Annotated in this window: 332 protein-coding genes, 1 other RNA gene, 4 pseudogenes, 2 riboswitches and 5 other annotated features (1 of these 344 cut by a window edge); of the genes and pseudogenes, 287 read left to right on the forward strand and 50 right to left on the reverse strand. The window is 38.7% G+C overall.

What is annotated here, in order from left to right; genetic code table 11:
- A protein-coding gene (locus CD33_RS14300) for an L-lactate MFS transporter (RefSeq protein WP_036201695.1) crosses the window boundary here: on the forward strand, positions 1–122 show its 3' portion. The gene continues 1,156 nt to the left of window position 1, outside the view; only the last 122 of its 1,278 coding nucleotides appear in the window; the start codon falls outside the window, past its left edge; it ends in the stop codon at positions 120–122.
- Between the two features lie 305 nt (positions 123–427).
- Positions 428–1,069, forward strand: coding sequence for a PAQR family membrane homeostasis protein TrhA (gene trhA, locus CD33_RS14305; protein WP_036201696.1), 642 nt, complete (start codon positions 428–430; stop codon positions 1,067–1,069).
- Between the two features lie 41 nt (positions 1,070–1,110).
- Here the strand turns inward: trhA and CD33_RS14310 are convergent, their stop codons facing one another.
- From CD33_RS14310 to CD33_RS14320, 3 genes are all read right to left on the reverse strand, one after another.
- Entirely contained in the window at positions 1,111–1,599 is a 489-nt protein-coding gene (locus CD33_RS14310; protein WP_036201697.1) for a hypothetical protein, read from the reverse strand.
- 125 nt (positions 1,600–1,724) lie between these two features.
- The gene (locus CD33_RS14315) at positions 1,725–2,471 is read right to left on the reverse strand and encodes an SDR family NAD(P)-dependent oxidoreductase (protein ID WP_036201698.1); all 747 of its coding nucleotides are present in this window, start codon (positions 2,469–2,471) and stop codon (positions 1,725–1,727) included.
- A 110-nt stretch (positions 2,472–2,581) separates the two neighbouring features.
- Positions 2,582–3,094: a DUF3231 family protein gene (locus CD33_RS14320; protein ID WP_036201699.1), complete on the reverse strand. Its 513-nt coding sequence runs from the start codon at positions 3,092–3,094 to the stop codon at positions 2,582–2,584.
- A 414-nt stretch (positions 3,095–3,508) separates the two neighbouring features.
- Between CD33_RS14320 and CD33_RS14325 the strand changes: the two genes are divergently transcribed.
- The 35 genes from CD33_RS14325 (at position 3,509) to CD33_RS14495 (ending at position 41,045) form a co-directional block, all read left to right on the forward strand.
- The gene (locus CD33_RS14325; RefSeq protein ID WP_036201700.1) at positions 3,509–3,820 is read left to right on the forward strand and encodes a DUF4097 family beta strand repeat-containing protein; all 312 of its coding nucleotides are present in this window, start codon (positions 3,509–3,511) and stop codon (positions 3,818–3,820) included.
- A gap of 22 nt (positions 3,821–3,842) precedes the next feature.
- Complete coding sequence (locus CD33_RS14330) at positions 3,843–4,715, forward strand: NAD-dependent epimerase/dehydratase family protein (RefSeq protein WP_036201701.1); 873 nt, start codon at positions 3,843–3,845, stop codon at positions 4,713–4,715.
- 491 nt (positions 4,716–5,206) lie between these two features.
- Positions 5,207–6,214, forward strand: coding sequence for a tetratricopeptide repeat protein (locus tag CD33_RS14335; protein ID WP_036201702.1), 1,008 nt, complete (start codon positions 5,207–5,209; stop codon positions 6,212–6,214).
- A gap of 106 nt (positions 6,215–6,320) precedes the next feature.
- Positions 6,321–7,613: a trigger factor gene (gene tig, locus CD33_RS14340; protein ID WP_036201703.1), complete on the forward strand. Its 1,293-nt coding sequence runs from the start codon at positions 6,321–6,323 to the stop codon at positions 7,611–7,613.
- A gap of 306 nt (positions 7,614–7,919) precedes the next feature.
- Complete coding sequence (gene clpX, locus CD33_RS14345) at positions 7,920–9,188, forward strand: ATP-dependent protease ATP-binding subunit ClpX (protein WP_036201704.1); 1,269 nt, start codon at positions 7,920–7,922, stop codon at positions 9,186–9,188.
- Positions 9,189–9,472: 284 nt separating this feature from the next.
- Positions 9,473–11,794 (forward strand): endopeptidase La, encoded by a 2,322-nt coding sequence (gene lon, locus CD33_RS14350; RefSeq protein ID WP_036201705.1) that lies wholly within the window; start codon positions 9,473–9,475, stop codon positions 11,792–11,794.
- Positions 11,794–12,375, forward strand: coding sequence for a ribosome biogenesis GTP-binding protein YihA/YsxC (gene yihA, locus CD33_RS14355; RefSeq protein WP_036201706.1), 582 nt, complete (start codon positions 11,794–11,796; stop codon positions 12,373–12,375). Before lon ends, yihA begins: the two co-directional genes overlap by 1 nt.
- A gap of 585 nt (positions 12,376–12,960) precedes the next feature.
- On the forward strand, positions 12,961–14,322 hold the full coding sequence (gene hemA / locus CD33_RS14360; RefSeq protein WP_036201707.1) for a glutamyl-tRNA reductase: 1,362 nt from the start codon (positions 12,961–12,963) through the stop codon (positions 14,320–14,322).
- A gap of 325 nt (positions 14,323–14,647) precedes the next feature.
- Positions 14,648–15,475 carry a cytochrome C assembly family protein gene (locus CD33_RS14365; protein ID WP_036201708.1) on the forward strand — a complete coding sequence of 276 codons (828 nt, stop codon included), beginning with the start codon at positions 14,648–14,650 and terminating at the stop codon, positions 15,473–15,475.
- A 39-nt stretch (positions 15,476–15,514) separates the two neighbouring features.
- Complete coding sequence (gene hemC / locus CD33_RS14370) at positions 15,515–16,444, forward strand: hydroxymethylbilane synthase (protein ID WP_036201709.1); 930 nt, start codon at positions 15,515–15,517, stop codon at positions 16,442–16,444.
- The gene (locus CD33_RS14375) at positions 16,437–17,204 is read left to right on the forward strand and encodes a uroporphyrinogen-III synthase (RefSeq protein WP_036201710.1); all 768 of its coding nucleotides are present in this window, start codon (positions 16,437–16,439) and stop codon (positions 17,202–17,204) included. Before hemC ends, CD33_RS14375 begins: the two co-directional genes overlap by 8 nt.
- Positions 17,191–18,171 carry a porphobilinogen synthase gene (gene hemB / locus CD33_RS14380; RefSeq protein ID WP_036201711.1) on the forward strand — a complete coding sequence of 327 codons (981 nt, stop codon included), beginning with the start codon at positions 17,191–17,193 and terminating at the stop codon, positions 18,169–18,171. The genes CD33_RS14375 and hemB overlap by 14 nt, the downstream gene beginning before the upstream one ends.
- Positions 18,172–18,173: 2 nt before the next feature.
- The gene (hemL, locus tag CD33_RS14385; protein WP_036201712.1) at positions 18,174–19,460 is read left to right on the forward strand and encodes a glutamate-1-semialdehyde 2,1-aminomutase; all 1,287 of its coding nucleotides are present in this window, start codon (positions 18,174–18,176) and stop codon (positions 19,458–19,460) included.
- 181 nt (positions 19,461–19,641) lie between these two features.
- Positions 19,642–20,661, forward strand: coding sequence for a hypothetical protein (locus CD33_RS19575; RefSeq protein ID WP_052130269.1), 1,020 nt, complete (start codon positions 19,642–19,644; stop codon positions 20,659–20,661).
- 261 nt (positions 20,662–20,922) lie between these two features.
- Positions 20,923–21,181, forward strand: a binding site (T-box leader).
- Between the two features lie 69 nt (positions 21,182–21,250).
- Positions 21,251–23,902, forward strand: coding sequence for a valine--tRNA ligase (locus tag CD33_RS14395; protein ID WP_036201713.1), 2,652 nt, complete (start codon positions 21,251–21,253; stop codon positions 23,900–23,902).
- A gap of 1,106 nt (positions 23,903–25,008) precedes the next feature.
- A complete protein-coding gene (locus tag CD33_RS14400) occupies positions 25,009–26,307 on the forward strand; it encodes a bifunctional folylpolyglutamate synthase/dihydrofolate synthase (protein ID WP_036201714.1) in 1,299 nt (432 codons plus the stop codon).
- Entirely contained in the window at positions 26,288–27,547 is a 1,260-nt protein-coding gene (locus tag CD33_RS14405) for a bifunctional folylpolyglutamate synthase/dihydrofolate synthase (RefSeq protein WP_036201715.1), read from the forward strand. The genes CD33_RS14400 and CD33_RS14405 overlap by 20 nt, the downstream gene beginning before the upstream one ends.
- 165 nt (positions 27,548–27,712) lie before the next feature.
- Complete coding sequence (locus CD33_RS14410; RefSeq protein WP_036201716.1) at positions 27,713–28,369, forward strand: hypothetical protein; 657 nt, start codon at positions 27,713–27,715, stop codon at positions 28,367–28,369.
- A 93-nt stretch (positions 28,370–28,462) separates the two neighbouring features.
- Positions 28,463–29,050, forward strand: coding sequence for a Maf family protein (locus CD33_RS14415; protein WP_036201717.1), 588 nt, complete (start codon positions 28,463–28,465; stop codon positions 29,048–29,050).
- Between the two features lie 14 nt (positions 29,051–29,064).
- Complete coding sequence (gene radC / locus CD33_RS14420) at positions 29,065–29,763, forward strand: RadC family protein (RefSeq protein ID WP_036201718.1); 699 nt, start codon at positions 29,065–29,067, stop codon at positions 29,761–29,763.
- 427 nt (positions 29,764–30,190) lie between these two features.
- On the forward strand, positions 30,191–31,210 hold the full coding sequence (locus tag CD33_RS14425) for a rod shape-determining protein (RefSeq protein ID WP_036201719.1): 1,020 nt from the start codon (positions 30,191–30,193) through the stop codon (positions 31,208–31,210).
- 12 nt (positions 31,211–31,222) lie between these two features.
- Complete coding sequence (gene mreC, locus CD33_RS14430; protein ID WP_036201720.1) at positions 31,223–32,149, forward strand: rod shape-determining protein MreC; 927 nt, start codon at positions 31,223–31,225, stop codon at positions 32,147–32,149.
- On the forward strand, positions 32,150–32,674 hold the full coding sequence (mreD, locus tag CD33_RS14435) for a rod shape-determining protein MreD (RefSeq protein WP_036201721.1): 525 nt from the start codon (positions 32,150–32,152) through the stop codon (positions 32,672–32,674).
- Positions 32,675–32,703: 29 nt separating this feature from the next.
- Entirely contained in the window at positions 32,704–33,372 is a 669-nt protein-coding gene (locus tag CD33_RS14440; protein WP_036201722.1) for a septum site-determining protein MinC, read from the forward strand.
- 1 nt (position 33,373) lies between these two features.
- Positions 33,374–34,171 (forward strand): septum site-determining protein MinD, encoded by a 798-nt coding sequence (gene minD / locus CD33_RS14445; protein WP_036201723.1) that lies wholly within the window; start codon positions 33,374–33,376, stop codon positions 34,169–34,171.
- Positions 34,172–34,819: 648 nt separating this feature from the next.
- Positions 34,820–35,371, forward strand: a complete 552-nt coding sequence (locus tag CD33_RS14450) for a M23 family metallopeptidase (RefSeq protein ID WP_036201724.1) — start codon at positions 34,820–34,822, stop codon at positions 35,369–35,371.
- The gene (locus CD33_RS20775; protein ID WP_235863166.1) at positions 35,344–35,982 is read left to right on the forward strand and encodes a site-2 protease family protein; all 639 of its coding nucleotides are present in this window, start codon (positions 35,344–35,346) and stop codon (positions 35,980–35,982) included. The genes CD33_RS14450 and CD33_RS20775 overlap by 28 nt, the downstream gene beginning before the upstream one ends.
- 41 nt (positions 35,983–36,023) lie before the next feature.
- Positions 36,024–36,101: a sequence feature (ribosomal protein L21 leader region), on the forward strand.
- A 14-nt stretch (positions 36,102–36,115) separates the two neighbouring features.
- Entirely contained in the window at positions 36,116–36,424 is a 309-nt protein-coding gene (gene rplU, locus CD33_RS14460; protein ID WP_036201725.1) for a 50S ribosomal protein L21, read from the forward strand.
- 17 nt (positions 36,425–36,441) lie between these two features.
- On the forward strand, positions 36,442–36,786 hold the full coding sequence (locus tag CD33_RS14465) for a ribosomal-processing cysteine protease Prp (protein ID WP_036201726.1): 345 nt from the start codon (positions 36,442–36,444) through the stop codon (positions 36,784–36,786).
- A 15-nt stretch (positions 36,787–36,801) separates the two neighbouring features.
- Positions 36,802–37,101, forward strand: coding sequence for a 50S ribosomal protein L27 (gene rpmA, locus CD33_RS14470; protein WP_036201727.1), 300 nt, complete (start codon positions 36,802–36,804; stop codon positions 37,099–37,101).
- Between the two features lie 237 nt (positions 37,102–37,338).
- Positions 37,339–37,866, forward strand: a complete 528-nt coding sequence (locus CD33_RS14475; protein WP_036201728.1) for a Spo0B domain-containing protein — start codon at positions 37,339–37,341, stop codon at positions 37,864–37,866.
- A 5-nt stretch (positions 37,867–37,871) separates the two neighbouring features.
- Positions 37,872–39,161 carry a GTPase ObgE gene (gene obgE, locus CD33_RS14480; protein ID WP_036201729.1) on the forward strand — a complete coding sequence of 430 codons (1,290 nt, stop codon included), beginning with the start codon at positions 37,872–37,874 and terminating at the stop codon, positions 39,159–39,161.
- 42 nt (positions 39,162–39,203) lie between these two features.
- Entirely contained in the window at positions 39,204–39,659 is a 456-nt protein-coding gene (gene thrR, locus CD33_RS14485) for a transcriptional regulator ThrR (protein WP_036201730.1), read from the forward strand.
- 107 nt (positions 39,660–39,766) lie between these two features.
- Entirely contained in the window at positions 39,767–40,639 is an 873-nt protein-coding gene (gene pheA, locus CD33_RS14490; protein ID WP_373906705.1) for a prephenate dehydratase, read from the forward strand.
- 19 nt (positions 40,640–40,658) lie between these two features.
- Entirely contained in the window at positions 40,659–41,045 is a 387-nt protein-coding gene (locus CD33_RS14495) for a thiol-disulfide oxidoreductase DCC family protein (protein ID WP_036201732.1), read from the forward strand.
- Positions 41,046–41,091: 46 nt separating this feature from the next.
- Here CD33_RS14495 and CD33_RS14500 read toward each other — a convergent pair whose 3' ends face one another.
- Entirely contained in the window at positions 41,092–41,625 is a 534-nt protein-coding gene (locus tag CD33_RS14500) for a transcription repressor NadR (protein ID WP_036202273.1), read from the reverse strand.
- Between the two features lie 146 nt (positions 41,626–41,771).
- Between CD33_RS14500 and CD33_RS19585 the strand changes: the two genes are divergently transcribed.
- The 9 genes from CD33_RS19585 to CD33_RS14540 all read left to right on the forward strand — a co-directional run bounded on the left by CD33_RS19585 (position 41,772) and on the right by CD33_RS14540 (position 49,459).
- Positions 41,772–43,091: a LysM peptidoglycan-binding domain-containing protein gene (locus CD33_RS19585; protein WP_052130270.1), complete on the forward strand. Its 1,320-nt coding sequence runs from the start codon at positions 41,772–41,774 to the stop codon at positions 43,089–43,091.
- Position 43,092: 1 nt separating this feature from the next.
- Positions 43,093–43,950 carry a phosphotransferase gene (locus tag CD33_RS14510; protein WP_052130272.1) on the forward strand — a complete coding sequence of 286 codons (858 nt, stop codon included), beginning with the start codon at positions 43,093–43,095 and terminating at the stop codon, positions 43,948–43,950.
- Positions 43,951–44,201: 251 nt separating this feature from the next.
- Complete coding sequence (locus CD33_RS20275; RefSeq protein WP_156967323.1) at positions 44,202–44,342, forward strand: hypothetical protein; 141 nt, start codon at positions 44,202–44,204, stop codon at positions 44,340–44,342.
- Between the two features lies 1 nt (position 44,343).
- The gene (ruvA, locus tag CD33_RS14515) at positions 44,344–44,964 is read left to right on the forward strand and encodes a Holliday junction branch migration protein RuvA (RefSeq protein WP_036201733.1); all 621 of its coding nucleotides are present in this window, start codon (positions 44,344–44,346) and stop codon (positions 44,962–44,964) included.
- A gap of 12 nt (positions 44,965–44,976) precedes the next feature.
- Positions 44,977–45,978 (forward strand): Holliday junction branch migration DNA helicase RuvB, encoded by a 1,002-nt coding sequence (ruvB, locus tag CD33_RS14520; protein WP_036201734.1) that lies wholly within the window; start codon positions 44,977–44,979, stop codon positions 45,976–45,978.
- Between the two features lie 20 nt (positions 45,979–45,998).
- Positions 45,999–47,039 carry a tRNA preQ1(34) S-adenosylmethionine ribosyltransferase-isomerase QueA gene (queA, locus tag CD33_RS14525; protein WP_036201735.1) on the forward strand — a complete coding sequence of 347 codons (1,041 nt, stop codon included), beginning with the start codon at positions 45,999–46,001 and terminating at the stop codon, positions 47,037–47,039.
- A gap of 89 nt (positions 47,040–47,128) precedes the next feature.
- Positions 47,129–48,274, forward strand: coding sequence for a tRNA guanosine(34) transglycosylase Tgt (tgt, locus tag CD33_RS14530; protein ID WP_036201736.1), 1,146 nt, complete (start codon positions 47,129–47,131; stop codon positions 48,272–48,274).
- A gap of 142 nt (positions 48,275–48,416) precedes the next feature.
- A complete protein-coding gene (gene yajC, locus CD33_RS14535) occupies positions 48,417–48,680 on the forward strand; it encodes a preprotein translocase subunit YajC (protein ID WP_036201737.1) in 264 nt (87 codons plus the stop codon).
- A gap of 131 nt (positions 48,681–48,811) precedes the next feature.
- Positions 48,812–49,459: a DUF421 domain-containing protein gene (locus CD33_RS14540; RefSeq protein ID WP_036201738.1), complete on the forward strand. Its 648-nt coding sequence runs from the start codon at positions 48,812–48,814 to the stop codon at positions 49,457–49,459.
- Here CD33_RS14540 and CD33_RS14545 read toward each other — a convergent pair.
- Entirely contained in the window at positions 49,436–50,953 is a 1,518-nt protein-coding gene (locus CD33_RS14545) for a putative polysaccharide biosynthesis protein (protein ID WP_036201739.1), read from the reverse strand. The genes CD33_RS14540 and CD33_RS14545 overlap by 24 nt on opposite strands.
- Positions 50,954–51,045: 92 nt before the next feature.
- On the opposite strand from CD33_RS14545, the gene CD33_RS14550 reads away from it, so the two are divergent.
- The 7 genes from CD33_RS14550 to dtd all read left to right on the forward strand — a co-directional run bounded on the left by CD33_RS14550 (position 51,046) and on the right by dtd (position 61,646).
- Entirely contained in the window at positions 51,046–51,363 is a 318-nt protein-coding gene (locus CD33_RS14550) for a post-transcriptional regulator (RefSeq protein ID WP_036201740.1), read from the forward strand.
- Positions 51,364–51,620: 257 nt separating this feature from the next.
- Positions 51,621–53,888, forward strand: a complete 2,268-nt coding sequence (secDF, locus tag CD33_RS14555) for a protein translocase subunit SecDF (RefSeq protein ID WP_036201741.1) — start codon at positions 51,621–51,623, stop codon at positions 53,886–53,888.
- 499 nt (positions 53,889–54,387) lie between these two features.
- Positions 54,388–56,721 (forward strand): single-stranded-DNA-specific exonuclease RecJ, encoded by a 2,334-nt coding sequence (recJ, locus tag CD33_RS14560; RefSeq protein WP_036201742.1) that lies wholly within the window; start codon positions 54,388–54,390, stop codon positions 56,719–56,721.
- A gap of 16 nt (positions 56,722–56,737) precedes the next feature.
- A complete protein-coding gene (locus tag CD33_RS14565) occupies positions 56,738–57,250 on the forward strand; it encodes an adenine phosphoribosyltransferase (RefSeq protein WP_036201743.1) in 513 nt (170 codons plus the stop codon).
- A 193-nt stretch (positions 57,251–57,443) separates the two neighbouring features.
- A complete protein-coding gene (locus CD33_RS14570) occupies positions 57,444–58,727 on the forward strand; it encodes a glycosyltransferase family 2 protein (protein WP_052130274.1) in 1,284 nt (427 codons plus the stop codon).
- Between the two features lie 250 nt (positions 58,728–58,977).
- Positions 58,978–61,176 carry a RelA/SpoT family protein gene (locus CD33_RS14575; protein ID WP_036201744.1) on the forward strand — a complete coding sequence of 733 codons (2,199 nt, stop codon included), beginning with the start codon at positions 58,978–58,980 and terminating at the stop codon, positions 61,174–61,176.
- A 17-nt stretch (positions 61,177–61,193) separates the two neighbouring features.
- Entirely contained in the window at positions 61,194–61,646 is a 453-nt protein-coding gene (dtd, locus tag CD33_RS14580) for a D-aminoacyl-tRNA deacylase (RefSeq protein WP_036201745.1), read from the forward strand.
- A gap of 122 nt (positions 61,647–61,768) precedes the next feature.
- On the opposite strand, the gene CD33_RS14585 is transcribed toward dtd, so the two are convergent.
- Complete coding sequence (locus tag CD33_RS14585) at positions 61,769–63,412, reverse strand: N-acetylmuramoyl-L-alanine amidase family protein (RefSeq protein WP_036201746.1); 1,644 nt, start codon at positions 63,410–63,412, stop codon at positions 61,769–61,771.
- A gap of 152 nt (positions 63,413–63,564) precedes the next feature.
- Positions 63,565–63,890: a binding site (T-box leader), on the forward strand.
- Positions 63,891–63,978: 88 nt separating this feature from the next.
- On the opposite strand from CD33_RS14585, the gene hisS reads away from it, so the two are divergent.
- The 9 genes from hisS to CD33_RS14620 all read left to right on the forward strand — a co-directional run bounded on the left by hisS (position 63,979) and on the right by CD33_RS14620 (position 71,148).
- Positions 63,979–65,247: a histidine--tRNA ligase gene (hisS, locus tag CD33_RS14590; RefSeq protein WP_036201747.1), complete on the forward strand. Its 1,269-nt coding sequence runs from the start codon at positions 63,979–63,981 to the stop codon at positions 65,245–65,247.
- A gap of 29 nt (positions 65,248–65,276) precedes the next feature.
- The gene (aspS, locus tag CD33_RS14595; protein ID WP_036201748.1) at positions 65,277–67,049 is read left to right on the forward strand and encodes an aspartate--tRNA ligase; all 1,773 of its coding nucleotides are present in this window, start codon (positions 65,277–65,279) and stop codon (positions 67,047–67,049) included.
- A 322-nt stretch (positions 67,050–67,371) separates the two neighbouring features.
- Positions 67,372–67,565, forward strand: a non-coding RNA gene (ssrS, locus tag CD33_RS19980) — 6S RNA.
- Positions 67,566–67,720: 155 nt separating this feature from the next.
- On the forward strand, positions 67,721–68,482 hold the full coding sequence (locus CD33_RS14600; protein ID WP_036201749.1) for a tRNA threonylcarbamoyladenosine dehydratase: 762 nt from the start codon (positions 67,721–67,723) through the stop codon (positions 68,480–68,482).
- Positions 68,483–68,723: 241 nt separating this feature from the next.
- Positions 68,724–69,116: a hypothetical protein gene (locus CD33_RS14605; protein WP_052130276.1), complete on the forward strand. Its 393-nt coding sequence runs from the start codon at positions 68,724–68,726 to the stop codon at positions 69,114–69,116.
- Positions 69,117–69,330: 214 nt separating this feature from the next.
- A complete protein-coding gene (locus CD33_RS14610; protein ID WP_036201750.1) occupies positions 69,331–69,849 on the forward strand; it encodes a hypothetical protein in 519 nt (172 codons plus the stop codon).
- A gap of 378 nt (positions 69,850–70,227) precedes the next feature.
- On the forward strand, positions 70,228–70,788 hold the full coding sequence (locus tag CD33_RS14615) for a sigma factor-like helix-turn-helix DNA-binding protein (protein ID WP_036201751.1): 561 nt from the start codon (positions 70,228–70,230) through the stop codon (positions 70,786–70,788).
- On the forward strand, positions 70,781–70,939 hold the full coding sequence (locus CD33_RS19985) for a YvrJ family protein (protein WP_084591384.1): 159 nt from the start codon (positions 70,781–70,783) through the stop codon (positions 70,937–70,939). Before CD33_RS14615 ends, CD33_RS19985 begins: the two co-directional genes overlap by 8 nt.
- The gene (locus CD33_RS14620) at positions 70,936–71,148 is read left to right on the forward strand and encodes a hypothetical protein (protein ID WP_052130306.1); all 213 of its coding nucleotides are present in this window, start codon (positions 70,936–70,938) and stop codon (positions 71,146–71,148) included. The genes CD33_RS19985 and CD33_RS14620 overlap by 4 nt, the downstream gene beginning before the upstream one ends.
- A 148-nt stretch (positions 71,149–71,296) precedes the next feature.
- Here CD33_RS14620 and CD33_RS14625 read toward each other — a convergent pair whose 3' ends face one another.
- Positions 71,297–72,583 (reverse strand): replication-associated recombination protein A, encoded by a 1,287-nt coding sequence (locus CD33_RS14625; RefSeq protein ID WP_036202289.1) that lies wholly within the window; start codon positions 72,581–72,583, stop codon positions 71,297–71,299.
- A gap of 117 nt (positions 72,584–72,700) precedes the next feature.
- On the opposite strand from CD33_RS14625, the gene cymR reads away from it, so the two are divergent.
- The 5 genes from cymR to CD33_RS14650 all read left to right on the forward strand — a co-directional run bounded on the left by cymR (position 72,701) and on the right by CD33_RS14650 (position 77,714).
- Positions 72,701–73,120 (forward strand): cysteine metabolism transcriptional regulator CymR, encoded by a 420-nt coding sequence (cymR, locus tag CD33_RS14630; protein ID WP_036201752.1) that lies wholly within the window; start codon positions 72,701–72,703, stop codon positions 73,118–73,120.
- Between the two features lie 78 nt (positions 73,121–73,198).
- Positions 73,199–74,341, forward strand: a complete 1,143-nt coding sequence (locus CD33_RS14635; RefSeq protein ID WP_036201753.1) for a cysteine desulfurase family protein — start codon at positions 73,199–73,201, stop codon at positions 74,339–74,341.
- 20 nt (positions 74,342–74,361) lie between these two features.
- Positions 74,362–75,483 carry a tRNA 2-thiouridine(34) synthase MnmA gene (gene mnmA / locus CD33_RS14640; RefSeq protein ID WP_036201754.1) on the forward strand — a complete coding sequence of 374 codons (1,122 nt, stop codon included), beginning with the start codon at positions 74,362–74,364 and terminating at the stop codon, positions 75,481–75,483.
- A 115-nt stretch (positions 75,484–75,598) separates the two neighbouring features.
- Positions 75,599–76,258: a tetratricopeptide repeat protein gene (locus tag CD33_RS14645; RefSeq protein WP_036201755.1), complete on the forward strand. Its 660-nt coding sequence runs from the start codon at positions 75,599–75,601 to the stop codon at positions 76,256–76,258.
- Positions 76,259–76,499: 241 nt separating this feature from the next.
- Entirely contained in the window at positions 76,500–77,714 is a 1,215-nt protein-coding gene (locus tag CD33_RS14650; protein WP_036201756.1) for a NupC/NupG family nucleoside CNT transporter, read from the forward strand.
- Between the two features lie 73 nt (positions 77,715–77,787).
- Here the strand turns inward: CD33_RS14650 and hisA are convergent, their stop codons facing one another.
- Entirely contained in the window at positions 77,788–78,561 is a 774-nt protein-coding gene (gene hisA, locus CD33_RS14655) for a phosphoribosylformimino-5-aminoimidazole carboxamide ribotide isomerase (protein ID WP_036202290.1), read from the reverse strand.
- Between the two features lie 186 nt (positions 78,562–78,747).
- On the opposite strand from hisA, the gene recD2 reads away from it, so the two are divergent.
- The 5 genes from recD2 to CD33_RS14680 all read left to right on the forward strand — a co-directional run bounded on the left by recD2 (position 78,748) and on the right by CD33_RS14680 (position 84,690).
- Positions 78,748–81,222: an SF1B family DNA helicase RecD2 gene (gene recD2, locus CD33_RS14660; protein WP_036201757.1), complete on the forward strand. Its 2,475-nt coding sequence runs from the start codon at positions 78,748–78,750 to the stop codon at positions 81,220–81,222.
- Between the two features lie 133 nt (positions 81,223–81,355).
- Positions 81,356–82,009, forward strand: a complete 654-nt coding sequence (locus CD33_RS14665) for an SIMPL domain-containing protein (protein WP_052130278.1) — start codon at positions 81,356–81,358, stop codon at positions 82,007–82,009.
- A 188-nt stretch (positions 82,010–82,197) separates the two neighbouring features.
- Positions 82,198–82,590: a DUF1801 domain-containing protein gene (locus CD33_RS14670; protein WP_036202293.1), complete on the forward strand. Its 393-nt coding sequence runs from the start codon at positions 82,198–82,200 to the stop codon at positions 82,588–82,590.
- A gap of 59 nt (positions 82,591–82,649) precedes the next feature.
- Positions 82,650–83,420 carry a sporulation protein gene (locus CD33_RS14675; RefSeq protein ID WP_036201758.1) on the forward strand — a complete coding sequence of 257 codons (771 nt, stop codon included), beginning with the start codon at positions 82,650–82,652 and terminating at the stop codon, positions 83,418–83,420.
- A gap of 115 nt (positions 83,421–83,535) precedes the next feature.
- Entirely contained in the window at positions 83,536–84,690 is a 1,155-nt protein-coding gene (locus CD33_RS14680) for an MFS transporter (RefSeq protein WP_036201759.1), read from the forward strand.
- A 12-nt stretch (positions 84,691–84,702) separates the two neighbouring features.
- On the opposite strand, the gene CD33_RS14685 is transcribed toward CD33_RS14680, so the two are convergent.
- A complete protein-coding gene (locus tag CD33_RS14685) occupies positions 84,703–85,386 on the reverse strand; it encodes a TerC family protein (RefSeq protein ID WP_036202294.1) in 684 nt (227 codons plus the stop codon).
- 166 nt (positions 85,387–85,552) lie between these two features.
- Here CD33_RS14685 and CD33_RS14690 point away from each other — a divergent pair, with 166 nt between their 5' ends.
- The 14 genes from CD33_RS14690 (at position 85,553) to mtnN (ending at position 99,500) form a co-directional block, all read left to right on the forward strand.
- Positions 85,553–86,347 carry a GNAT family N-acetyltransferase gene (locus CD33_RS14690; RefSeq protein ID WP_036201760.1) on the forward strand — a complete coding sequence of 265 codons (795 nt, stop codon included), beginning with the start codon at positions 85,553–85,555 and terminating at the stop codon, positions 86,345–86,347.
- Positions 86,348–86,884: 537 nt separating this feature from the next.
- Positions 86,885–89,545 (forward strand): alanine--tRNA ligase, encoded by a 2,661-nt coding sequence (gene alaS, locus CD33_RS14695; RefSeq protein ID WP_036201761.1) that lies wholly within the window; start codon positions 86,885–86,887, stop codon positions 89,543–89,545.
- Between the two features lie 168 nt (positions 89,546–89,713).
- Complete coding sequence (locus CD33_RS14700) at positions 89,714–89,980, forward strand: IreB family regulatory phosphoprotein (protein WP_036201762.1); 267 nt, start codon at positions 89,714–89,716, stop codon at positions 89,978–89,980.
- An 8-nt stretch (positions 89,981–89,988) separates the two neighbouring features.
- The gene (ruvX, locus tag CD33_RS14705) at positions 89,989–90,405 is read left to right on the forward strand and encodes a Holliday junction resolvase RuvX (RefSeq protein ID WP_036201763.1); all 417 of its coding nucleotides are present in this window, start codon (positions 89,989–89,991) and stop codon (positions 90,403–90,405) included.
- Positions 90,406–90,699: 294 nt separating this feature from the next.
- Complete coding sequence (locus CD33_RS14710) at positions 90,700–91,011, forward strand: DUF1292 domain-containing protein (RefSeq protein ID WP_036201764.1); 312 nt, start codon at positions 90,700–90,702, stop codon at positions 91,009–91,011.
- Positions 91,012–91,143: 132 nt separating this feature from the next.
- Positions 91,144–91,665: a DUF1292 domain-containing protein gene (locus CD33_RS14715; protein WP_036201765.1), complete on the forward strand. Its 522-nt coding sequence runs from the start codon at positions 91,144–91,146 to the stop codon at positions 91,663–91,665.
- Positions 91,666–92,300: 635 nt separating this feature from the next.
- On the forward strand, positions 92,301–93,395 hold the full coding sequence (gene mltG, locus CD33_RS14720) for an endolytic transglycosylase MltG (protein ID WP_036202297.1): 1,095 nt from the start codon (positions 92,301–92,303) through the stop codon (positions 93,393–93,395).
- Between the two features lie 167 nt (positions 93,396–93,562).
- Positions 93,563–94,195: an O-methyltransferase gene (locus CD33_RS14725; protein WP_036201766.1), complete on the forward strand. Its 633-nt coding sequence runs from the start codon at positions 93,563–93,565 to the stop codon at positions 94,193–94,195.
- 6 nt (positions 94,196–94,201) lie between these two features.
- Positions 94,202–95,134, forward strand: coding sequence for a peptidase U32 family protein (locus CD33_RS14730; protein WP_036201767.1), 933 nt, complete (start codon positions 94,202–94,204; stop codon positions 95,132–95,134).
- A gap of 18 nt (positions 95,135–95,152) precedes the next feature.
- A complete protein-coding gene (locus CD33_RS14735) occupies positions 95,153–96,430 on the forward strand; it encodes a peptidase U32 family protein (RefSeq protein WP_036201768.1) in 1,278 nt (425 codons plus the stop codon).
- On the forward strand, positions 96,430–97,068 hold the full coding sequence (udk, locus tag CD33_RS14740; RefSeq protein ID WP_036201769.1) for a uridine kinase: 639 nt from the start codon (positions 96,430–96,432) through the stop codon (positions 97,066–97,068). The genes CD33_RS14735 and udk overlap by 1 nt, the downstream gene beginning before the upstream one ends.
- 238 nt (positions 97,069–97,306) lie before the next feature.
- Positions 97,307–97,789, forward strand: a complete 483-nt coding sequence (greA, locus tag CD33_RS14745; RefSeq protein ID WP_036201770.1) for a transcription elongation factor GreA — start codon at positions 97,307–97,309, stop codon at positions 97,787–97,789.
- Positions 97,790–98,060: 271 nt separating this feature from the next.
- Positions 98,061–98,741 carry a YrrS family protein gene (locus CD33_RS14750; RefSeq protein WP_052130280.1) on the forward strand — a complete coding sequence of 227 codons (681 nt, stop codon included), beginning with the start codon at positions 98,061–98,063 and terminating at the stop codon, positions 98,739–98,741.
- 66 nt (positions 98,742–98,807) lie between these two features.
- Positions 98,808–99,500, forward strand: a complete 693-nt coding sequence (mtnN, locus tag CD33_RS14755) for a 5'-methylthioadenosine/S-adenosylhomocysteine nucleosidase (protein WP_036201771.1) — start codon at positions 98,808–98,810, stop codon at positions 99,498–99,500.
- Between the two features lie 220 nt (positions 99,501–99,720).
- Here the strand turns inward: mtnN and sigK are convergent, their stop codons facing one another.
- Both sigK and pssA read right to left on the reverse strand, forming a co-directional pair.
- Complete coding sequence (gene sigK / locus CD33_RS14760; RefSeq protein WP_036201772.1) at positions 99,721–100,467, reverse strand: RNA polymerase sporulation sigma factor SigK; 747 nt, start codon at positions 100,465–100,467, stop codon at positions 99,721–99,723.
- 124 nt (positions 100,468–100,591) lie between these two features.
- A complete protein-coding gene (pssA, locus tag CD33_RS14765; protein ID WP_036201773.1) occupies positions 100,592–101,131 on the reverse strand; it encodes a CDP-diacylglycerol--serine O-phosphatidyltransferase in 540 nt (179 codons plus the stop codon).
- Between the two features lie 122 nt (positions 101,132–101,253).
- On the opposite strand from pssA, the gene CD33_RS14770 reads away from it, so the two are divergent.
- The 12 genes from CD33_RS14770 (at position 101,254) to CD33_RS14825 (ending at position 110,864) form a co-directional block, all read left to right on the forward strand.
- Complete coding sequence (locus CD33_RS14770; protein ID WP_036201774.1) at positions 101,254–102,036, forward strand: phosphatidylserine decarboxylase; 783 nt, start codon at positions 101,254–101,256, stop codon at positions 102,034–102,036.
- A gap of 86 nt (positions 102,037–102,122) precedes the next feature.
- Positions 102,123–102,641 carry a YqeG family HAD IIIA-type phosphatase gene (locus CD33_RS14775; protein WP_036201775.1) on the forward strand — a complete coding sequence of 173 codons (519 nt, stop codon included), beginning with the start codon at positions 102,123–102,125 and terminating at the stop codon, positions 102,639–102,641.
- Positions 102,641–103,744, forward strand: coding sequence for a ribosome biogenesis GTPase YqeH (gene yqeH, locus CD33_RS14780; protein ID WP_036201776.1), 1,104 nt, complete (start codon positions 102,641–102,643; stop codon positions 103,742–103,744). The genes CD33_RS14775 and yqeH overlap by 1 nt, the downstream gene beginning before the upstream one ends.
- Positions 103,745–103,790: 46 nt before the next feature.
- Entirely contained in the window at positions 103,791–104,621 is an 831-nt protein-coding gene (gene aroE, locus CD33_RS14785; protein WP_036202302.1) for a shikimate dehydrogenase, read from the forward strand.
- Between the two features lie 21 nt (positions 104,622–104,642).
- Positions 104,643–104,948, forward strand: coding sequence for a ribosome assembly RNA-binding protein YhbY (gene yhbY / locus CD33_RS14790; RefSeq protein WP_036201777.1), 306 nt, complete (start codon positions 104,643–104,645; stop codon positions 104,946–104,948).
- Positions 104,949–104,958: 10 nt separating this feature from the next.
- On the forward strand, positions 104,959–105,531 hold the full coding sequence (locus tag CD33_RS14795; protein ID WP_036201778.1) for a nicotinate-nucleotide adenylyltransferase: 573 nt from the start codon (positions 104,959–104,961) through the stop codon (positions 105,529–105,531).
- The gene (gene yqeK / locus CD33_RS14800) at positions 105,518–106,081 is read left to right on the forward strand and encodes a bis(5'-nucleosyl)-tetraphosphatase (symmetrical) YqeK (protein ID WP_036201779.1); all 564 of its coding nucleotides are present in this window, start codon (positions 105,518–105,520) and stop codon (positions 106,079–106,081) included. The genes CD33_RS14795 and yqeK overlap by 14 nt, the downstream gene beginning before the upstream one ends.
- A 25-nt stretch (positions 106,082–106,106) precedes the next feature.
- Positions 106,107–106,454 carry a ribosome silencing factor gene (rsfS, locus tag CD33_RS14805; RefSeq protein ID WP_036201780.1) on the forward strand — a complete coding sequence of 116 codons (348 nt, stop codon included), beginning with the start codon at positions 106,107–106,109 and terminating at the stop codon, positions 106,452–106,454.
- Positions 106,454–107,197 (forward strand): class I SAM-dependent DNA methyltransferase, encoded by a 744-nt coding sequence (locus tag CD33_RS14810; protein WP_036202305.1) that lies wholly within the window; start codon positions 106,454–106,456, stop codon positions 107,195–107,197. The genes rsfS and CD33_RS14810 overlap by 1 nt, the downstream gene beginning before the upstream one ends.
- A 41-nt stretch (positions 107,198–107,238) precedes the next feature.
- Complete coding sequence (locus tag CD33_RS14815) at positions 107,239–107,940, forward strand: helix-hairpin-helix domain-containing protein (protein ID WP_235863174.1); 702 nt, start codon at positions 107,239–107,241, stop codon at positions 107,938–107,940.
- Between the two features lie 79 nt (positions 107,941–108,019).
- Positions 108,020–108,592, forward strand: coding sequence for a ComE operon protein 2 (locus CD33_RS14820; RefSeq protein WP_036201781.1), 573 nt, complete (start codon positions 108,020–108,022; stop codon positions 108,590–108,592).
- The gene (locus CD33_RS14825; RefSeq protein ID WP_235863176.1) at positions 108,573–110,864 is read left to right on the forward strand and encodes a DNA internalization-related competence protein ComEC/Rec2; all 2,292 of its coding nucleotides are present in this window, start codon (positions 108,573–108,575) and stop codon (positions 110,862–110,864) included. Before CD33_RS14820 ends, CD33_RS14825 begins: the two co-directional genes overlap by 20 nt.
- A gap of 56 nt (positions 110,865–110,920) precedes the next feature.
- Here the strand turns inward: CD33_RS14825 and CD33_RS19990 are convergent, their stop codons facing one another.
- Positions 110,921–111,085, reverse strand: coding sequence for a YqzM family protein (locus CD33_RS19990; RefSeq protein ID WP_036201782.1), 165 nt, complete (start codon positions 111,083–111,085; stop codon positions 110,921–110,923).
- Positions 111,086–111,259: 174 nt separating this feature from the next.
- Here CD33_RS19990 and holA point away from each other — a divergent pair, with 174 nt between their 5' ends.
- The 4 genes from holA (at position 111,260) to CD33_RS14850 (ending at position 114,695) form a co-directional block, all read left to right on the forward strand.
- A complete protein-coding gene (gene holA, locus CD33_RS14835) occupies positions 111,260–112,270 on the forward strand; it encodes a DNA polymerase III subunit delta (RefSeq protein WP_036201783.1) in 1,011 nt (336 codons plus the stop codon).
- Positions 112,271–112,530: 260 nt separating this feature from the next.
- A complete protein-coding gene (locus CD33_RS14840; protein WP_140422937.1) occupies positions 112,531–113,055 on the forward strand; it encodes a hypothetical protein in 525 nt (174 codons plus the stop codon).
- Positions 113,052–114,377, forward strand: a complete 1,326-nt coding sequence (locus CD33_RS14845) for an efflux RND transporter periplasmic adaptor subunit (protein ID WP_036201785.1) — start codon at positions 113,052–113,054, stop codon at positions 114,375–114,377. The genes CD33_RS14840 and CD33_RS14845 overlap by 4 nt, the downstream gene beginning before the upstream one ends.
- 114 nt (positions 114,378–114,491) lie before the next feature.
- The gene (locus CD33_RS14850) at positions 114,492–114,695 is read left to right on the forward strand and encodes a hypothetical protein (RefSeq protein ID WP_036201786.1); all 204 of its coding nucleotides are present in this window, start codon (positions 114,492–114,494) and stop codon (positions 114,693–114,695) included.
- On the opposite strand, the gene rpsT is transcribed toward CD33_RS14850, so the two are convergent.
- A complete protein-coding gene (gene rpsT / locus CD33_RS14855) occupies positions 114,692–114,943 on the reverse strand; it encodes a 30S ribosomal protein S20 (protein ID WP_036201787.1) in 252 nt (83 codons plus the stop codon). The two genes, CD33_RS14850 and rpsT, sit on opposite strands and share 4 nt — an antisense overlap.
- A 165-nt stretch (positions 114,944–115,108) precedes the next feature.
- On the opposite strand from rpsT, the gene gpr reads away from it, so the two are divergent.
- The 26 genes and pseudogenes from gpr to recO all read left to right on the forward strand — a co-directional run bounded on the left by gpr (position 115,109) and on the right by recO (position 141,995).
- Positions 115,109–116,137 carry a GPR endopeptidase gene (gene gpr, locus CD33_RS14860; RefSeq protein ID WP_036201788.1) on the forward strand — a complete coding sequence of 343 codons (1,029 nt, stop codon included), beginning with the start codon at positions 115,109–115,111 and terminating at the stop codon, positions 116,135–116,137.
- A 48-nt stretch (positions 116,138–116,185) separates the two neighbouring features.
- Positions 116,186–117,091 carry a stage II sporulation protein P gene (gene spoIIP / locus CD33_RS14865; protein WP_036201789.1) on the forward strand — a complete coding sequence of 302 codons (906 nt, stop codon included), beginning with the start codon at positions 116,186–116,188 and terminating at the stop codon, positions 117,089–117,091.
- A gap of 299 nt (positions 117,092–117,390) precedes the next feature.
- Entirely contained in the window at positions 117,391–119,223 is a 1,833-nt protein-coding gene (lepA, locus tag CD33_RS14870) for a translation elongation factor 4 (RefSeq protein ID WP_036201790.1), read from the forward strand.
- Positions 119,224–119,481: 258 nt separating this feature from the next.
- Entirely contained in the window at positions 119,482–119,808 is a 327-nt protein-coding gene (locus tag CD33_RS14875) for a hypothetical protein (protein WP_036201791.1), read from the forward strand.
- A 354-nt stretch (positions 119,809–120,162) separates the two neighbouring features.
- A complete protein-coding gene (gene hemW / locus CD33_RS14880; RefSeq protein ID WP_036201792.1) occupies positions 120,163–121,308 on the forward strand; it encodes a radical SAM family heme chaperone HemW in 1,146 nt (381 codons plus the stop codon).
- A 90-nt stretch (positions 121,309–121,398) separates the two neighbouring features.
- Complete coding sequence (gene hrcA, locus CD33_RS14885) at positions 121,399–122,433, forward strand: heat-inducible transcriptional repressor HrcA (RefSeq protein ID WP_036201793.1); 1,035 nt, start codon at positions 121,399–121,401, stop codon at positions 122,431–122,433.
- A gap of 13 nt (positions 122,434–122,446) precedes the next feature.
- Positions 122,447–123,019 (forward strand): nucleotide exchange factor GrpE, encoded by a 573-nt coding sequence (grpE, locus tag CD33_RS14890; protein WP_036201794.1) that lies wholly within the window; start codon positions 122,447–122,449, stop codon positions 123,017–123,019.
- Positions 123,020–123,082: 63 nt separating this feature from the next.
- A complete protein-coding gene (gene dnaK / locus CD33_RS14895; protein ID WP_036201795.1) occupies positions 123,083–124,915 on the forward strand; it encodes a molecular chaperone DnaK in 1,833 nt (610 codons plus the stop codon).
- Positions 124,916–125,183: 268 nt separating this feature from the next.
- A complete protein-coding gene (dnaJ, locus tag CD33_RS14900; RefSeq protein ID WP_036201796.1) occupies positions 125,184–126,293 on the forward strand; it encodes a molecular chaperone DnaJ in 1,110 nt (369 codons plus the stop codon).
- Between the two features lie 76 nt (positions 126,294–126,369).
- A pseudogene (gene prmA, locus CD33_RS14905) lies at positions 126,370–127,308 on the forward strand (50S ribosomal protein L11 methyltransferase).
- A gap of 241 nt (positions 127,309–127,549) precedes the next feature.
- The gene (locus CD33_RS14910; protein ID WP_036201797.1) at positions 127,550–128,293 is read left to right on the forward strand and encodes a 16S rRNA (uracil(1498)-N(3))-methyltransferase; all 744 of its coding nucleotides are present in this window, start codon (positions 127,550–127,552) and stop codon (positions 128,291–128,293) included.
- A 15-nt stretch (positions 128,294–128,308) separates the two neighbouring features.
- A complete protein-coding gene (gene mtaB, locus CD33_RS14915) occupies positions 128,309–129,643 on the forward strand; it encodes a tRNA (N(6)-L-threonylcarbamoyladenosine(37)-C(2))-methylthiotransferase MtaB (protein WP_036201798.1) in 1,335 nt (444 codons plus the stop codon).
- A 197-nt stretch (positions 129,644–129,840) separates the two neighbouring features.
- Positions 129,841–130,509, forward strand: coding sequence for a deoxyribose-phosphate aldolase (gene deoC, locus CD33_RS14920; protein WP_036201799.1), 669 nt, complete (start codon positions 129,841–129,843; stop codon positions 130,507–130,509).
- Positions 130,510–130,619: 110 nt separating this feature from the next.
- Positions 130,620–130,793 carry a 30S ribosomal protein S21 gene (rpsU, locus tag CD33_RS14925; RefSeq protein ID WP_004227078.1) on the forward strand — a complete coding sequence of 58 codons (174 nt, stop codon included), beginning with the start codon at positions 130,620–130,622 and terminating at the stop codon, positions 130,791–130,793.
- A gap of 309 nt (positions 130,794–131,102) precedes the next feature.
- Complete coding sequence (locus CD33_RS14930) at positions 131,103–132,428, forward strand: NfeD family protein (protein ID WP_036201800.1); 1,326 nt, start codon at positions 131,103–131,105, stop codon at positions 132,426–132,428.
- Position 132,429: 1 nt separating this feature from the next.
- On the forward strand, positions 132,430–133,428 hold the full coding sequence (floA, locus tag CD33_RS14935) for a flotillin-like protein FloA (RefSeq protein WP_036201801.1): 999 nt from the start codon (positions 132,430–132,432) through the stop codon (positions 133,426–133,428).
- Between the two features lie 38 nt (positions 133,429–133,466).
- Entirely contained in the window at positions 133,467–133,961 is a 495-nt protein-coding gene (locus tag CD33_RS14940) for a YqfB family membrane protein (protein ID WP_036201802.1), read from the forward strand.
- Positions 133,962–134,134: 173 nt separating this feature from the next.
- Complete coding sequence (locus CD33_RS14945; protein WP_036201803.1) at positions 134,135–134,386, forward strand: hypothetical protein; 252 nt, start codon at positions 134,135–134,137, stop codon at positions 134,384–134,386.
- Entirely contained in the window at positions 134,373–135,497 is a 1,125-nt protein-coding gene (locus CD33_RS14950; protein WP_036201804.1) for a sporulation protein YqfD, read from the forward strand. Before CD33_RS14945 ends, CD33_RS14950 begins: the two co-directional genes overlap by 14 nt.
- Before the next feature lie 3 nt (positions 135,498–135,500).
- Entirely contained in the window at positions 135,501–136,457 is a 957-nt protein-coding gene (locus tag CD33_RS14955; protein WP_036201805.1) for a PhoH family protein, read from the forward strand.
- A 146-nt stretch (positions 136,458–136,603) separates the two neighbouring features.
- On the forward strand, positions 136,604–138,721 hold the full coding sequence (locus CD33_RS14960) for an HD family phosphohydrolase (protein WP_373906706.1): 2,118 nt from the start codon (positions 136,604–136,606) through the stop codon (positions 138,719–138,721).
- Positions 138,722–138,736: 15 nt separating this feature from the next.
- Positions 138,737–139,222 carry an rRNA maturation RNase YbeY gene (ybeY, locus tag CD33_RS14965; RefSeq protein ID WP_036201806.1) on the forward strand — a complete coding sequence of 162 codons (486 nt, stop codon included), beginning with the start codon at positions 138,737–138,739 and terminating at the stop codon, positions 139,220–139,222.
- Complete coding sequence (locus CD33_RS14970; RefSeq protein WP_036201807.1) at positions 139,209–139,559, forward strand: diacylglycerol kinase family protein; 351 nt, start codon at positions 139,209–139,211, stop codon at positions 139,557–139,559. Before ybeY ends, CD33_RS14970 begins: the two co-directional genes overlap by 14 nt.
- 88 nt (positions 139,560–139,647) lie before the next feature.
- Positions 139,648–140,067 (forward strand): cytidine deaminase, encoded by a 420-nt coding sequence (locus tag CD33_RS14975; RefSeq protein ID WP_176400060.1) that lies wholly within the window; start codon positions 139,648–139,650, stop codon positions 140,065–140,067.
- The gene (gene era / locus CD33_RS14980) at positions 140,048–140,965 is read left to right on the forward strand and encodes a GTPase Era (RefSeq protein ID WP_036201808.1); all 918 of its coding nucleotides are present in this window, start codon (positions 140,048–140,050) and stop codon (positions 140,963–140,965) included. The genes CD33_RS14975 and era overlap by 20 nt, the downstream gene beginning before the upstream one ends.
- 247 nt (positions 140,966–141,212) lie before the next feature.
- Positions 141,213–141,995 carry a DNA repair protein RecO gene (gene recO / locus CD33_RS14985; RefSeq protein ID WP_036202320.1) on the forward strand — a complete coding sequence of 261 codons (783 nt, stop codon included), beginning with the start codon at positions 141,213–141,215 and terminating at the stop codon, positions 141,993–141,995.
- Here the strand turns inward: recO and CD33_RS14990 are convergent, their stop codons facing one another.
- Positions 141,996–142,469, reverse strand: a complete 474-nt coding sequence (locus CD33_RS14990) for a hypothetical protein (protein ID WP_036201809.1) — start codon at positions 142,467–142,469, stop codon at positions 141,996–141,998. It abuts the gene before it with no gap.
- 210 nt (positions 142,470–142,679) lie between these two features.
- Entirely contained in the window at positions 142,680–144,068 is a 1,389-nt protein-coding gene (locus CD33_RS14995) for a glycine--tRNA ligase (protein ID WP_036201810.1), read from the reverse strand.
- A gap of 537 nt (positions 144,069–144,605) precedes the next feature.
- Between CD33_RS14995 and ccpN the strand changes: the two genes are divergently transcribed.
- The 9 genes from ccpN to CD33_RS15040 all read left to right on the forward strand — a co-directional run bounded on the left by ccpN (position 144,606) and on the right by CD33_RS15040 (position 153,414).
- Positions 144,606–145,244 carry a transcriptional regulator CcpN gene (gene ccpN / locus CD33_RS15000; protein WP_036202321.1) on the forward strand — a complete coding sequence of 213 codons (639 nt, stop codon included), beginning with the start codon at positions 144,606–144,608 and terminating at the stop codon, positions 145,242–145,244.
- Between the two features lie 11 nt (positions 145,245–145,255).
- Positions 145,256–146,068, forward strand: a complete 813-nt coding sequence (locus CD33_RS15005) for a pyruvate, water dikinase regulatory protein (RefSeq protein WP_036201811.1) — start codon at positions 145,256–145,258, stop codon at positions 146,066–146,068.
- Positions 146,069–146,548: 480 nt separating this feature from the next.
- Positions 146,549–148,369: a DNA primase gene (gene dnaG, locus CD33_RS15010; RefSeq protein WP_036201812.1), complete on the forward strand. Its 1,821-nt coding sequence runs from the start codon at positions 146,549–146,551 to the stop codon at positions 148,367–148,369.
- Positions 148,370–148,401: 32 nt separating this feature from the next.
- Complete coding sequence (rpoD, locus tag CD33_RS15015) at positions 148,402–149,529, forward strand: RNA polymerase sigma factor RpoD (RefSeq protein ID WP_036201813.1); 1,128 nt, start codon at positions 148,402–148,404, stop codon at positions 149,527–149,529.
- 308 nt (positions 149,530–149,837) lie between these two features.
- Entirely contained in the window at positions 149,838–150,401 is a 564-nt protein-coding gene (locus tag CD33_RS15020; RefSeq protein WP_036201814.1) for a hypothetical protein, read from the forward strand.
- A 403-nt stretch (positions 150,402–150,804) separates the two neighbouring features.
- Positions 150,805–151,188, forward strand: a complete 384-nt coding sequence (locus tag CD33_RS15025) for a c-type cytochrome (RefSeq protein ID WP_036201815.1) — start codon at positions 150,805–150,807, stop codon at positions 151,186–151,188.
- A 160-nt stretch (positions 151,189–151,348) separates the two neighbouring features.
- Positions 151,349–152,056 carry a tRNA (adenine(22)-N(1))-methyltransferase gene (locus CD33_RS15030; protein ID WP_036201816.1) on the forward strand — a complete coding sequence of 236 codons (708 nt, stop codon included), beginning with the start codon at positions 151,349–151,351 and terminating at the stop codon, positions 152,054–152,056.
- Positions 152,043–153,164 (forward strand): Nif3-like dinuclear metal center hexameric protein, encoded by a 1,122-nt coding sequence (locus tag CD33_RS15035; protein WP_036201817.1) that lies wholly within the window; start codon positions 152,043–152,045, stop codon positions 153,162–153,164. The genes CD33_RS15030 and CD33_RS15035 overlap by 14 nt, the downstream gene beginning before the upstream one ends.
- Before the next feature lie 46 nt (positions 153,165–153,210).
- Positions 153,211–153,414, forward strand: coding sequence for a hypothetical protein (locus CD33_RS15040; RefSeq protein WP_036201818.1), 204 nt, complete (start codon positions 153,211–153,213; stop codon positions 153,412–153,414).
- 101 nt (positions 153,415–153,515) lie between these two features.
- Here the strand turns inward: CD33_RS15040 and dctA are convergent, their stop codons facing one another.
- Positions 153,516–154,766, reverse strand: a complete 1,251-nt coding sequence (dctA, locus tag CD33_RS15045; RefSeq protein ID WP_036201821.1) for a C4-dicarboxylate transporter DctA — start codon at positions 154,764–154,766, stop codon at positions 153,516–153,518.
- A gap of 278 nt (positions 154,767–155,044) precedes the next feature.
- Positions 155,045–156,097, reverse strand: coding sequence for a DctP family TRAP transporter solute-binding subunit (locus tag CD33_RS15050; RefSeq protein ID WP_036201822.1), 1,053 nt, complete (start codon positions 156,095–156,097; stop codon positions 155,045–155,047).
- 143 nt (positions 156,098–156,240) lie between these two features.
- On the opposite strand from CD33_RS15050, the gene CD33_RS15055 reads away from it, so the two are divergent.
- The 7 genes from CD33_RS15055 to dacB all read left to right on the forward strand — a co-directional run bounded on the left by CD33_RS15055 (position 156,241) and on the right by dacB (position 164,535).
- Positions 156,241–157,833, forward strand: a complete 1,593-nt coding sequence (locus CD33_RS15055; protein ID WP_036202324.1) for an ATP-binding protein — start codon at positions 156,241–156,243, stop codon at positions 157,831–157,833.
- Between the two features lie 13 nt (positions 157,834–157,846).
- Positions 157,847–158,545: a response regulator gene (locus CD33_RS15060; RefSeq protein ID WP_036201824.1), complete on the forward strand. Its 699-nt coding sequence runs from the start codon at positions 157,847–157,849 to the stop codon at positions 158,543–158,545.
- A 402-nt stretch (positions 158,546–158,947) separates the two neighbouring features.
- Positions 158,948–159,400 carry a VrrA/YqfQ family protein gene (gene vrrA, locus CD33_RS19590; RefSeq protein WP_215490545.1) on the forward strand — a complete coding sequence of 151 codons (453 nt, stop codon included), beginning with the start codon at positions 158,948–158,950 and terminating at the stop codon, positions 159,398–159,400.
- Positions 159,401–159,484: 84 nt separating this feature from the next.
- Positions 159,485–160,453, forward strand: a complete 969-nt coding sequence (locus tag CD33_RS15070) for a 4-hydroxy-3-methylbut-2-enyl diphosphate reductase (RefSeq protein ID WP_036201826.1) — start codon at positions 159,485–159,487, stop codon at positions 160,451–160,453.
- 165 nt (positions 160,454–160,618) lie between these two features.
- Complete coding sequence (locus CD33_RS15075) at positions 160,619–161,917, forward strand: DEAD/DEAH box helicase (RefSeq protein ID WP_036201828.1); 1,299 nt, start codon at positions 160,619–160,621, stop codon at positions 161,915–161,917.
- A 40-nt stretch (positions 161,918–161,957) separates the two neighbouring features.
- Complete coding sequence (locus tag CD33_RS15080; protein WP_036201831.1) at positions 161,958–162,845, forward strand: deoxyribonuclease IV; 888 nt, start codon at positions 161,958–161,960, stop codon at positions 162,843–162,845.
- A gap of 262 nt (positions 162,846–163,107) precedes the next feature.
- Entirely contained in the window at positions 163,108–164,535 is a 1,428-nt protein-coding gene (dacB, locus tag CD33_RS15085) for a D-alanyl-D-alanine carboxypeptidase/D-alanyl-D-alanine endopeptidase (RefSeq protein ID WP_036201835.1), read from the forward strand.
- Between the two features lie 133 nt (positions 164,536–164,668).
- Here the strand turns inward: dacB and CD33_RS15090 are convergent, their stop codons facing one another.
- Positions 164,669–164,911, reverse strand: coding sequence for a hypothetical protein (locus CD33_RS15090; RefSeq protein ID WP_052130284.1), 243 nt, complete (start codon positions 164,909–164,911; stop codon positions 164,669–164,671).
- 143 nt (positions 164,912–165,054) lie between these two features.
- On the opposite strand from CD33_RS15090, the gene CD33_RS15095 reads away from it, so the two are divergent.
- The 11 genes from CD33_RS15095 (at position 165,055) to CD33_RS15145 (ending at position 172,576) form a co-directional block, all read left to right on the forward strand.
- A complete protein-coding gene (locus CD33_RS15095; protein WP_036201837.1) occupies positions 165,055–165,801 on the forward strand; it encodes a metal ABC transporter ATP-binding protein in 747 nt (248 codons plus the stop codon).
- 15 nt (positions 165,802–165,816) lie between these two features.
- Positions 165,817–166,680, forward strand: coding sequence for a metal ABC transporter permease (locus CD33_RS15100; protein WP_036201840.1), 864 nt, complete (start codon positions 165,817–165,819; stop codon positions 166,678–166,680).
- Positions 166,677–167,087 (forward strand): Fur family transcriptional regulator, encoded by a 411-nt coding sequence (locus CD33_RS15105; protein ID WP_036201843.1) that lies wholly within the window; start codon positions 166,677–166,679, stop codon positions 167,085–167,087. Before CD33_RS15100 ends, CD33_RS15105 begins: the two co-directional genes overlap by 4 nt.
- An 82-nt stretch (positions 167,088–167,169) precedes the next feature.
- A riboswitch (cobalamin riboswitch) is annotated at positions 167,170–167,348 on the forward strand.
- A 159-nt stretch (positions 167,349–167,507) separates the two neighbouring features.
- Positions 167,508–168,059 carry a cobalamin adenosyltransferase family protein gene (locus CD33_RS15110; RefSeq protein WP_036201845.1) on the forward strand — a complete coding sequence of 184 codons (552 nt, stop codon included), beginning with the start codon at positions 167,508–167,510 and terminating at the stop codon, positions 168,057–168,059.
- On the forward strand, positions 168,056–169,018 hold the full coding sequence (locus CD33_RS15115; protein ID WP_036201848.1) for an ABC transporter substrate-binding protein: 963 nt from the start codon (positions 168,056–168,058) through the stop codon (positions 169,016–169,018). The genes CD33_RS15110 and CD33_RS15115 overlap by 4 nt, the downstream gene beginning before the upstream one ends.
- 94 nt (positions 169,019–169,112) lie before the next feature.
- Positions 169,113–169,679, forward strand: coding sequence for a bifunctional adenosylcobinamide kinase/adenosylcobinamide-phosphate guanylyltransferase (locus CD33_RS15120; protein ID WP_036201849.1), 567 nt, complete (start codon positions 169,113–169,115; stop codon positions 169,677–169,679).
- Positions 169,680–169,692: 13 nt separating this feature from the next.
- Positions 169,693–170,466, forward strand: a complete 774-nt coding sequence (cobS, locus tag CD33_RS15125; protein ID WP_036201852.1) for an adenosylcobinamide-GDP ribazoletransferase — start codon at positions 169,693–169,695, stop codon at positions 170,464–170,466.
- Positions 170,439–171,038: a histidine phosphatase family protein gene (locus CD33_RS15130; protein WP_036201854.1), complete on the forward strand. Its 600-nt coding sequence runs from the start codon at positions 170,439–170,441 to the stop codon at positions 171,036–171,038. Before cobS ends, CD33_RS15130 begins: the two co-directional genes overlap by 28 nt.
- Positions 170,990–171,409, forward strand: coding sequence for a bifunctional adenosylcobinamide kinase/adenosylcobinamide-phosphate guanylyltransferase (locus CD33_RS15135; protein ID WP_036201857.1), 420 nt, complete (start codon positions 170,990–170,992; stop codon positions 171,407–171,409). Before CD33_RS15130 ends, CD33_RS15135 begins: the two co-directional genes overlap by 49 nt.
- A gap of 1 nt (position 171,410) precedes the next feature.
- Entirely contained in the window at positions 171,411–171,905 is a 495-nt protein-coding gene (locus CD33_RS15140; protein WP_036201860.1) for an ECF transporter S component, read from the forward strand.
- Positions 171,902–172,576 (forward strand): hypothetical protein, encoded by a 675-nt coding sequence (locus CD33_RS15145; protein WP_036201862.1) that lies wholly within the window; start codon positions 171,902–171,904, stop codon positions 172,574–172,576. The genes CD33_RS15140 and CD33_RS15145 overlap by 4 nt, the downstream gene beginning before the upstream one ends.
- A gap of 63 nt (positions 172,577–172,639) precedes the next feature.
- Here CD33_RS15145 and CD33_RS15150 read toward each other — a convergent pair whose 3' ends face one another.
- Both CD33_RS15150 and CD33_RS15155 read right to left on the reverse strand, forming a co-directional pair.
- Positions 172,640–173,236 (reverse strand): hypothetical protein, encoded by a 597-nt coding sequence (locus CD33_RS15150; RefSeq protein WP_036201865.1) that lies wholly within the window; start codon positions 173,234–173,236, stop codon positions 172,640–172,642.
- Positions 173,237–173,443: 207 nt separating this feature from the next.
- Positions 173,444–174,826, reverse strand: a complete 1,383-nt coding sequence (locus CD33_RS15155) for an L-cystine transporter (protein ID WP_036201868.1) — start codon at positions 174,824–174,826, stop codon at positions 173,444–173,446.
- A 262-nt stretch (positions 174,827–175,088) separates the two neighbouring features.
- Here CD33_RS15155 and CD33_RS15160 point away from each other — a divergent pair, with 262 nt between their 5' ends.
- The gene (locus CD33_RS15160; RefSeq protein WP_036201874.1) at positions 175,089–175,745 is read left to right on the forward strand and encodes an alpha/beta hydrolase; all 657 of its coding nucleotides are present in this window, start codon (positions 175,089–175,091) and stop codon (positions 175,743–175,745) included.
- A 218-nt stretch (positions 175,746–175,963) separates the two neighbouring features.
- Here the strand turns inward: CD33_RS15160 and CD33_RS15165 are convergent, their stop codons facing one another.
- The 5 genes from CD33_RS15165 to CD33_RS15185 form a co-directional block, all read right to left on the reverse strand.
- Entirely contained in the window at positions 175,964–178,129 is a 2,166-nt protein-coding gene (locus tag CD33_RS15165; RefSeq protein ID WP_036201876.1) for a GGDEF domain-containing phosphodiesterase, read from the reverse strand.
- Between the two features lie 559 nt (positions 178,130–178,688).
- A complete protein-coding gene (locus tag CD33_RS15170; RefSeq protein ID WP_036201879.1) occupies positions 178,689–179,267 on the reverse strand; it encodes a nucleotidase in 579 nt (192 codons plus the stop codon).
- 14 nt (positions 179,268–179,281) lie between these two features.
- Entirely contained in the window at positions 179,282–180,394 is a 1,113-nt protein-coding gene (gene ispG, locus CD33_RS15175; RefSeq protein WP_036201881.1) for a flavodoxin-dependent (E)-4-hydroxy-3-methylbut-2-enyl-diphosphate synthase, read from the reverse strand.
- A 111-nt stretch (positions 180,395–180,505) separates the two neighbouring features.
- A complete protein-coding gene (yqfZ, locus tag CD33_RS15180) occupies positions 180,506–180,841 on the reverse strand; it encodes a protein YqfZ (protein WP_036201884.1) in 336 nt (111 codons plus the stop codon).
- A 53-nt stretch (positions 180,842–180,894) separates the two neighbouring features.
- On the reverse strand, positions 180,895–181,404 hold the full coding sequence (locus CD33_RS15185; RefSeq protein WP_036201886.1) for a DUF1189 family protein: 510 nt from the start codon (positions 181,402–181,404) through the stop codon (positions 180,895–180,897).
- Positions 181,405–181,557: 153 nt separating this feature from the next.
- On the opposite strand from CD33_RS15185, the gene CD33_RS15190 reads away from it, so the two are divergent.
- The 22 genes from CD33_RS15190 to CD33_RS15295 all read left to right on the forward strand — a co-directional run bounded on the left by CD33_RS15190 (position 181,558) and on the right by CD33_RS15295 (position 204,778).
- Entirely contained in the window at positions 181,558–182,037 is a 480-nt protein-coding gene (locus CD33_RS15190) for a DUF456 domain-containing protein (protein ID WP_036201888.1), read from the forward strand.
- A gap of 152 nt (positions 182,038–182,189) precedes the next feature.
- Positions 182,190–182,795 carry a superoxide dismutase gene (locus tag CD33_RS15195; protein WP_036201889.1) on the forward strand — a complete coding sequence of 202 codons (606 nt, stop codon included), beginning with the start codon at positions 182,190–182,192 and terminating at the stop codon, positions 182,793–182,795.
- Between the two features lie 199 nt (positions 182,796–182,994).
- A complete protein-coding gene (locus tag CD33_RS15200) occupies positions 182,995–183,546 on the forward strand; it encodes a hypothetical protein (RefSeq protein WP_036201890.1) in 552 nt (183 codons plus the stop codon).
- A gap of 91 nt (positions 183,547–183,637) precedes the next feature.
- Positions 183,638–183,811, forward strand: a complete 174-nt coding sequence (locus tag CD33_RS15205; protein WP_373906707.1) for a hypothetical protein — start codon at positions 183,638–183,640, stop codon at positions 183,809–183,811.
- Between the two features lie 159 nt (positions 183,812–183,970).
- Positions 183,971–184,852, forward strand: coding sequence for a patatin-like phospholipase family protein (locus tag CD33_RS15210; RefSeq protein ID WP_036201892.1), 882 nt, complete (start codon positions 183,971–183,973; stop codon positions 184,850–184,852).
- A gap of 64 nt (positions 184,853–184,916) precedes the next feature.
- Positions 184,917–185,339, forward strand: a complete 423-nt coding sequence (locus CD33_RS15215) for a pyridoxamine 5'-phosphate oxidase family protein (protein ID WP_036201893.1) — start codon at positions 184,917–184,919, stop codon at positions 185,337–185,339.
- Between the two features lie 244 nt (positions 185,340–185,583).
- Complete coding sequence (locus CD33_RS15220) at positions 185,584–186,873, forward strand: M48 family metallopeptidase (RefSeq protein WP_036201896.1); 1,290 nt, start codon at positions 185,584–185,586, stop codon at positions 186,871–186,873.
- 273 nt (positions 186,874–187,146) lie between these two features.
- The gene (locus tag CD33_RS15225) at positions 187,147–188,244 is read left to right on the forward strand and encodes a 5-methyltetrahydropteroyltriglutamate--homocysteine S-methyltransferase (RefSeq protein WP_036201898.1); all 1,098 of its coding nucleotides are present in this window, start codon (positions 187,147–187,149) and stop codon (positions 188,242–188,244) included.
- 142 nt (positions 188,245–188,386) lie between these two features.
- Positions 188,387–189,430, forward strand: a complete 1,044-nt coding sequence (locus tag CD33_RS15230; RefSeq protein ID WP_036201900.1) for a hypothetical protein — start codon at positions 188,387–188,389, stop codon at positions 189,428–189,430.
- 181 nt (positions 189,431–189,611) lie between these two features.
- The gene (locus tag CD33_RS15235) at positions 189,612–190,763 is read left to right on the forward strand and encodes a sensor histidine kinase (RefSeq protein WP_052130286.1); all 1,152 of its coding nucleotides are present in this window, start codon (positions 189,612–189,614) and stop codon (positions 190,761–190,763) included.
- Entirely contained in the window at positions 190,738–191,382 is a 645-nt protein-coding gene (locus CD33_RS15240) for a response regulator transcription factor (protein WP_036201902.1), read from the forward strand. Before CD33_RS15235 ends, CD33_RS15240 begins: the two co-directional genes overlap by 26 nt.
- 128 nt (positions 191,383–191,510) lie before the next feature.
- On the forward strand, positions 191,511–192,443 hold the full coding sequence (locus CD33_RS15245; protein ID WP_036201904.1) for an ABC transporter ATP-binding protein: 933 nt from the start codon (positions 191,511–191,513) through the stop codon (positions 192,441–192,443).
- 15 nt (positions 192,444–192,458) lie between these two features.
- A complete protein-coding gene (locus tag CD33_RS15250; protein ID WP_036201916.1) occupies positions 192,459–193,715 on the forward strand; it encodes an ABC transporter permease in 1,257 nt (418 codons plus the stop codon).
- Positions 193,712–194,815 (forward strand): ABC transporter permease, encoded by a 1,104-nt coding sequence (locus tag CD33_RS15255; RefSeq protein ID WP_052130287.1) that lies wholly within the window; start codon positions 193,712–193,714, stop codon positions 194,813–194,815. The genes CD33_RS15250 and CD33_RS15255 overlap by 4 nt, the downstream gene beginning before the upstream one ends.
- A gap of 410 nt (positions 194,816–195,225) precedes the next feature.
- On the forward strand, positions 195,226–197,439 hold the full coding sequence (locus CD33_RS15260) for a peptidoglycan D,D-transpeptidase FtsI family protein (protein WP_036201919.1): 2,214 nt from the start codon (positions 195,226–195,228) through the stop codon (positions 197,437–197,439).
- A gap of 274 nt (positions 197,440–197,713) precedes the next feature.
- Positions 197,714–198,706 (forward strand): PstS family phosphate ABC transporter substrate-binding protein, encoded by a 993-nt coding sequence (locus CD33_RS15265; protein ID WP_036201922.1) that lies wholly within the window; start codon positions 197,714–197,716, stop codon positions 198,704–198,706.
- Positions 198,707–198,798: 92 nt separating this feature from the next.
- Complete coding sequence (gene pstC / locus CD33_RS15270) at positions 198,799–199,746, forward strand: phosphate ABC transporter permease subunit PstC (protein WP_036201925.1); 948 nt, start codon at positions 198,799–198,801, stop codon at positions 199,744–199,746.
- Between the two features lies 1 nt (position 199,747).
- The gene (gene pstA / locus CD33_RS15275) at positions 199,748–200,626 is read left to right on the forward strand and encodes a phosphate ABC transporter permease PstA (protein WP_036201930.1); all 879 of its coding nucleotides are present in this window, start codon (positions 199,748–199,750) and stop codon (positions 200,624–200,626) included.
- Between the two features lie 24 nt (positions 200,627–200,650).
- Positions 200,651–201,487: a phosphate ABC transporter ATP-binding protein PstB gene (pstB, locus tag CD33_RS15280; RefSeq protein ID WP_052130309.1), complete on the forward strand. Its 837-nt coding sequence runs from the start codon at positions 200,651–200,653 to the stop codon at positions 201,485–201,487.
- Between the two features lie 21 nt (positions 201,488–201,508).
- The gene (gene phoU / locus CD33_RS15285) at positions 201,509–202,168 is read left to right on the forward strand and encodes a phosphate signaling complex protein PhoU (RefSeq protein WP_036201932.1); all 660 of its coding nucleotides are present in this window, start codon (positions 201,509–201,511) and stop codon (positions 202,166–202,168) included.
- Between the two features lie 304 nt (positions 202,169–202,472).
- Positions 202,473–202,699: a binding site (T-box leader), on the forward strand.
- 100 nt (positions 202,700–202,799) lie between these two features.
- Complete coding sequence (gene trpE, locus CD33_RS15290) at positions 202,800–204,188, forward strand: anthranilate synthase component I (RefSeq protein WP_036201935.1); 1,389 nt, start codon at positions 202,800–202,802, stop codon at positions 204,186–204,188.
- Entirely contained in the window at positions 204,185–204,778 is a 594-nt protein-coding gene (locus tag CD33_RS15295; RefSeq protein ID WP_036201938.1) for an anthranilate synthase component II, read from the forward strand. The genes trpE and CD33_RS15295 overlap by 4 nt, the downstream gene beginning before the upstream one ends.
- A gap of 276 nt (positions 204,779–205,054) precedes the next feature.
- Here CD33_RS15295 and CD33_RS15300 read toward each other — a convergent pair whose 3' ends face one another.
- The 4 genes from CD33_RS15300 to CD33_RS15315 form a co-directional block, all read right to left on the reverse strand.
- Positions 205,055–205,525 carry a glutathione peroxidase gene (locus CD33_RS15300; protein WP_036201941.1) on the reverse strand — a complete coding sequence of 157 codons (471 nt, stop codon included), beginning with the start codon at positions 205,523–205,525 and terminating at the stop codon, positions 205,055–205,057.
- 36 nt (positions 205,526–205,561) lie between these two features.
- The gene (locus CD33_RS15305) at positions 205,562–206,758 is read right to left on the reverse strand and encodes an MFS transporter (protein WP_036201944.1); all 1,197 of its coding nucleotides are present in this window, start codon (positions 206,756–206,758) and stop codon (positions 205,562–205,564) included.
- A 308-nt stretch (positions 206,759–207,066) separates the two neighbouring features.
- Complete coding sequence (locus CD33_RS15310) at positions 207,067–207,585, reverse strand: hypothetical protein (RefSeq protein ID WP_036201947.1); 519 nt, start codon at positions 207,583–207,585, stop codon at positions 207,067–207,069.
- A complete protein-coding gene (locus CD33_RS15315) occupies positions 207,582–208,007 on the reverse strand; it encodes a hypothetical protein (protein ID WP_052130288.1) in 426 nt (141 codons plus the stop codon). The genes CD33_RS15310 and CD33_RS15315 overlap by 4 nt, the downstream gene beginning before the upstream one ends.
- A 160-nt stretch (positions 208,008–208,167) precedes the next feature.
- On the opposite strand from CD33_RS15315, the gene rpmG reads away from it, so the two are divergent.
- The 4 genes from rpmG (at position 208,168) to CD33_RS15330 (ending at position 211,480) form a co-directional block, all read left to right on the forward strand.
- Positions 208,168–208,317, forward strand: a complete 150-nt coding sequence (gene rpmG, locus CD33_RS19995) for a 50S ribosomal protein L33 (RefSeq protein WP_008408521.1) — start codon at positions 208,168–208,170, stop codon at positions 208,315–208,317.
- Between the two features lie 123 nt (positions 208,318–208,440).
- Positions 208,441–208,980 carry a 5-formyltetrahydrofolate cyclo-ligase gene (locus tag CD33_RS15320; protein ID WP_258517057.1) on the forward strand — a complete coding sequence of 180 codons (540 nt, stop codon included), beginning with the start codon at positions 208,441–208,443 and terminating at the stop codon, positions 208,978–208,980.
- On the forward strand, positions 208,977–209,189 hold the full coding sequence (locus tag CD33_RS15325) for a YqgQ family protein (RefSeq protein ID WP_036201956.1): 213 nt from the start codon (positions 208,977–208,979) through the stop codon (positions 209,187–209,189). The genes CD33_RS15320 and CD33_RS15325 overlap by 4 nt, the downstream gene beginning before the upstream one ends.
- Before the next feature lie 386 nt (positions 209,190–209,575).
- Positions 209,576–211,480, forward strand: a complete 1,905-nt coding sequence (locus CD33_RS15330; protein ID WP_036201959.1) for an LTA synthase family protein — start codon at positions 209,576–209,578, stop codon at positions 211,478–211,480.
- A gap of 157 nt (positions 211,481–211,637) precedes the next feature.
- Here CD33_RS15330 and CD33_RS15335 read toward each other — a convergent pair whose 3' ends face one another.
- Positions 211,638–211,820, reverse strand: a complete 183-nt coding sequence (locus CD33_RS15335; RefSeq protein WP_036201961.1) for a DUF2759 domain-containing protein — start codon at positions 211,818–211,820, stop codon at positions 211,638–211,640.
- 165 nt (positions 211,821–211,985) lie between these two features.
- Here CD33_RS15335 and CD33_RS15340 point away from each other — a divergent pair, with 165 nt between their 5' ends.
- A complete protein-coding gene (locus CD33_RS15340; RefSeq protein ID WP_036201964.1) occupies positions 211,986–212,630 on the forward strand; it encodes an MBL fold metallo-hydrolase in 645 nt (214 codons plus the stop codon).
- Between the two features lie 155 nt (positions 212,631–212,785).
- Here the strand turns inward: CD33_RS15340 and CD33_RS15345 are convergent, their stop codons facing one another.
- Complete coding sequence (locus CD33_RS15345) at positions 212,786–213,028, reverse strand: DUF2626 family protein (RefSeq protein ID WP_036201966.1); 243 nt, start codon at positions 213,026–213,028, stop codon at positions 212,786–212,788.
- 549 nt (positions 213,029–213,577) lie between these two features.
- Here CD33_RS15345 and comGA point away from each other — a divergent pair.
- The 10 genes from comGA (at position 213,578) to gcvPB (ending at position 222,335) form a co-directional block, all read left to right on the forward strand.
- A complete protein-coding gene (gene comGA / locus CD33_RS15350; RefSeq protein ID WP_052130289.1) occupies positions 213,578–214,588 on the forward strand; it encodes a competence type IV pilus ATPase ComGA in 1,011 nt (336 codons plus the stop codon).
- Positions 214,569–215,639, forward strand: coding sequence for a competence type IV pilus assembly protein ComGB (gene comGB, locus CD33_RS15355; protein WP_052130290.1), 1,071 nt, complete (start codon positions 214,569–214,571; stop codon positions 215,637–215,639). Before comGA ends, comGB begins: the two co-directional genes overlap by 20 nt.
- An 18-nt stretch (positions 215,640–215,657) precedes the next feature.
- Positions 215,658–215,996, forward strand: a complete 339-nt coding sequence (gene comGC / locus CD33_RS15360; protein ID WP_036201969.1) for a competence type IV pilus major pilin ComGC — start codon at positions 215,658–215,660, stop codon at positions 215,994–215,996.
- A gap of 1 nt (position 215,997) precedes the next feature.
- Positions 215,998–216,450, forward strand: coding sequence for a competence type IV pilus minor pilin ComGD (gene comGD, locus CD33_RS15365; protein WP_036201972.1), 453 nt, complete (start codon positions 215,998–216,000; stop codon positions 216,448–216,450).
- A gap of 13 nt (positions 216,451–216,463) precedes the next feature.
- Entirely contained in the window at positions 216,464–216,748 is a 285-nt protein-coding gene (locus CD33_RS15370) for a hypothetical protein (RefSeq protein ID WP_052130292.1), read from the forward strand.
- Positions 216,724–217,185 carry a competence type IV pilus minor pilin ComGF gene (gene comGF / locus CD33_RS15375; protein WP_036201977.1) on the forward strand — a complete coding sequence of 154 codons (462 nt, stop codon included), beginning with the start codon at positions 216,724–216,726 and terminating at the stop codon, positions 217,183–217,185. The genes CD33_RS15370 and comGF overlap by 25 nt, the downstream gene beginning before the upstream one ends.
- A 201-nt stretch (positions 217,186–217,386) precedes the next feature.
- Positions 217,387–217,902 carry a shikimate kinase gene (locus CD33_RS15385; RefSeq protein ID WP_036201981.1) on the forward strand — a complete coding sequence of 172 codons (516 nt, stop codon included), beginning with the start codon at positions 217,387–217,389 and terminating at the stop codon, positions 217,900–217,902.
- A gap of 129 nt (positions 217,903–218,031) precedes the next feature.
- A riboswitch (glycine riboswitch) is annotated at positions 218,032–218,125 on the forward strand.
- Positions 218,126–218,399: 274 nt separating this feature from the next.
- The gene (gene gcvT, locus CD33_RS15390) at positions 218,400–219,503 is read left to right on the forward strand and encodes a glycine cleavage system aminomethyltransferase GcvT (protein WP_036201983.1); all 1,104 of its coding nucleotides are present in this window, start codon (positions 218,400–218,402) and stop codon (positions 219,501–219,503) included.
- Positions 219,504–219,526: 23 nt separating this feature from the next.
- On the forward strand, positions 219,527–220,873 hold the full coding sequence (gene gcvPA, locus CD33_RS15395; protein ID WP_036201985.1) for an aminomethyl-transferring glycine dehydrogenase subunit GcvPA: 1,347 nt from the start codon (positions 219,527–219,529) through the stop codon (positions 220,871–220,873).
- Positions 220,866–222,335: an aminomethyl-transferring glycine dehydrogenase subunit GcvPB gene (gene gcvPB, locus CD33_RS15400; RefSeq protein ID WP_036201987.1), complete on the forward strand. Its 1,470-nt coding sequence runs from the start codon at positions 220,866–220,868 to the stop codon at positions 222,333–222,335. Before gcvPA ends, gcvPB begins: the two co-directional genes overlap by 8 nt.
- A gap of 358 nt (positions 222,336–222,693) precedes the next feature.
- Here gcvPB and CD33_RS15405 read toward each other — a convergent pair whose 3' ends face one another.
- Complete coding sequence (locus CD33_RS15405; protein ID WP_036201989.1) at positions 222,694–223,077, reverse strand: rhodanese-like domain-containing protein; 384 nt, start codon at positions 223,075–223,077, stop codon at positions 222,694–222,696.
- A 107-nt stretch (positions 223,078–223,184) separates the two neighbouring features.
- Between CD33_RS15405 and lipM the strand changes: the two genes are divergently transcribed.
- Both lipM and CD33_RS15415 read left to right on the forward strand, forming a co-directional pair.
- Positions 223,185–224,018, forward strand: coding sequence for an octanoyltransferase LipM (lipM, locus tag CD33_RS15410; protein WP_036201991.1), 834 nt, complete (start codon positions 223,185–223,187; stop codon positions 224,016–224,018).
- Positions 224,019–224,256: 238 nt separating this feature from the next.
- Positions 224,257–226,830: a vitamin B12-dependent ribonucleotide reductase gene (locus tag CD33_RS15415; RefSeq protein WP_036201994.1), complete on the forward strand. Its 2,574-nt coding sequence runs from the start codon at positions 224,257–224,259 to the stop codon at positions 226,828–226,830.
- 45 nt (positions 226,831–226,875) lie between these two features.
- Here the strand turns inward: CD33_RS15415 and CD33_RS15420 are convergent, their stop codons facing one another.
- Positions 226,876–227,640: a TSUP family transporter gene (locus CD33_RS15420; protein ID WP_036201997.1), complete on the reverse strand. Its 765-nt coding sequence runs from the start codon at positions 227,638–227,640 to the stop codon at positions 226,876–226,878.
- A gap of 125 nt (positions 227,641–227,765) precedes the next feature.
- A complete protein-coding gene (locus tag CD33_RS15425) occupies positions 227,766–228,650 on the reverse strand; it encodes a DUF1385 domain-containing protein (RefSeq protein ID WP_235863187.1) in 885 nt (294 codons plus the stop codon).
- A 183-nt stretch (positions 228,651–228,833) separates the two neighbouring features.
- Here CD33_RS15425 and CD33_RS15430 point away from each other — a divergent pair, with 183 nt between their 5' ends.
- The 11 genes from CD33_RS15430 (at position 228,834) to accC (ending at position 236,485) form a co-directional block, all read left to right on the forward strand.
- Positions 228,834–229,286 carry a hypothetical protein gene (locus CD33_RS15430; protein WP_036202003.1) on the forward strand — a complete coding sequence of 151 codons (453 nt, stop codon included), beginning with the start codon at positions 228,834–228,836 and terminating at the stop codon, positions 229,284–229,286.
- Positions 229,287–229,320: 34 nt separating this feature from the next.
- Entirely contained in the window at positions 229,321–229,749 is a 429-nt protein-coding gene (gene aroQ, locus CD33_RS15435) for a type II 3-dehydroquinate dehydratase (RefSeq protein ID WP_036202006.1), read from the forward strand.
- A 15-nt stretch (positions 229,750–229,764) separates the two neighbouring features.
- On the forward strand, positions 229,765–230,826 hold the full coding sequence (locus CD33_RS15440) for a M24 family metallopeptidase (RefSeq protein ID WP_036202008.1): 1,062 nt from the start codon (positions 229,765–229,767) through the stop codon (positions 230,824–230,826).
- A 15-nt stretch (positions 230,827–230,841) separates the two neighbouring features.
- The gene (efp, locus tag CD33_RS15445; RefSeq protein WP_036202010.1) at positions 230,842–231,399 is read left to right on the forward strand and encodes an elongation factor P; all 558 of its coding nucleotides are present in this window, start codon (positions 230,842–230,844) and stop codon (positions 231,397–231,399) included.
- Between the two features lie 207 nt (positions 231,400–231,606).
- Positions 231,607–231,813, forward strand: coding sequence for a hypothetical protein (locus tag CD33_RS15450; RefSeq protein WP_036202013.1), 207 nt, complete (start codon positions 231,607–231,609; stop codon positions 231,811–231,813).
- 9 nt (positions 231,814–231,822) lie between these two features.
- Positions 231,823–232,200 (forward strand): hypothetical protein, encoded by a 378-nt coding sequence (locus CD33_RS15455; protein WP_036202016.1) that lies wholly within the window; start codon positions 231,823–231,825, stop codon positions 232,198–232,200.
- A 14-nt stretch (positions 232,201–232,214) separates the two neighbouring features.
- A complete protein-coding gene (locus CD33_RS15460; RefSeq protein ID WP_036202019.1) occupies positions 232,215–233,126 on the forward strand; it encodes a stage III sporulation protein AE in 912 nt (303 codons plus the stop codon).
- A gap of 215 nt (positions 233,127–233,341) precedes the next feature.
- Positions 233,342–233,863: a SpoIIIAG-related protein gene (locus CD33_RS15465; RefSeq protein WP_156967324.1), complete on the forward strand. Its 522-nt coding sequence runs from the start codon at positions 233,342–233,344 to the stop codon at positions 233,861–233,863.
- Positions 233,860–234,396, forward strand: a complete 537-nt coding sequence (locus tag CD33_RS15470; protein ID WP_036202021.1) for a SpoIIIAH-like family protein — start codon at positions 233,860–233,862, stop codon at positions 234,394–234,396. The genes CD33_RS15465 and CD33_RS15470 overlap by 4 nt, the downstream gene beginning before the upstream one ends.
- 185 nt (positions 234,397–234,581) lie before the next feature.
- On the forward strand, positions 234,582–235,088 hold the full coding sequence (gene accB / locus CD33_RS15475) for an acetyl-CoA carboxylase biotin carboxyl carrier protein (protein WP_036202023.1): 507 nt from the start codon (positions 234,582–234,584) through the stop codon (positions 235,086–235,088).
- 14 nt (positions 235,089–235,102) lie between these two features.
- A complete protein-coding gene (gene accC / locus CD33_RS15480) occupies positions 235,103–236,485 on the forward strand; it encodes an acetyl-CoA carboxylase biotin carboxylase subunit (RefSeq protein ID WP_036202026.1) in 1,383 nt (460 codons plus the stop codon).
- A gap of 196 nt (positions 236,486–236,681) precedes the next feature.
- On the opposite strand, the gene CD33_RS15485 is transcribed toward accC, so the two are convergent.
- Positions 236,682–237,290, reverse strand: coding sequence for a copper amine oxidase N-terminal domain-containing protein (locus CD33_RS15485; protein WP_036202029.1), 609 nt, complete (start codon positions 237,288–237,290; stop codon positions 236,682–236,684).
- A 286-nt stretch (positions 237,291–237,576) separates the two neighbouring features.
- Here CD33_RS15485 and CD33_RS15490 point away from each other — a divergent pair, with 286 nt between their 5' ends.
- The 4 genes from CD33_RS15490 (at position 237,577) to glpK (ending at position 241,342) form a co-directional block, all read left to right on the forward strand.
- The gene (locus tag CD33_RS15490) at positions 237,577–238,557 is read left to right on the forward strand and encodes an LLM class flavin-dependent oxidoreductase (RefSeq protein WP_084591387.1); all 981 of its coding nucleotides are present in this window, start codon (positions 237,577–237,579) and stop codon (positions 238,555–238,557) included.
- Between the two features lie 138 nt (positions 238,558–238,695).
- On the forward strand, positions 238,696–239,100 hold the full coding sequence (locus CD33_RS15495; protein ID WP_036202036.1) for an Asp23/Gls24 family envelope stress response protein: 405 nt from the start codon (positions 238,696–238,698) through the stop codon (positions 239,098–239,100).
- 140 nt (positions 239,101–239,240) lie between these two features.
- Positions 239,241–239,468, forward strand: a complete 228-nt coding sequence (tlp, locus tag CD33_RS15500; protein ID WP_036202038.1) for a small acid-soluble spore protein Tlp — start codon at positions 239,241–239,243, stop codon at positions 239,466–239,468.
- Positions 239,469–239,848: 380 nt separating this feature from the next.
- Positions 239,849–241,342, forward strand: a complete 1,494-nt coding sequence (gene glpK, locus CD33_RS15505; RefSeq protein ID WP_036202040.1) for a glycerol kinase GlpK — start codon at positions 239,849–239,851, stop codon at positions 241,340–241,342.
- Between the two features lie 128 nt (positions 241,343–241,470).
- On the opposite strand, the gene CD33_RS15510 is transcribed toward glpK, so the two are convergent.
- Complete coding sequence (locus CD33_RS15510) at positions 241,471–242,073, reverse strand: hypothetical protein (RefSeq protein WP_036202043.1); 603 nt, start codon at positions 242,071–242,073, stop codon at positions 241,471–241,473.
- 168 nt (positions 242,074–242,241) lie between these two features.
- On the opposite strand from CD33_RS15510, the gene nusB reads away from it, so the two are divergent.
- The 11 genes from nusB to spo0A all read left to right on the forward strand — a co-directional run bounded on the left by nusB (position 242,242) and on the right by spo0A (position 253,662).
- Positions 242,242–242,625, forward strand: coding sequence for a transcription antitermination factor NusB (gene nusB, locus CD33_RS15515; RefSeq protein ID WP_036202047.1), 384 nt, complete (start codon positions 242,242–242,244; stop codon positions 242,623–242,625).
- Positions 242,626–242,646: 21 nt separating this feature from the next.
- Positions 242,647–243,510, forward strand: coding sequence for a bifunctional methylenetetrahydrofolate dehydrogenase/methenyltetrahydrofolate cyclohydrolase FolD (folD, locus tag CD33_RS15520; RefSeq protein ID WP_036202049.1), 864 nt, complete (start codon positions 242,647–242,649; stop codon positions 243,508–243,510).
- A gap of 140 nt (positions 243,511–243,650) precedes the next feature.
- The gene (xseA, locus tag CD33_RS15525) at positions 243,651–245,003 is read left to right on the forward strand and encodes an exodeoxyribonuclease VII large subunit (protein ID WP_036202050.1); all 1,353 of its coding nucleotides are present in this window, start codon (positions 243,651–243,653) and stop codon (positions 245,001–245,003) included.
- A gap of 3 nt (positions 245,004–245,006) precedes the next feature.
- Positions 245,007–245,237, forward strand: coding sequence for an exodeoxyribonuclease VII small subunit (gene xseB / locus CD33_RS15530; protein ID WP_036202053.1), 231 nt, complete (start codon positions 245,007–245,009; stop codon positions 245,235–245,237).
- 3 nt (positions 245,238–245,240) lie between these two features.
- Entirely contained in the window at positions 245,241–246,125 is an 885-nt protein-coding gene (locus CD33_RS15535) for a polyprenyl synthetase family protein (protein ID WP_036202056.1), read from the forward strand.
- Between the two features lie 215 nt (positions 246,126–246,340).
- Complete coding sequence (gene dxs / locus CD33_RS15540; protein WP_036202058.1) at positions 246,341–248,245, forward strand: 1-deoxy-D-xylulose-5-phosphate synthase; 1,905 nt, start codon at positions 246,341–246,343, stop codon at positions 248,243–248,245.
- Positions 248,242–249,060: a TlyA family RNA methyltransferase gene (locus CD33_RS15545; protein ID WP_036202062.1), complete on the forward strand. Its 819-nt coding sequence runs from the start codon at positions 248,242–248,244 to the stop codon at positions 249,058–249,060. Before dxs ends, CD33_RS15545 begins: the two co-directional genes overlap by 4 nt.
- Before the next feature lie 114 nt (positions 249,061–249,174).
- Positions 249,175–249,624: a transcriptional regulator AhrC/ArgR gene (ahrC, locus tag CD33_RS15550; protein WP_036202066.1), complete on the forward strand. Its 450-nt coding sequence runs from the start codon at positions 249,175–249,177 to the stop codon at positions 249,622–249,624.
- A gap of 101 nt (positions 249,625–249,725) precedes the next feature.
- Complete coding sequence (recN, locus tag CD33_RS15555) at positions 249,726–251,420, forward strand: DNA repair protein RecN (protein WP_036202068.1); 1,695 nt, start codon at positions 249,726–249,728, stop codon at positions 251,418–251,420.
- A 182-nt stretch (positions 251,421–251,602) separates the two neighbouring features.
- Complete coding sequence (locus CD33_RS15560; protein WP_036202069.1) at positions 251,603–252,553, forward strand: SpoIVB peptidase S55 domain-containing protein; 951 nt, start codon at positions 251,603–251,605, stop codon at positions 252,551–252,553.
- Positions 252,554–252,870: 317 nt separating this feature from the next.
- The gene (spo0A, locus tag CD33_RS15565; protein WP_036202070.1) at positions 252,871–253,662 is read left to right on the forward strand and encodes a sporulation transcription factor Spo0A; all 792 of its coding nucleotides are present in this window, start codon (positions 252,871–252,873) and stop codon (positions 253,660–253,662) included.
- A gap of 324 nt (positions 253,663–253,986) precedes the next feature.
- Here spo0A and CD33_RS15570 read toward each other — a convergent pair whose 3' ends face one another.
- A complete protein-coding gene (locus tag CD33_RS15570) occupies positions 253,987–254,832 on the reverse strand; it encodes a DUF2599 domain-containing protein (RefSeq protein ID WP_036202071.1) in 846 nt (281 codons plus the stop codon).
- Positions 254,833–255,424: 592 nt separating this feature from the next.
- Here CD33_RS15570 and CD33_RS15575 point away from each other — a divergent pair.
- From CD33_RS15575 to CD33_RS15600, 6 genes and pseudogenes are all read left to right on the forward strand, one after another.
- Entirely contained in the window at positions 255,425–256,273 is an 849-nt protein-coding gene (locus CD33_RS15575; RefSeq protein ID WP_036202072.1) for a copper amine oxidase N-terminal domain-containing protein, read from the forward strand.
- Between the two features lie 444 nt (positions 256,274–256,717).
- A pseudogene (locus tag CD33_RS15580) lies at positions 256,718–256,876 on the forward strand (IS5/IS1182 family transposase); the annotation flags it as partial.
- Between the two features lie 499 nt (positions 256,877–257,375).
- Entirely contained in the window at positions 257,376–258,083 is a 708-nt protein-coding gene (locus CD33_RS15585; protein WP_036202077.1) for a S1 family peptidase, read from the forward strand.
- A gap of 215 nt (positions 258,084–258,298) precedes the next feature.
- Complete coding sequence (locus tag CD33_RS15590; protein WP_084591388.1) at positions 258,299–258,694, forward strand: phage holin; 396 nt, start codon at positions 258,299–258,301, stop codon at positions 258,692–258,694.
- Positions 258,695–258,808: 114 nt separating this feature from the next.
- Positions 258,809–260,380: a flagellar assembly protein A gene (locus CD33_RS15595; protein ID WP_036202079.1), complete on the forward strand. Its 1,572-nt coding sequence runs from the start codon at positions 258,809–258,811 to the stop codon at positions 260,378–260,380.
- Positions 260,381–261,109: a glycerophosphodiester phosphodiesterase gene (locus tag CD33_RS15600; RefSeq protein WP_036202082.1), complete on the forward strand. Its 729-nt coding sequence runs from the start codon at positions 260,381–260,383 to the stop codon at positions 261,107–261,109.
- A gap of 86 nt (positions 261,110–261,195) precedes the next feature.
- Here the strand turns inward: CD33_RS15600 and CD33_RS15605 are convergent, their stop codons facing one another.
- Positions 261,196–261,429 carry a DUF2627 domain-containing protein gene (locus CD33_RS15605; protein WP_036202084.1) on the reverse strand — a complete coding sequence of 78 codons (234 nt, stop codon included), beginning with the start codon at positions 261,427–261,429 and terminating at the stop codon, positions 261,196–261,198.
- Between the two features lie 282 nt (positions 261,430–261,711).
- Here CD33_RS15605 and CD33_RS15610 point away from each other — a divergent pair, with 282 nt between their 5' ends.
- The 10 genes from CD33_RS15610 to CD33_RS15655 all read left to right on the forward strand — a co-directional run bounded on the left by CD33_RS15610 (position 261,712) and on the right by CD33_RS15655 (position 274,573).
- Positions 261,712–262,806: a Leu/Phe/Val dehydrogenase gene (locus tag CD33_RS15610; RefSeq protein WP_036202086.1), complete on the forward strand. Its 1,095-nt coding sequence runs from the start codon at positions 261,712–261,714 to the stop codon at positions 262,804–262,806.
- Between the two features lie 75 nt (positions 262,807–262,881).
- Complete coding sequence (lpdA, locus tag CD33_RS15615; RefSeq protein WP_036202089.1) at positions 262,882–264,300, forward strand: dihydrolipoyl dehydrogenase; 1,419 nt, start codon at positions 262,882–262,884, stop codon at positions 264,298–264,300.
- A gap of 105 nt (positions 264,301–264,405) precedes the next feature.
- Positions 264,406–265,416 carry a thiamine pyrophosphate-dependent dehydrogenase E1 component subunit alpha gene (locus tag CD33_RS15620; RefSeq protein WP_036202094.1) on the forward strand — a complete coding sequence of 337 codons (1,011 nt, stop codon included), beginning with the start codon at positions 264,406–264,408 and terminating at the stop codon, positions 265,414–265,416.
- Complete coding sequence (locus CD33_RS15625) at positions 265,416–266,399, forward strand: alpha-ketoacid dehydrogenase subunit beta (RefSeq protein WP_036202096.1); 984 nt, start codon at positions 265,416–265,418, stop codon at positions 266,397–266,399. The genes CD33_RS15620 and CD33_RS15625 overlap by 1 nt, the downstream gene beginning before the upstream one ends.
- Before the next feature lie 14 nt (positions 266,400–266,413).
- Positions 266,414–267,724 (forward strand): dihydrolipoamide acetyltransferase family protein, encoded by a 1,311-nt coding sequence (locus tag CD33_RS15630; RefSeq protein WP_036202099.1) that lies wholly within the window; start codon positions 266,414–266,416, stop codon positions 267,722–267,724.
- Between the two features lie 227 nt (positions 267,725–267,951).
- Positions 267,952–269,634, forward strand: a complete 1,683-nt coding sequence (locus tag CD33_RS15635; protein ID WP_235863178.1) for a methylmalonyl-CoA mutase family protein — start codon at positions 267,952–267,954, stop codon at positions 269,632–269,634.
- A complete protein-coding gene (gene scpA, locus CD33_RS15640) occupies positions 269,631–271,781 on the forward strand; it encodes a methylmalonyl-CoA mutase (protein WP_036202103.1) in 2,151 nt (716 codons plus the stop codon). The genes CD33_RS15635 and scpA overlap by 4 nt, the downstream gene beginning before the upstream one ends.
- Complete coding sequence (meaB, locus tag CD33_RS15645; RefSeq protein WP_036202106.1) at positions 271,781–272,875, forward strand: methylmalonyl Co-A mutase-associated GTPase MeaB; 1,095 nt, start codon at positions 271,781–271,783, stop codon at positions 272,873–272,875. Before scpA ends, meaB begins: the two co-directional genes overlap by 1 nt.
- A 54-nt stretch (positions 272,876–272,929) precedes the next feature.
- Complete coding sequence (locus CD33_RS15650; protein ID WP_036202108.1) at positions 272,930–273,370, forward strand: BrxA/BrxB family bacilliredoxin; 441 nt, start codon at positions 272,930–272,932, stop codon at positions 273,368–273,370.
- A 216-nt stretch (positions 273,371–273,586) separates the two neighbouring features.
- Complete coding sequence (locus tag CD33_RS15655) at positions 273,587–274,573, forward strand: aromatic acid exporter family protein (RefSeq protein ID WP_235863180.1); 987 nt, start codon at positions 273,587–273,589, stop codon at positions 274,571–274,573.
- A 47-nt stretch (positions 274,574–274,620) separates the two neighbouring features.
- Here CD33_RS15655 and prli42 read toward each other — a convergent pair whose 3' ends face one another.
- On the reverse strand, positions 274,621–274,713 hold the full coding sequence (gene prli42 / locus CD33_RS20280) for a stressosome-associated protein Prli42 (RefSeq protein WP_156967325.1): 93 nt from the start codon (positions 274,711–274,713) through the stop codon (positions 274,621–274,623).
- Between the two features lie 124 nt (positions 274,714–274,837).
- Between prli42 and mce the strand changes: the two genes are divergently transcribed.
- Positions 274,838–275,251, forward strand: a complete 414-nt coding sequence (gene mce, locus CD33_RS15660) for a methylmalonyl-CoA epimerase (protein ID WP_036202110.1) — start codon at positions 274,838–274,840, stop codon at positions 275,249–275,251.
- A gap of 3 nt (positions 275,252–275,254) precedes the next feature.
- Positions 275,255–276,802, forward strand: coding sequence for an acyl-CoA carboxylase subunit beta (locus tag CD33_RS15665; RefSeq protein WP_036202114.1), 1,548 nt, complete (start codon positions 275,255–275,257; stop codon positions 276,800–276,802).
- Positions 276,803–276,847: 45 nt separating this feature from the next.
- Here CD33_RS15665 and tatA (CD33_RS15670) read toward each other — a convergent pair whose 3' ends face one another.
- The 3 genes from tatA (CD33_RS15670) to tatC all read right to left on the reverse strand — a co-directional run bounded on the left by tatA (CD33_RS15670) (position 276,848) and on the right by tatC (position 278,139).
- Complete coding sequence (tatA, locus tag CD33_RS15670; RefSeq protein WP_036202117.1) at positions 276,848–277,030, reverse strand: twin-arginine translocase TatA/TatE family subunit; 183 nt, start codon at positions 277,028–277,030, stop codon at positions 276,848–276,850.
- A 121-nt stretch (positions 277,031–277,151) separates the two neighbouring features.
- Positions 277,152–277,379 (reverse strand): twin-arginine translocase TatA/TatE family subunit, encoded by a 228-nt coding sequence (gene tatA / locus CD33_RS15675; RefSeq protein WP_036202120.1) that lies wholly within the window; start codon positions 277,377–277,379, stop codon positions 277,152–277,154.
- Positions 277,380–277,413: 34 nt separating this feature from the next.
- Positions 277,414–278,139, reverse strand: coding sequence for a twin-arginine translocase subunit TatC (tatC, locus tag CD33_RS15680; protein WP_036202123.1), 726 nt, complete (start codon positions 278,137–278,139; stop codon positions 277,414–277,416).
- 174 nt (positions 278,140–278,313) lie between these two features.
- Between tatC and CD33_RS15685 the strand changes: the two genes are divergently transcribed.
- From CD33_RS15685 to CD33_RS15695, 3 genes are read left to right on the forward strand one after another with little or no spacing between them, the layout of a single operon-like run.
- Entirely contained in the window at positions 278,314–278,565 is a 252-nt protein-coding gene (locus CD33_RS15685; RefSeq protein WP_036202126.1) for a hypothetical protein, read from the forward strand.
- A gap of 21 nt (positions 278,566–278,586) precedes the next feature.
- Complete coding sequence (locus tag CD33_RS15690) at positions 278,587–279,360, forward strand: gluconate 2-dehydrogenase subunit 3 family protein (protein WP_036202128.1); 774 nt, start codon at positions 278,587–278,589, stop codon at positions 279,358–279,360.
- A gap of 14 nt (positions 279,361–279,374) precedes the next feature.
- Positions 279,375–281,093 carry a GMC family oxidoreductase gene (locus tag CD33_RS15695; protein WP_036202131.1) on the forward strand — a complete coding sequence of 573 codons (1,719 nt, stop codon included), beginning with the start codon at positions 279,375–279,377 and terminating at the stop codon, positions 281,091–281,093.
- Between the two features lie 255 nt (positions 281,094–281,348).
- Here the strand turns inward: CD33_RS15695 and tatA (CD33_RS15700) are convergent, their stop codons facing one another.
- Together tatA (CD33_RS15700) and CD33_RS15705 are read right to left on the reverse strand one after the other, a co-directional pair.
- On the reverse strand, positions 281,349–281,528 hold the full coding sequence (gene tatA, locus CD33_RS15700) for a twin-arginine translocase TatA/TatE family subunit (RefSeq protein ID WP_036202134.1): 180 nt from the start codon (positions 281,526–281,528) through the stop codon (positions 281,349–281,351).
- Positions 281,529–281,642: 114 nt separating this feature from the next.
- The gene (locus CD33_RS15705) at positions 281,643–281,870 is read right to left on the reverse strand and encodes a twin-arginine translocase TatA/TatE family subunit (RefSeq protein ID WP_036202137.1); all 228 of its coding nucleotides are present in this window, start codon (positions 281,868–281,870) and stop codon (positions 281,643–281,645) included.
- 263 nt (positions 281,871–282,133) lie between these two features.
- On the opposite strand from CD33_RS15705, the gene CD33_RS15710 reads away from it, so the two are divergent.
- The 3 genes from CD33_RS15710 to CD33_RS15720 all read left to right on the forward strand — a co-directional run bounded on the left by CD33_RS15710 (position 282,134) and on the right by CD33_RS15720 (position 284,222).
- Positions 282,134–282,391 (forward strand): PGF-CTERM sorting domain-containing protein, encoded by a 258-nt coding sequence (locus CD33_RS15710; RefSeq protein ID WP_036202139.1) that lies wholly within the window; start codon positions 282,134–282,136, stop codon positions 282,389–282,391.
- A 210-nt stretch (positions 282,392–282,601) separates the two neighbouring features.
- Positions 282,602–283,711 (forward strand): M20/M25/M40 family metallo-hydrolase, encoded by a 1,110-nt coding sequence (locus tag CD33_RS15715; RefSeq protein WP_036202142.1) that lies wholly within the window; start codon positions 282,602–282,604, stop codon positions 283,709–283,711.
- Between the two features lie 22 nt (positions 283,712–283,733).
- Positions 283,734–284,222 carry a chemotaxis protein CheW gene (locus CD33_RS15720; protein WP_036202145.1) on the forward strand — a complete coding sequence of 163 codons (489 nt, stop codon included), beginning with the start codon at positions 283,734–283,736 and terminating at the stop codon, positions 284,220–284,222.
- Positions 284,223–284,266: 44 nt separating this feature from the next.
- On the opposite strand, the gene CD33_RS15725 is transcribed toward CD33_RS15720, so the two are convergent.
- Complete coding sequence (locus tag CD33_RS15725; protein ID WP_235863182.1) at positions 284,267–284,959, reverse strand: VTT domain-containing protein; 693 nt, start codon at positions 284,957–284,959, stop codon at positions 284,267–284,269.
- 206 nt (positions 284,960–285,165) lie between these two features.
- Here CD33_RS15725 and CD33_RS15730 point away from each other — a divergent pair, with 206 nt between their 5' ends.
- The 5 genes from CD33_RS15730 (at position 285,166) to CD33_RS15750 (ending at position 287,539) form a co-directional block, all read left to right on the forward strand.
- Positions 285,166–285,675 (forward strand): DUF1648 domain-containing protein, encoded by a 510-nt coding sequence (locus tag CD33_RS15730; protein ID WP_036202147.1) that lies wholly within the window; start codon positions 285,166–285,168, stop codon positions 285,673–285,675.
- Positions 285,676–285,838: 163 nt separating this feature from the next.
- A complete protein-coding gene (locus tag CD33_RS15735) occupies positions 285,839–286,198 on the forward strand; it encodes a fluoride efflux transporter FluC (protein ID WP_036202149.1) in 360 nt (119 codons plus the stop codon).
- Complete coding sequence (locus CD33_RS15740) at positions 286,186–286,527, forward strand: fluoride efflux transporter FluC (protein WP_036202151.1); 342 nt, start codon at positions 286,186–286,188, stop codon at positions 286,525–286,527. The genes CD33_RS15735 and CD33_RS15740 overlap by 13 nt, the downstream gene beginning before the upstream one ends.
- Before the next feature lie 44 nt (positions 286,528–286,571).
- Complete coding sequence (locus CD33_RS15745; protein ID WP_036202153.1) at positions 286,572–287,063, forward strand: nucleoside 2-deoxyribosyltransferase; 492 nt, start codon at positions 286,572–286,574, stop codon at positions 287,061–287,063.
- Complete coding sequence (locus CD33_RS15750) at positions 287,060–287,539, forward strand: DUF4064 domain-containing protein (protein ID WP_052130295.1); 480 nt, start codon at positions 287,060–287,062, stop codon at positions 287,537–287,539. Before CD33_RS15745 ends, CD33_RS15750 begins: the two co-directional genes overlap by 4 nt.
- A 138-nt stretch (positions 287,540–287,677) precedes the next feature.
- Here the strand turns inward: CD33_RS15750 and CD33_RS15755 are convergent, their stop codons facing one another.
- A complete protein-coding gene (locus CD33_RS15755) occupies positions 287,678–288,196 on the reverse strand; it encodes a methylated-DNA--[protein]-cysteine S-methyltransferase (RefSeq protein WP_036202156.1) in 519 nt (172 codons plus the stop codon).
- 247 nt (positions 288,197–288,443) lie between these two features.
- Here CD33_RS15755 and CD33_RS15760 point away from each other — a divergent pair, with 247 nt between their 5' ends.
- The 6 genes from CD33_RS15760 to CD33_RS15780 all read left to right on the forward strand — a co-directional run bounded on the left by CD33_RS15760 (position 288,444) and on the right by CD33_RS15780 (position 293,494).
- Positions 288,444–290,351 carry an FUSC family protein gene (locus CD33_RS15760; RefSeq protein WP_036202159.1) on the forward strand — a complete coding sequence of 636 codons (1,908 nt, stop codon included), beginning with the start codon at positions 288,444–288,446 and terminating at the stop codon, positions 290,349–290,351.
- Between the two features lie 206 nt (positions 290,352–290,557).
- Positions 290,558–291,097 carry an NADPH-dependent FMN reductase gene (locus CD33_RS15765; protein ID WP_052130296.1) on the forward strand — a complete coding sequence of 180 codons (540 nt, stop codon included), beginning with the start codon at positions 290,558–290,560 and terminating at the stop codon, positions 291,095–291,097.
- 285 nt (positions 291,098–291,382) lie between these two features.
- On the forward strand, positions 291,383–291,667 hold the full coding sequence (locus CD33_RS20835) for an ATP-binding cassette domain-containing protein (protein ID WP_309299210.1): 285 nt from the start codon (positions 291,383–291,385) through the stop codon (positions 291,665–291,667).
- A gap of 29 nt (positions 291,668–291,696) precedes the next feature.
- Entirely contained in the window at positions 291,697–292,209 is a 513-nt protein-coding gene (locus tag CD33_RS15770) for an ATP-binding cassette domain-containing protein (RefSeq protein ID WP_328587742.1), read from the forward strand.
- 98 nt (positions 292,210–292,307) lie between these two features.
- A complete protein-coding gene (lepB, locus tag CD33_RS15775) occupies positions 292,308–292,838 on the forward strand; it encodes a signal peptidase I (RefSeq protein ID WP_036202365.1) in 531 nt (176 codons plus the stop codon).
- Positions 292,839–293,002: 164 nt separating this feature from the next.
- Positions 293,003–293,494 (forward strand): SRPBCC domain-containing protein, encoded by a 492-nt coding sequence (locus CD33_RS15780; RefSeq protein WP_036202162.1) that lies wholly within the window; start codon positions 293,003–293,005, stop codon positions 293,492–293,494.
- A 66-nt stretch (positions 293,495–293,560) separates the two neighbouring features.
- On the opposite strand, the gene guaC is transcribed toward CD33_RS15780, so the two are convergent.
- Positions 293,561–294,544: a GMP reductase gene (gene guaC / locus CD33_RS15785; protein ID WP_036202165.1), complete on the reverse strand. Its 984-nt coding sequence runs from the start codon at positions 294,542–294,544 to the stop codon at positions 293,561–293,563.
- 272 nt (positions 294,545–294,816) lie between these two features.
- On the opposite strand from guaC, the gene CD33_RS15790 reads away from it, so the two are divergent.
- The 10 genes from CD33_RS15790 to CD33_RS15835 all read left to right on the forward strand — a co-directional run bounded on the left by CD33_RS15790 (position 294,817) and on the right by CD33_RS15835 (position 304,282).
- Positions 294,817–295,044 (forward strand): hypothetical protein, encoded by a 228-nt coding sequence (locus CD33_RS15790; RefSeq protein WP_036202169.1) that lies wholly within the window; start codon positions 294,817–294,819, stop codon positions 295,042–295,044.
- A gap of 175 nt (positions 295,045–295,219) precedes the next feature.
- Positions 295,220–295,435 (forward strand): hypothetical protein, encoded by a 216-nt coding sequence (locus tag CD33_RS15795; RefSeq protein ID WP_036202172.1) that lies wholly within the window; start codon positions 295,220–295,222, stop codon positions 295,433–295,435.
- Between the two features lie 710 nt (positions 295,436–296,145).
- A complete protein-coding gene (locus CD33_RS15800; RefSeq protein ID WP_052130298.1) occupies positions 296,146–296,928 on the forward strand; it encodes a 3D domain-containing protein in 783 nt (260 codons plus the stop codon).
- A gap of 413 nt (positions 296,929–297,341) precedes the next feature.
- Positions 297,342–298,646, forward strand: coding sequence for an ammonium transporter (locus CD33_RS15805; protein WP_052130299.1), 1,305 nt, complete (start codon positions 297,342–297,344; stop codon positions 298,644–298,646).
- Between the two features lie 70 nt (positions 298,647–298,716).
- Positions 298,717–299,691 carry a DUF294 nucleotidyltransferase-like domain-containing protein gene (locus CD33_RS15810; RefSeq protein ID WP_036202175.1) on the forward strand — a complete coding sequence of 325 codons (975 nt, stop codon included), beginning with the start codon at positions 298,717–298,719 and terminating at the stop codon, positions 299,689–299,691.
- Positions 299,692–299,717: 26 nt separating this feature from the next.
- Positions 299,718–300,440 carry an exonuclease domain-containing protein gene (locus tag CD33_RS15815; RefSeq protein ID WP_036202178.1) on the forward strand — a complete coding sequence of 241 codons (723 nt, stop codon included), beginning with the start codon at positions 299,718–299,720 and terminating at the stop codon, positions 300,438–300,440.
- Between the two features lie 326 nt (positions 300,441–300,766).
- Positions 300,767–301,510: a GTP cyclohydrolase II gene (locus CD33_RS15820; protein ID WP_036202180.1), complete on the forward strand. Its 744-nt coding sequence runs from the start codon at positions 300,767–300,769 to the stop codon at positions 301,508–301,510.
- Between the two features lie 17 nt (positions 301,511–301,527).
- Positions 301,528–302,634 carry a bifunctional diaminohydroxyphosphoribosylaminopyrimidine deaminase/5-amino-6-(5-phosphoribosylamino)uracil reductase RibD gene (ribD, locus tag CD33_RS15825; protein ID WP_036202371.1) on the forward strand — a complete coding sequence of 369 codons (1,107 nt, stop codon included), beginning with the start codon at positions 301,528–301,530 and terminating at the stop codon, positions 302,632–302,634.
- Positions 302,631–303,713: an FAD-dependent monooxygenase gene (locus CD33_RS15830; RefSeq protein ID WP_036202183.1), complete on the forward strand. Its 1,083-nt coding sequence runs from the start codon at positions 302,631–302,633 to the stop codon at positions 303,711–303,713. The genes ribD and CD33_RS15830 overlap by 4 nt, the downstream gene beginning before the upstream one ends.
- A 17-nt stretch (positions 303,714–303,730) precedes the next feature.
- Positions 303,731–304,282, forward strand: a complete 552-nt coding sequence (locus CD33_RS15835) for a 5' nucleotidase, NT5C type (protein ID WP_036202187.1) — start codon at positions 303,731–303,733, stop codon at positions 304,280–304,282.
- 70 nt (positions 304,283–304,352) lie between these two features.
- On the opposite strand, the gene CD33_RS15840 is transcribed toward CD33_RS15835, so the two are convergent.
- Complete coding sequence (locus tag CD33_RS15840) at positions 304,353–304,901, reverse strand: biotin transporter BioY (protein ID WP_036202191.1); 549 nt, start codon at positions 304,899–304,901, stop codon at positions 304,353–304,355.
- 318 nt (positions 304,902–305,219) lie between these two features.
- Between CD33_RS15840 and trhO the strand changes: the two genes are divergently transcribed.
- The 4 genes from trhO (at position 305,220) to CD33_RS15860 (ending at position 309,239) form a co-directional block, all read left to right on the forward strand.
- The gene (gene trhO / locus CD33_RS15845) at positions 305,220–306,179 is read left to right on the forward strand and encodes an oxygen-dependent tRNA uridine(34) hydroxylase TrhO (RefSeq protein WP_036202193.1); all 960 of its coding nucleotides are present in this window, start codon (positions 305,220–305,222) and stop codon (positions 306,177–306,179) included.
- A gap of 390 nt (positions 306,180–306,569) precedes the next feature.
- Positions 306,570–307,808 carry a DNA polymerase IV gene (locus tag CD33_RS15850; RefSeq protein WP_036202196.1) on the forward strand — a complete coding sequence of 413 codons (1,239 nt, stop codon included), beginning with the start codon at positions 306,570–306,572 and terminating at the stop codon, positions 307,806–307,808.
- A 61-nt stretch (positions 307,809–307,869) separates the two neighbouring features.
- Positions 307,870–308,811, forward strand: coding sequence for a ribonuclease Z (gene rnz / locus CD33_RS15855; RefSeq protein ID WP_036202199.1), 942 nt, complete (start codon positions 307,870–307,872; stop codon positions 308,809–308,811).
- A gap of 197 nt (positions 308,812–309,008) precedes the next feature.
- Positions 309,009–309,239 (forward strand): hypothetical protein, encoded by a 231-nt coding sequence (locus tag CD33_RS15860; RefSeq protein WP_036202202.1) that lies wholly within the window; start codon positions 309,009–309,011, stop codon positions 309,237–309,239.
- A 251-nt stretch (positions 309,240–309,490) separates the two neighbouring features.
- Here CD33_RS15860 and proC read toward each other — a convergent pair whose 3' ends face one another.
- Positions 309,491–310,297, reverse strand: coding sequence for a pyrroline-5-carboxylate reductase (gene proC / locus CD33_RS15865; protein ID WP_036202205.1), 807 nt, complete (start codon positions 310,295–310,297; stop codon positions 309,491–309,493).
- 236 nt (positions 310,298–310,533) lie between these two features.
- Positions 310,534–310,754, reverse strand: a binding site (T-box leader).
- A 153-nt stretch (positions 310,755–310,907) separates the two neighbouring features.
- Between proC and CD33_RS15870 the strand changes: the two genes are divergently transcribed.
- Positions 310,908–311,849: an MBL fold metallo-hydrolase gene (locus CD33_RS15870; protein WP_036202208.1), complete on the forward strand. Its 942-nt coding sequence runs from the start codon at positions 310,908–310,910 to the stop codon at positions 311,847–311,849.
- 50 nt (positions 311,850–311,899) lie between these two features.
- Here the strand turns inward: CD33_RS15870 and hmpA are convergent, their stop codons facing one another.
- Positions 311,900–313,072 (reverse strand): NO-inducible flavohemoprotein, encoded by a 1,173-nt coding sequence (gene hmpA / locus CD33_RS15875; protein ID WP_036202211.1) that lies wholly within the window; start codon positions 313,070–313,072, stop codon positions 311,900–311,902.
- Positions 313,073–313,300: 228 nt separating this feature from the next.
- On the opposite strand from hmpA, the gene CD33_RS15880 reads away from it, so the two are divergent.
- The 16 genes and pseudogenes from CD33_RS15880 to CD33_RS15960 all read left to right on the forward strand — a co-directional run.
- Positions 313,301–313,744 carry an RrF2 family transcriptional regulator gene (locus CD33_RS15880; protein ID WP_036202373.1) on the forward strand — a complete coding sequence of 148 codons (444 nt, stop codon included), beginning with the start codon at positions 313,301–313,303 and terminating at the stop codon, positions 313,742–313,744.
- A gap of 80 nt (positions 313,745–313,824) precedes the next feature.
- On the forward strand, positions 313,825–314,574 hold the full coding sequence (locus CD33_RS15885) for an SDR family NAD(P)-dependent oxidoreductase (protein WP_036202214.1): 750 nt from the start codon (positions 313,825–313,827) through the stop codon (positions 314,572–314,574).
- Positions 314,575–314,747: 173 nt separating this feature from the next.
- A complete protein-coding gene (locus CD33_RS15890; protein ID WP_036202217.1) occupies positions 314,748–315,962 on the forward strand; it encodes an argininosuccinate synthase in 1,215 nt (404 codons plus the stop codon).
- A gap of 63 nt (positions 315,963–316,025) precedes the next feature.
- The gene (gene argH / locus CD33_RS15895; RefSeq protein WP_036202220.1) at positions 316,026–317,396 is read left to right on the forward strand and encodes an argininosuccinate lyase; all 1,371 of its coding nucleotides are present in this window, start codon (positions 316,026–316,028) and stop codon (positions 317,394–317,396) included.
- Positions 317,397–317,910: 514 nt separating this feature from the next.
- Positions 317,911–318,555, forward strand: a complete 645-nt coding sequence (locus CD33_RS15900) for a hypothetical protein (RefSeq protein WP_036202222.1) — start codon at positions 317,911–317,913, stop codon at positions 318,553–318,555.
- A gap of 201 nt (positions 318,556–318,756) precedes the next feature.
- Entirely contained in the window at positions 318,757–320,103 is a 1,347-nt protein-coding gene (locus CD33_RS15905) for an MmcB family DNA repair protein (protein WP_036202223.1), read from the forward strand.
- Between the two features lie 713 nt (positions 320,104–320,816).
- The gene (locus CD33_RS15910) at positions 320,817–321,254 is read left to right on the forward strand and encodes a hypothetical protein (protein ID WP_036202225.1); all 438 of its coding nucleotides are present in this window, start codon (positions 320,817–320,819) and stop codon (positions 321,252–321,254) included.
- 877 nt (positions 321,255–322,131) lie between these two features.
- A pseudogene (gene ltrA, locus CD33_RS15915) lies at positions 322,132–322,803 on the forward strand (group II intron reverse transcriptase/maturase); the annotation flags it as partial.
- Between the two features lie 550 nt (positions 322,804–323,353).
- Positions 323,354–324,598, forward strand: a complete 1,245-nt coding sequence (ltrA, locus tag CD33_RS15920; RefSeq protein WP_036202228.1) for a group II intron reverse transcriptase/maturase — start codon at positions 323,354–323,356, stop codon at positions 324,596–324,598.
- 79 nt (positions 324,599–324,677) lie between these two features.
- Positions 324,678–325,270: pseudogene (locus tag CD33_RS15925) on the forward strand (group II intron maturase-specific domain-containing protein); the annotation flags it as partial.
- A 495-nt stretch (positions 325,271–325,765) separates the two neighbouring features.
- A complete protein-coding gene (locus CD33_RS15930; RefSeq protein WP_036202230.1) occupies positions 325,766–326,122 on the forward strand; it encodes a type II toxin-antitoxin system Phd/YefM family antitoxin in 357 nt (118 codons plus the stop codon).
- Between the two features lie 14 nt (positions 326,123–326,136).
- Positions 326,137–326,490: a type II toxin-antitoxin system RelE family toxin gene (locus CD33_RS15935; RefSeq protein ID WP_036202234.1), complete on the forward strand. Its 354-nt coding sequence runs from the start codon at positions 326,137–326,139 to the stop codon at positions 326,488–326,490.
- Positions 326,491–327,199: 709 nt separating this feature from the next.
- A complete protein-coding gene (locus CD33_RS19595; protein ID WP_052130302.1) occupies positions 327,200–327,913 on the forward strand; it encodes a hypothetical protein in 714 nt (237 codons plus the stop codon).
- A gap of 21 nt (positions 327,914–327,934) precedes the next feature.
- Positions 327,935–328,150, forward strand: a complete 216-nt coding sequence (locus tag CD33_RS15945) for a hypothetical protein (protein ID WP_036202237.1) — start codon at positions 327,935–327,937, stop codon at positions 328,148–328,150.
- A 1,303-nt stretch (positions 328,151–329,453) separates the two neighbouring features.
- A complete protein-coding gene (locus CD33_RS15955) occupies positions 329,454–331,136 on the forward strand; it encodes a competence protein CoiA family protein (RefSeq protein ID WP_036202241.1) in 1,683 nt (560 codons plus the stop codon).
- A gap of 261 nt (positions 331,137–331,397) precedes the next feature.
- Positions 331,398–331,854, forward strand: a 457-nt coding sequence (locus CD33_RS15960) for a restriction endonuclease (RefSeq protein WP_140422946.1), incomplete at its 3' end; no start/stop codon positions are given.

A 331,854-nucleotide genomic window follows, 5' to 3' on the forward strand; every position in this document is an offset into this window, starting at 1 on the left:
CAGGATTAATCGCGATTTCACTATTAATCGCATTATTGCTTCGTGCTGATGTAAACAAAAAGAAAAAATCACTTGAACGCAAAAAAGAATCAGTTGGAGATCTTTCAACTACAACTTCTTAAAAGTAAATATATAAACTATTAATTGCCGAATGAGGATATTTCGTATATGTCCTTATTCGGTTTTTTTGTTGTATTACAGAAATTAATTCTATTAAGACTGTAATATAGTGCCCATTAATCGTCAATTTGATGGACAAAACTCTCTACAAATATGATTAAAAAGAGCAGAATGTGTAATATATATACTGTGTTTTCTTCAATGCTTTGTTTTTCCAGATGTATGACAAATATCATTTGATAAATATTACATCTTGCCCTGCCCAAAATGATTCCTTGTGTAATAATAATAGCGAGAGGTGAAGATTATGGCGCAAATGACAGCCGGCCAAAGTAGTTATAGTAAAAAAGAAGAATTTTTAAATTCGATCAGTCATGGTCTTGGAGCGCTGCTTACAATCCCGGCCACTCTATTGTTAGTTCATAAAGCACTTGCAAGAGGGACTACGACCGAATTGGTAAGCTACATCATCTTTGGTATATCGATGTTCTGTTTATATGCAGCATCCACTATCTATCACGCATGGCCAACACATAAAATTATTTTGAAAAAATTAGATCATAGCTCAATATTTCTGATGATTGCCGGGACTTATACTCCAGTGGCGTTAATTGCTATCGGAGGTAAGTCGGGGTGGATTGTCTTCTTCGTAGAATGGGGATTGGCGTTATGTGGCATTCTCTTTAAAATGTATTTCGTACATCGTTTTGCAAGGCTATCACTCCTGATCTATTTAGGGATGGGTTGGCTTGCAATCGTCTTTTATCAACCGATGTTGGATTATATTACAATGAATGGATTTCTTCTGCTCTTAGCTGGAGGGCTATGTTATACAATTGGTACGTATTTTTACAGAAATAAAAAAATCCCCTACAATCATGCAATTTGGCATGTATTTGTAATGGGGGGCAGTTTATTTATGTACCTTACCATTTACCTATACATGTAGCACAAACCTGTACAACTCTTATGTAAGAAGTGTACAGGTTTTTATTTTTGCATTTCGAATCCATTAATTTGGGTAATATCCACCACCAACGTATGATGGTCGGGGGTTGAGAAAGTTACTGTATTTTTTCGTTCATGAAAATCGAGTAATTCACTGACTTCAATAGGGGAGCCGTTAACGTAGATTTTTTTTATGTTTTTTGAAGGTACGGTTTTTCTCATCAGTTTAAGGAATTCCTCATTTTGAATTGGCTTACTCATCAATTCGATTACTGTGCTTTGAAGCATTTTCAAATGGTTGCTTAAAAGGTTGGTGGAGTATTTAGAATTGAGCATAAGATTATTGATCACTTGATGAAATTTAATGAGGGATTGTTCCAACATGACTTGTTTATCCATAATTTGTTTTATATCCGAACTGATTTTTTCATCCAAATATGAAATGTTAAAAGAGTTTTGATTTACTTTATTATCGAGGTGAGGGTTAAAAAAGATTTTTGGATTAGGATAATTGGTTTTGGGAGGATTCATGGGTGTTAACTCCTTTCCCGTTATAAGCTATTTGTAATATATGCGTCGAAGTAAATTGTTGCCATTCTTAAAAAGAAATTATAAAAAAAATCGACTAACTGGCAATAGTCAGCCGATTCGCAAGCTTACTCTTCATAGATCATTTTTTTTGTCATCCCGCCATCAACCGTCAAATTGATTCCTGTGACAAAATCGTTCCTTTCATCAGTCAAATAGAAACAAGCACGTGCAATATCTTCAGGTTTTCCAACGCGGCCGGAGAAGTGCTGGAGATGGTCTTGCTCACTCAAGTTTTCGTAGTCGCCTGTTTCGATCCAACCAGGTGAAATACAATTTACCCGAATGGAGTCCGGCCCAAGTGAACTAGCGAGTGCATGGGTAAGTGCCACAATTCCCCCTTTTGTCGCAGCATAGGATTCTGAATGTGGTTCAGACATAAAAGCTCGTGTTGAAGCCATTGATACAATTGATCCACCTTTTTGATTCAATCTCATAAACTTTGCAGCTTCTCTTGAACATAAAAAGACGCTTCGCAAGTTTGTATTCACAATATCATCGAACATCTCCACAGAAAGGTCGTAGGGGGAAACTGGGTGAAAAACGCCTGCATTATTAATGAGAATATCAATCTTTTTAAAGTGTAGAACAGCATTTGTCATTAGATGGATGATATCTTGCTCTTTTCGTACATCTGCAGGAATGAAAATGACTTTATGGCCATCTTGCTCAAGTTCTGAACAAACCGACCTGCCCAATGCTTCATCAAGATCTGCCATGACCACGCAAGCACCCTCCCTTGCGTATTGTGTTGCCACCTCTTTGCCGATTCCTTGGGCAGCGCCTGTGACGATGACGGTCTTATTTTCAAACATAAAATTCCTCCTCCTTTTGTATCTATTTATTATAAAATACATAATTTTAGCTGAATGGAAAAGTGGTTGACTCGAAAAACAACCGAGCCAACCACTTTATATGCTTTGATTTATCTTTCGTCGTGAGGTGCTACATGCAATGGTGGAGGTACCAACCATCCTTTGTTCTTGTTTAACCGCAATAACCTTGCACCAAGTTGCGCCTTTGACATATGCATCTGACCATACATCATGGCTATATCTTCACGAGTACACATACCCATTGCCGTGCTGCATGCAACTAATCCGGCAGCGAGGTTTCCAGAAATGATTGCACTGATCTCTGGGTCATTGTATCTTGCACCAACAGGGATATCTTCCAGCCTAGCGTTTGGACGTTCCGGAGGTGCAGGTGGAAGGCCGATGCCGTTTACTTTTAAAATTTCCTTTAATTGCTTGTTTTCTTCTTCCATTCCTGTAATTGATTCCTCAACCAACTTAGCAAGGTCGCGGTCGCCGGTATGATTGTATAATGTTTGGTACATCGCAATCATGCCGTTATTCGTTAAAATGTTAGACCAAATGGTGAAAATTTCACCATAGTGTAGCGGCTCATCTTTAGGATTTCTACTCATTATTCCCATTTTTAACACTCCTTATTGGTTATTAAAATTTTCCTACAAAACTAGAGTAGTCAAGATGTGAAATAATATTCAAAAATGATAAATTGTCACAAATTTATTAAAATACATTACTCACATTTGTTTAGTACCTTGCATTGAACTATAACGATAATTGAACGCCCAATTTAAAAAGGAAGAATGCTTTACAACATACTTAAAAGAATCAACAGAGGAGCCACCGCGTAAATTTTACCGAATCACTTCTTTAGGCAAAGGAAAATTAAAGGAACTTCGAAAGGAATAGCCGAATTTTAGTAGGTGTAAAAGAATTAATTTGTGGGGAGGAAAGTTAAGTGTCAGAGGAAATATTTTTAGAATAACTCGAAAAGGAATTAATTTTACAGATGTAAATGCAAAAACAGACAATGGACGGATTTGTGTAAGCCTATTGAGATAAATGAAGCTGATGGCGAAATTTGGGCTACTACAGATAACGGTCGTATTGAAGGGTATATACCACATGTCACAAAACCACTTCAATGGAAGACAGATAATGGCAGCATCACATTAAAAACGGATGAAATATTGGATAATGTGACTTTATCTGCAAAGTCAGATTTTGGCCGAGTTAGTGTTTATGGGGAAAAAGGGAAGAAATTCAAATTTGGGGATGGGTCAACTTCTGTTCGATTTAAAACTGATAATGGCCGTATCACGGTAGCAACAGCGGTTTTGCAAGAAGTATAGGATAAAGTGTGGGGGGAACATGATGAAAAAAATTTTGGTATTTGGTGGTACAAGATTTTTTGGAAAAAAACTTGTGGAGTTGCTGATTTCAGAAGGTCACGAGGTAACAATTGCTACCCGCGGGCAAACACGACATTCCTTTGGAGAAAAGGTGAATCATGTAATAGTAGACCGTACAAACAGGGATGGATTGGCATCTACCTTTGCAAAAGGGGATTGGGATATTATTTACGATAATATTTGTTATTCACCTAATGATGCTTTGGCTGCTTGTGAGATTTTTGAAGGCAAAACAAAAAAATATGTGTTTACTTCAACTATGTCCACTTATGTAAATTTAGGTGCGGATCTTACCGAAAATGAATTTGATCCATATAATTATGAAATAAGGTATGGGAATGTTGATGATTTTTCATACGGTGAAGGAAAACGGCAGGCAGAAGCCGTGTTTTTCCAAAAGGCGAAATTCCCTGTTGTGGCAGTTCGTTTCCCTATCGTACTGGGGGAGGATGACTATACAAGAAGATTGCATGTTCATATTGAAAATGTTGCAGAGGAGAAAGTCATCAGTTTCTTGAATGTGGATGCCCGCATGTCCTATATTTTGTCGGATGATGCGAGCGGCTTTTTAAGGTTTGCAGGTTTCTCCAGTATCGCTGGTCCATATAATGCAACGTCTTCCGGAACGTATTCATTGAAGGAATTGATGGAAATGGTTGAGAAAAATGTGGGGAAGAAAGCAAAAATCGCGCTTATTGGAAACGATGAAACGAGATCGCCGTTTGCAGTGCCAAAAGACTGGTATATGTCACAGGGAAAATCGATTGATGCAGGTTTTGAATGTCAGCCATTAGAGAGGTGGCTCCCAAAACTTATCGAAAAATTATCGCAGTAAATAGCTAGTGAATAGTTTCGCTTGAGAGGTACGCTCTAATTAACACTGCGGGGCCCGTACTGTTGCTAATTCTTTTAAGGGGCAAATTCTTCATCAGAATAGCTTGTTTGGTATCTCGAAGCTTTCCCGTATTTACCTATCCGCATAGTCGTTTCAGGAAGTTTTTGTTCAACCGTCGATCATCATCCGTCGGTTCGTAGCAATAAGCTTTTGTATTTTTTCATGGGGGCCCCCATATTATGTTTCAAATTTAAAAATATGCAACTATAGTCCTCAAATTCATTCGATTAAAATCAAGAAAATACGGTTAATACTTGTATAAATTAAAAATAATTGTTTCTATCGAAAATAAAATGTTAAAATAGCATGGATTGACTGGTAATATTTTCATCGGAAAATAAGAAAGATAAACTTTCCTAGTCTCGCATAAGTGCAACGATGGCCTATCGTTTCCAAATCGATAAGCTTAGTTTTCAAATTGACATCAGGGAGTGAGACGTTTGAAAAAAAGGCAATTAAAACACACAACATTTGACAATGTCGTTATATTTCCTGGTACAGTTGAAAAATTAATTGCTCGTGCCCATGAATATGTTGAGAACTACCAATATGATTTAGCCAATGACAGCTTCGAGGAAGCACTTCAATATACGGAGGGTGATGAAGTAACCCTTAGCGTTTATGCGTATTCACTTTACGAAACAAAATCATTCGAAAAAGCTAAAGAAGTTTGTGAACAACTATTGAGCATTGGCCCTACAATGTATTTAGAAGTAATGGAATTATATTTAACGATATGTATGCAGTTAAAGCAATATAAACAAGTAGAAACCATTATTGCTTCGCTATTGGAGGAAGGGGCCATTCCCCAGGAGCAAATTGATAAATTTGAGCGACTGAAAGATATAAATGCGAATATAGCTGACAATGCAAAAAAACAGGAAGACATCGCCATGAGTGTCAATGAAATAGATGAAGAACTATTTCAATTAGAAAGATTTATGTCGCTTTCACCGAACAAGCAACTAACCTTGGTACATGAACTGACTACATTGAATATTCGACCGATCATGCAGCACTTAAAGGCAATTATTGAAAATGCCAAAACCCATCCTTTTATTAAAAGTATTGTCTTGATTTTGCTTGTCGAGCAGCAAGTGGACGTCAATATAAAAGTGAGTAAGTTCGATCAAGAAAAGTATGTGAATCCATCAGTAATGGAATTACCGACGAAAATGCCCCAGTTTATTGCGGTTTCGAAAATGATTATCGATAAACTGGAAAAAGAGCCCTCTACTTTGGAAATGGTAGAATATTTGCTTTCAAAACACGCAATTGTCACTTATCCATTTGAATGGCTTCATTACGAGACGGAAGATGTGGCCCTTGGTTATATTGATCTAGTCAGGACGATGTTTGGCGGTGTCCAAGAAATGGATTATGAGCTGGTAGAATTTTTGCAGATCCTCGAAAAGTTAACAGAACTACAAGAAGTATGAAAAAAGTTGAAACTGCGAGTATCTATGTTATACTAAAATGGTTGTCAAAATCGTAGATACGAGTGGTTTGTCTAACAATTGTAAACTAATTTTGGAGGTATTATATATGTCAGCGAAATGGGAAAAACAAGAAGGAAATATTGGTACACTAACGATTGAAGTATCAGCTGAAGAAGTTAACAAAGCGATCGATAAAGCTTTTGCTAAAGTAGTTAAAGAAATCAACGTGCCTGGATTCCGTAAAGGGAAAATGCCACGCCCGATGTTCGAAAAACGTTTTGGTGTAGAAGCTCTATACCAAGATGCGCTAGAAATTTTAGTTCCAGATGCATACTCGAATGCAATCGACGAAACAGGTATCACTCCTGTTGATTACCCGGAAATCGACGGAACTGAAAACTTCGCTAAAGGCGAAAACTTCACTTTCATCGCAAAAGTTACAGTTAAGCCTGAGCCAAAACTTGGTGACTACAAAGGTTTAGAAGTGAAAAAAAGTGAAACAGTAGTAACTGATGAAGAAGTAGAAGCACAAATCGAAGAGCGACTAGCTCGTAAAGCTGAGCTTGAAATTAAAGAAGACGAAGCAATCGTAACTGGCGACACTGCTACAATCGATTTCGAAGGTTTCTTGGGTGAAGAAGCATTCGAAGGCGGTAAAGGTGAAGACTACGCGCTGGAAATCGGTTCTGGTTCATTCATTCCAGGTTTTGAAGAACAATTAGTAGGATTAAAAGCTGGTGAATCGAAAGATGTAGTCGTAACATTCCCAGAAGAATACCATGCTGAAGAGTTAGCTGGAAAAGAAGCTACTTTCAAAGTAACGGTGAAAGAAGTAAAAACAAAAGTACTTCCAGAATTAAACGATGAATTCGCTAAGGAAATCGACCCTGAAGTTGAATCTTTAGAAGCATTGCGTGCTAAAATCAAAGAACAAACAGTTGAACAAAAGAAAGCGGATGCTGAAAGCGCACTACGTGACGAATTAGTAGAAAAAGCTGCTGAAAATGCTGACGTTGAAATTCCTGAAAGCATGACGCACAACGAAATTCACCGCATGATCGAAGAATTCGGTCAACGTTTACAAATGCAAGGTATGACTCTAGATCTTTACTACCAATTCTCTGGTCAAGATGAGCATGCTTTACATGAACAAATGCGCCCAGAAGCTGAAAGCCGTGTACGCGTATCATTAGTTCTTGAAGCAATCGCAAAAGCTGAAAACATCCAAGTATCTGAAGAGGACGTAAAAGCTGAATTAGAAAAAATGTCCGGCCAATTCGGAATGACTGCTGATCAGATTTTATCTGCATTAGGTGGAACTACAGAAATCCTTGAGAACGATATCCGTACTCAAAAAACTGTGGAATTCTTAGTTGAAAATGCAAAAATTACTGAGTAATCCTTATTTTTCCGATACAATGTAATTGATTGTAGAAAAGTAAAATGTTAGTTTAATAATAGATGATGAACAAGGTACGGCATATTACCGTACCTTGTTTTCAAAATAAAAAAATTCAGATACTTAGTAATTTTTACATTAACGCAATAGTTCTGAGTGGAGTTAATGAATCAATTCTGACATACTGGATAATACATAGACAAAAAATGTTTATAATATATCTAATTATAAGCTGATACAAAACAACTTATTTGATAATGACTACAGAATCTTGTAAGATTGTTGCTTGAATAGGGGTGAAGCACATTGTTCAAATTTAATGATGAAAAAGGCAATTTAAAGTGCTCGTTCTGTGGTAAACCACAAGAACAAGTACGAAAACTAGTAGCTGGACCGGGCGTGTACATTTGTGATGAATGTATCGAGCTGTGTTCTGAAATCGTTGTGGAGGAATTAGGGGTCGAAGAAGAAATTGATTTCTCAGAAATCCCTAAACCGAAAGAAATCCTATCGATTTTGGATGAATATGTTATTGGACAAGAGCGCGCCAAAAAAGCATTAGCTGTTGCCGTGTACAATCACTATAAACGTATTAATTCGAACAGTAAAATTGATGATGTAGAATTATCAAAATCGAACATCGTTTTAATTGGACCGACAGGAAGTGGGAAAACACTGCTTGCTCAAACACTAGCTCGAATTTTAAATGTGCCGTTTGCAATTGCAGATGCGACTTCACTAACAGAGGCGGGTTATGTTGGGGAGGATGTTGAAAATATCCTTCTTAAATTGATACAAGCAGCCGATTATGACATTGAACGTGCAGAAAAAGGAATAATTTATATAGATGAAATCGACAAAGTAGCTCGTAAATCTGAAAATCCTTCTATTACGCGTGATGTTTCAGGCGAAGGTGTTCAACAAGCATTGCTGAAAATTCTTGAAGGAACTGTGGCAAGTGTTCCTCCACAAGGCGGAAGAAAGCATCCGCATCAAGAATTTTTACAAATAGATACTACGAATATTTTATTTATCGTAGGTGGGGCGTTCGACGGAATTGAACAAATCATTAAACGTCGCCAAGGACGAAAAGTAATCGGGTTCGGCTTAGATCCAAGTAAAATGGAAGAAGAAAAAGTATCCCTTCTTTCACAATTGATCCCAGAGGATTTACTGAAGTTTGGATTAATTCCGGAATTTATCGGCCGTTTACCGGTCTTAGCATCATTGGAACAACTGGATGAGGACGCATTGGTTCAAATCTTGACTGAACCAAAAAATGCTCTTGTCAAGCAGTACCAAAAAATGCTTGAGCTTGATAAAGTCGAATTGGAATTTAATGACGAAGCTTTATTGGCAATTGCAAAAGAAGCAATCGAGCGTAAAACAGGTGCACGTGGGTTACGATCCATTATTGAATCGACTATGTTGGAGATGATGTTCGAGCTTCCTTCACGCGAAGATATAGTGAAATGTATTGTAACGAAAGAAACGATCACTGATAAAGCAACACCAAAATTAATTCTTGCTGATGGCACTGAGTTAAAAAAGAACGATAAAAAAACTTCAGCTTAATTTAGCTTAAGTTCAGCATACTAAGATCGAGAGCTGACTTCGAACTTGCGTGATCAAACGCTTGTCGCAAGTCAGCTCTTTCTTCCAAAATAAACTTTATACATATTGAGTCTAATTTGAGCAATTATTTACATAATAAGTAGTAGGTAGGATAAAATGAATAAATGAGATTTGGAATTCTCATTACAAAAATTACTATGATTATGTAAGTGAAAAGTTAATCTTTTAAGACATACTAACAAAGCGGGTTGTTTCGGAAAACGTGGATGGAGGTGAATACCCGCATGAGTAAAAAAATAGAAAATATACCACTTTTACCATTACGTGGATTGCTAGTCTACCCTTCAATGGTTTTACATATCGATGTTGGGAGAGCTCGTTCAGTAGCAGCTTTAGAGCATGCAATGTTAAATGATAATCAAATCTTCTTGGCAACACAAAGGGATTTGCGTGTGGAACAGCCTAGTGAAGAAGAACTTTATTCGATTGGAACTTTGGTCAATGTAAAACAAATGCTGAAACTTCCAAACGGAACGCTACGCATACTAGTGGAAGGCATCAGTCGTGCGAAGATGGGCAACTATCAAGAACAGAAGGACTTTACGACCGTTGACGTAGAAGTTCACGAAGATGAAAAAGAAAAAGACGCTGAAATCGAGGCATTAATGCGTACACTGGTTAGTTATTTCGAAAAGTACGCAAAATCCTCAAACAAGATTACGACAGAGACAATCGACTCCATCTTGGACATCGAGGAACCTGGTCGCCTGGCAGATATTGTGGCTTCTCATCTACCATTTAAAGTTTCGGAAAAACAGGAAGTCCTTGGGATTTTCAATGTGAAGAAACGATTGGACCATTTAATTATTAGGCTTCACGATGAACAAGAAGTTTTAAACCTTGAAAAGAAAATTAATTCCAAAGTGAAACAAGCAATGGAACGTACGCAAAAAGAATACTATTTGCGTGAACAAATGAAGGCAATTCAGGCTGAGCTTGGCGACAGAGAGGGTAAAACTGGAGAAGTGGCAGATTTACGAAAGCGTCTGGAAAATGCCGGTATGCCGGAATCGACGCTTAAAGTCGCATTAAAAGAACTGGATCGCTACGAAAAGTTGCCTGCAGCAAGTGCAGAAAGCGGCGTAATTCGAAACTATATTGAATGGCTAGTGACCATTCCTTGGAAAGAAAGTACTGAAGATCGTCTTGATATTAAGCATGCCGAAGAAATTCTGGATCGTGACCATGATGGATTGGAAAAAGTGAAAGAACGTATTTTGGAATACTTATCAGTTCGTCAGTTGATGAATTCTGTACGCGGCCCGATTTTGTGTTTGGCAGGACCTCCTGGTGTGGGAAAAACTTCCTTGGCTCGATCAGTTGCTGAAAGTTTAAATCGTAATTTTGTACGCGCCTCACTCGGTGGTGTTCGGGATGAGTCGGAAATCCGTGGACACCGCAGAACCTATGTTGGAGCGATGCCAGGCCGAATTATTCAAGGGATGAAAAAAGCGGGTACAGTCAATCCGGTCTTTTTACTGGATGAAATCGACAAAATGTCGAACGACTTCCGTGGGGATCCTTCTGCTGCAATGTTAGAAGTATTAGACCCTGAACAAAACAGCAATTTTAGTGACCATTATATCGAGGAGTCATATGACTTATCGCAAGTTATGTTCATTGCAACGGCAAATGATTTGAGCACAATACCAGGTCCTTTACTTGACCGTATGGAAGTCATCTCGATTGCCGGCTATACAGAAATTGAAAAAACAATGATTACGAAAAATCATTTGATACCTAAACAAATTAGCGAAAATGGGTTAAAGAAATCACAGCTTACTATTAAAGACGAAGCAATTATTGATTTAATTCGTTATTATACACGTGAAGCCGGGGTCCGAAATCTTCAAAGGCAAATTGCTGCACTTTGTCGTAAAGCGGCTAAAATTATTGTTTCCGGCGAGAAAAAGCGTGTAACAGTCAATTCAAAAGTATTAGAAGAGATGCTAGGCAAACATCGATACCATTATGGTCAAGCCGAAGAGGAAAACCAAGTCGGGGTTGCAACGGGATTGGCCTATACGACTGTTGGTGGCGATACTCTGCAAATCGAGGTGTCGTTAACTCCAGGTAAGGGCAAGTTGATACTGACAGGTAAACTTGGGGACGTAATGAAAGAATCAGCTCAGACAGCACTATCTTATGTTCGATCACTTTCGGATACATTAAAAATTGATACGGATTATTTTGACCATAATGATATTCATATCCATGTTCCTGAAGGTGCAGTGCCGAAAGATGGTCCTTCTGCAGGGATTACAATGGCAACGGCGTTGGTATCGGCCATTTCCAATAAGCCAATTAAGCGCGAAGTTGGGATGACCGGTGAAATCACCTTGCGAGGCCGGGTCCTTCCGATTGGAGGCTTGAAAGAAAAATCGTTGGGTGCCCACCGTGCAGGATTGACTACAATTATTATTCCAAAGGATAATGAAAAAGATATTGATGATATTCCAGGGAGTATTCGTGAACAACTTACGTTTAAACCTGTATCATCTGCAGAAGAAGTGCTTAATATAGCACTTGTTGGAGGTTTTAAATAATGAAAGTCCATAATGTAGAAATGGTCATCAGCGCTGTGAAGCCGGAGCAGTATCCAGAAGATGGACTTCCTGAATTTGCACTAGCTGGTCGATCGAATGTTGGTAAATCATCATTTATCAATAAAATGATTGGAAGAAAAGCATTAGCACGCATCTCTTCGAAACCCGGAAAAACTCAAACGTTGAACTTTTACAAAATAGAAGAGCAATTGTTTTTTGTAGACGTCCCTGGATATGGCTACGCAAAAGTTTCGAAATCCGAACGTGAAGCCTGGGGTAAAATGATTGAACGATATATAACAGCGCGTAGTGTATTGCGTGCTGTTGTATTAATCATTGATTTACGTCATCCTCCTACAAATGATGACATAATGATGTATGATTTTTTGAAATATTACAACATCCCTGCGATCATTATCGCGACAAAAGCGGATAAAATCAAAAAAGGTAAATGGGACCAGCATAAAAAAGTAGTTAGGGACACATTGGAAATGGACAAAAATGATCCATTGATTGTTTTCTCGTCTGAAACCGGACTTGGTTTTGAACAGGCTTGGCAAGAAATAGAAAAACGAATGTAATGCTTACATACTTTAACGAGGCGGGGACAGAATTGGGGATTTCTTAGAATAATGGAGAAATCTATATTAAGAAATTGATATTATAAAAGTTGATTGGAGTGGAGGGGCGACTCCAGGGGGAACAGCACGAGGGAGAGACGCTCGTGTCGAGCCGTGCCATTGGATGCGCGTCCTCGCAACGGAAATCAATTTAGGCTACATCAAGAAAACACCATTTTCCTTCTTTCGGGAAAATGGTGTTTTCGGCTTATGTCCCTGCCTCATTTTGTCTAGTCCAAGGAGAAAACTTTATCGATGAGCAAAAACAGGATTAATATGACGATTCCAGAGGAAAACTGTATCGAGAAGCGAAAAAACTTATTGTTCATACGATCACCAAGGAATATAATGGTGGAATATTTGCAATATTACTTTAAAAGTCATCTTTATTGAAACATAATGTAATGTTTGTTACACTTACTTTAGAATAATTCTAATTTAAAAATGATAAATAATTTCATAACCTGTTCACAAAAAGATTATGGATAACACTTTCTTTATGTTAGAATAGAGTTTGTGAAATAGATCGTGTGAGGTGTAAAGTTCATGCATACACTTGTAGTAGGCTTGAATTATAAAACTGCGCCAGTCGAAATTCGAGAGAAATTGTCGTTTATTGAGAATGAACTTCCGAAGGCGATGGCAGCATTGAAAAAAGAAAAGAGCATATTGGAAGACGTCATTGTTTCAACTTGTAACCGAACTGAAATTTATGCGGTTGTAGACCAACTGCATACAGGACGTTATTATATTAAACAATTTTTAGCAAAGTGGTTCGAAATTCCGGTCGAGCAATTTGACGAACATCTTTACATCCGTGAAGATGACGACTCATTGCATCATCTTTTCCGTGTCACATCTGGAATCGATTCAATGGTGTTGGGTGAGACGCAAATCCTTGGACAAGTGAAGAAGAGCTTCTTGGATGCACAGGAAGTGGGGACAACAGGCACTATTTATAACCAGTTGTTCAAACAAGCTGTAACATTTGCCAAACGCGCACATAATGAAACAACAATCAATGAAAATGCAGTATCTGTTTCTTATGCGGCGGTGGAACTTGCTAAAAAGATTTTTGGTACGTTGAAAAATAAACACGTTGCTATTTTGGGAGCCGGCAAAATGGGTGAACTAGCAATCCAAAATCTCTATGGCAATGGTGTTGGTAAAGTAACGGTTGTCAATCGTACATTTGAAAAGGCAGAAAAACTTGCTTCTAAATTTAATGGGGATGCAAAATCGATGCAAGAATTACAATGTATGCTTTTAGAAGCTGATATTCTAATCAGTTCTACAGGTGCGACTGAATATGTAATTGATTTTGAATTAATGCAATTTGTTGAACGTCTGCGTAAAGGCAAGCCTTTATTTATGGTTGATATTGCCGTACCACGTGACATCGATCCACGTATAAGCGAGTTGCCTAATGTATTCTTATATGATATTGATGATTTGCAAGGAATTGTTGAGGCAAACTTAGCAGAGCGTGAGCAAGCTGCAAAGGAAATCACGGATATGATTGGACAAGAGGTAATTCAATTTAAGGATTGGTTCGCAACTCTTGGGGTCGTTCCGGTAATTTCCGCACTGCGTAAAAAAGCAAACCGCATTCAACAAGAAACGATGACAAGCATTGAGAATAAAATGCCGAATCTAACAGAGCGTGAAATCAAGATTCTAAATAAACATACGAAATCCATCATTAACCAACTATTGAAGGATCCTATATTGCAAGCGAAAGAATTGGCTAATTCTCCAAGAGCTGATCAGCAACTTCAACTTTTCCAACAAATTTTTGGCATTGAAGAAGAAGTTGTAGAAGAAGTGAATGCACAACAAAAAGAAAAAACGGTTTTCGAAAGTTCACAGAACAAAGGCGTTTTATTAGATGGGAAATTGTCATTCTAACTTTATTCAACCTTGACGTTAAGTTTTGTTACTAAGTTAAAATTTGTACAAGTCTTTTATAGATTAATACTAAAATTAATAAGACAATGTCAATTTGGTCAAGGCGTAATAATGATTGTGAAATTGAGGCGTTTTCGTATCTGTATGTTAAAATAGATACGAGGACGCCTGTTTTTACAACTTTACGTAATTTCAAACTTGCATTATTTGCTTGATAAGCATTACTGACTAAAACGTTAATGTATTTTTACATAATATTACGTAATTATTGTAAAATATGGTATTAGCTTCATAAAAGTTGTAAAAGATGAAGAAGGGTAGCGAAATGACAGAATTAGCAATGGCTTGGCTTTATGAAATAATGGTTGTCCTATATGCAACCGGTATTGTTTTTTATTTCATTGATTTTTTTTATAAGCGTGTAAAAATTCGTCGACTTGGATTTTGGTTAATCTCCATCGTATGGGTGTTGCAAACAATTTTCTTCATATTATATATTGTCGAAACAAAACGATTTCCAATTCTTTCATTAACAGAAGGAATTTATTTTTATGCCTGGTTACTTGTGACGCTATCGATTCTGCTTCATTGTATAGCACGTGTCGATTTGCCGGTGTTTTTCATCAATGTGCTGGGATTTATTTTCGTCACGATTCACCTATTTGCTCCAAATCAGGTTGAAAACCCGCTAGTGAAATCGCTTGAATCGGAAATGCTGTTCATACACATTTCCTTTGCTATACTTGCCTATGCGGCGTTTTCCCTGTCATTTGTTTTTTCAGTCTTATATTTAATATTATATCGATTACTAAAAGAGAAAAAATATACGAAATTATGGTCCAGACTGCCAGATTTACATCAAACGAGCAGGTGGATGCTTTATTCCATTTTGGTCGGTGTACCGATTATTTTTATTAGTTTGATTCTGGGTCTTGAATGGGCATTTTTGAAACTTGATGCACTGTCCATTTTTGATGTAAAAATATTGGGTTCCTTCGTTATTACAATTATTTATTTGTTGATTTTAGTACTGCATCGCAGCGGAAAACTAACGGGTCTAAATTTTGCATGGGCCCAAGTTTATACTTTTTTACTAGTTGTGATCAATTTCTTTTTGGGAAGTAAATTATCCAACTTCCACATTTGGTATTAACTTTTGTTCGTGGTTTTACAAAGGAAAGGTAGGCTTATCATGAGAAAAATTATCGTAGGTTCAAGAAGAAGCAAGTTAGCATTGACACAAACAAACTGGTTCATCAACGAGTTGAAAAATGCAGGGGTTCCTTTTGAGTTCGAGGTGAAAGAAATCGTGACAAAAGGGGATCGCATTCTAGACGTTCAACTATCTAAAGTTGGAGGTAAAGGCTTGTTTGTTAAAGAAATTGAGCAAGCTCTTTTTGATAAAGAAATCGATTTTGCAGTACATTCGATGAAGGATATGCCGGCGGTTCTTCCGGAAGGTTTAGTGATCGGTTGTATCCCACCGCGTGAGGACGCAAGAGATGCATTCATATCCAATGGACATGTCAAATTCGCTGACCTTCCAAAAGGAGCGGTAGTAGGGACAAGCTCATTACGTCGAGGTGCACAGTTGCTTCAAGCCAGACCGGACCTAGAAATTAAATGGATTCGTGGAAACGTAGAAACACGATTGGCTAAGTTGGAGAGTGAAGGTTTCGATGCGATTATCTTGGCTGCTGCAGGATTGAAAAGACTTGGTTGGAGCGACGAAGTAGTAACGGAATACTTGGATGCCGATATTTGTTTGCCAGCCGTGGCGCAAGGTACATTAGGCATTGAATGCCGTGGGGATGACCAAGAACTTTTATCGGAACTAGCAAAATTAACAGACCAAATCACTTGGAATGAAGCGCATACAGAACGGGCATTTCTTGCTGCAATGGATGGGGGTTGCCAAGTGCCGATTGCTGGATACGCAACGACTGCAGGCGATACAATCACTTTCACCGGTCTAGTAGCAGCTCCTGATTCATCAGTAATTTATAAGGAAACAGTAACGGGAACCAACCCAGAAGAACTGGGTAAGGAAGTAGCCAAAATTTTGACGGAGCAAGGGGCCTTTGATTTGATTCAAAAAGTGAAGGCTGAGCTGGATGCTTAAACCACTTCATGAAAAAACAGTCGTTGTAACAGGCTCTTCCAAAACATCGGCTGTCCTTTCCAGAATTGAGCAATTGGGTGGAGTTGCAGAATTTTATCCACTTATCAAAACTACCGAGAAGATTCTGCCGGATGATCCTGTGAAATTAGACCAGGCACAAACATTTGATTGGTTAATTTTCACGAGTCAAAATGCAGTAGAAGCTTTTTGTAAGAAAATCAAGCGTTGCGAGTTGAAACGTTTCGAATTTGGTGGGAAAATTGCATCAGTAGGTTCCAAAACAGCGGAATTATTGATAGAAAACAATTTTGATGTAAATTTTACGCCCTCAGTTTATAGTGCGGATGTATTTGTAAATGAGTTTCCGCTGATCGCAGGGCACAATCCGAGATGTTTGTTTTTAAGGGGAAATAAGGCAAAGGACACCCTGAAAAATGGGTTGCCATTTGAAATTGCGGAATGGACGGTCTATGATACAAGCGAAAACCTGTCTATCGTGGAACCATTCGTCCAACTTATCCGCTCTAGGAAACAACCTATCATTATCTTTGCTAGTCCATCTGCGGTGGATGTTTTTGCCAAGAATATTGCTCCTATCGTAGGGTGGCAAAAAGCAACATATGCATGCATAGGCCATATAACGGCAGCTAGAATTGAACATTATGGAGCTCAGGTTACATATCAGCCATCTAACTATACGATGCTGGAGGTCATAGAAGAAATACGTATGAGAGAGGGAATTAGACATGAAAGAACTTAATTTCAGAAGACATCGTCGTCTTCGTTCATCACAAGCAATGCGATCAATGGTTAAAGAAACTTACTTGCATAAAGAAGATTTAATTTATCCGATTTTTGTAATGGAAGGCGAAAACATTAAGAATCCGGTCAGTTCAATGCCCGGGGTTTTCCAATTTTCTTTAGATACATTAAATGCTGAAGTGGATGAAGTAGTAGAACTGGGTATTCCCGCGGTGATACTTTTTGGCTTGCCTGCTGAAAAAGATGCGGTGGGGACAGGCGCTTTTCATGATCATGGTATCGTTCAGGAAGCGACTCGACAAGTTAAAGAACGTCATCCCGAGCTAATCGTTATTGCAGATACTTGTCTATGTGAATTCACTGATCATGGTCATTGTGGAGTAGTTGAAGGGGAGAAAATCCTAAACGATGCTTCTCTTGATGTATTGGGTCGTACTGCCGTATCCCAAGCAAAAGCCGGGGCGGATATTATTGCGCCATCCAATATGATGGACGGTTTCGTGGCAGCCATCCGTGCTGCTTTGGATGAAGCTGGATTTGAAGATGTTCCGATTATGTCCTATGCTGTCAAATATGCTTCCGCATATTATGGGCCGTTCCGTGAAGCGGCTGATGGTGCTCCTCAATTCGGTGACCGCAAAACATATCAAATGGACCCGGCCAACCGCTTGGAAGCGTTCCGTGAAGCGGACTCAGATATTGAGGAAGGGGCAGATTTCCTAATCATCAAACCTGCTCTATCATACTTGGACATCATCCGGGATGTTCGAAATAATTACACTTTGCCTATCGTTGCCTATAATGTATCTGGTGAATATGCAATGATTAAAGCAGCTGCGCAAAATGGCTGGATTGAAGAAAAACCGGTTGTCATGGAGACTTTGCTAGGAATGAAGCGTGCAGGGGCAGACATGATCTTGACTTATCATGCAAAAGATGTCGCTCGCTGGTTGGAGGGGAAATAAGTATGACATATGAAAAATCAATTCAAGCTTTCTCTGAAGCTGTTCATTTAATGCCTGGCGGCGTAAACAGCCCTGTCCGAGCATTCAAATCTGTTAATACCGACCCTATTTTCATGGATTCAGGTAAAGGTGCCATCATTAAGGATATCGATGGCAATGAGTATATTGATTACGTTTTAAGCTGGGGCCCGCTTATTTTGGGTCATTCACACCCGCAAGTGGTAGCGGCAATTCAAGAACAGGCTGTAAAAGGTGCGTCATTTGGTGCACCAACATTGTTAGAGACTAAACTGGCTCAAATCGTCATTGATCGTGTACCTTCCGTTGAGATGGTTCGTTTTGTTTCATCGGGAACAGAAGCTACAATGGCTGCATTGCGTCTTGCACGTGGCTATACAGGAAGAGACATCATACTAAAATTTGAGGGCTCCTACCATGGGCATGGAGATTCATTATTAATCAAAGCGGGTTCAGGTGTAGCCACTCTCGGTTTGCCGGATAGCCCAGGAGTACCTGCGGATATCGCCAAAAATACAATGACGGTTGCCTACAACGATATAGAAGCAGTTCAAGTTGTATTCGAAACATATGGTGATCAAATTGCCGGAGTGATAGTTGAACCGGTAGCAGGGAACATGGGTGTAGTGCCGCCTAAACCAGGTTTCCTTGAAGGATTGCGTAAAGTGACCGAAGAAAACGGCGCCCTTCTTATCTTTGATGAAGTCATGACTGGATTCCGTGTTGATTACAACTGTGCACAAGGCTACTTTGGAGTGAACCCTGATTTAACATGCTTGGGTAAAGTAGTGGGCGGTGGCCTTCCAGTTGGCGCATTTGCAGGTAAACGCGAAATCATGGAACATATTGCACCTGCTGGTTCAGTATATCAAGCTGGAACACTATCAGGAAATCCTTTGGCCATGACAGCAGGTATTGAGACATTATCACGTTTGACACCTGAATCTTATGAGCATTTCAAAAAGCTTGGAGATCAATTAGAGGCAGGTATTCGTGAAGCTGCAACGAAGTATAATATCCCGCATACAGTCAACCGTGCCGGATCAATGATCGGGTTATTCTTGACGAATGAAGAAGTGGTCGACTTTGAATCTGCAAAAACTTCCGATTTAGCAATGTTCGCAGAATACTTCAAGTTAATGGCTGAAGAGGGCATTTATTTGCCGCCTTCCCAATTTGAAGGATTATTCATCTCTACGGCACATACGGAAGAGCATATTGCCAAAACAGTACAAGCTTTCCATAATGTTTTCGCTAAGCTTGCAAAATAAATGGTGATCTATAGTAAAGCATCTTTTTCTTTAATGAAAAAGATGCTTTATTGTTTTGGGAACTTGGACTTTTCATAAGTTAGATACACAAATAGAATAACTAGATAAAAGTGTTCAAACATAATGTAGATTTAGCATACTTGCCATCCTTCAGCATATGGTAGTTACGGGAGGGATGCAGGTGCAAAAAATTAATTGGGATATGATGACGCAATTTGTTTTTCCGGAGCAGTTAGGTCTTGTTGAAGAAGTAGTTTCGGTCGATATTAAACCAATTTGGCAGCAAATAGAAACGGAAGATTCGGTGCGTTTGGTAGGAATCTATCATATCGCAGCAGTTGCGCGCTTTAACCCAGATGAGCTACCCGAATACAGCGATGGTACATTAATTGAAGAACTCGAATTTGAGGGGAATAATGGGTATTTTGAATATGCATTGCCATTGGAGATCGATTTGCCGCGAGATAAGGTAGCCTATGATTGCACACCGGATATAAGTGTGAATGACGTTGCGCATTTTGTGTATGATGGTTCCAATTGTACTTTTAAATGGGATGTGGATTGCCAATTTAGTGAAGTGGTTGAAGGTGGTTTATTTCAATTCGAACAGCAATCTCCTATTGAATTCGACCAAGTTCCGTTACCAGAAAAACCTGTAATTGAAGAGGTTGTATCAGTCCATGAAGAAGGCGCGGAAGAATCACATCTTCAAGGGGTTGCCTCAGAATTCGAAGCAATCTCCGAAGAGCCAGCTAATGAACAAGTTGATGCGCCTCCAATAGAAGTGGCTCCTTCCTACGAAGATTTCCAATCACAAGAAGAAACAACGGAGACAGAAGAGATCCATTTTGGTGGAACAGATGGGATTTTTCCGGAAGAAACGTCATTTACTGAAGGACAACCACCTATAGAAGAGGTAAATGAAGAAGAGGACGCCATTACACTGGAAGATGCTTTAGGTAAAGCTGATGAAAGCCCGAGCTTGAAAGCTGAACCGAGCAGTTATGATGTAAGCGATGCTACGTTGGTAGAAAGCATTGCCGAACAAAAAGTGGAAGAACCTAAGTTAGAAAAAATCGACAAGGAAAAAGTTGTGGAAGCTAGAAATCAATATTTCCCTACAGATACAGATGATTTCTATAATGAGCTGACTGAATCTTATACAATACTCAACGTATCCAATAAATCCTATCGTGAATAACTGCAAAGAAACTAAAGTTTCGGTCGTGGCTGAAATTAAATAACTACCGTTTGAGATGAAGCAATATTTCCATAAGTAGACGATAGGTCAGTGGTTCTGGCGTGTTATCTTTAAAATTTTTCTTCCTTTCATTAAAATTGTTGTCACTTTAAAACTGTTGATGGTATATTATACTTTAAGAACAGTAATACTTTGTGTATACAGAGTCTCTTTCCAAATTTGAGAATTGAGACAAAAGAAGCAAAGTAAAAGTGAATAATGTTGGATGCGTTGAAAAGGAAGAGTAAAATGTTCTTGCTTGCTATAGAGAGGAAACGGTAGCTGAAAAGTTTCTGTGAGCAATCATTTGAAGGTAGCCTTGGAGCAGCTTTTGTGAAATAGCAGTAGCAAAATGCCGGGAAAACCCCGTTATCTTAATCGAGAGCCGAGAACTTGGTGGAAGTCCTTTAAAATTTAATTGGATGACACTAAACTCGGAACTAAAGGTGGTACCGCGAATCAAAACTCCTTCGTCCTTTTATTAGGGCGATAGGAGTTTTTTTATTTTTGTTTCGCCGCTTGCCAAAAAACTATATAAGGAGGAGTCAATATGACAGAACAACAAAACTTATCAATGCCAACAAAGTATGATCCACAAAGTATTGAAACAGGACGCTATGAATGGTGGCTGCAAGGGAAATTTTTCGAAGCACAGCCGGAAAGTGGGAAACAACCTTATTCCATCGTAATTCCGCCTCCCAACGTAACAGGTAAATTGCACCTAGGGCACGCTTGGGATACAACATTGCAGGATATCCTCATTCGTATGAAACGCATGCAAGGCTATGACGCTCTTTGGTTACCAGGGATGGACCATGCCGGCATCGCGACGCAAGCAAAAGTAGAAGAAAAACTTCGTGCAGACGGCATTACACGCTATGACTTGGGGCGCGAAAAGTTCCTTGAAAAAACATGGGAATGGAAAGATGAATACGCCAGCCATATACGCGCACAATGGGCAAAACTTGGTCTAGCATTAGACTATTCACGTGAACGCTTCACCTTGGATGAAGGTTTATCAGATGCGGTAAAAGAAGTATTTGTCAAATTGTATGAAAAAGGGTTAATTTACCGTGGCGAACGAATTATAAACTGGGATCCGGCAGCCAAAACGGCATTATCCGACATCGAAGTAATCCATAAAGAAGTAGAAGGTGCTTTCTACCATATGGAATATCCACTAGCCGATGGATCTGGCAAACTGCGTGTTGCTACAACGCGCCCGGAAACGATGCTTGGGGATTCTGGCGTTGCTGTACACCCGGAAGATGAACGTTATAAACATCTAATTGGGAAAACAGTGATTCTTCCAATCGTTGGCCGGGAAATTCCGATTGTTGCAGATACGTATGTTGACATGGAATTCGGAACAGGGGTCGTTAAAATGACGCCTGCGCATGATCCAAATGACTTTGAGGTTGGTAACCGTCATAACCTGGAACGTATCCTTGTTATGAATGAAGATGGTTCAATGAATGATCTAGCCGGAAAATATGCCGGAATGGATCGTTTCGAATGCCGAAAACAAATTGTCAAAGATTTGCAAGAAGCTGGCGTATTAGTTGAAATTGAGCCGCATGTTCACCAAGTAGGCCACTCCGAACGTTCGGGTGCTGTTGTTGAACCTTATCTATCAGCGCAATGGTTTGTTAAAATGGGGCCGTTAGCTGAAGAAGCTTTACAAATGCAAAAACAAGAGAACGAAAAGGTAAACTTCATACCGAATCGCTTCGAAAATACTTATAACCGTTGGATGGAAAATATCCATGACTGGTGTATTTCCCGTCAATTATGGTGGGGGCATCAAATTCCGGCTTGGTATCATAATGAAACAGGCGAAATTTATGTAGGAAAAGATGCACCTAGTGATGCCGAAAATTGGACGCAAGACGAAGACGTGTTGGACACTTGGTTCTCCTCGGCTCTATGGCCGTTTTCGACTATGGGCTGGCCGGATACAGAAAATGAAGAATTCAAACGTTACTATCCGACAAGTGCATTAGTTACAGGCTATGATATTATTTTCTTCTGGGTATCACGCATGATTTTCCAGGGCAAAGAATTTACTGGTGAACGTCCATTCAAGGATGTATTAATCCATGGTTTAATTCGTGACGGTGAAGGACGCAAAATGAGTAAGTCACTTGGAAATGGTGTTGACCCGATGGAAGTTATCGACCAATACGGTGCAGACGCGCTTCGTTATTTCTTGGCGACAGGTTCATCCCCAGGTCAAGATTTGCGTTATACAACCGAAAAAGTAGAATCTGTTTGGAACTTTGCCAACAAGATTTGGAATGCTTCCCGTTTTGCCCTCATGAATATGGAAGGGATGACATACGAAGAAATCGATTTGACGGGAAATCTAAATGTTGCCGATAAATGGATTTTAACTCGATTGAATGAAACAATTGAACGTGTGACAGCTTTATCCGATAAATACGAGTTCGGTGAAGTCGGTCGTGAGCTTTATAACTTCATTTGGGATGACTTCTGTTCTTGGTATATCGAAATGGCGAAGTTGCCACTTTATAGTGAAGATGAAGCGGCAAAGAAAACAACTCGCTCAGTATTAGCTTTTGTTCTGGATAACACAATGCGACTGCTTCATCCAATGATGCCGTTTATTACCGAAGAAATTTGGCAGCATCTTCCTCACGAAGGGGACTCGATTACAGTGGCGGCATGGCCGACTGTAAAAAAAGAGTTCAATTTTGCTCAAGATGCAGAGAGCATGAAGCTTCTGACTGAGATTATCCGTTCTGTGCGCAATATCCGTGCGGAAGTTAATACGCCGATGAGTAAAAAAGTGCCTTTGACAATTTCAGCAAATGAAGAACTAATTGCCGGTATTCTGGAAGCGAATAAAGGATACATCGAAAAATTCTGCAACCCTGAAACGTTGACGATTGGTACTTCTTTGGAAGCGCCAGCCCAATCGATGACGGCTGTAGTAACAGGCGCTGAAATCTACTTGCCGCTAGCAGGATTGATTAATCTGGATGAAGAGATTTCACGTCTTGAGAAAGAGCTGGAAAAATGGGCAAAAGAAGTGAAGTTGGTAAATGGCAAGCTTTCTAACGAAAAATTCGTTTCAAAAGCACCAGAGAGCTTAGTTGCAAAAGAACGTGAAAAACTAGCGGAATATGAAGAAAAACACGAAGCAGTTGAAAAACGTTTGGCAGAGTTAAGAAGTATGTAACAATGTAATAATAACCTTTGGAATTCTCTCGAGGATAGGGGACTGAAGCAAACTTGAAATTCGGAGTTTGCTGCAGTCTCTTTTTGTTTTAAAGGAGAAGTGGTTGATTTGCCTCGCTTTTAATAGCAAGGGCGCAAGGCTTCTTTGATTGGAGTTATAAAGAAGGCTGGCGCTGTGTTTAGCCGCACCCGTACTGCCGATAAGACAAAAGGAAGAGTGAAGGCGGCAGAATTGTCTAATAGAAACGGGCTAATAGACAGAAGGAAGGGCTGAGCCAGGGAGAGTGTCCAATAGAAGTGGTCTAAAGGACAAAGCTAAGTACCAAGGCAGGCAAATTGCCTAATAGGAGCAGTCTAATAGACAAAGCGAACAGCCAAGCCGGGAAAGTGTCCAATAGAAGTGTCCTAAAAGACAAAGCGGAGAATCAAGGCAGGCGAATTGTCCAATAGAAGCAGTCTAATAGACAAAACGAACGGCCGAACGGGGAATAGGAGTGGTCTAAAGGACAGAATGAACGGTGAAGGCGGCAAAAATGTCCAATAGGAACGGTCTAAAGGACAAAGCTAAGTACCAAGGCAGGCAAATTGTCTAATAGGAGCAGTCTAATAGACAAAACGCATAGTGAAGGCGACAGAACTGTCCAATAGAAGTGGTCTAAAAGACAGAAGGGACGTCTGAGCCAGGGGGAGTGTCCAATAGGAGCAATCTAAAAGACAAAACGAAGCACCAAGCCAAGGAGACTGTCCAATAGAAGTAGCTTAATAGATATAACAAAGAATCACCAGGCGAATTGTCCAATAAAAACAGTGTAAAAGCCACACAAAATGCCAAGCTAGGAAAACTATCCAATAGATAAAGCTAATGAGACAGAACCAACTCACGAGCCAGGTGAATTTGTCTAAGTGAAACGATCCACTCGCCAATATGAGCCGATCATTAAAATCAAAATTTCCTGTTGACCTACGAAGCCCAAAAAACTTACCATTTGCCACAATAACCCGCAAATTAATATTTTTCCTCGCTTATGTTTTTGTTATTTTACAATTGCAACAGAGTGTGCGAAAGTTTAACTATATAACTATTTTTGATACTTAGGAGATAATACTATGTTTCATTCCATAGAAGAATGTACCGATTTTATTTTTAAGTTAAGGGCAAGTACATATAAAGGCAAGCCTCTCGAGGCGGTACGAAGAATATTATTTGAATTGGATAATCCGCATGAAAAAGTGAAATTCATCCATTTTGCTGGTTCGAACGGAAAGGGATCGACGCTTAATGCGACACGGGAAATATTAATGGAGCATGGAATGCGTATAGGGGCATTTATATCGCCTCATCTAGAACGGGTGAATGAGCGTATCACGATTGATAACGAGCAAATAACGGACGAAGATTTTCTTAAATATGCAAACTCGATCGATCATATTATTCGAACGAAGCTGGATGGGCAGTATCCTAGTTTTTTTGAAATAATGACCGTTATTGCATGCTTGCACTTTGCGAATGAAGCGATGGATGTTGCTTTAATGGAAACCGGCATTGGTGGCCGAATCGATTCGACCAATATCATCACCCCGGAAGTTTCGGTAATTACGACAATATCTCTGGAACATACAGAGATATTGGGGGATACCATTGAAAAAATAGCTTATGAGAAAGCCGGAATTGTGAAACCCGGAAAACCGGTAGTAGTAGGCGTCAAGCAATCGGAAGCAAGGGAAGTCATAAAACAAAAAGCAATCCAATGTCATTCTGAATGCTTCTCTATAAACGAAGAAATAATGATTAATAACATAAAGAAAGGGTCCCCACAATATTTCGATTTTTCTTTTGGGGACGTTGAGATCAATCACATTCCCATAGCAATGCAAGGACACCATCAAATACACAATGCCGCACTTGCGATTGCCGCTTCATATTTGTTTGATCCAGCAATTGCTGAAACTACAATTCGCAACGCATTAAGAAAGGCGCGATGGGAAGGGCGTTTCGAAAGGTTGAACAACCAAGTCATTATTGATGGGGCCCATAATTCTGAAGGAACTGAAGCTTTAATAAACACCTTGATTGAACTATACCCTGACAAAAAGTATAGGTTCATTTATGCTGCCCTCCAAGATAAGGACCATGCAGTCAGTATCTCCATGATGGATCAGGTAGCCGCTTCAATGAGCTTTACACAAATAGACTTGCCAAGAGCAGCAAAGGCAGCCGTACTCGCATCTCAGTCAAATCATTCAAATATCCGTTTTAGTGAAAATTGGGAACAGGTAATAAAGGATGAGATTACTACTTTGCAAGAGAATGAACTGTTGATTATAACAGGATCTTTATATTTTATAGCTGAAGCACGGAAATTTTTAGTAGAGAAGGTTGAAATACGTGATACCGAGATTGGATGACTATAAGAAAAAATGGGATGTTGCAAGTGATCAATCGATTAAGCCTGGGCTGGATGCGATGAGGGAAGCCCTGGACTTGTTAAATAACCCTGAACAAAAGATAGCGTTTGTTCATATAGCGGGTACGAATGGAAAGGGTTCTACGCTCACCTTTTTGGAACACATATCCAGAAGTCATGGATTGAATGTTGGAAAGTTCATGTCTCCTTGCATATACGATGTGCACGATCAAATACAAATTAATGGCGACCCGATCTCGGAAAATGAAATGGACGATATTTTCGTTCAGCTAAAAAACGCCGGACTCAGCGGGAAATTAACGGATTTTGAACTGTTGACTTGTGTGGCATTTCTTCATTTTTCTCAGCAAGAGGTAGATTTCGTATTATTGGAAACCGGTATGGGGGGGCGGGAAGATAGTACGAATGTCATCACGCCAATCGTATCCATTATCACAAGTATTGCACTGGAGCATACAAAGTTCCTTGGCCCGACAATTGAAAGTATTGCTTCGCATAAGGCGGGGATCATTAAACAAAGTATCCCCGTCGTTGTCGGTAGATTGCCGAAAGAGGCCATTTCTGTAATTGAATCCGAGGCATTTAAAAAACATGCGCCCCTAATTGAACTTGGAGATCATTTTGAAGTGTCGATTGAAGGTTCATTCGATGTTTATAAAAACGATGAAAAAGGGTTGGAGATCCAAAGATTACTCCGCGCTTTGCCAGGAAACCATCAAGCCGACAACATGGCGCTTGCCATCACCGCATTTTTTGAAGTTGCCGAGTATTTCAAATTAGCGGTTGATCTAGATAAAATAAGAAAAGGCATCTTAGAGTCCGTTTTGCCCGGTCGATTTGAGGAAGTCTTGCCGAATGTTTACTTCGATGGGGCTCATAATCCACAAAGTGCGGAGAAACTTGTCCAGACCATCAAGGCGAAATTTCCGAACGAGAAAGTTCGGTTTGTCGTAGGGATGCTGGCCGATAAAGATGTTGGGGCAGTATTGAGACTGCTGGAAAAGGTAAGTTATGAATTTTATTTTGTTGACTTTATAAATGATCGGGCGATGACATCCACAGAAATACTCTCTCTTTCTCGCGCATCGCAAGCCGCATCGTTAGAGGATCCGATTACTTTCCTAAAAAATGCTTCAACAAACGGTGGCAAAACCTTTGTAACGGGATCTCTTTATTTATTGACTGAGATTAGAAAGGAAATAATAAAAAATAAAATTTGATCGGAATGTGTTTTAAACACGCATCATTTGTAGATATTACTAGTAAGTAGTGTCGAAGTGAATCTTTTTATAGCATTTATTGCGAAATGTTTTTTAAGTGAGACGACATCTGTCTCGCTTTTTTTTAACTTATATTTGTTACCGTTAGCATATGAGGTGATGCGTATGAAATTTCCTAATGCAATAGGAAGGCGAGAACTTAAAAATGCAGCAGTGATCGGTTCCATTGCGGGCCTCGCTGGCGTCCTATTTTTTATACTTTTGCTCAGTTCCATGGGTTCTTCAACAGAGCAGCCGCAACAACAGGCAAGCTCGGACGAAGGGCAGGAAGAAATCATCCCTGTACAATCATCCAATGATTCGAGTGAAGTAATTGAGGGCAATTCTTCAGCAGAATTTTTTGCAAATCAATATGGTGTGTTTACGAGTAAAGAGTCTGCATCGGATTTCATCTCGGAATACCCTGTTTTAAATACAAGTGCAACAGTGGAAGTGGATGGGAAATTCTATGTTTGGTCGTCGATCACACCAATTAGGGAAGAACTGATTTTATCAAGCAATCCAACTTCTTTTGCAAAGTCCTTCAAGTTTTCAACCGAGGCTTGCACAGAGGAGACGTTAAAAGGATTGCCTACTGTTTTAGAAAGCAATGATCCGTCAAAATTTTATTTTCAAGATGGCAATGTCCCAGACAATATTCCGCAAGATTGGCAATCGATAACATCAGCGCTATCAAGCTTTTCACAGGATTTGGGCATTACGCGTCTACACTTGGTCGCCCATTATTTTGAACAAAATGATTGCATGAAAATCGAGTTTTAAACAAGATATGAGTGTGAAAGCTTATTTTTCAAAAATGCAACGGATTTTTCAAAATTCCATTCCTCGGCTATTATTAGAGCAGGAGGAATGGATATGAATTTTAAAACGAATCATCAGCTTGTTTTGGCGTCTGCATCACCTAGAAGAAAAGAACTCTTTTCAAAATTGGGTATTCCTTTCGAAGTAATATCGAGCAATGTTGAAGAAACATCCGTAAGAGCTGAGGCGATGGATGCCTATGTACGTGAAGTGGCATTGTTAAAAGCGCGTGATGTAGCAAAAAAAGAGAAGGATAAAACAATTATTGGTGCGGATACGGTAGTGACCTTCGAGGGAACACTGCTACACAAGCCGAAAAATGCACAAGAAGCAATTACTCATTTAACCAGATTGTCGGAAAAATCCCATCTGGTAATGACGGCGGTGGTCATTATTCTGCCGGATGGAGCGGAAGAAGTTTTTGTTGAAGAAACAAAGGTGCATTTTAAGAAATTAAACAGGGAACTGATTGAAAGTTATGTAGAAACCGGCGACCCTTTCGACAAGGCTGGTGGCTATGGCATTCAAACGGATGGTGTATTTTTTGTGGATCATATCGTTGGTGACTATAACAATGTAGTGGGATTGCCGTTAGCAAGCCTATTCGAAAAACTGGTCGCATTAAACATTCTAAAACTATAGGAAGTGATAATTGAATGACGATTGCCCTATTTCCCGAGCCTAAAATACGCGACGTACATGTAGAAGACCGGCCGAGGGAGAGGTTGATTCGACAGGGAGCCCAGAGTTTATCGAATCAAGAATTGATCGCCATATTATTGCGGACCGGCACGAAACAAGAGTCCGTGTTAACTCTTTCTAATCGCGTTTTAACTTATTTCGAAAAGCTGCATGGATTAAAGCACGCGACAATCGAAGAAATCATGTCGATCAAAGGAATTGGAGAAGCGAAGGCCGTTCAACTCCTGGCGGCCATAGAGCTTGGGAGAAGACTATCCCAAAAGCAGGTAGACGAGCGATTTACAATTCGTTCCCCACAAGATGCAGCTACTTTTTTAATGCCCGAAATGTCTTCGCTTCAGCAGGAACATTTTGTGGTTTTATTTTTGAATGTAAAAAATCAAGTGATGCATAAACAAACTATTTTTATAGGAAGTTTAAACTCCAGCATCGTACATCCACGGGAAATCTTCCGCGAAGCTGTGAAACGTTCCGCGGCATCCATTATATGCTCGCACAATCACCCTTCCGGCAATGCAACGCCGAGTCCCGAGGATATTGAAGTGACCAAACGGCTGCAAGAAGCGGGATACATTATCGGAATCGAACTGATTGATCATGTCATCATCGGAGATCATCAATATATTAGCCTGAAAGAAAAAGGATACATGTAATTTATATAAAAGATTTTAGTCGGATGTCCAACTTTTTTGGATGTGCGACTTTTTTTGGGGCAAATTAATATAAAATAGCATTATAAACAAATGACATCATTATTACAATTGATTGAAGGAAGGCGTCGACAACAGTAATTGCAAGGCAATTATATTTCATTTTCATTTCAAAGAACCTATTCCATTCTTTTTCGTCATTACAATGGAGTACTTGTTACGTGAATGTAAAAACTTACATAATTATTTTATTTGTTTCATGGACAAATTCGAAATAAAATGAAGAATGTCGAATAAAAATGAATCATTAGAGAAATATGGTAGAACAGTACATGTGACACTATAAATTCTCGATCTTTTCAGCTATAATAATTCTTATGATTTTAAGCGCTATTAATAGATGGCTTAAAGAAGAAAGGGAGTACTAAATTTGTTTGGATTAGGGAATAAGGATGTCGGGATTGATCTTGGCACAGCGAATACACTAGTTTTCATTAAAGGAAAAGGGATTGTATTAAGAGAACCTTCTGTAGTAGCAAAAAATACAAAAACTGGGGACATTGTTGCAGTTGGTAATGATGCGAAAAATATGATCGGTCGTACACCGGGGTCAATCGTGGCCATCAGACCGATGAAAGACGGGGTTATTGCGGATTTCGATATTACAACATCGATGATTCAATATTACCTTAAGCAAGCTTTAAAAAATTCAGGATCTAATTGGAAAAAACCAAATGTAATGATTTGTGTGCCTTATGGAATTACGTCTGTCGAGCAGCGTGCGGTAATCGATGCATCTCGACAAGCCGGGGCAAAAGAAGCCTTTACAATTGAAGAACCTTTTGCAGCGGCAATTGGTGCAGACCTTCCTGTATGGGATCCAACTGGTTCCATGGTTGTTGATATCGGTGGAGGTACAACAGAAGTTGCCGTCATTTCATTGGGTGGCATTGTAACAAGTGAATCGGTTCGTATCGGTGGAGATGCAATGGACCATTCAATCATCAGTTATATTCGTAAAACGTATAATCTTACTATCGGTGAGCGTACTGCAGAAAAAATCAAAATAGAAATTGGTACAGCCCGTGTAGATGATAGCAATGAAAAAATGGAAATCCGTGGACGTGATTTATTAACTGGATTGCCAAAAACAATTGAAATTACTGCAGAAGAAATTTCTGATTCCTTGAAAGAAGCGATTTCAGCTATAATTGATGGAGTGAAGAAAACGTTGGAACAAACCCCTCCAGAGCTTTCCGCGGACGTAATGGAAAGAGGAATCGTGTTAACTGGCGGTGGGGCGCTACTACGCAACCTCGATAAAGTTATCAGCGACGAAACAAATATGCCTGTGTTTATCGCGGAAAATCCACTAGATTGTGTGGCAATTGGTACAGGTAAAGCTTTAGACCATATTGATTTAGTTCGTTCTCAACAGATGAAAGGGTAGGGAGGATTCGCAATGCCACATTTTACGAACAAGAAATTAATACTGCTGCTAGTTGGCACAATTTTCCTTGTGGCATTGATTAGCTTCTCTTTACGAGATCGACAAAACGCAAGCGTTCCGGAACAATTTATTAAAGACACAGTTGGTTTTGCACAATCCATTGTTGCAAAACCAGCAAATTACATAACAGGTATTTTTAATGATATTAATTCTTTATTAAATACGTACGAAGAAAATAAACGTCTAAAAATGCGTTTGGAAGATTTTGCAGTGCTTCAAGCAGAAGTTAATACTTTGCAATCTGAAAATAAATCTTTAAAAGAACTGGTAGAAAAAGAGGATAGTTTGAAAGACTTTGATCCGCTGAAAGCAACTGTCATTGCCAGAAATCCTGATCAATGGGAAGAAAAAATCATTTTGAATAAAGGGTCATCTCATGGTGTCCAATTAAATATGGCGGTAATGACAGCGAACGGCTTAATCGGTAAAATCAGCTTAGTGACGCCTTTCACATCAGAAGTGGAGCTATTATACTCGAACAATCCAAACTATCGTGTATCCGCGATTGTTCAAGGAGAAAAATCGGATGTTTTTGGTTTAATAGAAGGATATGACACGGAGCGTAATGAATTAATATTAAAGAGAATCGATTCAAGCTTCAAAGTAAATAAGGGTGAACAGGTTGTAACATCGGGTTTAGGCGGGATTTATCCAAAAGGCATATTGATCGGAGAAGTAACAGAAGTAACAACCGATGATTATGGTCTAACTAAAATGGCCTATGTCAAGCCGGCGGCAAGTTTTTCAATGTTGGAGGATGTTATAATCGCTTTAAGAACTTCAATATCTGTCGATGGTTCCGATGGCTCGGGTACGAATGCCGATTTGACAAATGGTACTGAAAATGAAACTACTGATACTAATGAAGGTGAAGAATAGATGATACGATTCTTGATTCCCTTTGTAGCGGTTGTTTTATTTTTGTTAGAGCCAGAGTTTGCATTATTTTCACCAATTAGTTGGGGAGAACAAACACTAGTTTTAGTACCTAGGTTTGTCATTCTTTATTTGATATTTATTTCAATATACTACAGTAGAAAGAGAGCATGTCTATATGGTTTGATTTTTGGGCTCTTGTATGATGTGTTCTACATTGATATTATTGGATTATATTCCTTTTTATATCCACTTCTTTGTTTTGTTGCTGGCTCGACTGTAAAATTTATCCATCAACATTTGAGTGTCACAACAATATTATCCGTAGTGCTAGTAGCTATAATGGAAGTTTTTTTGTATTATTTCTTTCATTTTATTCAGTTTACAACAATTCCGGTAAGCGATTTTTTAAGCAACCGTTTACTTCCTACTATTATCGCAAACCTATTATTTTTAATAATGCTTGGTTGGGCATTTAAATATTTAATCAATGCGCGTTTGTTACAGCGTGCCCGAGATAATTCTTAAATTGACTTGGCGTGAGGTGTCGCTTTTTTATGAATAAACAGCTTGTCCATATAAAGGGGACAAAAGCGGGGTTGGTACTACGGCTTGATGATCAGTGCGCCTACGCAGATTTAGTGGAAGAACTTGAACGTAAGGTTTCAGAGGGTGGAATCGATGGCAAAGTTGATGTACAGCTTCACCTAGGTCATCGTTACCTGCTCGAAGCACAGCAAAAAGAGCTCATTGAAATTGTACAGGGCCCTGGAAATATGCACGTTTCGAAGGTGCACAGTGATGTTATAACAATTGAAGAGAGTAATGAGAAAGTGCTCTCGGATCAGAGTGAGACTTATATTGGAATTATCCGCTCTGGTCAAATAATTAAAACTGATGGAGATATTGTTGTTATTGGAGATGTAAATCCAAATGGGAAGATTGAAGCTGGGGGAAGTATTTTCGTACTTGGCAATCTAAGAGGAATCGCCCATGCTGGGGTAAAAGGAAATAAAGAGGCCATTATCGTTGCGTCTCATTTTGAACCTACCCACGTTTTAATTGACGACCAAATCGAAACTATGTCCAACGAAAAACCTTTTGTAAAAGATAATGCAGAACAAATTTTTGCATATATTAATAGAGATGGCATAATTTCATATGAACGAGTACAAGAAGTAAGAAAAATACGTCCATTATTAAGTACGATTAAAGGGGGAAGCTAATGTGGGTGTAGCAATCGTGATAACTTCAGGTAAAGGCGGAGTAGGTAAAACAACAACAACTGCCAATCTGGGAACTGCATTGGCTCTTCAAGGGAAAAAAGTATGTTTGGTAGATACAGATATCGGCTTACGCAACTTAGACTTGGTATTAGGGTTGGACAATCGAATTATTTATGACCTGGTCGACGTCGTAGAAGGTCGCTGTAAAATTCATCAAGCGTTAGTCAAGGACAAACGTGTCGATGAAAAACTATTTTTATTGCCTGCAGCTCAAACAACGGACAAAAATGCCGTAACGCCGGAGCAAATGAAGAGTTTAATAGATGAGTTAAAGCGTGAATATGATTTTGTTTTAATTGACTGCCCTGCAGGGATTGAACAAGGTTATAAAAATGCAGTAGCCGGTGCAGATCGCGCTATTGTTGTAACAACTCCTGAAATCTCAGCTGTCAGAGATGCAGACCGCATCATCGGGCTGTTGGAGCAGGAATCGATTGAACCGCCGAAATTGATTATCAACCGAATTCGTAAAGATTTAATGAAAAATGGCGATTCATTGGATATCAATGAAATTACGACACATTTATCAATTGATCTATTAGGTATAGTGATTGATAGTGAAGACGTAATCAGTTCATCCAACAAAGGTGAACCAATTGTTATGGATCCAAATAGTAAGGCTTCTTTGGGGTATCGTAATATAGCAAGAAGAATATTAGGGGAATCCGTTCCATTAATGTCAATTGAAGATAATTCCAAAGGGATGTTTAAAAAGTTGATCTCGATGTTCTCGAAATAGAGTAGAAGGTTATTGGTGAAAATCAATAGCCTTTTTATTTTTCATACGAAAAGCCACCTGAGTCACCTTACTTGTGGACTTTAAAGGACAAGGAGTTGAGTTTAATTCGCAGTTGCCTCTACGCTTATCCATAAGAGCAACAGACGTTGCTCATGTTGACAAGGCAGCGCGATACCCGTTTGTCAATCCTAAGGCCCGAGTAACCGCAAGATTTCCAAATCAAATAATTTGATATATGCTTTTAGCATTAAAGATTTTTTTCTTGATACTAAAAAGATCAAGTCACTTTACTCATATACCACTTTTAAAACAATGAGAAAATTATTTTCATTTCAGACTGTTGACAAACACTTTCATCCTGCGTTGGTTGTGACTTCATCGCCTCATGAACGTAATGTTCTACTCATCTCTTCACTCGACTGCCCGCCTTGTCTGCCAAGCGTTCAAGACAGTCTGGGTAATTTTTCATTGAAGGAAATAGCCTAAAAAAACGTGTAGACAAAGTCGAAGATCGACTTTGTCTACACTCTGAAATGAAAAAATTTATTTCATTTCCATTCGACGCAATTGGACAGTATCTTTTCATTTACACCAGAATCCTAATTTCATATTTTTCATATACTATGAAAAAGAGAATGGGATGAGGTAGTGAACAAGAAATGGAAATGGTTTGCGGCAATTGTTCTCTGCGCGGTCGTCATATTAGGTACTCAGCTTCAAGAAAGAGGCCAGTTAGCATTAGATGTAAAGAAAATTGTCTATAGCTCCGAGGATCTAACTGTTATGCGTAATCTGCTGCAAGAAGTATTCGGACAGGAGCCAGATGAGAAAATAACGGTTTCAACGGAAAACGTGAATCAAGAGCTTTTATCATTTGTCTCAGTAAAACCGTATGATGAAGGCTATCTGTTAACATTTGAAGAAGCCATTCCTATACTTGCAATCGAAAATGGACTTGTCGTATATACTGGTCATGCGAAAAACACGGGAAAAACAATATCGGTGTTTTATGAGGGTGATACTACTGTCACTTATGGAAATGTGGATTCGTTTTCATTATTGCCCTATACATCTGTTGAACGGGGAGGTACCATGGCAAATAAAGAACCTGGGGATCTATATATTAAAATAGAAGATGACGGGAAAGTGTTGAACCTGGAGGAGACTTTAGAATGGATGAAAGAGCATACGCAATCATGATGCGTATGACCATTCATCCATTATTTTTGCCGATTCTTTTCAGTATTGTGTTATATGGCAACATTTCTTATTACGCACTTATTTTATCTTCTTTAATTATTCATGAAATCGGGCATATCTTGGCAGCTTTTCTATGTAAAGTGAAAGTGGAGAAATGTGTCATCATGCCTTACGGCGGGGAAATTCAATTGAAGGGCGGGAACTCCATCGCCCCCAAAAAGCAGTTGATCATTGCTCTTGGAGGCCCGGTTGCCACTCTTTGTTGCATTGCAGCAACTCAGTTTCTTGATCCGTTACTGGCAGATCCAATGTTGAAGATTCAATTTATCTTGCTTGCAATCAATATGATTCCTATTTGGCCTCTGGATGGTGGGCGTATAATCATGTCACTCATCCATATTTTTTATCCACGGGTCCGGATAGTTGAATTTTACTTATCCATTTCGCTCATACTGATTACGGCTACTGTCTTTATAACATTTATTTTATTGCCAAAATCTCTGTTCTTGCTAGTATTGAGCATTTTTTTACTTATACAAATCATCAATGAGTGGAGATATAGAAAATACCGTTTTGCATTTGAGAAACACGTAATTAAACGGTTGACTTAGAATGCTGTATTATGATAGTATTGTAATGTTAGTTTGTAGCACCCGTGCTACAACCGCTCTGGGAAGGTCTTAAGCATCTTAATGATCACCTTTCATTACAGGCGAGTCTGAGTCTAAGAGGAGGTGCATTTTAATGTACGCAATTATCGAAACTGGTGGTAAACAAATCAAAGTAGAAGCTGGACAAGAGATCTATGTTGAAAAACTAGGTGTTGAAGCTGACGAAGTAGTTACTTTTGATAAAGTTTTATTCGTAGGTGGAGAAACAGTTAAAGTTGGAGCTCCAACTGTTGCAGGTGCTACTGTTACAGCGAAAGTTGTAAAAGAAGGACGCGCGAAAAAAATTACTGTATTCAAATACAAAGCGAAGAAAAACTACCGTCGTAAACAAGGTCATCGTCAACCTTATACAAAATTAGTTGTTGAAACAATCAACGCTTAAGAGTCGAGGTGTATGGAATGATAACTGTTACAATCCATCACGATGAAAATAGACATGTTTCCGCATTCGAATTTTCAGGTCATGCCGAGTACGATCAGACAGGTAAGGATTTAGTATGTGCAGGTGCATCTACAATTGCCATTGGCACGGTAAATGCCATTTATGCATTATTACAAATCGAACCGAAAATCGACCAGGCAACAGAGGGTGGAGGCTATCTACGTGTAGATCTTCCTAACGATATTGACGTGGAAGTCGATGCAAAATTACAGCTTATTGTCCAAGTTATGACTGCTCAAGTTTACTCGATGGTTCAAACTTATGGACAATATATTAAAATCAACTATAACCAAGTAGCCTAGTAGGAGGTGGAACGAATGAAATTATTACTTTCTTTAGACCTTCAGTTTTTCGCTTCGAAAAAAGGGGTAGGTTCTACAAAGAACGGACGTGACTCTGAGTCAAAACGCCTTGGTGCTAAACGTGCTGATGGTCAATTCGTATCTGGTGGTTCAATTCTTTACCGTCAACGCGGTACAAAAATTTACCCTGGTACAAACGTAGGCCGTGGTGGAGATGACACACTTTACGCTAAAGTTGACGGTGTTGTTAAATTCGAACGTTTAGGTCGCGACAAGAAAAAAGTAAGTGTATACCCTGTAGCTCAAGAAGCTTAATAGGATATATTATACAAAAAGGACTGCTAGCCAGCAGTCCTTTTTCATGTATAAGGGTAGTTATGTTCATATAATAACTAAATATAAGTTTGCAATAATGATTATAGGCAATGGATAATTGAAATTTTCTTATAGTATTCCATTAACTTTAGGGCAAAGAAAGGCGAAATATAGAAAAACTTGTTATACTAATAAGGATATTGGTAGGATTTTTTCTATTACGTTTGGAGGACATGTATGAAAACTTCAACACTTTCGATTAATGAGGTTTTAAGATTTGCTAATCATGATTTCATGAATCAAATTCAGTTAATTAAGATGAATTTAGATTTAGGTAAGGTTGAAGAAGCAAAAGCGATAATTGAAAGAATTTCAGAGCAAAGCAAAAGCCTTTCAAATATCAATAAATTAAAACTGCCGAAGACGGTGGAATGGTTGCAAACTGTACAGTGGAGATATCCTGCATTCGATATTACCCTAAGCAGTAATGTAATGGTTCCGGTTGATATGAAAAAAGATGGACAAATTGTAGAATACTTAGAAAAGACAGTTATTCATGTTTATGATACTCTAGATCCCTTTACTGAACAGCAACTGGATATTTCAATTGAATCAAATGAAAAACAGTTCACTGTGCTCTTTGACTTAAAAGGTAAGTGGGATACGGTAGTTTTCAATTATGAAGCAAATAACAATATAAAGGTTCAAACATATGAGCAAACTACGAAAGAGTGGAAGTATGCTTTGAGCATAGAACAGGAGTGAATGTAATGTTTGTCGATCACGTCAAGATTTATGTGAAAGGTGGAGACGGCGGGGATGGTATGGTCGCCTTTCGCCGTGAAAAATATGTACCAAATGGTGGCCCTGCAGGTGGAGATGGAGGTAATGGGGGAGATGTCGTTTTCCTGGTTGAAGAAGGATTGCGAACACTAATGGATTTCCGTTACCAACGTCATTTTAAGGCTGACCGTGGGGAACATGGGATGAGTAAAGGAATGCACGGAAGAAACTCCGGTGATTTGGTGGTAAAAGTTCCGCCTGGTACAGTGGTCATGAATGAAGAAACTGGTGCAGTTATTGCGGATTTAGTTGAGCATGGCCAAACAGCAGTTATTGCACGTGGTGGACGCGGTGGTCGAGGGAATAGCCGTTTTGCTACACCATCAAATCCAGCACCGGAACTAGCTGAAAAAGGCGAACCAGGGCAAGAGTTAAATGTTATATTAGAGTTAAAAGTATTGGCGGACGTTGGATTGGTTGGCTTCCCAAGCGTAGGAAAATCGACCTTGCTATCAGTTGTATCATCGGCGAAACCAAAAATCGGTGCTTACCACTTCACTACGATTGTTCCTAACCTTGGAATGGTTGAAACAGAAGATGGCCGCAGCTTTGCTATGGCAGATTTACCAGGGCTGATTGAAGGGGCGCACCAAGGTGTTGGGTTAGGTATGCAATTCCTTCGACATATTGAAAGAACAAGAGTAATTGTACATGTCATTGATATGTCGGGTATGGAAGGTCGTGACCCGTACGAAGATTATTTAACGATCAATGAAGAACTTAAACAGTACAATTTACGCCTAACAGAAAGACCGCAAATTGTGGTTGCCAATAAAATGGACATGCCGGATGCAGAAGAAAACCTCAAAGAATTTAAACAAAAAGTCGGGGATTCTGTGAAAGTTTATCCTGTATCCGCAGTTTCACGACAAGGTTTAAAGCCGGTATTGTTTGAAGTAGCAGACTTACTAGAAGTGACACCTCATTTTGAATTGCATGAAGTGGTTGCAGAAGATAGCGACGCAACAGTACTATATAAGCATGAGAAAAAAGGTGATGACTTTGAAATCACTCGTGATGATGACGGGGCATATGTGTTATCAGGCTACTCTATTGAACGCCTATTCAAGATGACTGATTTCAGCCGTGAAGATGGCATACGAAGATTTGCAAGACAATTGCGTGGTATGGGTGTCGATGATGCCTTGCGCGAACGGGGAGCAAAAGACGGCGATATTGTCCGCTTAATGGAATTCGAATTTGAATTTATAGAATAAACTTTTTAGTTTTTTGATCGTAGGAGATTTTGGGGGGAGAGTATGAAAAACGTTGCCAATCAACGGTATTATTTAGTTCGAGAAGATGTGCTTACCGATGCAATGCAAAAAACATTGGAAGCAAAGCATTTATTGCAAAGTGGTGCGGTTTCTTCAATTTGGGATGCGGTAAAAGAAGTGGATTTATCGCGAAGCGCATTTTATAAATATCGGGATGCCGTTTTTCCTTTCCACTCCATTGTACGCGAACGAATTCTAACGATTTTTATACAATTGCAAGATGAAAAAGGAACACTCGCAAGTTTATTGGAAATCATTTCTGTTGCGCAATGCAATATACTGACGATCCATCAAACAATACCGATCCAAGGAAGAGCCAATGTCACGCTTTCTTTGGATGTAACGAGTATGGTGTTCGAATTGGATGAACTTATCCAGCAACTAAAGAAATTGGAATTTGTTGAGTCAGCGGAAGTCATTAGTTCCGGTGCGCTTTAACCAATAAGGTATAAAGAGGAGAGCAAAGTTAAATTTTGCTCTCTCTTTTTCAAAGAAGAATAGATTGAATAGTGATTCTTGTCAGATAACTATAGGGGGCAATTATAGTGAAATATGAAGAAAAAAATCAACAGATTGCATATTTGGGACCGGAAGCTTCCTTTACATATTTAGCGACAAAAAGTTTATTTCCAGATGACAGCCTTTTGCCATGTGCAACCATCCCGGAGTGTATTGAAGCTGTTTCCGATGGCAAGGTGAACTTTGCTGTGGTGCCTCTAGAAAACACAATAGAAGGCACAGTGCCAATGACGATCGATTATTTATATCATGAGGCCGAATTGTTCATCGCCGCGGATTGCTTATCTAAAATTAAGCAGCATTTAATGGTCCATAAAAGTCAAAAAGACAATTGGCAAAATATCGAAGAAATTTACTCCCATCCACATGCTTTGGCCCAATGCCATAAGTTCTTGCACCAACGCTTTGGTTCTGTACCACTGGTTCGATATTCTTCCACTTCCGCGGCGGCAAAATTAGTCTCTGAAACTCCGGAACGTTGTATTGCAGCTATTGGAAATAGTTCATCGGCAGAAAAATATGGTTTGGAAATCGTGCAAAAGAATATTCATGATTTTCAGTTCAATCATACACGTTTCCTTGTATTATCAAAAAACAATATGAGATTACCAATCGAAAATTCAGAAGGAAATGCGAAAACAACTCTCATGATCACCTTGCCAGTCAATGTATCGGGGGCACTGCACCAAGTACTCTCCGTTCTTGCATGGAGAAAACTGGATTTAAGCAAAATTGAATCCCGTCCCCTAAAAACAGGGCTTGGCGAGTATTTCTTTATTATGGATGTACACGCAGATGAAAATGATGCTATGATGAAAGGAGCCATGGAAGAATTGGCGGCCCTAGGTTGTAATGTGAAATCCCTGGGTACCTATTATACATACTTAACACAAGAGTAATAGAAGGGCTGGTATAAATATGAACATTATTCTATTCGATGGGGAATGCCATTTTTGTGATGCCAGTGTTCAATTTATCATGAAGAGGGATAGAAGGAAGTATTTTAAATTTGCCTCTATTCAAAGTGATATAGGTCAAAGATTGTTGGAGGAATTTAACATTCCGGAAACAATTGATAGTGTCGTATTTATTGAAGGAAAGAAAAGTTATGTAAAATCGACAGCTGCATTAAAAATTTGTAGCAGGCTAGATGGAATGTGGAGGTTGTTTTCGCCGTTCCTAATCATCCCCAAAAAATTTCGGGATGCGATATACGACATTGTCGCAAAGAATCGCCACAAATTATCGAAAAAAAATGAATGCAAAATCCCGACCAAAGATGAGTTGGAAAGATTTTTGCATTAAGAGATAGTGGGCTGTTCCGGTTTGGAAAGCCCACTTTTATTATAGGTTATTCTTCCTCGACCAAGTATCCTTTTTTTCTCAGCATTTCTACGGCCCGATCTAAAAGAGCGTTGGAAGAAGCAGAGATCTCATGTAAATGTGTACCGTCCGTCAAAACTGATAAATAGTTTGCATTCGTCTCTTTGACCCGTTGCAGGAAACTTTTAACATCGTGTCGATTGGATAACATCATGGATGCGGTAATTTCACCATAAACAGGATGATCAATGATGACGCTTTTCAATGTAACCCCACAATCGATAATAGTTAACATTTCATCTTCAGCTTGTGCTGCTGTATGTAAACAGACAATTTTCCGCTCAAAAATTTCCGTATTTTCTTCACGTGTCAGGTACATGTAGCCTTGACTTGTGGCAATGATCGGTTCGTTCCTGGCTTTCAGTAAATTCATATCGTTGACAATAACTTGCCTGGACACATTCGCATGTTTTGCCAGATCTGTCCCTCTAATCGGCACATTTGTACTTTTTAAAATATGGAGCAGCTCAAGTCGACGATCCTCGCCTAACATTTTTTTCATTTTCATACCTCTTTCATATGGAATTTCATGTATATACATCACTCTCTCCTTCATAGTTTATCACGAGGAATAACACAAAGCGTTTTATTTTTTTGTGTCCTTTTCATATGAATCACATATTATAAAACGAGAAAAGGAGGATGTTTGTGCGAATTCATATTGTTCAAAAAGGTGAGACACTTTGGCGTATTGCTAAACAGTATGGGATTGGGCTTGATGAATTGAAACGTTTAAATACACATTTGGCTAACCCTGATTATATTGTTCCGGGAATGGAGATTATTTTGCCTGAAGAAGGGGCTTCAACTTCAAAAACAAACATGACAAAAGAGCAACAGACGGCACCAGCGCCATCAAAAAATATGATGACTGCCCCAAAAGAAAAATTAACAGAACCTATAAAAGAACAACCGGTAAAGGAGGTTCCTAAGAAAGTGGAAACTGCACCTATTCCAGCACCTATCCCGCAACCGATGCCAGCACCAGTACCTATGCCGGTACCGCAAGTAGATCTAATGCCACAATTCCAGTTCGATTTTGCACCACAAATGCATTTCGAGCAGCCACAACATTTACCAGCACCAGCACCAGTACCGCAGCCAATGCCGCAACCACAACCGATCTATATACAAGTGCCACAACCGAAAGTGGAAACGAAGCATGAAACCACGATAGAAAAAGATGTGGAGTACATTCATGTACCGGTGCCACAACCACAGCCACAAATTATTTACGTTTGCTGTCCGCAACCGCAACCGCAACCACAACCACAACCGCAACCATGTGGATGTCATGAACAAGTATATTATCATAATCCATGTGGATGTCACGAACAAGCATACTATCATAACCCATGTGGTTGCCAAGATCAGCATTATCACCAACCACACCCATGTGGCTGCGACGATCATGCTAGTTATCAATATGCACCATATGGTTACCAAGAAGATGATTATCAACAAATGCCGCAACAACCTTATAACGATTGTGGCTGTGGCGGAGGAGGCTATCCATCCCAGGAAATGATGCAATATGGAATGGAGAATTTTGAGCCGAACTATGATATGGCGCCAATGACGGATGTAGCGCCGGCAATGCAAGATCCCTATGATGACCACGATGGATTACCCGATTGGTTATTGGATTCTTCAGAAGTAAAAGATCAGTTGATAGATCAAGATTTTGATCAAAATGTAGGAGCCCCTGATTTTGAGGGATATAACCCTTACGACACGAATGTAGAATCTGAACAAGTTAATAACCCTTACCAAGAAGATTACAACTATGGAAATGGCGCTGCTCCGTATTCTCAAAACTATTATGGACCTTATGACATGCAACAAGCGATGCCGGGCCAAATGAGCCACATAATGCCGCAACAAATGATTCCGCAAATGATGCAACCAAATTGCCAAGGTTATCCTTATAATCCTTATTCAGTACAAAATAGACCATGGAATTACTAAAATGCAAATTAAAAGCAATATTTGGAAGAAAGAGACAGCCCAAGGAACACTGTTCATAAAAAAATATGATAATTCAAAGGTTGCAGAAAAAGTTAAAACAATCCATAACCAACTTGGAGATATCAAATTTCCATATGTCATTCCGTTAGTGAAAAGCAAAGATCCGGATTTGGTTGTTCAATATTGGCAACATGGGAGTTTCAGCGCCGATTTTTCAAAAGAATCCCACCGTAAACAAAGCTTCAAAATATTGAAAGCATTGCATGATACAAGCGATAAAATTGATTGGAAAAACCAGGCTAGTTTTCCAAGACAGCAGCTTTATCAGAAATGGAATGCCCGCCTTGAACGTTTTATAATTAATGAACAAGAGTTGCTTCCATTATTGCAGCATGCTTATTATGATATTACACTGTTTGCAAGCAGGGTTTTGAAGCAAATGCGCAAGCAGAAGCATCGTGTCGATGGAAAACTGACATTGCTTCATGGCGACGTAGTACATCATAATTTTTTGATTTGCAAAGATAGTAAAATGAAATTAATCGATTTTGATCTAGCAGTTGTAGGTGATTCGGCAGAAGAAATGATTCTTTGGATGCACCGCGTCTTGCCTACAATAGATTATGATTTGGAAAAACTACTAAATGAAAATCCATATCTTTATAAGCTTTGCTTGCAAAAAATCAATTACCTGCAGTATCCAAACGAACTACTGAGGGAATGGCTTTATGTGCTGCAATTAGGTAAATATGAGCGAGAAGCATTCTTAGACTATTTAATGCCATTTACCGAAAAAGCGTTAAGGCATTGGCCTGAATTACTCATAGAAACCGAAAAATTATATTCGAACCGTCATTAAGTCCCGTAGAATATGATAAAATGAAAAAAACATCTACAATCTAAAATAGTTAAAGGCCATCTATTTTCAGAGTGTAGACAAAGCGATAATCCACCTTGTCTACACGTTTTTTAAAGTTATTTCCATAAATGAAAGATTACCCGCACTGTTTTGATAACGCTGGCAGACAAGGCGGGCAGTCAAGTGAAGTGTGAATAGAACGAAGCGTTCATGAGAGCACGAACGTGTGAACTAACGCAGGATGAAAGCTTTTGTCAATAATCTGGGGCCGTCTAATTGACGGTCTTTCTTTATGTCTTTCCAAAAATGGCTGTATCGTTTTGCTAGTTTATAATGTTCGGGCTTACCCCAAACATTATGATATAATCTATAAAGTGAATGTGGGGGATTAGGATGTATGACTATATAATAGGACAAATAAAACGAGTTACACCGGAATATATCGTTTTGGAGCAGCAAGGATTGGGATGGCAAATTTTTACGCCAAACCCTTTTGCCTTTCGAAAAACAGAAGAGCTTAAACAAATTTTTATACATATGCACGTACGGGAAGATGCCCAGATGCTGTTCGGTTTTAAATCACTTGATGAAAGAGAACTTTTCCGGAAACTGATCCAAGTGTCCGGAATCGGACCTAAAGGTGCATTGGCTATTTTGGCTAGCGGGAATCCTTCGCAAGTGATTTCTGCCATCGAGATGGAAGATGATGCTTTTTTAGTCAAGTTTCCCGGCGTAGGAAAAAAGACGGCAAGGCAAATGATACTCGATTTAAAAGGAAAGCTTGGTTCATTATTGGATCAAGTTGAGTTGCCCAGCACAGAGGATGAGTTGCCATTGTTCGGCGTTAATCCAAACAAGCAAGAAATGGAGGAAGCAATCCTGGCATTACTGGCACTTGGTTATTCCGATAAAGAACTAACGAAGATCAGACCAATCCTAGAGGATAACAATGAGCTCACGACTACGGAAAGTTACATGAAACACGCATTGCAGATGCTGCTAAAAATGAAGTAAGGAGGAGGAGAAATGTCCGAGCGAATTATCTCAAGTGAATCAAATGGCTTTGATGAGCAATATGAGCTTTCCCTCAGGCCACAAAAACTTTCTCAATATATCGGTCAACACAAGGTGAAAGAAAATTTAAGTATTTTCATTGAAGCGGCAAAGCTCCGACAAGAGAGTCTTGATCATGTATTATTATATGGGCCACCTGGCCTAGGGAAAACAACGTTAGCGACAGTGATTTCCAATGAAATGAATGTCAATATCCGGTTGACGAGCGGTCCGGCTATTGAAAGGCCTGGTGACTTAGCGGCGATTGTAAGTTCATTGGAACCAGGTGACGTTTTATTTATAGATGAAATACACCGCCTTCCCCGTGCAATAGAGGAAGTTCTCTATCCGGCAATGGAGGACTTTTGCCTGGACATTGTAGTTGGAAAGGGACCGGAAGCACGGTCAATTCGATTGGATTTGCCGCCATTTACATTGGTTGGTGCCACAACAAGAGCAGGCGCGTTATCCGCACCATTGAGAGATCGGTTCGGTGTGCTGCTAAGACTTGATTTTTATGATGAAGAAGCACTTGTGGAAATTGTACTGCGCAGCAGTCAGTTATTCAATGTCGAGATAGACCGCCTGGCTGCTCGCGAAATTGCACGCCGCTCAAGAGGGACTCCCCGTATTGCCAACCGCTTATTGAAACGTGTCCGGGATTATGCACAAGTATTAGGAGATGGAGCCATCTCGCATTCATTGGCAAATCAAGCGCTGGAATTACTCCAGGTAGACCCGCTAGGACTTGATCATATTGACCATAAATTGATGATTGGCATGATTGAACGGTTCCGAGGCGGACCTGTTGGCCTTGACACCATTGCCGCATCAATCGGTGAAGAAAGTCAAACAATCGAGGATGTATATGAACCTTACTTAATGCAAATCGGATTTATCCAAAGGACGCCAAGAGGTCGTGAAGCAACGAAGTTAGCCTATGATCATTTTGGTTATACTTATCCAGAACAATGATAACGAAGGAAGTTGTAAAAATGAAAGTAGAAGATTTTGATTTCCATTTACCTGAAGAGCTGATTGCTCAAACACCATTAGAAGATAGAACAGCTAGTCGGTTGATGATTGTGGACCGTAAAACTGGTAAAGTTGAAAATAGTCATTTCCCACAAATTGTGGATGAATTACAAAAAGGGGATTGCCTAGTTTTAAATGATACACGGGTAATGCCTGCTAGACTTTTTGGCGTAAAAGAAGAAACGGGTGCTCATATCGAGGTATTGCTGTTGAAGCAGGGTAGCGGCGACGAATGGGAAACCTTGGTTAAACCGGCCAAGCGCGTAAAAGTTGGGACGGAAATTACATTTGGCGACGGACTGCTTAAAGCGACCTGCATCGGTGAATTGGATCATGGCGGGCGTGTATTCAAGTTTGACTATGACGGAATCTTTTATGAGATTTTGGATCAGTTGGGTGAAATGCCGCTTCCTCCTTATATTCATGAAAAGTTGGAAAATCGTGAACGCTATCAAACGGTCTATTCAAAAGAAATTGGATCTGCCGCAGCCCCGACAGCGGGATTACATTTTACGAATGAAATTCTGGAACAAATCAAGAAAAAAGGTGTAGAGATTGTTTTCATTACTTTACATGTTGGTCTTGGAACTTTCCGGCCGGTAAGTGTGGATTCCATCGAAAGCCACGATATGCATTCCGAGTTTTATAGTGTGAATGAAGAAGCAGCGACGACAATTAACCGCGTAAAAGCAAATGGCGGGAAAGTGGTCGCTGTAGGAACAACTTCCACTCGGACACTCGAGACTATTGCACAAAAATACGACGGCGAAATACGAGCGGAACAGGGTTGGACCAACATCTTCATCTATCCCGGCTTTGAATATAAAGCCATTGATGGACTGATAACAAACTTCCATTTGCCGAAATCTACTTTAGTGATGCTGGTAAGCGCGCTAACCTCTAGAGAAATTATTTTAAATGCGTATAATAGAGCAGTGGAAGAACAATACCGTTTCTTTAGTTTTGGAGATGCGATGTTCATTCGACCAATCCGCCCATGAAGTGGGTACGCTGATGTATAAATAAACCGGGGAAACCTAAAAACTAATCGAAGTACTGTTTTTACTTCACAAGAGAGGAAAAATATATAATGACAAAACCGGCAGTAACTTATGAATTGATTAAAACATGCAAACAAACTGGAGCAAGGCTTGGAATTGTTCATACACCACACGGTTCCTTCGAGACTCCGGCATTTATGCCGGTCGGGACACAGGCGACAGTTAAAACGATGTCACCGGAAGAGCTCAAAGAGATGGATGCAGGTATCATTCTATCTAATACATATCATTTATGGCTGCGCCCTGGTAATGATATTGTAAAGGAAGCGGGCGGCCTTCATAAATTTATGAACTGGGATCGTCCAATTTTAACAGACTCCGGCGGCTTCCAAGTCTTTTCTTTAAGCGAGTTTCGTAAAATTGAAGAAGAAGGCGTTCATTTCCGTAATCATTTAAACGGGGACAAGCTTTTCTTGAGTCCGGAAAAGGCGATGGAAATCCAAAATGACCTAGGTTCCGATATTATGATGGCATTTGATGAATGTCCACCATACCCTGCAACTTATGAATATATGTTAAATTCGGTTGACCGTACTACACGTTGGGCCAAACGCTGTAAAGAAGCACATGCCCGCCCGGAAGATCAAGGGTTGTTTGGAATCGTACAAGGGGGCGAATTTGAAGATCTGCGCAAACGCTCGGCAGAGGCTTTGGTGGAACTTGACTTCCCAGGTTACGCGATTGGCGGACTTTCTGTTGGTGAACCAAAGGATATCATGAATCGAGTGCTAGAATTTACAACGCCATTGTTGCCTGACAACAAGCCACGTTATTTGATGGGGGTGGGATCACCTGATTCATTAATTGATGGAGCGATTCGTGGTGTGGATATGTTCGACTGCGTATTGCCGACGCGTATTGCCCGAAACGGAACATTAATGACTTCAGAAGGTCGTTTGGTCGTGAAAAATGCAAAATACGCCCGCGATTTCGGCCCAATCGATCCAAACTGTGATTGCTATACATGCAAAAATTATACACGTGCGTATGTACGTCACTTAATCAGAACTGAAGAAACATTTGGCATCCGTCTGACAACATATCATAACTTGCATTTCCTGCTAAAACTAATGGAACAAGTTCGACAAGCAATTCGTGAAGATCGACTTGGTGATTTCCGGGAGGAATTCTTCGAAAAGTACGGATTTAATAAGCCTGATGCAAAAAATTTCTAAAAATGGCTCTGTTGTATGGCAAAATGTCGAAGAATATGTAAAAGTGTGATTATTTTCATAAAAATAATAGTTTCAGATCGCTTTTTCCATTCATTTTATACTATACTAATGAAGTGAGATTTAGAAAGGGGGACATAAAACTATGGATACATTAGTTGGTTTACTTCCAATACTTATTATGTTCGTCGCGATGTGGTTCATTTTAATCCGTCCGGCACAAAAAAAACAAAAACAAACAGTACAAATGCAAAATAGCATAAAACGAGGAGACCAAGTAGTAACAATCGGTGGCTTGCATGGAGAAGTCGATGCTCTAGAAGACACTGCAATTTACATTATCGTTGACGGTAAAACTCGTTTGAAATTCGAGCGTCAAGCAATCGGTCGAGTACTAACTGAGAAATAATATGAAAATCAAAAGCTTACTAAAACGGACAAGCACCGAATTAGTAAGCTTTTTTCGTTTTAAAAGGAATTCTTTTCAATGAATACATATTTTATTGTATGCCCAGAATGTCTAGTGAAGGATGTGGACATATGGAAACATATTTGGAGATTTTTTTTAGGACGGTCTTTCTGTACATTTTTATATTGATTGTTTTCCGTCTGATGGGTAAGAGGGAAGTGGGCGAATTAAGCATAATGGACTTGGTGGTCTTTGTCTTAATCGCCGAATGTGTAGCATTTGCCTTGGAAGATGTAGATAAACCTGTAATACAGAATGTCTTCCCGATTATCATTTTATTAGTCATTCAATATATCAATTCTTTATTTACATTAAAAAGCAAGAAGATACGTGACATTATAGATGGAGATCCCTCCCTCATCGTCCGCGACGGTGTTATCAATCAGGAGGAAATGCGAAAACAACGTTACAACCTGGATGACTTATTTCAACAGATGCGTGAAGAAAGGATTCCATCTGTTCAACAAATCGATTATGCCTTTTTGGAACCATCAGGTAAACTATCAATCTTTTTAAAAAGTGACGATCCACTTGTCCTTGCACTTATTGTGGATGGGTACATTGTCGATAAGCATTTAACAATAATGAACAAAGATAAAGACTGGCTAATGAATGAACTGGAGAATCAAGGCTATAGTGAAAGAATAAATGATATCTTTTACTGCTGTTATGAAAACAATGAGCTGCACGTTCAATTAAAGTCGACGGGAGATAACTGAACGCAAAACTTTAAAGTCGCTCCATTTAATTTGATTTGTAAGTACCAATAAAAGTGTTAGTATGACCAACGTGAACGCACTATTTGTCCAAAAGCTAAAGGAAACCATCGGAATAAGGTAAGATTGGATAAAACACGTCAAAATGAAAATACCATAAGGGATGGCGAAGAATCTAAAACCGGCAGCAATCATTTTATGATTTCGAAGTGTTGCCATGTGTAAAAATGAAGTGACCAAAACGCCGAAGCCAATCGCGATGATTGCCCCGTATTCCTGTATAAAGGGTTGGGAGGCTAGTACAAACATCACAAATAGCTTTCCAAGGCCGCCATAAATCGAATTCATCATAGCAGGGCGCGCTTCATCGATTGCCTGCAAGATGGAGTGCAGTGGACTTTGGATATAATAGAAATAAAAAATTGGCGCCAAAATTTTCATGAACCCTCGATCTTCTTCCAAATTGAATAGTTTCATCGCCAGCTCATCGCCGTGAAGGAAGAAATAAGTTGCAGCATAACAACCAACAAGTGAAGATAATCGTAAAGAAATGCCGATTCGTTCGTTAAGTGATTGAATATTGCTTCTTGCCACAGCATCGCTGACGGCCGGTATAAGAACGATCGCCAGTGCGTTGGGAATGAAGGATGGGAATAAAAGCAAAGGTACATGCACCCCGGAGATAATCCCGTACAAAGTGGTTGCTCCGACAGCAGTTAAGCCTGAAACCGTAAGCGCCTTTAAGAAAACGATTGGTTCCAAAAACCAAGTAAACGTACCAAATAACCGGCTACCGGCGGATGGGACCGCAATTCTTAAAAGCGGCATTGCTGGATAGGACTTAACTGGATCGTTTTTCTTTGCTTTCTTTTTCTTATATTGATAATGAATGTATAAATAGATGAATGAAAAAACTTCCCCAAATGCCGTAATCGCCATTGCGTAGGCGGCCGTTAAAGCAGGGTTGTCAGCTGTAACCAAGAACGGCAATAGTAGTGAGATTAAAGCGATCCGGATCACTTGCTCCAACATTTGTGACCAAGCCGTGGCAGAGATCACGGCAATGCCCTGTAAGTAACCTCGTATCAATCCTGAAAAGACAACAATCGGAACAGCTCCCAAACCAATATATAGCGTTAACCTAGTTGCATCATTATGTAAAAGTGTCCCAGCCAAGTATGGTATGAACAAGAACAATAACGGCGTGAAAATAATAATCGAAATAATTGACCATCTTCCGGCCGTTTTCATGACAGCTTGCAGTTGAGCTTCTCTCCGTTTGGCGTGCAGCTCAGCTATGACTTTTGCCACAGCAATCGGTATACCCAGTTGCAGTAGCGAAACAAAGAAGATAAACGCTGGATAGGCAGTCATATAAATACCTACAGCTTCTTCGCCCGCAACCCGCATAAACTGCATTCTATATATGAAGCCAAACAGTTTAGATAAAAAAATCACAAACGTTAAAAAAATAGTTCCTTTTACAAATGAACTCATTCATTCAATCCCTTCTCATTTCAAGAAATATCAGATACAATATTTGTATGCTTAAATGTAGTGAGTTAAAACTATTGGTTGGGGGGATTGTAATGATTCAGTTCGAACAGCTATACAAAAAGGTTTTACCAGTATTACAAAGCAAAATGGATGAAATAACTTATTATGAATACGATGGAATCAAGCTAGAAGATATTTGGAACTTTTGCATCAAAAAAAAGTGGAGAAAGAAAGAAATAGAAGAATTACATTTATATGAAATAGTGGAGACAATCTATTCCGTTAAACCATCTGAAATTGTTAGTTACTTTCAAATACAGCAATTTCGGACTGAAAATTGGTTCGGGGATATAAATCAAGGTGAATTGCAAGAGTTGTTAAAGCCCAAAAAGGTAGCGGATGCAAAATAAATACATGTCCATTGGTTTGACAGCCAGCGAATCGTGTCTCATAATGGGTTTTGTACATAAACTATGCCCGTTGGTTTTTATCCATTAAACTACGGGGAAATTGATATTTCGATAGAAAAAGCTAGATGTATGTTGCAAATATCCGAAAGAATTATATTAAGACATGCACAATCGATTTAGCACGCACGTGTGGTAAATCGTGTTTTTCTATTGTGTATACAGCAAAAGGTATACACAAATTTGAGGAGGATTTACAGATGAAGCTTAAAAGCCGTATTTTTACTTTTGTACTTGTGGCAGTAGTGCTATTTGCCGCAATGGGTGCAACAGTACAAGGAGTTTTGAAGGACGTAAAACTCGGGCTTGATTTACAAGGTGGGTTTGAAGTTTTATATGAGGTCGAATCACTAGTTGAGGGCCAGAAAATTACGCAAGATGTTTTGTCTGACACGACGACTGCGCTCGGAAACCGAATTAACCAATTCGGGGTAAGTGAACCGAGTATTCAAGTTGAAGGTGAAGATCGAATTCGTGTGCAACTTGCAGGAATCGACGATCAGTCTTCCGCTCGTGAATTGTTATCAAGTACGGCGAACTTAACATTCCGAGATGTAAATGACAATATTTTATTAGACGGGACAGATTTAAAAGAAGGTGGGGCAGCTGCTTCATTTGATCAGCAAAATCGTCCGATTGTAACACTTACTTTAAAAGATGCTGCTAAGTTTGCAGAAGTGACGAAGCAAGTATCTCAAATGGGACCTGGTCAAAATCTTTTAGTTGTTTGGATGGATTTTGAAGAGGGCGTAGATTCGTATGCCGCAGAAGCACAAAAAGAAGATCCGAAATTCATATCAGCAGCCGGAGTAGATCAAGTATTAAATACGACGGATGTTATGATTAGTGGGAACTTTACTGTTCAAGAGACAAAAGACTTTGCCAGTATTTTAGATGCAGGGGCATTACCGGTTAAGTTAACGGAAATCTATTCAACCTCCGTCGGTGCACAATTTGGTGAAGAAGCATTGAACAGCACTGTGTTTGCCAGCGTGGTCGGGGTAATTTTAATTTTCATCTTCATGCTCTTTTACTACCGTTTGCCTGGATTTGTATCGATCATTACTTTAACGGTATTTACTTATTTGGTCTTAACAGTATTCAATGCAATAAATGCGGTGTTAACATTGCCAGGTATTGCGGCACTTGTGCTTGGTATCGGGATGGCCGTGGATGCCAATATCCTGACTGCCGAACGTATACGTGAGGAGCTGCGTGTCGGCAAGTCCATTAAAGAGGCTTACCAACATGGATCAAAACAGTCCTTGACTGCTATTATTGATGCCCAGCTAACAACTTTATTGGCTGCTGCTGTACTATTCTTCTTTGGTACAAGCTCGGTTAAAGGGTTTGCTACAACATTGATGATTACAATTGTATTAAGTTTCGTAACGGCCTTGTGGTTATCGCGGATACTACTAGGTTTACTGGTGAACAGCGGGTATTTCAACAGCCCTTCACTATACGGAGTACGCAAATCGAAGGTTCATGATATATCGGAAGGAATTGAAACACTGGATTTATCAACGAATTTCGATCGATTGGACTTTGTTAAAAATCGCAAAAAATTCTATTCAATATCCATTGTGATTCTTATTGTCGGGGCTGTAATCATTGGTATCTTCAGGTTGAATCTAGGCATTGATTTCTCAAGTGGTACCCGTGTAGAAATTCTTGCTGATGAGCAAATTACACAAGAAGAAGTAACAGCCTATATTGACGAAATCGGCTTCCCTTCTGAAAAAGTGATTATTTCTGGCGAAGACCAAAAATCGGCAGTCGTTACTTATAAAGAAGACTTAACACAACAAGAAATACTTGATTATAAAGCGGCGGTAAAAGCGGATTATGGTCACGAACCAAGTGTAAGTACAGTATCGCCTACAGTAGGGCAAGAGTTAGTCATAAACGCTATAAAAGCCTTAGCTATCGCTGCACTTGGAATAATCATTTATGTGGCGCTAAGATTTGAATGGCGCATGGGTGTCGGGGCAATTGTTTCCTTATTGCATGATGTATTCTTTATGGTAGCAATTTTCAGCTTCTTCCGATTGGAAGTGGATATTACATTCATTGCAGCTATCCTCACAATCGTTGGTTACTCGATTAACGATACGATTGTTACGTTTGACCGTATCCGTGAAAACGTCAATCGAAAAGGTACAATTGCAACAAAAGAAGAGTTGGCTGGCATTGTGAATAAATCACTTCGCCAAACTATGGGACGTTCAGTGAATACCGTATTGACTGTAATCATAGTGGTAGTTGCCTTATTGTTATTTGGTGCTCCAGCAATCCAAAACTTCTCGATTGCTTTACTGATTGGTTTAATTACAGGGATGTATTCATCAATTTGTATAGCAGCCCAAATTTGGTACACTTTAAAATGTCGTGAAATGGACAAAAAAGGTACTGTTGTCGAGAGTAAAGAGAAAAAACAATGGGGTTCTGACGAGCCGGTTGTATAATACAGTAAAAAAGACAAAGTGCGAAATTATGCACTTTGTCTTTTTTACTGTATACATACCAGCTTAGGAGGTTGCATAAAAAATTCAAATAGCCGATTGGGCATGTCTCTCAAAGTGGCAAACTAGCTTGTTTTTATGGAGATGTGAAACGAGGTAATGGGACAAAACGAGATAGTGGAGCGAATGAAGTGTCTCGAAATAGGGAATATAGTGACAAAACTGATAGGGTAAAGAGATGAAAGTGTCACGAAACCAGACGTTTTAAGACAAAACGAGTTAGTCGAACTAATGAAGTGTCACGAAACGGGGTTTAATTAGACAAAATTGGTAAGCTGGATCAGCGAAGTGTCTCGGTTTTATATAATTATAGGAATCTTATTGGTTTCATACAGATACCCAAAAATCAATAGATGTTCCTAATTTTATCAATTCAGCTATTTTTATAGATTAGTAGTTCACCTATTTTTTCGGTATAATGAAAACTTGAGGAAGTGAGTAAATGATACAATCAACCAAACAATGGGTTGTTGGACAACCTGATGAAAACTTAATAAAACAACTGCAAAATGAATTGAATATATCCTCGTTAGCAGCAAAAATATTGGCTGCCAGAGGCTGCACAACGATTGAAAAGGCAAGAAAAATCCTCAATATGGATGAAACAAACCTGCACTCCCCCTATCTATTAAATGGTATGGAAGAAGCAGTGGAACGAATCGAAGCGGCTTTAAACAACGGAGAGAAAATCCTGATTTACGGGGATTATGACGCCGATGGAATTACTAGTACTACGGTTATGATGAATGTATTGCTTGATTTAGGGGCGGATGTCGATTTTTGCATCCCAAATCGATTTACACACGGTTATGGACCGCATGAAGAATTATTCCGGAAAGCATTCGACGAGGGCGTACAATTAATCATAACTGTCGATAATGGCATTAGTGGGATTGAACCTGTTCGACTGGCTAAGGAGCTAGGAATGGATGTCATTATAACAGATCACCATGAAGCTGGTGATATATTGCCGCCAGCAGATGTGATCATTCACCCTAGATTGCCGGAGGGACACTATCCATTTGGCGAACTGGCAGGGGTAGGAGTTGCCTTTAAATTAGCGCATGCATTATATGGAGAAGTCCCTAAGCATTTGTTTGAGCTAGCGGCCATTGGGACGGTGGCTGATTTGGTGCCCTTAGAAGGGGAAAATCGCTACATTGTACAGCAGGGCATTAAACAGTTGAAAATCTCCCCAAATCCATGGATACGCGCCATATGTGAAGTAACAAGTGTGAAACAGCATGAAATCGATGAGGACGCGATTGGATTCTACTTTGCGCCTCGGTTAAATGCAATAGGTAGATTAGGGGATGCCGATCCGGGTGTCGCTTTCCTAATGAGTGAAAATGATTTGGAAGCGGCAACAGGCGCGAAACTATTAAACCAAAAGAACGTTGAACGAAAAGAAATCGTTCATACGATTACCGAACAGGCGATTGAAATGATTGAAAATGACCCGTCAATCTCGAATTCACTTGTTTTGGTCATAGCTAAAGAAGGATGGAACCCTGGCGTTATCGGAATAGTTGCCTCGCGCTTAGTTGAGAAATATTATCGCCCTGCCATTGTATTATCTCTTGATTCGGTCAAGGGCACCGCAAAAGGATCCGGACGTAGTATTGAAGGCTTCCATCTATACCACGAGCTAGCAAAAAACCGTGATATACTGCCGCATTTTGGTGGGCATCCCATGGCGGCAGGAATGACTTTTGGAGCAGAACATGTAGATGAGCTTCGCAACCGTCTTCACCAGCAGGCTACGAACTGCCTGAACGATGAATTATTGACTCCGAAGCTTGCGATCGATGTACCTTTGGAAATTAGTGAAGTAACTGTTGAAGCAATTGAGGAAATTAAAAAACTAGGTCCATTTGGAACTGGCTTTTCTAAACCAATCTACGCACTACAGAACGTTCAAGTACGTTCCATGAGAAAAATTGGTGCAGGAGAAAGCCATTTGAAGCTGGAATTGGAGGATGCTCATGGTTTCATCGATGCAATTGGATTTGGCAAAGGGTATTTGCATGATGAAATTACCTACGGAGTTAAGCTTTCGTTTGTAGGGGATCTCCAAATCAATGAATGGCAAGGGAAGAAAAAGCCTCAATTAATGATTACAGATGTTCAAACAAATGAATGGCAGCTTTATGATTATAGAGGGAAAAACCAAGCGCAAAAGTGGCTACACACATTACCGAAAGAAACAACCGATTTCATCGCGTTCCGACAATCAACTATACAAGCTTTCGAGGGACAAATTGCAAACCCTATCCGACTTATAGCAAACGAGGATGAACTGCAAAACCTTTCTCCCAATATGGTGCTGTTGGATTTACCAAGAAGTGCGCAAATTTTGGAGAAATTAATTGCACAAGGAAGGCCGAACCGAATTTATGCAGTATTCTACACACCCGAGTCCAAATATTTCAACGGTATGCCTACAAGGGAGCATTTCGGTTGGTATTATAGCTTTTTGAAAAAACGTCCTAATTTCAATCTCCAAATGCATATTGAACAATTGGCGCAACATATCGGCTTAAATATTGAAGTAATTAAATTCATGACAAACGTGTTTTTTGAGCTAGGTTTTGTTACAATAGAAAATGGTCTGACAACAGTAAATAGTAATGTACCAAAACGATCACTTTCCGAAGCGGATGTTTATAAGCAAAGGATTGAACAAATCGATTTGGAACAACAACTTTTGTATGCACCATATTTGGAACTAAAACAATGGTTTAACGAACGAATGAGGGAATATAACTATTCCTAAGGAGGACAAATTAGTAATGGATTTAACGCAATATGTAACAACGGTAGAAAACTGGCCAAAAGAAGGCATTAGCTTCAAAGATATTACGACGATTATGGATAATGGTCCAGCTTTTAAATATGCGGTAGATAAAATCGTAGAATTCGCAAAAGAAGTAGGGGCCGATATTATTGTTGGTCCTGAAGCCCGCGGTTTCATTATCGGATGCCCGGTAGCGTACGCACTAGAAATCGGTTTTGCACCTGTACGTAAAGAAGGGAAGCTGCCGCGAGAGGTTGTACGCGTGGAATACGGTTTGGAATATGGACAAGACGTATTGACAATGCATAAGGATGCAATGAAACCAGGCCAAAAAGTATTAATTGTGGACGACTTGTTAGCAACTGGTGGAACTGTGGATGCGACAATCCAGCTAATCGAGAAATTAGGCGGCGTCGTAGCAGGTTGCGCATTTATCATTGAATTAAAAGAACTGAATGGTCGCGATAAAATTGGCAACTATCCAGTTAAGACTCTAATCGAATACTAATATAAAGCAGCAGCCGTCCGAAAGTGCAAAACTTTCGGGCGGCGTTTTTTTTATAAAGATACTAAAATGATTACAAAATCTTAACCAAAGTTTAAATATGGATTTATCTAAAATTAGAATTGGTGGTATATAATTACAGTTCGAAGGGGGAAAATAATAATAATCTGAATTTTGATACCATGGAGGTTTCACCTTGGAGTCTTTTATATCTTCGTTTCTTTATCATTTCAACATTGTCACATTTTTAGTTTTTTTATTGTTTTATTCTTACCAATTTATCTATATGATTGTTGCCCTGAAGAGTAAAGTGAGTAAAAAAATCGTGGGAGAAGAAGATCGATTCAATAAATACGCAGTAATTATAGCGGCAAGAAATGAAGAATTAGTCATAGGAGAGTTGATAAAAAGTATCCATAAGCAAACCTATCCCCAGGAATATGTTGATATATTTGTTATAGCGGATAATTGTACCGATCAAACTGCTAAAGTTGCCAAAAAAGCAGGGGCTTTCGTCCGGGAACGTTTCAATAAGAATAAAATAGGTAAGGGTTATGCCCTTGATTTTATGTTCAATATCATTAAAGCTGAGTTTGCATCCAATCAATACAAAGGTTATTTTATTTTTGATGCCGATAATTTACTTGACGAGAACTATATAATGGAAATGAATCGAACGTTCAATCAAGGCTACCGGGTTGTAACAAGTTATCGAAATTCCAAAAACTTCGATCAAAATTGGATTACTGCCGGTTATGCTATTTGGTTTTTGCATGAGGCGGAGTATTTGAACCTGCCGAGAATGAAATTGAATGCAAGCTGCGCCATTTCTGGAACTGGGTTTCTAGTGCATGCGGATATAATAAAAAAGAATGGCGGCTGGATTCATCATCTACTGACCGAGGATATAGAGTTTTCCATTTCAAACATTCTAAAGGGAGAAAAAATCGGCTATAGTCCAAATGCTGTTTTTTACGATGAACAACCGATAACCTTTAGGCAATCCTGGAACCAAAGATTACGATGGGCGAAAGGCTTTTATCAAGTATTATCGAAATACGGGAAAGACTTGATTCGTAATATTTTTATTCGAAATCATAATAGTTTTTCCTGCTTTGACATGACCATGACCATAATGCCCGCAATGATTCTTACCATTGTCTCAATACTCATAAATGGTTTGTTCTATCTGGCAATTTTGATGGGTATTTTTGAAAAAGAGAGCATAGGGGACACGACAATCCTGATGCTCAGATCCTTTGGAATGTATTATCTAGTCATGTTGTGTATGGCTTTAATGACGATAATTACCGAGTGGAAGAGAATTCATTGTGCGGGTTGGAAGAAAATAGTGTATTCTTTTACATTTCCTTTCTTCATGCTGACGTATATACCCATATCAATCGTTGCATTGTTCAAAGAAGTAGAATGGAAGCAAATTCCACACACAGTCGTCAAGTCAATTGATGATGTTCGTTAAAGCGTATGTTGCTAACAAAATAGTGATCGTTATTTTCTCGAGGATACAAAAGGTTGTCTCAATTGGAATGAGGCAACTTCTTTTTTTATAGTTAATTAGTCATATATTTTCTTGTTTTCTACAAAAAAGATTAAAATTCGCCTTTTTTTATAAAGTAATTGTCGACGTGCCTTTACATTGAGTACACATATTTTATACAATTAAAACTATATATCCTATTCGGAAAAATTTTTAACAAGGTGGACAACTAATGGCGAAAGAGCAAATATTGACGCCCGAAGACGTATTCGCGCTAGTCAAAGCATATATGAACGATGAACATGTTGCCTTTGTAAAGAAAGCTTACGAAGTAGCAAATGAAGCACATAAAGAACAATTACGCAGCTCTGGGGAACCCTACATCATCCATCCCATCCAAGTTGCCGGCATCTTGGCGGAATTGCAAATGGATCCAGATACTGTTGCTGCTGGTTTTCTTCATGATGTAGTGGAAGATACGACCGTTACACGGGAAGACCTAGTAAATGAGTTTAGTGAAGAAGTCGCAATGTTGGTTGACGGTGTGACAAAACTTGAAAAGATTAAGTATTTATCAAAAAAAGAGCAACAAGCCGAAACGCATCGGAAAATGTTTGTTGCCATGGCTCAGGATATCCGTGTCATCCTGATCAAACTTGCCGACCGTCTGCACAATATGCGTACATTAAAACACCTATCTGCCGAAAAACAGAGACGTATATCGAATGAAACATTGGAAATTTTTGCACCACTCGCTCATCGCCTTGGAATATCGAAAGTAAAATGGGAGTTAGAGGACACGGCATTACGTTATTTAAACCCCCAACAATATTATCGTATAGTTAGCTTGATGAAAAGAAAACGTGTTGAACGAGAGGCTTACCTGGATAATGTTATGAATGAAGTAAGGTCGCAACTAGTCGATGTTGAAATAGATGCTGATATTTCGGGAAGACCGAAGCATATTTATAGCATTTATCGAAAAATGGTATTACAAAATAAACAGTTTAATGAAATCTATGATTTATTGGCCGTACGTGTGCTGGTAGATAGCATCAAAGATTGTTACGCCGTCCTGGGAATTGTACATACATTATGGAAGCCAATGCCTGGTCGCTTCAAGGATTATATAGCAATGCCGAAACAAAATCTATATCAATCGCTTCATACAACCGTCATTGGACCATATGGGGACCCCTTGGAGGTACAGATTCGCACACGCGATATGCATCAAATAGCCGAGTACGGGATTGCGGCACATTGGGCATATAAGGAAGGCAAATCTGTCAACGGCGAGAAAGAAACAATCGACCAAAAATTGACATGGTTCCGTGAAATACTGGAATTTCAAAATGAATCCTCCAATGCGGAAGAATTCATGGAGTCATTAAAATTCGATTTATTCTCTGATATGGTCTATGTATTTACACCTAAAGGGGAAGTAATTGAACTGCCGGCAGGTTCGGTTCCAATTGACTTTGCTTACCGTGTCCATTCGGAAGTGGGGAATCGGACAATCGGTGCGAAGGTGAATGGCAAGATGGTTCCACTAGATACGCCTTTGAAGACCGGTGATATCATTGAAATTTTAACATCCAAACAATCTTTTGGCCCAAGTCGGGATTGGTTGAAATTAGCACAAAGTTCTCAGGCGAAAAATAAAATAAAGCAATTTTTCAAGAAGCACTTACGTGATGAGAATATAGTAAAAGGAAAAGATTTAATCGATAAGGAAATCAAATCACAAGACTTTGATCCTAAGGAAGTCCTTTCCATAGAAAACATGAAGCGAGTGCTAGATAAGTTAAATTATACGAACGAAGAAGATCTATATGCAGCGGTCGGCGTAGGTGGCATTACTGCACAACAAATCGTAAACCGTTTAGCGGAGAAGAAAAGAAAAGAGCGAGAACAGGAAGTTGCCCTGGAGAAAATCGTCAAAGAGATGCAAAATAACCAGGCTAGGAAAAGTCGAACAGAATCTGGTGTGATCGTGAAGGGCATCGAGAATTTACTTATCCGTTTATCACGATGCTGCACGCCTGTTCCTGGGGATGAAATTGTCGGGTTTATTACTAAAGGACGTGGTGTATCTGTCCATCGTGCAGATTGTCCGAATATACAAGAGGGTGAAAATGCCGACCGTTTAATCGAAGTGGAATGGGAACATAGCGAAACGCCAATTCGAAAAGAATACCCGGTTGATATTGAAGTATCAGCATTTGACCGTCCCGGCATCTTAAATGATGTGATGCATGCGGTTAGTGAAGCAAAAACGAATATCCTGGCCGTAACAGGCAGAGCAGATCAAGATAAGATTGCAACGATTCATCTAACGATTTCCATTTCGAACATTTCCGCTTTGCATAAAGTGGTGGAAAGAATAAAACAGCTACCAGATATCTATTCAGTTCAACGTGTAATAAATTAATTGAATGAGGTAAAAACATGCGAGTAGTAATTCAAAGAAGCAAGCAAGCATCTGTATCCGTGAATGACAAGATAACAGGTGCAATTGATTCGGGGTACGTCCTTTTGGTGGGGTTGACACACAATGACTCGCTAGAGGATGTTAAGTACGTAGCAAAAAAAGTTGCAGAACTAAGACTTTGGGAAGATGATGCAGGCAAGATGAATCATTCCATTACTGAACACGGTGGGGCAATTCTCTCTGTATCTCAATTTACTTTATATGCAGATACAAGCAAGGGCAGAAGACCGAGTTTCATCGATGCGGCAAGACCTGAAACAGCTCTTCCGCTATGGGAGGCATTCAACGAAGAATTACGAGATGTTCATGGTTTACAAGTAGAGACCGGTGTTTTTGGAGCAATGATGGATGTATCGCTGATAAATGATGGTCCTGTAACAATCATTGTCGAGTCTAAAACAAAAGAATAGTTTTTGGAGAGGTTGACCAAAAAGGGCTTTGAAGCACAACTTTTTGTTTTCAACCTTCTTTTTATTTTGACTTAAAAAGAGGCTAACCTGACGTACAAAAAGTTTACAGGTTAGCCTCCTCATTATTCATCTAGTTGTGCGTCGAAATAATTCAGGATTCCTTGGTAGATTCCCAACGTCGCTTGTTCGCGATAAAAGTCGGTCGTTACGACACTTTCCTCACTCGGATTACTTAAATAACCTAGTTCAATTAATATTGCTGCTTGTTTATTTTCGCGTGTCACCAAATAATTTCCTGGCTGTACACCGCGATTTCGAATCGTGACTTTTTCTGAAAGCCCGTCATGGACATATTCTGCCAATTCACGCTGATAGCTATTGGTATAGTATGTGGTGAAGCCTGATATCGAACTATCTTCAGTTGCATCATAGTGAATGCTGATGAATGCGTCGGCAGCGTACTGATGTGAAATGGACACTCTTTTTCTAAGATCGACATAAGCATCCGATTCGCGTGTAAGTATAACTTCAGCACCAGCCGATCGTAATTTGGATTTTAGCAATTCGACAGTTTTTAAGTTGATTTCTTTCTCATTAGTGCCACGGGCGCCGGTTGTTCCTTTGTCATTGCCTCCATGACCAGGGTCAATAACGAGGGTGAGTCCTTTTAGCGTCCCTTTTTTACGTTCTTTCTTCTCTTTTGGTTCTTTTTCCTCGCCCATAACTGAGTCAATATCCAAATCCTCTGAAACGACCCAATTGGCCACATAAGCGGAAGTATTTTTATCGATCTCAATTTTGTACCATTCACCATCGGTTGAGAGGATTTTGTATTTTTCACCTGCATCTGCGTGTACCACAACATTTGAAGAGGTGGATGGCTCCTCACGAAGGTTTGTCCCATTATAGATAATCGTCACATAGGGGTTGCTTGTTTTTTTAGTGTTATCTGAATCAGCGGATGCCGGGATTTTTTCATTCACTTGAAATGAGCCGTAAAAACTATAGACCCAGCCTTCCTTTTTGCCAAATCGGATCTTCACCCAATTATTATTTCTTTCGAGCACATCGTATTGTTCACCTTTTTTTGCCGTTCCAAGCTTTTTGGAGGAGAGATCGGCTTTTTTTCGTATATTAACAACATCAACGGCAATCGTGAATAGTTTCGGGTCGATTTTTACGTTGTCTTTTTCTTCTTTTTCATTGTCATCTGTGGATTCATCCTCGGAAGGATCGCTTTTTTCATTCAAGTCATTTTTCTTGATCGTTACATAGTCTGTCGAGACCCATCCTAGACTGCCGTTGAAAGAAATTTGAACCCAGTTCGCTTCTCTCTCCAGCACTTTTGCTTCATCACCAGTGTTTAATTGGCTTAGGACAGGGGATGAAACAGATGGTTCCGCACGTAAATTTAAGTGGTCAACTTGTGAAATAACGGAATGATCTTCGGTCAAACTCCCTTCAGACTCACTTGGTTTTGAGGTGGAGGTTAGCCACGAAGCTACCCAACCTTCCATGTCTTTCACTTTTACGTGGTACCAATCATCCTGCTTTTCGATAAATTTCAGACCTTGTCCTTCTTTTAAGGTAACCATGATTGGATAGGACAATCCCGGGCCTTCCCGTAAATACAAAATATCAGCAGAAACGACCAGATCGGGATCATTGTCGGATGCATAGGCAGATGTTGTTTCATATGTATAGGGAGATAGTAATGAACAAAGTATAATGAGAGTGATCGAGTATTTTAACGTTTTGTGGAACATTTATAATCTCCTCTCTTAAAAGTATATGTCGCTAACTCGATGGATGCTCTTATTATTTTAAAATTAAATATGCAATAAAATCTACACTTTTTTGAAAATAGTTGACAAATCTGCCATGGCCCAATTAAGATAGGATATATTATATAGCGTAATGAATGCCATTGACCAAGAAAGTAGGAATTACCTCTGTAGGCTAGAGAGGGAAAGACTGGGCTGAAATCTTTCCTGCTGCATGTAAGGACGAACAACACTTGAGAGGCTCTTTTTCGAAAAACAGCAAATGTCTAGTAGGGAAAGACGGAGACGGCCGTTATCCGTTTACGAGAGGATGCACTAATTTTTTCGGATTGATGTACGTCAATTTTTCGAAGTCCGGAAAAGAAAAAGGCATCAATTCACCATTTATGGTCGAATTGTGTTTTTTTATGCATCAACTAGGGTGGAACCGCGGAAGTAATTATAAGCTTTCGTCCCTTGCATATAGCAAGGGGCGGGAGCTTTTTTATTTTTTATAGACTATTTAAATAATATTTCCATTAAGTTTTTTATGAAGGAGAGGAGTATATATGGCTTTTAAAGTACCTAGAGGAACTCAGGATATTCTGCCGGAACAAACACCGAAATGGCAAAAGGTTGAATCGATCCTGAGACAATTAACCCATGTTTATCGTTATAAAGAAATACGCACACCGATCTTTGAGCAAACGGAATTATTCCAGCGTGGGGTGGGCGATACAACGGATATCGTCCAAAAAGAAATGTATACCTTTGATGATCGTGGAGGTCGTTCATTAACTCTCCGTCCTGAGGGAACGGCATCCAGTGTTCGGGCGTATGTTGAACATAAAATGTTTGGCAGTCCGGATCAACCTGTAAAGCTGTCGTATATGGGTCCAATGTTCCGTTATGAACGCCAACAAGCTGGCCGTTATCGCCAATTTGTGCAATTCGGCGTGGAAGCCATTGGCAGCAGTGACCCTGCCATTGATGCGGAAGTCATCTCACTGGCAATGGATATTTACCAAACAGTTGGTTTAAAAGATTTAAAATTGGTCATAAATTCTCTTGGAGACAAAGAAACTAGAGAGGCACACAAAACGGCCTTAATTCAGCATTTCGAACCTAGCATTTCGGAATTTTGTTCTGATTGTCAAAATCGGTTAGCTAAAAATCCTTTACGTATTCTGGATTGCAAAAAAGATCATGAGCACCCATTGATGAAGACAGCTCCAGCTTTAACGGATTACTTGACGGAATCATCAGCTCAATATTTTGCCGATGTGAAAAAATATTTGGATACGTTGGGCATCACATATGTAGTTGATCCAAATTTAGTTCGAGGCTTGGATTATTATAATCACACCGCTTTTGAAATTATGAGCACGTCCGAAGGGTTTGGTGCGATCACAACACTATGTGGTGGCGGGCGATATAATGGATTGGTAGAGGATATTGGCGGCCCTGATGTACCAGGGATCGGTTTTGCCATGTCGATTGAACGACTATTATTAGCTCTTGAAGCTGAGGGAGTCGAGTTGGATGTGGAAGATCACCTGGATATTTATCTTGTTGCCATGGGTGATGAAGCGAAATTAAAATCTGCAGAATTACTTAGTACATTCCGTGCAAAAGGAATTTCAGCCGATATGGATTATGTGGATCGGAAAATGAAAGCACAAATGAAATCAGCCGACCGACTAAGCGCAAAATTTGTACTTGTTATTGGTGAGTCGGAACTAGAGGAAATGAGCGTCAACGTCAAAGAAATGGAAACAGGAAATCAAGAAAAAGTACCATTTTCTGACTTAGTGAATTACGTATTAGAACATAAATAATTATTTGAAAGCATATTGGAGGAAAGATAATGGCTCAGAGAACACATGCTTGTGCTGATTTAAGTGAACATCAGCAAGGTGAAAAGGTAGTTTTAAAAGGATGGGTACAAAAACGCCGTGACTTAGGTGGATTGATCTTCGTGGATGTGCGTGACCGTAGCGGAATCGTGCAGGTCGTATTTGGGGACGAAGCAAAAGAGGCATTGGCAGTAGCGGAAAAAATCCGTAATGAATATGTCGTTGAAATAGAGGGGAAAGTCGTCCTACGTGATGAAAGCCAAATAAACCCCAACATCAAATCGGGCAAAATTGAAGTAATTGCTTCAGCTATCAACATTATCAATGAAGCAAAAACACCACCGTTTGCAATTGATGACAAAGGGGAAATTTCAGAAGATATTCGCTTGAAATATCGTTATTTGGACTTGCGTCGTCCTGCAATGTTCAATACTTTCAAACTGCGCTCGGATATTACACGTTCGATTCGAAACTTCTTGCAAAATGAAGGTTTCCTGGAAGTTGAGACACCGATTCTAACTAAATCCACTCCTGAAGGTGCACGCGACTATTTAGTACCATCTCGTGTACATGAAGGTGAATTTTACGCTTTGCCGCAATCACCGCAATTATTTAAGCAATTACTCATGGTTTCTGGATTTGAGAAGTATTTTCAAATTGCTCGTTGCTTCCGTGATGAAGATTTGCGTGCGGACCGTCAACCAGAGTTCACTCAAGTTGACATTGAAACTTCATTTTTGACGATGGATGAAATTATTGAAATGAACGAGCGTTTGATTCAAACGGTTATGAAAGAGACAAAAGGTGTTGACGTACAGTTACCATTCCAGCGCATGTCATACAAAGAAGCGATGGATCGTTATGGTTCTGATAAACCGGACGTTCGTTTTGGTCTTGAACTTGTCGGGCTTTCTGAAATTGTTCGAAACTCTTCATTCAAAGTATTCGCACAGGCTGTCGAATCAGGTGGCGAAGTAAAAGCGATCAATGTAAAAGGAAATGCGGACAAATATTCCAGAAAAGATATTGATGCACTGACAGAGTTTGTGAAAATCTATGGTGCGAAAGGTCTAGCTTGGCTAAAAGTAACGGAAGAGGGATTAAACGGTCCAATCGCGAAATTCTTTGAAGGTGAAACTGCAGAAAATCTAATGAAGGCAACCAACGCAGAAAACGGAGATTTGCTACTATTTGTAGCGGATCGTTCAGATGTGGTTGCAGCTAGTTTAGGTGCTTTGCGTAACAAACTGGGGAAAGAATTGGAATTAATCGATGAATCCGTTTATGCCTTCTTATGGGTGACGGATTGGCCATTGCTTGAGTATGATGAAGAAGCGGGCCGATACACAGCTGCCCACCATCCATTCACACGTCCGTTTGAAGAAGATATCGATAAGATGGAAACAAATCCAGCAGAAGTTAGAGCACAAGCATACGATATCGTATTGAATGGTTACGAGCTAGGTGGGGGATCATTGCGTATTTACGAACGGGATCTTCAAGAAAAGATGTTCAAATTATTAGGCTTCTCGCAAGAAGAAGCACAAGAACAGTTTGGATTTTTATTGGAAGCATTTGAATATGGGGTGCCGCCACACGGAGGACTGGCATTTGGGCTAGATCGCTTTGTCATGCTGCTGGCCGGACGCACAAACTTACGTGACACAATCGCATTCCCAAAAACAGCTACTGCAAGCTGCTTGCTGACTTCAGCTCCAAGCGAAGTATCGGAAGCGCAATTACAGGAATTAAGCTTAGCTGTCACAAAGAAAAAAGAAAATTAATTTATTGTATAAGACGCAAATGGCTGCCTGGAATTCCTCAGCTGTTTGCGTTTTTTATCGGTTGTAGTGGCAATAGTGCTCCTGATGTGGGGACTGGGGGATTTAGTAGAAGAATGCCTGAACCAATACCGTTAATGGCCTGTATTAATTTATTAATATAATGAATTTTCGCTTTTATGACCCTTAACGAATAAATGTGCAACTTTTTAAATAAGACAAATCTACTATTAAGAAATGAAATGAAAGGAGAAAGAAAAAAATTTAATATTTTTGATTAACTGTATTGAAAATTCAGATAACTAATGTTATTATAGATTTAACACGAATCCTGAAGTGTTAGTGAAGCTTTCATACTGTTTTGACCGAACAACAAATCGTTGGGAATTCATATTTTATCTTGGCGAACAAGCCCTGCAAATGGACGAGGGAAGTTTAAAGAGGTAAAGAGAATACCCACCTGTGATTATAGCGGGTTCAAAACGATGCTTTCCCTGCTTACGGCATATTGGGATTCGTCATGCAAAACTCTCCTGCAATGTAGGGGAGTTTTTTTTTATTTTGTGATTTATAATTTTACGGTTTACCCATTGAGTTTTGGATTCAAATTTACAGTAAGGATTGTGTATGTTATAATTCCGAGTAGTATAATACAGATTGAGAGGCATACAATTATGTTACATCAGTTTTCAAGAAATGAACTAGCGATCGGTAGTGAAGGACTCGAGAAGTTAAAAAATACGACGGTAGCCATATTGGGAGTAGGTGGCGTCGGTTCTTTTGCTGCGGAAGCATGTGCCCGTAGTGGTGTTGGCCGTATCATTTTAGTGGACAAGGATAATGTGGATATAACAAATGTTAATCGTCAATTAGTGGCATATCTTTCGACGGTTGGAAAATCCAAATCAGCCATTATGAAGGAGCGTATTGCCGATATAAATCCGGAGTGTGAAGTAATCGATATGCATATGTTCTATACGGAAGAAACATATGAAAAATTCTTCGCACAAAATATTGATTATGTCATTGATGCATCGGATACAGTAATGTACAAGATCCACTTGATGAAGGAATGCTTAAAAAGAGAGATTTCGATTATTTCAAGTATGGGGGCTGCGAACAAAATGGATCCAACCCGCTTCCAAATAGCGGATATCTCTAAAACACATACAGATCCGTTAGCGAAAGTAATTCGTACAAAGCTTCGTAAAGAGGGGATCACAAAAGGGGTTATGGTGGTATTTTCAGATGAATCACCAATTGTCGTCCGTCCTGATGTAGTTCAAGAAGTAGGAAATCCGAATGCGCAAATTCGAAAAGCAAAAATGCCTCCTTCATCAAATGCATTTGTACCGTCTGTTGCAGGGTTGATTGCTGCAAGCTGGGTTATCAATCACATTTTAAAAGATGTGAAAATCACAAGAGTAAATGAATAATTCGTTTTAAAGAAAGTCCAGTGACTCATGAAAAATTACCACCAATACATGAGTCGGCATGTATCCAGACAGAATGTCGTTTCTCAGGCTTTAGCGAGCCAGACAGTGACGAATGGCGATAAGGATGTAGCAACAGTGCGGGGGGTGTCTAGTACTATTAGACACCTCCCGCACTTTTTGCAAAATGTTGAAGACATGTTCGTCACCAAAGGTTAAAATCCGCTATTAAAGGAGTTATAGAATGAATGAATTGTTGGAGTTGGAATATAGAGGCTTAAGTATAATGGAAGAAATCCGTACTGTGGAAATTGCCATAGATGAACCGAAAAATATAATTCATATTTATGATAAAAATGAGGTGATAGAGCCTGAATTCAACTTTTCTACAAAACAATATCAATTGGGGGATGGCTTCTTTAAAATGGCAGAAGTATTATATAAAAAAACGTTCTTTGAATCCAAGAGCCAAACCGTGGAACAGTGGATAAATGAATGGACATGGCTGTTTTATGGATCGAAAAAGTCCATTCTGAAGTATGAGGGCGTTAGTATTACAGAGATTCCAAAAGAGAAGTGCAAACAAGAGCATATAAACCACCCTTTTTATAATAAATATCTTGTAAGAGTTTTATAACTATATTCTATTTTTTCTAAATAATAATAACGATAGCATCTTACGTTAAAAAATTCTGAATATAGAAGTGGTTTTTTCTTCAAAAAAGAAACATTTTCACATTTATATCGCATTATTTTCGTCAATTGTTACCATCCCCAGAAATTATGCAGGCAAAATTGTTATATTATTCTTACCTTATTGAAAGGTTAGTAAAGGGGAGGGGGATTTATCAATGTCGACAAGAATGCCTGTGGAGAATACAGTGAATTTACTCCAGCTAAAAGAGCAGTTGGATGAAATCGTATTTAACTATATCGATACAAATCAGAAATGGGATATAGCTTATTCCAAATTAGATTCTCTATTAAAAAAAGTGCTCGGTTATTATGAAAGCTACATGAAGGCGAATGGGGACAATCCAAAGGAAAATACGACCGCCAATTTATTGTTGAATATGTCCTACAAACTAATCTTCTTTCACACGGTGTCTTACTACCGCCTAAAAGAAACAAATCAAGAGGCTGTAAAAGTTCGAGTTTTAGAGTTATTGTCACTTGCCGCCAACTGCATCCCTGATGTACAAAAGGAAAATCATGCGGAATACTTGGAAGAGATTGCCGAGGTCTATTCCGAAATTTCAAAGGTTCAAGGAAGCCAGCAGAAATTTGTAGAAGGCATACTAGAAAAAAATAATAGGATTACTGATTGCTTCGCTTCCTTTTCAAAAGCGATCAATATATTGTCTAAGTAGTTTGAGAAAGGTGGAACCGCATTCATGCGGTTTTGCCTTTTTTTGTATAATCCATATTTCTCATTTTGCATTATATCGTTCCGAAAAGGTTGTTATTTTACTGGTAGATTGTCCTTTATATAATACATAAATGCACTGGACTAACTAAATAAATAAATAGATTCCACACTAAAAAAGAGTAAAAAATGCATCCTGAAATTGATTTTTTACAAAAGTCCCAAGTTTTACAGTCTAATAAGAACAGCATTTTTTAAAAAATTGGTCGAAAGTGTAGGATATTTTATTAAAAAAATCTTCAATAATTTGGTATATGTACTCTTTTAAGGATTATGCGCAATTACTATAATGAAACAAATGTTCTTTTAAGGGGGTATGAAGATGGTGGATACTCAATTTAAGAACCCGTTATTAAAAGCGTTTCTGGAAGAAATCGAGCATTTGGAACTTTACCGACAATATTGCAAATCTCCCAATGAATGGTTAAAGAAAATTATTGATGAACGATTTGTACAATTTTATATCCGGATTCGTGCGATTGCCTATTTTTCCAAAATAATTTATTTCACGGCCCGCCATTTTGATATGGAGAGGAGGAAATATGAAAAACGGTATGTACTGACTTTAGATAGCTCCAGTAATGATGGGATTGGAAGTAAAAATGAAGGAACAGGTACATTAAAGGAACTGATTGTGGATGAGTCGGCAACAATAAACTTTCATGAACGATTGAATCATGAATTAAATCAATATATACAACATCCTCTGCTGTATAAAGCGGTTCAATCATTGAATAAAAGACAACAGCAAATTTTATATCTGGCATTTGTCATGAATATTTCTGACACAGAAATCAGTAAAAAGTTGAATGTGACGCAACAGGCAATATCAAAGTCCAAAAATAACGCTTTGGCGAAAGTGAGGCGATTGATAAATGCTTGACGAACAACTAATTAACTTGATAAGCAACAACTGCTTTCCGATTGTCATTTCCTTCTATTTATTGCTGAGATTCGAAAGAAAGATTGAGTGTCTGGAACATTCCATTCAAGCTTTACGATGCAGGATGGATTCAACAAGGGACAGGGAGTGATTTCTATTAAAGAATATATTTCTCCTTTAGAGTTAATAGAGCTTCTTAAGCCGAAAATTAAAAAAGAATTAAACCAGACAGATCCAAAAAATCGCGATGATTTAGAACATGAAATTATCCTTAAGATTTTGGAGGGCCTGAAAACCAAAAAGTTTCAAAGCATCCCAACATTTTTTGAACTGCTGGAAAAGGAACGACAACAAGATTAGCGGCTACAAGTTTCACTCATGAACCGCACTATTTGATACACATTTATTAAAAGGGGGTAAAAGAGATAAAATCACAACCCCTTTTCGAAAAGTTTTTTCATCGTTAAATGAATGGGGAGTTATCCTGACTGAAGGACAACTCCTTTTGTTATTTCTCTTTTTTAAAAGTCTTTAATTTATCATAAATACCGGCCATCCGCTTTTCTTCGCCGGCTAAAACAGGTTTGTAAAACTCGATATTTGCAAGCTTCTCAGGTAAGTATTCTTGTTTGACCCAGCCCCCAAAGGTGCCGATTGGATAGTCATGTGGATATTGGTACCCGACATGACCCAAAACTTGTGCCCCAGCATAATGGGCATCACGCAGGTGTGGGGGGATATCCCCGGTTTTTCCTTCATGGATTGCAGCTGTTGCCGCATCCAACGCAGAGTAAGCAGAATTTGACTTTGGAGACAAGCACATTTCAATGACCGCACTTGCCAATGGAATCCGAGCTTCCGGCAAGCCCAATGTTTTCGCGGACTCAGTAGCTGCATACACATGGGCACCCACCGCTGGATTTGCCAATCCAATATCTTCATATGCCATTACGAGCAATCTTCTGCATACTGCAATTAAATCCCCGTTTTCAAGCAAATGTGCCAAATAATAGATAGCAGCGTTAGTGTCGCTGCCCCGTACTGATTTCTGAAGGGCAGACAATAAATTATAGAAATGCGAACCACCTTTGTCCCCATAGACGCCGATTCTTTTTGATAAATGTTCGATAATATGATCTTCCACGATGGCTTGCCCATCCACTTCATCGGAAGCATAAAAGATAGATTCCAATAGGGTCAATGCTTTTCTAGCATCCCCATTTGAAGCAATGGCAATTTTCGTAATCTGCTCATTTGTAATCGCGATATTTTCCTTGCCCAATCCACGCTCTGCATCATTCAGCGCATTATCGACCAACTGTTCGATATCATCTTGGGTATGCCTTTTGAGCTGTAGTATTTCACCGCAACGGGAACGGATCGCTGGATTTACATCATGGAAAGGGTTTTCTGTTGTTGCTCCGATCAATACAATGGAACCATTTTCGACATGAGGCAAAAGTGTATCCTGCTGCAATTTATTGAAACGATGAATTTCATCCAGAAATAATAAGACCTTTCCTGCAATTCTTGCTTCCGAAACAATTTGTTCAACATCTTTTTTTCCTGCACTTGTTGCATTTAAAGCGAAAAAGGGTAATTTTGAGCTGCCTGCAATGGCATAGGCAATCGATGTTTTTCCGATTCCGGGCTCTCCATAAAGAAGCATTGAAGGGACATGACCGTTATGGATCATTTTATACAGTGCTGTATCTTTTCCTACTATGTGCTGTTGCCCAATTACTTCATTTAAATTACGCGGGCGCATTCGATATGCTAATGGTTCATTGTGCATGTCTTCCTCCTCCAATCTTTCGTATCCTCCTTCTATATTAGTGCTTTTCCAAGTGGAATTAAAGGATTTATGTTATACTTGAGCTAAAGAATGGACAAGAAAAATAGAGGTGTTATAATGAAAATTTCTACAAAGGGTAGATACGGATTAACAATTATGATTGAGTTGGCGAAACGTTTTGGAGACGGTCCGGTTCCATTGCGCCAGATTGCGGCAGAAAAAGGACTATCAGAAGCGTACCTGGAACAACTTGTTTCACCACTTCGCATTGCTGGCTTAGTCAAAAGTGTCCGAGGTGCTTATGGTGGGTATTTATTGGCGCTGCCTCCCAGCAAAATTTCAGCTGCAGATGTAATCAAGGTCTTAGAGGGGCCGATACAACCGGTTGAGGGAATTGAAAACGAGGAAGTGCCACAGCAGCAACTATGGATGAGAATCCGCGACGCTGTAAAAAATGTACTTGATACGACATCAATTGAAGACTTAGCTAATTATAATGACGATACCAATGTAGATGGCTACATGTTCTATATTTAATTTTAGAGTAATGTGTAACCAAACTTATTTATATACAATCAACTGATTATACAGTTCTAAAGGAGTCTTGGATTTACAATGGAAACAATCTATCTGGACCATGCCGCAACTTCACCGATCCATCCCGAGGTGATTGAAGTGATGACAAAATCTTTTGCTCAAACTTTCGGCAACCCTTCGAGTATTCATACGGCAGGTAGACAGGCGCGAAAGGTATTGGACGATGCCCGCACTAGCCTGGCCCGTGCCATTGGTGCAAAAGATACGGAAATTATCCTTACAAGTGGCGGGACTGAAGCAGACAATACCGCGATTTTTGGGGTTGCCAACATGCAAAGCTCAAAAGGGAAGCATATTATCACGACCCAAATTGAACACCATGCGGTATTGCATGCTTGTGAAAAGCTTGAAAAAGAAGGGTATGAGATCACTTACTTACCTGTGGATGAAAGTGGACGCATCTCCGTTGAGGCTTTAAAAAAAGCACTCCGCGAAGATACCATTCTTGTAACGATAATTTTTGGAAATAATGAAGTCGGTACAGTGCAACCGATTGCAGAAATTGGTCAGATTTTAAAAAGCCACCAAGCTGTTTTCCATACAGATGCCGTACAAGCCTTTGGACTGGAACAGTTAAATGTTGACGATCTCCAGGTCGATCTTCTGAGCGTGTCAAGTCACAAATTGAATGGACCAAAAGGAATCGGCTTCCTATACCAAAGAACCGGCACGCCATTAAGTGCCACATTTTATGGTGGTTCACAAGAAAAGAAAAGAAGGGCAGGCACTGAAAATGTTCCAGCAGCTGTTGGTTTTGCAAAGGCGGTAGAAATTGCGCAAACCGAAATGGAGAAGAAACGTGCACAATATCAATCGTTTCGTAATATCTTTTTAAATGTTCTGGATCGCGAAAATATCGACTACAAAATTAATGGTAATAACAAGCACTTCCTGCCACATGTATTAAATATAAGCTATAGAGGAATGGATGTTGAGTCATTCCTAGTAAACTTGGATATGGCTGGTGTTTACGCATCCAGCGGCTCCGCATGTACAGCCGGTTCAATCGATCCATCGCATGTGCTGGTGGCGATGTTTGGTGAAAATCGCGATGAGCTTCGCAATTCAATTCGTTTTAGTTTTGGGTTGGGACTATCTGAAGAAATGGTAAAAGAAGCGGCCCTGCGCACAGCGAAAATTGTGGAAAGGCTTGCTAATTAATAGAGAAAAGGTGAACGACAATGGTAGAAACAAGAGACCCATCACAAATCCGTGTTGTTGTCGGGATGTCTGGTGGGGTCGATTCGTCAGTTGCAGCCTACTTGCTTAAAAAACAAGGCTATGACGTCATCGGGATATTTATGAAAAACTGGGATGATACAGACGAATTTGGCGTATGCACAGCAACTGAAGATTATGATGATGTGATCAAAGTATGTAATCAAATCGGTATTCCCTATTATGCCGTGAATTTTGAAAAACAATATTGGGATAAAGTATTTACTTATTTCCTTGAAGAATATAAAGCAGGTCGCACACCAAACCCTGATGTAATGTGTAATAAAGAAATCAAATTTAAAGCATTTCTTGACCATGCCATGAAGTTGGGTGCCGACTATTTGGCAACAGGCCACTACGCCCGGGTGGAAGAACGAGACGGCGAGGTCGCGATGCTGCGCGGTGTCGATAATAATAAAGACCAAACCTACTTCCTCAATCAATTATCACAGGAACAATTAAAGCATGTTATGTTCCCAATCGGGGATATTGCAAAGCCCGAGGTGCGTAAAATTGCTGAAGAAGCTGGTCTTGCAACGGCAAAGAAAAAAGACTCGACAGGTATTTGCTTTATCGGCGAGCGCAATTTCAAAGAGTTCTTAAGTCAATACCTCCCAGCGCAACCCGGAAATATGGAAACGTTTGAAGGTCGTGTGATGGGGACGCATGACGGGTTGATGTATTATACAATCGGCCAGCGTCATGGCCTAGGAATTGGTGGGGACGGGGATCCATGGTTCGTCATCGGGAAAGATCTTGAACGAAATGTATTGTATGTTGACCAAGGTTTCCACCATGATGCACTATATTCCACATCTTTAAAAGCGGTAAAGATGGGCTTTACATCAAATAAAGAAAAGCCTACTAAATTTAGCTGTACGGCAAAGTTCCGCTATCGACAAGAAGATACACCTGTTGAAGTGGAGCTTTTGGAAGATGGGACAGCCCTTATTACTTTTGAAGAACCTGTTCGTGCCATTACCCCTGGCCAAGCCGTTGTTCTTTATGATGGCGATGAATGTCTGGGTGGCGGAACGATTGATGAAGTATTCAAAAATAGCGAGAAGCTAACTTATGTAGGTTAAAAAAATGGATTGGAAGCACCTTTTACTTAAAAAAAAGGAAGATGCTGCCAAGTTTCCATATAGCATATCAGTCACGAAATAATTTGCGATATGCTCTGAATCTAGAGGTGAAAAAATGGATTATAACGAAATAGGAATACTCGCATTTCAAGAAAAAAGATATGAAGATGCTGCAAAGGCGTTTACAGAAGCGATAGAGAACAATCCAAATGACGCCATTGGTTATGTGAATTTCGGCAACTTGTTGGCCTCGATGAATGATCATGAGCGGGCGGAACGATTTTTTCAAAAAGCGATCACTGTTGACGAAACGACAGCCACTGCCTACTATGGATTAGCAAATCTGTATTACAATGCAGAACGCTATATCGAGGCGGCAAAGCTCTATCAAAAGGCAATCGAGCATGGAATTCAGGGTGCCGATGCTTATTACATGCTTGCTAAATCATTCGAACGCGATGAAAAGGTGAAATTGGCGCTACCATACATGCAAAGGGCAGCAGAACTCGCACCTGATGACTTACAAATCCGGTTATCTTATGGCATATTGCTTTGTACACTTGAAATGTTTGAAGTGGCAAAAGGTGAACTAGAATTTGTTCTGGAGAATGATGCCAAAAACGCCGATGCCCATTATAATTTGGGCGTCCTCTATGCGGTATCCACCGAAGAGACGGAGTTGGCCATGGAGCATTTAAAAGAAGCATATACAATTGACCCAAATTTTGATCAAGCAAGATATATATACGATATGATTAGCCAAAGATTCAATTAGATTAGATCGGCCAATCCAACCCATTAGCTGCACAATCAAGGGAGCTGTCCAAATAGTTTTTGGGCAACTCCCTTTTTGCTGTAAAAATTATTTGAATGGATTTGTAAATAAGCAAGATACTAAGAGAGGAAAATAAAATAGTTTCTTTCGTTCTGGATAGGGAACGATAATATTGGACTTATCTTTTCTCTTTTGTTCTATAGCGATGTCCATTTTCTAAATTTGTAAAGCAGGTGTCTGGATGAATATTTTATGGGGTATATTAGGAATTTTTGTTGTCTTGTTAATAACCTTGGCCTTTTCTAGTAATCGAAAGTCCATCAATTGGAGAACAATCACCGGAGGATTAGCGCTCCAGTTAATATTCGCTTTCATCGTACTAAAATGGGAATTTGGCCGAAAAATTCTACTTGGTCTGTCAAACGGTGTGCAAAAATTAATAAACTATGCCAATGAAGGAATTTCTTTTTTATTCGGCCCTTTAGCCAATCCAAACGTCACTGGAGGAATGGTCTTTGCGCTTAGTGTCCTGACGATCATCATTTTCTTATCTTCGTTAATTTCCGTTTTATATTATTTAGGGATTATGCAGCTGGTCATTAAAGTATTGGGTGGAGGATTGTCAAAGATGTTAGGAACAACTAGGGCAGAATCCGTTAATGCCGCTGCCAATATTTTTGTCGGCCAGACCGAGGCACCATTGGTTATCCGTCCTTTTTTAGGGAAAATGACAAAATCGGAGCTGTTTGCCGTCATGACGGGGGGCTTGGCATCGGTTTCCGGGTCTGTACTTGTGGGCTATTCATTGCTTGGTGTCCCTTTGGAGTATTTAATTGCAGCAAGCTTTATGGCTGCGCCGGCTGGGTTGGTCATGGCAAAGCTCATGCTTCCCGAAACAGAAGAGGTTGATGAAACGAACTTTAAATTGGACAAGGATTCAGAATCTGTCAATGTCATCGATGCCGCAGCACGCGGCGCGGGAGACGGCTTGAAACTTGCGGTCAATGTTGGGGCCATGCTACTGGCTTTCATCGCATTGATTGCACTAATAAATGGAATATTAGGTGGAATCGGAAGTCTGTTTGGTTTTGGAGGTCTCACACTTGAAGGTATTTTAGGGTATGTCTTCTCTCCACTTGCATTTGCAGTAGGAGTGCCTTGGAGTGAAGCAGTTGAAGCGGGTTCGTTTATCGGGCAAAAAATAGTATTGAATGAGTTTGTCGCTTATTCCAATTTCGGGCCAGTTATCCCGGAGCTATCGGAAAAAACAGTCTTGATTATAAGTTTTGCTTTATGTGGATTCGCCAACCTCAGTTCGATGGCAATTTTAATTGGCGGGTTAGGATCAATGGCTCCAAGCAGAAGACCAATTATAGCAAAACTCGCCATAAGGGCGGTGATTGCCGGGACATTGGCTTCGCTTTTAAACGGAGCGATTGCCGGGATGTTTTTATAATATCAAGCGTACAAATAGACCAATTTGTACGCTTGTGGTTTTTGACATTTTTACGCAAAATGGAGTTCGAGATTTACGTTCTATGCTTCATTTTTTTTGCACAAAACTCCACAACTTCGTTATAATTTAAATCGCCTCCAAATATGTCAAGGGAACTTCCAATCGTGATATGAAGTCGCCCTTTCGTGAGGGACTGGAATTTTTGCAGGTCCTCCAGTGATCGTATGCCTCCCGCATAAGTAGTAGGGATGGTAGTCCATAGAGCTAAATCCCGTACTAACTCTTCTTGCATGCCACTTCGTTTTCCTTCGACATCTACTGCATGAATAAGTAATTCATCGCAATATTGTTCAATAAATGATATCGATGCTTCATTTACTTCAAAATCACTGATTTTCGTCCATTTATCTGTAACAACGAACCATTTATCAGCTACCTTTTTGCAGCTTAAATCAATGACTATATGTTCTTTGCCGACTGTCTGTACGAGTTTTTCCAAACGATCCATATCCAATTTCCCATCATGGAAAATATAAGAAGTAACAATAATATGAGATGCTCCTGAATGAATATATTTATTGGCATTATCGGACGTAATCCCTCCGCCGATCTGCAAACCGTTCGGATATGTCCGCAATGCAAGAAGTGCAGCTTCTTCGTTGCCGGAACCGAGCATTATGACATGACCACCAGTGAGACCATCCCTTTTGAACATGTCGGCAAAAAAAGATGAATCGTTATCGGAAATAAAGTTCTCGACAACGCTCTTATCCTGATGCCCCAACGTACTCCCAACGATTTGTTTGACTTTCCCATCATGTAGGTCGATACAAGGTCTAAATTCCACTAATCCCACAAATCCCACAAATCCCTTCTGGCTACTGAACTTAAATTCAAATTTCTATATAAATTATCATAGCATCCAATAGTTGAAAAATCGAGGAGCGCCATCATTTTCATTATAAGACAGTTGTTCATTGATATGGTAAAATCATAGTTATCATAGCAAAAAAAGAGAGAAGAGGAAGTCGGGATGGCAGAAAATCTTAATTTATTTGAAGTGAATAAATTGTTTATTCTTGGCCGTCCAGTTGTGTCCATTTTTCATAATGCGGCAAATATGTATTCAATTGTACGAGTTAAAATACAAGAAACAAATATCCAATATGACGACAAAGAAATGATTGTCGTAGGCTATTTCCCGAAGTTAAACGAAGAGGAATTGTACCGTTTTACAGGCACGCTTAAAACCCATCCGAAGTACGGCCAGCAATTTCAAGTAGAAACATTCGTCAAAGAAGTGCCGGCAACAGAACAAGGCATCATCCACTACCTATCAAGCGACTTGTTTTCAGGTATCGGTCGAAAAACGGCGGAAACGATTGTCGAGAAACTGGGAGTGGATGCAATTCGTAAAATTATGGAGGACCCCTACGCTCTAGATAGTGTTCCGCGCCTTAATGAGGAGAAAAAAGCAAAAATCCGCGAGACATTGGAGCAAAATCTTGGCCTGGAAAAAGTCATGATCAAGCTGAATGAATGGGGATTCGGACCTCAATTAGGGATGAAAATTTATCAGACTTATCGTGAAGAAACAATCCCACTACTTACCGAAAATCCTTATCGACTAATTGAAGACGTTGAGGGGGTCGGATTTGCCAGAGCGGATGAACTTGGCAGCAAGCTGGGAATCACTGGTTCACATCCAGACCGCATAAAAGCAGCGGTATTGCATGTGCTAACAAATGCATCCCTTTCAGATGGACATGTTTATCTGGACGCAGAACAGGTTTTGCCGGAAGTGAAATCGATGCTGGAACAGCGGCAACCCCATGAAATTCCATATGAGAATATCTCGAAGGCAATCATCGAAATGAGGGAAGAAAGTAAAATTTGTGGGGAAGAAACACGACTTTACTTGCCATCCCTTTACTATAGTGAGGTCGGGATTGCCTCCAAAATATTGGAGCTATTGAACCACAATGGAAAACAGCGATTTTCAAAGGATGAAATCCGCAAGGCGATTGGAGAAGTTGAAGAACGATTGGATGTTTCATATGCCGAAACACAGGCCAGGGCCATTGAATGTGCGCTTAACTCTTCATTGATGATCCTTACTGGTGGTCCAGGTACAGGAAAAACAACGGTTATTCGTGGATTCGTTGAGGTATATGCGGAACTTCATGGGTTGTCATTAAACCCAAAGGAATATGCACAAAAAGAAGAACCATTCCCGATTGTGTTGGCAGCACCTACTGGAAGGGCAGCAAAAAGATTGGCGGAATCTACTGAACTTCCGGCCATGACAATCCACCGATTACTTGGCTTTAATGGTCAGGAAAAAGAAGAAGAGACGGAGCGGGAAATCGAAGGCCGGCTCATTATTATTGATGAAATGTCGATGGTTGATACTTGGCTTGCCCATCAACTTCTAAAAAGTATAAGTGAAGACGTACAGGTTGTTTTTGTAGGGGACCAAGATCAATTGCCGCCAGTTGGCCCGGGGCAAGTATTAAAGGATTTGTTGGCTTCCCAAAAGGTACCGACCGTGGAATTGACGGATGTCTACCGTCAGGCTGAAGGCTCAACGATTATTGAATTAGCCCATCAAATCAAAAAAGGCAACATCCCGCAATCAGTAGAAAATAAAACAAGTGACCGGTCTTTTATTAAAGCCTCGGCTGACCAAATAGCAAGCGTAGTGACGCAGGTGGTCAAAAGTGCGGTTGCAAAGGGGCAATCGATCCGGGATATTCAAGTGCTGGCTCCTATGTATAAAGGCCCGGCTGGAATCGATATGCTGAATAAGAGAATTCAGGAACTGGTAAACCCAAATGATGATGGGAAAAGGAAGGAACTTGTCTTCGGGGACGTCACATACCGAATTGGGGATAAAGTATTGCAGCTTGTCAATCAACCGGAAAGCAATATTTTCAATGGTGATATGGGGGAAGTCATAGCGATTATCCGAGCGAAAGAAAACATCGAAAAGCAGGATTTACTTGTAGTTTCTTATGATGGCAATGAAGTTACCTACCAACGGGGTGATTTAAACCAAATTACACTTGCGTATTGCTGCTCGATCCACAAATCACAAGGTAGTGAATTTCCAACGGTCATTATGCCAATAGTGCGGGGATATTCAAAGATGCTTCGTCGCAACCTGCTATATACTGGTATCACACGAGCGAAAAACTTCTTGATCCTTTGCGGGGAGCCGGAGGTCTTTACTGCCGGACTTTCCAAAACCGATGATTTACTTCGTTTAACAAGCTTAAAAGCCAGAATAAATCCAATGGATAACCACCAAGAAAAAAATGCTCAAGTTGAAATGATGATTGGCGAAAAAGTAACCGAACCACTGAATGTGTTTGAGCAGCAGGATGAAATTCGTGCAAACGGGGAAGGGGCGGCTCTTATATTAAATGAAGAGACTGCACCGTATATCCATCCATTGATTGGAATGAATGGATTGTCGCCTTATGATTTTTTGGAAAAGGACGATTGAAAGGTTTGAGGGAAATAAGTTGCTTTAAAATTTCCTTGCAGCCTCATCTATAGCTCATCACCACCAAAAAAGGTGGCAAATAACATACTTCCTGCGCATATAGTAGTTTTATGGAAGAAGGAAGGTGATATTTGTGGATCATGTTGGTGGAATTCAACACCCCTCCATTACAAAACGAGTGATCTTGGTAGAAGGCAGCAGTAAATTTGAAGTGAAGCCGGATTATGCTACAGTACAAATTGAAGTTGTCACTCAATCGAGAGATTTAAGTGAAGCACAAAGGGAAAATTCATTGAAGATGAACGAGGTCATCCAATCTTTATTGGCATTGAATATTGATAGGAATGATATTCAAACTGCTTTTTTCAATGTTTTTCCAGGTTATGATTATGTAGATGGGAGACAGGTGTTCCGGGGATACGAAGTGACAAATGCAATTACAGTCGAAATTCATGATTTAAATAACGTGGCAATTGTCATTGATACGGCAATCCAAAATGGTGCGAACCGCATTTCGCAGCTGGAGTTTAAACTTGAAGATGATGCTGTCTATTATCAAAAAGCATTGCAGCTTGCCCTTCAAAATGCACATGAGAAAGCAAACGCTATCGCGGCATCACTTTGGCTTTCGTATATGCCGGTTCCAATCGAGATAACTGAAGAAACTGCAGGTGGACCGATACTAGTAAAATCGGTTACCGTGTCATCCACAAGAAATTTGGAAACACCGATTGAACAAGGGATGATTACGGTTGAAGCAACTCTTAAAGTAAAATATCAGTTTTAACAAGGAGAGAACTTATATTTTTTAAGTTCTCTTTTTTTAGAGGGAATACTGATTGTTATGCCGAAAATAATATCCATAATCAAAAAATAGATTAGGTCAACAATAAAACAGAAGATCGACAGGCTGATATAAAAATTGAAAGGGAGATCGGATTGACCAAGTACGAGCTAAAAACAAAAGAAACAAAAATGAGCGTCATGGAATTTATAGAAACAGTGGAAAATCCGAAAAAAAGGGAGGATGCATATAAACTACTTAAAATTTTCGAGGAGACGACAGGGTTTGAAGCAAAAATGTGGGGGCCTAGCATTATCGGATTTGGTTCTTACCACTATCGGTACGAATCGGGTCATGAGGGGGATGCACCGCTTGTAGGTTTTTCCCCTAGAAAAGCTAAAATTAGTCTCTATTTTGCTACAGGCGATACAGAGAGGGAAAAACTGCTGGAACGTTTCGGAAAACATACATCCGGCAAGGCTTGCGTTTATATCAATAAACTGGCTGATGTGAATGAAGAGGTTCTAAAGCAGCTAATTGAACAATCCATTGCATTCTTGCAAAAAATGTATCCGCGGGATTGAAACTTTTATCATTCAAAGACGTAAAAGAAGAGATATTAAATTTGACGGGAGTGCTTAACATGGCGTTTTTCAAAAAGCTTGGAGCAAGCATTGGCATTGGTTCTGCAAAGGTTGACACAAAGTTGGGAAATTCCTCTTATGAAGCTGGTGATCAAATCAAAGGTGAGGTTGAAATCTACGGTGGAAATGTCGAACAACAAATCAATGCCATTTATTTAACTTTATATACAACATATATTAAAGAGGTTGATGACAATAAGTATACTGCTAACGCACCGATTCAGAAGTTCAAAGTAAGCGATCCGTTCATCATAAATGCGGATGAAACAAAAAAAATCCCTTTTTCATTCACTATTCCGTTTGATGTCCCGATTACAGCGGGAAGAACAAAAGTCTGGGTGGCTACTGAATTGGATATCCAAAGCGGTGTGGATTCAGAAGATAAGGATTATATCGATATCCGACCATCGAAATTTGCATCGAGAGTACTGGATGTTGTGCAACAATTGGGTTTCAGATTGCGTGAAGTCGAATGCAAACAAGCTTCATATAAATATAAGGGCAACTACCCATTCATTCAAGAATTTGAATTTGTACCGACAAGCGGGACTTTTAGGGGCAGATTAGATGAGTTGGAAATTGTCTTCCTTTCTCAAACGCAAAGTCAAGTGGAAATACTCATGCAGGTGGACCGTAAAGCAAGAGGTCTCGGAGGATTCTTGGCAGAAGCGTTGGATGCTGACGAAACCCATGTTAGAATGACGGTAACCCAACAGGATTTACTTACATTGGGTGAACAACTGAGACAAGTAATATCAAGATACTCCTAATAATGAATGGTCGCTAAAAAGTCAAAAGCTTTTTAGCGGTTTTTTACATTTTTATCTATTTATCCAAATACAAAATATGCTATGATTCAATCTATATTGGAGGATTGAATACGAAATGAACAATCAACGTTGGTTGTCCCAAAATTTCTTTATTTTCTTCTTTACTTGGGGCGTATATTTGCAGTATTGGTCAGGCTGGCTAAGTGAAGCAAAAGGATTGACGGTAAAGGAAGTAAGCCTCATTATGGGCTTTGGTCTAGTGGCACGCGCCTTCTCGACAATGTTTGTTTTCCCTTTCGCTTCAAAATATTTAAGCGATAAAAAATTGACACAGTTCTTGGTGATTTGTGCATTGATTTCGGCTATTTTGTATATCCCTTTTAATCATTTTGTTGCCTTGTTCATTGTCACGATGATTTTCAGCTTGTTTTATCCGTCCCTATTACCTGCGATTGAAAGCAGTGCATCCACTCTTGTACAGCAAGGTAAAGTTCATTACGGAAAAAGCCGATCCTATGGGTCCATCAGTTTTGTGATTTCTGTATTTATTCTTAGTATTGTTATTGGTTATTTAGGGGAAGCTGCGATTTTATGGTGCATGATTGGCTATTTAGTCATCATGTTGGGTTTGCAAGCAATGCCTGCTCCGGAAGTTCTAAGTACGAAGCCGACAGTAGAAGACCGCTCGCAAAAATTTTCTATGAGAAGCTTGTGGAAGATAAAAGGTTTCCCGGTTGTATTGATAATTGTTATTCTGCTGCAGGGATCTCTTGCATCCTATTACAATTATAGCTATATCTATTTGCAGAAATATTTGGAAGTAAATACTTTTTATATCGGGATTATTTTGAATGTTGCGGTCGTATTTGAAATCTTGTTCTTTTTAAAAGTAGATCACTTATTCTCCAAATGGAAAACTTCTTCATTATTGCTTCTTGCAGGTTCTGGTTCTACATTGCGTTGGGTGATCATTTTCGCATTCCCGAATGTATGGATGTTCATTTTATCGCAGACACTGCATGCACTTGCATTTGCAATGTCGCATTATGCATTTGTACAATACATAACACGCACTTTACCTAAGCAGCAATTATCCAATGCACAAGGGCTTTATTCCGCATTAGCAACAAGCTTGAGTGCAGCCGTTTTAACTTTGTTGGGCGGTTACTTATATGACATTTCGCCGGGTTTGGCTTTCTTAGGAATGACCGTTGTAACTATCCCAGCCATTATCATTATCCTTATAACGAAAAAGACATATCAATACTAGAAAAAGTCGTCCCTAGTTTGGGGCGACTTCTTTGCGCTTTAACAAAAACTTTACGGATAAGCCAATAATCATCACCACCAAGACGATAATGATTTCAAATTTGTAGATGGCTTCCTGTGAAGTGAAGAAAGGTGCAACATAGCTATCTTTTACAATCATTTTCGAAGCTGTCCAAGTTAATAGTGCCGACCCGAAAACGATGATAATTGGAAACTTTTCCATCAATTTTGTCACAAAAGCGCTCCCCCATACGACAATTGGAATGGAGACAATAAGGCCGATGATGACGAGCAGTGTACTGCCATGAGCCGCTCCGGCAACAGCGATAATATTATCAACCCCCATTAGTATGTCTGCTAGGAGGATTGTGCCGATTGCGCCCCAGAAATTTTTTTTGCTAGGTTTTACATTATGATCTTCCTCAGTCAGTAAAAGTTTGTACGAAATGTACAAGAGCAAAATGCCGCCCACTAATAAAAGACCATCATACTGAAGCAGTTTAACAGCTACTAATGTAAGTACGATGCGAACCAGGATGGCACAAAAGGTTCCCCAGAAGATGACGGACTTTTGCTGACTCTTCGGCAAGTTTTTCGCAACTAGACCTATCAGCAACGCATTGTCCCCAGCAAGGATTAAATCGATAAAAATTATTGTGATCAAGGCAGATAGAAATTCACTGGATAATATTTCCACTACATTTTTCGCTCCAATCTTTTTTAGCAATGTTCGTCCACTTACCAATCAATATATGAATCCGTAAGTCTTTTAAGAAGAGTGGATTTTATTTTTCTCTATTGATATATGTAGGAAATTATGGTAATTTCTTTATAATTTTTATGGTCATCTTGGGGGGATAAATATGATAACAAAACTTACCGAAGCCAACCGAAAGCAGCTCATGGAATTTGTTTGCAAAAAGCCGGCCGAAAACTTATTTATTATTGGAGATGTCGAGGCATTCGGATTTAATAATGAGTTCCAAACAGTCTGGGGTCAATTTGATGCTACCGGGGAACTTATTGCGGTGCTTTTGAAATATGAAACTAATTATATACCTTATGCGACCGGGGAGTATGATATCGAAGGTTTTGCCGAAATTATCAATAACGATCCGAATATGGGGGAAATATCTGGTTTAAAAGAAGTGGTAGAAAAGCTTGAGCCGCTCATCCCAAAGAGAAAACGGAGCAACAATTCATTTTACTATGCTAAATGTCAAAGCCTGCTTGAAACAAAGAGTGATGAAGAACTTAAGAAAGTAGAAGAGTTGACATTGGCTGAAATACAGGAAAATGTAGATTTACTGAAAAGTGTACCTGAATTTCAATCCAGTAATATTACTGTGGAGTCCAAGAAACGTGTCATCGAAAATAAAACAGGAAGGACATATTTTATCCGTGTAGATGGCGAAATGGCAACAACTGCTTCTACAACCGCAGAAAATAGTTCTTCTGCAATGATTATTGCTGTTGCAACAAAAGAAAAATTCAAACGGCAGGGACTTGCTACCGATTGCATGATCAAACTGTGCAAAGATTTATTAAATGAGGGAAAAGAGCTCTGTTTGTTCTATGATAATCCGGAGGCAGGGAAAATTTATAAGCGACTTGGATTTGAAGATATCGGATTTTGGAATATGTATCGCTATGAGTAAGGCAAAGGATAATAGTTATAATTGACACTATCTATTCCATTGCATATAATTTATTAGACGAATTCAGCCTATTAAATGGATTTTCGTACGCTGATTTCCAAGGAAGCAGTCTTGTAGCCAGTTGCCTTGAATAGTTATAAAACAATGATGGAGAAAGTAAGTTTATGTATATCGCACAGAAAGAGATTCCCCAGGCTGAAAGAATCTTACGTAATGCATTAACCGAAAGCTACTCCTGAGTGCAGCTAATCCCTGCCGTTCACTTACGTTACAGTGCTTGAGATATAAGTAGGTTTCAATAACTATGACCGACTTATAAATTAGGGTGGTACCGCGAAAATACAGTCTTCGTCCCTTTACAGGGATGGAGGCTTTTTATTTTGTTCAAAAAGGTATGCGGTATTGCTTAATTAACAGTTTCGGATCTACCAATCTCCAAAGGATTGATATCCAAACTGGCGGAAATAGTCAGAAAAGCTTAAACTTAACACCATCACGTAAAATCAAATTCAACTTAATTTGGAGGTATATCAAAAAATGAAAGCAACAGATATTCGTCGCAAGTATTTAGACTTTTTTATTGAAAAAGGACATGCACAAGAACCATCGGCACCACTAGTACCAATTAATGATAATTCGTTACTTTGGATTAATTCAGGAGTGGCCACTTTAAAAAAGTACTTTGATGGACGAGTCATCCCTGATAATCCTCGGATTACCAATGCTCAAAAATCAATTCGTACAAACGATATCGAAAATGTAGGGAAAACTGCTCGGCACCATACTTTCTTTGAAATGTTGGGTAACTTCTCAATCGGGGATTACTTTAAAAAAGAGGCGATTCACTTTGCTTGGGAATTCTTGACGGACACAAAATGGATGGGATTCAATCCGGAACTATTATCTATTACGATCCATCCAGAAGATAAGGAAGCATACGATATTTGGAAAAATGAAATCGGCATTCCGGAAGAACGATTAATCCGAATCGAAGGAAACTTCTGGGATATCGGTGAGGGTCCTTCAGGTCCGAACTCCGAAATTTTCTATGATCGCGGTCCTGAGTATGGAGACGATGAAAGTGATCCGGAATTATATCCAGGGGGAGAAAACGAACGTTACCTGGAAATTTGGAACTTAGTATTCTCACAATTCAACCATAATCCAGATGGTACTTACACGCCCCTGCCAAAGCAAAATATCGATACTGGGATGGGACTTGAACGTATGGCATCAGTTGTTCAAAATGTCCCAACAAATTTCGATACAGATTTATTTATGCCGATTATTGAAAAGATTGAAGAGTTTGCTAATCGTCCATACAAACGTCCAGGTGAAATTGACTTAAAAGAGATTTTTGGCAGTGAAGAAGATATCAATACTCCATTTAAAGTAATCGCTGACCATATTCGTACAGTAGCATTTGCAATTGGAGATGGCGCACTTCCTTCTAATGAGGGACGTGGATATGTATTGCGCCGTTTACTGCGCCGTGCTGTTCGTTATGCAAAACAAATCGGCATCGAAAAGCCGTTTATGTTCGAATTGGTTCCGACGGTGGGGGAAATTATGCAAGACTTCTACCCGGAAGTAAAGGAAAAAGCAGAATTTATTCAAAGAGTAATCAAAAACGAAGAGAATCGTTTTCATGAAACTCTTGATGGTGGTTTAGCAATCCTTTCAGATGTTATTAAAAAAGAAAAGCAAGCTGGCTTGAATGTCATTCCGGGCAGCGATGCATTCCGTCTATATGATACGTATGGTTTCCCGGTGGAACTTACTGAGGAATATGCAGAAGAAGCAGGTATGACGGTAGACCACGAAGGTTTTGAAAAGGCTATGGAAGAACAACGTGAACGTGCTCGTGCAGCCCGTGCGGATGTTGACTCGATGCAGGTTCAATCCGAAGTTTTGTCGAACTTGAAGCAGGAATCCAATTTTGTGGGCTATGAGACGCTGCAAGCCAATACTACAGTTGTTGCCATGGTAGCAAACGGTCAAATTGTGGAAGTGGCCTCAGAAGGGGAAGAAGTACTCGTAATTCTGGCTGAAACTCCTTTCTATGCTGAAATGGGTGGCCAAGTAGCCGATCACGGAACAATTGAAAATGATACATTCAAAGCATTTGTAAAAGATGTGCAAAAAGCCCCTAACGGTCAATCCCTACACACGGTTGTAGTTGAATCTGGTGAAATGCACTTAAATGATACTGTGAAAGCAAAAGTTGATCGCAATGAACGTAATTTGGTTGTGAAGAATCATACAGCAACACATATTATGCAAAGTGCGTTAAAAGATGTATTAGGAGATCACGTTAACCAAGCTGGTTCTTATGTTGGTCCAGATCGATTGCGCTTCGACTTCTCTCACTTCGGTCCGGCTACAAAAGAAGAAATAGAAAAAATCGAGCGTATTGTTAACGAGAAAATTTGGGATGATATTGAAGTAGTTATTGAGGAAATGCCAATTGCAGACGCTAGAGCTATGGGAGCAATGGCGTTATTCGGCGAAAAATATGGAGACTTAGTCCGAGTTGTACAAGTTAGTGACTATTCTGTCGAACTATGTGGTGGTATTCATGTAAAACGTTCTTCTGAAATTGGTTTATTCAAAATTGTATCGGAAGCTGGAATCGGGGCGGGAACTCGACGTATCGAGGCTGTTACTGGCAAAGCGGCATATGAAGCTGTTAAAGAGGAACAACGTATTTTAGAAGAGTCAGCCAGTCTCTTGAAAGCTAATCCAAAAGATTTAGTATCACGTGTCGAAAACTTGCAGCAAGAACTAAAAGAACAGCAACGTGAAAATGATGCATTATCGCAAAAAATCGCTAATTCGCAAGCAAGTGCAGTTTTGGATGCAGCTCAGAAGATTGGGGATGTGACTGTCTTAGCAACGAAAGTGGATGCAAAAGATAACAATCAACTTCGCCAAATGATGGATGATTTAAAAGGAAAGTTAGAGAAGGCCGTCATTGTACTTGGTGCAGTCGATGGTGAAAAAGTAATGCTTTGTGCTGGCGTTTCGAAGGATTTAGTTGGCGGGAACTATCATGCAGGGAATATCGTGAAAAATGTGGCTGAGGCTTGTGGAGGTAAAGGTGGCGGTCGTCCGGATATGGCGATGGCCGGAGCGAAGGATGCTTCGAAACTTGAAGAAGCATTAATTTCTGTGTATGATTACGTTAAATCATTTTAAATTCACTTGAGAGAAGAGTGTAGTACTTATATTATTTCACTTCTTTAACAAAAATTGGTGAGAATACCATTCCGATATTTGATTGAAAGCTATAATAAGTTATAATAAAGAAAATGGGGATGTAGTACGTCTTAGCATCTCCCAATTTCTGAAAGCGAGGTGCTGGTCTTGAGTTCGTTTGATAAAACAATGAAATTTAGTTTCCCAGAAGAATCAATGGAACAAGAAGTAAAGCAAGTCATGCTGAAGGTGTACTCTTCACTAGAGGAGAAGGGGTATAATCCTACAAATCAAATTGTAGGCTATCTTTTATCTGGTGATCCGGCATACATCCCTCGCCATCAGGATGCACGAAATTTAATACGTAAGCTTGAGCGCGATGAAATTCTTGAAGAGCTTGTAAAGTTTTATATTAAGAAGAATAACGAGGCATAATAGATAATATGAGAATTATGGGTTTAGATGTAGGTTCGAAAACTGTCGGCGTTGCGATTAGCGATGCATTAGGATGGACTGCACAAGGAATCGAGACCGTTAAAATCAACGAAGAAACTGGCGATTTTGGAATTGAACGTATAAAAGAGCTTGTGAAGGAATATGCTGTTACCGAATTTGTGGTGGGCTTTCCTAAAAATATGAACAATACAGTCGGTCCTCGTGGGGAAGCTTCCAATAATTATAAAACCTTATTGGAAGAGACTTTCCATTTTCCTGTCAAATTATGGGACGAACGTTTAACCACAATGGCCGCAGAGCGGATGCTTATCGATGCGGATGTTAGCCGTAAAAAACGCAAGCAAGTAATTGATAAAATGGCGGCTGTAATGATTCTGCAAGGGTATTTGGATAGCAAAAATTAACATTCGACAAGGTGGATGTTCATCTTATGTGCTAAAAGTATGCGATAGAGACAAGAGGATCTTTATCCTGAAAGTGAAGCAACAGGGGTGCAAATGGACGATTTATTTCGAACATTTCGCCCCGAAAGCTTTATTAAGAGCAAAAAGTTCTCTGATTTGGTATAGTAGCAAATAGCTGTCAAGTAACTTCTTGCTTTAGAGAAACTGCAATAGAAGCAAAAGATCAGAGGCGAAAATAGAAACTTTCGCACGACAAGAGCAGCAACATTGAAAATTTATGAAGAGGTGACCACAATGGTACAAGAACACGATCACGATCACGAACAACGACATATTACGATTGTCGATGAAAATGGAAACGAGCAATTATGCGAGGTAATCCATACTTTTGATTCTGAAGAATTTGGCAAATCTTATGTACTATATTCTTTAGTTGGTGCAGAAGAAGACGACGAAGGGCAAATCGAAATTTTCGCATCTGCCTTCACACCATCTGAAAACGGTGAAGACGGTGAATTAGAACCGATTGAAACTGAAGCAGAATGGGATTTAATCGAAGATGTATTAAATCAGCTTGAAGATCAATTTGATGACGAAGAAGAATAAAAATTAAATGAAAAGGTAGGCGTAAATTTGCCTACCTTTTTTATTCATAAGGAAGCACTCAGAAGAAATAGTAGTTTCTTGCTTTATTGAATTAGCAAAAGGATTTTGTAAAAAAATTTGGAGGTGCCCTAAATGGACGAGCAATATTTTAAAATTCAATTGGAGGATGGAACTGAACAGCAATGCAGGACCATCATGACTTTTGACAGTGAGGAACATTCTTATGTGCTATATTCTCTTGTAGACGAAGATGGAAATGACAGCGAGGAAGTTTCTGCACTTCGATTCGAACTCGATGAAAATGGGGAAATGACAAATTTTTCTTCACTGGAGACTGAAAGTGAATGGGAAATGGTTGATGAAGTTCTGAATACGCTAATCGCTGAATTCGGGGACGGGGAGGAAGATTTCTTTACAATTTCGGATGAAAATGGGGAAGAAGTTGTCTGTGAAGTAATCCATCGCTTTGAGTTAGAAGAGTTTGATAAGTCCTACATTTTCTACACATTCGCGGACCAGGAAGAAATCGGCGAAATTTTCGCAGCAAGCTATATTGCGGGTGACAAAGGGGAAGTACAAGACCTGTTGCCGATTGAGACAGATGAAGAATGGGATAAAGTTGAACAGGAACTACAGACATTGAATCAAAAATAATAAAATTACGAGTTAGGGATAATACAATGTGTTGCTTAACACACTGGATTATCCTTTTTTTTTATGGTTTTGTTACGAAGTGTAAAGTGGATGCTCTATCGGATTTCAGATAAATTAGAGGACTGAGGATGTTTTCTCCAAGTCTATTGTCATGACTTTTTTGTTGTACTGGGAACCGAGATTGGACTTCGCTGCCCGATTCCACTTGTTTATGGCAACATCGGGAACTGAGACTGTGTCTCGAAACCCGATTCCGCTAGTTTAAAGTAGCATCGGTCACTGAGACTGTGTGTGGAAGCCCAATTTCGCTAGTTTAAAGTAGCATCGGGAACTGAGGCAACCTCTCGAAGCCTAATCCTACTATTTATGACAGTACGGGGCACTGAGGCATCATTGCGCCTGTCGCTGCGCTTTCGGTGCAGACAAAACCGTCACATATCGAAAAGAGTTGTTTCTGTAATAAGTGCCTACGCTCAGTAAAGTCATTGCGCCTGTCGCTACGCTTTCGGCGCAGATGAAGAGTGTCCAATGTACATTTGGACACTCTTCATTGTCACCATATGCATTTTCTTGTATCATATTAGGAGATGTAAGGGGGTACGCTGGTGGAGAATAATGAATCTAAGAAACAAGAGATGATTGAGAAAATGAAGATACGTAAAAAAGAAGGACGCGTTGTACGACGTATTGTGACGATCGTGACGTTAGTTATATTATTGATCGTTGGAATAGTGGGAGTAAGTGGTTATTTCTATGTAAAGTCCGCGCTAGAACCGATCGACCCGGACAGTACCGATGAAATTGCAGTGGAAATTCCTATGGGTTCAGGTATATCAACCATTTCATCGATTTTAGAAAAAAACGGTGTTATAAAAAATGCACGTATTTTTAAATACTACACAAAATTTAAAAATGAATCGAATTTCCAAGCAGGTAATTACATATTGACTCAGTCCATGACACTTGATGAAATTATCGAAAGCTTAAAAACTGGTAAGGTATATCATGAACCTGTATTTAGTGTTACGGTACCAGAAGGATTGACTTTGGAGCAAATTTCCGAAATCGTGGCCAAACATACGGAATACACATCCGAACAGTTTATGGAATTGGTTTCAAGCAAAGAATTTATCCAGAATATGATGGGCACTTACCCGGATTTAATTACGGAGGAAGTTTTCAACAGTAATATTCGTTATTCGCTGGAGGGTTATTTATATCCTTCGACATATGCATTCTATGAGGAAAAACCTTCATTACACGAGATTGTTTCAACGATGATATCTTTAACTAATGATGTTGTAATGCAGTATGGCGGATTGCTTGAGGAGAAGGAAATGACACCGCATCAACTGTTAACTTTTGCCTCGTTGCTTGAGGAGGAAGCTACCGCACAGACAGATCGCGAAACTATCGCCAGTGTATTCTACAATCGCTTGGAGATCGATATGCCATTGCAAACAGATCCTACTGTTTTGTATGCGCTTGGCTCGCATAAAGATCGTGTCTTATACGAAGATTTGGAAGTGGACAATCCGTACAACACGTATGTAGTTCAAGGGTTGCCTCCGGGTCCGATAGCCAATGCAGGCAAAATTTCAATTGAAGCAGCCCTTAATCCTACAGATACAGAGTATCTATATTTCTTGGCTGATACGGAAGGCAATAATCACTTTGCAAAATCGTATGAGGAGCATCTGCAAAATATAGACGAATATCTTGATCAATAACGTGAAATGACAGAAGGAAACGGGTAGATTTATTTATTCGCTTTCCTTCTCTTTTCATGATATTATAAATTGTGATTTTTTTGACAGAGAAGATAGATATTCTGACACTTTCCTACTATTTTAATCAAAGGTAAATAGTATCTATTCAATAAAAAGGGGCTTACATAATGGAAATTTCAAACACTTATATAGAATCCTTTATTCAGCCACGAAGCGCGTTATTATTGGAAATGGAGGAGTACGCACAGGAACAACATGTCCCAATAATGCAATTGCCGGCGATCGATGTACTTAATCAGCTGCTTCGAGTTCAAAAACCATCAAGCATATTGGAAATAGGGACTGCTATTGGTTATTCTGCAATAAGGATGGCTAGTGTCTTGACAAATTGCACAATTGTAACAATTGAAAGGGATTTAGAACGAGTTCGTCTTGCAAAGGAATTTATTGCACGTTCAGAAGTGTCTAATCGAATTACAGTGGTCGAAGGCGATGCGTTGGAAGTGGATGTGGAAAGTATACAATCTACTTTTGATGCTGTTTTTATTGATGCGGCGAAAGGCCAATATATGCGCTTTTTTGAAAAGTACTCACCATTGGTCCCCTCAGGCGGTATCATATATATCGATAACATGTACATGCATGGATTATCAGATTTAGATTTAAAAGATGTGCCGAGGCGTAAAAGAACGATGATTCGAAATTTGAAGACCTTTGCTGACTGGATTATGGCCCACCCGGAGTATGATAGTACATTTTTCCCAGTCGGGGATGGCTTATTAATTTGTTTAAAGAGGTGACGTAGTATGAAAAAACCTGAATTATTAGTGACACCCAAGTCGGTAGATCATATTAAGTCGTTAATCGAAGCGGGTGCGGATGCTTTTGTTATTGGGGAACAACGATTTGGTTTGCGTCTGGCAGGCGAATTTTCTTTGATCGAAGTGGAGGAAGCTGCAAGGCTTATCCATGAATCCGGAAAAAAAGTCTATGTCGCTGTAAATGCCATTTTCCATAATGACCGATTAGATGCGCTTGAGAACTACTTAAAAGAGTTGCAACGAATTGGGGTGGATGCATTAATTTTTGGTGACCCGGCGGTGGTAGTTGCAGTACGTGAATTGGAAATGACAATCCCGCTCCACTGGAATCCTGAAACAATTGCAACAAACTGGTTCCAAGCAAATTACTGGTTCGAACGTGGTGCAAAACGAGCATTTCTTGCCCGTGAACTTTCCCTGGACGAAGTAATTGAAATTAAGGAGAATGCAAAGCCTGAAATCGAAGTCCAAATACATGGCATGACATGCATGTTCCAATCAAAACGCTCATTGCTTGGGAATTATTTCTTATATCGTGACCAAGTAATGGAAATTGAAAATCGTAAAGCGAATCAAAATATGTTCTTACATGATAAAGAACGTAAAAATAAATATCCGATTTATGAGGATCTGAATGGAACACATATTTTCTCTCCGAATGATATGTGTCTTATCGATGAATTAACAGAACTATTTGAAGCAGGTATAGATTCTCTTAAATTTGATGGTGTCCTTCATACGGAAGATTACATCAATACGGTAACAAAATGTTATCGACAAGCTATCGATATGTATTTTGAACATGGTGTAGATGCGTACGAAGAAATCAAGGACGAACTGTTGGAAAAAATTGAGAAAATACAGCCGGAAATACGTCCATTGGATACAGGTTTCATCTTTAAGGAAACAGTATATTAGGAAGGAGTGCCCCCAGCCTTGTTACAACTAATCGAAAACGAGAATATTCGAGAAACCGTAAATGGTAAACGAGTTATTACTAAAAAACCAGAGTTGCTTGCACCAGCTGGAAGCTTGGAGAAGCTAAAAGTGGCAGTCCACTATGGTGCGGATGCCGTATTTATTGGTGGCCAGGAATTTGGATTGCGTTCAAATGCAGGTAATTTTTCCATTGAAGAAATGCGCGAAGGTGTTGAATTTGCAAAAAAATATGGTGCAGTCATTTATGTAACGACCAACATCTTTGCTCATAACGAAAATATGGCTGGCTTAGAAGAATATTTACAAGCGATCGAAGAAGTGGGTGTAAAAGGAATCATCGTTGCAGACCCTTTAATTATCGAAACATGTCGCCGCGTCGCACCGAAACTGGAAATTCACCTTTCGACACAGCAATCATTATCGAATTGGAAGGCCGTGAAGTACTGGAAGCAAGAAGGGCTTCACCGTGTTGTTCTTGCCCGCGAAGTTGGAGCAGAAGAAATGCTAAAGATGAAAAAAGAAGTAGATATAGAAATCGAGGCTTTTGTTCACGGAGCGATGTGTATTGCCTACTCAGGGCGATGTGTTCTATCGAACCACATGACTGCCCGTGATTCCAACCGTGGCGGCTGCTGCCAATCCTGCCGCTGGGATTATGATTTATATGAAGAAGTTGATGGGCAAGAAAAAGCTCTATTTACTGATGGTGATGCACCGTTCGCCATGAGTCCGAAAGATTTGAAGCTGATTGAATCTATTCCCCATATGATTGAGCTTGGAATTGACTCATTAAAAGTTGAAGGCCGCATGAAATCCATTCATTATGTGGCTACAGTAGTTTCTGTTTATCGTAAAGTGATCGATGCCTATTGTGCAGATCCGGAAAATTTCCAGATCAAGAAAGAATGGCTCGAAGAATTGGATCGTTGTGCCAACCGTCCAACTGCATCGAGTTTCTTTGAAGGAGAGCCGGGTTATGAACAGCAAATGTTCGGAACACATGCAACGAAAACAAATTGGGATTTTGCCGGTCTCGTTCTTGACTATGACCAAGAGACACAAATGGTTACTTTACAGCAGAGAAATTACTTCAAACCAGGTGATACAGTTGAATTCTTCGGCCCTGATATCGAATCCTTCAAATTGGAAGTTGGACAAATTTGGGATGAAAAGGGAAATGAACTAGAGGTTGCCAACCACCCATTGCAAATTATCAAATTTAAGTGTGAGCGTCCGTTGTTCAGCTACAACATGATGCGAAAGGAGAATATTTAATGTCCAAAAAGCGCCCTTTAGTAATAGGGATTGCAGGCGGTTCGTGCTCAGGGAAAACGAGCGTGACTCACGCCATCTATGATGTCTTTCGTGAGCATTCCGTTGTTGTAATTGAACAAGATTACTATTATAAAAATCAAAGCCATTTAACATTCGAAGAACGTCTGAAAACGAATTATGACCATCCGCTGGCTTTCGATAACGATTTATTGCTGGAGCATATCAATACTTTATTGCAAAGACAAGCCATCGATAAACCGGTGTATGATTATGTTAATCATACACGTGCCGATGAGGTCATACATGTGGATCCCAAAGATGTAATTATCCTCGAAGGAATCCTTGTTCTGGAAGATAAACGATTAAGAGATTTGATGGATATTAAATTATTTGTAGATACAGATTCGGATTTACGTATAATTCGTCGTATTGAGCGAGATATTAAAGAACGAGGCAGAACAATCGACTCTGTTATCGAACAATATCTGACGGCTGTCCGGCCAATGCATAACTTATTTATTGAGCCAACAAAAAGGTACGCAGATGTCATTATCCCAGAAGGTGGAGAAAATGAAGTTGCGATCGATTTAATGGTAACAAAAATTAAAACAATTCTTGAAACTACTACAATTGTGTAATATGATGATGGAGTGTTGGAATTAATTAGCATATACAAATAGTACGTTTTCAAACCGAATTCGGTTATTAGTTAAGTGGGCGCAGGGACTTCTAATCATTCCCCAAGCCTCATATGCTTAACTACTAACCGGGTTTTATTATTACAGCCTAAATAGAAAACGATTGCATTTTCTTTAGCAAGGTGTGTATAGTATTGTTTCAAAGTATAATTCGTGAAGATTTAAGGAGTGAACTAATTTGGCAAATGAAAAACAATATCCAATGACATTGGCTGGTAAACAGAAGTTGGAAGAAGAATTGGAACATTTGATTACTGTTAAACGTAAAGAGGTAGTAGAGCGTATTAAAATTGCTAGAAGTTTCGGGGACTTATCTGAGAATTCCGAGTATGACTCAGCGAAAGAAGAACAAGGGTTTGTAGAAGGCCGTATCACTACAATTGAATCTATGTTACGTAATGCATTGATTATAGAAGAATCTGGTGAAAGTGATGTTGTTACTTTAGGTAAAACTGTTTCTTTCGTAGAACTCCCAGATGGTGACGAAGAAGAATATACAATCGTTGGTTCAGCAGAAGCAGATCCTTTTGAAGGCCGTATTTCAAACGATTCCCCAATCGCGAGAGCTTTATTGGGTCGTAAAGTGGACGATATTGTTAAATTAACAACTCCGGGCGGAGATATGGAAGTACGTATCGTTTCAATTAAAACGGCTAATTAATTCCGGTTTCTTGGTGTCCTTTCTATTTGGCTTTATACATAGCCTGTCAATTAGGATTCTTTTATAAAGGGAAAAGTTAGTTTATATATCCATCAAAAGGTTCAATTCTAACAATATTTGAATACCAAAGTCGGCGAAATCATATAAAGGTTTTGTCGACTTTTTCATTTACTTTAAAAATTTGACAAGAATATTAAATATAGCCATATTGATGGCTTTAAAACGGAATCTTGATACAATAAAGCTAATGAGGTAAAGGGGGATTCAGTTTATGTCTAAAGGACAAGAATCTTTAACGCGTTCAGAAAATAAAAGATATGATCAGCGGAAACAGAAAAACAAAATGGACAAAATCTTGAATATCTTAATCGCTGTCGTTTCAATCCTTATCATATTAAATGTAGTCGCAATTTTTAATGATGATGACCACGAAAAAGAACAGGCGGATGAAACGGTTGAAAAACAAAATTTAAATAATAACGTTGAAAAAGAAGATACTAAAAGTGCCGATGCAACGGATAAAAATGTGGTGTCTGCCGAGGGGATAGAACGTGTGGAGCCGGAATCTGGAGAGCAAACAAATCCGGATCAAGATTCCGATTCAAATATCATTGTTCAAGCATCGAATGATCCGATGGTTGAAGAGGTCATTATTAATCCGGAGTGGAAAGTAAATCCAACAAAACAACAAGGCGAACACGTTTCTGCATACGAAAAAGGCCATCCCGATTACGAAGAAAAGTTACAAGCTTTTCGTCAAGCTGTTCAATTGGATGAAAGCAATACAATCTTTTGGTCAGTAAAGAACAATGGCGGGCCAAATAGCTCGGTGGCAGTTGTATCTTCAGGTGATAAGACTGAAAATTACCGGATTTATATTGAATGGTTGGAAAATGAAGGATGGAAACCTGTAAAAGTCGAAAAGCTGAATCAATCTGTAGGTACAAGATAACCAATCTATTGACGTTGCAGCATATATTCTTTAATATATGTGTGTCAAGAATTGGAGGAATTATTTATGAAAATTGCAGTAATCGGGGCAATGGAAGAAGAAGTTGAATTACTAAGAAACGCACTATCAAATAGTAAAGCAACGACAATTGCCAATAGTGAATATACAACAGGAAGTTACATGGACAAAGAGATTGTCTTGCTGAAAAGTGGAATTGGAAAAGTAAATGCCGCTATGACTACTACAGCACTCCTTTACGAGTTTAAACCAGATGTTGTCATTAATACAGGTTCGGCTGGTGGATACGATCCTGCTCTGGAAGTGGGGGCGGTTGTTATTTCCGATGAAGTGCGCCATCATGATGTGGATGTAACAATTTTTAATTATGAAATGGGTCAAGTCCCACAATTACCTCCGGCTTTCAAGGCGGATGAGCGTTTAATGAGACTGGCAGAAGAGGCTGTTTCCGAAATTTCCGAGCATCAATATGGGGTAGGTTTAATTTGCTCCGGAGATTCATTTATGAACGATCCAGAACGTGTAGCCAAAGTAAGGGAGTATTTCCCACAAATGAAAGCCGTTGAGATGGAAGCAGCTGCCGTGGCGCAAGTATGCTATCAGTTTAAAACACCTTTTGTAGTCATTCGCGCATTATCTGATATCGCCGGAAAAGAATCCAACATTAGCTTTGATGAATTTTTACCTGTTGCAGCAAAGCATTCTACGGAAATTGTATTAAAAACAATTGAGAAACTGTAATTCTTCACCCTTTGTTCATAAACGAACTTGAAGCGGAGAAAAAATCAAAGTAATATAGAATTATGAAAGTGTTAGGAGGTTAGGCTATGTTAATGCTTATGGCAGGTTCTGTAGCGATTACAGCGATTTTGGGAATTATTATTTATTCTGGAGCTAAAGAAAAAACATACTACTAAAAAGAGGGCTCATTAAGGTTAACGGTAACCTTAATGAGCTTATTTTAATTGTCAAAATGGGAGGATTCCATTTCTGCTTTACGAATTTCTTTTTCAGCTTGATTATGCTTAAATTGCTGATAGAGCTTTACAAGTGCACGCTTCTCTATTCGTGATACATAACTTCTGGAAATTTTAAGTTTTTTGGCTATTTCCTTTTGAGTTAACGGGTCGTTATTGTTTAATCCATACCGATATACAATAATCTCGAGTTCCCTGGCATCCAAAGTATTTAAATAAGCATACAACTGCTCAAAGCTTTCTTTTTGCTCGATTTTATCGATGGCAGGTTGTTCTTCCATTTGCAGTAAATCACGAATTTGAAGAGATTGACCTTCCTTGTCTACTCCAATTGGTTCAAACAGAGATACATCTTTTTGCACTTTTTTTTGTGCGCGTAAATGCATGAGTATTTCATTCTCAATACAACGTGCCGCATAAGTGGCTAGACGGGTCTTTTTATCGGGTGTGTAGCTGCTGACTGCTTTCATCAACCCGATGGTGCCAATCGATATATAATCGTCTAGTTGTTCATGCTGAGGGTGGAATTTCTTGACGACGTGTGCGACAAGCCTCATATTTCTTTCAATCAAGTCAAGACGTGCTTGTTCATCGCCGGCCATGAAACGTTCAATTGCTTTTGCTTCTTCTTCTTTTGTAAAAGGCCGATGAAAAGCCTGCCCCTTTAAATAACCAAGTAATGACGGAATGTCCAGCCAAAGCTGCATTAGTGATGCAAAAATTCCGCTCAATCACGTCATCCTTTCTGCTTTTTTCGACATTATATGATAAACTTCACTGGAAAATGAGTAGTGGCGATCAAATTAAGAAAAGTATAAAAAAAACGATGCAATCATGAGCGATGCATCGAAAAGTTTAAACTTTTTTTAGAGTCAATGTACAAATCATAAGGACGGAGAGTATGGGGAAAAGAAATAAATAAAATTGAGGACCGACTGCAGGGATCAGAAAATATGAAAATGTTAAAAAAGTTCCAGCAGCAGTGATAGGTAATCCTACAAAATAGCCTGTAGCTTCGGAAATATTGAAGCGGGCCAAGCGGTATGCCCCACAAGCAATATATAGAATGGTGAAGATTATCCCAATCATCCCGAAATCGGCCAAAATAATTTCGTACATTAATAGAGCGGGGGCTACACCGAATGATATAATATCACCCATAGAGTCCAACTGTTTGCCAAGCTCCGATTCTTGATTGAATTTTCTTGCTACCTTGCCATCATACCGATCCAAAAATGCAGCAATGAAAATAAACAAAACACTATAACTATATGCTTCATTTAATGTTGCCATAATCGAGGCACCACCGAAAGACAAATTACAAAGTGTAATTAGATTAGCAGCGTGCGATTTAATTTTTTTAATCGTGGAATCCACCATATGGATAATAAACATGGGGAAACACTCCTTTGCGCTAAATATATTTATATATTATACTTCGAAACAGCATAAATTGTAAGTCAATAAAAATACCTTAACATTACATAAAAAATTAAGAGATTTATCGGGGGTTACTTATGAAAGAAAAAATTTATCAATCACTAATTGAACTTACGAACGGAAAATACAGTTCATTACTACTGAAGAGGCTTGTAAGTTCACCGATGAGCAAAAATCTTATCGGACGGTACAGTAAAGTATACGAAATAGATACAACCGAGGTTTCAAGTGATTTAGATAGTTTTGCAAGTTTACAAGATTTCTTCACTAGGCAGTTAAAAAAAGAAGCTAGACCTGTGAATCAGTCGTCCAATCTCTTCGTCAGCCCCGTTGATGCAAAGGTTGAGAGCTATGGCCGAATAGATGAGGCAGCGATATTTACAGTAAAAGGCAAGCCGTATACAATCATGGAATTGATGGGGAATGAGCATGTTATAGATAAATATAGAAAAGGGAAATATGTTGTATTTTATTTAAGTCCCGCTAATTACCATCGAATCCACAGTCCAATAGATGGTACGGTGATTCGCCAATATTCACTTGGGAATAAATCTTACCCGGTAAATCAGTTGGGGTTGACTTACGGTAAAAATCCCATCAGTAAAAACTATCGCATGGTCAGTGAAGTAAAAGTTCATGACAAGAAACATGTGACCCTTGTAAAGGTGGGAGCGATGTTTGTGAATTCAATTACCTTAACAAATGTATCAACTGCTTGGAAAAAAGGTGAAGAGATAGGCTTCTTTGGGTTTGGTTCAACGGTCGTTATGTTATTTGAAGAAGACTTTGTAACCTTTACTGAAAATATTAAAAAAGGGCATAATGTGAAGATGGGAGAACCAATCGCAAGTATGTTATAATTGTCCAATGAGAATCTTTACTATCAGAGGAACCATCCTCCAAATGCATAAAAGGTATCATATAATTTTTTGAAGGAGTTAAGGCTTTGTATAATTTTTTATTGCCGAAAGAGTTTGTAACTACTGTATTCGAAATTACACCGGAAAAATTAGCTTCCCTTGGCATTAAAGGGGTTATAACAGATTTGGATAATACCTTGATCGAATGGGACAGACCGGATGCGACAGAAGAAATTGCTGCTTGGATGAAACTAATGCAAGATGCAGGGATCCGCGTCATTATTGCATCGAATAATAATCAAGAACGTGTAAAACGATTTGCTGAACCGCTGGGTATTCCGTTTATCTATCGAGCAAAAAAACCTCTTGGGGCAGCATACTATGCTGCAATGAAAGAAATACGCTTGAAAAGTAATGAGGTGGCAATGGTTGGCGATCAATTATTGACGGATATAATGGGTGCAAATCGTTTGAAATTATATACATTTCTAGTCCGACCTGTTGCAGAGTCGGATGGTTTTGTTACGCTTTTTAATCGTTTTATAGAACGACGTGTCTTTAATATGCTAAAGCGCAAAGGAATTAAAACTTGGGAGGAACAATAATGAGTGAAATGCCTAGCTGTATCGGCTGTGGAGCTATTATTCAAATAGAGAATCCGAAAGAATTGGGATATGCACCGCCATCTTCATTAGAAAAAGAGGCGATTATCTGCCAAAGATGTTTTCGCTTGAAAAATTATAATGAAATTCAACCTGTTAGTTTAACGGATGACGACTTTCTGCGAATCTTGAACGGACTTGGGGAGCAACAAGGATTAATCGTTAAAATTGTCGATATTTTCGACTTTAATGGGAGCTGGTTACCCGGTCTTCACCGTTTCGTAGGAAAGAATCCGGTGTTATTGGTTGCCAATAAAGCGGATTTACTGCCTAAATCAGTGAAGCCTAAGAAGGTGATCAACTGGCTTAAACGTGAAGCTCGAAGCTTGGGCCTGCAACCAATTGATGTAATCCTTGTAAGCGCCCATAAAGGGATGGGTATGGAAGAGGTAGTGGATGCGATTGAAATGCACCGTAATGGCAAGGATGTTTACGTTGTTGGTTCCACGAATGTAGGAAAGTCCACTTTTATCAACCGAATTATCAAACAGGCAACTGGTGAAGGAAATGTCATCACGACTTCCCATTTCCCTGGAACAACGCTGGACATGATTGAAATTCCCCTTGATGATGGAGCAGCTATTTATGATACACCTGGCATAATCAATCATCATCAAATGGCACATCATATCGATTCAAGTGAATTAAAATATATCACGCCCAAAAAAGAAATTAAGCCGAAAGTATACCAGCAAAATGAAGGGCAAACTTTATTTATCGGTGCACTTGCTCGCTTTGATTTCGTAAAGGGTGATCGTTCCGCCTTTACAGTCTATGCTGCAAATGATTTGCCGATTCACCGAACAAAGCTTGAAAAAGCGGACAAGTTGTATGAAGAGCATAAAGGGGAGCTCCTTTCACCGCCATCGAAGGAGCATATACATCTGCTTCCTGAGCTTGTACGACACGAATTCGCCATTAAAGAGGGGAAGACCGATGTGGTCATTTCTGGATTGGGTTGGATTACCGTGCAGCATGCAAATGTTGTCATTGCCGCACATGCTCCTAAAGGGGTAGAGGTGTTTATTCGTCCATCTTTAATATAAATTATTGATGGCAGATAGTATAAACAAGGAAGACGAGGTTATCGAAATGAAAAAATGGTTTGCTGTGATCGGGGATCCGATTAATCATTCGAAATCCCCCAATATGCATGGCACTTGGTTCGACGAAATGAACATTGATGCAGCTTATATTCCGGTGCATGTGAAAAGCGAAGACTTGGAAAATGCTGTCGCTTCGTTAAAAATACTAGGGGCAAGTGGATGGAACGTCACGATACCACATAAACAAACCATCATTCCATATTTAGATGAACTCGATCCTCTTGCTGAAAAAATGGGTGCCGTCAATACGGTGGTGCACCTTCCTGATGGACGACTGAAAGGATACAACACGGATGGAGCGGGATTTGTCCATTCACTGGAAGAAGTAATAGGCAAAGAGAAGAAAAATCTCGAAGTGCTGTTGATTGGTGCAGGAGGTGCAGCGCGGGGCATTGCCTTTGCATTGCAGCAATATGGTTATCCCAATATATCGGTTACCAATCGTACAGTTTTAAAAGCCGAGGAGATTGTCTCGGAGCTAGGTGAAGGTCGAGCGCTTTCGATAGAAGAGGCTGAACAATCGCTGGACAAGTTCGGCATTGTGATACAGTCCACTTCTGCTGGACTTGGCAATAGTGAATTTATTTTGCCTTTATCCCTTGAAAAGTTACATGAAGGAGCAATTGTTTCGGATATTGTGTATAATCCATTAATGACACCATTTTTATTGGAGGCACAAATGAAGGGCGCCAAAATTGTAAATGGTCTTGGAATGTTCGTCCACCAAGGAGCAATCGCATTTAATTATTGGTTAGAACAGTATCCAAACACAAATAATATGATAAAAAGATTAACTGATGAATTAGAGCATAGTTAATTTAGGAGGAAACAACGTTTTATGCTTACAGGCAAACAAAAAAGATTTTTACGTGCAGAAGCACATCATTTAACACCGATTTTCCAAGTGGGCAAAGGTGGCGTAAACGATCAAATGATCAGTCAATTACGTGACGTATTGGAAGCCCGTGAATTAATAAAAGTACGTATTTTAGACAATTGTGAAGAAGATAAGCATGATGTTGCAAATGCTCTTGCCAAAGGAACTGGTGCTGAACTTGTGCAACTGATCGGATTGACGGTTGTTTTATATAAAGAGTCTAGAAATAACAAAAAGATCGTATTACCAAAAGTAAACAAGAAATAAGGTGTGAGCAATGAAGAAAGTTGGCATTTTAGGTGGGACGTTCAACCCACCTCATATCGGACATTTAATAATGGCAAATGAAGCGTATCATGCGCTTTTTCTTGATGAAATCCGATTTATGCCAAATGCAATTGCACCACATAAACATTTGGTCGATGACGCATCGATGGAAAATCGGCTCAAAATGGTAGAAATCGCTATCAAGCCCTATGATCATTTCAAAGTTGAACCAATTGAATTGGAGCTTGGCGGCGTATCTTATACGTACCATACGATGTTGGAGTTATCGAAACGGGAGCCGGATGTTCAATTTTATTTCATCATCGGAGGCGATATGATCGATTCCCTCCATAATTGGTACAAGATAGACGAACTGATGAAGCTGGTACGATTTGTTGGATTGAAAAGGCCGGGATCTAAGTCGTCCACTACATATGACGTAAAAATTGTGGAGGCTCCTGAAATCGATTTATCTTCCACATTCATTAGGGAACGATTTAAGACAGGTAGAACATTGCTATTCCTATTGCCCGATGGTGTGGAAAGTTATATTCGGAAGGAAGGTCTATATGGAACGCGATAAGTTTTTAGCAGCAATAAAACCACGTATGCCTGAAAAAAGATATATTCATACTATTGGGGTAATGGAAACAGCGCTTCACCTATCCGGGAAATATGGCGAGGATCCCACCGCCGCTGAAACAGCTGCCATCCTGCATGATATTGCAAAGTATGCCGATGAAGATTGGATGCGCACCATTGTGAAAGAAAAGGGGCTGGATTCGAGACTTGTGGATTGGGGCTCTGAAATTTTGCATGGTCCCATAGGGGCATGGATAGCTGAAACTGAATTTAATATTAAAAATGAAGATATCTTGAATGCCATTCGTTTTCATACAACTGGCAGGGCAGGTATGTCAAAATTAGAGAAAATCATTTATATAGCAGATATGATCGAGCCGAACCGGAAATTTGTCGGCGTGGAAGAGCTTAGAGAAGCAGCGCATGAGAATTTGGATAAGGCTATGAAAGCATGTATTAGTCATTCAATCAGGTTTTTAGTCGACACCGAGCAACCGATCTACCCGGTATCGATCGAATGCTTCAATGATGTTATTTCAAGAAACGCCTAGGCGTTATAGAGAGGAAAAGTGGAGAATGAACCAAACATTACTGGAAATTGTTTATAAAGCACTAGATGATAAAAGGGCTGAAGATATTGTTGTTTTGAATATGGAAAACATCTCATTACTTGCAGATTACTTCCTGATTTGCAACGGTAACTCTGACCGACAAGCGCAAGCAATTGCACGAGAAGTTCAGGAAAAAGCGCAAGAAAACGGCTATGAGGTAAAACGAATTGAAGGATTTGACTCTGCACGCTGGATTCTAGTAGACCTTGGAGATATTGTCGTACACATCTTCCATAAAGACGAACGAGCATTTTATAATCTAGAACGCCTTTGGGGAGATGCGCCTCAACTTGATTTGCCAACAGTAGAATGATGAACTCAAGCTACGAAAGATTTGCCTTTGTGTACGATGAATTAATGCAAGATGTTCCGTATGAACAATATGTGAACTGGGTAAAGAAACATGCTCCAAATGAAAAATATCCTAGATTATTGGATGTTGGCTGTGGCACAGGCACCCTTTCTCTTCTTTTCCATCAAAAAGGATATGAAGTGAGTGGAATCGATTTATCCGAGGAAATGTTGGCCGTTGCTTATGAACGCCTCCAAGCGAACGGCGTTGCAATCCCATTGTTTGCAATGTCAATGGATGAATTGGAAGGTTTCTCCGATTTAGATGTTGTAACCATCCCGGTTGATTCCATTAACTATTTGGGGAAATCTGAAGCGGTGGTTGAAACATTGAAGAGAATTTATGATTCTTTACGTAAGGGTGGACAATTATTTTTTGATGTTCATTCATTATTTAAAATGGATCATATTTTTATGGAAAGCCCATTCACTTACGACGATGGGGAGGTCACCTATATCTGGTTTACGGAGCCCGGTGAATTTGAACATTCAATTTATCACCAGATGACCTTCTTCGTAAAAGAACAGGGGAGCAGCTTGTTTGAACGGTTCGAAGAGGAACATTTTCAAAGAACGTTCCCTGCCAATCAATATGTAGAATGGTTAAAGGAAATTGGTTTTACAGATGTAGAAGTAACAGCGGACTGGACTGACGAAAGTCCGACGGAAGAAAGTGAACGGATTTTTATCCGGGCAATTAAATAAAAATAATCACGATTTAGACACTTTTCAAAAGAAGGTAAATTATGTATATTATAAATATACTCCATATGATTTACCTCTTTAGAGAGGTGTTTTTTATCATTTTGCAAGCGATAAAAAAGTATGGACGAGTAATGCTATTCCCCGGCATTATTTGTGCCATTCTCCTTTATATTTTCCTCCAGCAAGACCCTTCGAATAAAGAAGAAGCCTATACAATAACTACAATTCCACAACAACAAAGTGAAGAAGTGATTCGTGATGAGGCCACTGAGTCAGCAGAGAAATCGATTGAAAAAATCATGGTTGATATTAAAGGTGCTGTAAAATCACCAGGTGTATATGAGTTAACAACCTTCGATCGAGTCATCGATGCAATTGAAAGAGCGGGAGGCTATACAGCAGATGCTCAATCTGTAGCAGTGAATCACGCACAAAAGCTGCAGGATGAAATGGTAATCTATATACCAAAAACTGGCGAGGAGCCAGTTCAAAGTTTTGCAAGTGGCCAAATATCAAGTTCTCCCGCCACATCGGATAACTCGCTTGATGATAAGGTGGATTTGAATAGTGCCGATGAGGGGCGCTTAACAACACTGCCGGGAATTGGGCCATCGAAAGCTCAGGCAATCATCGCCTATCGTGAGGAAAGCGGGCCATACAAAACAATAGAGGATTTAAAAAATGTATCGGGCATCGGTGATAAAACCTTTGAAAAATTAAAAGATAAAATTATCGTAAAGTAAGAAATTACAAATAGATCCCGCATTGCATAAACTTGTTTTTGCATCTAAACTAGTAATTAGATAGTTTGGAGGTAATCATATGGAGCGAATTACATGGGATCAATTTTTTATGGCGCAAAGCCATCTATTGGCCATGAGAAGTACATGTGCCAGATTGGCTGTTGGCGCAACAATTGTTCGAGAGACAAGGATTATTGCGGGTGGCTATAATGGTTCGATTTCAGGAGATGAACATTGTATTGAAGATGGTTGCTATGTTGTGGACAATCATTGCGTCCGTACGGTTCATGCCGAAACAAATGCACTATTGCAATGTGCGAAATATGGTACCCCGGCAGATGGTGCGGATATTTATGTGACACATTTTCCTTGTTTACCTTGCTCGAAAACAATTATTCAAGCAGGGATTAGAAACTTATACTATGCAAAAGACTATAAAAATAGCGAATATGCTTTAGAATTATTCCGGAAGGCCAATGTACAAGTTGTACAAATTCCTTTTGACGAGGCAAAAATCGACTTTTTGCAAAATCAAAAGCTCGAGCTTGCAGTAAATATGCTGGATAAATTGAGAAGTCTTGGAGCTTCCAAAGAAGAACTACAACCTTTTGAAGAGAAGGTGAAACAATTATTTGATCTCGTTCAAGCATAAATGCATTTTCTATGCCTTATCGGTTCTCGTTGCTTCCATTGCAGCTCACGAATCGGTGAGGTTCTTGTTTTTATTGGCGCCGTTTTCTCTGTTTCTTCGTTTCAAAAAAATTAGTATGCTGCATGTCGCTGGCATCACCATCACCGCTTTAAGCAGCTATATTTACTTTACGTACTTGCTGCAGCAATTCGAAGATCCCCTCCAGGTTCCGGCTTCCTTAACATGGACAGATGAATATAAAATTAATGGCGATACATTACGTGGTTTTATGAAAGATGACAGAGGCAGAAATGTGTATGCAGTTTATAGATTTAAGTCTGAACAGGAAAAGCTTGATTACCAGAAGCAATCGTTAGTTGGAAATCGTTACTTAGTAACAGGAGAGGTGGTGGAGCCTTATCAACCAAATCATGACTACGCCTTCAACATGAGTAATTATTTAAAAAGCAAGGGTTCTCTAGGTATTGTTGAAGTAACCAATTGGAATTTTGAAGGGAAAAGTCAAAGTCTTTATCAAAAAATTGCCAAACAACGCTTCAACGTAAAACGACACATTGAGGAAAGCTTTCCGCCATCACTTGTTGCCGAAGCCCAAGCCCTTATTATCGGACTGCAGGAAAATGTGGACGAACATACAACGAGGGCCTATCAGAAATTGGGAATCACCCATTTATTTGCAATTTCAGGCCTGCATATAGCGATTGTGGCGTTTATTTTCTTTCAGGGTCTTCTGAGGTTGGGAGTGAGAAGGGAGCTTGCGTCTGGTGTTCTCTTGGTCGTTTTGCCTATCTACGCTGTTCTTGCGGGTGGAGCCCCCTCGGTTTGGAGAGCGGTGATGGTTGTTGAACTGATCATGATTAGCCGCTTAAGGGGGAAGTTGGCAGCGGATGATGCCCTCTCGATAAGTTTTATATTGTTTGTCTTATTGCAACCTTGGTCTGTCTACCAAATTGGTTTTCAATTATCCTATTTGGCAACAGCCAGCCTCATATTTTCAAGCCGTCTTATCAACCGCCATCCTTCGTGGATTATTCAATCATTCCTCATCACCTTTGTATCTCAACTACTTGTGTATCCTCTATTACTCTTTCAGTTTTATGAATTAAGTCTCTCCTCACTGATTGTGAATATTTTCTTCGTTCCTCTTTTCTCATTTATCATTCTGCCCATCAATCTTATTTTATTGGCAATCTCTTATATTGCTGAACCATTAACTAATCTGCTGTTTCAACTTTATGAACCTTCAAGAGCTGCCCTTACAGCATTTATCGACATCCTGCAGGGAATACCTTATCAGATGTGGACCCCTGGAAAGCCTCCACTTACTTTGATTGCTATAGCTTATATCGGGGTTTTTGCGACGTTTTATCTTTTAGATAGAAGGAGTAAGCTATTGAAGGTTATTTCTGTTCTTCTTCTACCTGCGCTTATTGTTCATTATGGCGGGAAGTTGACCAATGATTTAATCATTACCTTTATCAATGTTGGTCAAGGAGATTGTATACTGGTCGAACTGCCTCTTAAGAGTGAAGTTTATTTAATTGATTCAGGCGGGGTATTGCGGTTTAACGAGGAAGGTTGGAAGAATAGCCGCAACCCTTATGAGGTAGGCAGGGATATTGTGGTGCCTTTTCTAAAGGGGAAGGGGATCCAAAAAATTGATAAACTCATCCTAACGCATGCCGACAGTGATCATGTTGAAGGAGCGGAGGAGATAGTGCAGGAAATCCAAATTGGGGAAATACACATTTCACCAGGTTCGTATAAAAAGGATGTCATGAACGATTTGGTGATCGAATCAGAGAGACGAAATATACCAATCATAGAGCAAATCGCGAATGTCTCTTGGAACAAAGCGGGGTTTACATTTACTTACCTTTGGCCGAATGAAACAACATACGAAGGGAATAATGATTCACTCGTACTATACGTAACGTCAGATCGTTTTGAAGGGCTTTTCATGGGTGATGTAGAAGAGGAGGGGGAAGAGTCGATTATCCGACAATATCCATCCTTGGCCCATATTGATGTTTTGAAAGCGGGGCATCACGGTAGTAAAACGTCCAGTAGTGAAGTCTTTTTAGAAAGAATAAAGCCAGCTATTACCATTTTCAGTGCAGGAGAAGGTAATCGCTACGGGCATCCTCACAAGGAAGTGGTGGAACGTTTTCAAGAGCTGGGACTGCCTACTTTCACCACTGGGGAAGATGGGACTATTGAGCTGCGCATAAGTGGGGAAACAATGAAGTTAAGGACAAGTAACTCAAAGTGAATGAAAAAAGGGGAATCTCAAGTTAAACTTGAATTCCCCTTTTCGCGGTAGCCTTATTATGCAGCTACATCAACAATGATTGCGATAATAAACATAATTGCAAAAAATACGAATGAAACGCCAAATCCTACACCAGCATCAATTGCTTGGTTACGCATAGATGCGCCGTTTTTTCCTTCAAAAGGATTGTGAGTTACAACGTTTTCATCATGTGATGACATACTTATCCCTCCTACTCAACATCAATTATAAGTGAATATATTATAAAAAGCTATATCCAATAAATCAATTTCTACTAACTACCTTTTGTATAATCGAAAATTTTTATACATAGATGATAGAAAATAAAAAACGTGTATACTTATAAATATGACTTTGTAGTAGGAGGAAGCAATATGTTTACAAAAGTTTGGAAAGAGATAAAAAATGGGCAAATTGCTCCTGTATATTGTATTTATGGAGAGGAAACTTATTTTATCGATGAAACCATCAAACGGATCAAACAAGGGCTGAATACAGCGGAAGAAGCAGAGGTAATCACTTTCGATATGGGAGAATCGCCTGTTGATTCCGTCATTGATGAAGCAGATACATTTCCATTTTTTTCAGAAAGAAAATTGGTTATCGCTAAAAATGCTTCTTTTTTAAAAGCGACGGAAAAAGGGAAAGAGAAAATAGACCATAACCTGAAGCGGCTCGAACATTGGTTGCAACAGCCATCCGAATTTTGTGTCACGGTATTCGTAGCCCCTTATGAGAAATTGGATGAACGTAAAAAAATTACTAAGATAATGAAAGAAAAAAGCATCCTTCTGCATGCCGAAACACCACAAGAGAATGATTTGGGCACCTGGATTCGAAGTGAGGTAAATCGTTTTGAAAAAAGCATTAACGACGAAGCGGTGAATAAGTTAGTCGAGATGGTTGGGTCGAATATGCTACAACTACAGATTGAAATTGAAAAAATTGCATTATATTTGGGAGAAGAAAAACAAATTACCGTAAATTTGGTAGAAGAGTTGGTTGCAAAGACTTTGGAGCATGATGCCTTTAAAATGCTGAATGCTTATTTATCGAACAATGTACCAGTGGCTCTTCAAATTTACCATGATTTGCTCAGACAAAAGGAAGAGCCGATTATGTTGGTTGGACTTCTCGCTTCAAATATCCGGACAATGAACAATGTATATTATTTGCAAAAAAAAGGTTATCATCCAAATCAAATCTCAAAACAATTAAAAGTTCACCCATATCGAGTGAAACTAATGTTGGAAACAAGAGATCGACCGAGTGAGGAAAGGTTATTGAAAGCCCTCAAAAATCTATCCGAAATTGACTTGAAATTAAAGTCGGTCAGCGGTAATCGAGAGAGGTATTTAGAAATGTTCCTTCTTAAAGCGATATAAATCTATTGGAGTATTTTTACCCTTCTCATTTAAAACTATTTACAAAATCTGTTATATTAAGTTAAACATATTTCTCTAGAAAGAAAGGACTTCTCATGGACTATCAATTTAAGTTTTGGAATTCTCTATTAAATCCTAGTAAACTCGCATTTGCACTAGATAATCAAGAACAGGGTTATCAAATGAAAGGTTATCAGAGCCGATTTTTTATACTCCTCGGATTAACCATTTTATTTTTTGTCACAAGAAATATTTGGGGGATGGGTACTGAGAATTTGTCTTACCTCATGGCGGCCAATGTGGAAGAAGAATATATTGCAAGCCGCTACTTATCTCTATTTGGGGCTGCGGTAAAGGGGTTATTATTCTTTGCTTTTCATTACTATATTATCTCATTATGCCTTTCGATTCTGACAGATCATTCCTTTAAAGCAATTTCAAAAATACAACTATTCGTGATTGCTAGTATTCTAATAGAAAAATTAATCCTATTTTTAGTCTTCGCCATGTCCGGTTTTACGACCGCAATTTCGTTCCTGTCTTTAGGTCCTGTCAGTACATATATTACGGATGATAGTTTTGTGATCTTCTTTTTTAATCAACTGACGATTGCGACAGCTGCTACCATTTTTATTCAGTATAAAGTTTTATCGAAATGGGAAGTGGAGGGCAAGCGAATGTTACTGGCGAAAATTATTGCTGTTCAAATTTTCTTTGCGCTAGTAACAGCTGGGATTAGTATATTACCTCTCTATGATTATATTTCTAAGGTGGTAGGTTTATGAAACGGGTTAGAGCGATTTATATTGGAACAGGCATTTTATTGTTAGCGATTTTAATAATGAATTGCATCATTATTTTTAAAGACAATAGCAAAATTGCACGGTCTTACTATATATCGGAATATGAAAGAGTGGAACTGGATCAGCAAAGAGGTTATTTGGAGAAAGAAGCGATGATTGTGCCGGAGGAGGAAATCCGAATTACGGCAGATGCAAATGCACTTGCCCAAATTTCTGTTCGGCCTGGACAAAAGGTGAGTATGAATGAAATCATTGCATCCTATAAAACTGATGAGATTGCCCAGGAACAGTCCAAACTTCAATCCGAGATAAATGCGTACGAAAGAGAATTGAACACCTTAGAAGGCATTCTGGAGCGCTTGGAGGCGCAGGGTGTTGAAGATCCGATCACTTCCATTGATTCGGAACAAGTGGGGGATGAATTATCTGTAACTGTTGAGACAGAAATCACGCAAGGCTCTCCTTTCGAAGCAATCGCGACTATCCAGAAGCAGATGGCCGAGGTTGAAAGAAATATGGAGATATTGCAAGAGAGGATCTCCGAGCTTAGTTTCTCAAATGTACTCTCAAGCCCAATCGAAGGAGTGATCGGGGAGATTGTGGAAGAAAACGGTAATATAACTTTCGTTATGTATACTGATGAGAAGAACTTAATCACCTACATATCACAGCAAGAGTGGGAGCAGGTCATGGAGAACCAAACCGTTGAACTGGAGCGATCTCTGGTTGATCACGAAGGGGATACTCTCCTTCAAACTGATACGGAAGATATGAATGGTTTAGAAGAGAATGAGGATGAAGAATTGTTGGGTGTTGTAGTGGAGAAACAAGATATTCCGGCTACGGATTCATTATGGTTCGAAGAAATGGGGAAGGTGGCAGAAATCCCGGAACCGCTCTCATTCGAAGTAAGGGTAGATCTGGATAGCTCAATATTGAACAAGCCATACGCGAGCTTGACAAGTGCAAAAATTATCATCAATGAAGCCTCCAATGCACTGAGAGTAAAGAAGGATTGGCTTGTTGAAAAAAAAGTCGCTACTGATGAAGGGACAACTGAAGTAGAATATATTTATTCAATCGATGAGGATGGCAAAATACGTACGAATGAGGTCAAAGTTGCTTTCGAAGATAACGGGGAAACGATTTTGACCAGCAATTTGATAAATGGCGAAATCATCTTCCATGATCGCGTGAAGGATGAATTATCCAATGCATTCTTCCCAATGCCCTCTGAAATCCCAAGTAAAGCCATTCTGCAGCAACTTGATTGGAAGCAATATGCCAAATATTTAATTTTTTAAAATTACGAGGCCGGGACTAAGTAAAAATTTCTTAGAATAATGGGAAAACCTATATTAAGAAATTGATATTATGTAAATTGATTGGAGTGGCGGGGCGACTCCTGGAGGAACTGCATGAGGGAGAGACTACAGGCTCGAGCCATGCCGTTGGATGCGCGTCCTTCGCAATTTAGACTACATCAAGAAAAACCATTTTCCTTCTTTCGGGAAAATGGTTTTTTTCGGCTTATGTCCGAGCCTTTTTTATTTTTTGGAGAACGAAAAAGAGGTTTTCCAAATCATAAAAATAATGATTTTGGAAAACCTCTTAATGATTAGTTAGCTTTTTTAGCTAAACGTGATTTTTTACGAGCTGCAGCGTTTTTATGGATAAGACCTTTAGATGCTGCAGAATCAAGTGCTTTGCTAGCTGCTACTACTAATTCAGTAGCGTTGTCAGCATTGTTAGCAAGTGCTTGCTCAGCTTTTTTCACTGTAGTACGCATAGCTGATTTAGCTTGAGCGTTAGCTGCGTTAGCTTTTTCAGCAACTTTAACACGTTTAATTGCAGATTTAATGTTTGGCATATCTTTCACCTCCTAAATAAGGTACGAGATGAGTTATCTTCTCACTATTTTCGTTTGTCAATACAACAAAAATCATTCTACCAAACCACAGAGTTAATTGCAATAGATAAATGCAAAGAATATTTACTTGACAGTTTGTCCAACATATAAAAGAGGTGATTATGAATGATAGAAGTAAATTGGAGTAGAACCGATTTAATTGATGAATCAGCAGAAGTAGTAGAGCATCAGACCAAGCAGCAAAAGAATAGGCTTGACCAAACTAGTGGCGTTAATATTGATGAATTTAGCGAAGGTCGGGTCAAAGTAACAAAAGTAGTTGTTGATGAGCATGGGCAGGAGCAAATCGGGAAAAAGGAAGGAACATATATAACCCTTTCCGTCCCAACCTTAACCATAGATGATACGAACGGTTTTGAACAGCTGGAAAAATCGTTTACAAAATACCTTGATGATATTCATCAAGACATAGAGATTACCAAGGATAGCAAAGTCCTTGTAATCGGCTTGGGCAATAAAACAATAACACCTGATGCAATCGGCCCCTTTGCAATTGATTCAATGCAAAATGAACAATCGGAAAACCCAAGTGATCATTTTATTATGTACGCTCCAGGCGTAACTGGTCAGACCGGTTTTGAAACGAGTGATTTTATCCGTGCCCTCACCGAGAGAATCAAACCTTCCTTAGTATTGGTCATTGATGCATTGGCTACTAGGGGCAGTTCTCGTTTATGTAAAACCATTCAAATTACAAATACAGGGATTCACCCGGGATCGGGCGTAGGGAATCAGCGGACGGAAGTATCCAAGGAAGTAATGGGAGTGCCCGTCACGGCAATTGGTGTGCCGACGGTTGTGGATGCAACCGTTATTATAGCGGATGCAATCGATAATGTATTCCGTTCCATTGCTGCAAGAATAGAAGAAAAAGGAAAGCCTTCGGGTAAACTGTCTGTTTCTTCTTGGACACCTGATTCAAATCAAAGAGTAGATTTGAATCTAATTAAACCGATTTTTGGGGAGTGGTCGACTTGGTCTAATGAAGACCGACTTCAGTTATTTGAAGAGGCTTTTGCTTCCCATCCTGAAAGACTGATTGTAACTCCGAAAGAAGTGGATGTATGGATTACGAAATATTCAATCCTCATCAGCAAATGTCTCTTCAACTGGATGGAACATAAAGTGAAATAGTTCTAAAAGGACATCCTCCTCCATATGGTAGTGGAAGGAGAGGATGTCATGTTAAAAAAACTTAAAATTCTATCTGTGTTTCTAGTCTTCTTTTTTATGTTACCAATCATTACAGGACTATTGCCTTTTCCAAACAATGAAAAATACGAGCCTCCTATTGCTGAAGAAAAGCAAGTAGTCTATGCATCGACCAATGTTCAATCCGAGCAGAGCTCGGAAGAAGTGACGGCAACGCAAGTAACGACAACGGATGGGGCTGCAACAGAAGTGATAGCAACAGAAGGTAGCGCAACGGATGTTAAACCGGCTATGGATTCATTTGATGTATTGTTTGTTTTCACACATTCTCAAGAAACCTATAAACCGTTTGCAGAAAGTCAAACAGGAACCGTTGCTGTGTATGATGACAAAGCAAATTTGTTATCCATGTCGCAAGTTATGGAAGACTACTTTAAATTAAACGGTTTAAACGCAACCACACTTGATGTAGACATTATGGCTGAAACAGTCAAACAGGGTAAAACAATGGCTTCTTCTTATTCGACAGCACGCACTTTCATAAATCAAGAGTTAAAGAAAAAAGAGTATGACTTAATTTTGGATATCCATCGGGATGCAACTGGCCACAAGAAATCGACTATTTCATATAACAATGTGGGCTACGCTAAAACCGCATTCGTTATCGGGGCAGAAAATCCAAATTATAAGTCGAATTTAACCCATGCCAATTCTTTGAGTCAGGCTTTAAATAAAATAGTCCCCAATATATCAAGAGGGATTATTGAAAAATCCGGAGATGGGGTAGATGGGGTTTATAATCAGGATTTATCCAGTAATTTATTATTGATCGAAATTGGCGGAATCGATAACACCGAAGATGAGGTGTATCGAACAATCGCGGTTCTTGCACAGGCGATTGCCAATACCTTTGTGAATAAAGAAGGAAATGCCTAATCATTAAATAATGTGATGTGAATCATAATATTTTGCGTTTTTTCTCACTACATCATTGCTAAAGTTGTTGTGTCACTGCTATAATTCAAGTTAGTTTAGCCTTTTTTTGAAGGAATTGTAATATATAGACGATAACAGGTTACCAAGCTATCAGTACTAACAACTGACTGATAAAGGTTAATGCCTCCAGCGTATTCCAAAGGCTCAGGGCTTCTATTTGGAGAAGCCGCTTTGGTTATTTCCGGCAGATGCCGGAAATTAATACGTAGGAGGCGTATTTGATTAGGAGTGAACACGACATGAATCGAGAAGAACGTATAAAGCGACAACAAAACATTAGAAATTTCTCTATCATTGCCCATATCGATCACGGTAAATCCACATTGGCTGACCGTATTTTAGAGAAGACAAAATCAATCACTTCACGTGAAATGAAAGCACAGTTGCTGGATTCCATGGATTTGGAACGTGAACGGGGAATCACAATTAAATTAAATGCAGTTCAGCTGAAATATGTAGCTAGAGATGGTGAGACCTACACATTCCATTTAATCGACACACCGGGACACGTGGATTTTACATATGAGGTTTCGCGTAGTTTAGCAGCCTGCGAAGGGGCAATTTTAGTAGTAGATGCTGCACAAGGGATTGAAGCACAAACGCTTGCAAACGTTTATTTGGCCCTTGATAATGATTTGGAAATTTTGCCGGTGATCAATAAAATCGATTTGCCTGCAGCCGATCCGGAACGTGTACGTGCGGAAGTTGAGGATGTCATTGGACTTGATGCTTCTGAAGCTGTCCTTGCTTCAGCCAAAGCTGGAATCGGTATTGAGGAAATATTGGAGCAAATCGTGGAAAAGGTGCCTGCTCCTAACGGGGACCCGGAAGCGCCACTTCAAGCGTTAATTTTTGACTCTGTTTACGATCCTTATAAAGGGGTCATTATTTCAATTCGAGTCGTCAATGGAACGGTCAAGCCGGGCGATAAAATTCGCATGATGGCAACTGGAGCGGAGTTTGAAGTAATTGAAGTAGGGGTCCACACTCCTAAATCTGTACCTCAAGCCGAGCTGACTGTCGGTGATGTTGGTTACTTGACAGCATCTATTAAAAATGTTGGAGATACACGGGTAGGGGATACGGTAACATTTGCCAATCGTCCGGCTGAAGCACCGCTGGAAGGGTATCGCAAATTAAATCCAATGGTATACTGCGGTCTCTACCCAATCGATACTGCAAGGTATAACGATCTTCGTGAAGCGCTTGAAAAATTGGAATTGAATGATTCTGCACTCCAATATGAACCTGAAACTTCCCAGGCATTAGGTTTTGGTTTCCGTTGCGGTTTCCTTGGGCTGCTTCATATGGAAATTATTCAAGAGCGTATCGAACGTGAATTCAATATCGACCTAATTACAACAGCTCCTTCCGTAATTTACGATGTACATTTAACGGATGGTGAAATTATAAAAGTTGATAACCCGTCAATGATGCCTGATCCCCAAAAAATCGATCGTATTGAAGAGCCTTACGTCAAAGCAACAATCATGGTTCCGAACGATTATGTAGGGGCGGTTATGGAGCTTTGCCAAATAAAACGCGGAAACTTCATGACGATGGATTATATTGATACGAGCCGTGTGAGCATTATTTATGAAATGCCACTGTCCGAGATTGTGTATGATTTCTTTGATTACTTGAAATCAAATACAAAAGGCTATGCTTCGTTTGATTACGAGTTAATCGGCTATAAGCCGTCGAAGCTGGTGAAAATGGATATTTTATTAAATGCGGAGCAAGTAGATGCATTAAGCTTCATCGTTCACCGTGATTTTGCATATGAGCGCGGGAAAGTAATCGTGGAAAAATTAAAAGAACTAATCCCTCGTCAACAATTCGAAGTGCCGATTCAAGCGGCAATCGGTCAGAAAATTGTTGCCCGTTCTACCATTAAAGCAATTCGTAAAAACGTGCTCGCAAAATGTTATGGCGGTGATATTTCACGTAAACGTAAACTTCTTGATAAGCAAAAAGAAGGTAAAAAACGAATGAAACAAGTAGGATCGGTTGAAGTTCCTCAGGAAGCCTTCATGGCGGTACTGAAAATGGATGACAGCAACAAAAAATAATAATTTGCCCGTTCGTTTGATTTGTGGCAAGTTATTAAACAGATTATCTTCATTTTTTTGAAGATAATCTGTTTTTTATTGAAACATTATTTCATATATTGCAAAAAGTAGAAAAATATTTAATTTAACTCTTTTAGAAATGTGAGAAGTATAGTACAATTTATCTAAATAAACCAATCGAAAAGCTATAATTTGTTATTTATTGGTATTTATATTGATTTTTTGCTTCGTGAAAAGCAACAAAGGAGATGTTGATAGGTGAATAATATAGTAGAGGTAGCAATTCCTGAATGGTTTGAAAATGATGAGTTAGTAGCACTATCAACAATTGTTGATAAACAGGACGCAGCGGTTGGGGTATTGTTGGCAGGAGATAACTTGGATAAACAGAGGTCATATCTTCCAGTCGTACGTGTATACTTAATTACGCTTCAAAATGGAAAATACGAGTTTGCAAAGGAAGTCAGTGCATTTTCTTTTAATTCCAAAGAAGAAGCAGTTCGTTTTACAACGAAATTTTCTAATTACTCAACAATCGAGCTGTTTGTCGACTTATTTAAAGAACAAATTAATATCGCCATTTGATCTCAGAGTGTAGACAAAGTCGATCTTCGACTTTGTCTACACGTTTTTTTTAGACTACTCTTTTCAATGAAAAATTACCCAGACTGTCTTGAAAATGCTTGGCAGACAAGGCGGGGAGTCGAGTGAAGGGATGAATAGAACAAAACGTTCATGAGGGGACGAACGAGACAACCAACGCAGGGTGAAAGCGTTTGTCAACAGTCTGAAATCCGATTTTTTCAGACCTTTTTTTATTTGGGAATCTATAGAAGGCATCAACGTAATTGTAAGCAATTAAGAGCATTGAATTGAATTTTTATGGTGAAAGGGTACAATAGAGAGATATGAGATTTCTTAGGAAAGAAGGGATTTTAAATGGCGCGGGGTGTCTACATACATATTCCTTTCTGTCATCAAATTTGTAATTATTGTGACTTCAATAAAGTATATTTTAAAAATCAACCAGTAGATGAATATATAGAAGCAGTTGGCAAAGAGATTGAAATGGCTGTCAGGAAAACACCGGAACAATTTCAAGATATTGAAACAATCTTCCTTGGTGGTGGTACTCCAACCGCACTTTCTGCACAACAAATCACAAGACTTTTGCATCTTATAAATACGCTGCTTCCCACAAAACAGCTTGTAGAATTTAGTTCTGAGGCAAATCCCGACGAATTATCAGCAGATAAGTTGGAGGCATTGATACAAGGTGGGGTAAATCGTCTGAGTATGGGCGTTCAATCGTTCGATCAGGAGCTGCTTAAAAAAATCGGGCGCACGCATTCCAACGAACATGTCTTTGATACCATTAAACTAGCAAAGAAGGTGGGCTTCGATAATATCAGTATCGATTTAATGTACGGTTTGCCAGGCCAATCCATGGAGCAATGGGAAGATACGCTGGAAAAAGCATTGGAGCTGAATCTTCCGCACTATTCAGCGTATTCATTAATTGTTGAACCTAAAACGATCTTCTACATTCAGTACGCAAAAGGCAAGCTCAATTTGCCTACGGAAGATTTGGAAGCCGATATGTATGACTTGTTGATGCGGCGAATGGAAGAAAAAGAAAAGAAACAATACGAAATAAGTAATTTTGCGATAGATGGCCACATATCAACACATAATAAAATTTATTGGGATAACGATGAATATGCAGGTTTTGGTGCCGGTGCCCATGGATACATTTTAGGAAATCGCTATTCAAATCATGGTCCAATCAAGAAATATATCGAATCAATCAACAATAATAAGTTGCCCATCGTCCATAAGCATGAAGTGACCATTGAGGAAAAGTATGAAGAACAGATGTTTTTAGGTTTGAGAAAAACTCAAGGGGTATTGTTTAGTGAGTTCAAAACAAAATTTGGCGTATCCATGGACGAGCTATACGGTAAAGAAATAACGAAACTTGTTAGTGATAACTTACTTATTCGAGATGAAAAAGGTGTTAGGCTGAGTCGACAGGGTCGCTTTGTCGGAAACGAGATTTTCCAACAATTTTTATTGGGCGAATAGAGCGATTCCGTTGACATCATTTAAATGATTTGATAATTTAATAATAGTATTAGCACTCTTTGTTAATGAGTGCTAACAGAGGTGATGACAATGTTAACGAATCGACAATTACAAATATTGCAAGTAATCGTTGATGATTTTGTTACTTCAGCTCAACCAGTAGGATCACGCCAAATTTCAAAGAAGGATTGGATTACGTCCAGTCCGGCCACAATCCGTAACGAGATGGCCGATTTGGAGGAACTGGGCTTTATTGAAAAGACTCATACTTCTTCTGGCCGTGTTCCATCTGAAAAGGGTTATCGATTTTATGTAGATCATTTGCTACGACCGATCTCCATGTCTACCCAGGAAATTGGCTTATTTCAATCTATTTTTAAAAACCAAATAGTAGAGATGGAACAAGTAATTCGTGAATCTGCTAACATTTTGTCTGATTTAACTTCCTATACAACGATTTTGCTTGGACCTAATGTAAGTAAACATCGCGTAAAAAGATTTCAAATAGTTCCTTTATCAGAACAAACTGCAGTCGCAATCATTGTTACAGATAATGGACATGTAGAAAATCGAACAATTACACTTCCGCAAGGATTTTTCCCTTCGGATATTGAAAAAACAGTCAATATTCTGAATGAACGCTTAGTGGGTATTTCATTATTGGAGCTTCAAAGCAGGCTCGAACTGGAAACTTTTTATGTTTTGAGGCAACACGTAAACACTGCGGATTCCTTTATCCAATCGTTGAGGAATGTTGCTACCTTCCAAAATGAAGGGAAAATTTATTTTGGCGGTAAAACAAACATGTTGAATCAGCCGGAGTTCCACGATCTAAATAAAGTTCGTGCGCTCATGGAAATGATGGAAAAGGAAAGCCAGGTAATTTCTTTGTTCCATCCTGAAGACACGGGCATTCATATTCGTATTGGATCCGAGAACAATCATTTAGTAATGGATGATTTAAGTGTAATTACAGCGTCGTACTCCATTGGTAATGACCAAGAAGGATCAATTGCAATCATTGGTCCAAAAAGAATGGATTACCAGCGGGTTGTCTCGCTACTTGATGTGATGCGAAGTGGACTTTCAAGTGCACTTTCGAATAAAGTAAATGATGGGTTATAAGGAGGAGACATTCGTGTCCGAAACTACGGAAAACAAAGAACAACACCTAGAAGAAATTAACCAAACAGAGGAAGAAACAGTAAACGGTGCAGAAACGCAAGAACAACAAAAAGCGTTGTCGCCGGAAGAGCAATTAAACGCGAAAATCGCTGAACTGGAGGCAAAGCTCCAGGAAGAAGAAAATCGTTATTTACGTCTGCGTGCTGATTTCGATAATATGCGTCGTCGCTCTCAGCTGGATCGTGAAGCGGCAGAAAAATACAGAGCCCAGAATTTGTTGACGGAATTGTTGCCGGTGATCGACAACTTAGACCGAGCATTGCAAGTTGAGGTAAGTTCTGATGATGCTGTTTCACTCTATAAAGGGATCGAGATGGTTTACAAAACGTTGATTGATGCAACGAAACAGGAAGGGTTGGAGTTGATCCCAGCAGAGGGAGAGGCTTTTGATCCAAATGTTCATCAAGCTGTAATGCAAGAATCAGATTCTGAAAAAGAAACTGGTATTGTATTAAGAGAGCTTCAAAAAGGCTATAAATTAAAAGATCGCGTTTTACGTCCATCCATGGTTTCAGTAAATGAATAATGATATTACAATTTAGTAGAAAGCACAATTTTCGTGTTTAAATATTAGGAGGCAAAATTTAAAATGAGCAAAATTATTGGTATTGACTTAGGTACAACAAACTCTTGCGTAGCAGTTCTCGAAGGCGGCGAACCAAAAGTAATCCCAAATCCGGAAGGCAACCGTACGACTCCTTCGGCAGTTTCGTTTAAAAATGGGGAAAAACAAGTTGGTGAAGTGGCAAAACGCCAATCAATCACGAACCCTAATACAATTTTATCGATCAAATCCAAAATTGGTACTTCAGAAAAAGTAACTGTTGAAGATAAAGAATATACTCCTCAAGAAGTATCAGCGATGATTCTTCAATACTTAAAAGGTTATGCGGAAGACTACTTAGGCGAGACAGTTACAAAGGCTGTAATTACAGTTCCGGCTTACTTCAATGATGCTCAACGTCAAGCGACAAAAGATGCTGGCAGAATCGCGGGTCTAGAAGTCGAACGTATTATCAACGAACCAACAGCTGCTGCACTTGCTTATGGGCTTGATAAACAAGATCAAGACCAAAAAATCCTAGTGTTCGACCTTGGGGGCGGTACTTTCGACGTTTCCATCCTAGAATTAGGGGACGGAGTATTCGAAGTATTGGCAACTGCTGGTGATAACAAGCTTGGTGGCGATGACTTTGACCAAAAAGTAATCGACTTCTTAGTTGAGGAATTTAAAAAAGACAATGGCGTCGACTTATCTAAAGATAAAATGGCGATGCAACGATTAAAAGATGCAGCTGAAAAAGCGAAAAAAGATTTATCGGGTGTAACATCAACACAAATTTCGTTGCCATTCATTACTGCAGGGGCAGATGGTCCGCTTCACTTGGAAGTGAGCTTAACTCGTGCAAAATTCGATGAAATAACACGTGATTTAGTAGAACGTACTATTATCCCTACACGTCAAGCTTTAAAAGACGCAGGTTTAAATGCATCTGAATTGGATAAGGTTATTCTTGTCGGTGGGTCCACTCGTATCCCGGCAGTACAAGAAGCCGTGAAAAAAGAAACAAATCAAGATCCACACCGTGGGGTTAACCCGGACGAAGTGGTTGCAATGGGTGCTGCAGTTCAAGGTGGCGTGTTGACTGGTGATGTGAAAGATATCGTGTTGCTTGACGTAACTCCACTATCACTTGGGATTGAAACAATGGGTGGCGTATTCACGAAATTAATCGAACGTAACACGACAATTCCAACTTCAAAATCGCAAGTATTCTCAACAGCTGCAGATAACCAACCTGCTGTAGATATTCACGTGTTACAAGGTGAACGTCCAATGGCTGCGGACAACAAAACTTTAGGTCGTTTCCAATTGGCGGATATTCCACCAGCTCCACGCGGCGTACCTCAAATCGAAGTAACATTCGATATTGATAAAAACGGTATTGTTTCCGTAAAAGCGAAAGACCTAGGTACACAAAAAGAGCAAACAATTGTTATCCAGTCAGATTCTGGCTTAACGGACGAAGATATCGAACGTATGGTAAAAGAGGCGGAAGCTAATGCTGAAGCTGATGCGAAACGTAAAGAAGAAGCTGAAGTTCGTAACGAAGCGGACCAATTAGTCTTCCAAGTTGACAAAACAATTGCAGATCTTGGTGAACAGATCACTGAAGATGAGAAAAAATCAGTAGAAGATGCGAAAGAAGAATTGAAAAAAGCATTAGAAGCTGGTGAAATCGAAGGAATTAAATCTTCTAAAGAAAAATTAGAAGGTATCCTACAACCTTTGGTTATGAAAGTATATGAACAAGCGGCAGCTGCTGCACAAGCTGCACAAGGTGAGGCGGAAGCAGGTCCAGATAAAAAAGATGACGGCGTTGTAGATGCTGACTTTGAAGAAGTAAAAGACGATAAATAGTCTTAAATGGTAGATAGATGAAAGGGAAAAGTCAAAGTCGAGGTTAACAGACTTTGACTTTTTCCGCGGATAAATATGGAGAATTCTTCATAAAAGTTCCTTCCGCCTAAGAAAAAACTTCAACTCGGCCTATAATAATTGGGTCGAGTTGTGTTTTTCTAATTTCGGTTTTGTCTATTTCAAAGTAGCTAAATAAAATCCATCTTCATATACAGTATTATACGAACATGTTAAAATATACGTTATGAAAAAGAGCGGAGTGTGACAGATGAGTAAACGTGATTACTATGAAGTGCTTGGGGTCAGTAAAAGTGCAAGTAAAGATGAGATAAAGAAAGCTTATCGCAAACTGTCAAAGCAATTTCATCCGGATATCAATAAAGAACCTGGAGCTGACGAGAAATTTAAAGAGATAGCGGAAGCCTATGAGGTTTTGAGCGATGATGCGAAGCGCTCCCAATACGATCAATTTGGCCATGAAGCACCTAACCAAGGTGGATTCGGAGGTTCCGGATTTGGTGGATTTGAAGATATTTTCAGCTCATTCTTCGGTGGCGGTGGACGACGAACTGATCCAAATGCACCAAGAAAAGGTGATGATTTGCAGTACCGTATGAATATCTCTTTTGAGGATGCGGTTTTCGGTAAGCAGACAGAGATAGAAATACCAAAAGAAGAAACATGTGATACTTGTAGTGGATCGGGTGCAAAGCCTGGCACTAGCGCAAAAACTTGTACAACATGTAATGGGGCTGGCCAAGTAAACCAAGCAGTTGAAACACCATTCGGTCGGATGGTAAACCGCCGTACATGTAATACATGTCGTGGGACCGGCAAAATTATTCCTGAAAAGTGTACAACATGTCATGGTTCTGGAACAGTTCAAAAACGCAAAAAAATCAAAGTTACGATACCGGCTGGTGTTGATGATGGGCAACAATTACGTGTGACTGGTCAAGGTGAACCAGGCATAAACGGCGGCCCTTCAGGTGATTTATATATTGTCTTCAATGTTAGAAACCACGAATACTTTGAACGAGATGGCGATGATATTTATTATGAACTTAAACTAACTTTCCCACAGGCATCTCTTGGTGATGAAATAGAAGTGCCGACAATCCATGGAAAAGTTAAATTGAAAATCCCGGCTGGTACACAATCAGGTGCTCAATTCCGAATTAAGGATAAAGGTGTCAAGAATGTCCACGGTTACGGAACAGGGCATCAATATGTCATTGTAAAAGTAATGACACCTACAAAACTGACAGAAAAACAAAAACAACTATTGCGCGATTTCGCAGAAATTAGTGGCGATATTCCGGAAGAACATGGCAGTTCATTATTTGATAAAATTAAAAAGACATTTAAAGGTGAGTAATTGAACAATTAGTGTCCATATTCGGGCACTAAAAATTTGCTGTCCTGGAGACAAATTTTAGAGGAGCTGATTGCAAGTGAAATGGACAGAATTGTCGGTTTTAACAACAAACGAAGCGGTTGAAGCAATTTCAAATATTTATCACGAGGCAGGCGCAAGTGGTGTTGTCATTGAAGATTCAACAGAAATGGAGAAAGAAAGGGTAGATCAGTTTGGCGAGATTTATGATTTAAACCCGAATGACTTCCCGGCAAGTGGGGTTATCGTCAAAGCTTACTTACCAGTCTCTAGTTTTTTGGCAGAAACTGTTGAAGAAATTAAACTTGCAATCGCAAATCTTGAAAATTTTGATATCAATCTGGGGGAAAATGTATTCACCATGTGAGAAGTGCATGAAGAAGATTGGGCAACGGCCTGGAAGCAATATTATCATCCTGTAAAAATATCTGAAAGATTTACAATTGTTCCATCTTGGGAAGAATATACACCGGTAAACACTGATGAGCTCATTATTGAGCTGGATCCCGGTATGGCCTTTGGTACAGGTACACATCCTACAACTGTCATGTGCTTACAAGCGTTGGAAAAGGTTGTAAGAAAAGGGGATTCTGTGGTGGATGTTGGAACGGGTTCAGGTGTGTTATCAATTGCAGGCGCAATGCTTGGTGCACAGAAAGTTCATGCGCTTGATCTAGATCCAGTCGCAGTTAAATCTGCATATGAAAACATAGTACATAACAAGGTACAACATATTGCGGAAGTTCATCAAGGCAATCTGCTGGATACCGTGACGGAACAAGCGGATGTCGTTGTTGCGAATATCTTGGCCGAAATCATCATGACCTTTACCGATGACGCCTTTTCAATCGTTAAACCTGGTGGGCTATATGTGACTTCTGGTATAATTAATGCGAAAAAAGATGACGTAAAAGAAGCATTAATTAATTCGGGCTTCATTATTGAGGAAGTATTGATGATGGAAGATTGGGTGGCCATCATAGCACGGCGACCATAAATAAGAAAGGAGTTGTCCCAATAATAAGGGGCAGCTCCTTGTGTTTTATCAGAATTATAAAATGCAGCTTCAAGTGCATAGCCAGATATAGGACAGTAGCCATTCTGTCGGAAGTGAAGTTGATGGTGTACTTCCCAGCATTTACTTCACCCGACATCGCAAGGTGCGCAGCTTTCCCCACCCTAGGCAAATGCCGAATGAGGCAAGCAGTACTTATTATCAAAGAATGTGGAGGTGTACAATGCAGCGTTATTTCGTTCGCGAACGGTTCAATGAACTGGGGGAACTATCAATTATTGGAGAAAACGCCCGTCATATTTCCAAGGTAATGCGCATGGAAAATGGCGACCAAGTTACAATTGTTCATGCTGATACTGCATTTATTTGCGAAATTGTTTCAATTGGACAAGAAGTGGTTGTAAGACAAACAGGAAAAACGGTCCCTTCACCTGAGATGCCCATCAAAGTGGATATTGCATGCGGATTGCCAAAAGGAGATAAACTTGAACTAATTACTCAAAAAGGTACCGAGCTAGGCATGCATGCGTTGATTCCTTTTAGTGCGGAGCGGTCCATTGTGAAATGGGACGAAAAAAAAGGCGAGAAAAAAACAGAACGTTTGCAAAAAATAGCCCAAGAAGCAGCAGAGCAATCGCATAGAACCTATATTCCCGGCATTAAGAGTCCGGTATCCTTTAAACAGCTCCTTGAACTTCTTTCGGGGTATGATGCAGTATTTATTGCAGATGAAGAGGATGCAAAGCAGGAAACACGAACAAGATTTGCAGATAAACTTAAAAAAGTGTATGATAATGAATCGAAGTCGATTTTATTAATATTTGGTCCTGAAGGTGGAATTTCAAGAAACGAAGCAAACAGCTTATTGCAAGCCGGGGCAGAAACAATGTCTCTTGGACCAAGAATTTTAAGAGCAGAAACAGCACCGCTATATGCGCTTTCTGCTATATCATATGAATTTGAATGAAAGAGGTGTTAGCCAGTGTCAACAGTGGCTTTTCATACTTTAGGCTGTAAAGTAAACCATTATGAAACGGAAAGTATATGGCAGCTTTTTAAAGAACAAGGATATGAGCGTACTGAATTTGAACAACAGGCAGACGTTTATGTAATAAATACTTGTACGGTTACGAATACGGGCGATAAAAAATCCCGTCAAGTAATTCGGCGTGCAGTCCGTCAAAATCCAGATGCGGTTATTTGTGTAACGGGATGTTACGCCCAGACATCGCCTGCAGAAATTATGGCCATTCCAGGTGTGGATATCGTTGTAGGGACACAAGATCGTCAAAAAATGCTCGGTTACATTGAGCAGTATAAAATAGAACGCCAACCGATCAATGCGGTAGGGAATATCATGAAAAACCGTGTTTACGAAGAATTAGATGTTCCTTATTTTACAGACCGTACTCGTGCATCCTTAAAAATCCAAGAGGGATGCAACAACTTCTGCACTTTCTGTATTATCCCTTGGGCTCGGGGACTAATGCGTTCCAGAGATCCTCAGGAAGTAATTCGTCAAGCGCAGCAGCTGGTGGATGCAGGTTATTTGGAAATCGTCCTGACGGGTATCCATACAGGAGGATATGGACAAGATTTTAAAGATTACAACTTGGCGCAGTTGCTTCGCGACATAGAAGCGAATGTAAAAGGCTTAAAACGGTTGCGTATTTCTTCGATTGAAGCTTCGCAACTAACTGATGAAGTAATCGAAGTTCTTAAAAATTCCAATATTGTTGTACGTCATCTGCACATTCCGATTCAATCCGGATCTGATACCGTTTTGAAACGGATGAGACGAAAGTATACAATGGAGTTCTTTGCAGAGCGACTGGAACGCCTAAATGAAGCACTGCCTGATTTAGCTATTACTTCCGACGTAATTGTTGGTTTCCCTGGTGAAACAGAAGAAGAGTTTATGGAGACATTCAACTTTATAGCAAAATATAAGTTTGCAGAACTACATGTCTTCCCATTCTCTAAACGTACTGGTACACCTGCGGCAAGAATGGAAGAGCAGGTTGATGAAGATGTGAAAAACGAACGTGTACATCGATTGCTGGCACTTAACAATCAATTGGCAAAAGAATATGCTTCCCGTTTTGAAGGGGAAGTGCTGGAAGTAATTCCGGAAGAACACTACAAAGAGGCCAATCAAGATAATTTAATTGTCGGATACACTGACAATTATCTGCGTGTAGTATTTGAAGGAAATGAAGAGATGATTGGAAAACTTGTAAAAGTAAAAGTGCAAAAAGCAGGTTACCCATATTGTGAAGGTCAATTTGTTCGTGTCCTAGAGGAACAAGTTCAATAATAAAAATTAAAGCGGCAAATCCTTAATGGATTTGCCGTATTATTTTTTAAAATTCATTTCCTTAAAAATGGACAAAAAATACAACTCATGAAAAAATAATAAACAGTATTGGTTTGAAATTTTCTGTCATTTCACAATAATTTACTTTAGTGGTATTATGGGAGAGGTACGTACAACATAAAAAAGGAGTAATTTCCATGACTCAAAATTACGCTGCAATGATCGATCATACTTTACTTAAGGCAGAAACAACAAAAGATCAAATCGAAAAAATCTGTGAAGAAGCGCTTAAATATGAATTCGCTTCAGTATGTGTCAATCCAACATGGGTTGAAAAATCAAGTGAATTATTGGCAGGTTCAAAAGTTAAAGTTTGTACAGTGATTGGATTCCCTTTAGGGGCAACTACTCCCGAGGTGAAAGCATTCGAAACTAAGAATGCAATCGATAATGGTGCTGGGGAAATTGATATGGTAATCAACATTGGAGCATTGAAAGATGGTAATTATGAACTTGTTCTAGAGGATATAAAGGCAGTTGTTGCTGCTGCAAATGGGACATTAGTAAAAGTGATTATCGAAACTTCTCTATTGACGGACGAAGAAAAAGTTAAAGCATGTGAGTTATCTGTAGAGGCTGGTGCTGATTTCGTCAAAACTTCAACAGGATTTTCAACAGGCGGGGCGACAGCGGAAGATGTGGCACTAATGAGAAAAACGGTTGGACCAAAAATCGGCGTGAAAGCTTCCGGTGGTGTAAGAAGTCTTGAGGATATGCAAAAAATGATTGAAGCCGGTGCGACTCGAATTGGGGCAAGTTCCGGTGTAGCAATTATGAATGGCTTAATTTCGGATTCCAATTATTAATTTTTAATATTGCTATTGACTGTATTTAAACAATACGATATAATTCTTTAGTACACAACTAACATATGTTGATTGTGTATTGACGTGTGTTCGGAGGGAGGGAAAGAGAGATGTCAAAAACTGTCGTTAGAAAAAACGAATCGCTTGAAGATGCTCTTCGCCGCTTCAAACGTACTGTATCTAAAAGTGGTACTATTCAAGAAGTTAGAAAACGCGAATTTTACGAAAAACCAAGCGTAAAACGTAAAAAGAAATCAGAAGCTGCACGTAAACGTAAGTGGTAATTTCCTAACAAATCCCTACGTTCATAACACGCAATTTTATGATTCATCAAGGTGAAAACTGATATACCCTAGTATTTGCTCCGACAAATACTAGGGTATTTTGCATTTATATAAATAGGATAAAAATATTATGGACATTAATATATATTTTATTAATAGAATTTTTAGTTAACCATTTTTTTGTGCAAAATAAATTATAAGTAAAATAATAAGTTTTTTGAAACTTTCTTTTCGTTCACCCGTAGAATAAATAGAACTACCTATTTTTTGTTGCACCTTTAGTCAATGAGCGCCAAAAGGAGGATAGAGATGACAAAAACGAGGACTTTTAGTTGGATTCTTTTGTGCATGATTTCCTTTTCACTACTACTTCCGAGCCTTTCAGTCGTTGCGAGTGGAAAAGTCTATCACGTCCCACTTGAAAATGAGGTAGAGGATGGTTTAAAGGCTTTTTTAGAAAGAGCATTTACAGAGGCGGAAGAACAAAAAGCAGAAAGAATCATATTAGAAATACATACACCTGGTGGGTATGTTACATCGGCATATGAAATCGCAAAAATAATAGAAAATTCCCCTGTCAAAGTTGTTGCGTTTATTAATTCGAAAGCGCTATCAGCAGGAGCCTATCTGGCTTTGCATGCTGATGAGATATACATGGTTCCGACTGCTACTATCGGTGCAGCGGCGATTATTGATAGTGCAGGCAATGCCGCTGACGAAAAAAGAAATAGCTCCTGGATTGGTGAAATGGTAGCAGCCGCAGAATCGAAAGGAAAAGATCCAATATATGCCCAAGCCATGGCGGATAAAACAGTTGAGGTGCCAAAATACCGTGCGACTGAGGGTAAATTGTTAACATTATCCGCCGCAGAAGCATTGGAAGTAAAATATTCAAAAGGTACTGTATCTAATCTAGATGAACTGCTTGAAAAGTTAGATTTAACAGGTAGTGAAGTTGTTTCGGTTGAACCAACATTTGCCGAAAAACTAGCAAGGTTTATTACAAATCCGATTGTTGTGACGCTATTATTGTCAATTGGCTGTCTCGGGTTAGTTTTGGAATTGTTTTCCCCTGGCTTTGGATTCCCGGGACTTATTGGTTTATCCTCATTCGGACTATTTTTCTTTGGCCATACAGTGGCTGGCTTAGCGGGTTATGAATCAGTTTTGTTATTTGTCATTGGTTTGGCATTACTTGTTGCAGAATTGTTTGTGCCGGGAGGAATAGTTGGTGTTATTGGTGGAGCACTTATGGTAATCAGTATATTATTCGCCGGGGAAAGTGTGGTTCATATGGCATATTCCATTTTAATTGCTGTGTTTATTGGAATAATAGGAATGGTGATCGTGATGAAATTCTTTGGAAAAAATCTTCATTTCTTTAATAAGTTGATTTTAAGAGATGCTACGACAACTGAGGAGGGATATGTTTCGAATGTGAATCGTATTGATTTGCTAGGAAAAATAGGCGATACGATTACGCCACTTCGCCCAGCGGGAACAATAATTGTAGGTAATGAAAGAATTGATGCAGTTTCGGAAGGAAGCTATGTCGAAGCGAACCGAAAAGTGGAAGTAATTCAAGTAGAAGGCTCACGGATTATTGTGAGAGAAACGAAAAAAGGAGTGGACTAAAATGTTTTTTGATGCAGCAGCTATAAGCTTGATCGTAACAATTGTTCTAATTATTATTGTGTTGTCCGTCATTCTGACAATTGTTCCGGTTGCACTATGGATTAGTGCGATTGCAGCGGGTGTCCGTGTTAGTATTTTTACATTGGTAGGGATGAGATTACGTAGGGTTATTCCCGCGAGAATTGTAAACCCGTTAATTAAGGCCCATAAAGCAGGACTAGACGTAACAATCAATCAGTTGGAATCACACTACTTAGCCGGTGGTAATGTAGACCGTGTTGTGAATGCATTGATTGCAGCCCAACGTGCGAATATTGAGTTATCCTTTGAACGTGCAGCAGCGATTGATCTGGCGGGACGAGATGTCCTGGAGGCTGTACAAATGTCCGTCAATCCGAAAGTTATCGAAACACCATTTATTGCCGGTGTGGCGATCAATGGTATTGAGGTCAAAGCTAAAGCAAGAATTACAGTGCGTGCCAACTTGGACCGTTTAGTTGGTGGTGCCGGGGAAGATACGATTATAGCCCGTGTAGGTGAAGGGATTGTTTCTACGATCGGTTCATCTGAGAGCCATTCCAAAGTATTGGAAAACCCTGATCTAATTTCTCAAACAGTCCTTTCGAAAGGGTTGGACTCGGGTACTGCTTTCGAGATTCTGTCGATTGATATAGCGGATGTTGATGTTGGCAAAAACATCGGTGCAGAGCTACAAATCGAACAGGCACAAGCAGATAAAAACATCGCACAAGCGAAGGCGGAAGAACGCCGTGCAATGGCCGTTGCCAATGAACAAGAAATGGTTGCCAAAGTTCAGGAAATGAAAGCAAAGGTGGTCGAAGCCGAGGCAGAAGTTCCATTGGCGATGGCAGAGGCTTTGCGCACCGGAAACTTCGGCATCATGGATTATATGAATTATAAAAATATCCAGGCTGATACATCGATGAGAGATTCCATCGCCAAAGTCACAACGGATAAACCAGATCCAAATCAAAAATAATTGCAAATACACACCTTATGAAGGGAGTGTGAAGCCGGATGGAAGGCATTATTATAATGGTGGTTTTGTTCATCGTAAGTTCTATCCTTAATGGAGCAAAAAAGAAACAACAAAATCAGGGGCCAATGCCACCTTTCAATAATCAGCCGACAAAACATGATCATGACGCGCCAAGGCAGCCTGAGAAACGAAAATCGCTGGAGGACTTCGCGAATGAAGTATTTCAGCAGTTAAGTGAAAAAACAGAGCCGAATACGTCGAGACGGGCCATAGAAAATCAAAAGGCGACCGAAGAGGGCGATCAATCAATTAGTGAAAAAGCTGTTACCCAGCAGATTGCACCTAAAATCAGGCCTGGCTTGGATAGTAATCGTTCTTCAGCTCGCGGTTCAACAATCTCAGCAAAGTCCTCGACATCGGAAACGATGAAACAAAATGAAATAGGCGCTTTTGTACCGACTACTAGAAACGAATTGGTGCATGCAATTATTACAACAGAAATTTTGGGCCCGCCCAAAGCGAAACGGAAGTAGTGCGGAGAGGCGTTCGATGTTAGATGGAAGTTAGCTCCTTCCGGTTATTTATTGAATGCTAAACAATTTGAAAATATTGACTCCTCTAACTAGATTTGAAAAAACTGCATTGAATTTTATACATGCCCCCCTTTTCTAAAGCATATACTTTTGCGAAAGGGGGGCATTTTTAATTGAAAAAACTATTCCAAACAGACCCATTAATAGAAATAGTAAATAATAATCAATTGCGATTGATTGGTTCCTACAAATTTTTAGAAGCTTCTGAACAACATTGTTCTTTTATATATGAAGATTTTTCAATTTTAATTAAAGCAAATCGTGTACATATTGATGTATTGAAAGAGGTAGAATTTATAATACATGTTGAAAATTTGTTGTCAATTGAGATGAAAAGACAGGTGAACGATTATGGAAAAATTTGATAATCGCCCTGTTGAAATACGCATAAGTCGTTCGAATGGAGCCCATGCCTTTATACAGAACCTTCATTCAAAAGGTGTAAAGATTAAAAAACTCCAACACTTGGAGAATGAAATACGTTTCGAAATGGTCAGGAAAGATGTCAAAATCGTTCGGGAGATTCGAAAAAAATATCGTGTCAAAGTTAAAATTGAATACATGCAAGTATCCCGGATTTTTCAAAAAAATAGCTGGACAGTTTTTGGATTGTTCCTGCTCATCATAATCCCTATCATCGCCTCACAATTTGTTTGGGATGTAAATGTGGAAGCGGAAACGCCTGAGTTGCGGGTTGCGGTCGAAAAAGTGATTAAGGATAAACTATCCTTAGATAAACCGAAAATGAAAGGACGTGTGAAATCCGATTTCGAGATAAGACAAACGATTATGGAGGAGTTAAGAGATTTATCTTGGGTACACATATTAAAAACGGGAAGCAGCATGACAATTGTCCCTCAGCTTGCCCCAATCACTGATAATAAGGATAATACGACGGATGCAAAGAATCATCTAATTGCTACAAAAAGTGGGGTCATCACACATTTTGAAATTTCTAGCGGCGAACGTCGTGTTTTACCGAATACAACAGTATATAAAGGGGATACACTTGTATCAGGAGTCATTACGGTTGGTGACAAATCTGTCGTCGTAGGTGCCTCTGGAGAAGTGTACGCCGACTATTGGCTCGAAACTGAATTTTCTATTCCAAAGCAAATCCAATTAGTTTCGGCTAGTAACAAGGAGTGGACTTTCGATTTCAAAATAAATGATGAAAAGGAGCAAGGAAAATCGTTTCAAAAAGTCGATTTACCGGGATGGCTTTCAAGATTTGTGGAAATCAAAAAGACTCAAAAGTACATCACTGTTACGGAAGAGATCTCAGAAGAACAAATCGAGTCGTTTATCTTGCCTCTATTGCACGAAAAAATCTTAAAATCTTTACCTCCGAAAACTATTATAAAAAAGGAAAACATTTTGCACGTTTCATTCGATGATGATAAAGTGAAGGGGAAAGTCCTATTTTTGGTAAATGAAAATATTGCAAAAAACTACCCAATTGACCAAGGAGATTGATTTATGGCAGAACAATTATCTGAATTACAAGTTGAAAATCCAAATGAAGCAGTCATGCTACTTGGAATGAGTGATGCTAATTTAAAACTGATTGAAGAAACATTTCATGTTCAAATTATCACGCGTGGTGAAGTGATTCAAATTGCGGGAAGCGAACCACAAAAACAACATGCCAAAGATTTATTGCATGCTCTTTTAAAAGTCATCCGAAAAGGCGTTAATATAGATCTGCGTGATGTGGCTACAGCAATCGAAATGGTGAATAAAGGGACAATTGAATATTTTGCTGAGTTATATGAAGAAGAAATTGCAAGAAATTATAAAGGGAAACCGATTCGGGCTAAAACAATTGGACAGCGGGAGTACATACGAGCGATTCGCCATCAAGATCTCGTATTCGGAATCGGGCCAGCTGGAACAGGAAAAACGTATATTGCGGTAGTCATGGCTACACAAGCTTTGAAAAATGGACATGTAAAGCGAATCATTTTAACAAGACCGGCCGTAGAAGCTGGGGAATCTTTAGGGTTTTTGCCAGGCGATTTAAAGGAAAAGGTAGATCCGTATTTAAGACCGCTTTATGACGCCCTGCATGATATCTATGGGCAGGAACAAACACAAAGGCTCATTGAACGAGGGACAATTGAAATTGCGCCTCTTGCTTACATGCGTGGCCGGACATTGGATGATGCTTTCGTCATTTTGGATGAAGCCCAAAATACGACGCATATGCAAATGAAGATGTTTTTAACCCGTTTAGGATTTGGCTCCAAAATGGTCATAACGGGCGACAAAACACAGATCGACTTGCCGAAAAATACGGAATCCGGTTTAATCATCGCTGAGCGTAGCCTGAAATATTTAAAAGATATTCATTTCCAGATTCTCGAGGCAGGGGACGTTGTTCGTCACCCTCTTGTGGCTAAAATCATTCAATCCTATACAGACCAAGAACTATAAGTATACGCTTAAATATGTATACAGAGTATGTAATTGTTTAAAATGTGTACGTTTATCGTACACATTTTTTATTTTTTGGCAGGATTTCATGAAATAATTTTCATAAATTGGTAAACTAGTACATATAGACATTTGGGGGTGCGCAAGTGGAAAAGCACTTTAATAAATTACTTAACATGATTAGTTTTCGGACTTTATTAATAGTTGTTTTATTAATTACTGGATTTCTGCAATTCTTTTTAATGCTTGGCAACATACGAAGTACTACATATGATATTCAAGCTTTCCAGCTCGCTCCAGAAACAATCCGTTCTGTAAAAACAATTGAAGATACTGTGAAAACGGAACAAGAGCGAGACCAAGCGGAAGATGCCGTCGAACATGTTTATTTGTTTAATGAGGAAACCGCGGAGCACCGTTCTTCCTTAGTCACTTCAATCTTTGATATCATTCATGATGTACGGGAAGAAATAAGCTTGAAAGAAGAAGAGGTACCTATTGAAAATAAAATCTCCCAGCTGCGCGAAAAATTAAAGGATATTACGGAAAGCCAATCGCAATTGACCTTTACAAACAGTCAATTACAATCGTTGCTAGAAACAACTGAACCTAGTTTGAAAACAGCGGAAACGTTTCTTGTAAAAGAAATAAAAACAATGCTCGAGGAACCGATACGCACAGAGAGTGTGGCCTTGAAGCGCAATGAAATTGAAACTAAAATTCGTCAGCAAAACTCCATAGATGAGGGTATTCTGAGTTCAATTATTATAATCGGCCGAGCTGCCATAATGGAAACAGAGGTATTGGATGAAGTCCGCACAGAAGAGTTGATTTTAAAAGCTAGGGAAGAAGTTGAGCCAACTCGGATTTTACAAGGCCAAATCATTGTGCAAGAGGGAGAATTGATTGATCGAGAAGTATATAGACAATTGGAGCTTCTTGGTTTGCTAAACAATCAAACTTCGACAAAACCTGTACTTGGCCTAGCCATTCTGGTTATTTTGCAAGTGGCCTTTATGTATATTCTATTCAATTTTTCCGAAATGGAGCTTCAGAATAAGAGAAAGGCTTTATTTGTAACCGCAATCGTTTATTCTTTTGCAATCATACTGATGAAGGTTATAAGCTTGCTTTCAGACCAATTTGATGCAACCATCGCCTTTTTATATCCTACTGCACTCGCCACAATGCTTGTAAGGCTGTTGGCTAATGAAAAAGCCGCAGTACTTGTTACGGTTCTAACTGCAGCTTCAGGAGGGGTCATTTTCCATGAAGGCTATTCTGCCGTCTTGCAAATGGATATTGTACTATATATAATTTTTGGCGGCCTTTCAAGTATCTACTTTATGAGAAGTATGGAAAAAAGATCGCATCTGCTGAAGGCTTGTGGCATTGTTTCCATTTTCAATTTACTATTTATCGCTTTTTATCTACTGATGTCACAGTCTAATTATGATCTTTTTGAATTAGCATTTTATACAATTGCAGGGATTGCATCTGGAATTTTGTCGGGTGCCTTAACGATGGGGTTACTACCATTTTTTGAATCAGCATTTGGATTATTGTCCACAATGAGATTGATCGAATTATCAAATCCAAATCACCCATTACTGAAAAAGTTGCTAACGGAGACACCGGGGACTTACCATCATAGTGTGATGGTGGCGAATCTGGCAGAAGCCGCTTGTGAAGCAATCGGTGCAGATGGATTGCTTGCGAGGGTTGGCTGCTATTACCATGATATAGGAAAAACACAGAGACCTGCCTTTTTCATAGAAAACCAGATGTCGGGCATTAATCCGCACGACCATCTACCGCCTGAGAGAAGTGCTGAAATCATTATTGCGCATACTACAGATGGTGCAAAGTTGTTGGAAAAGCATAAAATGCCTAAGGAAATTGTGGATATTGCCTTGCAGCATCACGGTACAAGCACTTTGAAATACTTTTACCATAAGGCTAAAGAAGAAGGTAAAGAAGTGGATGAAAGGGTATTTAGTTATCCGGGTCCTAAACCACAAACAAAAGAGGCTGCTGTGATCAGTATCGCTGATAGTGTAGAGGCGGCGGTACGTTCCATGAAACAACCGAATTCGGAGAAGATTCAGCAACTTGTACATTCCATTGTGCAAGGCCGTGTGCAGGAACATCAGTTTGATGAATGTGATGTGTCCATCAAGGAGTTGAAAACAATCGAAAAGGTTTTGTGCGAGACGTTAAACGGTATTTTCCATTCAAGAATTGAATACCCAAAAGAAGGCTGAATAGAGGAGGCACCAATGTTAAATATCGATTTTTTGGATGAAACAAATGAAGTTAACGATCAGCATATAGAGCTGGTCGAAAAATTATTGCAACATGCTGCCAACCACCTAGCAATCGAGGATGGAAGCGAAGTATCCATTACCTTTGTAACGAACGAAAAAATCCATGAAATCAACCGGGATTACCGTGATAAAGACCAACCTACCGATGTTATATCATTTGCCCTTGAAGAAATGGGGGAAGGTGAGGTTGAAATAGTTGGTGAAGGAATACCGCGAATCTTGGGAGATATTATTATTTCTACCGATCGCACAAAGGAGCAAGCTGCAGAATTCGGACACTCATTCGAGAGAGAATTGGGCTTTCTAGCCGTTCACGGTTTTTTACACTTGCTAGGATTCGATCATATGACAGAAGATGATGAAAAAATCATGTTTGGCAAACAAGATGAAATTCTATCCTCTTTTGGTCTAGGTCGTGATTCAGATGGACGCCCATAAACTACTCAAATCATTTGGGTATGCTTTTTATGGCATATGGACGGCATTCAATGAACAAAATATGCGCATCCATATGATTAGCGCACTCATTGTCATCATTGCGGGAGTTTTTACTGGTTTAACGAATATTGAATGGATGATCATTATACTAGTCATTACGCTCGTAATCGGAGCGGAAATGATAAATACGGCTATTGAGAGTGTTGTAAACTTGGCTTCCCCTGATATACACCCACTAGCCAAACAAGCAAAGGATGTTGCAGCAGGTGCGGTACTTGTTTTTGCGCTGGCAAGTGTTATAATCGGATTACTTATTTTTCTACCAAAATGGTTTTAATTTAGAAGCACACCTAACTTAATATTTCATTCATCGCACCCCAGGGATGGCGCGAGTTTATTAGGTGTATATGAGGAGCGGGGATATCATGACAATGAATATGAACGATTTAATCGAACAATCAAAAATCGCAAGAGAAACAGCTTATGTACCATATTCCAAATTTCAAGTAGGTGCAGCTTTGCTTACTGAAGATGGCAAGGTCTTCCACGGCTGCAACATTGAAAATTCCAGCTTTGGTCTAACGAACTGTGCGGAAAGAACAGCTATTTTCAAGGCGGTTTCTGAAGGGCACAAAAAATTCAAAGCCATCGCAGTAGTTGCGGATACAGATGGGCCATGTTCACCATGTGGGGCTTGCAGGCAAGTGATATCGGAGTTCTGTGCTCCGAACATGCCAGTCTACTTAACAAACCTTAATGGAGATTTACTACAAACGACAGTTGCCGAGCTATTGCCCGGCGCCTTTACACCGGAGGATCTAGAGAATGCAGGAAAAAAACAATAGTTTCAAATCAGGATTTATCTCGATTATTGGACGACCTAATGTAGGGAAGTCGACTTTTTTAAACCGTGTCATCGGCCAAAAAATTGCCATTATGTCGGATAAGCCTCAAACCACACGAAACAAAATACAGGGTGTGTTAACGCGCGAAGCCTCTCAAATGGTCTTCATCGACACACCAGGCATTCATAAGCCTAAGCATAAATTAGGCGAATTCATGATTAAAGTATCCAAAAATACGTTGCGTGAAGTGGATATCATTATGTTTATGGTGAATGCGGAACAGGGAATAGGTAAAGGCGATGAATTTATACTAGAGCTACTGGAAGGGACCAAAACGCCAGTATTTTTAGTTGTAAATAAAATCGACCAAATACACCCGGATGAATTAGTGCAAACGATTGAAACATACAAAGGGAAATTCCCATTTGCCGAGATTGTCCCGATTTCTGCCTTGCAAGGAAATAACATCGACCAATTACTTCAAACGATTGACGAGTATCTACCTGAAGGTCCACAGTATTATCCTGCAGACCAGGTGACAGATCATCCTGAACGGTTTATCATATCAGAAATGATCCGGGAGAAAGTTCTTCATTTAACAAGGGAAGAAATACCTCATTCAATTGCGGTCGTCATAGACAAAATCAAACGTGATGATGAAAATGATAATATGATTCGAGTACAAGCCACAATAATGGTAGAACGAGATTCACAAAAAGGAATTGTAATCGGTAAACGCGGTGCTCTATTGAAAGAAGTGGGAACAGAAGCGCGCAAGGATATTGAAATGCTTCTTGGATCGAAAGTTTTCTTGGAACTTTGGGTTAAAGTCCAAAAGGATTGGCGAAATAAATCCGCTCATTTAAGAGATTTTGGCTACCGTGAAGATGAATATTAAGTTTATTATTAAGACAAGCTGCAAAAAGCAGTTTGTCTTTTTTGAATGTTTTATGTTATGGTCCTTGAAGCATCTGGAAGGCTGCAAAAGGGGCTTAAGGAGTGTAATCACCTTCTTTGATAGAAGTCTATCTACAAAGAAACACGTTCGGTATGAGGATAAAAAAGCCAACACAACCAATAGCGTAAAGAGTAAAAGGGTAATGTATAATGAAATTAAAGAAAATGTGAAGGAAGTGCAGTGCCAAATGTTAAATAAATGGGAAGGCATTGTTTTAAAGTCGCGTGCTTACGGTGAGTCAAACAAAATCGTTACATTGATGACGAGAGAAGCGGGAAAAGTAACCGTGATGGCAAGGGGGGCTAAAAAGCCGACGAGCCGTCTTGCAGGTGTTACGCAAACCTTTATGCATGGAATGTATATGGTTCAAAGAACAACTGGCATGGGTACGCTCCAACAGGGTGAGCATTTGGATGCGATGCGCCATGTCCAAACCGATATTGTCGCAACGGCATATGCAAGTTATATTGTTGAACTTGTTGATAGACTGGTAGATGAGGGACCGGAACCTTTCGCTTTTGAAGTGCTGCTGCAAGCTCTCAAAGCGATCGAAGAAGAGCATGACCCGGAAGCAATCAGTTTATTTGTTGATTGGAAGATGCTTCCATATACAGGGGTTCAGCCAATCTTAAATTCCTGTGCTTCATGCGGATCCTTTGATGGGGAGTTTGCATTCTCCTTTTCACAGGGAGGGTTTTTATGCCACCGTTGTTTTCATCAAGATCCTTATATTATCCGGTTATCTCCTACACAATTAAAGCTAATTCGGATGTTCTACAATATCCCAATTGATCAAATTGGAAAATTGGACTTAAAAAAGGAAACGAAACAGTTTATAAAAAAAATTGTCACGACGATATACGAAGAGCAAACAGGCATACGTTTAAAGTCACGTTCGTTTATTGAACAGTTGGAGAGAACCCCATTACTGACAAGACGGACAACTAGCGAGGATTCGACGGATAAGTAACTATAAAACTTTTCGGATGATGACCAACACATCTTCTCTTAATGTTTGCCAAAATAAATGGGAGGATGAATCTGAAAATCGTCCTTCCATGAAAAGTATATAGTTGTAATGAAGATAATTGATTTGGTCATAGTGAAAGTGAAGTCGATGGTTCATTTGCTTCATATTAATATTTAGCTCCATGTAGCTATCTACTAACATTTGCAAATCGCTTACTTGTTTTTGTAGTTGATGGTACATTTGTGTGTGAAATTGTCCCAGCTTCAATTGGTGGTTTACTTGGCTTCGATGATGGTTGAGGGAATCGTTTAAAGACTCTAATTTGAAATTTGCTGTAAATAAAATGTGATGATGTGCTAGATGTTCGGGCAATTCTTTTTCCAATAGTTGCAGTACGAGGTCCAATAATTTCTCTGCATAGCAAGTTTCAGTGGGCTCCGGTTTAGATTTCTTAAATAAAGTGTGAATGAACATCGATCCACCCCGTTTTTATTTTCATTATAATCTAAATAGTTCCACAAATCATCTCCTGAATGAACAAAATGACCAAAATGGACAAAATTAGGCATCTTCCCCAAAAATATGGAAGATGCCTATTGTATTTTAAAGAAGATAGAAGTTAAATTATATTTGTGTTGTAAAAAAGAACTTATTTCGAATATGCGAAATAAGTTCTGGAAATTTTTAGAATTGTAGATGCTTTTCAATATAAGCTTTGACTTCTGAAATAGGCATGCGGACTTGTTCCATGCTGTCACGATGGCGGACAGTAACCTGACCATCTTCTTTTGAATCGAAATCGTATGTGATGCAGAACGGTGTACCAATCTCATCTTGACGGCGGTAGCGTTTACCGATTGATTGCGATTCATCATAGTCAACTGGGAATGACTTGCGTAATTCAGCCCATACTTCGCCAGCTTCATCGGCTAATTTTTTCGATAACGGCAATACTGCAGCTTTAAACGGAGCAAGTGCAGGGTGGAAGCGTAGAACTGTACGGGAATCGCCGCCTTCTAGTTCTTCCTCATCGTATGCATCACATAAGAACGCTAGTGTTACACGGTCAGCACCAAGCGATGGCTCGATACAATACGGTACGTAACGTTCGTTTGTAATTGGATCGATATAAGTGAAATCTTCGCCGGAGTGCTCCATATGTTGTTTCAAGTCATAATCTGTACGGTCTGCAATACCCCATAATTCTCCCCAGCCAAATGGGAAGCGGAATTCGATATCTGTTGTTGCGTTTGAATAGTGAGATAGTTCATCATCTTCATGGTCGCGCAGGCGCATACTATCTTCTTTCATACCTAAATTCAACAGCCAATTTTTGCAGAATTCCTTCCAATATTGTTGCCATTCCAGATCTTCACCAGGTTTACAGAAGAATTCTAACTCCATTTGCTCAAATTCACGAGTACGGAATGTAAAGTTTCCTGGTGTAATTTCATTACGGAAGGATTTACCGATTTGGGCAATACCAAATGGAGTACGTTTACGCATCGATCGTTGTACATTTTTAAAGTTGACAAAAATCCCTTGTGCTGTTTCAGGGCGAAGGAAAATTTCGTTCGTTGAGCTTTCCGTTACACCTTGGAAAGTCTTGAACATTAGGTTGAATTGACGGATATCTGTAAAGTCGCTTGCCCCACATTCCGGACAAGTTACAGATAATTCATCCATTTTTTCTTTCATTTGGTCAAAGCTCATACCATCCACGATAATTTCTTTGCCTGTTTTTTCTAATGATGCATCTTCGATTAATTTATCTGCACGGTGGCGAGCTTTACATGATTTACAGTCGATCATTGGATCATTAAAGTTTCCTACGTGTCCAGAAGCAACCCAAGCACGTGGATTCATAAGGATAGCAGCATCAAGACCAACATTGTACTCGGATTCTTGAACAAATTTTAGCCACCATGCTTTTTTTACATTGTTTTTTAATTCGACACCAAGTGGACCGTAATCCCATGTATTAGCAAGTCCACCGTAGATTTCCGATCCTGGGAAGACGAAACCGCGATGTTTTGCTAAGCTTACGATTGTTTCCATAGATTTTTGAGCCATAATTTTTTCCTCCTAGTAAAAATATAAATATAAATATAAAAGCACCCGTCTCCGGGCTTTGTGCCCGGGGACGAGTGCTATAATATACACCCGCGGTTCCACCCCGCTTGATTGTCGGCTAAAGTAAAGCGCATCGCATACTGCGTCACTTGTCGAAAATTAATCCTCATGAACTTCTAGTTCACTGCGGTTAATTTTCTTCGCGTTCCTTGTCTGACAAGCGCTTTCTTTTTAGCCTTAATGTCGGCTAAAGTAAAGCGCATCGCATACTGCGTCGCTAACTCTATAAAACAATCCTCTTTTAGAAAATTGGCTCAAGGGTGCCGTTTCTCTTTTTCGTGTAGGCTTTCACCATTTCCTACTCGCTATTTTTGAAAAGATACTTATTGCCCTCTCATTGCCTGTATGAAGTTCTATCGATATTTTATGCTATTTACTCGAACTATGTCAATATTGTAGGTTTTCATTCAATTCTTCGCAAATTATACCAAATTAGTATATAATAATTAAAGAAAAGTATAACACTATTTGAAGCGGGTGAGTCCAATCGAACTCAATAAACGTCAAGACACGATTCTTCAAATCGTTAAAGAGAATGGGCCAATTACAGGTGAACAAATTGCAGAACGTTTAAATTTGACCCGGGCTACTTTGCGACCTGATTTAGCAATCTTAACGATGGCTGGTTTTCTGGACGCTAGACCACGTGTGGGTTACTTCTATTCAGGGAAGAAAACAATGACGACAGCAAGTGAGTCCATGATGAACTTGAAGGTGGGGGATTTTCAGTCCCTCCCGGTTGTAGTATCGGAAAATATGACAGTATATGATGCAATTGTTCAATTGTTTTTAGAAGATGTTGGAACATTATTTGTAGTAGATGACCAGTCCCATTTACAAGGAGTTTTATCAAGAAAAGATTTGCTCAGAACAAGCATAGGGACACAAGAGCTGACAAAAATACCAGTTCATATTATTATGTCGAGGATGCCTAATATTGTGTATTGCAAAAAAACGGATCCATTAATCGGGGCTGCAAAAAAATTGATCGAGCGACAAGTAGATTCTCTTCCTGTTGTCAATGAGACAGAAAAAGGTCTTGAAATTGTTGGGAGATTAACCAAAACAAATGTAACTAAAGCGTTTATTTCATTAGCTGAAACCCATGATCTATAAGGAGTGCTATTTTGAAAAATTTAAAAGTATTCGTTGTATCTGATTCAGTTGGGGAAACAGGTGAGCAAGTTGTGAAAGCGGCAGTTTCTCAATTTCGTCCAACCTTTGATAACACTGTCATCCGCAAGTTCCCTAATATTGAAAATAATGATCATATTGAAAAAATTGTTGAAATTGCAATAGAACAAGATGCAATTATTGTTTTTACATTAGTTGAAAAGAAAATGAGAAACTATATGATAGATAGTTGTAATCGAGAAAATATCCAATGGATTGATCTGTTGGGGCCGTTAATCCATCTATTTGAAGAAAAAATTGGGGAACAGCCAAGAGAGGAACCTGGACTGGTTCATAAACTTGATGCCGATTATTTCAAGAAAATAGAGGCCGTCGAATTTGCGGTCAAGTATGATGATGGACGCGATCCTAGAGGTTTGCTATTGGCGGACGTGGTCTTGGTGGGTGTTTCAAGAACTTCAAAAACACCACTATCCCAATATCTTGCACACAAGCGTTATAAAGTGGCGAATGTACCTCTGGTTCCGGAAGTAAATCCGCCTGAAGAGTTATTTTTAGTTGATCCTAAAAAGTGTTTTGGGTTAGTAATCTCTACAGAAAAACTAAATGTCATTAGGAAAGAACGGCTGATGGCCTTGGGTCTGAATGACGATGCAATTTATGCGAAACCTTCCAGAATCGAGCAGGAACTAGAGCATTTCAATAAGGTGGTTGAACGAATTGGCTGTTCAATTATCGATGTTACAAACAAAGCAGTAGAAGAAACTGCAAATGTTATCATGGAAGTAATTGAACAGAGTAAGTGATTTTTGAAGGAAACATGCGCAAATGGTTTAAAGAAGGATCATTATTCTAGAAGTGTAATTGTGGTCGAACGCTCAGAATAAACTGGCGGCTGTACCGAAGTGCACGTAGAGGGGCAGTTGCTTGATAGATTCTTGCGCAAAATGTTCTTTTCTTTTTCATAAAAGTGCCATCCTCCTAATGTGGGGAACTCGGCACTTTTTTAATTTCCATAGAAAAATCTTGAAGAAGATATGAATTAGCGGGTTTTTATTAAACTATTTGGCAGAAATTATTAATATTCTCCTAAAGAAGATAAAAAACGTTATTTTTCTTAATAAAAAAGTGGAAACTTTCATCAATTTGTTTTATAATGAGAAAATTGTGGTAAAAATATTACTAAGAGAAATTTTAGAACAAAACACTATTTTTTTGTCGGAAAATAGAGGATTTTTTAAATTTATCTCGAATTGTGTTACTTAGCATCAGAAGTTGGTGATTATATGACCGGGAAAATACCTGAAGAGATGATAGAACAAATTCGTTCTCAATCCGATATAGTCGATGTCATTAGCGATTATATGCAGCTGACTAAAAGAGGACGCAACTGGTTTGGATTATGTCCATTTCACGGTGAAAATACACCCTCATTTTCGGTGTCTCAAGATAAACAAATTTTTCATTGTTTCGGTTGTGGTGCAGGTGGTAATGCTATTACGTTTGTAATGGATATCGAAAATATTACATTCCCTGATGCCGTTGTAAAACTTGGAAGTCGCCTCGGTATCCACTTGGATATCCAAAGCACCAGTTTAACCAAGGATAATCAAGCCTATTCAAAAAAAGAAGAATTAATGCTTGAGGCGCATGAATTCACTGCCGATTTCTATCATCACTTATTGATGAATACAGAAGAGGGAGAACAAGCATTAAATTATCTGCTAAAAAGAGGATTTACAAAGGAACATATCGAAACGAATGGTATAGGTTGGTCTCTACCAGGATGGGACACCTTGTCAGTTTTGCTAAAAAGAAAAGGGTTTGATTTAGAAATAATGGCTGAGTGCGGACTCATTATCCAAAGAGAAAATGACCATACTTACTTTGATCGCTTTCGTGGAAGAGTCATGTTCCCAATACGGGATGAAAATGGTAAAGTCATAGCGTTTTCAGGACGTATCATTGATTCCGACGATGAGGCAAAATATTTAAATAGCCCTGAATCACCTATATTTCATAAGAGTCAAATTCTTTTTAACTTGGACAAGGCAAGAACCGTTATCCGGAAAAAACGTCAAGTAATCCTGATGGAAGGATTTATGGACGTCCTTGCAGCAAATCAAGCAGGTGTATACAACGCAGTGGCTACAATGGGTACTTCTTTGACACCACAGCATATCACAAAGCTAAAACGCTTAAGTGAGCAAATTATAATTTGTTATGATGGTGATAACGCTGGTTGGGAAGCGGCCAAGAGAGCATCTGAAATGTTATACGCCGAAAAGTTGAAGGTTGAAATAGCTGTATTACCTGAAAAATTAGATCCAGATGAGTATATAAAAAAATATGGTCCGGAATCCTTTGTACAGCAAATTTTGGAAAAGCCGCATGCATACATTGCTTTTATGATGATGCATGCAAGGAGAAACAAAAACTTTCAATTCGAGAATGATGTGTTGCAATTTATCCAGGAGGTACTTGAGCAGCTTGTTGGTCGATCTTCACCTATTGAACGAGACCTTTATATAAAACAAATTGCAAGTGAAACAAATATTTCTGAGGAAGCCATCTATGCTCAATATAGAAAATTAGATGCTGATAATGCAAAGAATTTTAACCGAGAAGAAGTAAAAAAGCAAACGAAAAAAAATGAATTGCAGGCCAAAAAGCCTTTATCGGCTACCGAGCGTGCAGAACGCCTACTTTTATCCCATATGCTGACCGATATTGATGTGGTGGATCGAATTTTAAAAAGCGATGAACCCGAGCCTTTTGTACGGGATGAATACGGTGCCGTTTTCGTTCGATTAGTTGGATTTTATGAGGAGCATGGTTCAGCGGATTATCAAAGGTTTTTAGAAATACTGGAGGATTCAGAATTAAGGAAAATTGTAATGGAAGCAGCGCTTCTGGAACATGATTCTGAACAAGCTGAAGCTGAAATATCAGATTGTTTAAAGCAGCTAAAAAAACATCGGATTGAAATGGAGATAAAAAAATTACTTCATGATTCCCAAGAGGCGGAAAAAATGCACGAACATAAACGTGCATTGCAGATTGCTCAGGCAATCATACAGTTGAAGAAATCATTATCGACGATTTAACCCGATTTGCGTTGTTAGAAGGAGGAAGGTTTATGGCAGACAAGTCAGAACAATCAAAAGAAGTTGTCAATGGACAGACGATTGACGAAGTTAAAACACTTTTACAAGAGAAAGCAAAAAAGACAAATGAAATTTCGATGCAGGAAATTTCAAGCAAACTCACTCCGTTTGAACTAGAAAATGAGGAAATTTTCCACTTTGCTGAAGATATCGAAAAAAGTTTTGGTATTGAAGTTGATGGAAAAGAAGAGTTTGAAGAAGAAGTTTTAGCTAAACAAGAAGAGAGCGAAGAAGCGTTTGATTTAAATGACTTAAGTGTTCCTCCTGGCGTGAAAATCAATGACCCTGTTCGTATGTATCTAAAGGAAATCGGCCGAGTAGATCTACTTTCCGCATCAGAAGAAATTAAACTTGCTGAACGTATTGAGCAAGGCGATGAAGAGGCCCGCAAACGTTTGGCGGAGGCGAATTTACGTTTAGTAGTGTCGATTGCCAAACGTTATGTAGGTCGAGGAATGCTGTTCCTTGATTTAATTCAAGAAGGTAACATGGGGCTTATTAAAGCGGTTGAAAAATTTGATTATCGTAAAGGATTTAAATTTTCAACTTACGCAACTTGGTGGATTCGTCAAGCAATTACACGTGCAATTGCAGACCAAGCGAGAACAATTCGTATCCCGGTGCATATGGTTGAAACGATCAATAAATTAATCCGTGTGCAAAGACAGTTATTGCAAGACTTGGGACGTGAACCATCTCCGGAAGAAATCGGGGAAGAAATGGACTTAACTCCTGAAAAAGTACGTGAAATTCTAAAAATTGCACAAGAACCTGTTTCTTTAGAGACACCAATAGGTGAGGAAGATGATTCGCATCTTGGGGATTTTATAGAAGACCACGAAGCTCAATCGCCATCAGATCATGCGGCATATGAATTGTTGAAAGAGCAACTTGAAGATGTACTCGACACATTAACAGATCGTGAAGAAAATGTCCTGCGTTTACGATTTGGTCTTGATGATGGTCGTACACGAACTTTAGAAGAAGTAGGGAAAGTATTCGGAGTGACTCGTGAACGTATCCGTCAAATTGAGGCCAAGGCACTAAGAAAACTGAGACACCCATCAAGAAGCAAACGTCTTAAAGACTTCCTAGAGTAAAATTGTGCCAAATCCGAAATTGATTTAATTTTTTCTATATATACCTTAATAAAGCATCCTACTCAAGGGATGCTTCAGAGTGTAGACAAAGTCGATATACGACTTTGTCTACACGTTTTTTTAGGTTATTTCCATAAATGAAGGATTTACCCAGACTGTCTTGAAAGCGTTTGTCAACAGCCTGAGGCATCCTATTCAAGGGATGCTTTTTGCATGGAAATGGAATCATTTATCAATTTTCATGTCAACATGGGTGAAAATAAGATAAAATGAATATATACATAATTCAACAAATTTGGAGATACTATATGGCAAATGCTAAAAAGAAAATTATTTTGAATGAGATTTTGTTTTGGAAACAAAATAAGTTATTACCAGATCATTATTGCGATTTTTTAATGACGCTCTATACAGAAGGAAATGAAACGGAACTTGAAGCGGAAATCGACTCAAAAAACTCTGTCATTGCGCAAGCAAAGCGGTTGAAATTTATTTTACTAACGATAACTATCATTGTAACAGCGGCTATATTATTCGTTTTATTTATGGCATCAACCCTGACGTGGCTTGCAGCAATAGTGGGGGGAATATTCGCGCTGATTCTAATGATTTCTGCCTATCGGTTTGCAAAGAAGAAAGAGATGCTGTCGCCTATCTTACACATTGCCTCCGCGCTGATACTTTTTGGTATTTCAGTAAAAGTGTGCATTGAATATTTTCCAGGGAGCCAGGTTGTGCTGTATAGTTTGCTTGTTAGCAATTGTTTGCTATGGTTGTTTACCGGATTTAAATTTAAATTAATCTACTTTACAGTTTCTGGTGTATTAGGATTAATTGTTCTAGTCGGATATCAAGTTTTTTCATTGCAATAATATTTTTTAAAAGCAACTATAACTTTATTAAATGGAAGTGCTGACGGGAAAGTGCGAGAATAGCAATTAAAAGCGGGTGGGCAAAACAATTCCCGAAAGGCTTGTATAAACCGCTTCCACGTATGGGTAGTATAAAGAAAGAGTGTGTAATGAAATGGCGATTATGGGTATATGAAAGAGTGTGTGGTGGAAAGATGTATAAAGTAAAGTACTTCTTAAATGTCGGTCAAGTTTTCCAGACATTACCTGTGCAATGCTTATAATTGTCGAATTTGTGTCAACACAAGTAAAACTTATCGTTTAGGTCTTTTCGTTTTGGAGATAATGCAGTACAATAATTAGTGTTGACTAGATTCTATATTAATAGATGTAGAAAAAATAAAAACTAAGGGAGGGTATCCTAATGAAAAACAATCCTATTATTCCTTATATTCTAATTATGGCATTCGGTATTGGACTTATCTTCTTTATGTCATTAGAAGGAGCAGGAAATAAAGAAGAAATCGCAGCTGGCCATGAAGAAGGTGCAGCTACTGAGGAAGGCGCTACTTCTGAAGAAGGGGCAACTGCTTCTGAAGGTGCAGGCGGTGAAGAATTAGTAACTACATGTATCGGTTGTCACGGTGGTGACTTAACAGGTGGTATGGGTCCTAAACTTGCTGGTTTAGATGCTGATCATATCGTTGAAGTATTAGAAAATGGTATTCCAGGTTCTCCAATGACTCCGGGTTTAAAAACAGGTTCTGAGGCTCAAGCAATCGCTGATTACATTTCTTCATTAGAATAATTATAATGAACATTAGAGGCTACCTTATAAGAATTTCTTATAAGGTAGCCCTTTTATCTTTTCAGCGCCTGGAAATGATGGCTTTCCACTGCCTGAAAGGACAAGATATATAAAATTTTATATAATATACATAGAAATTATAAAAAGGCGGTTTACTTACATGAATGCACAAAAATTATCTAAACGTTTGGAAGCAGTTGCATCTTTTGTTCCTACTGGTGCCGTTGTCGCCGATATAGGAAGTGACCATGCGTACCTACCATGCTATTTAGTACATAATGGAATCGTAAAGAAAGCGATTGCTGGCGAGGTAGTAAAGGGGCCATATGAATCGGCCATCAAACAGGTCAAATTGGAAGGATTGGAAGATAATATAACTGTCCGATTGGCGGATGGGTTAAAAGCTGTAGAAAAAAGTGACGGAGTAAATACAATTACTATTGCGGGTATGGGCGGTCCTTTGATTGTTTCAATTTTAGATAAGTGTCCGGAAGTTCTTCATTCAGTTACACGTCTTATTTTACAACCTAACATCCATGCGAAAGTAATCAGGGAATGGGCAATCCGAAACGGTTGGGCAATCTTGGATGAAGTAATATTAAAAGAAGATGAAAAAATCTATGAAATTCTTGTTCTCCAACGCGGGGCAATGGAACTGTCGGAACAAGAAATTTTATTAGGCAAGAAGCTAATGGCAAAGCAAACGGAAGTATTTGCCGAAAAATGGTCGAAAGAAATTGAGAATTGGAAACGCATACTAACTTCTCTGGACCTTGCGGGAGGTACTGAAGACATTGTAAAAAAACGAGAAGACATACAACGTTTAATCAAGCTAGTGGAGGAGGCTTTAAACAGTGAAGATCGCTAATGGTCATGAGATAATTCAACTATTTGAAAGTTGGTCACCAAAAAAGTTGGCTTGCATGGATAATGATCCGATAGGTTTGGCGATCGGGACATTAAGTAAAGAAGTGACAAAAGTACTGGTGACGCTCGATGTAAATGAACAAGTTGCGGATGAGGCAATTGCAAAAGAGTGTGAATTGATCATCGCCCACCATCCGCCGATTTTTAGAAAACTCGCGCATTTAAGAACAGACACACCGGCCGGAAAACTCTATGAAAAATTAATTAAAAACGATATTGCAGTTTATGCTGCCCATACAAATTTGGATGTGGCAGAAGGTGGGGTAAATGATTTATTAGCTGATGCACTCCAGCTTGAAGACCGCCAAATTCTTGAAAAAACCTATCAGGAAAATTTGATGAAACTTGCCGTGTTTGTTCCTGCAGATCACGCAGAAAACGTTCGTCTTGCCATGGCCAGAGCTGGCGCAGGTGCAATCGGGAATTATGAGGCTTGCAGCTTCTCTACGAGGGGGCAAGGACGTTTTAGACCGTTGGAAGGTGCTGACCCTTTTATCGGCGACATCGGAGACATGGAACAAACAGATGAAGAGAAAATTGAAGTGGTTTTTACGCAATCCATTAAAAATAAAGTTCTAAAAGCTATGTTGAATTCACATCCATATGAGGAACCTGCATATGATTTATATACTTTGGCAGTTGAGGCGAATGAGATGGGCCTTGGACGTGTCGGAAGATTGAAAGAGTCGATGACATTGGAACGTTTCGCGGAGCATGTAAAAGCCTGTTTAAACGTTACTAAACTAAGAGTCGTAGGTGATATAACTAAGACGATTTCAAAGGTGGCAGTTGTAGGTGGGGATGGAAACAAATATATTCACGCTGCGAAACGATCAGGTGCCGATGTGTTCGTCACTGGGGATATCGGTTTTCATATCGCGCAGGATGCAGAAAATATTGGCTTAAGTATTGTAGATCCGGGACACCATGTTGAAAAAGTCATGATTAAAGGTGTAGCGGAGAAGATGGAAAAGTTATGTTCTGAAGCTAAGTTATCTGTCCAGTTTGTCCAGTCGGAAATCAATACGGAACCATTTATTTTCATTTAAATGGAATTATAAAACGGTAGTCTTAGATAGAGAGTAGGAAGCAACGATGGGGAATAGCGGACGTGGATGGGTAATCATCGGAATTTTTATGATTGTGATAGGAATAATTTTTGCTGGAATAACCTCATTCTTTCTAGAAAACAAAATTGATCAGTTAGAGCAGGCGTGTGAAAAGGAAGGTGGCAAAGCTAAAATACAGAAAAGTGGCTTTATCATAACCACTTCCTTTGAATATGAGTGTGAGAAGTAGCAGAAAGATTGCCTATTAATTTGAATTGACTTTCTGTCATATCCATTAAAATCAACCAAAAAACAAGCAACTTCGTTAAACATGGAAGTTGCTTGTTTATATTATGCCTTTGATTGTTTCAGAGTTGCATTGACTGCTTCGTCAAACTCTTTTTCTGATTTGGAGACAACTACAGTCGCTACACCGTTACCGATTAAGTTCGTTACAGCACGCGCTTCGGACATGAAACGGTCAACCCCGATTAATAGAGCAATTCCCTCAACTGGAATCATAGGGAAGGCTGCCAAGGTTGCTGCTAAAGTGATGAAGCCTGAACCAGTCACTCCTGCTGCCCCTTTGGATGTAATCATTAATATACCAAGTAAAGTGATGATCTGAATCCAAGTTAGATCTACACCGTATGCCTGGGCAATGAATAAAGCAGCCATCGATAAGTAGATTGCCGTACCATCCAGATTAAATGAGTAGCCCGTTGGAACCACTAATCCAACTACTTGCTTTGAGCAGCCGTATCTTTCCAATTTACGCATCATCGATGGTAAAGCGGATTCAGATGAAGAGGTACCGATCACCAAGAAAATTTCATCTTTTATATAAGCGATAAATTTAAAGATATTAAAGCCGTAGAATTTTGCAATGGAACCCAAAATTAGAATAAGGAAAAGAGCCATTGTAATATACACTGCAGCCATTAAGTAACCTAGATTTCCAAGAGCTTCCAATCCAAAGTGGCCAATTGTATAAGCCATTGCACCAAATGCCCCGATAGGAGAGAATTTCATAACCATGCTTACAATTTTAAAGAATATTTCCGATACTTGTTCGAAGAAAGTAATGACTGGCTTCGATTTCTCTCCAAGAGCCGCTGCAGCCATACCAAATAATACGGCAGCGAATAATGTCGGCAATAACTCACCATTTGCCAGTGCACCAACAAAGTTTGATGGAATAATACTTGCGATGAAAGCACCAATTCCATGTTCCTGATTTGCAGCTGCTTCTGTATATTGTGAAACGTCTGCACCGGAATTAGCCTCGATGTTCATTCCATCTCCCGCATTAACGAGAAGTGCAACGGCAATCCCAATCGCAAGGGCAATGGTTGAAACAACTTCAAAATAGATTAATGCCTTACCGCCAATTTTACCGACCTTTTTCATATCACCCATTGCACCGATACCGATTGCAACAGTTAAGAAAATAATAGGTGCGATTAACATTTTAATTAATTTAATAAATAAATCCGCCAATACTTTTAAGCTTGCGCCAAACTCAGGCCAAATTGCGCCAACGATAATACCTAAAATGATTGCAATAATAACTTGGGCTGTTAAGTTTTTAAGTAATTTCATTCACTTCCATCCTCCTTTGAAAAATCATAATGACATCGCTTTCAATATCTGAAACTATCATAGCGCATAGTTTTCTAAAAATATTGTTTAGTTTTTAAAGGTTATATCGTTCATTTTGTTCTTCTGCATGTGAAATTGTGCATAAGTAGCTTCACATCAATGTTTTTGCTGTTATAATACTAATTTGAAAGCGTGATGTTTTGTTATAGTACAAGTGTTGAACGATAAAAAAACACTACCTTTTTAACAAGGTAGTGTAATTTTGTTCTTTTTGTTCGTTAAGAATCTGGCTCATTTAGTTCTTTTAAAAGATCAGAAAGATAATGGCCATTAACATTTTTTTCGTATTGCGTATAAATTGTCTTTAATTTTTCTTTCCATTCGTTTTTTATCGGTTCATCCAATTCATAAATATGAACAGCAGAATTTTCTTTTAAATATGATAAGTTTTCTTCATTGAATTGTTCAGCCCGTTCAAATTGCCAATCCTGCATCTCTTCAAAGGAATCCGTAATTATTTTTTGAGTATCTGTATCCAAGCTATTCCAAAAATCTTCATTCATCATGACTGCGTATGCTAAAACCCCATGATTGGAAAGGGTGATATGATTTTCCATCGTATGAAACTGCTTGGAATAAATATTCGAGATTGTATTTTCTTGTGCATCAACAATGTTATTCTTGATGCCTGAGTACACATCGCCAAAAGAAGTGGCAATAGGTTTGGCACCCAGTAGTTTGAACTGATCGTCTAAAATGTCACTGGACATCATGCGGATACGCATGCCATTAAAATCTTCCACCCCAATAACCGGGGAGGTGGAGGCAATTTGTTTAAAACCATTGTTCCAAAATGTCAAGCCCTTTATATTGATTTTTTCAAGTTCCTGTAAAAGCGAGTCACTCGTTTCACCGTTAAGAACCTTTTTTAACTGTTCATTATTTTCTATAATGAAGGGTAGATCAAGCACTTGCCAATTAGGTAATGAGTTTGTCAACTTTGAAATCGTGGGGGCAATAATTTGTACTTTATTATCACGCAATGCCTCCAATTCATTTTCATCATTAAATAGCATGCCATTCGGATAAATTTGGACAACGACCTTACCACCGCTTTTTTCTTCTACCAACGCCTTAAATTTTTCGGCTGCAATCCCCTTAGGTGTGTTTTCGGCTACCACGTGGCTGAAGTGAATGATGATTTGCTCATTCAAACCTCGTTGTTCATCATCAAAAGGAAGAGAGTTAATTGAAAAAATGCTTTGACGGTAACTAAAAAGTACGATTAAGATAATGATGGTAATAAAAGACCCAGTTAAGAATAATTTCATTTTTTTCACCACAATTGTTAAATTAATATTGAATATTACTCCATCCAAGCCATATTTGGAATGGAAGCACAATATTTATAGATAATTATAAACATTAAATCCATGGTGCAACAGTTATATTTAAAGGGGCGACAAATATGAAAATGAGAAAATTATCGATGAATAAGAAAATAATGTTGCTCACATTTTTCATTATTGTCTTTTCTTTCTTAATTGCTGGAACTTTTGTAATTGGAAGTCTACTGAAAGAAAAAGAAGAAAATATTGGACAAGAGGCAATGCTTGTCGCCCGGACTGTAGCCAATATACCCGAAATTAAATCTTTATTGCAAAGCGATGATTTTGACTCGGCATCCAGGAGCATCAACGATATTGTCGAGGAAATCCGCTTGATAAACCAAGCAGATTATATCGTCATCATGGATACAAAACGTAAAAAATACTCGCATCCTTCGAGACAAGAAATTGGCCAAGTAAGCAAATCTTCGGACATCGATGCTGCTTTTGTTGAACATTATTATTTATCGAAAGCAAATGGCGAAAAAGGTACAACCATCCGGGCATTTGTACCGATAATGAATGAAAAAAATACCCAAATCGGGGTGGCGCTAGTGGGATTTTTACTTCCTTCCCCCCTGCAAATTTTCACCGACTATCAAAATGAAATTCTCATAACCATTGCAATTTCCGTCCTTTTCAGTGTTTGGGGAGCACACACTCTTGGGAGACATATAAAGTTACAGATGTTTGGTTTAGAGCCGCATGAAATATCGAAGATGTATGTAGAGAGAACCGAAACTTTCAATGCCATGCATGAAGGGATTATCGCGGTTGATAGTAATTTGAATATAACGATTTTCAACAAAAAGGCAAGTGAAATACTGGGTGTGGAGAAGGAACATTCTTATTATTTAGGGAAAAATATTTATGATGTATTGCCGGATACTAGATTGCCTGAGATAGTCCTTACAGGCAAACCTGTATATGATCAAGAAATATATGTCAACAATCACAGTCTTTTAAGTAACCGAATCCCCATACTTGTGGATGGGAAAAAGGTTGGGGCAGTCGCCGTCTTTAAGGATTTGACAGCCTTTAAACAATTGGCGGAGGAGTTGACAGGTGTGAAAGCTTTTGTACAAGCGTTAAGAGTGCAAACTCATGAATATAAAAATAAATTGCATACAATTTCCGGGTTGCTGCATTTAGGACACATCAAACAGGCATTGCAGTATCTCTCCCAAGTTCAGGATGAACACGATAATGTTACAAAATTCCTGAATGAACGTATTTACAATGAAAATATTTCCGGATTATTATTAAGTAAAATAAGTCGTGGAAGAGAGCTTGATATCACAGTAAATCTTGATAAACAAAGCAAGTTGACAAGATTTCCCGAAAAACTCGATCATCATGATTTTGTTGTACTGTTTGGAAACTTAATCGAAAATGCTTTCGATTCATTCTCAGGGTCTAAACAAAAAGAGAAAGAAGTGAATATTTCAATAGATGATAACGATGGCCTACTGGCTATTTTGGTGAGCGACAACGGAGCAGGAATGTCCGAGGTGACACAAGCCCATATTTTTGAGAGTGGATTCTCAACAAAGGAGAAAGAAGGTAGGGGTATCGGTCTTTATCTAGTATATGAAATTGTTGAGAAAGGCTACGGAACAATAGAGGTAACGAGTGAAATAAACAAAGGGACGACATTTATAATTACTTTTGAAATATAAGGGGGAATCATCGTTGCAGTCGATAAAAGTATTACTCGTTGAAGATGATCCGATGGTAAGGGAAGTAAACAGACAGTTTATTGAACGTGTCGAGGGCTTTGATGTAATCGCTATGTGCGGCAATGGCGTGGAAGGATATCACCGAATTATTGAATTAAAACCCGATTTGGTGTTAATGGATATCTTTATGCCGGAACAAGATGGATTGCTTACACTCAGAAAGATACGCAGCGCTAATCTACCTGTTGATGTGATCACGGTAACTGCAGCAAATGATATGCAAACAATACAACAAATTTTGCATTTAGGTGTCTATGATTATATAATGAAGCCGTTTACCTTCGAAAGAATACAACAAACTTTATTGAATTACTATACTTTTAAATTGAAGACATTCGGTCTACAAGACATTACACAAAAGGAATTGGATGAGATGATACACCCATTTCGTGAGATAGAAGAATCAACCGGAAATGAGGCCGCTCTTCCAACCGAATTGCCGAAAGGATTTAACCGGACTACATTGGATAAAGTTCTACACTTTGTAAAAATGTCCAAAGAAGGTGTATCTGCAGACGAAGTGGCAGCGGGAATCGGTGTTGCCCGTGTAACAGCTCGGAGGTATTTAGATTTTCTGGAGAAACAAAACCATATCCATGTGGATGTCCATTATGGAGGTGTCGGGAGACCGATCAACCATTATTATGTATAAATTATTGGTAGTCATTTTGCGCTTTAGGAAATGGCTATTTTTAATTTTAGCAATGTAAATAGTTAAAGGCACTACGATAATATGGCATAAATAGGAGTTTTCCGCCGCGCCGGGTCCATTTCTGATTAGATGCTAAATCCGTTGAAACCGGACATTTAAAAGCCTAATTGCATATGATATCTTAGAACAATTTCGTCTATAGTATGAAGAAAGGAGATCATTATGCGCCCTCAAAGTTTTCGTCCGCAATTGCCCCCTAGTCGTCCTTTTAACCAATTCCAAGGGCCAAGAGGGAATTTTGGAGCAAGACCACCTCGGTACCCACAACCAGGATTCCTTCCGCCTCCTGGCCGGGGTCCGGCACCAGGGCCTGGGATTGGCACAGGAGGTAGCACGCCCAAATTGCAATCGTTTATGGATACTGCCAATCGATTTTTAGCAACCGCCCAAAGTTTTCAGCCTTTAGTACAACAAGCGACACCAATGTTTCGTAATTTACCTGCTCTTTGGAGATTATATAAAGGCTTCCAAGGATTACCAAAGGCATCAGATTCAAAGGAAGATGATTTAGAAGAAGATGATTTTGATTTTGATGAAAGTACCGAAAGTCTGGAAAGCCCGGAGGTATTTGCAAGACCCCAAAAAGCAATTAAAGAAAAGAGACCAGAAAGACCCGTCAGACCGGCCAGACCAAAAAATTTCGACAGACCTGCAACTTCAGCGAAAAGAAATAGGTATAAGGAATATGAAATATCAGAATCACCGACATTTGAAGAAAAAGTTCGACCTAAAAAAATATCTACACGTCCATCAATCCCGAGAATCTTCCAACCGCCCTATCATTTTGATGAATAGAGAATAATAGGCTAGAAGGAAGTTTTGTATTAAACGTGTTGCTCCGTTATAATAGAATTATGTACCATTAAAGGAGTTGACATGATGCAGGTCATTAAAATAAATCCAAGAGGCTACTGTTATGGTGTAGTGGATGCAATGGTCATTGCCCGAAATGCCTCATTAGATAAATCATTACCAAGACCAATCTATATATTAGGCATGATTGTACACAATAAACACGTAACAGACGCCTTCGAGAAAGACGGTATCATCACGTTGGATGGTGAAAACCGCAAAGAAATTATCGAACAAGTTGAAACAGGTACGGTCATTTTTACGGCACATGGAGTTTCGCCTGAAATACGGGAGATTGCTAGAAAAAAAGGACTTGTATCGATTGATGCCACATGTCCGGATGTAACCGTGACCCACGATTTAATCCGTGAAAAGTCTGCCGAAGGATATGACATTATTTATATCGGTAAAAAGGGGCATCCGGAACCTGAAGGGGCTATTGGTGTGGCTCCAGACCATGTCCACCTAGTTCAAAGTGAAGAAGATATAGATCAGTTGCAATTGGATAACGACAAACTGCTTGTAACGAACCAAACGACGATGAGTCAATGGGATGTAAAAGCGGCAATGGACTATCTAAAAGAAAAATATCCGCATATTCAAATTCATGAAGAAATTTGCCTGGCTACCCAAGTTAGACAAGAAGCGGTTGCAGAACAAGCAGGTAAAGCGGATTTACTTATCGTTGTTGGGGATCCGAAATCCAACAACTCAAATCGTTTGACACAAGTGTCTGAAGAAATTGCAAACACACCTTCATATCGAATCGCAGACATAACTGAGTTAAAGCTTGAATGGCTGGCGGGAATTCAAACTGTAGCCGTCACAGCGGGGGCCTCTACACCGACGCCGATCGTAAAAGAGGTTATTACTTTCCTGGAGAAATTTGATCCACAAGATCCTGTTACACATGAAGTGAAGCGTACAGTTACAATCGATAAAATCCTGCCGAAAATTAAAGAACCAAAACCAGTAGAAAAAATAATGCCTTATTAACTAAATGGGTAAAATAAAAAATCAGGAGCATATCCTGGTTTTTTTATTTCGGCAAAATTAACTTAATATTCTAAATGCCTTGATATGACTTGGGTTGTCACTTGTTTAGTTTTTCTTTTTTCTCTATAGATGGTACAATATGAAACATATTAGGAGGTACGAAAAATGTCGAAGTACTCAGATTATGATTTTAAGCCATTTTTAAAAGAAGCAATTGCAAAACTTGGCTTCGAAGAACCAACACCGATTCAAAGGGAAATGATACCCCTTATTTTAAAAGGGAAAAGTGCGATTGGACAAGCGCATACAGGGACAGGGAAAACGCATAGTTTTCTATTGCCGATTGTTCAGCGCATTAATGAAGAAAAGCAGGAAGTGCAAGCGGTGATCACTTCTCCAACGAGAGAACTGGCCCAACAAATTTTTGATGCTCTAAATGAGCTGATTGAGCAAACAGAAATTCAGGCAAAATTGTTCATCGGTGGAACCGATAAACAAAGATCGATTGATAAATTAAAAACTCAACCACAAATCGTGGTAGGTACACCTGGACGAATTCGAGATTTGGTGAAAGAAGGAGCATTGCTTGTTCACACATCACCGATTTTAGTAGTTGATGAAGCGGATCTTGCTTTTGATATGGGATTCATTGAAGAAATCGATGGTTTTGCATCCCATATGCCGGAAAAGCTTGAAATGTTTGTCTTCTCTGCAACTATCCCAGAAAAATTACAGCCTTTCCTAAAGAAGTATATGGAAGCACCAGTCCATATCCATATGAATGATAAACGGCCAGTGGCTGAAGGGATAGATTTCGTTTTAGTTCCGGTCCGCTCCAAATCAAGAAACCGCCGTTTGATGGAAGTCATGGAAGCAATCAATCCTTATTTGGCAGTTATTTTCTGTAATACTAGAAAAAATGCCGAAGCTGTTGCTGGATTCCTTGCAGAGCAAGGCGTTCGGGTTGGACAAATTCATGGGGATCTAAGTCCTCGTGACCGCAAGAAAATGATGAAACAGATTCGCGACCTAGAATTCCAATACATCGTTGCAACCGATTTGGCAGCACGCGGTATTGATATTCAAGGAATCTCCCATGTCATCAATTATGAAATTCCGGAAGACCTGGAATTCTTTATCCACCGTGTGGGTCGAACAGCCCGCGCAGGCAATAAAGGAACAGCGATTACTTTGTTTGAGCCGGAAGAAGAAGATGCAGTGGTCCGTATAGAAAAAATGGACATTCCATTAGTTCAAAAAGATGTGAAAAACGGCGAATGGATTGAGCTGAAAGAGCGTCATGCAAGAGCGAACCGCGCGAAACATGATAACGAAATCGATGCGATTGCAAAATCGAAGGTACGCAAACCGAAAAAAGTAAAACCCGGCTATAAACGAAACATGCGTTGGGAAATGGAAAAAATTAAAAAGAAAGAAAGACGAAAAAAGAATCGTCAAAAATAGTTGAAAAGGTTAATACCTTAAGTTTTAGGGGGACTTGAATATGTTGTTAGGTTCACATGTATCGATGAGTGGGAAAGAGATGCTTCTTGGTTCCAGTAAAGAAGCTGCTGCCTATGGTGCATCAACATTTATGATTTATACCGGTGCTCCGCAAAATACTCGTCGGAAGCCAATTGACGAGTTAAATATTGAAGCGGGAATCGCACACATGAAAGAAAATGGGCTTTCTAACATCGTTGTCCACGCTCCTTATATTATTAATATCGCGAATACAACAAAACCTGAAACGTTTGCACTTGGCGTAGAATTCCTGCAAAAGGAAATCGAACGTACTGCTGCAATTGGTGCAACCCAAATTGTTCTTCATCCCGGCGCCCATGTGGGTGGGGGTGTTGAAGCGGGAACTGCGAAAATTATTGAAGGCCTAAACGAAGTATTATCCTCAGAATATCCAGTTCAAATTGCCTTAGAAACCATGGCGGGCAAGGGGACGGAAATCGGGAGAACATTTGAGGAACTCGCCCAAATTTTCGATGGCGTAAAAAATAACCATCGACTATCCGTTTGCTTCGATACTTGCCATACACACGATGCAGGATACGATATTGTAAATGATTTTGATGGTGTATTGGCTAAGTTCGATCGATTGATTGGAATCGACAAGATTAAAGTTGTTCATATCAATGACAGCAAAAACGTCTGCGGAGCTGGAAAAGACCGCCATGAAAATATCGGATTTGGACATATTGGGTTTGAGGCACTTAAATCGATTGTCCACCATGAGGCGTTTAAAGAGGTGCCGAAAATTCTGGAAACACCTTGGATAGGACCTGACGCAAAGAACAAAAAAGCACCTTATAAATTGGAAATCGAAATGCTTAAAACCGGGGAATACAAACCTGCCGAAATCGAAGCATTGCTAGTTTAATAAAGACAGTGCATCAAGCAAATTAATTTGCTTGATGTTTTTTTGATTGATTAGTATCCTCAAAGTTTTTCATATCCACTCGGACCACGTTGCCATCAATTTGCTTGTACAAGTAGTATAAATAATCACCCGAACATATATATGGGGATAGTCAACCATTTTTACAGCTCTTTTGGTTCATTAACGATTTCTTTAAAAGAAAGGCTTAAAGAAAGAAAAAGATGCCAATACTAATATCATCTTGATTTTTTTGGAGGAATTAATGAAAACGAAACTAATTCTTTCTATTATAGTACTTCTGTTGCTCAATCTCCCATTTCAATTTGTACAAGCAACAGCTTTAGAAACTATTGTACAAACTCAATTAGGAAACGAAAATATTAGTGTTTCTATAAGAGAAATAAATAGTGGTGAAATGCTATTTGAAAAAAATGGCGATATAGCGATGAAACCGGCTTCCACTTTAAAATTATTAACGTCATCGGCGGCACTTGAGATGTTAGGGTCGGATTACCAATTTCAGACAAAGCTTTATATAGATGGCGAGATGGAAGGGAACACCCTGAATGGTGATGTCTACATTAAGGGTGGAGGCGATCCTACTTTGCAAAAAAAGGATTTTACTATGATGGCAAGCATCTTGAAGTTTAACGGAATCCATCAAATTAATGGAAATCTTTTTGGGGATGATTCCTTATTTTCAGGTGATCAATTAACACCTGGAATAGCCAAAGAAGATGAAAGTTATTATTTTGCTGCCCGGACTTCCGCTCTAACAATGTCGCCTGATAATGATTATGATGCAGGAACAATCCTTATTCATGTCAATGCTACAAATGCCGGAGCTAAACCAGCTGTAACTGTAGAGCCGAGTACAAGCGGGATGATTATAAACAATCAAGCGATGACGGTAAATAGAAACCAGCAAAATACGATTGAGATTTTACGCCAATATGGAACGAATGAAGTGATCGTTACTGGTAATATTCCCTATGAAACAACGTTCAAAGATTGGGTAACTTTGTTTGACCCAACCATCAATACACTGCATGCCATAAAGGATAACTTCGAGCAAAATGGGCTGGAATTCATCAAAACAAGCAAATTGGAACGCAAGCTAGTACCGAAAAGTGCAAAATCTCTTTATACTAAGCATTCCTTGCCTCTGGCATCTTTGATGTACCCATTTTTAAAATTCAGCAATAATAGTATGGCTGATATTTTCATCAAAACAATGGGCAATGAATTTAATGGGAAAGGCGATACAAATGAAGGGCTGAATGCTTTAGAGGAATATGGAATTTCGATTGGATTGAATATGGACAATTGGAGTTTGCAGGACGGTTCCGGCATGTCGCACGGCAACAAAGTAACGGCAAATGAACTTACGCTTTTATTGGTTAAAATGCGGGATAATCCTGCATATAAAATTATTCACTCCAGCCTACCCATAGGTGGTCAATCGGAGCGCAACATCGGTGGGTCCCTAAAGAATCGTTTTAATGAAGAGAAATATCGAAATAGGGTGATAGCAAAAACGGGCCACATATCAGGTGTCTATACACTGGCCGGCTATCTGGAAGCAAATAGTGGTCGTACCTATGCTTTTGCCATCATGACGCAAAACCAATCCTCTATCAGATTGAATGCAATTGATGAGGTGGTAAAAAAGATGATTGTAAAATACTAGAAACTGGGTGAATCGGAACTCAATCGATTAGATATAATTGTCCTAAAGCGGTTATAAGAGGTTAAATACTCCATTTCGCATAAAAAGAGGTTTCTTCTGCAGAAGCCTCTTTTTTTTCGTCTAACTGAATTGTTTAGTAGTTCTCCATATACTTTAAAAGTTTCTTAAGTTTCTTCTTGCCGATAATGGATTCTACTTCTTTCAAGAATGAATTAGGTATTCCGGTAATGAGCCAAGTGATCGATGCACGTTCCGATAGCGGTCTTAAACGTTTTACTTCTTCAAGGGTTAAATCGATTCCGTATTCCCTTGAAAATTTTACAATTTCTTTATCCGATTTAGATAAAAACTGTTCAATAAATTCGATTTGTTTCAAAAAACTACACCCTTTCAAAAATCTTTTCATTCAAAAATCAAATTCTACGTAAATTAAGTTTACTTACTTTACAATTCTCTACAAATCCACTATACTAACAAGTTGTAAATCGTAATGATTATGAATTAGAAAGAAGAGAAAAAATGAGTCAAACATTAATTGATATGAAAAATGTGTCTTTTCAATATGAATATACGCAAGTTCTAAAAAACATCTCCCTAAAAGTGGAGGAAGGGGACTTTCTTGCAATCCTTGGCCCGAATGGTTCAGGTAAATCAACATTGTTAAAGTTGTTGCTGGGATTACTAAAACCGATGACGGGGGAAGTTCAACTTTTTGGCCAATCGAACGAAACATTCCGTAATAGAGAATGGATTGGCTATGTTTCCCAAAAATCGAATGCATTTAACTCGGGTTTCCCGGCAACAGTCGAGGAAGTCGTCAAAAGTGGTTTGACGAAAAAAACAGGACTCTTAAAAAAAATGCCGAAAGATGCAAATTTCAAAGTTATTGAAGCATTAACCTCCGTAGGTATGGAACAATACCATACCCGAAATATCGGTCAGCTATCTGGTGGACAGCAACAAAGAGTTTTTATTGCAAGAGCACTTATTTCAGACCCAAAAGTTCTAATCCTGGATGAGCCGACTGTTGGGATTGATCATGAAAATGTCCAATCATTTTATGATATGTTGGCAAAGTTAAACGAGGAACAAAATAAGACAATTATTTTAGTGACTCATGATGTGGACACAGTATCTAACCGCATCAGTCATGTTGCCTGCTTAAATCAAACAATCCATTTCCATGGATTCAAGAAGGAGTTTGATACAATTTCCCAAACTCAATTGGACAATTGGTATGGACATTCGGTTAGAAAGATTCATTGATAAGGAGAAGGCAAAATGATTGAAGCAATTTTAAACTATGAATTTTTACAAAACGCCTTTATCTCAGGGCTTGTTATTGGTGTCATCGCACCGTTATTAGGTGTTTTCATCGTTGTACGACGGATGTCTCTCATTGCAGACGCCTTATCGCACGTAACATTGGCAGGGATCGCCGGGAGCTTATACTTAAGCCAGAGCTTCTCTTGGTTGATTCTATTGAACCCAATTTATTTAGGAATTGCTGCGGCTGTGAGTGGTTCCATTTTAATTGAACGGTTGCGGAGACTTTACAAACATTATGAAGAGTTGGCCATACCCATTATCATGTCGGCGGGTATTGGACTGACTGCCATCTTTGTATCTTTGGCAAGTGGCTTTAATACCGATTTAATGAGCTATTTATTCGGTTCTGTTTCGGCTGTGTCAAGACAGGATTTATGGATTGTAATAGGAATTGCGGTGATCGTAATCGTATTCTTGTTTTTGTTCTTCAAAGAGATGTTCGTCCTTGCTTTTGATGAGGAATATGCATATGCTAGCGGACTGCCGGCCAAGTGGATTCACTTCTTGTTCATGTTGATCGTTGCCCTTGTTATTGCGGCTAGTATGAGAATTGTTGGGATATTGTTAGTTTCTTCATTAATCACATTACCGGTTGCCGCAAGTATGCGAATAGCCAAAGGCTTCAAACAAACAATTATTTATTCCATCCTTTTTGGGGAAGCAGCTGTTATCATTGGGTTAGTGAGTGCGTACTATTTAAATCTGGCTCCAGGTGGTACAATTGTCGTTACCTCCATATTAATTCTATTAATTGTCATTTTAGTGAAAAAAATCGTACTTAGTTCAAATGCCAAGGAAAGGGGAGCGGTTAAATGAATTTAACGAAAGCATGGGAAATACTAAAGGATAACGGTTATAAAAAAACAGATAAACGTGAATTAATATTAAATATGTTCCAAGAAACGGATAAATATTTAACTGCAAAGGATCTCTTATCTGTCTTGAAGAAGGACTTTCCTGGAATGAGTTTCGATACAATATACCGGAATTTGGCTACATTTGTTGACCTGGGGATTTTAGAAGAAACCGAGTTGAATGGTGAGAGGAATTTCCGCATGCAGTGTGAATCTGATCACCATCATCACCACTTTATTTGCATGGAATGCGGGAACGTAAAAGAAATCTCCATTTGCCCTATGGAAATGTTGAATGAAAAACTTCCCGGTTACACGATAGAAGCTCATAAATTCGAAATCTACGGAAAGTGCTTAAGTTGTACTTAATCGGTTGCTCTTTCTCTTTATCAAATCGGAGAAATAAAAATACTATTCTTCTGGAAAATATGGTATATTGCTGTTAAGTGAATAGTGTTTGCAGGAAGAAGATGCGTAAGAACGCTTAATTGGGAATTCGGTGCAAAACCGAGGCTGTGTCCGCAACTGTATGTGCTAGTTTCAGGAATTTGCCACTATCTAGTGTTGATGGGAAGGCTCTTTGAAATGCTATGCATAAGCCAGGAGACCTATCTTTTTCTGATCGTAACAAAACTCTTCGGAAATAAAGGGAATGTACGGCTTGATTGAAGGAATCGTTATTGTATAAGTTCTATAATATTTTGCCATCCATTTTCCCGGATGGCTTTTTATTTTTTATAATTGAAGAATGAGTGATTCACTAATTGTTTTTGTTGGGGAGGATTAACTATTCGAAAGGATATGCGATTTAGCTGTTATCCATTTATGCGTGAGCAAGGAAGTTTGGTTGATTTTGAAATCAGGACAGATTCTCTTACGACACGAATTGGAGCTGTCTTGCCTGCGATACGTGATGTCGAAGAGTGTCGGATTGTTTATGAAGACTTGCAAGCAATCCAGCCAAATGCGTACCATGTAAACGGCTCTGTTCGAGGGAAATTGGCAATTTCCGAAGGAGACTTACAATGGTTAAGTGAGCGCTATGATTTTTATGTGGATCAAGTTGGGGATGTAATTCAGCAATTTGTATTACCTCAAGGGTGTGAGGCGGGGGCATTGCTTCATATTTGTCGCAGTGAAGCAAAAAAATCATATCGTGCACTTCATAAAGTTAGCGAAGAACGTGAAGTTCCAGAAATTTTGTTTGATTATCTAGGCCTTCTTGCAAATGTATTTTTTGTTATGGCCGTCTATACGAACCGTAAACAAGGTGTGGATGAAATATCTTTTGTAAGTAAATCCTATCCAATAAAGAAAAAACGAAAAGAGGAAATACAATGAAGTTTATTAACAAAAAGTGGTTGGCCCCATTAGCTATTTCATTAGTTTTAGTTGGATGTAATTCACAAGACACAACTAAAAACAGCAACACAACAAACACCGACACTACCGAAAAGGAAAGTACAGAGGAGACGGGTCCATATACAGTGATGGATGACCGCGGTGTTGAAATAACATTTGAAGAAGTGCCGGAAACTATCGTCTCATTACAACCAAGTAATACGGAAATTTTATTTGAGCTTGGAGTGGGCGGGCAAATTATCGGTGCAACTGAATATGATACATACCCAGAAGAAGCACTTGAGATCGAACGAGTTTCGACTTCGATGGTTATTAATACGGAAAGAGTAATTGAAATGCAGCCTGATGTCGTATTTGCATATACTTCAGGGGATGCAAGCCCTATTGAACAGTTGGAAAGTGCCGGGCTGAAGGTATTTGTCATTAAAACGGCCGCAACCATTGATGATGTATACGGAGACATTGAGCAGATGGCAGCAGTGTTAAACCTTGAAGAAAAAGCAGATGAGATTGTTTCGGGAATCGAGGATCAAATTGCAGCGGTTCAAGAAAAAACGGCATCGCTTGATAAAAAGGAAAAAGTTTACTTTGAAATTTCCCCATCACCAGACATTTGGTCTGTAGGCTCTGGTACTTTCCAGCAGGAGCTGATCGAAGCAGCGGGTGTTGAAAATATTTATGCCGATCAGCAAAGTTGGTTTGAGGTCTCAGAAGAGGATATCATTACACGAAACCCGGAAGCGATCATTACTACCGTAAACTATAGTGAAGATCCAAAAGGAGAAATATTAGCCCGGGAAGGTTGGTCAACTATTTCGGCGATTCAAAATGATGAAGTATATGAATTAAACGCCGACATCCTGGATCGTCCAGGTCCACGGATTGGAGAAGCAATCGAACTGATTGCATCGACAATCTATCCTGAATTGTTTAACTAAACGTACGAAGGGCAAATTCTTTTAAGAGTTTGCCTTTTCGTTTTTTCTATCATGAACAACAATGAGGGCTATCAAATTTTTTCAGGAGGCAAAAATGGCAAAAGTAATTTTTATCACTGGCGGTGTTCGGAGCGGGAAAAGTGCTTTCGCAGAATATTATGCCAAACAGCTTTATCAAGAATTGGAACGAAGCAGTCTGTACTATATTGCCTCGGGAGTTGCCGTTGATGAAGAGATGGAAATGCGGATAAGACGCCACCAGAAAGATCGTGAAAATTCGGCAATAAAGTGGAGTACAATTGAAATACAAGACGACCCGAAGTTGCCGGAAAACATCTCGCCAAAGCAATCAGTGATTTTATGGGATTGTATTACAACCTGGCTTAGTAATATCCTGTATATCACCGAACACCTTGAAGCTAATGCCAGAATGCTAGAAATTGAGAAGTACCTTGTGAAACTGAAAAAACTATTCATAAGCTGGAAAAAGAATGATGGGATTATCCTCCTTGTATCGAACGAAATTCTGGATGAGCCGGCTTCTTCCTACGCCGAGGCGAATTATTATCGGCGACTGCTAGGAGAATTGCATCAATGGATCGTCCATTATAGTGACGAGGCATACGAAATGGATTATAGTAAGGTTGAACGTTGGAAATAGGAAGGTGCCCATTTTGAAGAACAGTTTGATCGGATTTCTATTATCGTTTCAATTTTTTTCGTCATTGCCTATTCGCAAACAACTTCCGATGAACTCACAAACAGTGACAACCATGTATATCATGCTGCCCATTTTGGGCATTTTAATGGGATGCTCCTTAAACATACTGCACCTGGTAAATGAGCAGTCTGTTCAGGTTTCAGCTTTGTTGTTTGCCGTTTTAGTAGCAGTGGCAGGAATCGTCATGACCGGGGGACTGCATCTGGATGGCTGGATTGATATGGGGGATGCTTATTTTTCCTATCAGGACCAAAAAAAGCGACTCGAAATATTGGAAGATTCACGGGTTGGAGCCTTTGGGGCCATTTGTCTGGTAGTCTTGTTGCTATTAAAAATTGGTTTTATTTTTGAACTATTGATTAACGAAACACCGAATCTCAGTTTCTATTTCCTTGCAATTCCTTTTTTAAGCCGGTTAGCTTTACTAGTTTACTTCTCCGCAACAGACACAGTAAAAGAAACTGGATTAGCTGCTTATTTTAAGTCCAGTGTTAACCCGACAAAAATTTTGTCTGCAATCATCATCTATATATTATTATTCAGTATGCTTACATATTTATTGGTCGGTATAAACGGAATCATATTAATCGGCTGCATGCTTCTATTCGTTTTCCTTTTCCGAAAGTGGACGATTAGAAACTTTGGTGGAATGACCGGAGACTTATTGGGAGCATTAAACGAAGGGACTGAGGTGTTCTTATGGGGAATCCTGTTATTGTTCATCTAATACGGCATGAAAAGACAGATGCCAACAAAAAGGGTAAATATATAGGGTGGACCGATGAACCGATTCGAGTAAAGGAATCAACATTTCATGTTCCTATAAATCCGGCATTGGTATACGGTAGTGATTTAAGAAGGTGTATTGAAACAGCACAGCTTTACTTTCCGAAGGCAGACTATTTATCAGACCGTAATTTGAGGGAATTAAATTTTGGAGATTTTGAGATGAAGACCTATAAGGAACTTGAGAGTTCGACAATATATCGACGCTGGATTGATGATCCGCAATTTAATACACCACCAAATGGGGAGTCCTATACCGACTTTGTAGAACGTGTGCATCAATCCATGCGGAAAATACTTACAAAGAGTGGCGAATATACCTTTGTTGTTCATGGTGGGGTCATTCGGGTATTGTTGTTTTTATTTGGACCGATGGAGATACCATTCCAGCAAATCACGGTGTCCCATAGAACCATCTATTCAATGCACTGGACTGATTTTTCCGAAGTAAGGGAGGGTAAACGATGCAAGTCATTATCGGAGGAGCCTATAATGGCAAAAGAAAGTTTGTAAAAGAGAAACTGCTGAACAATTCATCCACGAACATTCATTTCTTTGAAGGTGAAATCCCTACGAGCAATATGTTCTCGAAAGAAGAAATCATTGTCATTGGAAATTTTGAAAAAATAATTCTTCAGAATGTTCACCTGGAGGAAGAGTTCATTGCAGAAGAAGTGTTCCACTTGATAAAAAAGTTGAATCAACAGGCGCAAGTAATTTGTATTTGCACGGATATCGGCAGAGGGGTGGTACCGCTATTAAAGGAAGAAAGAAAATTACGTGATACTTGCGGCCGTCTATATCAAAAACTATTTTCCGAAAGTGAAAGTGTCATTCGGGTATGGTACGGTATCCCGCAAATTTTAAAAGGAGAGGTATTGTAAAATGAGGGTCTCCACTCTAAAACAAATAATTTTAACTGCATTAGTAGCCGCAATTTGTGTAATCGGCAGTTTCATAAAGATACCTGGATTCATGGCAACGGCTGCTTTGGATTCCGCTCCTGCATTAATAAGCGTTGCATTTTTACCACCACTTTACTCAGGATTCGCATCAGGAATAGGGCATTTGGCAACTGCTCTTACCTCTGGTTTTCCATCTGGCCCATTCCATTTACTTATTGCATTTGAAATGATGCTCATCACGTATATTTTTAATGTACTACATAGATCTGGTTATAACATGTTGAAATGGATATTTTTCATTATCGGCAATGGTGTACTTGCAGCTCTTCCTTTCTATTATCTAATTTCACCCGCATTTTTTATTGGAGCCGTGCCAAACTTGGTCATTGCATCCGTCATTAATGCTGTACTTGCGGCGATGGCACTACCTATAATCGAGAAAGTATTTCTGGAAGGGAAAGTATCGAAAATATGAGGAACGCGATTAGAATAGACGACACATCGGTTGTAACGATTGATAACTCTAGTTGTATTGGTGAAAAAGAATTGGATGAAGTCCATGTTTCGAATGAATTAACGGCATATTACTCAATGCGGGTTTCACTATTCGAGCAATGGTGTGCGGGTGCGGAGCCTACAAATATATTTTTATCAAACTTTAGCGGAGACGAGGCTTGGGCTGGTTATTGCAAAGGAATTCAAAAAGCATTTGACGAAATAGGTGTAACTATGCCGGCCATCAATGGTTCTTCTGAATCCAATTTCCAATCGCTGCAATCGGGTATTAGTTTAATGGTTATTGGAAAGATAAAATTTGAAATTTGCACCGAACAACTTCAATGGTTTGTTATTGGAAGGCCGTTGGTAGGAAATGAAGTAATAACGGAATCACATCATGTCGTTAAATTAAAAGAAATATACGACCTGATTCGATTGGAAATTGCAAAACATGTCTGGCCGGTGGGATCAAAAGGGATACTTTCTGAACTTGGAAGAATCTTCCCGAATCGCAATTATGAATGCTCGGTAGATTTGCACAAATCCAGCGGACCCGCAACTTCTGTCATCGTGGGTGTGCCATTTAACAAAATAGAAGAGTTTAAAAGCCATCTAACAACAGAGTGTTATTCGGTAAGGATTTACTAATTAGTAAGTTGACATATTGAAGCCCGGTTAATGTTACCAATGTAAAACTTACCGGGCTTAATGCTATATCAGCGATTGCTTGTAATGATCAATATATATAAAGTACGCTTTATCATAATATTTTTTAATCATTTGAGAGAAAGATTCTTCACGCAATTCTTGAACGGCTGCTTTTACAAATAATGCTTGATCCTCTAGAAATATTTGGATTTCCTTCTCCGTATCATTTAATGCATTGAAGTATTTTCTTGACTGCGAACGCTTCATTACGTCGTATAATCGATACTTCTTCATGACAAACAATATCCATTCGTTCAATCCTGTAGCTAAAAGTAGGGAAGCGAGATAGAATAGCTCTTGAGGTGCATTACTTCTATCTTTTAAATGTCTGAAATGTGTGTCATCCTTGATGGCATCATGGATTAGAAGATTCGCTGTGTAATAAATGGATGTTTCGTCCGTTTTGATAATAATTTCGTCATCGGGCAATAATAGGAGCCATATATTAAATGCGATAATCCACCCATCCAAGAGGCTGATTCCACCTTCCTTCAGAAGGGGCGAATAGTTGTCCAATTTGGATGCAATTTGTTTGAAAGTGTCGACATGATGTTGTTCAATATAAAATATACTGTTATCTATAGTAATCTCTTCATACATCATAAACACCTCTTAAAGTATAATAGACAATTTTTGCAAGTAGTTAATATTTAGTTTATGGAAATTATCTAATATTGACAATTAGAAAGTATGGTTTGTCGACAAAATAAGCAAAAGATAATAGAAAGTAGACGAGACGATAACGATTTATGTGTAAAGAGACATAAGAAAACTCCTCCTAATTCAGGAATTAGAAGGAGTAGGTTGCTACGATTCGCCTAGTTCTTTCATTCTTGGGTCACTATAAATATCCTTATCGAGGTCGCCCATAATTCTAGCTGTCGTAACTCCTGCCGTCATGGAACCACTGACATTTAATGCCGTACGCCCCATATCAATCAACGGTTCAACCGAAATTAACACCCCTGCAAGAGCAACAGGTAGATCAAGGGCCGATAATACGATTATGGCAGCAAATGTTGCACCACCACCAACACCGGCCACTCCAAATGAACTAATCGCAACAACGACTATAACAGTTGCAATAAAGCCAATATCAAGCGGGTTAATTCCAACAGTCGGTGCAATCATGATTGCCAACATGGCAGGGTAAACCCCAGCGCATCCATTCTGGCCAATCGAAAGTCCAAAGGAGCCTGCGAAGTTTGCAATTCCATCCGGAACACCTAAACGTTCTTCTTGTGTTTTTAAATTTAATGGCAGAGTCCCGGCACTCGATCTTGAAGTGAAAGCGAAAAGTAAAGTTTCACTCGCTTTTTTTACATACATAATTGGGCTTAAGCCTGTCAGGGAAATGATGATCAAGTGGATAAGGAATACGATTAGTAACGCTATATAAGATGCGATTACAAATTTTCCTAAATTGTAAATTGCCCCAAAATCACTTGTTGCCACGGTGCGTGCCATTATCGCCAAAATTCCGTATGGCGTCAGCCTTAGAACAATCGTCACGACGCCCATAACCAATGAGTAAATTGCGTCAATGGCTTTATTGATTGTTTTGGAAGTTGCTTCATCTTTGCGGACAATTCTTAAATAGGAAAATCCTAAAAAGGCTGCAAAAATAACTACAGCAATGGTCGAAGTTGAACGGGCACCAGTCAAATCCAAGAAGGGGTTGGCAGGGAACAATTCTATAATTTGTTCAGGCAATGATTTTACTCCCGCCGATTGCTCTTCCAAAGATGTGCCTCGTTCAATCTCTGCATCACCTTGCACTAATTGAGTGGCATCAAGGTCAAATATGGTAGCCGAGAAAATACCGACACCTGCTGAAATGGCAGTAGTGCCTATCAGTATAACCAAAATAAGTCCAGCAATTTTCCCTAGATTTTTTCCAAGCTTCATTTTAGTAAAAGCCGCTAAAATGGAAATGAATACAAGTGGCATTGCGATCATTTGCAAAAGCTTTACATAGCCTGTACCAATGATGTTGTACCAGGGCACAGTCTTTGTCACAACATCGGAGGTAGCACCAAAAATAAGCTGGAGTGCTAAACCTAAAAGAATACCTAAACCTAGTGCAGCAAAAACACGATTGGAAAACTTTACATGTTTTTTGTTTAAGTAGCGCAAAAATACCATGAGTGCCAATAATATGGCGACATTAATTAGTATTATTATTGTCATATAGTTTCACCTCGAAAAGTAGTATACCAGATTTAAGGGTATTTCTGGAGAAATTTGCTTATATTCGCTGCTTAGAATAAGTTACCTAGTAATTTTCAAGATATATTTGCACATCTACTCGACCTATTTTGGACTAGTTGAGCCATTCTAATGCATTTAGAGAGAAAAACCATTGAAAAGGCGACAATTGTAAACATTTTCGTCAAATTTTGATACAATACTAGATATTCAATGCTTGAAAGATGAGAAAGGAATTAAAAACATGAAATCACCTTATACGTTTAAACATATCGCTCCATTAAATAATAGTGACGAACTTCAACCAGCTTTATTTTTGTTTCATGGCTTAGGAAGTAATGAAAACGATTTATTGCAATTGGTCCAGGATTTTAAGGGTCAATGTCATATTTTTAGTATGAGAGGCCCCATCACACATTCTCCCGGCTTCGCTTTTTATACTTTTGAAGAAGAAGGCAAGCCAATAAGAGAAGTATTTGATAAGATGATTACCTTCAGCCAAAGTTTTATTTTAGAAGCAATTGAACAGTTCAATCTCGATATCAACAAAATCTTTTTAATCGGTTTTAACCAAGGTGCGGCAGTTGTCGAAACGCTTACTCTAACATTAGGGAACCTCATCAAAGCTTCGGTTGCTTTAAGTGGTTATCTGCCGGAATTTGTGATGAATGAGTATAAGAAAGCCCCATTGGATCGAACAAAGATCTTTATTTCCCATGGTGAATATGATTATGATTTTCCTATCCAGTGGGCCCAAAGTAGCAAAGAGTATTTCAAGGAGATTGGTGTACAAGTTACATTTAAAACATACCCTGATGGGCACGGAGTCACACCTGAAAATTTAGGGGATATGGTCGGATTTATTGCTGAAAATTTAGCAGATACGGATGAGCTGAATTAAAAAAGTGAGACTTGGGTTACAGATGAAAAGTTTCTTGGTATACAAGTGAATTATTTAAGGTAGGAACTAACGTTTTTATAATATCTTAAGTGTGGAATCGAATTCTCCTGGAACAGCATGATAGCAGGTTAGATTCAAGTCCGTGCATCCCAAAGAGCTATAGAAATAAAATTAAATACCATTTACCTACTCAAGGAAAATGGTATTTTAATTTTTTATTAGATTGTATCCAGCAGGTTTTCTGCTTCCTCCAGAGGCATCGGCTTGTGGAAGTAATAGCCTTGCCCTGATTTGCATCCCATCTTCTGCAATATTGAATATTGTTCAGCAGTTTCAATTCCTTCCGCGACAACATGCATTCTCAGTTTCTCGGCAAGAAGGACAATGGTTTGTACGACTGCGTGCATATCACTGTTATTAATATCATTAATAAAACTTCGGTCGATTTTGATTTCGGAGAAAGGCAGCTGCTGCAAGTAGCTTAGACTTGAAAAACCGACGCCAAAATCATCAATGGAGCTCTCATACCCTAATTTTTTCAACTCCAACAATATGTCTTTTGCCTTTTTAAAATCGAATAACTCAACACTTTCAGTAACTTCAATTTTTATATAATCTGGTGTTATCTGATATTTTTCCACTAAAGAAAGGAAATCCTTCATAAACGATTCACTGTAAAAATGAACAGGCGAGATATTGACAGCGATAGGCACCATCTTTAACCCTTTTGAAAGACGGATGTTCTGGAATTTCAAAACTTTCCTTAAAATTAGAATGTCAACTTCATTTATTTTCCCGCTTTTTTCAGCTATCGGTATAAACTCAGCAGGAGATACAGGTCCTAAAACTGGGGAATGCCACCTCGCCAATGCTTCAAATCCTTCAATCTCATCTGTATTCAGATTAATCTTTGGCTGTAAGTAAACTGTAAATTCCTCGTTTTTAATCCCAAATTGCAATTGATTCAAAATATTGAGTTCTCTTTGAATGATTTCATCTGTTCCCATTTCAAAATAGGAGACAAGCGAATTTTGAAGACGTGAATTTGTTAAGGCTGTATCTGCGCGCCTAATACTTTCATCAATTGTTAAATGTTCATTAAAATAAGAAACACCGATTCTCAATGTAATGAATATGTCTCTATCTGCAATCGTAAATGGGGTGGATGTGATTTGTAGTATCTCATTAATAAAATGATCCAGATTTTCTACATTAGATTGTTTAACACCTAAAATAACAGAAGTAGTCGAAAATCTGCCGTAAATTACGTCGCTATTTAGGTTATTGATCGAAAGAAAACGATTCACAATTTGACCGATTAATTCATCACCAGATTTTCTCCCATACAGATCAACTATACTTGAATATTCATTCGGCTGAATGATTAGAAGAGAGCCTACGATCTTCTTATCGACCCACATCGCTAAATTGGTATAAAAGTTATTATAATTTGGTATACCTGTGGTCATATCAAAAAATGCCAATTTTTTCAATTCCTGTTTCTGTTTCACATATTTCATCGAAAGGGCAACTATGGGAGAAAGTTTTTTTAGGAACTCGATATCCACCTGTCTTAGTTGCATTTCCTCTTTTATGTATATCGAAAAATAACCAAGTAAATTTTTTTCATTTGTAAAGATGGGCTTTGACCAACATGAAGACAGATTATATTTTTTTATTAGATTATTTGAGTCGATGTTTTTGCTGGACAAATCATTAATATAGATCACACTGTCATTATAGCCAGTCGCTGATCCACTCATTTCAAGATGATTCATGGCCTGTATCAAGGAAAGCGGGAGTGAACCACTTGCAATGGCTACTAAATTTCGTTCGTGATCAACAACATGGATAGCACAAAAAATATCCCGGATATAGTATTGTTCCACTTTTTCAGTAATCAATTGAAGGATATTGTTTAACTCGCCATTCTCCTCCAAGTCAATATATACTTCATGTTCGAGTTTGGAAAGCATCTTGCTAAGCATTTGCTCTGTTATATCCATGCAATGAATTAACGCATAGGAAGCTAAGCCGTCACGATCCACTATGGGTTGACAGAAAATATGGTTCCAGAATGCACAACCATCTTTCTGATAATGGATCATGTTCACCTCGAATGGCTGCCTCCGATCAAAATTAAAAAAGAGTTCCCCATTATGCTCCATACTTGTTTTAACTCCGGTTAACACGTCGAAATTTTTTCCGATTAATTCAGTTTGCAAGTAACCAGTTAATGTTGTAAATGCCTGATTAACATAGACAAATGGAAAATCGCTTTTTTCTAAGCTTATGATGGCCATACCAATATGAAACTGCTCACTAATATTACAAAGAAATGGAAGTAATTCATTCTTTGTGAGGGGCATTTTCGTATTATACATGCTTGTTCCCCCGATACAATAAATTGTTTAAAGAAAGTATAACAAATTTATGAATAATATAGCAGTATTATTTTATAATAGTTTGAAAATTCACTAATATTTTAAAAATATAAGTGTAATTAATTTTATATAATTATTATCTAGAATACTCTAATTTTCCTAGGAAACAAAGCATCCATCTATGTATCCTAAGTCATGAATTAATGTAAATGTTCCGATTCATCATATTCTCCCTTGTGTCTACGTAAATTAGTTAAAAGTATAATCATCTTGACTCTTTATATATTAAACCGATTTTAACAATATATTAAAGAGGGATATTCACTTATCAAATAAGGGGATTTTATGGTAGATCAGCCGTCAAAAAAATGCGAAGGGAAGAATGCATGAAGATTGATGATATTGTCTTAGAAAAATTGGGAGTTTATTTTGTTTATCATGATATCTATAATCGTTATGGTATTCATTTCGAAACATTTGTAGAGAGGTGGAAAAAGGGGATCTTGGAAATATAAGCAGAAAAAACAGGCAACAGTAATGATACATGTCGCCTGTTCTATTAAAAATGTTTTGAAATCCAATGGTTAGCATCTGCCCAATTATTAATTCTGACGACGTTCGAAGGAATCGATTTTCGATTATATGGCGTATCAAATAATAAGACTGGAATATTTAGTTCTTCTGCCAACATCACTGCGTTGTCGTGTTTGTCTTCAAAGAAAACGTCTACAGCTTGCTTTTTCGCCACAGCCAATTTATCGTGGCTGCCGATTAGCTCGATGTGATGGAAAGGAACTTTATGATTCTCAAACCACTTTTGGGTTATTTCTAGTACACTTACATCACGTGCAGAGATATAAATTAGTTCATATACATGCTGCCATTTTTCCAAAATGGCCTGAGCATCCTGTGCAATGGTGCTAACCGAATACATATAAGCTTCATTTTCCTTGAACCATTTTGCAAATTCATTGCGGTCCACTGGATGGGGAAAGGCACTTAAAAAATCGTATTCAATGACATCTTTTAAGACAATGTTCGTTTTATAGCGTTCGTTGATGTGAGGAATGAGAGTGTCTGGCGTTGTCACTGTTCCATCAATATCAATTCCAAAACGTGGTTTTTGCTTGGACGTCATAAAAAACACCTGGCCTATATTAAGCTTTTTGCTTCATTTTTTTCTCGTGCTATAACCATTTCGGCTGCTAATTTATCGATTTCTTTTTTCAGTTCTTCTACCATTGTAGCTTCAGGTACTTTCCGAACAGTTTTTCCTTTCATAAATAACAAACCTTCTCCGCGTGCACCAGCAATACCGATATCAGCTTCGCGGGCTTCTCCGGGACCATTTACCGCGCACCCTAGAACGGCTACTTTTAAAGGAACATTTAACTTTGAAATGTATTCTTCTACCTCGTTGGCAATGGAAATAAGATCGATTTCTATTCGTCCGCAAGTAGGGCATGAAATTAGAGTGGCCATATTAGAAGCAAGGCCAAAGGATTTTAATAATTCACGCGCGACTTTCACTTCTTCAACTGGATCAGCAGATAAGGAAATTCGTAATGTATTCCCGATACCTTTCGATAGGATTGCTCCAAGACCGGCAGCTGATTTGACTGTACCGGCAAATAAAGTACCTGATTCGGTAATCCCTAGGTGCAATGGGTAGTCAAACGCTTTTGCCGCTTTTTCATAGGCTTCGATTGCAAGATTTACATCAGAAGCTTTCATAGAGACAATGATATCGTGGAAGTCCAAGTCTTCTAATATTTTAATATGATGCAATGCCGATTCAACCATACCTTCGGCGGTAGGGTAACCGTACTTCTCCAAAATATGTCGCTCTAATGAACCAGCGTTAACACCGATGCGGATAGGTATACCTTTTGCTTTCGCTGCATTTACGACAGCTTCGACTTTCTCGCGGCGGCCAATATTGCCCGGGTTGATGCGTACTTTATCTATTCCATTCTCAATTGCCTTTAAAGCTAACTTATAATCAAAATGAATATCCGCTACTAATGGGATATTTATACGTTTTTTAATATCAGCAATAGCATTTGCAGCGCGTTCGTCCGGAACTGCAACACGAACGATCTGACAACCCGCTTCTTCTAATCTAAGAATTTCTGCGACTGTCGCTTCTACATCATGTGTTTTTGTTGTACACATACTTTGGATGAATAGTTCATTACTACCACCAATCGTTAAATTCCCAACACGTACAGGTCGTGTTTTTGAACGGTGAATGAGTTCACTCATGAAGATTCTCTCCTTTTTAAGGTACGTATCTTAACTTTTCTCGTACCACACTTCTATTATTTTATCAGTGTAGTGGGAGTTGAACAAGGAAGAAGCGTCATTTTTTACTTATCAGCAATTATTTTCTATTTTATCATAGATTGGAATTTTAATAAGTTCGCCAGTTACCATCGCTTGTTTTTGCAAGTGTGGATTCAGTTTATAGAACTGTGCCATTCTTTCGGGATACGATAAGTCGACCTCTGATGGGTAGGCTGCAAGCAGGCTTTGTACCGTATCGCCGGCGGCAGTAACTACAGAGAGCGTTTTAACGGCAATTTGTTGTTCACATACTTCTACTGCTTGTTGTTTATCAAAGGCTGCAAGCGGTACTGTACCTTCAGTTAAATCTATTTTAATCACAGCTGCTATAAGGAAAAACACAGCGGTAAAAATAAGAAATCTCATAAAAAAATCCCTCCTTTCTCTCACTATATGAAGAGAAAGGGGAATCATGCCTATTATTTTTTTGCTATTTTTGGATATTTTGTTGATGCCAGAATTAATATAACCATTGTAATAATGATCTCTATTATTGTAGAGACTATGCTAGATAACCTTATTAGTGAAAATAGTACAGTCAATAGTGTGGACCATGTGATCGCTAATGCGGCCGTGCGCCACAGATGCCGATATTCTCCCCGTCGGTTCATGATTTTTAAGACAATGATACCAACAAAAGCATAAATACTGATTCTAATAAATAGAACAATCGTCGAAGTTAGGGTTAATAGTACAAAGGCGAAAGGATATAAGAGCCATTGAATATCTTCCACATATTCCGTCAATCCTTGAATGTTGTATGAAGTCTCTGTTACACCTGTTAAAAATTGATAGAATGAATAGACTGTTACTATCGCAATCAAAATAAAAACATATTGAATCGTTTTCCCGATAGTTAATAATCTATAAGCAGCCAATTTTTTTGGATGTATAAGACTGTCGATAAAAATCTGCGAGTGTTTTACCATATTTTCTCCTCCATAAGAGAGTTTAACATGAATATAAATGTACAATAAAGATAGTAAGAGTAATTTAAGAGAATTGGTCTTGTATTAATGGCACTTGAAACTTTTTAACATATCATGCGTATATTTTGGAAATAGGGAATAGGAGTTGTTTTTTTGGATATCATTGCATGGGTACTAATTATTGCTAGTTTTATCATTGCGTTCGTAGGTCTGGTCTATCCGATTATTCCATCGGTACTCTTTATTGTATTGGGTTTTATCGCATATGGGTTATTTTACTCCTTTGCGGATTTGGGTTGGATATTTTGGACGATTGAAATTTTATTTATAGTTCTGTTGTTTGTTGCCGATTCACTTGCAAACCTGGTGGGAGTGAAAAAATTTGGAGGCACGAAAGCCGGGATGTGGGGAAGTACAATTGGCTTACTGATCGGACCTTTCATCATCCCAATTGCAGGTATATTGATCGGACCATTTATTGGTGCTGTTATAGGGGAGCTTATCGTCACTAAAACTGAATATAAACAAGCTTTTAAAGCTGGTGTGGGGTCATTGGTCGGCTTTTTAACCTCTATCGTGACAAAAGGTATAATCCAAATAATCATGATCATTATTTTCATCGTTTTTATTTGAGTTGAATAAGGCGAAAAGGTAAATGCAACCAACCTTTCCGTCAAAAGGCTGAATTGTAATTCTTAAGTGTTTATTGATTGAATCGGGCCAATAATTTTGATAGTCTAGAAAAGGAATCAAGATTACTTTTTAATTTGAGGGAGGAAATACAAATGGCTTATGAATTACCACAATTAACTTATGCATATGATGCATTAGAACCAAACATTGATGCGAAAACTATGGAAATCCACCATACTAAACATCACAACACATATGTAACAAACTTAAACGCTGCTGTAGAAGGAACTGAATTTGCAGGTAAAGATCTTTTAGACCTTATCTCAAACATCGATGCTCTTCCAGCTGACAAACAAACAGCTGTACGTAACAATGGCGGTGGACATGCCAACCATACATTATTCTGGGAAATCCTAGCTCCAGGTGGTGCAACAGCGCCGACTGGTGAACTATCTTCTGCAATCGATGCGAAATTCGGTAGCTTCGATAACTTCAAAGAAGAATTCGCAAAAGCAGCTACTGGCCGTTTCGGTTCTGGATGGGCTTGGTTAGTTGTAGATGGTGGCGAAATCGCCATTACTTCAACTCCAAACCAAGACTCTCCAGTAATGGAAGGTAAAACGCCTGTACTAGGCTTGGACGTTTGGGAGCACGCTTACTACCTAAACTATCAAAACCGTCGTCCTGACTATATTACTGCATTCTGGAATGTAGTAAACTGGGATGTTGTTGAATCTAAATATCAAGCAGCAAAATAAGCCCAAAATTAGATTCTCAATAGTGTGTAATTAAGGCGTTGGCCCACAAATTCGGTGGGCCAACGTCTTTTTGTTCTGTAATCGGAACAAGGAACAAGAATAATTGAGAATTAATCGGAATAGAATAGAGACGACAATATTGATGTAATGAATCTTTTATCGTTGATTGTGCAAGTTTCCATATGAATGGAGTGAATTATTGGTTGCATTGGTGAGTTTTATTAGTATCGTATTACTTACTTTTGTCCTTAGCTCGGTGTTTAAGCTACAATCGAAAGAGAACCATCTTTCCAGTTGTTTATCGATGTTTGTTACGATGACGAAAAGTACATTAGTGGGGATACTCGTTGGAATTTGGATATCCGATATCGTATTTGCTACTGTAATTGCCATTCTTGTCAGCTTTTTGTTAGTAAGCATCATGACCTATCAACTATCGGTAAGAGTGATTTTGGAAAGTGTAAGTGCGCTTTTCATGGGGGCGATGATGGGCGCAATGCTAAGTATCATGACTACAAACAATCAATTACTGAGCATCATTTTCTTTACAGTTATTTATTTGGTCAGTTGCATTTTGGCGGCAGGGCTTTGGAATAGACAAACCTACCATAATTTCATAAAAGGGATACCATCAAAGGTGAAGGTCAGCTTTGCGTTAGCATTACTCTGTTTAGCGGTAACGGCATATTTGGATTTTTTGACATTGGCAAGCGATGAAGTGGAAATTGAACAGCACGAACACCAACATTAATGCGGCATGAAGTAAGCACTTCATGCTTTTTTTTGTACGCTGCATAATTACCGACTAAAAGGTTCAAATTATGCTCATGGAGGTGAGGGTGTTGAATAAAAAGAAAAAGAATACGTTGGATCGTGAAGAATACGGACATGGCTACGATTTAAGCCCGGATGATTTTGATGTCATCGGTCAAAACAATGAGGCGAAAAAGCACAACCAAAATGAGAATAAAGATAAACGTGATAATAAACACAACCCATCCAGATTAAATCAATAATTAATAAGAGTATTTGGCTTCAAAACGGTTCGCTTTGAAGCTGAATACTTTTTATTATTTATTAAATGTGGAATTATATCGGATGTTTTTTTCGACATAAGTTCTAAAATCTCCCCTTTTTTCTTAAAGTGTAACGAGAACAAAAAAAGGGGAGTGTACATGCTTATAGATGGAGTGTTCTCGGGTGGAGGCATAAAGGGATTTGCTTATATTGGGGCGATGGAGGTTTTGGAGGAAAAAAACTATCGTTTCAAGCGTGTGGCGGGCACGAGTGCCGGTGCGATTATGGCGGTGTTTATAGCTGCAGGTTATTCCGCAAAAGAAATTGAAGAGATATTAGATGAACTTAATTTGAAGTCGCTACTAGATCCTCCAAAACCTGCAGGTACTCTTCCTTTTTTAAAATGGTTGAACTTATATTTTCGTATGGGATTATATAAAGGAAAAGCATTGGAAAAATGGTTTTATAAGAAATTGGCGGCCAAAGGAATTTTGACATTTAATGATCTGCCCAAAGATTCATTAAAACTTGTCGCTTCAGATTTAACTAATGGCCGAATGGTTGTCATACCTGACGACCTTGCTTCTTATGGTATAGATTGGCGGAAGTTTCCAGTTGCCAAAGCGCTGCGGATGAGCTGCGGTATACCATTTTTCTTTGAACCCATTAAGCTAAGCGACCACAATGGAGAGTGTCTTTTTGTCGATGGGGGCATACTTAGCAACTTTCCATTGTGGATTTTTGATAATGGAAATAAACAACGTCCTACAATTGGGTTAAAACTGAGCAATCCCAGAGAGGATATGCCTCCCCAAAAAATCAACAATGGCTTGAACCTATTTGAGGCACTCTTTTCAACAATGAAAAACGCCCATGATGATCGTTATATTTCAAGGAAGCATGAACGAAATATCGTCTTCATCCCGCTTGAAAAGTATAGTGCAACCCAATTTGACCTGGACGATGAAACAAAACAAAATTTGATAGATATAGGAAGAAGGCGTACCTCGAAATTCTTGGAAACTTGGCGGCCATCGTAAGGAACTGGATAAATCCTCCGACATTTCACATACTATTGAAGAGAAGTTAAAGGGAGTGAAGACGATGTCAAAAACACCGGAACAGATTGCATCAAAAATACTGGAAGATAATATGGTCGGTACTATGGCCACTATTAAGGAAAATAAACCCCATACTCGGTATATGACCTTTTTTAATGACAATTTCACATTATATACAGTAACCGGCGATGGTACAAATAAAGTGGAGGAGTTATCTAGAAACCCATATACTCATATTCTCATTGGGTACGATGGTAAAGGTCTTGGCGATGAGTTTCTGGAAATTGAAGGGAAAGTCGAAATTTCGTCGGATGACTCGATGCGGGAAAAGGTATGGAATGATGTGCTAAAAGGTTGGTTTAGTGGACCGCATGATGAAAATATGGTTATTTTAAAGGTTTCACCAACCAAAATCACATTAATGAATACAAAAAGTAATGAGCCTGTACATGTCAACTTTGGTTAGCGATAGAATAAGTCGTTATTATGCCATTTTGAAAGTATAAGACAGATTTAAGAAATTCCAAACGTCTAGAGATCTTAAGTAAATATCGGCTTTTAATACACAAAGGTGGTCGTCAATATGGCGACCGCCTTATCTTTCATGGAAGAAATGGAACAAATCTTTCATGGATAAAATTTAAAAATATGGTTCTATCTTGTCCATTTTTTCTTACACTAAAGTAAGAAGAAGAATTGAGGTGGATAATTTGTCGAAAAAAATGAGCATAGCTGCGCTGGTTTTGTACGTAGTCTACGCTGTCGGTATGTATTTTTACATATTTCATGGGCCGTCTGGAGGTGTGCCGGCTACATTAAAGGGGACAGTAGCCGACCCGGAAACCTTCATGACCGAACGTGAACTTTATTTAAGTGATGATTACTCAAAGATACGAAATTTTCTTTTCTTTGTTATTACACCCTTTGAATGGCTCGTTTATTTATTAATTTTACTTACCGGCATTTCCCGAATTTTTGAAAAATGGGCAGAGACAAAGTGGAAATTATTTAAAAACGGTGCTTATTTATTCCTTCTATATCTATTTACAGCACTAATCTTCTATCCAATAGATATTTACCGCTATCAATTAAGTAAAGAATATGGCATAAGCACTCAAGATTTCTCTTCATGGATGAGGGATTATGTTATAGATTTTTGGGTGAATTTCGGGACGACGCTGCTCCTTGTTTTAGTACTGTATTGGTTGATTCAAAAAAGTGCGAAAAAGTGGTGGCTTTATGCATGGTTGCTTACTATTCCTTTCGCCATTTTTATGATGTATCTCCAGCCGGTTGTCATCGATCCGCTTTATAACGAATTTACACCGCTTAAAGATAAGCAGCTTGAAGAAAAAATCTTGAAGCTTGCTAATCAAGCGGACATCCCTTCCGAGCATGTATTCGAAGTGAATATGTCTGAAAAAACCAATGCTTTGAATGCATATGTAACGGGAATAGGTGACAACTCCCGAATAGTTTTATGGGATACAACCTTGAATGAATTAACGGATGAGGAAATCCTGTTTATTATGGCGCATGAAATGGGGCATTACGTAGAGAAACATATTTATGTTGGTATAGCCTCCTATTTACTATCTATTTTGGTCGGGTTATGGCTAATCTCCAAAATAATGCCTTGGATGGTGGCTAGATTTGGAAAGTTCCTGAATATCGAGAAAGTGGGTGATATTCGTTCACTTCCTCTATTCTTCGTACTTGTTTCCTTCTTGCTGTTTATTTCAAATCCGCTTTCCAATTATATTTCAAGGTATCAAGAAACAAGGGCGGATGAATATGCAATGGAGTTGACTGGGGATGCGGAAGCTGCAGTCAGCACTTTTCAGAATCTTGCCAAAGCTGGTTTAAGTGAAGTGAATCCGCCATGGCTTGTTAAAATTTTTCGATATACCCATCCTCCGATGTTGGAACGAATCAATACAATTGCAAGATATACAGATAATGAAGAAGTGGAAACCGAAAAAGGAAACGAAACGGAATAAAAATTAAAATAGCCAGCACTGTAAAACAGTGTTGGCATTTTTAATTTGGATTTAGAAAAAAGGTAGAAAAGATAAAAAAATGTATATTAAAAATGAAAGTAAGAAATTCTTGTCATAAATGACCAATAAATATTGTCGGAATACTTAGTCTAATCTCGTGGTTATATGTTATATTATAGTTTATCAATATAGTAAAAAGTACGGGTAAATTTATTTATGATGAATGAAAAAGCAAAGCCCGTTAAGTAGTTTTTAATGAAGGGGAGTAAAAAAATGACACAATTAACTGCACCATTTCGTTATGATCACGTTGGAAGTTTCTTAAGACCGGTTGCGCTAAAAGAAGCACGTTCAAAATTCCAAAAAAATGAGATTACATATGATGAATTAAAGAAAGTGGAAGATCAAGAAATTATCCGCCTCATTGAAAAACAAAAAGAAGAGGGTGTTTTAGCGATCACAGATGGTGAATTCCGTCGCAGCTGGTGGCACTTTGATTTCTTGGGTGGTCTAGAGGGGATGGAATATTACGAAAAAGAGAAGGGTTTGGACTTCCATAACTTGGAAACACGAAAAGAAGGTGTGCGAGTTGTCGGGAAAATTGATTTTGTCAGCCACCCTTTTATAGATCATTTTAAATTCATAAAAGAACATGCTGGCGAATCAACTGTGAAGTTCACAATTCCAAGTCCCAATATGTTACATGCCCGTGCCGATCTTAATGCAGATATCTATCCAAATGATCAGGAGTTAATCGCGGATACAATCAACGCATATCAAAAAGCCATTCAGGCATTCTATGACGCAGGTTGCCGTTATTTACAACTTGATGATACTTCTTGGGCAAGTTTGTTCTCTGAGGAATCACGTGCAAAATTAGTATCCGAGGGCAGGGAGCCACAACAATTCATGGAAACATTGCAATATGTCATTAATGAATCCATCAAAAATAAACCAAGCGACATGACGATTACCATGCATATTTGCCGTGGAAATTATAAATCAACCTTCTTTTCTAGCGGTGGATATAATTTTGCTGCCGAAGTGATTTTTGGCGGTTTGAATGTTGACGGATTATTCCTGGAATTTGATGATGAGCGTTCTGGAAGCTTTGAGCCATTGCAGTATGTAAACCGTGCGGATTTAAAAATCGTTTTGGGCTTGATCACATCAAAATTTGGTGATCTTGAGGACAAAGAAGAAGTAAAAGCCCGTATCCAGCAAGCAGCTAAATATGTTTCACTGGAGCAACTGTGCCTAAGCCCGCAATGTGGATTTTCTTCAACAGAGGATGGAAATATTCTTGAAGAAGAAAACCAGTGGCAAAAGCTTGCACTCGTTAAGGAGATTGCCAAGGAAGTTTGGGGTTAAAAAGACAATCAAGCTTGGACTTACAAATCTGTAAGTTCAAGTTTTTTGTTTTAAAAATTCATAAAATCGTAATTTGTAAACGCATACAATATTTTCTATAATATAATCAAAGAGCTTCAAATAGTTGATTTGGAGGGTTTAGATGGCTATATTACAAAAATCCGGGCAAACCATTTGGCTGGTACTCATGTTTGTTGTACTTGGAAGCAATATGATGCTATATCATACAGCATTCGGCAATGATCTATTAAAGGGAGAAACAAATGCTGTTGTAATTGGTTCATTAATCGATTTAGTAATTGTTGCACCATTGTTATTTTTCTTATGGAAAAAGCAAAAAAGTATCAAGGGATTTGTCCTTCTTACCGCGACAGGACTTATTGTGGCAAGATTTTTAATACCGATGGAGTATTTAGAGCCCTATGCAGCGGTAACTTGGGTAGGATTTGCACTTGAGGCAGGGGTGGTGTTTTTAGAATTACTTCTTATCGTGACCCTATTTAAATATTTACCTAAAATTGTTGAAATGACTCGGGAGAGTAAACTACCAACGATTTTTGGTTTTTCAAATGCTGTAGACCATTTTGTGAAGAAACATCCTCTTATTCATATCATTTGTTCAGAAATGTTAATGTTCTATTATACATTTTGGAGCTGGAGAAAAAAACCGAATCAATATGAACACTCAATCACCCTGCATAAAAACTCGAGTTATATTGCGTTCCAAATCATGCTTATCCATGCCATATTAATTGAAACAATAGGTATCCATTGGTGGCTGCATGATAAGTCCGTAGTTTTATCACTTGTGTTACTTTTCTTTAATATATACTCGGTATTGTTCATATTGGCCGACATCCAAGCAGTCCGATTAAATCCAGTTCATGTTGATGACAATAAACTCTATCTATCACTCGGGTTGATCAAACGTATGGAAATCGGATGGGATGAAATCGAGGATATCCTGACAGATAAAGAAATACTGAAACAAAAAAGGACGAAAGATATAATTGAATTTATTGCAAGAGATTTTGAGGAACCGATTCCTGATGTGATTTTAAAGTTAAAAAAATCAAAAGAAGCAACATTAATCATGGGGATCAAAAAGCCGTATCAACAAGTTGCCATTAAATTCGATCATTACCAGCTTTTCATGAATGCAGTTGAAAAATATAAAAAGTTCTAAAAGAACGAAAAGGGGGGCAAGATGCTGCCTCTTTTTTTTATGCGAGCAACAAAAGGATTAAAAGACAATACAGAAAGCAAAAATTTTAAAACTTATCTTTATCTTATATAATGAACTTGAGTTTCGATATATAATATAGGAAAGTTTGTGAAAAATTGCTAGAAAAGCTGGGTGATTGCTTTTGAAATTATTCTTGTTCCGTATATCTTGCATTGCTTTGGTGATGGGTACTTTGCTCAACCATTCATTTCATGAAAAAGACGCATTCACAAGTACATTATTTTTTGTCACAGGAGTCTTTTGTTTATATTTTTTAATGCCTATTGTTCGACATCCTCTCATTAACTTTTTACTGATCCTACTGTTGATTATGCTGAGTGGTCTTACTCAGGTTGATTCTTCATATTGGTTACCCTTGGCAGGATTAATCACATTGGAAGGAGCTTTTCTATTAAAAGGGAAAGGGTATTATATATTCTGGATTGCTTCAATTATTGTCAGTACCGGGTATGTTATTCTAAATAATTTACCTATTTATATTTTCTTTTTGATGGCAACGATCATCGTTGTTAGTTTTCTGCTTTATCAATATATAGAGAAGGCACAATCGAAAGGACAGCTATATGATCAATTGTTAACGGAATACCGGTTGCTGAAGAGGATGTCTGTTGAACAGGACCAACTTGTGAGGGCTGAAGAGCGTACAAAAATTGCAAGGGACATTCATGATTCTGTTGGCCATAAACTGACCTCTTTGCTAATGCAGCTGGAGGTAATGTCTATCCAGAACAAGACGGATAGTATCCAACAAGCAAAACAATTGGCAAGAGAAAGTTTGGAAGAAACACGATACGCGGTTAGGCAACTGAAATCAGCCGAAACAACAGGAATCCAATCCGTAATACAGCTTATCCGTAAGCTGGAGATGGAAAGTCGGCTACATATTCGTTTTACCCTCGAAAAAGGGGTGCTGTCATTACCTCTTTCCAATAAGCAAAGTGTTGTTGTTTATAGGGTTTTGCAGGAAAGTCTAACAAATGCCATGAAATATAGTCATTCTAAGGAAGTTGAAGTTGTTTTAGGTATCAATTCACTGCAAAACGTGCAATTTCAAGTGAAGAATAAAATGATGACAGATAAACCAATCATCAAGGGGTTTGGTTTGAGCAGTATGGAGGAACGGCTTAAAGAAATCGGGGGGGAACTGACCATCGTAAGAACCGAACAACATTTTATACTAAGGGGTTCCTTTCCTATGAAAAAACACAAAAATACGGCGGAAACTGTAGAAGAAGGAGTAACTGAAAATGACGGTTCGAATATTGCTCGTTGAGGATCAGGCCATTGTCCGCAATGGATTGAAATTGATACTTGAACAAGACGAAGAGTTTCAGGTTATAGTAGAAGCCGGCAATGGGATCGAAGCTTTAAGCCGACTTGAACATACTCATGTGGATCTTGTTTTGATGGATGTTCGCATGCCGGAAATGAATGGAATCGAAGCGACAAAACGTATTAAATCCCTTTACCCGAACTTGAAAGTCATTATTTTGACTACTTTTGAGGATGATGAATATGCCTATCAAACTTTAAAAGATGGGGCAAATGGCTTTCTACTTAAATCTTCTGAACCTGAAAAACTACTTTCTTCCATTCATAGTGTATTGAGCGGAGGATTAGTATTGCAAGAAGATATTGCTGCCAAATTAATGCCAAAATTATTGCGGCAAAGTGTTGTAGCGAAAGATGTGGAAATTCAACTGTCATTAACTGAACGTGAGTTATCAATAGTTAAGTTGGTTGGTGAAGGAAAGTCAAATAAGGAAATCGCAAATAGCTTATTTTTATCAATCGGAACAGTAAAAAACCATATTACTAATATTTTGCAGGAGTTGGATTTGCGCGATCGAACACAATTAGCCATCTATGCTGTGAAAAATGGTTTAGTCTAAGCGGGTATTCTACACCGCTTTTTTTATTTGGAGGATAAAAATGACTTTGGTCACAATGTTTCGTGACGACAGCTACTTAGCATTTTTTTACCAAATTGTTAAAGTATAACTAGAAAGGGTGAGTCAATTTGATCGAAGTGGTGAATTTATCCAAAAATTTTAAAAGGGTAACAGCGGTAGAGCAGGTGAATTTATATATAGAGCCAGGGGAAATTGTCGGCTTACTGGGCCCAAATGGTGCCGGGAAGTCGACAACGATTGCAATGCTCTCCACACTGATTTCTCCAACTGATGGAGATGTTTTGCTTAATCATAAAAGTATCCTTAAGAATCCTTCAGAGCTTAGGGGGGTATTAGGCGTCGTTCCGCAAGAGATTGCATTATATGAAGATTTAACGGCCAAGGAGAACCTCCAGTTTTTTGGCAGCATACAGAAAATGCCTAAACAGCTATTAGCCGAACGCATTGACATTGTGCTGGAGCAAATCGGATTACAAGATGAACCAAAAAAATTAGTAAAGCACTATTCTGGTGGTATGAAAAGGCGTCTCAATATAGGGGTGGCTATGCTTCATGAACCGAAATATCTCATAATGGATGAGCCGACTGTTGGAATTGATCCACAATCAAGGAATCATATTCTGAAAACAGTTAAAACATTGAATGAAAATTCGAACATGGCAATTATCTACACGAGTCACTACATGGAAGAGGTCGAATTCTTATGCAATAGAATTTACATTATGGATAAAGGGAAAATCATTGCATCCGGTACAAAAGAAGAAATAAAAGCAGTACTCTCATCGGAAAATACTGTACATGTAAAACTTGAATTCCATTCAAAAAGTTTCATAAATGATCTGATGGATCAGCCAATGTTATCCAATATCAATGCAAAGGAAGCCGAGATTACGTTTACTGTCGCCAAAGGGATGGATTTTTTACCGATGTTGCTATCACTATGTGAAAAAAATAATGTCATTTTAAAAAGTTTCCAAGTTGAAGAGCCGACCCTTGAAGATGTATTTTTACATTTAACCGGTCGAGCGTTGCGAAATTAGTATGGAGGGGAAACCATGTTTATAGCACTTATAAAAAAACAGATAAAGCTTTTACTGCGAAGTCCCTCTGAAATTTTGACCTTATTCGTAATGCCGATTGTTCTGATACTTATATTAAGTTATGCTTTAGGACCCCTAATGGAAGGGGACTCAGAGATGACAATCATCGAACTCGCTATTATCCATCATGAGGATGAGGAGGAACAAATCCAGGGGTTTATTGACGCTCTTCCGCCAAATGTAGTCTTGGACCAGAAAACATCTGGTAATATTGAAAACTCATTGCCGGTTTCTATGCTTGTGAAGGAATTGGAAAACAATAATGAAATGAAAGAATTGATTCATGTAACACAACTGGACGCCAAAAGCTTGGCTGAGGTAAAAAAGAGTGGGGATTATGATGTTGTTTTGGAAATACCCAGCAACTTTACCAAAGAGTATTTGGACGCCAAGTTTTTTGATCAAGAAAAACCAGCTTTTAATGTGTATTTAAATGAAAGTGAACAGATCACTTCTACAATTGTCAAAGAAATTATCGATTATTTTCAGCAGCAATATACATTGCAATCCGAATTATCGGAAAGTGGTGTCATCATAGATCATACAGCACTCTCTTCGCAGAAAATACATTCAACAATTCGTTCTGTCGATTCTTTGGAAGAGGTACCTTCAAGTGTCTACTACACTTTCAGTATGACAGTCATGTTTATGTTATTTATTGCGGGTACTCTAGCGAGTCAATCGTTCATTGAAAAGAATACTCATATTTTTGATCGCATCTTGCTGGCACGAATTCACTCAAGCACCTACTTGTTGAGCATTATTGTTTCTTCAATACTATTTTCACTGCTGCAAGTGTTTGTTCTGTTTACATTCTCGTATTTTGTATTCAATATTAGCTTTGCAAATTGGGAACTGTTTTTATTGCTGAGCATACTTTTTTCAATCGTTATTGGAGCAATAGCGGCCCTGTTGTCCTCGATTAATTATCGGTCCAATTCTGCCGGTGCTTCCAATTTATTTTCAACAGCAATTGTAGCAATTTTGGCATTTTTCGGAGGCAGTTATTTTAATATTAGCAGTTTGTCGCCATTTATTGTCAATGTTGGAATGCTGACTCCTAATGGCGCAGCACTGGATGGCTACTTAAAGATTGCGCAAAACGGCAGTTTAAATGATCTACTGCCCAATATTACAGTTCTTTCAAGTTTAGCATTTTTGTTAATGCTGATTGCATTTCTTCTGTTCCCGAAAAGAGGTGGCATTGTTTGAAACATATATTTAAAACAAAACTATTATTATTGGCACGCCAACCGGCAAGTTTTATAATTATCACCATTATTATTTGTGCATTTGCCTATGTCCTTGGACTCGGTTCTCAATCTAAATTGCCGATAGCCGTTTTTTCAGACTTGAAAGATGAGCAAACAAAAATTTACATGGCCGAATTCGGCAATATCCCGGAAACGGAATTCACCTTGGTGAAAGAGGAAAGAGCAATTTCGCTTGTAGAAAAGGGAGAATATGATGTTGCAGTGCACTTAATGGGTGATGGATTTGAGCTGATCACTTCTCCGGATTTTATGGATTCTGCATTGATCAACAATGAACTGACTATGATCTATAGCAGACTCACGCAAAAAGAAGCCATTATCAATGCAACCCCTACAAGCGAACAAGATGAAGTAGAACGAATTATAGACAAAGCTGCAGAAAATCCAAGCTTTCATATAAAGTATTCAAGCTTTACAAATGATGGGGATTTTATTTGGGATTCGAAGCTCCACGGCTTGTTCGGATTTAGTTTGTTTATGGTAATTTATACCGTATCGAACGGAGTTTATCCGATAATCATGGATAGAAGAAAGCGTATATGGGACCGATTGACAGTTTCTTCTATTGGTAAGACGGAAGTTTATTTGGCAAATATTTTATATAGTTTTTTAATTGGCTATCTACAGGTAGTTCTCGTTCTAAGCATATTCCACTTCATTGTCGGTGTAGATTTTTATGGAGGCTTCTATAATAGTTTGTTGATGGTGATTCCATATTTACTTTGCATTGTCTCACTCTCTATATTTATTGCGTCCGTGGTAAGTACGCAAGGGAAATTCAACGCGGTGATTATGGTGATTGCTGTACCTTTCGCAATGTTGGGAGGTGCCTATTGGCCACTAGAAATTGTAACCTCCGATGTCATTTTGGCGCTCTCGTATATCTCGCCGATTACTTATGGGTTGGAATTATTAAATGGTGTAACGATAAATAATAGTTCTTTTGTAGATTTAATACAACCGCTTGGAGTATTGCTCTTCATATCAGTAGTCTTGATGGGGATTGGTATTAATGTAATGGAGCGACGAGAACAATAGTCCCGTTTTCTATGAACTCCTCAAATGGATGATACCAAGGATGGCATCGAAATGCTTGTACTCAACAAACTTGGGAAGGCAAAAACTACCGTTAAAATCCTGGGAAATCAAGCAGGTTGGATATATCCAAAAGGTGATTAATACTATGAGGATGGAAGTGATATTTCCATCCTTTTTTGCCGTTGTCATAAATTTTACTTCAATCTATTTTTTGATATTTATCTAAAATCGTTGGGGAGATGTCCATTAGCGAAATATACTCAGGATAGGTGGAACCATTTTCAAATTTTACCGTCACAAAACATGAAGATTAAGACCTTCAGTGCTTTTTAATCATCTGGTCAAATGCTATACTAAAATGTATGTATTTATCCTGAAAAGTCAAATTCAGAAAGGGGGAGACATTTCAATTGCGAAAGAAAACAAAAACTCAACGTGCATCCAGTGTGAAAGCAAAATACCGGGCTAGTTTGTCATTTCGTATGAACGTCCTTTTCTTTTCCATTTTCCTATTATTTTCCATGCTTATTTTCCGATTGGGCTATTTACAGATCGTAAAAGGCGAGGATTATGTACGGGCTCTAGAAAGAACCGAGGAAGTTGCGGTGAATACGAGCGTACCTCGGGGAAGGATATATGATCGGTACGGTAGAGTATTAGTTGATAATGAGCCGGAAAATGCCATTACATATACGAAAATGCAGACAACCACTACTTCTGAAATGCTGGAAATTGCTGAACAGCTGGCCATGCTGATGGAGCAGCCGATAGATCGGGTTACATTGCGCGACAAGCAAGATTTCTGGATTATGAAGAATAAAGAAATCGCTTATGAGAAAGTAACAGAAAAAGAGCAAGAAAAACTAAGAGAAAATGAAGAGCTCGAAGAAAAAGAAATTCAAGCTGAAATAGATCGCTTAGTACGTGAACGTATTACGGAAGAAGATTTGGCACAGTTAACACAATTTGATTTGGAAGTGTTGGCCATTTATCGCGAAATGACATCCGGTTATAATTTATCTCCTCAAATCATCAAAAGCGAGAATGTAACTGATGAAGAGTTCGCCCGCGTATCAGAAAGATTATCCGACTTGCCTGGGGTGAATACAACAACAGATTGGAAACGTGTGAAACTTTCCTCGCTGGCAATTTTGGGCAGAACAACAATACCGAGCAAGGGGATACCAAAATCTAAACTGAACTATTACTTGGCAAGGGATTACTCGCGGAATGACCGCGTTGGGGAGAGTTATTTCGAAGCAAGCTATGAAGAACTTCTTCAAGGCCAAAAATCTGTAGTGAAAAATATAACGAACAAACAAGGGCAAGTAATTGATACTTTAACTACCTATGAAGGCGAACCTGGCAGCGACTTAGTTACAACGATTGATATTGAGTTGCAGGAAGCGGCAGACCGTATTGTGGAAGAAAAACTTCTGGAATTAAAATCAATGAGCCAATCCCACCTATTGGATAGAGCATTTTTTGTGATGATGAATCCAAACACCGGGGAATTACTATCGGTAGTGGGCAAGAAACTTGAAACGGATAAGGAAACAGGCAAAAAATATATTGTTGATTACTCCTATGGATCGTTCACAACTGCATATGAAGTTGGTTCAACTGTCAAAGCAGCCACATTGTTGATGGGGTATTCCGAAGGGGCTATTAAGCCTGGAGAAGTGATGATTGACCAACCCATCAAGCTGGCCGGCACAAATGTAAAGAGTTCTATCTTTAACCGTAATGGCAGAATTGCATTGAACGACCAAACCGCGCTGGAACGTTCGTCAAACTCGTATATGTTCCAAACCGCAATAAAAATTGCGGGTTCGACCTATAGCTATAATATGCCATTCAGAATTAAAGAAGGCACATTGCAAACGATGAGAAATGCGTATGCACAATTTGGACTTGGGGTTAATACAGGGATCGATCTGCCGAACGAATTTGCTGGATTTGCTGGTGAGTTGACGGATAACGGTAAAATTTTGAATCTTGCTATTGGGCAATTTGATACTTATACGCCTCTGCAAATGGCGCAATATATTTCAACTGTTGCTAATGGCGGCTATCGGATCGAACCACGGATGTTGAAAGAAATCCGGGAACCATCGGAGGATGGGGAAATGTTGGGTCCTTTAGTTGAAGAAGTAACACCGAAAGTATTAAACCGAATTTCCAATTCAACTGATGAAATTAACAATGTGAAAGAAGGCTTAAGAAAAGTTTATGTGGGTTCCCGAGGATCAGCACGTTCCTATTTTGCGGATGCCCCATATAGTGCGGCAGGTAAAACAGGAACCGCGGAGGTTGTTTACTACGGTCCGAATCGGGAAGAATGGGCAACAGAAACTATCAATATTGCGCATGTCGGTTTTGCACCATACGAAAACCCGGAAGTAGCTTACGCCGTTATTTTCCCATGGGCAACAACGAATTATAATATTTCATTGCCGCATGCAAGCCAAACGGCCAGAGAAATTTTGGATGTATATTTTGAGCTGAAGCAGAAATATGCCAAAGAAGGAAGAACTTCAAGCTCGGTGAAACAAGAAATTTTGCCAACAACAACAGGCGAAAAAATAGATGAAGATACAGCAGATGAAACAGTAACTGAATAATGACTGAAATTGAAATCCCTTAGGAATAAATATCCTAAGGGATTTTTTCTATATTCCGAAATGGTCCGAAGCCGCTCATGCATCCATCAACCAAAAATGTGAGGTAATGCAGGTTCAAAACTAGTTTTCCATCATATAAAGAAATTCCTAAATTTACAAAATTCGATAGCGATTTACAATTTCTTAACAATGCGTTTATATGAAATCAACAAACTAGCTTTATAGTTTTAACTGTAAGACAAACTTACTATGAATTTGATGGAGGAAATAAGAGATGAAAAAGTGGAAGTACTTAACAATGACAGCCGCACTAGGCGCGACCTTTGTTTTAGGTGCGTGTGGATCAGAGGACGCGGATACTGAAACAGAAACAGAAACAGAAGATGGAGCGGCAACAGGTAGTGAAACTACTGATAACGCTGATTCAGGTGATGCAAAATTATCTGGTGAAGTAATAGGTGATGGTTCATCGACTGTAGCACCAATTACTGAAGCTCTTGTTGAAGAGTATGCCGGAGTTCAACCGGATGTAAAAGTGTCTGCGGGTGTTTCAGGTACTGGCGGTGGTTTTGAGAAATTTATCGCTGGCGAAACGGACTTCTCTAACGCATCCCGTCCAATAAAAGAAGAAGAAATTGCTGAATTAGAAAAAGCTGGTATTGATTATACAGAATTTCAAGTAGCTTTTGATGGTTTGACAGTAGTCGTTAACCCAGAAAATGATTGGGCTACAGACCTAACAGTAGATCAATTGAAACAACTTTGGATTGAAGATGGTACTACTAAAAAATGGTCGGATATTGATCCGTCATGGCCAGAAGAAGAGGTTGTTTTCTACTCGCCAGGTACTGATTCAGGTACTTACGATTATTTCGATGAAGTAATTTTGGATGGTGCCGACTTAGCAAAGGCAGCAACATTGTCTGAAGATGATAACGTATTGGTTCAAGGTGTTGCCGGAGATAAAAACGCAATCGGATTCTTCGGTTATGCTTACTACCTTGAAAACCAAGATAAGTTAACTGCTGTAAAAATCGATGGTGTTGAGCCAAATAACGAAACAATCGAATCTGGAGAATATACTCCTCTATCTCGTCCACTATTCGTTTATGCGAAAAACACTGCTTTGCAAGAAAATGAAGCATTTTATGATTTCATGAAATTTTCTCTAGAAAACGCTGGTGAAATGGCTGAAGCTGTTGGTTATGTAAAATTGCCAGATGAAAAGTATGAAGAAGGTTTATCAACACTGGAAGGCTTAAAATAATAAGCATTAGAAAGTAAATAACATAAATGTGTGGGAGCCGCCACTTAGGTATCTCGCACATTTTCTCACGTATTTTGAAGGGAGTTTGTACAATGGCTTCTCAAGGCTTAGGGAAAGAGCAATCCATTCAAGAAATGATTGCACGATCCCGTAACAATAAAGGTAAAAAGTTTATAGAAAAATTAATGCCCATTATTCTAGTTATAACTGCACTAATATCTGTACTTACTACAATTGGCATCGTTTTTACATTAATTTTTGAAACATTTGAATTTTTTCAGAGGGTATCAATTACTGACTATTTATTTGGTAAAGAGTGGTTGCCTTTCTCAGGTAGTGAACCATTATACGGTATATTACCCTTAGTGCTGGGGACATTAAAAGTTTCGGTTATTGCAGCATGTGTTGCTGTACCATTGGGGATTGCAGCTGCAATTTATTTAAGTGAATATGCGTCAGATAAAACGCGTCGAACGATTAAACCAATCCTGGAAGTTTTAGCTGGTGTACCGACAATTGTTTATGGTTTCTTTGCCTTAACGTTTGTTACACCATTACTTCAAGAATTGATACCGTCGCTGAAAATATTCAATGCCCTTAGTCCAGGGATTGTTGTGGGGATTATGATCCTGCCAATGATTGCTTCCTTATCTGAAGATGCCATGAGTTCAGTACCAAACTCAATTAGGGAAGGGGCATTGGCCCTGGGTGCCACGAAGTTGGAGGTTTCCATTAAAGTTGTATTACCAGCTGCCATATCTGGAATAATAGCCTCTGTTGTTTTGGCTGTTTCACGAGCAATCGGGGAAACAATGATCGTTTCACTTGCCGGTGGAGCTACGCCTACATTTGACTTTAATGTGACAGGCTCTATCCAAACAATGACTGCCTATATTGTCCAGGTTTCTTCAGGTGATGCTGGTTATGGTACAACAATCTATTACTCAATCTATGCGGTTGGCTTCACATTATTTGTATTTACTCTAATCATGAATTTACTCGCACAATACATTTCTAAACGCTTCAGGGAGGAGTATTAACATGAAATATATCGATGATACTGTTGTAATGAAGCGTATGAAATCGCGATTAAAATATAATTCGTTATGGAAATTGATCTTTCTAATTGCAACATCACTAGCTTTACTTACCTTAGTTATTTTGCTTGTCCGTATTGTGACACAAGGATCTGGACATTTGAACTTGGACTTCTTCAATAATTTTGGTTCACGCTTCCCAGATAAAGCAGGGATTAAAGCAGCCTTAATCGGTTCCGTGTTATTGATGCTGATTATTGCACCGGTTTCTATGATTCTAGGTGTAGGAACAGCTATTTACTTAGAGGAGTATGCGAAGAAAAGTAAACTTACTAGTTTTATCCAGATGAATATTTCCAACTTAGCTGGAGTTCCATCAATTGTTTTTGGTTTACTTGGTCTAACAATATTTGTTCGTATGCTGGTGCTAGGGAAAAGTCTACTAGCCGCAGGATTTACAATGAGTTTACTTATATTGCCTGTCATCATAGTTGCTTCACAAGAGGCTATCCGAGCAGTACCAAAGGAGCAACGTGAAGCTTCCTACGGTATGGGGGCGACAAAATGGCAAACGATCACTCGAGTAGTATTGCCTGCTGCAATCCCTGGTATATTAACTGGTACTATATTGGCGTTATCCCGGGCAGTAGGGGAAACGGCTCCTCTAGTAGTTTTAGGGATTCCGGTCATTCTGCAATTCTTGCCAGACAGCCTTTTAAGTCAATTTACTACACTGCCGTTGCAGATTTATGATTGGGCAAAACGCCCACAGGAAGAATTCCAGTACGTTGCTTCTGCAGGTATTATTGTATTGATGATTCTCCTTGTGATTATGAACTCTATTGCGATATTTATCCGCAATAAGTTCCAAAAACGATACTAAGGATGTGTAAAAGTGGTAGAGCTTATGAATAAAACAAATAAAACAGAAACAATTAAGATAAAAACTCCGTCAGAATTAATCGGTCAATCAACTCCAGCAGTTGATAAGAGATCCGTTTTCAATACGAAAAATTTTAATCTTTGGTATGGGGACCACCATGCGCTAAAAGATATCAATCTAGACATTAAGGAAAATGAAGTGACAGCTATCATCGGACCATCTGGTTGCGGTAAATCGACATATATCAAAGCATTAAACCGGATGGTGGAATTAGTGCCTATCGTCAAAACGAATGGTGAAATCAATTACCGTGGACGGAATATTTTAGGCGCATCTTATGAAGTAGAAGAATTACGCACACGCGTAGGTATGGTATTCCAAAAACCAAATCCATTTCCGAAATCAATCTATGATAATATCGCTTATGGTCCTCGCATTCACGGAATAAAAAATAAAAAAATTCTTGATGAAATTGTAGAGAAGTCATTACGTGGTGCCGCTATTTGGGATGAAGTAAAAGACAGGTTGAATCAAAATGCGTATGGATTATCAGGCGGTCAGCAACAACGTATCTGCATAGCGCGTTGTCTTGCTATTGAGCCGGATGTCATTCTCATGGACGAACCAACATCAGCGCTTGACCCGATATCAACGTTGAAAGTGGAGGAACTTGTTCAGGAATTAAAGGATAACTATTCGATCATTATTGTTACGCATAATATGCAGCAAGCAGCACGTATTTCCGATAAAACGGCTTTCTTCTTAAATGGTGAGGTAGTGGAATTTGATCATACAGATAAAATCTTCTCTACTCCAAAAGATCAACGTACAGAAGATTATATTTCGGGCCGTTTCGGATAATTAGAAGGGATTGGTTTATTCATGGCAGCTAGAGAGCGCTTTGATCATGAAATTCAGGCCATTCAATCAGAACTATTAAAGCTTAGCAATCTCAGTATTCAAGCTTTAGAAATTTCATTCACTGCATTTATCGAAAAAGATTTTGATAAATCGAAATTAGTTATAGAACAAGACGTCGTAATTAATCGTTTGGAAGAAGAAATCAATGACCGCGTCATTCTAGTGATGACTCGCCAACAGCCAGTTGCCAAGGATTTGCGCCGGTTGGTTGTCTTATTAAAGGCTGCAGCTGACATGGAACGTGTTGGCGATTATGCTGTAAATATTGCCAAAGAATCAATTCGGATTGGAAACGAACGATTCATCACTTCTGTCGAGTTGCTGGAAGATATGTGCTTTAAAACTACCGTAATGCTACGACAAGTAATTGAAGCATTTGTAGATGAGAATATGAGCAAAGCAAAAGAAATAGCGGAGTATGATGATCAAATTGATGAAATGTACGGCAACATCATTACACATTTGATGAGATTAAGTTCGGTTGCACCTGAAAGTATTTCGCAGATTACCTATTTATCCTTTATTTGTCGCTATATTGAGCGTTGTGCAGACCATGCTACAAATATCGCGGAATATCTACTCTACCTTAAAAAAGGTCAACGATTTGATTTAAATCAATAGTCTAAGGGGAACTTCATGAAAACCATGGAGTTCCTTTTTGATATGAAACGTTTACGTAATAGGTTGTTGTTTATCATGGGTACATTCAATATTAAACTAATTAAACAGAAAGTGAGAAGAAAAATGATTTTGGTTTAAAATTAGAAATTGCATAATAGGTGGCGTTCTTGGCTCACATTACCATCTGAATCTACCATAATATGATTAACAGTCAATTTATTGCGACTGTAAAACTTATCTAAGAAATTCCTTGAAATTGTTTGAATAGAAGGAAAATTTATTATAAAATAATTAAAAGTAAATAATTCAAGCTATGATGAAAAAGAGTAATATTATGAAGTGGCATAGAGAGCTAGCGGTTGGTGGAAGCTAGAACATGACATAATATGAATGGGCTTTCTAGCTACTAGTATTGAAATGACAGTAGGTACTAGCGTGACGTTACGTTAAAAACAGTTAAGTGGACTAAAATGGTTAAATGAACCGTCTTTTAGTCAATGAAGGTGGCACCACGGCTTTTCCGTCCTTTTTGTTGATGGAAGGGCCTTTTTATATTGTTTGACGTGATTAACAACCACGTTAAACTAGTGCAAAGTTGAGTTGAGAAGAGTAGAGAAAAGGAGAGACTAGTATGACTGTTGAAGTTAAAAATTATGCGGTTCACGAAGTACAGGGAGATATGATGACGCCGATTTCCATTTTTGAGAGTTTAAAAGGAAAAAGGAAAGTATTATTTGAGTCATCTGCAAAACACGAAGAAAGTGGCCGATATTCATTTATCGCCCTAAATCCCGTTGCAGAATTAAAAGGGGATAAAGAAAATTACTTTTATCAACATGGAGAGGATAAACCACAATTTGGAGAAGGTTCCGTGCTGGAAAAACTCCGTAAAGTGTTACCCATTCACGATAAAAGTTATCCCTTTACCTTCTTTGGGGGGGTAATCGGTTATTTTGGGTATGATACAGCCTTTTACTATGAGGAAATTGGAGAAACACTTGAAGATGAGCTGAATATGCCGGATGTGCACCTGTATTTTTACGATACGTTTATCGTTTTTGATCATTTAACTCAAAAAGTGGTTATCGTTTCGCTAGATTTATTCAAAAATGGAAGAACAGAAGATGATATGAGAAAGTCTGTGCTAAGTATCCTGGAAGATATCAAACAAGGAAAGACATACTCGGAAGAGAATGCTGTTCCTGTTCAGTTTGAACCGACAATTGAAAAAGAAGAGTTTATTGAAATGGTGGAAAGAGCGAAAAGGCATATTGAACGGGGAGATATTTTTCAAGTTGTTTTGTCTCAGCGGTTCAGAACAGGCTTCTCGGGCAATCCTTTTACCTTATATCGCAAATTACGTACTTCTAACCCATCACCTTACATGTTCTACCTTGAGTTCGAAGGGTATACAATACTGGGGACCTCACCTGAAAGTTTGGTGAAAGTGGAAAACCGGAAAGTGACAACAAATCCGATTGCCGGGACAAAACCAAGAGGCAAAACAAAGAGAGAAGATGAAAAGTTTGCTGAGATGCTAAAGCATGACGAAAAAGAGATTGCAGAACATCGGATGCTGGTCGATCTCGGGCGCAACGATATAGGGAGAGTAAGCAAGGTAGGTACGGTTCAAGTTTCGAAATATATGAATATTGAACGATACAAACACGTTATGCATATTGTTTCTGAAGTAACAGGGGAATTAACCGAAGATTGTCATGTTTTGGATGTGTTGACTTCCTGTCTGCCAGCTGGAACTGTTTCTGGAGCACCGAAAATTAGAGCCATGCAAATTATCAACGAATTGGAGCGGTTAAAAAGAGGCGTCTACTCTGGTGCTGTCGGTTATATTTCATCAAGTGGGGATATGGATTTGGCATTGGCGATACGTACAATGATCGTGAAGGACAAAAAGGCTTACGTGCAGGCAGGTGCTGGAATTGTATATGATTCAATTCCAGAATCCGAATACGAGGAGACTCTCAATAAAGCAAAAGCTCTTCTGGAGGTGCACAGATGATTCTACTAATCGATAATTACGATTCATTTACGTATAACTTGTATCAACAAATTGCGACTCTCAAGAAGTCAGTTAAAGTGGTGCGAAACGATTCCTTATCAATCGAGGAAATTCGAAAAATGGAGCCCGAGGCAATTGTTTTATCACCAGGTCCCGGTACACCTTCGGAGGCGGGAATTACAGTTGAGGTCGTTCGAGAATTGTATAAAGAATTTCCGATTCTCGGGATCTGCCTTGGTCACCAGTCCATTGGGGAAGCATTTGGTGGCAAGGTGGTGCGTGCACAAAACATTATGCACGGAAAACGATCTAATTTAAATTATAAAAAAAGGGGTATGTTTGAATCACTGGATGAACTGGATGGTGAAATTCAAGTCATGCGATACCATTCACTAGTAATTGATCCACAAACGTTACCGAATGAATTACAGGTAATAGCAACTTCACAAGATGATGGTGAAATCATGGCTATACAGCATAAAGAATTTCCTCTATTTGGCTTGCAGTTTCATCCAGAGTCGATTGGAACAAAGTATGGTACAAGGATGATTCAATCATTTCTGAAACAAACCGACTTATTGGAAGTCTAGCAATAAATAAGGATGAGGAATAGTAATTTGAAAGAATAGGTTTGTATTACGAAAATTTTCCAAACTATGTAAAATGTAATAGGTATTGGAAATGTCCTATTTTATAATTCACCCCAAAAATACTACCTGTCTATGTTCATATGGCATAATTGCATTTTAAGTTGGGCTTCCAGGTTGAACCACTTAATCGATGAACGACTTGTTATATTGAAAGAGAAGGGTGTAACCATAAGTAAAGAATAAAGGACGCGAAATTTTGTTCGCGTCCTTTACATGTTATAAATATTTTGCGATGTCGTTTTCAAACTTTGATGGTTTATCTGTTGGAGCATAACGTTTTACGACATTCCCATCACGGTCGACTAAAAATTTTGTGAAATTCCATTTGACACTTTTGCCTAAAAGGCCTTTCGTTTCCTCAGTTAGATACTTGAAGAGAGGATGGGCACTTTCTCCATTTACTTTAATTACTTCATGCATTGGGAAGGTCACGCCATATGTTAGGCGACAAGCTTCAGCGGCTTCATTGCCTGAGCCTAACTCCTGTTTGAATTGATCCGATGGGAATCCGAGTATTTCGAGCCCTTGATCATGATATTTCTTGTAAACTTCCTCCAACTCTTCGAATTGGCCTGCAAGACCACACTTAGTTGCGGTGTTTACAATTAGTAGAACTTTTCCTTCGAATTTTTTCAAGGAATATGGAGCACCATTTTCATCTTTTACATCAAAGTCATATATGTTCATTGTAATCCTTCTTTCCCTTAGGCAATTTTAAGTATTCTAAAACTTCCTAGCTTTTCGCGTCAACAATACTATTGTAACAGCTAGGGTGAAGGCTGTAACTATACAAGCACTTATAAATGCAATGACCCCATACCATCCCCAACATGACCAGAAAAGTCCCCCGGTTGTACCCCCTATACTCGAACCGAAATAATAGGCAAAGAGATAAAGAGAAGATGCCTGTGCTCTATCTTTTTCAGCTCGAACACTAACCCAGCCGCTTGCTGTGGAGTGGGAACCAAAAAAACCAAATGTAAATACAACGATGCCGATAATTTTGATAACTAGGTTAATAGGTAGTGTCAATAATGTACCACTAAACATAATCGCAATCCCGGTGAGCAACACTTTTTGACGTCCGTATTTATCAGAAAGACTACCGAACCAAGTGGAACTAAATGTTCCAACTAAATAGACAATAAATATCCATCCAACAACAGTATTGCTTAAGTTATATGGAGGTTCTAGGAGTTTGTAACTAATATAATTATAGAGTGTGACAAAACCACCCATCAACATAAATGAAATTCCAAATAAACAAAGTAATCCGGGATCCTTAAGTTGATGAACTAAGGATTTTGCCAATGCTTTAATTTCAAGTTTTTTCGGAATAAAATGCTTGGAGGGCGGGAGCGCCCAAACAAAATAGAGACAGATTAGCAAGCTTAGCAGTCCAGTAAATATCAATCCCATCCGCCAACTGAAAAGGTCATTCATTGTACCCATGATAATTCGTCCGGATAATCCGCCAATCGAATTCCCACTAATATAAAGACCCATTGCGATTCCTAGACTTTTTGGATCCACCTCCTCACCCAGATAAGCCATGGCAATGGCAGGTACACCGGCAAATACAAAACCTTGCAGCATCCGTAATAGAAGAAGAGTTTCAAAGGATGGAACAAATGCGAGGAACACTGTCAGGATCGAAGCTGCGAATATTGAGATCGACATCAACTTCTTCCGACCCCACGATTCTGAAAGAGAGCCGAATAATAGCAAAGCAACAGACAAGACGCCTGTTGATAATGAGAGGGATAGACTTGCCATAGCGGGGGTAACACCAAAAGTTTCCGAGAATTGGGGGAATAATGGCTGTGTAATATACAGATTGGAAAATGTGATAAAACCTGCAGCAAATAAAGCTAAGTTAGCTAAAGTGAATTCTTTTGTTCCTTTTTGTAAATAATTCATTTAGATACGCCTCTTTTTCAATAATTAACCTCTTATATATGACCTTTATTTATAATAATGAAGAAAGAGATATAAGGAAGGTTCATTGTTTATAAATGTCCTATAAAATTTGGTAAACGTTTCGAGTAAGCTGGATTTTACTTCACTTTAATATACCACGTGATGTTGAAGACATTTTGAGAGTATCGCTCGGCTTCTGGCCGACTATATCAAGGAGTATTTTGAAAGGTCAACATCCGATGCATTAAGAATGTATCTCATTGAATAGAAAAAGGGGAAGCCTGCTCATCTTGCTAGGCTTCCTTCTATTATTCGGTTGTTCTTCCTGTTATAATGTTGGCTATTTGTTCAATTGACATAGAAGAATTTAGTTGGAATTGTCCTTTTTGAATGGAAGTTGCATATTCGGGTTGTGCTAAAAACAGCTCCATTTCCACACTGTTCGAAATAATCCCTATGTCTTTCAATTTTTGTGCAACTTCAGCAGGCGTCAAACCGCCATAAATATAGAGCGTTCCGACTACGTTTTCATCAGTCGGCCCGTTTTCGGAAGCCGTATCTAAGCTATTTTCTTCCTCAGGCAGTTGCTCATCCATTATGGCATCTTCCGTTCGTTGAGCTGCTTGCTGATCTTCTTTTAAAAGTGTAAGTTGTTCATTCGCTTCATTTAACTGTTGCTCCAATTGAACAATTCTGGCTTTATAATTTTCATCGTCTTCTGTTTTTGTCTGGGAAATGAATGGCATACCTGACTTTTGAGAGAGTGTAATGAGGGCACCGATGACGAAACATGCAATACCAAAGGCACGTAAGGATGATTTTTTCATCGGGCTCCCCCGTTCTTCAAAATAGTAAGAATCTGCTCTTTTGATAATGTGGACATTTTACTAATTTCGTCCACAGGATAACCTTGTTTATTCAGCTGGATAACTTGATTTACGAGTATTTCGTTTATTTGTTGTGTGTTGTTGGCTGCGTTTGTTTGGCTCGAATGTGTTAGTTGAGCGTTTTTATTATGAATTTCAAATGACTTTTTATCAATAGTGCTTTGCTTAACGGCAAAATTGGGTTCTAGAAGCAACTCTTCTTCTATAATTTTTAATCGCTTTTTTAATGAATTTGTTTCTTGATAAATACTGATGGATAAGTCTTCTAAATCTTGCTCCACTTTTTTTGAAGTATCTTTTAGAAAAAATGAAGCAACGATACAGATTATACCGATGATTATTAAAATCGTTGAAAATTCCACTTTGTTTCCTCCGTTGATGGGCATTTTACGCTATTTTACCATAATGAAAGTTAATAATAAATCATGCTAGATTTTTTTTCAGTTTATGTTATAATGATTTAGTCGTATAAATCATGCTCAAATGTAATACAAGTCTTGATATAGAGTGGGAGGGTTAATAATGCGCGTAAACATTACTTTAGCTTGCACAGATTGTGGCGAACGTAACTACATTTCTAAAAAGAACAAACGTAACAATCCAGAGCGTCTTGAACTTAAAAAATATTGCTCTCGCGAGAAGAAATACACTCTTCACCGTGAAACTAAGTAAGCATTATTGCCAAAACCACTTGTGGTTTTGGCTTTTTAATTATAACAGCAAATACTTTAGAGGGAATGAATTGAATTGGATAAGAAACTTTTAAGAAATCAAGTTAGAAGCTCCTTAAGGGAAATGGCCCCCCAACAGTTTAAACTTTCATCTCTACATATAAAGGAAAATTTATTGAAAGAGCCTTCTTTAATGGAAGGGAAGACGATTGCTATCACGATTTCCAATAAACAAGAAGTTGATACAAAAGAAATAATCGAATCACTTTGGCACCTTAAGAAAAAAGTAGTAGTGCCAAAGTGCAATTCGGTTGATCGTTCCATGGAATTCTATGAAATCAATCATTTCAATCAACTTGAAAATGTATATATGGATTTATTGGAACCGAATCCACAATGCACCGAACTTGTTCCCCGTGAACATGTCGATTGCATAATCGTGCCAGGAATCGTCTTTGATAAGAAGGGATATCGAATCGGCTATGGCGGCGGTTACTATGATCGCTATCTTGCTCAATTCAAAGGAATGCGGATTTCATTGGCATTCAATATACAAATAAGAAATAGTGTACCGGTCGAGGAGTTTGACATACCGGTAGATTTAATAATAACAGAAACCGATAGAATTGATTGCATGAAGAACCGAAGGGAGTTTGATCTATGAAAACGATGAAAGATATCTATGATTTGTTAAAACAGTACGGAACATTTATTTATACGAGAGATCGATTAGGGGATGTCCTTTTGATGGAGGATGAAATACGGGAGCTCTATAAAGCGAAAGTATTGGAACCGAAGGAATTTCAGGCAGCCATGTTGATTTTGAGGCAAGAAGCTTCGCGAATTGAAAAAGATGAGAAAAACCTCCTTTAGTCCTTAAGTGGGAATGGAATTAATTATATTTATTGGAAAAATTTAATTCTTATGTTTGAAATAAGCGTTTAATGTTAATAAATGTTAAATATATGTGAAAATTAATTGCAATGTAATCGACAGTGGAGGTTTTCCGCTGTTTTCATTTGGGAACTTTTATGTAAACAATACGTAAATATTCATAGGTAATTATAAAATTGCAAACTAGACGTAGTTTAATGTAGTTTTGTGTCGATTAGTTTTTGATTGGATAGTATTGCTAAATAAAGTAAAAAAGATTAAGATAAATTTTGTTTATTATTATCTTTATTGATTCATTGTAAAATTCATTTCACTAGAGATGTATTCCACCAATAGATAAATTTTGTAGGAAAGGATGTTTTGGAATGAAGTCATTTAAATGGCCTAAACATTCGATACTAGCGATTGCAATAATTGCAACTTGGCTTAAAACGGTCATTGTATATCACACGAGCTTCGAGCTGGACATCGAGAATGCCATGCAGGAGTTGATATTGTTTATCAACCCTTTAAGTTTCATCTTATTTGCGTATGGTATATCCTTATTTTTCAAAACGACAAAGGTACGAAACCGTTTCCTGATAACCGTAAGTATGATATTAGCGATTGTGCTATATGCAAACGTTGGTTTCTATCGATTCTATAATGATTTTATAACCTTTGCTGTTTTATTCCAAACTAGTAACTTTGGCGATTTGGGGAATTCAGTTGTGGATATTATTAGCTTTACGGACATACTTTACTTTACAGATGTGATCGTTTTGATTTTGGCGATCAAGTTTATCCCAAAAGTAGAAGGGCTCAGTCCTGTAAGAATAGAATTGCGACGGGCTTATTTTATCTTGTCGATGGCAATGGTATTCCTGAACTTAGGTTTGGCCGAAACGGAACGTCCGGAGCTATTAACACGAGCTTTCGACCGTGAGCTGCTTGTGAAAAACATCGGTACGTATAACTATCATTTGTATGATATTTATGTACAATCCAAATCGAGTGCGCAGCGTGCTTTAGCAGACGGCAGTGAATTGGTCGAGGTAGATAACTATGTTCAAGCCAATCAAGCAGCTGTAAACGAAGAGATGTTCGGTAAGTATAAGGGACGCAACCTGATTCTTGTCCAACTTGAGTCATTACAAAGCTTCGTAATCAATAATGAAATGAATGGAGAAGTTGTTACTCCGTTTTTAAATTCATTGACAAATAATAAAGATACGTATTATTTTAATGACTTCTATCACCAGACGGGTCTGGGTAAAACGAGTGATTCTGAGTTCATCGTCGAAAATTCGCTATTTGGATTGGGCCGTGGAGCTGTGTTCTTCACCCATGGCGGCAATACTTATAATACAATGGCGGAAAAACTAGGGGAGAACGGATACTTCACTAATGTAATGCACTCCAATAATTCATCGTTTTGGAATCGCAATGAGATTTACGAATCATTTAATATTAACCGGTTCTATGATGTGGAATCTTATGATGTAACCGACGAGAACTCGGTAAACTGGGGATTAAAAGATATTCCATTCATGGAACAATCCGTAGATTTGATGACTGAAATGCAGCAGCCATTCTACTCAAAAATGATTACTTTAACAAACCATTATCCATTTACTTTGGAAGAAGAGGATATCATGATACCGGAGTATAACTCAAATTCCGGGACGCTAAACCGCTACTTCCAGACAGTTCGTTATTTGGATGAATCGATCAAAGTGCTCTTTGACGAGTTGAAAGAATCGGGCCTGTATGATAACTCTATCATTGTGATGTATGGAGATCACTACGGTATTTCGGAAAACCATAATAAGGCAATGGCAATGTATTTAGGCAAAGAGGAAATTACTGCTTATGATAGTGCTTTACTTCAATCTGTGCCTTTATTCATCCATGTACCTGGTTCAGGGGATGGGGAAGTAATCGAGGACGCTTCCGGTCAAATTGACCTGCGCCCGACATTATTGCACTTATTGGGTATTGAAACGTCTAATGACATGCAACTAGGTGCGGATCTTTTTTCTAAAGAACATGAGGATTTCGTAATTTTCCGTGACGGTCGATTTGTAACAAATGATTTAGTTTACGCCGGTGAAGTTTGCTATGATCGGGAATCAGGAGAAGATATAGGAATAGAAGCATGTCAGCCATATATTGATCGTTCCTTAGTCGAGCTCGAATATTCAGACGAAATCATCAATGGTGACTTACTGCGTTTCTACGATGAAGAAACAGGTAATTTACTTCATGATGCACTAGATGGCGAGGAATAATTAGACAAGTGGCAAAGGCAATTCAAAAATATCAAATTTCTCTCATGAGAAATTTGATATTTTTTCTTGGGCCATAAGTAAAGTCTTCAGGCGAAGTCGGTAAATAAAAGAACGGAAAAGAAAAAACGAGGTATCTTTGAGATACCTCGTTTTTATCTTAGTGATGTAATTGTGGCGGATAGCCTTGATTTAAAATTGTCATCACTACAAACCAACCAAAAATTGCTGCAGTAGCAACACTAAAAACTAAAGCAAGAATATTCTTTTCTTTAATTGCTTGGAAGAAGTTTACTACTGCGAAAATTGCTACTAAAGCGAAAATAACCATTAATAAGTTCATTAAAAAGACACTCCTTTCGACATCAGTAAATGCATGTCGATAAACAATATTCCTTCTTTATTGTAAATCACCTTATCCTTTTTGTCGAGAAGAAATAATTTGATTGTTGGACTATACAATGTAATTTTTACCTAATCCGTGTATAATTACCGAGAGGTGATTCCAATGTTAAATGTTAAATCATATAGTTTAGGACCAATCCAAACAAATTGTTATATAGTTAGTAATAAGCAAAAAGACTGCATCCTATTCGACCCAGGAGAAGAATCTTCAAAAATAATTAAAGCGATTCGTACAAATCAACTGAATCCTAAAGCCATTTTTTTGACACATGCACATTTTGATCATATTGGTGCCGTAGAAGATTTGAGGGAGCTATTTAGTATTCCTCTATATGTTCATAGTAAGGAAGTAGCTTGGCTTTCTGACCCGATGAAAAATGGATCTGGAAGATATGCCGAACTTCCGGATTATATTGTAAAAAAACCAGAGGACGAGCATATAATTCATAACGAACAATATTTTAATGTAGCTGGAATTAAATTTAAAGCGGTTTTTACACCTGGTCACTCTCCGGGAAGTATTTCGTATATATTTGAGAAAGATGGATTCGCGATCGTAGGAGATACATTATTTGAAGGAAGTGTTGGAAGAACAGACCTACTTGGAGGTTCTCACGAGATGCTTTTAAAGTCCATTCATGAAAAAATATTAGTACTACCCGAAGAGACGATTATTTACCCCGGACATGGAAGTTATACGACTCCAGCCCAAGAAATGGAAAGCAATCCCTTCTTAAATGGATTTTAAAAGAGTCAAAACGATTCAACTTTGTTTGAGTCGTTTTGTTTTTTTGTTTGAGGGTTTTTGGGGGACACAATATATGTTATTTAGCAGTGTAGAAAGATAGGGAACTTGAACTTCAAGAAAAAACACCGACTGAGGATATCAGTCGGTGTTTTTGATTAGTGGCCGGCACCAGGTACGTGGATAAACGTAGTATAGTACGTAAATCCTGCGAAGAATATTGTTAAATAAGCTCCGAAAATGTACATGTACATGCGCTCTGTTAGGTTTAAGAAGCCTAATAATAAGAATAATATTGTATTACCAACGAATAATAGCGAAACCTCGTACATATCACCAAGGTAGAACATAACAGCAAAAACACCTGTCCAGAAAGCCATAACTTTATACATGTTACTCATGTAGAATCCCTCCTTTTGCCAATCGACACAATAATATCATCTTTTATTATAAATGATTTGAAACTATAATGTAAACTCAAACTTACATTAAGTTTGTGACAATACAGTAGAAAATACTAGAGCTTTATATTTCGGCATCTATCTCATTTACACAATTATAATTAGAATCGGTCTTCGTGGTTGAAAGAAGTCGTTCAAGCAGAATTTGAATCAATTGGGTTACCATATAGATTCACGCGAAATACAACCTCATTATCTGTAAAAAATCGTTTTTTAAACTTAGGAATTAGTAAGTTGAGAAATGATTAATTATCATTTTCCCTAATATTGATAATTATAACAGCGCCATCAGTTAAGAAAGTTGGTTTTTGTTATTAGATTTGCTGACATCAACTATTCATTATAGTCACCGATAATTGAGATTTAAGTTTGTTTTCTATACCCAAAAATTAAACTTGCAAAAAGGGGTTTCTTATTTGAAAACACCAAGATATACTAACTGTAAACAAATGCGGTCAATGATTTCTCTAAAAACAGGAGGTGTAGTTTATGGAGATAGAATCGGTTGTCGAGAATAAAAGCATGCAGCTATTGTTGAAGGCACTTCACTTCGGTGCATCTGACATCCATATTATTCCTGGGCAAGCTAGCTACTCCATTCATTTCAAAAAATATGGGAAGTTATTTCCAACAAGCAATTTACCTATTGAACTAGGCGATAGAATTATTTCCTTTTTCAAGTTTTTATCAGCTCTCGATATTAGTGAGAAAAGGAAGCCTCAGAGCGGATCATTCCAAAAAGAGATATTAAACCGATTATATGCGTTCCGCGTGTCTACCTTGCCTTCCATTTTTAAAAGAGAAAGTATCGTTATTAGGATCCTCGTCCAGAACGCCCGCCTTCCCATTTCTTCTATTTCCTTAAACCCAAACTCAGCGGAAAAATTAATCCAGCTTGTATCAAACCGACAAGGGCTGCTGCTATTTTGTGGACCTACCGGTTCTGGAAAAACGACCTCATTATACTCCTTAGTCAATCATGCAAGCGAAATACTTGCTCGTCATGTTATATCACTAGAAGATCCAGTCGAAAGCAACCAATCCAATTTACTGCAAATTCAAGTGAATGAGCGTGCAGGAGTCACATATGCAACTGGTCTAAAGGCGATACTGCGGCATTCTCCGGATGTTATTATGATAGGTGAAATAAGAGATCGGGAAACGGCCAAAATTGCTGTTGAAGCAGCGCTCACAGGTCATTTAGTACTTTCCACTATCCATGCGAAGGACACTGTCAATTGCATTTACCGGCTATTGGATTTGAATATATCACTCGAGGAAATTAGACAAGCTGTCATTGGAATAGTTGCCCAGACTTTAGTGCAGGTAGGGGAAGAGGAAAGAAAAGCTATATATGAAATTTTAAGCGATATTAATTTAGTTGACGCGGTAGCGGCAACAATGAGGGGGGAACAGTATTCGTTGCCACATTCGGAAAGATTATCGAATCAGCTAGCTACATATGGGGTGAGAAAAAGAAATGCATCTACCACTTCATAATATGAAAAATTTCTTGTTGCGTTCTGACCATAATAACAAGGTTTATCAATTGCCTTCATTTCTAAATCGGATTAGTACTTTATTGAACGAAGGGTATACATTCCCCGATTCCCTTTATATGTTGCTGCCATATCACGTCGCCAATCCTGCTGAGATGCGCAAGCTAGTGGAGGAGAAATTGAAAAATGGGGAGGGTTTAATCGATATATTGCAGTGTTTTTCCATTCCAAAGCACTTTTTAATTGCCATCAGCATATCAGAAGAAAACGGAAAGCTTGCCCAATGTTTACATTCAATTTCTCAGCAATTAAATTTTAATGAAAAAATGCGTAAAAAAGTAATTCACTTATTGAGCTATCCTATTCTCTTGACGATTGTTTTAATAAGTATCTTTATTGCGTTCCGCCTCTATTTTCTTCCAAATATAACGGAAATTCTACAATCCCGCACCGATACTAGCAGTAATTCAACCGTGTTTATCTCCTCTATCTTTCTCAGGCTGCCAGATATTCTGTTTTTTGTTCTTGTTTTTGTACTTTGCCTCATCATCATCTCAATACTTTACATTAAGAGACAAAAAGTCCATGAACAATTGCTTTTAATGTTGAAAATCCCAATAGTTAGTTACTTTTTCAGAATGCACATCACAAATCAATTGGCAAGAACATTGGGGGATTTATTAGCCGGAGGATTTTCGTTGCAACATGCCCTTACGATACTGCAAAATCAAAAATTAAATAAGACATTATCCTATATGGCCAATGAAATTGAAAGGCATGTCATTTACGGGGAAGCGCTCTCTTCGGCTGTCTGTAACCTTGGCTGGTTCTCGCCCAAATTTGAAGAATTTATAAGACATGGTGAAAAAAGCGGCTATTTGGGAAGGGAACTATTAATATACAGTGAATTGATTGATGAAAAACTGCAACAGCTGATTAAAAAAGGAGTCTCGATCATACAGCCCCTTTTCTTCGTCATTATTGCCTTAAGTATAATTGCGGCGTATTTAAGTATCCTGCTTCCCATGTACGAACTAATTGAAATAATCTAGGAGGAGTGTGTGTATTAATTGAGAAGAAATGATAAGGGATTTACCCTAATTGAAATGCTAATCGTTCTACTGATCATATCAATCCTTATACTCGTAACCATACCGAATGTGACTAAACATTTTTCAACAATCGATAACAAGGGTTGCGAAGCCTATTTGAAAATGGTGCAGGGGCAGGTCGAAGCCTATAAGATAGATCATAAGAGATTGCCTACATTAAGTGAGTTAAAAACAGAGGGTTACTTGAAGGATGACGAGGATACTACTTGTCCAAACGGAGACCCGATTGAAATACAAAGTGATGGAAATGTGGTTGCGATGAAGAAATCGACTTCCGGGAACGCGAGTGGAAGGTAATTTGCAAATACAAAGTCATCTGAAGAATCACTCCGGTTATACATTAATTGAAATTCTCCTCGTATTATCCATTGTCCTTCTCACGACTTCAGCAATCTTTCAAATAACGTTAACACTATCGGAAAAACGCATTATAGACCAGTTCTTTCATCAATTAATTCTGGATATAGAGGAAATGCAAGCTAGGGCTATTGAAAATGAGGAAACAATCTTCATTCAATTCAATAATGACAATCGTTATAGAGCCCAAAGTGTATCCTCAGGGGAAGTTTTATTGGAAAAAAATTTTCCGAATAATATTGAACTTGATATTTACAGCAATTTGAAACGTTTCGTGATAAGTCCGAAAGGGGAAGTTTCACACTTCGGAACCATAAGATTTGATACCCCGGATGGAGGGAAAAATCTAATCATTTATATTAAGGAAGGGCGGATGAGGTTAGTTGAACAATAAAGGAGTCGCATTTGTGGAAACATTGTTGACCGTTGTCATCGTTTTGGTCATTACGGGTACACTGGTCCCGTTAACGTATCAAATGAAAGCTGCCCTATACAATAAAAAACTGGAACTATATGCATCCGAAACGGCTTTGGAGGCGGCAAAACTGGTCAAATCCCAAATTGCGTTTAGTGGTATCAACTCTATTGAACAGAATGATTATCAGTGGACGTATGATGGAGTGCAAATCTGCGTGCAATTTAACAATTTAAATGGAGAGCGAATGAAATGTATCAGTCAAAATGGAGGATAATACAAAGCAATCATGGCTATACACTACTGGAATCACTTTTTTCTTTTGTCGTTTTTGTCCTTCTTTCCCAAGTATTATTACTGGTCGTTTTCTGGATAAAGCAGATGGATACGACCTTCTTAACTAGGGAACATGCCCAATGGGAGCTGTTTGTACAAGATGTGCAATCGTTTTTTATAAATGTTGAAGAAGTTAAAATATCAAATCAATCCCAAACATTGGAAGTGTTCTATAAAAACCCATATGAATCGGTAAAATTAAATCGTAGTGGCGATGTCCTTCGCCAATTGATTAATAATCAAGGGAATATTCCTTTGCTGGTAGGGGTTGATCATACTTTGTTTGATTGGGATGGGAATTTTATTACAATATCCGTTAAGTTTCAAAATGGAATGGAAAAGGAGAGGAGGTTTTTTGTTCAGACGGATACAAAATGAAAGGGGAGCAACTTTCGCCCTTGCCATCATGATGCTATTTGTAGTAACTTCGTTGGTTTCTTTCTATTGTCTATCTTACGTATCGCAAATAAAAATGTATAATTCATTGGAATTCGCCAATGTTCGTGCTACGATAAACCTACTGAAGGAAATTGGTAGTAAGTAGTAGATAGATTTTGGAGAGTCAAAGAAGGTGATAGCATGCGAAAAATATATTTAGTAGGCTTCATGGGATGTGGTAAAAGCGCTATCGGACGAAGGCTAAGTTATTTTTTAAGACTGCCATATTACGACATGGATCATGAAATTGTCCGCCTGCAAGGGATGACGATACCTGAAATATTTGAAAAATATGGGGAAGCTCATTTTAGGGCTTTGGAGACAGAATTCCTTCTTAATTTCCGTGACGAAGCATGTATTATAGCAACTGGCGGCGGAGTGGCAATGAGCGAAGAGAATTGCAAAATAATGCGGCGTTCCGGATTGGTCTTTTTTTTAGATGCAACTTTCGAAGATATTTATGTGCGCATTAAAAATGATAAAAATCGACCAATTGTGCAACGTTCTACAAAAGATGAGTTAGAACAATTGTATCAAACAAGAAGAAAATTTTACAGACTTACAGGGCATATCCGAGTATTGACAGAAGGCCGGACACTTCGTCAAATTGTAGAGTATATTGGATTCCAAGTTAATCGTCTGAAAGGCGAACAATAATTGGTTATATATAATTATCGTTCGTATTCCAACTAAAATTAAAAAAAGATTGCCTTTTCATAATAAGCAATGTTAGGATATAGCCAAGAGAGGTTGTATCTAGTACATTGATTTTTGAATATCGCGCGGATGATTGTGCGGGGAGAGAACGTGAAGAGCGTCGCCGAAGGAGCAAGTAGTAAAAAGCTATGAATCTCTCAGGCAAAAAGACTCGTACAGGACGCATCTCTGGAGAGTGCTGTTTCGGTTGAATCAGCCACCAAAGGGGAAAGCCAATTTTTTCGATTCCAAACCATAAAAATCGATTTGGTGTAACTTTCAGGTACAAGGACAGGGGATTCCTAGAAATAGGGATTCGTCTGTCCTTTTTTTGCGGAATGAATACGGTTGGATTAATAAATATCCGCTGCTAGATACAGCATTAACTCAACCAATTTGGGTCGAATTGTATATTTTTCTAGTGTATTAAAAATGGATAATACTAGGGGGACATGAAAATGGGGAATGAATTAAAACGAACGCCATTATTTGAAGAGTATTCAAAATACGGCGGGAAAACAATTGACTTTGGAGGCTGGGATTTACCTGTCCAATTCTCTACCATTAAAGAAGAACATGATGCTGTTCGTCACCGTGCTGGCCTTTTTGATGTATCCCATATGGGTGAAATTTTTGTAGAAGGAAAAGATGCATTGAAGTATTTGCAGCATTTATTAACCAATGATATAGCAAAAATTGAAATTGGTGGAGCACAATATAATGCAATGTGCTATGAAAATGGTGGAGTTGTCGATGATCTACTAGTTTATCGATTAAGTGAAAATCAATATTTATTATGTGTAAATGCAGCGAATATCGAAAAAGATTTTGAATGGATGAATTCTTGCATCAAAGGTGATGTCGAAGTGACGAACAAGTCAGATGATTACGCACAGATTGCCTTACAAGGCCCTCTATCGGAGGAAGTACTTCAGACTTTGACAGAAGTAGACTTAAGCTCTTTAAAATATTTTAAATTTATAGATAATGCAGGGATAGCGGGCCATTCTGTCCTGCTTTCGCGTACGGGATATACGGGAGAAGATGGCTTTGAACTTTATGGAAAGCCAACTGCAATCGTGGATCTTTGGTCAAAGATTTTGGAAGCTGGTAAGGATAAGGGTGTCGTGCCAGCAGGTTTGGGGGCACGTGATACTCTAAGATTTGAAGCCTGCCTTCCTCTTTATGGGCAAGAGTTGGGGCGCGATATAACTCCACTTGAAGCGGGGATCGGTTTTGCCGTCAAGCTTCAAAAGGAAAGCGACTTTATTGGAAAAGATGCTTTAATAGCACAAAAGGAAAATGGGATTCCCCGAAAACTCATCGGTGTGGAAATGATTGATAAAGGTATCCCTCGACATGGCTATAAAGTATTTAAAGACGGTGTTGAAATCGGCGAAATTACGACAGGAACTCAATCGCCTTTAACGAAAAGGAATATCGGTTTAGCCTTAATTGATGCAAAATTTGCGCAATTGGACACTGAGGTGGAAATAGAAATCCGCAATAAAAGATTGAAGGCGCAAACGTGTGCAACACCTTTTTATAAACGCTCAAAATAAATTGTGAAAAGAGGCTTAATAGTATGGTACATCGTTATCTTCCTATGACGGAACAAGACAAAAAAGATATGCTTGCAACGATTGGTGCAGAAAGTGTGAACGAACTGTTTTCGGATATCCCTGAAAGTGTTCGATTCAAAGGGTTATACAATATAAAACCTGCAAAATCAGAATCGGCTCTACTAAAAGAATTAAAGCAGCTTGCTGCTAAAAATGAAGATACGGATTCAAATGTTTCTTTCTTAGGTGCTGGAATTTATAACCACTATAAACCGATAATTGTAGATCATGTAATTTCTCGTTCGGAGTTTTATACTGCCTACACACCGTATCAACCTGAAATTTCACAAGGTGAACTGCAAGCGATTTTTGAATTTCAGACAATGATTGCAGAATTGACTGGGATGGATCTAGCGAACTCATCAATGTACGATGGGGGTACGTCATTAGCGGAAGCGGGGATGCTTGCTGCCGGTCATACTCGCCGAAAGAAATTGCTTGTTTCTGAATCGATTCATCCTGAATACCGTGATGTAGTTGCTACCTATGCATACGGTCAATCTATCGAGGTTGTATCAGTACCGACGAAAAATGGTGTTACAGATGTTGAAGAACTAAAAGGTCTAATAGACGACAATACAGCTGCTGTCATGGTGCAATATCCAAACTTCTTTGGCCAAATTGAAGATCTGCAAACAATAGGGGATATAGCTCATGAAGCGAAGGGGTTATTTATCGTTTCTGCAAATCCACTTGCTTTAGGCATTCTGACACCACCGGGTAAACTAGGGGCGGATATTACCGTGGGGGATGCACAAGTTTTTGGTATACCTGAAAGCTTTGGCGGCCCTTACTGTGGTTACTTTGCAACTACTTCCAAACTGATGCGTAAGGTACCGGGTCGTTTAGTGGGTGAAACGGTCGATCAGGATGGACGCCGTGGGTATGTTTTAACTCTACAGGCACGTGAGCAACATATACGTCGAGAAAAAGCAACGTCTAATATTTGTTCAAACCAAGCGTTACTGGCTCTTGCAGCTTCTGTTGCCATGACTGCTCTCGGTAAAAAGGGAGTTCAAGAGATTGCGAAACAAAATATTGTGAAAACCCGCTATGCAAAAAATGCATTTGAAGCAGCAGGGTTCACAGTTGTATTCCAAGGTGCACACTTTAATGAAATTGTTGTGAAAACAACTAAACCTGTCAATGAAATGAATAAACAACTAATTCAAGATGGTATCATTGGTGGTTTCGACTTAGGAACAGTCTATCCCGAGTTGGAAAATCATGTATTAATTGCTGTTACAGAATTGCGCACAAAAGAAGAAATCGACGTATTAGTTGAGAAAATGGGGGCTTACAATGCATAACGAAAATCAATCACTCATTTTTGAATTATCCAAAGAAGGTCGAGTAGGATATAGCTTGCCAGAATTAGATGTGCCGGATTTCGATCTATCGGATTTATTGCCTGAAGGATTTGTTCGCAAAGAGGCTGCAGAATTACCTGAAGTTGCCGAGTTGGACATTATGCGCCATTATACAGCTCTATCGCGCCGAAATCACGGAGTAGATTCGGGATTCTACCCACTTGGTTCCTGTACAATGAAATACAACCCTAAGATCAACGAAAATGTAGCGAGACTTTCAGGTTTTGCCAATATCCACCCTTTACAAGATGAAGCTACTGTTCAAGGGGCGATGGAATTATTATTTGAACTTCAAACATCTTTAGTGGAAATCACGGGGATGGATGAAGTCACTTTACAGCCGGCGGCAGGGGCTCATGGAGAATGGACAGCATTAATGATGATCCGCGCATTCCATGAAGCAAATGGTGAAGGGCATCGCAACAAGGTAATTGTACCGGACTCTGCACATGGTACGAACCCAGCTTCAGCAACGGTTGCTGGATTTGAGACAATTACGGTGAAATCCAACGAAGATGGGCTAGTGGATTTGGATGATTTACGCCGTGTTGTTGGAGAAGACACAGCTGCATTAATGCTGACCAACCCTAATACTCTTGGGTTATTTGAGGAAAATATTTTGGAAATGGCCGAAATCATCCATGGTGTTGGAGGTAAGGTTTACTATGATGGCGCCAATTTAAATGCCGTGATGAGTAAAGCACGTCCGGGGGATATGGGCTTCGATTGTGTCCATTTAAACCTGCACAAGACGTTTACGGGCCCTCATGGTGGTGGAGGTCCGGGTTCTGGTCCGGTTGGTGTGAAAGCGGATTTGATTCCATTTCTGCCAAAACCTGTGTTAGTGAAAAAGGAAGATGGTTCTTTCCATTTTGATTACAACCGTCCCCAATCAATCGGTCGAGTAAAACCATATTACGGTAACTTCGGTATCAATGTTCGTGCCTATACGTATATCCGTACGATGGGTCCTGAAGGGTTGAAAGCAGTGACAGAATATGCGGTATTGAACGCAAACTATATGATGCGTCGTCTCGAACCTTTCTTTGATTTACCATACAATCGACACTGTAAGCATGAATTCGTTCTTTCGGGCCGCCGCCAGAAGAAATTAGGTGTCCGTACATTGGATATTGCCAAACGTCTGCTTGACTTTGGGTACCATCCACCTACAATCTACTTCCCATTAAATGTTGAGGAGGGAATGATGATTGAGCCGACTGAAACGGAATCCAAAGAAACTTTGGATGCATTTATTGACGCGATGATTCAAATTGCTAATGAAACGGAAGAAAATCCTTCAATTGTTCAAGAAGCGCCACATACAACAGTCATCAGTCGTTTAGATGAAACACGTGCTGCCCGTACACCGATTCTTCGCTATACGAAAATGGAAGGTTAACGTAAATTGGACGCCTCGACATGGGGCGTCTATTTTCTAGTTAAGGATTGAATCTGAAAATCCTAAGAAATCATTGATTTAATTTAGGGAAAATTCAATCAAACCGATGTTGCCATTATAATAGGAAGAAACTCTTATTTTTTGTTGGGAAAATAGCGATTTTTTGCGTTGTTAAATAAAGTGGAGTATTGAACAAATGATGGATCACTCTACTTCAATTCACTTTTAAAGGGACATCTCACTAAACGGAGAAGTCCCTTTTTGGGTGGAAAGATCGTATAAGCTTCTAGCGAAATCCGATTAAGAATAGACATCACCGCGGTCTATTTGGAACGAATTTTCTTTAACAAGTGCGCGTTTATGCTTTTGATTTCACTTTACCTGTCCAAGTTTTGAAACCACCTTGCAATTGGTAAACCTGACTATAGCCTTTTTTCTGCAAGAAAAGAGCAGTACGAGCACTACGGCCTGCATTTTGGCAATACAAGTAGACCGGCAGATCTGGGCGGATTTCTTTGTAACGTTGGCGAAGTTGTGTGGAGGGGATATTACGTGCACCTAAGATATGTCCCGCTTCAAATTCTTTCACTTCGCGCACATCAATTAGTTGTGCTTTTCGGTACCCTTGGATAAACTGATCTTGATTTAAGTTTGTCACTGCTTTTTTAAGACGCAGTGTATTTACTAGAACGTATACGATGATAAGACCTAGTATGATAGCAATTGTATAAAGTACAGCCACTGCAATATTTCTCCTTTCCTTCTTCATACTCCATTATAAAAGAGAAAGTGGCGTTAGTCCAATCAGTTTGTTAAAATGATATTTAGTGTGTCTTAGGAGATGATGTAATGAAAGCAAAATGGTATTTTATAAATTCAGGACCATGTAGTCCTTCGTATAATATGGCTTTGGATGAAGCGTTACTAGATTTGCACAGCCAAGGTGCAATTCCTCCGGTAATACGGTTTTATGAGTGGAATCCAGCTACATTATCCATCGGTTATTTTCAAAGTGCGGAAAAAGATATAGATTTACAAATGGTAAAAGAACAGAAACTGGGATTCGTGCGGCGTCCAACTGGCGGAAGGGCGGTTTTGCATGAAAGCGAGTTGACTTACAGTATCATAGTGACAGAACAATATCCCGAAATGCCTGCAAGTGTGACAGAAGCGTATCGAGTACTAAGTGAGGGGTTGCTGCTTGGCTTCCAAAATTTAGGGCTGGATGCTTATTTTAGTATTCCGGACACCGAAGAAAAGCAAGCTGACTTAAAGAAACCAAAAAGTGCCGTATGCTTCGATGCGCCGAGCTGGTATGAATTGGTGGTAGAGGGCAAAAAGGTGGCAGGTAGTGCCCAAACACGCCAAAAAGGTGTTATCCTACAGCACGGAGCAATCTTACTTGATCTTGATGAAGAGAAATTGCTTTCTGTATTTAAATTTTCTTCACCTGAAGCAAAAGAAAAGATGCGTCAGAAGCTTCCGGAAAAAGCAGTTGCCATTAATAGATTAACAGATAAAGAAATTACGATTGCCCAATGTATCGAGGCCTTTAAAAAAGGGTTTGAGGAAGCATTGGAAATCGAATTGATTCCATACCAATTAACTGAAGAACAATTACAATATGTAAAAAGGTTGGAAGAAACAAAATATTTAAATGATGAATGGAATTACAAGAAATAAGAACGTACGTTTCTCTTACGCCGGAAATTTTTTTATAGAGTTGAAAGTCTTTAATATGAAGGATTTGAACTACTTTTTAAAAAATCAACCCCTTGAAATGATATTTTTTATAAGGTAATCTTTTCTAGTGAAAAAATATCTACATCTAGTATTTCCGCTATTTGTCAGACACTATATGTTGTGGTGGTGACTGAAGTAGATTATACTAGATGTATTATCTATTAAGGGAGGCTGGCAGATGGTATTGGCAAAAGAAACGAAAACAACCATCCTCGTACAACAACTCAACAAAGACATCGAGAAATTTCCTCAAGTATTTCCGATTACACCCGATATGCATATAACGCATAAAGGGGTTTCTAGATTGGTAATGATTGATCGCTACGCGTTTAAGGATACCGAAAAGAAAACTCTAAAGGCTGGAGATTTTGTCGTATTGACGATTAAAGAAGATCCAAAATTCCCCGCACGTGGTCTAGGTTTTATCCAATCGATTGATGTGATGGCAAAGAAAGCGGAAATTCTCATCGAAGAAGAATACCGCCATGTTTTAGAAGATGCAACAGAACAACAAACGGGTATTATCGTACGCTCATTAGACGTAATTGAAAAGCCTCTTGAAGTTTTTTATGAACAAATTGCAAAACGTAATGCCTTTGGGTTATCTGCTGTTGAACAGACAGAAGAAAATAGACAAAAATGGTTTGCAAAATTCTATGAGCAACTTGTTTCCTTAAAATTCATTCCGGCTGGTCGTGTACTGTACGGTGCCGGCTCTCAAACGGATGTAACTTTCTTCAATTGTTATGTGATGCCTTTTGTTGCCGATAGCCGTGAGGGAATTAGCGATCATCGCAAACAAGTCATGGAAATAATGAGCCGAGGTGGCGGAGTTGGAACAAACGGTTCAACATTGCGTCCACGCAACACATTGGCGCGCGGTGTAAATGGCAAATCTAGCGGATCTGTATCATGGCTTGATGATATCGCGAAACTGACACACCTAGTTGAACAGGGGGGCAGCCGCCGCGGTGCCCAAATGATTATGCTGGCAGACTGGCACCCGGATATTGTGGAATTCATCATTTCAAAAATGCAAAATCCTCGGATTCTTCGATTCCTGATTGAGAATACGAATGATGAACTAATCTCGCAATTGGCAAATGAAAAACTGAAATTCAAACCTTTAACACAGCAAGAAGAAGCAATGTATCAAGGCATTGTTAACTATAAAAATATTCCTGGTATAGGTGGATTCAGCGAATCTATTATCAAGGATGCGGAAACGAAATTACGTGATGGCGGTACTTATAGTGTTCACAACCCGGAATTTTTGACGGGTGCCAATATCTCTGTAACATTAACAAAAGACTTCATGACTGCTATCGAGAATGATGAAGACTATGAATTGCGATTCCCGGATGTTGCAAGTTACACACCCGAAGAAATGGCCATTTATAATGAAAAATGGCACGAAATCGGGGATGTGCGTGAATGGGAAGCACTTGGATATCGAGTTCACACTTACCGCAAGATTAAAGCCCGCGAGCTATGGAACTTAATCAATATCTGTGCAACGTATGCAGCAGAACCAGGTATTTTCTTTATCGATAATGCCAACGACATGACTAATGCACAAAGCTACGGTCAGAAAGTTGTTGCAACGAATCCTTGTGGCGAACAACCACTCGCACCATTTTCAGTGTGTAATCTAGCAGCTGTAAACTTGGCACAGTTTGCCGAGAAAGAATCAAAAACGGTCAACTTCGACGCACTTCGTGAAACTGTTCAAATCGGCGTACGAATGCAAGATAATGTAATCGATGCTACACCTTACTTCCTTGAGGAAAACCGTAAACAAGCTTTAGGCGAACGCAGAGTTGGTCTTGGGGTGATGGGACTTGCCGACCTCTTAATCTACTGTGAAAAAGAGTATGGCTCACCGGAAGGGAACGAACTTGTCGATAAGATCTTTGAGACGATCGCCGTGGCTGCATATGAAACGTCGATTGAGCTCGGGAAAGAACGTGGAAGTTTCCCATTCCTTGAAGGGGAAACACCAGAAGAAACAAATCGTTTGAGACAAGCCTTCATAAATACAGGCTACATGCAAAAAATGCCTGAACATGTCCGACGAGGTGTTCTTGAAAATGGCATCCGTAATTCCCACTTATTAACTGTCGCTCCTACGGGAAGCACTGGTACGATGGTTGGTGTGGCAACAGGCCTTGAACCTTATTTCTCATTCGTTTATTACCGTTCAGGACGCCTTGGTAAGTTTATTGAAGTAAAAGCGGAAATCGTACAAGAATATTTGGAAGCACATCCTGAAGCGGATGAAAACAACCTTCCAGCTTGGTTTGTTTCGTCTATGGAACTATCAGCGGAAGCACATGCAGATGTGCAATGTGTCATCCAGCGTTGGGTCGATTCGTCCATTTCTAAAACTGTAAACGCACCTAAAGGATATACGGTTGAACAAGTTCAGAAAGTGTATGAACGTCTATATAAAGGCGGCGCAAAAGGCGGTACGGTTTATGTGGATGGAAGCCGTGATTCACAAGTGCTTACACTAAAAGCAGAATCGTCCCATGATGAGCAGCTTGCTTTTGATGAAGTACTTGAAGAGGGAGTCAAAGAGAAACAACCCGTAGTTCTAGTAGATACTATTGCACCTCTAGCGACTACAAACGTAACAATTGGATCTGAAGTTGGAAATACTTGTCCCGTTTGCCGCCAAGGAACGGTGGAAGAATTAGGCGGATGCAACACATGTACCGGCTGTGGTGCCCAACTAAAGTGTGGTCTATAAAAAGATAGCAAAAAGGCAATTTCCATCAGGAAATTGCCTTTTCATTTAAGCGGACCAATAATCATAAATATTTTTGATAATTAAAATGACGGTTATTATAATAAACAACATCCGCACGAAGCTCGTCCCCTTACTGAGTGCAAATTTAGTGCCGAAGAAAGCACCAGCGATCATCGCACCCCCCATTATGAAGCCATATAGGAAAACTACTTCCCCAAGTATCAAAAACATGATCAGTGCGGCAATATTACTAATGAAATTTATGAGTTTGGCGTTACCGGCAGCTTGCAAAAAATCGAATCCTGCAATTATAAAGACGAACATGATAAAAGAACCCGTTCCTGGCCCGAAAAAGCCATCATAGAATCCTATTAGTAGGAGGCTGGCCACAAAGAGTACACCACGCTTCCAATCGAACGGCTTCCTGTCTTCCAGCTGGCCCCAATTCTTCTTTAATAGCGTGTAGATTAATACGGCTATCAACATGAGGATAATTAAGGGCCTCAATAGCTCGGAATCCATTAAATGGACTGTCCATGCTCCCAACATCGAGAAAATAAAAACGAAGGGAAGAATAGGTACCAGCAGCTTGATATCTATTTTGCCTGCTTTGAAGAAAGTTAAGGAGCTTGTCAAATTCCCCATGGAAGCTGCCAATTTATTCGTGGCAATTGCAGCAGATGGGGGAAGACCTACAGATAATAGGGCAGGAAGTGTAATCAATCCGCCGCCGCCAACAGTCGCATTTATAAATGCGCCGACAAACCCGAAAAAGATGATGATGATGCATTTCATTAAATCTAGTTCCATTTTATAACCCCAAACTTTTAAGATAATGTTGTCATATTATCGAACTAAGCGGAATATGTAAATGGTTCGTCTTAATTTTTTGGGATAATAAAAACGCATTTAGTATTCTACTAAATGCGTCTATGTTAATCATGATGTAATTTCATGCCAATTTCAGGGTTTTTTTCAACTTCATGCAATTTCTTAAATGAAGCAATTGCCACTTCAACCATTTCATCTTTCGGTTCTTTTGTTGTCAATAGTTGTAGCCATAAACCTGGGTAACCTAAGTATTTTAATACAGGAATGCCACGGAGTGAATTCGTTGCTTGCAGTACTTCAAAAGATATTCCAAGTACTACGGGAATCAACAGAATTCGAATAACAATACGCAACCATAATGGGTCTGTAGGGAAAAAGAAATAAACAAACATCCCTATTACTACTGTAAATAAAATAAAGCTGGAACCACATCGATAATGTAGTCTTGATTGTTTTTGGACATTTTGTACGGTTATATCTAAACCCGCTTCATAGCAATTAATGACTTTATGTTCTGCACCGTGGTATTGGAAAACTCGTTTTATTAACGGGGTCATCGAGATGACATAGAGATAACTTAAAAGCAGTATCAGCTTAAAAAAAGTTTCCAGGAATATTTGAGGGTATTTCCCCGAAATCCAAGGCGAGAATAGTTCAGCCATAAATACCGGCACTAACGTAAAGACAAATTTACCGAACAGGAAGGAAATAACTCCAACAACAGCTACACCCAAAATCATTTGAAGCTTGGACGTCTCTTCTGTATTTTCTTCTTCTGTACCTGGATCCACTTCATAGCGTTCGCTTGAAAATTGCAGATGTTTTGCGCCAAGTCCCGAAGATTCGATTAATGCAATAACTCCCCTTACGAAAGGGATTTTTTTCAGTTTTTGAAAAATAGGTTTTTTCGGTTTTTTTGCATAATAGTATTCAATTGAATCATCATTTCTACGTACTGCTGTTACGGTATGATCCTTACCTCCAAACATGACACCTTCCAGAAGTGCTTGTCCGCCGTATACAGGTGCTTCATTACCCAAGGTTCTACACCACTCTCTCAAAATATAAAACTTATAGCTAATCCATTGTACTAAATTTTCGTCAAAAGCTCTACGTTTACGCATATGAATTTTAGATATTGGCGAAACTTGATTTAAAAAGAGGTGCTGCCCGTGGTTTATTTAGCCATACTAACAAGTTTATTTGCTTCTATTTTTCTAACGATTAGCTTAAAGCTCCTGTCACTTTTCCATTTTATCAAATGGAGCCCGGTAGGCTATGCGAAAAGATTGAATATTTTGGAGTCAAGTCATTGGTCGGTGAAATGGTTTTTTTTACTGATTGCTATTTTTTTAATAACACTATTATTTTATTTTGCTATGCAGTTTGTCGAGATGGTACCGAGTTTTCTGACTTCGCTTATAATTGGTTCCATACTGGCCCTTATTTGTGAATGGGTGATATTTGATTTGCCGGCTGAACTTTCATCGTTTAAAAAACTTTCTATTCCATTTATGGTGACTGTGGTGATTACTGCAAGATTTGTTTTTGAAACCGCCGTTTTCCACTATCGAGCGCATAGTGAACAAAATAAGTTGCCGTATAAGGACTCTGTGGTAAAATAAAAGTGGTAATTTCCGTTAATAGAGGAGTATGTTGATGAAGGTTTTAGTGTTGAATGGACCGAATTTGAATCGCCTGGGCAAACGTGAGCCTGAAATTTATGGAAGTGAAACTTTGGATGATGTGAAGCAAAAATGCATCAGCCTGGCAGCTCAATTTAATGCGACGATTGATTTTAAACAATCCAATCATGAAGGGGTATTGATCGATTGGATACATGAAGCAGAAGATACGGATGTTGAAGGTATTGTTTTCAACCCTGGCGCATACACGCATACGAGTATTGCGCTCAGGGATGCAATTGCTGCTGTGAATGTGCCTGTCATTGAAGTGCACATTTCAAACATACATAAAAGAGAATCGTTTCGACATGAATCGAAGTTAGCGGCAGAATGTGTTGGACAGATAAGCGGTCTTGGAACTTTTGGCTATGAGTTGGCTATAAGGAAGTTCCTGGAACAATGAATGGGGGAGCTTTAGATGATTAAATTGGAAAAGTTACGTAAAGCGTTAGTAGAACAAGATGTTGATGGGTTACTGATTACAAGCGGAGTTAACCGCCGTTATATGACCGGGTTCACTGGGTCTGCTGGCGTTGCCATTGTATCGAAAGATGATGCAGTGTTCATTACGGATTTTCGCTATACAGAACAAGCTAACAAACAAATTCAAAATTTCCGTATTGTTCAACACGAAGGTACTATTTTTCAGGAAGTAGCGAATACAGTAGCCAAAATGGGTATTAAAACATTAGGTTTTGAGAAAGATACATTGACTTATTCGATGTATGAAACTTATAAATCGCTTGTATCAGCAGAATTAGTGCCGATTTCTGGGTTAATTGAAAAAATTCGCTTGATTAAGACCGAACAAGAGATTAATATTATTAAGGTCGCATGTGAGATTGGGGACAATGCATTTTCACATATTTTGGAATTTATTAAGCCGGGTTTAACCGAGCTTGAAGTCTCGAATGAATTAGAATTTTTCATGCGCCGTCTTGGGGCAACTGAATCCTCCTTTGACATTATTGTCGCAAGTGGACTTCGCAGTGCATTGCCGCACGGTGTTGCCACAGACAAGGTGATTGAAAAAGGAGATTTCGTTACACTTGATTTCGGTGCGTTATATAATGGTTATATTTCGGATATCACACGGACGATTGCTGTTGGACAGCCTTCCGAAAAACTTGTTGATATGTACAATGCGGTTTTAGAATCACAATTGCTGGCATTGGAAAAAGTGGGACCGGGTATGACAGGGATAGAAGCGGATCGCTTTGCCCGTGATTATCTGGCATCCAAGGGCTATGGTGAGGCATTTGGACATTCGACAGGACACGGAATCGGGCTTGAAGTACATGAAGGTCCTGCACTTTCTTCAAGATCCAGCTCAGTTTTGGAACCAAATATGGTTGTAACTATTGAACCGGGTGTATATTTGCCTGGAATTGGCGGAGTTCGTATTGAAGATGATATTTTAATCACAGAAACAGGTAATGAAAAATTAACTCATTCTACGAAAGAATTAATTATTTTATAATGGAGGAATACAACTATGATCTCAGTTAATGATTTCCGTACAGGCCTAACAGTGGAAATTGATGGTCAATTATACCGTGTGCTGGATTTCCAACACGTTAAACCGGGGAAAGGTGCTGCATTCGTGCGCTCGAAATTGCGTAACCTTCGAAATGGCAACGTAACAGAAAAAACTTTCCGTGCCGGCGAAAAAGTGGAGAAAGCACAAATCGACAACCGTAAAATGCAATATTTATATGCACAAGGGGATTCCCACGTATTCATGGATATGGAATCATATGAGCAAACTGAACTAGCAGGAGCACAAATTGAAGAAGAATTAAAATACCTTCTTGAAAATATGGAAGTTCATATCCAATCTTATCAAGGCGAAATGTTGGGTGTTGAATTACCGAACACAGTTGTTCTTGAAGTTGCGGAAACTGAACCAGGTATTAAAGGCGATACTGCTTCAGGTGGTACAAAACCAGCAAAAATGCAAACTGGTTTAATGGTAAACGTGCCATTCTTCGTCAATGAAGGCGATAAATTAATCATCAATACTACTGACGGATCATACGTATCCCGTGCTTAAGTAGAAACGAGTTTGATATTTTGGAGTGCAGAAAAGTCAATTTGGCTTTAGTCTGCACTCTTTTTTGTTTTTACGATTAATAATCGGGCGATGTTCATAATAAAGTTATAAAAAAGGTCATCTTCCTATTAGATGACTTTTTTCTTTATCCGTAGGTCTATTTTTTTGAACAAGCTCATATATTGCCTTACACAAGGAGGCGTCGTGATGGAGTTACAGGACGTTTTGCGAGTAGCTGGAGTTGGGCTGATCATTGCACTTCTTCATGTTTTCTTCGAGCAAATCGGCAAAAAGGAATTCTCATTCTTTATATTTTTCATTGCATATCTTTATATTACAGCGGAACTAATACGATTTTTACGGCTTTTCTTCGGCGATATTCTTACATTCTTCCAGTGGCTGAGTTTAAATTAGGTTAAATCTATGACATTTTTAATTTACGCCGTAATCCTAATGCTCCTTTTACTATTCATCAAGGAAACGATCAACAAACTACATGGAATAATTGTCGTTATCTTCTTTTTCGTCCTACTATATTTCTTATTGTCGATGCTCACTATTCCTTTTATAGAGCAGCTCCTTTCATATGTTCAATCAGTGCCTTATGTACCTCAACTTGTGTACTCTGCACTTTTTTATCAACTAGGCTTGTTCTTTCAATCAATTTTTGAAGAAGAGGATTATGAAACATTCGGCCAACTCGTAATGTTCTCAATTCGGATCGTACTGTTATTTTATTGGACTAGCGAACTAGGAAAAATATTGTCAGATTTATCGTCAATTTTAGAAATGCTTCAGTAAGGGGCTACGTGCCAATGCATGAAATACTAAATATCTTTTTAGACCCATTGAAAATTGCTGGACAATCCATCATTTTTATCCTGATTTATACCATCATGTTTTTGATTGTAGAAGCGTTTGTACCGAAATTTAAAAAATGGGCAGATGCATTATTTGTGATTATTCTCGTTTTGACACTTGGAAAAACTGTGGTGGATGCTTTCTCATTGATGGGTGATTTAGTCAATGTTGCTTCCGATTTCTTTTTAGCAATTACACCAATTCTTACATCGCTATTGGTCGTTTTAAATGCTGTTTTTTCCTTTATAGCATGGAGCCCGGTCATTCTCTTTATTTTTGAGATGTTGATTTTACTTTGTAAAAAAATTTTAATTCCCGCCATCACGGTGGCATTGATACTCGATTTTTGTACAAGGTTTATTCAAGATATTTCTTTTTCCAAGGCATCCGACTTAATACGGGGATCAGTTATGACATTGATTACTGCCTCGCTTATAGCGATGGTCACCGTACTTTCTTTTACGGGGGTGGCATTCTTTACAATTGACCAAGCCATCGCGAATCCTATAAAAAAGGTAATCGAGCAAACGGTACCTATTGTCGGCTCACTGATTGTTGAGGGCTTTTCGATATTCCACAAATATCAATCGACAGCAACAACGGTCGTCGGCTTTGGCGCTATGACTGCTTTTTGGGGGGCTTCTTTCTATCCTGCTGGAAAGCTACTTATTCATGCCTTAACATTCAAGTTTATTGCAGCAATAGTTGAACCTTTTACAGGCAGTACCATTAGTGGTTTGTTGGATGATGTGGGCAAGTCGTTATTGCTGCTTTGTGCAGTGGCCATCTTGTTAGGGATTGCCTTTGTCTTTATTTGGTTGATATTGATGATAATCTTGCAGCTAGGGGTGGGGAAAAGCTTTTGATCAAACTAATCGCGATTATTTTAATAGGAAAATGTTTACTACTTTTGGCAGATGAAAAGGACATCCTAGTCTATATAAAACTAGCAACTTTATTAATTTTTTTAACAACAATCTTAGATTTTCTGAAACTCTAAAGCATAGAGTTGGGACTAGCTTCATACAATGTGTTGAAACAGAAAACTTTGTTCAGTAAGGTTGCCATCAGCTAAGAAGGCATGTTCATTTCACGTATAAAGAGTATGGATGATGCTGAACAAAGGAAAGGCCTTTCGGTAAAATGCCGGGGTGTATTTGATAGAAAGGGGGCGCCAAGAGAACGTGAGGTGGAAAATAAGTGGAAAAAACAAAAATTAATCTTTATTCCGATTGCCGTATTAGTGTTCATTGCGTACATTTCTGTTACGTGGAATGAGACAGATGAAGGGCAAAATCAATCTTCTACAGAAGAAGGCAGACTTGAACAAGTACTCGGTCAAATTCAAGGAGTTGGACAAGTAAAGGTATATTTCCATTATGATAACCAAAATCCTAAAGAAAATGACTCGGACAGCTTACTGAATGGATACTTGGGTTCAAGTGACCGGGAAAAATATGTATCAGGATTGCTCGTTGTATCGGAAGGGGCCTCTAACCCAGCTATTAAAAAGCAACTTTTAGAAACTATTAGTAGAGTCATGCAAATGCCTACTCACAGAATTATGATTGTACCTATGGAGAACAAAGGAGATGAACAATGAAAGTTAAAAGAAGAACCGTATGGTTATTAACGCTACTAAGTTTGGCGGCTGTGATTTCAGTTTATTATGTATTTGAACCAAATCGAAATGTGGATTTAACAACAATTTTTACTGATGATACACTCCAGGAAACAACTCTGACGGGTGTAACGGAAGAGGAAATTACAACAACGACTTCAGAAAGTTACTTATTCGATGAAATGCGCATGGAAGTAAGTAACGAACGTGACCAACTAAGAACACAATTGACTGACAAAATTGCATCCGATGACTATACAGCAGAAGAAAAGAGTGCAGCATATAATGAAATGAATGCGTTGATTGCACAAGAATCTTCTGAATCTATGCTGGAAATGCTAATTGAATCGATCGGCTATTCAGATGCGTTAGTTCGCATAAGCGATGATAAAGTGGCAGTCTCAGTACTAACTGATGAGTTATCTTCGGCGCAAGCAAACGAGATTATTTACATCGTAAAATCAGAAATCGAAGATGCACAAGTGACGGTAAACCCAGAATCAAATTACTATTAGTACAATAATAAATTTAATATAGTAGTCGAACTGTTGGCTAGACAGAAATTACGCAGTGCATTCGTTATAGCAACGAAAGCACTGTTTTTTCACGTTTTTCAATAAAAATCTATTTATGTATTTCAAAAAGTATTAAAAAAATATAAAATGGTAATTGTAGTTATTAAAGTACAAGGGGTGTTCTCATGTTTAAAGTACAAGAATTGAGAGAGATAATTAAATTAGTGGACAATTCATCGATTGATGAATTTGTTTATGAAAATGATGGGGCTAAACTTAAACTGAAAAAAAATAATGGTGTTATTACAGAAGTAGTTGTTCCGGCAAAAGAAACTGCTGCAGTTGCACAACAGCCTGCTCCTGTCGCTGCTCCGGTTGTGGCTGAAACACCAAAAGTAGAAGAAGCTAAATCGGAGGAAAAGGCAACACCGGTCAATGTAAATGATTCGTCATTACATAAAATTACTTCGCCGATGGTCGGAACATTCTATCAAGCACCATCACCTGATTCGCCTGTTTATGTAAAAGTTGGCGATAAAGTTGGAGAAGATACAATTGTATGTATTGTTGAAGCGATGAAGCTATTCAATGAAATAGAAGCTGAAATCAAAGGTGAAATTGTTGAAATACTAGTAAAAGATGGTCAATTAGTTGAATACGGTCAACCATTATTCCTAGTGAAACCTGAGTAAGGAGGGCTTCATTCATGAAAAAAGTATTAATTGCAAACCGTGGTGAAATTGCAGTGCGTATCATTCGTGCATGCAAAGAATTAGGAATTGAAACTGTTGCCGTTTATTCCGAAGCAGACAGCAATGCACTTCACGTTAAATTAGCAGATGAAGCTTACTGTATTGGGCCGAAATTATCCAAGGATTCTTATCTTAGTTTCCCGGCTGTTTTAAGCGTCGCCGAAAAAACAGGTGTGGACGGCATTCATCCAGGATATGGCTTCTTGGCTGAAAATGCGGACTTTGCAGAGAGTTGTGAGCAAGCTGGCATTAAATTTATCGGGCCATCATCAGATTCCATCAAGATTATGGGGATTAAGGATGTTGCCCGCAGTACGATGGAAGAAGCGGGTGTTCCATTAGTGCCGGGTACAGGTATCGTGCCGGATATAGAAACAGGTCGTAAATGGGCTAGTGAAATTGGTTACCCGGTAATTATCAAGGCAACTGCTGGCGGGGGCGGTAAAGGAATTCGTGTGGCACGGACAGAAGAGGAATTAGTAAAAGGCATAGAAATTACACAAAAAGAAGCGGCAGCTGCATTTGGTAATCCAGGTGTCTATTTGGAGAAATTCATCGAGTATTTCCGCCACTGTGAAATCCAAGTATTGGCCGATTCATATGGAAATGTTGTGCATCTAGGCGAACGCGACTGTACAGTTCAACGCCGTATGCAAAAGCTGGTTGAGGAAGCGCCTTCACCTGCTCTTTCAGAACAACGCCGTGCTGAAATGGGGGCTGCAGCTGTGAAAGCAGCACAAGCATGCAACTATGAAGGTGCTGGTACAATCGAATTCATATATGACTATCGCGAAGATCGATTCTACTTCATGGAAATGAATACACGGATCCAAGTAGAACATCCTGTAACAGAAATGATTACGGGCGTTGATTTAGTTCAGCAACAGCTTAAAATTGCTTCCGGTGAGGCGCTGCCGTTTGCACAAGAAGATATCAAAATCAATGGATGGGCGATTGAATGCCGCATCAATGCTGAAAATGCCTATAAAAACTTCATGCCTTCAGCGGGTACTGTTGAAACTTATATAACTCCTGGCGGATATGGCGTACGTATCGACTCTGCAGTATATGCCGGCTATACAATACCGCCTTATTACGATTCAATGGTAGCCAAATTGATTGTTCATGCAGATACTCGTGAAGAAGCAATTGCAAAAATGAGTCGGGCGTTAAGTGAATTTGAAGTGGATGGACCAGGAATCCACACGACCATTCCATTCCACCATGCGCTAATGAACAATGAAGTTTTCCAATCAGGGAATTTTAATACTAAGTTCCTCGAAGAAAACGACATTTTAAATGTTTCGAAAAAAGAAGAAGCCACTTCGGTTGAATAGTATGTGGAATACAACAAAATAACTAGTTGCTTCATTATTACCTTCTAACTCTAATGATATGGAGTTAGGAGGCTTTTTATTGTCTTGGAGAAAGGAAAGAGGCAGGGAAATAAGAACAAACCGTCTTCCAATTGTGGAGGACGGTTTTGAAAATACTTTCATTATTGGTATATTATCGTTCTGAACTTAATAAGCATTAGTTTTTATTGGTAATGTAGACCGATTGGCTTGAATTCTTCCATTCAGTTGTAGCGCCCAACGATTCACTAATAAAACGCAATGGCACCATTGTAGTACCTTTATAAATTTCAGCTGAGTTAGTTAATTTTAGATTGATTGTTGCACCCTTATTATGAACATAAGCAGTATTATTTCCAACAGTAAGGACAATTTTTGTTTGATCTTTATATGCCGTCACCATTTTGGTAGTATTGTTGTAATCTAAAGTAGCCCCTAACTCTTCAAATATCGCCCGCATAGGCACCAAAGTTACTCCCTTTTTAACATAAGCACTTGGATTATAATTTTGCAAAATATCATCGATATAGACATCGACTGTGGATAATACAGGTGCAGGTGTACTCACATATTTTGGTTTACTACTACTTGATGATGTTGAGGATGGTTTGCTACTTCCACCATTGTGATAATGATATTCACCAGTTTCATATCCCCATTTAGCACAATTTGTCTTACAAGTGTGACCCCCGTTGCTGTCGGTTCTTCCAGGATGTGCTTCTGCAATTGCTCCTGAAGAAATAACCAAGATAAAAGTAGCTAATAAACCTAAAAGTAGTTTTTTCATTTTTTCCTCCTATTACCAATAATGTCATTAACTATACTTCTTTCTATCGCAAAAGGAAATAAATATTTTAGTAGTGTTTAATTTAACCATTAAATATCGTTGTATAGGTAGGTAATAGAAATTTAGAAGAAAAAATAAATAGCCAAAACATTTCTCTTTCCGGCAACTTGAATATTGACTGCATCCTGATTTATTTTGATTTGTTTTCTTTTAAGCGAGCCAAAATAAATGATTCCTTGCGAAGTTCGTTTTATACTGTGTAGGTATGAGAGGGGGAAACATATTTATGTTGCCAAAATTATCAGTACTTGATTTAGCGCCGGTGCTAGAAGGCAGTACGCCTGCTGAGTCATTTAAAAATAGTAGGGAATTAATTCAAGCTGTAGAAAACTTTGGGTATAACCGTTATTGGGTGGCGGAACACCATAATATGAAGGGAATTGCTAGTTCAGCAACTGCTGTTTTGATAGGGTATTTAGCAGCTAGCACAAAATCCATCCGTGTTGGTTCGGGTGGTATAATGCTGCCGAATCATTCCCCATTAATAGTGGCAGAGCAATTTGGCACGCTTGAATCCATGTATCCTGGACGCATTGATTTAGGATTGGGTAGAGCGCCGGGATCGGATATGTTAACCGCCCGGGCCTTGCGTCGGGATGATCGGGGCGCGTATGAATTTGACCGGCTAGTCGAAGAGTTGAGAGGATATTTTGAAGATGTAGAGCGTCCTGTAGTTGCTGTTCCGGGGATGGGTATGTCGATTCCTGTATGGCTATTAGGTTCAAGCCTTTATAGCGCACAATTAGCGGGTCAATTGGGCTTGCCATATTCATTTGCAAGTCACTTCGCACCGGATTTGTTAGATGATGCACTGAACACCTATAGAAGAAATTTCCGACCATCAAACGTGCTTGATAAGCCATATGCGATGGTGGCAATCAATGCAGTCGTTGCAGATACAGATGAGGAAGCGGAATTTTTGGCTAGCACCTTATTCCAGCAATTTTTGGGCATCATCCAGGGGAAAAGAGGGAAAACTCAACCTCCACGGGACATGGCCGGGCTTTGGACAGAAGATCAAAAGAAAGTTGTTCTTCAACAATTGAAATATACTTACTTCGGCTCACCTCAAAAAGTATTTGACCAATTGGTTGGATTTATGCAACATCGGGAAATGGATGAACTTATGATTAATAGTCCTATATACAGCATCGATGCACGAAAAAAGTCTTATGAATTGCTTTCGAATGTTTGGAAGGAAGTTTAATGAAATTTGGAAATTATAGTGTCCGCTTAAGGCGCTCTGAAGTAAAATGATGTATAATGAATTCAAATAGATGACTTTGTAAGTGCTGTTTTGTTTGTTTCATTAGACAGATTTATGAAGTAAGAGAGGATGAAGAAGATGGCTGAGAAAGTAACAAAAGCTTTCATACAACCAACTCCTTCTGGTAAAGAAGAACTTGGTCAAATAGAAGTGGCTCCGGAAGTAATCGAGGTGATTGCAGGCATCGCGACAACCGAGGTTGATGGTGTTGCTGCAACTAGAGGTAATTTTGCTTCAGGCGTAGCTGAACGTTTTGGTAAAAAAGTGCACTCCAAGGGTGTCAAAGCTATCATTACCGAAGAAGGACAAATTGTCATCGACGTATTTTGTTCGGTGAAATATGGGTTTTCAATACCAAAGGTAGCAAGGGAAGTCCAAACTGTAATTAGACAAGCTATACTGAACATGACTTCGATTGACACGAACGAAGTGAACGTTCATATTACGGCTATCCAATTCGAACAGACAAAAGATATAGAGTAGTTAAATAAATGCCACAGAGGGATGAAAAGAACCTTTGTGGTATTTTTTTGCCTCAAAATAAATGGAAATGAAAAACGTATAAACATTCAAATTGATACCAAACTAAATCAGAATTTGAATTTTAGAGGAGGCTTTTTCATATGTCAAAATATCACAAACCAAATCCAGACGACAGATCCGATAATGTTGAAAAGTTGCAAGCTATTGTACACAATACTTTAGAAAATATTGAAGCAGCAGAAGAAACCCTTGCTTTTTCGGGGCAGGAAGAAAAGGCTAAAATCCAAGCGAAAAATAAACGTCGCAAAGAGGCAGTAGAAGGGTTACGGGAAGAAATTAAAGATGAAGCTTCAGATAGGAAGCAATAGGCATTTGTTGATTTTCTCGGATTAATTTCATGAGTGCTTGTGTTGGGTAAATAAGTGTGAAGATTATCTAGAATGTGCAAATTAGTATTCAAATAACAATGGTCTTTGAGTGTAGACAAAGTCGTAATTGACTTTGTCTACACGTTTTTTAGGTTGTCCCTTGGAATAACGATACAAGTGGGCAGTATAGTGAAGTGCCGAATAGAACTGATGGGCGAACGAGATAACCAACGAGGGATGGAAGCCTTTGTCAACAATCTGGGAGCATGTCAAATATGACATCCTTTTTTTAGGTTTATTATCCTTTGTTTTTGTCAATCTATTAATAATAATAGAATGTATAGTAAACCAATACATAATCCAACATGGAGGGGAAGTTGATGGAACAGTATATTTTATCCTTGGATCAAGGAACGACATCTTCAAGAGCCATTCTCTTTAATAAAGAAGGAAAGGTGGAACATATTTCACAAAGGGAATTTAAACAATACTTCCCACATGCTGGCTGGGTGGAACATAATGCGAATGAAATTTGGAGTTCCATTCTTTCCGTCATTGCAACTGTTTTAACAGAAAAAAATATTCGTTCCGAGCAAATCTCAGGCATTGGGATAACAAATCAACGGGAAACAACCGTCGTTTGGGATAAGACCACTGGAGAACCAATCTATCATGCGATTGTCTGGCAGTCACGCCAAACTGCCGAACTATGCCATGAATTAAACGAAGCTGGTTATGGGGATATATTCCGCGAAAAAACGGGCCTACTGATCGATCCCTATTTTTCGGGTACCAAAGTGAAATGGATTCTTGAGAATGTTGAAGGGGCAAAAGAAAAGAGCGAGAAGGGGGAATTGCTATTCGGGACCATTGATACTTGGATTATTTGGAAACTGACAGAAGGCAACGTTCATGTCACCGACTACTCAAATGCCTCACGAACGCTGATGTATAATATCCATGAATTAAAGTGGGACGAAGAGCTGTTGGAGATTCTGGGCATTCCGAAATCGATGTTGCCGGAGGTTAAACCTTCGTCGGAAGTTTATGGGTATGTCTCGAAGAAGCATTTCTTCGGAACAGAAGTCCCAATAGCTGGAATTGCAGGGGACCAACAAGCAGCTCTATTTGGTCAAGCATGTTTTGAATCCGGTATGGTAAAAAATACTTATGGCACAGGGTGCTTTATGTTGATGAATACAGGAGAAAAAGCGGTGCGCTCCCATCACGGATTACTCACAACCATCGCTTGGGGTATCGACGGCAAAGTGGAGTATGCCCTAGAAGGAAGTATTTTTGTTGCAGGTTCTGCCATCCAGTGGTTACGTGACGGCTTAAGGATGCTTCGGCATTCTTCCGAGAGCGAGCAATATGCTCAAAGAGTGACAAGCAGTGAAGGTGTCTACGTCGTTCCGGCATTTGTTGGTCTTGGTACCCCGTATTGGGATAGCGAGGTCCGTGGTGCTGTCTTTGGATTAACACGTGGTACTTCAAAGGAACATTTTATCCGGGCAACCTTGGAGTCATTGGCTTATCAAACGAAAGATGTACTCAGTGCAATGGAGGCGGACTCGGAAATTTCGCTTAAATCACTGCGGGTTGATGGAGGAGTGGTGAAAAATAATTTCCTTATGCAATTCCAGTCAGATATCTTGGATGTTCCGGTTGAGCGTCCGGCGATCAATGAGACAACCGCATTGGGGGCAGCTTATTTAGCGGGTCTAGCAGTAGGGTATTGGAAAAGCAAAGAAGAGATTAGCAAGTACTGGGATCTCGACGGGAAATTTGAGCCGAAAATGGAAGGGGAAATAAGAGATAATCTATATGGTGGATGGCAAAATGCAGTAAAAGCCGCACAAACTTTTAAAAAGTGATTCAAGGAAGATATCTCAATTTTAGGTTTAATGGTTGGAAAAAAGCGTCATCTAAATGGATGGCGCTTTTTTCTGAAAATCTACTTTAGCAAATATCTATGGCAGACATTAAAAGTAATATGTAATAGTTAGATATCCATCGCTTTGAAGGAATAAATGAGACTTAGCCTTTGCACACCTCTGGCAGCATCAATCGCATCGGTAGAGTGCAGCTCGAAAGCTTCCTTATCCTTGTTCTCCGCTGCTATCATCGCCATGATTGCTACGGCCATCCACTCTTTATCGAATTTATAGCTTTTTGCACTTTGTATATTCCCTGTTTTTACATTGATTACTGCTTTCGTATAGCTCATAAAAGGTTCTTTTCCAATTTTTTCTGCCGCACTCCATGCTTCGGCAAAATTATCGGAGAGTAGTTCCCGTAACGCAGAATAATAATAATGGATATGAGGCTGTTTATATTTTTGTATTATTTTATCAAGGGCTAAAATTTGTTCTTCCAACGAACCAAAGCCTTGGGTATAGACATATTGATAGATAGGTTCCTTTTTCTTGGAAATGATGAACTTCTCAACCTTTTTCATATTGGTTGAACGATACACAACATAGAGAAATTCACCCATAATCCATAGAGATATGAACATAAGTAGTACTACTGCCAACATAAGAGGAAGCTTGAAAATGGCAATTAAAGCTCCGACCATTAATGCACTCACATACTGTTTCCACATATTAAAACACCTCATTTCTACTCTATCGTAAGCAAATCAGCCTTTAGGGTCAATAGAATGCAAATTGGATAATGATAAATTTTTTAGGTCGAATTGATTGAAGCGCTGTTCGAAAAGCTAAAATATGTTATTATAAAAACTAATGTTACCAATGAAGGAGATTTATACATGAAACGACATGATGCGCGCGAAAAAGCAGTGCAAGTACTGTTTCAGTTAGATAATACAGATCTAACATTACAGGAAGCAATTGGCCACGTACTGAACGAAGAGGAATCAGATACATTTTTTGAAAAGTTAGTACACGGCGTTACAGAAAACTTGGAAGAAATTGATGAACAGCTTACGCAAAACCTGGAAAACTGGTCATTGGGCCGTTTGCCTAAAATAGAAAGAACCGTATTAAGAATTGCTTTATATGAATTGAAATATATGCAAGATACTCCGAACCGTGTCGTTTTGAACGAAGCAATTGAACTCTGCAAAACATTCGGTGACGAAAAATCGAGTAAATTTGTAAATGGTGTACTATCTAAATTCACACAACAATAGTCGTTTGAAAGGATGTAGCAAATGTCAAATGCAATGATTATCAATGGAAAAGAAATTGGGCAAGAAATCCGTCAATCCGTAGCCGAACAAGTATCCAAGTTGAAAAATCAGGGTGTTACCCCTGGTTTGGCCGTAATTTTGGTTGGCGACAATCCTGCTTCACAAACCTATGTAAGAAATAAACAAAAATCTTGTGAAGCGATCGGAATCTATTCTGAATTGATTAAACTACCGAAAGAAGTTTCGGAAGACGAATTGCTTGCACAAATTCGATTTCTGAATAATAGCGAGAGTATTCATGGAATTTTGGTTCAATTACCGTTACCTGAACACATTAATGAAGATAAAGTCATTGCGACAATTTCTCCTGAAAAAGATGTTGACGGCTTTTCTCCTGTTAGTGTGGGGAAAATGATGCTTGGACAAGAAACGTACTTACCATGCACTCCATTTGGCGTAATGAAATTACTTGAATACGCAAAAGTCGACATTGCTGGAAAACATGCGGTTATCGTCGGAAGAAGCCATATTGTCGGTAAGCCGATGGGCCAACTGCTTCTCCAAAAAGATGCTACTGTTACATATACACATTCAAAAACACCCGACCTACCATCCATCACAAAACAAGCAGATATCATTGTGGCAGCTGTCGGCCGACCTAATTTTATTACAAAAGAACATGTTAAGCCTGGTGCAGTTGTAATCGACGTTGGAATCAATCGCGACGAAAACAATAAATTGATAGGCGATGTCGATTTTGCCGAAGTAGAGCAAGTTGCATCACATATCACACCTGTTCCTGGCGGAGTGGGGCCGATGACAATCACAATGCTGCTCTACAACACTGTACAGTCTGCACGGAAGACACTATTGCAGGACAAATAGTCTAAAAACATGTAGAATATAAAAAGAAGCTGTTTTTCTAAAGAGAAACAGCTTTTCTATTGAAGAAAATCGGATTCACCTTCTTGGTGAAATCGCAAATTTCTGAATGAATTTAATCTTCCAATGAAGGAGCCGTACATATGACAACGTCTTCTTATTTAACCGTAAAAGCGCTAACGAAATATATCAAAAGAAAATTTGATGCTGACCCACATTTACGTGAAGTTTATGTAAAGGGTGAGCTTTCCAATGTCAAAATACATAGTTCAGGCCATATTTACTTTACCTTGAAGGAGACGGACGCAAGGATTAATGCGGCCATGTTCCGGACGCAAGCAAGTAAGCTGAAGTTCAAACCCGAAGAAGGAATGCAGGTTTTTATTCGTGGTGAGGTATCTGTCTATGAATCCTCCGGGAATTACCAACTCTATGCCCATACGATGGAACCGGATGGAGTAGGCGGGTTGTTTGTTGCCTTCAACCAGCTAAAGGAGCAGCTCCAAAAAGAGGGGTTATTTAATCCCAAGTTTAAACAGACGATACCGAAATTTCCTAAAACGGTCGGCGTACTTACGGCAGTAACAGGGGCGGCTATCCGAGATATTTGCACGACTATTTCAAGACGTTACCCATTGGCGGAAATTGTCATTTATCCAACGATTGTTCAAGGTAACAATGCAGCACCTAATATTGTCGAAAATATTCGGCTAGCGAACAAACAACAACTATGCGACGTCTTAATAGTAGGACGTGGTGGAGGGTCGATCGAGGATTTATGGGCTTTCAACGAAGAAGTTGTCGCAAGGGCGATTTTTGAAAGCCGCATCCCCATTATAAGTGCGGTTGGACACGAAACAGACACGACAATAGCCGATTTTGCAGCTGATCTTCGTGCACCAACACCAACAGCTGCAGCGGAGTTGGCCGTGCCCAATCAACATGAATTAATGCAGCAATTGTTGCGCAGCAGGTCTTTGCTGCACCAGATGACTTCCCAAAGATTACAGTATGAGAGACAACGTTTGAATAAAGTTCAAGGTGCTTATCCATTAGCAACACCTGAACGACTTTATCGTCCTTTTACAGAGAAGGTCATCCAATTGGATATGCAGTTAGGTAGAGCATCCCAAGTGTATTTAATGAAAAAATCAAATGAGCTGCAAAAGCTCGTGACGGCCATCAAGCTGCATTCACCGCAGTATGCCATTCAATCGAATCATAAGCAAATCGAACAAATGACGAGAATGCTTTCGCGTTCCATTATATCTCTCATAGACAAAAAGAAAGATCTGTATCTGTCAAACATACGTACCCTGGAGGCATTAAATCCCCTATCCATTATGACAAGAGGATATAGTGTCGCGTATAAGGGTGAACAAGTGGTAAATTCAATTGCAAAGATAACAAAAGATGATGAAATTATGATTCATTTCCATGATGGAAAAGCACAAGCGAAAATTTTAAATACGCTTGAACAAAAGGGAGGCGAATAATACATGGAGAAGCAACAACCATTTGCAGAGGCAATGTCGGAGCTAGAGGAAATTGTGCGTAAATTGGAGCTTGGTGATGTGCCACTGGAAGAAGCGATTGATTTGTACAAAAAAGGTATGGAATTATCCCATTATTGCCATCAAAAGCTTTCGAATGCGGAGAACCAGTTAATATCCATCGTGAATGACCAAGGTGAAAAGCAACCATTTCAACCTGTGAACGGAGAGGATTAATGTATGTCAAAACAGTTGCAACAATTTATTGATGACAATTTACCTAAAATAGAAGAAGAGCTATATGATCTGGTTGAACGAATAAAAGCTCCAGAGACATTAACAGAATCCATGCTCTATTCATTAAAAGCAGGAGGAAAAAGAATTCGGCCGCTTTTTGTAGTAGCAGTGTGCGATTTGTTTCATAATAAGCAACATGAAGCTCTTACGGTTGGGGCTGCAGTGGAAATGATTCATACATATTCTCTTATTCATGATGATCTGCCGAGTATGGATAATGATGATATGAGACGTGGGAAACCAACGAACCACGTGGTGTTCGGGGAAGCGTTAGCAACACTTGCAGGAGATGCACTAAATACTTTAAGTTTCGGGGTGCTTGCGAGACTTGAAAACGTGGAACCCCTTAAAAAAGTGGAGTTAATTAATATGTTGAGTATTGCCTCAGGCGCAGAAGGTATGGTTGGCGGCCAGGTATTAGATATTGATGGGGAAAACCGTCGTTTAAATCTATCGGAGCTTGAGGAAGTCCATATTAACAAAACCGGTGCAATACTGAGATTTAGCATTGAATCCGGTGCCGTTCTGTCGGATGCTACGAAAGAGGAGCGAGACGCTTTGGCCGAATATGCACATCATATTGGCCTTGCGTTCCAGATTCAAGATGACATATTGGATATCGTCGGAACAAGTGAAGAGCTTGGCAAAACGGCGGGAAAAGATGTTGAAAGCCATAAGAGCACATATCCAGCACTTTTGACGCTTGAAGGAGCAAATGCAAAACTGGAAGAGCATTTTAGCTTAGCCGTTTCAGCACTTGCCAAAATCAGGAAGGATACGTCGTTATTGGAAGAATTTGCTAGGTATATTGTGAAAAGAACCAACTAATTCAAAGGAAATTCTTTTGAATCGGAGTTTTCACTGTTATAATAGTAAATACGTTTTTCTTATTTATGTTTGGCACCGGCGGCTAACTTTTTGGAAGATTTTGCTTCCATCCACGCATGGAAATCATGCTGGGAAAAATTCGAAGGTTCCATTATTGGAGCTTGGCGAGTCGCTTGCGTTTCTTAGAATAATTATGATGAAAAGGTGTGTGAGAGATGGATTTAACTAAAATTACTGGTCCATCCTTTTTAAAGAATATGACGAATAAAGAGCTGGAGACGTTAAGTCGTCAAATCCGCTCGTTCCTTATTGAGAAATGTTCGGTGACAGGGGGACATATAGGTCCGAACCTTGGTGTAGTTGAATTAACAATTGCATTGCATAAAGCTTTTAACAGTCCCAAAGATAAATTATTATGGGATGTTGGACATCAAGCCTATGTTCATAAAATCTTAACGGGCCGTGCCGATCAGTTCGATACATTGCGTCAATATAAAGGGCTTAGCGGGTTTCCAAAACGATTAGAAAGTGAGCACGATGAATGGGAAACTGGCCATAGTTCGACTTCACTTTCAGCAGCTATGGGGATGGCCATTGCGCGTGATATTAAAAAGGAAACAAATTATGTCATCCCGGTTATCGGGGACGGTGCACTAACAGGCGGAATGGCGCTGGAGGCACTGAATCATATAGGCCACGAAAAAAAGAACATGATTGTCATACTGAATGATAATGAGATGTCGATTGCACCAAATGTTGGCGCACTCCACAGCATTTTAGGGCGTCTGCGAACAGCCAAAGAGTATTCCAAAGCCAAAGAAGAATTGGAAGTTCTTATGAAGAAGATTCCAGTGCTGGGCGGAAAAGTTGCAAGTACAGCCGAACGTGTAAAAGATAGTTTGAAATATCTTGTTGTCTCGGGTGTGTTTTTCGAAGAAATGGGCTTTAAATATCTAGGTCCAATCGATGGCCATGATTTTGAAGCATTGGATAAAACATTGGAGTATGCAAAAAAAGTCAAAGGCCCTGTTATTGTTCATGTCATTACAAAGAAGGGCAAGGGTTATAAACCAGCAGAAGAAGATACGGTAGGTACGTGGCACGGAACAGGCCCTTACAAAATGGAAACAGGCGACTTTGTCAAATCAAAGGTAACGGGACCCGGATGGAGTAATCTAATTTCTGATTCTGTCCGCAAGCTGATGGTCAATGAAGAGAGAATTGTTGCCATTACGCCGGCAATGCCAGTCGGATCGAAGATGGAAGGGATACAACGAGAGTTCCCGAATCGTTTCTTTGATGTCGGGATTGCTGAACAGCATGCAACAACAATGGCAGCAGGAATTGCCACTCAAGGAATGAAACCGTACTTAGCAATCTATTCCACTTTCCTGCAGCGTGCATATGATCAAGTGCTACATGATATTGCCAGACCTAACTTAAATGTTGTAATTGGAATCGATCGCTCAGGGTTGGTCGGAGCTGATGGTGAGACACACCAGGGTGTTTTCGATATTTCATTCTTGCGTCATTTACCGAACATGGTATTAATGATGCCCAAGGATGAAAATGAAGGTCAACATATGGTGAAAACAGCGTTTGAGTATAACGATGGTCCAATAGCTCTGCGTTACCCGCGCGGCAATGGTCTGGGTGTTCCTATGGATGAAGAGATGAAAACCATTCCAATCGGCAGCTGGGAAGTCCTAAAGGATGGAAGAGATGCATGTATCCTGACATTTGGCACAACAATCCCTATGGCCATGGAGGCAGCAGCACAGTTGGCTGTGTTGGGAATCGATGTGAAAATCGTCAACGCACGTTTTATAAAACCGCTTGATGAGGACATGCTGCATGAATTATTTGCCAAAAAAATGCCGATTCTAACTATCGAAGAAGCAATGCTGCAAGGCGGTTTTGGCAGTGCAGTGCTGGAATTTGCTAGCGAAAACAATTACTATGATGTTAAAGTTGATCGTATGGGAATACCTGACCAGTTTATTGAACAAGGAAGCGTTGATCAGCTTTTAGAGGAGATTCATCTTACAAAAGAAGAAGCAATTGCCCGAATCGAGCAATTGGTCAAAAGTGATAAAGTAATAGGAACTAAATTAGTATGACAAAACAGATGAAAGAACGAGTGGACATTTTGCTTGTCGAAAGAGGACTATGTGAAACTCGGGAAAAAGCAAAACGCTCGATAATGGCGGGACTTGTTTATTCAAATGAAACAAGGATCGATAAAGCGGGCGAGAAAATTTCAATTGATGCACCTCTGCAAATTAAAGGATCGCAGTTGAAATATGTCAGCCGTGGCGGTCTTAAACTGGAGAAAGCCTTAGAAATATTTGATATGTCGGTTTCGGGCAAATTGATGTTGGATATTGGCTCTTCAACAGGAGGTTTTACTGATTGCGCCTTGCAAAATGGAGCAAAGCACTGTTATGCTCTTGACGTAGGATCCAACCAATTGGCATGGAAAATCCGCTCCGATGAACGAGTGACAGTTATGGAAAAAACAAATTTTCGATACTCGAAACCCGAGGACTTTACAGAGGGCTTACCTGAATTTGCTTCCATTGATGTATCTTTTATTTCACTTTCGCTTATCTTGCCTGTCTTGAAAACAATTCTCGTACCAGGTGGAGACGTGATGGCGTTGGTTAAGCCACAGTTTGAAGCAGGTCGAGAGAACGTGGGGAAAAAGGGGATTGTACGAGATCCAAAAGTACATTTAGATGTACTTGAAGAAACCGCAAGTATGGCGACAAAAGCTGGTTTCATTGTTAAGGATGCTTCTTATTCTCCTATTACCGGTGGCGAAGGGAATATCGAGTTTTTGTTCCATTTAGTAAACCCAAAAGAAGGTCAAGAAATTGTGCCCTTCACGAACTTCAAGGAAGTAGTGGACCTTGCTCATAGTGAATTAAATTGAATTGATCAGCTAGAAGTGGATGGCCCTGGAATAGGGACTGTCCACTTTTTCTTGTGGTTTTTTAGGCGAAATGTTAGTATAAATATACATTAATATTCATAAGAGGTGAACGGTATGAACAAAGGTCAACGCCATATGCGCATTCGGGAAATTGTAACAAATAATGAAATAGAAACACAGGATGATTTGGTAGATCGATTAAAACAAGCTGGGTATAATGTAACACAAGCGACGGTTTCGCGAGATATAAAAGAATTGCATCTGGTAAAGGTGCCGCTGCAGGATGGTCGATATAAATACAGTTTACCTGCAGATCAACGATTTAACCCTCTGCAAAAATTGCAAAGAGCGTTAGCGGACTCGTTTGTCAGTATTGATGGGGTAGCCCACTTTTTAATGTTGAAGTCACTGCCCGGAAACGGAAATGCGATAGCTGTGTTGATCGACCATTTAGAATGGGAAGAAATATTGGGAACACTATCTGGCGATGATACCATCTTAATCATTTGTCGCCGTGAAGAAGACCGTGAAATGATTAAAGAGCGTATAATTGGTTTAATTTGATCCATGAACCAAAGTCACTTAAAACTCTTACGCATAATCATTTATGCATGAAATAATTCTCATGTACATAGCATAAACCAAATTCTAGAGGTGATGTATGTTTGTTAAAAGAACTAAGTATTCGCAACTTCGCAATCATTGATGATTTAACAGTGGACTTTTCTGAAGGACTGACAGTTTTGACAGGTGAGACCGGTGCGGGGAAATCCATCATTATTGACGCTGTTCATCTGCTGGCGGGTGGACGAGCATCACTCGAATTTATCAGGCATGGTGCCAAGAAAGCCGAGTTAACGGGTTTATTTATGATCCTAAATGAAAAACATCCTATTTATGAGAAGCTTCAGGAATATGGAATTGAATGTGAGGAAGAAATGATTATTCTTCATAGGGATATTAACGAGAATGGAAAGAGTGTATGTCGTGTAAACGGGAAATTGGTCACACTTTCAATCCTTCGGGAAATTGGCTCAACTTTAATTGACATTCATGGGCAACATGAGAGCCAGGAACTAATGGATGAGAAAAGACATATCTATTTACTGGATCATTTTGCACATTCCGAGCTAGCGCCATTAAAAGAAAAATACACTGAAAAATATCAGGAATACAAAGAATTCAAGCGTGAAATTGCATCCATCAATATAGATGAACAACGACTTGCTCAAAGAATTGATCTATATCTGTTCCAAATTAATGAGCTTGAGGAAGCAAACCTCATAATCGGTGAAGAAGAACAATTGGTTGAAGAACGCAGACGATTATCAAATTTCCATAAAATTTTTGAAAGAGCCAATATTGCCTATGAATCGATATCCGGTGAATTAAAAGGCCTGGATAATATCGGTGATGCAATGAATGCGCTGGAGGATATTGTTGAGTTGGATGAACAATTCAAGGAATCCTCCGAAACGGTTAGTTCGGCATTTTATTCATTACAAGATGCAGCTTATCAAATAAAAAATGTGCTTGATGATCTTGAATTTGATGCAGAACGGTTAAATGAGGTGGAACATCGTTTAGCTCAATATCAGACGATGAAAAGAAAATACGGAAATACAGTCGAGGAAATATTGAATTATCTTGAAAAAATCCAGGATGAATTAATACAACTGCAAAATCGTGATGAAACGATTCAAAATTACGAGAAGAAATTAGGTAAGATGGAAAAAGAACTGGACCAGCTTGCACTTTCACTGACAAAAGTTAGAAAACAAAGTGCACTAAAATTAAGTGAAGCAATCATGGTGCAATTGCGTGATTTACATATGGAAAAAGCGAAATTTCTTGTTAATTTTGAAACCTTACATAGTTTTGATTCCAATGGGAAAGACTATGTATCATTCTATATATCAACAAATGTCGGCGAACCACCTAAATCATTGCCGAAAATTGCTTCAGGTGGAGAGTTATCCCGTATTATGTTGGCATTAAAAACGATGTTTTCTTCATCCAACGGCATCACTTCCATTATTTTCGATGAAGTTGATACAGGAGTCAGTGGACGGGTTGCACAGGCGATTGCTGAAAAAATCGCAGCAATCTCAATCTCCTCGCAAGTACTGTGTATTTCCCACTTGCCACAAGTTGCGGCAATGGCAGATCAGCATTATTTAATCCGTAAGCAAGTGGAACAAAATAGAACTTATACCACGGTTTCCAATATCAATCTACAGAATCGTGTCGAAGAGATTAGTCGGATGATGAGCGGTTCAGAAATAACCGATCTCACATTGCAACATGCTTCCGAACTTTTGAAACTTGCCACTGTAAGAAAAGAAGAAATGAAAAATTAATCGTTTAAATGCAATTGTTTTTTTATTGTTTGAAAATATTTGTCATGTAGTTGAAGGAGTAGTTATAACAAGCTACTCCTTTATTCCACCTTTTTTGAGTAATCCCACGACAAATATTTACCTCTCATTATTGATGTACAAGTGACACATAGTAAATGTACAAATCTTAAAGGAGGTGGACTATGAAGTGCCATTTGCGTAATCTGTTTACGTTTATCTTGCTCATGGTTTTCATTTTATCGCCAAATGCTGAAGCTTTTGCGAAAAAATTAATTCCGATGGGCGAATCAATTGGGATACAGTTACAATTGCCATTTGTTTACGTCGCTCATGATGTGCTGCTGCCAAATGGTCAGTGGCTGAAAAAAGGTGATGTAATCAAAGGAGTTAACGGCTCGGAAGTATCATCAGTTGATAAAATAAAACAACAATTAGGCACTAAAGAGCTTACGTTATCCGTTAAACAAAAAGCGCAAGAGCCTCGTGATATATCACTGACAAGCGAGCAGGCAAACAATATTTTGCCCTTTCTGAAAGATGAAACGGATGGCATCGGGACATTAACCTTTATAGATCCAGAATCGAAACAATATGGCGCGTTAGGTCATCAGATAATTGATGGTGTTTTAAATGAACCACCAGACTTTACAGATGGGTCGATATTCCTAGCCTCCATAGAGCAAATAAAGAAAAGCAGCCCGGGAAATCCAGGCTATAAGATCTCGGTTATAGAAAATAACAACATTCGATTAGGGAATGTGAAGTCGAATGACTTATATGGTATTTTTGGTAGTTGGGAGAGCGAATTAAAAAATAATTTACGAAAACCGATTGAAATAATGAAAGATGATGAAATTGCGTTAGGAAAAGCTGAAATTTATACAGCGATTGAAGGTTCAGAAGTAGAGGCATTTGAAATTGAAATCGTGAAGATTGATGATAATTTCCTGCAATTCGTAGTAACCGATAAAGAACTCCTTGAAAAAACAGGCGGCATTCTACAAGGTATGAGTGGCAGCCCAGTTATACAAAACGGTCAATTTGTTGGTGCAGTGACCCATATGTTTGTCGAACAGCCATCAAAAGGTGCTGCAATTACAGTAAATGAAATGTTGAAGAAAAAACCGGAATAAGAATTATAAGGGAAAAAGACTATAGTTTTTAAAAAGTATAGTCTTTTTCCTTTTTTTTTATTAAAATAAAGGTTATGTATGAGCGGACGAGTGACTTCCGACACAGTCAATCGTGTCGGTACAGTCAGTCATTCATAAAAATATGTCGATTCAACAAGAAACAATCATACTACATAATTATTTTTAGTTGAAAAAAAGGTTTTTCATTAAAAATGTCGAAAATAGAGTTGTCAAGTATAGTAAATCTGTGGCATAAATTGAAATGGGATACTATTAAAGTAGAATATGTGTTGTTTATAATCTAAGGGGGAATTTTCTTGGCGAAAGTAAGAGTGGCAATAGCCGACGATAACCGCGATTTAGTCAGAACGATGGAGCAGTTTTTTGAGAATCATCCTGATATCGAAGTAGTAGCTACTGCATCAAACGGGAAACTTTGTATTAAAATGTTAGAAGAATTTCATCCGGACGTTTTACTGCTAGATATTATCATGCCTCATTTGGATGGGCTTGGTGTTCTTGAAGCGATGTATAGTGATGATGGATTTTCAAAAACGCAAGTAATTATGCTCACTGCCTTTGGACAAGAAGATGTCATGAAACAAGCGGTTACATATGGTGCTTCCTACTTTATGTTAAAACCATTTGAGTTTGACCAACTTGTGCAAAAGATCTTGCACTGTGCCGGACAGAAAGTTGAAAGCGTAAAAAGGCAAAGTATCCTTCAACCCGAAGGACAGGCTAAAGTGAATCAGCGTCAGTTAGATACAACAATTACGGCAATTATTAAAGAGATTGGTGTCCCAGCACATATTAAAGGTTATTCTTACTTAAGAGAAGCTATCCAGATGGTATACTATGATATTGAATTATTAGGGTCGGTTACAAAGATCCTTTACCCTGAAATCGCGAAAAAATTCGGGACAACGCCTTCACGTGTGGAACGTGCCATTCGTCATGCCATCGAAGTTGCCTGGAACCGTGGCAATTACGAATCGATATCGCAAATGTTCGGCTACACTGTCCACCACCTGAAATCAAAACCAACGAACTCAGAATTCATCGCCATGATCGCGGACAAGATCCGGATTGAATTGGTGGCAAGCTAATCGCGATGAGTCTGGTTTTCTAGCGTAAAGCTAAGCGGAGAATGTGCGGTAAAATTGTTTTAAATATCAATAATACTACGTAATATATTACGCCTAATTAAACGGTTTTTCGCGACTGTTTAGGGAGGCGTTTTTTGTTTTTTTAAGTCTTCATTTCCAAATCGATGGGCCGGTATATGCTCGATATTTATAATATTGGATATACATTTCCCCTGGTATTTAATTTTTGCTTAGCTACAAATTAAAAAGGAAAGGGTAATGACTTATAGTAAACAAAAAAGCCAAGAAAACAAATGAATGCTCTCTTGGTATAGATTTTTCTCTTTAATTAGGGTTACAATTACCAACAATAACATCCCAATAATTTGTTGTTGTCCGATGAGGCTCAATATTCCATGGAACCTTACTAGTTCCAGCAAAATCGACATGACATGCAAATTGTTGTTTTAATGATTCATTATTTTTCCATCTAGAATCATCTTTAAATCGTTCGTTTAACAATTGAAACGAAAGTTCTTTATGTTTCAATAGTTCATGACCAACGGGTTTATTAACAATATAAGTTTTTGGATAAATGCTCAATGACACAACTCCAGAACGATTTATCCATTCTACTTTTTCAAAGTAATCATCAAAGTGATATTGATTATAATCGAGTTCCTGTACAGAAAATTCATATGCGAGCTTTTGTTTTATCTTATTTCCGGTATTTGATTTGATCGTATCTTCAACATAGATTGTATATGACTGACCGAAAGAATAACCTTGGTCTGGTGGCATAATCTTTACAGATTTTTTATCTGGACCAACAGTTAAGGACGTTCCATTAACTTTATTAGCGCCTTGCATGACATAAATTGAGTTGCTGTTAACGGTCTTTGCATTAATATTTGTATTGAAAATTAGCTCCCATTTTTTCATATTGTCATTTGTTATACTAGAACCAAATAATTGATAGTTTGTTTCATTTTTTGCTTGCGATGCAGTTGATGGTAAAAAAACGGCAAATAGAATAGTTGAAAATAATGTAATAGTTATTTTGTTTTTTAGCCGATTATTTCTTTCAGTACTTTTTAGGGCTGCAAAAATTGTCCAACTACCAAATGACAAAAACGAAGCAATCAACACGGTTAATGTTAAAAGTGCAAATCCTATGTATTCTTCATTCAAAGAAATATCCCTCCCTTCTATCTAAAATGATCATTCTTATGGCATTTTTTATATCAATCGGCATACTACTTATTGCCAATAAAAAGAAAATGCATTATATATATCGACAATAGTACGATGTTTTGTAGTAACTATGTATCTATTAAACGCTTTTTATTATGGGTCTAATTACCCTCGTACGATAAAGGAATTGCTACAAAGTAGTTCGTCAAGTAACCGGGCAATTAAGTTCCTAGTTGTTTGTTTAAATTGATCTTGTCAAGACTTCATGAATTGCATATGACTGAGCTTGGTCTTAAAAATAGCAAAAGGGGAGAAAGCCTGCGGGAAATTAAGTGACGAACTGTGCAATGGAAAGGGAACTCCTGATGCTTCATGAAATGGGAAGCTGTTTTTAAACAAAATGTTCTGTTTCTTAGCTTAAAATAAGTATAAAAAGGAGGAATAGACGGTGAAAAAATCGAATAAACAGGAATGAGCCACTTTTGAGGTAAGTAAAAATTGTACTAGCCAAACAATTTGATGGGTAAAGCGAAGTACAATAAAGTGCCAAGAGTAGATTCAAGAATACTTATAATAGGGGGTGTAAGCTATGAAAAAATGTTTCTCGGGAGTTTTCATCGTATTATTACTACTCATTACTTCCATATCCCCTTTAGCTGCAAACACTCGAATCGTAATTGACGGTGTTGGCATTCCTTCGGATATGGAACCTGAAATTCGGAATAACCGGACGATGGTACCATTGCGTGTTATTAGTGAAAATCTTGGGGCCAACGTTCACTGGTCGGGTTCGACGATTACGCTTACTAAAGATGATATGCAGGTTATCTTAAAACAAAATAGCCATACAGTATTAAGAAATGGTAAACCAGTACAGCTTGACGTAGAGCCATATATCAAGAATGGAAGAACTTTAGTTCCAATTCGCTTCCTTGCAGAAACCTTCGACTGTAGTGTAAATTACAAAAATTTCACAGTAACTGTAACGACCAAACCATTGGTTATCAATACGATAAAAATAGCTGCAATACAGCATGAATACCATATGACAATGGGCGGTATAGTACAGCAAATGAAAGGGAATTCCTACAATAAAGCGTTTTACGATATTCTTATGGAGAATAAAGGCCAAAAGGTTGAAGCTCCTGCCAACTATTCATGGCATATCGACCTGGATCACCCAGGGTCGTATTATAAAGTTGGCCAATATGATTTTATGAATTTAGAGGGCAAGAGCATCAAACGTTACGATATTTATTCTCTAGTTGGTTCTTTTCCTGCTGAAACTCTGGAAGGATACCCCGAAGTTTTACTTTACGATGCAACTGCAAACCAGTGGTATCTATTCCCCGACAACGCGTTGCAATCCATCGATGAATTATTGAATAGCGCGTCAAAGAACGGTTTTCTGACGATTATCAGTAATACAGTCGTGTGAAATTGAATAATAAGAATTATAGGTGACCACCGAACTTACATTATAGTCTTTGGTAAGCGGTATCTATCTATTATTGGATGATTCATATTCTCCTCATCTAAAAACACCTTGAATACTGATTCAAGGTGTCAGACTGTAGACAAACTCGAATTTTCGAGTTTGCCTACAGTCTTTTTTCTTATAAAATAAAATTAATTGCTTTTGAAAATAAGGTTAGTTGATTTCCGTTTCGGCGGACGCTTTCCGCGGGCGTGGGCCAATCCTCCTCGTCGCTGTGCTCCTGCGGGGTATCGGCCGTCACGCTTGTCCCGCAGGAGTCGCCGCCTACACTACAATCAACTACTTTCTAAATATAGGTTGAGGTGAATCGATAGATGAAAGAACAATCAAATAAATGAACGCGATCAAATCGAAATGATTACAATTGAGCAACTTGTACTAAGTGCTGACCATGTCTTCATCGATTCAACTCATGTAAAAGCGAGTGCGAATAAACGTAAATTCGAAAAGAAGATTGTCCGTAAAGAGACTCGTGCATATGAAGCCAAACGTCAAGAAGAATTGAATCAAGATCGTATCGATCACGGGAAGAAGCCATTTCCACCCTGATAAATTTGATATGCGGACAACCCTACGTAGGATAAAAAAATTGTCCATGCAGGCGATGCTTACTTTTGCTGCATGAATTTAAAGAAGCTTGCCAGTTGGACATGGCAAGCTCCAGAAATGGTCTAAATAAGAATACTCGTAGAGTACTTTTCCTTAAGATAAGATTGTAAAATACCCAAAAGTCCTCTAAAAATAAAAGAGGCCTTCAGAATGAGACCATTCTGAAGGCCTTTTGTCGACAATGTGACACCTTGAATACTGATTCAAGGTGTTTTTCGTTGTTCAATTTAAGACGTAGTTGTTTTGCGGATCAAAAAGAAATTTTCCAACCAGTCATTCAATTAAATAGCCAAAACACGTCAGCACATATAAATTTGACTGCACCAATTTATCTTTTGCATGTACTGGCAAGAGATTTTTTACAAGGAAAAACAGTAATGGCATTATTTCATATAATATTTAGACAAAGGAGTCGATTATAGGAGGAGTGAAAATGGATTTTTCAAGTCAATTCGATGAAATAAAAGGGTCTGTGGTAAATATCTGTGTGCTCAATAGTACGCTAGATAAGAAGATAATTTCATCCGGATCAGGTGTTATTATCGGGGATGGGACCAAGATTATCACTTGTTCACACTGTATTAAACCGAATCTAGTAAATATTGCTAGATTTTCAGGAGAAGATACAGCTCAAAGATGTAAAATTATTTTCAATGACCCGCATAAAGATATAGCGATTTTGAAAGTTGACAAACCTCTCGGTAAAGGGGTGAGAATAGGGGATTCCAAGACGGTAAAAATTGGGCAGGAGGCGTTTGTGGTCGGATTTCCATTAAATATTAAAAAGATTACAGCCTTATCGGCCAATATAGCCGGTTTTGAACCGTTGGATGGATTTGAGTTAATCAGGATTGATTCATCCATCAACCATGGCAATTCGGGTGGGCCGTTATTTAATGAAGAGGGTGAATTGGTCGGAATAGTAAATGCGAAACATGGTGGATTGTCTTATATTTTGACAGAAGTCCAACAAGCAAAGCCTAAAGAAATGGAAGTAATTGGAGGGACGAATCTTGTGAAATTTATTCAAGTCTTGATGAAACAAATGCAAAGAAATCTAAATCTTGGTATTGGGTATGCCATTCCTATAAATACAGTAGTGAACAGCGTAAAAGCGCCTAATTCATTCATGGAAATGTAAACTCTCTAAAAACCAAGAAATTACCAAGCACATTTATTTATTGAGCTAAAAACTCAATAGGTGGAGGTGCTTTTTAATTTTCAAACCCGCACCACAACCGAAGTCTATGAATAGATGTGTTTTTTGATTTAGAATGGGCAATTCATTCTATTCTTCCTTGAACTAGAAAATAGTATAGAGATAGAAACTCATACACTAGGGAAGGAGAATAAATGATGAAAATAAATTGGAAAGTACGTATCAGACATAGACAATTTTGGGTTGCCATCATTTCCGCATTTGTTTTATTAATCAATCATACCGCATCGTTGTTCGGTGTTGATATCACTTTGATTAGTGCAAAGGTACAGCAATTATTGGAATCCATCTTACTCATTCTGGCGCTATTTGGAATTATTATTGATCCGACTACAGCAGGTGTTCACGATAGTTCCCAAGTGATGGTCTATTCGAAGCCAAGAAAGGAAACAGAACATATACAAAGATCTGTTGGAAGGGTAGATGAAACGCATCAAGAAACAAAAATAGAGGTCCATCATGAAACGAAAATCGAGGTTGTACAGCAACAAGAATCTGCTAAGGATAAAGTCGAGGAAAATTCGAAGAAATAGAAATATCCTATAAATAAGGTATATCCAAAGTAATAATTTTACTGTTTTAGAATATTGCTCTAAACAAAATGGGAAATTTTATTTATACTAGGACATAGGGGTGGGGGTCTTACTATGATTATTTTTTCCAATAATTTCGTAGAAGTTACAGAAGAGAACAATAAAGTGTTTCTAAAAACAATGCAACCTAATTATCAATTGAAAGATTTTGATCAAGTATTACGAAAGTATCCAAGAATTCGATTAACCAATTTTGCCTTATTAAAAAGAACACTAGAAAAAGAAACTGTTCAACCGGCAGAGATAGGTCAGTGGCTTCCGGTCATCGAATTAGAAATATCAAAAGATCAAATGTCTGCTTCTATCTCGATTAATGAATCGGCTGAAAAAGTACAGGATCATCAACAAGACATTCTTCAAAGCTTGGATGATTTACTATTAAAAAATAATATCAATCATGGCATTCAAGAGATTGATATCAACAAGCTCATCACCGGAAAATCATACAGTATTGCAGAAGGTACCTATCCAGAGAAAGGTGCGGATGCCAAAGTAACTTATTTAGAGATTCCGGAAAGAAAACCGATCATCCATGAAGATGGGAAAGCCGATTATTTTGAAATGAATTTTATTTTTGAAATAAAAGAAGGGGACTGGTTAGGCGAAAAAATTCCTCCCCAACCCGGTATTGATGGGATAAATATCTTTGGAGAGAGTGTTCCTGCACCATTTGGTGATGATGTCCCCCTTCAATATGATTCCGAAGCTGCCAGGGAAGTAGTCGAAAATGGCAAAATCGTGTTATATGCATCTAAAACTGGGGCTGTTGAAAATCAAAACGGATTGCTCACGGTAAAAAACCATTTAGTCATCGATGGAGATGTAGGTATTGGAACAGGGGACATACAATTCGATGGTTCCGTCTCAATCAAAGGCACAGTCAATAGCGGTTTTTCGGTAAGAGCAACCGGGGATATTTCGGTAGAAAGTCCTGAAGGAATTACAGGTGCAAAGCTTCTGAAATCAGAAAGCGGGGATATCTATATAAAAAATGGGGTCTTTGGGCTGGGCGAGACAGAAGTTGAGGCAGGCGGCAGCATTTTTGTTAAACATGTCAACGATGCAAACCTGTTTGCACGCAATGAAATCGTCATCGGATCATATGCTTTAGGTTCGTATTTAGTGGCAAATACAATTTTGTTGGATGAAAGAAATGGCAAGCTAATCGGCGGAAAGGCTGTTGCCAAAAATACCATTATTACAGCGGTTTCAGGGAACCGTTTAGAAAGAAGAACAGAATTGATAATTGAAAGTCTGAGCAAACAAGAAGCCTATGACAAAATTCAAGAAAAAGCAGCTCAGCTCAAAGCAACACGGGAAGATACCTTGCAATTAACAATCAAAGTAAATGAAGTAAATAAACATAAAAGCAATCTGAACAGACAACAACTTAATAATCTGAAGATGCTTCAACAAGAGCTGGAAAAAAAGAAGTTACTCTGTGAACAGATGGATCAAGAGGTCCAGCAGCTTATGCTCGATGTGAAAAATATTGGCAAAGAGGAAATCTTTGTTGTAAAAGAGGCACATCCAGGTACCTATATTCAAATCGGCAAGAAATCATCAATACTAAATAAAAGTACACAGGGTAGGTTCAAAATAGAATTTGGAGAGTTGAATGTATAAATGTCGAACAGGATTCCTATTTTTGCACACCGCGGAGCTTCAGGCCATGCATTGGAAAATACATTTAGAGCATTTAAAAAAGCGAGGATTCTAGGTGCCGACGGGATTGAATTGGATGTTCAATGTACGAAGGATAACCAGTTAGTCGTATTCCATGACTTGGATTTGTTTCGATTGACAGGCGTTAGGAAGAAGATTAACGATTGCACTTTGGATGAGGTGAAGAAATACCCATTAGGGAAGCACTTTTTAAGAAGATTCTCAAAAGAGCGAATCCCTGCATTGCAGGAAGTGGTGGAGTGGTCCAATCACTATAATATGCCGTTAAATATCGAACTGAAAGAATCCTTGCTTCATAATCATAAAGCCATCATCAGTTGTCTTCAGAAATTGGAATTACCTATGGGCAGCCATTTTTCTTCTTTTCATGACGAGTTAATGAGGTTGGTGAAAATGCAGCGGGTAGATTTTCAAACAGCATTGATTGTAACGAAAAAATTTAATTGGCAGGAATTATCGAAACAAACGCATATTGATGCACTTCATGCCCATAAAAGATATTATCAACCAGAGTATTTTAAGGCAAGCATCGATGCAGGCAAGGGATTGCGTTATTATGCCATAACGGGAAAGGAACCATATTTGGCTAACCCAGATCCTTCTGTAATTGGCTGGATCACGGATTTCCCGGATAGTGTCGCAAAAGCGGCTAAAAAGAAAAAAATATAAAAACAGACGTTCAATTATAAGGAAACTGGTTATCCTAGTGTTGAACGTCTGTTTATTTTGTCAAAATTTAGCAGGTTGTGAAAAAGTTAACCTTTAACTTTGGGAGGGATTTTTCCATTTTTTCGATCTCTATGGAGTAAAAATCCCGCGAAAAATCCAAGCCCAACGACTAAAAAAATGATGCCCAATATAAATTGCAGCCATAACCAAGGAATTGGTGCCACTAGTTTGCCGAATAATGTATCTCTCATAAATTTAATTCCCGCACCTGCCATCAACGCAGGAATTAACATAATGATAAACGCTAACATTCTTGCCATTTGTCCTTACACCTCTCTATAACTTTTATTTTACAATGGACAAACTGAAAGTCAAGGAACACTAGTTTTTTACATAGGATGGATACATTTCTGATAGTTCAAAAAATTCTCAATATAACAATTTTGCCATTTATTGTTGCCTATTTCCAGAATAAAAAGTATGTTTAGATTAGGAAAAAATTTTTTTCTGAAGCATTATTGTAATCTTAGAAGTTTTTGAACGAATTAAGCAAAAAATGTATTATTCGAGAAAGAAAACGCTTACTTATTGGAGGGAATGTTATGGAAATCTTTAAATATTTAGAAAAATACGATTATGAGCAAGTTGTTTTTTGCCAAGATAAAGCTTCTGGTTTGAAAGCCATAATTGCTATTCATGATACAACACTTGGCCCTGCATTAGGTGGATGTAGAATGTGGACGTATGCGTCAGAGGAGCAAGCAATTGAAGATGCACTTCGTCTCGCTCGAGGAATGACATATAAAAATGCTGCGGCTGGTTTGAACCTTGGAGGCGGCAAAACTGTTATCATCGGGGATCCTTTCCAAGACAAAAATGAAGAAATGTTTCGTGCATTAGGTCGTTTCATTCAGGGACTAAATGGACGGTATATTACAGCTGAGGACGTTGGGACAACTGTATCTGACATGGATTTAATCCATGAGGAAACGGATTATGTGACTGGAATCTCGCCGACATTCGGTTCATCCGGTAATCCATCCCCAATAACTGCTTATGGTGTGTACCTTGGCATGAAAGCTGCCGCTAAAGAAGCATTTGGCAGTGATAGCTTGCAAGGTCGAACAGTGGCTGTCCAAGGTCTTGGAAATGTGGCCTATACACTTTGTGAATATTTATATAATGAGGGTGCTAAATTAGTAGTTACCGACATCAATCAGAAAGCAATTGATAGAGTTGTCAATGACTTTAATGCCGTTGCTGTCGAACCGAATGAAATCTATAAACAAGAAGTTGATATTTTCTCTCCATGTGCTTTAGGGGCAATCATTAATGACGAGACAATTCCCCAGTTAAAAGCAAAAGTTATTGCAGGATCTGCAAATAACCAACTTAAAGATTCGAGACACGGCGACATCATACATGAAATGGGCATCGTTTATGCACCTGATTATGTCATTAATGCAGGTGGTGTTATCAATGTTGCCGATGAATTATATGGTTATAATAGAGAACGTGCAATGAAACGTGTAGAAACAATTTACGATAGCATTGCGAAAATATTCGAAATTTCAAAACGCGACAATATCCCGACATATCTGGCGGCAAATCGCCTTGCAGAAGAACGAATTGAGCGTATGGCTAAATCTCGTTCACAATTTTTGAAAAATGAAAAGAATATATTAAACGGAAGATAATTTTAATTGATAGGAAAGTCATCTTAGGGAAGTGAAGATTTTCTTTGCTTCCCAATTTGGGTAGGAGGGAATTATTTGGCTCAGGAATATGATTTAGTCATTCTTGGTGGTGGAACAGGAGGCTATGTAGCTGCAATCAGAGCATCACAGCTAGGGCTGAAAACAGCAATTGTAGAAAAGGAGAAGTTGGGTGGTACTTGCCTTCACAAGGGGTGTATCCCAAGCAAAGCCTTGCTGCGCAGTGCAGAGGTCTATCGTCAAACAGCTAATGCTCAAGTCTATGGTGTGGAAGCTCCGGAAGTAGGGCTTAATTTCACGGCTGTTCAAAATAGAAAGACTGCCATCGTTGAGCAGCTTCATAATGGTGTGAAAGCATTGGTTAAAAAGGGGAAAATCGATGTTTATCATGGCACTGGCAGAATTTTGGGACCGTCGATCTTTTCTCCGATGCCTGGAACAATTTCAGTGGAAATGGAAGGGCAGGAAAACGAGATGCTGCTTCCGAAAAACGTACTTATCGCAACAGGCTCGAAACCTAGAAATTTAATTGGGATAAATGTTGACGGACAAACAATATTATCATCGGATCATGCATTAGAGCTTGAAACACTGCCTGGTTCCATCATAATTGTTGGCGGAGGGGTTATTGGCATTGAATGGGCTTCAATGCTGGCAGACTTTGGGGTGAAAGTTACGGTACTGGAGTATGGTGATCGAATATTACCTACCGAAGATACAGAAGTATCAATTGAAATGGAGAAACACCTTGTAAAAAGAGGTGTGGAAATCATAAAAAATGCTGAATTAATGCCTGAATCTGTCGAATTGCAAGATGGAATCGAAATTTCTGCTAAAATAAATGGGCAGCAACATTCCTATTCCGCAGAGAAGCTTCTATTGGCAGTTGGGCGAGTTGGTAATATCGATGGAATTGGTTTGGAAAATACAGATATTGAATATGATTCACATTTCATTAAAGTAAATGATGCTTACCAAACGAAAGAAAAGCATATCTACGCAATTGGCGATGTCATTGGCGGAATGCAGTTAGCTCATATCGCTTCTCACGAAGGAATAGCAGCTGTCGAACATATAGCTGGCGGCGAAAAGAAACCGATTGATTATACAAATGTAGCGCGCTGTATTTACAGCTACCCGGAAGCAGCAAGTATTGGGCTGACTGAACAGCAAGCCAAAGATAATGGGTTCGACATCAAGGTAGGGAAGTTCCCATTCAAAGGTATAGGCAAGGCTTTAGTTTATGGGGATGCAGAAGGTTTTGTGAAAATCATCGCAGATAAAGAGACGAATGATCTATTAGGGGTTCATATGATAGGTCCGCACGTAACAGATCTAATTTCGGAAGCCGCATTAGGAAAGCTATTGGATGCAACAGCTTGGGAAATTGGTCAAACCATCCACCCTCATCCATCGCTGAGTGAGGTAATGGGGGAAGCAGCTCTAGCTGTCGAAGGAAAAGCGATACACTTTTAGAGATAGATTAATAGATGTTTGAGCATGGAAGGTCATTGATGCCAACTATATGAGGTTTTATGGTATTTAAGAAGCCCTCCATTTTAACGAAAGGGGATGTTTTATATGGTAGAAGCAAAAATCCAGCATCAGCAATTAGGACTGTCGGATGAAGTTGTTCTTCAAATGTATGAAACGATGCTAATGGCTAGAAGACTTGATGAGAGAATGTGGTTGCTGAACCGTGCAGGTAAAATTCCATTTGTTATCTCATGTCAAGGTCAAGAAGCTGCACAAGTGGGAGCAGCCTTTGCACTAGATCACACAAAAGATTATATTGCTCCTTATTACCGTGATATGGGAGTGGTGCTGCATTTTGGAATGACTGCCAAGGATTTGATGCTTTCTGCGTTTGCAAAGGCTGAGGATCCCAATTCAGGTGGTCGTCAGATGCCAGGTCACTTTGGGCAGAAAGTAAATCGTATTATAACAGGCTCATCGCCTGTAGCAACACAAATACCGCATGCGGTCGGAGTGGCGCTCGCAGGTAAGATGAGAAAACAGGACTACTTGGCTTTTGTTACGCTTGGGGAAGGCTCTACAAACCAAGGGGATTTTCATGAAGGCGCAAACTTTGCAGGTGTCCATAAATTGCCAGTCATCATCATGGTTGAAAACAATCAATACGCAATTTCGGTTCCAATCGAAAAGCAATTGGGCTGTGCAAAAGTTTCTGATCGAGCAATCGGTTACGGGATGCCGGGTGTTACGGTGGATGGAAAGAACCCGTTGGAAGTCTACAGAGTAGTGAAAGAGGCTGCCGACCGTGCAAGACGCGGGGAGGGTCCAAGTTTGATCGAAACGGTCACTTATCGTTTGACGGCGCATTCATCAGACGACGATGATCGCCAATATCGTACGGCAGAGGATATTGCAGAAGGTCGTGCCAATGATCCAATTAAACTATTCGAAAACTATCTAATCGAGTCGAAGGTGGCAACAGAAAACGATCTTGCACAACTCAATGAGAAAGTGATGGCCATCGTCAATGAAGCTACCAACTATGCGGAGAATGCTCCGTATGCATCTCCAGAGCATGCACTGAAATATGTGTACGAGGAAGGAGAAGAGAGCTAATGGCAGTGATTTCATATATTGAAGCGATTCAACAAGCAATGAAGGAAGAAATGGAAAGAGACGAAAATGTCTTTATTTTGGGGGAAGATGTTGGCCTTAAAGGCGGCGTATTTAAAGCAACTAACGGTTTATATGATCAATTCGGAGAATACCGGGTACTTGATACACCTCTAGCCGAGAGTGCAATTGCCGGGGTTGCAATTGGTGCAGCGATGGTAGGTATGCGCCCTATTGCTGAAATGCAATTTGCGGACTTCATCATGCCTGCAGTGAATCAAATTGTCTCGGAAGCAGCAAAAATACGCTATCGTACAAACAATGATTGGAACTGTCCGATTGTTATCCGCGCACCTTTTGGTGGAGGAATACACGGGGCGCTTTATCATTCCCAATCGGTGGAAGCATTATTTGCCGGAACACCAGGCTTGAAAATTGTTATCCCTTCATCTCCTTATGATGCAAAAGGCTTGTTAAAGGCTGCTATTCGGGATGAAGATCCGGTTTTATTTTTTGAGCATAAACGTGCTTATCGTTTATTAAAAGGGGAAGTACCTGCAGATGACTATGTGATGCCTATAGGTAAAGCCGAAGTGAAACGCGAGGGCGATGATATTACAGTCATCACTTATGGACTTGCCGTGAACTTTGCCATCCAAGCAGCAGAGCGACTTGCGGATGATGGTATCGAAGCGCATATTCTGGATTTACGGACGGTTTATCCACTGGACAAAGAGGCAATTATTGAAGCCGCTAGCAAGACCGGGAAAGTACTATTAGTTACGGAAGATAATAAAGAAGGCAGCATTATGAGTGAAGTAGCAGCCATCATAGCAGAACACTGCTTATTTGATCTAGATGCACCTATTCAGCGCCTGGCTGGGCCAGATGTTCCAGCTATGCCATATGCACCAACAATGGAAAAATATTTCATGATTAATCCTGAAAAAATAGAACAAGCAATGCGAAGCTTGGCTGCGTTCTAAAAGGGGGATACTAGATGTCTATTGAGAATATTTTAATGCCGCAGCTTGGAGAAAGTGTAACCGAGGGGACAATTGAAAAATGGTTAGTCAAGCCCGGTGACAAGGTCAATAAATACGATCCGATTGCAGAAGTAGTGACAGATAAAGTCAATGCAGAAATTCCTTCTTCCTTTACAGGGACGATAAAAGAACTCATAGCAACCGAGGGTGAAGCGTTACAGGTCGGTACAATTATTTGTTCCATCGAAACAGCAAATGAAGGGACTGGGGATTCACCAACTGTCCAGCTACAAAATTCAAATGCCGTACAGACGGATTCATCCGTCAGCAAGCAGGAGAAAAAAGAAGTGGCCCAACCGGATAAGAAAGTGCCGAATTCGGCTTCCAAAAAGCGATATTCACCAGCTGTATTACGATTGGCCGAGGAGTATAATATCGACTTGCAACTAGTGGAGGGTACTGGATTGGAAGGGCGAATCACTAGAAAAGACCTCCAAAAGCTGATAGATAATGGCCAAATACCGAAACCTGAGCCCTTGACAAATGAAGCTCCTATTCAGCAAGTTGAAGTACAACAAACAGCAGTTGGAAGCAAAAACGTGCCCGTATTTGAAAGTGCTGCCAATGATATTGAAATTCCTGTCTCATCAGTACGCAGAGCCATTGCCAAAAATATGGTTCGGACTGCACAAGAGGTGCCGCATGCCTGGATGATGATGGAAGTGGATGTAACGAATCTTGTATCCTACAGGGATGCAATTAAAAATGAATTCAAATCAAAAGAGGGATTCAACTTAACGTATTTCGCATTCTTCATCAAAGCGATTGCAAGAGCGTTAAAAGAGTTCCCGATGATGAATTCAGTCTGGGCTGATGATAAAATTATTCAAAAAAAGGATATTCATATTTCAATCGCAGTAGCGACGGAAGATGCATTATTCGTACCTGTCATTAAACATGCAGATGAGAAATCCATCAAGGGCATTGCAAAAGAAATCCATGAACTTTCAATCCTTGTCCGAAATGGCAAACTTCGTCAAGAGCATATCCAGGGTGGTACTTTTACTGTAAATAATACAGGTTCATTTGGATCTGTCCAGTCAATGGGAATCATCAATTATCCACAAGCAGCAATTATACAAGTGGAGTCTATTGTAAAAAGACCAGTTATTATGGAAGGCGGTATGTTTGCTGCAAGAGATATGGTAAATTTATGTTTATCTCTCGACCATAGAATTTTAGATGGACTCATTTGCGGGAAATTTCTGAATAGAGTGAAAGATATTCTCGAAAATGTTAATAAAGACACGATGTCTGTGTATTAAAACCAAAAGAAGCCTTGTCAATTAAGGCTTCTTTTTACTTTTTTACTTTTATGGAGTGCTTTTCTAATGTAGAATTAAATTATAAAATAATAATAATTTGGTAGAGATTCCTTATGCTCTGCTAATTATTAGTCAAGTTGCGGGCATTAATGGGAGAGGCCTGCAGCTCATTAAAACGGGACCATAGTTAAAGGGGGAAGCTTTTTAGCGAGAATATGTCAATTCAAATGAAAAATATTCAATTTCCATCAGCTAGTTACGATGAATGGAAAGAACAGGCAGTAAAAGCATTAAAGGGGAAACCGTTTGAGTCTCTATTCACTAAAACAATTGAAGGAGTAACACTGGAACCGCTATATACGGAAGAAATGTTAGCTGATAAACTAGGAGATTATTTAGAAAAGCAAATCTCAACTATCAGGTCATTAAAAGATTCAGATGGCTTTAAAGTTGCGCAACAGGTTTATGGCGAGAATGCATCACAATTCTTCACTCTATTGCAAGAGAGTATTGAAAGAGGGAATGATTGCATAACAATCGATAGCCGTGTTCCGTTTCATTGGGATGAGGACAACTTATCGCGATTAGCAAACTGCTTAAAAGAAAATAGCTTCAAAATATATATAGAAAATGAAAATGATCCTATTTTAGGTGTCTTCGATAAAATAAACGAACCATCCGTCAAGGGGTTTATTGTTTCGAGTGAACCTACTGATTTGGATACGTTCAACAATGTAAGGACCATTGCAATCAATACGGTTCCATATCATCATGAAGGGGCAACTGCAATAGAAGAGTTGGCGATATCCCTTGCCTTGGCGTCCAAATATGCTGAGCAAGCGGGTGGGTTTGAACACGTCATCTCCAAGGCTTTTGTCAACTTTGCAATAGATACACAGTTCTTCTCGGAGATTGCAAAATTACGTGCTTTCAAAGTTTTGTGGAAAGCGTTTTCAAAAGCTTTCAATGTAGATCGGCTTGCTGCTGTTCCTATACTGGCAGAAACGTCTTTGAGAAGCTATACAAAAGCAGATCCTTATGTAAATCTTTTACGTGCAGGAAACGAAGCATTTGCCGGTTTGATTGGTGGTGCGGATTACTTCACTGTGCATCCCCATGATTGTTTGACGAAACCAACAGGGAAGTCGATTCGTATCGCACGCAATGTTTCGTTGGTTTTGAAAGAAGAGTCATATGTTGAAAATGTTTTAGATGCATCGGGCGGTTCATACTTTATAGAAACTTTAACCGCTGAATATGTAGAAAAAGCATGGGAGCTTTTTTTAGATATCGAGAAGGCTGGGGGTATTGATGCATATAGCCAATCAGGTAAGCTGCAAACTAAATTGGACAATTTATTCCAAAGCAGACTAAAGGCTGTAGAGACGAGGAAACACTCGTTGATTGGAACAAATATTTATGCTAATCCTGCAGATGATGTACTAGCTGAAACGAATCCTCAATTTGCCCAAATCAAGCGATTGGCTATCACTTTTGAACAATTGCGAGTGAACTATAAAAAAACCGAGCCGAAAATTGCTATTTTAACTTATGGAAAGTTAAAAGACTTCAAACCACGCGCTGATTTTGTAGAAGGATTTCTTGCTACTGTCGGGGTGGTTCCGGAAAAATCAGGCGAAATTACTAGTCTTGATGCTGCCAAGGAATGGTTAGAAAGGGCTGATTATGGCTATGTAATCATTGCAGCAAAAGATGAGGATGCAAAATTACTTGTGCCCTCGCTCTTAGAACATAAGCCTGAAAATTTATTGGTGGATGTTGCAGGCAAATTTAAAGACGAACGAGAGATATGGCTAAGCAACGGTCTAAATGGCTTTATATTTGCTGGTCAAAATATTGTTGAAAAGCTGACAGAGGTCCATGAAAGCTTGAAGGGGGTACAGCAATGAACAAGCCAAATTTCGAATCCATCGAGATAAAAAACATTTTAGCAAATGAAAATCACAAACCCAAACAGAGTTTTATGACGAACGAAGGAATTAGAGCTAATGAATTTTACAACAAGGAGGATATTCAGCACTTAGAGCATTTAAAGGATGTTGCAGGCATTGCACCGAATACACGAGGCCCATATCCGACAATGTATGTTGCACGGCCATGGACTGTCCGTCAATACGCGGGGTTCTCAACCGCAGAAGAATCAAATGCATTTTACCGCAGGAATTTGGCGATGGGCCAAAAAGGTTTGTCGGTTGCGTTTGATTTAGCCACACACAGAGGGTATGACTCGACACATCCACGTGTAAAGGGGGATGTAGGTAAAGCGGGTGTTGCCATTGATTCGATCGAAGACATGAAAATATTATTTGATGGCATTCCTTTAGATCAAATGTCCGTTTCGATGACAATGAATGGCGCAGTATTACCTATCATGGCCTTCTATATTGTAGCTGCCGAAGAACAAGGTGTTGCCCCAGAGCAGCTTGCAGGCACTATTCAAAACGATATTTTAAAGGAATATATGGTTCGTAATACGTATATATATCCGCCGGAAATGTCGATGAAAATTATTGCTGATATTTTTGAGTACACAAGTAAATTTATGCCCAAATTTAATTCCATTTCAATTTCTGGTTACCATATTCAAGAAGCAGGGGCTACCAACGACATCGAATTGGCATACACGCTGGCTGATGGGCTGGAATACGTACGTACCGGCCTAAAAGCAGGCATTGATATTGATTCATTTGCGCCAAGGCTTTCATTCTTCTGGGCCATTGGGATGAATTATTATATGGAAGTTGCGAAAATGAGGGCTGCCCGACGGATTTGGGCACAGATGATGAGCACGTTCAATCCGAAAAATCCGAAGTCCTTAGCTTTACGGACACACTCGCAAACTTCAGGCTGGTCTCTAACTGAGCAAGATCCATTCAACAATGTGACAAGGACATTGATTGAAGCCAATGCAGCTGCCATGGGACATACTCAATCCCTCCATACGAATGCATTGGATGAAGCAATTGCATTACCTACAGATTTCTCGGCCCGTATTGCGCGGAACACACAACTCTTCCTACAAGAAGAGACAGGCATGACAAAAGTGATTGATCCGTGGGGAGGCTCTTATTATATTGAGAAATTAACTGAAGAGCTTATCGAAAAGGCCTGGATATTAATAGATGAAATCGAAGAGCTGGGTGGAATGGCCAAAGCGATTGAAACGGGCTTGCCAAAGATGAAAGTCGAAGAATCGGCGGCAAAGAGACAAGCAAAAATTGACTCAAAAACAGAAACAATCGTGGGTGTCAATAAATATCTGTTAGACGTAGAAGAACCGATTGATATTTTAGATATTGACAACTCAATAGTCCGTCAGAAACAAATTGAACGTTTGGAAATACTAAAAGCAAACCGGAATAATGAAGAGGTCCAAAGACATTTAGACCGCTTAACGAATGCTGCAAAAGCGGGTGGGGAAAATTTATTGGCGATTGCGGTAGATGCGGCTCGTGCTCGCGCTTCCCTCGGAGAGATTTCCGATGCTATCGAAAAAGAATCGGGCCGCCATAAAGCCGTGATTCGTTCGATTTCCGGTGTTTATTCTTCCAATTTTTCGGATGATGAATTAATACGGGAAGTAAAACAGATGACGGAAGAATTCCTTGAAAACGAAGGACGCCGCCCACGTATCCTCGTAGCAAAAATGGGGCAGGACGGTCATGATCGGGGAGCAAAAGTAGTGGCGACAGGATATGCAGATTTAGGATTCGATGTCGACATTTCGCCATTATTTATGACACCGGAAGAAGCCGCACAAATGGCCGTTGAAAATGATGTCCACTGTGTGGGAGTATCTTCGCTTGCTGCAGGTCACAAAACATTGGTTCCCGAATTGATTGAGGAGCTCAGAAAGCTTGGCCGGGAAGATATTATTGTCATTGTAGGGGGCGTTATTCCGGCCCAGGATTATCAATTCATTTATGATGCAGGGGCCGTAGCCATTTTTGGTCCAGGTACTGTAATCCCAGTATCTGCCATAAAAATCATCGAAGAAATCTATCGTCGTTTAGGCTACGAGGAAGTGCAAGATTAATGGAAAGCAAAAAAAATTTGCAGGAAATTCAGGGCGCCTTATATGTCAGGGACGGAGTAAAAGGTGGTCATGATGGCATGACCATTCAACCGAAAAAATTCAAGAAAACAAAGCAGGACACCATCGACATCGCAAAATTAGCTTCTGAAGTGCTCAATGGGCAACGAACATCGCTTTCGAAGGCCATCACACTTATCGAAAGCTCGAATGCCGAACATAAAGAACAAGCGCAAAAGTTGCTTCAAGAGCTACTTCCATATACGGGTGAAAGTATACGGATCGGAATAACGGGAGTACCGGGCGCAGGAAAAAGCACTTTTATTGAAGCCTTGGGAATGATGCTTTGCAATCTCGGGAAAAAAGTTGCCGTTTTGGCAATCGATCCGAGCTCTACCTTATCTGGGGGAAGTATTTTGGGAGATAAAACTCGAATGGAAGAATTGAGCCGGAACAAAATGGCATTTGTACGACCTTCCCCCAATGCGGGTACGTTGGGTGGAGTCCACAAGAAATCAAGAGAAACGATGCTCCTTTGCGAAGCGGCAGGTTATGATGTTATCCTGATCGAGACAGTTGGAGTAGGACAGAGTGAAACTTACGTTCGAGGGATGGTGGATTTCTTCCTTTTGCTAGTATTAACTGGTGCAGGTGACGAATTGCAAGGTATGAAAAAAGGCATCATGGAATTGGCTGATGGTATTGTAGTCCATAAAAGTGATGGTGATAATATTCAAAAGGCCAGAAAGACGGTTCGTGAATATAGGCAAATTCTCCATTTTTTACAACCTGCAACACCAGGGTGGATGGGCAAGGCATTGCCGGTTTCATCACTCGAAAAAACAGGTCTTTCCGATGTTTGGGAAATGATCTGCCAATTCGAACAAACCATGAAAGATACCTCCTTTTGGAAAACAAGGCGGCTCGAACAAACAAAAGAATGGTTTCATACGATGATACGCGATTCATTAATCGATTCATTTTTCCAAAATACAGACCGGAAAATTCAAGTGAAGTCACTTGAAGAGGCCATACTACAGGGAGAGATGACTGTTGCTCAGGGAGTATCGAAGTTGTTTTCCGAAGGAGCAAGATAATCTGCAAATAACCATCTTTATGTTAAAATGAATAGTTGAGAGGAGCGATAAATCATGAATATGGATTACGATTTATTTATGGAAGAAATAAAAAGAACAGCACGTGCTGAAATTGAAGGTGCTGGTTACGAACAATTAAAAACGCCGGAGGAAGTTGAGGAAGCATTTGCGCGTCCGGGAACTACATTGGTGATGGTGAACTCCGTTTGTGGCTGTGCGGGAGGAATTGCACGTCCGGCTGCTGCAAATGCGATTCATTTCGATAAACGTCCGGACCATCTAGTTACGGTTTTTGCTGGACAAGATAAAGAAGCAACTGCAGCTGCACGTCATTTATTTGGGGATAATCACATTCCCTCATCACCGGCATTCGTGTTGCTAAAAGACGGCAAAGTAGTTGCTGATATAGGACGACATGAAATTGAAGGACATGATCCAATGTCGGTTGTTGCAAATCTTCAAGGAAACTTTGAAGAATATTGTGAAGAAATCTAAATGATATTGTTGTTCGCAATATTTTCGAAAAGTAATTTGGAAGATGCCAAAGCCATCATCTATTCCTAAGTACAATTACTTTAAGGAAAGGCTTGAAGGCGGGCATATAGAAAGATTGCTGCTTGTAAATGAAATACTATGGCTGATTGCTTTAATTCGAGGCGATCAGCCTAGTTTTCTAATTTTTTATTTTATCGGAATTTTCAGTCGCGAGGTTTGAAGGAGGAAGTCGGTATAAAACGATATAAAATCGGCTATCGAACGATAAAAACTGCTGTAGGTGCAACAATTGCCATAGCGATTGCGAGTTATTTCAATTTAGAATTTGCATCATCCGCAGCCATCTTAACAATACTTTGTATTCAAACTACGAAAAAGAAGTCTGTCCATGCTGTATATACTAGATTGATCGCGAGTTTGACAGGCATGGCATTCGCCTATATTCTATTTGAAACATTTGGTTACAACCCCTTTGTGCTCGGAATCATGATTCTAATATTTATTCCGACAATTGTCTCCATTAATGTATCAGCAGGTTTTATTTCGAGTGTTGTTATCATCATGCATCTATATTCCGAAGCAAATTTCACAATTGAATTGCTTCTGAATGAGATATCTTTAATGGCAATCGGTTTTGGAACGGCGCTGGCCGTGAACATGTATATGGGGGATTATCAAAAAGAGTTGGAACGTTATATTGATGAGCTCGAAGCAATCTACCGTTCGATATTTCGGGAAATTGCGAAATATCTACGGAATGGCGATACCTCATGGGACGGGAGAGAATTGATAGAAGCCGAAGAACTTTTGAACCGGGCAAAATCTTTGGCCTTCAAAGATGTAGAGAATCATCTGACACGAAAACAAAATGAATTTTATCTTTATTTTGATATGCGAGAAAAACAGTTCGAAATCATTGAACGCGTACTACCAAAAATTACGACATTGCCTGTTATGGTACAACAAGCGGAGTTGGTTGGAGATTTTATGGAGGATTTGGCGGAAAATGTCCATTCGGGGAATACGGCAAAGACATTTAGAGAGAAATTAGAAATCGTTAAAAAGGAATTTGCCAATATGCCTCTTCCAGAAACACATGAAAAATTCCTTGCGATGGCATCCCTCTACCAATTTATAGAGCAAATGGATGAGTATTTGATGATTAAACAAACTTTTAAGGGAATGAATAAAGCAAAAGGGTAAAAAGATGGCGATTACAGAGTGAACGTAATCGCTGGTGTGTTCTTGTCCTAGAAGAATGATAGTCCAAATGCTAAAGTAGAGATTACCATTATAGCTATCATGCTATAGACAACAATTTTTTGAAATTTTTTATTACTCATATGCTTTTCTCTCCTTTGTTTCTTATTTTTAAGTTTATCAAATTTGCAAAATAACACAAGTACGTAGCGAATTGTTTTCAAATTAGTTAGAATAGATATGTACTATAACAGAAGGGGTGTTATGATGGAGAAAGTGGATCATATAGGGATCGCTGTGAAAGACTTGGATAAGCAAGTTACATATTATACGGAAACAATCGGGCTGAAATTACTGAAAATTGAGGAAGTTCCATCTCAACAGGTTCGGGTTGCTTTTATCGATGCGGGTAATGTGAAGCTTGAATTGCTTGAGCCAACGAGTGAAGAAAGTGCGATTTTCAAACATATAGAAAAACGCGGCGAAGGGATCCAACATGTGGCTTTCGGGGTTACCGGCATACGTGAAAGAATGCAAGAATTACGGGAAAAAGGGGTAAGGATTCTCTCGGATGAACCACAGCCGGGTGCAGGTGGCGCGGAAGTAGCCTTTTTACATCCAAAAGATTCTTTTGGTGTTTTATATGAGCTTTGTGATAAAAGCGGAAAAGGGGATGAATGACCGATGGATATGTTTGAAAAAATTAATGAGATGTATGACCGTAAACGTGAAATCGAGCTTGGCGGGGGAGACAAGCGAATTGAAAAGCAACATGAAAAAGGAAAATTGACTGCTCGTGAACGCATTGATTTGCTGCTTGATGAAGGAACCTTCTTTGAAATCAATCCATTTATCACCCATCGAACAACCGACTTTGGTATGGACAAGCAAGTAGGTCCTGGAGATGGGGTAGTGACGGGGTTCGGGAAAATAAATGGTCGAAATGTCTATCTATTTGCGCAAGACTTTACTGTATTTGGCGGTGCACTTGGGGAAATGCATGCCATGAAAATTGCAGCTGTGATGGATTTAGCCGCAAAAAATGGAACGCCTTTTATCGGCATAAACGATTCAGGTGGAGCACGTATTCAAGAAGGCGTACTCTCATTGGATGGATATGGTCATATTTTCTATCGCAATTCGATTTATTCTGGCGTCATTCCACAGATTTCAGTTATTATGGGACCATGTGCTGGAGGGGCCGTTTATTCCCCAGCGATTACGGATTTTATCCTAATGGTCGATAAAACTTCCCAAATGTTCATTACTGGACCAAAGGTTATCGAAACTGTAACGGGAGAGAAGATTTCCTCCGAGGATCTTGGAGGTTCAAAGGTGCATAACGCAATTAGTGGAAATGCCCATTTCCGTGCAGCTTCAGAAGAGGAATCTATCGAACAAATCCGAAGATTGCTAAGTTATTTGCCGCAAAATTATAAAGAAAAAGCTCCAAAGCAACAAAGACCTCAAACCGATGACTATCGCGCCGACATCATCGACTTTGTTCCGGTTGAGCCAACAAAACCTTACGATGTTCGTAGAGTAATAGAACAAGTGGTGGATGAGGGGTCATTCATGGAAGTGCACTCGGAATTTGCGAAAAATATAGTAGTCGGTTTTGCGCGGATTGCCGGTGAATCAGTGGGCTTAGTCTGCAACCAGCCTAAAGCACTTGCGGGTGGTCTAGATATCGATTCATCGGATAAGGCATCTCGTTTTATTCGGACATGTGATTCTTTCAATATACCTATTATTACATTTGAGGATGTATCCGGTTTCTTCCCGGGAGTAAAACAGGAGCATGGCGGAATCATCCGGCACGGTGCCAAAATTTTATATGCTTATTCAGAAGCAACAGTTCCAAAAATCACGGTGATTCTACGTAAAGCTTATGGTGGTGCATATGTCGCATTAAACTCGAAAGCAATTGGAGCAGACTTGGTATTTGCATGGCCGAACGCCGAAATTGCTGTAATGGGTGCTGCGGGCGCAGCAAATATCATCTTTGCAAATGAAATTGCCAAATCAGCCGATCCGGATGCAACACGTGCAGCAAAAATTGAAGAATATAAAGAAAAATTTGCCAACCCATATGTAGCTGCTTCCCGTGGCATGGTGGATGATGTGATTGATCCCCGTGAAACACGCATTAAATTAATTCAAGCTTTGGATATGCTTTCTAATAAAGAAGAAACTAGACCTGCGAAGAAACACGGCAACATCCCATTGTGAAAAATAAAAGAGTTGTTCCAAGTAATTTGGGACAACTCTGTTTTATTACATTTTTTCTGCTTTTTTACTATCTTCTTCTTCGTCTAAAACACCTTTAGTAGAATCTTTGAAGTTTTTCATTGATTCACCGATTGAGCGGCCTAGTTTAGGTAGTTTGGATGGTCCGAACATGATTAAGATAATGACCAATATAATAATTAAACCTGGAATTCCGATTGAGTTTAGCATAGCTATTCCCTCCAATTTGAACATCTGCAGGAGTTAATTCTATTCATCCCCTTTAGATAATAATGGGGTATGTCATCCACTTGCATCTAGAGGGGACAAACAATTTTCATGTTTGATAGAATTACTTTTTAACAGTGTCCTCTTTTTTGTTATCAACTAATGTAAATTCTTCTTTAACTTCCTTGAATTCACCAGTCACATCATCCACTACATCTTTAGTTGAGTTTTTAAATTCCTTTAAAGTTTGACCAACCGCTTTACCTAATTGCGGCAATTTAGATGGTCCGAATAATATTAATGCAATGACTAGGATGATGATTAATCCTGGTACCCCGATTGAGTTTAACATTGGTAAACCTCCTTAAAATTATTGAATAACTTTTCTAAGCGTTTTTTAATTGCTTCTTGTAAGTTTTCTCCGAAACTATAATACTGATTTCGAATAAAAGCAATAGTGGAATAATAATTAAGAAATCTGACACAAAATCAGGTGGTGAAATCATGACACCAATGACTATGAGGATAAAATACGAAACTTTTCGCATTTTTCGTAAACGGCCAGGAGTTACTATTCCTAATTTTGTTAGAAACAAGATAACAACCGGAAGTTCAAAAACAAGTCCTATAGGAATCAACAAGTTAAACATTAAAGTAAAATATTGTTTCATTCCATAAGTTTCCGTTGCACCGATAGATTCATTAATATTAGACATAAAGTTGAGCATCAGTGGAAACATTATAAAATAGCTGAAAGATACTCCCGCCAGAAATAGAATGAAAGCAACCGGGATAAATGTTCCTGCGCTTGTAGCTTCTTTATTAGTCAGCCCGGGTTTTGTGAATTGCCAAAGTTGATGCATCCCGATTGGCAATGTGAAACATATTGCAACTAATAGGGCACACTTTACATAGATCGATATGCCATCTGTATAACCAAATACGTTCCAATCAACGTGCTGAGCGACATCCTGGGATTTTAAAAACTGTAAAATATCTGGTGCAAACACAAAACCTATTAGTAGTGTAATCACAAATACTGTACAAATAATAATAAGTCGTTTACGCAATTCTTCTAAATGCTCCACTAATGTAAATTCTTTTTCCTCCATATTTTCACCACCTAAATTATACTAGTTTCAAAATAAATAAAATTAGTATTTGATTTTGTATACAAAATTGTATAGACTGAAATAGTTTCGTTGGAACCATGTAAATTATACACACTTAAAATAAAAAGTAAATAGTCTAGTATTTTTTAAGGTGTATTGAAGGGAGGTTAAACCTTGACTGATTATAACCGTGAGGAATTGAGTCACATTATACAGGTTTTAGCAGGACTGCTGCTTTTCAGTGGGTATGCCTTGACGCTTGATCACTTATACGGAGATGTAAATATATTATCTCTTTTTGGCTCAGGTTTGGGATTAGCAATAATACTAGCTTGCTGGATTGGTAAAAATCATCTAGCTTTCATTATTAGTTCAGTCTCTATGTCGTTAGTTTTATCTATCTTTTTCACTTTGGGAGCAATTTAGTATTTTATTGGAGGAGTCATTATGTCAGAAAAAGAACAAAATCTTACAGAAAAAAAATCCACTAGACGTAATTTCCTGAAAAATTCAGGGTTAACACTTGGAGGTCTAGTACTAGGTGGGGCAGTAACAAGTTTAGTTGTAAAAAATGATGAAACGATTACAACTTCCGCACCAGCAGATTCAGAACACGGTCATGAAGCGACTAACTATAACAAAGCTTTAATGTTCTTTACACCAGAACAATATTCAACTATAGCAGCTGCAACAGAACAAATCTTTCCGAAGACAGAAGTGGGTCCTGGGGCAGAAGAACTATTAGTACCTTATTTTATTGACCATCAATTGGCAGGTTCTTATGGATTGATGAGTAAAGAATATACAAAAGGTCCGTTTTATCCAAAAGAAGCAACGCCTTTATTTGGTCACCAAACTCATTTAACTCGTCAAGACATCTTTGTATTAGGAATCAACTTGTTGAATTCTGAAGCAACGAAAAGATTCGAGAAAAAATTCTATGAGCTTGAAGCTGAACAGCAAATCGAAATTTTAACAGCGGTTGAAGCAGATGAAGTTGAACTAAATGCTGCAACAACTCCTTCTTATTTCTTTAAATTGCTACGTTCTGCAACACTAGAAGGTGTCTATGCTGATCCATTGTATGGCGGAAATAAAGATATGGGTGGTTGGAAGATGAAAAAATTCCCAGGTCACCAAATGTCATACGCAAATATGGTAGAAAAAGAAGAGTTTGTTGACATTAAGCCGCAAAGCTTAAATGCTCAACATAATCACTAATCGGAGGGTCAACAATGGCAACAACATTACCAAAAACAGATATTGTATTAGTAGGGGTAGGCTGGACAGGTGGTATCATCGCCGCTGAACTTACAAAAAAAGGCTATCAAGTTGTAGGGCTGGAACGTGGTAAAACACGTAGTATGAATGATTACTTGATGGTTCATGATGAACTTCGTTACGCAAATCGCAATGAAATGATGCAAGATTTATCAAAAGAAACTTGGACTGTTCGACATGATCCAAGTCAACGTGCATTACCATACCGTAATCATGGTTCTTTCTTAGTTGGTGACGGATTAGGTGGTTCTGGTGAACACTGGAATGGTTTAACATATCGTTTCTTCCCTTATGATTTTGAAATTCGTTCAAAAACAATCGAGCGTTACGGTGAAGATAAAATTCCGGCTGATATGCCGCTTCAAGACTGGGGAATTACATATGATGAAATGGTTCCTTACTTTGAAAAATTTGAAGAGATGATCGGTTTATCTGGGGAAGAAAATCCACATCCAGACGTACCGAAAATTAAATATCCAACAGCTCCATTAAAAGAAACACCTGCTATGAAAATGTTTAGAGAAGCAGCAACTTCACTAGGGTACCATCCGTATACTGCACCTGCAGCGACGTTGTCTGAATCTTACACAAACAAAGACGATATTACTCGTGGGGCATGCCAATATTGTGGTTTCTGTGAACGATTTGGCTGTGAATATGGAGCGAAGGCATCTCCTATCGTAACTGTTTTACCAGTAGCTGAAAAAACAGGTAAATTTGAAGTTCGTACTGAATCTTCAGTGCGTCGCATTATCCATGAAAATGGAAAAGCAACTGGTGTATTATATATCGATACAAAAACGGGCGAAGAGTTCATACAACCAGCGACAGTAGTTGCTGTAACTAGTTACATTTTAAACAACGTCCGCCTATTATTATTATCCGAATTAGGTAAACCTTATAATCATGAAACAGGTGAAGGGGTTATCGGTAAGAACTATGCTTATCAAATGACTTCATCTGGTTCAACTGGGTTCTTTGAAGACAAAGAATTCAACTCATTCATCGGTACTGGTGCACTAGCTGGGGTACTTGACGACTTCAATGGTGACAACTTCGACCATACAGACCTGGATTTCATTCACGGTGGTAATATTGCACTAGGCCATTATGGTAGACGTCCGATCGCTAATAACTCTACACCAAAAGGAACTCCATCTTGGGGTAAAGAGTTTAAAGATGCATCTATTTATTGGGCACATAAATATATGAGCGTAGGTTCTCAAGGCTCAGTTATGCCAAATAAAAATAATTTCTTATCGCTTGATTCACAGTATACAGATCAATATGGTGACCCACTTTTAAGTATCACGTTTAACTATAAAGAGAATGAAATAAATCAACAAAAGTATATCCGTGAAATTACTACAAACATCTTGAAAGAAATGGGTGCAACGGAAGTTTCTACACCGGGAGATCAAGGTGACTGGGATACAACTAAGTACCAAACAACTCATAATACTGGTGGAGCAATTATGGGTGCAGATCCAAAAACTTCTGCGCTAAATAACTACCTACAAATGTGGGATTGCGAAAATGTATTCATTCCAGGTGCAAACGCATTCCCTCATAACTCAGGTATGAATCCAACAGGTACAGTTGGCGCATTGGCATACCGTGCAGCCGAAGGTATTGAAAAATACCTTACAAACGGTGGGGGATCACTAGTTTAATATAATAATAAAGTAGTGAATTTCTAAATCTCTGAATTAATTTACTAATATATTATTTAAGTCAACGTTAAATGGGTTGTCTCTTAATTGAGATGACCCATTTTTAATTGTACATAAACTTAACAGGGAGGGAGAAGAGATTTAAATCCCTCCCACCTTTTACATTAAGAAGGTAGCGAACTCAAACAGCTATATACATAAAGATAAATAGTATTAATATGCATCATAATCGAATGCTATTTGCTGCTTAAAATGTTAGATACTGTCTTCTTTTTTATTGTCCTCTTCGTCTAAAACACCTTTAGTTGAAGTCTTGAAGTTTTTAATCGATTCTCCAATCGATCGTCCTAATTTTGGGAGTTTTGACGGCCCAAAAATAATTAATATTATTATCAAGATAATAATTAAGCCTGGAATTCCAATTGAGTTAAACATGAATTTGCCTCCAATTTTTAATCATCAAATATCTACTATTCACTATTCCTGAACCGGGTGCCTCCAAAAAAGAAACGATCAAAAGAGGATAAGTTTATTCATATGGATGAGAAATTATTTTTCTCTACTATTTTCTTTTTTAAGGTCCACTAAAGTGAACTCTTCTTTCGCTTCTTTGAATTCACCAGTCACATCATCAACAATATCTTTTGTAGAATTTTTAAATTCTTTTAACGTTTGCCCAACAGCTTTCCCTAACTGTGGTAATTTTGATGGTCCAAAAAGTATCAGTGCGATAACAAGTATAATTACCATTCCGGGTATCCCGATTGACTGAATCATCCTCATTCCTCCTTTTGAAGTCAGACTTAGTCTGTCCTTATAATTTTTTAACGGTTATTTATAAGTTTGTGCCTAAATGTTCATACTTATAGCAAAAAAATATGATTGTTGTACTAATTATGTACTTGCAGTGAAATTCTTCACAAAAAACGCTATGAGTAAAGATTCCCTAATTTATTTAAAATAAAACATCAACAAATGGTAAACCAGTTTATAAACCGCATCTGCTAGAATTAACACCAAATATTTCTGGGAGGGTTAACATGACACAGTATAATCGCGAGGAATTATCATTGATACTGCAAGTACTAGCTGGTATCACCTTGACTATGGGGTTGGCTTTCACTCTATCTATATATTCCGGTTTAACGCCAGGATTTGAAATGATAATAGCAGCGATAGGCTTGGCCATTATAATCGGTTGTTGGGGTGGTATGAAGCACCTTGGATTTATGGTGACGGTAATATTAGCAGTAATCCTTTTTGCAATTTATTTTAATTTCGCAGCTCTTTTAGGGTGAAGGGTGGATGAACAAAAAAGGGTTCCTCTTTTTTCGAGGCGACCTTTTTTATTTGTTCGAAATCTTGAAATATTTGTAACCGCTAAAAAAGTATAAAGAAGACGGCAGCAAATTATTAGCAATTTAACCTGTATTAGCAGGCAATTGGGTTGTCTTCACAGTTTGGTAGGCGTAAAATAAAAGAATATTGAAAGATAAGGGAGTTTTAACATGAGCAGTCGCTTAGTAAATGAATTTTTGGAACTAGTACAAATTGATTCTGAAACAAAAAACGAGGAAATGATTGCACCAATTCTTGTGCAGAAGTTGGAAGCTTTGGGGTTTGAAGTCTTTCAGGATGATGCCCATACGCGAAACGGTCATGGTGCTGGTAATATTATTGCAACTTTGGAAGGGACACAGGATGTTGAGCCAATCTATTTTACTGTTCATATGGATACAGTAGTCCCCGGTGTCGGCATAAAACCTGAGATTCGTGAAGATGGCTATATTTACTCCGATGGAACTACAATTCTTGGTGCAGATGATAAAGCCGGAATGGCGGCATTATTCGAAATGGCACGCCGTTTAAAAGAACAAAATATTGAACATGGAACAATTCAATTCATTATAACTGCTGGTGAGGAAAGCGGCTTAGCTGGCGCTAAGGAATTGGATCCAACTTTAATACAGGCAAAATTAGGATTTGCCGTAGATAGTGACGGTAAAGTTGGCGGAATTGTCACAGCCGCACCTTATCAAGCGAAGATTGAAACCAAAATAATTGGAAAAACCGCTCACGCTGGTGTAGCACCTGAAAAGGGGATTTCTGCCATAACACTGGCAGCCAAAGCCATTGCAAAAATGAACCTTGGCAGAATCGATGAAGAGACAACAGCAAATATTGGCCGTTTTGAAGGTGGCAAAGCAACTAATATTGTATGTGACGAAGTGTATATATTAGCCGAAGCTCGTTCAATAAATAAAGAAAAACTAGATGCCCAAGTCAATCATATGAAAGAAATCTTCGAAAATGTCACTGAAAGTTTGGGTGGCCGTGCTGAAGTAGAAGTGAAATTAATGTACCCTGGCTTCTCGGTAACTGAATCAGATCGTGTAGTCCAAATTGCGATGCAAGCTGTACAAAATGTGGGACGTGTTGCCCGACTTGGCATTTCTGGCGGTGGAAGTGACGCAAATGTAATTGCTGGGTTTGGAATACCGACAGTGAATCTTTCGGTTGGCTATGAAGAAATTCATACAACAAATGAACGGATGCCGATTGAAGAATTGGAGAAATTAGCCGATTTATTAGTAGAAGTAGTAAAATGTTCTTCGTAGAAAGTTTTCGTGAGGTGAAACAATGTCGTTTGAAAAAGTAGTTATATTTAACTGTGGAAAAGAAGAATATGCGGTACCGGTAGAGCAGGTCGTTTCCATCGAGAAGTTGGGGCATATTACACCTATTCCTCATTTGCCTGGCTATTTGCTTGGTTTTGCACGTGTTCGAGGGGAGCTTATTCCAGTAATTGATTTTAACCGTATTTTATACAATCAGTCGAGCGAAGGAGATTTATCGCGCATTATTGTGCTCAATACGGATATTGTGAACTATGGGTTAGTCGTGAATGAAGCGAAAGAGATTATTAATCTTACAGAAAATGAGATTAAACAAGTTGGACTGGTGAATTATTCAAAAACACGCTATTTTACTGCGGTAGCGAATTTGGAGGAGCGCATGATTGCCTGTGTGGATCCAAAAATCTTGGTGGACTCACTGGAAGGTATCCGAGAAATTATTGAATACTTACATAAGTTGCTCGAAGATGAAAGCAACCAGCCGAATCTCTAAAAAAATGAAGCTAGTAGGATACAGTCATCCTACTAGCTATTTTATTATGACTCGCTATTTTTTGTGATGGCAGAATTTTTCCTATGGAAGTGTGCGAGAAAGCCATAAATACTCGGAATGAACATAATCATTGTAATTAATGCGAGGGTAAACAGCAGATTTTCTTCCACCCAAGGGATATTACCTAATCCAAAACCGCTTCCCAACCATATTAAGGTCCAAATTAGCGCACCGAGTACATTATAACGGACAAAATTCGAATAGGAATGACCGGTAAAGCCTGCAATAAATGGAATCATCGTACGCATCAGCGGTATAAATCTTGAAAAGGATATGGCAACTTTTTCATACTCATGCAAAAAATCGCTCGCCTTCTCGATACTTGATTGTGGAATTAGTTTTGCCAGGAAATTCTTATCAGCCGGTATCTTTTTGAATGTACTTCCAATGAAAAAATTATTACTATCAGCTAAGGAGGTTGCAACAAAAAACAGCAGAAATAATATAATTAGATTTAATTCACCAACCGCAGCGATTGCACCACTTGCAAATAAAAGCGAGTCTCCGGGTAAAAAAGATAATATTACAAAACCAGTTTTGCCAAATACAATAAGAAAAAGCAATAAGTATATATAGATTCCAAACTGGTCTATGTAAAAGTAAAGTTCGGAATCAAGCCTGCGCAGCACTTCAAAAATATTAGACATACCCAATGTAGCTAGCTCCATTTCTGTCATTTCTAAATATATCTTATTAAATTATATTCCTAAATTTAAATAATTAACCTGCATTTACCCTTTAATTTATTAAATATTATCAAAAAAATATCTTACTAATTTTAGCTTTAGTTTTATTATTCACTAAAATTGGATTTTGAAACTTTTCCAATAAGAAACCGTATAGTAAAACAGGCGATGAAATGTATAGAATGGAGGTGAAATGGATGAAAAACAATTTACCATACAGACCAATCCTGCATTTAAGGAAAAGTAATTTAGAAAAGGTATTGGATGGCTTAGGAATTGTCTTATTTGGGGCTGCCATTATTTTTTTAATAATAAATTGGCATCGTATTCCTGATCATGTGCCTATTCACTTTAAAGCAAGCGGTGAGGCAGATCGCTTCGGTTCAAAGGTGGAGTTGGTTGTCCTCCCGATTATCGGTCTATTTATATTTGTGCTCATGAGCCTTCTGGAAAAGGCTCCTCACATGCATAATTATCCCGTACGGATCAATGAATCTAACGTAGAGAGGTTCTATTTGCATAGCCGCAAATTATTAAATATCGTAAAAAATGTTTGTTTATGGATGTTTTCCTATTTAATTATCCAGATTGGACGAGTGTCCTTAGGAGAACTTCACTCCTTGAGTATTGGATTTGTCCCCGTTTTCTTGTTCATTTTGTTTGGAACTATTGGAATCGGCCTCTACAAGCAAACAAAAATCAAATAGTAACTATTCGTTAGGAAAATCCTTTAATTTGCTGGGAGCAACTTGATGAATATAATATAATATAGTTAGAAATGGTAATTTAAAGAAATGAGCGACTCGTTGGACAAGAAAAGCAGATATTATTCTGTTTCCTTGATTCGTTTATTTGATTGGAGAAAACTTTTTGAAAAAGGGTATACAAGTCTTTATGGGAGGCATGGCAGGGAGCCTGTTACGTTATATTATTCAAGTATATACTAGTACCTCGATGATGCTTTGGTTTGTCAATATAATCGGCAGCTTTGTGCTGGGCAGTTTGAACGGCTACTATTTAAAAACTGAAAAGCAGGCAAATCTTCTTTTGACGACAGGGATGCTTGGTGCTTTTACCACTTTTTCTACATTTACAGAAAGTTGGTTTTACAAGCTTCAAGAGCGTTTTCTATTTGGGATGGTGTATGCTGTCGCCATGACTTCCGCATGTTTTGTTGCAGCTTATTTTGGGTATTCTCTGAATCGGGGTAAAAATAGATGGAATGGATAATTGTGGCAATCGGTGGTGGTGTAGGGGCAACATTAAGATATTTGGTTCAATTGCTAGTTAAAAGAATGATGGCGTCATATTGGGCAACTGCATCAGTTAACGTATTGGGATCATTATTATTGGGTTTTGCGAGTCACGAAGCCATCGATTCAAGTTCGATGATGACTTTTCTAACAGTTGGTGTCCTGGGAGCTTTCACAACATTTTCAACATTTGCATTTGAAATGGTCAATCTCATGGATACAAAGAAATGGGGCACAGCATGTTTAAATCTCTCGACGAACTTAATAGGAGGAATTATGGCCTTCTCAATGGGCTGGATATTGTAGTTATATACAATTAGAGAAATACATACATTAAAGGCGGTAATAATATGAAAGCATATTTAGCAAATGGACTATTTTCGATTGGCGATCGATTATTAAATGACCTGCTCGCTAAGGAGATTAGACAAGAAATACCGGAGATCGAGTTATATTTACCACAAGAAAATGATGCAATTAATGATAAGCAAGCATTTGCAAATAGTTTGGCCATTGCTCGGGCGGATATGGAAAAGCTGCAAGATAGCGATGTACTTATCGCTGTCTTGGATGGAGTTGAAATAGATTCTGGGGTAGCAGCCGAAATCGGGGTATTTTCCACTTTTAATAGACCGATTATTGCATTATTTTCCGATGTCCGCCAACTTGGTCGGGACAATCACGATAAAATTTCTGCTTTAATTGAGGATGGCACAGAAAATCAGTTTGTTTATCGTAACTTATTTGTAATTGGGCTAATTAAGAAAAATGGCGTCATTGTAAGTACAGTGGAAAGTGCAGTGGAAAATGTGAAAAAGTATTTGAAGGAGGAAGTACGATGAAAAGAACAGGTGAGAAAGTATTAAGTATTATCGCGTCGGTATTAAACGTTTTAACTGTAGGTTTTTTGATTTTGATGTTAATTGGCAGTAAAATGCTGTTGGATACTGGCATGAACGATCCATTATTCCAAAGTGAAATCGAAAGTGAAATGTATGCAAGCGGGTTAACTGAAGCGGAAATGGATGAGGCATTATTATTAATGGGAGACTTTTTATCCATTATTGGCGGCATCGGTTGGTTATTGGTTGTACTAGGTGTGATCGCCATTATTCTTGGAATTATCGGTGCAGTAAAAGTAGGCAATAATGCAAAATTAGCTGGAATCTTATTCATTATCGCTGCCATTTTATCGGGAATCATTTCAATACCTGGCATTTTATTAATTATTGCAGCAATCATGTGTTTTTCAAGAAAACCACAATCTGAAGAAATATCACTACAAAAAACGGATGAAAATGGTTATATCATCGAATAAGCTAAAGATTAAAATCATTGCCCTGCACGTCTAATTAAGGCATTCGGAATATTCCATTCCGAATGCCTTTTAATATAATACAATACTTAGTATAGATATTGTTGGTTTATCAAATAATCTAGTTAACAGGAGAAGTCCTTATTTGTATGGTATTTTTTCAAGTGTCAAGAGTTTCTCTTTTACGTCCAATCCACCACTAAAACCGGTAAGTGAACCATTCTTGCCTAAAACTCGGTGACATGGAATGGCAATGGCAACAGGGTTTGAACCGATTGCAGTACCTACAGCTCGGACGGCCTTTGGGTTTCCAATTTTATTTGCTATATCAGAATAGCAAAAAGTTTTTCCATACGGGATTGAATTTAGTGCCTTCCATACATTCATTTGAAAAATTGTCCCGCGAACGTCAAAGTTGAATGTAAATTGAGTTCTTGAGCCATCAAAGTACTCCTCCAACTGCCCAGTGTATAAGGATAATTCGTCCACTGCTTCGAGTAGTTCGCAATTAGGGTATTGTTTTTTGCATACCCTCTTCAATTCATCCAATGATGAGTGCTCGGTTCCTAAATAACACAAACCATTTTCAGTAGCTGCAAGATAAACTTTCCATTGATTATGTAACAGGATTTGATAGTAAATGAGCGTTCTATTGTCCATAATCCCACCTCCATTTTCTATATATTAACACGAATATGTTATCTTATAATCGGATTTTCTTATTATCTCTATTCTGGAAAAAGGCTCATGGTCGGGAATGGTATAATTAACAAACAGGATCGTTCTGTTCTTTTTTATAAGAACCGGGCGTTTTTTATTTATCATCGAGTCCCCAAAAATTTTAGTACTAACTCCTAGCTTAAAATAATGGAGTGTTATCATAAATTCATTTAGAGGAGTGAATCAAATGGGGGAAACAAAATTAGCGACATTTACAATTTTTAAACAGGCACTTACAGTGAATAATAATCCGTTTCCCTGGTTAAAAGCGTTTCTAGCTGGTATAGCATCTGGACTTCCGATTGCAATAGGGTTATTATTTGGAAATTTCCAATATGGTTTGATAGCGGGATTAGGGGGTTTCGCATTTTTGTATGTATTTCCGATACCTTATGCCCAACTGGCGAAAAAACTTGCATGGTGTGTTCTAGCAATTGCAGTATGCGTATTTTTGGGTACTGTATTAGCCCCATATCCGCTTACAGCAGCAATTGTGATGGGGGTTATTGGAGCTATCGGGTTATTTATTTTCGGAGCGTTTAGATTGGTAGGACCGTCTGCGATTTTTTTTGTTCTTATTTTTGCAATGGTAACCGGAATGCCCCTTGCCCCGGAGGAAGCCTTTACCCGTTCGGTACTGGCATTTCTGGGGGGGATATTATCCTGGGTTATTGCCATGAGCGGATGGTTATTTAACCCTCATGGCCCGGAAAAGAGCATTGTCAGAAGAAGTTATCTTGAATTGGCTAACTACTTTGAAAGGATGGGTACTTTGCATGAAAATGGCGCACAACATCGAGTGATGTCCACCTTGAAGGAAGCTAGCATGACGATAAATTCCGCCTATATTCCTTGGAAGAAATCGGATATCTATAATTATTTATTTTTATTGAATGATTTTGCCCATAAAATTTATCTATTTGCCCTTGAACAACAGTTGAAGGGCAACATAAACTCCATTCCAGTTGAATTGGGACAATCTTTACGCAAATTGGCGGAAATTCTAGATGCAAAAAACATTTACGATGTGGCATCAATGAAGTTGCCCCATCCTAACGAGATGAATGAAAAAATTGCACAACTTTATATTGAAATGAATGCAGCGAAAAACAGTATATTGGAACCGAGCATATCGTCGGGAAAGCGAATCGATGTTCAAAAGACTTCAGCTAAAAGAATTTTACTCGGTGCCCTTGATAAAAACTCGATTATTTTCATTAATTCATTGAGGTTTGGTTCGATCACGATTTTTGCTGCCATTTTTGCATTCGAACTCGATTTCAATCGTTCCTTTTGGGTTCCTCTTTCATGTGTCGCCGTAATGTCTGGTGCGACTGCAACAGCTTCTCTTCACCGTGCAATTCAACGCAGTCTCGGGACAATTTTCGGCATATTAATAGCGAGTGTGATTCTTGTTTTTCAGCCATCCGGATATCTAGTTGCTCTGCTAATTTTTCTATTAACCTTCATAACCGAGTTATTTATCGTTAAAAATTATGGCTTGGCTGCACTATTTTTTACTCCCGCAGCCCTGATTATGGCTATAGCTGGATCACATGGAAAAGCACCGTTTTCTTTTATTGCATCGACTCGTGTAGTTGATGTATTGATTGGTGTACTGATTGGATTGCTTGGGGTTTGGTTTGTTGGAAGGAAATCGGCTTCAAGCAAGACGCCACACTTAGTTTCAAAAACCATTCGTTCTTATGCTCAAGCATTTTATGTGCTATTTTCAAACGGAGAGCCCTACCAAAATGAATTTAACAAGATGGAAACGAATATTCGAAATTTAAAAGCGGTTTTCGATACAGCTATAGGAGAGTTACCAAAGGATGCTAAAACAATGGAGTATTATTGGCCGATTGTTCATATACTGGAGGAGCTTGGCTTTTTATTGGAGAAATGTGCAAAATCAAACACAAGACCACAACTTGAAAAACATGCGATTGCCCAATACTTATTAGTATTCGAGTCCATGGCAATCGGGGCAGACCGAAGAAAATATGAAGAAGAATACGATTTGCCCCGAATAGAAGGCTTTCAAAGTATAGTGGACAAAATGCAACAATTGCAAAGAAGCATTCGCTGTCAATAACTCGTAATAGTTTTTAACATAGTTCTTAAAATGTAGATATAATAGTTGTTTGAAGTAAGTTTGAAATTGGGTACTTGGATAAAGTAATAAAAATCCACTTTCTACAGTAGGAGTTATCGAGCAAAGAAGCGAATAAAGTAATAAGCTTTTTACCATACTATTTCATAGTTATGAATTCGATTGCTTTACGAAATGGAGGATTGTATATGTTGAAAATTGGAATCATTTTAGGTAGCACACGTGAAGGGCGAGTAAGCCCTCAAGTCGGTGAATGGGTGAAAGGTATTGCAGAGGGACGTGGGGATGCTACCTACGAAATCATTGATATTGCTGATTTCAAATTACCGCTACTAGGCGAGCCGGGTGGAGATGCATCCGGTGTTGGCGATTGGTCTTCAAGTGTTGCTAGTTGCGACGGTTTTGTGTTTATCGTACAAGAATATAATCATTCCATTACCGGAGCTTTAAAAAATGCTTTGGACTTCTTGCGCGAGGAGTGGAACAATAAAGCGGCCGGTATTGTCAGCTATGGTTCGGTTGGCGGGGCACGGGCGGCCGAACATTTACGAGGGATATTGGGTGAATTGCTTGTTGCGGATGTTCGCGTTCACCCTGCGTTATCTTTATTTACGGATTTTGAAAATGGAAATGTTTTCAAACCGAAAGATGTGCAAAAGCAGTCCGTCAATGACATGTTAGATCAGCTCATTTCCTGGAGCACTGCTTTAAAAACCATTCGAAAGTAAAACTTGTTTTCATATCTTGACAGTAAGACGTAAGGAACCTGTGTGCTGGCCAATAGCGCGGAAAAACGAACTGGAAAACGAAATCAAAATTTCATATTCATGTTACCATTCTCTCACTTATAGGAGAATGGTATTTTTTTGGCCCAGTGCAGTGCTGCTTTTATATATTTTATACTTTACATACAATTTTCTATACAGTATCGGTTCCTTCATATTAAAATAAAGTTAATAGTTCCAACATTTCAATAAATGCAATAGATATAATGCGGTAGGAGGGAGAGCGATTTGATCAACCTGAATGGTGTGACGGTTACTAGAAACAAGAAGGATATTTTGAAAACTATAAGTTGGAAAGTTGAAAAAGGGCAGCACTGGTCCATTTTGGGGTTAAACGGTTCTGGAAAAACTACTTTGTTGAACGTAATCAATGGCTATTTACATCCAGTGAGCGGACAGGCGGAGATATTGGGTGAATCACTTGGAAATATATATATACCTGACTTGCGGAAACGAATCGGTTTAATAGTGCTTCTATTCAACAACAGATTCAAAATTTTGAAAGTGTTCTAAGTATTGTTTTAAGTGGGAAGTTTGCCTCCATCGGACTTTGGGAAGCCGTCGAGAAAAAAGATGTCGAAATGGCACATCATTTTATGAGAAAATTAAATTGCGAACATTTGCAGGAGCTGGAGTACGGAACCCTTTCCCAGGGAGAACGTCAAAGAGTACTAATAGCAAGGGCTTTAATGGCGAATCCAAAGATATTGATACTGGATGAACCATGCAATGGACTAGATATAATAAACCGGGAAGAATTATTGAAAATAATCGATGATTTATCCAAATCGGACGACTGTCCAACACTTATTTATGTGACACATCATGTAGAAGAGGTCCTTCCGTGTTTTACTCATACCCTTTTATTAAGGGGAGGTGAAATTTTTGACCAAGGATTATCTTCCGCAATGCTGACGGAAGATAATCTGACCCAGTTTTTTGAACGACCTGTTTCGGTGCAAAGAGAACAAAGCCGTACCTGGATTGCATTGAAAGAAATTGTAGAACAAAAGGGGTGCGACAACCGGGAAAATCCAGTATTCCCTGTATGTTAAACAAGATTGAACATATAGTTATAGAAACAGAGTTGAAGAATGAAAAAGGGGGGATAATATTGACACAACCTCAAGAACCAAAACAAAAGAATGAATTTATGTCTTGGTTAGTTGCGATTCTATTTGGGATTATCATTTCGTTTATTTGCCGTGAATTTCTTTTTTCCCCACTTGTCGTCAAAGGGGCTTCCATGATGCCTACATATGAAAATCAAGATGTCATTATTGTTAGTAAAATAAGTGAGGTAAATCGATTCGACCAGATTGTTTTTGAGGCACCAAACGAAGATGAATATTACATTAAACGTGTTATTGGGTTGCCGGGGGATACAGTCGAAATGAAGGACGATATATTGTTGATTAATAATAAAGAGTATGAAGAATCGTATGTAAACCGTGAAAATGACAATCCATTGCAAAAAAGGATTACCGAAAACTTCACTTTAAAAGATATTACAGGATACGATAAGGTGCCGGAAGGCTATTTGTTTGTTTTGGGGGACAATCGATTAAGAAGTTCCGACAGTCGACACTTTGGATTAGTTCCATTGGACTCTGTGTTGGGTGAATCAAAATTAAGAATCTTTCCATTGAGCAGTATCAAATTGTTTAATACGAACAAGGAATAAAAGAGTGAGACTGACTTTTGTTGGTCTCACTTTTAAATTTGTTTCAAGTGGTCATTTCCTATCAGCCGGGTCGCTTAAAATCCGAGGCTCCTATTTTGAAAGGGTGAATTTTATCTGTAGAATAAAAAATAGGTTACCAAAGTTTACTTTTAAGGAGGATTTTTATGCTCGCAAAGATTTACAAAAGGGATACTGGTTATACTGCGGAGTTTGTATATTATTACAAAGTTGCAAGTGAGAAAGTATGGTCTTCGTTAGTTGCGAATGACAACTTTAAATTTTGGATGGAGCATCTTGAAATTACGGACTTAAGAATAGATGGGAATATTGACTTTCACTATAATGATGGGACGGGTTCGATTGAAAAAATGCCGATTACAGATTATGTGGAGGGAAAAGTTCTTCAGTTTAATTGGGGTGAAGACGCTGTCCGGTTTGAGATTAACCCCTATAATGGCGGGTCGCAACTACTAATGAAACAATTTTTAACAAATATAACAGATCATACTCCAAAAGATTTAGCCGGATGGCATGTGTGCTTGATGCGTTTTGAGGATGTAGTCTCAGGGGCATCGCGCCTATTGCCGAAAGATGAGTGGGAAAAATGGTATGCAGAATATAAGTTGATGGTTAGCAACCTCGAGAATGAAGAGTGAACATTTGATATAAAAGAAGAGTAGAATTTCGATCAATCGAAATTCTACTCTTAAGGGAAATATTTATTAGTACACTTTATCTCCATTGAAGATAGAGTTTTTAACTACTACATAGTCTACTGTACGGATTGATTCCAGTTTGCTTCCACCTGCATATGAAATGGATGACTGTAAATCTTGTTCCATTTCCACTAAAGTATCCATTAAAGAACCTTTATGCTCCACGTACATTTTTTTACCTTCAACATTTTTCTTTTCACCTTTTTGGAATTCAGAAGCAGAACCAAAGTATTCTTTAAACATTTTGCCATCTTTCACAACTGTTTGGCCAGGAGATTCCTCATGACCGGCAAATAATGAACCGATCATAACCATCGAAGCTCCGAAGCGAACTGATTTTGCGATATCGCCGTTTGTACGGATACCACCATCAGCTATGATTGGCTTTGTTGCAGCTTTAGCGCACCAACGAAGTGCAGCCAGCTGCCAACCACCTGTACCGAAACCTGTTTTAATTTTAGTAATACATACTTTACCAGGTCCAATGCCGACTTTCGTTGCATCTGCTCCGGCATTTTCAAGTTCTCGAACAGCCTCGGGAGTTCCCACGTTGCCCGCAATCACAAAACTTTGAGGCAGGTGTTGTTTAATATGTTTGATCATGTTGATGACGGCGTTTGAATGTCCGTGAGCAATGTCGATTGTAATAAATTCCGGGATTAGTTCTTCAACTGCTAATTGCTCAATGAAAGTGTACTCTTCCTCTTTTACACCAACCGAGATGGATGCAATTAGCTTGCGAGAATGCATGTTTTTAATGAATTCTGCACGTGTTTCTGGATTGAAGCGATGCATGATATAAAAATAGCCGTTCTCAGCTAAATTAATGGCGATTGACTCATCAATAATTGTCTGCATATTTGCAGGTACAACTGGCAATTTAAATTTAAAGCCACCGAACATTATCGAAGTATCACATTCTGATCGGCTGTTTACTATACATTTATTTGGGATTAATTGAATATCTTCATAATCAAATACGTTATCCATTTAAGAACACCTCTAAATCACGAATATTTTTAAGTAATGAGCGTTAATTGTTCGCCCTTTGGTAATTTACCTTATTTTTGAGCCTATGTCAAAGAATTTCTATAAAAAATAATCTATTTTATCTTCTCCTAAAGAATAAAGAAATATTATGGAATGAAAATAATCAACCATTTATATTGCCATTTGTGTTAGATATTATGACATAAGTAGATTTTCTTGAATAAAAAATATCCATTGTTGTCATATTAAACAACGAAGGAGATGAAATAACGATGCCAAGAAACTCAGAAAACCAACATGTTGAATCAACACCACATTTCGATGGCGAAGAAACCTTAAATAATCCTCCGGGGACAGCTCACGAAAAGTTAACTTTCATCACCCCGCCGAATCCTAGTGAAGAGTTTGCGATAGAAAGAAGTCCCTTTAAATTTATCCCAAAAGTAGACCCAACGATGCAGCGATTCGAGAAGCTTATGAGAGGGACAAAAAAAAGCTGATGCATGCATCGGATGTGTCTTTCGTGCTGGAATAGTTTAGATTGGAAAATGGAACTACACATTTTGTTCAGACTTCCTAAGAACAATTTGTTCAATTTCTGATTTTGAATATGAGACAATCGCACAATAGGCTCCCATCTCTCCTCATAAAATAGAGGAAGGAGGGAGCTAATCGATGCTTGATAAAATCAAACTATTAATTGGTCAGCCGATTGGCGTGGCGTTTAAGAGTGGGCTTAGCGTCTCGGGGGTATTGTGTGATGCGGACGATAATGAGATTTGTTTATTAGAGTACTTATATCAAGCGAAGTTCGTCCAAAAGTATTATGATTACGAATTGATACAAGGAATATATATTTTTCCAAGCTGTGATAATGATTTGCTTAATTAATAAATTTATAGCACATACAAAAGGGGTATCTTTGATAGGGTGCCCCTTTTTAATTAGCTCGAAAAGGGGATAAGTCCCTCTAACCATCCGGGCACTTAAGAATCCAACAAATTTTCATGGAAAGTAAATAAATTGATGAGATAAGCTTTTTCTGCTCCTTTATATACTGGCTGGAATACCTGCTCCTCCCGGACTAGTGTTCACTACTTTGCTTCTATGTATAAAGCAATATCTACGCAAGTTTACAATCCCTTCACTTAAGAAACAGTTCGATTCCGGTAAAAACAGGCGAACTGTACTAAAGGTGTCCACTTTGCTTCTAAAAGCCCCCTTTTTATACTCAACCAAGCGTTCAGACTTTTTTCGGCATAATTTAATCTACACCGTTCTACTAAAACAGTTCTATTCAAAAGAAGCATAAAACTCGTTTAGTTTCATTTGTTTACTCTATATTCATTTAACCGCATTATCATAAAAAACTGGTTTAGAAGCAGGAATTGCTTTTAATCCAGTTTTTTAGCATTTGGGAGAGATTGAAACGAAATGCAATCGGTACAAATAAAGACATTATAAAATTATTTCATTTATTACAAATATTACAATTTATTTCTATTTATATATCAATATGTATATTTTTGTAAGTCGGTGGACAGTACTTATTTCGTAATTACATTACAAATTTCGAGATTAATTGTCAGGAGGACGAACAAATGAAAAGTAAACTAACAATCATGATGTTACTTATCGTATTTTCGATAACGACGACTAATGTATATGGAATGGAAATTGATAGAGCAGCTATGCACACGGACGATGAAAATGACCGCTTAATAATTACTGATGGCATTGGAGGATTTTTCGATGATGCGTTGGATCGGAATGTTGTTTTCTATAAGATGTTGCAACCAGAGTTGTATGAGGTGCAAGAAGGGGATAATCTTTTCCGGATCGCTAAAAATAATCAAGTTGAATTAGAAGACTTAATGGAATGGAATGAGCTATCGGATTTCACGATCCATCCAGGTAAAGAATTAAAACTATATGATGTGGGCGGTGGAGAAGAAGAATCGACGGATGTCGCTAAAGAATCATCAACAAGTGTACAGAGAGATAGTGAAAAGAAAGATGACTATCAACAATCCAGGGAGCCGAAATCTGGACAAGCCGAAGTAGTGCAAAATACAGAGGAGGAGCCTGCTTCTGGAAAGGAAATAATGGTAACGGCGACAGCTTATACAGCTTATTGTGAAGGATGTTCCGGAACGACGGCGATTGGCATTGATTTACGCTCTAACCCAAATCAAAAAGTGATTGCAGTAGATCCAAATATTATCCCGCTTGGTTCAAAGGTTTGGGTCGAAGGATATGGAGAGGCGATAGCAGGGGATACTGGCGGTGCCATCAAAGGAAACAAAATTGATGTTTTCATCCCAACACGCAATGAGGCGATGCAATGGGGCCGAAAGCAAGTAAAATTAAAAGTTCTCAATTAAATCTTATCTATAGTGAAAAAGCCTTGGAGAATCATTTCTCCAAGGCTTTCCTTATTTGAAAGTTGAGTAGTTGCTGGGAGATAAAGTTACATATCTTAAAAGTCGAGGTTTCCTTTTTTGGATCCAAAGCACATGCAGACTGCGGAAGAAAAAATGTAAACAAACCTTCGTATGAAATACATTCATTATTCGTAGTTCCCATTTTGCGTCTTGACGGTTAAAGTTCTATTCATCTTTCGAACGAATAGTTGTGTGAAGTTTTGTAACATTAAACAAGCCGGTATTTGCAAATTGTATTGACAAAAAGGGAAGATGGTGTAAAATAAAGTTTATATTAAATGTTACATTTCCTTACATCGTAGAATAATATAACGTAACATAACAAAATGCTTTATGAAGGGAGAATGAGGTTTATGGAAACTGTTCAAGTATTGATGGATAACTTGTGGGTCGCGATAGGTGCAATTTTAGTATTCTTTATGTTAGGTGGATTTATTTTACTCGAAGCAGGTTCAACGAGAATGAAAAATGCCGGGCATGTAGCTGGTAAAACAATTTTTACGGCTGGACTTGGAACTTTGGTTTTTTGGGCTGTAGGGTACGGGTTTATATATGGTGATGGAAATCCGTTCATTGGATTATCAAATTTCTTCTATGGAGATACAACGACCGCGCAAGAAGCGGGAGGATTGACTCCTGCAGTGGATTTCTCATTCCAGGTGATGTTTGCTCTCGTTTCCCTTACAATAGCATTTGGTGGGTTCGCAGAACGTGCAAAGCTATCAGTTTATGTCATTTTTGCAATACTATTCTCTGCCTTTATTTATCCAGTAGTTGCTCATTGGATCTGGGGCGGTGGATGGCTGGCAGAACATGGTAAGCAAGATTTTGCCGGTTCAACGGTTGTTCACCTTACAGGTGCGATGGCGGCATTAGCTGCAACAGTGATTTTAAAGCCCCGTATCGGTAAGTATAACAAAGATGGCTCATCCAATGTCTTGGCGGGTCATAACCAAGTATATACGACATTGGGCGTTCTAATTCTTTGGGTAGGATGGTTCGGATTTAATGGGGCGAGTACATTCGGTGTTGCCGATGGATTCCTGGGGTATGTCATCTTAAATACGCAATTGGCTGCTGGTGCTGGTGCGGTTGCTGCAATGTTTACTGCTTGGGTGAAAACAGGTAAGGCTGATGTGCCGACAACTTTAAACGGTGCCCTTGCCGGTTTGGTTGCAATTACTGCATCGTGTGGATTTGTGGCACCTTGGGCAGCAGTCGTCATCGGATTAATCGGAGGTGTGATGGTTGTATTCAGTATGCAATTGTTTGAAAGATTAAGAATCGATGATCCAATTGCTGCCCTATCGGTGCATGGTACAGTAGGCGTTTGGGGTACACTCTCGAATGGTCTGTTCGCACTGCCGGCCTTATCCGCCGATATTGATTGGGGTCAAGCGGGATTGTTCTACGGCGGTGGCTGGGAACAATTGGGCGTTCAAACTCTGGGTGTAGTCGCTTCCGGTGCTTTCGCATTTGTAGCAGCATTCATTTTCCTTAAAATTATGGATAAGGTGATGGGAGGCCTCCGTGTTACCGAAGAAGAGGAAATCATGGGCTTGGACATATCGGAACATGGAAGCTATGGATATCCGGAGCAAATGGCTTTGGAAGAAGCGAAATTAGCTACAGCCGCTACGAAAGAAAAGTTAATATAAGCTATTGCTTAATATATATTAATATAAACAAAAAACCTCTGGATTTCAGAGGTTTTTTACTATAAAGGAAGTGTTCTTTTTGGAAACGTATGAGTCAATAAAAGCGTGGAAGGATGCTCATATTTCCTCCTTTTTAACAAATCACGTTTCTCTCAACACATTTCACGATCGGGTAATGCGAAAAGTACTGGAAGTTGCAATGATGAACATGGGAGACAAGGGCGCACCTTGCCATTTTGCCTGGTTCCTAACCGGCAGCGGTGGACGTTTGGAGCAAGGGCTTATCAGCGACCAGGATCATGGGCTTGTTTATGAGCATTCAACACCAGTAAACGACTCGTATTTCAAAATGCTGGGAAGTGAGTTGGCAAATGGTTTGGACGTTGTAGGTTATCCATATTGTACCGGGCACATAATGAGTTCCAATCCGGTATGGTGTAAATCTTATAGGGAATGGGAAAGGCAGATTAAAAATTGGATGGAAGAGGAAAGTTGGAAATCTATCCGATACTTGCAAATATTTTGTGATGCAAGAGTATTGTATGGCCAAAAAGAATATATTAAACAACTAAAAACAGTCATCCATCAATATCAGAAGGAGCATCCCATACTTTTAAGGCGATTTATGGAAAATGTAAAGCATCTCAAAAATTCGATTGGTCCCATGGGGCAGATTTTGGTGGAACTGCATGGAGTTCACCGGGGGCATATCAATTTAAAATACGGTGCCTTTTTGCCATATGTCAATTCTATCCGTCTGTTATCTATTAAAGAAGGTCTATATGAAACAGGTACTTTAGAAAGGATTAGAATATTACAAGGGAATGCAAAATATGAAAACTTGCTAAAATACTCTTATGATAATTTTTCTTCCCTATTGAATTATAGAATGGGTTTATTTCATGTGGAGGATTATGATGATACTCATTTTTTGAATGTAAAGACTTTGACAAAGGAGCAAAAAAAAGAAATCAAACGTATTTTGAAGAACGGGAAAAAACTACATGATACAGTCATTGATTTAATCAACAATAGCAGGGAATAAAGAGTTTGTAGGAAAAGGGTGTTAGAATGGCATTTGAACCATTTCTGCAATTATTGAGAGGGATACAGGCAAAGCGTGGGCATGGTGGTGTTGGTGGTATTCAAAATTCCCATCAAATGGCCTACTTGAGACACCTGCGGAAAGAAATAGATAAGGAGTCTGCAATGAATACGCCATTGGATAAATTGAACGTGGTTATCTTCGACATCGAGACTACGGGCTTTTCCCCTGAAAGAGGCGACTCTATTTTATCTATCGGAGCAATTAAGATGGTGGGTACAAAGATTTTGGAAGAGCAGCAATTTTACTCTCTCATCTATGTTGAACAAGAAATACCGGAATATATTACCAACCTAACAGGAATTACATCCGATGCAGTAAGTAAAGCACCAACTATATCAAATGTTCTGTTGGATTTCTTTGAGTTTGTGCAGGATTCCACGCTTGTTGCACATCATGCAACCCATGAAAGAGGTTTTATGCAGCATGCAAGCTCGAAATTTTTAAAAACACCGTTTAAGCACCGGATTGTTGATACATCCTTCCTATATAAACTAGTAGCCCGTGATTTTCATAATATGCCGTTGGAACAACTATGTGCTCGCAATAGCATTCCGGTTGTCGATCGGCATCATGCTTTGGGAGACGCCAAAATGACTGCACAAATTTGGAGTGTTTATTTAAAAAAAGTAATGGAATTGGGTTGTGAATCATTGAATGACGTATACAATCTTTATTCGAGAATTTAATAGAATAACTACTAAGAGTGTGTACAAAGTTCTAAACTTCGTGTACACTCTTTTTTCCGTAGACAAGATAGGAATAGGAACCAATGAAGGATGCAAGGGATTCTAGTTTTTTTCTCCTCTTTTGTGTGGAAGCACTGCTTTTGATATCCAATGCCACATAAGCTATATTTAAAGTGCTGGTATATATATCGTAGAAAATAAGTACGGATTAAAATTTATTGAATTGACCTTTGAGGCTTATTATTATATATTTAGTTACGAAAAGTAAGCGTGAAGTTGAATCAATTCATCATGAAAGATAATGAAAAGATAGGTGTGATCAAATAATGAAGGATTTTTCGGATACGAATAAAATATTAAAAGACAAGATGAATGTTGTTTCATTTAATGATAAAGAGAATTTAGTCGTGGTGGGACCAGTGAGATTGCCAGTGAAACAAAGTGAGTTCGAAACAACGTTTCAATGGTACACATGGGCAACGGTAGATAAACAATTTGAAACAAAAGAATCAATACTCCAATCTATTGTAAGTGCGGATTTGGCTTCAAAGCAGCAATCATCTGTTCTCGTATATGGCGATTTTGCAAATTCCGAAGATGCCATAATTCGTATGCATAGTATTTGCCATACAGGTGATATTTTTGGGAGTCAGCGTTGCGATTGCGGCTATCAGCTCCATGAATCGATGAAGATGATTAAAGAACATGGTTGTGGCGCCATCTTCTATTTAGCAAACCATGAAGGTCGGGGAATTGGTTTGTTCTCTAAGTCATTGGCCTATATTTTACAGGAAGAGGGCTATGATACTGTAGAGGCGAATCATGCACTTGGATTCGAAGATGATACACGCAACTATGAGGAAGCGATTCGTGTGCTGGAGACGCTAAGAGCAAAACCGGTAACTTTAATCACGAACAATCCCAAAAAACTTTCCGCTTTAAAATCTCATGGCCTCCTTGCACATAATCATATACCGTTATGGGGTGGCTTAACGGAAACGAATCGCCATTACCTCGAAACAAAGGTGAAAAAATCGGGTCATATTCCAAAAGAGCAATTAACTGTATAAGGGGGAGTAAGTCATTGATGAAAAGTGACCGGGACTATATGCAATTAGCTTTAGATCTTGCTGCTTCAGCTAAAGGAAACACAAATCCAAATCCTTGCGTTGGAGCGGTGATCGTTAAAGATGGTGTCATTGTGGGGACGGGCTTACACCGAAAAGCAGGGGAACCGCATGCCGAAGTACATGCCTTTCAAATGGCTGGCGACCATGCCGAGGGAGCCACTTTATATGTGACGTTGGAACCTTGTTCCCATTATGGAAAAACGCCACCTTGTGCAAACTTAGTGAAAGAATCAGGAGTTAGCCGTGTTGTCGTGGCGACAACCGATCCGAATCCATCAGTTGCAGGACGTGGAATCAACTTATTGAAAGAAGCGGGGATTGAAGTGGAGGTAGGTTTATTGGAAGGTGAGGCACGCAAATTAAATGAGCGTTTCATCCACAATATGCTATCCAATAAACCATTCGTGATTTCAAAATTTGCCATGACGATGGATGGAAAAATCGCTGCTCATAATGGCCATTCCAAATGGATAACGAGCGAGGAGGCCAGATTGCACGTACATAAACTCCGTCATGAAGTCGATGGCATCTTGGTTGGTGTCGGCACTGTGTTGGCGGATAATCCATCGCTTACAACAAGACTTCCGCATCGGGAGGGGAAAAATCCGATACGAATCATATTAGATAGCGAATTAAAAACCCCATTGAATTCAAATGTTGCGAACACAGTTGAGGCACAAACAATCATTGTTTCCGGTAAAGATGTGGATGCAAATAAGGTAAGGCAGTTAACCGAGAAGGGTGTTCAAATACTGACTGTTTCTAAAACGGAAAAGGGATTGAACGTGAATGAAACGCTGTCTGAATTGTATAAATTGGGAATAACGGATGTACTGGTTGAAGGCGGAGCGGAAATTAATGCCTCTTTCCTGAGGGCAGGGCTAATTAATAAAGTACTTTTATTTATGGCACCTAAAATATTGGGGGGGATGCATTCGAAAACCCCATTTGGCGGAATGGATATCGACCATATCGATGAAGCGCTTCAGCTGGAATTCGATACCGTTGAACAAATCGGGCCGGACTTATGCATTACTGCATATCCTATAGGTGAGACAAGATGAAATTAAAAACGGAAGTATGCATTGTCGGCGCAGGACCGGGTGGAGCATTGCTGGCATACTTATTAGCCAAAAAGAATGTGTCGGTTATTCTGATCGAGCGCAATAAAGATGTTGCAAAAGAATTCCGTGGGGAACATTTAAATGAGGAAGGCGAGGCAATTTTAAAGCATCACGGTTTATTTGAAAAAGTGGAACAATTAGGATTGCTCCGAATGGAAACGTTGGAGTATTGGGTGAATGGTAAATTATTCAAGATGATTCATCCCCAACCCAATATAGGACACCTTGGAATCCATGTTCCTCAAGCGCATTTGCTTATGGCCATCATCGAAGAAGCAAGGAAATATCCTCATTTTTCATTAATGACCAATACAAGGCTACTAGATTTAATACAGGATGAAAAAGGATGCTTCAAAGGCGTTATAGCAACCCATGAAGGTGAAGAGATTTTTATTGAAAGCAACTTGGTTATCGGTGCGGATGGCAGGTTTTCCACAGTTCGTAAAAAATCAGGAATCGATGTTACAGTACGGAAACATGGATATGATTTGCTATGGGCAAAAATCCCTGCTCCTCCAAACTGGGAACCGTCCATAAAAATGGCACTGATCGACGGAATGCAGCTATCGGTATTCACCCAGGCAAGGGGCTATATCCAAATCGGCTGGAATATAAAAGAAGGCTCGTTTTCAGAACTTCGAAAACAGCCATTCACTCCCTTTATTGATAAGCTGATCAAAGCCTTTCCGCAGCTTGAAGAAACTGTTCGGCGCCACATTAACTCGTGGCAGGACTTCGTTTTACTGGATGTTCATAGTAATTACACGGAAACATGGGGGAGAGCCGGGCTAGCCTTAATTGGCGATGCTGTACATACGATGACACCCACCGGAGCATTTGGTTTGAATAGCGCGATGAAAGATGCCGATACACTTGCGGCTATTTTAACGAGAGAAACCCTTTCAAATATAGATTTATTGAATTGTGCCGCACAACGTAAAAAAGAAGTGGACAAACTGCAAGCGATACAATTAGAAAAAGAACAAAATTTCGCAACACAATTTTTAATTTATTCATAGGAAAGTAGGAACTTTTTGTGAGATTTGGTTTTGACATAGATGATACACTCATCAATTTAAGAGAACATGCTTTTCATATTTATAATCGGAAGCTCAATCAAAATATTGGAGTTGAGATATTCCGTGAATTAAAAACGGTAGAGATACATGAAGCCTTTGGTCTGGATAAAGAAGCCGGCGGAAAGATGTGGAATAGCTTATTGGAGGAAATCTATTTCACGGATTGTCCACTTTTCGAGGGTGCGAAGGAGTTATTGAACAAGCTTGATAGCGAAGGGCATGAAATCTTTTATATTACATCGCGCCCTAAACAATACTGCCAAAAGACCCGGCAATGGGTAAAGGAAAGAGGATTTCCTGTTAGTGAACAGCGCTTCTTTTGTGGAATGCAGGATCAAGAGAAAATAGAGATTATCAGAAAATTGAACCTGGATTTCTATTTCGATGATAAACCAGCAGTCCTGGATACATTAAGCGACATCGCAACAAAAGTATATGTTAAAGATCAATCGTACAACCAGGAAATCAATATTCCGAGAGTAAAAGAATGGGCGGGCTTTTCATATTAAAAAATAGAACGGGCTGTTTTTATAAGCAGCTCGTTCTTTCTTTTTTGAATTGGATACCTTTTACTCAACCTTATGCAAGTTGTTTAAGCAATTGGGCGCTATCCAGTCGATTTCGGACAATGACCCCAATCCAGGCTGCAGCGACTGCTTTGATAATACCGACGATGATAAATGGGTATACCCCACCCATGAATGCGGCAGCCCACGATAAGTCCGCGGAGAATTTCAGCCATGCAGTACCGAACGCCAATGTAACCACCATTCCGATTAGATTGGCGATGGTTGAGTGGAGATAGCTCACACCGAATTTTTCCATATAAAGGCCCATTAAGTAGGCTTGTACTAAAAATCCGATAATATACCCCCCTGTTGGTCCCACAAGTACTGCTAGTCCACCGGAGAAGCCTGAAAAAACGGGCAATCCGATTGCCCCGAGCAAGATATATAATAGAACTGCCAATGTTCCATTTTTCTTGCCCAAAATCGTGGCGATAAGCCCGACAGCCAGTGTTTGACCGGTAATCGGAATGAGCGGCAGCGGAATGGTGATTTGAGCAAGTACGGCAATGATTGCAGCACCGAAAGCGGTAACTACGTATGAATAAGTTTTAAATTGCATAAATTGACCCCCTTTTTATGTTAACTTTTTATAGAATTTAGTTTACACAAAAAGATTAGTATAATTTGTAAAAGATGTCAATCTGAATTTAAGGCATTCAAGTTTACAATTTAATAAGAAATCCGACTTATGTATGTTGTGGGAAGTGATAACTATATGATATATTATAAATCTGAAGCTATGAAACGAATGTTTCTTTACATCTTTGGACAGTGTGGTATATAATTATATCCGCTGTTTTTATTTGGTTTTTTCGAATGGGAACAAAAGATATACTATCAATATATCTTGCAAATATACATGATAGGTGGAATATAAATGGATTACAGAGTATTGCTTTATTATCATTATACGACGATTGAAGATCCGGCTGCTTTTTCGGCTGAGCACTTAAAAGCGTGTAAAGAGTTAAATCTGAAAGGCCGTATTTTAGTGGCAAATGAAGGAATCAATGGGACTGTTTCAGGGACTGTTGAAGAGACGAATGCCTATATGGAATTGATGAAAAATCATCCTTTATTTGAAGGGATAGTTTTTAAAATTGATGAAGCGGATAAACATGCTTTCAAAAAGATGCATGTACGCCCACGTCCAGAGCTGGTTAACCTAAGCTTGGAAGATGATATCAATCCACATGAAATCACAGGAAGATACCTTTCTCCTGAACAATTTTTAAATGAAATGCAAGATGAAAATACAGTCGTACTGGATGTTCGTAACACATACGAATATGACGTCGGTCACTTCCGCGGAGCGATTCGCCCGGAAGTAGAAACATTCCGTGATACACCTCAATGGGTTCGTGACAACCGCGAATTATTTGAAGGGAAACGCGTATTAACTTATTGCACAGGTGGTATCCGCTGCGAGAAATTCTCTGGTTGGTTAAAACGTGAAGGAATAGGCGAGGATGTCGGCCAATTGCACGGCGGTGTGGCGTCTTATGGTAAAGATCCGGTTGCAAAAGGGCAACTGTGGGATGGCCAAATGTACGTATTTGACGAAAGATTAACGGTACCGATCAATCAAGTGGAACATGTAGTAGTCGGAAGAGACCATTTCGATGGCACTCCTTGCGAACGTTACATTAACTGTGCAAATCCCGACTGCAACAAACAAATTATCTGTTCTGAAGAAAATGAATTAAAACACTTGGGTGGATGTTCGATTGAATGTTCAAAACACGAACGTAACCGCTACATCGCAATTCATAACTTATCTGAAGAATTCGTTGAACAACAAATTAAATGGCTGGAAAATCAAGAAGTAAAAGCCTAAATATAAAGATAGGATTGGTGAGGGAAATTCTTTTTTCTTCATCAATCTTTTTTGTATTTGGAGAGATTGTTGTCTATAAGAATTCGGCTAAGAGAGTAAATTAAGAGGCATATAATTATAATCATAACGCACTTTCGGCAGGCAGAATCGAAGAAGTGCATCATAAAGGGAATGAGGTCCTACACAGCAAGATTGTTTCAGAAAATGCATGATATGAGCAAAGAAGTCCTAAACCGTTAACTATCCTTTATGTAAATATTCTGCCACCGACAGACTTCTAAACTGGAACAATTGCCGATTCGTTGTTTAAAACATCTTCCTAAAATGCAACAGCGAAAAGAGTGTGCTAAAATTTAGGGTAACACTTGGTCATAATCGGGAGGTGAGGGCATGGGAAAGGCCAGAATTATTTTTCACGTTGATATGAATAGTTTTTACGCATCTGTTGAACAATCACATAATCCTGCGTTGAAAGGGAAGGCCATTGCCATTGCAGGAAACCCGAAAGAACGTCGCGGGATTATTGTCACCAGTTCTTATGAAGCCCGGCACAAAGGCATATATACAACGATGAATGTTGGCGAAGCACTACGCAAATGCCCCGAATTGATTTTATTACCTCCTGATTTTCCTAAATATCGTGCTGCTTCGAAAGCGATGTTCGCGATTTTACGAAGCTACTCAGAGTTGATAGAACCTGTATCCATTGATGAAGGGTACTTGGATATTACGGAAATTGCACAAGAGCGGCATCCGATTGACATCGCTAGAGAGATTCAATTAAGAATAATGAATGAACTCGACCTACCATGCTCGATTGGCATTGCGCCGAATAAGTTTTTAGCCAAAACTGCTTCCGACATGAAAAAGCCAATGGGCATTACAATATTAAGGAAACGAGAAATCCAAGAAAAGCTTTGGCCATTGCCGGTAATTGAAATGCATGGTGTTGGTGAAAGCACGGCGAAAAAACTTAATGCACTTAAAATCCATACTATTGGCGAGCTTGCCAATGTGGATGAGTATATCATTCGGCAATCTTTAGGGAAAAATGGTGTTCGCTTAAGAATGCGTGCCAATGGCGAGGATTCCAGGGAAGTGGATCCCAATGCCATTTTCGAAACGAAAAGTGTTGGAAATTCCACCACCTTGCCAATAGATGAAACAGATGTGGATGAACTGGAAAAGACTTTTTTTAAATTATCCGAAAAAGTTGCGGAACGATTGGATGCCAAAAAGTTATGCGGTTCCACAATCAGTATCCAAATTCGTGATGCAGATTGGCATAATCATTCTAAAAGCAAAACATTCCAAAACCCGGTTTATAACAAAGAGATGATTTTTGAGGAAGCAATCAAATTATTTCATAAATCATGGAATGGGGCACCAATACGACTTTTAGGAGTTACGGTTTCAAATGTATTGGAACGTAAACAATCAGTGGAACAACTATCTATTTTTAATTTTGAACATTTTGCCAAGCAAGAACCTATATACGAGCTCATCGATAGCATCGAAAAGAAGTTTGGAAAAGGTATCATTCAAAAAGGTGTAGAAATCGATAAAACCAGCTATGCCTCCAAAACCAGTTTCAGTAAGGATTTTCTTGAAGATTTAAAAGATCACTAGATGGAACTTTGGAATGCTAATATAAAAAAATCACTAAAACTAAAAGTACGGGAGAGTATAAATGCAGCTACAATTTCTAGGAACGGGCGCGGGAATGCCTTCGAAAGAACGAAATACCAGTGCCCTCGTACTAAAACTACTGGAAGAGCGCGGCACAGTTTGGCTTTTTGACTGTGGGGAAGCGACACAACACCAAATTCTACATACAACTATACGTCCGCGGAAAGTGGAGAAGATTTTTATCACCCATTTACATGGGGATCATATCTTTGGTTTGCCTGGTTTCTTAAGTTCGCGTTCGTTCTTGGGTGGGGAAGATGCATTAACGCTGTATGGTCCGAAAGGGTTGCAGGAGTGGATCACAGCCACGTTAGCTGTATCCAAAACCCATCTGACCTATGCCATAAAATTTGTAGAGGTCGAAGAGGGCGTTATATATGAAGATGATCAATTTATTGTTCGGGCCCGATTGCTTGAACATGTCATTCCTTGTTTTGGCTATCGAATTGAACAAAAACCTTTAAAAGGGGAATTGTTGATTGAAAAGGCAAGAAACCTGGGTGTTCCAAAAGGGCCTTTACTCGGGAAGTTAAAAAATGGTGAAGATATAACGTTGGAAGATGGCAGGAAGGTGTTCAGCCATGAAGTGACCGCATCACCAAAAAAAGGCTTCACCATCAGTATCTTGGGGGATACGAAATATTGTGAACCTGCAAAAGTTTTGAGCGATGATGCAGATATTGTTGTACATGAGGCAACATTTGACCATACAACGGAACATTTGGCAGCAAGCTATGGCCATTCTACAAACGTTGAAGCGGCAAAAATCGCGTTGGAAAGCAAAGCGAAATATTTAGTATTGAACCATCTCAGTTCCCGTTTCCTGCCTCATGATATCGAAGTGTTATTAAATCAAGCAAAAGCGGTCTTCCCCAATTCCTTTATCGCCCATGATCTTTCAAACTATGAATGGAAGAACGGGGAACTATTTGAGGAGCAATGAAAGCAATCCAAAAGGCATCGCCTTTTTTATTAACGGATAAAATGCTATTGAAATTTTATATTCTCAATTGAATCGAAGCTTCCCTCCTTAAAAGGTTGGTAAACAACTGTATTGTGTCGAAAAAAGGAGAGAATTTCTAGAAAATAATAGATTATTCGAGAACTTATCGATATGATAGTAGAGGGGGAGGGATTTTTATGAATCAACCAAAAATAAATCCCGCCGTTCTACGTTTACTAGTAATTTTTCCAAATGTATTAAGTTATATATTATTGGTTGGAGTATTAGTATATATCGCAACAAATTTTACGGGTTTAAAAACAGCAGGGGCACTTAATTTCTGGCTGCTTTTAGTTGCAATACTATGTCCGATGGCGATATATACTACATATTCCATCGTGAAACGTATTCGAGCGGGTGTATTATAATAAGTATTATAAAAACGCGTGGGCAATTTACTACAATGCCCACGCGTTTTTCGTTGAAAAAAATAGATTATTGTAAAATGGTGAGACATAAAATTAGGAAAAAATACACTTTTCGACAGAGTGAAAATAGTAAAAAACGACATTTCCTAGGAAATATTATGATTAAATGAAATATTTACAACAAAATAGCATATTGGTTGGCATAGCTTGAAATGGGACCAGTTCATTTTATCCACTATGTTGCTGCGATGCTATTGACCTTTCGCCAGTTCTCTCGATCGTGCTTCAGCACTTTTTATACAGGCATAGATGGCTTCATTAAAACGGTTATTTTCCAGGGCCGTAATACCGGCTTCGGTCGTTCCGCCTGGACTTGTAACTTTTCTGCGTAAAGTAGTAGGTTCTTCTTTCACTGATTGAAGCATGGCAGCAGAACCGGCAATTGTTTGGACCATTAATTGGCGAACTACTTCTTTGGATAAGCCAAACTCGGACCCTACCGCCTCCCAAGCTTCAAGTAAGTAGTAGAGATAGGCAGGGCCGCTTCCAGAAAGAGCTGTTACAGCATGTAGTTTATCTTCTTCGACTTCAATGACAATACCAATCGCTTCCATCATCTGTAGGTACAGCACTTTCTGATAATCATCAACTCGTTCATTGAAGGCGATACCACTCGCCGACATTCCGATTGTTGCAGACGTATTGGGCATTACCCTTGCGATCGGCCGATTACCAATGCCTTCCTCAATTGTGTGGATAGGTATACCGGCAAGTACAGAAAGGACTGCAGTATCTTTATTTAAGAAAGGTTGTATTCTTTCCATTGCGGGTTGGATATCTTTTGGCTTCATGGCTAAAATGATCAAGTCCATATCGCGGATCTTTTCATTATCATCCAATATATTGACAGCATAGCTTTCGCTTAACTCAATCAGTCTTTCAATTTTCGATCGATTTGTTACGTAAATATTTTCGCTAGGTATTACCTTTTGCTCCACCCAACCTTGTATTAATGCCTCAGCCATCGAACCGGCGCCGACAAAGAGTATTTTTTGCATAACAATCCCTCCATATAGTGATATTTATCCTGTTTTAACTTCCGTTAGAACCACCAAACTAAAAATGGGGCCCCATCGGGAATGAAAATTCATTTAAAAATAGCGAACTTACTTTAAGAGCCAGTTTTCGATCTTTTTTGGTCAAAAAGAGCATGTTGACTTATTTTTACTTATTAAAAGATGAAAATTTAATGGAAATGAAAATTTCCCCAATAAAAAAGCGTTTTCCTCCTTATACTAAGGACGAAAACGCTTGAGAGCTTTTTTCCGCGGTACCACCTTTGTTTGCCCAATTCATGGACACAACTCGAACCTCTTTAACGCAGAGGGAACGGTCATGTTTTCATGACTGCTCAGAAGTAGGTTCATCGAACTTAGCGGGTTATGCCACTTCCACCGAAATGTAGCACTCTCTAAAACCATAAATTCAAATACTTGTCTTCATCATCGCTTAATAATTTTTTGAATTATTAAAAATTATATGGCACACTTTACCAATCTGTCAATTATATTAGGTGACGAAATAATGAAAAAGAGATAAAATGATGAATGAATAGTAATTCATTATATGAAAAAAATAGTTTTACTTTCACTTAGAGGGGGATTGTCCGTGGATATACATAAAATTATCATTCCTACACCTTACCCGATAGGCGATGTGAATGCTTTTTTAGTAAAGGGAGATAAACTGTCGCTTTTTGATGTCGGACCTAAAACAGAGGAAGCGTTGAATGCCTTACATAAAGGAGTTCAAGAGGCTGGCTACAAATTGGAGGACATAGAACAAGTTGTTTTGACCCACCATCATCCGGACCATGCTGGATGGGTGGATGCATTTCCAAAAGCTGAAATCATCGGTCATGAGTATAATGATCATTTTTTGCGTAGGACGCCTGAATTTATGGCATACCGCACAAATTTTTATCGGGAGCAGCTGCAATTACAGGCGGTTCCTGAAAAGTATCTTGAAAAAATAGTTGAATCGAAAGATGCTCTTAAATTATATGGAAATACACCATTGACCCGGTACATTGAAGATGGGGAAGAAGTTCCAGGACATCCGGGATTGAAAGCGATATATACACCGGGACATGCACAAAGCCATCTTATTTTTATAGAAGAGTCGACAAATGAAGTCATAGGCGGAGATTTATTATTGGACAAGGTAGCTGCAAATCCTCTAGTGGAACCACCGACAGATCTTTCGAGTACTCGTCCGAAAGCTTTAATTCAGCAGCAGGAGTCGCTGATGCATCTTCGTGAGTTAAATGTATCAAAAGTGTATACAGGCCATGGCGAAGAAATCGTCGAAGTAAATGAATTGATTCACCAGCGATTGGAAAAGGATCAAATGCGGCTTAAACAACTGCTCAAACAATTCGACCGTCCGAAAACTGTACTTGAACTAACAATGGGGTTATATCAGGCACATTACAAAACGGAGTTGGGGTTAACATTATCAAAAACTTTAGGTTACCTAGATTGTTTAGTAAGAGATGGGCTCGTGGAAGAAAAAATTGTAGATGGCGTTTTGGTTTTTGAGCGCAATTAAAAAAATCCACAGGTAGCGCAGCACTACTTGTGGATTTTAGATTTTATTATTTAGTTGGCGTTTGCTAATGCATCCAAGGACATAGCCGGACCAAAGAATTCAAAATGGATGTTATCTCCAGCTACGCCAAGGTCACGAACGATAGAAATCACTGTTTCCATAAATGGAGCGGGACCACAAATGTAAACTTCCGTATTTTCCTTAACGAATGAAGCTAAATCTTCTTTTGTCACATAGCCTTTGTCATCTGAGAATAAGACGCGATAAGTACCATTCAATTCATTTACCTTTTTATTGATCTGTTCCTTGAAAGCAACCGCTTTTTCATTGCGCGCACATTGAATAAATGAAACTTGTCTTCCAAGCTCCATAGTTTGAAGCATTGTATTTAATGGTGTAACGCCGATGCCTCCACTCACAAACAATACAGGATTACTGTTAACTTCCAGTGTAAATAATCCGGCTGGAGCACTGACTTCAATTGTATCCCCGACGCTTAATTGTTCGTGAAGATAGTTCGAGACAACACCATGCGGATTTACTGCATCTTCCCGTTTCACACTAATGCGGAATTCGTTTTCATTGGATGGCTGTGATAAAGTATAGTGGCGGTTTGATGTATATTCATCTCCAGGCACTTTTACACATATCGTGATATATTGGCCTGCTTTATAGTCAGGTAATTTTTCTCCATCTTCCGCAACTAAATAAAATGAAGTGACTTCATCGCTTTCCGCCACTTTTTTAGATACTTTGAATGGTTTGAATAGTCTCCATCCGCCATCTTGCTCCGCTGCTTTATAAAGATCTTCTTCGATTGAGATAAATACATCTGCAATCACACCATATGCTTCCGCCCAAGCGTTGATGATTTCATCAGTAGCAGCATCACCAAGAACTTCTTTAATCGCTATTAATAGATTTTCACCTACGATTGGATAATGCTCAGGTAAAATACCAAGTCCGCGGTGTTTGTGTGAAATTTGCATTACAGCCGGAATGATGGCTTGCAAATTATCAATATATTTAGCTGCTGCTAAAACCGTATTGGCTAAAGCGGTTTGTTGGCGTTCACGCGCCTGGTTTGCACGGTTAAAGTAATTAAATAATTCAGGATGTTTTTTTAATAAATTGCTGTAAAAGGTTTTTGTAATTGTAACTCCGTGTTGTTCTAATACTGGTACAGTTGATTTAATAATGTCGATTGTTTGCTGTGATAACATATGATCACGTCCTTTCAAAGTCATCTTACGCCCGGCGGATTATAAAAGCAATATTCAAAATGCATCTTTAACAAATCTGACACAAAGTAGTAAATGAAATACATGTTTAAATACTGACCATAAATATAAAATGAAATTGCATTTTTAAATATTTTTCATTAGAAGATATTTGTGTAAAAAGTAAAATTCAAAATGCTATAATGAGGATTAGAAAGTGTGGTGTTTTTAGTGCGTTTGACCTTATATACAGATTATTCCCTGCGGGTGTTATTGTATCTTGGCATAAAAGGGAACGATCGTTTATCTACTATACAAGAAATTGCAGATAGCTATCATATATCAAAAAATCATCTTATGAAGGTTACCTATGACTTGGGGCAACTTGGGTTAATCGAAACCATCCGAGGTCGCGGAGGCGGCATACGCTTAAAAGCAAAACCGGAAGATATAAATATCGGACAAGTGGTGAGGCATACAGAAGAAGACTTTCACCTCGTTGAGTGTTTTGACCCCAAAAACAATTTATGTAAACTATCACCTGCCTGCAAGCTGAAATTTGCACTAAATGAAGCATTGGATGCTTATTTAAAGGTTTTGGATCAATATAATTTGGCCGATTTTCTGGTGGCCAAGGAAGAGATGTTCAAACTGCTCGGATTGGAACGGTCTTAAAAGGGTATAGATATAGTCTATACTCTTTTTTTATATCGCGGCATAGTATCAACTAAAAATGAAAGGAATATACATAATTAATGAATAGAAAAACAATTTTCATAACGGGAGCAACAAGTGGAATCGGTCGAATTATCGCAGAACTTTGCATTGAAAAAGGTTATGTTGTGTATGCAACTGGCCGGAATGAATCCTCTCTTGAAACTTTGTCCGAAAAGGGAGCGAATGTGATTCAAGGTGATTTATCGAATTTGGAGGACATTGATCGAATTTACAGCCAACTGCCTTCCATCGATATTGCAATAATCAACGCAGGCGTAGGTACATTTGAAAATGCATTCGAATTATCGGATGAAGAGATTGGCAATATGATTGATGTGAACGTAAAAGCCCCAATTTATTTAACAAAGAGATTGGCAAAAAATATGATTGGTCGAAAATGTGGACATATCATTTTCATTGGATCCCAAGCAGGAAAAGTGGCAACGAAAAAGGCAAGTGTATATGCAGCTTCTAAACATGCAATTACTGGTTTTGCCAATGGTCTAAGGATGGAATTGTCTTCATACAATATAAAGGTGACTGCCATCTATCCAGGGCCCATTGATACACCATTCCTGCAAAAGGCGGACTCTACGAATAAGTACCGCGAATTGATGAAGAGATATTTATTGAGTCCCGAGAAAGTGGCATATGAAGTAGTAAAGACGATCGAAAGGCCGGTCAGAGAAGTAAACTTGCCGAAAATCATGTCGGCAACAAGCAAACTTTATGCAGTAGTACCTCGATTGGTTGAAAAGCTGGGAAGCGGTTTCTTTAATAAGAAATAATACATGAAAGAGTAAATATGAACGCCTTATGTTTGGGCGTTTTTTAATTTGTTGTAAAAATCCAATATTTTATAAAAATACACTTGAATTAATTTTTATTAAGTGTTACGATTCTTGTATAAACAATTACATGTATGCATAAAAATACATATAATCTAACGGAGGTAAATACTATGGCTAATAAAAAAGTCGTTTTGGCATATTCGGGTGGACTGGATACATCAGTTGCAATTCCTTGGTTAAAAGAGCAAGGATGGGACGTTATTGCGGTATGTTTGGATGTAGGGGAAGGGAAAGACCTGGAATTTATCAAAAATAAAGCGCTCCAAGTTGGCGCGATTGAATCTTATATGGTGGATGCAAAAGACGAGTTTGCTGAAGAATATGCATTGATTTCTTTGCAAGGCCATACATGGTATGAACAAAAGTATCCATTAGTTTCTGCGCTTTCCCGTCCGCTGATCTCAAAGAAACTAGTTGAAATCGCAAATGAAACGAATGCCGATGCTGTAGCGCATGGTTGTACAGGTAAAGGGAATGACCAAGTTCGTTTTGAAATTTCAATTAAAGCATTAAACCCCGATTTGGAAGTTCTTGCTCCTGTACGTGAATGGGGTTGGAGCCGTGATGAAGAAATCGAATATGCTGAAAAACATGGCGTACCTGTTCCTGCAACGATAGACTCTCCATTCTCGATTGACCAGAACCTTTGGGGACGTGCAAATGAAGCGGGTGTAATGGAAGACCCATGGGTAGCTCCACCTGAAGAAGCATATGGGTTAACGGTTTCACTTGAAAATACACCCGACATTCCTGAATTTGTTGAAATTGAATTCATTGAAGGAAAACCCGTTTCATTGAACGGAATAGAAATGAAGTTGGCGGATCTTATCCAGGAATTAAATAAAGTGGCGGGTGCTCATGGCATCGGACGTATTGACCATGTGGAAAATCGTTTGGTGGGCATTAAATCCCGTGAAGTTTATGAAATTCCGGGGGCAAAAGTGCTGTTGACTGCCCATAAGGAATTGGAAGACATCACACTTGTTAAAGAATTGGCTCACTTCAAACCAATCATTGAACAAAAACTGTCAGAAGTAATTTATGAAGGTTTATGGTTCAACCCAATCCGTACCGCATTGGAAGGTTTCCTGAAAGAAACTCAAAAATATGTAAACGGGACAGTTCGAGTTAAATTGTTTAAAGGTCATGCAATTGTTGAAGGACGTAAATCTCCAAACTCATTATATAGTGAAGAGCTTGCGACATACTCAAAAGCAGATCAATTCAATCATGGTTCAGCCGTTGGATTTATTGAATTATGGGGTCTTCCGACGGTTGTGTCGGCAGAAGTAAATAAGAAAAAAGAAGTGTCAGCAAAAAATTAATATAGAAATTGTTTCAACCCGATAGTGTTTCTTGAGGGTCTGAATAGAAGTAGGTGTATGGGTATGACAAAATTATGGGGTGGTCGATTCCAAAAGTCTGCTGAAAACTGGGTGGACGAATTTGGGGCTTCCATTGGCTTCGATCAGCAATTGGTAATGGAAGACATCGAGGGCAGTGTTGCACACGTAACAATGCTGGGTGCTCAAGGGATTTTGGACTCTAAGGATGTAGAGCAAATTCTGGGAGGCCTGGCAGAGTTGAAACTTGCGGCAGAGGCTGGAGAACTCGAGTTTCGTGTAGCGAATGAAGATATCCATTTAAATTTGGAAAAAATGTTGACGGATATCATCGGGCCGGTCGGAGGAAAACTCCATACAGGCCGAAGCCGCAACGACCAAGTTTCAACGGATATGCATCTGTTCTTAAAAAAGCGGGTAGTGGAAGTTGTTGACTTGATAGGAACTTTCCAAAAAACGATTCTTCACAAAGCGGAGCAGCATGTGGAGACAATTGCGCCGGGCTATACGCACTTGCAGCGTGCCCAACCAATCAGCTTTGCGCACCATTTGATGGCATATTTTTGGATGTTGCAACGCGATAAAGATCGTTTCAATGAATCAATGAAACGTATTGATATACTGCCTCTGGGTGCAGGAGCAATGGCTGGAACAACTTTTCCAATCGATCGTGAAAAAACCGCAGAGCTTCTCGGGTTTAGCGATATATATCCGAATTCTATGGATGCAGTAAGCGATCGTGATTTTATCGTGGAATTTCTTTCAAATTCATCGCTTTTAATGACGCATTTGTCCCGATTTGCTGAAGAAATCATTATCTGGTCAACGGATGAGTTTAAATTCATCGAACTTGATGATGCTTTTTCGACAGGCTCATCCATTATGCCTCAAAAGAAAAATCCGGATATGGCGGAATTGATACGCGGCAAGACAGGGCGCGTTTATGGAAACCTTATCGGGTTGCTGACAGTGTTAAAGGGTACGCCGTTAACTTATAACAAAGATATGCAGGAAGATAAAGAGGGTATGTTTGATACAGTTCATACAATCCTCGGTAGCTTAAAAATCTTCGAAGGCATGGTCCGCACAATGGCGGTCAAAACAGAAAGACTTCATCAAGCTGTCCATAGCGACTTTTCGAACGCTACGGAACTTGCGGACTATTTGGCTGCAAAGGGTATGCCTTTCAGGGAAGCGCATGAAGTAACCGGAAAACTTGTCTTTACATGTATCCAAAGAGGCATTTTCTTATTGGATTTACCTCTTGTTGAGATGCAAAATGAAAGTAAGTTAATCGAGCAGGATGTTTATGACGTTTTAGCACCCGAAGCGGCGGTAAGACGTCGAAATTCCTTGGGGGGAACTGGTTTTGATCAAGTTCGCCTGCAAATTGAAAAAGCAAAAGCTCTTCTTTAAAAAATGGAAACAACCTAATTATTAGGATTGTTATATAGGCGCACTATTAATGTTGTACAGAGATGCACAATAGGTGCCGACTTTTATCGGGAAGCCAGAGGGTGACTAGATAAGAGAAAAACTTTATAAGCAACCATTACTTTTCCAAGTATTGGTGAACATATAAAGTTACATCAGCCGTTTCGGGGTCGCGAAGCGGTTTTTTGTTTTTCCCGATTCCTCAATGAAAAGGGATTTCGTGTAGTTAGCAATAATTTTCTAGCGTATAAAACATTTAAAAAGTAGGATTTGAAAGTAATGAATGCGCCCTTCTCAGATGGATCTAAACACCTGGAGAAAGCAAGACAATTAATGCGAGATAAAGTTTAATCACAAGAACATATCTTCAAAAGATCAAGTAATGTTAAACTAATAAGATACCATGAAGAGATTATTAGATATAGTAGATTCTTAATTGATTCTTCTATCAAAAAAATAACCACATACTTAATGAAGAAAAGGGAGAATTACATAAATGACAAACAAAAAATGGGAAGAAACCATCCTGGTTGCACCCCGTAACACACTATTCAACAATGAATCATTAGCCTTTCAAGGTACTGAACAACGTAAGGAAGTAGTAGATGAAATCATCGCAAACTTATCCAAGTCTTATATTTCCTTCCGTAGAGGTGCAACAACCGATCCTACACCTAAAGAAAATAACGCTGAAATCAATACGGACTATAAACAACCTATTCCATACGTATTAATCAAGCGTGGTAATGAAATCTATACATATGAACGTTTATCCGGGGGCGGAGAAGCACGATTGCATAGCAAATTATCTCTTGGTGTCGGAGGTCACATGAATCCAGAAGAAGGGATTTTTCAAGAAGTATTAATGACTAATCTAACTCGTGAATTAGAGGAAGAGTTAAGTATCCAATCTTCTGCTCGCAACTTACGATTTATCGGATTAATTAATGACGACTTAAATGAGGTAGGTAAAGTACATCTAGGCATCTTAGCAATTCTTGAATTATCAGATGATGCTACTGTAAATGTACGTGAAGTAGAACAACTTAAAGGTTATTGGTTAACTATTGATGAGTTAAAACAGTCCAGTACATATGACCGATTAGAACCCTGGTCACAAATTGCGGTAGACATTCTTTAGTACATACCTTTAATTGGCAAAGTAATTTTTCTACATATTAAATTAGTATGTTTAATTTAACACTTTTTTAGCTTTTTTAAGTAATCGGATGGCGTTTCCTCTTGCGAAGAGGATGATTTCTATTTGTGAGGAATCGCCACCTACAGTTCAATTATAGTTTATGCAGAACATTTTAGTTTGAAACATGTTAGGGGGGCTTATATGTTAACAGGAAAAGATGAAACCAGTATCCGCGTAATAGATGCACTTAATTCCGGAGAAAAGGTGAAAAATATTCCAACCATCTTTAACATTTCATTAGATCAATCTAAAAGACTATCACGATTCACGCATTTACTAGCATTAGGTAAAGAATATCTTAGTGAAGAAGCGTACAACAATTTATTACATCTAGGTTTAAGGGCATTGTCTATTGCTGAACTTTTTAAACAATCCGACTGGATTGGCATAGAAGATATTTTATCAGTAGTTGATGAACAGACTACTCGAAATGACTTAAAACGATTTAAAGCAGCATTGTACGAAAAAAGAGAACGTATAGAGGAATACCAAAAAGAAGTTAACAAAACCGTTAAATCACTTGAATTAAAGAATGATATTATCAAAAAACAGAGAGATGAACTTCTTAAATTAAAGGCAGAAGTCGATTCTACCGCCGAAGATTTTCAAAAATTCCCTTCAGACGCTCGGAAGTTTTTACTGGAACACGTAGGTATCTATGATGGCCAGTTTGTGTTGATTAAAAAGATTGATAGTATCTGGCACCGTAAATTAAAAAAGTTGAACATCACTAAATATGACGAGAATTACTACATCCATAGAATTACAGACATAGAGCACCTTGTTGAAGAGTGGCACTCGCGCAAGAAAAATAGAGGCAGAACAGAATGGTGTATAGATGTAGAGGAAAAAAGAGCCGCTAACTCCTTTTATGATTTTTCAAGCACCCCCTATTATAGGAATGGTCAATCCTTAGTACCAAAAAATTTAACTGAGCAAATGAAAAAGCTTGAAAACGATATTCTCCAAAACGAACAAACGATATTTAGTGAGCAAGCTACATTCAACCAGTTTGTTAAACAATCAGTTAGTACCTTTATCGAAAAGGTTGAAAAAACAGATTATCTATCTGCAAAGGATCTAAAAAAACATGGAGAACTTCAAGAAAAGTCGGCAAAGTGGCTTTATACAAGGGGATATATGGTAGCAACAGAAGTGGTATTGCCCAATGGTAGGCGAGCGGATGTAATCGGAATTAATGCTGATGGACAAGTAACCATTATTGAAGTGAAGGTATCCGCACAGGATTTTTTAAGTGACGACAAATGGAAAGAATACATGGCGTATTCTGACGAATATTACTTTTGCCTAGATCATGATTATCGGCTTCTAAGTAGTCACAAAAACGCTGCCGGTTTTCTTATCGAGCATAAAAATGGGATTAAACTCATTGCATCCAGTAAACTTGAGCATTCCTGTGCGGAAAGGGAACAAATCCTCTTTACTGTAGGAAGAGCATTATCGAAAAAGGCTATCTATGGTTACTGATAAATATAAAAGTGTACCGCGCACTTTTAAACGAAAAATTCATGAGGAAAACTGTCATGGTCACTTCGTGTGAATAACCCCCAAATTTATCAGATATTTACATTCTCTCCCCAGATACTATTCCTTCGCTTTCTTCCATCATTCTTAAATGGAATTGATTCTAAATATTGATTTTATTATGCGGGCACACTGAATACAAGCCGTCTATGGCGTCAGACATTGTGAAAGTGTTGGTTCATCGAGAATTAAAGTATGGAGTGGACATTCGAAGTATGGATATAATTATGTAAGCAATAACCCAGTCAATTTTGATGATCCGGCGGGTACCTCATCTGACTTCATTACAGCAAACTGGAGGTGCCAGTCCATTAGGAGGAACATTAAGGAGTTCCGGAGTATCTGGTGGGGGTACTGTAAAATCTAAAAAAAAATACAAAAACATTATGGGATATTAAAACAAAAGCAGATAAAACATTAAAATACAAATTTAATGGAGACACAGTTACTGCGTATCGAGACCCAAGAAGAGGACTATGGTGGGCAAAAGATACACAAAACATGCTGATTCTACCTTTAAAGTTTTTAAGACAGCAAGGGGTGGTAAAGACTTCATTGGGGTGCAGATGCAGATAAATATGGAAACTACATTCGAGATAAACATAAAAGTTCAACCGGAATGATAATAAAAATAAAATAGCAAAAGGGGAGCAAAAATGTCCTTAACAAAAACGGAAGCTGAAAAACTATTTAGTTTAGGGTTTAAAAGACCTGAATATGCTGATGAGGTGTATCCCCAAGATTTTTATGAGTATAACAATGGCACTTGGGTAATTGGGGGAAGAATTATCCCTTCAAGTACTTTACTATGTAATGAAGATGTATACAGACATGGAGTATGGATTCCTTCAACCATAGATTTAGTAACTTGGTTAGAAGAGATGGATTGTAAGTTTATATTAACTTACGATGGTTCTAGTTACATGGTTGAAGTTTCAACAGCTAATAATCAAATGTTTAAAGGAAAAGGTATCTCGATTGAGATGAGTTTATTTAAAGCTATTATTAAAATACTTCAAACATATGGAGGAGCTCCTGTGCAAAAAAGCTATAAGGTAATTGAAGTTGATTTTATTGAAAGAGAAGATATCTAAAAATAATATCTAGATATTGAAACAAAGGGAGTTTGGTAATCATTAGTTAAAGATGATGATGGGATAAAAATTTATTTTTACCATGTACCTCTGATTTTCAGGAAGAGTCAGAAAAAAATTACCTATCCCTTTTTGGATTGAAGATGAAGATGTTATTTATAACTTGACCCATTAGTTATCCATAAAGAAAAGAATATATTGAAGAATTTGAATCAATATTAGAATAAAAAAATATCGTTTAATGTGTGCTATATAATAAAAAAAGATTAATCGTAAGTGATACTCCTATAACCTTGATAGGCTAATGCCTTTCAAGGTTTCTTTTAGTGCGCCCGGCATGCGCATGAACTATAGGGTGTAAGTCCCGAACCCCGAAGACAGAAGTAGAGGTTAGCCAAGAGCAAGGGTGTCCGTGGTGACGCGTAATCTGAAGGAAGCTGGAGGCAAAACACCGGTCCGAGGAACACGAATCTCATACAAGGCTAGGTATGACTGGATAAGTTTGCTAAACAAAACAAAGTCCTTTCTGTCGAAGGTCATATGTAGTAAATGAGGCGGATAGATGGTGTGAAAGTGCATGCGCTTACCCGGGGAGGTCTGATGAAAACGTGAAGTATCCTTCACAACCTACATGGTGACAAGTAGCTGAATCATCAGAAGTCAGCAGAGGTCATAGTACGATTGGGTCTAGAACCAGTCAGAAGGACTAAACAATTAAGAGAGATTAGCCCTTGGCTTTCCATCTAGAATGAAATAGCACAGAAAACAGAGAAACCTCACGCTTAGAAAGTAGTGGTGAATCCCACGAGGGTATTTGCGGAGGGTGGAGTTCAGATGGGCATAAGAAGATAAGCTAATCACGGAAAGGAACGAAATGGTGATGTTGAATCAAATTCTCGAACGACAAAACATGATACAAGCGCTAAAGCGAGTTGAAGCGAATAAAGGAAGCCATGGAGTAGACATGATGCCCGTACAAACCTTACGACAGCACATCCTCGGAAATTGGGAAACCATTAAATCGCAGATTTTGAATGGAACCTATGAACCGCAACCAGTACGTCGAGTCGAAATCCCGAAACCAGATGGTGGTGTGCGTTTACTAGGTATCCCAACCGTGACAGACCGTTTGATTCAACAAGCTATCTCGCAGATTTTATCGAAGGAATATGACAAAACATTTTCGGACCACAGTTATGGATTCCGTCCAAATCGGAGCGCCCATGACGCCGTTCGGAAAGCAAAGGGTTATATAAAGGAAGATTATCGATGGGTGGTTGATATGGATTTAGAGAAATTCTTTGATAAAGTCAATCATGACCGACTAATGGCAACATTAGCGAAACGAATTTCAGATAAACCTTTATTAAAACTAATTCGTAAATACCTCCAAGCTGGTGTCATGATAAATGGAGTAGTTTCAAGTACAGAAGAAGGAACACCACAAGGTGGACCTTTAAGTCCTTTACTTTCAAACATAGTTCTAGATGAACTCGATAAAGAGTTGGAAGAACGTGGACATAAATTCGTTCGATACGCAGATGATTGTGTGCCACGAAGGCAAGCAAAGTGTGCTTGCAAAGCGCAACTAGTAAGCCATGCTGCACTTAAGATGAGAGTAGGCCTCTCGCAATCGTTATACAGGTAGAGATTGCAAACCACCCTAAGGTGCTATAGTCAAAAGCTATGGTATTGAGCGTTAGGGAAAAGGCAGAACGAGATTCTGTCAGGTACGTATTAAGGAGACGAAAACCATTGAACCGCTGAAGAAGTATCGAAAGCGTATGGATGTCATCAAAACCGAGGGGGAGTCGTTAACTCGGGATAAGTTCGGAAGAAACCTGTTTACTGTCCGTTCGGTGACCGGTATAAAGGCGGCGTGAACTTAATACAGGCTTTTGTGTGGAACGTGGGAACCTACAACATGGATGTTAAGGGAGAGATTTCAAGTGGAAGTCCCACGAGAATCAGAGTACCAATGCCATGTATAGGGGCGGAATAACCCGTAGTAGTGATGAAATCTTCTAACAGAGATGGAGCGAAGGGGTTATATTATTCAGTTTTATAAACAAGTCAACCAATATAAATGGGAGGAACTTATGCATAAAACAAAGCCATATGCGATATCTAAAAATGTAGTGTATGATGCATTCCTTAGAGTAAAAGCAAATAGAGGATCCGCAGGAATTGATGGGCAATCCATAGCTGAATTCGAAGAGAATCTAAAAGATAATCTGTATAAATTATGGAACCGAATGTCCTCCGGAAGTTATTTTCCTCCAGCTGTGAAAGCGGTGGAGATACCAAAGAAAGATGGAGGAATAAGAACGTTAGGGATTCCAACTGTTGCGGATAGAATTGCACAAATGACAGTAAAAATGTACTTTGAACCATTGGTAGAACCGTATTTTCATGAAGATTCCTACGGGTACAGACCAAATAAAAGTGCAATCCAAGCTCTAGACACTACACGGAAAAGATGTTGGAAATATAATTGGATAGTAGAATTCGATATCAAAGGTTTATTTGACAACATAGACCATGACTTATTGATGAGAGCAGTGGAAAAGCATACAAAATCTGATTGGGTAAAGCTATACATCAAGAGATGGCTAAAGACACCGTTTCAATCCAAAGAGGGTTTAATAGAACGTACCTCTGGTACACCGCAAGGTGGTGTCATTAGTCCAGTATTAGCTAATCTATTTCTTCACTATACTTTTGATAAGTGGATGGCTATTTATCATCCAAATAATCGGTTTGCAAGATATGCGGATGATGCAGTAATTCATTGTCAAACAGAAGAGGAAGCCAAGCAACTACTTCAAACACTGAATGCAAGAATGAAGGAATGCAAGCTAGAATTACATCCTATCAAGACAAAAATTGTCTACTGTAAAGATGCAGATAGGAAAGGGGAGTATGAAAGTACAGCATTTGACTTTCTTGGGTATACATTCAGACCGCGACTATCGAAAAATCGGTGGGGTAAACACTTTGTTAACTTCTCACCGGCAATCAGCAATAAATCCAAAAAGTCTATGCGTCAAACAGTGAGAGCTTGGAATCTGCAATTAAAAGCAGATAAAGAAATAGAAGACATATCTTATATGTTTAACTCAGTTATACAAGGATGGATTAATTACTATGGGAAATTCTACATATCAGAAATGTATTCGTCTTTAAGGCATATCAACAAAGCCTTAATTATGTGGGCAAGAAGGAAGTATAAAAGGTTTGCCCGTCATAAGAAGAAAGCAGAGTATTATCTAGGTAGAATTGCAAAACAAAATCCTAAGCTCTTTAAGCATTGGGAAATAGGTATCAAGCCAACGGCTGAATAATGGGAGCCGGATGAGCTGAGAAGTTCACGTCCGGTTCTGAGAGAGACTAGTGGGGAAGTTCCACTGGTCTACTTACCGCAATATTTATGTGAAAACAGAACGTGCGGGACTAAGAGTATTGACGAGTGTACAAAGATTTATCGAAGGAAAACTTCGTCTAAAAGTTAACGATAAGAAATCAGCAGTAGACCGTCCTTGGAACCGGAAGTTCTTAGGTTTTAGTTTCACGAATCACAAAGAACCAAAGGTTCGTCTTGCGAAAACAAGTCTAGTTCGAATGAAGAAGAAAATACGAGAGATTACCTCAAGAAAGATGCCATATTCCATGGAATACAGAATCGAGAAGTTAAACCAATATCTAATGGGGTGGTGTGGTTATTTTGCATTAGCAGACACAAGTTCCACATTTAAAGCACTAGATAGTTGGATATTAAAAGAAGATTAAGGATGTGTCTATGGAAGAATTGGAAGAAACCTCGAACAAGAGTCAGAAATCTTACTCGGTTGAAAGTTCCTTATGGAAAAGCATACGAGTGGGGAAATACCCGAAAAGGGTACTGGCGCATTTCTAAAAGCCCCATATTACATAGAACCCTCGGCAATTCCTATTGGGAAAGCCAAGGGCTGAAAAGTCTGATAGTTCGTTACGAAACTTTGCGTTATTCATCTTAATTGAACCGCCGTATACGGAACCGTACGTACGGTGGTGTGAGAGGTCGGGAGTTAATCACTCCCTCCTACTCGATTGGGAGTGGTAATGAAAATATCAAATATTACATAACAAGAGCAATAATATGCGTAGTTTTTCAAGTTTAAAATAACTAGCTCCGATATAAGCACTTAGATGATGTGAAACTTCAGCCTAATTATATATGTCTAACTTTCTTGGGTTAGATCACTAAAGAGTGTTTTTATTTTTTGTTATATTTTACATATTAATTTACGCAAAATTACACATATTATTTTACACAATATCTCACATGATATATAATGTACTTAGCATCATTAGTGTGCAATGGCAAAAACATTCATAAAAACAACTAAAACAAACAAAGTCGTAGAAAACATATAAAACATGCAGAAACTAAAAAACAAATAAAAATTACAAAACACTAAGAGACTAATCATACAAGCACGCCATTGTTGATGTTTGGAGGGAGAAGCACTATGAGAGAAGGAGTTAACCGTCACACATTCGATATTGAACAGTTAGTTGCAGCTTCTGAAGCAGCTCGCAACTTTTCATCTTTGCGAAAGAAAGCAAAGCTTGCACCTCGTTTGATTTTGGAAAACAACAAGCCCGACTCTGTCATTATTTCGATTGAAGACTATCAGCAATTTCAAAAAGTAATTACCGCTCTTGAAGATGAAGTATTTGAACTAAAGTCTATATTACGCATTCAAAAGGCTGAAAAAGAAGGCGTAAAAACACAGAGATTTGACGAGTTTGCTACTGAAAAGGACCGTGCAATAGCTCAAGCTGCAAAGGACTGGGATATATCTGACGAAGAATTATTTGAATAGGAGTCGGATTGCCTGTGGAACCTTTAAAAGATTTATTTAGTAATTTAGAATTTTACGATGAAGCTGTTGATGAATGGCAAAGTTTAGATGGTCATCAGAAAAAATTTGTTTCTAAAGCTCTTGAAAAGATTGAGGCGCTCGGAAATGAAATTGGAGAGCCATTAGGAAATAAACGAGACGTCAATCTAACCGGTTATCGAAAAGTGAAATTAAAACAAATAGGCATTCGAATTGTCTACCGAGTAGTAAACGAGGTAATTGAGATTACAGAAATAATTGCTATTGGTGGTAGAGCTGACGAAGAAGTGTATCAAGATGCTTATGACCGTATCCAAAAACGCATAACTGCTGATACTACCAATCAATAAAGTGATTATTTCGAAGCGGTCTTAAAATCAAACAATAATGCACCTCCATCAATATAGGAGAGTGCTTTTATTTTGCAACTAAATAACTCAAAATATAGTATTATGCATCAAGGGCTATGACTAACTCAGGGCCACTGCGCTTCCGCACGGTAGTTTTCTTTATATTAATAAAATGGATATGCAGAAAAATTATTTGAAGGTTGTAGCAAGAGCTGAAGATAGTCCTTAGAGAAACACCCTTTTAAATCACCTAGAGGGTTTTAAGGTAAATTATTAAATTCGTAAAAAAATGAGTATTATCCGCTCAAATCCATTCTGAATATTAATATTTTAGTAAAAAATGACTAATTTATGGGGCAGCAAGACATTATGGTATTAAATTTAAAGGAACTCCCTCTATTCAAGATAAAGACTCAATGACAGGGAGAACTTTTACCATAGATGAATACGAAGTTTATACTAAAAAGAACGGCCAAAATTTAAGAAGTGTAAAAGAACTGATAGATGAACGTGAAATTACATCATCACAAGTCTATTACTCTAAATAGTTTTATTGTTGCTATTCCTTATGCGTCATTTTCTTATAATGTGTGGTGTAAAATTTATAATACAAAGATTACACATGTTTTGATTGATATTGACTAATAATACTATAATTGTTATTATATTCCATATTGAGATAAAATACATTAAAAGGAGAGTAAATAATATGTTAGCGATAGAAAAGGGTAGATTAGTTCTTGTGGTCTTAGTATTAGGTTTATTTTTATTTTTTATTAACTCATCAAATACTTTTGCTTCAAATAGCTATGATGAAATTGATGTAGAGGAGAAGATAGTCTTATACAAATTAAACAATATAGTGGATCTATTGAAAAGCGGTGATAACGAAATTACTTATCATTGGACAGACTTAGATGGGATTAACCGAAGTGTAGATTTAGTCATCTCTGTAAATAATAATCAGATTCTATCTGTAGAAGAAAAAAATATTTCTTCAGATGAAGAGTTAAATACTATTAAAAACTCAATTAACAAGAAAGATCCTAGAATTAGTATTCTATCAACAGAATACCCACAAGTTTCATATAAGTTAAATGGAGGGATGACTAGTTCGCAATTTGTAAATACCCATGCATTTAACAGACATAAATACGAACAGGGTGCAAGTTCATCCTGTAGTAGAACTCGATACGCAAGGGATGTCGGTGTGAAGGCTATAAGAGAATCAACGGTTGCACAATATGATGAAAAATATAGTACATCAAGTCCAGCTACAACTGTATATATCAAAAGATATAGGACTGCTTCTCTTTTGAGTATGCAAATAACTGAAAATAATAATAGGTACACTCCGTATCACCGTGTAATTAATAATTATAGCGATCCTACATTAAGTACACATCATCCATTATGTGTGTAATAGTTAGCGGAGTTAGTTAATATGCGTATACAAAACCAGATTATTGTTGAATGGACAATTGCGAAACATTATGACGATGTCCCGTTTGGGGAGAGACTTGGACGGGTTTTGAAATTGCAGAATGAATTACTCAAAGAAGGAGAGGCATTAGAAATACATCAAGTTACTTATATAGGTGAAATTGATAAGGAAAAAGTATATATAATAATTTTAAATATAATACCAGAAAGTGTTTGATTGGAGAAAATTATTTATAATCCACTAAAAGGGTTACTTCAAGGTACTCTTTTGAAGTTATTGACGGTTAGGTTGAGATTAGAAAACAATTATCATTAAATAACAACAGGTATTATTAAACGTATCTTTTGTATAGGATATTTAAAAAGATCATACTGCATGGAGAAGATGATTTCTGTTTTCGACGAGGACACTGAAAAAGTCCAAAAGAAAACAAAAGCGATTGTGAAAAAACGGATTTAGGTTTTCACAATCGCTTTTTCTTTCATTTCTCTCATTATTGTATAAGTGAACTGAAATTAAGTCGTACAAAAATAATAAAGATGTACAAAAAGCTTCCAAAACCTTCATATAGAATGCATCTGATTGGAAGTAGCGATTTTTTGACGAAACTTTTTGTATAACTTTATTTTCTCGTTGAAATTTTCTAGGTGAGCAAATCAAGATTTATGAGAGTCATTTTTGTACAACTTTATTTTCAGAGAACAAAGGGAATGATTAATGAAAGAATCTACAAATCTAATACATCTTCGCAAAATAGTAATTAGCGCTAGTAGAGTTGTTTTTATAAAACGCCTAAACCCTTGATGTTAAAGGATTTAGGCATTCTTTTTGGTTATTTGATACAAATGGAAACTGTGGTTAAGGATCATTAGAACTGAACTATCACTATTTACGTTTTCCAAACCATTTATGCCATATTTCCTGAAACAATATAATTCGCTTAATCATTAGTGCATAGCCAAAAGCTAGGCCAACGTAGGTATACGGATATATCGGTAATCCAGTGATAAGATTGGCAATTACTAAGTAAGTTAATGCTACTGGTAGACATATGCCTAAAATATTGGCGTAAAACTTAACTCTATGGAAATCCATAATTTCTCCCCGCTTATGTGTAAATATTTACCCACCATTTCTTAACATCGTAATAAAAACTAAAAAGATTCACCTTAGGATAGTTATATTCTTTCTTTGATGTCTTAGAATAGGTGAGGATTAAAATGCATGTAAATATATTGTCTGAAATCTTAATGGTTTTTAAACCCGGGTTATTACTTCTTTTCGGCGACAAAAGAGAAAGAATTGAGTTAGTCATATAAAAGTTATTAAATACATTCTTGTTAAAGTTTAATGCCCCAAAATTAGCAAAGTCAACAGTAACTAGTATCGTTAACTTAGTGAATGTAATATTCCTATTGAAGAACTTCGAAAGATATTTTATCTTGTATTAAGAATTTTCAAAAGGATTATATGGTACACTTTTTAAAAAAAAGGGATATATTGGTGGAGGAATTATGTCATGCGAATAGCTAAACACGTAATAGATAATTATATATTTGAAATTCCCTTAGGGCTTAATAAAACAGATATTATAAATTTAAAACGTGTTACCGAAAAGGGAACATATAAATGTGCATTTTGTGGTGGAAGAGTAAGAATTGAATCTGGAGATGTTAAAGGTACTTACTTTTCTCATTTTAAAGATGAATCCTGTATCGCAAATGCATCTAAACTAGAAAAAGCATACCTTACTTATAAAAATCAAATTATGCGTGAAGAACCTAAACAACAAATTGTTGTTTCTTTGTTAAAGAACGAATTGGAAGGTTTGAAAAAAATCTATTCGCATTTGAAAGTAGATTTAGGTTATAACATTCCAATATTCCAAACTCATTTACCTGACGTAGTAGTTGAACTTGGTGAAGGAAAGAAAAAATATGCAATGTCTGTGGTTACAAAAATTAACAAAGAATCTGATTTAGAGTTATCAGAGACATTAAAAAAACGGAATCAATATTTTATTAAACTTGGTTTTGAGCCAATATGGTTTGTTGAAAGGAGTCATGAGGCAAGAGAATATAGATCCCGAGAAATTGTTTTTTGGGAATCTGAAAAAAATATATTGCAACAGAGTAAGGAAGATAAAGAGTGGACAAGATTCTTAAAAGATCTAACCCCCTCTGCTCTCCGTTTAAGTGAAATACTAGGGATAAAAAAAATATTAAAATCACTAACTGTACAGAGCATTATGTACTTATCACCGAAAGACAACGGAAAGTTTTTAATTTATCGTTTTATCGAAGAGTTAGAAACTAATCCCTGTCGGGCATATCTTATCAATGAACCATACGAAATGACTATGGGAGAAGCTCTTAGTATTCATGAAAACGAGTTCTTGTTTGCGGTGAGCGAAAAAGAGAAAAAGGGTAGAGAAGTTTTTAATGAATTATATAAGGAAGCAGAAAAAAACATAAAAGCTGAAATTGAGGTACAAAAACCTGAAAGAGAAAAAGTACTAACGGGGAAAGATGAGAGAGCTAATATACATAGTAATGTCGAGAATCTAACAATTTCACAAAGACAAAAAAGTATTCCAACTGGAGCAGTACTAGCAGAAGTTACTGCAGTTACTGAATATACAGATTATCTAAATTCATTCTCGTTGGAAACTGAACTTAATAAAATGACTAAAGAAGAGAAGTTTATCTTTAATAACTTAATAGAAAAATATAATCTTACTCGTGAGAATTATCCTGGATTATGTAAGGTAGCTTTGAAAAAGGGAAAATATATACATACGCCCCATACCTTATGGCAGCTGTGGATTCTTGATCAAATATTAACGACATTTCGGGGAAAACAATTAACAGCAAAAATGCTCTATCAAGAGATTAATTCTCAATTTAGATTTGACTATAAATTTAAAAGTAAATGGGATTTACTCCTGTACGAATATTTATTGCTATTAGAGGATATCGGTTTATTAAGAACAATAAAGCGTTCTATAGTTATTGATGTTAATACAGTATTTTCTGTGCAGCTAGAAACACTTCCTTTGATAAATGACTTTAAAATGAATAGCTATATTGCTTTTTATTATTCTCAATACTTTGATGAAGATTCCCAAGTTCTTGATGAAGTTAGAAAAATAGAGGTAAGAAAGGCATATGAAAATTACAAAGCTATATTAACTTCTCTATGAACTAACTTAATTAGATATAGATAAGATTGAAGTATTCAAGGATAGCAATTAGGTAATATAAAAATCATTTGGAAATGGCTTGTTATTTACAGGATGAGCTATGGATAGATTAGAAACGTATTTTGTTGCCATAAAGTTCAAAGATTGAAGGAAAGTATATATGGTATGAAGATAATTTGGGAAAAGTTAACAATGGTATTGTACAATTAAATATGAATCTAGTTCTAAGTTAGTAAAGAATAAGTGAATTAAGGTGATAATATGGCTAAAAGAAAGAAGAAAAATGAATCAATAGAGGAAATCTTTGGGATAGTGCTAGTAATCCTAATATTAGGAATATATTATCTGACAAAATCTTGGACAATTGCTGGAGTTTTCGGTGGGATCTATTTCGTAAGTGTGCTTATTATTTTAGCAATAGTTGCGAACAAACGAAAAGAAAGACTACGTGCTTCAGGTATTACAGAAATTGATAAAATGAGTGGATTACAATTCGAAAAATTCCTAGTTTTGCTTTTTCAGGACTTAGGCTATTCAGTCAAGACAACACCAACCACAGGTGATTTTGGTGCTGATTTAGTTTTAAATAAAGTCAATCGAACAATTGTAGTTCAAGCAAAGAGATATTCAAAAAGTGTCGGGATTAAAGCTATTCAAGAGGTATTGTCAGCAGTTGTTTATTGCAAAATAGAAGTGCAGACTAGTGCAAAGAATTTGT

This window comes from Ureibacillus sinduriensis BLB-1 = JCM 15800, from assembly GCF_000772955.1.
GTDB lineage: Bacteria > Bacillota > Bacilli > Bacillales_A > Planococcaceae > Ureibacillus > Ureibacillus sinduriensis.

Bases quoted from the DNA above. Each gene is read 5' to 3' on its own strand.
- CD33_RS15230 (WP_036201900.1), top strand. From the start codon at position 188,387: ATGGCTATATTACAAAAATCCGGGCAAACCATTTGGCTGGTACTCATG.
- dnaK (WP_036201795.1), top strand. From the start codon at position 123,083: ATGAGCAAAATTATTGGTATTGACTTAGGTACAACAAACTCTTGCGTA.
- efp (WP_036202010.1), top strand. From the start codon at position 230,842: ATGATCTCAGTTAATGATTTCCGTACAGGCCTAACAGTGGAAATTGAT.
- queA (WP_036201735.1), top strand. From the start codon at position 45,999: ATGAAAGTAGAAGATTTTGATTTCCATTTACCTGAAGAGCTGATTGCT.
- CD33_RS15625 (WP_036202096.1), top strand. From the start codon at position 265,416: ATGGCAGTGATTTCATATATTGAAGCGATTCAACAAGCAATGAAGGAA.
- CD33_RS14310 (WP_036201697.1), bottom strand. From the start codon at position 1,599: ATGAATCCTCCCAAAACCAATTATCCTAATCCAAAAATCTTTTTTAAC.
- CD33_RS14440 (WP_036201722.1), top strand. From the start codon at position 32,704: ATGAATAAACAGCTTGTCCATATAAAGGGGACAAAAGCGGGGTTGGTA.
- CD33_RS15020 (WP_036201814.1), top strand. From the start codon at position 149,838: ATGGCAAATGCTAAAAAGAAAATTATTTTGAATGAGATTTTGTTTTGG.
- CD33_RS19985 (WP_084591384.1), top strand. From the start codon at position 70,781: ATGCTTGACGAACAACTAATTAACTTGATAAGCAACAACTGCTTTCCG.
- gcvT (WP_036201983.1), top strand. From the start codon at position 218,400: ATGGGGAATGAATTAAAACGAACGCCATTATTTGAAGAGTATTCAAAA.
- CD33_RS15075 (WP_036201828.1), top strand. From the start codon at position 160,619: ATGTCGAAGTACTCAGATTATGATTTTAAGCCATTTTTAAAAGAAGCA.
- mnmA (WP_036201754.1), top strand. From the start codon at position 74,362: ATGGTAGAAACAAGAGACCCATCACAAATCCGTGTTGTTGTCGGGATG.
- CD33_RS15955 (WP_036202241.1), top strand. From the start codon at position 329,454: ATGCGAATAGCTAAACACGTAATAGATAATTATATATTTGAAATTCCC.
- recJ (WP_036201742.1), top strand. From the start codon at position 54,388: ATGATACAATCAACCAAACAATGGGTTGTTGGACAACCTGATGAAAAC.
- mtnN (WP_036201771.1), top strand. From the start codon at position 98,808: ATGAAAATTGCAGTAATCGGGGCAATGGAAGAAGAAGTTGAATTACTA.
- CD33_RS15590 (WP_084591388.1), top strand. From the start codon at position 258,299: ATGAAAATAAATTGGAAAGTACGTATCAGACATAGACAATTTTGGGTT.
- CD33_RS15185 (WP_036201886.1), bottom strand. From the start codon at position 181,404: ATGGTAAAACACTCGCAGATTTTTATCGACAGTCTTATACATCCAAAA.
- CD33_RS15105 (WP_036201843.1), top strand. From the start codon at position 166,677: ATGAATTTAACGAAAGCATGGGAAATACTAAAGGATAACGGTTATAAA.
- CD33_RS14475 (WP_036201728.1), top strand. From the start codon at position 37,339: ATGAAAACTTCAACACTTTCGATTAATGAGGTTTTAAGATTTGCTAAT.
- CD33_RS15040 (WP_036201818.1), top strand. From the start codon at position 153,211: ATGGGGAATAGCGGACGTGGATGGGTAATCATCGGAATTTTTATGATT.
- CD33_RS15495 (WP_036202036.1), top strand. From the start codon at position 238,696: ATGGCTGAGAAAGTAACAAAAGCTTTCATACAACCAACTCCTTCTGGT.
- gcvPB (WP_036201987.1), top strand. From the start codon at position 220,866: ATGCATAACGAAAATCAATCACTCATTTTTGAATTATCCAAAGAAGGT.
- CD33_RS15945 (WP_036202237.1), top strand. From the start codon at position 327,935: ATGCGTATACAAAACCAGATTATTGTTGAATGGACAATTGCGAAACAT.
- phoU (WP_036201932.1), top strand. From the start codon at position 201,509: ATGGCAGCTAGAGAGCGCTTTGATCATGAAATTCAGGCCATTCAATCA.
- CD33_RS14565 (WP_036201743.1), top strand. From the start codon at position 56,738: ATGGATTTAACGCAATATGTAACAACGGTAGAAAACTGGCCAAAAGAA.
- dxs (WP_036202058.1), top strand. From the start codon at position 246,341: ATGGATTTAACTAAAATTACTGGTCCATCCTTTTTAAAGAATATGACG.
- CD33_RS15860 (WP_036202202.1), top strand. From the start codon at position 309,009: ATGAATCAACCAAAAATAAATCCCGCCGTTCTACGTTTACTAGTAATT.
- CD33_RS15320 (WP_258517057.1), top strand. From the start codon at position 208,441: ATGGCCCCCCAACAGTTTAAACTTTCATCTCTACATATAAAGGAAAAT.
- CD33_RS15720 (WP_036202145.1), top strand. From the start codon at position 283,734: ATGTCGTTTGAAAAAGTAGTTATATTTAACTGTGGAAAAGAAGAATAT.
- recO (WP_036202320.1), top strand. From the start codon at position 141,213: ATGTTAAATAAATGGGAAGGCATTGTTTTAAAGTCGCGTGCTTACGGT.
- hisS (WP_036201747.1), top strand. From the start codon at position 63,979: ATGGCTTTTAAAGTACCTAGAGGAACTCAGGATATTCTGCCGGAACAA.
- CD33_RS15695 (WP_036202131.1), top strand. From the start codon at position 279,375: ATGGCAACAACATTACCAAAAACAGATATTGTATTAGTAGGGGTAGGC.
- rpoD (WP_036201813.1), top strand. From the start codon at position 148,402: ATGGCAGACAAGTCAGAACAATCAAAAGAAGTTGTCAATGGACAGACG.
- CD33_RS14950 (WP_036201804.1), top strand. From the start codon at position 134,373: ATGGAAAAATTTGATAATCGCCCTGTTGAAATACGCATAAGTCGTTCG.
- CD33_RS15545 (WP_036202062.1), top strand. From the start codon at position 248,242: ATGACAAAACAGATGAAAGAACGAGTGGACATTTTGCTTGTCGAAAGA.
- CD33_RS15740 (WP_036202151.1), top strand. From the start codon at position 286,186: ATGGAATGGATAATTGTGGCAATCGGTGGTGGTGTAGGGGCAACATTA.
- CD33_RS15340 (WP_036201964.1), top strand. From the start codon at position 211,986: ATGTTAAATGTTAAATCATATAGTTTAGGACCAATCCAAACAAATTGT.
- CD33_RS15905 (WP_036202223.1), top strand. From the start codon at position 318,757: ATGTTAACAGGAAAAGATGAAACCAGTATCCGCGTAATAGATGCACTT.
- pstA (WP_036201930.1), top strand. From the start codon at position 199,748: ATGAAATATATCGATGATACTGTTGTAATGAAGCGTATGAAATCGCGA.
- floA (WP_036201801.1), top strand. From the start codon at position 132,430: ATGTTTTTTGATGCAGCAGCTATAAGCTTGATCGTAACAATTGTTCTA.
- CD33_RS14730 (WP_036201767.1), top strand. From the start codon at position 94,202: ATGAAAAAACCTGAATTATTAGTGACACCCAAGTCGGTAGATCATATT.
- CD33_RS14940 (WP_036201802.1), top strand. From the start codon at position 133,467: ATGGAAGGCATTATTATAATGGTGGTTTTGTTCATCGTAAGTTCTATC.
- secDF (WP_036201741.1), top strand. From the start codon at position 51,621: ATGAAGCTTAAAAGCCGTATTTTTACTTTTGTACTTGTGGCAGTAGTG.
- CD33_RS15325 (WP_036201956.1), top strand. From the start codon at position 208,977: ATGAAAACGATGAAAGATATCTATGATTTGTTAAAACAGTACGGAACA.
- proC (WP_036202205.1), bottom strand. From the start codon at position 310,297: ATGCAAAAAATACTCTTTGTCGGCGCCGGTTCGATGGCTGAGGCATTA.
- spoIIP (WP_036201789.1), top strand. From the start codon at position 116,186: ATGTTAAAAAAACTTAAAATTCTATCTGTGTTTCTAGTCTTCTTTTTT.
- CD33_RS15910 (WP_036202225.1), top strand. From the start codon at position 320,817: ATGTCCTTAACAAAAACGGAAGCTGAAAAACTATTTAGTTTAGGGTTT.
- lepA (WP_036201790.1), top strand. From the start codon at position 117,391: ATGAATCGAGAAGAACGTATAAAGCGACAACAAAACATTAGAAATTTC.
- CD33_RS15485 (WP_036202029.1), bottom strand. From the start codon at position 237,290: ATGAAAAAACTACTTTTAGGTTTATTAGCTACTTTTATCTTGGTTATT.
- CD33_RS14550 (WP_036201740.1), top strand. From the start codon at position 51,046: ATGATTCAGTTCGAACAGCTATACAAAAAGGTTTTACCAGTATTACAA.
- yqfZ (WP_036201884.1), bottom strand. From the start codon at position 180,841: ATGAGATTTCTTATTTTTACCGCTGTGTTTTTCCTTATAGCAGCTGTG.
- ruvX (WP_036201763.1), top strand. From the start codon at position 89,989: ATGAGAATTATGGGTTTAGATGTAGGTTCGAAAACTGTCGGCGTTGCG.
- CD33_RS15815 (WP_036202178.1), top strand. From the start codon at position 299,718: ATGGCATTTGAACCATTTCTGCAATTATTGAGAGGGATACAGGCAAAG.
- lepB (WP_036202365.1), top strand. From the start codon at position 292,308: ATGTCTTGGTTAGTTGCGATTCTATTTGGGATTATCATTTCGTTTATT.
- era (WP_036201808.1), top strand. From the start codon at position 140,048: ATGCAGGAAAAAAACAATAGTTTCAAATCAGGATTTATCTCGATTATT.
- gpr (WP_036201788.1), top strand. From the start codon at position 115,109: ATGATAGAAGTAAATTGGAGTAGAACCGATTTAATTGATGAATCAGCA.
- CD33_RS14330 (WP_036201701.1), top strand. From the start codon at position 3,843: ATGAAAAAAATTTTGGTATTTGGTGGTACAAGATTTTTTGGAAAAAAA.
- CD33_RS14845 (WP_036201785.1), top strand. From the start codon at position 113,052: ATGAAACGGGTTAGAGCGATTTATATTGGAACAGGCATTTTATTGTTA.
- CD33_RS14850 (WP_036201786.1), top strand. From the start codon at position 114,492: ATGAGGGAGAGACTACAGGCTCGAGCCATGCCGTTGGATGCGCGTCCT.
- yqeK (WP_036201779.1), top strand. From the start codon at position 105,518: ATGGAACGCGATAAGTTTTTAGCAGCAATAAAACCACGTATGCCTGAA.
- cymR (WP_036201752.1), top strand. From the start codon at position 72,701: ATGAAAATTTCTACAAAGGGTAGATACGGATTAACAATTATGATTGAG.
- CD33_RS15665 (WP_036202114.1), top strand. From the start codon at position 275,255: ATGGATATGTTTGAAAAAATTAATGAGATGTATGACCGTAAACGTGAA.
- CD33_RS14510 (WP_052130272.1), top strand. From the start codon at position 43,093: ATGCAAATTAAAAGCAATATTTGGAAGAAAGAGACAGCCCAAGGAACA.
- CD33_RS15900 (WP_036202222.1), top strand. From the start codon at position 317,911: ATGACAAACAAAAAATGGGAAGAAACCATCCTGGTTGCACCCCGTAAC.
- hemA (WP_036201707.1), top strand. From the start codon at position 12,961: ATGCATACACTTGTAGTAGGCTTGAATTATAAAACTGCGCCAGTCGAA.
- obgE (WP_036201729.1), top strand. From the start codon at position 37,872: ATGTTTGTCGATCACGTCAAGATTTATGTGAAAGGTGGAGACGGCGGG.
- CD33_RS14680 (WP_036201759.1), top strand. From the start codon at position 83,536: ATGAACAATCAACGTTGGTTGTCCCAAAATTTCTTTATTTTCTTCTTT.
- accC (WP_036202026.1), top strand. From the start codon at position 235,103: ATGAAAAAAGTATTAATTGCAAACCGTGGTGAAATTGCAGTGCGTATC.
- CD33_RS15415 (WP_036201994.1), top strand. From the start codon at position 224,257: ATGGTATTGGCAAAAGAAACGAAAACAACCATCCTCGTACAACAACTC.
- CD33_RS15250 (WP_036201916.1), top strand. From the start codon at position 192,459: ATGTTTATAGCACTTATAAAAAAACAGATAAAGCTTTTACTGCGAAGT.
- CD33_RS15080 (WP_036201831.1), top strand. From the start codon at position 161,958: ATGTTGTTAGGTTCACATGTATCGATGAGTGGGAAAGAGATGCTTCTT.
- CD33_RS14710 (WP_036201764.1), top strand. From the start codon at position 90,700: ATGGTACAAGAACACGATCACGATCACGAACAACGACATATTACGATT.
- holA (WP_036201783.1), top strand. From the start codon at position 111,260: ATGTTTACAAAAGTTTGGAAAGAGATAAAAAATGGGCAAATTGCTCCT.
- nusB (WP_036202047.1), top strand. From the start codon at position 242,242: ATGAAACGACATGATGCGCGCGAAAAAGCAGTGCAAGTACTGTTTCAG.
- CD33_RS15535 (WP_036202056.1), top strand. From the start codon at position 245,241: ATGTCAAAACAGTTGCAACAATTTATTGATGACAATTTACCTAAAATA.
- CD33_RS15385 (WP_036201981.1), top strand. From the start codon at position 217,387: ATGCGAAAAATATATTTAGTAGGCTTCATGGGATGTGGTAAAAGCGCT.
- trhO (WP_036202193.1), top strand. From the start codon at position 305,220: ATGGATTACAGAGTATTGCTTTATTATCATTATACGACGATTGAAGAT.
- ruvA (WP_036201733.1), top strand. From the start codon at position 44,344: ATGTATGACTATATAATAGGACAAATAAAACGAGTTACACCGGAATAT.
- tlp (WP_036202038.1), top strand. From the start codon at position 239,241: ATGTCAAAATATCACAAACCAAATCCAGACGACAGATCCGATAATGTT.
- CD33_RS14930 (WP_036201800.1), top strand. From the start codon at position 131,103: ATGACAAAAACGAGGACTTTTAGTTGGATTCTTTTGTGCATGATTTCC.
- CD33_RS15160 (WP_036201874.1), top strand. From the start codon at position 175,089: ATGAAATCACCTTATACGTTTAAACATATCGCTCCATTAAATAATAGT.
- CD33_RS14810 (WP_036202305.1), top strand. From the start codon at position 106,454: ATGAACTCAAGCTACGAAAGATTTGCCTTTGTGTACGATGAATTAATG.
- yajC (WP_036201737.1), top strand. From the start codon at position 48,417: ATGGATACATTAGTTGGTTTACTTCCAATACTTATTATGTTCGTCGCG.
- pstC (WP_036201925.1), top strand. From the start codon at position 198,799: ATGGCTTCTCAAGGCTTAGGGAAAGAGCAATCCATTCAAGAAATGATT.
- CD33_RS14610 (WP_036201750.1), top strand. From the start codon at position 69,331: ATGTCGACAAGAATGCCTGTGGAGAATACAGTGAATTTACTCCAGCTA.
- CD33_RS14815 (WP_235863174.1), top strand. From the start codon at position 107,239: ATGTATATTATAAATATACTCCATATGATTTACCTCTTTAGAGAGGTG.
- CD33_RS15135 (WP_036201857.1), top strand. From the start codon at position 170,990: ATGCAAGTCATTATCGGAGGAGCCTATAATGGCAAAAGAAAGTTTGTA.
- rpsT (WP_036201787.1), bottom strand. From the start codon at position 114,943: ATGCCAAACATTAAATCTGCAATTAAACGTGTTAAAGTTGCTGAAAAA.
- yihA (WP_036201706.1), top strand. From the start codon at position 11,794: ATGAAAGTCCATAATGTAGAAATGGTCATCAGCGCTGTGAAGCCGGAG.
- CD33_RS19595 (WP_052130302.1), top strand. From the start codon at position 327,200: ATGTTAGCGATAGAAAAGGGTAGATTAGTTCTTGTGGTCTTAGTATTA.
- CD33_RS15305 (WP_036201944.1), bottom strand. From the start codon at position 206,758: ATGAATTATTTACAAAAAGGAACAAAAGAATTCACTTTAGCTAACTTA.
- CD33_RS15755 (WP_036202156.1), bottom strand. From the start codon at position 288,196: ATGGACAATAGAACGCTCATTTACTATCAAATCCTGTTACATAATCAA.
- dnaJ (WP_036201796.1), top strand. From the start codon at position 125,184: ATGAGTAAACGTGATTACTATGAAGTGCTTGGGGTCAGTAAAAGTGCA.
- CD33_RS15805 (WP_052130299.1), top strand. From the start codon at position 297,342: ATGGAAACTGTTCAAGTATTGATGGATAACTTGTGGGTCGCGATAGGT.
- CD33_RS14410 (WP_036201716.1), top strand. From the start codon at position 27,713: ATGAAATTTCCTAATGCAATAGGAAGGCGAGAACTTAAAAATGCAGCA.
- CD33_RS14635 (WP_036201753.1), top strand. From the start codon at position 73,199: ATGGAAACAATCTATCTGGACCATGCCGCAACTTCACCGATCCATCCC.
- hemB (WP_036201711.1), top strand. From the start codon at position 17,191: ATGAAAGAACTTAATTTCAGAAGACATCGTCGTCTTCGTTCATCACAA.
- CD33_RS15750 (WP_052130295.1), top strand. From the start codon at position 287,060: ATGAAAAGAACAGGTGAGAAAGTATTAAGTATTATCGCGTCGGTATTA.
- comGA (WP_052130289.1), top strand. From the start codon at position 213,578: ATGGAGATAGAATCGGTTGTCGAGAATAAAAGCATGCAGCTATTGTTG.
- tig (WP_036201703.1), top strand. From the start codon at position 6,321: ATGTCAGCGAAATGGGAAAAACAAGAAGGAAATATTGGTACACTAACG.
- CD33_RS15100 (WP_036201840.1), top strand. From the start codon at position 165,817: ATGATTGAAGCAATTTTAAACTATGAATTTTTACAAAACGCCTTTATC.
- CD33_RS14770 (WP_036201774.1), top strand. From the start codon at position 101,254: ATGAAAGAAAAAATTTATCAATCACTAATTGAACTTACGAACGGAAAA.
- glpK (WP_036202040.1), top strand. From the start codon at position 239,849: ATGGAACAGTATATTTTATCCTTGGATCAAGGAACGACATCTTCAAGA.
- CD33_RS14615 (WP_036201751.1), top strand. From the start codon at position 70,228: ATGGTGGATACTCAATTTAAGAACCCGTTATTAAAAGCGTTTCTGGAA.
- CD33_RS14400 (WP_036201714.1), top strand. From the start codon at position 25,009: ATGTTTCATTCCATAGAAGAATGTACCGATTTTATTTTTAAGTTAAGG.
- CD33_RS14645 (WP_036201755.1), top strand. From the start codon at position 75,599: ATGGATTATAACGAAATAGGAATACTCGCATTTCAAGAAAAAAGATAT.
- thrR (WP_036201730.1), top strand. From the start codon at position 39,204: ATGAAAAACGTTGCCAATCAACGGTATTATTTAGTTCGAGAAGATGTG.
- pssA (WP_036201773.1), bottom strand. From the start codon at position 101,131: ATGTTTATTATCCATATGGTGGATTCCACGATTAAAAAAATTAAATCG.
- CD33_RS15560 (WP_036202069.1), top strand. From the start codon at position 251,603: ATGAAGTGCCATTTGCGTAATCTGTTTACGTTTATCTTGCTCATGGTT.
- dacB (WP_036201835.1), top strand. From the start codon at position 163,108: ATGAAAACGAAACTAATTCTTTCTATTATAGTACTTCTGTTGCTCAAT.
- hmpA (WP_036202211.1), bottom strand. From the start codon at position 313,072: ATGTTATCACAGCAAACAATCGACATTATTAAATCAACTGTACCAGTA.
- ribD (WP_036202371.1), top strand. From the start codon at position 301,528: ATGAAAAGTGACCGGGACTATATGCAATTAGCTTTAGATCTTGCTGCT.
- accB (WP_036202023.1), top strand. From the start codon at position 234,582: ATGTTTAAAGTACAAGAATTGAGAGAGATAATTAAATTAGTGGACAAT.
- CD33_RS15195 (WP_036201889.1), top strand. From the start codon at position 182,190: ATGGCTTATGAATTACCACAATTAACTTATGCATATGATGCATTAGAA.
- deoC (WP_036201799.1), top strand. From the start codon at position 129,841: ATGACTCAAAATTACGCTGCAATGATCGATCATACTTTACTTAAGGCA.
- CD33_RS15240 (WP_036201902.1), top strand. From the start codon at position 190,738: ATGACGGTTCGAATATTGCTCGTTGAGGATCAGGCCATTGTCCGCAAT.
- CD33_RS15310 (WP_036201947.1), bottom strand. From the start codon at position 207,585: ATGAAAAAATCATCCTTACGTGCCTTTGGTATTGCATGTTTCGTCATC.
- CD33_RS15455 (WP_036202016.1), top strand. From the start codon at position 231,823: ATGACATTTTTAATTTACGCCGTAATCCTAATGCTCCTTTTACTATTC.
- CD33_RS14750 (WP_052130280.1), top strand. From the start codon at position 98,061: ATGTCTAAAGGACAAGAATCTTTAACGCGTTCAGAAAATAAAAGATAT.
- CD33_RS15030 (WP_036201816.1), top strand. From the start codon at position 151,349: ATGAATGCACAAAAATTATCTAAACGTTTGGAAGCAGTTGCATCTTTT.
- CD33_RS15730 (WP_036202147.1), top strand. From the start codon at position 285,166: ATGAAAAACAATTTACCATACAGACCAATCCTGCATTTAAGGAAAAGT.
- CD33_RS15760 (WP_036202159.1), top strand. From the start codon at position 288,444: ATGGGGGAAACAAAATTAGCGACATTTACAATTTTTAAACAGGCACTT.
- CD33_RS15575 (WP_036202072.1), top strand. From the start codon at position 255,425: ATGAAAAAATGTTTCTCGGGAGTTTTCATCGTATTATTACTACTCATT.
- CD33_RS14995 (WP_036201810.1), bottom strand. From the start codon at position 144,068: ATGGCTCAAAAATCTATGGAAACAATCGTAAGCTTAGCAAAACATCGC.
- argH (WP_036202220.1), top strand. From the start codon at position 316,026: ATGACAAAATTATGGGGTGGTCGATTCCAAAAGTCTGCTGAAAACTGG.
- rpsU (WP_004227078.1), top strand. From the start codon at position 130,620: ATGTCAAAAACTGTCGTTAGAAAAAACGAATCGCTTGAAGATGCTCTT.
- CD33_RS14545 (WP_036201739.1), bottom strand. From the start codon at position 50,953: ATGAGTTCATTTGTAAAAGGAACTATTTTTTTAACGTTTGTGATTTTT.
- CD33_RS15490 (WP_084591387.1), top strand. From the start codon at position 237,577: ATGTTGCCAAAATTATCAGTACTTGATTTAGCGCCGGTGCTAGAAGGC.
- CD33_RS14585 (WP_036201746.1), bottom strand. From the start codon at position 63,412: ATGTTCCACAAAACGTTAAAATACTCGATCACTCTCATTATACTTTGT.
- rpmG (WP_008408521.1), top strand. From the start codon at position 208,168: ATGCGCGTAAACATTACTTTAGCTTGCACAGATTGTGGCGAACGTAAC.
- aspS (WP_036201748.1), top strand. From the start codon at position 65,277: ATGGCTCAGAGAACACATGCTTGTGCTGATTTAAGTGAACATCAGCAA.
- CD33_RS14375 (WP_036201710.1), top strand. From the start codon at position 16,437: ATGCTTAAACCACTTCATGAAAAAACAGTCGTTGTAACAGGCTCTTCC.
- CD33_RS15210 (WP_036201892.1), top strand. From the start codon at position 183,971: ATGCTTATAGATGGAGTGTTCTCGGGTGGAGGCATAAAGGGATTTGCT.
- CD33_RS15440 (WP_036202008.1), top strand. From the start codon at position 229,765: ATGATTAAATTGGAAAAGTTACGTAAAGCGTTAGTAGAACAAGATGTT.
- CD33_RS15465 (WP_156967324.1), top strand. From the start codon at position 233,342: ATGTTCATTTCACGTATAAAGAGTATGGATGATGCTGAACAAAGGAAA.
- tatA (WP_036202120.1), bottom strand. From the start codon at position 277,379: ATGTTAAACTCAATCGGGGTACCAGGATTAATCATCATCCTAGTCATT.
- rplU (WP_036201725.1), top strand. From the start codon at position 36,116: ATGTACGCAATTATCGAAACTGGTGGTAAACAAATCAAAGTAGAAGCT.
- hemW (WP_036201792.1), top strand. From the start codon at position 120,163: ATGGCGCGGGGTGTCTACATACATATTCCTTTCTGTCATCAAATTTGT.
- CD33_RS15460 (WP_036202019.1), top strand. From the start codon at position 232,215: ATGCATGAAATACTAAATATCTTTTTAGACCCATTGAAAATTGCTGGA.
- CD33_RS15790 (WP_036202169.1), top strand. From the start codon at position 294,817: ATGCCAAGAAACTCAGAAAACCAACATGTTGAATCAACACCACATTTC.
- CD33_RS14690 (WP_036201760.1), top strand. From the start codon at position 85,553: ATGATAACAAAACTTACCGAAGCCAACCGAAAGCAGCTCATGGAATTT.
- CD33_RS14650 (WP_036201756.1), top strand. From the start codon at position 76,500: ATGAATATTTTATGGGGTATATTAGGAATTTTTGTTGTCTTGTTAATA.
- lipM (WP_036201991.1), top strand. From the start codon at position 223,185: ATGAAAGCAAAATGGTATTTTATAAATTCAGGACCATGTAGTCCTTCG.
- tgt (WP_036201736.1), top strand. From the start codon at position 47,129: ATGACAAAACCGGCAGTAACTTATGAATTGATTAAAACATGCAAACAA.
- CD33_RS14840 (WP_140422937.1), top strand. From the start codon at position 112,531: ATGGGTACTGAGAATTTGTCTTACCTCATGGCGGCCAATGTGGAAGAA.
- CD33_RS15120 (WP_036201849.1), top strand. From the start codon at position 169,113: ATGGCAAAAGTAATTTTTATCACTGGCGGTGTTCGGAGCGGGAAAAGT.
- CD33_RS14365 (WP_036201708.1), top strand. From the start codon at position 14,648: ATGACAGAATTAGCAATGGCTTGGCTTTATGAAATAATGGTTGTCCTA.
- yqeH (WP_036201776.1), top strand. From the start codon at position 102,641: ATGAGTGAAATGCCTAGCTGTATCGGCTGTGGAGCTATTATTCAAATA.
- hemC (WP_036201709.1), top strand. From the start codon at position 15,515: ATGAGAAAAATTATCGTAGGTTCAAGAAGAAGCAAGTTAGCATTGACA.
- CD33_RS15070 (WP_036201826.1), top strand. From the start codon at position 159,485: ATGCAGGTCATTAAAATAAATCCAAGAGGCTACTGTTATGGTGTAGTG.
- CD33_RS14955 (WP_036201805.1), top strand. From the start codon at position 135,501: ATGGCAGAACAATTATCTGAATTACAAGTTGAAAATCCAAATGAAGCA.
- CD33_RS15050 (WP_036201822.1), bottom strand. From the start codon at position 156,097: ATGAAATTATTCTTAACTGGGTCTTTTATTACCATCATTATCTTAATC.
- CD33_RS15850 (WP_036202196.1), top strand. From the start codon at position 306,570: ATGGGAAAGGCCAGAATTATTTTTCACGTTGATATGAATAGTTTTTAC.
- CD33_RS14910 (WP_036201797.1), top strand. From the start codon at position 127,550: ATGCAGCGTTATTTCGTTCGCGAACGGTTCAATGAACTGGGGGAACTA.
- aroQ (WP_036202006.1), top strand. From the start codon at position 229,321: ATGAAGGTTTTAGTGTTGAATGGACCGAATTTGAATCGCCTGGGCAAA.
- trhA (WP_036201696.1), top strand. From the start codon at position 428: ATGGCGCAAATGACAGCCGGCCAAAGTAGTTATAGTAAAAAAGAAGAA.
- CD33_RS14605 (WP_052130276.1), top strand. From the start codon at position 68,724: ATGAATGAATTGTTGGAGTTGGAATATAGAGGCTTAAGTATAATGGAA.
- CD33_RS15585 (WP_036202077.1), top strand. From the start codon at position 257,376: ATGGATTTTTCAAGTCAATTCGATGAAATAAAAGGGTCTGTGGTAAAT.
- ruvB (WP_036201734.1), top strand. From the start codon at position 44,977: ATGTCCGAGCGAATTATCTCAAGTGAATCAAATGGCTTTGATGAGCAA.
- CD33_RS15890 (WP_036202217.1), top strand. From the start codon at position 314,748: ATGGCTAATAAAAAAGTCGTTTTGGCATATTCGGGTGGACTGGATACA.
- CD33_RS15840 (WP_036202191.1), bottom strand. From the start codon at position 304,901: ATGCAATTTAAAACTTATTCATACGTAGTTACCGCTTTCGGTGCTGCA.
- CD33_RS15705 (WP_036202137.1), bottom strand. From the start codon at position 281,870: ATGATTCAGTCAATCGGGATACCCGGAATGGTAATTATACTTGTTATC.
- CD33_RS15130 (WP_036201854.1), top strand. From the start codon at position 170,439: ATGGGGAATCCTGTTATTGTTCATCTAATACGGCATGAAAAGACAGAT.
- CD33_RS15630 (WP_036202099.1), top strand. From the start codon at position 266,414: ATGTCTATTGAGAATATTTTAATGCCGCAGCTTGGAGAAAGTGTAACC.
- CD33_RS15330 (WP_036201959.1), top strand. From the start codon at position 209,576: ATGAAGTCATTTAAATGGCCTAAACATTCGATACTAGCGATTGCAATA.
- xseA (WP_036202050.1), top strand. From the start codon at position 243,651: ATGACAACGTCTTCTTATTTAACCGTAAAAGCGCTAACGAAATATATC.
- CD33_RS15620 (WP_036202094.1), top strand. From the start codon at position 264,406: ATGGTAGAAGCAAAAATCCAGCATCAGCAATTAGGACTGTCGGATGAA.
- CD33_RS15690 (WP_036202128.1), top strand. From the start codon at position 278,587: ATGTCAGAAAAAGAACAAAATCTTACAGAAAAAAAATCCACTAGACGT.
- CD33_RS15595 (WP_036202079.1), top strand. From the start codon at position 258,809: ATGATTATTTTTTCCAATAATTTCGTAGAAGTTACAGAAGAGAACAAT.
- CD33_RS15830 (WP_036202183.1), top strand. From the start codon at position 302,631: ATGAAATTAAAAACGGAAGTATGCATTGTCGGCGCAGGACCGGGTGGA.
- CD33_RS14725 (WP_036201766.1), top strand. From the start codon at position 93,563: ATGGAAATTTCAAACACTTATATAGAATCCTTTATTCAGCCACGAAGC.
- CD33_RS15450 (WP_036202013.1), top strand. From the start codon at position 231,607: ATGGAGTTACAGGACGTTTTGCGAGTAGCTGGAGTTGGGCTGATCATT.
- CD33_RS15225 (WP_036201898.1), top strand. From the start codon at position 187,147: ATGACACAATTAACTGCACCATTTCGTTATGATCACGTTGGAAGTTTC.
- CD33_RS14600 (WP_036201749.1), top strand. From the start codon at position 67,721: ATGTTACATCAGTTTTCAAGAAATGAACTAGCGATCGGTAGTGAAGGA.
- CD33_RS14715 (WP_036201765.1), top strand. From the start codon at position 91,144: ATGGACGAGCAATATTTTAAAATTCAATTGGAGGATGGAACTGAACAG.
- CD33_RS15140 (WP_036201860.1), top strand. From the start codon at position 171,411: ATGAGGGTCTCCACTCTAAAACAAATAATTTTAACTGCATTAGTAGCC.
- CD33_RS15800 (WP_052130298.1), top strand. From the start codon at position 296,146: ATGAAAAGTAAACTAACAATCATGATGTTACTTATCGTATTTTCGATA.
- mreD (WP_036201721.1), top strand. From the start codon at position 32,150: ATGATACGATTCTTGATTCCCTTTGTAGCGGTTGTTTTATTTTTGTTA.
- ltrA (WP_036202228.1), top strand. From the start codon at position 323,354: ATGCATAAAACAAAGCCATATGCGATATCTAAAAATGTAGTGTATGAT.
- CD33_RS15635 (WP_235863178.1), top strand. From the start codon at position 267,952: ATGAAAAATATTCAATTTCCATCAGCTAGTTACGATGAATGGAAAGAA.
- CD33_RS20775 (WP_235863166.1), top strand. From the start codon at position 35,344: ATGGATGAAAGAGCATACGCAATCATGATGCGTATGACCATTCATCCA.
- CD33_RS15335 (WP_036201961.1), bottom strand. From the start codon at position 211,820: ATGAACTTATTAATGGTTATTTTCGCTTTAGTAGCAATTTTCGCAGTA.
- lon (WP_036201705.1), top strand. From the start codon at position 9,473: ATGAGTAAAAAAATAGAAAATATACCACTTTTACCATTACGTGGATTG.
- mce (WP_036202110.1), top strand. From the start codon at position 274,838: ATGGAGAAAGTGGATCATATAGGGATCGCTGTGAAAGACTTGGATAAG.
- scpA (WP_036202103.1), top strand. From the start codon at position 269,631: ATGAACAAGCCAAATTTCGAATCCATCGAGATAAAAAACATTTTAGCA.
- CD33_RS14395 (WP_036201713.1), top strand. From the start codon at position 21,251: ATGACAGAACAACAAAACTTATCAATGCCAACAAAGTATGATCCACAA.
- CD33_RS15145 (WP_036201862.1), top strand. From the start codon at position 171,902: ATGAGGAACGCGATTAGAATAGACGACACATCGGTTGTAACGATTGAT.
- CD33_RS15345 (WP_036201966.1), bottom strand. From the start codon at position 213,028: ATGAGTAACATGTATAAAGTTATGGCTTTCTGGACAGGTGTTTTTGCT.
- CD33_RS15715 (WP_036202142.1), top strand. From the start codon at position 282,602: ATGAGCAGTCGCTTAGTAAATGAATTTTTGGAACTAGTACAAATTGAT.
- CD33_RS14975 (WP_176400060.1), top strand. From the start codon at position 139,648: ATGACAATGAATATGAACGATTTAATCGAACAATCAAAAATCGCAAGA.
- CD33_RS15025 (WP_036201815.1), top strand. From the start codon at position 150,805: ATGAAAAACAATCCTATTATTCCTTATATTCTAATTATGGCATTCGGT.
- CD33_RS14625 (WP_036202289.1), bottom strand. From the start codon at position 72,583: ATGCACAATGAACCATTAGCATATCGAATGCGCCCGCGTAATTTAAAT.
- CD33_RS14990 (WP_036201809.1), bottom strand. From the start codon at position 142,469: ATGTTCATTCACACTTTATTTAAGAAATCTAAACCGGAGCCCACTGAA.
- CD33_RS15265 (WP_036201922.1), top strand. From the start codon at position 197,714: ATGAAAAAGTGGAAGTACTTAACAATGACAGCCGCACTAGGCGCGACC.
- radC (WP_036201718.1), top strand. From the start codon at position 29,065: ATGACGATTGCCCTATTTCCCGAGCCTAAAATACGCGACGTACATGTA.
- tatA (WP_036202134.1), bottom strand. From the start codon at position 281,528: ATGTTTAACTCAATTGGAATTCCAGGCTTAATTATTATCTTGATAATA.
- CD33_RS15710 (WP_036202139.1), top strand. From the start codon at position 282,134: ATGACACAGTATAATCGCGAGGAATTATCATTGATACTGCAAGTACTA.
- CD33_RS14670 (WP_036202293.1), top strand. From the start codon at position 82,198: ATGAGCGTCATGGAATTTATAGAAACAGTGGAAAATCCGAAAAAAAGG.
- CD33_RS14500 (WP_036202273.1), bottom strand. From the start codon at position 41,625: ATGAAAAAAATGTTAGGCGAGGATCGTCGACTTGAGCTGCTCCATATT.
- comGB (WP_052130290.1), top strand. From the start codon at position 214,569: ATGCATCTACCACTTCATAATATGAAAAATTTCTTGTTGCGTTCTGAC.
- CD33_RS14820 (WP_036201781.1), top strand. From the start codon at position 108,020: ATGGAGCGAATTACATGGGATCAATTTTTTATGGCGCAAAGCCATCTA.
- ahrC (WP_036202066.1), top strand. From the start codon at position 249,175: ATGAACAAAGGTCAACGCCATATGCGCATTCGGGAAATTGTAACAAAT.
- CD33_RS15115 (WP_036201848.1), top strand. From the start codon at position 168,056: ATGAAGTTTATTAACAAAAAGTGGTTGGCCCCATTAGCTATTTCATTA.
- tatA (WP_036202117.1), bottom strand. From the start codon at position 277,030: ATGCTAAACTCAATCGGAATTCCAGGTTTAATTATTATATTGGTCATT.
- CD33_RS15215 (WP_036201893.1), top strand. From the start codon at position 184,917: ATGTCAAAAACACCGGAACAGATTGCATCAAAAATACTGGAAGATAAT.
- CD33_RS15795 (WP_036202172.1), top strand. From the start codon at position 295,220: ATGCTTGATAAAATCAAACTATTAATTGGTCAGCCGATTGGCGTGGCG.
- hemL (WP_036201712.1), top strand. From the start codon at position 18,174: ATGACATATGAAAAATCAATTCAAGCTTTCTCTGAAGCTGTTCATTTA.
- CD33_RS14315 (WP_036201698.1), bottom strand. From the start codon at position 2,471: ATGTTTGAAAATAAGACCGTCATCGTCACAGGCGCTGCCCAAGGAATC.
- guaC (WP_036202165.1), bottom strand. From the start codon at position 294,544: ATGGATAACGTATTTGATTATGAAGATATTCAATTAATCCCAAATAAA.
- CD33_RS14675 (WP_036201758.1), top strand. From the start codon at position 82,650: ATGGCGTTTTTCAAAAAGCTTGGAGCAAGCATTGGCATTGGTTCTGCA.
- tatC (WP_036202123.1), bottom strand. From the start codon at position 278,139: ATGGAGGAAAAAGAATTTACATTAGTGGAGCATTTAGAAGAATTGCGT.
- ispG (WP_036201881.1), bottom strand. From the start codon at position 180,394: ATGAGTGAACTCATTCACCGTTCAAAAACACGACCTGTACGTGTTGGG.
- aroE (WP_036202302.1), top strand. From the start codon at position 103,791: ATGAAAAAATGGTTTGCTGTGATCGGGGATCCGATTAATCATTCGAAA.
- CD33_RS15295 (WP_036201938.1), top strand. From the start codon at position 204,185: ATGATTCTACTAATCGATAATTACGATTCATTTACGTATAACTTGTAT.
- xseB (WP_036202053.1), top strand. From the start codon at position 245,007: ATGGAGAAGCAACAACCATTTGCAGAGGCAATGTCGGAGCTAGAGGAA.
- meaB (WP_036202106.1), top strand. From the start codon at position 271,781: ATGGAAAGCAAAAAAAATTTGCAGGAAATTCAGGGCGCCTTATATGTC.
- dtd (WP_036201745.1), top strand. From the start codon at position 61,194: ATGCGAGTAGTAATTCAAAGAAGCAAGCAAGCATCTGTATCCGTGAAT.
- CD33_RS14575 (WP_036201744.1), top strand. From the start codon at position 58,978: ATGGCGAAAGAGCAAATATTGACGCCCGAAGACGTATTCGCGCTAGTC.
- CD33_RS14495 (WP_036201732.1), top strand. From the start codon at position 40,659: ATGAACATTATTCTATTCGATGGGGAATGCCATTTTTGTGATGCCAGT.
- CD33_RS15420 (WP_036201997.1), bottom strand. From the start codon at position 227,640: ATGGAACTAGATTTAATGAAATGCATCATCATCATCTTTTTCGGGTTT.
- ybeY (WP_036201806.1), top strand. From the start codon at position 138,737: ATGTTAAATATCGATTTTTTGGATGAAACAAATGAAGTTAACGATCAG.
- recD2 (WP_036201757.1), top strand. From the start codon at position 78,748: ATGGCAGAAAATCTTAATTTATTTGAAGTGAATAAATTGTTTATTCTT.
- gcvPA (WP_036201985.1), top strand. From the start codon at position 219,527: ATGGTACATCGTTATCTTCCTATGACGGAACAAGACAAAAAAGATATG.
- CD33_RS15930 (WP_036202230.1), top strand. From the start codon at position 325,766: ATGAGAGAAGGAGTTAACCGTCACACATTCGATATTGAACAGTTAGTT.
- prli42 (WP_156967325.1), bottom strand. From the start codon at position 274,713: ATGAGTAATAAAAAATTTCAAAAAATTGTTGTCTATAGCATGATAGCT.
- CD33_RS15170 (WP_036201879.1), bottom strand. From the start codon at position 179,267: ATGACGTCCAAGCAAAAACCACGTTTTGGAATTGATATTGATGGAACA.
- comGF (WP_036201977.1), top strand. From the start codon at position 216,724: ATGTATCAGTCAAAATGGAGGATAATACAAAGCAATCATGGCTATACA.
- CD33_RS14465 (WP_036201726.1), top strand. From the start codon at position 36,442: ATGATAACTGTTACAATCCATCACGATGAAAATAGACATGTTTCCGCA.
- CD33_RS15745 (WP_036202153.1), top strand. From the start codon at position 286,572: ATGAAAGCATATTTAGCAAATGGACTATTTTCGATTGGCGATCGATTA.
- CD33_RS15650 (WP_036202108.1), top strand. From the start codon at position 272,930: ATGAATATGGATTACGATTTATTTATGGAAGAAATAAAAAGAACAGCA.
- CD33_RS14795 (WP_036201778.1), top strand. From the start codon at position 104,959: ATGAAGAAAGTTGGCATTTTAGGTGGGACGTTCAACCCACCTCATATC.
- CD33_RS14320 (WP_036201699.1), bottom strand. From the start codon at position 3,094: ATGGGAATAATGAGTAGAAATCCTAAAGATGAGCCGCTACACTATGGT.
- CD33_RS15765 (WP_052130296.1), top strand. From the start codon at position 290,558: ATGTTGAAAATTGGAATCATTTTAGGTAGCACACGTGAAGGGCGAGTA.
- rsfS (WP_036201780.1), top strand. From the start codon at position 106,107: ATGAACCAAACATTACTGGAAATTGTTTATAAAGCACTAGATGATAAA.
- rnz (WP_036202199.1), top strand. From the start codon at position 307,870: ATGCAGCTACAATTTCTAGGAACGGGCGCGGGAATGCCTTCGAAAGAA.
- CD33_RS15055 (WP_036202324.1), top strand. From the start codon at position 156,241: ATGAGAAAATTATCGATGAATAAGAAAATAATGTTGCTCACATTTTTC.
- udk (WP_036201769.1), top strand. From the start codon at position 96,430: ATGTCCAAAAAGCGCCCTTTAGTAATAGGGATTGCAGGCGGTTCGTGC.
- CD33_RS15165 (WP_036201876.1), bottom strand. From the start codon at position 178,129: ATGTATAATACGAAAATGCCCCTCACAAAGAATGAATTACTTCCATTT.
- CD33_RS19990 (WP_036201782.1), bottom strand. From the start codon at position 111,085: ATGTCATCACATGATGAAAACGTTGTAACTCACAATCCTTTTGAAGGA.
- CD33_RS15095 (WP_036201837.1), top strand. From the start codon at position 165,055: ATGAGTCAAACATTAATTGATATGAAAAATGTGTCTTTTCAATATGAA.
- CD33_RS15725 (WP_235863182.1), bottom strand. From the start codon at position 284,959: ATGACAGAAATGGAGCTAGCTACATTGGGTATGTCTAATATTTTTGAA.
- rpmA (WP_036201727.1), top strand. From the start codon at position 36,802: ATGAAATTATTACTTTCTTTAGACCTTCAGTTTTTCGCTTCGAAAAAA.
- yhbY (WP_036201777.1), top strand. From the start codon at position 104,643: ATGCTTACAGGCAAACAAAAAAGATTTTTACGTGCAGAAGCACATCAT.
- dctA (WP_036201821.1), bottom strand. From the start codon at position 154,766: ATGAAATTACTTAAAAACTTAACAGCCCAAGTTATTATTGCAATCATT.
- CD33_RS15150 (WP_036201865.1), bottom strand. From the start codon at position 173,236: ATGTATGAAGAGATTACTATAGATAACAGTATATTTTATATTGAACAA.
- CD33_RS15885 (WP_036202214.1), top strand. From the start codon at position 313,825: ATGAATAGAAAAACAATTTTCATAACGGGAGCAACAAGTGGAATCGGT.
- pstB (WP_052130309.1), top strand. From the start codon at position 200,651: ATGAATAAAACAAATAAAACAGAAACAATTAAGATAAAAACTCCGTCA.
- alaS (WP_036201761.1), top strand. From the start codon at position 86,885: ATGAAAGCAACAGATATTCGTCGCAAGTATTTAGACTTTTTTATTGAA.
- CD33_RS15600 (WP_036202082.1), top strand. From the start codon at position 260,381: ATGTCGAACAGGATTCCTATTTTTGCACACCGCGGAGCTTCAGGCCAT.
- CD33_RS14540 (WP_036201738.1), top strand. From the start codon at position 48,812: ATGGAAACATATTTGGAGATTTTTTTTAGGACGGTCTTTCTGTACATT.
- CD33_RS15155 (WP_036201868.1), bottom strand. From the start codon at position 174,826: ATGACAATAATAATACTAATTAATGTCGCCATATTATTGGCACTCATG.
- CD33_RS15820 (WP_036202180.1), top strand. From the start codon at position 300,767: ATGAAGGATTTTTCGGATACGAATAAAATATTAAAAGACAAGATGAAT.
- CD33_RS14415 (WP_036201717.1), top strand. From the start codon at position 28,463: ATGAATTTTAAAACGAATCATCAGCTTGTTTTGGCGTCTGCATCACCT.
- mreC (WP_036201720.1), top strand. From the start codon at position 31,223: ATGCCACATTTTACGAACAAGAAATTAATACTGCTGCTAGTTGGCACA.
- CD33_RS15425 (WP_235863187.1), bottom strand. From the start codon at position 228,650: ATGTTTGGAGGTAAGGATCATACCGTAACAGCAGTACGTAGAAATGAT.
- mltG (WP_036202297.1), top strand. From the start codon at position 92,301: ATGATTGAGAAAATGAAGATACGTAAAAAAGAAGGACGCGTTGTACGA.
- hrcA (WP_036201793.1), top strand. From the start codon at position 121,399: ATGTTAACGAATCGACAATTACAAATATTGCAAGTAATCGTTGATGAT.
- CD33_RS15780 (WP_036202162.1), top strand. From the start codon at position 293,003: ATGCTCGCAAAGATTTACAAAAGGGATACTGGTTATACTGCGGAGTTT.
- folD (WP_036202049.1), top strand. From the start codon at position 242,647: ATGTCAAATGCAATGATTATCAATGGAAAAGAAATTGGGCAAGAAATC.
- CD33_RS14970 (WP_036201807.1), top strand. From the start codon at position 139,209: ATGGACGCCCATAAACTACTCAAATCATTTGGGTATGCTTTTTATGGC.
- CD33_RS15470 (WP_036202021.1), top strand. From the start codon at position 233,860: ATGAAAGTTAAAAGAAGAACCGTATGGTTATTAACGCTACTAAGTTTG.
- trpE (WP_036201935.1), top strand. From the start codon at position 202,800: ATGACTGTTGAAGTTAAAAATTATGCGGTTCACGAAGTACAGGGAGAT.
- CD33_RS15510 (WP_036202043.1), bottom strand. From the start codon at position 242,073: ATGTGGAAACAGTATGTGAGTGCATTAATGGTCGGAGCTTTAATTGCC.
- dnaG (WP_036201812.1), top strand. From the start codon at position 146,549: ATGACCGGGAAAATACCTGAAGAGATGATAGAACAAATTCGTTCTCAA.
- CD33_RS15605 (WP_036202084.1), bottom strand. From the start codon at position 261,429: ATGGCAAGAATGTTAGCGTTTATCATTATGTTAATTCCTGCGTTGATG.
- CD33_RS15300 (WP_036201941.1), bottom strand. From the start codon at position 205,525: ATGAACATATATGACTTTGATGTAAAAGATGAAAATGGTGCTCCATAT.
- CD33_RS15610 (WP_036202086.1), top strand. From the start codon at position 261,712: ATGGAAATCTTTAAATATTTAGAAAAATACGATTATGAGCAAGTTGTT.